This is a genomic window from Ponticaulis koreensis DSM 19734, from assembly GCF_000420665.1.
Classification (GTDB): Bacteria; Pseudomonadota; Alphaproteobacteria; order Caulobacterales; family Hyphomonadaceae; genus Ponticaulis; species Ponticaulis koreensis.
Map to the genome: position 1 here is coordinate 1,417,172 of NZ_ATVJ01000001.1, position 328,406 is coordinate 1,745,577.

Consider the following 328,406-nt stretch of genomic DNA (forward strand, 5'->3'; position numbering starts at 1 on the left):
CTACCGTGGCGCAGGAAAACTCCGGCGTGCCATTCCCTGCAGGCGGCGCAATTGGCTTCCAGATGCACTACACGCCTGTGGGCCGTGAGATCGTGGATCAGACACAGATCGGTTTCTACTTCCAGGAACAGCCGGAGCTTCTCAACCGGACTGTCGTAATTCTGGATGCAAGCCTCGACATTCCAGCGAATGAGCCGCGTCACGTCGAGACGGCTTATCTGGAATTTCCGTATGACGCAGAGCTGATTTCGGCATTCCCGCACGCACACTATCGTGGCTATGCGTCCGATCTGCGTATCCAGTATCCGGATGGAACTGAAGAAACGCTTCTTTCTCTGCCGCGCTATGACTTTAACTGGCAGCGTGGATACGAGTTTGAAGAGCCGGTCTCCATTCCTGCGGGATCGCGCCTGATCTCGGATTATGTCTATGACAACTCCAGCGCCAATGCGGCGAACCCTGATCCGAACATTCAGGTGACATGGGGCGAGCAGAGCTTTGAAGAAATGCTCTATACGTCACTGTCTTTCCGCTGGGTGGGTGAGACGACGGACAACCGTCTCGATCACCAGTCAGCTGAAATGAACGAGACGCGCATGTTCACCGCTATGGATGATAATATGGATGGACAGCTCACTGAAGACGAGCTGACGGGCATGTTGGGTAGCCGTATGCGCGCCGGCTTTGGCCGTATGGATCTTGACGGAAACGGCTCTGTAGACATGGAAGAATATGTCACGGTGAACCGGATGATGCGTGCACGCGGTCAACAATAGGCCTTATTGCACAATTTCTGATCAGTGGAGGGCGGCGCATTATTGCGTCGCCCTTTTCTTATTCCTCAAGGTAATATCAGGTCGAAGATCATATTCTATTTCTGATGGCGTTATTCTTCGAAGCATAGGCGCCTATAGTGCAAGAAAAAAACGATTTTATGCTTTCGATTTTACGCGGGTTAATCTATTTTAAGTAATTCGTTAACGATTTTCGAAGTTCTGTTAACCTTTTAGTCTTCTTGTTTATTAACCTTTTCGACAAATTTCCTCGAGAATAGACCGTTTGCCTGTTAGCTTTTCTTAGTTATCCACATTTTTACGTTAATTTTCTTGCCCTGCATGGTTAACGAAAGGTTTACCTTTTCAATTTTTCGCTGCATTATGGAGGGTAGAGTAAACTGTAAGCCCAGGTTCAGAAGATCCGGACCCCTTGGCGCGTGGGGCTGCGCCGCGGAGCACCGTAATGAAAACTGTATTGTATTCATCCGTCGCACTTGTGTCTCTTGCCGCCGCAGGCAGCCTTTCTGTCGCGCATGCGCAAGACAGCTATGACGTCGCTACTGCTGAAGAGTCTCCGTATGCATCACGCGCAACAGCGCAGTGGGGCAATCTGGATACATTTTGGGGTAATCTCGACACCTTCGAGGGCGACGTATCCGGGCAGTGGGGTAATCTGGACACGTTCTGGGGTAATCTCGATACATTCTGGGGTAACCTCGATACCTTCTGGGGTAATCTCGATACCTTCTGGGGTAATCTCGACACCTTTAATGGCGACGCTGCGGCCCAGTGGGGTAATCTCGATACGTTCTGGGGAAATCTGGATACGTTTTGGGGCAACCTCGATACATTCGGCGGTGATGCGTCCGCGGAATGGGGCAATCTCGACACCTTCTGGGGTAATCTCGACACCTTCGATGGCGTGATCGTCACGCAATGGGGCAATCTGGATACATTCGGCGATTCAACTGCCCAATGGGGCAATCTGGATACGTTTTGGGGCAATCTCGACACGTTCTGGGGTAACCTTGATACATTCTGGGGCAACCTCGATACCTTTGATGGCAATCCTGCAGAAGCGCTTTGGGGTAACCTTGATACATTCTGGGGTAATCTCGATACTTTCTGGGGTAATCTCGATACTTTCTACGTCGCCTTTTCGGTTCCGGACGGATATGATCCGGAGACCTATTACGGCCTGTTAGACCCGCAGTGGGGCAATCTGGATACCTTCTGGGGTAATCTTGATACCTTTAACGGCAATCTCGATACGACATGGGGCAACCTCGACACGTTCTGGGGCAACCTCGATACGTTCTGGGGCAATCTCGACACGTTCTGGGGTAATCTCGATACTTTCTGGGGCAATCTCGACACGTTCTGGGGTAACCTGGATACCTTCTGGGGCAATCTCGATACGTTCGAAGGCAATGAGGAGGCTTATGCGCAGCTTCTGTCAGATCTCGGCTCATTCTATAATCTGAGCCAGGATCAATATGCGCCGCTCGTTGCGTTCCATACCGGTCAGGATTTCTGGTCGGGTTTCGCTCAGGAAATCTTCGAGCGCTATGGTATCGATCCAACTGATCCGGCATCTCTGGCAGAGCTTTCAGCCGTCGAGCGTGCCCAGTTCTTCGTGGACTGGCATGATGGTCTGATGATGTTCAACGGCATCGACATTGTTGATGGCTGGATGCCGACAATCAACTGGTCTCCGGCGCTTACTCAGGACCATGATTACAATACGCAGGCTGTTATTGGCCTTCTCGATTTCGGCGTCACAGACGAAACCCTGCTGACGCACGATGTAATTTATTCCGGCGGATACGACACGGCGGATACGTCTACACACGGTTCAGCGGTTGTGAGCCTTCTGGTCGCGCCTCACGATGGTGTCGGCATTATGGGCATCGCGCCAAATGCAAGCGTCGCCGTTTATAACCCGTTTGATGAAACCCTGACCGCAGGTTGGGAAGACGTTGAGACGGGTGTGCATGCGCTCGTCGACAATGGTGCGCGCATTATCAACATGTCTCTTGGTGTTCCTGAAACACTGATCTCCGAAGAGTGGGCAGACATCATTTCCGGCGTCGATAATGAAGGCGTTGTCTTCATCAAGGCGGCTGGCAATGAAGGTGTTACCGGCACAGACGTTGAGTGGGCGGATGATGGTAGCCTCGAGCAGCTAATCATCGTTGGTGCGCTCGGCTTTGATGGTGAGATCGCAGACTGGTCCAATACGCCAGGCGATGCCTGCTTCATCGTTGATGGCGATTGCAGTGCGGTGATGAATAATTTCATCGTCGCGCCAGGCGAATTCATCCTCGTATCTGATGGCAATGGTGGTGTTATGCGTCAGGCGGGTACGTCATTTGCTGCGCCTCTGGTCTCTGGTACAGCCGCGCTTATCCATGGTGCCTGGCCTTGGTGGAAAGACCATGCCGAGGAAACCGTTGATGTGATCCTTCGGTCTGCAACTGACCTTGGCGAAGAGGGCGTTGATGAAGTCTATGGCTGGGGCCTCCTGAATGTAGAAGGTGCACTGTCGCCGCTCAATTGGAGCCGCCTGCGCTTCTACGCAGACCATGACGGTGATGGCGACTTTATCGGTGGCTGGCGTGGTAAGTCCGCAAACTGGATCCGTCGCGCATATCTCCGCTCAGATGTGTTGCAGCTTGAAAACGATGGTGCGTATGTCGTGGCGCTCGAGAGCGTTGGCGACACATTCCGCGACTTCCGTATCCCGCTATCTACCCAGCTCTACGGAACAGAATCTGTTATTGATGGTGTAGAGCACGATCGCCGCTTCCAGCGTCACCTGCATCAGCGTTTCGTTGATTGGGCAAGCGAAGGGTCAAACTTCGGCGACGTTCAAAGTACTTCGGTCAATCTTGGTCTGAATGGTGACTGGGCTCTGTCTATGCAGGCCGCACCATACACGCCGGGTTCTGATGTGCGTGAAGGTGAGCTTCCGTTCCAGACAGACATCATGTTGTCCGCGCCAGAAAGCCAGACTGCGTTCCGCTTTGGTCATGGCGACGGTGCTGCGCGCCTCAGCTCTAACCCTGTCTTTGGCTTCTACTCAGACTTTGACGTTGAAACTGGTGGTGTGAACCCGCTGCTGGGGCTCGCGTCTGGTGGCTCTTATGCCTCTACGCAATTCGCTGTGAGCGAGCGCCTGTCGATCTCTGCAAGCGTGACCGAAGCGTCTGACGATCATTCGTATATTGATCCGCTGACAGGCCAGCGCGTTTATAACGCGGATGATCTGGTCGACTTCAATGCGAGTGCGGCGAATATTTCTATGAATTATGCGCTGACCGGTCACCTGAACCTTTCTGTCGACTACACTCAGTTGACCGAGCGAGACAGCCTTTTGGGCGGTCAGGGCACCGGCTTCCTTTCGCTTGAGGGCGGGAGCGTTACCGATGCTGTGACACTTGGTTCTGATGTCGACCTTCCATTCGGCATGCAGCTCGGCCTGTCTGCAACGGTTGGCGAAACACGCGGTACCAGCTTTGCTGACGGTGCGCTGTCTCTGAGCGATGAGGGGCTGACATCGACTGCCTTTGCGATTGGTCTTCGCAAGGATGGTCTGATCGGTGATCACGACACATTCCGCCTGAGCGTTGCGCAGCCTCTGCATGTTGAGGCCGGGTCGTTTGAGTTTACGACGCTCGAAGTTGTGAACCGTGAAACCGGGGAACTCGGTCTCGTCTCCCAGACATGGGGCGTGGCTGACACAGGTCGCGATTATAATCTCGAAGCGAGCTACGGCACTGCTCTGATGGCCGGTATGGCTGAAGTCTCTGCATTCTCTCGCGTCGAGTTTAATGAGACGCCGATCGCAAATGAATCTGAAACAGATTACGCGGTCGGAGCGCGGTTTGCTATTCGCTACTAAATCGCGGAACAGAAATAGCTAAACTATAGATAGAATAAGGGCCCGCCGATACTTGAATTCGGCGGGCTCTTTTGTGTCTTTCGTGTTGACCACCCCAACAAACCTGCCCACGCTTTTGGTGTGGGAAAACGATATTTTCATTTGTCGGGGGTAACCTGGCCTTTGATTATCGAAAGGTTTCAGGATGAAGACCCGGATCAGGCAGCTCGCGATTGGGTTCGCGTTGTCGGTGTTGGCTGTCATGCCGGGCACTGCGCAGGGCGTTGTTGAACGCGTTGAAGGTGAGCTTTTCGTAGACTGGACGCGCTACGAAGAAGCGGTCAACGCATCACGCTCTGCTATGATGGGAGCACCTGCGGAAGCCTTGGAAATGGCGCAGGAAGCTGAGATTCATATTCCGATCAATGCGCCTGAAAGCGAACGTTCGACTGCACTTGCCACCGTGCTCTGGCTGCAAGCCGAGGCCCAGACGCGAAGTAATGATCCCCGTGCCGCAGAACCTCTGGTCGCGCGTGCGCTGGAGTTGATTGAGGGCCGCAACCAGACAACGACGATCCGCGGAGATTTGCTACTCGCACAAGGGCGTATTCAGCAGGCTCTTGGCAATACCCAGATGGCTTTTGCCAGCTTTATCGACGCTTATGAAGAATACCGACTGCAGGACTGGGCTAGAGGGCAGGGGGTTTCTCGCCAGAAAATCGGTGATCTCTACAATGATGCGCGCGATTTTGAACGCGCTATTGAGAACTATGATTTGTCGATGGAGGTCTACGACCAGGAACCTCCGATGACGATGGTGACTGAGAATAATCGCGCCAATGCACTGCGCGGCCTGGAGCGATACCGGGAAGCAGAAGAACGTTATCGCCGCGCGCTTGATATTGCACGGACGCTTAATTCACCGCACCTCGTTGCGCGCATTCTCACGAATATCGCGCACACTCAGGTTCTGGGTGGCGATTATGCCTCGGCTGAGGCGACCGCTGATGAAGGTCTTGCGCTTATGCCGGAAGGGGAATCCTCTGGATGGGAGCCATTCTTGTGGGGGGTGAAAGCCGAGGTTGCCTTCGAGCGGCGTGATATCCCCAACGCCCGGCGCTATATCGCCCGCACATTTACAGGGATGGATCTGACGACGACCCCGATGCCATTCCGTGAAATGCACGAAACGGCCTATCGGATTTATCAGGCCGCGCTTCAGCCCGAAACGGCGCTCGCCCACCTTGAAGCCTTCAAGCGACTGGAGGATGAGGCACTTGGTCTGGCCGCGTCGGCCAACTCGGCCCTGATGGCCGCACAGTTCGATTTCGCTAATCAGGAGCTTGAGATCGAGCAGCTGGAAAGCGAACGCCTGCAACAACAGATCCAGATCGCCGAAGCCGAAACCCGTCAGCGGACCATTCTCTTTGCATCCGTCGGTTTCGGTGCCGTGTTGATTTTCGGCTTCCTCCTGGCGGGCTATGTCTCGGTTCGCAAAAGTCGCGATGCGATTGGCCGCGTCAACGAGAAGCTCAACGCGACGAATGTCGAGCTCGAACGTGCAAACAAAGCCAAGTCCGAATTCCTCGCGACGACCAGCCATGAAATCCGAACGCCTTTGAACGGTATTCTGGGCATGTCTCAAGTGCTGCTGCAGGATGGATCGCTGAATGACGAGATGCGCGACCGGCTTCGCGTTGTCCAGTCCGCGGGCAAGTCGATGAAGGCGATTGTTGATGATCTTCTGGATGTCGCCAAGATTGAAACCGGCAATGTCAGTGTTGAGATTGCTCCGTTTGAAACCCCACGCCTTTTTGAAGAGGCAACGCTTCTCTGGCGGGGGGAGGCGGAGTCTAAAAACCTCACCCTTGATGTCGAGCTGAGCGACATACCGGAGCTGGTTGAGTCCGATGAGCAGCGCCTGCGTCAGGTCATGTTCAACCTGCTTTCAAATGCCGTAAAGTTTACAGAAGAAGGCGGTGTCGTGCTGCGCGCCTATTGCGAAGCAGATGCGGACGGCAATGACATTCTACGCATCGCCGTGCACGATACCGGCATTGGTATTCCTGCCGATGAGGTTGAGAATATCTTTAAACCATTCCACCAGGTCGATGGTGCGATGACCCGCAAATATGCGGGCACAGGCCTCGGCCTCTCAATCTGCGAAAACTTCGTCAAAGCTATGGGCGGAACGATCTCTGTAGAGAGCGAGCTCGGCGTTGGCTCCGAATTTACCATTATTGTACCGGTACAAGTGCCGGAACAGCCTGCTGAAACCGCGCCTAAATCAGCGGGCGCTGGTGCAGCGACGTCTGTCGATGAGGTCAATTTGCTCGTCTTCCAGGATGACTTCATGCAGAAAATGATCTTCGAGGCGTTTTTCTCTGATGAAGTTGCATCGGTGCTTGTCTCTGATTCAGAAGAAGAATTTGCGCAAGCCTTAGCGTCGGGTGTCTATCACATGGCGTTTACGAACCGGCCGTCATCCCCAAAGTTGAAACCTGACGAATCAACTCGGCTATTCATATGGGATGAAGTCGGGAATTCTGATGTACACGCTGAAGGTGAATACGAGCCGGAGAATATTTTCAGGTTGGTGAAGGCTGAATTTCCTGAAGATGAAAATTCATCACAATTGAATTCTCCACAGGTTTCAGACCCTATTTCTGCCGGTTGATGTCGTGTTTAGTCTATTGGCAAGAATATGCTACAATAAACAGACTGCTAACAGATCGGACGGCAATCTTTACTAATGAAAATCTTATTCGTCGAAGATGATGCTATGAACCGACGCGTGGTGAAAGAAATGCTCACCGCCGCACGGATCGAAATGCATGAGGCGGAAGATGCTCCTACCGGTCTGAAAATGATTGATGAGGGAGACTTCGACCTCATCCTTATGGACTTACGCATGCCGGGTATGGACGGCATGGAGGCGATCAGTCGCATCCGTGCGCGAGACGATGAAAAAGGCAAGCTGCCGATCATTGTCGTGACTGCGGATACGGCGCTTAATCTGCGCGGACAGTGTCTGGAGCAGGGTGCTGACGAATTTTTGATCAAGCCTGTTGAAGTACGCGCTCTGTTTGAAACGATTGCGTATACTATAGCCAAGCGTAAAAAGGCGTAGGCAGGTTATTGCGGACTTGCAGCCGCTAATCTGGAGGCCCTGAAATGATAATCCGAGTTCTAAGCTGCGTGTCGGCCCTGCTTTTGGCCACGCTGCCTGCTTCTGCAGATGTGGTTCGCGCGGCGGATGATGGCTTTCAGATCCATCTGGAACGTACATCCGAGCTTCCGTCCAATCTTCAATATGCGCGGATGGCGACACTCTCTGACTGGTGGTCGCCGGCGCATACCTATTCTGGAGATGCCGATAACCTGTCTCTGACAGAGGTCGCACCAGGCGGTATGTGGGTTGAGACTTGGGAGGGCGGCTCTGTGCTGCACGGTGAGGTCATTGCGGCAATGCATCGTGACGGCAATCATATGGTGCGCTTTGATGCATCGCTGGGCCCGCTTCAAAGCATTGGTGTCGAGGCGGTCCTCACCATCTCGATCAATCAGGATGGTGAGGGAAGCAAGGTGGTTATGGACTATTTCGTCACCGGTGCGTCATTTCAGGCTCTGAGCGATATTGCGCCGGTTGTTGATGCCGTCCTGACCGAACAGATCAACAGGCTGGTTGATCCTTAAATAGATCCCACACGGCAACACTCACCCGGCTCTGTGAAAGGGGTGAGTGTCAGATTTACTCTGCCGCTTCGACGGCCCCGGCTTCCGGGTCTTTGAAGATGTCTTCAATTGGACGTCCGAACAGCCGGGCCAGTGAAAAGGCAAGGGGCAGAGACGGATCGTATTTGCCGGTTTCTATCGCGTTGATGGATTGGCGGGACACGCCCAATTGCTCGGCGAGGTCAGCCTGGCTCCATTTTCGCTCGGCGCGGAGCACGCGCAGTATATTCTCCATTACACGCAGGCGCCTTTACCGCGAACGAGCTTGGTCACGCCATAGCTGACAAAGAAGAATGGCAGGATCAGGAAGACCGGAAATGTCTCGATCAGCTCGAAAAGCTGCATGAAGCCGATAACGGTCGCTGCGCCGACCGTAATGAGCGCGCCGATGGACATGGCTTCAAGTTGCATCATGCGGGTAAATTCATCTGTCTCCTGTATATAACGCCACATGATGAACAGTACGCCGAAGATCGGCAGAACGGTCGCTGCGGTCAGCAGATAGAGAAACCAGAGCGGGTCTGTTTCGAATTGTTTTGAAATCAGCGTGCCGCCGAGAATCGCAGCGGTGTAAAGCGCCATAAGTGGCCAGAACCAGACCTGATAACGGCGTTTCGCCTGTTTGAATGTTACGTGAGCCATATAAGCCTCCTTGCTAAGTGAGGATGACTTTATGTAAAGCGCCCTTGTCTGTCAAGCGTCATTGTCATTTTGTCGTCAAATGGCGACATCACTGCGTTCTGACCAGTTTGTAACGGAACAAAATGCACGCTGGGCCGTATGCTATCGGTACACGAATTCTGAATGGAGTAGATCGATATGAAACATCTGATCATTGCATCATCCGCGACAGCCCTTCTGCTCGCAGGGTGTGCGACTGATGGTGGCCCAAGCCAGCGCGTACTGACAGGCGCAGGTATCGGCGCGGTAACAGGCGGCGCTCTTGGCACACTTGCAGGCGGCGATGACGGACGCAATGCTGCCATCGGTGCAGCCGTAGGCGCGATCGCTGGTGCTGCAGTCGGCGACTATATGGACCGTCAGGAAGAACGCCTTCGTCAGCAAACAGCAGGCACTGGCATTGAGGTAGATCGTCAGGGCGACCAGATTTATCTGACAGCCCCATCCAATGTGACATTTGAGGTCAACAGCGCGTCTATCCAGCCTCAATTCTATGGCACGCTGAACGACATTGCGCGCACGCTCGTAGACTATCCGTCTACTGCGGTAGATGTTGTGGGCCACGCAAGTGCAGACGGCCCTGCCGATTATAACATGCAGTTGTCCCAGCGCCGTGCGGTGACGGTTGCGGACTACCTGAATGCACAAGGCATTGACGCAGTGCGTCTCTATGCAACCGGCATGGGTGAGACACAGCCGCTCCCCGGCATTTCGCCGGAAGATCCGGCCAACCGCCGTGTCGAAATTGTTCTGACGCCAATTACACAAGGTTGATAAGCCGTAGAGACCAGAGTCTCTGGATACAAAAAAGCCGGTGAGTTAACTCACCGGCTTCTCTTTTTTGTCAGATGGTTGCGTATCTGATTATTCTGGCATGTCGCGCTTCAGGCGCATTGCAGAGAAGAAGAAGAACACGCCTGCCACGGCATACAGCACTGTCAGAAACAGCATCGAAATACGCGTGCTTGATTGGTTGTGCTCTTCACAGAAGACGAACTGTTCTTCGGTGACTGGTCGCTCAAGATCTGCGAGAACAGCATTGCGCGCTTCAACTGAAATCGGGCTCATTCTGTTCGACGTGTCCTCTGAGAGGACTGTCCAGAACGATCTGGCTTCACCAGAGTCAATCCGAGCTTCACGTTCAGCAAAGATAACTGCGCGTTCGGCAGCATCACACATGGAGCGATCCAGAATCTCGGAATAGCCTGCTTCTTCAAGAGCCGGAGAGAATGCGAGGTCTGACACGATACCTGCTGCGGGCGGGCCCAGACCATACCCCAGGAGGTTCACGACGAAAAGCATGATCGCTGTGGACGTCGCACGAACGCGGTTGGATACGACACCTGCAGCAATAGAATACTGAGCAGCAAGATAGCCGTATTTGATCCCGTTGCCGACGGCTAGGCCGATGACGCAGATCGCGCCGATTGCGGATGTAAATGCCAGGCCAAAGAATGGAACACACAAGATGAGGCCACCTGCAGACAGCCACGCAACGGCCGAGGATGATTTCATCTTGCTGGCGATATATCCGAGGAGGAATGTGCCGATCGCGCCGCCTGCATAAGCAGGTACGTTAAACCATACGGATGCTTCACCAGCGGTCAGTCCGAATGCGCGTTGAAGGTACAGGGACTGGAATGCTGAGATGGCGTATCCGCAGAATGCCGCCATAGTTGCGCCGCCGACCATCCACCAGTAAGACGGTTTTGAGAAAAGTTCCTTGAATGCCTCACCGAAGGTCGCCCTGGCGACAGACTGTTTCGCGCCAGCTGGCTCAGTATAACCGCGCGGAGGCTCTTTTACAGTGAAGTATAGGATCAGGCCGATCACGACGCCCGGAATGCCGAGAATGAAGAACGCATAGCGCCAGCCGAATTCATCAGCGATCGGGCCCGCAATCAGGTTTGCGCCCAGCGTGCCGAGCGTGACACCCATCGCGTAATAACCCATTGCAGAAGAACGTTTCTTCGGAGGGTAATAATCCGCGATCAGAGAGTTTGCTGGAGGCGTACAGCCGGCTTCACCAATGCCCACACCAACGCGACATGCCAGCAGGACCCAGAAGCCGCCAATCGTCACACCAAGAAGTGTGATTTCGGTCGCCAGGCCACAAAGTGCCGTCATAACAGACCAGAGCGCCACACAGATCGCGATAATCAGGACACGGTTGCGGCGTTCAGCAATACGTGCAAGCGGAATGCCTACAATGGTGTAGAGGAACGCAAAGCCAAAGCCTGTAAGAAGACCGAAAGCTGTATCCGAAATTCCAAGCTCTGCTTTGAGTGGCCGCGCAACAACTGAAAGAAGCGCACGGTCAATGAAGTTCAGAATGTAGATGATCAAAAGCGCGTTGAGAACATAGGTGCGGTATCCGAATGACCCGAACCCTTCATTCTGCGCCTGTTCCGGCTTATCCGTGGCCGGATCACCTGAATCAGTAATGTTAGTCATGTATTGCCTCCCGAGAAGGCGTAACTAAAACGATTTACTTCGCGAATACCAGACCCATCGGACGAGAATTGTTTCATCTCGCAGCTTTGTTAGTCGGCTGATATCCGGAGTAGTAAGATGCTACGAGAATCAGCCTGTTTCCTGAGGGTGAGGCGCAAACGTTTCGATTTCTTACATACTGCAATTATTTGGGCGTCGGGGCTGTCCGACTTGCTAGAGCGAAAGGGCTTCGGGCGGATATAAAAGCGGCGCTGAGCCGAGAAGTGACGAAAACATTTGTGAGGTTGATAACTGTAAGTCCGTATTTTCTCGAATTTCTCAATTATGACGATACAGAGAGAGAACGTGGAAGCTCGAATGACCTCATGTTTAACTTTCAGTATGTTGGTGATGATGCCTAAGGCGGGTTTGTTTTTTCTTCCGGAAATGACGGTTCATCGAAGGTTTGAGCTTGAGCGCCGAAAAGATTCTATGCGAAGAATGCCCGGCAGATTTTTTTACCCCGTGCGGGAGAAACAGGAGTTTTCAATGCCAGCCTTTTCCGTGCGCGGAAGCATTGTGCGTTTCGTTGGCCTCGTTGCAGGATGTCTATTGGTTTCTCAAGCGGCGTCCGCTCAGCTACCTATAGAAGAGTATTCTAACCCTGCAGACTTTCGTTCTCTTGATTTGTCACCGGACGGTGAGCGTCTTGCAGGTATCCGATGGATCGATGGGAACGAGTACTTGTGTATTTTCGACATCAATCCGATCGGGCAGGAGTGCCTTGTTGAAATTGGAGAACTCCGTGCCGATGGAACCGGTTATATTGATGAGAACCATGTTCTGATCATAGCAACTGAGGAACAGGCCCGCATGGGTGGAAGCCGTCGCTTTACGTTCGATGAGTCACGCGCGTTTGTGATCGATCTGGAAGACGGCGATGTAGAAACGCTCCTTCATCGAACAGACAATCTCTACGCCCGTCAGGGCGGGCTTGGTCGCGTCATCGGCGCAAATCCGGATGAAGGTGTAGTTTATATGCTGGCATATTCAGATAGCCGGCCACCGACCCAGGATGTATTCGAAGTGTCGCTGAGTTCAGGTCGTGGTCGAAGGGTGCATCGGGGCGATGATTATACAACCGGATGGCTGCTGCTACCTGATGGTGAGCCTTTGCTTCGCGAGAACTTCAATCAGGAAGACGATGTCTACTATCTGGAAGTTCGTGACGGGCGTTCATGGGAAGTTATTTATGCTCGCCAGGAGGCAATCCCGTCCTTTACGATTCAGGGGTTGAGCGAAGACCTGCAGAATGCTGTCGTTGTTCGCGATACTGAAGACGGCGCGAGTACGGGACTGTATTTCGTATCGCTCAGCGATGGCGAACTCACCGGACCGTTTCTTGTTGAGGAAGGCAAGGAAATCGAGCGTATCATCATGGATGGTGACCGCATCATTCTCGGCGTTCAGTATTCAGGCCTGACGCCGTCTTATCACATGCTGAACGAGTCGCACGATGCGGTGGTTAACCAGATCGTCGACATGTTTCCGGGTGTGAGCGTCACATTGGTTGACTGGACCAGCGATTGGGATCGCTTGCTATTCCTTCTGTCGGGGGGGGCTTACCCGGGTACCTACGTCGTTTATGACGTGCCTTCCCAATCGTTCGTGTTCCAGACACGTTCGCGCACAGCGTTCACCCCAGAACAAATCGCACCGCAGCAGGCGATAACCTATGAGGCCCGCGACGGTCTTGAGATCAACGCCATTCTGACCTGGCCGCTGGGGGTGGACCCCGCTCAGGCGAGCAATCTGCCGCTGATTGCGATGCCGCACGGTGGGCCGGAGGCGTATGACAAACTGCAGTTTGACTGGCTGTCACAGCCTTTCGCAAGCCGGGGATACATGGTGCTTCAGCCAAATTTCCGTGGATCATCGGGTTTCGGTCAGAATTTCACTCAGGCCGGACATCGCCAGTGGGGGCGAGCGATGCAGGATGACGTGACCGACGGTGTTCAGTTGTTGATTGACGAAGGGCTGGTCGATCCGGATCGGATCTGCATCGTCGGTTGGAGTTATGGCGGGTATTCAGCTCTGGCAGGTGGTGCCTTTACGCCGGATCTTTATAACTGCGTCGCGTCTGTCGCAGGTGTAAGTGACTTGCCGGAGATGATTGCCTTCGAACGACGTACCGCCGGGCGTGAAAGCTGGGTGTATGAATATTGGAACAGACAGTTTGGCGATGATCCGGAAGTTCTGGAGCCGATTTCCCCATATTATCACGCTGATGCGTTCCAGGCGCCAGTACTCCTGCTGCATGGATCTTATGACACTGTCGTTCCGCCAGAACAGAGTGAGCGTATGGAAGCTGCACTCGTTCGTGCTGGCAAGCCAGTGGAGATGCAAATTTTCGAAGATCAGAATCATTCCATTATGGAAGAGTCTGCACGGTTCCAGACATTGGATGCGCTAATGCGTTTTGTCGAAACGCATATTGGTGAGTGATGAAAACCGGAGTGCCGGTGCCCTGTGACTGCAAATGGTTACAGGGCACTCTATCGATATCTCTTAGATAACGTAGCGGGTGTTATTCAGTTATAACACAGTAAGATAGGTCGGCGGTGCGCGTGTCACGCGCCTGAATCACGCAGTAATTCTGAGTGTCAGCGCGGAAGGTCACGCCGTGGGACATGCGGACAATTGGCATATCAGGGCAGCGTCCCCCATCGGCGATAAGAGCCATCAATCTGTCTATTTCGCTATTGCCGTTGCCATCGGCGAGTTCGCTGCCTTCCGGGCAAGTGCGGTCACCATAGACGAGCATACGTCCCTCCGGCAGTTCGATATCGTCGAACGGAGGTGGCAGTGTGTCTTCAGCCATAACCACTGGTGCAGATGCGCAGGCAGTAAAAATCGCTGCGAGTATCGCAGTGTATTTCATTGAATGAGTTCCCCTGATTTTGCGTCCCGGCGTTAGGGTTGCACCATTCTGCCGGGGGCAGCAATGCCGGAGCTGTATTTACTCTGGCGGATCCAAAAAAGCCGGGGCGTGAACCCCGGCTTTGCAGTCGGGCGACAGCAAGGCCGCCCGTGGAGGAATAGTTCGCCTTAAGCAGCCGCTTTTTCCTGCTTTGCTGGTGGGAAGCGGGAGTAGAAGGTTTCACCCTTCTCAGCCATTTCGCGTAGCATTGCATTCGGACGGAAGCGTTCGCCATGTGCGTCCGCGAGGCGGTCTGCTTCTTCAACGAAGGCTTTAATGCCCCATTTGAGGTCCATGTAAGACGCACAGCCGCCTGTGTATGGCGCAAAGCCCCATGCCAGGATCGAGCCGATATCTGCGTCACGTGCGTCTGTGATCACGCCTTCTTCAAAGCAGCGCGACACTTCGATGCACTGACGGAAGAGGAAGCGCGTGGTCAGCTCTTCTTTGAGGTCAGGCGGGCACTCGTCGACCTTTACTTCCAGCTTGTCGGAAAGGTCCGGCCAGAGGCGTGTCGGCTTACCGTTATCGCCATACTCGTAATAGCCCTTGCCGGCTTTACGGCCGACGCGGCCTTTGTCTTCCACGAGCCATGCGAGGAACTGGCTGGATGGTTGCTCGTTGGCATCAGCGCCTGCAGCTTTGGCATACTGGCGACCGATTTTCAGAGCTGTATCGAGGCCAACAGAGTCCGAAACTTCCAATGGGCCCATTGGCATGCCGCACTGACGGCCGACATTCTCGATGATGGCAGGCTTGATGCCTTCCATCAGCATTTCCATGCCTTCCTGCGTGTATGTGCCGAAGCATCGTGATGTGTAGAAGCCACGGAAATCGTTCACGACGATTGGCGTTTTGCGGATCTTCAGAACATAGTCGATCGTCTTGGCAAGCGTTTCTTCGGTAGTTTTGTCACCAAGGATGATCTCGACAAGGCCCATACGCTCAACCGGCGAAAAGAAGTGGACGCCGATATAGTTTTCAGGGCGGACAGATGCTTCTGCGAGACCGGTGATTGGCAGGGTAGACGTGTTGGAGCCCATGACCGCTGTGTCGGCGAGGTGCTCTTCCGCCATTTTCGTGACTTTGGCTTTCAGCTCTGTGTCCTCGAACACGGCCTCAACCACAATGTCTGCGCCCTTGATCTGGGAGTAGTCTGTGCTTGGCGTGATGAGAGAGAGAATGCCGTCCGCTTTCTCCTGGCTCATCTTGCCGCGAGACACCTGCTTGTCGAGGATGCGCTTGGAGTAAGCCTTACCTTTTTCGGCGCTCTCCTGAGAGATGTCGAGAAGGACGGTTTCAATACCAGCCATCGCCTGAACGTGAGCAATACCCGCGCCCATGAGGCCAGCGCCGAGAACAGCTGCTTTCTTGACTTCGTATTTTGCGGGTGCTGCCGGACGGGATGCGCCCTTGGACAGTTCCTGCATGGACACGAAGAGCGAGCGGATCATGCCTTTGGCTTCCGGACGCTGCTGCGTGTCGATGAAGTAGCGTGTCTCAATGCGAAGACCTGCATCGATTGGCACCTGAGAGCCTTCATAGAGGCATTTCAGAATGTTCGTCTGCGCAGGATAATTGCCATAGGTTTTCGATGAAATCATCGCATTGCCCATGGTGGAGATTTGTGTCGCCTTAGGGTGCTGGTTTGGAACGCCGCCCGGGAATTTGAAGCCTTTCTCGTCCCATGGCGCTTTCGCGTTCGGGTTGGCTTTTGCCCATGCTTTGGCTTTCTCGACCAGCTCAGCTGTTGGCGAGAGTTCGTTCACAACGCCAAGGCCGAGGGCTTCGTCAGCCTTCATGGATTTGCCTTCCAGAATGTACTGGCTGGCAGCCATCAGGCCGATTAGACGCGGTAGGCGCTGTGTGCCACCTGCGCCTGGCAGAAGGCCGATTTTCGCTTCTGGCAGACCAAGTTGAAGCTTCGGATTGTCGTTCGCCGCAACGCGGTAGTGACATGCCAGCGCGAGTTCCAGACCGCCGCCGAGAGCGAGGCCGTTAATTGCGGCAGCAACCGGCTTGCCGCAGGTTTCCAACTCGCGGAAGGTTTTGTTCAGCACGAAAGACCGGTCGAACAGCTTTTTGAGTTTTGTCTGCTCGTCTTCGTCTTGTGCAGCGCCGCCGCCTGCGGACTGGTTCATCTCGCCAAGGTCAGCGCCCGCGCAGAAGCCTGATGGCTTGCCGGATGTAATGACGAGGCCTTTGATTTCGTCATTGGATGCAACTTCAGCGGCCAGAGCGACGATATCCTGAACGACCTGACCGGTCAGTGTGTTCATGGAGCGGCCCGGTACGTCGAAGGTTGCCAGCGCAATGCCGTCGCCGTCGATTTCGAATTTGAATGTTTCGAGGTTCATTTATGTGTCTCCTGAAGTGTCAGGTTTGATCATTGTCATCGGAAGAGTCGGCCTGCGTGTCGGCTTTGCGTTGGAAGGAGGCGGTCAACGCCGCGCCAATCGCAACACCGCAACCTATACCGACCGCCAGCATTGACGGTTGGTCGGTTGCCGCCATCAGGCCTGCGCCCATCGCAGTTCCACAGCCAATTCCTATGGCCATGCCTGCGCCCGGGCTAATCTTTCCGGCCATGATTAAACCCGCTCAATCACAGTTGCTGTGCCCATGCCCGCACCGACGCAAAGCGTGATGAGAGCGGTCTCTTTGTCTGAGCGCTCAAGCTCGTCGACCATTGTGCCGAGGATCATGCCGCCGGTCGCACCGAGCGGGTGACCCATAGCGATTGCGCCGCCGTTTACGTTGATCTTGTCGTGAGCGATGTCGTGCGCCTGCATGAAGCGCAGAACTACAGACGCGAACGCCTCGTTCAGCTCGTAAAGGTCGATGTCAGACGCTTCCATGCCGAGCTTTTTGAGAAGCTTGGTGGTCACGAATTCCGGACCGGTGAGCATGATGGATGGTTCAGAACCGATAGATGCAAAGCCTTTCACGCGTGCACGTGGTTTTAGGCCCAGCGCGTCACCCATTTCCTTCGTGCCGAAGAGAACGGCAGACGCACCATCAACGATACCGGAAGAGTTACCAGCGTGGTGGACGTGGTTGATTGCTTCCACTTCAGGGTAGCGACGCTTCACAACTTCATCAAAGCCCATGCCGCCAAGACCGGCAAAGCTAGGGTTGAGGCCAGCCAGAGACTGCATGTCAGCTTCCGGACGCATATGCTCGTCACGGTCAAGAATGGTTGCGCCCATCTGGTCTTTCACAGGCACGATAGACTTGCCGAAACGATCTTCTTCCCAGGCTTGTGCTGCGCGGCGCTGGCTCTCGACAGCGAAGGCGTCAACGTCGTCGCGGGAGAAGCCGTATTTCGTCGCGATGAGGTCCGCGCCAATGCCTTGCGGGGCGAAGTAAGATTTCAGAGCGATGCTCGGGTCTGTTGACCATGCGCCGCCATTTGAGCCCATTGGCACACGAGACATGGCTTCAACGCCGCCGCCGATTGCCATGTCAGCTTCGCCTGTCATGACCTTCGCTGCAGCCATGTTGCAGGCTTCAAGGCCTGAGGCGCAGAAACGGTCAACCTGAACACCGCCGACAGTTTCGGCATAGTCTGCGTTCAGAACGGCGATACGTGCGATGTCTGAGCCTTGCTCGCCAACCGGAGAGACGCAGCCGAGAACGACGTCGTCTACTTTAGAAGTGTCGAGGTCGTTGCGGTCGCGCACAGCCTGAAGGGCCTGTGTTGCGAGGCTAAGCGCGGTGATTTCATGCAGCGCGCCGCTGGCCTTTCCTTTCCCGCGCGGTGTGCGTACCGCGTCATAAATATATGCTTCTGCCATTTGGTGTTCTCCCTTTCGGATCTCTTATTCCGGTGTCGGAAATTTCATGAGCATGGCGCTCGAAGTGGCGCGTACGCACAGGCGTCCGCGTTCATCGAACAGCTTGCTCTCAAGGTAGGCGACTGAACGTCCAAGCTGTGTAACCTCTGCCTCGCAGATAACGGGGCCAAGGCGTACCGGACGCAGATAGTGAGCGTGCAGGTCAATCGAGCTGGACATGTATTTGCCGCCCGATTTGACAAGCACTGCCGGGCCCATAGTGTCGTCCAGCATGGCCATCAGGAAACCGCCCTGAATAACGCCTGCCGGGTTCAGAAACTCGGGCTTTGGATTGAATTTGATTTTGATCCAGCCGCGCGCCGTGTCGGCATCCTGAAACTCGAAGCCGAGATGCTTCGCAGCCGCCGGCGCTGCGGGGCTGTCATTTCTGAAAAACTGTGCCGGATCAAAATCGGACATCAGATTACATTGTCCTCGCAATCAGCATCTTCATGACTTCGTTTGCGCCGCCATAAATGCGCTGGACACGGCTGTCTGCGTACATTTGGGCGATCGGATATTCATCCATATAACCATAGCCGCCGTGCAATTGGAGGCATTCATCCACGATTTTACATTGCAAATCGGACACCCAGTATTTCGACATGCTGGCCGTCGCAGAATCCAGTTTGTTTTCAAGGAGCAGGTCGGTGCAGCGGTCTACGAACACTTTTGCGACAGTTGCCTCGGTTTTGCATTCCGCCAGCTTGAACTGGGTGTTTTGAAAGTCCCAGATGGTTTTGCCGAAGGCTTTGCGCTGCTTCACATACTCAACGGTCACATGGATAGCGCGCTCAATCGTAGCCATGCCCTGAACGCCGATAATGTGACGCTCCTGCGGAAGCTTTTGCATGAGCTGGATGAAGCCCATGCCTTCCTTGCCGCCGAGAACAGCGTCCGGGCCGAGCTGAACATCATTGAAGAACAGCTCTGAAGTATCTGCTGCGTGCTGGCCGATTTTCTCAAGATTGCGGCCGCGCTCAAACCCCGCCGCACCATCGGTTTCCACCAGCATGATGGAGACGCCTTTGGCGCCTTCGGTCGGGTCCGTCTTTGCGCAAACAAGAATGAGGTTCGCGTTCTGGCCATTCGAGATGAAGGTCTTCGAACCATTAAGCACATAACCGTCCGCATTCTTCTTTGCGGTGGTTTTGATGTTCTGAAGGTCGGATCCCGTGCCCGGCTCTGTCATTGCGATGGCGGTGATGATCTCGCCCGTTGCGATCTTGGGCAGGTATTTCTGCTTCTGCTCTTCAGTGCCGAAGCTTTCAATGTAAGGCGCGATAATGCCATTATGGAGGGTGATACCGAAGCCATCGATACCCTTCCAGCCCATCTGTTCTGCGATGATGGCTTCGTGACGGAAGTCGCCGCCCATGCCGCCATACTCTTCGGAAACGGATGCGCAAAGAATGCCCATCTCACCGGCTTTCAGCCACATCTCTTTGGGAACGATGCCGTCTTTTCGCCATTGCGGTACGTGCGGTGCACATTCTTTTTCAAAGAACTGTCCAACCGAGTCCGAGAAGATTGAAACTTCTTCGTCGAGACGCCAGCCTGAGGCCGGAATGTCGAGAGGTGATTGCAGCATATTTCCCTCCGAGATTTTTATATAACGTTTGCGTCAACGATATAGGCATTCTGCAGGGCTTTGTCGCCCCGTGACGTTGCGGCAGGCGCGCCCAAAAATGCAGTATTTCGGCAGAAAAACGTGAACCGGGCCTGCTGGAGGCCCTGTGTCTTAATAGGTTTGAAAATTAGAACGCGTCGGCTTCCAGAGCCATCATGCTTTCTGCGCCTGCTTTCAGCATATCCAGGTGAGAGCTGGCTTTCGGTAGGACGCGCTCCATATAGTAGCGCGCTGTTTTCAGCTTATTCGCGTAATACGGATCAGAGCCGTCATCCTTCTCAAGCGCTGTCTTCGCCATCATCGCCCACATATAGGCCATGGCTGTGTAGCCGAAGAGGTGGACGTAGTCGGTTGATGCTGCCGCCGCATTGTTGAAGTTGGAGAGGCCGTTCTGCATGAGCCATGTCGTGCCAGCTTCCAGCTTCTTCTTCGCGTCGGACAGAGCGTCCGTGAAGAGTTTCATGTCGCCATTGTCAGCGTTCTCGCCAACAAAATCGTCCATCTCTTTGAAGAAGGTGAAGATTGCGCGGCCACCGTTTGCAGCCAGCTTGCGGCCGACAAGGTCGAGCGCCTGAATGCCGTTCGTGCCTTCATAGATCATCGCGATACGCGCATCGCGCATATACTGCTCCACGCCCATTTCCTGCGTGTAGCCAATACCGCCGTGAAGCTGCAGGCATTCAGACGTCGTCTTGAAGCCGATGTCTGTCAGGAAGGCTTTCACGACAGGCGTCATGAGGGCCATATAGTCGCCCGCTTTCTGACGAACGGCGTCGTCCGGAGATTTGTGCAGAAGGTCGCCGTAAAGAGCGGTCCAGAACATGAAAGCGCGTGCGCCCTCGGTGAAGGCGCGGCTGTCCATCAGCATGCGGCGGACATCCGGATGTACGATAATCGGGTCTGCCGGCTTTTCAGGGGCAGCCGGACCGGAGAGCGCGCGGCTCTGCAGGCGGTCGCGAGCAAAATCAGCTGCGTTCTGATAAGCTATTTCGGCTTGGGCGAGGCCCTGCATACCGACGCCAAGGCGCGCTTCGTTCATCATGACGAACATTGTGCGCATGCCTTTATGCTCTTCGCCAACAAGCCAGCCTGTCGCGCCATCATAGTTCATGACGCAGGTCGCATTGCCGTGAATGCCCATCTTCTCTTCAAGGCCGCCGCACTCGAGTGCGTTGCGCTCGCCCGGATTGCCATCAGCGTCCGGAATGAATTTCGGCACAACAAAGAGAGAGATGCCTTTAATGCCTTCAGGGCCGCCTTCAATGCGTGCGAGCACGAGGTGGATGATGTTTTCAGACAAGTCCTGCTCGCCGCCGGAAATCCAGATTTTCTGGCCGGTGATTTTGTAAGAGCCGTCAGCCTGCGGAACGGCTTTTGTTTTGATAAGGCCGAGGTCTGTGCCGCACTGAGGTTCAGTGAGGTTCATCGTGCCGGACCATTTGCCGTTGATCATCTTCGTGACGTAGGTCTGCTTTTGCTCTTCAGAGCCGCCCGCGAGCAGCGCCTGATACGCGCCATGGGTAAGGCCCGGATACATGGAGAAGGCCATGTTGGACGAAGACTGCATTTCGTTGATCGCGATGTTCACAACGCCCGGCAGGCCCTGACCGCCATATTTCGGGTCAGCTGAAAGCGAGAGCCACTCTGCATCGACCAGCTGCTCGTAAGCGGCAGGGAATCCGTCTGGCGTTTTGACCGTCGCGTCTGGATTGCGTTTGCAGCCTTCCTTGTCGCCGGAATAGTTCAGCGGGAACAGGACATCTTCTGCGAATTTCGCGCCGCCTTCGAGAATCTGGTCGATCAGATCGGGAGAAGCGTCAGAGAAGCCTGGCAGGTTGGAGTAATTCTGTAGCGAGAGCACATCGTGAAGGATGAACTGCATGTCGCGAACAGGAGCCTTATAACGTGGCATAGGTCTTTTCTTTCTTTAGGTATGGTGCCGAGTTTTGCGGACGGTGTCAGGGCCGCAGCCGTCTCAGTCTTCTTCGGTTTCAAAGCTTTTGCGCGCAACAGCGTCATAGGCGCGCGCAGCTTCGGATTCATTTTCGGATGGGCCGATCGTCTCGAGTTTGCTTTCCAGCCAGGACACGCCTTTGTGAAGCGCGTCGAGTGCTTCATCGATTTCGAGGCGTTGCTGGTTCAGCACTTCGATCTGCTGTTTGTGCTTTTTATAAGCGGCGCGCAGCTGCGACCGTTGATTGTCGCCCAGATCGTAAAGGTCGAGAATTTCGCGAATATCATTGAGCGAGAACCCGACTTTGCGGCCTGACAGGATAAGCTTCAGGCGGGCGCGGTCGCGGTTTGAGTAGACGCGGTTCATGCCGTCGCGGTCGGGCGAGAGGAGGCCCTTGTCTTCATAAAAGCGGAGGGCGCGCGGCGTGACACCGAATTCGCGGGCGAGTTCGCTGATGGCGTAAGTACGCGTATCGAGCGGTTTTTTGCTTTCAGAGAGTGCGTTCATGACGGGGAGCATACTTCTCTTAACGTGAACGTCAACGTTAATTTTCAGACTCGTCTGACGGTTTCGGAAATTCTCCGGCGTTTTCAGAGGGCGGCAAAAATTACCGGGTTAAGACAGGTTTTTACCATTCTTAACTCCCCCTTAATACGAACGGTGGCTTTTAAGATTTTCATTAGTATTGCGGTAATGCGTCAACTTGAGGGGTGTCCATGTCAGCGCGTGGCCCATGGAGCGTCAAAGGCATAGATTCCAAAGCGCGTGAAGCGGCTCTGCAGGCTGCACGCAATGAAGGAATTACGCTTGGGGATTATCTGAACAGATTGCTCCTCGAATCCGATCAGAACGCCGCAGAAGCGGAAGCGCGTCGCCAGCAGGCAGCGCCGCATACTGCGCATAATGATGTACCGGACATGGAAAGGCCTGCGCCGCGCGCGACGAGCACCAGCACAGCCGCGCTTGATGAACTGACGCGCCGCGTTGAGGCGGCTGAAGCCCGTTCACGCCTCGCGATCACCGATATTGATAAGTCTGTCGTGGGTTTGCTGAACCGTCTCGACGATACCGAGAAGTCCCAGCAGGCTATTGAAGGGCGCATTGATGTCGCTGCTGAAGAGCTGCAACAGGCGCAAGCACTTCTGAAGCGCCGCATCGATCAGATTGAAGCGGATGATGCCTCTCATCAGAGCCTGCGCGCTATGCGCTCGCTCGAAAAGGCGCTGGAAAACCTATCCGAGCGTATCGAGCAGACCCGCAGCGAAACCGAAGCCAAGCACGCCAGCGCTGAAAACCAGCTGAAATCACTGGATGAGCGCCTTGGCGAGGTGGACCAGTCCGTCATCCAGAAAGTTACTGGCCTTCAAAACTCTGTAACCTCGCAGATCGAGAACGCGTCCGCGAAAGTTGATCGCGCACTCTCTGAAACGGTTGCGCGCACCGAAGGCGCAAACAAGCATCTCACAGACCGTATGACTCAGGTCGAGCGCGACGTTACCGAGATCAACCACAATGTATCCGGCACGCTGACAAAGGTTTCTGAAAGCGTTGAGCGCTTCGGGCGTAATATCGCCGAAACCGAAAATCGCAGCGTTCAGGCTTTCGATCTGGTGTCTCGCCTCGAAGAGCAGGCGAAAGCACAACGTGATGACGTTGAAGGTCAGCTTGAAGACATTGCCGAGCGTCTGTCCCGTGCGGAAATGACGACCGACTCGGCGCTTTCCGGTCTTGAATCCAGCTTTTCGAAGCTTGATGAACGTCTTGGCCAGTTCGAGGGCGAAGGCCTTGTTGGGCTCCGTGCTGAATTTGAAGAGCGTATCGAGTCGATCAAGTCAGAGCTGGCGCAGACGATCTCAGAAACCCGTGCTGAGCTGACAGGCCAGATCGAGACTGCTGCGTCTCAATCAACTGAAGTCTTCTCTGAGATGAACTCGGCGGTGAATGAAATCGCCAAGCGTATGCGCCGCACCGAGCAGCGCCAGACGCAGGCCGTTGAGGCCATTGGCGAGGAAGTCACCGGCATTGCTGATAAGCTCGACAAGCGTGTTGCGACTGTCGAACAGCGCAATGATTCAGAGATTGGCAGCGCTCTGCGTGACCAGCTGAATGATTTTGCGAGCGCCTTTCAGAAGCGTCTTTCCGAGATTGAAACCCGCGATACCGGCGAGCCGCTTGAATCCGTCACCGCGAAAATGGACGAGCTTGCAAGCGCGTTAAACTCCCGCGTCGAGGCCTCAGAAGAGCGCAGTGCGTCTGCCATCCGTGATTTCACAGATCACGTGACCACTCTGACGAAGAACCTTCAAGCGCGTCAGGATGAGAGTGTAAACCGTCTTTCCAACGAAATTCAGGCGAGCGAACAGCGCCAGTCTGAAAAGGTTGAGACCGCGCTTGGTAAGGTGACAGACCGTATTGCGCAGGTTGAGCAGGCAACATCGTCCTCAATCAGCCCGATCCAGAAAGCAATGGCGTCTCTGGCTGAGCGCCTCTCTGCGGTGGAAGACTTCTCGAATCCGGATGGCGTGTCCCGCCCTGCGGCGCCGCCAATGTCTTTCGATAGCTTTGAAGCGCGCCTCGATGCAGCTGATGCGAAGCAAAAAAGCGCAGCTGCTCCGGAGATTCCGGAAGAGCTCGAAGCCGATTTCGACCTGCCCGAACCGCCAGCTCCAAAAGCTGAAACGGCCAAACCTGCACCTGTCGAAGATGATCTATGGGCTGACTTTGGCGATGACGAGTTTGAAACACCGTCACCGAAAGCCAGCTTTGATGATGATCTCGATGAGCCGGATGACGGCTTCGCCGCGGACGTTCCAGGCTCCGGCTTTGACCTCGACGCTGCCGAGTTCGACGAAAACACATCCTTTGAGAATGATAGTTTCGACGATGATGCGCCTATGTCTGTTCCAGATGCGGGCAGCGCTTCAGATTATCTGTCACGTGCCCGCGCCGCGGCAAATGCTGCGCAAGAAAGCGGTCGCGGCCGCAAAGCACCGAAGGTTCTCGCTGCTAAGGGCAGTAAAAAGAGCGGTGGTAGCTCCAAGCTGCCTCTGATCGCTGCGGCATCGGTTATCGCAATCGCTGCGGCAGGCGCAGCAGGCTTCATGCTGATGCGCGGTAAGCAGGATTCAAGTCTCGATTATCTTGATGGTCCATCTGCTCGTGGGCAGGTCGATGGTCGTACGCCGCTTGTGCCGTCTGCGGGTGCTGGCGAGCTGTCTGCGCTGGAAAATGGCGCAGATGCTGGTATTGGCCTTGAGATTGTCGGCCCTGAAGTCATTGAAAGCGAAGCGGGCGTTTCAGATACTATCGAAGAAACAACGCCGCGCCGCGAAGAACGCCTCATCGAATCTGAACCAGCACCGGCTCCAGCACCGCGTTCTGCCGAGACCGCAGAGGCGCCAGCGCCTGCACCGGTTGAGACGGCTCGCAATAACAGCCCGACCACCAGTGATCTCAATCGCAGCCAGCTGACCGGTCAGTCGATTCCCATCCAGAACGCTGTACCGATCGCACCGTCTGAAATGGCCTCTGCCCAGCCGGCCTCTGCCGAGCCAGCCGCGGCTCCGCCGCCTGTTGTGACGCCGGTTACCCAGTATCAGGACGGCATGCGCCTGCTTGAAGAAGGCAATATCCGCGAAGCGGTTACGCTGATTCAGAATTCGGCTGATGATGGCCTCGCAATGGCCCAGTATCGCATGTCCAAGCTCTATGAGCGTGGTCATGGTGTGCCGCGTGATCTTGCGCAGTCGCGCCAGTGGACTGAACTTGCAGCGGAAAATGGCAATGTAAAAGCCATGCACGACCTCGCTGTCTTCTTTGCCGAAGGCGAGGGCGGCCCGCAAAGCTATGCTGGCGCCGCCCAGTGGTTCCGCTCTGCGGCTGAATACGGCCTTGTCGACAGCCAGTATAATCTGGGCGTGCTCTATGAGCAGGGCCTTGGTGTTACAGCTGATCCTGCTGAAGCGCTCTACTGGTATGCTGTTGCCGAACAAATGGGTGATAGCGGTGCCGGGTCTAAGGTGTCCGAGCTTGCTGCGCAGATTGACCCGACGGCGGCCCAGTCAGCACTTCGACGCGCTGCGGCTTACACGCCAACACAAAGCGATCCTGCAGCTAACGGTATTTTCCCGCAGCAGCCTCGCGCGGCGACATCTACACCAGCGGCAACATCTGCGCCGACCGAGCTTGCTCTGAACGGACAGGTGCGTCAGGCGCAAGAGCTGCTGAACGAGCTTGGCTATAATGCAGGCTTCCCTGATGGCCGTTTTGGCAACCAGACGCGTAACGCCATTCTCGCTTTCCAGGGCGCGAACGGTTATCCGCAATCAGGTCAGGTGACGCCAACTCTGCTTCGCCAGATGCGCGCAGCGGCTGATACCGGTCTCTAAAAGCTAAGCTGTTTCTAGAATTTCCAGCGCGCGCCGGATGAGCGATCTGGCGCGAGGCGCGTTGTCGGCACGGCATAGACGCGGTCGGTTCCCATCATGAAGACCTGAAGCCCGCGCGGGAAGAGCGGTTGGTACGGCGTTTCAAGCACATTCAGCCCGCCGGTAAAGGCACCCATGCTTGGCAGGATGAGGCTGTTACCATCCGTCACGAAACAACGGCGTCGGACCATTTTGTTTCCGCGCCCGATAAGGCGTGCGCACGGGTGAAGGTGTCCTGAAATCTCGCCCGTTTCACCTGTTGGTTCGTGACGGAATGTCAGGCGACCGAGTTTGAGTTCTTTGCAGGCTGTGCCGCCAAGACCTTCAGGAGGGTCTGGATCGTGGTTTCCTTCCACCCATACCCAGTCGAGCGATTCGGTGAGCGCGCAAATAGCGCTCCAATCGTCTTCGGCAAGGCGTTCATGGGCGCGTGGATCGTGAAAGCTGTCACCCAGCGAGATGACACGTTCCGGGTTCAGCTCTGCAATCAGGCGGGTGATCAGGCCGAGCGTTGTGCGGGTGTCATAAGGCGGTAAGTGCTGGCCTGCGCGGGCATAGCTGGAGCCCTTTTCAAAGTGCAGGTCGGAAACGATCAGCGTTTTCTGTGCGGGCCAGTAAAGCGCACCCTCTTTGAGCGGGCGAAGATCGTGTCCGCAAAGCCTGATCATATGACCAGCTGGCTCGTCTGAGAGTTTAAGTCCGGGGCGCATATCCAAGGGATTGCGCAAGTCGCGGGGAGGGTCAATCTCCCCGCTGCGAATGGCTGCGGCTTAGTGGCCCTTGAAGTTCGGTGCACGCTTTTCAACGAAGGCACGTGCGCCTTCCTTATGGTCTTCAGACTCGCCCGTGTAGATCTGCGTGAAGGCTTCGCGCTCCAGCATGGTCTGATAGTTCTCTGTAGAGGACAGGCGTACATTCTCTTTCATGTAGCGATAAGCGAGCTGCGCGCCAGAGGAGATTCGTGTGGCGAGTTCTGTGACCGCTTCGTCAAAGCCGTCCGCATCAGCAACTTTATTGACGAGACCAAGACGCAGAGCCTCGTCGACTGTCACCATTTCAGAGAGGAAGAGAAGCTCTTTCGCTTTGGCTTCGCCGAGTGTTCGAACCAGCGGCCATGTAATGCCGAAATCGCCTGCAAAGCCGACCTTTGCGAACGCGGTTGTGAAGCGCGCGCGGCTGGAGGCAATGCGTAGGTCACACGATAGCGCGATAGAGAAGCCAGCGCCCGCGGCAACGCCGTTCACAGCCGCAATTGTCACCTTAGGCATGGAGTTCAAAAGGCCGGACATGCGATGAATGCCAAGCTGGCGGTTCACTTTTTGCTCGGTTGTCTGCTCTGCGCCGCGGCCAGCATTCATGGCTTTCACGTCGCCGCCTGCGCAGAATGCACGGTCGCCAGTGCCCGTTACAACAACGCAGCGCACATCATCATCCTGCGCCCATTTCTCGAGAAGCGGGATGCCGACCTCAAAAGTTTCCTGAGACAGCGCATTCATCGCTTCAGGACGATTGAATGTAAGCGTGGCGATACCGTTTTCGACTTTGTGCAGCAGATCTGACATGTGCGTTTCTCCCTTTATTGCGAAGACTGATTGCGCGGATTGGTGTGCAGGTCAATTTACTGTTGGGGGAGCGTATCGATTTATGTGTTGTCCCACAATTTTCAAAATCCCAAAATTGTGGGACAACAGCGTATGTTTCGCGCTTTTAATGATGAGCAGGCCCGCACAATTGTAAATCTCGAGCAACGCTACGAGGTCTGGATGGAGGCATGTCAGCAACTTGCCGCCATGCCCTACGACCTTCGAATTAAGAGCTCAAAGGATCGCAAGTATCTATACGAAATAACTGGTCGAGACGGAAACGGTATCAGCCTCGGGGCGCTCGATGACGAGAAGCTCGAACAATTTGAAGATTACAGAAATCGGAAAGCCGAGCTGAAGAGCCGGATTGAAACGAGCGTTTCAAGTGTGGATGAAAGCTGCGCCATGTATCGCGCACTCAGACTTCCACTTTTGGCCAGCCAGGCTGGAGATATCCTCCGAAGAGCTGATGAGCGAGGCATGCTCGGTTCCGATTTGCTCGTCGTTGGTACCAACGCCATTCCGGCGTACCAGTTAGAATCTAATGGATATCTCGTGGGCATTCCGGACGAGACGGAAGATTTTGACCTGGCATGGGCCGCGAGCGCGCAACCGGAAGAAGGTGCAAAACCGGTCTGGTCTCTATTGAAGGCCGTAGACAGTACCTACACGATGAATACAGAGCGGCCGTTTCAGGCTCGGAACGCCAAAGCCTATGAAGTTGAGCTGCTGGTTGCGCCCTCGAAAGTCGATATGCTGGATCGTCTGGATGTGCCCAAGCCTGTTCCTCTGCCCGAACAGGAGTGGCTCCTGCTTGGCCGTCCTCTCAGTCGTGTGGTCGTCTGTCGGGATGGAAAGCCAGCGAGGCTTTACGTGCCTGATCCTCGATATTTCGCGCTTCATAAACTCTGGATGTCCCGTCAGTCGAAACGAAATCCAAATAAGCGAAACAAAGACAGGATTCAGGGAAATATCTTGCTGAACGCAGTTCGGGACGCCATGTCTCATTACCCTCTCAACGAAGCGTTTGAAGCTAGCTTACCGAGCGAGCTTATGATGGATTTCGAGAACTGGCGTCGGGGCTGAAAGTTCGGTCACTGGGGTATCGGGTGCAGAATTTGCGCTTTGCTCGCAGATGATTTGGTTTCTGACTTTTTACGTTTAAGATCGAACATCTGAATTGCGAACACCGAACGCAGCCGAAATCGATTCGGCGCGCGTCTGTTATGTGAACTGGTCGCCACAGCGAATAATTTTGCTGAATGTTGATGATGAGGCCGCTCGCATAGGTGAATGTTGAATGGAATTGTTTCGACACTGGAGGACGTTGAAGTGGCGCAAGCGGCGGCAACAAGACATATTGAGGAGTGTCGAGAGGCAATGCCCGATGATCAGCAGTAAAATTGCATTCTGATCGGTCACGCTGATCGAGAACCATTGTACGCTATCAGTGCAAGGTTCGTTGGTAGCATTGAGCCATATTCGGCCATTTGTGAGGAACAACGGCCGTTTGAAGCATCGAGCAATGGTCAAACCTATCCTGCCGTCTCATGTAGCTTTAATGGATTACGTTCCGAGTTACCAATGAGCGCTGATTTCGCCGACCAATTCGGCGAAAATTGGGATGATGGTCGTTTTACCGACGTGTGAGATACCGTTTCTTATCAGAACGATGCTTGGGGGCTCGGCTGGCCTCAGTCAGATGCGGGTTCCGTTACATACTCGGTAACGTGGCAGTGGCCCGGTTTAGGTCGTGTGAATACCTTAGATTCTGGGTTGAGAGAGTGTTCTGAGGTTGACAGCGGTCCCTGTATTAGCGACCCGGGATTACCGTTTTCCGAAATGCTCGAAGCGATAGCGATTGCCGAACATGAGTTCGAGCAAAGAAACAGAGAATAACAGCTACCCGCCCGGCACGTCATCGCCGAAGGCTTCCATGAGTAGGTCCTCTTCGGCCTCAGCGAGAATGGCTTCAGAGGCTGAAACGCCTGCCACAGGTTCACGGCCAACTTCCAGCATGACCGGAACGGCGAAGGGCGAAATGCGCTCAAGGTCTGCATGCACGATGTGGCCCTTCACGCGCTCAAGCAGCTGACCAAGACGGCGGATATCCAGCTGACCTTCACCGGCTTCCTCGCGGGCTGCCTGCAGAAGGATATGGTCCGGCTCATGGCTGCGCAGCACGTCATAGATGAGATCGGTTGAGAAGGTGACCTGACGGCCTGTCTTCTCTGTGCCCGGCTGGCGGCGCAGGATCAGGCCTGCAATCTGCGCGCATTGTTTGAAGGTGCGTTTCATCATGAAGCTCTCATCCAGCCATTCTTCAAGATCATCGCCCAGCATGTCCTGATGGAAGAGCTTGCCCATATCTAGCCCGCCCATCGGCTCCAGCCCCCAGATCGCCATGGCGTATTCGGAGCCGACAAAGCCGAGCGGACGATAGCCCCAGCGCTCCAGTCTGCGGGTGAGCAGCATGCCAAGTGTCTGGTGCGCGAGCCGCCCATCAAACGGATAGCAGACAAGGTAATGCCGCCCGGCGCGGGGGAAGGTTTCAACCAGCATTTTATCTGCAGGCGGGATGAACGAGCGTAGCTTCTGAATGCGTATCCATTCGGCGACCTGTTCTGGCAGATGTGCCCAGCCGGCTTCATTGTGCAGGAGCTTCCTGACGCGGTCTGCCAGAAAGGTGGAGAGCGGAAATTTGCCGCCCGCATAATAGGGGATAGCAGGTTCCGGATCATTCGAACGTGTGGTGATGACGTTTGTCTCTGCAATGCCTTCAAAGGCCAGCACTTCTCCGCCGAACAGGAAGGTGTCGCCCGGCGTGAGGCTTTCGATAAAGCCTTCTTCGATTTCGCCCAGAACCTTGCCGCCATAGGCAGGTGAGGTGATGCGGCCCTGACCATCGCGCTTGATACGCGAGAAGACTTTGACCTTCAGCATAGCCGCTTCGATAATCGTGCCGACATTCAGGCGATGGCCCTGCGCATCTCGCGGTGTGCGGGCGTGCCAGAGGCCGTCCTTACGCTTCACGATGCGTTTGAACCGGTCATAGCTTCGCAGCGCATAGCCGCCCGTCGCGACGAGATCGACGACGCGCTCGAATGTGTCCCAGTCGATATGGGCATAGGGCGCAACGGACGTAATTTCTTCAAACAGACGGGCCATATCGAAGCCCTCGCCACAGGCGCGGCCCATCACATGCTGGGCGAGCACATCCAGCCCGCCTTTGACGCGGTCAGAGCCGTCCAGCGCGCGGTCATCCACGGCTTCTTTCGCGGCGCGGCATTCGAGAACCTCAAAACGGTTGGTCGGTACAAGGAGGGCGCGGGAGGGCTCATCCAGACGGTGGTTGGCCCGGCCAATGCGCTGGATGAGGCGGGAGGAGCCTTTTGGCGCCCCCATCTGGATCACAAGGTCTACATCGCCCCAGTCAATGCCGAGGTCGAGCGTAGAGGTGCAGACTACCGCGCGAAGTATGCCCTTCGCCATGGCCGCTTCTACCTTGCGGCGCTGTTCTACATCCAGCGAGCCATGATGAAGCGCGATGGGCAGGCTGTCATCATTGGCCTGCCACAGCTCCTGAAACAACAGCTCTGCCTGAGAACGCGTATTGACGAAAACCAGCGCAAGGCGGGCCTTTTTGATTTCCTTGTACACTTCGCCAATCGCGAACCGCCCCGAATGGCCGGACCAGGGAATGCGCTCTTTCGAAATGAGAAGATCGATATTCGCGTCTGCACCGCCCGCCGCCGTAATTGTTGTTGCGCCGCCCAGCCAGTGAGTGAGTTTATCCGGATCAGCTACAGTTGCAGACAGGCCGGTAAGGCGCAGGTTCGGTGCCCAGCTTTTCAACGTGGCAAGGCCAAGCGCCAGAAGGTCTCCGCGCTTGGTGGGCGCTATGGCGTGGATCTCGTCAATGATTACGCATTTCAGGTCTTCGAAAAATTCGCTCGCCCTGTCAGAGGCAATGAACAGCGCGAGCTGTTCCGGCGTGGTCAGCAGGATGTCAGGCGGATTGGCGCGCTGTCGCTGGCGGCGCGATTGCGGCGTGTCACCGGTGCGCGTCTCAATGCGGATATCGAGCCCCATCTCCTCAACCGGTGTGTTGAGATTTCGGTGAACATCGACGGCGAGCGCCTTCAGCGGCGAAATATAGAGTGTGTGCAGGCGAGGGCGCGTATTGTTCGACTGACGCTTTTGCTTCGCCAGATCAATCAGGCTTGGCAGGAAACCGGCCAGCGTTTTGCCTGCACCTGTTGGTGCAATCAGAAGCGCGCTTTCATCGCGGGTCGCAGCATCGGCGAGCGCCAGCTGATGGGCGCGCGGCTGCCAGCCCCGTGAGGCGAACCAGTCTTCAAACAGGTCAGGAAGTGAAATGCGGGGTGCGCCGTCAGCCATGATTGGAACATAGCGTGAAAACGCCGTGCGTCATCTGCGAACTACAACCTGACAAAATTCTCATTTGATTTCGGGCGGGGTTCGGGCTGATGTGAGTTCTAATACGGAGACCAGTCATGCGTTTTGCCCTTCCAGTTATCGCCCTCGCTTTCAGTGCCGCCGGACCGGCTTTAGCCGATGAAAGCTGGCCAGCGCTATTTCGTGATGCCGTCGGCCCGTATCAGGGTGAGGAAACGCTTCATAGCTTCGATATGTCTGTCACGCGCGGGTCGGGCGATGTGCTGTTTCGCTATAGCTATGATCCGGCCTCGTCGACGCCTGTGACGATTCACGAACAGACCGACCAGATTAGCGAAGCAGACCTTCTTGAAAGCGTTTCAGACGATGCTGGCGACATCTGGTGTGATGGCATGGAAGACCGCGTGAAGGGTGACGTAGAGCTGGCCGCCGAAAGCGACACAACGGCCACCTTCACTTTCACGCCAACAACGCCGGAAGATGCCGAAGACTTCGAGCGCCAGATCGCAGAACGCTCCATCGGGACTGTGGTGGTCGATAAAGAAACGCGTCAGCTCGTCTCCTTCCAGTATCATCTGCCGGAATCCTTCAAGCCGATGATCATCGCCCGTGTGCACACATTCGATATGTTCGGCACATGCGAGGCGGGGCCATCCGGTCGCCCGTATCTTTCCGAACTCACTATGGCGTTTGATGTGTCGGCCATGGGCCAGCGCCAGAGCGAATCCAGCATTCAGCGTGTCGAGAATGTGGAAGTCGCGCGCTAGAGAACACTCAGCGTTTGACATGGGCGCGAGGTGTGCGGCATCTGCTTGCAGCGAATCTCTCACCCTCTGAGGCCCCAATGCGTACACTCATCGTAGTTCCTGCCCGCTATGGTTCCACCCGTTTTCCGGGTAAGCCGCTTATGGAAATTGCAGGTAAATCCATGGTGCTGCGCGTGGCGGAGACGGCGAAGGCTGCTGCGGATATTATCGGCGATGCAGGCTATGTGGTCGCGACAGATGACGAACGCATTGCGGCGCATTGCGAGGCAGAAGGCGTGCCGGTTGTCCTGACGCCTGAAGACGTTGCGACAGGCACAGACCGGGCGCTTGCGGCTGTCTCGGCACTGGGGCTTGAGCCTGAAGTTGTCATCAATCTGCAGGGCGATGCGCCGTTTACCCCGCCGCAAATGGTGGCCGATGTCGGCAAGGCTGTTCTAGAGACCGGCGATGATGCAGCAACGCCGGTTGTGCGCCTGACATGGGAGGCCCTGGACGAGCTGCGTGAGCATAAGAAGATCGCGCCATTCTCCGGCACAACGTGCGTGCGCGGGCCGGATGAACGTGCGTTATGGTTCTCCAAGAACATCATTCCGGGCCTGCGCAAGGAAGAGAAAATGCGCGGCGAGGGGGAGTTCTCACCCGTGCTGCGCCATATCGGGCTTTATGCCTATTCTCTAAGCGCGCTGAAGGCGTTCGCTGAGATGCCGGAGTCTCACTATGAGGCGCTGGAAGGTCTTGAGCAGCTGCGCATGTTGGAAGCCGGCATGAAAATTCGGGTGGTGGAAGTGCCTGCGCCGGAAGTTTCTATTTCGGGTGTAGATACGCCAGAGGACCTCGCGCTGGCCGAACGTATCCTGAAAGAAAAAGGCCTCGTCTGAGCGATCAGGATTTGAGGTTTGCTCGCGTGATCAGCATAACGGGCAGAATACCAATCGCAATGAGGATAAGCGCGGCGACAGAGGCTTCTGCGAGGCGCTCATCCGAGGCAAGGCGATAGACCTGCGTTGCCAGCGTTTCGAAATTGGCAGGACGTAGCAGAAGCGTTGCGGGCAGTTCGCGCATCGTGTCGATGAAGACCAGCAGTCCCGCCGAATAGAGCGCAGGCTTGAGGCCCGGCAGGTGCACTTCAAATACAATACGTGAGAGGCGTGAGCCGAGCGTGCGGGCTGCTTCGTCCATAGCGCGCGGGATTGATGATACAGCAGGCTCGACCGTGTTGTAGGACACAGTCAGGAAGCGGATCACATAAGCGTAAATCAGCGTAACGACCGTGCCTGTGAGGAAGAGGCCGGGTGCCCAGCCAAACTGGTCGAGCATCCAGCGTGAAATCGATTTATCAATTGTCGTCATCGGCAGAAGAAGACCAACCGCGAGCAGCGTGCCGGGCAGAGCGTAGCCGAGCGTCGCAAGGCGTGTTGCCGCGCTCATCGGTCCGGTTTTCTGGTTGCGCGTACGACCGCGCTGGGCATAGGCGAGGAACAGCGAGAGCGCGAGTGTGAGGCCTGCAGCGATAACCGACATGGTGACAGAGTTCGTCGCGAAAGACACAAACTGAGGCATGCCGTTGCGGGCGATATCGCCAGCCGCAAGGTAGACGAGGCGGGCGACAGGGAAGGCAAAGCCGATCAGGATTGGCATGATGCAGGCAAAAGCGGCTAGCCATTGCAGCGGTCTGGACGGTTTCATGCGGCGCAGAACGGTATCGCGGGCGATATCATTATTGGCCTGAGACGGGCGGAAGCGGCGCTCAGCCATCACCAGAATGGCCATGATAACCAGAAGCAGACCTGACAGGCGCAGCGCTGAAACCGGATCGCCCATGCCGTACCAAGCGCGATAAATGCCGGTCGAGAAGGTCGGAACGCCAAAATAGTCCGCTACGCCGAAGTCGGCTGCTGTTTCCATCAGTGTGAGGGCAATGCCGCCCAGAATGGCTGCACGGGCGGCTGGTAGTGCAACGCTCCAGAAGGCGCGCAGCGGTGAGGCGCCAAGCGAGCGGGCAGCAGCAAAGCGGGTCTGAGACTGATTCAGAAAGGCAGATCGCGCGAGCAGATAGACATACGGGTAGAGTACGAAGGAAAGCACCAGCCCCGCGCCCGGAAGTGTGCGGATCGCCGGAAACCAGTAATCATCTGCGCCCCAGCCCATCAGGCCGCGTAGCGCAGACTGAACAGGGCCGGCATAGTCCATCAGGTCTGTATAGACGTATGAGGCGATATAGGCCGGTGAAGCGATTGGCAGAACCAGAAGCCATTCGACGACTTTGCGCCCCGGAAACTCAATCGATGTGACGAGCCATGCGCTCACCGTGCCAATGCTGCCGGTCAGAACGCCAACCATAACCAGAAGCGCCAGCGTGTTAATCACATATTCGGACAGCACCGTTTCGGAGAGGTGTGACCACGTGCCATCACTCTCGCCCATCGAGCCTATGATAACTCCGAACAGAGGCAGGGTGAGGAGGGCCGCGATCAAAAAGACAAGGCTTGCCAGCGCAACTCGACGCAAATGATTTTGCGTTTGCGACTGAGGTCTTATAGCGATGCTTTTTGACGCGTTCATGATCTCGCTCTAGACCGGGCGCATTCAATAGTCAAAGTAATGCTTATGACACTCATTCTCGAAAATCTGACCCATTCATATGGGGATATGCAGACACTGAACGCGCTTTCTCTCTCGGTCCGCAGCGGAGAGGTTGTCTCGCTTCTCGGTCCTTCGGGATGTGGGAAAACGACGCTGCTGCGCCTTGTCGCAGGATTGGAGCATCTTTCCAGCGGTCAGATCATGCTGAACAATGAGCTGCTCGCCGCGCCGGACCACCATCCTGCGCCAGAAAAGCGCCCTGTTGGTCTGGTGTTTCAGGAGCATGCGCTGTTCCCGAATATGTCGGTGGCCGAGAATATCGAGTTCGGTCTGAAATCCATGCCGCCGGCGGAACGTCAGGCCCGTCGTAAGGCGCTGCTCGAAATGGTCGGGCTTGCCGGTTATGACCAACGAAAGCCGGGCACCTTGTCAGGTGGTCAGCAGCAGCGTGTGGCGCTGGCCCGTGCGCTTGCGCCTGCGCCAAAGGTCATGCTGCTCGATGAGCCTTATGCGAGCGTCGACATTATGCTGCGCCGTGAGCTGCGTGAGGCGGCTCGTGTTCTTCTGAAAGAAGCGGGTAGCGCTTCCATTCTGGTGACGCACGATCCTGAAGAAGCGCTGGAAATGTCGGACAAGATCGCTGTCATGTCCAAAGGTCGCATCCTGCAGGTGGACGAGCCAGATAAGGTGATCAACGAGCCAGTTTGTGCGGAAGTCGCCAGCCTTTTTGGCGATGCACAGTTGTTTGACGGTCATATTGAAGGCGAAGAGTTTGTTTGCGCTGCGGGCCGGTTTGGGCTCGGAGAGGTCGCACGCCGTGAAGGTCCAGTCAGCTCCATGGTGATCCGTCCGTCAGGTGTACGCTTTACGGCGGCCGAAGATGGCGAATGGGTGGTGCGCGATGTGCGTTATCGCAGTTCCGGACGTGTGTTGTTCGTTTCCCGCGTGGATGCCGCGGCGATCTCTCTCGTGCGCGTAGATGCTGACGAAAACGCCCTGCCGGAGATCGGCGCGAAAGGGCATTTATCCCTTCGTCAGCGTAATGCCTTCCTTTTCGACAAAGAGTCGCAATGAGCGGCCTTGTAGACTCGCACATAACGGCCTAGATAAGAACGGTTCTCAATAAAGGAGGCCGTTTTGGCTCATCTGAAATCTGCTTCGCTCGCGCTGTGTTTTGGTCTTGCTGCCTGCGGGGGAAGTTCGCCGGATGAAACCACTGAAACGTCTGCGACACCTGCCAATGCAGGCGTCGTGAATGTCTATTCCGCCCGCCACTATGATTCAGATCACGCGCTATATGAGCAGTTTGAAGCCGAGACCGGCATTCGCGTGAACCTACTCGAAGGCGAGAGTGAGCAGCTTATCCAGCGCCTCGTGAATGAGGCAGAGTTCTCACCAGCCGACATTCTGATCACTGTTGATGCAGGCCGCCTGTTCCGCGCGGTTGAGGCAGATGTCTTCCAACCGCTGGATGACGAGTTGCTCCAGTCCCGCGTGCCGGATTATGTGCGCGACCCGAACAATCTCTGGTACGGCTTCACCAAGCGTGCGCGCGTGATTGTGTACAATAAATCCGAGGGCGCACCTGAAGGTCTGGCGACGTATGAAGACCTCGCAGATCCGGCCTATCAGGGCGAAGTCTGCATGCGGTCATCGTCTAACATCTACAACATCTCGCTTCTGGCTTCGATTGTGGAGCGTGATGGTGAAGAGGCGGCTCAGGAATGGGCTGAAGGCGTGGTTGAGAACTTTGCGCGTCCGCCGCAGGGCAATGACACATCCATTCTTCAATCCATCGCAGCGGGTGAGTGCGGCATTGGCCTTGCGAACACCTATTACATTGCTCGTTTTGCAGCGTCGGATAATCCTGAACTTCGCGCGGTTTACGATAATATCGGCATCATCTTCCCGAACCAGGATGGATCCGGTACGCACGTCAACGTATCTGGCGGTGGTCTCACCCAGTATGCGCCGAACCGTGAAAATGCGATCGAGCTGCTTCACTTCCTGACGCGCGAAGACGTTCAGACAGCGTTCTCTGCAGGCAATAACGAGTATCCGGTCAATCTTGAGGCTGAGCTGGCGCCGCAAGTGTCCGGCCTTGGTGATTTCCGCGAGGATGATCTGCAGGTAACTGCGCTTGGCACCAATCAGGCGACGGCTGTTCGCGTGTTTGACCGGGCAGGCTGGCGCTAAGCGTCCCGTCTTAGTTTAAGTCTTTGCAAGAGCTGCCCGCACTGCTGCGTCGGCAGCTCTTGTTGTTTCTGGCAGGCGGTATTTCGGGCTGGTATTAAGGACGAACCCGATAGCCTCTTCCAGCGTAATCCTGTTGCCGACAGATACGAAGATCGGGTTCACACCGTTCTGTGTGCGAAGCGCCGCGCCAATGGTTTCACCGTCCATAACCACAGGCGACCAGCTGCCGCGCGGCTCAGCGGGCATCTCCCATTCTCCGCAGAGATGGTTCTTTGCGCAGCCGATTACCGGCCAGTCCAGCAGAACGCCCAGATGGCAGGCGAGACCGAAACGTCTTGGATGGATGCGCCCATGGCCGTCACAAATGATGACGTCCGGCCAGAACGCGCGATCACACTGTGCAAAGAGCGGTAAGACAGCAGGCAGCTCGCGGAAGGAAAACAGGCCTGGAACATAGGGAAATGCTGTCTTCCCGCGCGAGGTGTGCGAGGCGACATGCTGCACGGACGGGTAGTCGAAGCGCGAAAGTGCTGCAACCAGTTCATCGCTTTCCTCATCATAGGCGACGTCCAGTCCGCCTATGGTGTGCACCGTTCTGTCCAGTGGTGTTTCTATCACCTTGTTCGCCATCTCTTTTTGGAGCGACAAAGCTTCAGCTTCGGTTTTGGGCCAGTCCGGAGAAATTTGCGTGCTCAATGCGTCACTTTCTGATCAATCTGCAGCATTGTTCTTCAACACGGGAATAGAGGCAAGGAATGGCGTGTTGTGCGGTTGACCGGACTCATCTGGTCCGCAAAGTAGAAACACCCTTCGAGTAAATGGAGCCCTGTTTGGCTGATATCTTTACAACGTCTTCGCCCAATGAATGGTGGCGCGGTGCGACCTTCTACCAGATCTATCCGCGTAGTTTTCAGGATACGAATGGCGATGGCGTTGGCGATCTCAAAGGGATTACCGAGCGGCTGGAATATGTTGCATCGCTGAACGTGGATGCGATCTGGCTGTCGCCCTTTTTCAAGTCGCCGATGAAGGACTTCGGATATGACGTGTCCGACTATTGCGACGTTGATCCGATTTTCGGGACGATTGAGGATTTCGAGGCGCTGTTCAAACGGGCCAAGGAGCTCGGTCTGAAAGTCATTATCGATCAGGTTTATTCCCACACATCCGACCAGCATAACTGGTTTCTGGAGAGCCGGAAAAGCCGGACGAATGATAAGGCGGACTGGTATATCTGGGCTGATGCCAAGCCGGACGGATCGCCGCCAAATAACTGGCAGGCTTATTTTGGCGGCTCATCCTGGCAATGGGACTCCAGCCGCAAACAATACTTCATGCATAACTTTCTGAGTTCCCAGCCGGACCTCAACCTGCACCATCCAAAGGTTCAGGACGCTCTGCTTGATGTGACCCGTTTCTGGCTGGATCGCGGTGTGGACGGTTTCCGCCTCGATGTCGTGAACTGCTTCATGCACGACCCTGAACTTCGCGATAATCCGCCGTCAGGTCGCCCGATTGAGGAAGTGGTTCGCAGCTTTGATATGCAGGATCATATCTATAGTGAAACTCACCATGAGACGGTGAATTTCCTGACGCGTATGCGCTGGGTGCTCGACGGCTATGAGGGCAATAAGTTCACGGTCGCAGAAGTCTCCAGCCCTGACCCGTTCAAGTTTCAGCGCGAATATACATCCGGTCATCAACGTCTGAACACGTCTTACAATTTCGACTTCCTCTATCTTGATCATCTGACGGGTTGGTCGATTGCGAATTCACTTTCCAGCTGGGAAGGCGATCCGGCCCATGGCTGGCCAAGCTGGGCGTTTTCCAACCATGACGCGCCGCGCGTTCTCTCGCGTTGGTCGGATGGGATGAACACGGTTGTCCATGCCAAGCTTTATCTGCTTTTGCTGCTGAGTATGCGTGGCACGGTCTTTATGTATCAGGGCGAGGAGCTGGGCCTGCCGACGGGCAATGTGCCGTATGAATTCCTGCAAGACCCCGAAGCCATCGAGAACTGGCCGCATACACTGGGCCGCGATGGGGCGCGCACGCCGTTCCCATGGTCGTCAACGGAAGAGAATGCAGGCTTCACCACTGGTGAGCCATGGCTGCCGGTAGATCCGGCGCATGCCGCGCTAGCCCCTGATGTTCAGGAGGCGGATGAGTACTCCACATTGGTGTTTGCACGAGAAGCGATCCGTCTGCGCCGTGATCTGGCCCCGATCCGGATTGGTGATCTGGCGTTCATCACGGCAGAAGAATACCTGCTCGCGTTTAAACGGAAGCAGGGCGATGAGACGATTCTCTGCGTGTTCAATCTCTCAAACCGGCCGCTGGAGTATGATTTCGAGCTGCCAGAGAAGCGCGAGCTGATCATTTCGAATATCGGCGTGGAGCCGCACAATATCGAAAATGAGATACCGGCGCTCACCGGCTATTGGTGGAAAATATAGATCCAGTCCTGTCAGATGTGTGATCGCTTTGTGCTCAAAGGTCGCGTTGACGTCTGACCGCCAAGGCCTCATCTGACCGGAATGACAAGAGTTTCCCCTATCTCGGCAGGCCTAGCAGAGCGCTGCCCGAATTGTGGCCAGGGCCGTGTGTTCCGGGGCTATCTTAAATTCAAGCCAAACTGCGAGGCGTGCGGTCAAGACTTTTTGAGCTCTGACACAGCTGATGGACCGGCCTTCTTCGTTGGCTTCCTCGTGCTGATCATTTTCGCACCATTCGGATTTATCATTCCGATGGCGAATATCGGTCTGGCTCTGAAACTGTTTCTGATGTTTGTGCTGACCGTCGTTACGATCGTCGCGAGCCTGATCATGCTGCCTAAGGCCAAGTCTTTGATGATGGCTCTACAGGTAGCGAACAAGGCGAAGGAAGCCGAGCTCGATCACGGCGAAGACTAGATTCGTTGCTCCATAAAAAGCTGCCAGCCTTTGGAGGGGCTGGCACAGTTGAGCGAAAACTTCAGGCGGATATCAGTTTGAAATCGCGTTGGACGATCTGCCAGCTTCCGAGGAAGTGGCTGACGGGTTTGCCATCCGAACGTCTGATTGTTGTCTCTATCAGCGCTGTCCGACGGGTCTTTTCCGTCACCTTCGTTTCCACCGTATAGGTCTGCCCGGATGGCATCGGACGTAGGTAGCGCGATGATAAATCAACGGTTGAAAAGCCGCGTGGTTCCTCCAGTAGCGTAGAGAAGGCGTGGCCTTGTGCGACATCCGCCACGACGGTCTGCATGCCGCCCTGAATGATGCCATCATAGCTGTCGAGGGGCGCTTCGGCCCGCCAGGCGAGGGTGAGATATCCCGGCCCAGTGTCGATCAGCTCCAGTGTTTCTGAAAGGCCAGCCGTTCTCATAAAAGGTAAATCACGCGTGCGCCCTTCCGGCTGAAGGGCTGTGCGCACAGCCGTTAGTCCCCAGTTTTCGGGCTGCAGGGCATTGGCATTTTCGCTGAGTGTTGCAGTATCCGCCATCCAAGTCTCCAAAATGCACGTTTAAGTTGCGCTAAGGTTAACCATACTCGTTTCGATATTTCAACTAGGTTTGTGCGTCGGTTGAGATAAGGTGCCAGAAAAACAACGGGAGAGAGACATGCCTACAACGATGGAAAGCCTGAATAGCGCAGCATTACTGCCGGTATTGGCGCTGATTGCATGGACGCTGATTATCTGGGTCTGGATGTATGCCACGCGTATTCCGGCCATGAGCAAAGCCGGAATTGATCCGCAGAGCGGACAGCGCACGGGCAAGCTGGCAAATGCGCTGCCGGATTCAGTGGCGTTCAAAGCAGACAATTACAATCACTTGCTGGAACAGCCTGTGATCTTCTATGCGATGGCTTTCTTCCTGTCTCTTGGCGGTGGCCATGACAGCGTGAATGTTGCGCTATTGTGGGGCTATGTCGTGCTGCGTGTCATCCATTCCCTGATCCAGTGCACGGTTAATCATGTTGTGTCGCGTTTTCTCGTCTTCGCGCTTTCAACAATCTGTCTGATTGTCATTGTGGTGCGAGAGATTCTGCGCATATTCCTCGGCTGATGACACAAGACGGATTTCAGCCTGACCCTTTATTTCTTAAGCCAACAGACCGCGCAGCGACGGCTTCGGAGCTGCGCTATCTGAGGCATCTTCTCAGAGTTTCGCGGTCGGTGCTGAAAATGCACTTTCACCGGCTGATCAGGTTGCCTGTCATTGCGGTGCTGGTCGCTGTGATGTGCTGGATTTCGATCGCCGTCTCGCAGGGAATGGGTATCTGGTTTTATCTGTTCTGGGGCGGGTTTGGTGTTCTGTTGATCGCATGGATCAGCAAGGACATGATAGGCGAGTCCCGTCTCCATCAACGCAAATTCGAAACGGCGATTGAGGCGGCGCGCGTCCGGATCGCGCAAGTCGATGCACGCTCTGTCATGCGCGTTGAACGCAGCGGTGAGCAATCGGATATCTTATTGATGGAGCTGGAGAGCGGCCAGACGCTCGTTCTGTTCGCCAATGATTTCAGTTCAAAGGCGTTTCCGTGCCTGTCTTTCTCTTTGCGTGATTTTCTGAATTCTGAGGGCGGGGCCGTCTGGCACCATATTCGCTATCGCAGCGCCAAAGTGAAAGAGGTGGAACAGGTGGAGCTACGCATAGATGCGGATACACTCTCGCCGATGCAGCTTCTGCCCGAGCCGCCAGCCAGCTATGTAGGTGGCTGAAACTCACGCCGCCCTCTGTTCATTCGGGCAGACTTCGATTATCTCAGGCGTCTTCCAGGAGATCATCAGACAATGGCCACTATTCCAGCGCACCGCCTCGAACAGGTAATCGACCGCTTTGAGGAAGTCGAAGCCCGTATGGGTGCGGTATCCGATCCGGACGAAATTGTCGCGCTGTCGAAAGAGCATGCCGAACTGCGCCCTGTTGCCGAGAAGGCAAAAGAGCTTGCGCAGGCTCGCGCTGACTACGAAGAAGCCGAAACCATGATGGAGGGCGATGACCCTGAAATGGCCGAGCTTGCGCGCGAGGAATACTACGCGTTGAAAGAGTCGATCCCCGATCTGGAAAACGAAGTTCAAATCTTGCTTCTGCCAAAAGATCAGGATGATGATGCGAACGCAGTTCTCGAAGTGCGTGCCGGTACGGGTGGTGATGAAGCCGCGCTGTTCGCGGGCGATCTTTTCCGCATGTACCAACGCTACGCTCAGCTTCGGGGCTGGAAGATGAATGTCATCTCTGCGTCCGAGGGTGATGCGGGCGGCTATAAGGAAATCATCGCCGACATTGAGGGCGATGGTGTGTTCGGTAAGCTGAAGTTTGAATCCGGGGTGCATCGCGTCCAGCGGGTTCCGAAGACTGAAAGCGGTGGCCGTATTCACACGTCTGCGGCGACCGTGGCAGTTCTGCCAGCGCCAGAGAATGTCGAAATTGAAGTCAAACAGGAAGATATCCGGATCGATACGATGCGCGCGTCCGGTGCAGGCGGTCAGCACGTTAACACGACTGACTCTGCTGTCCGGATCACCCACCTTCCAACCGGCATCGTCGTGACCTCATCTGAGAAGTCTCAGCACGCAAACCGCGCCAAGGCGATGGAAGTGCTTAAAGTCCGCCTCTACGAGAAAGAGCGCGAGGAGAAAGACGCTGCTCGCTCTGAGGCCCGTAAATCGCAGGTTGGCTCCGGTGACCGTTCAGAGAAAATCCGCACCTATAACTTTCCGGAAAACCGCGTGTCCGATCACCGCATCAAGTTGACGCTCCATAAAATGGATACCGTTCTGGCGGGTGATGATCTTGGCGACGTGATCAATGCCCTTCTGGCTGAGGATCAAGCTGCCAAGCTCGCAGATATGGAAGCTGAAGGCTGATCGTGTCGGCAGGGCGGCTTGCAGCGATATACCGCCATCCGGTGAAGGGCTTCACACCCGAGGCTGTGAATGCCGTTACCCTGACCGAGGGCGAAGGCTTCCCCGCAGATCGCGTCTACGCGATTGAGAATGGCCCGTCAGGGTTTGATCCGGACGCGCCTGCACATGTCAGCAAGATGAAGTTTACAGTGCTGGCGCGCAGCGCGGTGGTCGCAAAGCTTCAAACCCGCTTTGATGAGGCGAGCGGCCAGTTTCATATCACCGATGAGGTGGGCGAGACCCGCGCGTTCTGTCTAGGTGACGCAGCCGGGCGCGAGGGGCTGGCAGATTATCTGGCGTCTTCATTCGGTGAGGCCTTTCCGGGACCGTTAAAGGTTCTTGAGGCGCCGGGCGCGTTCCGGTTTTCAGATCATCATCTCGGCCATGTCTCGCTGCTGAACCTTGCTAGCGTTGATGCTGTGTCGCAGGCATTTGGTCGCGAGGTCGAAGCCTCCCGTTTTCGTATGAACCTCATCTTCGATGGGCTGTCTGCCTGGGAAGAAGACGAATGGGCTGAGGGCGATATTCTGAAACTTGGCGAAGCAGAGCTGCGCGTCTTCAAGCCGACTGTTCGCTGCAAAGCGACACATGCCAGCCCGGACGGGCAGGGCTATGATCTTGATACCGTGCCGCTGCTGCACAAGCATTTCGGGCGCAACACGCTCGGGCTATATGCGCATGTCGCTAAAACCGGCATTGTGCGAGTTGGTGACCAGCTGGAGCGGGCGTGAGCACTGGACTGACGTATCGGGGGCTTCTTCAGAGGGGCGCATCACAGCTCGATGCGGCTGGTATTGAGGGTGCCCGTGACGACGCAAAGTTTCTGCTGTTTGAGGCGGCGGGAATCTCCTCATCTGATTTCATTATGCGTGAGCAGGACGCTGTCGATGATACGCTGGTTGCCCTGTTCGATAAGATGATTGAGCGCCGTAAGAACCACGAACCGGTCTCGCTCATCATCGGGCATATCGACTTCATGGGGCTGAGCTTTCTCACCGACGAGCGCGCACTGGCGCCGCGGTCGGACAGTGAAAGGCTGGTGGAAGCGGCGCTGTCTCTGACCGAGGGCGTAGAGCAGGGAAGCGTAGTCGATCTTGGCACGGGCACTGGCTGCCTTCTACAGAGTTTTTTGTACTATCGCCCCCACTGGACGGGAACAGCTGTCGATCTGAGCCCTGATGCGCTGAGTCTGGCGCGCGAGAATGCTGTTCGTGTGGGTGTTCGGGAGCGGGTGGCTTTGCTTGAGGGCAGCTGGGAGGTTGGGCGCGAAGCGATCTCGCAGGCCGATATAGTTATGTCTAATCCGCCCTATATCGTCTCTGATGTTATAAAAACGCTCGATCCTGAAGTGCTGAATCATGACCCGCATCTGGCGCTTGATGGTGGCGAAGATGGCCTTGATGCCTATCGTGCGATCACAAGCCTTTGTGATGACAGTTTGAAAGCGGGGGCATGGCTTGCCTTCGAAATTGGTTATGATCAGGGAAAAGCCGTTGAGAAACTGCTGGATGGGCATGGTTTTGCGGAGTTGACCATTCTGAAAGACTTTTCAGGGCATGATCGTGTGGTACTCGGAAGAAAACAGTGAAAAAAGGGCTTGGCGGAATCGAAGATTGACGCTAGGCAGAAGTACGCGAACCAGTTGACTGGTTTAAGTCGGGGCTCCCCTTCAGATTCGTTGAAACTGATGCACTGAACGAAGGGCTGTCATTTCTAGTAGTTAGCTACTGGCTATCAGCAGACGCAGGATGGATATATGAAACGCCGAAGTGGGCGTGGGCGTAAGCCAAGCAATCCGGCCAATCGTTCATATGAGAGCAATGGACCGGACGTAAAAATTCGTGGTAACGCCAACCAGATTTACGACAAATATCTCCAGTATGCCCGGGATGCTCAAACCTCTGGCGATCGAATTAATGCGGAAGCTTACTTCCAGCACGCGGAACACTATTTCCGCATTATGATGGCGAACCAGCCGAAAGAACGTCCTCCGCAGGACGATCAGGATGGAGACGATCAGGACAATGAAGCGAGCGCTGACGACCAGTCTGGCGAAACTTCAGAGCGTCAGGATCGTAGTCAGGGCCGCAACCGCCGCAATAACCGCAACGACCGTAATCGTGACCGCGACAATAACAATGTCGACGAGATGAAGGTTGTTGATGGCGATAGCGATGACGATCAGGCCGAAGAAGTGTCTTCTGACTCAGAGTCTGATGAAGGTGAGCGCAAGGAAACGCGTCGCCGCCGTCCAGCGCGCCGCCGTCGCAATGACGATGAAGCGAGCAACGCTAAAGCATCGGATGACAATAATTCTGATGATGATGCCGGCCTTCGCGCGATGATGGCGCGTACGCCTGCCAGCGATCTCGACACGGACAGTGTCGAAGCTGTCGACAGCTAATAAGCCAATTAAGAAAGGCGGTCCTAAGCGGCCGCCTTTTCTGTATCTTCCTCGCTGATCAGGCCGCGTTCTGACGCTTCCTTGATAAAGAGTTCTGAGAACTCGCTGAGGAATACCGATCCCTTCACCGTGCGCTGGATCAGAACATTGCGTAGGTCGGATGGGTCTTTCTTCCGTTTGACAAGATCCAGAGCTGACAGAGCGTCGATCGCGCGTGTGACGGCTGGCTTTGTGATGTTCAGTGTGCGGGCGAGGCCGCGTACTGTGTGAGGTTGTGGCTTCAGATATACCTGCATCAGGATCGCCTGCTGGCGGAGTGTCAGGTCGGGCCAGTCGCCGCTGACCACCTGAGAGGTGACATCACACCAGATTTCGAGTGCATTTTGCGTGCTTATGCGGGCCATTGGGGTGGTCCTTTATTCGTGAGTGAAGAAAGACTCGACGTATTCGCAGAATCAGGCAAGCCACCGGATTAACGATTCGTTAATGGCCTGTGGAAATCTCTGACGCAGAAGCGCAGAAGGCCCGTGATTGCTGGCGAATTATTTTTCAGCCTTTTCTCTCTTTTTTTCATCAATAACGCGAAAATGATGAATAAAAGCGTACAGGATATTAACCAGTGTATTTGTATGGGTATTTCCAGATTTTGGTGTTGGAGACCTGTAATGACCATTATGAACTGGGATGCGAGCCTGGATGTTGGTGTCGATCAGATGAACCGCGAACATCAGGGGCTGCTGGACCTTATGAATCGTCTGCACGATGCGCGTGACGCCGGAAAAACCGGTAAGGAAGTCCTCGATATTCTCGATGCGCTTGGCGCAGCAACGGTTCAGCATTTCCAGGATGAAGAAGACTTTATGGAGCGCTCCGGCTATCCGAAGTTCAAAACGCATAAACTCATCCATGAAGACCTTCTGAAGAAGTTCACTGGTTACGCCGAAGCGGCACATGCTAGCCATGGCAAGCTGGAAGACGGGTTCTTCTTCTTCCTGAAGCACTGGCTGACCGCACATATCAAAGGCATTGATATGCAGTACGGCCCGAACGCGCAAAAACTGGCAAGTTAGTCGCCTGAACTTACTGGCTGGCCCATAGGATACGGGCCATCCAGCGGATCGAAGAGCGTGCTTCCTTGCGAACCGGATAGGCGGGGTTGGCAGAGATCAGCTCAACCGTGTCTTCTGTCGTGCGGCCAAGCGTTTTAGCCAGAATTTCACCCTGAACGGTTTTGGCGACGACGCGGTCGCCGCGGCGTACCTGCGCGCCCGGTGCTACGATAACGCGGTCGCCTTCGCGGAAGATAGGCTCCATAGAGTCGCCTGTGATCTCGAGCGCGTAGACAGCTTCATCTGTCAGACCCGGAAAGCGGATCGCTTCCCAGCCTTGCCCGACGGGAAACCCTGAATCGTCGAAATAGCCGTCATTGCCCGCCTGCGCGAGGCCGATGAGCGGGACAGAACGCCCCGGGCGGCCTTCAACCAGATCAGCAAATTCTTCAAAGGTGGAGCCGACAGCCTCAAGTGCGCGTGAGACGCTCTCGGTTGAGGGCCAGCGCGCTTTGCCATCGCGTGAAACGCGCTTGGATTTGTTGAATGATGTCGGGTCGAGACCGGCAGCGCGGGCAAGGCCTGAGGCTGAAAGGCCATGACGCTCGGCAAGAAGATCGAGGCCCTTCCACATATCGGAATGTCGCATGCCCACCTCCTATGGGTATGTTTTCCGATATTTATCACATGGTGTAGGAATGTCTACCTATTTTGGCGTGTGCTCTATGCTAGGCCTTCCGAACTTCCGAATGGCTTTTGAGGACCCCTGAATCGTCGGTTTCAATTCGATAGGCAGGGCAGTCTTCGCTGGCGTCGCGGGTGACCTTTTCGCCTTTGATCTTCAGCGTTCGTTTTTGAGTGTAAACCTTTTGCACTTCACCGGAGGCCGTGCCGTTTCCCCAATCCCATTTCACTCTGTCGCCGACTGAATAACTGTTCTTCGTGGTCATATCTCTTCCTTTCGTTGAAAAGGAAACAAGCGGCTCGCGACCATGGTTCCCTAGAGCTTCCGGACGCGCTAACTAGGCGCGTGAAAAAAAAAAGGCGATTCATGCGGAAGGGCGCTCCATGTCGATCTATAAATTGGGTCAGTCGGTTCTGACGAAATTCGAACCGGAAACCGCCCACCGTATGACGATCAAAGCGCTCAAAGCCGGCTTCGGGCCGAAGGGCGCGCCTCAGCTTGATCCATTGCTCAAAACGGTGCTTCCTAAATCCGGTCTGGAACTGAATTCGCCGCTCGGTCTTGCCGCCGGTTTTGACAAGAATGCTGAAGTGCCGAGCGCTATGTCTGGCTTTGGGTTCGGCTTTGTCGAATGCGGAACCGTGACGCCGCAGCCTCAACCCGGCAATCCGCGTCCACGCCTTTTCCGCCTGACCGAAGACCGCGCGGTGATCAACCGTATGGGTTTTAACAATGACGGGCTGGATGTCTTCGTTGCTAATTTGAAAAAGTATCGCGGTCAGGCGAGGCTTGGTGCGAATGTTGGCGCGAACAAGGTCAGCGAAGACAAGATCGCAGATTACGAAACTGGTGTGAGAGCCGTCTGGGCGCATTGCGACTATGTGACGATCAACATTTCCTCGCCAAACACGCCAGGACTGCGCGGCCTTCAGGATAAGGCATCTCTGACAGATCTTCTGACCCGATGCGGTGAGGCCGCGTCTGCTGCGGAAGAAGCAGACAAGGTTTCACGCCCTGTCTTTCTGAAGCTTGCGCCAGACCTTGATGAAACCGCAATCGACGACATTGTCGGCGTAATCGATACGGCGGGCAGCTGGCTGTCCGGCTTGATTATTTCTAACACGACGCTGGAACGACCTGACACGCTTCAAAGTGTTCATAAGGGCGAGATGGGCGGACTGTCGGGTGCGCCACTCTTTGAATTATCGACCAAAATTCTGCGTGCCTTCGCAGACCGTCTTGAAGGGCGCTTTGACCTGATTGGTGCGGGCGGAATTAGCTCTGCTGAACAGGCTTACGAAAAATTAAGTGCCGGAGCGCACGCGGTTCAGGTTTATTCAGCTCTGGTTTATCTTGGTGTCGATATGGTGTCGGACATCAATCGGGGCTTGGTGGGATATCGCAGTTAATCTGCAGCGAAGGGCTAAATTTTGCCTTTTATGTCGTTTACCCCGATGATCACGGAACTCAGATCGAGGGGAACACATGCTCGGATCACTTTCAAAATCACTCGCGGCGCGCCTGACGTGCCAGACGGCTGCTGCAGCGCTTCTGGCTATGGGTATGGCAGGCGCTGCTTACGCTGAAACTGTTACAGGTACGCTGGCAGACGGCGACGCCACGACAGACGCAGGCGGATATTCCGACCGGTACGAATTCGAGGTGTCTAGCGCAGGTATGCTCTATGTCGATCTCGTTTCAGACGATTTCGACACTTACCTCACACTGGTCACACCATCCGGCGAACTGCTTGAGAATGATGACTACGGCATGAGCTTCAACTCACGCGTCATGTTCAACACAGAAGAGACCGGCACCTTTATTGCCATTGTCTCTTCCTACGATACGGACGGCGCGGGCGAGTACACGCTCGAATACAACACGATAGAGTTGAATGAGGGCGGCCCGGCGGCGACGATCGCGGCAGATGGCGAGACCATTTCCGGTGAACTCGCAATGGGTGACGGCTTCAACGAACACGGGTCTTTCTTCGATACATATGAAGTCGAGATTGAAGAAGGCGCTCATATTTTCTTCAGCGTCTCTTCTGACGAGTTCGACACGCTGATCGCGCTGATTTCTCCTTCGGGCGAAGAATACGTCAATGACGACTATGGCATGGGCGTGAATTCCGGCCTGATGATGCAGGCAGAAGAGAGCGGTTCATACGAATTCGTCGTCACCAGTTATGGCGAAGGTGCGACAGGCGCTTACGAACTCGACTATCAGGTCAGCGATGCACCATTCGGCGGCATGCCTGAAGTTCTGACCTATCTCACGGATGTGGTTGAAGGTGAACTGTCCGAGGATGACGGCATGATGCCAAACGGTAGTGTTGTCGATCTTTATGAAATTTCTCTGCAGCAGGGCACATCCATGATGGTGCGCCTCGACTCAGACGATTTCGACACGGTTCTCACCATTACGTCTCCATCCGGCGAAGAGATGTTCAACGATGACTTCGGTGACTCGCTGAATTCCGGCCTGATGATACTGGCGGAAGAGACAGGCATTTACACGATTGAAGTCGGTGCTTTCGGCATGGACGGCTTGGGCGCGTACACGATGGATTATCGCACAAGCGATGAGCCGTTTTCTGGCGCACCTGAAACGCTCGAGCCGGGTTCGGGCGAAATTTATGGTCGTCTTGAACTCGGTGACGGGGTTCACCTGTCCGGCGCGCTTCAGGATGTGTATCAGCTTGAAGTGGCTGAAGGTGAAACGCTGATCCTGCGTCTGAATTCCGAACAGTTCGATCCATTCCTGCGTGTCACCACGCCGCAAGGTTATGATATTGAGAATGACGATTTTGCCGGTGAACTGAATTCGGCGATTATGACGGTCGCTGAAACGGCGGGCACATACACAATCGTTGCCACCAGCTATGGCGCTGGCGAAGCAGGCGATTATGCGTTCAGCTATCAGGTGTCCGACGAGATCGAAGCCGGACCGGCAACATCTCTCTCTCGTGATGGTGGAGACGTTGAAGGCATGTTGACGCTTGGCGATGGCATCAATGAAGACGGGACGCTGTATGATCTCTATGAGATCGAGCTTGTCGAAGGTGAAACCTTCCAGCTGTTCCAGCGCTCCGATGCTTTTGATAGCTATCTGACGGTGGCGACACCTTCAGGCGAAGAGTTCGTCAATGACGATTTCGGTGGTGGCTTTGACTCACGCGTCGCATTTGAAGCGCCTGAAAGTGGTGTCTACACGGTTACCGCCTCAACATTCGGCTCTGGTGAAGCTGGAAGCTACACAATCAGCTACGCTGTAAGTGACGAGCCAATCGGTGGTCCGCCGGTGGAACTCAATGGTGATGAGGGCTCCCTCGAAGCTGAGCTTTCCATCACTGATGCGACCGGTGAAAACGGCTCCTACATGGATGAGTATACGCTGGATGTTCCGGCGGGTGCATTGCTGACTGTCGACATGAACTCCATCGATTTTGATACGTTCCTCATGGTTCGCGGCCCGGATGGTTCCGAGACGTTCAATGACGACTTTGAAGGCAGCCTGTCACATTCTCGCGTGGAACTGACAGCGTTCGCAGGCGGTGAGTACACCATCACAGCATCAGCTTACTCAGCAGGTGAGTATGGTGATTACGAACTGTCCTTCATGATCGATGAAGACAATCCGCGCGACTTCTTCACTGGCGAGCTGGCAGAAGGCGATGATCTGGCTGAAGAAGGCCAGTATCAGGACAGCTATGAGATCGACGCTGAAGTTGGTCAGGATCTGGTTGTTGATCTTCGCTCTGCCGAGTTCGACACCTATCTGACGGTGATCGCGCCGGATGGCGAGACGCTTGAGAATGACGACTATACTGGGCTTGGCCATTCACATGTAGAACAGCGCGTCCGCGTGCCGGGTACATATACCGTTCTGGTTCGTAGCTTCGGTGAGGGTGAAACCGGTTCGTACACGGTTGAATACAGCCAGGAAGAAGGCCCGGTAATGGGCGGGGAACTGGAAGCAGAAGCTGAAATCGGTTCTGGTGACTCCATCAATGGCGTGCTGGAAGAGGGCGATGCGCTGCACGAAGCGGGTGAGTTCCGCGACGTGTACTCATTCGAAGCCGGTGTTGGTGAAGAGGTCGCATTTGATCTGTTCTCGGCTGGATTCGACACGTATCTGATCGTTGTGTCACCGGATGGCGCGTGGACAGAAAATGATGATTATAACGGCTCGCTTGATCATTCTCACATTACGATGACAACAGATCAGGCCGGTGAGTACATGGTTATTGTTACCAGCTATGATCTGGAAGAAACAGGTGATTACCTCCTGTTCCGTCGCAGCTGATCTGACGTGAAATCATAAGCGGACTAAGCTGTTAGTCCTCAGCTTCATAAAGCCCGTCTGTATTTAGCAGGCGGGCTTTTTTTGGGCGATAGGGACATGATTTTTCGGCGGTTTCTATCGATTTTTTTAAAAATTACATTTCGTTCAGGTTAGGTTTATGTGACAATTCCTACTGTCAATACCTAGATCGCAGGTGTTTGGCTGGACGACACAGTGCTTGAAAGGGAAGGTCACTAGTCCGTTTTACAGCTGACCATCAGGGGTAAACGCAATACGAGGGGACGTTATGTTCAAGGGACCAAAACTTTCTACGCTGAAGCGCTCAACCAGCGCTGTTGCCGTCGCATCTGCTATCGCAATCGGGTTCTCCGGTTTGGCGATTGCGCAGGTCGCCAAGGGTGACACATTCACAGGCAATCTGGCTGCAGGGGATGAGCAGCTCCAGTCCGGTGAGTATCAGGACAGCTATACATTCACGGCGAATGCTGGAGATCAGATCACGGTTGATCTGACGTCTACGCAGTTCGACCCATACCTCATTCTGATCCCGCCGGTTGGCGACCAGATGGACAATGATGACTGGGAAGGATCGCTCTCTCATTCACGCATTGAGACAACAGCGTCCAGCAGCGGCACGTATGAAGTGCTCGTCACCAGCTTCGCGCCAGGTGAAACGGGCAGCTATATGCTCGAATATGATGCAGGCGCCGGTTACGGCGGTGGCTATGGTGGCGGTGCTGCGCAAGGCGCGACTGGCACACTCGCACCGGGCGACCAGACGCTTACCACCGGTGAGTACTCCGACCGCTACGAATTTACAGCCGGCCCGGGCGAGGCGGTGTCTATCGACCTGACGTCTAACGACTTCGACCCATATCTGATCGTGCAGACACCGGATGGCGAGCAGCTTGATAATGATGATTATCAGGGCAGCCTGTCGCGGTCCCACATTGATGCGACGGCCGCAAATGGCGGCACTTACATGGTGCAGGTGACAAGCTATTCACCAGGTGAAACAGGCGCATACTCGCTGTCCTTCAACGGCTCTGGTGGCGGTCAGCCCGGCTATGGCGGTGGTAGCAGCTCCGGCTCCACAGGCTCGCTTTCGTCCGCTGACGAACAGCTTCAGTCCGGTGAGTTCCTCGACCGATACACACTGAATGCGTCTGCTGGCGAGAACATCATTGTTGATCTCACATCTGACCAGTTTGACCCGTACATCATTCTCGTGACGCCAAACGGCGAGCAGATCGAGAATGATGACTGGGAAGGTTCTCTGTCTCATTCCCGCGTTGAAACGGTTGCGTCTCAGGGCGGTGCATATGAAGTCATCGTAACCAGCTTTGCGCCGGGAGAAACCGGCTCTTACGCGCTTTCTATGGAAAGCGGCGGTTCTGGAGGCTTCTCCGGTGGCGGATATGCTGGCAGCTTCTCCGGCATGTCTGAAACAGGCACGCTGGCGCGCGGCGACGAGACATTGGAAGGCGGCGAGTTCTTCGATGTCTATCCGTTCTCAGGCTCTGCTGGTCAGCGTTTGTCTATCGAAATGACGTCAACCGAGTTTGATACCTGGGTTGGTCTGGTTGGCCCTGAAGGCATTATCGACGCGAACGATGATGCGCCGAATATGGGCACAAATAGCCGCCTCGATATCTCTCTGCCAACGTCTGGTGAGTACTCTGTGATCGCGACATCTTTCGCAGCAGGTGAAACTGGCCGGTACAATCTGAACGTCAGTGCTGGCGGCGGATCTTCACGTCCTGTCACGAACTCTAACAATGCTTCGGAACTGTATGTCGGTGCGTCTGTGAACGGTCAGCTGACGACCAGCGACCGCCGCGGTCAGTACGGCGAATATGAAGATACATATTCCTTCCAGGCTCAGGCAGGCCAAAACGTCCGTGTCACAATGGAATCCGGACCAATCGATACCTATCTGCGCCTGACGGGTCCGGGCGGTGTATCGCTTGAAAACGATGACTATAACGGCTCGCTCGATCAGTCTGTCATCGAATTCCGTGCACCGTCTTCAGGTCGCTACACCGTAACGGCGACATCTTACGCTGAAGGTGAAACGGGCTCTTACACCCTGTCCGTAACGGATGGCACGGGTAACTCCCAGCTCATCCCGAACAATGGTGGTGGCTATGGCGGTGACAGCACGGAAATCTATGGCATCTTCGTAGGCATCTCAGATTATCCGAGCTTCTATAACGACCTGCCATATACCGCTCAGGACGCTGTACTGGCCCATGATGCGGTACGTGACTTTGGCGGCATGAACGCGAGCAATGCGATCCTGCTGACAGACGAAGAAGCGACCGAGGCGAACCTGCGTCAGGCCTTCCAGACTCTGTCTGCCCGTATGGATGACGATGACACATTCGTGTTCTTCTTCTCCGGCCACGGTAACCGCGTAGAAATTCGGGGCGCGGCCGAAACAGCCGACCTTGATGGTATGGATGAGACAATCGAGCTCTATGACAATCCGCTGACTGATACTCAGTTCGATGCGCTTCTCGACAGCATGCCGGTCGAACGTGCGTTGATCATTCTCGACAGCTGCTATTCAGGTGGTTTCGCAAAAGATGTGATCTCGTCTCCGGGCCGTATGGGCCTCTTCTCTTCGGAAGAAGATGTTGTGTCTCTCGTGGCGTCCAAGTTTGAAGCGGGCGGATATCTGGCTCACTTCTTCCGCGCTGCGCTGGAAACAGGTGAAGCGGATATCAACGGTGACAGTCAGCTCGACGCAATTGAGCTCAGCCAATATCTGCGCACAAGTTATCTGCTTGAGCATCAGAGCAAGCGTCAGCTGGAAAGCTTTGAATCGCTCGATGATATCGACGTGACTTACCAGCACCTCGTCGTCGACCGTTCAGGCGTTTCGCCTTACGAAGTCTTCTTCGAGCTTCGTTAGGCGTGAGCGACATGGATAGAAAAAGCCCGCTGAAGAGCGGGCTTTTTTGTGTTTGAGAACGGCGCTTGTGGACGGACGTGCAAGAGCACAGGCGAATAAAATTCTGAAATATCAGAGGTGATATGAGTTATTTTGGTTGTATTATTTGAAAAATAGTTGGCGGGCTGTGGGTAACTCTGGTTAAATCCTAACAATTCCTTAACGAGGGGTTGTCAGGGATATGGCTGATGGGTGGGGTAGTGACAATCTAATCGCCGGTCTTCGGACCGGCGATGCTGCCCATGAAGCCGACCTCTATGATGCCGCCCATCTGGAATGGCTTCGTTTTGGCGCAGAGAATGATCTCCTCGAAGCTTACCCTGAAGCAAGCTGTAAGAGAGGCGTGACAACAGCTCAGATGACTTTTGTGAAGCAGGTCGCCGCGGTTCTGGGCGTTGGTGTTCTGCTTGTCCCGATGAGCTTGTTTTCAGCAATAAGTGCTTTGGCCTTCTTCGTATTTTTTCTGTTGATCATCTACCGTTGTGTATTGCTTTGCGCTGGCTTTGGCTCTCGCACCACATCTCCGCTTACCGGTGATGGCGCAAAGCGCCGATTTATCTGGCCACGTTATAGCGTTCTGGTGCCCGTCTTCCGTGAACCAGAAGCCATTGGGCCTCTGATCGCGGCGCTGAAAGGGCTCGATTATCCGAAACGCCAACTGGAGATTCTGATCCTTCTGGAAGAGAGCGATACAGAAACGCTGGCAGCAATCGAGCAGTTGAAATTGCGGCCGTATTTCAAAGTGCTCATCGTGCCCGAGGGCGAGGTGCAGACGAAACCTCGCGCACTGAATTTCGGGCTCAAGCTTGCGACCGGTCAGATGATCGCCGTGTATGATGCCGAAGACGCTATGCATTCAACTCAGCTGAAAGATGCTGTGCGCGCCTTCCAATATGCGCGTGAGGAAGCAAGCAGTAAGCCACTTGCCTGCGTTCAGGCGCCGCTTATTCCGCACAATAGCGGGGAGAGCTGGATCGCTGCGCAGTTTACCCAGGAGTACCGCGTCCATTTCGGCCTGATCGTACGGGGCCTAAGTACACTTCGCCTGCCGGTCATGCTGGGCGGAACGAGCAATCATTTTGACCGCGCCGCGCTTGAGAAAGTGGGCGGCTGGGATCCTTATAATGTGACAGAAGATGCAGACCTTGGTTTGCGCTTTGCCGCTGCGGGGTATCGTGTGGGCCATATCTCTCCGCCAACATTTGAAGAGGCACCGATAGGCCTTCGCCAATGGATCGGTCAGCGCTCGCGTTGGGTGAAAGGCTTTATCCAGACAGCAGGTGTTTTCTTCCGTGCCTCACCGGCCTCGCGTATCAGAGTGATGGGGCTGAAGAATTACGTCTCAGCGGTATTGCTGTTATCTGGCTCAGTATTATCAGCAGTGTTTCACGGGCCGTTTGCGCTCTGGCTTGTTGCGCAGGCCGTGCTGCCGGGGCTCACGCCACCATCAGAAGCGATTATCCTCTGTCTGACAGGCTTCAGCGTGCATATCCTCTCTGTCGTCATGTCCGGCGCTCTCGCATCGGCTGGCGCAATCCGGGCGCTGATCACGGCTCCGTTCTACTGGCCACTTCAGACGGTTGCGGCGGGCAAAGCGATCTATGAGCTGATTGTCCGGCCATTCTATTGGGATAAAACTCAGCATGGTGTCAGCGTGAAAAGTCTTTCCCGCAAGCAGCTTCGCACCGTCAAGGTTTGAACCCGCCCCGATTGGCGCTATCTGATAGCTCAATGCTGCCAATTTTCTATCATGACAGATATGACGCTGAGACTGTGCCGGACGGGCACCGGTTTCCCATGCGCAAATACCGCGAGACGGGACGTCGCCTGAAGGAGATTGGCCTCGTCACGTCAACTAATCCGATCCGTCGGCCAAAGCCTGCAGACTTTGAGATGATCGCGCTCGCGCATGACCCGTCCTATGTGGATGCCGTCTTCCATCAGACGGTAGATTATAAAACCGCGCGTACCATCGGCTTTGAGATGACAGGGGCTGTCGCCATGCGCTCGCGTCTTTCCTGTATGGGCACATATCTTGCCGGTGAGGCCGCGCTTTACATAGGTATTGCCTGCAACGCGGCAGGTGGCAGCCACCATGCTAAATACACTCATGGCGCTGGTTTTTGTGTGTTTAATGATGTGGGCGTTGCTATCCGTGCGCTGCAGAAGACCGAACGCATCCGTAAGGCGCTCGTGATTGATTGCGATGTGCATCAGGGCGATGGCACGGCAGACATTTTCCAGAATGACGACAGCGTCTTCACCTTCTCGCTCCATTGCGAGGATAACTGGCCAGTGCGCAAGGTCGCTTCAACGCTGGATGTCGGGCTCGATCAGGGGCTAGGCGATGAAGGCTATCTGAGTGAGTTAGAGGCCGCACTGGAACGTGTGCTGGACGCGTCATCTCCGGACATTGTTTTCTACAATGCGGGTGTAGACCCGCATATCGATGACCGGCTGGGCAAGCTGAAGCTCAGTGATGAGGGCATTCGCGGGCGCGACCGGCTGGTTATCTCCCGCGTCCGCGAGCGTGGCTTGCCGCTCGTCTGTGTGATGGGCGGCGGGTACAGCCATGATGTGAGCCATCTGGCCCGGCTTCATGCTTTCGCATTCGAAGAAGCCGCCCGAGCATTGAAAGCTGAAGCCGATCAGCGGGTCTCGTCAGGATGATCGATTTTGTCCGACATGCCCGTATCGTCGCTTTCGCGCGGCGCCGGTGATGGCGTAAACTCGATCTCTGAATCCTCAATGTGAATTTCACCGCGGCGGCGAGGCAGGGCGTATGCGTGTTCCTGCTGTAGCCATGACACCATCTTCTCTCGGATTTCGCAGCGCAAATCCCAGGCGATAGGCGAGTTCTTCGCGCTCATCAGGCCACGCAGCGTGATGGTTTCCTGCGTCGTGTCGATGACCTGCAGCACTTGTACATCGCCGTCCCAAAGCTCGCTGTCTTCCAGAAACTCTTTCAGCTTGGCGCGGATCTCGCTGACAGGGGCTGTGTAATCCAGATGCCATGTCACGGACCCGATGATGGAGGAGCCTTCGCGGGTCCAGTTCTGGAACGGCTTTTCGACAACCTGCGTCAGCGGCACGACGAGACGTCGCCAGTCCCAGATTTTCACAACCACATAGGTGGAGGTGATTTCGTCAATCCAGCCCCATTCACCCTCCATAATGACGGCGTCGCCAATGCGGAGCGGCTGAGTGAGGGCGATCTGTATGCCCGCGATCAGGTTAGACAGAACAGGCCGCGCTGCAAAGCCGATCACAATGCCGGCGACACCGGCGGAGGCGAACAGTGAAATGCCGATAGAGCGCACAGATGGGAAGGTCATCAACATGGCGGCAACAGTGACCAGCAGGATCAGCATGGTCATCATTCGGCTTAGGAGGCGCATGCGCGTCGAGACCTTACGGGCTTCCAGATTGTCTTCGGCGTCCATGTCGTATTTCGACACGCGGTTTTCGGTGAACGCCGTGATGATGCGATTGAGCAGCCAGCCTGCAATGCCGATCAGAAGGATGGTCACAATCTGATTGACTAGCCCGCGCCAGCTATCGGGCATCTGAACCATCGGCAGGGCGAGCTCTGCTGCCAGCACGCACATTCCGAGAAGCGACACTGTTCGCGCGCGCCTGAGCGCTCGGGCAAACAGTTTGTCGCCGTCCTTGCCGACCGCGCGGGTTAAAAGGGCATAAATGATGGTGTGAATGACGACAGCAGCAGCGACGGCTCCGACGAGAATGGCAACGGCCATCATATTATTAACGGTGACGTCTGCGAAAACTTCCGCGACTGGCTCCATAGCGTCAGAGGTCGGAGAGTTAGCTGTCATTCTGTCATCCTTTGTCTGTCCGGAAACGCGAAAATGCCCGCATCCCAGCGAAGCTGGAAGAAGCAGGCTTGGCGTCTCTTTGATTGTCCCTAAATGTTAAAGCCTCAGCTCCGGAACTGTTCCGAAAACCGCGTTAGGCAGGCATGGCGATTTCAACTGATATGATTTTAAGCGTTATCGGCTTGCTGGTGATGGCTGGTTTCGCGGTTTTCTCTTCGTATCGCGCCAGTGCGCCGCGGGATGATATGCGTCCGAAACTGCTGCCATGGCGGCTTATAATGATTGTGAGCGCGTTTGTTGCGATCCTGTTCTTCGTGCACCTGATCAATATTCTGGGTTATGAGACAGGGCCCGGCAAAGGGCTGCTCGGCCGCTTTTAAGTCAGCATTACAGATGTTTCATCGGATTGTTTTGGAACATCAGCCCGACCGTCTCCGTTGACTTGCCATAGGTAGAAAACGGAGGAAAACTTATGAAATACCTCATTACATCCGCCGCATCGCTCGCTCTTCTGACAGGCACATCGTCTGCTCAGCTTGGCTCGGTCACATCTGACACGACGGGGCAGCTCGGCACGAGCGTGGGTGAAGGCATAGACCTTCAGACAACAGTAGACACGTCCGCTACATCTGTATTCGACGCTGATACGGTGCCGGTGGAAAGCACGCTGGCAACAAGCCTCGAAGGTTCGCTCGAGACATACGAACTTGAAAATGCCGGTGACCGGCTGGAAAACCAGCTTCGTGGCCGCGCCGAAATGATGCGCGAAGAGACGAACCAAGGTGTCGTTGAAGCCAGAAACGAAGGCTGGCAGGCCACGCGCATCAATACGAGGGTTGAGCCGGTCCCAACGCCGGTAACCGTCTACACACGTGACGGCGCAGAGGTTGGCACAGTCGATCGCATGGACAATGGCATGATCTATGTCCGTGGCAATGGTGAGGCTGATGCTGAAACCATGCAGGTTTCAGGTGACAGCGCCGCATTCCACGCTGACGCCAACGCTGTCGTACTCGATGCGAACGAAGCAGAATTCCGTGCAAACGTGGAAGCATCAGCCGGTTCACGATAGGCTTCGTTAGCCGCTGATAGAGAGAGCCCCGGACGCAAGTCCGGGGTTTTCTTTATGTGGCGTCAGGCCGTTTCCATGGCCCGGGGCTGCACAGGCAGAGCCTTTTGTTTTGAGATTGCGCGCGCTTCGCCAAGCTTCAGCTCACGGTTCAGATCCTTACAATAAGCGTTGAAGTCGATCTGTATGGTGTGACGCGGCGAGGCGTAGAAATGACCTCGGTGAAATTCATCGTCTTTCTTAGTGATCGCCTGCATCTCTTCGGGCGGTGGAAGGGCGTATTCGCCCGTCAGATAAGCTGCGATAAGCTTGGATTGTTGTTCGGCGAGATTGACGAGGGTCGGCAGAGGCTGTGCCAGCCCGACAAAGAACAGATTGTCGAACCCGTCTCGCACCATGCGCTTGAACAGGTCGAACTTATGGTTTTCATCGGGCTTCAGGAGATCGTCGGAGAAGAACGGGAAGCTGATTTTATATCCGGTCGCCCAGACGATGGCATCGATCTCTTCGCGTGTACCATCCTTGAAGACAACGCCATCGCCGTCCAGCCGGTCAATTGCTCCTTTCACATTGATATCACCGCAGCCAACGCGGGTCAGGAATTCGCCCGAGACAGACGGATGACCTTCAAGAGGTTCGTGGTCAGGCTTTGGAAGTCCGTAATCCTCCATATTGCCGATGGATTTCTTAATGGCGCCGCGGGCGAGTTTCCTGCCAAGGCCAGAGGGCAGCCATGCAGGCAAAACGGCTTTGTCCGCGGGTTTGCCGTTCATGTATTTTGGTAGCACCCAGATACCCCGGCGCAGCGAAATATAGAGTGTGTCGGCAATCGGGCGTTGGGACAGTTCAGAAGAGATATCCATAGCGGAGTTTCCGCCACCCACGACCATGACTTTCTTGCCGCGGAAATCATATGGTTCAAACGGGTCGCGGTAATGATGGCTATGGACCTGATAGCCATCAAACTCACCAGGATACTCATCCGGAATGCGTGGGTCCCAATGGTGTCCGTTGGCGACGATTAGCGCGTCATACACCCGCGTTTCGCCAGTTGAGAGGCGAACCTCCCAGAGACCGTCATCGCGTCGTGCAGCATGGTCGACACCTGTGTTGAAGGTGATCGTCTCGCGCACACCGAAATGATCGACATATTCATGGAAGTATTGAAGCAGCTGGGAATGGTGCGGAAAGTCCGGCCAGTCCTTCGGAACGGGAAAATCCTCGAACGCCAGACGCCATTTCGATGTGTCGATGTGCAGGCTTTCATAGCAGGACGACATACCGTTCGGATTGTTGAAATACCAGTTGCCGCCAATATTGTCCGAGACCTCAAAACAGTCATACGGGATGTTCGCATCCTTCAGACGTTTGGCGGTGGTGAAGCCGGACGGGCCTGCGCCGATAATGCAGACTTTCGGCAGGTGGGCTGGGCCGTTGAAACCCATCTTGTCTCTCCCTGTATTGTGCGGCGTCTCAAACGGGCCGCGCTTTTAAGTGGAGTGTATGGGGCTTTACGTTTGCGTCAACGCGTGACGCTACGGCATAATAGCTATGTTCAGGCAGGATATGCCGGAAAATATCGGATTTTTCAGTTTAGATCGAAAAACGTGCTTCTTTGCGCTGGGATAGGGGCGCACATTGGCTAGATTTACAGAATAAGACTGAGTAACCTTAAGCGGTTCACGATAGTTTACTATCTAAAGCCTTCAGGGCTGAACCCGATAATATACGTCACGAGGGAGAATAAAATGGCGGACGGAATGGACCCGACCCTTGACCAGTTCAGGGCCGAAACACGGGCCTGGCTGCAAGAGAACTGCCCGGCGAGCATGCGCACCCCGCAAGTAGAAGACGAAACCGTGTGGGGCGGCCGCAAAGAAAAATTCAAGAACCCGGACTCCAAGCTCTGGCTTGAGCGCATGGCCGCTAAAGGCTGGACCGCGCCAACATGGCCGAAAGCTTATGGCGGCGGTGGCCTTACCAAGGAAGAAAACCTTATCCTGCAGCAGGAACTCAAGCGCATCAAAGCGCGTCCTGCGCTGAACTCTTTCGGTCTCTGGATGCTTGGCCCTGTTCTTCTGGAATATGCCAATGAAGAGCAGAAGCAGAAATTCCTGCCGGATATCGTCAACGGCAAAATCCGCTGGTGTCAGGGCTATTCAGAGCCGGGCGCAGGTTCTGACCTCGCAGGCCTTCAGACCAAGTGTGAAGACAAGGGCGATCACTGGCTGGTGAATGGCCAGAAAGTCTGGACGTCTTATGCCGATCAGGCTGACTGGATTTTCTGTCTGGTTCGTACCGACACTTCCAAAAAGCATGAAGGCATTTCCTTCCTTCTGTTCGACATGGAAAGCGAAGGCGTCGAAGCGCGTCCAATCAAGCTAATCTCCGGTTCGTCTCCGTTCTGTGAAACCTTCTTCAACGACGTGAAGGTTCCGAAGGATCACCTCGTAGGTCGTCTGAATGGCGGCTGGGAGATTGCGAAACGCCTTCTCCAGTATGAGCGTTCAAACATCTCAGCGACTGGCTTTGGTGCTGACCGTGCTGGCACACCGCCGCTTCATGAGCGCGCGAAAGAGTATGTGGGCACAGATGCGAGCGGCAAACTGCTCGATCCGGACCTGCGCATGCGTCTTGCGGACCTCGCAATGGATGACAAAGCCTTCAAGCTGACGGTTGCCCGCATGGCAGAGCAATCTAAAGCTGGTGAGGAAGTCGGTCACACGGCGAGCATCGTGAAATATGCTGCGGCGAAGCTGAACCAGAAGAAGACAGAAATGACTGTCGAAACGCTTGGTTATCAGGGCCTTGGCTGGGAAGGCGAGGGCTTCACAGATCTGGAGCTAGCGTCCAACAAAGCGATGCTGCGTGCCAAAGCGAACTCGATTGAAGGCGGCACTTCAGAGGTGAACCTCAATGTGATCGCGAAGCGCGTTCTCGGACTGAAAGAGCATAAGGGGTGAAACCAACGCAACGTTGGCGCGCCCTGAGCGCTGCCGACCTGCGTTTGTTATCAAGGAAACGAAAATGACATTCGTACTTACTGAAGAGCAGAACATGCTCAAGGAAGCCGCTCAGGATTTCATGTCCGAGCAGCTCTCACTCACACACTTCCGCAAGCAACGTAATGCGGGCGCAAACGGTAAAGACCCTGAAAGCTGGGGCGCTATGGCCGAAATGGGTTGGTATGGCGTTCTGGTCCCGGAAGAATTCGGTGGGTCTGAATTTGGCTATGTCGGCATGGGGCAGGTACTGGAAGCTCAGGGCCGCACGCTGGCGTCTTCTCCGCTTTTGCAGACAGCTATGGTCGGCGTATCAGCACTGGTTCTTGGCGGTACAGACGCACAGAAGTCTACGGTTCTGCCGAAGATCGCTGAAGGTAAGATTACAACGGCTCTGGCTGTGGACGAGCATGCTCACCACGCGCCGGCCAATGTTGCGATGACGGCTGAAGCAGCAGGTGGCGGCTACACGCTCACCGGTAAGAAAGTGTTTGTGCCAAACGGTCATTTCGCCGACCTCTTCATCATCGCAGCACGTACATCCGGTTCTGCGGGCGATACAGACGGCATCACGTTGTTCATGGTACCACGTGACACGGACGGCCTGACAATCGGCGAGCTCAGCACGCTTGATTATCATGGTGCAGCGAACCTTGAACTGAACGGTGTTGTGGTTCCGGCTGCAGACGTTCTGGGCGAAGTTGGCGGCGGCTTTGCGCTTCTGGATGCTGTTCTCGACCGTGGCCGTATTGGTGCGGCGGCTGAACTGCTCGGCCTGTCTGTGGCGGCGTTTGAAATGACGCATGAATATTTGCAGACGCGTAAGCAGTTCGGTCAGCTGATTGGGTCTTTCCAGTCTCTGCAGCACCGTGCAGCGATCATGTTCTCTGAAATCGAGCAGACGCGTTCTTGTGTGGCGGGTGCTCTGGCGGCCCTCGATGAAGGCCGTGATGATGTTGCTCAGATGGCATCTCTTGCGAAAGCCAAAGCCTCTCATCTGGCACACCTCGTCACGAATGAGACAATCCAGATGCATGGCGGTATCGGCATGACAGACGAACATGATGCAGGTTTCTTCATCAAGCGTGCGCGCGTTGTTGAGGCGATGTTCGGGGGTGAAGGTTTCCATAAGGAACGCTATGCGAGCCTTCTCGGTTTCTAGACTGTCCTGAAAAGGGACTCTGACTGTCCCAATTCTCGCATTAAGCGAAAGGCCCGATGAAAATCGGGCCTTTTTTTTAACCTTTTGAATCTGTTTGATTCTTTGGATTTTAATTCAGAAATGAAAGAAGTGCCTGCTTTGTTTGCAGGCAAAATGCAGCAAAAACAGTGAATTATAAAAATTCTTCTCTGGAATATCCCCTTTTGCGCGAGCGCTGTTGCGAGTCTTGAAAACGCAATGATACGTTAACTCTACAGCTTGGTATTTTTGTTGCTGGTACTCGTTTAAATCGTGCGCTCGGGGCGCACCAAACGAACCTGGAGACGACATGAAGATCGTAACAATTGGCAGCTTCAAGGGTGGTACGGGGAAAACAACTTTGTGTGCAGTGCTGGCGACAGCCCTGACTCAACGTGGATTGAAGACCCGTGTTATCGAACTTGAAACGTCTACTAAACCTCTGGCTCGCTTTGAGGCTGCGCGCGAATTTGCAGACCTGAACAGCCCTAACGTCGCTGATCTTCACGTATCTGGAGGTCACCCTGACGTTCAGGACTGGCAAATGGGTTTCCGCAATCAGGCTGAAGAAGCTGCGCGTAAAGGCTATGACGTTCTGCTGATCGATACGGTTTCTGTGTGGAAGCCTGAAGTCATTGCAGCTCACCTAGTTGCCGATCTTGTCATCACGACGGTTACTGAGAGCCCTGTTGATCTCTATCAGATCATGCCGACAAACGGCCCGAGCATGCAGGCGACGCGCCCTTACTCACAGCTGATCGATCTTGTTCGCCGTCACGCGCAAAAGCGGAACAAAACCGACTTTGGCTGGTTTATGTGCCTGAACCGCAAATCCCATCTGATTACGCGAGTTGGCGAAAGCGTGCGCGAGCAGCTGCTCGATTTCTGCGAAGAGTCCAATATCGACCTGCTCGAAGGTCTGGTTGACCGCGTTGGCTACCGCATCATGATGGAGACAGGCGTGACGCCGGTAGACGATATTGCCGGTGAACCGATCCAGCGCAGCTTCCTGGCGGCACGCACGGAATCACGTCGCCTTGCAGCGCAGGTTATCCGTCAGTTGAACCTTCAGCCGGGCCAGCGTGCGAACTACGCGATTGCGTAACGCTTAAAAGGTTTATACTCCGTACAAGAAAAGGCCTGAGCATTGCTCAGGCCTTCTTTGATTCTGGTTGGCTGATAGCGAGCCTTAGCTCGCTTTGCCCGGCGCGTTCTCAAGAACATCTTCAACAGAGCGAAGGCCCGGTTTCGGAGATGTAACCAGAACAGCCATATTGCCCGGAAGGTGCTGGTTATCGAGCATCTTCTCGTGTGCTTCCGGAATGTCGCTCCATGGGAAGACTTCGGACATGCACGGATCGATACGGCGGTCGATCACAAGCTGGTTCGCCTGCGACGCCTGTTTCAGGTTCGCGAAGTGGGAGCCCTGAACACGTTTCTGACGCATCCAGAGGAAGCGGGCGTCCATGGTCAGGTTGAAGCCTGTTGTACCGGCGCAAATCACGACCATACCGCCACGTTTTACGACGAAAACAGAAACCGGCATTGTGGACTCGCCAGGGTGTTCGAACACCATGTCGACGTCCTTTTTGCCCGTGATTTCCCAGATCGCCTTACCGAATTTGCGGCTCTCTTTCATATAATCATTGAACTCAGGGCCGTTCACAGTCGGCAGCTGACCCCAGCAATTAAAGTCTTTTCGGTTGAGTACGGCTTTGGCGCCCATACTCATCACGAAGTCGCGCTTCGACTCGTCTGACACGACGCCGATTGCGTGTGCACCGGTAACGGCGCAAAGCTGTGTCGCAAACGAACCGAGACCACCGGACGCGCCCCAGACGAGGACGTGCTCACCCGGACGCAGAACGTGCGGACGGTGGCCAAACAGCATGCGGTATGCGGTTGCGAGCGTCAGCGTGTAACACGCGCTCTCTTCCCATGTGAGGTGCTTCGGACGTGGCATACACTGGCGCGCCTGAACGCGGCAGAATTGAGCGAAGGAACCGTCCGGAGTTTCATAACCCCAGATGCGCTGGCTTGGCGAAAACATAGGGTCGCCGCCATTACATTCCTCGTCGTCGCCGTCATCCTGGTTACAGTGGATAACAACTTCGTCGCCTGGCTTTACACGCGTTACCTTGCGGCCAACAGCCCAGACAATGCCTGATGCGTCGGAACCAGCTACGTGGAAGTCAGCTTTGTGTACGTCGAACGGTGAAATTGGCTCACCAAGACCGGCCCAAACACCGTTATAGTTTACACCAGCGGCCATAACGAGAACCAGAACTTCATCGGAATCGATTTCTGGCACTGGAACCTGCTCAAGCTGCATTGCTTGATTCGGACGACCATGGCGCTCACGGCGAATGGACCATGCGTGCATGAATTTTGGGACGTGGAACTCCGGTGGAATCTCACCAACGTCGTAAATATCTTTTTGCTCGCGAGCCTGATTGGCTAAAGACATGCAGTTCTCCCCAAGAACGGTTAGAATATATCCGCCGTGATTTTGTTGTACGTGCGGACATCGAGGCCGCTAACCTGACCGCTGGAAATGAAGAGTCAAGTATTTTTGCTGCGCCGCAATATAGTTTCTGGGTAAGTGTTGCGCGAAACCGAAGAAACATGCGCCTGAAGGGGGAAATATTTCGTAGTCTGACGAAATGTCTCGCCTCTTCTGCGCGTCGTTTGTGTTGCATTGCACACTAACTCGGGTTTATCTGGCGCCGGGAGAAAACGAAAATGACTGAGACGCCTTACCAGCACGCGGCCGACAGGCCGTGGATTTTCCGCACTTATGCGGGCCATTCAACAGCCGCAGAGTCCAATGCGCTGTACCGGAGAAACCTTGCAAAAGGTCAGACCGGTCTTTCAATTGCCTTCGACCTGCCAACGCAGACTGCTTATGACGCAGACCATGTGCTCTCACGTGGTGAAGTGGGCAAAGTGGGCGTGCCAATTGGCCATCTGGGCGATATGCGCACCCTGTTTGACGAAATTCCAGTCGCCGAGATGAACACCTCGATGACGATCAACGCACCTGCAGCGTGGATGCTTGCCCTTTATGTAGCGCTGGCAGACGAGCAGGGCGCAGATCGCAAAGCGCTGCGTGGTACGACGCAGAACGACATCATCAAAGAATATCTCTCGCGCGGTACTTATGTCTTCCCGCCAAAGCCGAGCATGCGCCTCATCGCAGATATGGTCAGCTGGTGCTACACAGAGACTCCGAAGTGGAACCCGCTGAATGTGTGTTCCTACCACCTTCAGGAAGCGGGTGCGACGCCTGAGCAGGAGCTTGCTTACGCGCTTGCAACAGCGTGCGCCGTCCTCGACGCGACGAAAGAAGGTGGTCAGGTTCCTGACGAAGACTTCGAAATCGTCTTTGGACGTATCTCCTTCTTTGTGAATGCTGGTGTGAAGTTCGTCACCGAGCTTTGCAAAATGCGTGCATTCGTCGACATGTGGGAAGAGATCGGTCGTGAACGCTATGGCGTGACAAATCCGAAATCGCTCCTCTTCCGTTATGGTGTTCAGGTGAACTCGCTCGGCCTTACTGAGCCGCAGCCGGAAAACAACGTCTATCGTATCCTGATCGAGGCGTTGGCTGTCACACTGTCCAAGCGTGCCCGCTGCCGTGCGCTTCAGCTGCCAGCCTGGAACGAAGCGATGGGCCTGCCGCGTCCATGGGACCAGCAATGGTCTCTGCGCCTGCAGCAAATCCTCGCATACGAAACAGATCTGCTCGAATTTGAAGACCTGTTCGACGGATCTCATGTCGTCGAAGCGAAGACGAACGAACTGAAAGAAAAAGCCCGCGCGGAACTCGCCAAAATCGACGCTGCCGGCGGCGCTGTCGATTCGGTTGAGTATATGAAAGCCCAGCTCGTTGAGAGCCAGCGCCAGCGTGTTGCCGGTATCGAAACGGGCGACCACATGGTCGTTGGCGTCAACGCTTACAAGGAAACGGAAGAAAGCCCGCTCTCTGCTGGCGAGAAATCCATCCAGAAAGTCGACCCTATGCTTGAGGCTGAAACCGTTGCCAAGCTGAAAGCGTGGCGCGCGGCGCGTGATGCCAAAGCAGTTGATGCGGCGCTGGAAGGCCTGCGCTCTGCGGCGGTTGAAGGCCGTAACATGATGGAGCCGAGCATTGTCGCGGCGAAAGCTGGCGTCACAACTGGTGAGTGGGGCGGCGTTCTGCGTGAAGTCTTCGACCAGTATCGCGGCCCGACAGGTGTGTCTCTCGTAATCGCTTCCGATCCGGAATCCAGAGAGGCCGAGATCAAGGCCGAGGTCGAGCGCGTCTCTGAAGTGCTGGGCAGCACGCTGACATATGTTCTGGGTAAGCCGGGTCTTGATGGACACTCAAACGGCGCAGAGCAGATCGCTTCAAAAGCGCGTCAGGTGGGCATGAATGTTCGCTATGACGGCATCCGCTTTACACCGGAAGAGATTGTCGCGCAGGCAGTTGAAGAGAAGGCTCACGTGGTTGGTCTCTCAATCCTTTCCGGATCTCACGTCGAGCTGGTGCGCGATGTAGCCGCTAAAATGCGTGAAGCTGGCATTGGCCATGTACCGCTCGTTGTCGGTGGTATCATTCCGCCTGAAGACGAACTGGTTCTGAAGCAGGTCGGCGTCGCGCGCGTCTATACGCCGAAAGACTATAAGTTAAACGAGATCATGGCAGACATCGTCGCCACGGTTGAGAAGAGCGCGTCAGAAACTGTGTAGCTGACAGCAGCAACAAAAAACGATTAAGGCGGATGGTCGTTCGATCGTCCGCCTTTTTTGTGTTCACTCGGCTGCCTCGTCCTGACCATGGCCGAACAGCTTGCCCTTCTCGGTCACGAACACGATGATCAGACTGACGACACCAAGGCCTACATAGCCCATCAGAACAGGGATAAGAGTGCCGTCATACTGGCGGGCAATAAAGCCGCCAATGCTGGCTGCCATTGTTGTCGACGCAAAGCCCAGCAGTGCAGAGGCCGTGCCCGCAATCCGGCCCAATGGCTCCATCGCCATGGAATTGAAATTCGGGCCCATAAAGCCGAAATTCATGAAGACCAGTGCAAAGAAGAACATGAACACATAGAGGTTCGGGCCGAACACGTGTGTCACGATCAGCAGAACGACGCTGAAGAATGTGAAACCGATCATCGCCGCATGAGAGATTACGCGCTGGCCGAACTTTTCGACAATGCGGGAGTTGGTGAAATTCGCGACGCTCATGGCTGCGGCAATACCCGCAAACCAGAAGACGAATGTTTCCGGCGTCTGGAAGATGTCGTTGAAGATTTGCTCTGATGAGGAGATGAAGGCAAATAGCGCACCAAAGATCACGCCGCTTGCCAGCATATAGCCGAGCGCAAGGCGGGTTTTAAATACGGTGGCATAGGCTTCAAAAATGGCTTTCGGCGCGATGCTGGTGCGTTTTTCGGGCGGACGGGTCTCTGGCATTCGGAAGTGCGACCAGACGAGCATAATCGCGCCGCCAATCGCCAGAATACCGAATGTGCTCTGCCAGATATGGAAGACGTTCAGAACGGTCTGTCCGATGAGAGGGGCCAGAATTGGCACCACCATGAAGACGGTCATGACCAGTGACATGATCCGCGCCATGCCGCGGCCTACATAAAGGTCCCGTACAACGCTCACCGCGATCACACGCGTGCCTCCGGCTGCGACGCCGAGGACAAACCGCCATATCAGAAGCGTTTCGAAATTATGCGCCAGCGTGCACCCAAGGCTCGCAAGAACATACCCAATCAACACAAGGTTCAGAACGCCTTTCCGGCCAAACCTGTCCGTGATCGGCCCCCAGAGCAGCTGTGATGTGCCAAAGCCCAGCATATAGATCACAACGATCAGCTGGGCGTCGTTTTCCGTTGGTGCGTTGAGAGCACGGCCGATTTCGGACATGGCTGGCAGCATGACATCAATCGCGAGCGCATTGAGCGCCATGAGATAGGCGGTCATTGCAACGAATTCTGGTGTTGAGATATTCTTGCCGGTCGGGGGGGCGGACGTCGTAGTCATTCTGGGTCCGTTACTCCCTTTTTGCTAGAAAGGAAACGGTCAAATTTTGACTGTTTCGATGAGTTATTCTCACCAACGTCGAAACGGTGCGAGAAATTTCTGGCCGAAGCTCGCCTGACGGAAAAATTCTTCGAGCTGCCCGAGACCAATTGATAGAGAGGGGCATTTTGCTGTATCTGGCCCCATGACCACATATACAGTTGCTGCCCTTTATAAATTTACTGCCTTTCCGGACTTTGAAAGCTGGCAGGAGAAAATCCGTGATTTCGCGAATGCGCGCGAGATTTGCGGCTCTCTTCTGATCGCGAGCGAAGGCATTAACGGCACAATCGCCGGCCCGACCGAAACGGGCATGCGCGAGATGATCGACTATCTGGAAGCCATTTCTGCTATTGGCACGCTGGAGGTGAAATACTCCCACGCGCAGGCCAAACCGTTTAAACGTATGAAAGTCCGCCTGAAGGAAGAGATTGTGCGCATGGGCGTGCCGGGCATCGACCCGAACCGCACTGTTGGCACCTATGTCGATCCGAAAGACTGGAACAAGCTGATTGCGGACCCTGAAACGCTGGTCATTGATACGCGTAACTCTTTTGAGTTCGACATGGGTACGTTTAAAGGCGCAGTGGACCCTGAAACACGCACCTTCCGCGAGTTTCCAGGCTGGGTGGACCAGCATGTCGGCAAGCCGGGTGAGCGCAACGCCAAGAAGATCGCCATGTTCTGTACTGGCGGTATTCGGTGTGAGAAGGCGACAGCCTATCTGAAAGAAATGGGCCATGACGAGGTGTATCACCTCAAGGGTGGCATCCTGAAGTATCTTGAAGATGTGCCTCAGGAGGAAAGCCTCTGGCAGGGCGAATGCTTCGTTTTTGACGAACGGGTCGGCATTAAGCACGGCCTTGAGCTGGGCGAATATGTCAGCTGCCATGCGTGCGGCCGGGGCGTCAGCCCTGAAGGTCAGACGTCCGAGAACTATGTGCCGGGCGTCTCCTGCGACTATTGTATCGACAAGTTCACGGAGAATGATCGCGAGCGGTTCCGCCAGCGCCAGCTCCAGCTGGAGCTGGCCAAAAAGCGCGGTGAAGCGGGTATGGGGCCAGAGGCACGTCCGGACCTTCTGCGCGAACACCGCGAAGCCGAAGACATGCAGGAAAACGGGGAGGGGTAATGCCCGTACCCGTTCTCTACAGCTTCCGCCGATGCCCTTATGCCATGCGTGCGCGCCTTGCGATCCAGTCTTCCGGCACGCAGGTCGAGCTGCGGGAAATCCACTTGAAGCACAAGCCCGAGCATATGCTGGAGGCATCGCCCAAAGGCACGGTGCCTGTTCTTATTTTTCCGGATGGCAGCGTGATCGATGAAAGCCTCGATGTGGCTAGATGGGCACTCGCAGAGGCTGACCCCCAAGGCTGGCTGGCGCCGTTTGAAGCTGATCGCGAAGCGTCCGACTTCCTGATTGCGCGCAATGATGGCCCGTTCAAACATCATCTCGACCGGTATAAATATGCCAGCCGCTATGAAGATGTGGATGCGAGTGAGCATCGCGCTGAAGGGCTCAAAATTCTGGAAGACCTTGATGCCCGTCTGGCCGACACCGGCTATCTGATGGCGCCGGCATTCACTTTTGTGGATGCCGCCATCGCCCCGTTTGTGCGCCAGTTCCGCATTCCGGACAAAGACTGGTTTGATAATCTGCCTCTGCCTGCGCTCATCAAATGGGTGCACGACTTCATGGAAAGCGACCGCTTTGCCAGCGTCATGGAAAAGTATCCCCGGTGGGAAGGCGGCGAGGGCGAGCTGTTTCCGGCTGCCCTCTAGCTGTTCCTAATCCAGCGCGAAGCTAAGGCTGGCAAAGCTTGTCGCATAGTCGGCGCCAAAAGCACGTTCTGATACGGGCATGGCCCACGCTGCGTGAAGATACCAGTCACCTTCCGGCGGGCGGTCGAAGTTGACCATACCGTTTTCATCAGTCGTGATTTTGACCGGCTCGGTTATCGTGTCCCTGCGGTTGATATGCAGCGTGCCCCCTTCAAGTGGTTCACCCAGATAGAGAAGCTGGAAGGACAGTGTCTCGGAGCACCCCTCTGACGGGCTTTCGAGCGGGATGATTTCCAGCACATGGCCGACCGGCTGGCTGATAAAGCCTGTTTCACAAGCTGCCTCACCTTCCGGCAGGACAAGCGCTTTCATGAAGCGGGAATAAACTTCTGTGCCGGGGCGGTTCAGGTCTCCGCTGGACGCCCTGTGGCGCAGTATGGGTGAAATACCTTCCTCTGCGGCGTATTCCAGAAACGTCTCGGCATCCAGCCGACTACTTGCGCGGAATGTTGTGAGCGTAAGCATGTGAGCTTCATCCGGGGACATATCGAGCTGGAGCGTGTCGCCCGGCTGCAAATCTGCTGCTTCCGTCAGAAGTGAGCGGCGCATGCTCGCAGATTCCAGCGTCATGGAAACCAGACGCGCCGGATGCATATTGTAAGAGGCCAGGTCGTCAGCATGCCCGGAGAAGAAGCTCACGGTGACGCCAGTGTCGCTGCGGTCTGCTTCCATCCATGCGTCGTGTGCACATACGGGCAGGGCGGCAAGGGCGAGGCAGGCTGAAGCCAGAGCTGTTTTTCCTAGCATGGTCGTTCCTCTCTTTGTTCAGAATACACAACAGTTACGGCGCGGTTTTTTAGAGTGGTGCAAAAAAGTTCCGAAAAAAGTGCACAATTTTTCGATGCCGCTGCGTAACCCAAGTCTCGTCTATTATAATCAGGGAGTTTCAGATGGGACTAAAAGCATTACTCATAGCGGGTGCAGCTATGGCGACGGGGCTATCTGCTTACGCCTCCAGCCACCGCGAAGCGCCCGGTATTACCGAACAGCCCAAGGTCGACGGCACTGACTTCTACATGTTCCGTAGTTACGAGCCGGGCCGCGAAAACTACGTTACTTTCATTGCGAATTATCAGCCGCTTCAGCTGCCATATGGCGGTCCGAACTATTTCACTATGGACCCTGATGCCCTTTATGAAATTCACATCGATACGGATGCGGATGCCGTTGAGGACCTCACATTCCAGTTCGATTTTGATAACTCACTGAACAGTGGCGGCATCGCGCTCAATATTGGCGGCGAGACCGTTCCTGTGCCGCTGCGCGCAATTGGTGACCCGTCTTCATCCGGAAATCTCAATGAGAGCGAGAGCTATGAGCTCTACATGATCACGGGCGATCGCCGCACTGGAGAGCGTGTTTCGCTTGGTACGTTCGACAAGCCGTTTGACAATTCCGGCACGAAAACCATTCCGGATTATCCGGGCTATGCCGACCAGTTCATCTATCCGCTGTCCATTCCAGGGTGTTCCGCGCAAGGCCAAGTCTTCGTTGGCCAGCGCGCAGAAGCGTTTGCGGTGAATCTCGGTGAAATCTTTGACCTTGTGAATCTCGTGCCAATTGATGGCGATGTGCCGCTTAACGAGAACGGCGACACGTTCCCGGGCGGTATCACGCAGGATCGTGCGAATGATGACCTAGTAGGCCGCGCGAACGTCACATCACTGGCGATCGAACTGCCGATCGACTGCCTCAATGATGACGGCGACGACATTATTGGTGCATGGACGACAGCCAGCCTGCCACAGGCGGAAATCGAAGATCCATCCCCGACCTATGAGCAGACATCTGTTTACGGCGGCGCCTATGTACAGCAGTCGCGCCTCTCAGCGCCTCTGGTGAACGAGGTCGTCATCGGCCTGCCGGATAAGGATTTGTTCAACGCAGCAGAGCCGACGCAGGACTCAGCGCTGGCAACTTATGTCACGAACCCGACGCTGCCAGCTCTGCTAGATATTCTCTTCCGTGATGCGGTGAACTCCTCGCTCGGTACGAATATTGAGAATCTTGCGCCGCAAAACTATCCGCGTAACGACCTTGTCGCGGCCTTCCTGACCGGCATTGACGGGCTTAACCAGCCAGCAGATGTGACCGCGTCAGAAATGATGCGTCTCAACCTAGGCATCGCGCCGACACCGCGTGATCAACAGAGCACGTTTGGCGTGGCTGGTGACGATCTGGCGGGCTTCCCGAATGGACGCCGTCCTGGCGATGACACGGTCGATATCGCACTTCGCGTAGTCATGGGCGCGCTTTGCTATCCGGTGCCAATTCAGGGTGTAGAGACAGACCTCGGTCTTTGTGCCCCTGAAGATGCGCCAGTTGGCAATGTTCCATTCACGGACGGTGCGCCAATCAGCGCGAGCGAGCTACCGGACAGCTTCCCGTATCTGAATGACCCGATTCCGGGGGCCACAGGATAACAGGAGCACATTATGAGACATTCAAAATCACTTCTGGAGGTTTCGCGGACGGCCCTGTTGGTTGGCTTTTTAGGGCTTTCGCTGGCGGCATGTTCCGGTGGCGGTGGGGATAATAACAATGGTGGTCCATTTCCGACGCCGACACCCACGCCGTCGCCGCCACCGCCTCCGCCGCCTCCGCCACCACCTCCACCTCCGCCGCCGCCGGTACCGGCGAGCCAGGCGGCCTCACAGCTTGGAGGCGGGTTCAACATGGCCTTTACCGAACCGCCTTTCGGCACGCCTTATGACCCGCAGCAGAATGATGTTGCTGAGCTGACGGCGACTGTGGATCCGATCGACATCGAAAATCCATAGGCGGATGTACCACTTGAAAATGAAAAGCCCCGACCATGTGGCCGGGGCTTTATTATGCATGTTGCCGCGGAAGTTTACTCAAACGTCTCCGCGACCACACCGCCGCGACCGGACCAGTTCTCATCCGTAATCGCTGCCCGTGACGTGATGCCGAGGTTTACGAGCATAATAAACGCGAATGCGTTTCCGCTGATCACGGTGGATAAACCCATCATGGCAAACAATGTTGGTGTGAAGCTCGTGTCATTCTGCGTCGCCATGCTCGTCATGACCGGCATCATTAGAAGGAGTTGCAGCACGAGGGACAAAACATAATAGGCTACGATTGGAATTAGAAACGCCCCGAATAATGGCCAGAAACGACCTTTTGTGACGGCTTCAGCTTCAAAGAAAGTGATTTTGTTGTCCCGTATCGTCACGGCAGAAGCTGGCGCAAATTGTACTGCTAGCGCCAGGAGGCCAAGATAGGCCGCCAAATTGAAAATTAGGGCCAGAAAGGGTGCTGCCATGGGGAATCCAGCGGCGACGATCATGACAAGTACGCCAAAGATAAAAACGACAATCGCCATGACGATCATAGCCAACAGACCCATGAGTATCCACCGGAGGTAGACGCCGATCACGCGCAGCTCGTCTTTGCCGAAGCGAATTGAGAATGCCTCATTGCGGATATACCGGCGAAGGGCGGATGCTTCGAGCACGGCCATCATGACCACTGTAAGAGGCACGAGGATCGCCATTGTGCCGAACATTCTGCCTATGAACGCAAACGCTTCCTCGTTGGATACTGGAACCGTCTGGCCGGGCGCCGTGATACCGAAGCTTGCCATCATATCGAACATCATGAACATGCTGCCACCGAAAAGAAGTGTCATGGCAATGAACGCCGTAAGAAGCCATTTCCAGACAAAGCTGCCCGGGCCTTTAGTATTCTGAAAATGCATCAGCGCGGAGCTGAAAGTGAATTTTTCCATGAGTTGTTCCCCTTGGAGCGAGTTGAAACAGGCGATGAGATGATTAGTCGAAGGTTTCGGCGACGGTGTCTGTCTGGCCGACCCAGTCTGGATCGGAGAGAGCTGCCTTAGACGTAATGCCAAGCATGATGAGTTGGAGGATGGGCGCGGTCAGGACGAAAACGCCTACAGTGATCACAGCTGTGATCAGATCGGTCTTAAACGCATTGGTCGGATCATATAGAGACCAGTCCTGCGGCGGAGTGTTTGTAAGTTGCAGGATTACGGGGACGACAAAAAGATCGACAATCACATCCAGAGCGTAGAACGGCAATGTAACAACCAATGCTGCAGCGAGGAGGCGCCAGAACTTACCAGACACTATTCTTTTTGACGAAATGAAGAGGACTTTGTTTTCACGGATGGTGAGCGCCGAAGCCGTCATAAAGGATATCGCAACGTAAATCGCAAGGCCAACAAACGGCAGTGCCAACAGCGACGTAATGATAAGGTTTGTGGTGGCGTTCCGGCTCATGCTTGCAACGATTGCGTTGCCGAACATCATTAGGAAAAGTAATGCTGCGAAGGCGCAGAGAAAGATGATGCCTGCCCAGCAGAGAAAAACGCCGAGCAGTCTGAATTCGTCTTTGCTGAAGCGAAGGGAAAAGCCCTCTCGTCGGATGTACCAGCGAAGCGCAGAGGCTTCGAACATCGCCCAAATCGTGACAAAGAACGGTATAGGCAGGACTGAAAGCCAGATATTCGAAAATGGGCGGATGTAGCGAAAGTCGCCCTGCGCGGCGGCTTCATAAGCCTGATAAGACGCGTAAAGCGAGAGCATGGCGGCGATGGCATTCGCCAGGCCCAAAACCAGAACATAAGCCAGCAGCCATTTCCACACAAAGCCGGACGGCCCTTGTGAATTCCGGAAATGCATCAGCGCCGAGCTGAAGCTGAATTTTTCCATCAAACTGCCCTCATCATCCCGTTTTGATTAAATCGACGTTTGAGTGGAGGCACAAGGCTATACTCGCGCTTGAGTAGTGTTTGTTTCGTTGAAACTCTTGGCCTTTCGGGCAGGCTGTCGACAAGTGCGGGCGGATCATCCATGGTCTTTGACAGGATGATTTGAGCGGTTTCTCAGGGGTTTCAGGCAATGCAATTTGTCTTGCATATCGGCACCAACAAGACAGGCACATCGAGTATTCAGCGCGCCTTTTTTGAAAACCGTGAGGCATTGAAAGAACGAGGTGTCATATACCCGCTGACAGGTCTTGAACCAGAAACCCCAGCACACCACCATTTGTCGCGCGTGTTGCGAGGCAGGCGCGCCGATGAACTTGGTATGGAGCCAGCCTGGCGGGATTATTTCGTGCGGGAGATACGAGAGTACGATACCTGCGTCCTCTCCAGTGAGAACTTTCACACTATTCCGAACCCGGATTGTGTCGCTAACCTTTTGCCGAAAAAGCGGACCAAGGTTGTCGTCTATCTGCGCGAACACGCGACCTATATGATTTCCTGGTACCAGCAGGCAGTGCAGTCCCGGAATACCGCGATGGACCTGCCGGAATTTGTGGATGCTTTTTTCATCAGCTTTACAGAGCTGGTCGACCGCTGGGCCAAAGTGTTTGGCAGGAAGAATGTCATTGTCCGCCAGTATGACCGCCGCACACTAAAAAATGGCGATGTGGTAGCTGACCTTGCCAGCATTGTGCAGCCGGGGCTTGAGAGCGTATTCGAGAATGACGATTTCGCTTTTAACCAGAGCGTTGCGGGCAATCTATTGTTTACTAAGCGTCTTTTGAATTGTTTCATCACTAAGTCGGAATCCCTTTCCATCGCGAACGAGATTTCGGCGATGGTGCATCTCGACCCGACCTTTAAAGGCAAAATTGAAGTCGATCAGTCTGTCGTGAAGCGCGCTGCATTTCTGGCGAAGAATGATCGCATCACACTAAAGAAGAGATACGGCCTCGATCTCATCCCGCGTCATGAAGGCATAGAAGGATCGCTCTATCCGGATATGTCCCGCCTGAAACAGGATATCGAGACGATCCGCGCGGAGTGCAAGCGACGCAATTTCAAAGCGGATGAGTATTTCGAGCGCATGTTCAGCGCGCTCTGAGCTAATAAAAAAGCCCGCTCGAAAGCGGGCTTTTCCGTTTGCGTGGGGCGCAGTGCTTACGCGACGCGCTCAACCATCATTTTCTTGATCTCACCAATCGCTTTGGCAGGGTTCAGGCCTTTCGGGCAAACCTGCGCACAGTTCATGATGGTGTGGCAGCGATAGAGTTTGAACGGATCTTCCAGATCGTCCAGACGCTCGCCAGCAGCTTCGTCGCGGCTATCGATCAGCCAGCGGTAAGCGTGAAGCAGGGCTGCAGGGCCGAGATATTTGTCGCCATTCCACCAGTAAGACGGGCAGGATGTAGAGCAGCATGCGCACATGATGCATTCATACAGGCCATCCAGCTTGTCACGATCTTCCGGTGTCTGCTTCCATTCTTTCTCCGGCTCTGGTGTGTCGGTTTTCAGGAATGGCTGCACATAAGCGTGCTGCGCGTAGAAGTTTGTGAGGTCCGGAACGAGGTCCTTCACAACTGGCATGTGTGGCAGCGGCGCGATTGTGATTGAAGAGCCAGCAATCTCTTTCCAGCCCTTTGTGCAGGCGATCGTGTTGCGGCCACCAATCATCATGGCGCACGAACCACAAATACCTTCACGGCAAGAGCGGCGGAATGTGAGCGTAGAGTCGATATGCGTTTTGATGTAGATCAGAACGTCGAGAACCATCGGTCCGCAATCGTCCATATCGACGAAGTAAGTATCCCAGCGCGGATTTCCGTCAGCTTCAGGATCATAACGATAGATTTTGAACTTCTTGACGTTCGCACCCTCAGGCTTCGGCCATGTCTTGCCTGTTTGAACCTGCGAATTTTTTGGAAGCGTCAGCTGAACCATAATATCCCGTCCTTACAAATCTTCAGCGGTTTTATAACCGGCTTTGAAGTAAAAGATAGATCACTGATAAATTTCTGACAGGTTTTCGATGAAAAGCCAGAACGTCATGATTATTTGACCCCTGTTTGCTCAGTCTACGCCCGAATTTCAAGGGGTTTTCCGGCGAATCAGCCCCTAAACGGGCCCAGGGAACAGCTTCAGGCTTTCCTGCGAATTGAAGTTGCTCAGGCCGGGCAATGCCAGAGCGATTTCTTCTTCTGTCAGCCCGAACCAGCGGCCGAGAGGTTCTGCATATTGATCGACCGAAAGCGAGGGTAGGAGCCGCCCTGCGCCAGCGTCATTTGCATGCCCAAGATCGTAAGGCGGAATGTCGCCGAATATGGTCTGGCCCTCAACGGCATCACCGATGACAAAGTGGTGTCCGCCCCAGCCATGGTCGGTGCCATCGCCATTAGAGGCTAGGGACCGCCCGAAGTCGGATGCCGTGAATACGGTGACGTCGTTCATGAGGCCGAAGGCGTCCATCGTCTGAACGAAACGCGAGATGCCATCGCTTAACGTGCGCTGCAGACCGGGTAGATCAGCGGCCTGACTGGAGTGCGTGTCGAAATTACCGAAGGCGACAAAGAAGACCTGCCGGCGTTGCCCCAGCGCGTCGCGGGCTTGAATGGCGCGGGCGACGGCTTCCAGTTGTGGGCCGAGTGCATCATTGGCGAAGCTGATCGGAAGGTCCGGCGCGTTCTGTGTCGCGTCGTTATAGGCCTCATTGGCCAGAAAGGCCGTTTCCTGAATGGAGGCGATATCGCGCCCGATCAGATTGTCACCGTCATAGTCGTTAGCCTGAAGAAAGGCGCGTAGTCGCTGAAAGCTCTCTTCGCCTTCCTCGGAATTTCGGCCCTGTTCGGCGCGGGCCAGCTGGTCAAAGCTGCCAGCGCCATTACGGCCAAGCTCATAGGGCTGTGCGCGATCACCGACGAGAAAGACAGACGATCCGGCAGTTGAGATTGTGGTGAAGGACTCGCCGGAATTGGCTGATGAGGAAATAGCTGCATCGGCAAACCGGCCGCCCCATCCGCGCCGTGCACCTTCCGGTGCATTGGCCATCCATGTTGATTGCTGGTCATTGTGAGAGAAAAGCTGGCGGGGAATGCGGCCGGTGCCCTGTCTGAATTGATCCAGCGTTAAGGGTTCGATCAGCGGCCCGACATTGCCCACAATCGAAGCCCGTCCGCTTTCGAACAGGCTGTGCAACTCGCTGAGTTCTTCGGGGAGGGCAAACTGACGTCCCTCGAACTGGCTCGCATTGACCGGATTGAGCGGCAGAAGCCGATCGCGAACGCGCGTCGATCCGCCTCCAAGCTGGTTGTAGGAGCTGAGCAGTGAGGACCGGACACGCGCATAGCTCTCATAATTTGCCTCATCGAAGGGCAGGACTGTGTCGTGGCAGTCCATACCGCCAAGCAGGAAGATGCAGACGAGTGCGCGATAGCCTGAAATGTCAGCCGCGCTGGCTTTTTGAAATCCGGTCAGGGCCGTGGTCAGGCTGGCGGCTGTGGCGCCGGACAACCCTGCGGCGCCGGCATAACGTAGAAGTGTGCGTCTGGAGATGTTCATGTTCACGCTCCTTAGCGCTGGAGAAGATAGTCGGTGGAGGAAAGGGTCAGGAAAACGGCGAGGCGAACACGCAGACGCTGGCCATCCCTGAACTCGCGGACTTCCGGATCGATCAGCGCCAGCTGGTCTATAATGGACTGACGCGTCCCCTCGCTCATCGTGCCGAAAGTCAGATAGGTATCAAGGTAGTCGACAAGGTCTTCCTCATTGTCAGCAAGTTCGATGAGCTCGTCATAGTCGGGCAGGAACACATTGCGTTCGGGTTCGGCGAACTGGGCAGGAACTTCATTGATGAAGAAGCCCATAAAGTTGGCGACAGTCGGGATGGTTCCTGCATTGAAAATCTGTAGTTCGGGAACGGTCAGCCCTGCTTCGCCAGACTCTGTGCCCGGCGCGACATAGCCCGGACGGAAAAAATTGAAGACGCTTGGCGCGCTATAGGCCGCAACGCCGAGTGTGTTCTGATTGGTTGGTATCCAGAGATTGGTAAGCCCTTGAGGGGAGACAGGTTCTGCATCAAACGCGCGCGCCCAATGGGTAAAGCGCAGTATGGGCTCTCTCACTTTGCCAAACTCGTCATCGAACAGGGACTGGTCGCCTGTAGCATCCTCATCCATGAGTACAGCTGCCACAGTGGCGGCGAGGTCACCCCGCTCGCCCGTGCCAACCAGATCACCGTCCGGAAGCACATAGCTTCCCTGATTGAATGCAGTTGCGACGCGCGCAATATAGTCCGGGTCCGGGTGACTGGTGACCAGTCGCTGGATGAGCTGACGTCCGATAAACGGTCCGACATTGGGATGATCGAACAGGGTGTCGAGCGCTGTATCGATGGACTCTTCGCCGCCCGTCCCGGCGGGTATGGACACTCCCAGAAAGTTTTTCTCACGATTGGAGTGGAACTCTGGGAACAAGCGCATCGGCACGCGCGAGGCAAGTTCAGGAATTGGTCTGTCGAAGAAGCTGTCTGTGTCCTTGCTCAGGCCGGTGAAGACGCGGGCAAGACCGGTCACATCATCATTGGTATAGGTCTCGATCGGCTGACCGTTTCCATCGAGACGCGGCGTGCCGTCATTATTGAGCTCTATAAGCCCGATGGTGAACAGCTGCATCACCTCACGGGCATAGTTTTCGTCCGGCATTCGTCCGGTGTCAGGATCGCCGCGCTGGTTTTGCAGATAGGTCAGAAACTCGCCCATGGCCGGGCTGTAAGTTACCTCGTCCAGCAGGTCTCTGAAATTTCCCAGCGCGTTGCGCGTTAGAATATCCATATACGCGCCGACAACAATCGGGTCAGACCTCAGCCGCACATTCGCCCGCGTCGAGATCACGAAAATTTCGGAGAGCGCAAAAGTCACCCGCTGACGCAATTGGTCTTCCGCCGTGATGGAGTTGTTCCAGAAGGCGAATACCGGAGCGAATGTGCCGGAAAAGCTAATCGCGCCATTCGCGGTGCGCCCGTTCGGGTCATTGTCCAGATAATTGTCGATATAGGGCAGGTTCAGAGTGGGGGGCAGATTGAGCTGGGCCTGGAACCAGTCGGAAGCAGATTTGCCTGTCAGCGTGTCAATTTCAGCCGTACGGGGGCCAAAAGTTGCGTGGGTCAGAAAGCGCGCCGTGCTTTCCCTTGTCTCGAACACAGTATCCTGAACCGGCGGTGGTGCTGGCGGCGGCGGAGGAGGAGGAGGAGGTGATGGCACTGGTGTCGGCGTGGGCGTCGGTGTGCCGTTGGAATTGTCTCCGCCGCCTCCCCCGCTGCAGGCTGCAAGCAGCATAAGAGATGCTGCACCCGTAATCAGAACCTTTTTTAATCTGCCCATTCCAACAGCCCCTCATTCACTGATCATTTCGAAGTGTATGAAACAGGGTAGGGCTGTATTTGTCGGGCGATGAAGTAACAATTCGTCCGATGACATAATAGTGTAGATCAGTAACGCGATGTAACGAAGTATTGTTACTGGGTGTACACCAAATTTACTTTATATACTGCATTTGAATACGAAGCCTTAAGGGTTGCAGGCACCGCTCACACAATTCTCAGAAGCGAAAGCCTTTAATTGGGGCGGGAAGGCCGACAATTCAGGTGTTGCACGAACAAAAAAAAGGCCGGAGCAGAGCCCCGGCCTTTTGAATGAAATTTGCAGCGCGCTTAGTAAACGCGAGCCTTCGGCTTGATGTACTCAATATCGCCTGTCATCGGGTAGCTGTGTACCGGACGGTAGTCGATGGTGACGTTACCCTGTGCATCACACCATGCGAGTGTGTGCTTCATCCAATTCTCATCATCACGATCCGGGCAGTCTTCGCGCGCGTGCGCGCCGCGCGATTCTGTACGGTTGTAAGCGCTGTTAACGGTGACAGCTGCCTGAGCGATCAGGTTGTCGAACTCAAGGGTTTCCATGAGGTCGGTGTTCCAGATCAGGCCGCGGTCGGAAACGCCGATATCAGGCATACGGGAGAAGACGTTTTTGATCTTCTCAACACCTTCGCCGAGGATTTCGCCGGTACGGAATACCGCGCAGTTTGTCTGCATGGCTTTCTGCATCTCGATGCGGAGCTCTGCAGTTGGCGTGCCGCCAGATGCGTTGCGGTAATGGTCGAGGCGGTCGAGCGAGTTCTGGCCAGTAGAGGCATCAAACTCAGGCTGTTTCGCGCCAGCTGTTGTTGTTTCACCGAGGTGGAGGCCGGTCGCACGGCCAAAGACCACGAGGTCGATGAGTGAGTTGGAACCGAGACGGTTTGCGCCGTGTACGGACACACAAGCCGCTTCGCCAACAGCGTAGAGACCTTCAACAACCGCGTCCGGATCACCGTCACGCAGGGTAAGAACCTGACCGTGATAGTTCGTCTGAATGCCGCCCATATTGTAGTGAACGGTTGGCAGAACCGGAATCGGCTCCTTTGTGACGTCAACGCCAGCGAAGATCGCCGCGCTCTCGGAAATGCCCGGCAGACGAGCTGCAAGCACGTCCGGATCAAGGTGATCGAGGTGGAGATAGATGTGGTCCTTCTCAGGGCCAACACCGCGACCTTCACGGATTTCCATCGCCATACAGCGGGAAACAACGTCGCGGGATGCAAGGTCTTTTGCGTTCGGCGCATAACGCTCCATGAAGCGCTCGCCTTCGGAGTTGCGAAGGATGCCGCCTTCACCGCGCGCGCCCTCAGTGATGAGGCATCCCGCGCCGTAAATGCCGGTTGGGTGGAACTGAACGAATTCCATGTCCTGCAGCGGAAGGCCTGCGCGCAGAACCATCGCATTGCCGTCACCTGTGCAGGTGTGAGCAGACGTCGCTGAGAAGTAAGCGCGGCCATAACCGCCAGTCGCCAGAACGACTTTCTGAGCCCGGAAACGGTGGAATGTACCGTCATCCATTTTCAGAGCAGTAATACCGCGGCAGACGCCATCATCATCCATGATCAGGTCGAGCGCAAAATACTCGATGAAGAACTCTGTGTCCTGCTTGACGCACTGACCGTAGAGTGTGTGAAGGATGGCGTGACCGGTACGGTCAGCCGCAGCACATGTACGCTGAACCGGCGGCCCTTCACCGTAGTTCTGCATGTGGCCACCGAACGGACGCTGGTAGATCTTGCCTTCTTCGGTACGGGAGAATGGCACACCATAGTGCTCAAGCTCGTAAACCGCTGCAGGCGCCTCACGGACGAGATATTCAATCGCGTCCTGGTCGCCGAGCCAGTCAGAGCCCTTCACGGTGTCAAACATGTGCCAGCGCCAGTCGTCCGGACCCATATTCTTCAGGGAAGCAGCGATGCCGCCCTGCGCCGCAACAGTGTGCGAACGGGTTGGGAAGACTTTTGTCACACAGGCTGTTTTGAGGCCAGCTTCGGCGCTACCGAGTGCAGCGCGCAGGCCGGAGCCGCCAGCGCCCACTACGACAACGTCATAAGTGTGATCAATCCAGGTATATTCGGTCATCAGTTTAGCCCTTTGGTGTTCGCCCTGTTACGCGCCAAGTCCGATACGGACGATGGAGTAAGCAGCTGCGGCGAACAGAATAATCGATACGAAAGTGTTCAGCATGAGCAGCACAACGCGTGTGGTGTGCTTGCCGATATAGTCTTCAATGACGACCTGCATGCCGAGGCGCATGTGGTAGAATGCTGTACCCGTTGTGAGCAGAAGCAGGATCGCGAACAGCGGGTTGGAGACAGACTCGATAGCACCTTCATAGCCGCCCTGAACCGCGCACAGGATAGACACGAGTGCAATTGGAACGAGGAAGATCAGCGCAATTGCTGTAACACGTTGAGTGATGAAGTGTCCTGCGCCTTCTTTAGCAGAGCCAAGGCCGCGGACATTTGCCATAGGGGTGCGGATAGATTTCTGAGACATGTGATCAGCCTCCCATGCCGAAGAGAATGTAAGCCCAGATCGCGACAGAGCTAACCGCTGCGAAAAGGATTACCAGCCACGCTGTCAGGTTCGCTGTGCCTGGCTTATAGCCTGTGCCTGCGTCCCAGAAGAGGTGACGGATGCCGTTTGCGAGGTGGTACATAACTGCCGCGGTGAATGCGAACAGGAGGATCAGACCGATTGGTGATCCGAGGAAGCCTGCATAGCTGTTGTACGCTGCTTCACCCATTGTGATTGCGACAAGCCAGCCAACGATCAGAAATGATCCGATGTATAGCGCGACGCCCGATGCCCGATGAAAAATCGAAGTGGCCATTGTAATATGCCACTTCCAGTTCATGATGTGCGGTGACAACGGTCGTGTGTCGTTCCAGTCGTTTGCCAAATCGGCCCCCTTGAAATCCGCTAAATGTGTGGATGTGGTTCTAGAATTCAAATCCACTTAGTCAATCACTTGGTGCTCTATGTTTCTCCGTCAAATCGTTTTTTCGTCATTTTTCTTTGCATTGGCTGCCAATTCCGCTTCCACGGCCTACGCAGAAGGCTCCCTCGATGATGTGGTCGAAGCCTATGAGTCGCTGGTTCTGGAACTGAGTCCCGACCTGCGTGCGGCAGAAGAGGGCGTCGCCCCTTCAACGTGGGGTGATGTAACGCCGGAAGGGCTTGCAGAGGCGCAGGCGGCCATGGCAGCGCTGGCAGACGAACTCGCCGCGATTGACCAATCCGGCTATTCCGAAACCGAGCGGATGAACCATGCAATTCTGGCGGCCCAGATTTCAGACTTGCTGCTGTCGGCTGAAATGGATGACGACCGCGCCCGCATTGGCGGTCATACTGGTTTCCAGCTGGATGTGACTTACGGCATCTCACGAGCCACCATTCGCAATGAAGCAGACGTGGTTGCCACTATTGCCCGCCTAAATGCGGTGCCAGCCTATTTTGCAGATATACGCGCCAATCTGGAGCGTGGCCTCGCGGAAGGCTTTGTCGCCTATGAAGACCCGCTCACCACGACGATGGAGCAGATCAGCGCGCAGGTAGATGCCCCGATTGTGGAAACCGATTTCTACGCGCCTTTCCTGAACCTGCCCGAAAACATTGACCAGGCACGCCGCGCCGAATTGATCGAGGAAGGCCGCGCAGCAGCGCTCACTGCGCAGGCGGCGTTCGCAGACATTCTGGCTTTCCTTGAGACAGATTACGCGCCGAACACACGCGCCCTGCCGGGCGTTGGTACGGTGCCGACGGGGCGTGACTATTACCGCCTCGCGGTGGCCATGCACACATCACGTACAGACCTCTCGCCGGAAGACATTCACGAGATCGGACTCTCCGAAGTTGCCCGCATTCGTAGCCAGATGGATGAGATCATCGAAGAGGTCGAATTTGAAGGTACGTTTGAGGAATTCCTCACCTTCCTGCGCACGGACGAGCAGTTCTACGCGCAAACCGCGGACGAGCTGATGATGCATGCCGCGCGCATCGCAAAAGACCTCGACTATTACATGCCAGCCTATTTCGGCCATTTGCCGCGCCAGCCTTATGGCGTTGTGCCTGTACCAGCGGCGATCGCGCCGGGCTTCTCGACCGGCCTCTATTTCGGCGGCGACATGGATGAGGGAAAGCCGGGCGAATACTGGGTGAACACCTATGCGCTCGATCAGCGCCCGCTTTACGAGCTGCCAGCGCTTACCGCGCATGAGGCGGTGCCAGGCCACCACCATCAGATCGCTATTTTGCAGGAACAGGAGAATGTGCCGGAGTTCCGTCGCAACTATTTCTCCAACGCCTTTGTCGAAGGCTGGGGCCTCTATTCAGAGACGCTTGCGGGTGAGATGGGCCTTTACGACACGCCGTATGAGCGGTTCGGCAAGCTGTCATACGAGATGTGGCGCGCCTGCCGTCTGGTCGCTGATACCGGCATGCACTGGATGGGCTGGACACGTGAAGAAGCCGAAGCCTGCTTCCTTGAGAACTCTGCGCTCTCACCGCTGAATATTGAAACCGAAGTCACCCGCTATATCAGCTGGCCGGGGCAGGCGCTTGGCTACAAGATTGGCGAGCTGACCATTCTCGGCCTGCGTGAAGAGGCGCGTGAGGCGCTCGGCAATGACTTTGATATCCGCGAATTCCACGATCTCATTCTGGCCGAAGGCGCCATGCCGCTCAGCCTTCTGGAAGAGCGTGTCCGCACATGGATTGCTGAGAAGACGGGGTAATGCGTGGGTATAGCAATGTTGGCTTGCTAGGAGTTTCTGTGCAATTTTCTGCTAATAGAAATTGTACTGAATGGCTTGGGCAGAAGGTTGAAGATTCACAAATACTCTCCCGACAAACTCCTCTCGGTGTTGGTCCGTAAATTTCGTCCGCCAGCATTTGCTCGGTTTGCGCTTCGTTGGGGTTGGTTTTTGATTGCGTGGACCAGCCTCATCTCCAGCATTCTAAGTATTGTTTCGGCAACAAAGTGGGCGATTGATGCGGGCACGTGGCTTTTAGGGTGGTGCATAGAAAATTACCCAAAAATTATATTTGTTTTTGAGTGGATTTCTGCGGCCATTGAGATTTGGCGCGATATTACGCAGCCTTTATTCCATTTTTTCTTCGGGTGGCTGCCATTCGATATTCCAAGAATCACATTGGATTTCGTCATTGTGGCTTCGATTTTACTCACCGGGCAGCTGCAAGCTTGGTTTGCGACTGCTCAAGAACGTCAGTTTCTAAAGGCGATAGACCCCGAGCTGTCCCGAGTGGGACGCGCGGCGGTCATCAAACGTATTTACATGATTATCGGATACTTCGAGACTCACGAAGAAGGCGACCCGGCATTTGAAAAAGCAGAGCGTGAGTTAGAAATGGCGCTAGATGAGTTGTCTGCAAATACTGTTAATTCAAGAGAAAATGATGAAATCATAGATTTTGTTTTGACTCAGCCTAAAGAGGATTTGGATAATCTTTTGAGTTATGTTTCTGATATCGAGTATCATCGGCACACAATACGACGTAAATTCATCATTAAATCATTTATATTGTCGGCGATTATCCTCGGGGCTCTGCTTCTCGACTTTGTTTACTTGAGATGGTTCATCTGATCATTGAGCTCTGGTTCTGGAAATTCCAGCTCTTCTTCCGCTTTGCGTCGGATTGCAGATTAAGTGCCCGTATTAGCGAACCTAGCTTCGCCAAGAAGTTTTAGTCTAAAGCCCTTTTGCGCGAAGGCTCGGTATAACCGAGCGCCGCCCGCAGAACAGGCGGTCTCGCGATTTTGAGTGAAGAAGCTCAGGACGTGCCCTTTTCGCAGGGCGCGGTGCAGCTTAAGTGAGGGCGCACTGACGGAGTTCCTTTATGCGCCTCACCATTATCGAAACCGGCCTTCCACCTGAATCCATCCGTGATGACTATCCGGAAGGCTATCCGAAAATGTTCGAAGAGCTAATCGGCGCTGTTGATGAGGAGATGACTTTCGAGACCATCTCACCGGTTAAAGGCGATGCGCTGCCGGACCCGGAAACGCTGGAGGCGATCCTGATTACAGGCTCTGCCTATGGCGTTTATGATGATGTGCCGTGGATGCGTACGCTGAAAGAATGGATCGGCTTTGCCGCCGAGCATCAGGTGCCGATGATCGGTATCTGTTTCGGCCATCAGGTGATTGCTGACGCGCTGGGCGGTGATGTGCGCAAATCCGATAAAGGCTGGGGGCTTGGCCGTCATACCTATCAGATCAGGCACAAAGCGGAGTGGATGGGGCCGAACCCGCCAGAGACGTTCTCAGTTGGTGTGAGCCATCAGGATCAGGTGTTAAGCCCGCCGGCAGACGCCATTGCGATTGGTGGAAATGATTTTGCCCCGAACGCGGCGCTCGCCTATTCGCGCGGACCGATCATTTCGTTTCAGGGGCATCCGGAGTTCTCGGACGAGTTTCTGGAAGATCTCTATAATGTGCGTCGCGGGACGAAGTTTACCGACGCGTTTGTGGACGAGGCCGCCGCGAGCTTCAAAGTGCCGGATGATAATAAATTAATGGCGCGCTGGATGGTGAACTTTATCCATGCGCGCCATTAGAGCTGAACAGCGGATTGGTATTAAGACGCCAGACGGGCGGAAAGCTCTTTAGCTTTCTCGGTCGAGCTCTTGATGAGGTTGGTGGATTCGGCAAATCCATCGACGCCCGTGGAGATATTGTTCACCGCGCTGGTTGCTTCGCTCATATTGCGGGAAATATCCTGAGTTACGACGGCTTGTTCTTCCACTGCGCCCGAAATGGACATGGAAATATCATTGATCCTCTCGATGACGCCGGTGATCTCCGAGATATTGGCAACAGCGGTGTCGGTCGCTTTCTGAACTGAAGCAATCTGCTTGATAATCTCTTCAGTTGCTTTGGCAGACTGATTGGCCAGGGCTTTGACTTCACCTGCAACGACGGCAAAGCCTTTGCCTGCTTCACCCGCGCGCGCCGCCTCAATGGTTGCGTTGAGGGCAAGTAGATTGGTCTGATCCGCAATGCTGGAGATCAGTGCTATGATCTGGCTGATCTGCTGTGCCGAATCTGTAAGTTCGTTGATAGACCGCGATGCTTCGGTTGTTTTCTCGACGGCCTGCTGCGACACAGCGCTGGCGTTGTTTACCTGCTCCGAGATTTCATTGACCGATGCGGCGAGCTGGTTGCTACCCGCAGCAACGCTTTCAACGCTTTGTGCCGTTTCACGGGCGGAAGCAGACGCTTCTGTAATTTGGCTGGCTGCGCTTGTAACCGCCTCGAGTATGCGGACCAGATCGGTATCGACTTGCGCGCTAATCTCGCGGCGTTCGCGGCGTCTCTGCATTTCTTTTGTGATATCGGTCGCAAATTTGACAATCTTCACGACATCCCCATTCGCATTTAAAATGGGATTGTACGTCGCCTGGATCCAGATCTCTTTACCACCTTTACCAATGCGCTTGTACTCGGCGTTATGGAATTCGCCCGCACGCAGCTGTTCCCAGAATTTCTGGTACTCCGGACCCTGCTGATCTGCGGGGACGAACATGGAGTGATGCTTGCCACGGATATCCGACAGCTCATAACCAAGCGCCGTGCAAAAATTTGCATTGGCGTCGACGATTGTACCATCAGTTTTGAACTCGATAATAGCTTGTGCGCGGTCAAGCGCTGCAATCTTGCCTTCATGGTCGGCAGAAAGATTTTTACGAGCGGTTACGTCACTCGCTAGTTTCATAACGCTGGTGACGCGGTCTGACCCGTCTTTGAGCGGGTTGTAGCTGGCCTGAATCCAGACTTCCTTGCCCCCCTTGCCGAGGCGGCGGAATTCGTCGCTCTTGAACTCACCGTTTTTCAGGTCGGACCAGAACTGGCGGTACTCAGGGGAAGCTGCCTCTTTGGGATCGATGAAGATGGAATGATGCTTGCCCTTAATCTCAGCAAGCTCGTAGCCCATGGCATCCAGAAAATTCTGGTTCGCATGGATGATCGTGCCATCTAGTGAAAACTCAATAATCGCCTGAGACCGATCAAGCGCGGCCATTCTGGATGTATCTGGATGGCGAGATCCAGCAAGAAGCTTATTCAACATAACACCGTTCACTCATTTTGTGTGGTTCTGACCAGCAGGACCTTTTTGTATCCACAAGATTTAGGTGTTTTTTCGTTTCGATAAGCTTTCAGGAGCCGGGCGGATTTGATGAACCAATGAAGTGCACGCATTCAATACTTAAGTTTTTTGAGACGCGTGTCAATAAATATAACTCAGGATAGTTATTGGCAAAATAACATCTTTAAGATGAGTGTAGTGAGTGAGCCCTGAGTTGGTCTTGGATAGCTCTCGTGGTCGTGTTTGCAATACGCTTTTATCTAGCTGGCGATAGACTGGGAGAGCTCTTTCACCTTGCGGGTGGACGCGCTGATCTCGTTGGTCGCCGAAGCAATTTCGCCCATGCCGGAATTGACGCTTGTCACAGCATTTGTCGCTTCGGTCATGTGAGCGGAAATGCGCTGCGTGACAGCAGCTTGCTGGTCCACAGCGCTGGAGATGGAAACCGAAATCGCGTTCACGTCTTCGATTATCTTGGAAATCGCACCAATCGAGCTGACGGCATATTTCGTTGCGTCCTGAACGGAGAGGATCTGAGAGCCGATTTCCTCGCTCGCGCGCGCAGACTGGGTGGCGAGCTGTTTGACTTCGCTGGCAACAACGGCAAATCCGCGGCCAGCTTCACCAGCGCGTGCGGCCTCAATTGTCGCGTTGAGCGCCAGAAGGTTTGTTTGCTCGGCAATGTCGGAGATGAGGCTGATAATCGCGCCGATCTGGTCAGCTGACTTTGCCAGAACATCAAAATGCTGCTGGGCCGCATCGGCCTCAGCCACTGCGTTGCGGGAAATCTCGCTGGCACGGGTGGCCTGGTTGGAAATCTCGCTGACGGAGTTGGCGAGGTCGGAGCTGCCCTGAGCGACATTTTCCACGCTCTGTGCTGTTTCCGATGATGCGGTTGCAACGGCCTGTGCGCGCTGCGCTGCGCGATCTACAAAGGTCTCGATTTCAGAGAGGTCTTTGCCGATTTCGTCGGAGACCTGAATGCGGTTGATACGGCGCAGAACCTGGTCGGTGATGTCGGTTGCGAACTTCACCACCTTATATGGTTTGCCGAGGAAGTTCAGGATTGGCGTATAGGTCGCCTGAATGAAGACGGGTTTGCCGCTCTTGGAAATCCGGCGGAATTCCGCGGCCTGGAATTTGCCTTCACGAAGCGCGTCCCAGAAGCGGCGATACTCCGCGTCCTGATCTTCAGGCGCGACGAACATTGCGTGCTTTTTGCCTTTGATCTCTTCAAGCGAGTAGCCGAGCGTCTGACAAAAATTGTCATTCGCATCGAGAATGTTGCCGTCGAGGTCGAAATGGATCACGGCCTGAGAGACGTTGATCGCGGTGATCAGGCCCGCATCCATGCTGGATTTCGTCTTCAGTTCGGTGATATCTGCAGCGATCTTCAGGATCGAAACGACATCACCAGTCTTGTTGAAGACAGGGTTGTAGGATGCGTTGATCCAGACGCCTTTGCCGGACTTGGCAATCCGGCGGAACTCTCCAGCGCGGAACTGCCCGGCTTTCAGGCCTCGCCAGAACTCACGATACTCGTCGGTTTCTCTGTCCCATTCCGGCATGAAGATGGAATGGTGTTTGCCGATGATTTCGGCTTCTTCATATCCCATAACGTCGAGAAAGTTCCGGTTGGCACTCAGAATAATGCCTTCCGGTGTGAACTCGATAACGGCCTGAGAACGGCTGATCGCAGAGAGTTTGTCTTTTTCACCTGTGCGGCTTTTTGATAGAATTTTTCGCATAGGTCAGTCCGTTCCGGGCGTTAAATATTGTCGGCTTTTCATTTATTTATACTCGGTTTCCGTTACGAAACCCTTTTGTATCAGCCATGTATTTGATCTGGTCTTCCCTGTTTCTTCTTTATGCTGCGATATGTGAGGACGCTTTCTTGAGCTTTTTGGCTGAAATCTGAATTTCTTCGATTGATTTCGCGATTGTCTCGAAACTTCCTGAAATGTTGGACACTGCCGTGTTCGCAGAGCTCATATTTCCGGAGATTTCCTGCGTCACTGTCGCTTGCTCCTCGACCGTCGCCGAAATCGCGACGGAGACTTCATTCACCTGACCGATGACGCGTTCGATAGCGGCGATGGATTCAGCCGCGCCATGAGTGGAAGTCTGAACCGCCAGAATCTGGCGCGTTATGTCTTCGGTTGCGTTTGCCGATTGCGAGGCCAGGGCTTTGACTTCGCTCGCGACCACGGCAAAGCCTTTGCCAGCTTCGCCGGCGCGTGCTGCTTCAATCGTTGCGTTTAGCGCCAGCAGATTGGTCTGCGCGGCGATGTCTGAAATGATCTTCACAATCGAGCTGATCTGCTCAGCGCTCTGGGTCAGGCTGCCAATCTGGTTGGATGCCTCCTGCGCTTTGTCGACGGCTTCCGCTGAAATATTGCCGGCATCCGCGAGACGTGAGGAGACTTCGGTGAAGGACGAGGCCAGCTGACTGCTGCCCGTCGCGACATTGCGGACGTTCTCAGACGTTGCGGCCGATGCCTGAAACGCTTCAGCGGCCTGTTTGGCAACGTTGCTGATCGCGTCTTCGATAAGGGCAAGCCCTTTATCAATGCTCTGGACAGCTCGCATGCGCTCGACACGGTCTGTCTCGTCTGTCGCAAATTTCACGATGCGTATGACATTGCCATCAGTGTCGAAAATCGGGTTGTAGGTCGCGTTGATAAAGAATTCGCGTCCGCCTTTGGCGATGCGCCGGTATTCGGCTGCCTGATATTCGCCGCGGCGCAGATCGCTCCAGAAGGCTTTATATTCCGGCCCCTGATCTTCATCGGCCACGAACATGGAGTGATGGCGGCCGCGGATTTCATCAAGTGAATAGCCGACAGCAGCGAGGAAATTGTCATTTGCCTGAAGGATGGTGCCGTCCGGAGCGAAGTGGATCACTGCCTGCGACTGGTTCAGCGCTGCAATCTGGCCCGCATTCAGAAGCGAGTTCTTTTTAGCGTCTGTTGTATCTGATGCGAGCTTCATAATGCCGATCACATCACCGGCTTTGTTTCTGATCGGATTGTAGGATGCCTGTATCCAGACTTCGCGGCGGCCTTTGCCGACACGGCGGAATTCGGCGGAGCGGAATTTGCCAGCGCGAAGGTCATCCCAGAAGCGGGTGTATTCAGCGGACCCGGCTTCCTGGGGCGTGACAAACATTCTGTGATGTTTGCCGACAATCTCGTCGAGTGAATATCCGATCGTATCCAGAAAGTTCTGATTTGCGTATTGAACAGTGCCATCCGGGCTGAATTCGATAATAGCCTGGGATTGCGTTAGAGCTTTCATACGCTCTGTGTCAGTCAAAATTCCTGACGCGTTACCCTGCTTGAACATTATGTTTCCCTCAGTAAGAAATATGAATACTTGATAAGGCGGCTAGGGTTAATATTTTTCCAATTCCTGTAAACTTTTCAATGGTTAACGCTGATTAAGCGTGTGGTGTATATGCATTATATGCCATTCAAGATTGTATTTTCGGGGTAAGAATTAAACATGTTAACTCTCCGCACGGTGGCAGAGAGTGTCTTTAAGTATTGAGATTTCGGATGTTTCGGTTCGTGGCGATGACCGCATGGGTGTTAAACCCGTTCACCACTTCAGCTTAAAAAAGAAAATTACTTTTTTTCGGGCAGGCGAACCGAAATAAACCATCCTGCTGTCTGATAAGCTGCGGCGATCATTAGAACGAGGTCGGAAATGGGGTGGCTCGTCAGGAATGTGGCGCATGCGACAACAATGCAGGCAATGTCTGCGCGGTCTTCGCTGATGATAAGGCCGAGAGGCTGTCGCGCCTGTTTAACCCGTTCCAGCGTCGTGTTGTAAAAGCCGTCCATTGTGGGCGGGCCGAACACGTCCTGCAGAACGCGCGGCTCCAGAATGCCCGTCAGCTCACACAGGTCTGCGGCACGTGCACGGCCTTCAAGCACGGCTTGTTTGCGTGCGCCGGTGCCGATGAGGCTCACAATCGCGGAGAGGATCACCGCGATTGCAATAATAGGTTCTGCTGATCCGATCATTATCGGGATTTAGGGATGGCCGCCCAGTAATCAAAGTCGAGCAGGACATTCGGGAGATATTTTCCGTCCTCGCCTTTGTATGGATAGTCTGCGCATGGCAGGTCTTTTGTCGCCACAAGGCGCAGACGAAGCGCGCCGATGGTGTCGGAGAGGTCTGCTTTGTCGAGCACTTCCGACCATGCGTGGATTGTGTCGCCGGAGAAGAGCGGATTGCAGTGCGTGCCGCCATTGATCGCGATCATCTGACCGGCATTGGCCAGGCCGTTGAATGCGAGGCTGCGTGCAGTGGAGATGACAACGCCGCCATAGATGAGGCGCTTGCCGAAACGGCCCTTGCCCTGCTCGAACTGGTTGAAGTGAACCTTCGCCGTGTTCTGGTAAAGGCGGGTCGCCGTCTGGTGTTCGGCTTCTTCGATGGTCATGCCGTCGACATGGTCGATCTTCTCGCCAATTTCGTAATCGTCGAAGAAGTGCGGGCTGCCTGCAAGCTCTGCGTCATAAGACGCATAGTGTGCGTAAGCCGACAGGTCTGCTGCATCGACGGCTTTTGGCAGATCAGGCAGAACAGCGTCCGGAGCCGGCGAAGCGTGTTCTTTCTTGTTGACCATCACCCAGCGTACATAGGTCAGGACTTTGTCGCCATTCTGGTTGGTGCCGGTGGTGCGGACATAGACAACGCCTGTTTTGCCGTTTGAGTTTTCCTTACGGCCAATGACTTCAGACGTCGCATAGAGGGTGTCGCCCGGGTAAACCGGCGCCATGAACTTGCCATCGGCATAGCCGAGGTTCGCGACAGCATTGAGAGAGATGTCCGGAACTGTTTTACCGAAGACAACGTGGAACACGATCATCGGATCGACCGGCTGACGGTCAAAGCCTGCAGCTTCTGCAAACGGCGTAGAAGAGTAGAGCGCGTAGCGGCTACCAGTCAGCGACCGGTAGATGGCCAGATCGGCTTCATTCACAGTCAGCGGTGTGGCGTGTTTCAGAACGCGGCCGATTGTGAAGTCTTCAAAGTAATTCCCGGAAAAGGATTTCATGTCTCAAGTCCCCGATCGCTGTGTCGTCTGTTTTGTTTCTTGACGTTCAACAGTCAAATCAGGGGCGTTGTCAACGCGTCTCAGGTGAGCATGTACATGATGCGGGCATAAACCGCAGTGGCGGTCTCCGACCGGCTGATCAGCTCAAGCGTGGTATCGCGAAGTGAAGGGGCAAAGCGTTCCGCAAGCGGCGCTGTCACCGCCCCCATCACGAGCGCCAGCAAGAGCTTCATGTAGAAGCTGGCAAATAGGGAGCGTCCATATGAGAACAGCTTCGCCAACGGCCAGGCGAAGATGAAATATAAAAGTGCGCTTGCCAGCCCGGCTGCCCAGGCTGTGGCCGTGATTTCCATAGGATCTGGTCTCCTCAATGAGGATGACTATCGCGAAGATGTTTTAATGTATCGCCTAGAGAAACGTATTCAATTTTACGTAGTTGGGCTGAAAGAGCAGTAGATCGAACAAGTTTTTTCGCCGATTGATTTTTTTTCGGTACAAATAACTACTTTTGGTAGTTTCGTTTAGTTGGGTGCTCCAGCTACTGATTTGATCAATGTTTAGTGATGAAATGAATGTGAACGAAAATCGGTTGCAATAATAAATCGGCTATGTTTTGTGATTTCATAACACTGTATCGTGATATCATTACTTATCAATTTTGGGGCACTGAATGCCGTACAAGTATCTAATGGGCCTTCCACTACTGGCCCTCCCTGTTCATGCGCAGGTTTCCGAAGCTGAACTGCGGGCAGACACTGTAATTGTAACATCGCCAGGGCCCGAGCGCGTGGCCGGCGAACTTATCTCCAATGTGACCGCGATCACGCGTGAGGATATCGTTTCAGACCTTCAGGGTACGCTTGGCGACACGCTGGCCAGTCAGCCGGGCGTTTCCACGACCTACTTTGGCGCGGGGGCAAGCCGCCCTGTTCTGCGCGGCCTCGGGTCAGAACGTGTCCTCGTGCTGACAAACGGCCTTGGTGTGATTGACGCATCGTCAGCGTCTCCGGACCACCAGGTTTCCACCGACGGTATTGATGCGGACCGAATTGAAATCCTCCGGGGTCCGGCCGCGCTGGCTTATGGCGGACAGGCAATTGGCGGTGTGGTGAACGTAATCGACGGTCTCGTTGTGCGCGAATTGCCGGACGAGACCGTTACCGGCCAGCTGTTCGGTGCCTATAACAGCGTGAATGAAGGCTCTGAGATTGGTGGTCGCGCGAATTTCCTTTTGGGCGATTTCGTTCTGTCTCTGTCGGCAACCCAACGTGATTTTGACGACTATGAGATTCCGGGCTTTGCCGAATCTTCCCGTGTCCGCGCGTTGGAAGAGGAAGAACATGATCATGAAGATGAAGACCATGATGAGGAGGATCATGACGAAGACGAGCATGAGCACGAAGAGGAAGAAGAAATTCGCGACTTGCTCGAGAACTCTTTCCTTGAATCGAACACCTTCGGTGCTGGCCTTTCATGGGTAGGTGATAGCGGTTACTTCGGTATTGCTGTGCGTCAGCAGGAAGCTGATTACGGACTTCCTGGGCACAGCCATGAGCATGGCGAGGAAGAGCATGATCATGAAGAGGAAGAAGATCACGAAGACGAGGATCATGACGAAGAAGAGCATGAGCACGAAGAAGAGAACGCGTTCATTGGTCTGGAGCAGACCCGCGTTGATATTCAGGCAGGCTGGAGCTTCAACCATGATGTGATCCGCGCAATCGACGCTCGTTTCAGCTCGTCTGATTACACGCACGCTGAATATGAAGGCCCGGGCGAAATCGGCACGCAGTATTTCAACGAAGGTTATGAAGGCCGCATCGAGATCGACCATGCTCTTGGTGACATTGAGGGCACTGCTGGCCTGCAATTCAGCGATACTGATTTCAACGCTGTCGGCGAAGAAGCATTTATCACGGCGACCCAGTCCAACTCCCTTGGATTGTTCATTTTTGAAGCGCGCGAATATACGAATGGCTTCGGTTGGGAGGGCGGTCTGCGCCTCGAAGAGGTTGAGCGCGATAACGTCACCTTCGGTTCACGTGATTTTACGATGCTGAGTGGGTCCTTCGGTATTCACCGTCATTGGGATAACGGTCTCTTCCTCGGCGCTCAGGTTTCGGTCGCGGAGCGTGCGCCAAACGAGAGTGAACTCTTCGCCAACGGTGCGCACCTCGCCACTGACCAGTATGAAGTCGGCAATCCGGATACGGATGTCGAGCGCGGCACCAACTTTGAATTCACCGCCCGCTGGCTGGGAGAGAATCTGAGCCTCGGAGCAAACATTTTTGCGACAAACTTCAACGATTTCATCTATTTGACGCCGGGCGTCGCATTCCACGAGGAAGATGGCGAATTCGAAGACGTTATTGATGGCTTCCCGGTCTTTGTTTTCGATCAGGAAGACGCTGATTTCTTCGGCGGTGAAATTTATGGTGCTTACCACCTCGAAGACGGTCCGCTGGGTGCGCATTGGGACTTTGAAGGAAGCCTCGACCTTGTGAATGCCGAGCTCGATAACGGTCAGAATGTGCCATATCTTCCGCCAGCGACTTTCAATGGCGATGTAACTGCTGAGTGGGGCATGGTCGACGCAAGTCTCGGCTTCAGCCACGCAGCAGATCAGGATGATACCGGCGCAGGCATTCTGGAGACAGATGGTTACACAGTGTTCAATCTGTCAGCTGGTCTGGATGTTGCTGAGTTCGTTCCAGGCGTGAACAGCGCACGCCTGTTCGTACAGGCGCGCAACATCACGGACGAGGAAGTCCGCTATGCGACGTCGGTTCTGAAAGATCAGGTTCCGGCGCCAGGGCGTAATGTTCGCTTCGGTATTTCCTCGCGGTTCTGATCACTCATTCCCGAAATGGACGGTGAGCCATTGCATAAATGGCCGCCAGTCCTCGGGGGTGATGCCGTGCGTGCCTTCACGGAACTGAAAGGCAAGGTCAGCATTGGCGTCGAAATCCCAGAGGTTTTCGGCGCTGAATGCATCTCCTCCCAGAAGCTCATAAATCTCACCTGCTGCGCGTGCAGAGGCAAAACTTCCGCGTGGGTCGGACCATTGGTCACGGGCCGAATTGCCCAGCAGTAGAGGCCGCGGCGCCATCAGTGCGACTAGCGCGTGCTGATCGAACGGAAGATCCTGTGCGCGGTCTGCATAGAGCGCATAGCTGGGCGTGAACCAGTGCGGGAAGCTTTCTGTGATGCTGGAAATGGTTTCGCCGACATCATTCTTTTGAAGCGCAGCCCCTGCCGTGCCTGACTGGTGAGAGATCACGCCAGCAATACGGTCATCCAGAGCGCCAGCCAGAAGCGAGGATTTGCCGCTGCGTGAATGACCGAACAGAACAATGCGGTCGGCGTCGAGTTCATCGCTCGTTTCGATGTAATCGGTAATGCGGTGCGCAACCCATGCCCATGTGCCGATTGCAGCATAAGGGCCATGCTCCATCTCGCCTTCGCGGATCGAGCTGAGTGCCGCCATGCCGGTCTCGATATTGTCCGGGACCACCATGCCCGGATAGTAGGCGCCATATGCGAAGCCGCGGTCAATCAGCTGCTCCAGAGGCGGAACCTCGATATAGCGGCCGAAGACGAACGTTGCGACGGAGTGCATGAACTCCGAGCCGCTTTCGCAATAATCAGGATACGAGACATCAGGCGCTGCAGAAATGCCTTCAAACGGCAGGATTAGCGCATTCGGGCAGGAGCCTGCGCCCAGAATGACCGGGTGCGGACCCGACGTATTTGGCACAATGAAGTGAACATCCTGACGGAAGGTGTGCTCACCAATGGCGAGGCGTAGCTGGACTTCACGTAGATGCGCGCGGCCTTCGAGAATATCTGCCGCGATAATCCGGTCAGATACAATCTCGGGCGCAACGGGCGCTGGGATAGTGCCATAAACCTGACTGAGCAGCATATTCCGCCAGAACGGCGCGCGTTCTTCAGTCCAGTTTTCAGCTGTGGTGACCTGCTCCATACCGCCATAAGGGGCCAGCAGGTTGGGCGTTGCGGAGAAGTCGGTTGGTCCGGTGCTGACGCGCGGAAGGCCAACGGTCGAACAGCCGACAATGGCCAATGCAATGAGGGCAGTAAGCCCGCCCATAATGAATTTCAGAATTCGCATAAAGGTCCGCGCTCCGCGAAGGTGTCCAGATAGAAGCCGGACCCTAGCACGGAGTTCTCAAAGCGGTGTTCACAATGACGCGCGTGGCGCGAGAGGTGTGAACTCAGACGATATCGAGCAGTTTGTCGATCGGGCGACCGAGGGTTGCCTTGTCGCCGTTAATGCCGATAGGACGCTGGATCAGGCGCGGATTGTCGATCATGGCGGCGAACACTTCGTCATCGCTTGCCGTTTCCGGAAGCTCGAACTTTTTTGCGTCCTTGTCGCGCAAGAATGCGCGCGGGCTGTCGACGCCCATCTTCTTCGCAATGTCGCGCAGCTCGTCTTCGCTAAGCGCGTCGCCGGCATTCATGTATTTGCGAACTTCATAGGACACGCCCTTCTCATCGAGGAGGGCGAGGCCATTGCGTGAAGTCGAACAATTCGGGTTGTGCAGAACAATATAAGTCATGCGCGATGTCTTATTCCGGTGCTCGGGCGGCATCAATAGGCATAACGCCTACTGAGGAATATCCTCTGCGACGCCGTATTCGGTAAGGAGCGTATCCAGCGTGCCTTCGGTTTCCAGGGCTTCATCCAGACGCATCCATGCGCGTGTGCTGTCTGCATCGTCACATGTCGCAAGCACCCATTTGTGCTCGTCGACATAGGTCTCGTCCTCTTCCAGATACTCGTAAAGCTCCATCAGGTCGGTCTGATAATTGACGCCATCCATCCGTATCGCGCCGAACCCTTCGCCATAATAGCGGATGACTGTAACCGAATCGCCTGGGGCAATATCCAGCGTCACCGGCTCTTCAGCTTCGCTTTCAAATGGCCAGACGGTCAGCGTTGCGGCCGTGGTGACGTTTTGTGAGATCGTTTCTGTTGCGGCGATGAAATGCAGATCGTCTTCTGTGACGCGCGCTTCGTTCCACTGATGGAGCGTTGCGCCGACTTCGATAGGGCAAGAGACGTCAAATTCTGCGTCTGGATTTGGTGTGGAGCGTGCAGGGATTACAACACCGTCTTCCATGATCGAAATGCCGCTTGGGTATTCGCCCGGCCAGCTATAGTCGACGAACCAGCTTTCATCATAGTTCGCATCGACGGCGTCCAGAGGTTCAAGGTCTGCAGCAACGGGTTCAGCTTCGGCAGGTGTTTCTACAACCGGCGCTTCTGCTTCGACTGCTGGCGGCTCGGCTGGTGTCTCCGTCGGTGGTGTTTCTGTCTGCCCGCAGGCGCAGAGTGCGAGTGCGATAAGTGATGGATAAAGTGCTTTCATGGCCGTTCCCCCCGGTCAAATATGCTCTGATTGCCGGCCCGCAGACCCGCCTTAATTGAAACAATCACTTATTGTTTCTGTAGGGAAGCTGAACAGGAGCGATTTTTCTGAAAATTCGGGCACACAAAGAGGGGCTTTTAGCCGACTGCTCAAACAATAATCGCTGACTTCAGGTTTTTCTTGAAACCAAACGCATAGAAAGGCAGTTGAGACTCCATGTCTCAAGAACGCAGAAAATCTTCCGTTACAGTGCGTAACGCTGAACTCGCTGATATCCCTGGTATCGTGGCGCTGACCGGTCGCATCTATAAAGATGAGCCACCCTATACGCCGGGTATGATCCAGGGACAGATCACCAAATTCCCGCGTGGTCAGTTCGTTGTCGAATATGACGGCGATATTGTTGGATATGCGGCGAGCTTCCGTATCTCTGAACGCCTTTGCATGGGACCGCACACCTGGGACTCCATTACCGGTGGCGGCTATGGTGCGCGACATAATCCGAAAGGCTCATGGCTTTACGGTATGGAAGTCTGCGTTGATCCGGATCGCCGCCGTCTTCGCATCGGTCAGCGCCTTTATGATGCACGTCAGAGCCTGTGCGAATCACGTGACATTAAAGGCATCGTCTTTGGCGGACGTCTGCCGGGCTGGGCGCGACGCAAGAAAGCCTATCCGGACCCGGTCGACTATGTGAAAGCCGTTGAAGAGAAGAAGATCACAGACCCGACGGTCAGCTTCCACCTGAAACAGGGCTTTGAATGTATCGGCGTTCTGCGCGGCTATGCGCCGGATGATGCCCCATCTGGCGGCTTCGCGACCCATATGGTTTGGCGCAACCCTTATTATAGCGGCGAGACGGACCAGAAAAATCCAAGACACCTTCAGGCAGATTCGGTCCGCATCTGCACCGTGCAGTTCCAGCAGCGCATGGTGAAAGACTTTGAAGAGTTCATGGGCAATGTGGAATACTTCGTGGACGTTGCGGCGGACTATCGCTGTGACTTCGTGGTCTTCCCAGAGTTGTTCACGCTCCAGCTTCTCGCTTTCGAAGAGAAACGCCTCTCAGCGGTTGAAGCGATTGAGAGCCTGACGCGCTACACGCCGCGCTTCGTGGATGAAATGCGCCAGCTCGCCATCAGCTATAACATCAACATTATTGGCGGCTCGCACCCGACACGCACCGATGATGGCGACATCCAGAATGTTGGCTATGTCTTCCTTCGTGATGGCTCTGTCCATGCGCAGGAGAAAATCCACCCGACGCCGGACGAGCGCAGCTGGTGGGGCATTAAGGGCGGCGATGAGCTGCAGACCATTCTGACCGATTGCGGCCCGATTGGTGTTCTCATCTGTTACGACTCTGAATTCCCGGAGCTGGCCCGCAAGCTGGCCGATGAGGGCGCGAAAATTCTGTTCGTGCCTTACTGTACTGACAGCCGTCCGGGCCATTTGCGCGTGCGCTATTGCTGTCAGGCACGGGCGATTGAGAACCAGTGTTATGTTGTGACCTCGGGTAATGTCGGTAACCTGCCAAACGTGGAGAATATGGACGTCCAGTATGCCCAGTCGGCTATTCTCACGCCATGCGATCTGCCGTTTGCGCGTGATGGTATTGCCGCCGAAGCGAGTGAAAACGTCGAGACCGTCATCATGACGGATCTTGACCTTCAGGATCTGAACTGGGCCCGCGCCGAAGGTAGCGTTCAGAACCTCGGTGACCGCCGGTTCGATCTCTACAAAACGCAGTGGAAGGGCAGCTAGACGCCTGATGCGCTTTGGTGACGAGCATATCGACGTTCTGGTGGACATTGTCCGCGAGGCAAATGAAACCGAGGTGTTGCCACGGTTTCATGGCCTGTCTGCGGGCGATATCAGCACCAAGAATGGCGCAATCGATGTCGTTACCGAGGCCGATACCCGCGCCGAGGTGTTCATCACAGAGGCGTTGAAAAAGCTCTATCCGAACGCGCTCGTCTTCGGTGAAGAGGCATACTCTGCAGACCCTCGCGTTGCTGACGGGCTGGGTGAGGCAGAACTTGCGTTCGTCATCGATCCAGTCGACGGCACGATGAATTTTACGACCGGCTTGTCCATGTTCGGGACGATTGTGGCTGTCACCGCGAATGGCGAGACGATTGCAGGCCTCCATTATGAGCCGCTGCAAGATAACCGGCTCACCGTTATCCGCGGGGCAGGGGCTTATGAGTCCACAAAGCACGGTCGATCCGCGAAGCTGAAAGTCGCCGATCCGGTTCCGGTGTCTGAAATGAAGGGCGTCATCAACTGGGCTTATTTCCCTGAGCCATACCGCTCGCGCGTGCCTGCGCTCATGCCGAAACTACGCTTCGGGACGAGCACCAATTGTTCGGTGTTTGACTATTGGCTCACCTCAACAGGGCGGTATCACTTTATGGGCAATGCCTCGGGCAATCTCTGGGACCATCTTGCAGGCGTGCTGATGCAGGAAGAAGCGGGCGGCTATGCAGCCCGGTTTGATGGCTCTGCCTACACGCCGAAGGTCAAAGGCGCTGAAGTGATCTGCGCACCGGACAAAGAAAGCTGGGAAGCGGTTCGCCGCGAGATTTTCGGGATTGGATGAGGAGCCCGATCAGGTCATCACGATGCCTTCTACACGCCCAAACAGCTGTCGTATTTGGTCTTCAGTGAGTTTTTTCTCTTTAGCCAGGAGTGAAATGTCGATGGTATCAAAGGACAATTCATTGATAGGCTTTGTATACATTTCAGCAAAATAACCAATTTCGTCAGGCCAATCGAGTGTCAAAAGACTGCTGCATACGCTAGTATTGTGAGGAATGATCATATGATTGGGCGCGAATTTGCTGCTGGCAATGTCGCAGTTGAAAAACCGGCAGAGATGAACGCTCGCTTCGGTAAAGTCACAATCGCGAATCTCACCGAGATTTTCGTAGATTTCGGCTTTTGTGCCAAAATCATTGCCGACGAATTTGCCCTTGAACTTTACGCCGTGGAGTTTCACCCTTAGCCAATTTAACTCGTTTAGTCGAACTTTGGTGCTGAATGATCCGCCTTCGATGACTGACCTGGTCAAGCGTAGATACCAAGCCGTTGCCCTGTTTGTGATCTGGCAATCTTTCAGAACCGACCCACGTCGCAGGATAAAATCCTCTTTCGGTGCGATGTTGATCGTTTCGCCCTGAAGGGACTGATTATTGATGTCCATGTGTCACCCGCCCTCAAGCCTGAATAAAATCAAGGGTAGCTGGCGTGGTGTGTTTCGCAACAAAAAGATGTGAATTTTCAGATGCAGATCAGCTGATCGTTCCGGCTTCGCGGGCAGCGTCCAGTATCAGGCTTTCCAGCTTTTTCGACTGGATATTCAGATTGAACTTCTCCATGGCGCGGGCGCGGCCTTTTTCGCCCATCGCGCGGGTCGCGGCAGGATCAGACATGAGCTTTGTCAGCCGGTCTGCGAGCGCGTCTGCATCGCGTTCTTCCACCAGATAGCCTGTCTCACCATCCACGACGCATTCGGGAATGCCGGCATGTGCGGTGGCCGCCAGCGCACAGCCAGCAAACATCGCTTCCATACAGACCATTGGCAGGCCTTCGGCGTCGCCTGAGGCGGCGCGGTTAGACGGTACACAGGCAATGGCGGCTTCTTCGAAATGGCGCGGCATCTCATCGGCCGGGATCCAGCCTGGCAGTTCGGTTTTGACGCCAGCGGCCTCGAGGAGCGGCAGAAGCTTGGGCTTCAGCTCACCATCGCCCAGCAGGCGGATGCGCCAGTTTTTCAGGATGTCCGGATCGATCTTTGTGAGCGCGCGGATAAGGGTTTCAATGCCCTTTTTCTCCATCCAGCGGCCGGCGAAGAGAAGCACGTTCTCTTTCTCGCCGGGCGTGAATTTCTCAGGGTCTACGCCATTATACTGGACGACCATTTTCTCGTCCGGCGCGCCCTTGGCCAGAAGCTCACGGCGAATGAAGTCGGAGACGGGCAATAGAAGAGCCGCCTCATCCCAGAGCGCCTGACGACGACGGTTATAGACGCGCAGAAGACTGTCTTTTGTGTTGCTCGTCTTGGTCGCATCGCCGCCATGATAGGTCACGATCAGCGGTATATTCAGGGCCCGCGCGAGTGGCAGCGCATAGGCGCCGGATTTGCCGAAATTGGCGTGAATAGCGACCGGGTTGAAATGCGTCAGCGTCTCTCTCAGCTCGCGCCCGACAAGGCCCAGCTGTTTGAAACCCGTCTCACCCAGTCCGCCATGAAATGCCCCAAGCTCCAGCGCCTCAAACCCCGGCGGTGTCGGCCCTTTGCGATCATGCCCGATGAAAAGCGGTTTCAGCGTTTCAAAGGTGTGATAGGCGCGGGGAATAAAGCTCTCCGATGGTGTGAAGAGCTTATCCGAATAGGAGAGGATGGTGTGAGGCATGTTCAGTATGATGCTACTTTAATTGTTCCACATGGGACGCCAAGAGCCCACCGAACGCAAGAAATCTTCGTCTGTAATCCTTAGTTCAACCGGTCCTGCACTGTATGGCGCTACCGAGTAATCACCGAAGTGGATGGATATCCCAGAGTGCGTCGCAGAAATTATTTTGGACCAATCCAAACCGTCTAGTCCCTCTAAAAGCTGCCGTCGCTCATAGCAATTTGGGTTGTTTGAAAGCCGGTCCGCCACGAAATTCTTAAGTCGAGAAATTTGATCTGCGTGAGGTGTAAAATAGAGGCGCCGAAAGGGGGTGAGACCGAAATTCAAAATTAGAAAATCATTGTTTCCGTGGGCTGCGCCTTCAAAATAGGTATGATGTATGAAGGTGAAAGAAATATAGTGTTCTGACTTTTCTATACTTTTTAGCTTTACTACGATTTGGTTTTTTGTGCTGAGTTCTGTTATTTTTTCTGGGCAGAGAGAGCGCATTTCCAAAACTCGCTGCGCAATATTGCCTTTGATGGTCAGATTGACCTCATTACTCAAATGAGCGTTTCCAACAAAATACAGTGCGGGGAGGTCATATTCAAATTCGCAACTCTCATCAGAGTAGATGACGGGTGGTGTCGCTGCGTTTAGGAAGATGCCTGAATTTACTGGTTCGATTGCACGCTCAGAGATCGATGGATGAGAATTGAGGGCGTCAGAAAGCTTCTCAAAGAAATTAGGATCATTGATGGACACGTATTGAACGTCATACATCCATTCTTTTAAGTCGCTATCGTCACATCGAATAGCAAGAAATCTGAAATTCGGATCCAGCATTAAGCGGGCGCGTGCCAGTTCCAGCTCGTGCTGGATTGTTCCCGGTTTTTCGGTTGAGTTTGCGGACGCGAGAAAAACGAATAAGTTGCATGTTTTCACTTCCGCGGTGATGACGTCGTGCCAATTCTGGCTCGGCGCTATTTTATGCGTATCACGAAAGTTTTCGATTCTAAGGTCGTTGAAAAACCTTTGGACGTAGTCGCAATGATTTGCATCCTCTCGCGCATAGGAAAGAAACGCTTTAAAGTCTGTAGCGGCAGGGCAATTCTTGTTCATTACTGTGTTTATTCCTCGCCCTGCCCGCTTTGGTTCTTACTTACTCAGCCATTGCTTCGATGGCTTCGGACACGGCGACGATGCGTTTGGCTTCTTCAAGGTGCAGAAGCTCGGTCATTTTGCCATTCACTTTAAGCACGCCTTTGCCAGCATTTTCAGGGTCGGCGAAGGCCGCGATGACCGCGTGAGCTTGTTCGACTTCTGCCGGTGACGGCGCGAAGACTTCGTTTGCCGTTTCGACCTGAGACGGGTGAATGAGAGTTTTGCCGTCAAAGCCCATTGCAGCGCCTTCTTCGCATTCAGCGCGCAGGCCGTGCTCGTCTTTAATGTCGTTAAACACGCCATCAATCGCGACGATGTCGTAAGCGCGCGCTGCGAGCATGGACATGGAAAGAGCCGTGCCGAACGCAAGCTGACGGTTCGGCTTGGCAGATGCGCGAAGCTCTTTAGCAAGGTCGTTTGTGCCCATGACGAAGGTTGTCAGGCGTGTGCGGCCAACTGCTTCGGCAATATCCTGAATTTGCAGGATAGCTTTTGGCATTTCGATCATGACCCAGAGCTGCATGTCAGCTGGGGCGCCAGCGCGTGTCATCGCGTCGTCGAGGCGGTCAATATCGCCGCCATCAATGACTTTCGGCGCGAGGATCGCATCAGGGCCAGCTTCAACAGCGGCTTTCAGGTCATCCAGGCCCCATTCTGTGTCGAGGCCGTTAATGCGGATACAGATTTCACGCTGGCCATAGCCACCTGCTTTTGCTGCAGCGCATACATTTGCGCGCGCTTCTTCTTTGGCGTCTGGCGCGACGGCATCTTCAAGGTCGAAGATGAGCGCGTCGGCTGGAAGCGTCTTGGCTTTCTCCAGTGCGCGCGTGTTTGCACCCGGCATGTAGAGAACCGAACGGCGTGGGCGGTGAGCTGAACTTGTCATGTGCGTATATTCCCCGATGTCTTGTTTTGCATTGTCTGTGCCGCATTGCAGCAAAGATTTCAATCACCTCACGCGATAGAGACTTGGAAGCGCGTTGTAAGCAGGCCATTCTGCCACGATGAAACGCGTGTTTATGATCTCTTCTTTTGTGGCCGGGTCGAATGTCGGTGGCAGCCTTGCGATGAAGGTGCTGCCTCTGCTTGGCTGCGAGCTGTCCTTGCTGCCGACGACTATGCTCGGGCGGCATCCGGGCTGGGGCGCGCCCGGTGGCGGGACTGTCACCGATGAGATGTTTGTCAGCATGGCAGAAGGGCTGGTCGCCAACGATGTGATCAAGAAAGCTGATTGCATCGTGACGGGCTATTTTGCCAGCGCGGCGCAGGTCAGCGAAGCGGCGCGTCTCATCGCAGCCCATAAAACCGATGGTACGCCGGTGATCGTCGATGCCGTCATGGGGGACTTTGGCAAAGGCCTCTATGTGAAGGAGGAAGTGGCTGCAGCGATTGTAAGCGAGCTTCTGCCTCTGGCCGAAATCATCAAATCCAATGCGTGGGAGTTCTGGGAGATTGAGCGCCGCAAAGCCCGCGTTGATTCAATACCCGAGGCGGCACGCGATGCGGACGCCATTAAATCGCACCTTGGGGGAGACGGCAGCCGTTCGGCCTTACAGTTCGTGAGTTCTGTGGAGCAGGGCGACGAGATCGGACTTCTCGGAGCGTCGCAACAAGGCGCTTTCTGGTCTGGCCATGCACGGGCCAATGGCGAGCATGTGCCGAACGGCTTTGGTGACTTTCTGACGGTCTTGTTGGCCCGGGATGCGGTGGGCGGTCTTAAGCCAGTGCAGAATATGCTCTTTAATGAAATGACGGTCTTCACTCCGGTGTTCGGCGCACATGATTTCTCTGAACCGTCGGAGTTTGATATCGGCATATTGCCGAAGGCGCTCGGCAAATCCAAGCCGGCGCGCGTTATTACGCTTTGACATGAATGCCACAGCTCATTTGTTCTTAACCCGCCGGATGTAACCGTAACTTGAGGTGATGCGGTGAGGCATGGTTAACTCGACGCAGTTGGATAAGGTTTGATCAAATGGCACAGAAAACGGCGCTGCGCGTAACTCTGGCGGCAATGGCTGCGTTCTCTCTTTCCGGATGCATCGCGACGACTGCGGTCGGTCTGGCGGCTGAAACGGTGGAAGCGGGTGTAGAAATTACGGGCGCGGTTATTGGTACAAGCGTTGATCTTGTCACCACCAGCGAAGAAGAGCGTGAGCGCGACCGCGACTAGCTCTCTACCGGCCTGCCTCCCATCAGGTGAAATCTTCGTCATTAGGTAAATGCGCCCGATCATGGCATGATGGGGCGTCCCCGATGACTTTAGGAGGAGGTAGGACCCATGAAACATATTCTTCTGGCTGCTGCAGCGCTCGCACTTGCGCCAATCGCTCAGGCTGGCGAAATTCACATCTCATTCTCCGAAGAGCTCAACGAAAAAATCGCCGACGATTATGGCGAGCGTGAGCGCGAACGTCTGGTCGACGAGCTGACCGAAGATCTGATGCGCGAATTCGCGCCGATCCTGAGTTCGGTTGGCGACGTGAATGTCGTGATCGAGGATGCGCGCCCGAACCGGCCGACCTTCGAGCAAATGACTGAACAGTCTTTGTCTTTCGAAAGCATCAGCATTGGCGGCGCCGAAATGACTGGCGAAGTCTTCAGCCTGTCAGGTGAGCTGATCGCGTCTGAAGAGTACGACTATTTCAGCCATGACATCACTGATTCAGTTGGCCGCGCGACATGGTCTGACGCACGCCGTGCGTTCAGCCGTTTCGCGACACGTTTCGCCGATACGACTGAGGAAGCGATGAGCGCTTCGTCTACTGATGAAGTCGGTCGCTAAGCCAGCTTAGCTTTCCCCGTCGAGCCTCAAAGTGCATGTCTCGGAGAGGCTCGGTCGGGACACACTTACGCGCGTCAGGCGTGGCAGGTCTTCTGCAACACGCTCTGCAATCCAGACACACAGACGCTCAAGCGTTGGAAGTTCCAGACCCGGAATCTCATTCAGGTAAGAGTGATCCAGCTCGCCTGTGACGTTCGCCAGCACGTCGCCCAGCTGGGCAAAGTCGGCGACCCAGTCTTCGCCCTGTTTCACAACACCAGATACACCAATCTCGACACGGAATGAGTGTCCGTGCAGCTTGCCATAAGGATGGTCAGGATCCTTCGGCGCAAGATGGTGAGCCGCTTCAAAATTACCTGCGCGCGTCACTTCGAAGGTGCGCCCGGCAAGGCTTGGCTTTGCGGCGCCGGTGTCAGTTGCCGGCTTGGTGGGGTTCGACGTCACGTCTTTAATCCAGTTTGCAGTCTGTCAGGCGAGGCCTGTCGTATCTTCCGGGCATCCGGCAGCCTGCCAGACATCCCATCCATTGGCGCGCAGTTCACAGGCCGGACAGGTTCCACATCCATAGCCCCAGTCATGCCGTGCCGAGCGGTCGCCCAGATAACAGGTATGAGTATGTTCGACAATAAGCTCGACCAGCTCATTTCCGCCCAGCGCTTTGGCCATGGCAAATGTGTCGGCTTTTGTTTTGTACATGAGGGGCGTGTCGACGCGAAAATCTCGCTCCATGCCCAGGGCTAACGCCTGCTGCTGTGCGTCCAGCGTCGTGCGGCGGCAATCAGGATATCCGGAGTAATCTGTCTCACACATACCGCCGACAAGAATGTCTGCATTCCGGCGCCACGCAACCGCGCTCGCCAGCGTGAGGAAGATAAGGTTCCGCCCCGGCACGAAGGTAGATGGCAGGCCCTGTTCGGACATGGTGATTTCAGCTTCGCTGGTGAGCGATGTCTCTGAAATCTGTCCAAGTACGCTGAGGTCCAGAAGGGCATCATCGCCCAGATGGCCGGTTTCCACCGTATCGCAGTCCCCCAAAGCAGTCAGAACATGCTGGCGACACTCAAGTTCGATTTGATGGCGTTGACCATAATCGAAGCCGACTGTGGACACGTGGTTAAAATTTTTAAGCGCCCAAGCAAGGCAAACGGTGGAGTCCTGTCCACCGGAAAACAAAACGACTGCGGCTGACTGGGTCATGAAATCACCGTGTTGACTGCGGGTTGCGAAAGTGAATGTGGTGCGTCTCTTTAACTGGATTTGTGACAGTTGAAGTTCTCGTGCACGTTAACTTTACCTTCATTGACATTTTTGTGAGTTGGGCGTTGTCTATGTTTATATCGCCTGCGTTCGTATCTTCGCAGGCACTGTAGTCGCCACGACTAAAAATAAATGAGGGCGACACATGATTAGGGAGGAGATCAGGCATGAGTCTCAGATCACAGGTAAAGTGCGCGCTTTTTTTAGGCGCTTCAGTATTCGCGTATACATCAGTTGTGGGGACAGCAACAGCACAGGAGAGTGAACGTCGCTATCAGACGATCACGGTAACCACTCAGAAAACAGCGGAATCCATTCAGGACGTTCCGATCGCGGTTTCGGCGTTCAACGAAGAAGCGCTGGACAGGCTTCAGCTTGCCGGTGGTCCGGACCTTGTTCGAACCATTCCAAACGTAACGTTCACCAAAGGCAATTTCACGGGCGCGAACTTCCGTATTCGGGGGGTTGGTTCCGACCTTGTCGCGACATCTGGCGACAGTGGCGTTGGTGTCCACCAGAACGATGTACCGCTTACCGCAAACCGCCTGTTCGAATCTGAATTCTATGATGTAGAGCGGGTGGAAACGCTTCGTGGTCCGCAAGGCACTCTATATGGCCGTAACGCGACGGGCGGCGTGGTCAACGTAATTACGGCAAAGCCGGTGCTTGAAGAATGGCAGGGCCATCTTCAGGTGACGATGGGTAATTATGCGACGCTGCGCGCTGAGGGTATGGTTAACATTCCAATCGGTGAGACAGCTGCGCTTCGCATCGCTGGCGCGCACCTAGAGCGGGATGGTTTTGCGACAAACACCGTCACCGGAAACGATATTGATGACCGTGACATCAACTCTATTCGTGCCACGCTTGCGTGGGAGCCTACCGACAGCCTGCGCGGCTATTTCATGTATGAGAATTTCGTAGAGGACGATACGCGTCTGCGTTCGGGCAAGCAGCTCTGCGATCAGGACCCGTTCATGACGTCCTATGCGGGCATTCCAATTGGTCAGGCCGATCAGATTTATACATCCATTGGCTGTCAGGAAGCGCCGCTCAGCGAGTCATATGACCGTCTGAATACAGCTGCGTCACTTGGTGGCGGTCTTGCAATTACGGCAGGCCTTCTGAACGGGAATGCAGCAACAGATCCCCTGAACCGTAACCTGCGCGAGATCGAGTCCTTTATTGATCCGGACTATCGCGCTGACCAGACGCTTTATACATGGCAGGCAGAATACGACCTCACCGACAGCCTCACACTGACCTACCTGGGTAGTCATAACGAGTCGAACATCGTTTCCGAGGAAGACTATAACAAGCTCATTCCTTCGATTGACTACAATACCAATGCCGGCTTTGGACTTGTAAATCTGGTTGGTGATGCAGCGACAGCGGAATTCTTTTACCAGACACTCTTCCCTGGCGGCACGGTCACAGACCCACAACTTGGTGTGGCGAACTCCCTTCGCAGTTATGACCTGTCAGGTAGCGAGACATCGCAAACCACACACGAGCTGCGCTTGCAGTCTGATTTTGACGGGCGTTTCAACTTCAACCTCGGCGCCATCATGGTGGATTTCGAGGCAAACGAAGCCGAGACGATCCCGGCCAGCTATTACGTGTTCTCCAACTCTTTGAGTGCTGTTGCCCAGCTGAACAACGCGCTTGGCGGCGCGATCTTCGGTGGTCCGACACCGCTTGATACGTCTGGCAATGGTCAGGGTTCAGTTCTGAGCAATCTGGATGCGACAGGTCGCAACTATTACCGCTCTATCTCGCCTTATGATCTCAGCTCGTTTGCTGTGTTCGGTGAGAGCTATATCGATCTGATGGATAATCTGCAGCTGACTGTTGGCCTTCGCTACACAAGTGATGAGAAGACGCAGGAAAACATCGCGCAGTACTTCTTCACACCTACAAATGTGATTTCCGACCCGTTCGAGCCGACACCAACGGCAGAAGAGCCGGATGGCATTTATGTGCGTGAGTTCGAAGAAGTCACGGGGCGTATCGGTCTCGACTGGTCGCCTGACTTTGACTTCACCGACGATACGCTGATCTATGCCTTCTATTCCCGTGGCTATAAGGGCGGCGGTATCAATCCGCCTCAGCCATCCGGAAACCAGAGCGCATTCCCGCAAGTCTTCGATCCGGAGTTCGTGAACTCTTACGAGATCGGTACGAAGAATACCCTCATGGACGGGGCGCTGCAGCTCAACGCGACAGCCTTCTATTATGATTATGAGGGCTATCAGATGACGCAGATCGTCAACCGGACGTCTGCCAACTTCAACATCGACGCGGAAATTCAGGGTCTCGAACTTGAGACTATGTGGAATGTCACGGATAACTTTATTCTGGCGGCAAACCTCGGTCTTCTCGATACAGAAATCCAGAATTCATCGGCGATCGACGTTCTGAACCGTACCAATAGCGACCCTAACTATGTCGTGATTAAGAACCCGCAGACATATTCTAACTGTGTGGTTTCCGCGGCAGGTTACGCAACCATTCTCGGCGCCATTCAGGCAGGTGCTCTCGCACCGGGATCAACGGGCGGACTCTGCCTTGGTAGTTTTGTCGGTCTGGAAGGCGTGTTCAACCCGCTTCTGCCAGCTGGTGCGTTCACACCGTTTGAAGGCTTCGAAGCCGATCTGTCTGGTAACGAGCTTCCGGGCACTCCTGACATGACTCTGAATATCAGCGGCGAGTACATCGTTGACGATATTTTTGAGGGTTGGGATGCGAGCTTCCGCGGTGACTATTACTATCAGGGCGAGACATTCTCTCGCGTCTGGAATACCGGTCACGACCGTCTGGAAAGCTGGGACAACGTCAACCTGTCAGTTCGCTTCACCAATGACGACATGGGTGTTTACGTTGAGCTGTTCGGCAAGAACGTGATGGACGAAGAAGTCATTACAGGTAGCTACCTAACTGATGACTCCTCCGGTCTGTTCACCAACGTCTTCCTCACGGAGCCACGCACTTACGGTATCACCGTCGCGCGGACCTGGTAGAGGTTTGAGCTAGGGGGGAAAGCGCTGAAGATAACGGCGCTCCTACGGGGAGGGGGGAAGCAGCTGCTTCCCCCTTTTTCGTTTCCGGGAGTTTTACTCTTCTGGCGTCAGAATTGCGTCACGCGCAACGTCTTCTTCGCTCTCATAGAAAATACCGCCATAGCCTGTTTCAGCTTCAAAACGGTCCGGCTTTTGCGCCTCGGACGATGTCATGATGAGGCTTTCCTGTTCCATCAAAGAATAGATTTCAGGGTGTGTCGTTGCCGGCTCGAACACTTCGTAAAACGGTTCGGGCTTCATCTCTGTTCCCGCGTCAGCGCTTTGCGCATTATCCATTGAGGCTTTGTCCGGGCGTGGGGCCGGTTCGGCAGAGATTGTATCTGCAGTCAGGAACATATCCTTGGTGATGGCAGAAACCGGTTCGAGTAGCGCTTCGGTATCGCCAGTCTGAAGGCTGTCTGTTTCTACAGGTGTCATACCTTCACCATTCAGGTGAGCCAGCTGCATCTCGTTGAGCTGCGCTACGGCCTCCGGGCCTGATACATCCGCGTGTGCGGGAAGAGTAGAAAGAGCAAGCGCTGAGACAGCGCAGGTCATGAGCGTTTTCATAATGCTGTCCTTTCTGTTTGTGTTCATCGATGACATGAGAACGGGTTGAGACGCGCAAGGTTTCGAAAATAACGCAGATTTCATCTGGCATGCGGACGCGCAGAGCGGGACCCGGCGCGCCGCGTCTTGCTATTAGCTCTCTGATTTCTCAGCGTCAGTCGGATCGTTTTGCGGTGTGTCTGTCTGTTGAAGCTGCTCGGCCTTTGCCAGAATGGCCGCTTTATCGAGCGCGTTCACAGATGCCTCAATGGTAGTTTCTACAACTGACTTTTCTGTCGTGCGGTCTTCAGGCGCGTCGCTTTGGGCGATAGCCACCGGTGCGCAGGCAAGAGCCATGGCAGAAACGAATGTCGTGATGAGTTTTGTCATAACAGTTTCCTTTCCTTCCAGTCTGACACTCACTGACAAAGAGGCGATGGTCTCGCCGGTCAGGAAACGTCATCCGGACCAGCAAAGGAACGAAACGCCTCGTGCGGAGCAGGGCTCCGGAGTTGCAATTTAGGAGCGCTCCCTTTTTCTGCAAGATGGGCTAGATTGCGCGCAAAGGGAGATTCTTATGTCCAACACATTGCTGACCACCAGCGCACTTGCATTGGCCCTGCTGATGGGTGCCTGCGCCGCAGAAGACACCGGCCCGGCGCAAACTGCAGACGTTACATCTGCAACGAGCTATGAGCTTGAACTCGTCGCTGAAGGTTTTGACATGCCATGGGGCGTCGCTTTCCTGCCGGTAGGTGGCATGCTGGTATCCGAACGTGATGGCCGTGTAAGCTATGTGGCTCCGGGCGCGACGTCTGGTGTTGAGATCGCTAACGCTCCAGAAGCTTACGTTGCCGGTCAGGGTGGCATGTTTGACGTGGTGCTCGACCTCGATTTTGACTCCAATCGCATCGTCTATGTCAGCTATGCCAAAGGCTCTGCTGAAGCGAACGGCACAGCGGTGTATCGCGCGCGCCTGAGCGAGGATGGTCTGACATTTGAAGACGGCGCCGACATTTTCCTGGTCAACAATATGCGCGCAACGCCTGCACACTATGGCGGGCGCATGTTGCCTCTGCCGGATGGTACGCTGATGCTCACACTGGGTGAGGGCTTTCGCTATATGCAGGATGCGCAGGACCCAATGAGCGATCTCGGCACGATTGTTCGTATGAACCCTGATGGCTCGGTCCCGCCGGATAATCCGTTTGCTGATGGCGTTGATGGCCTGCCGCATGTCTGGTCTTATGGCCACCGCAACGTTCAGGGCATTGTCCTCGATGAAGACACTGGCCGTATATATTCTATGGAACATGGCCCGATGGGCGGTGACGAGATCAATATCGAGATTGCCGGTGCGAATTATGGCTGGCCAGCCATTACCTATGGCGTGAACTATGATGGTTCGATTATCACAACGCAGACCGAGGCGGCTGGCATGGAACAGCCTATGCTGGTCTGGGTGCCGTCTATCGCGCCGGGCGGGCTGGAGCTTTACACCGGTGATGTCTATCCGGACTGGAAGGGTGATCTCTTCGCCGCAGCTTTGGCAGGATCAAAAGTCCAGCGCGTCGATCTCAATGACGCAGGTGAGGTCGTAGGTGAAGAAGCGCTGTTTGAAGAGTTTGGTGCACGTTTCCGCCATATTGCGCAGGGCCCTGATGGGTATCTCTATGTCACCACCGATGAGATTGATGGCGGTGTTTACCGGATCGTTCCGAGCGAATAACCGGACATCCATCAACAGCACAAAAAAGATCCCGGGACAGCGTCCCGGGATTTTTAGTTCTGAGCGTTCGGCTATGAATCAACGCCGAAGGTTGAGTGGTCGCCGTCGACCAATTCCTGAATCAGCGAATGCTTGAAGTGCTTTGAAAAATCTACCGGGTTCTTCCGTTGAGTGTCTTTGATTTTAAGAAAAATCCATTCAAAGATATTTCGGCACAATTCGTCGACACAGCATCTTTTAGGAGCTTATGTGAGCAAACTTTGTTTCAGCTCACAGCGCCAATAGCCGTCTGATCGATTAAAATTCACCGCTTGAATGTTCATAATTCTTAACGTGATGCGCTGATAATTCGCGCATCAGAAGAGTTTCGCGGGGACTGCCCGACGAGCCGTTGAGGATGAACGATGAAAACCATTTTACTTGCTGGTGCGGCGCTCATGGCGGCACCTTTCGCCATGGCTCAAAGCCATAACGCTCACTGGGAATATGAAGGCGATCACGGGCCTGACCACTGGGCTCAGATTTCACATGATTATGCGAGCTGCGCTGGTGCCGAACAGTCGCCGATTGATCTCAACGGCTATGCTATCAATGCCGCGATCAACCCGCCTGCGATTTACTGGCGTAATGCGCGGGTGACGGACGCGCAGAATAACGGTCACACATTTCAGGTGAACCTCGATAATGCGGGCAAGATTGTCGTCGACGGCGTCGATTACAATTTCCTGCAATTCCACTTCCATTCCGGTTCCGAGCACACGCTGGACGGCCGCCGCTATCCGCTAGAAGTCCACCTTGTTCACGCATCTGATGATGGCCGTCTTGCGGTTATCGGCATCATGTTCGCACGTGGCGAGCATAACCCGCTTTTGGATGACCTAATTAACGTCATTCCTGGAAGTGTCGGTCACGCGCAGCCTACAATGTCGATCAACTTGAACGACTTCCTGCCAGATGACTGGCATTCCTACCGCTATGAAGGCTCCCTCACCACGCCGCCATGTAGCGAAATTGTGGACTGGACGGTCTTTGAAACGCCGATCACAGCGTCAGCTGATCAGTTTGCAGTGTTTGAAACTCTGTTCCCGCATTCCTACCGTCCGGTTCAGGAGCGTGGTCGCCGTTTCGTGCTGCGTACGAACTAGAAACCGCGCGGGTGGGTCCATCTCGCCTTATGGAGACTTCGCTCATTCGGGAAATGTGCTAACTCTTTCGAATGAGCGATGAGTCTAAAATCATTATCGAACAGATGGCGGCGCTGGGGCAGGAGTCCCGGTTTCGCGTGTTTCGCCATCTGATGACGGCAGGGCCGGACGGCGTATCGGCTGGCGCGCTCGCTGAGGCGATGGATATTCGCCCGAACACCTTATCTACCCACCTTGGAATCCTGTCTCGCTGTGAGCTGATCCGTGCACGTCGGGATGGGCGTACTCTGTACTATTCTGCAAATATTGAAGGCGTGCGGGACATGCTGACAGGGATAGTCGCAGATTGCTGCAATGGTCATCCCGAAGTGTGCGGCGTGATTGATGACGTCCGGGTGTGCTCATAAATTCTATAATTCGAGAAGCGTTGAATTATTATTCTGATGCGTTAAACGGGTCCGGAACTTAGTCTCCGGAGCTTCGATATGAGTATTTTTCGCGCAGCAATGATGACGGGTCTGTTCGCATTGTCCTCGCTTGAGGCTTTTGCGTTCGATGGCCTGCCGGAATGGTTGTCCCTACAGGGGGAAAGCCGCGTGCGATATGAGACGCTGGACAATCAGTTCCGCGCAAATCGTGACGGCAGTGATCAGCTCTTGCTCTTTCGCAGCTTGCTGCAGGTTGAAGCGGATTTGGGCGATGTGAACCTCGGTTTCGAGCTTCAGGACAGCCGGACATATCTCGGAGATGATGGCACGCCGCTCTCCGCCTCAATCGCAAACCCGCTCGACTTTCTGCAGATTTACGCTGAGTTTGAAAACCTGCCGGGCTTGCTTGGTGAAGCGTCCTCAAGCGTTGCCACACTCGGACGACAGACTGTGTCGATTGGCTCAAAGCGACAGATCGAGCGCGTTGATTTTGCTAACGTGATCAAGAGTTATACCGGCCTCTACGCCGTCAGCACGCATGAGCGCGGTGATGAGCTTCATCTCATGTATGTCGTGCCGACCGCGCGCTTTCCGAATACGCGTCCTGATCTGGATGACAACGCGCTCTCGGGCGACGAAGAGCAGTGGGGGCGTCATATCTGGGCGGTACATTATCGCCGCGCCGATATTCTGCCTACGCTCGTCCCCGATCTCTGGGGGGAGGTGTTTGTATATGGCCTTGAAGAAGAGGATACAGACAGTTTCCAGACACCGGACAGGTCTTACGTCTCGCCGGGCTTTCGTCTCTATCGTGCGCCAGAGGTAGGGCAGTGGGACGTAGATTGGGAAAGTGCGCTCCGTCAGGGAACACGCTATGCCTCATCTTCGCCGACTGACACTCAGAGCCTGGATGTTGACGCATCCATGACCTTCTTCGCATTCGGCTATACGTTTGATGCGCCGTTACGGCCCCGACTGGCCTTTGAATACTATTATGCCAGCGGCGATGATGACCCGAATGATCTCCGCTATGATCAGCACGAGCGACTGTTTGGATCGCGCCGTTCGGATCTGAACAACACGTCGATCCATGGCCCTTTGACACCCGCAAATCTGAATGCGCCGGGTTTTCGGGTTGAAGTGGAGTCCGATCATGGCTGGGATGCGCGCTTTTATTATCATGCGGCGCATCTTGCATCCTCGCGTGATCGCTGGGTGATTGCACGCTTGCAGGACCCGACTGGCCAGTCAGGGGATTTTCTGGGGCATGTTCTGGACAGTCGCGCGCGCTACTGGATCGTTGAAGACAGGGTACGTCTGGAGCTTGGGGCCTCGGCCTTTATTCCCGGTGAGTTTCCGGACAATGTGGCCGGTGGAAACAGCGATACGACGCTTTTCAGCTATGCCCAGATGACATTCAGCTTTTAGCCTCTATTCGAGGCCTCGGCGGCTCATCAGGGCTGCCGTGAGCGTGCCTTCATCAAGGTGATCCAGTTCGCCGCCCATTGGGACGCCCTGCGCAAGACGGGTGATCTGGATGCCGAGGCTTTCCAGTCTGTCGGAGAGATAATGCGCTGTCGTCTGGCCGTCGACTGTGGCGGAAAGCGCGATGATCACTTCCTTAACGTCCGGCGAGGAGGCGCGGGCAATCAGGCTATCAATGTTCAGGTTTTCAGGACCGACGCCATCAAGGGCAGACAGCACCCCGCCTAGAATATGGTAGCGGCCTTTAAAGGCCGCTGCGCGTTCCAGCGCCCAGAGGTCCGGTACATCCTGCACCACGCAAATGACGCTGAGGTCTCGGTTTGGCGCAGAGCAAACGGTGCATGGATCAACGGTATCAAACGTGCCGCAAACCGAGCATTTAGTGATCGCTTTTCCCGCTTCAGCCAGTGCATCAGCCAGCGGCGCAAGCAGTGTGTCCGGTCGCTTCAACAGATGAAGCGCTACACGGCGCGCTGAACGCGGGCCGAGGCCGGGAAGTTTGCCGATAAGGTCTATGACCCGCTGAAGTTCCGGGCCGATCAGGTTTTTGGACATGCGATAATTTCTTGATTCGCGTCTAGTTGCTCAGATTCGTGGCGCTTTGCACCGTGCTTTATGAGGCCCAGTCCGTCAGCCATTCGGTGAACGGCTTGCCGGTTGAGGTCATCTGGTCGGTATCTTTGGCCGGATCATAGTTGAAGACAATCGCTTCAGGCGACTGGCAATCAATGCAGACATAGACGCCGCAGCCCTGATGGCAGATGGGCAGAAGATAGTCCGGCAGTTCTGCCTCGCCGAGCTCTTCATCATCACCCGGCGCGCGCAGCCATTCATAGACCTCAACAGCATCGCGGCCATTGTCATCGGCCCAGCCGCCGGAAAGGCCGAGCAGCCCAAAATATGGACCGAACCCGCCATTGCCGACTTCCTGATAGAGGTTCACGAGTACGAACGGCACAGGAAAGGCGAGGCGCTCGTTTGTGGCCTCGATCTGTGTCTCGTTCAACCGTTTCTGAAGATGCAGAGGTGACTGGCTGAGGCGACGTATTTTCGCCTTCACCAGATCAACTACCTCATTGACTGCGGTATCACTCATCCAGTGGCTGCCTAGAACGGCATTTTGAAGCCGGGCAGCATGCCGCCGAGACCGGACGTTGCTTCCTGCATGGCTTTTTCAAGTTCCTCGTCGAGGCGCTTGCGGGCATCTGCGTGCGCCGCCTTGATGAGGTCTTCAATGATTTCAGCTTCGTCGCCCATCAGAGCCGGATCGATAGACAAATCGACCAGTTCGCCTTTGCCTCTGAGCGTGACGCGGACCATGCCGCCGCCTGCGACGCCGTCAGCTGTGACGTTCTCAGCCTTTTCCTGAGCTTCCTGCATCTTGGCTTGCATTTCCTGCGCCTGACGCATGATTTTGCTCATATCACCGAGGCCTTTCATCGGCTTTCCTTTCTGGTCTGTTGCGGCGAGGAAAAGTCGAGATGGACGATTTTCTCTTCGCCTTCTTCCGCTTCCGGAGGTGTGACAACGTCGAGCACTTCCGATCCCGGAATAAGTTTAATGAGTTCGGAGAGGAAGCTGTCATGCATCGCATCGGCAATGCGTTCCTGACGCTCACGCTCCTTGCGTTCTATTACGGTTTCTTCTTGCGAGCGGATTTGCTCAATCTGCCAGTCGGCGCCCGTTTCATCGTTCAGGAAGCGCTGCACATTGGCGATAAGGTTCTGGGATGCACCGCGTTCCATCTGGACAGACAGGAAGCCGAAACGGACTTCGCCCGGTCGCATAAAACGTTCCATCTCATACATGAGATCGGCCCGCTTGCGCGATTCCATGAGGCTCAGAATTCCATCGAAACTAGCGGGCTGCCCCATTGAAGTGACGCCCGCTTCGTCATTTTTTGACGGCGGAGCTCCGCTATCGGGCGGTGCAGCGCCATTCTGTGCGGCGATGATCGCTTTCAGCGCTTCTTCCGGTGGTGGCACATGCGCAGACGCGGCCATCTGAATAAGGGTCATCTCAACCGCTGTTGCCGCATTTGGCGCGATTTGTGCGGTCTCGAACCCTTTCATCAGGATCTGCCAGAGGCGGGTGGACTGGGCTGGTGTCAGCTTTGCCGCGATCTCTTTGGTAAGGCGCGTCCATTCAGCAGGGCCGCTCGCCTGATAGGCCTCTCCGAGCACGTTGGCGCGGCTGACTTCAACGGCGAGTTCAATCAGATCTTTCAGAATGGTGAGCGGATCACCGCCAGCATGGATCTGGCCTTCAAACTCGTCGAGCGCGGCCTTGTGTTCACCCTGCGCGGCGTGTGCAAACAGGGTGAGGAGACGTGAGTGATCGGCAAGGCCCAGCATATCGCGGACATCTTCCGCCGGAACTTCTGCGCCTTCTGTATTTGATACGATCGCCTGATCGAGAATGGAGAGTGCATCACGCACAGAGCCTTCTGCCGCGCGGGCAATAAGGGTCAGCCCCTCATCGGCAATCTTCACATTCTCTCGTGAGCAGATATTCGCCAGATGCTGGCTGAGGGTTTCAACGTCCAGACGGCGCAGGTCAAAACGCTGACAGCGCGAAAGCACGGTGACGGGGACTTTGCGGATTTCTGTGGTCGCGAAGACGAATTTGACGTGTTCAGGCGGTTCTTCAAGCGTCTTCAGGAGGGCGTTAAACGCCGACTTGGAGAGCATGTGAACCTCGTCAATGATGAACACTTTATAGCGTGCCGAGACGGGGGTGTAGCGTGCGCCGTCCAGCAGCTCGCGCATATCATCAACGCCGGTGCGTGAAGCGGCATCAAGCTCCAGAACATCCGGATGACGGCTATTGATAATCGCTTCGCAGTGACGTCCGGGCGGGTCCATATCGAGGCTAGGACCGCTGGCCGTGTCTGTTTCATAGTTCAGCGCTCGCGCCAGCAGGCGAGCCGTCGTGGTTTTACCGATGCCGCGCACACCGGTCAGCATAAAGGCGTGCGCAATCCGGCCAGTCTTGAAAGCATTGGACAGCGTTTTTACCATGCTCTCCTGACCGATCAGGTCAGAGAAGCGCTGCGGACGGTATTTGCGGGCGAGAACCAGATAGCCCGATTTATCCGTGCCTGACGCAGATGCTGCGGGCGCATCGCCAAACATGGACGGCGTCAGGTCATCTCGCTCTTCAGGTGGAAATTCGGACTCACTCATGCAGGCGACAATATAGCCGAGTTGCGCCGAGCGCGAGGGGGAAGAAACGATTTTCTGTGGTGTTCTGCACCATCTGCGTTGCGACGGCAGACATTACAGGGAAAGGTGTAAGAATAAGGCGCGCCAAATCACCACGCCGGGGAAAATAAATGACTGACTTTCTGCTGCTGGCCGTAATTTTTCTCGCTGCGGGTCTCGTCGCGGTTCCGATCGCGACCAAGCTCGGGCTTGGCTCTGTGCTCGGTTATCTGATTGCAGGAATTGTCATTAGTCCGGTGCTCAGTCTGCTTCATGTGGATGTCGTGTCGATCCAGCATTTTGCCGAGTTTGGCGTGGTCATCATGCTCTTCCTCATCGGGTTGGAGCTGGAGCCAAAACGCCTCTGGGGGATGCGCGACCGGATTGTCGGTCTTGGCGGCGGGCAGGTGGTTATTACCGCGGCGGCAGTGTTCGCGATTGCCTGCGCTTTGGGAATGAACTGGAAGTATGCGCTCGCCATCGGCTGTATTGCGGCGCTCTCATCGACCGCGATTGTGCTTCAGACGCTGAATGAAAAAGGCCTGATGCAAAGCGATGGCGGTCAGGCGAGCTTTTCCGTGCTCTTGTTTCAAGACATCGCGGTTATTCCGATGCTGGCCCTTCTGCCGCTTCTGGCGTCACCAGAACTTGCGGCTGCGGCGCACGATGTGGGGCATGGGTCAGATGATGGTCATGGCAGTTCGCTGAGCCTCGTGGCCGGGCTTGAGCCATGGCAGGCAACGCTGGTCTCAGTCGGTGCCATCGCGGCAGTCATTCTGGGCGGAAATTATCTGACGCGGCCTATATTCCGCTTCGTGGCCGCAGCTAATCTGCGCGAGTTGTTCACAGCGTTCGCCCTGTTGCTCGTTATCGGTATCGCGCTCCTGATGACGCTTGTTGGGCTTTCACCTGCGCTTGGGACATTCCTTGCGGGCGTGGTTCTGGCGAACAGCGAATACCGCCATGAGCTGGAAGCCGATATCGACCCGTTCCGGGGGCTGCTGCTCGGCCTGTTCTTCATGACCGTCGGCGCCGGTATCAATTTTGCGCTTCTGGCAGAACAACCGCTTATGGTTGTTGGTCTGGCAGCCGGGTTTATGCTGCTGAAAGCCGTGATCCTGTTCGGGCTGAGCCTTGTCTTCAAGGTTCGTGGTGCGCAGGGTTGGCTGTTTGCATTGGGCCTCGCACAGATCGGTGAGTTCGGTTTTGTGCTGCTGTCTCTGGCGACGAGCAGTTACATCCTGCCTGATGCCATTGCAGAGCTTTTGCTCCTGTCCGTCGCGCTTTCCATGCTGGTGACTCCGCTTTTGTTCATCTTCCGCGAGCAGATTATCGCGCCGGTTTATGACCAGACACAGAAGCAAAGGTCTGCGGACGCGATTGACGAGACTAACGACATCATCATTGCAGGGCGTGGCCGTGTGGGCGGGATTGTCGACCGGCTCCTGCGCACGGCGGGCTTCTCCACAACGGTGATTGATTTCAATTCCCGCCATATCGATTTTGTCCGCAAGTTTGGCTTCAAGACCTATTTCGGGGATGCCACCCGTCCAGACCTGCTGCATGCGGCCGGTATTGAAACGGCAAAGCTGATTGTGGTGGCAATCGATGATCAGGCGCAGATCAATGAAGTTGTGCGCCATGTCATAAAGCACCATCCGAATGTGCATGTGGTGGCCCGCGCAATAGACCGGACACATGTTTATGAGCTTTGGTCGCTAGGCTGCCGCGACATTATTCGCGAAACCTATGACAGCTCGCTTCGCATGGGGCGGTCATCCTTTGAAGCGCTGGGTATCAGCCGCGAAGCCGCTCAGAAAATGACGGACGCGTTCGACGTGATAGACAAGCAGCGCTTGCGCGAACAGGCTGGCGACTATGACGTCACAAAGCCGCCCTGGGAGAATGAAGAATTCATCACGCGTGTGCGGGAATCTCTTGAAGACTGGGAAGCCGAACTTGGCACGGCCATGCAGTCCATCATGGCAGAGGATCACGAGAAAAAATCCTGATCACAAAGCTTGGCGATTGAATGAAGAAGAGACTGGCACGACCCGAGAGAAACTCGTTAGGGCTGCTTCCTTCCGGACCTGACCCGGTTGGCGAGGCACTCGTCCATGCCAGCCTCCGAGGGGCTATATCGCGAACCCGACGCCCGATTGCAAGATGCTTTCATCAGATTTGATAGTCGAGCGGCTTTGAAGAGGTCGAATTATCGTTCTCCTCGGCTTTGCTCGCGCAGGCCTTATTGATCATTTCCCAAAGCATTTTGGGTGTGATCGGCTTCTTCAGATACAATTCCACCCCAAGCCGCTTGAGGCGTATGAGTGTCTCGTCCGGAATATCGGCCGATACGACAATGGTCTGGATGTCTTTGTTTGGCGATGATGAATTGCGTAAGCGGGACAGCAATTCCGTTCCGTTCATTTCAGGCATGTTGAGGTCGAGGAGAAGAAGATCATACGCATCTTCCTTCGCCTTTTTCAGGCAATCCTGGCCGCTGTCTGCGGTCGTGATTTCCATGTTCCAGCTTTTGAACAGGGTTTCGAGATAGATCCGATTTGGCAGCCTGTCATCAACGGCCAGAACCCGCGTGGCGGCCTTGATGCTCTCTGCAGATTTCTGCATCAGTGCGTCATCTTCCGGAGGCTCACTCAGCTCGACAGGCAGCGAGACGAGGAAGGTCGTGCCTTGCGAGCTCGTGCTTTCAACTTCGATCGTGCCGTTCATCTGCGAGAGCAATAGCCGGCAGATATACAGCCCGAGACCCGTGCCGCCATGTTTGGCAAACGTGCTGGAGCTTTCCTGACGATAGGGTTCGAAAATCCGGTCAACCTGACCGCCATGAATGCCGACGCCGGTATCACTGACCCGTATTTCCATAGTGATACGGCCATTATCCAGCGGCTTTGACGACAGGCTGAGCGTGATATGCCCTGAATTGGTAAAGCGAATGGCGTTTGAGATCAGATTGTCCATGATCTGCGTCAGTCGGCCATAATCGATCATGCCCCATTCCGGCATATCGGGGGCGTTTTCTATGCGGATCTCAAGGCCTTTATCTGCGACGCTGAGCTGCCAGCGAGAAGCTGCGCGTAGCGGAACGGCGCTCAACTCTGTCGATTTCAGGCTGATCTCAATGCCGTTGCTCTCAAGCCGTGTCAGTTCCAGCATGTCATTCAGAACGCGCACAAGAGAGTCGCCCGAAGACTGCACCAGCTCCACCTGTTTGCGGATATGATCAGGCAGGTCATCACGCAGAAGCGATGTCGTAATCCCGAAGATGCCGTTCAGAGAGTTGCGCACTTCATGGCTGACCGTGCCAAAAAAGCGGGTGCGTTCCATCTCCGATGCGCGCGCACGGCTAAGGTTTTTTTCAGCTTCGTTCAGGGACTGCACGAGCGCCTGATGCAGCGTAAGCGCCATGAACAAAGCGAGCGTGAGCCCGCCCATAGACATGAGGTAAAGATCGAATATCTGAATGGCAGGCGCAGGTATCGGGGCTTCAGAGGGCTGAGTGACCGAGAAATAATAAAGGAAGCTGACGGTGGGAATGCCGATTAACCAGCCGCCAACTGCGCCCGGTCTTCCGATAAAATAGGTTCCCATAATGGGCATGAAGACGGCCAGCATGACCGCGCCGGTCTGAATGCCAGTGCCCTGATTAACCCCAAGAAATACCAGATTGATGAAGAAAGACGTCGTTAAAATCAGCCATACCCAGAAGAACTGGGACAGGCGCTGAACGGCAATGATCATGACGATCAGCATGCAAATTACGCCTGCTGATTTGATGTCATGAATGCCGATGTGTGGTTCAACCAGTTTCAGTGACAGCTGGGTCATCGTGATCAGAACGATGAAAAACGACAGGATGATTGTGATGGCGCGGCGCCGGAAAATAGCGACACCCTGAAAAGACGAGCCAAGCCCCACAAGATCGGTGATGCGATATCCAATCCGGCTTATATAACTGGAAATGGCCTTCATGTTTCGAATTGCCTGACTGAACTGAGATTACGCTACGTCACTATATGCGGCAAAACCTCCACAAACCGTGAAAATTTAGAAACTGCGCATATAGACGCAGCGCGCAGAGCCGAAACACTGTGAAAGTGTCTCCGATAGCGGTAAGACCTGCGGACGGAGATTCTTATGCTGACATCTAATGATATACCGCTTGCTTCCAATCCGCTCGATCGCGCGGCCCATCGCCGGAAGGATGATGCCTGGCTGGAGGCGGCGTTTCGCGATCCGAACGTCCTGATCTTTATCATGCAGCACGGCATGCCGCTCGTGGAGGGGCAGGTTGGCCCACCACGCCCCGTTGGTGCGCAGATTGACCGTTCGCCTCGCAGGCTCCTCTGGATGGGACATGAAGCGTCGCAATTTGCACAAGGTGCGAAGCGTATTTTCCTTGGCGAAGATAAGCATGGATCGCCCATCTTTGCGCTATTTGTCGATGAGCGCTTCACGCTCGAAGGAACCTTGCTGGAAGGCGCAGGAGGTTTTGAAGATATGCGCGCCGCGGCGGCGGGCTTATCTGCGCTGGAGGCCAATCTTGTCTCCACCGCGAGGTCTATCTCCGAATGGCACCGCACTCACGGGTTCTGTGCCAAGTGCGGCAGCCCGACAGAGATTTCCGAAGCCGGGTGGAAGCGTGAATGTCCGGCGTGTGAGACAGAGCATTTCCCGCGTACCGACCCTGTTGCGATCATGCTGCCCATTCTGGGCGATGAATGCCTGATGGGGCGTTCCACTGGCTGGCCTGACGGGTTCTGGTCCTGCCTGGCGGGTTTTGTTGAGCCGGGCGAGACAATAGAGCAGGCCGCCTGCCGTGAGGTGTTCGAAGAAGCGGGGGTGAAATGTGATCCGACAAAAGCTGAGTATCTGTTCTGTCAGCCATGGCCGTTTCCGTCCTCACTCATGATGGGCATTCACATGCCAGCTGAGTCACGCGACATCACTATCGATCCGAGCGAGATCGAAGATGCGCGCTGGTTCTCGAAAGATGAAGTGAAGGCGATGCTCGCAGGGGAGCATCCTGATGCCTACTGTCCGCCGGAATTTGCCATTGCCCATTTTGTCATCCGGACATGGGCGGAAAGCTGAAATGAAAAACCCCTGCCCGTTGGGGCAGGGGCTCATCAATTGTTATTCGCAGTCTGACTTATGAGCCGGAATTGAAGCGATATACTGCAGCGATGCTGAATGTGTCGAGGCCGCCACCAACTGTAGAATCGTCAGCTTCGAAACGCGTATAGTCCGCGCGAACGCCAATATTGTCGTTGAAGAAATATTGGCCACCAACGCCCAGCGCAAATCCGTCAACGTCAACATCTACCGGGCTGAAGCCTGGGACATTGCCCTGGAATGTGGCTGAGCCGTAGCCGAGACGTCCGAAAACATCGAAATTCTCATTTACCGGGTATCGGCCGACAACGAATGCGCCGTACTGGTTCTTGAGGTCCAGTTCAACGCCCAGAACTGTTTCTTCAGTTACACCAACGCTTGCTTCGACTTCAACGCCGAAATACTCGTTGAAGAAGCCGCCAGCGCGAGCTGTTGCTGCGCCGAGAGTAGCTCCATCGCCGTCGAGCGCAGAATAACCGAGGTTTACATACAGGTTATTGTTCGCTTCCTGAGCCATAGCAGCAGGTGTCAGCATTGCGGTAGCTGCTACCAATGCAATTGCAAGTTTGTTCATAGTTTCCTCCAACAATGTATTTATGCGCGGTGATTTAGGCGGGCATTTGAAGAAACTGCAACATAGAAAAAGCATATGAAAAACAATTTTGTGAACGCGTTTGTAAAAATACAACACCGGAGCATGTGTACAGCTATTGGTTCTGCATTTGGGACTTGCGTATAGTCGAGAGTTATCTCTTTGAACTTTCAAATAAACCTTTAGTGGCAGTATGTGCTGGTAAAGAAAACCGCCTCCTGGTGTCGGGAGGCCTTTAGTTCATCTAACAGTCTGACCATATGTGATTTTATGAACGAGTGTTGAAGCGGCGCAATTTCTAGGTTGGAAAAAGAATCACCCGGGCAACTGGGGGACCGGGGGGCTGGTTATGTTGCCCGGGTGATAAAGAGCGCCCTTAGAGTATAGGGGGGACGCGGACGCTCTGTTCGGGGTCGGAAGGGCTGGCAGGTCGCGTTAGTTCAGCACGTTCGGCCAATTGTCATCGGCTTGTGTGATGAAGTTTTCGCGGTCGGCATTCCAGTCGGACTGAATGTCTTCGTTGAAGTTCAGATAGAGTTTGCCGTCGACAATGGCCCAATAACGGGCATCACCCTTCGCGCGCTGCCCCTGAGCGACCGCCCATGCGCAATATCCGCCATATTGAGGGGCATAGGCTTCAGGTTCGGCAAGAAATGTGTCGAGGTTTTGCTGGCTGACAAAGCGGAATTCAGCGCCCTGATATTCAGTCGTGAATGCGCGGCTGCCTTCAACCGGACGGCCCTCTGTAAAATAGGCGACGACGTCATGACCCTGCACGGCTGTATTGGAAAACAGACCGGTATAGATCGGGGCAGCGTCTGCAAATGCTGCGGGCGTCAGAATGGCCGGTGTGGCGATGCTGGCGGCGAGTAAAGATATAAGTGCAATAGGTTTCATCTGGGGATTCCTGTTCTGGGGAACCCTGAAGATAAAAAATCATCGGCAAAATTGCGAAACACAAGCTGCTCCAGTGTATTCACATCGGAGCGACCAGCGCGTTATTGCCGTGTTTATGGCATGATATAGTCTTTGCGATCGCCTTGCGGATACACGCCCAGAACACGGACCTGGGTCGAGAAAAATCCAAGTTCTTCAAGCGCCAACTGGACAGGTCGTTCATCCGGATGGCCTTCAAATTCGGCAAAGAACTGGGCTGCTGTGAACGAGCCACCGGTGAGATAACTCTCCAGCTTGGTGACGTTGACCATGTTGGTCGCAAAGCCGCCAAGCGCCTTATAAAGCGCTGCGGGCACGTTACGCACCGTGAAGAGGAGCGCGGTTTTACATGGCGCTGAAACCTCGGTGAGGTCGTTTGGCTCGCGGCTCATGATCACAAAGCGCGTTGTATTGTGCTCTTCGTCTTCAATGTCCTTGGCGATGATGTTCAGGCCATACACCTCTGCAGCGAGGGCCGGCGCAATGGCCGCCATCGCGCGGTCACCTTCTTCGGCAACCTGACGCGCCGCGCCCGCAGTGTCGGCCGCCGTCACAGCTTCAATGCCATGTTCGCGCATGAAGATGCGGCACTGACCAAGCCCCATAACGTGGGATTTAGCGCGCTTGATCTCACTCAATTCCACGCCTGGCAGAGCCATGAGTTGGAAGCGGATTGGCAGAAAGTGTTCTGCAATCATATGCAGCTGCGAGTCTGGAATGAGGTGATGGATGTCGGCAACGCGACCGGCAATCGTGTTCTCAACCGGTATCATGGCCAGATCGGCTTCGCCGCTTTCAACCGTTGTAAACACGTCCTCAAAGGTCCGGCATGGGATAGCTTCCATATCCGGATACGCCTGACGACAGGCAATTTCCGAATTCGCACCGCGTTCGCCCTGAAATGCAATTTTTCCGGCCATGATCGAACCTTTCATATTCCGTGAGGAGGCAAACCACGCCCGGCGAAATTCGGCAAGAGGGCAATTTAGCTGTGCAACGGCCCGAAAAAACGTGCGGCTCTTCGCCGCGAAAGTCAGATTCCATGCATGTTTATTTAAAGAGAATATTGAACGTTAAGCGCCACCGTGCCAGAAGCACCCCAAGATTCAGGATCAACCGGGATTCGTGAGAAATGTTTTTGAATAAAGTTGCTGGCGCTCTGCTGGCCGTTCTGCTCGTACTTCTGGCTTTGCCAACGCTGTCTGACATCATCTTTGGAAAAGGTGGTCATCACGGCGGTCACCACGAAGAAGAAGCTCACTCTTTGAATGAGCGCTTTGCGGCAAGCTATGCATACTACCTTCCTGTTGAAGAAGGCGCTGGTGGTGCAGAAGTTGAAGAAGAAGTGTTCGACCTTGGCGCTATGCTCGCAATGGCTAGCGTTGAAGACGGCGCGTCTTCTTTCCGGTCTAAATGTTCTAGCTGCCACAATGCAGAAGACCCAGGCGTGAACGGCGCTGGTCCGGCTCTGCACGACGTTGTTGGTCGCGCATTTGCAGCAGCTGACGGTTTCGGCGGTTATTCTGGCACGCTGTCTTCCATGGAAGGCGAGTGGGACTATGAAGCGCTTGACGCATTCCTCCTTAACCCACGTGGTTACGTAAACGGTACAGCGATGTCTTTCGCTGGTCTGCGCCGTGACCCTGAGCGTATGAACGTTATCGCTTACCTCGCGTCTCAGAGCCCGAACGCTCCACCATTCCCGGCGCCCCTGCCTGCTGAAGAAGAAATGGCTGCTGAGGTTGAAGTCGACGTCGAAGCTCCACAGGGTGAAGCGCTTGAAGAAGCTGCTGAAGACCTGACTGAAGCTGGCAATGACGCTGCAGCCGCTGTGGCAGAAGAAGCTGCTGGTATCGTCGAGCAGGTTGAAGACGCTGCTGACGAAGCTGTTGAAGATGCGACTGAAGCGGCTGACGAAGCTGTGAATGGCCGCCGTGGCCCAACAAACCACTAAGCAGCTCTGCTGATACAGAATTTGAAAAGGCGGCTCGCATGAGCCGCCTTTTTTTAATGCCTCAGAGAAAGCTCTCTATCGTTTGAGGGCAGGCAGGGCGGTCCTGATCAACGGCCCAGTTCAGTATGCGCTCGAACAAGTTGGCGAACCCACAAACTTCATTCGCATCAATCGAGCCCGGAAAGATGCGCACTTCAAATGTGTGCTTGGCTTCAAAGCCCGCAGCGATGTTCAGAAAATTGAAGTCGCAATATTTGGTCGGCTTGCAGGCCAGAAGCATCTGGCGTGCTTCGTCCCAGCCTGCCTTTAAAAAGGCCTCATCGCTCGCCAGCTCGATCAGGTTCGTCGCGATCGGTCCAAGGCGCACACAATTGGGGTTTGTACCAACATGCGCGCGCAAAGCTTTTCCGTGTTTCGCCAGACAATAGATCAGGCGCGAAAGAATTCGTGCATCGCATAGGCGTTCAGCATCGAAGTGGACATGTACGGCGGCTTCCTTGGGGATAACAAAACCCAGCGCTTTCGCGGTGCCGAGAAGCTCTCCAAGTATTTCAGCGCGATTGTCTTCAAGCGGAGCGGTGATTATTTCACACGGGCGTTCCCGTTCACCTGGCAGGCCCGTCGCCAGCGCAATCGGGCGCTTCTTCTCGTCACTCGCTTTGAAGATCCCTCTTTCGCTTTCAAGAGGCGTACCGAAAAGGCTGGAAACAGGCTTCAGCACGTCTCCAATTGAGGCAACCGGATCGCAGACTTTGGAGACCAGTGATAACAGCCTGCCATCATCGCTGACGATACGCATCCAGCCATTCAAAGGTGGCGCGCTTCGGTTAAGATCGGCATTGATCGTCAGGTCATCGACGCATAGCGCGATCCGGTGTCCGTTCTGATCTACGGCGTCGAAGCCAAGGATAAGGTTTTCAAACACTTGCACACCGGGAGCCAGGCTCGGCTCTGACTGAGGGTAGAACATCCGCTGTACAGCGCCGCCATGCTTTGCCGCGAGTGTGTGGGCCAGATCCGCGCGAGTCTTGCCTCGCGGTGCCAGCAGCTCGATTTCAAACCCTGTTTTCCAGATTTTTCCCGTCATATCGGCCCCATCTCTTACTGACAAAATGGGTAGCCTTTTTCAGCCATTCATGAATAGTCTTCATCAAGGGAAAATTGCGGGACCATCAGGGGATTATCGAAATGACGAATTATAACGCTGTATTTGCAGCGACTTTCGCAGCAGGCGCGGGCGCTATGGGCATGGCGCAGACCGCAGACGCACAGCATGCCGGTCACAATAACGGCATGAGCGATTTCGACGTGTATGCGAGCAGTGGATACGGCTTTTGTGATGCCAAAAAGATTGCGTCCGTCTGGGGGCAGAGCATCTGGGAAGGCAAGATGACGCTCGCGAACAAGGTTCGCGCGGGTCTGACGGATCTGGCGGATGCAGACATCGCCTCAGCAGATGGTGTGCGTTGTGACTGGTCAGAAGCAGAGCTCACTTATGCTGACGCGACACAGCTTGCCAGCTATTGGGGCAATAGCGTCGAGGAAGCCAAATCCAAGGTTGCCGATCTCATGTCAGGCATGGGTCATAAGCGTTTTGTCGAGACATTTGCAGACGCGATGGCGGACCAGACTGAAGGCGATGAATATGACGTTGGCGGGAACTTCGAAACCTACGCTGCCAGTGGATATGGCTATTGCGATGCGAAAAAGATCGCGTCTGTCTGGGGCCAGAGCGTCTGGGACGGCAAGCTGACGCTCGCCAATAAAGTGAGCGCTGGTCTTACCGATCTTGCTGATGCCGACATTGCGTCCGCAAGCAATGTGCGTTGCGACTGGAGCGAAGCAGAACTGACCTATGCCGATGCAGAACGACTCGCATCCTATTGGGGCCAGACTGTCGAAGGCGCCAAATCTAAAGTCGGTGATCTGATGTCCGGCATGGGGCATAAGCGTTTCGTAGAAACCTTCGCCTCTGTTCTCGATAGCAATGCGCTTTCGGACAATGAAATCACCGGTGATTTTGAAGTCTACGCAGCCAGCGATTACGGCTTCTGTGATGCGAAGAAGATCGCTTTTGTGTGGGGCGCGAGCATCTGGGAAGGTAAAATGATCCTGTCGAACAAGATCAGCGCTGGCATAACCGATCTTGCAGATGCTGACATTCAGTCAGCCACCAATGTGCGCTGCGACTGGTCAGAAGCGGAACTGACTTATGATGACGCGGTCCAGTTGGCAGCCTTCTGGGGGCAGACGGTAGAGGGCGCGAAGGCAAAGGTCGGTGATCTGATGTCAGATCTGGGCCACAAGCGCTTTGTTGAAGCGCTGGGTTCCGTTCTACAATAGTCTGAGCGGCCAGCGCGTTTTGAAGGGCTCCTGAGAAGGGGCCCTTTTTTACTGCGCGTTTGACGCTTAGGCTGAGGAGATGAGCGACTTTATTCTGGATGCGATCAATGAAGCGGAGCTAACGCTGGACTGCGTAGAGGCAGGCGAAGACGTCTATGCCTGCACGCTTGCCAGTCCCCGGGGCCGTATGAAACGGCGCATGACGATGAAGGCTGGCCATGGCGCGCCTTCAATTGGCGAGTTTCTCTTTTATTTTGCGGTGATTGCCCAGCTTGCCGATGAGGCCGAAGACATTACCGACTGGGCTGAAATCCACGGAAAGGATCTCTCAGCCCCGAATGTCGTGAACGAATTTACGCAATTAGTGACCGACCAGCGCGATCTGGAGATCGTCATGGGCACGCACGCATATGACGGCATGATGGCCGGACTGGGGATCAGTCAGGCCATCGGGAATGCCATGCCGCGCTAGCGACCGGCTTAGACGTTGAAACGGAAGTGCAGAACGTCACCGTCTTTGACGATGTATTCCTTGCCCTCGGCGCGCATTTTACCGGCTTCTTTTGCGCCAGCTTCGCCCTTGTTCGCGACATAGTCTTCATAGGCGATGGTTTCTGCGCGGATGAAGCCTTTTTCAAAGTCGCCATGAATAACGCCAGCGGCCTGAGGGGCTGTCGAGCCCTCTGGAATGGTCCAGGCGCGCGCCTCTTTCGGGCCAACTGTGAAATAGGTTTGCAGGCCGAGCAGGTCATAGCCCGCGCGGATGACGCGGTTGAGGCCAGGCTCTTCAAGGCCGAGCGTTTCGAGGAATTCTGCCTGATCTTCATCGTCCAGCATGGCGATTTCAGATTCGATCTTCGCAGAAATCACGACGACAGGCGAACCTTCAGCGGCCGCGTGCTTCTCAACGACAGCGGAGAACTCGTTGCCGGATTCAGCAGAGTCTTCATCCACGTTACAAATGTAGAAAACAGGCTTGGCGGTCAGAAGCTGCATCATGCGCCATGCCTTGCGGCTGTCCTTTGGAACATCTGCGTGGCGGGCAGGCTTGCCAGCGTTCAGTTGCTCCAGCGCAAGGTCGATAAGTTCCAGCGTTTCCTTGGCGTCTTTATCGCCGCCGCTTTTCGCTTTCTTCTCAAGAGCAGGGCGGCGCTTCTCAAGGCTTTCAAGGTCAGCCAGCATCAGCTCTGTCTCGACGACTTCATAGTCTGCGAGAGGGTCGATTTTGCCGGATACGTGCGTAATATCTTCGTCTTCAAAACAACGCAGAACGTAAGCAACGGCGTCGGTCTCACGAATGTTTGCGAGGAACTGGTTGCCAAGGCCCTCGCCTTGCGATGCACCTTTAACGAGGCCTGCAATGTCCACGAAGTTCATGCGTGTCGGGATGATCTCTTTCGAGCCTGCAATTTCCGCCAGCACTTTAAGGCGTGGCTCTGGCATTGCAACGTCACCGACATTCGGCTCGATCGTGCAGAAAGGATAGTTCTCTGCCTGTGCCGCAGCTGTTTTGGTCAGCGCGTTGAACAGGGTGGATTTGCCAACGTTAGGAAGGCCGACGATCCCGCATTTAAAGCCCATGAGCAGATATCCTTTTAATCAAGGCGCTCACATAGCAAAATCTGGTCGTCTGACCAGCCCTCACAGCACTATGGGCGCTAAAAAGCTGGCGCATAAAAGAAGAGCGCGACCCTGGTCACGCTCTTTGTCTTACCTTGTGGGGGAAGATTACGCTGCGGTCTGGCCGCGAATAGCTGTCGGATAAAGAAGATATTCTTCCTTGGAAAAGCGTGCTTGCAACAGACCAAGTAGCTGGCCAAGGTCGCTTGAACCCGTTTCGCCTGTACCGTCTTCAATATGCGTCTTGAAGAAGTCAGCGAGCGTCGGCGCCAGCATCTGCATGTCGCCATGAAAGCGTTTTGCAATGTCGCGCGTTGCCGGATTGGCGCGAAGTTCTGCGTAAATTTGCTCTTCTTCATGGTGCAGGTGTGCACGGAACAATTCTTTGGCTTCAAGAAGCTTCTGACGTCCGCTTTCTGTGCCCAACCCGATACGACGGGCTTCTTTAAGGGCGTCCAGAATAGCAACATGCTCCTGTTTGAGGAGGTCTATTTTATTTTCCATGCCGTCACTCCGTATGGGGGGTTACATGTATATACTGCGTACAGGTGACGGGGAGATTAACACTGGTAAATGAAATTACCGGAAAACTTAGGACAATACTTGCCTTCTCGCCGCATTGCGCGGTTTCCGAGGCCGCGTCATAAGGCCATTTGTTAATTGCAGGATTTTCCCAGATGACCAAAGCCGTCACCCGCAGCTATTTCGCGACACAGATTCATGAGTGCCCGATTGTCGATCCGGCTAAGGATGCCGAGTTTATCGATGACCTGATTGATGGCGTCGTCATGCTGGCTGAAGGCGATGAGGCCGGCCAGCAATGGTGTGAAGAGCAGGGCTATCTCGGCTACACATCCTATGCGTCGCTGAATGATCTGCCACAGCGGATTTCGGCATTCGGAAAGCTTGAAAAGCGCCTTGTGAAAGCGGCCAACGCCTACGCCAAAGAGCTGGGCTTCGAGCTCGGCTCTCACAAGCTCAGCATGAATAGTTTCTGGGTGAATGTGCTTGATCCGGGCGCGGGCCATTCCGGGCATATCCACCCGAACTCGGTCCTGTCAGGCACGTTTTATCTGGACCTGCCAGAAGGCGCCAGCGCGATCCGGTTTGAAGACCCGCGCCTGCCTTTCATGATGAATTCACCGCCGCAGAAAGCTGATATCGCGGCCGATCTGAAGCGTTTCATCTATTTCCAGCCACAGGTCGGGCAGGCGCTCTTCTGGGAGAGCTGGCTACGTCATGAAGTGCTGGTGAATATGGCCGATGAGCCACGCCTGTCGATAAGCTTTAATCTGAGCTGATAGCTACGAGGTCTCTTCCGATTTCATGTTCCAGATCGGTGAGCCCAGAACCATCCAGATGACGATAATGGCCATGCCGAGGGCGGGTACGAATGCAATCTTGTGCGGGCCGAAGTTATCAACCGCAAAGCCCATGATAAACGCGCCAATTGGCGCACCCGCCATAAAGCCGAGCTGATAGATAGACAGCACACGAGCAAGCTGGTCTTTCGGCGCCGCGGCCTGAACGATTGAGCGGCTCATCGCGATAGAGACGCCGCCCGCCAGACCCCAGATAAAGACAATGGCGAGGAAGATCTCGTGATAGTCTTTAATGCCTTCCCACAACATTACCAGAATGACCATTGAGCCGAGGAATTGTGAGGTGAGGAGCAGGCGTCCCGGGCGTTTCAAATTGCCCACGGTCGACAGAATGGCTGATGACACAAACGCGCCAAACCAAAAGGTCACATACATATCGCGAATGCCATCCGGGCCGAGGCCGAACACTTCGCGGTTGATCATTGGCAGAACAACAAGAAACGAGCCGATTACGAAAATGCCGACGCCAAACATGGAAAGCGTCATCGCCAGAAGCTGCTTATTACTCGTTACTGTGCGGAAGCCGTCCGACATATCGCCAAAGGCCGCGCCCAGACCGCTGCGGCCTGTCGTGACCTGACGTCCGCGTGCGAGCCAGAGCGCCGCGAACGCGCCGCAGGCAACGATGAAGCCCTGAAAATAGAGAAGATGTTCTGAAGAAACGGGGCCAATTGTGAAACCACCAAGGAAAGGCGGCATTTTGGTCGCCTTATCGGCATACCCGCCGAGGACAATACCCATCACCTGAGCTGCAAACTGGGCGAGGGTCGCAAAGGCAACGCCGCGCTGGAGGGTGACGTTAGAGCCGGTGCGCGCGCGCCGGTCGACCACTTCATTCAGAATGGAATCGCGGGCGGGCATCATGAAGGCACCAAGCGTGCCCATCGAAATGCCATAACCGACCATAAGCGAGTATGCGAGCCAGCTTTCATGCACGGCCAGTGCCAGCATAATGGCCGGAAAGGCCGCAAGCCCGTGTAAGAGCATAAGCATGCGCTTGCCATCTGCGCGCTCTGCCACCACGCCGCCAATCAGAAGGAAGACGACGGACGGCGCAGCCAGCGCCATATTGGCAATGCCAAGCTCTGTGCCATCAAGGCCGAGCTTGATGGTGATGAGGTAAGGAAACAGCACCATTTGCAGGCCAAAGGCCATGAACCAGGTGGATTGCACGATGAGATAAGCTGGCAGCTCGCGCGATACGTGACGCTTGATCCGCGGACGTGATCTGAACGCTGCTCCCGCAGCCAATGCAGAATCAACGCCGGCTATCGGAGAGCGGGCGCCCTCCATCACTTCGCGATCCAGCTTGTCGAACTCTTCACTCATCTGAGCGCCTGTCTGTTATTCCGGCGGACATCGTTGCCACGTATCGTCCGGAATGTCAGTAGTCTAGCCATGTGGCAATCTTGACCTTGCGACAGACTGGTCATCACAATGCGTGCAGGGAACAGACAGGACAGGACCTGAAACATGCGTGCAATTCGCAACAGCCTAAGCTGGTTACTTGCCCTTTTCCTGATCGCTGTTTTTCTTCACTGGACAGTGCATCCATGGCCGGAACCGGTCGTCGGGCAGGTGATTTTTTATGACCTGCCGGGCGAGAGTATCGTCTTTTCGTCACTGGCTGAAGGCACGGGCATTGCCCTGTTCGAGCCGACAGGGCGGGTAATTATGGGCGTTCTGGAGCTGCTTGCTGCGTTTCTGCTGTTTATCCCGCCGTTTCGCAAAACAGGGGCGCGGTTTGCAAGCCTTCTGTTTCTGGTGCTGGCGGGCATTCATCTCTCGCCATGGGTCGGGATGGATCTGAACATCCCAGCCACAGGTGAGAGCGATGCAGGGGCGGCTTTCTACCTGACCGTCGCCGCGCTTACCGCTTCACTTCTGCTGTTATACATTCACCCTGAAAAACGATAAATTTGGGGGACGTGGTTTTTCGCTTTTACGGCGAATAAAAACTCGGGATCAGGCCATTATGGCGGTGTATTTATGTAGTCTGGTGAGACCCCGTTAAGTCTTTTGCGGCATAATTCTCGATTAGTACTTTTGGGAACTCACATGGCTACTGATCCAGCACTTCTTCTTTCAGAGGCCGCTGCCGAAACGCCGCGCCGCGCAAGAAATACACTTCTTCGTCGTCTGATTGATGTCGTGGCCATGCCCAGTTCCCGCATTCCGCCGCAAGACAGGTCCATGGCAGGCGATGTTCTGCTCGAAATGCTGTTCGATGCGGAAGAGGAAGAACGTATTTTCTGCGCACGCCGTCTGGTGCCGACACAGGAAGCGCCGCGCCGCGTCCTGCGCTATCTCGGTATGTGTTCGATTGAGGTGGCTCGCGAGCTGCTTGAACAGAATGAATCTCTGGACGATTCAGATCTGAATTTCATTCTGAAACGTTCGACACCGTTGCATGCGGAAGCGATTGCTCGACGCAAGACGTTGCCACCGTCAGTTTGCGATACATTGGTTGATATTGGTCACGTGCCGGCCATTGAGACCATGCTTAAATCGCGCCGCTCTTTCATTTCGGAAACATCCATGGATGATCTGATGGAGTTGTCGCGCGCAAACGAGCATCTGTGCTCAATGCTTATCGACCGCGATGAGATGACGCCGAACCACGCCATGACAATGTTCTGGTGGTCAAATGAGGACGACCGTCGGAAAATCCTGATGAAGTTTTCGGCTGATCGGGCTGAGCTTATTGATGTTTGTGGTGATATTTTCGGACTCGCGGCCTCCGAAGGCTGGTCTGATCCGGTTACGCGTAAAACACTTCAACTGATCGAACGTCGCCAGCGCAACCGTGCTGCCATCGAGCGTAGCCCGTATGACTCGTTGGAAGAGGCGATTGAAGCGGCTGAAAAGCAGGGGCTGACACGCGATTCAGCGCAGGAAATTGGCCACCTGGCTGGTATCAAGCCGGTAACAGCTGCGAAAATTCTGACGGATCCGGGCGGCGAGGCGATCGCCGTTCTGTGTAAGGCAACAGGCCTGAAGCGTCATTACCTGATGCGCCTCTGGGTGGCGATGAAACGACCGGCCGAAATTGGTCCGGGCGTGCTTCATCCGCATTATGAGCGGATCAAGGAAATCTACGAAATGATGAGCGTTGCTAAGGCACAAACGACGCTTCGCTATTGGAACTGGTCGCTCTCCTCATCCTTCAATCTGAAGCCGGTGAATATGGATGATGAAGACGCGAACAGGTCACATCAGTTTTCATCGTCTATGCGAACAGCCCGTCTCGTATTTGGCGGTGTCAGCAAGGATTAGGGCTGAGGGCCCATCATTGCTGTGCATGCGGATTGCAGTTCAGAAAAATTCGCAAGAAATTCTCACTCCACGCTGGTCAAGTCCGATCTGCTAGACTAGGTCTAGCCCCAATTATATGAATTGGGCATGAGGTCTGGACACGTGCTTTACGTGATGGGTTTGGCAACTGCTTTAACGCTGTTGTGGTTGGGAATGTCGGGCATATACGAGCCTGTGGTTCTCTCGCTGGGTGTGATTTCGATAGCAATCACGGTCATTCTGGCAACACGACTTGGGCTGAAAGACCGTGAAACGTCTCCGTATCACCGGATCATTCCGTTTCTTCTGTATACGCCTTATCTGATCAAAGAGATCCTGAAGGCGAACCTGACGGTTATTAAGGCCGTTCTGAAGCCGGATATGGATATCCAGCCGACTATGGTGAAAGTGAAAACGACCTGCCGGTCTGACCTCGCCAAAGTGATTTTTGCAAACTCCATCACATTGACACCGGGCACGGTCACGCTGCGCGTTGATGATGACTCCATGCTGGTGCATGGCCTGTATGAGGCGGATGCCCAGCCTGAAGCGTTTGAGGAAATGGATCGCCGTTCTTCACTTGCCGGTGATGGTCGCCCGTCCAAAGAAAAGGGGACAAGCAAATGACCCTTCTGTCTGTAGCGGCAGTCGGCATTTTTGTGTCGATTGCGTTATTGCTTATCCGGTTGTTCGTAGGGCCATCGCTGTACGACCGCGTACTGGCTGTGAACTCCGTCGGTACGAAAATCGTTGTTCTGCTGGCGCTTGTCGGCTTCATGATGGGGCGTCCGGACTTTCTGGACATCGCGCTTCTCTATGCGCTGATCAACTTCGTTACGACGATCGCTATCCTGAAATTCTTCCGCTATCGCTCCTTCCAGATTTCGCTCATCAAGCCGGAAGTCGAGCCGAAAGGGGAGGCTGAATAATGGAGTTCTTTAACGACGTTATCGGCGTGATCACAGCGCCGGGCTGGCGCCATTTTGTGGGCGCGCTTCTGTGTGCGATTGGCGGTGTATCTACCGTTATCGCTGCGGCCGGCGTTCTACGCTTTCCTGACTTTTATACCCGCCTTCACGCGGCCAGTGTGACCGATACGCTCGGCGCGCTGACGCTTATTCTGGGTATGGCGTTTCTGGCGCCGGGGCTTCTGATTGTTTTCAAACTCATTCTGATCGGTCTCTTCCTCGTGCTGACTGGCCCGACAAGCGCACACGCGATTGCCAACGCGGCCTATACAGCCGGGCTTGAGCCAATCATCGGTAAAATCGGCCTGCAAAAGGCTAAAGAGGAGGACGAGGCATGAGCGATGTAGCTAATACTGCGGCTCAGGTCGCGGGGCCGGACCTCTCGGTTATTCTTATTGATATCAGCGTTCTGACAATGATGGCGATCACCGCGATCGCGATTGCGCGTCTGCGCAGCCTGTTCGCGCTGGTCATGCTGTCTGGTGTGTACTCACTTCTGTCTGCGACATGGTTTGTGATTGCCGATGCCGTCGACGTTGCCTTTACCGAGGCTGCGGTTGGCGCGGGCATTTCATCAGCGCTCATTCTCGGCGCCATGCTGCTGACCGTGCGGGTGGCCAAGGAAGACAAGCCGCTGAAGCGCATCGCGCCTATGCTGGTTGTCGTGATTACTGGTGCAATCCTGTTCTATGCGACGATTGACCTTCCAGGCTTTGGTGATCCGGATTCTCCGGCCAACTCCTATCTCGCGCAGGAATTCCTGCAGCGTAACTATGGAGATATCGGCATTCCGAACGTCGTAACCTCTGTTCTCGCCAGCTATCGTGGCTTCGATACATTCGGCGAGGTTGGCGTTGTCTTCATTGCAGGTGTGGCGGTTGCGCTGCTGCTCGGTTTTGGCGAGCGCTCCCTGTCTGCATCCCTGAAAAAGAAAAAGGGAGGCGAGAAGTGAAAACCGACCACCACGTAATCCTGCGGGTGACGGCTAAGTTCCTCATCCCGATTATCACGCTCTACGCCTTCTATGTTCAGTTCCACGGTGACTATTCGCCGGGCGGCGGCTTCCAGGCGGGTGTGATCTTTGCCGTTGGTATTATTCTTTATGCGCTGATCTTCGGTGTGGTTGAGGCGCTGCGTCTCGTGCCAGCAACATTCGCACGCACACTCGCGCTCTTCGGCTTCCTGCTTTACGGATCCGTCGGCGTCTGGGCGATGCTGAATGGCGGCCTGTTCCTCGATTATGACTTCGTGATTCCGGAAGGCCCGGATGGTCACTGGGGCCAGCATATCGGCATTATCGTGATTGAACTTGGCGTTCTCTTCGCGGTCGCAGGCAGCATGCTTACAATCTTCTATGCGTTCGCTGGTCGTGCGCCTGAAATTGATGATGAGGACTGGTAGAACATGGCCGAATTCATCTTTGAACGATACAATTACTGGGCAATCATCATCCTGATGATGGTTGGTCTGTATGTGACCTTCCAGGCTGGAAACATGATCAAGCGCCTGATTGGCCTGTCCGTGTTCCAGACATCCGTTTTCCTGTTTTACATCACGCTGGGTAAGATCAATGGCGGTTCTGCGCCGATCCTGTTCGGCCGTGATTACCCGAAAGATTATGGCGATGATCACGGCGGTGGTCATGGCGCTGATGCGGCTCATGGTGCAGGCTATGGAGCAGCCTCAGGTGTGGACGAACTTGGACGCCCGTTTATCGACGGCATTATTGATCCGAACCATATCGGCGGCCAGCCTTTGCAGGAAGTGTACTCAAATCCGCTTCCTCACGTTCTGATCCTGACCGCGATTGTTGTGGGTGTTGCGACGCTGGCTGTTGGCCTCGCGATCGTTGTCCGCATCCGCGAATCTTACGGCACGATTGAAATGGACGAAGTTCGTGAAGCGGACATCCAACATGCTGAAACTGAATCTTCTGCGGAGACTGCCTAAGCCATGCTTATAGATGTTCTTTCTCTGCTGCCTGAAAGCTGGGTCCGACATTTGCCGGTGCTGGTCGTGCTGGGGCCTATGCTCCTGTCACCGATCTGCGCAGCGATGCCGAAATGGCGTATTGCCTGGGCGCTCGCTCTGTTTGGCATCATTACGTCTTCAGTCTTCGCGTTCGCGCTTCTGCAGGATGTAATGGCGCATGGCCGTGTCTCGTATGCGCTGGGTGGCTGGGCGCCGCCTCTGGGTATTGAGTTTGCGGCAGACATGCTGAATGCGCCGGTTCTGGTTCTGGTTTCTGTGATCGGTGTTCTGGCGACAATCTTCGCGATGCCGACCATTGTTCAGGATATTAACGAGGAAAAGCGTTCGCTCTTCCTGTCTGCGTATCTTCTCTGCTTTGCGGGCCTTATGGGCGTTGCAATCACAGGCGATGCGTTCAACCTGTTCGTCTTCCTCGAGATTTCTTCCATCTCGACTTATGTTCTGGTGGCAATCGGTGGGTCTCGTGACCGCCGCGCCTTCACAGCGGCGTACAACTATCTGATCATGGGCTCGCTCGGCGCGACCTTCTACGTGATCGGTATTGGGTTCCTCTATGCTGCGACCGGTACGCTGAACATGGCGGACATGGCGTCCCGTATTCCGGAAGTTGCCGACAGCAAGACAATCCATGCAGGCTTTGCCTTCATCGTGGCCGGTCTTGCGCTGAAAGCGGCGATGTTCCCGCTGCACCAATGGCTGCCAAACGCTTACACTTACTCTCCGAGCTTCGTGACGGTGTTCCTGTCAGCGACGGCAACCAAGGTCGCGTTCTACGCACTTGTGCGTCTGCTCTTCTCTGTCTTCTCGCCAGAGCTTGAGTTCCAGCAGGTCGTCTTCACCTGGGTGCTTGCGCCTATGGCGGCTGTCGCGGCGATTGCGTGTTCCTTCCAGGCAGTGTTCCAGACGAATATCAAGCGCATGCTGGCATATTCTTCTGTTGCTCAGGTCGGCTATATGCTGATGGGCTTGTCGCTCGCCAGCGCTGCAGGCCTTTCGGCCAGCATGTTCCACATGATCAACCACGCACTCATGAAGGGCGCGCTCTTCATGGCGGTTGCGGGTGTGGTCATGAGCCTTGGCTCTTCGCAGTTGAAGGACTTTGCAGGCGTTGCCCGTAAAGCACCGTGGACAGCGACTGCGCTCGGCATTTCCGCGCTCAGCCTTGTCGGTGTTCCGCTGACGGCAGGTTTCCTCTCCAAGGTTGCTCTGTTCCAGGCGGCCCTGATGCAGGACTGGTGGTGGGCGGTTGTCGTTCTGGCGATCAGCTCCGTTCTCGCGGTTCTTTATGTCGGTCGCATGCTTGAGACGGTCTTCTTCAAAACACCTGGTCCAGCACAGCTGCAGGTGAAGGAAGCTCCGCTTATGCTGCTTATTCCGCTCTGGGTGCTTGCGCTCGGAAGTATCTATTTCGGCCTTGATGCGTCCTTTATTACGTCACTGACGGATGGCGCGGCCAATGTTGCATTCTCCGGAGGTCAGCCATGAGCAATGAGCTTCTGATTTCCCTTATCCTGCTTATTCCGCTGCTGGTTGCCGGCGCGGTTCTGGCGCTTAACAGCATTCCGGATGTTCGCGAAGCCGCGACTTTGGTTGGTGCGGGCGCGCTCTTCATCCTGTGTACGGTTCTCGCGATCCGGACAGGTTCGGGGCAGGAAATCGCTCTGGAATCGCCGGACATTGCGCTCGGCCTGACCTTTGCGTTCAAGCTGGAACCGCTGGGAGCCATGTTCGCCATGATTGCGAGTGGCCTCTGGATCCTGAACTCGCTCTATTCCATCGGCTATATGCGTGGAAGCCGCGAACGTAACCAGACGCGCTTCTATGTCTGCTTCGGTCTCGCACTCTTTGGCGCGATGGGCGTTGCGATGGCGGGTAACCTCTTCACACTGTTTGTGTTCTATGAGGTCCTGACGCTTTCGACCTATCCGCTCGTTGCCCATAAAGGCGATGAGAATGCCCGCCGCGGCGCGCGTATCTATCTTCTGACACTTCTCGGAACGTCCATCGGCTTCCTGCTCATGGCGGTTGTCTGGACGTTTGCGATTGCCGGTAACCTCGACTTTGTCGAAGGCGGCCTGCTCGCTGGTAAGGTTGGTCCGGCGCTTGGTAGCGTTCTGCTTCTGCTCTTCGCATTCGGTGTTGGTAAAGCCGCGCTCATGCCATTCCACTTCTGGCTTCCAAACGCGATGGTCGCGCCGACGCCTGTGTCTGCGCTGCTCCACGCGGTGGCTGTTGTGAAGGCGGGTGTGTTCACCATCCTCAAAGTCTCGGTCTATATCTTCGGCCTTGATCTTCTCTCCGCTCTTCCGGGCACAGAGATTGTCATGTGGGTTGGCTGTTTCACGATTGTCGTCGCATCGCTCATCGCGCTGACGAAAGACAATCTGAAGGCACGACTGGCTTATTCCACCGTCTCACAGCTCTCCTATGTGACCGTCGGTGCGATGCTGGCGAACACAGCCGGTGCGTCAGGTGCTGCGCTCCAGATTGCAATGCACGCTATGGCAAAGATCACGCTCTTCATGTGTGCGGGTGCGATTTACGTCGCCACCGGCAAAACAGAGATCAGCCAGATGCGCGGTCTTGGCCGTCGTATGCCGATTGTCTTTACCTGCTTCCTGATCGCATCGCTCTCCATCATTGGCGTTCCGCCGCTTGGTGGTAGCTGGGCGAAGTATGAGCTGATGCAGGGCGCAGTCGATGCCGACCATATCTATGTGGTTTACGTGCTGATTGCCTCAACGCTTCTGAATGTTGCCTATCTTCTGCCGATTGCTCTGCTTGGCCTTATGCCGCCAAACGCAGACACGCTGGAAGTTGCCGGCTTCAAACGTCCGGGCGGTGCGCCATTCCTGACGGTTCTGCCGCTGGCGATTACCGCAACCGGCTGTTTCGTTCTCTTCTTCGGAGTTGATGTGATCTCCGACTTCATTTCACCAGTGTTTGGAGCGCGCCCATGAGCGAGATAACGCCTGAAGAACACACGCAGGACACGCGTCCTGCAAAGCATTCGGGGGAGCGCTATTTCGGATGGACGAGCCATCCGAAAGCGGGTCTCTACACATTCATTTTCGTGGGTGTTCTGGCCGCAGGGCTGGCGCTGGCAGACTTCTTTGTCCACCGCCATGAATACATCCACCTGGCCGAGTTCAAAATGTTCTACGCGCTGTTCGGCTTTGCAGCCTTTGGCGGCGTGGTTCTGAGCGGCTGGCCGCTGCGCAAGCTGCTGGGACGTCCGGAAAACTATTACGAGCCGGAAGAGGAGACCGACAATGGGTGATACATTGATGTCTCTGCTGTCTCATACAAATCCGGGGTTCATCGTAATCCTGGCTGGTATGCTGGCTTACGTTATCCGCGGTGAGATCCCGCGTGCTGTTGTTACCATTGGTGGTCCGCTTCTCGGCCTTGCTGCTCTTGTGCTTCACAGCGCGCTGAGCGAGCCGCTGGCGACGCTGAACATGATGGATATGACCTTCGTCCTGTATCAGGTCGAACGGGTCTCTATCGTCTTTGGTCTGGCTTTCCTGATCGCGGCGACGGTGAACTCCATCTTTGCGCTCCATAATAAGGATCCTTTGCAGGATTCTATGGCGCTGATTTACGCCGGTGCTGCGATTGCCGCTACGTTTGCTGGCGACCTGATCACCGTGTTTGTGTTCTGGGAGCTCACGGCCGTTTCGTCCGTCTTCCTGATCCTCAAATCCGGTACGCCTGAAGCCTATAAGGCGAGCATGCGCTATCTGGGTATTCAGATCCTGTCAGGTGTTCTTCTGCTCATGGGCGCGACCTTCATCATGGGTGAGTTCGGCACGCTCGAATTCGATGCATTTATCTCTGAAGGTGAAGGCCTCAGCCTGCAGGATGATCCGGGTGCGATCTTCCTCTTTGTTGCGCTGGGTATCAAAGCGGCATTCCCGCTTCTGCATAACTGGTTGCAGGACAGCTATTCCAAAGCGACCCATACGGGCTCTGTGGTCTTGTCTGCCTTCACGACCAAGCTTGCAGTTTATGCGCTCTGGCGTTTCTTCCCGGGCGAAGACTCACTGATCTGGATCGGTGCGATCATGACCGTCTTCCCGGTCTTCTTTGCCGTGATCGAGAATGATCTGCGTAAGGTTCTGGCTTACTCATTGAACAACCAGGTCGGTTTCATGGTCTGTGCGATCGGTATTGGTACGCCGCTCGCGCTGAACGGCGCAGCTGCGCACGCCTTCGCGCACATCATCTATAAGGGCCTTCTCTTCATGAGCATGGGCGCTGTGATGTATCGCGTGGGCACGACCAAGGCGACCGAGCTTGGCGGGCTTTACCGCACAATGCCGTTTACAGCGATCTTCTGTATCATTGGTGCGGCGTCGATCTCTGCCTTCCCGCTCTTCTCAGGCTTTGTTGCAAAGTCTCTGACCATGAGCGCCGTTGGCTATGAGCATATGACGATCATCTGGATGATGCTGCTGTTCGCGTCTGCGGGCGTTCTGGAGCACTCCGGCATCAAGATCCCGTTCTTTGCCTTCTTCGCGCACGATAGTGGCAAGCGACCGAAAGAGGCGCCGTTCAACATGCTGCTCGCTATGGGCATCGCATCCTTCTTCTGTATCTGGATCGGCTTCCCGTTCCTTGGCGGTACAGAGTTCCTTTACGGCCTGCTGCCGTATCGGGATGAGGCGATGGTGTATCTGGAGCAAAGCCTCTGGACCACGGACCACGTTCTCACACAGATGCAGCTGCTAGTGTTCGCGGCGCTTGCCTTCATCGTACTGAACCGTGTGAAGCTTTACCCGCCAGAGAAGCGCGGCGTCGTACTCGATTTCGATTGGGTTTATCGCCGTCCGCTCTATCACGCGCTCGTCTGGACAGGTGCGGTATGGAGCAAAGCTGGTCCGGCAATGACAGGCGCTGCGCTGCGTCTCTCCCGCCGCGTTTACAACCGTATCGAAGCGACCTTCAGCCCGCAGGGTGAGCTGAGCCGCGGCCCGCTATCTGCTGGCATGGCGATCTGGACAAGTATTGTCCTTGCCATTGTCATGGTTCTGGCGCTCATCGTCGGTCCGCACTGATCGCTGAATAATCGTTGTATTTTGCGAAAGGCCGCCTTTGGGCGGCCTTTTTGCTGCAATGCCAGATAAACCTCCGGCTAAAGCGGGTCTTACGCCCATTGTGCGCGCGCGACCATGTTGTAAATGCTGAGAAATGCAGGAGCCGCCTGCGTTTTGCCGCGTGTTGCATAGCAAAAATAGGTCATGCCAAATGGATAGCGGTTATATCGTTTTGGAATATCAAGTTGTGAAAAACGATATATATTGCATACTATAAGTATTCATTCACCTTCCGCGGTTGTGCGGTGCAATGAAGCGCTAAATGTTCCTTGAATAGAGGCCTTATGTATAATAATTGGGCCTATCGTAATGTTTAATCTTGATTTCAAATCTGTTTCGACAATTATACTCTGCTACAAACAAAGCTAAAAAGCATAAAACAGACCCCATAAGGGGCTCGGGGAGGCTACAATGACGTCAACTCTAAGCCATGACTTAGATTCTGACATGCATGCGCAGATTATTCAGATGACCTCTGATGTCGTCGCTGCATATGTGAGTAACAATCCAGTACAAGCCAATGATCTGCCGAATGTAATCGAGCGGGTTCATGCGACTATTCGCGATCTGTCTTCAGTGACACCTAGCGAGGCGCCGAAAGAAGTCACGCCGGCTGTGTCGGTGCGAAAATCCATCACGCCGGACTATCTGGTTTGTCTGGAAGATGGTAAGCGCTTCAAATCACTGAAACGCCACCTGCGTTCCAAATACAACCTGTCTCCGGAAGAGTATCGTGAGAAGTGGGGCCTGCCTGCAGATTACCCGATGGTTGCGCCAAACTACGCAAAGCAGCGCTCGGAACTCGCAAAGAAAATGGGTCTTGGGCAAACTAAAGGCTAATATAGAGACAATAGTTGCTTATCGTTTCGCTTTCGAAACAAGAAAACACAAGAAAAAGTGAATAAAGGTTGAATTAAGGCTTGGCGGGTGATTCGAATTAACCGATGTTAACTATATCGGTAAAACACACGAGCAAGTTATGGATCAGAGACTTAAGCAGGTTCTATCTTCAGACCAGGCAAAGCTTCTTAAGTACTGGTCGACGTATTGCCGACCAGACCGGCTGCCAACACGTGCAGAACTCGGCCCTGCTGGCATGCGGAACTATCTGAAGCATGTATCTATTCTGGAATATCAGTTAGATGACGACTTCAAGTTCAGACTGACCGGCGAAGGACTTAAAGAAGTACTTGGATACGAAGTGCGTGGTCGCATGGTGTCCGACGAATGTGGAGGCGATCTTCCGTGGGATGGCGCATTGAGACGCTGCCGCGCGACCCGTTCGCCTGTATTCGGTGTGACGCCAGTTGGCCACCGCCGCGCGCACCACTGGATGCGACTTCCTCTGGAGCCTGTCGCAGATGGGCGTCAGCAGATCCTGTGTTTTGACCGAATTCAGTTCGATGAAAAAGGTGAAGGTGTGCTTCGCGAAGTTATGGTGGTGACAGCCGATATGGTGCGTTCCCCCATGGCCGTCCACGAAAGCGTCCTCTGACAACGACCCGACGGATCATGATTTATTCTGACACCCTTTCCTGTTGAGGAGAGGGTGTTTTCATATGGACTCATGATACAGAAAAGGAATATAATCCTACTTTAGAGAATGGGGCTTAGAGTGTGGTCATCACTCTGAACCTATAAAAAATGGTGGGATATGACTTCTGAACTATCGAACACAGCGCGGATGATAACTGGCCTTGTCGCCAGCGTAACGGGGCTGACCCCTGATGAGCTTTTATTGGAAACACGCGGGGTGACGTCTGTTGCGCGCGCAAGGCAGGTGGCCATGTATCTGGCGCATACATGCTGCTCGCTATCGCTCGCTCAGGTGGGAGAGATATTTGGCCGTGATAAATCGACCGTCGCCCACGCCGTCCACCAGATAGAAGACTTACGCGACGAGCTTGAGTTTGATGACTGGCTCAGCGATCTGGAGGGCGCATTGCGCGCTGTAACCGGCCTGTCCCCGCGGACGGGGCGTGTTCTGCGCGGTATGTGGCAGTCGAGCGCTATTCAGTCTGCGCGCGGGCAAGGTTCTGGATACGCCCAAGCATAGACCGTAGACCATTGGCGCGCTGCGCACTTAGCGCTTCATCGAGGCCGATTTCGGAAAAGAAGGCTGGCGCGTCGAACTCAAGAATTTCAGAGCCCGGTTGATTGTTGAACAGCTCAGCCAGAAGCGCGATCAGGCCGGACACCAGAATGGCGTCGGATCCTGCGCGGAAGCTTACAAGGCTGCCTGAACCCTCTTCAGGGACAATCCAGACCTGACTGGCACAGCCTGGAACCTTATAGACATCCTGCATATCGTCTGCGGACATAGCCGGCAGGGATTTGCCAAGATCGATAATATGTTCATAGCGCGCTTCCCAATCGTCGAGGAAGGCGAAGGTGTCACGGATTTCGTCTGCTTGTGTCTGTACGCTCATAGCTCGCCAGATGGGCTATTCCGCCGCAAAAGGAAAGGGGGCGGCGGAGAAAAACCGTCTTATTCGGCGAGGCTGCCGACGCAGGAGCCAACGTCTTTCAGCGCGTGGACGCCGATGCAGAACGGACGTTCGAACACGTTGCGGGATGCTGACACACACTGAAGCAGGTTCAGCTGTGCTTCTTCAAAACAGCCCTGTGTCTGCGGATCGTTCAGCGCTGAGGCCACAAACTCGTTCTGTGTCTCGGTCTCGTCCATATAGCGAAGCGCCGCGAGTGTTGCGATATTGCCGCCTGTACGACGGTGATCGCTGGCCACGCGGTACTGTCCGCGCGTGACGTTCGCCGGCCGCGCGCCAAAGCCTGGAAGGCGGATATCTGTACCGCTGGCCGTCATGGCATCCCAGATGGAGGATGAGCCGCCAAGGAAGCTTGCATTGGCCAGAGCCGCTTCAGCGTTCGGGCCAAGCAGAAGGGATTGTACAGCAACAGATTGCGGACGACCGATCGCAGCGGCCTCGCGCAGCGCGCGGGCATCATCTGCCGGAAGACCCGGAAGACGGGCACGTGCCCAGCCGAGCTGCTGCAGGGAATAAGCCTGCTCGCGCATATTCTCGCCGACTTCGTCGATACGGCGGGCGTCAGAGTCGCTCGCGCCAAGTACATAGGACATGGCATGGTCTGCGCCGCGAATGGAGAGCGCATAGGACGGGTCATTGCGCATACCCATCAGGAACCGTTCACGACCGAACGCGTCACGCGCCTGCAGAACGCCTTCTTCGAAGACCTCTGACTGTGACGCCAGCATAGCCGAATAGGCCAGCCAGCCGGATGCAAGGCTTTGAGGATTATGGGAGCCGAGCGCATCAAGCGCGGTCTGGACTTCATCGCTGGAATTGAAGTCTCGATTGTAAGTAGAGACGTCCGTATGGAAGCTGCCATAGGCAATAGCCGCCTGAGACAGAAGATCCGGCTGTGGAGGTGGCGGCGCTATAGGAGTGGCCTCTGTGACAACAGTTTCGACAGCAGGCGCATCTGCTGATGGTTCGCCTTCTTCTTTGTCGTTTTCGATGTCATTCGTGCGACCGAGGAAAGGCAGGCGAATTCCGGATTCAGAATTACCACTCTCAGGGGAAACCTGCTGCTCAGAAGGCGAATCTGTGTCATCTGCATAAGAAGTCTGACACGCAAGCAGGAGAATGCCTGAAGCGAGACCTGACATAAGGTATCTTAAACTCATGGGCGACTCCCCCGATAATCAACGCGGCCTGGGTGCTTACAACCAGCGAAGCACGATATGGCCTCAATTGTCGTTTAGATACGTGTAACAGAGGTTAACCCGTGTTTACAGATCAGATACTGTCAATAAATGATAAAACCGGGGGACAGGAGTTACGGGTGTCGCCAATGCTGGCCAGCGTCCTATGGCTCGGTCTCAGCCTTGCTGTAGCTATTGCAGGATTGTTCACCGGCGTGCCCGCGACTGTCGTTGGCGCGACACTGGCGCTTGTGTCGCTTCCATCTGTCGTTCATCTGATCATCGGGACACGCGCCGCGCGCGAAGCGCACGACATCTGGATTGTGTTCGCGTGGATCATGGTCGGGCTCATTTGCGTCCTGATGACGGGCGGCGCGAGCTCCCCGCTGGTGGTGATGCTGGCGCTTGGCCCGCTGCACGCTTTGTCTCTGGGCCGTTTCCGTCTGGGTATTGAGGCCAGTATCTTCGCGGGTATCGGCTATCTTTCGATTGCCGCAATTTCATTTTCGGGCGCCGCGCTTCCGTCTCTGGAGAATGCTGGCGCGCTGATCGGACTTGGCGCGCTGGTAAGCGTTCTGCAGGTTGGTGTCTTCGCGGCCTCTGCTGGCGGCGTGATTAACGAACGCCGTGGGAAAAATCAGGAAATCGACCGCTGGGTCGCAACGCTGACTGACACACCTGTGCTTGTGGTCAGCCTCGACCCGCGTCGCAAGGTTCGCTCCTGGGTGGGCGATCTCCGCCTGCTGCCGGGTATGAGCGCCAATGACATCGGTCATGCGAGCATGGCAGACTTCTTCGAGGCGCCGTATGACGCTATTCGCGGCATTGAAGAAAATGATGTGCCTGAGCTGAAAATAGAGACGCAGGAAAACGTTCACGTGGACCTTCGCGCGACGCGAGACGGATACCGTCTGGTCCTGACCCAATACAAGCCGCGTGCCGTCAAGCCTGCTGAACCTGTCGCAGCTATTGAAGCTACGCCCGAGCCGGAGGTTCTGCCTGCAGAGCCTGACGCTCCGCGCCTCAGCGATGAAGCGGTCTGGATTGCCAGCCTCGGCCATGAGCTGCGCAACATGCTGAACCCCGTCAGTGGCTATTCCGATCTTATCCTGTCCGAACGCGCCGGTCCTGTGACCGAGCCGTACAAAGGGTTTGCGCGCAGCATCAAACAGGGCGCTGAACATCTGGGGCTGCTCGTCGATGACCTGATGACCGCCGCCAAAGGGCGTTCTGGTCGTCTACGTCTGGAACCTGAAGACCTTGATGTCGTCATGGAAGCCGAAGATGCGCTGGACCTGATCCGCTGGCAGGCCGAAGAGTCTGGCATGACTTTGAAGCTCGACGCGCCTCAGGAGAGCGTGCCTGTGTATGCAGACCGCAAGGCGATGCGTCAGATCTTCCTGAACCTTCTGTCCAACGCGGTGAAATACTCGCCGCCTCAAGGTCAGGTCTCTCTGACCGTCACGACCGATGATGCCTTTGCGACAGTTGCTGTCAGCGATGAAGGCGACGGTATTTCAGAAGCGGAGCTGGCCCGCCTTGGCGAGCCGTTTTTCCAGGGGGAAAATGCCCGTCATCGTCCAGGAACAGGGCTTGGTCTGTCCATCGTCATGATGCTGTCTGAAGCGCTGGGCGGGGATGTCCACTTTGAAAGCGCTGAAGGCGAGGGCACCACGGCGCGCGTGCGTCTGCCGCTCAAGGTCGAAGACGCCGAAGCCGATGAAGGTGAGGGTGAAGCCGAGGCCGAGGCCTAAAGCGCCGGAAGGCGTGCGAAGAACCAGGCGGCGGCAAAGTCACCCACCTCGACAACCAGCACTTTCGGCTCTGTTTCGCCGCTGCGCGGATTTGGCTGAATGACAATCTCGACCTGTTCGCGCGGATCGAGCTGCATCATGGCTTCCGCCGCAGCCTCATCAAAAACGAAACGGGCACGGCGATCATCTTCGTCGTCTTCATCGGTAATGACTGTGCGTTCGCGCGGCCAGTAGGCGCTCGTAATACCGCGTGGCGGCGGGCCCGGCTCGCCCGAGAACACGGCACCAAGCCATGGCTCTGATGATTTCTCCGGATCGCGGATCAGAATGCGCGCGGTAGATGGCGCAATGTCGTCTTCCTGAAGAAACAGGTCTACCGCCAGATCGAACGGCTCTTCAATGAGCGGGTTATCCAGCGGGCGGGCAAAGCTGGCAGGAAAGTCTTCCGGATTGGTATCGCGCGGCGCCAGCAGACCGAACTGGAACATATAGTCCGGTGTCGACCCGTCCTGCACGATGCGCCATGTATCCCAGCGGCTGCGCGAGGCGTTCCAGTCCGCATCGCGGCCCGGAAAATTCATAACCATCGTACCGATAAAGGCAGAGAAGGCGTCTTTCAGATGAAAGACCGCCTGCATAAATTCGGCATCGCCGCAGTCCTGCGAGTTTGCAAATCGGGCAACTTCCGTCGCGGCCAGCTCGATATCATAGACGGTAAAGCCTGCACGCAACAATGAACCGCGGGCCTGTAACTGACCGGATGTCAGAGCGGCGCGTTCAAGGTCTGTGAAATAGCCGCATTTCTCATCGGCAGCGCGTAGCGAGGTGCGCTCCAGAAAGGCTTGTTCGGCTTCGCGGAAGACGCGTGGTGCAACCTGTGCGAAAGCAGGCGCACCAAGAATCACGCATGCAGAGAGCCCAAAAAGAAATTGCCGGTTAATCATGCCGGCAATTTATGAAAACAGCCTTTCCGCTTCGTAAATCAACTGTGTTGCAGATGCGGCAGCAGCGAGGTTTTACGCAGGTCAGGCAAAGACAAGGCGGCGACGCACGGTCGGGTCTCTGCGCGGACGCTCTTTGGCGAACACACGGATAAGCGCTTCGAGCCTGCGCCAGAACCGCACCCGTTCCAATGGTGCGTTCATCCAGCCGGTGACTGCACAGAAATGAGAATTCTTGCCGTTGCGGTGATGGCGGGCATGCTCAAGCGGCGCGATGATCAGGCCCTTATCCTGAAACCATGTGATGACGGGGCCGTTCTCGGACGGTTTTCTGTGAGACCAGTTGTGAAACTCATTGGCGAATGCGCCAACAATCACGCCGGTCAGCGTCATGACATTGATCCACCCGAGCGCCGCGAACGCCGCCAGAAACAGGGCTGATATGAAGAAGGTCGGGGCGTTTCGCTGCATGAAACTGCGGGTGATCATGCGGCGCGGCTTTTTATGATGCCTGATCGTGGCGCGAACGAGGGGGCCGACAATCGGCCATTTCGGGCCGCCATATCTGTCCTGCATCCAGTGCAGAACGCCTGAGACAAAGTCAGCGATTAACAGCCCCGCTACGACCTGTAGCGATACCCAGAGCGCATACAGCGCAAGGTGATAGTCCGGTGAGATAAGATCAGTCATGTATACCCTCCATTACTGATCGTGTGAACGATCACTAACAATGAGGCGGGATTGTGACTGTTCGCTCACTCATTGCGTGATTGTAAGGAAAACCTTTGGCGCTGGATAAAGACGCTCATCCCTGCGCAGGCAGGGATCTGATGAGGTTTGGCAGGTCTAGTTTCCTGCCTTCGCGTGAATGAGCGCACAATTCAGATTTCCGCAGATGCCCGCGAAGGCGGGTATCCATGCTTAGATGGTCTTTTATAGCGGGTTGCCGGATTTAAGCACGGATTCCCGTCTTCACGGGAACCTGCGGGCCAAATTGCACACTGGTGTATTCGCTGCGCTTAATGCACCCTACGGCGGAACGGGGGTCCGTTTGCTGAACCAAACTGGAGAGAGGCAATTACACGATGATGAAGCGCATACTGATATTGCTCGCCTCGTTTGCGATCCTCTCTGCGTGTAGCCCTCGCTTTATGAGTGAGGATCAACGCGCAGAAAGAGGCATGCGGGTTTTGGCGTCCGCGCTTACGCAGAGCGAAGTGGTTTCGTTGCATTCCGCCAGAGATGCTTCCACCGCGTTTGTGATAGGCAATGTCGACATGCAAGAGGACACCTTCTGTTTTGGTATGCTTGCATCTCGAAGCGCTATGACTGGAAATTGGGTTCATTCGGACCGGACTGACTCGGTAAGGCGGTCCTGCTGGAAATATAGAATAATTTACTACATCACGCCGGGGGATCTGAGGGTATTGGAAGGCTAGGATTCATAGGCTTGTAGAGTTCGCAATGCTTTGTTCGGATTGTGGTCGCTCATCCCTGCGCAGGCAGGGATCTGGCGAGGTTGGCAGGCCCAGTTTCCCGCCGTCGCGAGAATGAGCGCACAATTCTGAATTCCGCAGATGCCCGCGAAGGCGGGTATCCATGCTTAGACATTCGCTTGCTGCAGGGCGTCAGATTTAAGCATGGGTTCCCGTCTTCACGGGAACCTGCGGGCTGCTGACATTGAAGTGTGCTGGTGCATTCCGCGAAGCAATGCACCAGAAAAAAACTAATCCAACCCCACCGCACGCCACCCTAAACTTTGGGCATGACCCCCGCGCCATCATCTGCCTCTGATTACACCTCGCTGACGATCGGTCAGCTGATCGGGCTGAACCTTGCGCGGCTTTACGCCTGGTGCATGCGGCTTCAGGCGTCCGGTGAAATGCGCGCGCCGCCTGACCTCGCTCGGATGGTGATCTCAACCGATGCGATGGTGCATTCCTATGTGCGCATGCTGGCCTCGAACCAGCTGGAGAGGGTCGGTTTCGTCTTTGCGGCAAATGCGATGCGTACGCCCGTCTGGCAACGGGCGGATAGTTTTGTTTGCTCTCGCGCACCTTCGGAACGCATAGAGCGCGCTCAGGGCTGTCGTGTCGCCTCTCGTGCATCAAATGCTCACATAGAGCCAACTCAAAGCGGTGAGCTCATCTCATCGGCTGAGCTGTCTGACCGGCTTCAGACGACAATAGAAAACTTTGAACGCGCAGAAATACTGGCGAGCCATTTGGCCCGTGTGATCATCTGCGCGCTGGCTTATATCGAACCTGAAGTACGCACGCGCTGCACCTACGAGATAGCGGCCAACGAACTGGACGACGCGAATTCCAATCCCGTCGCAATCGATAAAGAGCCTTGGCCGCCGCCGATCAGGGGACCGGAGCGCAAGTGCGCATACGGGAGCCCGTAAAATAGCAACGCCATTTATTTGTAGGAATCACAAGCGACCGCGCAGCCGCGGCACCAATCAATCAAAAGAAGTAAATACGCGGCAGGGCGATGCTCTGCGGCGATACAGGTGCACCGGCTTTCGCCGATTGAAAGATCAGACCTGTTCTTCTTCCTCGATGAGGATTTCGCGGATAACTGCAACAGCGCCGGAGAGGATCAGCACGCCAAGGCCGATCAGCCCCAGCCACGGATTGATAAGTTGCTCTGAAGCATTCGTGGCGGTCGCTGTGAGCACCAAAGCATCCAGAGGCCCCGCATGTGCTTGCGGTGCGGATAAGGAAAGCGATAGAAGTGCAGACTGTGCCATGATTGGACCTGTGATTAATTCTGATCGTTTCTCCGCAAGTCTGATGCCAATCTGAAAGCGAGGCCCGAGCCTTATGAATGAACGTCTGCCGACATGGCTCTGGGTCGATGCTCTGATGCGCCGCGCGTCTCTTGGCGGTGCATTCGGTTATGTGGCGGCTAAAGGGGATAAAGAACGCGGCGATGCGATCGTGAAAGTTGCGCGCCTGGACGGCCGCGCCGCTTTATTTGTGCGGTCTCCACTCTCCATGGATAGCCCGAGTTTCGACTGGCTGCCGAATGCGGGCGAGTGGGCCGAAGAGCGCGAGATAGATGAATTAATTCAACGTCGTCGCTCTTATGATCCGGACCTCTGGGTGGTCGAGATTGAAGACCGTGAGGGGCGTCATTTCCTCACTGAAGCCGTGAATGGTGAATGAGCGGGTAATCAGGGTAGGCGAAGTCTTAATTCATCCAGCCGGATTTGAACGTGCGGTAAAGCGCTGCATTAAAAGCCATGCGCTAATGTCCATTTCAGAAGATGGAGTGGGTAGCACATGCTGTTCTTATTTAACGATCGTGTTCTTGAAATCGGAGACCCGGAAGTCCGGCTTCTCGCCAACTGGCAGGAGCTTGGATGTGGTCGTCCTGATCTTTTGTTCGCGCGTGATGCCGTCGACTTTGCCAAAGCCGTGGTCATTGATAGTGACCAGTTCGGCGTTGATGAAGCCGTCTATGCTGACTGCGCAGCGCTGCTGGCTGTGAAAACACATGCCAATACAGCTTTCTTTATTCGTCAGGCAGGGGAAGAAGATGCGTCCCGCGTTCAGGCACGCCTCAACCTGATTGACGAAGAACATTTAAAGCGCGTGAGAAATCAGCGCCGCCCGGTTGGCGGTCACGCCTCGCTTGAACCGCTTTGGGTTCGCGCAGCCTGATTTGTACGGAAGGGTGCAGAAAGCGCCCACCACAGGCCCGCGGCATTGCCCGGTGGCCTTCTGTCCAGACCTAATTCCATAGCTTTATGACCTTCGCGCGGTTCGGCGCAATAGGTGCGGAATATCCGGTCCCAGATGGACAGGCAAAACCCGAAATTCGAATTTGTTTCCTGCATGTGTACCGAGTGGTGAACACGGTGCATATCCGGCGTGACGATGACTTTCCGAAGCGCGCGGTCTGCTTTCTGCGGAATGCGGATGCTGGCGTGTTCGAAAATGGACGCCGCATTCAGGATGACTTCGAACAGGAAGATGCCGAGCGCAGGTACGCCCAGCAGGGCAATCACGGACAGTTTGAAGCCGAAGGAAAACACCATTTCCAGCGGGTGAAACCGCAGCCCGGATGAAGCGTCCAGATCTTCATCGGCGTGATGAACCTTATGAAACGCCCAGAGCGGCGGTATATAATGCATCATCATGTGCTGAAACCAGATTGCGAAATCCAGCAGTACGATAGCCAGAACTACCTCAAGCCATACGGGCAGGTCGGTCAGATTGAACAGACCAATGCCGCGCTCGCTCATGTCCATGGCGAAGCTGATGGTCGCAACTGGCAGGACGATGCGGAGGAACACTGTAGATACCGTAAGCAGGGCAACATTCGTCGTCCAGCGCGACAGGCGCGTATGTCGACGGTCTTTGCGGGGAATGATGAATTCGAGAGCGCTGAACAGAATCAGCACGCCGGCAAAGACAGACAGGCGGATCATGCCTTCGAATTCGGTCCAGTTTTCCATGGAGATAATGTTGTGACTTTGTCTGAAAGCGGCAAGTGGCAATCGGGTCGCATCACGAGTGTGTTATAAATGTTAGCTGACTACATTTTTGCGCTATTTCACTGCTATTGGCCATTGCATCGGCAAGCGTGCTGTAGACAATGGTCGCTGAGACAATTTGAACCGTTATAGAATAACCTGTTTTCCGATAGGACAGCAGGACCATGTAAACAGGGGTAGAATCCAGATGAAAAGCATTCTCGCTACGCTTCTCGGTGCGTCCGCGCTGTTCGTTTCCGCACCAGCCTTCGCTGACGGCCCGGAAATGCCATCGCAGGCTCGCATGTGCGGCACGTGCCACAACTATGAGCCAGGCGGTCGCCCGAAAATGGGCCCGGAGCTTACAGGTGTTTTCGGCCGTACGGCTGGCACAATGGAGGGCTTCAACTATTCACCAGCTATGGCGAATTCCGGCATTGTCTGGGACGCTGAAACTCTGGACGCGTATCTTGCAAACCCACGTACGAACATTCCGGGCAACCGTATGAGCTTTGCTGGCATTCGTGACGAAGCGCAGCGCGCCGCCGTTATTGAATGGCTGGAATATGTGACGACACCTGCGGCTGAGTAAGCGCTGAACGGCATTTAGTTAAAAAGGCGAGCCAATGGCTCGCCTTTTTTGTCTTCAGAACATGCCCATTGAAAGACCAGCTGCGAGCGCTGCCCCGATATCAGCGCAGGTTTTCAGCTCGTCTTCCGGAATGGTTTTGGGGGCTAGGATCTGTTCTTCAGTCTGGGCATGTGTGCAGATCATGGTCGCAGGCTGAACCTCTTTCAGGCGCCAGCCCTTGGCAATCCGCGCCAGCTGGCGCACGGCGTTTTCCCCGTCAGAGCCTGCGCAAATCAGCTGGGCATAGGGGCGGGCCTCTATGTTTCCGAGCAGGGGATAATAACAGCGGTCAAAGAATTCCTTCATCTCGCCAGATAAAGAGGCGAGATTTTCCGGCGCGACAAACAGATATCCGTCTGCCGAGAGCATATCTTCCGGGCTGGTCTCAGAAGCTGTCTGGAGCTGTGTCTCGCATTCTGCTTTGGCGGCGTTGAAGGCAGCTTCGGCCATTTGCCGACTGCCGCCAGTGCGCGTGTGATAGACGATCAGTAAGCGTGTCATGCACTTAAGCTAGCCAGTCTCACCGCGCGCACCAAGCGCGAAACTTACTCCACGCCCATAAAGACGAGCTTCTGGATACGGCGGCCAGTATTCACCTCTGAGGTGTAGAGATTGCCTTCGGAGTCCGCGACAACAGAATGAAGCCATGTGAACTCACCCGGATACCGGCCCACGCGGCCAATACGGGCGAGAATGTCATAGCTCTCACTGTCCAGAATCCAAATGGACGAGTTCATCATGTCGGCGATGTAGATGAACTCACCGTCCGGGGAGAATGTGATGTCTGAGACGGTACGGGTGCCGCCGGTTTCCTCAGCGATGACGATATCGCGGACGAATTCGAGATCGCCATTTTCAGCGCGCTGGAAAACCTGCGCACGGTTATTGCGGCGGTCACAGATATAGACGAGGCCTTCCTCTGTGCTGACAACACAATGGACGATATCACCGAAACTCGGGGCTTCAGGGTTTGCGCCGCCATCTGAATTGCTTGAGGCCTGGCTCTGATCGAAGCTGCCTTCGCGCGTGCCGCCGGATGGATCAGAAGCATAGGCGCCCCATGCGCCTTCATAATCCAACTCCATGCCGTCGAAGCTGATAATGCGTTTGTTGATATAGCCGTCTGCAATAATCACATGGCCGTCCACGAAGGAGATGTCAGCCGGGTTGCCGAGATATTCAGGGTGGGAATTGCCAGCTGTCTGGCCGTGCACACCGATCTGGCGGATGAATTCGCCATCGGAGGTGAGGTTCAGAACGACATGGTCACCATCGCCATTGCCGCCTACCCAGACTGTGTTGTCGTCATCGATGTAGAGGCCGTGAATGTTGCGCGGCCATTGGTTCACGCCATCAATCTCAGGGGCGTAATCCGGTCCGCCCCAGCCCTGAAGATACTCACCTTCGGCGGAGAATTGCATAATGGTCGGACCCGGTTCGCAGCAAAGCGCTGTTGGCGGATCAGCGGCGAGGCCAATATCAGAGAAGCTCAGCGTATGCGGGCGGTGGGCGAGCCAGACATTATCGTCACCATCGACGGCGAGGCCCGGCGTCTGGCCGATAATCATGGTTGGCGGCATTTGCGGCCAGGCTGCGTCGACCATAAAGCGCGGAAGCGGGGTGCCTTCCGGCGCATAGACTTCCATTTCGAGAGGGACGAGTGCCTGCGCGGGTGATGTTGGCGATACAGGCGTTTCTGCAGGTTGAGCGACCTGCGCCGAACTTGCCGACACAAGCAGTGTCATACTCATCGCAATGCTAGCTCCGCCGAGCGCAATTTTTGAGACTTCAATCATGCTTGTTTTGCCCTCCATCACTGAAATTCTGATTAAACTAGTCTGGTTCAGAACAGGGGCGATACACCTCACGAAAGGTTTATCGGATTCAGCGACGGGTCTCCCAGGCGAGCCATATAGCTATGATCGCTATGAGAATAGCCATGGCGCGTCGGAATGCAATTTTCAGCGGGGAGTTTTCCATCAATGCGCCCGCGCGGGCTGTGCCCAGAACGATCGCAGAGTGGATCAGAACGCTGACCAGTATGTGAATGGTGCCAAGAATGAGCGCCTGAACCCAGAAGGCGCTGCGCTCCATATTCATGAAACCGGGAAGCAGAGAGACGTAAAATACGGCGGCTTTCGGGTTAAGTACATTGGCCATGAAGCCGCGCCAGAACGGGGAGGCAAAACCGTCTTCGGATTTTGAGGGCGAAGTTTCAGCCGCGTCCTGCCAGGCTTCCCACGCCAGATAGAGGAGGAACAGAACACCGGCCCAGCGCAGCGCTGCATAGAGAGGCGGGATACGCGCTACGATCTCAGCTATGCCTATAACGGATGCCAGCATGTAGACTGACAGGCCAAGCGTGACGCCAAGGACTGCACGAAAACCCGCAGCGCGCCCTTCGGATGCGGACAGCGCAGCCAGATATCCCATATTCGGACCGGGGGTCGCTTCGACCAGCAGGATCGCGATCAGAAACGGAAAAAGGGCAGAGAGCTCAACGGGCAGGATCATTCTGGAAAGCCTAATTGGATTACAAATGACCGGAAAGAGAAATTGTGACGCAGATTTAAATACCCCTTTGAGGTTTGTGGGTTTAAAGCTGATCACGCGTGAGTTGAACCTACTTGCAGCACACTTGTTCTGCGAGGACACTCAGCTCCGGTATAGCCCTGTGGCGAAAGATTAACGCGGCAGACCTGCAAGTCTGCTATTTTCAGGTTCAAGTCCTGACGGGGCTTCCAGCTTTTCTGGACGCTAAATCGCCAGAACGCCCTCAGCATAACCAATAGCTTGTGAAGCGGCGCATTCCACTATAATTTTTTGTCCTTATGGGGGAAGTGTCTACACTATTCGTGCGCAAAATGCTGGATAACAATCCGGTAGCGGACGCGCGTGCGCAGCTTCTCGAGCGGGCAGGGGTGTCGGAGGCCGAGCTGGCAGATCCCAAGGTTATGGTGCCTGTCCGGAAATATTTCGCGCTTCTCGAAGACATTGCGGATCTGGAGGGCCCGCGGATCACGTTTCACATCAATGCGGCCCGCACCATGACTTGCGAAGATTATGGGGCGGTCGGTCTGGCTTGGAAAACAGCCCCCCAGCTGTTGAATGCCTTCGAACGCATAGCCCGTCACTCACGGCTGTTTGTTCAGAATGTTTCCGGTTTCAGACTGGAACAGGACGGAGACTATACGCGCTGGATACATCTGCGCGAGTTTCCACCGGTCCGGGGGCTGTTGCTCTCGAATGAAGGGTCTCTGGTGACGTATATGTCGCTTTGCCGCGAAGCCTGCGGGCTGGATTTTAAGCCGGTGGCCGTTCATTTCAGCCACAAAGCCGTGGGGTGTTCGCTGGCATTGGAAGAGTATTTCCAGAGCCCGGTCCATTTTGAGTCCGACTATTACGGGTATGTCTTCAGGACCGAGGATTTGCTGGCCAAGACGCGGCTGGGTGATCGTGATGTCTGGTCCTTTTTTGACGAGCATATCGAAAGAGAGCTGTCAGACCGAGAAAGCGAGGTCGGGCTGGAAAGTCAGGTCCGCAAGGAAATCAGTCTCGCGCTGAGTGACGGGCCGCCGCCGATTTCGGCTGTCTCTGAAAAACTGGGGCTGAGCGCAAGAACGCTCCAACGGCGTCTGTCCGAGGTAGATGTTACCTATCAGACGCTTGTGGATCAGGCCCGTCACATCATGGCGCGCAAGCTTTTGAATGACACCGGCTACTCACTTGCCGAGATCGCGTTTCTGACCGGCTTTTCCGAGCAGAGCGCCTTTAATCGCGCGTTCCGCCGGTGGGAAGGTCGATCACCGGGAAGCTTCCGCACCAGCGCCTGAAGGAGTGATGATTTGTGACGCGTCCGGCCAAAACTCTGTCGCGCGGCGTCAAGATGCAAGATTAGAGTGCCGGTAAACATGGACTTGTTCTGACGAGGAGGAGCAAGTCATGAAGTCAATTTTCCAGCCTGCGAAACTGTTTGAAATCCGCCGCCCTAAAGTTCCGTCTACACTTGTGCTGGGTGGCACAGGCCGCACCGGTCACCGTGTTGTGCGTTCGCTCTGGGATAGCGGGCATAAGGTTCGTATCGGGTCGCGACAGGCCGAGCCTGCTTTCGACTGGGATAAGCCGGAGACGTGGCGGCGCTGCCTTGAGGGCATGACGCAGGTTTATGTGAACTTTGCGCCGGATCTGGCGATGCCGAAAGCGCGTCAGTCGATCACCGAGTTCACTGACCTGGCTTACCGGATGGGCATTCAGAAGCTTGTTCTCCTGTCTGGGCGCGGTGAGGAAGAGGCGCTGGCCTGCGAACAGATTATCCGGTTCTCCGGCATGGACTGGACGATTGTCCGCTCGGCCTGGTTTAACCAGAATTTCTCTGAAGGGGCTTTCCGCAACATGGTTCAGGAAGGCGAAATTGCTCTGCCAACCGGCGGTACGCGCGAACCTTTTGTTTATGTGCATGATGTTGTTGATGTCATCATCGCGGCGCTCACCGAGGAAGGCCATGAGGGCAAAACCTATGAAACGACGGGCCCGCGTCTTCTGGGGCTGGAGGATATCGCCGAAGAGCTTTCATCCGCACTTGGGCGCACGATCAACTTTGCCGACATTCCGCATGACGTGTTTCTGGAAGGCATTGAAGATATGGGCATGCCCGCGGAGCTTGTCTGGCTGATGGATTATCTCTTCGCGACGGTGATGGATGGCCGGAATGAGAAGATCGGTTATGGCGTGCAGGAAGCTCTGGGTCGTCCGCCGCGTGATTTCCGCGACTATGCCAGCATGACGTCGCTGACAGGTGTCTGGACGCCGAAACGCGCGCTTAATCTGGTTACCGCCTGATGCCGGAAATCGGCGTCAGTGTTATTTGACGCCAAGCGAGCAGAGAAAGCGGAGCGCTTCGGTGAGGCGCTCTTCGCGGCTGCCACGGACTTCAATCCATGGCACGCGGCTTTTGATGATCTCTTCGCGGAAGCGGGTCGTCATGGTGTGGCGCTCTTCGCCGCCCTCGCGAATGGCATCGGCCTCGAAGGCAATGTCGTCAGAGGTGAGGACATAGGCAAACGGGCGAACCTGTTTCGCTGCAACGGCATCAACAGCTGGTGAGCGAGACCCGAAATAGCGCTCATGCCAGAGCGCGGTAGTGAGGGCATCTGTGTCAGCAATGATGAAGCCATTGTCAGAGCGGCGCGCGGCGGCATCTTCCAGCGCGTTCTGCTCTTCGGCAATCTCAACAAGCTCTTCGGTGCGCCATGGCTCATCTGTCACTTTGGCGCGGCGTTCGGTGTATTCGCGACCATATTCGGCGACGTAAGGCGAGTTCAAAGCCTCGGCCATCATGAGCGCAAGCGTGGTTGTGCCGGTGCTCTCTGCACCTGTCACCACAATGCGACGACAGAATTTGGCGCGCAGCGAAGCGGGCAGTAAAGGCCAGAAGATATTCGCCATTAAGTGAGACTGTTCGCAGCTTTCGGTTTGTCGGTTCGCGCTTTCTGCCACTCAATCAGACCGGCAATACACATCGCCAGGAAGACCGCATAGAGCCCGGCTGTCAGCCAGAGACCCTTATGGATGTAGAGCGGGATGTAGATCAGATCGACCGCGATCCAGAGCCACCAGTTGGCAATCCATTTGCGCGACAGCATGAACTGGGCAACGAGGCTCATCGCGGTGGTGAGCGCATCCCAGCCTGCAACTGTGGAGTCAGTGTATTCGTGCAGCACCCATTGGATGAGGGCGGCAATGACAATAACGGCAACTCCGCAGGCGATGAGGACCTTCGGGGAGGCTTCGTGAACTTCTACGCCCTTATGGTCATCGCCGCCGCGCAGCCACCAATACCAGCCCAGCGAGGCCAGAATGAAGTAGACGCCCTGAAGGCCGGCATCCGCGTAAAGTCCTGACTGGACGAACAGCACCGCGAAGAAGACATAGTTCACCATGCCGACCGGGAAGGTCCAGATATTACGGATAACGAGCAGCCAGACGCAGGCCGCGCCCGTTACAAAGCCCGCCAACTCAATCCAGTTTGCGATCAACCAGTCGATCATTAGTCCCGTCGCCCATGTCACCTGATTAAAATCTGTATCTGCGTCGCTGCGCTATGGGAAGCGATTAAGCCGCGCCAATGCTGGCTGCGCCCTCTTCCAGTATGCTCTTAGCCGTTTTGGAAAGTTCGTCGGCAAGCATGCGATACCGGTTGGTCAGGGGTGAGGAGGCCCGCCAGCAGAGGGCAATCTCCCGCTCGGCTGAAGGGTAGTTGATGCGCCTGATGATCTGGTCGGGGTCTCGGCGGGCTTCAGAGAGCGCATAGAGGCTCGGTAGAACGGCAACACCAGCGCCCATGATCGCCATTTGTCGGACGGCATCGAGACTGGAGCCTTCGTATTCGGTACTCACCTGCGTGCCGATATCATCTGCCAGCCTGTGCACCAGCTCGCTCAGGCGGTGGCCATATCCGATCGTCAGGAGCGGGTGGCCGCGTAGTTCCTCAGGCTCTACCGGCCCTGTCGTGCTGCTCAGCGGGTCATCGGATGCAGCGCAAATCCAGAGCTGTTCGGTGAAGAGCGTTTCGCTCCGGCATTCAGGATGGCTTTCGGGTGTAGAGATGATCAGGTCGAACCGGCCATCGCTCAGATGCTCGGCCAGATCGATTGTGCGTTCTTCGCGCACAATCAGTCTGAGTTCTGGGAAACGCTGATGGAGCTGGCGTGTTGCAGGCGGCAGAAGATAGGGGCCAACGGAAGGGAGGACGCCCAGATTGATGCGGCCTTTGAAGTCTTCCTCGCTTTGGCGCGAGAGCGTGTGCAGTTCTTCGACCTGGCGGAGAATATAGCGCGCACGGACAACAATATCCCTGCCTGTCGGGGTGAGCACAGCGCCATGGCGCCCGCGTTCCAGAAGACGTGTGCCCAGCTCTTCTTCCATGTCTGCAATCTGCGTTGATAGACTGGACTGGCTGACACTCACCCGTTTTGCGGCCTCGCCGTATTTTCCCGTTTCGGCAATCGCGACGAGATATTCAAGTTGTTTTAGCGTAGGCCTCATCTATCTATTTTTCCGATTGAAATTCATTTTTTATTATATTGGAAGAATGGAAGGGGGCAATCCATTTCATTTCTGTAAGCGAAAACAGGAGTGAAACATGAGACGTACAAGAGACATTATCCGCCGTAAGAAAGTCCGCCAGAAGAGCGCCGCATCAGGTCGCTGGTTCAAGGCTGGAGCCGCTGCTGCCATCATGGCGCCGCTCTCCGTAGCCGCGCCGGCTTATGCGACGACGGCGGCTGAGCAGTCGGCGAGCATTACCGAGCAGGACGTACTGGACGCCCAGGGTGTCTGGGGTGAAGGGATTGTGCGCATCGGCGCGGCTTTTCAGAATGGTGAAGATTATGACGCCGTCGCGTCGAACATGATCCGCTCGCTTTATGCCTATGATCAGCTGGAAGTTCTCTTCAAGCCGACACTGGCTGCCGAAGAGCAGTTCCGCCCTGAGTTTGATGGCGCGCTCTCGTATTTTGTCGGCGGTGACATCGACGAGGATTCAGGCTTTGCCATCCGCCCCTGGTCCAATGTCCGCTTCGGCGAACAGCAGATCATAACGCTGGGCGACAGCGCCCTCGCCATGGGCAATTACTATTTCACCCCGGTTGGTGAAACGGAGGAAACAAAGGTCGAATTCTCATTCGGCTATGTGCGCGACAGCGAAGGTCTGATGCGCATCGTCCTCCACCATTCTTCTCTGCCGTATGCGGGCAGCTGAAGCAGCTGAGGCGGACGCCCATCCGCCCTCATAGCTAACCTCCACCCCAACTCTGCGAGACTGAGTCCCCGGTCTCGCAGTTCTTTTTCCAAGGAAGGACCCTTATGACACGCATATTCAGACGTGCTGTTGAATTCTTCGAGTGGGCGCCCTCAGCCGGCTTGCTCCTCATTCTCGCGACAGTCTTCGCCGTTCTCATCAATAACAGCGCGATTGCCAGCCTGTATTCCGCATTTCTGGATGTACCCGTTGCCATAACTGTGGGGGCTCTTGAAATCGACAAGCCGCTCATCCTCTGGATCAATGACGGCCTGATGGCGGTATTCTTTTTCCTCGTTGGTCTGGAGATCAAGCGCGAGGTTTTACAGGGACAGCTTTCTTCACGAGACAAGATTGTATTGCCGCTGTTCGCAGCGGTGGGCGGCATGCTCGTGCCAGCGCTTGTGTTTCTTGGCATCAATGCAGGCAGCCCTGAAAACCTGAATGGCTGGGCCATTCCGGCGGCAACTGACATTGCCTTCGCGCTTGGCATTCTTGCCCTGATGGGAAGCCGTGTGCCGGTTGCGCTGAAGGTTCTGCTTCTGGCGGTGGCGATCATTGATGACCTTGGCGCCATTATCATCATCGCGCTCTTCTATACGAGCAATCTGTCGGTTGAGGCGCTCATGCTGGCAGGCGTTGGTCTGGCGGGCCTGATTACGCTGAACCGGCTCGGCGTGAAACGCATCGCGCCATATGTGCTGATCGGTGTTTTCATGTGGGTGTGCGTGCTTAAATCAGGTGTCCACGCGACGCTTGCCGGTGTGATCACGGCTCTGGCTGTTCCGATTTACGGCCGCAATGAGAGCGAACCATCGCCGCTGAAACGTCTGGAGCATGGTCTCCACCCATGGGTCGCCTTTGCGATTGTACCTCTGTTTGCCTTCGCAAATGCCGGTGTCTCGCTCTCAGGCCTGACGATGGAAACACTCATGGCACCGCTGACACTTGGTGTGGCCGCAGGCCTCTTCATCGGTAAGCAGGTGGGCGTGTTTGGCCTTAGCTTTATCGCGGTGAAGACAGGCATTGCGCGCCTGCCAGATGGGGTGAACTGGGCGCATCTTTACGGCCTTGCCTGCCTCACCGGTGTTGGCTTCACCATGTCGCTCTTCATCGGCACGCTCGCCTTTTCGGATGCAGCCGCAATGAACGAGATCAGGCTGGGTGTACTGATGGGCTCGACCCTGTCTGCTCTGGCCGGTGTGGCTATCCTGCTGGCAAGTACGCGCTCCCCTGCGCGAGACCGTGAGGCCGTGCCAGCTTAACCGCAAAGGAGGCGTGGGCTCTGGCTCACGCCTCTTTGCCTAATTGCTCACGCAGATAGAGGCTGAAATCCCTGTCTGTTTTGAAGCTGAACGGATGCGGGACATCATTTGGAAGATGGGCCCGCATTTGTTGCTCTTCCAGCGGCAATTCATCACTGATCAGCCCGTGATCGCGCATAAGCGGCAGGGCGTAGCCTGGTATCCAGCGGCGGATATCCCATGACGGAATGCGTGATTTCAGCTCGCGGGACTGGTTCACAAGACCGGTAAAGCAGCTCTCTTCCAGCGTGTCGTAAAAATCCGGGCTTTCGGACAAGTCGGTGGAAAAGCGCAGCAGGTCTTCCAGTACCGAGCGGACTTCGTCCGGTGTCAGCTGCAGCGGATAGAAATACATCTCCTCTGGCGGCACATGCGCGAGACGCTTGCCGATGAGGTCACGCTCCGTGCCGAAAACGGGATAGGTCTCGAAGTTTCGGAAAAAGCCGCCAAGAGGCTGGAAGCGGTCCCAGCTGACGCGCCGTGCTTCAACCGACACGGCCAGTTGCTCGCCGTTTTCAAATCCGAAGGTGATGAAGATGTGGGTGAGGAACGGACCGTCTCCGAAAGGCTGAATGATCAGCTCGGCGGTTTCGACCTCTGACAAGTCAAAGCTCCGGTCGCGCCAGTGAACTTCAACAGGCGCATCGGAATGATGTTCGGCATCACGGAAGTTGTGGATGGTGACGCTATCGCCTTCAAATACGGCAGAGGCGCGGCGCTCATGCAGCGGCACCCAGTCCTGCGGAGCTGGAGGCTTGGTGTAGTAAACAGCAAAGAAGGCGACCATGATCAGGCACAGCCCAATGCGCCGGATGAGTTTAGACTTACCCGGCCAGAACCAGAGCAGGAGCGCGGCGGGGAAGACAGCAATGCCCGCAAATTCGCGTGCAGGCACCGGCCAGCCAATCCAGAAATAAATGCCACCAGCCATGATGAAGGCGGCTATGACGAATACGATGTGCAGAAGCACTTTGGCGATAATGCGCAGGACGGATGCCGGTTGGTGACGTGTACTCATTTCTTCCCCCGGCTATCGCAGCCCTGATCCATGCCATAAGAATTCAAGCTGAATAACGTCGCAACCTTGAACCGGTTTCCAGCGTTAGAATGCCATAATCACTGGATAGAGTCCCAAACATGGAAATTCTTGGCCCCGAAGAGACGCTGACACCCGAGCAGGAACAGGCGCTGCAACAGGCGCGCGCACTGTCGCGGCTGCTGGATGACCAGTTCCAGATTGCCGGTTTTGGCGTAGGGCTGGATGGTATTATCGGCCTTATTCCGGGCGTGGGTGATGCTTTTACCACGGCGATGGGTGCCTATCATGTCAGCCTGGCCAACAAGCTTGGCATGGGCTGGAGCACGCGCATGCAGATGATCGGCAATCTGGGGCTCGACTTTGTGATTGGCCTTGTGCCGCTGCTCGGTGACTTTCTCGACTTCGGCTTTAAAAGCCATCGCCGGAATATGCGCCTCATTGAGAAGAAGCTGGAAAAGCGCGGCATCAGGATTTGAAAAGAAACCCCCTGACCATCCGGCAGGGGGCTTCTTGATTTCTATTTCTGGAAAAGGTCTGCCCAGCGACGCTTCTGGCGGGTTTTCCAGTGGCCACGATGGTAAGCGTCAGAGACGATAACCGGCGCAACTGTGCCAGCTTCTGCGAACACCATCTGCTCCAGCGCGACGTCGACCTTGCCCCATGAGCAGGCTTCTTTCAGCGTAGAGGATGAGCACGCGCCGTCACGCACGTCGGCGACTGTGATCTGCACGGCGTATGCGTGCATTTCAGCGTCTTCGCCAAGGATTTCCGCGCACACAACAGTGTCCTGCGCGAAGTTCTTCGGCACGCCGCCGCCAATCATGAAGAGACCTGTGCGGCCTGCTTTGATCTTCACTTCGGTCAGCTCACGGAAGTCAGCGACAGAGTCGATCGTCATGTAAGGCTTGCCTTCTTTCATGCGATCAACCTGGTGCTTTACGAGGCCAAAGCCTGCAGAGCAGTCCGAGAAAGCCGGCACGAAGATCGGCACGCCTTCTTCGTAGCAGGTCTGGATAAGAGAGCCTTCTTTCTTGGCATTGCCAGCCGCCAGCCATTTGCCGATCTCGTAGATGAACTCACGGGAGGAATACGGGCGCGGCTCGAGGCTGTCTGCGATGTCCTTGATGATGTGGTCGCAGGCCTGAAGCTCTTCTTCGTCGATATAAGTGTCATAAATGCGGTCGATATAGAGATCGCGCAGAATACGGTCGTCCGGAATTTCCGGCGCGCGATAGTGTTTGAAGCCGAGTGCTTCAAAGAAATCCATGTCGATGATGGACGCGCCTGTAGAGACAATTGAGTCGATCATATTGTTGGCGACCATATCGCGCCAGACATGCATGCAGCCGCCCGCAGATGTAGAGCCTGCGAGGGTGAGCATGGTCGAGCAGGATTTGTCTTCCAGCATCATATTGAGAATTTTCGCCGCGCGCGCTGCATCGCGGGAAGAAAAGCTCATCTTGCTCCAGGCTTCAATAAGCTGGCGGCCATCAAATTCAGTGATGTCGATATGCTCGACAGGATTGTCGAGAAGTTCAGCTTTGCGCTGACGGTCAATGGTATCAGACATTGCGGGATTCCTTATTGTCAGGTGGGCCGGAAGGGAGGCATTGTCTGACCATCTGAAATCCGGTGCGCTCACATACTCGAGTTTTGATTTTCATCAAGTGGAAATATCACACGCGCTCGACATTTTGGCTAAACATGCTCTTTGCGATAAAGGTGATGAATGCCGAATTCAAAAAAGCACCGGCCGTCGTGACATGAAGGCCGGTGCTAGGAGTGGTGCTATCTGCGGCCCTTATGTTCATCTTGAGAAAGAACTGACGCCGCTAGTTTCTTGGCCTCTGCGGCCGTTGGTTTTTTTCGTCCCGCAAGAACATCAGATGCCAGCGAAGACATCTTATTTGAGCTTTTCTTCAAAGGCGGTTTCGTTGACCTGCCCATGGCTAGATTCTCCTGATTTACAATTAAACGAAATCGAGGTAGCCAAATGGGCGGGTTTTCCCGCCCATTTGGCGTTAATCACTTAATGCGGTTTGCCACATGGGATGCTCCTAATTCTCCCGAGCCCGGGGTTGGGGGTTGTGATTAGGAGGCAGATTAGAGCTGCTATCTCTTTCTGCCTCCGCGTTGTCTCTAAGTTTGTCTACGATCCACGGCGGCACGCGCTTGGTTAGAGCGACCTTCAGTCCGTCACGTACAATCAATTCCTCGCCTTTCAATTGCGTCAGAGTTGGCGAAATTGTGGACATTGGAACTTCTCGATTCAGAAATTTGAGCAACATCTGCTGTATATCATTCGCAGACAACCATGGGTCCTCAGTGCGAGAGAGCAGCCAAATAATCGCATCCTTGTTTGTAGCGTCTTTGGACGGAGGCTTTGCCGGAACGGGGCGCTGCGATTGTGGCGACTTAGATTGCCGAGCGGCCAGCTGGCTGATGACCCGCCTTGCCGTCGCTATGTCTTTAAGCTCTGCATCGATAGCGGACCTTTGAGCGATTAGCTCTTCTTCCCGCTTGAACAGTTCTCTCAAGGTTTCGTTCGATGATTCCATTTCAACATGGTGAAGGAAGTTAACGATTCGGTCAAGCGGATTGATTGATGGATTTATAAAGGCGGTTTATTGAGGATTGATTTTGCGTGCTCCGCTCGACAATTCGTCCAATCCCAACTAAATCGCGCGCATGAGTTTATCCCTTTCGCAAGAAGCCGAACGCCGGCGCACCTTCGCTATCATTTCCCACCCGGACGCTGGTAAGACCACGCTGACGGAGAACCTGCTGCTGGCAGGCGGTGCTATCCGTCTGGCGGGGCAGGTGGCTGCGCGTGGTGAACGTCGCCGGACAAGCTCTGACTGGATGAAGATCGAGCGCGACCGCGGTATCTCGGTTTCGGCGTCTGTCATGACGTTCGAGCATGATGACAAAGTGTTCAACCTGCTCGATACGCCGGGCCACGAAGACTTCTCTGAGGATACATACCGTACGCTGACGGCGGCGGATTCCGCCATCATGGTGCTCGACGCCGCGAAGGGCATTGAGCCGCAGACGCTGAAGCTGTTCGAAGTCTGCCGTATGCGCGACATTCCGATCATCACTTTCGTGAACAAGATGGACCGTGAGGCGCAGGACCCGTTCGACATTCTGGAAGAGGTTCATGAGAAGCTGGCGCTCGACGTGTCGCCGCTTTACTGGCCTGCCGCGTCCGGTAACCGCTTTGCGGGCATGAAAGATCTGCGCACGGGCGAGTTCTGCCTGTTCAAAAAGCTCGCAGCGGACGCGAAAGAGCATCCCGAACGCGCCGAGCGCATTAAAATGGACGGCTCCAACTCACTGGCGGACCGTGTGGATGAAAGCGTTCTGGAAGAGCTGGAACTGACAGCCGAGCTTGCACAGGACGGCCTGCCTGAGTTCGACTACCAGTCTTACCTTGAAGGCCATATGACGCCTGTCGTGTTTGGTTCGGCGCTCCGCCATTTCGGCGTTCACGAGCTACTCTCCACCATTGGCGAGTTTGCGCCGCCGCCGCGTCCGCAAAAGGCCGAGGTGAAGGGGCAGGAAAAAATCATCGTGCGCGATGATAAACAGGTCACCGGCTTCATCTTCAAAATTCAGGCGAATATGGACCCGAACCACCGCGACCGTGTGGGCTTTTTCCGTATCTCGTCCGGCGAGTTCAAGCGCGGCATGAAGCTGAAAACCTCATCCGGCAAGCTGCTCAATGTGCACAATCCGATGATGTTCCTCGCGCAGGACCGTGAGATCGCTGACGAAGCCTTTCCGGGCGATGTGATCGGTATTCCGAACCATGGCGCGCTGCGCGTGGGCGATGCGCTCTCTGAAAGCGGCGATGTGAAATTCGCAGGCATTCCGAACTTTGCGCCGGAGCTTCTGCGTCGTGCACGGGTGAAAGACCCGATGAAGCAGAAGCACCTGAAAAAGGCGCTTGAGTCTCTGGCCGAGGAAGGCGTGACACAGCTTTTCCGCCCGCAAATCGGCTCGGACATGATTGTCGGCGCCGTTGGTGCGCTCCAGTTCGAAGTCATGAAAGAGCGTGTGCAGGCAGAGTACGGCCTCGAAGTTGAGTTCGAGACCGCGCCCTACAATGTCGCCCGCTGGATTTCCGGCCCGCAGGACAAGCTCGACGCCTTCATGGACAAGAACAAATCCCAGTCGGGCACCGACCTCGATGGCGACCCTGTCTATCTCGGCAAGGATGCCTGGGATGCGAACTATACGATGGACAGAAACCCTGACCTGAAGTTCACGACCACGAAGGAGCGTCTGGCTTAGTCATTTTTATTTGACCACCCGCTTCGCGGCCAGAGCCGCTTTCGCGATGGGTCGCGCTCAGGGCTGTGTTTTTTGTTCTCGCGAACGGTGTTCGCATAGAACGTGCTCAAGGCTGTCATTATTTGACCACCCGCTTCGCGGCCAGAGCCGCTTTCGCGATGGGGCGCGCTCAGGGCTGTGTTTTTGTTCTCGCGAACTGAGGTTAGCTAAAGAACACAGCCAGTGCGTCGGCATACCAGACGGCATTCAGGCCGAGGATTTCGTCATGTTCCGGGTCGCGGGAAAAGGCTTCGAGCCGAGCTGAATGGACGCCCAGCAGCTGCCACGGGAACGGGTCGTCCGGCCTGGCATGCGGCTTTCGCATGACGACAGGTGCGCCGCTAATGCCGCGATGGGTGCGGGCATCCGCGAGGAAGTACCCCATACCCTTGAATCTGAGGCCGAAAGACGACGCAAGTCCCGCCTGCCGGGCAACCGGCAAATGGTGAAGCGTGTCCTCAAAGCCAAGTGGATAGCCAATTACCAGCAGTGTGGACCCCAGCTCGACGCGTGCATTTGCGGGAGCCAGATGGTCGAATGAAAAGGCTTGATACACAACCGTGCGAGGCAATGCGTTTTTCTCGATATCGATGGCGACGAGATCAACCAGCCCGTTCTCGTCTTTTGCTTCTCGCCAGATGTTATGACCGTTCTGATAGAGCGGTATAGAAAATCCGGTGGATTGCCCAAGATCCTTACGAGAGACATGTAGCTCGATCTCCAGCCTGTCGGGCCGGTGATCTGTATCTTCATCCAGCACTACATGGCGGGAAGTTATAAGCTTCAGTGCGCCATCATGCTCGAAGAAAAAGCCGGTCGCGTTGGTCAGGCCCGCTGTGCCATTGAAGGTGCTGATGCGGACAGTCGTCATGAGTATGGGTTCAATCACGTAGCGTTCGCCATTTTAAAATCATTACCTTGGTGCATGTGTTCATGGCATTTCGCAGCGATCATCGGCGTTGGAATAAGGGCGATTGCATTCCCAGCCGTTGCCGGAATAGTTGAGGTGCGCATTCTCCGGAATTACTACCGCAACGCAACTTTGGGCCGTCTGAAGGTATCCGCGCTCGCATGCCCAGCCCTCACCATAGCGATTGCTGGTCAGATACCCGTTTTCAGGAACCTCAATGGCAATGCACGCCAGATCATCTTCGACAAAACCACGTTCGCATTCCCAACCGGTATTGTAACCGGAATCGGTCAGATATGCGTTGTCGGGCAGATCAATCAGCGTACAGGTGTCGCGATTTCGCGTATAGCCGCGATAACATGTCCATCTTGTGCCGGAATAGTCCAGATAGGCGTTGTCGGGTACGGTGATGGCTACGCAGGTATTCTCTTCGCGCGAGTAACCGTAGTGGCATTCCCATCCTCGACCATAGCTGAGGCCTGTCAGATAGGAGTGATCTGGCGCGGAGACCGGCGTACAGTTCCCGTTTACCTGCTGAAATCCGGCATCGCATGTCCAGTTAAGCCGCTCGTCCTGAGGAGATGCATTCGCCGTGAGGGGTAAGCAAAGCGAAATCAAAAGGGTGAGCGCTGAAATCAGGATTAGCAGCCCGCCTCTTGTGAAGCCGTGTGGTGTGGAATGAAGCGTCATTCGTAATGCCTTTTCTATGAAAGGCCGTGCTTTTCAGTGCTATTTTGAATAAAAGCGCTGTGTTTCCAGATAAAATGCCCTGAATGGAAATAATTATAGGAGAACTGAAGACCTGTTGGGTGATATTGTATAATATAAATAGGACTTTTTATTGAAAATGTAAGGTGTTATACAAATATAATTATTTGAAGTCTTAAATATTTCATATTGTTTTTTGGTTCATGCATGATGACCGGAATTTTCCGGCATTGCGGCGCGCATTCTGAAGACTCTGGCTAAAAACCGTGCATACTCCACTTGGGCTGAAATGGGGCGGGGCGCTTATGTGATTTTTCAGGCGAATGGCCGGTATAGCAGCTGGTTGGAAAACCTTCTTTTTCGAAGTGACAATCGTTGTGGTTGGTGTGATCATCGCGCTGCTGGCCAATCATTTCGTCACCCAACTTAATCGCCGGGCTGAGATGCTTGAAATGATGAGGGGTGTGGAGTCAGAGTACGGCCTCGAAGTCGAATTCGAGACAGCGCCGTACAACGTGGCGCGCTGGATTTCGGGCGATCAGGACAAGCTCGACGCCTTCATGGACAAGAACAAATCCCAGTCTGGCACCGACCTTGATGGCGACCCTGTCTATCTCGGCAAGGATGCCTGGGATGCGAACTATACGATGGACAAAAACCCTGACCTGAAGTTCACGACCACGAAAAAGCGATTGGCTTAGTAAGCGTTGGGTCGCGACCTGAAGCTTAATAGCTCGAAATAATCATTCGACGCGCATGGGACTCCAAAGAAACCCTCCGTGGGTGGACCAAAATCGGCTACTCCGAGTGGGGTCACCAATTCGATGTCTCCCGAAATGCCAGGGAACCGACTAAGCGCTGTTGCAATGTATTCGGGTAACAGAGTTTCAATGGTTCTTACGGCGGCGGGGTTTCTGTTGCCGCCACGCATGGCTAAAGACGGCAAGGCATCCAAAATGTTAATTGTGCCGGGAGCGACTCTGAAAACGGGAGAATTGTCCGCTAGGCATCGGAACTCGTGCACTCCGCCCCAGTGGGCTGTGACAGCGTAGTCACCTGCCTCCACGAGCTGGATTCCATACAACCCAATAAAATTTCCGTCTGCGCCATGAAATGCGACCAAATCCTTATCAAGTTCTTGCGGATCAATTCTCAGTAACCTAGAGCCGTGCTGAGGCAAATCGCCAAGTGTGTATGACCGGTTAGTTTGTTGAGCTCGGGAGATGTCTACGGAATCCAGACCGTAGAATGTCGCGTGCTGGGGTGGGAGAACGAAAATAAGCAGAGCTTGATTCTCCTGCAGCTGCGCATCAGTAGGGTAAGTGAAGTCTTGATTCAGTGGTGGAGAAACACATCCACTGATTGCCAGAACGAACAGCGTTACCAGACTAAATTGCCTAATTTTAGCTAATCCATTCATGACGATCTTTGCCCTTTAAACTCATTAATTTCAATTCACGCTTTGCCAGAATTTATACGTTAAATAGCAAATCGATACGGATGTATACTCGCTTCTTGCAATCAGGCAGACGGGAAACATAAACGGGCGCGACATTGAATCCTGTTGGCGTTAGTGAGGTATCGTCATAGTCTGGCCAAAAGGGGAGAAAGCATCATGAGACATGCTCTGAAACTTACGGGTCTTGCGGTGGCGACCGCTGCGATTGTCGGCGCGTGTACGCACGCTGGCGCGCCAGATGAGGCTGCGCCTTCGATGACGGTCAACGAGGCTATGCTCAACGTTTTCCAGCCTGATTTCCAGAACTACGGCGACACGGCTTTCTGGGCGTATGACGACAATGGCGAGCTGGATGGCTCTCTGCTCACCGAAGAACAATGGACGCTGATGGGCGAGGGTGCAGTGGCTCTGCGCGATACTGCGCTTCTTCTGGCGGCATCGGAGCATTTCGTGGTGGCTGCGCCGGGCGTGGACCTTGGCTTTGAAGGCAATGGCTTTGTGCCGCCAGAGCAGGTGCAGGCGAATATCGACGACAATCCGGATGGCTTCCGCGCCATGATGGAGGCCTTCGCTGCAGAGGCTGATCTGGCGGTGACGGCGATTGAAACCCGCGATGCGGCGCTGCTCGTCGCCCAGTCAGACAATCTCTATAATACCTGCAAGGGCTGTCATATGGCGTTCTGGTATCCGGGGCAGAGATAACCTCTATTCAGCAGCCTGATAGAAAGGGTTGCGCTTATAGGCCGGCCCTTCTTTCACGTAGCGAATGAAGGATTTGATATAGCAGGTGAGGCCAAAGGCCTGCAGGATGATTGCGCCAACGCAGAAGACGACAACGCTGCGGAATATTGGGAAGCTCTCGGCTTCTGAAAGGCCAAGCATCGGCCCGCGAATATAAAGTGCCATGGCTGCCATAGCAGGCAACGTCATCAGAGACAGGAAAGCAGCTGCGACGAGCGTGCCTTTGAACGTTTTTTCCATTGTGCTGAGCAGGATGATGATCAACCCAGCCACAACGCCCGACCCGAGCGCGATCAGGTCACCGGCTTCACGAGAAAAATCATAGCCCCGGTAAATCGGCACGAGGCTTAAGCTCGTCAGGCCGATTGCGATAAGCAAAAAGCGAATAAAAGCAGTCATTTGTATCCCCAGAATGTCTCGCAGTCTGGAGAATCGGCGGCGGATTTCAAGCAGATACGCCCAGCGCGCGAACCGGTCTGGACGGGTTCGCGAGATAGGTGGGTCCTGTCTCCGGACGGCGAAGCATGGGGAAGTCGTCTTGCGCTGTAACCAGATGTGGAGACATGCGCGGAAATACATGCATACTTTTGGTTCGGGTGTGGGGAGGCTGATTATGGATGTGAAATCGAAGCTGCTGTTCGGACTTTGCGGACTGTCCGCGCTGGCTCTGGCCGGTTGCGCGACAAGCCGGCCAGATCTTTATCGCCAGCTCATTCGAGACTTCATCACAGAGGTCGAGGCTGAGGAGGGCGCGCAGCGATGATTATGCGCCGGCTGTCTACGTCGATCCGGAAACAGGATTGGTTCACCGTTCTGATCGAGATGCTGATCGTTGTTCTCGGTGTGTATCTGGGTATCCAGCTTGGTAACTGGAATGAGGCGAACCGGAATAATGCGCGGCTGATTGGGGCTCTGGAACGCCTTGAGGGTGAGGTCAGAACCAACATCGATATTGCAAACGACCTTGTTGCGATCATAGAAGAGGAGCAGGACGAGCGCGTGGTTGCGCTGGAAGTCCTGCAATTCTGCACAGCTGACGAAGCGCAGATGGACGCGCTGAACATCGCCATTACCAGCACCATTCGTGATTACGCACCGTCATTCATAGACAACAGCTTCAGTGAGCTATTAGGGCGTGACGAGCTGCTTGATCTTCTGTCCTCTGAATTCCGGCAGGTGATGGGCGGCTATCGTGGCCAGCTGACCGAAGATCAGGACCAGTTCAACACCAATTTCAATCTCATGTGGATGGACCATCTGATCCGTAGTCCGATGGTTGGCGTTGATTTTGAAGGCGAAGAGGGAAGTCCCCGGCTTGTTCTGGCGACAGGTATTGAGGAAGCCTGCGCCGACCCGCGCTTTCAGGTTCAGCTTTTGACGACGGTCAGCTTCATTATGGGGCTGCGCCTGCGTGCTGAGCGTTTCGTGGAAGAGAGTGAGGCCTTTCTCGCGTCAATACAGTCAGAGCGCGGCGCGCTGTAAGCACAGCTTGCCAGTCCGCCCGATTTTGATCAGTCTCTCAGCAGGAGACATCTCGGGGAGCCCATAATGCGTCGTTTTCTTATTCCATCACTGGTCGCGCTGATTGCCGCCACTTCGCCGGTCGCGGTTGCGCAGCAGGATGAAGCCGCCAGCTATCGCGAGGTCTATCCGGAAAACCTGCTCATTATGACGCTGGAAAGCGGCGAGGTTGTGATCGAGCTGAATGAGGATTTTGCGCCCGGCCATGTCGAGCAAATGCGTGAGCTGATTTCGAGCCGTATTTATGACGGCGAGCGCTTCTATCGCGTGATTGATGGCTTCGTAGCGCAGGGCGGGCTCGAAGTCGAAGAGCGGATCGAAGTCTATCCAACGCTTGCGAACGAGAATGAGCGCATGGCGTCCGATGAAGACTTTGTACCGCTTGGCAATGAAGACCTGTTTGCGCCGTTGGTTGGCCATCTCGACGGGTTTGCTGTGGGGCGTAACCCTGAAGCGGGCACTGAATGGCTGCTGCACTGTCCGGGCGCTATGGCGATGGCGCGCGATGTGGACCCTGATAGCGGCAGCACTGAATTCTACATCGTGCTGGATGCGCAACGCTATTTGGACCGGAATTTGACAGTGTTTGGTCGTGTGCTGTTCGGTATGGAGCATATTCAGGCGCTGAAACGCGGTGACCGCGCTATCGAGAGCGGTGTCATCCAGCGCCCTGAACGCGGCGATGAAATCCTGACAGCACGCCTTGCGGTCAACATCCCTGAAGAGGAGCGTCCGCGCTGGGAAGTGCTGGAAACAACGAGCGAAGACTTCGAGGCTTACAAGACGCGTCTGCGCGTTCGTACAGATGAGTTCTTCTACAACACACCGCCGGAAATTCTGGATGTCTGCGCTTTCTCAACGCCGGCGCGGGAAATATCCGACGAGTAAAGCTCAACAAAAAAGCCCGCTGAAACCAGCGGGCTTTTCTTTATCTGAGAGGGTGAGGCTTACTGCCAGCCGCAAGAGCGACCTTCGTTCTCTTCACGCATCCATTCGATCAGCGGATCAAAGTAAGCGGTGATGGCAGAGCCGTCCATTTCTCGTGTGCCTGTGAACGCTTCAAGCGCATCGCGCCATGGTTGGGACGCGCCCATTTCAAGCATTGCATTCAGACGCTCACCGACTTCCTCGTTTCCGTAGATAGAGCAACGGTGCAGCGGGCCTTCCCAGCCAGCCATTTCGCACGCAGCCTGGTGGAACTGGAACTGCAGGATATAGCTGAGGAAGTAGCGCAGGTAAGGCGTGTTGCCCGGAATGTGGTATTTCGCACCCGGATCGAATGCATCTGCCGGACGCGGGCCCGGAGGTGTGATGCCCTGATTGGCTGTACGCAGTGCCCACCACGCTTCGTTATAGTTGGCAGGCTCGGTAGAGCCGTCCAGAACGCCCCAGCGCCACTGGTCAACCGTGATCGCGAACGGCAGAAATGCGATCTTGTCGAGCGCGGTATCAAGCAGAAGCGCGAGGTCTGCATCTGCGCCCGGAACCTGGTCTTCAGAGATCAGGCCGATCTGTTGCAGATAGTATGGCGTGATCGACAGGGCGACGAAGTCACCAATCGCTTCGTGGAAGCCGTCATGCGCGCCTTCTTTGAACAGGTGGTCCTGAATGCGATAGGCACGCTGGTAATAGTTGTGACCCAACTCGTGGTGAACGGTCTGGAAGTCTTCGGCGTTCACTTCGGTACACATCTTGATGCGGATGTCTTCCTCATCATCGAGGTCCCATGCAGACGCGTGGCAGACAACGTCGCGATCCGGCGGGCGAACAATCATAGAGCGCTCCCAGAATGTATCTGGCAGTGGTTCGAAACCAAGAGATGAGAAGAAAGCTTCGCCTGTTTCGACCATCTGGATCGGGGTGTAGTCGTTTTCGCGCAGCTGTGTGGTGAGGTCATAGCTCGGGCCAGCAAGATCGTCAGGCGCGACAACGCTATAGATGTTCTGCCATGACTGAGCCCACATATTGCCGAGCAGGTCAGCGCGGATCGGGCCATCGAGCGGTTGTACGGCGTCTCCGTATTCAGCGTTCAGCTCGCCGCGAACATAGCAGTGAAGTTCGTCATAAAGCGGAGAGACCTGCTGCCAGAGGCGCTGGACTTCAGCTTCCATCTCTGCCGGTGGCATATCGTACTGGGAAAGCCACATGTCAGCGACGTTGTCATAACCGAGTTCGTTTGCGCCTTCGGTCGCGATTTCGACCATGCGAGCGTATTCTGACGCCATTACAGGTGAAACCGTGCGCCAGCCTTCCCAGGCTTCCTGAAGAACTTCAGGGTTGCGAGAGGTTTCGATGACGGTAGACAGCTCGTCCAGCGTCAGGGCGGACATGTCGAAGGTGTAGTCTGTACCTTCATAGGCTTCCGTCAGAATGGCAGCGACTTCGTCGGTGTTGTTCTGGAACGCGTAAGTGCCGGTAGAATAGGTCGCGTCGAGGCCGGCGGTGATGGTGTTGAGCTCTGCCGCCGCGCCTTCGGTTGTTGGTGCAGGAAGAACCATGCCTGACTGCAGCATCTGAAGCTTGCGTCGCAGGTCTTCTGGCAGGTCGAGGTCAACATAGTCGCGTGTCGCGTTTGCAAAATCGACCCGGGCAACTGTTGAACGCGCGCCGGCTTCGGCAGCTGCAGCGTTTGTTTCCGGTGTGATGTTTGTTGCCTGCTCCCAGTAGATTGGGCTCGTTTCACGGCTTAGCTGGGCAAGTGTGCTCTCAGCGTTATCGATGAAGGCGCGGGCGTCTTCAACTGTCGGGCCAGTGGTGTCCGTTGCCGGTGCTGGTGCAGGCGTTGCCTCTTCGGCTTCCGGTGTGCAGGCACCGACGAGCGCGAGGGTCATGATGCTGGCGCTCGCCAGAATCAGATGTTTTTTCATGGTAATCCTCCAATGTGCGGAGAAAGAAGCGTCACTCACGCCATCTGGTCAAGAGATTGACTGAGAAACTTTGCCCCGTCTGCAAAGAAAGATGGCAGTTGATTGCGCTCATCGCCTAACAGGCAGCACAGATTATTTGATCTGGAAAATAAAAACGCTGATCGGTTTTTCCCGGACCGGGGACCAATCAGCGTGTAAAAGTTCAGCGTTGGGGAAACGCGTTCTATCCAATGACTATATCAGGACACAATTAATGGTCAATTGACGCTGTAGTACAAATATTTACCTGAAATACGGATTTGCTTGGATGATTGTCCTTATTTTGTCCGAATGCGTTGTTTTATTGTGCGGTCGGTGCGGTCGGTGCGGTCCCGCGTCCGGACATGAAGTCTCCGTAATATTCGAGGAGGCAGCAATTCTGTCATTCTGTGTCGACACTGTGACGGGTGGAAATTATATAAATATTTCAGCGTGTTATAGGCGTTTTGCGCGCCTGAAAATTTGATGGAACCGTTGCTTATTTACGACGGCAAAACATGGATAAAATGTCATTGGAACGGCCTTTATCCGGCGCTCGTTGTCCCTGTCATCTCGCCGCTATTGGCGACAAGCAACTGACAGGAGTTTATTATGATCAAGGCATTGCTTGCAGCGACTGCGATTTCCGGTCTGGCATTTGGCGCACAGACAGCCGCAGCTCAGGACACCGGCTTCTATGCAGAAGGTGGTTACCAGTATCTCGATATTAAGCCGGACGGTGCTGAACAGGGCGTCGACACAAACGGCATCACCGCCCGCACCGGTTACCAGTTCAATGACTGGTTCTCTGTTGAGGGTGAGCTCTCTTCAGGCGTCGATGATGGCGAGTTCGACTATAATGTCGACGAAGACGAGTTTAACCTCGACGACAACAATGATGGCGACTTTGAAGACACGATTGCCGCCGCTGGCGACGTTCAGATGAACTATCTGATCGGTATTTATGGCCGCGCCGACGTGCCGGTTACAGAGCGCCTGAGCGCATATGCCCGTGCAGGTTACGCCTATATCGACATTGATGCAGAAGTGGAGACACCAGGTGGCACAACACTGGCGAGCATTGAAGATTCTAGTGAAGGCCCGGCCATTGGTGCAGGTCTCCAGTATGACCTGACGGATAGCTGGTATCTGAAGGGTGACTACACCTATTACTCGTTCGAAGAGACAGACACAGATGGTGTTATGCTTGGTGTCGGGTACCAGTTCTAACCGACCCGAAGCATCGGGAAGAGCCCCTGACGTCGCCGCGTCAGGGGTTTTTCTTTTTAGGGCTAACAAAAGCTGCACACATGGCTAGTGTGCCCGAATATGGAATTCGAGGGACGCCAGATGCCAGTAAATTATGTTGAAACAGACGCAGCTATTAAGGCGTCCGGCCTGCGGATGACCGTCGTGTCCGAAGTGCCAAGCCCGTGGGGTGAGGCGGCGAAAGGTCTTCTGTATTTCAAGGGTATAGACTGGCTGGCTGTGCGCCTGACACCGGCTGATGAGGCGCAGACTGGCTGGACGGGCAGCCAGAGCGCACCGGTGGTCATGTATAATGATGAGCCGCCCCGCCATGGCTGGGTTGACCTTCTGATGCTGGTCGAAAAGCTGGCGCCAGAACCATCCGTGCTGCCGCTGGCAACGCGTGACCGCGCGCTGGCGATCGGCCTCTCGCATGAGCTGATGGGGCAGGGCGGCCTTGCTGATATGCGCCGGCTTCAAATGGTGCATATGGGGCTGACGGGACAAGGCGGATTTGTCGGACCCGCTGCCGACTATCTGGCCGCTAAATACGGCTACTCAGAAGCCGAAGGCGAGACTGCGTCTCAGCGTGTGACGGACCTGCTTCTCATGTTTGCCAATCAGCTGCGTGTGCAGGAAGAGGCGGGCTCGGATTATTATCTTGGTAATGCGCCAAGCTGTGTCGATTTCTACAGCGCCGCTGTCATGGCCATGTTCAAGCCGTTGCCGGAAGAGGTTTGCGCGATGCGGGAGCGGACACGTCTCGCTTTCAGTTCATCCGACTCCTCAACGGATGCCGCGCTTGACCCGATCCTCTTAAAGCACCGCGACATGATGTATGCGCGCCATATGGAAACGCCGCTTTCGCTATAGATCGAAACGAAAAAGCCCCGCCGAAGCGGGGCTTTTGTTTTATCCGGCCGGTGTCAGGCGAATGAGGCGTCCGCCTTCTTCATCTTCCAGAACGTAGATTGCGCCATCAGGGCCTTCTTCGACCTCACGAATGCGCTCTTCCCATTCATATCGGCCTGCTTCTTCGCCGGTCGTGCTGGAGCGGCCGCGCTCGTTCGTTTCGTCCGTAATCTCTACGCGGACCAACGCCTGAGATGAGAGGCCGCCGATAAAGATGTCACCGGTCCAGTCAGCGAACAGGTCGCCATCATAGACAATCAGGCCGGCCGGACTGATCGCTGGCACCCAGGATACAATCGGGGCTGAATAGATTGGAATGTCAGCATGATCTGGAATCTCGGTGCCGTTATAGTGGTCACCTTCGGAAACGACCGGATAGCCATAGTTTTCTGCGCGATGCACAAGGTTCAGCTCGTCACCATGGCGCGGGCCCATTTCCTGCACCCACATCCGGCCCTGAGCGTCAAAATCTATGCCCAGCATATTGCGGTGACCGAGTGACCATATGGTATCAGCGACGCCGCCTTCACCATAGAACGGGTTGTCTTCAAGCGGTTCGCCATCGGTGGTGATGCGGATCGTTTTGCCCAGATTCATCGACATGTTCTGCGCAGGCGTGAAGTGCTGTCTGTCGCCGGAGGTTATGATCAGATTGCCGTCCGGTGCAATTGCAAGGCGGTGGGAATAGTGTCCATTGCCGCGCATCATCGGTGATTGCTCCCAGATGATTGTGCGTTCGGTCAGTTCAAAACCGTCACCGGTCTCAACGAGTTCTGCGCGCTCTACGACAGCGCCGCTCAGCTCGTCATTTTGTGGATCGCGCGCGACATAGGACAGAAAGACCTGGCTGTTCTCTGCAAAGTCCGGGTGGATGATGATGTCACCCAGACCGCCCTGATTGCGCATCACGACGTCTGGCACATTGCCGACTTCAGAATGCTTGGTGCCATCGGCGTTGAGGAGCCAGAGCGCGCCGCCCTGTTCCGTCACCAGCGCGTGGCCATCTGGCAGGAATGTCATGGCCCACGGGTTTTCGAAGCTTTCCAGCGGCTCTGCGTTCAGCGTGACGCCGTCACTGCCTGTCACCTCAAAGGCTTCGGTGTGATCATCTGCAAAAGCGGTTGCGGAGAGCGCTGCGCCAAGAGCTGTTGTGAGGGCGAGGGTTCGAAAACTGGAGGTCATTCGGGGCCTTTCCGTGTGAGATCAGTGAAACTCTACAGAAAGATAGTCTGGTGAGCGGCGCGGTTCCAATTTCTAACAAAACTGTGATCCGCGCCGTTGCCAGAGATTTTACTCTTCCAGCGCCTCATAGACGGCTTCAACGGCCATTTCGCGCAGAGGCGGAGTGCCGCGATACGGATTGGAGCCGTTATTGTTCTGGATCATCGCCACGAAGACGAGATCTTCAACCGGGTCGATCCAGAAGCTCGTGCCGAAGAAGCCGCCCCAGTAATATGAGCCGGTGCTTTGGGATCCGTCAGCAATGTCTTCATCCATCACCACAGCGAAATCCATGCCGAAGCCAATGCCCGGCATATCCGGCCCGTAAAGGTCGACTGGCACACCGTCATCCAGCACGTTCTGACGCATCAGCTCGACGGTTTCCGGCTGCAGCAGGCGTGCGCCATTATATTCGCCTTCGCCCTGCAGCATTTGTGTGAAGGCCCAATAGTCGAGCGGAGTAGAGAACAGGCCGCCACTGCCGGACAGGAATTTTGGGCTTTCATTCTGCGCGCGCTCATCCATCATGAAGAGCGAGCCATCGTCTGCGTAATCAAAGATACGTGTCACGCGTTCCTGCTGGTCAGCTGGAACCCAGAAGCCTGTGTCGTCCATGCCAAGCGGTTCGAAAATGCGCGTTTCAAAGAACTGTTCCAGCGTCATGCCGGAAAGTTGCTCGACGATATAACCCTGGACGTTCACGCTCGGGCCGTAATCCCAGGCCGTACCCGGCTGTGAAACAAGCGGCAGCTCTGCCAGCGTATCGATCATGCCCTGCAGATCGGTTGCCTGAAGATTGTTGTCCGCATAAACGGCTGAAACGCCAAAGCCTGCCGAGTGAGACATGAGCTGTGCCATGGTCATCGGGCTCGCCATTGGTTCTGTACCGCCATCTTCAGTAGCGACGACGAGGTCTGCAAATTCCGGGATATAATCGGATACAGGATCGTCCATCTGCCAGAGGCCGTCTTCATACAGCATCATCATGGCAACACCGGTGATCGGCTTGGTCATGGAGGCGATACGGAAAATCGTATCGTGCCGCATCGGCGCCTGCGTGTCGTAATTCGTGACGCCATAGGTGTTGAAATCCGCAATCTGGCCGTGACGCGACACCAGCCAGACATAGCCTGCCAGCTTTCCTTCATCGACGAGGGCCTGATAGTCAGCGTCCAGTGCAGCAAGGCGGTCAGATGCAAAGCCGACGCTTTCCGGCACGACCGTGTCTACGCCATGCACACGACCGGAGGGCGGCGCGGCAGTTTCTGTTTCTGCATGAGTTTCTGGTTCTGGCGCAGTCGGCTCTGATTGGGAACAGGCCGTGATAGCAAGCATAGCGGCGAGCGCGACGCCGCCGAGCAATCTGGTATTCATAATGTCCTCCCTTGGGGTGTTCCCCCTCATTTATGTAGTTGAGTATGAGCGGGAGCATGGATGCGTGCAAGAGTTGAGTGACGCTAGGAGAGTGTTGCGACGGGGCGCTTTCCGTGGCCCCATGGGCGAAAACGGGAGGAACAATATGATCAGGCTTTATCACTGCCGCGATGCACGCTCATTCCGGGCGCTCTGGATGCTGGAAGAATGCGGGCTGGACTATGAGCTGGAGCTGCTTCCGTTTCCGCCCCGTTGGAAGAAGCCTGAGTATCTGGAAGAGAACCCGCTCGGCACAATTCCGCTCCTGATCGATGGCGATACGCGCATGACCGAGTCCGCAGCGATTTGCGAATATCTGGCGGCAAAGTATGGGCCGAAAGAGCTGCATGTGGGGCCCGATGAACCAGAAATCGGCGCTTATCTCAACGCGCTTCATTACGGTGAGGCGACGTTGACATTCCCGCAAACGCTGGTGCTGAGATACACCCGCCTTGAGCCGGAAGAGCGGCGCCAACCCGTCGTCGCAGAAGCCTATGCGAAATGGTTTCTGGGGCGTCTGACAGCGCTCGAGACGCGTCTTGCCAGTCATGACTATGTCGCGGCGGACCGGTTCACGGCGGCGGATGTGTCTGTGACTTATGCGCTGTTGCTGGCGCAGGCGCTGGATATCCTGAAGCCGCTACCTGACACGCTGCAGACCTATTGGGACAGGATGAGCGCACGACCGGCTTTCAAGCGCGCTAAAGACGCGCAAAAGCCGGCTGCAGAAGTACTCTAGCTGGCGAGGTTTACTCTCCCGCCGTGAGGCGTGTCATCCAGCATTGATGGCCTCGCGCAGGGACGAGAGGGTCAGGTTCCAACCATGATCGAGAGCACCATGTGTATCGAACGAAATTTCGTCCCCTCCAAAGTAGGTCATCAAGTCTTCAGCATGGATATTCTGCTGTCTTGATAGATCGATAATATGATCAGTGCGTTTTCTTTTGACAGCCAGCAGGAACACGCCATTGATTTCCTCAAATGCCCTCCATGGCTCGTCAATGCAGTAGTCAAAAGCGACGCCAATCCCACTCGCCAACGCCATTTCAGCAACAGCACAAGCAATGCCGCCATCCCTGATATCAAGAACGGCGTTCACGAAGCCCTGTTCGATAAGCGAGTGAACGAAGTCAGCATTTTTCTTCTCAACCGCCAGATCCACCGGCGGTGGAGGACCTAACTCATCGTCTTTCAGGCCCAGCCATTCACGCGAATAAAGTGATGCGCCCAAATGACCTTTGGTTTCACCGATCTGGATCAGCACATCGCCAGGCTGTGCGTCCGGCAGGCTTTCTACTCCCGGAAAGACCGGGGCGGGGCGACGATGCGGGGAGGCCATCAGGCGGAGGAGAACCTCGCCATAGTCTTCCGGCTCAGGATATTTGGAGATGTCGAAGGTCATACCGGAGTGACACTGGGGCAGGCGGGCGAAATTGTCATCCTCTAAAGGGCAAAGCTGGTGTCCGCTTTCTGATCCCCTCCAGCTCCCCCTTTTCAAGGGGGAGAGCGCACCATTCCCGTTGGACTACGCCCCAGCCATATAGCGTGGCATCCAGCCTTCATGCGCATCGCGAAGCGCTTCGAGCGTGATGGTGTGGTCTACAATGTTCGGGCTGACGCCGGTTTTGAGGGTGATGCTGTCACCTTCAAACTTGCCCAGAACTGTCGGCAGGAAGCCTTTGGAATCCCACTTAACCCACTGGTCGTCATTGACGGCAATCAGATAGCTTGCAGGGCGCTCGCCAAAGAGTTGGGTCAGCTCTGAGCCTTCGCCCGGTTCTGTGCCGCAGAAGGATACACCTACGCCGCCAGCGAGTGCCATTTCAGCCGCAGCACACGCAATGCCGCCATCAGACACGTCATGCACGGCATTGACGACGCCCTGGCTGATCAGCTTGCGGATGAACTCGCCATTGTCGATCTCAGTGTCCAGCATAGCGGAAGGTGGTGGGCCGAGCTCTTCGCCTTTCAGGCCAAGCCATTCGCGCGCATAGAGAGACGCGCCAAGGTGAGGCTGGGTCTCGCTGAGAAGGACCAGCTTGTCACCGGCTTGTGCGCCTTTAAGCGTTGCAACTTTGGTTACGTCTTCAATAAGGCCAACGCCGCCAACAACAGGGGTAGGCGGGATCGCAACGCCGTCAGTCTCGTTGTAGAGAGAGACGTTACCGGACACGACAGGGAAGTTCAGCTCGCCACAGGCAGCCGCCATGCCCTCAATCGCTTTCACGATATAGCCCATTGTGTTCGGCTTTTCAGGGTTGCCGAAATTGAGATTGTCGGTGATCGCAATCGGCTTTGCGCCAACCGCTGAAAGATTGCGATACGCTTCCGCGACAACGCCTTTACCGCCTTCAAACGGGTCTGCCGCGACATAGTGCGGGTTACAGTCTGAACAGATGGCGAGGGCTTTGTTTGTGCCGTGAATACGGACGATAGCCGCGTCGCCGCCAGATGTAGAGCTGTCGACCGTATCGCCCATAACGTGGCGGTCATACTGTTCCCAGACCCAGCGCTTGGACGCCATATCCGGGCAGGACATGAGCTTCAGAAGCACGTCTGCAAAGTCAGCTGGTTCTGCGTATTTTGACAGATCGAACGGCGCACGCTTTGGCGGCTCGTTCCAAGGACGGTCATAGTTTGGTGCGTCGTCAGCCAGTGGCGCAACAGGGATGTCGCAGACGACTTCGCCATGTTGCTTCAGCACGAGACGGCCTGTGTCAGTCGTCATGCCGATGACTTCAGCGTCGAGGTCCCATTTGTCGAAGATCGCTTTGGCGACAGCTTCCTTGCCCGGCTTGAGGACCATGAGCATACGCTCCTGGCTTTCAGACAGCATGATTTCATAGGCTGTCATGCCTTCTTCGCGCTGAGGCACTTTGTCGAGATCCATCTCAACGCCAATGCCTTCGCCATTCTCGCCGCCGCTGTCTGCCATCTCGACAGAAGAGGAGGTGAGGCCAGCCGCGCCCATATCCTGAATGGCCTGAATAGCGTCGGTTTCCATCAGCTCAAGGCAGGCTTCGATGAGAAGCTTCTCTGTGAACGGGTCGCCAACCTGAACGGTTGGGCGTTTCTCTTCGTCACCTTCAGAGAATTCTGCAGACGCCATTGTCGCGCCGTGAATACCGTCGCGGCCGGTTTTAGAGCCAACATAGAAGATCGGGTTGCCCGGTGTTGCGCCGCGTGCGTAGAAAATCTTGTCCTGATCAGCGAGGCCAACAGCCATGGCGTTGACGAGGATGTTGCCGTTATAGCCAGCGTCAAACTGGGTTTCACCCGCAACAGTCGGGACGCCGACGCAGTTACCATAGCCGCCAATACCGTGAACGACGCCGGCCACCAGAGAGCGTGTTTTCGGGTGATCCGGCTCACCAAAACGCAGCGCGTTGACCAGTGCGATCGGCCGCGCACCCATTGTGAATACGTCGCGCAGGATACCGCCAACACCTGTCGCCGCGCCCTGATAAGGCTCGATGTAAGACGGGTGGTTGTGGCTCTCCATTTTGAAGATGGCCGCCTGACCGTCGCCAATATCGATGACACCAGCGTTCTCGCCCGGACCCTGAATGACGAACTCATTCTTTGTCGGGAATTTGGAGAGGTGCCGGCGTGAAGATTTGTAAGAGCAATGCTCCGACCACATCACCGAATAGATGCCCAGTTCCACCAGATTAGGGTGTCTGCCGAGACGTGTGATCAGGCGATCCCATTCTTCGGTATTGATGCCATGTTCGGCAGCATCCGACTGGTTCTGGACGGTCTGCATGGCAGTGACGATTTTGGCGGAGAGGTCGGTGGTATCAGTCATACGCGCTCTTTAACGGGGAACGGCCGGATTCGGAAGTAAGAAATGTGCCCGAATTCCTCCTGTTTAACGCTTAAATTCGGTGATCGTGTCGAAAAAGCGGTATTGCTGGCAAGGCTCGCTTAAGGCGTGCGTGTTAAACCGGCTTATGAACGTCGTTTGTGTGGGTTATCAGGCTGTTGCCGTCTAAGGTCGAAATTTTACCCGTCAGTCCATCGCACCTGCCCGATCTGGTGGAGCTGAACGAGATTTGCGGTTTTCCGGCCCGGTCGCTGGAAGGCTGGCGATGGGTCTTGTTCGATAGCCCCGAACAGGGCAATGAGCCGGCAGGCTATGTCGCAATGAAAGAGGGGCGCGCAGAAGCGTTTCTGTGCACGCAGCGCAGGGCCTATAAGAGTGGCGCGACAGAGCGGAGCATGGTGTCAGCGCACACGTTCATTTCCCGCCAGGCTAAACCCGGTCTTGGTCTGAAATTGCTGCGTCACATGCTGATATTTCATGGCGCGGATGCAGCGAACACACTCAACAACAATGCGCTCTCTGCCCCTATGTACCCGCATGTAAATGCTTTTCCATGGCGGGGTGAGTTGGGCCGTCTTTTCCTTGAAAAGCCCGTCCGCTGGAGCGCGCTTCTGCGCTCGCGAATTTACAATGCGTTCAAAAACAGTCCATTCCAGATGATCGCATCGGGTTGGCAACATCTCGAACGCGGGGTGAAAGCGCTACCGAAAGCCGGTGAGTTCGCCAGCTTTACCATGATTGATCCGGCAGACCCGTCTATGTCCGATCTGCTCGATGCCTTTAATGCGGCGCTTCAGTCCGGAGCAACGCTTCAGCCCAATCGGTCTTCTGAGATCTGGCGCTATCGCCTTGCTGACCCGGATTATCATGACGCTATGCGTCTGCTTGGTGTGATCCGTGAGGGCACTCTGGTTGCGCTGCTCGCGGTGTCGCTTGCCAAGGATGATATGTTCTCGGCCTCCGCGCTGGAGATTGAGGACATGGTCAGCCTCGATGAAAGCGCCGTCAGTGATGCGGATATGCTCGACGCAGCCGTTCAACTTGCCAAAGTGTCAGGCGCGGCGCGCGTGCGCCGCCGAGTGATCACACAGTCGCTGGCAGATAATGTTCCTGCAGGATGGATGCTGCGCGAGCGCGACTATCACAGTGCGCACATGCAATCGCGAGTCGATGATCTGCCGGGCAATTGGTCGGAAGGCCCGTTCGATAGCGACTTTTTCTTCGCGCTGCGACGCCCCGAAGTACTTCGGGTACGCCGCTAGCTTGATTATTCAGCTTCTTCGGTTGCTGGTGTGAAGACCAGCTGGATCGCGCGGTTCTGGGCATTGTCTGTCGGCGGTGTCGCTTCAGCTGGGAAGATGAAGCAGAAGTCTGTCGGGCAGTCTGCTTCCGGCAGAGGTTCGGCGTCAAAGCTGCGAAGAGACGGAGCTATACCAGCCTGGGCGGGCTGCTGAACGAGCATGCCAGCATTCAGCTCGTTTGGCTGAGCTGATGAATCATATTTCTGCAGGAAGACAACGACGCGGTCGTCATCGCTTTTGCCGGTTGCTGACAGAAGCGCGTGTGGTTGGCCGTCCTCTCCGCTTACGGCAATCTCCGTCGGCGCAGTGATGGAGTAGGGCAGGTCTTCCTCGGTTTCGTTACGGGTGAAGACATAGTTGAACTGGCCACCCGCCTGACGCTGCGGATAGACGGAAAAGCCGTCTTCAGCGACAGAAAGCTGCCAGTGCGTTGCGAACAGGATCGGGCGAAGCTGTGACCAGAGTTCTTCGCGGTCGAGGTCTGCGCCTTCCACTTCAGCCTCGAAAATACTGCGTAGCCGGTTGAATTCCTCACCGCCGAAAAAGCCACCGATTTCGTTCACAAGCGCTTGCCATGAGGCTTTGATGGCGTCCGGCTCGCTATCCCAGCTTTCATTACCAGCGGCGCTGACGATCTGCGCGAGCAGGGAGCGGAAATATTCGCGGCGCGCCTGAAACAGATAGTTCATGGCGTCGTCGCAATTGATCTCTTCAGCGCGCTCAACAGCTGTTTCGGTCAGGCCGGTCAGATTAGCGAGCAATGCATCCGGCGTCGCCGCGCCCTGACTTGCCCGCCAGACGCGCGTGTAAGCACCGATCTCACGGGTGAGCGCGACACGGTCTGTCAGGCCGAAAATGCGGCAGTTTCGATCCAGAACATCGATCATCAGCCAGTTTGTCAGCATTTCGCTGGTGTTCGCCTGTTGCTGTTCTTCTGGCGGTGGCGGCGCTTCTTGTGCGCTGGCTGGCAGAATAGCGCTGAAAGCGAGTGCAGACATCAGGCATGAGCGAAAGTTGAAAAGCATATAGGTCTCCGGCTGGTCGCGCGCACGCTAACAACGCCGTCGCTCTGCCTGCAAGGGGAGAATACAGAGAAGCGCCTTCTATGACTGCATTGTCACGATATGAGCCAGTTAAGTGCCTTTCTCCGGAGGCGCAGGGCGCTCGAACACCTCTTCGATGGTGAGCCCGAATGCATCGGCGATGTGGAACGCTAGCGGCAAGGACGGATCAAAGCGGCCGTTCTCGATGGAATTAATGGAGTTTCTGGAGACGCCGACGCGGTCTGCAAGCTCTGCCTGACTCCAGCTGTGTTCTGCGCGGAGCACCCGGATACGGTTTTTCATCGTCCTGACCTCACGCTTCTCTGGACATCCAGTTGCGCCATGCTGCGTTCAGAATAGCTGTCGCGATTCCCTGAAAGAGGACGACTGTTACGAAGCCGAGAAGGAATGTCATGAGCACGGTTTTTGTCGTCAGCTCATCTCCCTCATCGACCCATTGGGCAAACGAGAAGATCACGTCCTGTACCGGTGGGATGAGGAGCATGATCGGTACAAGGCCGCTGCCGATCAGGCCGCCCCAGTGAGAGCTGAAACGATTGGCGCCGAGCTGCCATTCATCTGCTTTGCGTTCCTGGCGCGCAACCAGCAGCCATGAGCCTGAAATCTCGATCGCGGTCGCAATCCCGCCCAATGTGAGCGCAACCCAGTCTGGTTGGTCTTTCAGCCATGGCATGGATGACAGAAAGACGATCGGGACGATGACGAGAATGGCGATCAGGACTTTCTGCGGGATGATCCGCTGAAGCGTATTCAACATTTTTGCCTCCAGAATGAAAAGCTAGTTATTCAATATGAAAAGTATACTTGTCACGAATTTATCCGCTTGACAAGTGTGCTTGGCATTTTGGGGCAAAAGAAAACCGCCGATATGTGAACACACCGGCGGCTTCTGGTTTCAGATTATTGGTCGCTTACTCGCTGTGAGCGGCAACCCATGCATCAGACTGGGCCTGCGCAATGCGCAGAAGGTTACCCATCGGCGCGTGCATATCGAGAAGGTGGAGGCCCCATCCTTCGTTGATTGTGCCGTCTGCATTGAAGATGTCGCCCCAGAACTCGTCTGTGCGGTCATCATTCGGGTCAGCGTTGATGCTGATCGCGAGGTAGTTATGCGAGTCAGTTGATACGCATTCAGCTGTCAGAAGACCCGGCAGTTTCACGAACGGTGTTTCAACTTCAACGCCTTCAGCGAAGACAGGCTCTACGCCCGCGCGGTCAGGACCAGTGCCGAGATATGCATCAAGGACGCCGTTATCGCCGGAGACAGCTGCAGGGTTCACACACATTGCGTCGCCGCGTGGTGTGTTGACGCCGAAGAAGCTGGAAGGCGCAGGTGGCACATCTTCACGGAATGCAGAATATGCGATCACGCAGCCAAGCTGGTCGGCTGTTTCACATGGCGGCATGCCCATGAACGAGCCGTCTTCCTGCGTCGGATAGGTGATGCCAGTTGGCATTGCAGACACGATCAGGTCTTGAGTTGGCGTACCAATGATAGACGCTGCGAGCAGGCCTTGAATAACGCTTGAGCCCTGAGAGTGACCTACGAGGATGACGCCGCGGCCATCATTGTAATTTTCAAGGTAGTAGTTCCACGCGTCTGTTACGTCCTGAAGCGGCAGTTCTCGGTCCTGCTCCATTGGCTGGCCAGCCATGTTGGCACGAAGCGCGCGAAGCGTGACCTGACGGTACATTGGCGCGAACTGGCGGCAGACAGAGCCAAAGCGTGCGAACTGGCCTGCCGTCGTGAACATCTCGGCCGGGTCTGCAACGAGGTCGGAGTTTCCGCCCTGATCGGTGGATGCTGTCGGGTAGACGTAGAAGCAGTCGACCGCTGGATCGGCTGCTGGCGTGTAGCCTTCTGTGGAAACAACGACTTCGCCATCCACAACGTCGACGACTGTTGTGCTCAAGTCAGGTGAGCACGCGTCATTGCCGGCTGTTTCAGGCAGGCAGAGCCAGTTATCTGTGTTTGCATAATTAGCGTGGCCGTCTTCAGTGATGCGGGCTTGTTCGACCGGCGCTTCAGCTTCTGGTGCCGGTGCTTCGGCTGCAGGTGGTTCAGCTGGCGTTTCCGGTGCTGGTGCGTCGCCGCCGCATGCCGCAAGCGATGCCATCAGCAGGGCAAGGCCTGTTGTTCGTAGAATCATTTTTCTCTCTCCTCCCACACAAGTGTGTTCACCTGTGATTGTGACATGCTTATCGGCTGCGTAAAGGAAAATATAGTCTACACGCATGAAGTTGTTTTGTTTGAAACCGATGCGCGGGGGTGAGGGGCTTTCATCCCCATTTTGCGGGATTGAGGTCAATCGCCATATTGACCATAGAACGCCCCTGTTAAAGAACGTGACCTGTTGATTCACGGAGGTTGGGGATGACAACAGCTTCGGCGCCCGAATGGGTTTCCACGTTGCCGCAATGGGCGCAGGACGGATACGCTTACATTGAAGGGCTTTGGTATGAGGGCGTGTTCGGCCTGTCATACGGGGAAGTACTGACGGCAATTGGCGTTATCTTGCTCTCCGTGATGATCCGCGGTTTGTTTGCGCGAACTATTGTGCGGGCGATCACACGCGCCGCTGCCGGAACAAAGACCAATCTTGATGATGCGCTGGTCACAACGATTTCTGCGCCGCTGAAACTCGTTCCGATCATTGTGGGTGTTTATATCGCGACACAGGTCGTTGATCTGCCTTCGACTGCGCAAGCCATTGCGGACAACATCCTCCGTTCCATGGTGGCACTGTCTATCTTCTGGACGCTTAATCGCGCAGTCGGGGCGTTCTCATTTCTGTTTACAGGGCTTCGCGAAACGCTTTCCGGGGCGATTGTCGACTGGCTCGTCAAGACGCTTCAGGTCCTGTTCCTGATCGTCGGCGCGGCGGCCGTTCTGGACATCTGGGGCATTCCGATTGGGCCGATCATTGCAGGCCTTGGCGTATTCGGCATTGCTGTCGGCCTTGGCGCTCAGGATTTGTTCCAGAACCTCATCGCGGGTATTCTGATCCTGACCGAGAAACGCTTCCAGCCAGGCGAATGGATCGCTGTCGATGGTGTGTGTGAGGGGACAGTCGAGAAGATCAACTTCCGCTCCACGCTGATCCGCCGTTTCGACAAAAGCCCGATGTATGTGCCGAACTCGAAGCTATCCGATAATGCGGTGACCAACTTCTCACGCATGACCCACCGCCGTATCAAATGGATCGTTGGCGTCGAATACCGCACTACAGTGGAGCAATTGAAGTTCATCCGCGATGAAATCGAAGCCTTCCTCTGGGATAGTCCGGAGTTTGCCAAACCGCCTGCAACAGCGCTTTTCGTGCGTGTGGATACGTTTAATGCCAGCTCGATCGATTTCCTGATCTACACCTTCACGAACACGACCAACTGGGGTGAGTGGCTGGCGCTGAAAGAAAAGCTGGCGCTTGAGATTATGGACATCATCGAACGTGCGGGAACCGGCTTCGCCTTCCCAAGCCGCACTGTCTATATGCAACAGCAGGACCCGCCGGAAATCATGTCGCCGCCAGAACTGTCAGAACGCGTCGAACGTGCGCGCGTTCAGAAAATCGCGCAGGGCAAAGCGCTGGGCATGGATATGGATGACGATGGTGGTTAATAACGCACGAGCGTCAGGAGGCAGCGATCAGGCTGCCTCTTCTTGCGAAGATGCGCCGCGGACTTTCCAGAAGCGGAGCGCGCGGGCAGCGGCTTGCGGGGAGACGTCGCGGTAAACAGCGGCATACTCTGTCACCATGTTCACGGCGTCTTTTTTGCCGGCCACATAAGCGGCAATCGTAGCAAAGCTTTGCAGCGGTGCATCCAGTGCTTTCATGACAAACGCGAGGCCATCAATGTCGCGCTTCATATAAATGCCGTGCGCGGCGGCATAGCTGATGCCTGAAATCCGGTGCAGGGTTTCGCAGAAATTCGAAATCTCATTGGCCTGAATGAAGCGGTGCAGGTGACCGATGCCGAGGGCTTCACGTTTCTGGATGTTGTCCAGTTCGGCTTCGGCAAGCTTTTGTTCGCGGGACTGTTTGCCGAAATTCTTGCGAACGAGGCGGCGACTGCGAGCCAGTGCCGCGTCGAGTTCCTGTTCGGAAACGCCTTCAAAACGCTTCATAATTTCGCTGCGCAGATCGTTCTCAACCAGCATGACCAGCTCGTTGAGCAGGTCGAGTGGGACGTCATCACGGCCTACAAAGCTTTTTTGCAGAAGCGCAGACTTTTGCGCTTTGTCAGCGACCTTCTCCATCGATTCACGGCCGATCTGGGCCGAGCTGTTTTCGAGGAGGGATGCAATGACCGCTTCAGTACCGTGATCGACGATCGCATCGGAGACTTTCTCGCTTACGCCTGCGCGCTTGGAGATCGCCATAATGTGTTCCTGCGTCCGCGAGGTCACGATTTCGATCAGATCTTCGTCCGAAAGAGCTGCCGAATGTTCGAGAACCGGACGAGCAACATTGATGTCATCGTCCATCGCGAATGTGCGAAGTGTGCTGTGCACGGGCGCTTTTGATTTTGTGAGCTTTTCTGCGAGTTCGGCTTTCACCGATGCCTGCATGTCTTTCACAACCGCGCCGACAACGTCATCGAACAGCATGCATTCTGCGTCACTACGCTCGCACGGATCGCCCAGAAAAAGGTCGGTAATCGAGCGTAGTAGCTCTCGACGTTTCTCGCTGGAGGACTCGCTTGCCAGATCTTTTAGTCTGGCAAATGCAGATACTGTGCTTGATGACATACTTGACGCCCGTTCATCTTGTTATCGGATGAACACTACCCTCAGAGCGTTAACGAAGCGTCTGGCAATCTTTGTAAAATTGATCGGGTTCGCAGGAAAAGCTGGGGAAAATCAACCTTCCAGTGATTCACGTTTTTCCTCGAGTTCCAGCCATTCCATTTCGACTTCTTCCAGCTCTTCACGGCTGGATTCAAGCTCCTCGCTGGCCTTCTGGAAACGGGTCGCATCCTTGCTGAAAAGGTTTGGATCAGCGAGTTCGGCTTCCAGATTTTCGATGCGGGTTTGCAGCTGTGGCATCAGCTTGTCGAGCTGTTCGAGGCGGTGCTTGTCTTTGAAGGACAGCTTGTTCTGTTGCTTGCCCGCAGTGGGCTTGTCGGATTTAGCTGAACTTTTGGAAGTCGCCTTATCCTTTGTTTTTGCGCCTTTAATTTCCTTCAACTGGCGAACGGCATCGCTATAACCGCCAGGTGTTTCGAGCCATTGGCCGTCACCCACCGGTGAGATGCAGGATGTGACGACGCCATCGAGGAAGGCCCGGTCGTGGCTCACCAGAATGAGTGTGCCATCATATTCGGCGAGCATGTCCTCAAGGAGTTCAAGCGTCTCCATGTCGAGATCGTTTGTCGGCTCGTCGAGTACAAGCAGGTTGGATGGCTTGGCCAGCGCAATGGCGAGCAGAAGGCGGTTGCGCTCACCGCCCGACAACGCGGCAACCGGCTGGCGAAGCTGTTCGGACTTGAAGAGGAAGTCCTGCGCATATGAGGCGACATGCCGCGGCGTGCCGCGCACCACAATCTGGTCGCCGCCTTCCGGCGCGAGCGCCTGCCAGAGCGTGTCGCTCGGATCGAGACGGTCGCGCCCCTGATCGAGATAGGCAATCTCCAGATTGGTGCCGAGTTTTACAGAACCGGTATCCGGCTCCAGCTCGCCGAGCAGCAGCTTGATCAGCGTTGATTTGCCGGCACCATTCGGGCCGATAAGGCCAAGCCGGTCGCCGCGCTGGACGCGGATTGAGAGGTTCTGCACCACCGGCAGTTCACCAGCCGGTGTCTGGAAGGTTTTTGAAATGCCGCGTGCTTCAATCACGCGTTTGCCAGAGCCTTCAGCCGTTTCCAGTACCATGTCGGACGTGGCGCGGATTTCGTTCAGGCTGGATTTTCGCGAGACCCGTTCTGCGCGCATGTCCAACACTTTACGAAGGCGGCCCATATTGCGTTTGCGGCGGGCGGTGACGCCGCGCTCCATCCAACGCTGTTCGGCTTTTAATTGGGTGTTCAGACGGTCGAGTGCTTTTTCTTCTTCGGCTTCGACTTCATTCGCCCAGGCGTCGAACTCTTTAAAGCCGCGATTGTAGGAGCGCACTTTGCCCTGACGCAGCCAGTAACAAGAGGTTGAAATCTGTTCGAGGAAGCGTCGGTCGTGGCTTACCATGAGAAGTGCGCCGCGGAAGCTGGCTAGACGGCCTTCAAGCTGTTCAATTGCTGGAATGTCGAGATGGTTGGTCGGCTCGTCCAGAAGCAGAATATCAGGATCTGCCGCAAAGGCGCGCGCCAGAGCGGCGCGACGCTTCTGGCCGCCAGATAGCTTTGCCGGGTCTGATTCCGGATCAAGGCCGAGCGTCATGAGTTCGGCTTCGGCAACGTGTCGGTCATCTGCTGAAATCGCAGGCAAATCGCCTACTGCGTAATCAATCAGCTTATCAAAGCCGGAGAGGTCCGGTTCCTGCGCAAGATAGACGGCGCGCACGCCGGGCTGTCGCCAGACATCACCTTCATCGGGCTCGATCACACCTGCGATGATCTTCATCAGCGTGGATTTACCAGCGCCATTGCGTCCGACTAGGACGGCGCGTTCATTCGGACCGATAGAGAGCGAGACGCCTTCGAAAACGGGTTTGCCCCCCCAGGTGAGGCGAATGTCATTAAGTGAAAGAACGGGAGGTGCTGCCATGGGCGCTATTTCGTTGGTCGTGCCCGTTTTGGCAAGGGAAGAAAGCGTGTACTGAGGAATAAGGGCAGAGAAGGGGCTCAGATATGCCGGTAATCCCATCCCAGCGCGCGCTTTTCGATATTCCCGAGGATGTCGCTTACTTCAATTGCGCCTATCAGGGGCCGCAGCTGAAGGCCTCCAGCGCAGCGATGATTGAAGGTCTGCGTCATAAAGAACGCCCATGGGAGGTCGCGCCAACCGATTTCTTCTCTCAGCCCGAGCAGCTGCGCGAATTGCTCGGTAAGATTACGGATACAAAAGCTGACAATTTCGCACTTATGCCGTCTGCCAGTTATGGGCTGGCGACAGCCGCGCAGGCTTTGTCGCCGCATCTGAAGCCGGGCGATGAAATCCTCATGATCGCCGAGACGTTTCCGTCCACATATCTTACCTGGAAGCGGGTGAGTGAGGAAACCGGCGCAAGCATAAAGACGGTGGAAACGCCTACCGATCATGACTGGACAAGCGCAATACTGGACGCCATGACGCCGGCTACGAAGCTCGTGTCGCTGCCGCATTGCCACTGGGCCACGGGCGCAATGATTGATGTCGTGACAGTCTCTGAGGCGGCGCGCGCTCAGGGTGCATTTCAGGTGTATGATCTGACCCAGTCAATGACGGCTATTCCATTTGATTTTGGCCGCGTGAAGCCGGATTTCGTGGCGACGGCGGGCTATAAATGGATGCTGTTTCCGTATGCTTTGAGTTCTCTCTATGTCGATCCGAAATGGCATAAAGCGCGCCCGCTGGAAGAAACATGGATGAACCGTGAAGGCGCACACATTTTCGAGAAGCTTGCAGAATACTCTTCAACCTATCAGCAGGGTGCGCGGCGGTTCGATATGGGCGAAAAGTCTTTACCCGCGCTCATACCGGGCGGCATCGCCGCGCTCGAACAGATCGCCGATTGGGGAATCGGGAATATTTCTGAAACTCTCAACACGCTAAACACGCAGATTGTATCTTTGCTTGAAGACGTTGGGCTGACACCGGTCGAAACGAGATTTCGCGCGCCGAATATATTGGGTGCGAGTTCACCGGACGGTCTGCCAGATGATCTCTTGCCAGCTTTGGCGGATGAGAAGATTTTCATCAGCAGGCGGGGCAATTCGCTGAGGTTTGCGCCGTATCTCCATATAACCGAGCACGATATGGAGCGGCTGGCGTCCGGCCTGCGCAAAGCGTTCAAAATTTAGAGGTCCTGTTTTCTTAGTGCTGCTTATAGGCACCCGCGGGAACGTACTTGTGGGTGCGGCGTCGTGAAACATATCCTTTATCAGACCAGAAATGCCGGTCCTTCCAGGGGCAGTGAAGGTCAGGCTGAAAGGATGAGAATATGACCAAGAGTTTCGTACAGATCATGCGCGCCCCGCAAAGCCATTGGGTCGGCGACGGGTTCCGCGTACGCTCTCTTTTCAACTATAATGGCGATACAGCTGCGATCAGCCCGTTCCTCATGCTGGACTATGGCGATCCGCATTTCTTTGCGCCAAATGATACCGGGCGTCCCCGTGGCGTGGGGCAGCACCCACACCGCGGGTTCGAGACCGTAACCATCGTTTATGATGGTGAGGTCAGCCACCGCGATTCACATGGCGGTGGCGGCACGATTGGACCGGGTGATGTGCAATGGATGACGGCAGGTGCTGGTGTGATCCATGAGGAGTTTCACTCTCAGGCCTATTCCGAAAAGGGCGGGCCATTCCGTATGTGTCAGCTTTGGGTGAATCTGCCGAAGAAGGACAAGATGGTCCATCCGCGCTATCAGGCGATCCTTGATGCCGAAATTCCGGTAGTGGATTTTGATGGTGGTAAGGCGCGCCTCATTGCGGGTGAACTGGATGGCGTTAAAGGCGCTGCATCGACCTTCACGCCGATGAACATCTGGGATGTGAAGCTCTCCCGCGCTGGCGAGATGACGCTGAATATTCCCGATGGCCACAACACCATGCTGGTCGTCATGTCCGGCCACATTGATGCGGGCGGGTATCGCGTGAATGCCGGTGAGGCCGCGCGTTATTCTGTAGAGGGTGAGGGCGCGACCTTCACCGCTGGTGAGAATACGGTTCTGCTGGTGCTGACTGGTGAGCCGATTGACGAGCCTGTGGTCGGTCATGGCCCGTTCGTCATGAACACCGTTCAGGAAATCCATCAGGCGTTTGCCGATTTCCAGTCCGGCCGATTTGGCGGCATTCCTGACTAAGCACGAAGAAACGTGCACATTGAAGAACGCCCCGACCAAACGGCCGGGGCGTTTTTGTATGTTTAGTAGCTTACATTCACCGAGAGCCAGAGGCGGCGCGGTTCCTGATTGATCGCATACTCGTTGGAATAAGCCTGCGAGCCACGGCTTGTATAAGGCATGTACTGGATGAAATCCTCATCGAGCAGGTTATCTATCGTCGCATTGAACGTGACGTGGTCGTTCGCGCGCCAGCCGCCGCCAAGATTGAACAGGACATAGCTTGAATAGTCTCCGAGCTGATCCTGAGCTTCACCTGCGCCGCGATAACGTTCTGATGCATATTCACCGCGGATCCAGAGATTGATGTCCGAGGTGACATCCCAGTTTACACGCGAGTTCAGCTGGTGCTGTGGCACGTTGACGAGTGGCTCACCAACGCTCGGGCCGCTTTTCTGCTCGCTGTCCTGGTAGGTGTAGTTGAGCGAGATGGTGACGTCTTCAAAGGCCTGACGCAGGGACGCTTCGACGCCGCGCGTTTCAGCCTCATCGACGTTGATGGACTGAGAGAAGGTCGCGGGCCGTGGCCAGAAACCGTAATCAACACAGGAATCGGACGCCGGCAGGGCATTGTATTCTGCTTCTGTCAGCGCATAGGCGCAGTTGATGAGTTCCGGGCCGTCGGCAATCTTATCTTCAAACGTGTTCTGGAACACGGTGAGATTACCTGTAAGGCCACGGCCATCTGTGAAGTAAACGCCTGCCTCATAGGTCGTGCTTGTTTCCGGCTGTAGTGTCGGAGTGCCGAGTACAGGGATGGTGCCCTGACCACGGAAGCCGATAATGCCGGACGCAATCTGCTCAAGACGCGGCGTTTTAAAGCCTCGGCTGACGCCGCCCTTCAGAGTCAGATAGTCGTTTGCAGTCCATACGAGGTAGGCGCGTGGAGAAAAGTGCTCTCCGAATGTGCTGTGATTGTCATACCGGCCGCCAACGGTCAGCGCGATATCGTCAATGATGCGCCATTCGTTTTCCGCGAACAGAGCCCATTGCTCATGGCTGAAGGGTTCGGCTGCGACGCCATCAACCATCTCTGCATCCCAGAACTGCCCGCCTATTGTGAATGTGTGCTGGCCAATCGTCCGGTAGAAGCGGCCATTATAAATGGTGTTAGTCGCTTCCAGATCGCGCGGGTCGCCAGCAAGGCGGTTCGTGCCATCAACATCGGACGGCAGAACGCGGCCGAGTGTTTCTGTCGTGTTGCGTGTAATGTCCGCATCGAGCACGCCGTCCAGGATTTCACCTGTATAGGCCAGCACAAACTGTTCACGGTTGAACTGAAGCTCGTCGGCATAGCCGCGCGTACCGAGTGTGCCGAGCTGGCCTTGCGAGTTGTCGAACGATTGTTCGTTGATATCAGCGTCGAACCAGATGCGGTGATTATCGTTCGGGGTATAGGTGAGGCGCCCGCCTGCGGACCAGATCGTGCCTTCTACAGGGGAAGGGCCACGGCGTGACACTTCAATCGGGTCACCGTTTACGTCCGTGTATATCAATTCGGAAGCTTCTCGTTCGAAATAGCGCCCACGAACGGCAAAGGCGAGCTGACCCGGCACGATAGGGCCATCGGCGTAAAGCGTGGTGTTATAGCTGTTCCCGAAATCATTATCGCCCTGCAGCGTCGCGTCTAAGCCAAGATCAATGCCGAAGTCTTCGTCAGGCGTACGTGTGATGATGTTCACCACGCCGCCCATCGCATCAGACCCGTAAAGCGTAGACATTGGGCCGCGCACGACCTCGATACGCTCGGTTGCTGATACGGGCGGAATGAAGTTTGCGGATGTGTCGCCAAAGCCGTTTGGCGTGACATTGCCAGCAGCGTTCTGACGACGACCGTCGACCAGTACCAGAGTATAATCACTCGGCATGCCGCGAATGGTGATGCTCTGGCCACCGGTTTTGCCAACGCCATTGCCGATATCGACGCCAGGCACATTGCGGAGTGCTTCTGCGAGGCTGTTCACGCGCTGCTGTTCCAGCTCTTCGGCGGGAAGCAGGGTGATGCTGGCGGGTGCGTCTACGATGTTTTGCTGGAAGCCCGCCGCCGTGACCACGATGTCGTCCAGCATACGCTCTTCAGTGTCTCCGTAAGCCGGTTCGATCGGGTCGGCATCGTCAGCCTGTGCTGCAAGTCCCTGCGCGACGGCGAGCCCGATTGCCATTGCGCTGATGCATCGCAGAAATCCGTTTTTCATAACTACCCCTAGTATTGCGAATAATTCTCATTTGCGTAACTGCGGGGTAATGCTCTTGCAAATCATTTGCAAGTGAGTCGGGGTAGATTTCTCAAAATAATTTCATGGGGGAGGTGTGCGCGGCGTCGCTGGTGTTTGAAAGGCAGGAATAATGGTATGCGTTTTAAGCAATGCAGAGACTGGTGCCCGTATCCATATTCAAACTCGCCGACAGGCGACGAACGCCAGCCAAAAACTGGCAACTCGGGCTGCTGCTTGCGCTTATCGCCGGCTATATCAATGCAGGTGGGTTCTTCCTTGTCGGACGCTACACCTCTCATATGACGGGCATTCTCTCCGCCGTGGCAGACGATGCTGCGCTGGGGCTGGCGCTGCCCGCAGCCGCGTTGTTCGGGCTGATCATTTGTTTCATCGCGGGCGCCGCCTTTACGACGCTGCTCGTGCTTCAGGCGCGTCGTTGCAGATTGGCCTCGCAATACAGTCTACCTTTGCTGATCGAAGCCTTTCTGCTGATAGTGATCGTTATACTCAGTGGTACGCTCACAGATGGCGCTGCTCTTGTGCCTTTTATTGCCGCGATGCTCTGCTTCCTGATGGGGCTACAAAACGCGCTGATCACGAAAGCCTCTACAGCCGTCGTGCGGACCACTCATGTGACGGGCCTTTCGACGGATCTGGGGATCGAGATCGGACGCTGGCTTGCGGGCAGGGCGCGGCGTGCAAATCTCGTTCGCATGGTGCTCTATCTCAGTGTTTTCCTGGCGTTTCTCATTGGTGGTGTTTGTGGCGCGCTTATTATTCAGAGCTGGGCTGCTGGCGGACTATTGCCCGTGGCGGGGCTGCTTCTGCTCATTGGGGTTATGCCCGCTATTGTTGACCTAAGGGCTGTATTCGGCGCCCGTTGAACCTGACGAATGTACATCGCTATCGGAATAAAATCCTTTAGAGCGGTGAATTCGTCGATTTTTCCACCAACTCATCGCTTGTTGAAGTGTATACGAGCAAAAAATGACCTCAATCGGCGCGAATTACTTGCGTCTATTCTTGCGAGCTTTGGTTTCGCCTGATAGGGCAGAGAATGTCCGTTGCGTGCCTGAGCCGCCGGATGTTCAGCCGAAAGAGTAAAACTATGCCGAATTATCGTTCACGTACTTCCACACATGGCCGCAATATGGCGGGCGCTCGTGGTCTATGGCGCGCGACAGGTATGAAGGATGGCGATTTCGGTAAGCCGATTATTGCGGTGGTGAACTCTTTCACCCAGTTCGTGCCGGGCCACGTCCATTTGAAAGACCTCGGTCAGATGGTTGCCCGCGAGATCGAAGCGGCTGGCGGCGTTGCTAAAGAATTCAACACGATTGCGGTCGATGACGGTATCGCGATGGGGCATGACGGCATGCTCTATTCGCTGCCATCGCGCGAGCTGATCGCGGACAGCGTTGAGTATATGGTCAATGCGCACTGCGCCGACGCGATGGTCTGTATCTCCAACTGCGATAAGATCACGCCAGGTATGCTGATGGCTGCAATGCGCCTCAATATTCCGGCTGTGTTTGTTTCCGGTGGTCCTATGGAAGCCGGTAAGGTTGTCAAAGACGGCAAAGAGATCGCGCTCGACCTCGTTGATGCGATGGTTGCAGCCGCTGATGAGAATGTCTCTGACGAAGAGGTACAGGCGATTGAACGCTCTGCTTGCCCGACATGCGGTTCTTGTTCCGGCATGTTCACAGCGAACTCCATGAACTGCCTCACTGAGGCGCTGGGCCTGTCGCTGCCGGGCAATGGGTCGACGCTCGCAACGCATGCGGACCGTAAGCGTCTCTTCCTCGAAGCCGGTCGTCTGATCGTCGATAACTGTAAGCGTTACTACGAACAGGATGACGAGAGCGTTCTGCCACGCTCTATCGCGAGCTTCGAGGCGTTCGAAAACGCGATGAGCCTCGATATTGCGATGGGCGGATCCACCAATACTGTGCTCCACCTTCTCGCCTCCGCGATTGAGGGTGAAATCGATTTCACGATGGATGATATCGACCGTCTTTCTCGCAAAGTGCCGTGCCTGTGTAAGGTCGCCCCTGCGAAAGATGACGTACACATGGAAGACGTACACCGCGCAGGCGGCATTATGTCTATCCTCGGTGAGCTGGATCGCGCGGGACTGCTGCACCGCAACCTGCCGACGGTTCACGCGCCGACGATTGGCGATGCCATCGATCAGTGGGATATCACCATCTCGACGTCGAACACAGCGCGCGAGCTTTACTCTGCTGCGCCGGGCGGTGTGCCTACGCAGACAGCGTTCAGTCAGGCAAGCCGTTGGGAAAGCCTCGACATTGACCGTGAGAACGGCGTCATCCGTTCCAAAGAGCATGCCTTCAGTCAGGATGGTGGCCTTGCTGTGCTGTCGGGCAATCTGGCGATTGATGGCTGTATCGTAAAGACGGCAGGCGTTGACGACTCTATCCTGAAATTCTCAGGTCCTGCGAAGGTCTATGAAAGTCAGGATGATGCGGTTTCCGCTATCCTTACCGGTAAAGTGGTCGAAGGCGACGTGGTCGTCATTCGCTATGAAGGCCCGCGTGGCGGCCCGGGTATGCAGGAAATGCTGTATCCGACCAGCTATCTGAAATCCAAAGGCCTCGGCAAAGCATGCGCGCTGATCACGGATGGTCGTTTCTCTGGCGGTACGTCGGGGCTCTCTATCGGTCACGTCTCTCCGGAAGCCGCTGAGGGGGGCACGATTGCGCTCGTCCAGAATGGCGACATGATTGACATTGATATTCCAAGCCGCACGATTTCTCTGCGTCTCTCGGAAACAGACCTTGCTACGCGTCGTGAAATTCAGGCACAGCGTGGTGATGCTGCCTATAGCCCTGAGAAGCCGCGTAAGCGTAATGTCTCCCAGGCGCTGAAAGCCTATGCTGCCTTCACAACATCCGCCGCGCGCGGCGCTGTTCGAGACCTGAACCAGAAGAGATAAATGCTATGTCCCGCGCCCATGATTTTACCTCCCGTATCGTATGGACAGGTAACCGGGGCAGTGGGACCAGCAGCTATCAGGCATACGACCGGACCTGGGACATCGCGGTTCAGGGCAAGCCCGTTGTTTCCTGTTCCAATGATCCGATGCTGGGCGGTGATCCATCTTTGATGAACCCCGAAGATTTGCTGATCTCAGCGCTTTCGGCCTGTCACATGCTCTGGTATCTGCATCTGGCCTCGACTGCCGGGCTGACCGTGCTCCGCTATGAGGATACTCCGGTTGGACATGGTGAGTCAGAGCCGGATGGCACGGGTCGCTTCATTGGCGCGACGCTACGGCCGACGATCACGCTGAAGACGGGCGATGATCAGGGCGCCGCAGATGCGATCCACGGCGAAATCCACAAATACTGCTTCATCGCGCGATCGGTGAATTTCCCCGTAAAGCATGAAGCTGTTTACGACTTCGCCTGAGGACATTCGTTCTTTGGGAGGGGGGTACAGCCAGACGTCACGCTCAAAACTTGAAAACAAGCTCCCCGAAGGAGGGGGGGAAGGGACGGGGGAACTTACGCGACGCCTGACTGATGGGTGCACACCAATGGAGCAGTAACGAGGGGGGACGGGTAACTGCTCCTGATGCGAAGCGTGCTTAAACACAAAAATCCCAAATAATGCAACCGAAAAATGCGTTAAAATGCAAATTACGGCAAAGAGTTTGCAAGTCATTTGAAAATGCAGAAAAATTTTATGCTTAAAAAGGTGTAATATTGATATGTAAACGCATTCAACTGTCGAAGTTACGTGCAGCGTAAGTCTTACAGTTGAGTTGTTTTTTATTTTGAAGGGGGAAATGGTCGGAGTGGAGAGATTCGAACTCCCGACCCTCTGGTCCCAAACCAGATGCGCTACCAGACTGCGCTACACTCCGACTGAGCGGCGCTTTTTACGCCTTTTGCGGTAGGAATCAAGTGGGCTTCTGCGGATTTTGAAGCCTTTTTTTCACTCAATCATTCCAAACTGGTACTGCGGCTATAAATCGTCCGGGGTTTCGCCCGAATTTGCAGGCGTTCGACCTGCTCCGGGGCGCGAAATATGTGGGCCTGCAAACGGGTCTTCAGCGCTTACGCAACCGGCTGTCATTCGGCGAGTATTCCAGTGCTCGAACTGGCCCGGAACGAACGGTAGTTCGCAGGCGTAGAAGTCGGCGCGAAATAATCCGCCGAGTTCTGCAAGATCATTATTGAGGGTTGCCTGATCGAGTCCTTGGCCCTGTGCCAGTTCTGTATTGCGACACATATCCCGTTCGGGGCCCGCATCAGAGAAGAAGCAATATTGCAAATTGATGGGCGTGTCGCAGGTGTTCTTATAGATCGGATCGCCATCACGCGGCCCAATGCAGTGGTTTACGTCCGCGAGGCGTTCAGGCTCTGTCAGTCGGGTCGAAACATATCCGATTACGCCGAGTACGAGGACGGCAGCGACAGGAAAGAGCCAGCCTTGGCCTGCCTTTTTATTTGGCTGGTTTTCGCTGGAAGATTGGGCGGCCACTTACTGATCCTCATCGCCATCAGGCTGGCGGCAGCCTTCACGGAACAGGGCGCTGTTGTGATTTGTCACGACCATGTCGGGCATGTAAGGCGCTTCACAGGCCCACACATCGCGGTCGCGGAAGTCTTCTCCCATCTCACGCCGTGTCGGGTAATAGGTCTCAGAGCCCACGCCAGGTGCCAGACGTTCAGTACGGCAGACATCATTTTCCTCACCGGAAACAGCACGGGCACAATAGCGCAGATTGATGTCCGTTTCGCACGTGTTGATGAAGAACTGACCGTCCGCGGGTTCGCCTATGCACTCATTCACCAGCGCATAACGGTGTGGCCTTGTCTGTTCCCCCAGAAACCCGTTGAAGACAAAGATTGCAGCCGCGATCGCAACGAAAGCCAGAACGCCCAGTAGGGGGGTGAGCTTTGTTTTGCCTGTCTTGGTGTCATTGCTCATGAGGCGTCTTCCGTTTCGGTTTTATAGCATTCCAGCGGAGGTAATGAATTATTCTCTGCCGGAGCTGGGGCATAAGGCACGCGGCAGGCATTGATAGAAAAGCCGGCATAATTGGTCAGACTATCGTGCAGAATACTTGCATCGACGGTTTCATCTTCAGACAGAATGGCCGTCTCGCATCGCCAGTCATATGCCTCACCGTCGCGGTTCTGAAAACAATATTGGAATTCCACGTCGAAGCGGCAGGTGTTTTCATAGTGCCACGCACCATCACTGCTCATGCATAAAGGTACGCGGGCAACCGATTGCGGTGCAATCGCCCAGCCGACCGTATTGGGCATCAGAATGTACCCAACCATTGTGAGAAACCCGATGCCGAACACTACAAAGAATATCAGGTTCACCTGTCCTTCGCGTATCATTGGTCATCCTGATCGAGCCGGCAGGCATCTATATCGACATGGCGGTCGGTGTAAGACTGAATGCGCACTGGCAGATAAGGCGCCTCACAGGCATATTCGTGAATTCCATCGGCGCTGGCGGCACGGTATTCCTCGAACAGGGAGTGGCTGGCTTCGTCTGGTGCCAGAGCAATGGTTTCGCAGTTCTGCAATCCGGTGCCCGGAGTGGTGGTGAAACAATAGCGAAAATTGATCTCTGCGTCGCAGGTGTTGGTATAGGAGAGGCCTTCGTCTGACAGTTCCAGGCAATCTGGAGCGCGTGCGGCCACAGCCGGATCAAAACGACCCTGCAGGAAGCGGCCACCAACGACAACGGCGACAAGGAGTGCGATGACAATCACACCGCGCCCAAAGCGCGATTGTGTGCGTTTCGCAGTTTCCGGAACTTGCCCCAACTTTATCCCCCAAAGCGTTCGCTGATTTGTCCCGTAAGCAGAATGGATTGGGAAAACAGCCACGTATAGAGGTTAGAGAGAAATTTGAAACATTACGCCCCCGGTTCAGGGGAGCCGAATTAGCTTTTCGCTTTGTGACGAATGTGGCGACGCTAAGCATTCATCTGAAAATCATATCGGAAATCACTATTTTTGATATTTTACTTATAAATGGATCATGCCGACATCAGTGTGACCTTTAAGGGAGAGCACTATGAGACATTCGATGACCCGCGATGCGCAGCAAGCCGGATATGTTTATGACGACCGTGACACGATTTTTGAGCGTACGGGAAAACTGGAGCGAAAGCCGAAGCCCTCGGTTTCGCCTGAACAAAAGCCGGTTCGATTGACATTGGTTGGCACGATTGATTTCAAGCGGCTCGCGCATGCCATTTCGGACTATACGAGCTGGTTGCCTTTCGAAATCGCATCTTCTCATAGCGGCGTCACCGAGCCGGATAAGCAAGACATGGTCGCACTGAGCTTTCGCTATACCGGACCTGCGGCAGACCGGGAGCATATGGAGGCAAATCTGCGATCCCTGTTTGACCAACACTTTGACCTGGTGACTGAGCCGAACACGCCTTCAGAAGTTAAAGGAGGCTGATGTGAGCTGGATTTCTGACATTCTCGAGGAAGTCATCGATGTGTTCACTGAACGGAAAGAGCGTTGCCGTGTAGAAGTGGCAGACGTTGACGAGCGCCGCCGCGAAGACCACGACAAGCGTAATCGCAGGCAACGCGAGGATCACGACTTGTTCGATTTCGGAGACTGACGAAGATGCGTGACACAAAAAAAGCCCGCCAGTGAGGCGGGCTTTCTCGTTTGACTTAGGCGTCAGACGCTTACTCAGCAGCCATCGCTTTTTCGAAGTTGTCACCAACGCGGTTGATGAACTCTTCTGTTGTCAGCCAGCCCTGATCCGGACCGATGAGAAGCGCGAGGTCTTTCGTCATGTCGCCAGCTTCAACTGTCTTGATGATAGTTTCTTCAAGCAGCTTCGCGAAGTTTGAAACTTCTGGCGTACCGTCCATACGACCACGGTGTGTGAGGCCTTGTGTCCACGCGAACATAGACGCGATGGAGTTTGTAGACGTTGCTTCACCTTTCTGGTGGTTACGGTAGTGACGTGTCACTGTACCGTGAGCCGCTTCAGCTTCGACAGTCTTGCCATCCGGAGTCATCAGAACGGATGTCATCAGGCCGAGGGAACCATAACCCTGAGCAACCGTGTCGGACTGAACGTCGCCGTCATAGTTCTTACAAGCCCAGACATAGCCACCAGACCATTTCATGGCTGCAGCGACCATGTCGTCGATGAGGCGGTGCTCGTACGTGCCACCGAATTCTTTGAACTGCTCTTCGAACTCGTTCTCGTAAATTTCCTGGAACAGGTCTTTGAAACGACCATCATATTTTTTCATGATGGTGTTCTTTGTAGACAGGTAAACCGGCCATTTGCGCTGAAGGCCATAGTTGAAGCTCGCACGCGCAAAGTCGCGGATTGAGTCATCAAGGTTATACATGCCCATCGCGATACCGGAGGACGGGAAGTCGAAGATCTCGTGAGTTGTTGGCTCTGAACCATCTTCCGGTTGGAAGGTCATGGTGAGCTTGCCTTTGCCCGGGATCAGCATGTCCGTCGCGCGGTACTGGTCGCCAAATGCGTGGCGGCCGATTACGACAGGCTTCGTCCAGCCAGGAACGAGACGTGGAACGTTAGAGATTACGATCGGTTCACGGAAAACAACACCGCCGAGAATGTTACGGATTGTGCCATTCGGAGAGCGATACATGCGCTTGAGGCCAAACTCTTCAACGCGCGCTTCGTCCGGAGTAATCGTCGCACACTTAACAGCAACGCCGTACTTTTTCGTTGCGTTCGCAGCGTCGACAGTGATCTGGTCATCCGTAGCATCACGTGCTTCGATGCCGAGGTCGAAGTATTTCAGGTCAACGTCCAGGTAAGGGTGGATCAGACGGTCTTTGATCATCTTCCAGATGATGCGTGTCATCTCATCGCCGTCCATTTCGACGATCGGGTTTGCGACCTTGATCTTAGCCATATGCAGCCTCTTTCATTTGCCAGAATCTGCGCTGGCTATAGCAGGTCAGAGGCGTAGGTCAAAAGAAAGAAACAAACGAGGCGCGAGACTTTAGCCGTGTTCGCGTATTTTTGAAGTTTTTCGGCCCTTTTAAGCAACCTGTATATCTCTGGCGAGTTGTCTGCTGTGATGATTTCGGAGGCCTTCTTCAGACTATGAAAATCTTCACTTGCGGCACGTGTAAGACACCCGTCTTCTTTTCCAATCTCACATGTACTTGCGGTGCGCCGCTTTTCTATGATCCTGATCGGGACGTAATGCTGAACGAGGCTCAGCCCTGTCAGAACCGCCAGCCAATAGCCTGCAACTGGAAAGGTGATGGCGATGCCGGTTTTTGCAGGTCATGTCAGATGACGCAGACCATTCCCGACACGTTTCATGGTGACAACATCTCGCTTTGGCGGGTTTCGGAACAGTCCAAACGGTGGGTATTGTCCAACCTTATGCGCTGGGCATGGTTCACCGCGAAGGATAACGGGCCGTGGCCGACCTTCAAGATGCTGGCCGAGCAAACCTCCAGAGGCGAAACGCCCGTAACTATGGGCCATGCTAATGGCCTGATTACGATCAATGTGACAGAAGGCGATCCGGTTGTGCGAGAATTCCGCCGCGATGAACTGGATGAGCGTCTGCGCACCATGACGGCGCATTTCCGGCACGAGATTGCACATTTCCTGTTTCTGCGCCTGCAGCCACAGCAAGGCTTCACCGACAGCTTTCGGGCTTTGTTCGGAGATGAAAGCGTGGACTACGGAGCCGCCCTGGACCGGCATTATCAAAACGGCGCACCTGCCGATTTTCAGTCGCGATTCGTCACGCGGTATGCCAGTTCGCATCCACATGAGGATTGGGCTGAAACCTGCGCCCACGTGATGTATCTGACGGATATTGTGGATAGCGCCTCCGCAGAGCTCCGGCATAATAGACGGCCGCGCTCAGGCTATGATGCATATAAAGAAGCGAAGAGCGAGAAACTGCTGGATCAGGCTTTCAAGTTTGGCACGGGGCTCAACCACATTGTGCGATCCATGGGGATGCAGGACATTTATCCGTTCGTGATTTCGCCCAAAGTGAAAGAGAAGCTGGTTTTCGCGCACCGCCATCTGATGACAGGTGCGCGAAAGGCTTAGTTTTCTGCCGGAGCTTCCAGTGGCGGCAAGCCGAGAAGCTCCTCCAACTGATCGTCGAGCGCTTTAGCGACCATGATCGCCGTTTCGACGTTTCGCAGGAATGTGTCCTGATCGATGTTTTCAAAATCGTCTGTCGGTTGGTGATAATCCGGATGATCTTCGACGCCGAGATAAAGGTGGGGGATCTGATTTCGGTAGAAGACCGCGTGGTCTGACTGGGTGGTCCAGTCATCCTGTGCTTCGTCCGAACCGTCATAACCGGAGCGCAGATCAATCGGCGCCTCGGCGGCAACTTCTTCGATAAGCGGCAGAAGGGCAGGCATATGATGCGCGCCAGAAGCCCAGAGCTGGCCATTGTCTGCGCGGGCGAGCATGTCGAAGTTCAGATTGAACGCCAGAGTGTCGACTGGCAGGGGCGGATTAGCAAGAAAGCCGCGCGCGCCGGACAGGCCGTGTTCTTCGCCGTCAGGAAACACGAACAGGAATGTGTGCTTTGGCTGATTGCGTGACCGTGAAAGGTGTTGCGCAAGCGCCAGAGCGGTTGCAACGCCAGATGCATTGTCGTCCGCACCATTGTAAATCTCGCCGTCACGGATGCCCACATGATCATAGTGCGCGGTGACCACGATAATGCGGTCAGAGCCAGCGCTGCCTTGCACGGCGCCGATGAGGTTCACGCCTTCCAGCGGCGGGCGTTCCTCTGCGGCTTCTTCCTGATTGCGAGGAATAATCGGCACGCTGAACGGGTGCTCATAGCCTGCGCCAATGCTCAGCATTTCCATGGCGCTCATACGGGCGGTGATCATCTCACGTGCACGGGCAGCGCCCGGCGTTCCGATTTCACGGCCTTCAAGCTCGTCCTCCGAAAGGCCTTTCAGAATGCCGATCACAGGACCGGGGCTGAAATACTCGGCGTCATAGCTTTCATGCCCGCCGCGGCTGGCGAGCATGGACATGCTGATTAGCGCTGCAACAACAGCCAGAATGATGATGAATGCTCTCAGCATGAAGAAATCCCCGAATGCGCGCTAGGGCGTTATGAACTACTGGGTGCCGCCCTGTGAACTGATAGAAGCGACACGTGTCGGCGCTGCCGCCCGGAAGGCGTCGCCCAGTTCACTATAAAAGTCCACTCGCGCGAGTTGTGCATCGGACAGGTTGTCGCTGCGGCCAACGCCGGGAATCTCCGAGGGCTCATAGTTTTCCAGAATGTCGGTCATCATCGCGCCCCAGGCTTGTGCTGGAAGCGAGCCGCCTGTCACGCGCTCCATAGGCTCGTTCTCGTCATTTCCGAGCCAGACGCCTGCAACGACGTCATTGGTGAAGCCGATAAACCATGCATCGCGCCAGTTCTGGGAGGTGCCGGTTTTGCCAGCGACATTCCAGCCTTCAATACGTGCACGGCCACCTGAGCCTTCAGTGACAACTAGGCCAAGCATTTCGTTCATGTCTTCAACGACGCTTTGCTGCAGAACGCGGGCAGGCGGGTAGGCGGTGCGTTCATAGATGACTTCGCCGCGTGTATTTTCCACCCGCTCGATCAGATACGGGTCGAGGCGCTCGCCGCCGCGCGCAAAGGCGCCATAGGCGCGAACAAGGTCGAACAGCGTTGTTTCATCAGAGCCAAGCGCAATCGACGGATAAGCCTGTAAATCTGTACCAAGGCCCAGGCGATGAGCCATTTCGACCACGCGTTCCGGGCCGATCTCCATCGTAATCTGCGCGGCAATGGTATTCACGGAATTGGCCAACGCGTCACGCAGACGTATCGGGCCATAATACTGGCCGGTATAGTTTCGAGGCGACCAGTTTGGTGCAATCTCCCGGCGCTCGTCCACACGCACAGAATAAGGGCGTAATCCTGCTTCCATGGCCGCCGCATAAACGAATGGTTTGAAGCTGGAACCGGGCTGGCGCATGGCTTGGGTTGCTCGGTTGAACTGGCTCTCGCGGTAATCCATGCCGCCAACCATCGCCAGAATGCGTCCGTCTGTGCCCATGACAATCGCCGAACCGTTACGGGCGCCGCGTGCATTGCCCTCGGTTTCAATCGTGTCCTGAAGCGCATCATAAGCAGCCTGCTGCGTGGCGACATCAAGCGTGATGGTGACGACGGCATCGCGCGGGACTTCCGGGAGCAGCTGTTCCAGCTCGTCGCGTACATAGTCAGCAACATGTTCCAGCAGTGGATTGTCGCCTTGCTCTTCTACAAACGAAATCGGCGTGTCCGCGGCCTGCTGGGCATCTTCCAGCGTGATAAAGCCCTCATTGACCATCTGGCTGAGAATGTATCGCTGGCGTTCGCGCGCATCCTCAAGGCCCGGGTCGGCGATCATACGCGACGGCGCCTTTGGCAACGCGGCAAGGAAGGTTGCCTCGGCAAGCGTGAGGTCCTGCACATCCTTCCCGAAATAGACGTCTGCAGCCGCATCAATGCCATAGGCGCGATTACCGAGATATATCCGGTTCAAATAAAGCGAGAGGATCTCACTTTTGCTCATGCGTGCTTCAAGCTGCATGGCAAGGCGGACTTCCTGAGCTTTACGTCGAAGTGTCTGCTCGGGTGTGAGGACGAGGTTCTTGATCACCTGCTGGGTCAGTGTAGAGCCGCCCTGCACAGTGTAGCCGGCGCGCCAGTTGGCAAACCCTGCTCGGAAAATCGCCATGATGTCTGCGCCGCCATGATCATAGAAACGACGGTCCTCGGCAGCGATAAAGGCCTGAACGACAAACTCCGGCAGGGCGTCCGGATCGACGGCCTGACCGTAAAGCGGTCCACGCTGGAGGAGGCGATTTCCATCCGTGTCGACAAGGTCGATCGACAGCTCGCGATTGACAGCCCAGAGCTCGTTATTCGAAGGCAGAACCGGAAGATCATTGAACAAATAACGCCAGAGCATGAAGCCTGAGATGGCGAGGGCGATCAACGTTGCCAGCACGAACGCAAAGAACGTCGCACGACGACGGCGCAGGCGCGTCTTGCGTGCGCTTTCAATGTCGGCGCGGTACGTCGTCGTCATCTGTGTCCCACCAGCCCCTGCAGCTGTCCTGTTTGGTGCCCAGTTAAACCAGGACCATGCTCTTTTGGGCCAGCTTAAAAGCAGGGCTTTAAGATTTCTTGTCTCGTTCAACGTTAATCTGTCCGCCAGCGGGATAAAACTTCAATACCTTACGCGTGAGGCGCGAAACGGTGCCGAAGCTAACTCACATTTTGTGGCAGGATAACGACATGGCCGGTGAACCGTGCATGAAACATAGTTCACGTAAGGACTGACGCGGTTACTGTTTGCCGTCTTGTTCTTCAATCAGCCAGGGTTCGCTTTGAACGCGCAGAATGGCTGCCATCCGGTTTTGCGCGCCGAGCTTTCCGAGAACCGATGAAACGTGGTGCTCAATGGTGCGCTGGGACCGGCTGAGCTTGTCGGCAATGTCCTTGTTGGCGAGCCCTTCGCAGATCAGCTTCAGAACCGATTGCTCTTTCGCCGTCAGGCCCAGAGGGTGGCTGCGCGCGGCTTTATACGGGCCGCGTTTTTGAGAGGCGGTTTCCAGCTTCACGCCGGCCTGATCAGCCATTTTGTGCAGCTTTTTGAGTGCAGGCTGAGCCTTCATGGCTTCCAGAAGCTCTATCGCCTTCTGGAAACTATCCTGCTGTCGGGCGCGCATCAGATTGAATGCGGTTTCAAACGGCAGGCCGAGCGCTTCCCATCTTTCAGCAGCAGCGAGATAGTCGCCATTAAGCTCCAGAATGAAGGGGTCTGGCAGGTCATTGATCCGGTCCTCGGGTGGCGTCAGGCCCAGACGGTTTGCCCAGACCGATCGCATGCCGATATTCCACGGATGGCGGTCATCACTGGAAAGCTCTAACAGGCGCGACATGTGCTCGGCAGCCTGATCGGGAAATTCGCTCATACATGCCCATTCGATCAGGGCGAGGCGCGCCGGAACAATATGCTGCAATTCATCTGTCGCAATCGCGTCTGCCAGCGCTTTCTTCAACAGCGTTTCGGCATCGGCATCACCGCGCCGCATGCGAGCCGTTGCAAGCACCTGCTGCGCAGGCAGGCAGGAGAGCAGGCTGTGCTCTTTCAGTGACACGATTCCTTCGGCAATGGTGATCGCATCATTGAGACGGCCCTGGTCGAGCCTGAGCTGGGCAAGACGACCAGACAGATAGCGCGTCCATGCATCGAGATCGTGTTCTGTATCGAAGGCAAGACCTTCCTGAAGAATGCGCTCTGCAAGGTCGAAGTTTCGAAACTCGACGGCGTATTCGCCCATATTGTTATAGGCACGTGCCGCGTGTTCATGATGGCCGTGCGTAAGCGCCAGCGCGAGGCTTTCCTTCAGGTGTTGCAGACCGCCCGGATTGTTTCTGAAAACCTTGGCGGTGCCCAGATTATTAAGCGCGTGCATGCGCACTTCCATGTCAGGGTTTTCGGCTTCGATGGAGAGCGCAGTCTCTGCCCATTGTACGGCTTCATCCATCTTGTCATTCAGCATGTGAAGCTGGGAGCGCACCGAATACGCCATGGCGCGTTCGGATGATGCGGGAATGGCCTCAAGCACACGAATGGCCTGATCGGCATAGCGCGTCGCTTCGCCGCTTTCGGCGCGATACCAGTGCAGGCGGGAGAGCTGCTGAAGGTTGTGGCCAACCTTGTCGGGGCGGTTTATGGCGCGCCAGAGCGTGATGGCATGGCGGCGTGCATCCAGAACCTCATCCTCGAAATGGTCGGCGAGGGCGGATTCATATGCCCAGCTTTCATATAGCTCTGCGGCAAGCTCCGGCTCGGCTTCGTTTACGTATTTCAGGGCCGTCGCATAATGTGCTGCCGCCTCATGGTGAGAGCCTGCAGCTGCGGCTGCGCGCGCCGCCTTTGGTGCGAATTCGAGGACCTTTTCGCTATCGAGAGCCCCTGCGGCGTGGTGTACAATCTGATCGAGCGGAATGCGGTCACCGCGCGTCATCAGCGTTTTCAGGCATTCGGCATGATAGGCGCGGCGTTTGGCCGGAGAGATACGGTCAAACGTTGCAAGGCGCGTCAGCTCATGGCGAAAACGTACTGTCAGGCCATCTTCGACAAGGAAGCCTGAATTCACGCAGTTCGAGACGAGGTCTAATTGCGCTTCTCCAAGCAACGCCTCCAGAAAGTGGTGGGACGGCGCGCGTGGCAAAACGCTGATCCGCTCCAGAAGCTCACGATCCTGCGGCGCGAGTTGCGCGAGCCTGAGGGCAACGGCGTCCTTCACTGATGCGGGCACAAAGCCGGATGGCGTGTTGGATGCGAGCATTTCAGTCACGTAAAACGGGTTTCCGTTTGTGATCGTGAAGAGTTGCTTGCCGCTATGGCCGCGGCTTTCAGCCAGCTTGCAAACGGCGTTAGCGGACAATGTTTGAAGTGGAAGGCGGCGTGTGCAATGTCCCGGCAGATCGCCCAGAAGCTGGGTGAGAGGATGTTCCAGACCGACTTCGTCATCACGGAAGGTCAGAATAAGCATCACCGGAAGTGTGCCGATGCGGCGGGACAGAAATTTCAGCAGATCGAGCGTGGCATAGTCGGCCCAGTGCAGATCCTCGAAAATGAGCACGCTGGCTTCGTGAGTTTCCAGTGCGTGGAGAATGGCTGCATACAAGCCTGTCTGGCTTGTATCTGCGTGAAGCGCTTTGATGACATCGTCACCCAGCGCTTCTCCCATATCGTGAACGGGACCTAAAGTTCGAGGGGTGAATAGCGCTTCGCAATTACCCGAGCACCAGCGCAGTTCCGGATAGCTTGAAAGCGTCGATACACGAAACGCGGAAAGCAATGTGGACTTGCCAATGCCCGCCTCGCCGGAAATCAGGGCAATCTGGCCATGTCCCGCGCGCGCGGTCTCAATGGCTTTCAGCAGCGTTTGCAGCTCTTCTTCGCGTTCGACTAGCACTCGTTTGTTGCCCCCATTGCAATCGTCTGAGAGATGGATTGCGGTCCAGTTGTTGATATTTCAACTGAGATTTGCAGCCGAGTCTACGAAAAATAGGTATCCTTACCCCTAAAATTAGGCAAAAACTCCGAGGTAATACGTAATGTTTGCAGCTAACACTGATGCTGCAGGAACGATCATAGTTTTCCGCATTGTCATCGCTGCACGGGGACGCACGCGTAGACATGTACCGTGAAGGCAGGTTTGGGGGTGCTGTTTGCCCAAGCTGCACGCCGACCCCTTCACGGTCAATCGCCCAAACTACCCCCGACCGAGTGGGTGGGACGCGAGTCCCGCCCGCTCGTTTTTTTATTCGGCTGAGCCTGAAAGCTCTTCCAGAACTGATAGGGCACGCTCCGCATCAGGCTCCGGAATGAAGATGTGATCATGGTGGAACGCCGCCACCACATTGCATGCAATATCCTCATCGGCGAGCGCCGTGGCGACAGCTGCCGTAAGACCAACACCAGTCAGAGACGAGTTCACCATCAGAGAGATGCAGCGCATTGGTGCGGACGTATCAAAGCCCATCAGGCCGGCTGCCATGACCGGAAGGATCAGAGATGCGCCTTCTGGTTCAGCAAAAATGGCGATCGCCTTGTCAGCGCAGGCCGAATATTTGTCCTCATCATCTGTGGTGCAGAAAATGTAAGTGCCCTTCTGCAGAACAGGGGTCATTTCGGACAGCATGTCTTCGAGCGCGCTGACAGGTTTCGTCATGTTTATACCAGTGCCTGATTGAGGTCTGCGATAATGTCGTCGGCATCTTCAATGCCGATAGACAGGCGGAGAATATCTGGCGCAGCGCCAGCCTTGATCTGCTCAGCTTCGGAAAGCTGGCGGTGTGTTGTAGACGCCGGGTGAATGACCAGCGAACGTGCGTCGCCAAGGTTTGCCACATGGCTGAATAGCTTCATTTCGGAAACCGTTTTCGTGCAGGCCTCATAGCCACCCTTGAGGCGGATCGTAAAGAGCGCGCCCGGACCTTTCGGAACGACTTTGGCGATCCGGTCATGGTATGGCGAGGATTTGAGGCCTGGATAGGTGACCTCTGCAATGCGCGGATCTACTTCCAGCCATTCAGCGACCTTCTGGGCGTTTGCAACGTGCTTCTGCATACGAAGCGACAGCGTCTCAATACCCATGAGCGTGTAATGCGCGCCTTGCGGGTTCATTGTCATGCCGAGGTCACGAAGACCAATCGCAATACCGTGGAAGGTGAAGGCGGCAGGCCCGAACACTTCGTGGAAGTTCAGGCCGTGATAAGCCGGTTCCGGCTGTGAAAGGCTCGGGAATTTATCCGAAGCGGACCAGTCAAACTTACCGCTATCGACGACGGCGCCGCCTGTGACTGTGCCATTGCCCGTCATGTATTTTGTCAGCGAGTGAACCACCAGCGTTGCGCCATGTTCAATCGGGTTGCAGAGATATGGCGTAGCTGTGGTGTTGTCGACGATGAGCGGGATGCCGGCATTGTCTGCAATCTTCGCGATTTCCGGCAGGTCAGTAATGTAGCCGCCCGGATTGGCAATCGTCTCACAGAAAATGGCGCGTGTGTTGCCGTCAATTGCGTCGCGAACTGCATCGAGATCGTCAAAGTCGACAAGCGTTGCAGACCAGCCAAAGCGTTTGAACGTCTGTGTGAACTGGGTGAGCGTACCGCCATAAAGACGGGTCGACGCGACGATGTTGCAGCCCGGCATCATGAGCGGAAACAGCGACATGATCTGTGCCGCGTGACCTGAAGAACAGCAGACAGCGCCAGCACCGCCTTCAAGTTCTGCGACGCGCGCCTGAAGCGCGCCAACTGTCGGGTTCGTCAGGCGCGAATAGATGTAACCGACTTCCTGCAGGTTAAAGAGCGCGGCTGCGTGGTCGGCGTCTCGGAACTGGTAAGCCGTCGTTTGGTAGATAGGTACCTGACGCGCGCCCGTTGCCGGATCTGGCATGGTGCCTGCGTGGATTTGCCGTGTGTCAAAGCCGTGTGGTTTATCGCTCATCTCGCGCTCCCTCATTATAGTTCCCGTGAGCGATGTACGCGAGACAGCGTGCGTATGCAATGAAATGCGAGCGTCGCAAGGACGTCACATTGCGCCGTTATCCAGCGCGAAGACGTTTTAGTTTTCCGGAGCGAGATCATGCGCGCAACCCGTCGTCAGTTTTTCCGTAATGCCATGTCGCTGGGCGTTGCGAGCTCTGCTTTCCCTTTGCTGGCGGGGTGTACATCCGCGCGTGAGGTCGATGCGCCTGATACCGGACTTGTAGCTGATCCGAACGGCGTACTCGATCTGCCACCGGGATTTAGCTACCGGGTTTTCTCCCCTGCAGGCGAGGTCATGTCTGACGGGCTTCGCGTGCCCGCGTCGCATGATGGCATGGCCTGTTTTGCGGTGGAGGATGATCCTGACCGGTGCTTTCTCGTGCGTAATCACGAGCTCGATCCTGATGAAGCTCATGTCGGCCCCTTTGCCGGTCGAGAGACCGTTGGCGAGGATATCATGGCGGCGAGCTATGACATAGGCCGAGATGGAATGCCCCTGCCGGGCGGTACGACGACACTGCTCTACAATCTTCGCACGGGCGAGGTAGAGCGCTCCCATCTTTCGCTGTCCGGAACCGTGCGCAATTGTTCAGGCGGCATGACGCCATGGGGCAGCTGGCTCACATGTGAAGAAACGCTGGAAACCGCAGGCCGCAATGCCAGCAAGGATCACGGATTTGTTTTCGAAGTTCCGGCCAGAGAAGAGGGGCTGGCGACGCCCGTCGCCCTGACGGCTATGGGGCGGTTCAATCACGAAGCAACCGCGACGGACCCGCGCACGGGTATCGTCTATCAGACCGAGGATGAAGGCGAATCCCTCATCTATCGTTTCATTCCGAATGTGCCGGGTGAACTGGCGCGTGGTGGGCGATTACAAGTGCTCGCCATTAAAGGGCAGCCGCAAGCTGATACGCGAAACTGGCGGGATGCGAATGCTTTTCCGGTAGGAAACAGCTGGGATGTGGAATGGCTGGACATAGATGACGTTCTGAACCCGAACAACGATATCGCTCAGCGTGGACACGCAGCCGGGGCTGCCTATTTCGCACGTGGTGAGGGCATGTGTTTCGCCGTCGAACGCACAGGCGATTCAATCTTCTTTGCCTGCACGTCAGGCGGATACAATCGGTACGGACAGATCTGGAAGTATATTCCAGGCCAGTTCGAAGGTACGGCGCAGGAGGCGGAAGCTCCGGGCCAGTTGGTTCTGCACTATGAAAGCCAGTCGGCAGGCGTGATGGATATGTGTGACAACATTGTCAGCGCACCCTGGGGTGATCTGGTCGTTTGCGAAGACAGCCCTGAAGACAATTTTGTACGGGGCGTAACGCCGGACGGACGCGTCTATTCGATCTGCCGTAATGCGCATGCTGACAAGGGAGAGTTCGCAGGTGCCTGCTTCTCACCCGATGGCGAAACCTTGTTCGTGAACGCGCAGGGCCCGCATGTGACCTTTGCGATTACGGGGCCATGGGCGCGTCTGGTGCGGGCCTGAGGTCTAGTCGTCCGCGGCGTCAGGTGTGACTTCAGTATAATAGATGGGCACGCAAGTGCCTTGCGTGATGAGGCCGCGCTCGAAGGTCACCGTTTCACCGACGGTCATCTCACGTTCGAGGTCATAATAGTCGACCTGAAACGTCTCCACATCGTTTTCGACGATGATGTGCCATTCGGCGACTTCGGTCACAGTGCCAGAGACAATTGATGTGTCGTACTTACAGGCTTGCGGGAACGGTAGCTCGCACCCCGCCAGCAGACCGGTTGAGAGTGTCAGAGCCAGAAGTTTGCGCATGATGAGACCTCCGTTTGTTGCTTTGTCCTCGCCATGTTCGTCGGCAAACTCAAGCATTTTAGAATAATAGAGGAATATAATCCTACTTTTCTGAGTTGAGCGTATAGTCTCTCTCATGACGAACACAGACAAAAACACTTCAGAACAGGATGGCCTCGCGGCCATGACAGTCCGCCTGCGTGAGCAGATTATCGAGGCTCAGAGCTTGCTTGAAGCCGGCGATATCAAAGGCGCCGAAGCGCTCGGTAAGGCGACCTTGCAGCTGATCCGTGCCGTAGAGGCGCAGGTCAAACTTGAGGAGTCCCGTAAAACCGAAACGCGCGAAGGGGTATTCTATGCCAAAGAGGATATCGAGGCTGCGCGAGCTGAACTCCTGCGCCGACTGGATCGCATCGCGGCGACCATCCGTCCGGAAGAAATGGGCGGCATGTCTGCCCGATGAGCTGGTTTCCGATCTGCTCTGTCTATGGGTGTTCTGGGCGCGCAGCGACCAGTTGCCGCCGCATGGGCGTTGGCGAAGCTGGCTCTTTATGGGCGGGCGCGGCGCGGGGAAAACCCGTGCGGGCGCAGAATGGCTTGCGGGCGAAATTCGTGCGGGTCGCGCAAGGCGTATCGCACTTGTGGGGCCGACCATGAATGATGTGCGAGAGGTGATGATTACCGGCGCGAGCGGGCTTGCATCCATCGGTGCTCAAGGTGAACGACCGGAGTATGAGGCCTCCCGTCACAGGCTTGTCTGGCCGAATGGCGCAGTCGGTTATGCGTTCTCTGCTGAGGAGCCGGAACGCCTGCGCGGGCCTCAGTTCGATTCCGCATGGGTCGATGAAGTGGCCGCCTGGAACAATGCAGCTGCGACATGGGACATGCTGCAGTTCGGCTTACGCCTTGGTGACACGCCAAGGCTCGTCGCAACGACAACGCCGAAGCCCGTGCCCATCGTGAAGCGGCTGCTGGCTGATGAAAGCTGCGTCGTGACGCGTGGGGCAAGTGCGCTCAATGCTGCCAATCTGGCGTCCGGCTTCGTTGAGGCGATGCGTACGCAGTATGGCAGTGGCTCACTCGGTCGACAGGAGCTGGATGGAGAGCTGGTGGAAAACCGCGATGGCGCTCTCTTTGCGTTCTCCACGATTGATGCGAGCCGTGTGAATACAGCGCCGGAAATGGATGAGATCATTATCTCGGTTGATCCCGCTGTGACCTCTCACAAGGGCTCGGATGCCTGCGGGATCATCGCAATTGGCCGAGCCGGAAATGACGCCTTCATTCTAGCCGATGCCACTATGCAGGGCGTGCCTTCAACCGTGTGGGCGCCGCGCGTGGCTGATCTGGCTGAAGCCTTTGATGCGGACGCTATTCTGGCTGAGAGCAATCAGGGCGGTGAGCTGGTGCGTGATGTCATCGCGCAGACCGGAACGGGCCGCGTGGTGAAGCTGGTTCATGCGAGGCTTGGCAAGAAGTTGCGGGCTGGCCCTGTGGCGGCGCTCTATACCGCGGGTCGTGTCCATCATGTCGGCGATTACCGAGAGTTGGAAGATGAGATGGTCGGGTTCGGATTTTCAAACGACAGCCCGAACCGGCTCGACGCGCTGGTTCACGGCGTTACCCATTTATGTCTGGCGCGATGCGCGCCACGAATTTCCCGTATCTGAGGGTTAAGCTATGTTCTGGAATAAGCAAAAGAACAAAACAGAAACAAAGAGCCTTGTTGCGCTGTCCGGCGTGCTTGATCCGCAATGGGAGGCGACGTCTCCCGCGCGACTGGTAGAAGCAGGTTTCCGGCAAAATCCGGTAAGCTATCGCTGTATTCGCATGGTGGCCGAAACGGCCGCCAGCGTGCCACTGCGCGAGGATTGTGAGCTTTGCGAGGCTGACGCGGCTTATCTACGTTTGCTGCTGGAGCGTCCGCAGGCTGGCGAAACCGGTCAGACGCTTCTGGAAGCTATCTATGGTGACCTGCAAGTCTCTGGAAACGGCTTTCTGGAAATGGTGCGTGGCGCGGATGGCGGCGTAGCTGGCATTCAGCGCGTGCCGCCCGGTGCAGTGGAGCCACTGAAAGAGGGGGGCGGCTACTCAATTCGTACACGCGGTGGGCGGCGTATCGTGCGCAGCGATGCCTCCGGCTGGTCGCCGCTTTTGCATCTGCGCGCACTGGACCCGTCTGCGCGGGCCATGGCGATGTCTCCGCTTGAAGCTGCCGCCCGTGCCGTAGAAATCCATAATGCGGGCTCTAACTGGGCAAAGGCGCTGATCGACAATGCCGCAAGACCTTCGGGCGCGCTTATCTATGGACGCGACGGGGCGCATCTTACGCCGGACCAGTTCCAGCGCCTTAAAGAGCAGCTGGAAGAAGCGCATAGCGGCGCAAGACACGCCGGTCGCCCGATGCTGCTGGAAGGCGGACTCGACTGGAAGCCGATGGGGCTGACGCCGACGGATATGGACTTCATTCAGGCGCGCCGTGAAGCGGCTCGTGAGATCGCGCTTGCTTTTGGCGTTCCGCCTATGCTGCTCGGAATTCCCGGCGACAATACCTATTCGAATTATCGCGAAGCGAACCTTGCCTTCTGGCGGCAGACAGTCCTGCCGCTGGTGCAGCGAACGGCTCGCGCGCTTGAAGACTGGATGTCCGGCGTGACGCGTGACCGTGTTCGCCTGAAGCCCGATCTGGATGCGGTGCCAGCTCTGGCGCCTGAGCGTGAAGCGCTCTGGAACCGGCTGAATGGCGCAGACTTTCTGAGTGAGGACGAAAAGCGCGAGATTGCAAGGCTGCAGCCCCGGGAGGCGCCTCATGCTGATTGAGGGGCTGGCCTCGGTTTTCCTTGAAGAAGACCAGTCCGGAGACCGCGTGCGGCCAGGCGCATTTGCGCAAAGCCTGAAGCGGCAGCGCGCCGTGCCCATGTTGTGGCGACACCGCTCCGGCGCAGTCGCGGGCGAGTGGACGAGCTTTCGTGAGACAGGTCGCGGTCTTGAAGTGCGCGGGCTGATCAATGGCGAGAAACCTTTCGGGAAACTGGCGCTCGGTCAGCTGAAGTCCGGTCTGAACGGGCTTTCAATCGGCTTTCGGCCAAGGCGGTGGCGCATGCGGCCCGACGGTGGCCGTGACCTTATCGAAGTCGATCTTGTCGAAGTCTCACTCGTCGCAAATCCGATGGCGAAGAACGCCCGATTTCGAGCGGTCTAGGGGCGCGTGGCGTCGCCTTTCGAGCAAAAAACAAACCAAGGAGATCCATATGGAAACCAAACAATCCCCGGACACGTCTGCTCTGGAAGCGCAGCTGCTGGCCGAATTCGAAGCCTTCAAAGTGGCGAATGACCAGCGTCTCTCGGCGATGGAGGCCAAAACGGCCGATGTACTGCTGGATGAAAAAGTGAGCCGCATCGACAAGTCGCTCAGTGAGACGAAATCCGCCCTCGACCGGATCGCGATGAAAGCGTCTGCGCCGGTCGTGGATGAAGAGACCCAATCTGTGCCTCAGGGATGGAGTGACTATTTGCGCTCGGGTGATGAACGCGGCGTATCCCGCCTCGATGTGAAATCCCTCAATTCCGGCACGGAAAGCGAAGGCGGATATCTCGCGCCGCCACAGCTTGATCGTCTGATTGAAGCGCGACTTCTTGCGGCAAGTCCAATGCGGCAGATCGCGACGGTCCGTCAGACCAGCGCTGGCACGTTCCGCAAGCCCGTCAGTCTTGGCGCGAGCGCGGCATGGGCCGCAGAAGAAGGTGCACGTAGTGAAACGGCTGCGCCAACCTTGTCGCTGCTCGATTTTCCAGCTGCTGAACTCTATGCCATGCCCGCAGCCACGCAGGCGCTGCTTGATGATGCCTTTGTCGATGTCGATGAATGGCTGGCCGATGAGGTTCAGGACGCATTCTCTGCGCAGGAAAATGCCGCCTTCATCACAGGCACGGGGACGAACCAGCCTAAAGGCTTCTTGTCCTATACGCAGGTTGCTGATGCAAGCCACGCCTGGAACCAGCTTGGCTATATTGCTTCCGGTGCAGTGGGTGATTTCGCGACGAATATGGAAGTTGAGAAGCTTCTGGACCTCATTTATGCGGTGAAACCGGGCCTTCGAGCGAATGCGCGTTTCGTCATGAACCGGCGTACTCTGTCTGCGCTGCGTAAGGTCAAAGATGGCGATGGTCGCTATATCTTCGCGCCGGGCATGGGCGGTGAAGCGGCGAGCCTGCTCGGCTTCCCGATCACAGAGATTGAAGACATGCCTGACATTGCAGCGGACGCAACGCCGATTGCCTTTGGCGATTTCCGCAAGGGCTATCTCATCGTCGACCGTCAGGGCGCGCGCGTGCTCCGCGATCCGTATTCCGCCAAGCCATATGTCCTCTTCTACACGACCAAGCGCGTTGGCGGCGGCATTCAGAACTTCGATGCCATCAAGCTGATGAAGATGGCTGTTTCTTAGAGGGCTGGTTTGCTCGGCCGTGCCCCTTGCAGGGGCTCGGTCGGCCTGCGCCTGCGCCGTCGCCCGTGTGGAGCTCTAAACGAGCAAGGCGAAGGCGCAGAACGCCCGAACGGAGTGAGGCTCAGCGTTCGAGCACACTGACAAAACCAGACCGAGCTAAGGCAACTACTCAACATGAACTTACAAACACTAACGCCGCCAAGCGGTGAACCCTTGCCTATGGCCGACGCTAAGGCGTTTGCACGGATCGGGGCAGACTTTGATGACGCCCTGATTGGCAGGCTGATCGCGGCAGCTCGGGCGCGCATCGAGACTGAAACCGGCGTGGCGCTTATGCGTCGTACGCTCCGCCTGACGTTGAATGACTGGCCGCTCTACGTGCTGGAACGCGGTGGCTTGCGCCTGCCTATGCGACCGGCTGCGGGGCTTCTCGCTGTTCGGCTCACGGACGGTGAAACCAGCGAGGATGTGACCTCATCTTTCGAACTGGAGGCCGGCTTGTCGCCGCGGCTCATCACCAAACCGTTCGGCGCGTGGGTGTGGCCACGGACCATCCACCAGAAGATCGAGATCGACTGGGAAGCGGGCTTCGATACCGCATCTGACGTGCCCGAAGATCTTGTCCACGCGATGAAACTGATCGTGGCCTTTGTTTATGAGCAGCGTGGTAACCCTGCGGTGTCGGCACACGAAGACCTCAGCGCCCGTCTCGAGGCAGCGCTACGTCCCTGGCGCGAGGTGCAGCTATGAGCCACGCTAAACCGCTCGAAGATGAAGTCATCCGCGCATTGGCTGAGGCCGGTGACATACAGGAATCCTTCGGCACGCCTGCTCGTATTTTGAATGGAGAAGAGGGTAGAGCGGCCTTTCCGTTTCTACGGCTCGCGCGACACGAAATCCGTGATGACGGCCAGCTGAGCGATCACCGGCTGAGCCTGGAAATTTATTCCCGATCAGGTGGCCGCGCGGAAGCTAATCGACTGATCGCGCTCGTTGCGGATGCATTACGCGCAGCAGAACTGTCGCCAGAGGGGCAGTCGCTCGTCGTGTTCTATCCGGTGTTTTCCGATGTGTTTCTGCGTGCAGACGGCACGACATTTCGCGGTCTTCTGCGGCTGCGGGCGATCACTGATGAAGCTTAGAAAAAAAAGTGGCCCGTCGAGCGCAAGTTGGGGGGGGGGGAGGGGAGCGCTCAGACGGGCCAGATGTTGCGGTACGGGCGGCCGCAAACTTTGGGGAAGTCCATGTGGGACAAGGACACAACACGCGAGCTGAACTCCGGTTCCCAGAAAATCGAATAAAATTTTAAATGGAGAAATTTTGATGGTGGCACAGGCCGGTCAGGACGTGCTGATCAAGCTGGAAGATGGTTTGATTTTAGGTAATTATATCGCTGTTGCGGGCATTCGGGCGAAAACAATTCAGCTGAATGCCGGAGTAGTAGATGCAACTCATACGGGCAGCTCGGGAGGCTGGCGCGAATTGCTCTCCGGTGCGGGCGTGAAATCTGTTCGCGTTTCCGGCTCGGGCGTGTTCCGCGATGAGGCATCTGATACCCGGATGCGCAATGTTTTCATGTCGCGAGAGGCCGTGAACTGGAAGCTGATAATTCCCGATTTTGCTGAGCTTACAGGTCCGTTTCTGATCTCGCAGCTTAGCTATGCCGGCGACTTCGATGGCGAGGCGACCTTCGCTCTGACGCTGGAAAGCGCAGGCGAAGTCAGCGTGCTCGAAGTTTAGACCAGCTATTTGTTTTGCTTCCCGCTTCACTCCGTTCTCGCGATGAAACGGGCTCAAGGCTGCACAAGGAAAAATCAATGAACCCCCAACGTGGAGAAACCGCCATCGAGATTGATGGCGAGACGAGAAAGCTTTGCCTGACGCTCGGTGCGTTGGCAGAGATTGAAAGAGGTCTGGGCTGTAAGAGCCTGAAAGACCTGACCATCCGGCTGAAATCAGTCTCGGCACATGATCTGATCATCCTGCTCGCAGCGCTTCTGCGCGGCGGCGGCGAAGCTGACCTCGCTGGTCGGGTGCGCGAACTGGCGATTGAGCCGCAAACCGCTCTGAAGGCCATCCTCTCCTGCTTTGGCAAGGCGACCGAGTGAGCGGGCAGGGCTTTCCCTGGGCGCGGCTCTTACAGGCTGCTCTGAGGCTCGGCCTCGCCCCCGACGCATTCTGGAAGCTCTCGCTCCGCGAATGGCGTCTCATCACAGCAACAAAATCAGAGGGCGGTTTCGGGAAGAAAGATCTCTCCCGTCTGCTCGCTGCTTTTCCCGATAAGGAGTAGCCCATGGCTGACACAGAAAGCAGGCAGGTGTTCGATCTGTCTGGCACGATGGATGATCTGTTCGAGTTTGAAACCACGCTGAAAGCCGTTTCAGATGTGGAAGTCCCTCATGCTGCGGACGCAATGGCGCTGGCGTTTGAAGATGCCGGCGAGCGTATCGAGCAAGCGCTCGCGCGGGCGGCGCGGACGGGTGAGGTGAACTTTGAAAATCTCGTCTCCTCTATTCTGGCAGACCTCGCAAGGCTGGCAGCGAATGCGGTGCTTGATCAGGTGTTTTCGCAAGCCATCGGAGGTGTGGCGCAGGCTGCGCCCGTCGCGATCAATGTCACCATGCCGGAAGGCTCTGATGCGGCAAGCCTGATCTCGGCGCAAGGGCAGATTGCGTCTGCTCTGGGCCAGGCGATTGCCTCGGGGAGCCGCTGGTCATGAGCGGCGTTGTGAATGAGGTGTTTGCGCCGCCGCTGGGCTTTCAGACGAGCGGTGGCCCCGTCTGGCAGACGAGCATTGTTCCTCTGGCGAGCGGCAGTGAGACGCGCAATGCGGGCCGGGCTCGCCCTTTGCGGCGATGGTCGGTGATGGGCGTGCCCGTCAGCCGCAGCGACGCCGATCAGCTGATCCGGTTCTTCAATGCGCGATCAGGTGCCTTTCAGGGCTTCCGGTTTCGCGACCCGTTCACTTCGCAGTCGGCAGAGACAATCACGCCGTCTGATCAGCAGATCGGAACAGGGGACGGTGTCACCACGCAGTTTCAGCTCGTACTGGATGATGGTGCGTCGGCTATGCGCACGATAACGCGCCCCGTAACAGGTAGTGTGCGCGTTGCTGTCGATGGCGTGGAAGCAGAAGCGTTTACAGTCGAAGACACGACGGGCGTGGTGACTTTTGCGGTTCCGCCAGCCAATGGCGCAGTGATCACAGCGGGTTTCAGCTTCGATACGCCTGTGCGCTTTGATCAGGATGCGATGGAGATCAGCCAGACCAATACTGGTGCTTTTCAGCTGGTCCGGTTGACGCTGATCGAGTTGCAGGAGGGCGCGAATGCCTGACCTGACAGTCGAACAGCTGAGCCATTTTCGGGGCGCGACAACGCTCTGCTATTGCGGGCATTTGCAAACCCGTGACGGTTCGCAAGCCATTCGCGTGACTGATCATGACCGCGCTGTCACCTTCCGTGGTGATAGCTGGCAGCCCGGGCTCGTCATCGAAGCGTCCGTGTTTCGCCACACATTGTCTCTGTCACCAGAGCCGCTTGATCTGAAAGGTGGGCTTGAGGCCGATGGCATCACTGCGGAAGACCTGAAAGCGGGTGTTTGGGATGGAGCGAAGGTCAGCGTTTATCGCGTCGACTGGCAGGCGTCCGATCAGGGCGTCTGGCTCTGGTCCGGCTATATCACTGATATTCGCGAAGAGGGCGACCGGTTCACCATTGGCCTTGCGTCGATCAAGTCCGATCTGGAGCGCACCTCCGGCCGTGTCTTCAGCCGAAGGTGCGATACAGTGTTTGGCGGGTCAAACTGTGGAGTGGATGTAGAGTCCGCGCCCCAGTCTGAGTGCGACAAGAGGTTCGCAACCTGCCGCGATGTCTTTTCAAACGCCGTGAACTTTCGCGGGTTCCCTCATATGCCTGGCAATGATGCAGTGATTTCCGGTCCGGGCGAAAAGCGGGACGGGTCTTCACGGGGGATTGAGCGATGATCGCGCGCGATAAGATCGTCGCCGCCGCGCGTGACTGGCGGGGCACGCCATACCGGCATCAGGCGAGCGCAAAACATATCGGCACGGACTGTCTCGGGCTGGTGCGCGGCGTGTGGCGTGAGGTGTGCGGCGATGAGCCTGAAACGCCGCCGCCTTACACGCCTGACTGGGCTGAAGCGCTGGGGGAGGACACACTTCTGGATGCGGCGCGGCGTCATATGATCGAGCTGCCGGCTGGCGAGGCGCAAGCAGGTGATGTGCTGCTCTTTCGCATGGGGCTTGGCTGTCCCGCCAAACACGCAGCGATCATGACCGGCGCGGACACTATCATCCATGCCTATTGGGGGCGGGCGGTGTGTGAAACTTCGCTCGTGCCATGGTGGCGACGCCGGATCGTTGCCGCTTTCGCATTTCCCGGCGCGGACTGACAGCGCCAGTTTCAGACAAGGATTATCACTATGGCGCAACTCGCATTTGCGGAGGCGGGCGCACGTCTTGGCGCAGCGTTTCTGCCGGACGGGCTTTCATTTCTGGGTATCCAGCTGTCCGGCGCGCAGATTGGCAGCGCTGTGGGCGGTCTGGCGGGCGGGGCAATTGATGCCGCGCTCGCCGGACCGGTGGCTGAGACGGGCAGGCTTTCAGGGCTCACCATTATGGAAAGCCGCGAGGGGGCAGGCATTCCGCGCGTGTTCGGTCGAATGCGCGTCGGCGGGCAGGTCATCTGGGCGACGCATCTGAAAGAGCGAAAATCTAAACGCTCCGCCAATGGCAAGGGCGGACCGACCATCGCCGAATATAGCTACTCCATCAGCTTCGCGGTCGCGATTTGTGAGGGAGAAATTATTGGCGTTGATCGCATCTGGGCGAATGGTGAGCCACTGTCTCTCGCACATGTGATCTCTCGTCTGTATCGCGGTAGCGCGGACCAGCTGGCTGACCCGTTGATTATCGCAACTGAAGGTGACGCGCCAGCCTATCGCGGGCTTGCCTATATGGTGTTCGAAGACTTCCCGCTGGATGCGTTCGGCGCGCGTCTGCCCCAGCTTTCGTTCGAGGTGACGCGACCTGTCCGCGGCAGTTCTGACGGGCTTGAAAGCGTTGCTCGCTCGGTGAACTTCATTCCTGCGACTGGCGAGTTTGTGTATTCGCCAGAACTTGTGCGACGGATTGAGTATCCGGGGTGGGAAGCACCGCTGAACCAGCATGCAGCGACGGGCGAAGTGGATGTGATCCGCGCGCTGGACCAGCTTCAGGCGGAGCTGCCGCTTGTCGAGAACATCAATCTGACGCTCGGTTGGTTTGGTGATGATCTTCGCGTCGGTAGCTGCAGCGTCATGCCGGGCGTTGAGACACGTGATCAGATCAATCTACCTGATGACTGGCAGGCTGGCGGGGTAGGCCGCGCTGGCGCGCGGCTGATCAGCCGTGACGAAGCAGGCCGGCCAAATTATGGAGGCACGCCGGATGACGCAGGGATTGTCGCGCTCATTCAGGAATGCGCGTCGCGCGATATCTCCGTAACCATGTCGCCGTTTCTGCTGATGGATATTCCGGTTGGAAACGGGCTGGCAGACCCATATGGCGCATCAGAACAGGCTGCCTTTCCATGGCGTGGCCGGGTCACCGCGACTGAAGACAAGTCAGCGACGACGCGGGTAGAGGTGGAGGCCTTTTTCGGAACGGCCGCCGCAGCTGATTTCAGCATTGCGAATGGCAGCATTTTTTATTCTGGACCCGCTGAATGGAGCTATCGGCGCTTTGTGCTGCATGCGGCTTTTCTTTGCGCTCTGGCTGGTGGGGTGGAGCGGTTCCTACTTGGATCGGAGCTCGTTTCGCTCACACGGTTGCGCGATGGTGCAGGGGCTTATCCGGCTGTTGAAGCGCTGAAATCGCTCGCTGCAGAGGTTCGCTCTCTCGTGGGCGCTGGTGTCGAAATCAGCTATGCGGCTGACTGGACCGAGTATGGTGCTTACGTGCCCGATGATGGGAGCGGCGATGTGTTATTCCCTCTGGATGATCTTTGGGCGGATACGAATATCGACTTCATCGGGCTTGATTGGTACGCGCCGCTTTCAGACTGGCGCGATGGCGATCATCTCGATGCAGACAGCTGGCCGGGCCTTCATGATATGGCCTATCTCAGCGCCAATATTGAGGGCGGCGAGGGCTATGACTGGTATTATGCCAGCGATGCTGATCGTGACGCGCAACTACGGACACCAATCGTAGACACAGCCCATGGCGAAGACTGGATATTCCGCGTCAAAGATATCCGAAACTGGTGGCAATCTGCGCATTACGAGCGCCCGGCAGGTACGAGGTCTCTAACAGCCACGGCCTATCAGCCGGAAGCCAAACCAATCCGGCTCATCGAGATCGGCTGCGGCGCCGTCGACAAAGGTACGAACGCCCCAAACGTTTTCTATGATCCGAAGAGTTCTGAAAGCGGGCTGCCGCATTATTCGGATGGCACGCGCGATGATGAAATCCAGCGGCTCGCTGTGATGGCGCTGTCTGAATACTGGGGGGCGAACAGCGCGCAGAACCCGCACTCATCGGTCTATTCAGGGTCAATGATCGCAGATGGCGGGCTCAGCGTCTGGGCGTATGATGCGCGGCCCTTTCCGGCTTTTCCGCAGCTGACTGATGTCTGGTCTGATGTGGCAAACTGGTCGCGCGGGCACTGGCTGAATGGCCGGATCACCCGATCAGATATTGGTGCCTTCATTGAAGAACTATGCAACGAAGAAGGTGTCGGAACGGACGTATCCGGCGTTGAGGGCAGCTTTCATGGCCTCGTGCTTTCCGGTGCTTCGACCCTGAAAGATGCTTTAGGCATTGTGGCCGGTGCGTTCGCCGTATCATGCAGGCAGACTGAAGACGGGCTGAGCTTCTTCAATACGTCTTCTGAAGCCACTGAACCGGTATCGGATGCGCTGTTTGCAGGCGGGGATAATGCGCCGCTCGTGTTCACGCGTCGTATTGCCGAGCATATGCCAAAGACGGCGCGCATTACCGCGCCCGATCCGGATGCCGATTATCAGCCTGCCAGCTATCAATCTTCGCTGGATGCTGCAGGTGATCGCGATCTGGGTTTCAATTTGCCAATGGCGATGAGTGCGGAGAATGCGAGCGCGCTTGCGCTGCATCTGGCAGATCAGGTGAATGCGCAGAAAGACGCCTGGCAGCTCGCTTTGTCGCCGGAGGCTATGACACTTGATATCGGTGACATACTCTCGGTGCCGGGTATTTCTGGCGAGGTGCAGATTGATACGCTGACCCGAGGCGACAGAATTGATGTCACCTTGCGGCGGCCGGTTCAGGCGTTTGGCAATGTGGAAGCCGTGTCGGGGGTCGGCACGCCTCCGCTACACGTGTCGCGGCCGGATGGTGTGGTGATGGATTTGCCGTCACTCCCTGGCCGAGAGGACGAGATACGGCCACTGGTCGCGGCGTTCTCTTATCCATCATCCGGACCCATCGGTGTCAGCGCGGGGTATGACGGCGCGAGCATGTCTCTGCGTGCCGTGATTGAGCAGAATGCACGTATCGGGCGGCTTATGTCTCCGCTACCGGCGGGCGTATCTGATCGCATGCGGGCTTCGCTAGAGGTGCTGGCAAGCTTTCCGCAGGCCGAACTGCAAAGCGTGTCGCGTCTTTCCATGCTGAATGGCGGTAATCTTTGCGCCGTTGAGACGAGTGAAGGCTGGATGATTGCGAGCTTTGAGAGCGCAGTGCTGATCGCAGAAAACCAGTTTCTGCTTACTGGCTGGCTGACAGGGATTGCGGGCACGGATGATCTTGCGGGGCTCGGCGCAGATACGGGTGCACGAATTGTTCTGCTGGATGATGCGGTTCTACCTGCCAGCTTATCTGATTATGAACTTGGCCAGACCCTCAATTGGCAATTCAGCGCGGCAGGCAGTGATGCGGCCTCTTATGACGCGCAGATCGAGGGCAGGGCGTTAAAACTTTTAAGGCCGGGTCATTTGCGTGCCGTGTTAAGCCCAGAAGGTGATCTGTCACTGACATGGACGCGCCGGGCCCGCCATTCTGCCGACCGGTGGGATCAGGAGAGCGTCCCTTTGTTGGAAGAGCAGCTTCTGTTCCGGATTGAGGTGAGTGCGGGCGGAACCGTTCTGCGTACAACTGATGTGAACGATACAAGTTGGGTCTACAGCGCCGCCATGCAGGCTGAAGATGGTGCATCTTCGTCCGGTTTGTCGGTGTCCGTCAGCCAGATTTCGGCGCGGGTGGGGGAAGGCGTGGCAGCACGCCTCTCCCTTTAGTCTCAACGCTCGGACAGATAGGCGCTGACGCCGGTTTCGATCAGCTCGATCAATTCGGCATCCATGAGCTGATATTCGTCCGGAATATCCAGCACGTGCAGTGGCTTGAAGCTGACGGCCTGCCGGAAATCAGCTTTCAGACGCTGAGCATGCTTATCTTCCATGACGAAGATGACATCCGCCCATTGAATGTCTTTCATCGTGATCTGATGAACCGCGGACCGCGCTGTTCCTGCTGAGCGTGCCTGAAAGCCTGAACGCCCGGCAAACATGCGCTCGCCAGTCGGGCTGCGCCATTGGTTCTTGCTGCAGACGAACAGAAGCCGGACCGGTTGAGCATCAGACATAAGGCTATCCCATTCCTTCATCGGCCATATGCGCCCCGTTTGCTGGGCGCGCTTCAGCTTGTTGCGTCTCCAATACACCTCATACCAGCGCTTTGGCTTTATGCCAGCGTGATCACGGGTACGGATTGCGGTTGATTTCTGCTCGCGCGATTGTGCAGCGCGTGCCCGTCTCCAGGCACGATCTCTTTGTTGAGCCATGGCTCATATCCTTTCGTGGCGTCGACTTCAGCAACCGCGGCAACACGAAAGAGGGCTCTCTGATACTGCGAGGTTTAACCATATACAAGTGAAACGGGGTATATGACCTGCGAACACGATATTCAGGCTGGTCCGGTATAGTTGAAAAAGGCAGTAAACTGCCCTTTTTAATGGCTGAAGGCTTCCTACCTAAAACCATGTGTAAAGTGAGGATTTGGAAGAATTGAGTTGGGACCCGTATGCAGCGCTAGGCCTTAGCAAAGGCGCGGATGCAGCTGCTGTCAAAAAGGCCTATCGCAAACTGGCCAAAGAAAACCATCCGGACGTGCGTCCGAACGATCCTGCTGCGGAGGAGACGTTCAAGCGCGCGACGGCTGCATTTAACCTGCTCTCTGATCCGGATAAGAAAGCGCGCTATGACCGCGGCGAGATTGATGCCGAAGGACAGGAACAGTCGCGTTTTACTGGCGGACACCCGTTTGGCGGCAGCACCGGCGGCGGCTCTCCGTTCGGAAATGCAGAGTTCAGAAGTCATTCTTACGGCAGTGGCGGTGGTCAGCCGGGGTTTGACGGCTTTGAAGACCTGTTCTCCGGCCTGTTTGGTGGCGGAGGCGGCGGGCAGCGTCGTCGCACGGCCACACGTGGGCAGGATGCGCGTTACATCGTCGATGTAGACTTTATGGACGCCGTTACAGGTGCAAAGCGTCGTCTTTCCATGAGTGACGGTAAAGCGCTTGATGTGAACATTCCGGCGGGCGTGAAGTCCGGCCAGACGCTGCGTCTTCGCTCTCAGGGACATCCGGGCACAGGCGGTGCGCCTCCGGGCGATGCACTTATTGAAGTGCGCGTGAAAGATCATCCGCAGTTCAAACGTGATGGCGACAATCTGCGCATGACCGTGCCGATCTCGCTGACTGAAGCGGTTGAAGGCGGCAAGGTTGAGGTGAATACACCGCTGGGCCGTAAATCGCTGAACGTTCCTGCTGGCGCTAAAGGCGGCTCTACGCTGCGCATGAAGAAGCACGGTGTTCAGAAAAAGAACGAGCCCGGCGATCTTTATGTCACCCTGCAGATCACACTGCCTGAAACGCTTAACTCCCAGCTGAAAGACTTCGTCAAAAACTGGGACCAGCGCGATGAAACTCCGCAGCGCACCTAGGCAATAGCGCAAGAAACAGGCGGTGACTGTAGAATCCCGATGACGCGGTCTTAAAATGCTGCGAAAGGGTGTGTCACAGCTGCATCCTGACTAATCTGTTCAGACAAGGTTCAGCGATCCGACCGTACAAGCATGATCATGAAACGTATTCTTACATCTCTTCTCGTCGCCGCTGCAGCTGCCTTGCCAGCTGCCGCTCAGGTTGAGCTCTCTGCGTCCACTCCAGCGGCTGTTTTCGGCCAGTCTGAGGTGGCTCGCCGCGCGCTGAGCCTTGGCGAGATCTATTCGCGTGTCAGCCAGCAGATGAATGGCGGACAGGCAATTAATACGAGTGCGATCAATGGGAATCGGTATCTGATCCGTTGGCAAACGCCACAAGGGCAGGTAGTCGATCTGGTGGTCGATGCGAATACCGGACGTATTCTGCGCCGGACCTAAGGGAGGGGCATCTCATGCGTATACTTGTTGTTGAAGACGATCCTGATCTGCGTCGTCAGCTATCCGACACGCTGACCCATGCTGGTTATGCGGTTGATCTGGCTGCAGACGGTGAAGACGGTCACTTCCTTGGTGATACCGAGCCATATGACGCTGTTGTCCTCGATCTCGGCTTGCCGAAAATGGACGGCGTGACAGTGCTCGAGCGCTGGCGTGAAGATGGCCGCGACTTCCCTGTCATTATTCTGACGGCGCGTGACCGCTGGTCTGAAAAGGTTGCAGGCTTTGACGCTGGCGCTGATGATTATCTCACCAAGCCGTTCGTAACTGAAGAGCTTCTGGCTCGTGTGCGTGCGCTTCTGCGCCGTGCGTCCGGCCATGCAACATCTGCTCTCGAATGCGGTGATCTGCGCGTGGATACCAAGTCTGCCCGCGCGACCGTTGGCGGAAAAGCGATCAAGCTGACAGCACATGAATACCGCGTTCTGGCGTATATGATGCACCATCAGGGCCGTGTCGTACCGCGTACTGAACTGGTCGAGCATATTTACGATCAGGATTTTGATCGCGACTCCAACACGATCGAGGTCTTCATTGGTCGCCTGCGTAAAAAGATCGGTTCTGACCGTATCTCTACCGAACGTGGCCTTGGCTATCGCCTGATCAATCCGGAAGCTGAAGCCTGAGCATGGCGAAGTCGCACTCTCTGTCGCGACGTTTATTGATTGGCGCAGCGGTCTACAGCTTGATTATGCTGTTGGTCATTGCGCTGATCCTTGCTGTGCTGAACCGACGCCAGCAAATCGCCGCGCTCGATTTCGAGCTGCAGCAGGACCTCACCTCTCTTTCCCGTTCCCTGTTCGACTGTTCGCTCGATCCGTCTCTCTGCAACAAGCTTGAAGAAGACTTTGACGAAGAAGAGGTCGAGGAAGCCAAGGCGCGCACAGTCGCGCCGACCGACATTGGCTATAATCCCGAAGATGATGACGGCGTATTCTCGCTGGGTATTAATCCAGCCGATCTGATCATTTCCGATACTGAAGCGTGGGCGCTCCAGCGCCGTAAACTGCCAGCTGACCCGGACTTTTTTGACCTTGGATCGGGCCGGTTCTGGGGCGTTGCCCAGATCAACACTGAGGGCGAAGTCGTGACATTCATCGATTCCTTCGATGAAGAGTTCGCCGAGCTACAACCTAACCTGCAATGGACAGACCTGTTCGAGGTGTCCAACGTTCTGGATACATCCGACATTGTCACGCTCGACACGACGGGCTTTCGCGATGAAGCACAAATCATCCGGATTGCAGCGCAGCGGGTGAAGTACGGTGACTTTACGTTTATGCTTGTGGTTTCGGATGATCTGAGTGCCAAAGACACTCTGGTGAATGTTTATGTCGTTCCTCTGTTTATTGCATTCTCGGTCTTCGCGGTCGGTCTGATCATCTTCCTGATTGTTATTATGCGCCTTGGTCTGCGCCCTATGGTGCGCGCACGTCAGGACGTGATATCCATTCGGGAAGGTGAGCGCGAGCGTCTGGATGCGGACTATCCGATTGAGCTTCAGCCGCTTGCAGATGAAGTGAACAAGCTGCTCGATCACAATAAAGAAGTCGTCGAGCGCGCGCGCACGCAGGTTGGTAATCTGGCCCATGCGCTCAAAACGCCAATCGCCGTTCTCATGAACGAAGTCGCGACGAGCGATGACAATCTCTCCCAGCTTGTGAAGCGTCAGGCGCGGCGCATGCAGGAAAATGTGCAGCACTATCTGGCGCGTGCGCAGGCGGCAGCCCGTGCTCAGGTTCTGGGCGCGCGGTGTGAAGTCGTGCCTGCGGTCAGCGATCTGACCCGCCTTCTGAATCGTCTTTACTCACGTGACGGCATCGAAGTTTCTGCGCCGCGCCTTGATCCTGCGTTCTTCCGCGGGGAGCGTCAGGACCTTGATGATATGATCGGAAATCTGATGGAAAATGCCTGTAAATGGGCGAGCTCTGAGGTGCAGGCAAGCGTTGAGGCGACAAGCCCGCGTGAGCTGACCATTCATATCGATGATGACGGTCCTGGACTTACGCCGGATGAGCGCGTTGAAGCGATGAAACGCGGCGTGCGCCTTGACGAAACGGCGCCAGGGACGGGATTGGGACTCTCAATCGTAAAAGAACTGGCAGAGCTGTATTCCGGTGAGTTTCTGCTGGATGATAGCCCGCTGGGTGGACTTCGTGCCACATTGATTCTTCCGAGGGTTTCACCAAATAAAAGCCGGAACTAGGGAGTTTTCTATGCGCGCACGTGCACGTCGTTTCTGGCTGATCGTTATTGCTGGTGTAATTCTGGTTGGCGCTGTTGGCCTCACGCTAACGGCTCTGTCCAGTCAGGTCCAGCTTTTCTACACGCCGAAGGACCTCGTCGCGCAGGGCGGTGCTGTGCCGGGTGAGCGCGCACGTATTGGCGGTCTGGTTCAGATGGGCTCTGTCCGTACGCTAGAAGACGGCGCGCTACGCTTTGTCGTGGAAGACGCAGAAGGCGAGATCGCTGTTGCCTATGACGGCTTCATTCCTGATCTCTTCCGTGAAGGGCAAGGCGTTGTCGCGAACGGCGTCTTCACTGAGGCCTATACCTTTGAGGCTGACGAGTTGCTCGCTAAGCATGATGAAAACTATATCCCGCGTGAAATTCAGGAAACGCTGCAAGAGCAGGGCGTTTATCGCGGCGATGAAGAGCCGACCAGCTAGGCTGACCGGCTCATCCCTGTCCCCAGACAACCAGCTTATTGTCGATGTCGTGGCCTATATCGGCGCGGCCAAGATATTCGATGTCGGAGCGGTGGCACCATTCGCGCACGCTCTCTTCATAGGTCATGCCGAACGGGATTTCGTTCTCTGGAATGTCTGAACAGCGCCCCAGCGCGATGCCGCGCACCTGACGGATGTTCTCGTTCGAGCAGAGGGTGAACATCTTCCTGTCGATGGCGTATTCATACTCGCCGACATCTTCGATCATCAGAACATGACCTGACAGGTCCGGCTGCCAGTGCGTGCCGATGAGGTGCTCAATGATGGAGAGATTGATCGCCACACGTGGATGTGGCGCGCGGGCCATTGGCTCAATGCCCTCCAGCGAACGCCCGGTCAGATAATCGAATACCCGCGCGATGCAAGCTTCGCCGCCCGTGCGTTCAATTTCGACAGCGACCGGCCCATGGATCGGGCGACCAATCTGCATTTTGTAGAGACGTGCGAGCACGGCGCCAAAATCGGAATAGCCGATATAGGCTTTGGCGTTGGCATTCCCGTTCAGGCGTTCAAACATGGAATCGTGCAACCGCATGCAGCCATAGCCGCCGCGTGCCGCCCAGATCACATCGATATCCGGCGAGTTTGCGTATTCGAGAAAAGCAAGGCTGCGGGCTTCATCATTGCCTGCAAAATGGCCGTGCGTGAGGAAGCATTGCGGGTGAAAACGCAGCTCGATCTCACTACCGTAATGCTCACGGGCGAAGCGCGTCACTTTTTCGGCGGTTTCCTGTGAGATCGCCTTAGCCGGGGCGACCACGCCTATCGTCAAACCGGAACTGCCCATATAGACCTCTACAAGGATTAGAGATGAGTGATTCGCTATGACCCTAGCCGGTGAGGGCCAGAAGGCCAAAAGCTATTTCTTCTGCGGTATCGGTGGAAGCGGCATGCTGCCGCTCGCTATGATCCTCAAAGGACAGGGTGCCGAAGTTTCAGGTTCTGATCGGGCCTATGATCAGGGGCGGTCGGCTGAGAAGTTCGACTATCTGAAGGCTCAGGGCTTCAAACTGTTTCCGCAGGATGGTTCAGGTCTCCAAAGCAAGGATCAGATCCTCGTCGCGTCTGCTGCGGTTGAAGACACCGTGCCGGATGTAGCAGCTGCGCTAACGCTTGGTTGTACACGCCTTGGCCGCGCCGAGCTTCTTTCCAGCTTGTTCAACGAAGCGCCGAAAAGCATTGGCGTGGCGGGTACGTCCGGCAAATCCACGACGACAGGTATGATTGGTTGGATCCTCCATGATCTGGGGCTCAAGCCGACTGTCATGAATGGCGCCGTGATGAAAAATTTCGTCACGCCGGATGCGCTGTTCGCAAGCGCGCTGGTCGGTTCCGGTGAGATTTTCGTGTCTGAAGTCGATGAAAGCGACGGCTCGATTGCGCGCTATAATCCAACCGTGGCGCTCATCAATAATATCGCGCTCGACCATAAGACGATGGATGAGCTGCGCGTTCTGTTCGAAGGCTTCGCCCGTAGATCTGATGTTGCGGTTCTCAATGATGAGAACGAAGAAACCAGTCGCCTGAACCAGACTCTCCTTGGTCATGGGGACGAGCCGGAGCATGCCTCGGTCTCTTTCAGCCTTGATGACCCGATGTCTGAATTCACCGCTAGCGACATCGAGCCTGGCCCTACAAGCATTTCTTTTCGCGCGCATATGAGCGACGAGTTGCGAAAGTCTGCCTTCGTGACGCTTCAAATGCCGGGCGTGCACAATGTCTATAACGCGTTGGCGGCTATCGCTGCGGTGACGCGAGTGGGCGTGTCTTTCGATGATGCCTGTAAGTCGGTGGAGAAATTCACCGGCGTTAAGCGGCGTTTCGACATTGTTGGTACGTCCGAGGCTGGAATCACCGTCATTGATGATTTCGGGCACAATCCGGATAAAATCGGGGCCACGCTTCGCACGCTGCATGACTTTGACGGCCGCCTGTTGGTGATGTTCCAACCGCACGGCTTTGGTCCGCTAAAGAAGATGCGCGCTGAGTTCGTCGAGACGTTCGTGAACGGTCTGAATGATGAAGACGTTCTGATCATGCCGCAGCCTGTCTATTTTGGTGGCACGGTGGATCGCTCCGTGACCAGCGAGCATCTGGTCGGTGACATCAAGGACGCTTGCAAACGGGCTGAAGTTTTTGAAACGCGCGACGAGTGCGGCGATCGTCTGGTGGAGCTGGCAAAGCCCGGCGATCGGATCATTGTGATGGGCGCGCGCGATGACACGCTTTCAGAATTTGCTGCGGCTGTTCTCAGCCGCGTCTGATCAATTGCGTTAAAACCTCTTGCATGACGTTGGGGCGTCTGTGACAGAGAGCGGTAAGTCTATCTGTCCGAGGAAACGCTATGTCTGAATTTATCACCGTTGAGCGCCATGATCGCGTCCGTGTCGTCAAGATTAACCGTCCTGCGGCCAAGAATGCTCTGACGCAGGATATGTATGGTGCGATGGCTGATGCGCTGTTCGAAGCGGATGAAAACAAGGATATCCGTGCGGTACTGCTTACGTCTGACGGTGAACTGTTCACCGCAGGCAACGACCTTCGCGACTTCCAGAGCGAGCGCGGGGAAGGTGAGGCGCCTGTGGGACGTTTCCTGCGTGCAATCCGCGATGTGAACGTGCCTTTCATCATCGCTGTGAACGGGCCGTCCATCGGTGTGGGTCTCACAATGCTGCTTCACGCCGATCTGATCATCGCGAGCGAGCGCGCGACCTTCAAAGCTCCGTTCGCGCAGATTGGTGTGGTGCCTGAGGCGGGCTCTTCCATTCTTCTGCCGCAGGCTGTCGGTATGGCGTGGGCGAATGATATTCTGCTGACAGGCCGCGCACTGACCGCGCAGGAGGCTCTTTCAATTGGCCTGATCTCGCGCGTGTATCCGGACGGTGACCTTGCTGCTGAAGCTATGAAGCTCGCGATGCAAGTGTCCCAAATGCCGCCAAACGCCATGCTGGAATCCAAAAAGCTCATCCGTGCAGGGCGTGACGCCATTATCGCTCAGATGGAAAAAGAAATGGTGGCCTTCGGTAACCAGCTGCGCTCGGCTGAATTCAAGGAAGCGGCAACGGCCTTCTTTGAGAAGCGTGCCCCTGTTTTCGACTAACCGGCTGCAGACAACAGAACAAAAAAAGAGGGCGGCCTTTAAAGGGCCGCCCTTTCAGTTCGGGAGGAATGCACTTACGTGCCGAAAGAACTAGTATTCGTAAGTCAGCTCGATACCGAGAACGCGACCCTTTTTCAGAGGAGAGAGCGTGCCCGCAGCCGGGAACTGACCGAACGGTTCGTTGATACCATTGCTCAGGTTCTGTGAACCCGGGATGAACCCTGACAGAGCACCGCCAAATGGCAGCTGTGTATCGTTACCAACGCTGACTTCGTCGAGCAGGTTGTCACCGTAGACAGACAGCTGAACGCCGTCCCAAGGTGTTGACCAAGTGACGTTTGCAGTCAGGGAGTTGTATTCCTGAACCCAACCGAAGTTGTTGTCTGTGTATGCGAACTGGTCCTTGAACTGGAAGTTCACGCGTGTTGCCACAGAACCCATGTCGCCGAGATCGTGGTCGTACAGAACGCCAACGCCCCATGTGAGCTCAGGCACACGTGGGATTGCGAGGTCGAGATCAGCGGAATCAACGACGCCGTCGCCGGAAATGTCGAACGTTACGTCTGTATATTCTGCGTCGATCAGACCGATATTACCCATGACGAGCAGGCTGTCAGTCACTGCGTAGCGACCTTCAACCTCGAGGCCGAGGATTTCAGCGTCAGCTGTGTTGACGATGTTCTGAACAACGCCAGCGGTCGGATCAGAGAGGTTCACTTCGCGTTGCATGTCGGCAATATCAGTGAAGAAGAGCGCAGAGTTCACCTGGCCGCGGCCGTCTTCTGTTTCCCACTTCACGCCGATCTCATAGCTGTCGACAGCTTCTTCGTCGAATGCACGTGACTGGCCAGCCGGGAAGAGGCTTTCAAACGCAGTTGGTTCCGTAATGCGGAAGTTGTAACCACCAGAGCGGAAGCCGCGTGTGTAGTTACCGTAAACGAGCGTTGTGTCGTTCGCGAAGTACTGGAAGCCCACACGTGGTGTGAAGTTTTCCCATGTGTCGCCGTCTGTGAAGCCGTTAGACTCGCCCGGAATGAACGGGTTCGTGCCGGAAGTCGGGCAAGAACCGTCGACAACAGAACACTCTGGACGTGGGCGGATGTATGTAATGCCGACGTCTTTTTCTTCACGTGACCAACGCAGGCCGAAAATACCGGTGAAGTTTTCTGTGAAGTCGTAATCGACCTGACCGAAGATACCGAGAACTGTATGGTCCTGATCGCCGCCACCATAGAACAGTGCAGCAGAAGATGGCGGGATTGCGCGAACTTCTGTGTAGGCAACGTCCTGCTCGAAGTAGAACAGACCTGTTGTGACATCAGCATTGCCGAACTGGCCGTTATAGCGAAGCTCGTTAGACCATTGCTCTGCTTCCAGTTCAGTGTCGGAGTGGAAGAGTGTCAGAGGCGTAGAGTCGATGTCGCCGCCGGTTGTGTTGTTAAGCGTCCGGTAGCCGATAATATTTGTGATTGTGCCATCACCGAACGGAACGTCGATTTCTGTCTGGTTAGAGATGAACGTGTTCTCAGACGTCGCAAAACCCGGATAGTTGATCGCGAAGTCAAATGAATCGCGGTCAAACAGCCCACGGTTTTGTCCTGCAGGGCCGTCGCTGCGTCCGTCTCCATATTGGAATTTGAACAGGTTGGAAATGTCGGATGTCGGGAACCATTCCAGTGCACCGCGAACGATGTACGTCAGTGCTTCACCATGGTTTTCGCCGGTTGCGAGGTTCTCGAAATAGCCTTCGTCGCTGTTGTAGAAGACAGAGATTTTACCGTTGAGTGTATCTTCGATGAGCGGGCCAGAAACGACCGCCTGCGTATAAAGGTTTCCACCACCACGGCCCTCGTTGACGGGTGTTTCGTAAGCGATGCGCGCGCGTGCTGTGAAATCGTCAGTCGGGTTGCCTGTGTTGATGAGAACTGCGCCACCAGTTGTGTTGCGGCCGAAGAGCAGGCCTTGCGGGCCACGAAGCACCTCAACAGATTCCAGATCGAACAGGTCGAGTACAAGACCGGCGTTCAGGCCCATGTACACGCCGTCAACGAATACGCCGACTGCAGGGTCGATGGATGGAATAGAGGAGTTTACGCCAAGGCCGCGGATCGCGAAGTTCGCTGTGCCGCGCGCTGTACCCGCGTCATCCAGAGACACGTTTGGCGAAGAGTAAGACAGAGATTCAAGGTCGCGCACGTTAAGCGCGTCGAGCGTGTCTTCGTTATAGGCAGTTACGGAAACCGGAACTGTTTGTACGTCTTCAACATCTGATTTTTTTGTCGCGCTTACAGTTACGGTCTGAAGGACACGGCTGACTGTGTTTTCGCGAGCTGCCGGTGCGTCTGTCCCAGCGTCCTGCGCGAAAGCGCCGCCGGCGAGAGTAAGCGCAAGCATGGAAGCGCTGCCGACGAGTACTTTACTTATTTTCATAGAGTTATTCTCCCTGATGTTGTCAGCGGCCTCATTACGTTGGGGCAGGGCGCTGTTCAGTGCGCCTAGATAGGGAGAAATGCTTTAAAGTGAAGTATACTGAAGTTGTAATAATGCGGTTTCGTGTACAAATATACGTGAATACACTATGAATTCTCGATATACTGGTTATTCTTGTGCTTTAGGTAGTAATAGCGCTGCACGTAAACCTGTGGCAGGAGGCTCGCCCGGCCCGTCACATAACTCGAACTTTCCGTGGTGAAGGCGCGCAATTGCATCCACCATAGCGAGGCCGAGGCCATTGCCGGGCTGTGTGCGGCTCGCTTCCAGGCGCACAAAACGCTTCACAGCCCGTTCGCGGTCTGCCTCGGGAATACCGGGCCCGGTATCCGTGACAGATATCTCGGCCTGCGCATGGCTGTTGGTCCGCACACGCAACGTCATAGCACCGCCCTTCGGCGTGTACTTCATCGCATTGTCGAGAAGGTTTGCCATAGCCTGACCGAGCAGAGACGGGTCGCCGTCGACGGTAAGGCCGACTTCAATCTCGCTATCAAAAGACAGCCCTTCATCTTCGGCGGCAGGATCATAGAGTTCGGCTAATTCCTCGCCCAGCGTACTGATGTCGACCTGTTTGAACTTGGCGGCATCGCCAGCCTGAATGCGCGACAGGCTGAGGATAGCGTTGAAGGTCGCAAGGACCGCGTCGACTTCGGCGATTGTGCGCTCAAGGCTTTCCTCACGATCGACTTTCTCGCCATCGCGCAGATCGTTTTCCAAACGGTTGCGAAGACGTGTGAGCGGCGAGCGAAGGTCGTGCGCAATAGCGTCACCGGCATGACGGGTTGTCATCATGAGGTGTTCGAGCTTGTCGAGCATGGCGTTGAGGCGTTCGGACAGGCGGTCAAACTCGTCGCCTGAGCCAATGACCGGGGCGCGGCGAGACAGGTCGCCGGAGATGATGCCATCTGTTGTACGGGTGAGCTGTTCGGCGCGTCGTGCGGCCCAGCGTGAGATAATCAGGCCGCCAATGAGTGACAGGGCCAGACCGATTGGCAGAGCCGTCCACATTGTCTGGATAATCCGGTCCACAATCTGGCGACGCTGGCCAAGATCGTAGGCAACCATGAGCGCGGCGCCATTAGGCAGGCGGATGATGATGCCATTAGCAGACCGGACCTCAATCTCGCCGTTCCGGTTCAGTGTCTGATAACTGAAATTGGTCTCGACAGATTCTTCGTTGGGTACTTCGTCGGGGATAGATGGAAAGTCACCAGAGATGGTTTGCCCGTCTGCGTCCTGCAGAACGTAGAAATAAGGGCCCGGAACGGACGAGCGCTCGACAACGGACTGGTTCAGCCGCGCCATGCCGCCTGTGTTGAAGGCAGCTGCGAGTGCCTGCACCTCACCATCCAGTTCCTTCACGGACTGGGAGCGCATGTACCCGGCGGTCGAGTAAAAAAGGTAGATCAGAAGGCCGAACGTAAAGATGAGGAACGTTACGGCGTGGACCACCGCCAATCTGAAAGTGGTGGTCCTGACAAATGATGGAAGCGGTAGCCTCATGCTTGCAGGCGATAGCCCGCGCCGCGCACTGTGTGAAGCAGTGGACGGTCAAAATCCTTGTCGATTTTGCCACGAAGGCGGGAGATGTGGACGTCGATGACGTTTGTCTGAGGATCAAAGTGATAGTCCCAGACTTTCTCCAGAAGCATTGTGCGGGTCACAACCTGACCAGCATTGCGCATCAGGAATTCCAGAAGACGGAATTCACGTGGCTGGAGATCAATGCTCTCTTCGCCGCGTTTTACTGTGCGTGCGAGGAGGTTCATCTCCAGATCACCAACTTTTAGAATAGTGATCGGAGCTTCTGTGCCGCCGCGACGGCCCAGCGCATCTACGCGAGCGAGCAGTTCGCTCGGTGCAAATGGCTTGGTGAGATAATCATCCCCGCCAGCTTTCAGGCCTTCGACACGGTGGTCGACATCACTCAGTGCGGACAGGAAGAGCGTTGGCGCATTGCCGCCGCTCTCACGGAATTCGCGAACGAGTTCCAGGCCATCCTTGCGGGGCAGCATCCGGTCAACGATCAGGAGATCGAACTCTTTGGAGCGAGCCAGCGCAAGTCCGGAATCGCCATCATGCACAGTTTCGACTGAGTGGCCCTCATCGCTCAGAATTCTCTGAACGAAGCTGGCCATTTCCAGATCATCTTCAATGGCGAGGATGTTCATCTTGTCTATCAGTCCTCTTCGATAGAGAGCGCGACAACGCTCGTCTGACGGTTCAGGCGAACCGAAACAAGAACGCTCTCGCGGCCGTTTTCGCGTGCGGCTTCAACAGCGTCTTCAAAGTCCTTAACGGAGGCAATGCTCTCGAAATTGACTTCAAGGATGGCCTGTCCGGAATTTAGACCAAGGCGAGCCGCAGGGCTGCCTGGCTCGACGCGGTTGATCACCAGACCATCTGTGCCGTCATCCAGCGTCAGGCGACGACGGTCGTCATCGCTCAGCGGGCTGAGGCTCATGCCGAGGGCTTCACCAGAAAATCCAGGGCCTGAGCCTTCCGGTGTCGCGCTGTCACCAGATGAAGTCGGCAGTTCAGCGACATTGTCTGGCAGCTCGTCGACTGTGACGTCGAGTGTCATGACTTCACCGTTACGCAGAATAGTGAACTCGTGACTGGAGCCAGCGATCAGGCCACCAACGGTTCGCGTGACCTGAGTGGAGTTATCCATGTCTACGCCGTCAATCTCGAGAATGACGTCGTTGCGACGGAAGCCTGCGCGGGACGCCGGGCTGTTCGTAACAACTTCAGCGACCAGAGCGCCTGTCTCGCCTTCAAAGCCGAGCGCAGAGGCCATGTCTTCAGAGAAGTTCTGAATAGAGACGCCGAGCCAGCCACGCACAACGCGGCCATTTTCCACGATCTGGTCTGTAATCTGTTCAGCGAGTTCAGCAGGGATCGCAAAGCCGATGCCGACAGACCCACCTGTTGGAGATACAATAGCCGTATTCACGCCAATGACGCGGCCATGAAGGTCGAAGGTTGGGCCACCGGAGTTGCCGCGGTTAATCGCAGCATCGATTTGCAGATAGTCTGTGTACGGGCCAGCGCCGCGCAGCTCGCGACCATTTGCGGAAACGATGCCGGCTGTAGCTGTGCCGCCAAATCCGAACGGGTTGCCGAGCGCGACGACCCAGTCACCGCGGCGGACATCAACATCTGTCTCGAACTCGACGAAGCGATATTCGCCCGGCTCTGTGACACGCAGAACAGCAAGGTCTGTTCGCGGGTCTGTGCCTACGAGTTCAGCTTCAAGTTCACGTCCGTCTTCCAGAACGACCTGAATCTCGGTCGCGTTTTCGACAACGTGGTTGTTTGTGACGATCAGGCCATCAGCGGAAATGAAGAAACCGGAGCCGAGCGAGCGGCTCTCACGGGTTTCAGGCTGGCCATTGCGTGGTTGGTTGAAGAACTCTTCAAAACCCGGACGGTTACGGAAGAATTCAAACATCTCTTCGTTGTTCTGCGCGAAATTGACTTCCTGCTCGGAGATCACGTTAACGCTGACAACAGCCGGGCTGACCTGCTCAATGAGCTCTGCGAAAGAAATTGGAGCGCCAAGCGGCTGCTGAACAACAATTGGCTCTGCGCTGTTGGACTGCGAAAGCGCCGGACCAATCATGGTCGCGCCCATTGCTGTGCCAGCGAAGAGCGCGGCCGTCAGTCCAATGTATTTCGTGCGCGTCGGTATTTGCATTATTGTCTCATCTCCTGATTAGACGTGTTGCGCCATTTGTATATCTAACTATGTGGCGCAGCCTTGTTTATCTTGCCAATTAAAGTTCAGTCATGAATTCGAGGACATCTTTGTTAAAAAGAGGTTCGGTGGCTGGCGTGATCAGGTCAAGTGCCAGAGCCGAGTTCTGTCTCGATTACAGCACTTCTGTGCAGAGATTTATGAACAGGGCACTTATTGGCAATATCGACGAGGCGCCCGCGCTGGTCTTCGGTCAGGTTTCCGCGCACATTCAGCTCGCGCGTAAAGATGTCAGGCTTCCAGCCATTGGCGTCCGGCTCCTCAGATTTGCGATGCTTCACGTTGACAGAGATATGCTCGACCGGCCAGCCTTTGCGTTCCAGATACATGCGGAGCGTGATTGAGGTGCAGGCACCAAGCGCGGCGCTGAGATATTCATAAGGGGCAGGGCCGGTATTGATGCCACCAAGGCGGTCTGGTTCGTCGGCGTGAAGCACATGGTACTCGGTCGCTACGAAATTGGCATAAGCGCCTTCGCCGGTTTCGCTCACATTGACGAGGTGGTTCTCACCGGTCGGTTCCGGCGCGAGTGGGGCGGGCGTTGCGACATAGCGTTCAGCCCAGGCAGCGATCACATCAGCCGCAAATTCGGTGTCTTCCGCGCCGGTGAGCAGATGATCGGCTTTATCGAGGCTGACAAAGCTTTTCGGATGACGGGCTGCCATGAACAGCTCTGTGGCATTGTTGACGCCAACGGTTTCATCGGTCGGGGCATGCAGAATGAGGAGCGGGCGCTTCAGCTTTTCAGCTGCCTGCAGAACTTTGGCTTCCCGAACATCTGACACGAACTGGTCTTTGATCGTGAAGGCGCGTCCTGCGATCTGAACCTCAGCCTGTCCTTTAGTTTCGATGTCTTCCAGATGGTGCGCCATGTGCTGCAATACGTGACCCGCATCGGCCGGTGCGCCAATTGTAGCTACAGCTTTGACGTTAGGAAGCTGGTTGGCGGCCACAAGAGCTGCTGCGCCACCAAGGCTATGCCCTATCAGAAGGTCTGCGGCGCCATATGTTTCTTCCATGTATTTGGCGGCGGCGATCAGGTCCTGAACATTTGAGGTGAAGTTGGTGTTCGCAAAATCGCCCTCTGATGCGCCAAGGCCGGTAAAGTCAAAGCGCAGGACGGCAATCCGGTGATCGGTGAGGTGGCGAGCTATGCGTGTTGCCGCGAGTGAGTTCTTCGAACAGGAAAAACAGTGGGCGAACAGCGCATAGGCGCGGGGCTTGCCTGCCGGCTTTTCCAGCCTTGCATCCAGAAGGTGTCCACCATGGCCGGTGAACGTGACTTTTTCCGAACTACTCATGGGCTGCTCCTTCAAATGCTCAGATGGGGAATATCGCTGGAAAGTCCATCATTTCGGGAGCGCCTTGCGAACATACCAGCCTCCTCGCGTCACTGTGACGGATTAGTGACTTCCCGTTGAGCAGAAATCGGCTAAGTCTGTTTTTATGACTGTTTTGATTTCCAATCCTCCGACAGAAAAATTCTCACATCCCGAAGTGACGGCCAAGGGCGAAACCCGTGCGCAGGTTGCCTATACCGGCACCAAAACGCTGTGGTTCAATACGGGCACGCTCTGCAATATTGAGTGCGTGAACTGCTATATTGAAAGCTCACCTACGAATGACCGTCTGGTTTATCTGAAGCTTTCGGATGTGACGCCATACCTCGACGAGCTGGATGCTGCAGGCGAACGCGGTATCGAGATCGGTATTACGGGCGGTGAGCCGTTCATGGCGCCGGAAATCATCGATATTATGGAAGCGGTTCTGCAGCGCGGTCACGCACTTCTCGTGCTGACAAATGCCATGCAGCCAATGATGCGCCCGCGTGTTCAGGAAGGGCTGAAGCGCCTTCAGGCAGAGTTCGGGCCGCAAATCACTATGCGTGTTAGCCTCGACCATTACACCGCCGAGAAGCACGACGAGGAACGCGGTGCAGGTTCATTTGAGCTAAGCCGAAAGGGCATTCAATGGCTTGGCGAGCAAGGCTTCAATATCGCCATTGCTGGCCGTACCATGTGGCATGAGGCGGAAGCTGATGCGCGCGCAGGCTATGATGTCATGCTGAAGGCGCTTGGTGTCGAGCTGGATGTAAATGACCCGACGGCGCTGGTCCTTTTCCCCGAAATGGAAGAACAGGCCGACCCGCCAGAGATTACAATTTCCTGCTGGGGCATTCTGAACAAAGATCCCGCCGATATTATGTGCGCGTCCCAGCGTATGGTCGTCCGCCGCAAAGGCGCATCTTCTGCGACTGTGCTTGCGTGTACGCTCATCCCATACGACGACGCCTTTGAAATGGGTGTCACCCTTGAAGAGGCACGCCGCGACGTGCCGCTAAATCATCCATTCTGTGCGAGCTTCTGCGTTCTTGGCGGCGGCTCCTGTTCGGCCTGAAGAAAGTAACGGAAAATGAAGCACGAAATCGTTCAGAACTATTATGGCTCCGAACTCGCTGGCAGCTGTGACCTGAAGACAGACGCGTGTTCGACGCTGGAAGCTCCGCGCGCAGATGTTCGCGCGGCAATCGCTGCGGTCCATGATGATGTCGCTGCGAAGTATTATGGCTGCGGCCTTGCTATCCCGCCTGTTTTGAATGGCCTGAAAGTGCTCGATCTCGGTTCAGGCGCAGGCCGCGATGTGTTCGCGATCGCGAAACTTGTTGGCGAAACAGGCGAAGTCGTTGGTGTTGATATGACCGACGAACAGCTCGCTGTCGCGCGCGAATATGAGGGCTGGCACGCTGATGCATTCGGGTACGCAAAGCCGAATACGCGCTTCGTGAAAGGCTATCTGGAAAAGCTCGACGAGCTTGACCTTGAACCGGAAAGCTTTGACCTGATCATCTCGAACTGTGTGATCAATCTCTGTACCGATAAACCGGCAGTCTTTAATGCGGCTTACAAGCTTCTGAAGCCGGGCGGTGAACTGTATTTCGCTGACGTATATGCAGACCGCCGCATGCCAGACGAGCTGGTCAATGACCCAATCCTTTATGGAGAGTGCCTGTCCGGCGCACTCTATTGGGGTGACTATATCGCAATGGCGAAAGAGGCTGGTTTTCTCGATCCGCGCGTTGTTGAGCATCGCCCGCTCGGCATTATTGATCCGGCGCTCAAAGAGAAGCTCTCACCAATCCGCTTTGCGTCCGTTACTGCGCGCCTGCAGAAACTGCCAGGCCTCGATATTGGCTGTGAGGATTACGGTCAGGCCGTAATTTACAAGGGGGGCGTTGAGGGCATGGAACGTGCGTTCAAGCTCGACGTCGACCATATTTTTGAAATTGGAAAGGTCGAGCCGGTCTGCGGAAATACGCTGTCTATGCTGATGGACACACGCTTCGCTGATTATTTCCGCGTGATGGGCGATGGCCAGATTCACTACGGCCAGTTCCCGGGCTGTGCGGCGCCGGATGTCTTCGCAGAAACCGGCGTGAAGCCCGTCTCTAACCCGACATCCTGCTGCTAAAGCTTAGTCGCGTGGTGGTGGCCGCGGTCCGTTACTGTCAGGTGAATGCCCTGGTGGGGGAGGTCGGCGGAAGTCGCCATCACGTCTGGCGCGACGGTAGTCTTCTCGCTCCCGGCGTAACATTGCGCGCTCGACCAGATCTGCCCGCCGCTCTGTAGGAACAGCGATCAGAGTATCGGTCAGGCTTGCATAGAACTGGGTTCTTAAGCGGAATTCGGCCTCGCGAACTTCGGCAAACGCTGCGGTTAGTGCCTCGTCATCAAGTGACTCTGCTGCGAGCAGTTCAGCGATGCGCCCGCGGGCTGCAGCCATTTGGTCTCGGAGGTCACGTGCATTGCGCCAGCGTTCCGAGAACATTTCCTGCATCTCTTCGCGTTGTTCGTCCGGCAGGTCGCGCAGAGCTGCCCTTGCAAGGCGTTCCTCAAACGAGCCACGATTGTCCTCGCCATGTTGATGATCGGCATGCTGATGTGAATTGTGCTGCTTATCCGAAATAAGCGTTCCGCCAAGAAAGCCCAGTACAATGGCATTCACGCAAAGCGAAACTACAAGGAGCGTCGGGAAAGGCCGTTTAGTATCGCTCATACCTATTCTGTCTCCTGCCAGAATTCTGGGCTAAAGCTGGCGCTGGCGGTCAGAAGAAAAGCATCTGCATCTTCATCAAGCGCTGTGGGCGTTGTTGCCGACATCCCGATGTAAAGACCGAAAGCCATGCTTGCGAGCGCCATGCCGGCAGATGTCATGATCTTAGGGTCGAACAGGCTTGCCAGAAAATGTGGACGTGCAGGTGCAGGTCGCTCGGAAAGCGGTATAGGTGCAAGATCCAAGATCGCGGCTTCCAGCCTCGCGCTCGGTTCTGCGACCGTGTAGCTGCTGAGCATGGTCTCCAGCGTTTCGGCCTGGTCCAGAAGAGTTCTGGCCTCAGCTGATGTGCTAAGAAGTGATCTGGCAGCAATGCTGTCTGCTTCCGGCCATCCGGATACATCCGGGCCGTGAAGATCGAGAAGCATTTCGAAATGTTCCAGTTTCATCGCACTATTCCATTCGTCCCATAAGTGTCGCGCGTTCCCCGGTGAGAGCCTTTTTCAGAGACCTCCTCGCACGCGACAATAAACTTTCTACGGCTTCAACAGAGATGTCCAAAATCTCGGCGGTTTCCGGGTTTGAGAGCCCTTCATAATGGCTCAGGATCAGGGCAGCTCGCTGGCGTTCCGGAAGCTCGTCTATCGCTTTCCTTACGCGCGTCTCTATTTGCCGGGACTGCAGCTGAGCGGCTGGTCCTTCTGTGTCGTCCGCCATGTCCGGCACGTCATCCATGCCCGTCTCACGCTTCTTACGCAGGCGGTCATAGCATTGGTTCACAGTAACTCTGTGGAGCCAGGTGGTGAATTTGGCCTTGCCGGCTTCCCATTTGCCAGCATGACGAAACACTTTGATGAAGACGTCCTGCACAGTGTCTTCGGCATCTTCCCGGTTGCCAAGCATACGCTGGGCAATGGCGAAGACACGCGGGCTGTGCTGATTGATGAGCATAGCTGATGCCTGGCGGTCACCGTCCGCACAGCGCCTCAACAGGGCCTCATCGTCTGGAATCATCAACACATTTCCCACCACTGGTCCGGGCAAATTGCCGGAACCCGAGAGCTCCGGCAAGTCGCACTTTCAGATTAGTCTGCGTCTTGCGCTGGCGCGTCTGCGGCTGGTGCTTCACCGCGTTCGAAACGGTGATGGCGGCCACGGTGTCCGTCACGGTCGCCGCGGCGATGGTCACGTTCTGCAAACCGCTCACGGCGCGCTTCGCGCATGGCTTCACGTTCCTCGACGCTGATCTGTCCGTCGCCATCGGTGTCGAGGCGGGCAAACATCTGGCGCGGACGCGAGGTGAACTCTTCAACAGAAAGGCTACCATCGCCGTCCGCATCGAGATGCTCGATCATGCGTGCTGCGCGGCGGGATTCACGTTCGCGCATTTGTTCAGCGCGGCGTGCTTCCTGAAATGCGACCATTTCAGCTGCATCGACCTGGCCATCATTGTTGGCGTCAACATTGGCAAATTGTTCGGTTTCACGCGACTGGATTTCATCCAGCGAGATCACGCCGTCACCGTTTACATCCATTTCCGCCATACGGGCGTGTGGGGGATGTCCGCGATGACCTTCGCGTGGGCCTCGTTCCTCTTGCGCATGAGCTGCGCTGAGGCCGAGAATTGAAACACCGAGCAATGCACTGGCAATCAGGGGAGATTTTGTCATTACGTTTTCCTCGTTGGTTTCTGCGACCGTCTCCGGCCGAGATATGCATACAACGAGGAAGCGCGCTTTATTCCGTCGTCTTGCGCTGTAGTTTTCTGCAGAACACCTGCCAGACGCTTGTTTCTGCTGATGTAATCGCTGCCTTCACGGAGGCTATATCGCTCAGTTCGAGTGCTTTCGCAGTGATCCGTTTCAGCGCTTCTGGCCACTCATCGACATGGATGCTCTGATCGAGCGCGGCTCTCTGGAAGGAGAGATAGGTCCGATAGAGGCGATAAGCTGATAGCAGTGTGTCCGCTTCGTCGCTGGAAAGCAGGCCGTAGCCGGAGGCTTTCTCCAGAACTTCATCCACGGTCCGCGAGCCCCAATCGCGATCTGGATTGGTCAGCTGCAGGACTTGCGTGATGAATTCGATATCGATCATGCCACCTTTGGTGAGCTTCACATCGAATTCGTGCTTAGCCGGTTTATCGCGCAGCAGCCGGTCGCGCATGTCGAGCGCATCCTTGCGGATCATCTCGGCATCCCGGGGCAGGGTGAGCAGCGTTTCTTTCTCTGCCATTACTGCAGCTGCAAGTGCGTCATCGCCTGCAATCACGCGAAGGCGGGTGAGCGCCATATGCTCCCACGTCCAGGCTTCATTGCGATAGTAATCCTTGAAAGCGGAGAGGCGCACCGCCACTGGGCCAGCGCGACCTGAAGGGCGCAGCTGCATGTCTGCTTCATAGAGATGACCTTCTTCGGTCTGGGCAGATATCGCTGTGATCAGGCGCTGGGTGGCGCGTGTGAAGAAGGTGACCGCGTCCTGCGCACCCTCATCTGGATCGTAAATCACCATCAGGTCGACATCAGAATTGGCGGTGAGATCGCGGCTGCCCAGCTTGCCAAGACCGCAAATCGCCCAACGGCCTTGCGGTGAGCCGAGCTTGCGTTCCACTTCGCGGCGGGCGACTGGCGTCAGAGCCTCAATGCAGCAATCAGCAAGCTCTGTGAAACGAAGCCCTGCCGTATCGGCGACGCGCACATCGTTCAGCAGTTTGAAGCGAATACGGAAATGCGCGTCTCTGAAATTGCGTCGCACTTCGTTCATGGCCTGCTCGAAATCGAGCGAGGTATTGTCCGCAATGGAGGATATCGACCCGAAATGTCCGCATGTGTCTTCAGCGAGGTCATCTGTAAAGCCGCCATCAAGCAGGCTTTCCAGAAGGTTTGGCCGGCTCGCAAGTTCGCGGGCAATGCGCGGAGCCATGGAGAAGAGGTCGATCAGGTCGCCAAGAATGACGGGGTTCGTCGCCAGAAGTGAGAGCGTCTGAATACCTGCGGACAAGCCATTCAGAAACGTCTTAAGGCCGGTATAGGCTGCATCCGGATTACCCGTCTCGGACATATGTTGAAACAGGCGTGGTTCGAGCGCCGTCAACAGCTGTCTGCCGCGTGCGGAGCGTGTCGCCCGAATATTGCCGCGGTGCCAGCCCTGCACGTCAGAAATGATCTTCTCTGGATCAGAGAATCCGAGGCTCGCCAGTGTTTTGACCGTCTCCGGGTCAATATCGACACCGGTGAAGACGAGGTTGCCTTCAACGCCTGAAAGCGGCGTGGTCTCATGGAACAAGTCTGAATAATAGTCATGGACCTTGATCCGCAATGCGCTGACATCTGCGTCGAAGCGGGCAAGCTCGCCATAACCCGACAAGGCGGCGACTTTGGTGCGCTGATCTTCGCGGGCGGTCAGGCTGTGCGTGTGCTCGTCATTCAGCATCTGGATGCGGTGCTCGATACCGCGCAGCAGACCGTAAATATGGGTAAGGTCACGCGCCGTCTCTTCGCTGATATGACCTTCCTGCGCCAGCATGGCGAGGGCATCGACGGTACGCATCTGGCGGAGCACCGGGTTACGTCCGCCATGAATGAGCTGCTGCGTCTGCGCGAAGAATTCGATCTCGCGAATGCCGCCGCGACCGAGTTTTACATCGAATTCGGGGTTATCGAGGCCCTGATGGCCGCCGGTTGAATGGATTTGTTGTTTGATCGCGCGAATGTCTTCCAGCGCCCAGAAATCGAGGTGACGACGCCAGACAAACGGCACCATTGTCTCAAGGAAGGCTTCAGCCGCCTCTGTATCGCCAGCGGCCGGACGTGCCTTGATATAGGCCATGCGCTCCCAGTTTTGCCCGACGCTCTCATAATAGAGTTCAGCAGACGTCGTGGACACACAGATGGGGGTGGAACGCGGATCTGGTCTCAAACGGTGATCCACGCGAAGGACATAGCCATGCTCGGTCGGCGCTTCGAGAATTTGAGACATGAGCTGGATGATCCGAGGCGCAACCTCGCCCGGGCTCATTTTGCCTTCGGGGAGCCGGTCTGCATCGAACATCGCGACGACATCAATATCGCTCGAATAGTTGAGCTCTTTTGCGCCGAGCTTGCCGAGTGCCAACAGGAAAATGCCGGGCATGGGCTGTGTCGGATCGGCATAGTCGATCCAGCCTTTTTGCGAGATGTGCCAGCACGCCACGCGAAGCGCAGCCTCGGTGGCCGCATCGGCAAAGTCTGAAAAACCCTCGGTTACCTTGTCCCAATCCCACGTGCAGGAAAGGTCGAGGCTGGCCAGTGCGAGGTGAACATCGGCTTTAGCCTGACGCAGAATACGCCGTGCATCGGCATCGGATGTCTGGGCGTCGAGGGTTCGGGCCGCATCAATTGCGCTCTGGACCACGCTTTCGCCGCCATTGCTGAGGATCGCTTTCACCGAATCAGGCCGCATCCGGCACAAGCGCTGTAGGTAAGGTGCAATGCGCGTGGCAGAAGCCATGCAGGGCAGGTCTGACACGGCCGGCTCCAGACCGGGCGCGAGGGAGCCTTCCTGAGGCAGAGGTGGGTTCAGCTCAAACATTGCCTATGTGTGGCAGCCGTCGCATGCCGCTTCAACCAAATTGTGAGGAGATACGGTCAGCCCGGTACCTGAAACATTTGCAGGATCTCATCATCGATGCGCTTGGGCTTGCGCGTCTCAATATCGAGCATGCACCATTCCATACGTGACGATGATGAGAAGCGTTTTGCGCCGGGCTTTCGAATATCTACAAAGCGTTCAAAACGAGGGCCTTTTGCCCAGCCAAGCCAGGTACGGGCTTCTGCTGTTTCGCCCGGAAGTATCTGGTCGCGATAATCAATTTCGTGGCGTAGCAGCACAAAGACGTACCGGTCTTTCACAGACTGCGATGCGACATGCTCCCAATGGGCAACGGCGGTTTCTTCCACCCAGCGTACGTAAGACACGTTGTTCACATGACCCAGAATATCAATGTCACTCGGCTGAGGCAGGATCACGCGCCGGAACGCTGTGTCATAGTCGACAGCACCGAGGCCTGTCTGCTGGATTGTCTCGCTCATCTCTCACCTTGCGAATTACTGGGCTTGCCAAGCAGGTAGGAAAGACGCAAAGCCTCGTCCATGACTGACATCACAGAAAATGACGTATCCGAAGAAAAAGGTTCAAATCCTGTGCGCGAGGCGATCCTTACGCTTGCGAATGAGCGCGGCGTTGGAACCACGATAGACCCGTCAGAGGTGGCGCGCCTCGTTTCTGAATCGAACTGGCGCAAAGTGATGAACGACGTGCGCGCCGAAGCCGTACGTCTGGCTAAGGCGGGTGAGATTTCGATCTACCGTAAGGGTGTGCCGGTCCCAGACCTCGATAAATTCAAGGGCGTATGGCGTATTGGTCTTCCCGGCTATGTGAAGAAGCCAAAAGAAGAAAAATGAGGTCACACTGACGTTATAACTCACGTGAGGCCGGTTTACTCTGTCCTGAAGAAGTGCTTCGTGTGCGGAAGTATTCAGGCAGTATTCCGATAAAACGCTGCCCTTCTGTGAGAAAAGACGATGACCGAAGCGATTGTGGATTTCGTGGAAGACGATGCTCTGGACCATTTTGGTGCGCGTGAGCACTCTCCCTACCGCTTCTTTACCGCTGAAACCTGGGCGAAGTTTCGCGCAGATACGCCGCTGACACTCTCTGAGGATGAAGTTCAGCGCCTTCGCTCCATGAACGATCCAGTTGATCTGGATGAAGTCCGTCAGATTTATCTGTCGCTGTCGCGTTTACTGTCTGCGCACGTGGAATCGTCGCAAATGCTGTTCTCGCAGCGCAAGCAGTTCCTGAGCCTCAGTGAAGAGCAGAAAACGCCGTTCATTATTGGTGTCGCCGGTTCGGTTGCGGTTGGTAAATCGACGACAGCGCGGATCATCAAGGAGCTTATGGCGCGCTGGCCGTCTAGCCCGAAGGTTGATCTCGTCACAACAGACGGTTTCCTGCTGCCGAACGCCGTGCTGGCCGAGCGCGGGATCATGAACCGGAAGGGCTTTCCGGAGAGCTATCATATCGGCGCAATCCTGCGCTTCATGTCGGACATCAAGGCGGGGCGCCCGAATGTCCATGCGCCGAAATATTCTCACCTGACCTATGATGTTCTGCCGGATGAATACCAGCTCGTGGACCGTCCCGACATTCTGATCTTTGAAGGTGTGAACGTGCTTCAGGCCCGTCCGCTTCCGGTGGATGGCAAAGCCGTTCCGATGGTCTCTGACTTCTTTGATTTCTCGATTTATATCGATGCGGACGAAGACCTTTTGCACAGCTGGTATATCGAGCGCTTCATGAAGCTGCGCCAGACGGCATTCAAGAAGCCTGAGTCCTACTTCCATCGCCATGCCAAAGTGAGTGAATCAGACGCGCTTGCGACAGCCGAGGCTCTGTGGCGCGACATCAATCTTGTGAATCTGCACAACAATATTCTGCCGACGCGTCCGCGCGCGGATGTGATCCTGCGCAAAGGCGCGAACCATCTGATTGAAGAGGTCGCGCTGCGGCGGCTTTAGGCGTCCCAGCGTGCAAAGATCGCCGTTGGTAGCAGTACGTCGCGGCCGGCTTCAGGAATAGCCATCTCTCCTGTTGTGATTGTGCCGCCCAGGCCTTCAAGGTGATCGCGAAGGCTTTGAGCGAGCGCGAGGTAGGACAGGCGAACGGCATAGACCGTAGACGTCACGAAGAGTGGTTGTTCTGAAAGCACTGCGCGGCACAGCTCCAACAGTTCCGGCAGGTTTTCTTCCAGACGCCATGTCTCGTTCTTAGGGCCACGACCGAATTTAGGCGGGTCCAGAACAATAGCGTCATATGTGTTTCCACGGCGCACTTCACGGCGCATGAATTTCAGCACGTCATCGGCAATCCAGCGGATCGGCTTCTCGCCAATACCGGAAAGCTCCTGATTGGCTTTGCCATAACCATTCGACTTCGGGCTGGCATCAATATGGGTCACCTGCGCGCCGGCATCTGCGGCTGCGAGGCTCATCATTCCTGTATAGCCAAACAGGTTGAGAAGCTTGACCGGGCGGCCTGCAGCACGGATTTTCTCCTGCGCGTGACGCCAGTGGACGGAGTGCTCCTGAAATACGCCCAGGTGACGGAAAGGCGAACGACGGACTTCAAAGGAAAGGCCGTTCCAGCCCATCTTCCAGTCATCCGGCAGGTTCGGGCGGGATTTCTGCCAGTTTCCGCGCTCGTCATCGCCAGAGGCCGAGAAGACTGCATCTGCCTTCCATATCTCGATCGGATTGGCTGGCATCCAGAAGGCTTGCGGGTCGGGGCGGTCGGTGATCTGGCTGCCAAATCGTTCCAGCTTGCGGCCATGACCGGAATCCAAGAGCTGATAGTCCTGCCAGTCATCGGCTTTCAGGATGATCGGATCGGTGATGATTGCTGTCTTGCTCATTGCGCATACCCACGGCTACCCCAGGCGGCGTAGACCATAAGCGCGGTCGCCGTGGCAAGGTTCAGGCTGTCTGCACCTTCACGCATTGGAATGCGGACAAGTGTATCGCAGGCGTCTTCGAAATGCGCAGGCAGGCCGGATTGTTCATTGCCCATAATGATGATGGAGGCATCTCCATAAGGTGCGTCATGGTGCGGGTGCTTTCCGTTCATGCTGGCCGCCAGCATTGGCAGGCCTGAGCCCTGCTTCCAGCTGAGGAAGTCTTCTTCGCTCGCATAGTAAAACGGCATTGCGAAGAGCGAGCCCATGCTCGCGCGGACGCCTTCAAAGCTGTAGGCGTCACAGCAATCACCGATCAGAATGACGCCATTGACGTTGGCAAAATCCGAGGTGCGCAGAATGGTGCCGAGATTGCCCGGATCGCGTACCTGATAGAGGCCGAGAAGTGTGCCGGACTTGGCATACTTCGCTGGAATATCCGCAAGCGTGCGCATTTTCGGGCGGAAGGTTGCGAGCACTGTTTGCGGGTTTTCCTTCCGTGCGACCTGCGCCAGCAGGCGAGGGTGAATCAAAAGTGATTGCGCACCGGCGGCTTCTGCGCGCGAGACGAGATCCTGAACATAGCTGCGCTCCAGCCCTTCAGGTGATGTAATGACCTGAACAGGTTCCCAGCCATAATTCAGCGCTTCTTCAATCAGACGCGCGCCTTCGGCCAGAAAGGCGTTCTGCTCGCGGCGGCCTTTCTTGCGTTCGAGCGCTTTCAGAGCCTTCACCTGCGGGTTTCCGCCGCTGGTGATGACGACCGGCTCTGAGCTTTCACCTGAATAATGGCTGTTGGTCATATCTTTGCCCGGTTTAACTGCGAACCAGTCAGGAAAGGGACTGGCTTGCACGTCTTTTCTTGTGCGTGCCGCTTGGGATGGGAGCTGCTGACATCACAATGTTCGAAAGGCGAAACATTCTTGATGTCCTGCTGATCCCGATCAGTTGTGCTGGTATAGCAGCATTGTGCTGGCACGCGGTATATGCCGGTCCGGTGTCTGCTGACAAGTTTGAAGCGCGACTGGAAGAAGCCGCACGTGCATCGCTGGACGATCCGCGCTTTCGATGGGCGCATGTTGAGATGGATGGGCAGACGGCCATCTTAACCGGTTTAGCCCCAACTGAGCAGCTTTTAACGCGTGCCCGAAATCGTGTTCTGGCCTCCAGCGGGCGGGGCGGTTTCTTCCGAGGCGGTGTTACCCGGGTGCTGGATGAGGCCCAACTTTTGCCGCCGGTTTCGCCTTATGCGTTCAGCGCGACTCGCCATGGAGACCGGTTTCGTCTGGCAGGAATTCTGCCGGACCCTGATGCGGTGACGCGTCTCGAAGAGGTCCTGATCGGGGAAGGCATTTCACCCGAATTTATCGAATTTGACGTTTTGTTTCGCGATGGCGTTCCGGAAGGCGACTGGATTGGCGCCGTAAGCCTCGGTCTGCGTCAGCTCGTGAAGCTTTATGACGGAGAGGTCGATGTGACGGACAGACGGATTTTTGTGTCCGGCATTGCGCCCAATATTGATGTTCGCAACGAGATTATCGCGCAAATGGCGCGGCCTCCTTCAGGCTATAGCGTGGATGCCGACATTGCCGGCACAGCACTCTGGACCGCGCGCCTGAACGGCGATCATCTCATTATGGAAGGCAGCGTGCCCGACGCGGCTGACCGGACCGCCCTGTTCGAATACGCCGAGCAATTGTTCGATGGTGTGGTGGAGAACGAAATGGGCGTTGTCCCTATGCGCAGCGATGACTGGATACGAGGAGTTCGCGCTGCCTTGCCTGGCTTTCTGCAGCATGAAAGCGGCGTTATGGCCTTCATGGGCGATGAGCTTGTCATTGAAGGTCTGGCCACACCTTCTGTCATCGATTTTCTGCGTGAAGACTTCGTCCGCGTGGGTGTATCGACTGACTTTACGCTGAATTCGCAACCTGCGTCGACGCGTTTGATGGCATTTGAAGGGCTGGACACGGAAACGACCCATCCATCGCGGGATGTGTGTGAAGACGCGCTTGAAGAAGCGCTGTCGCTTTCCTCGCTAAATTTTCGTTATGCGCGGGATGAACTGGCACGTGAGTCTGCGCCATTGCTGGATGGTGTTCTCACTGTGCTGCAGACATGCCCTGACTATCAGTTCGAGATTGACGCCGCGACACATGCCGACGGACGGCGTATTGCTTTGAAAAACCTCACAGAGGATCGTCAAACTGCCGTTCTCGCCTATTTCATTGCCCGCGGAGTTCCGCTAGATCAGATTGTGTTGACGGAGGTCCGGCAGGATAGTGCAGGGCTGCCCGATCCAGTGAGTATTGATACGGACAGGCAGATATCTGTTCGTCTGAGGGAGTTGGAAGATGATTGAGCTGCTGACCAGCATGTGGGGCTATCTGGCAGGTGCAGGTGTCATCGGGTTAATTCTCGGTTGGGCATTCCGCGGTGTGTTTTTGCCGCGTGCGCGAACCATAAACGTGACAGCGCCGGCACCGGCTGCGCTCGAGCGCCCTCTGACAGAAGCACAGCAACAAGCGCTTGAAAAAGCCGAAGTCGATGCGCGTGCGCTTCAGGCTGCCGAAGCCAAACTTGCAGACATGGAACGAACTGTTGCTGACCTGCGCAATCATGTTCAGCGCGCAAATCAGATGCAGCTTGCTCCGCCTCCTCCGCCGCCGCCAGCGCCGCAACCCACGCCCGAAGACGAAGAAGCACGTGCGCGTGCTGTCTGGCACGAGCGCTATCTGACGTCCCGTGTGCGCTATCTGGAAAGCCAGGTCTTTGATGCTGATACATCATCTTCCGATGATGCTGATGCACTCAAAGCCGAAAATGAAGCTCTGAAAGCGCGTCTTGAGAGCGCTGAGACAGGCACGTCTGAGGCGCCTTTAACGTCTGCTGCCGATCTTGCGAAAACCAAATGGCAGAACCGTTATCTGCAGGCACGTATTCTATTCCTCGAAAGCGGCACTGCATCGGCTGATACTGAAACGTCAGTAGCGTCTTCCGTTCCGGAAGATGTCGAGATGGAGCTGAACAGTCTGAAGTCAGAAATCACGGTACTGAAAGCCGAGATTGACCGCGAAGCCAAAGGCACCGGCGAGTCCGAACAGGAAATGGCGCGTCTGCGCTGGCGGAACCGCTATCTGGAAGGTCGTCTGAAGTATCTTGAAGCGGCGAGCCTTGATGCCGAAGCTGTTGCAGAAACGCCAGTGGATATTGCCGCGCTTGCGGCGCCTGTTTCTCCTGCAGCCCTTGCCAAGGAGCCTGTAGAGGAAACCCGCCCTGAAAGCCTTGATGCGCCAAGGGGCGAGGCTGACGATCTGAAACGCATTGGCGGTATCGGTCCGAAAATCGAGCTTATCCTGAACGAGCTTGGCATTTTCCACTTCTCGCAGATCACAGCGTGGACACCGGGTGAGCAGGCATGGATCGACAGCTATCTGCGCTTTGAAGGCCGCGTGATGAGCGAGAAATGGGCCGAACAGGCAGCAGAGCTTCAGGGCTAGTCGTCTGACTGGCCCGAAAGGCTCGCATGTCGCAATTTTCCGGAAATACACCGAAAGACGAGCTGGCAAGGCTTTTGCCAGTTGCGATTTTCTGGAGTGTTTTTGCGTATTTCCTACTGCGCTATTTATTGGTCCAGCTGGTCGGCCTTCACATTCAGATTTCCGGTGACAGTGCGCGGGCATTCTGGGCGTTTTTTATCGACCCTGAACATCCCGCACGCATGGTCACTGTAGGGTATGCTGAGCTTTTGATCGGTCTTTTATGCTTCGAGCATCTGAGGCGTCGCGGCGTGGAAGATTGCGTGCTCCAGGCCGGTCGTTTCGGCATGCTGTCCATTTATCTGGCGGCGTTTGCGACGCTCGTTGTACCGGAAATTGTATTCCGCACAGTGATCATGTTTCTCGACCTGATTGGTCGGGAGGTGCCGCGTCTCACGACAGATGAAAATGCGGGCTATTTTCCGCCGAACCAGCTTATGGGGCTGTTTATCTCAGCCGTGATCATCGCGCCTGTGGTTGAGGAATTCCTGTTCCGCGGCTTTCTGATGACAAGCATGCAGGCGCGCGGCTGGCCAAGCTGGCTGATCGTCATTCTGTCTGCGGCGGCGTTCACCGTTTTACATGTCGGCTATACCGGTTTCGGCCTGATGTTCATCTTTATGCTGGGGTGCATGTTCGGTGCGCTACGGCTCTGGTCGGGCGGGCTGATCCTGCCCATGGCAGCGCATGCGGCCTTTAATATGAAGACCTTCCTGTTTTCTTATTTCAACGCGTATGGCTGAGCGCAGCTAGTCTTTGGATTTATGCGCAAGCGTTCCGGCATTTAATTCCCAGTGCACGCCATCAAACGGATGGATGCCGACATGATCGAAGGCCATCGGATCATCGAGGCACCGCCATGTGACGGCAAATCCGTCCGGATTGGAACGCGGTACGTAAAAGCTTTTAATGCCGCACACCGAGCAGAACTGATGTTTCGCAGTGTGCGTATTGAAGGTGTAGGTCGAAAGAGCTTCTTCGCCGGAAAGAAGTCTGAACCGGCTGGACGGCACGATGATATGCGCGTTCTGGCTCATCAGGCATACCGAACAATTGCAGTCCTCGATTTCGATGCGTTGCGGCAGGAGGACTTCAAACCGGACGGTGCCGCAATGGCAGCCGCCCTTATGCCAGGTCATATCATCAGTCATAGAATACAGGCGGCCTTTTATCGAACCATGGTTTCGCCTCTTCCAGCTGGGCTGCGAGGCGGTAGAGAAGAGCTTCATGGCCATAACGCGCACCGAACATCATGCCAATTGGCAGATTGTTGGATGACCAATGCAGAGGCACAGACATGGCCGGAGCGCCTGTCATGTTGAAAACAGAGGCATGCGGCGCAAAGCTCGTGACGGCTTTGCCATAGGCGTCCTTGTCTTCGCGGGACAGGCTCAGATCGCCCAGCCTGTCCGGCTCTCTGGACAGCATAGGCGAAAGGCAGAGATCAAAATTGCCAGCATCCATCCAGTTGTCGAAGGTGACGGCCGTTTCCTGAAATACGCCATTAGCCCATGCGAGCATGGACATCGGGACGGTATGGCCGAGGTTCACCATATCGCGTGTCAGAGGCTCGAGGTCATCATCTTGTAGCGGACGGCCGAGTGCCTGTGCGCGTGATTGGGTGAGATCCGCAGTGTAAGCGGAAATGTTCATCAGTAGGGCTTTTCCGATAGCTTCACCACTCAGCTCGGGCGTTGACGCTTCGACTACATGCCCAAGGTCTTCGAGGAGCTTAGCGGTGTCATCCAGCCCTTTTTGAGCCTCTGCGTCAGGCTTTGTGCCGTTCGGTGCGGTCGTCCAAAGTGCAATACGCAGCTGGCGCGGCGTATTCTTCAGTTGATCCAGAAAAGAGACCGGCTCGTCCGGCGCCACATAACGTGAACCCGGTTCGCGGCCATGCGTAAGGTCCATAAGCAAAGCGTTATCGCGTACACTGCGGGACACGGCATGGACTGTAGAAAGGCCGCTCCAGCCTTCTGTGCGGACAGGCCCCATCGGGATACGGCCACGTGACGGTTTCATGCCGAACAGGCCGGTGCACGCCGCGGGGATACGAATGGAGCCGCCACCGTCACTTGCCTGCGCGAGTGGAAGCACACCTGAAGCAACTGCCGAGGACGCGCCGCCGGACGAGCCGCCGGACGTGCGCTCTAGGTTCCACGGGTTTTTCGTCTGCCCGAACAGGGCGCTTTCGGTTGAGGTTGTCAGGCCGTATTCGGGACTGGTCGTCTGGCCGAAGGTTACAATGCCGGCTTTGCGATACCGCTCGACAAGCTCGGAGTTCTTATCTGCTACAAAATCCTTGAATAGCCGAGAGCCTGAGGTCAGCGGTGCGCCTTTCACAGCAACGCCAAGATCTTTCGTCATGAACGGAATGCCCGATAGCGGGCCTTTCGGAAGGCCTTCGCTGATCTGGGCTTCTGCAATATCCGGAAACAGTGCGGAGACGCAGTTCAACTCTTCTTTAGCCTTTTTGGCGCGGCTCAGGGCCTCATCCATCAGCTCTTTCGGGCTGACTTCCTTCTTCGCGACGAGCTCTGCGAGGCCGATGGCGTCGTATTGCGTGTATTCCTTCATGTCTCTCCCCTGTGTGTTTTCTTTAAGGGGAGAATTTCAGGTTTTTCGTAACTTGTCAGGTCTGCAATTGATGTGTTCTTCTCAATACACTTTCGGGACCTGCGCGATCAGTGGTCGGTCTCGATCGGTTCCCATAATTCGATTTTGCGACCGTCCGGATCCATCAGCCAGGCGAACTTGCCATATCCATAAGTTTCGCGCGGCTGAACCTGCTCAATGCCTTCCGCTTCAAGTCGGGCGAGCACGCCATCCAGATCGTCCACCATCAGGTTGATCATGAACGGTAGGTCTGACGGCTTGAAGTAATCCGACTTTTCAAAAGGTGCGAAGATGGATTGCGCGCCTTTCGGGAATTGCTCACCGGCTTCTTTGTGGGAGAAATTCCACCCGCCAAAATCGTTCGTGTCGTCGCCGATCACTTTGGCGTACCATGCTTTTGTCGCGTCCACGTCCGCGCAGTGAAAGAAGATGCCGCCGACACCTATGACTTTTGACATGTGAATTCCCCCTCAGGATTTCTGCGGGACGCCTGACTGCTTCATGCGCCATTCCAGAATATCGAGGCGATCCTGCCCGAAAAACGGCTCGTCTTCAAACACCATTAGAGGAACGCCCCAATGTCCGGCGTTTTTCTGGGCAGCTTCATTAGATTCAATTTCGGCTTCTAACTCGGCCTCACGCTCAATTGCTTCCGCGTCGAGTGCGGCAAGGTCGAGGCCGGCGCGTGCCACGGCATCTGACAGGGCGCTCCCTTCCGTCCAGTTGTTTTGGCCCGACCAGATGAGGGTCGAGACTTCATAGAAGTAATCAAGCGCTTGTGGCGTGTGGCTAGCGAGCACGCCGAGGCGTGTCAGGCGGCGAATGTAGGGTTGGTCGGCTGGCACGTCACCGGTCGCCATATCCATGACCACCGGGTCTGGGTTTGGGCGGCCGAAGGGCAGGCTGTTGAACTGGGCAATCCGGAAACAGTCGCGCATCAGATAGGGAGGCCAGAGCGGATTGACCTGTTTGAAAAAGCCCGGAATGCGCACCGCAATCGGATAGACCGGCTTGATGGTGAAAGGCACGTCCCAACGCTTGCTCATTTCTCGAAGGCGTGGGGTCGCCAGATAGGAATATGGGCTGCGGAACGACCAGTAGATATCGACGCCTGACATGTTTTTCTCCCGTGTTTTCGGGAAGTTTGTCAGCTTAAGCGCCGCGTGTCAGCGTTTAACTGGAGGGCCTGAGAACACTTTGTGGTGACCCTAGCCGTCCTCTCCCTGCGGCAGGTGCACTGTTATCAGATCGACCTGAGGCGGCATCAGTAAACGCATGGGAAGACCAACCATGCCCGTGCCGGACGTGATGTATATCTGATGTGGCTCGGCGATGGCATCGGCAGACGCGGGCGTGACTTCTTCATAGAGCCCCCGATCAAATCCGTACTGAGAGGGTAGGGCGCGCTGATACAGGCCCGGAATTCTGATCTGGCCGCCATGCGTGTGCCCTGCAAATAACACGTCATACCGTACGTTTGGCGGGATACGCATCGCCACGTCCGGATTGTGAGTGAGGATGATGCGCGGCGTGCCTGTTGGCGGGTTCTCTGTGGGGTATTCAATCTGTCCCTGCCAGAGGTCTGATGTGCCTGTCAGCCATATCTCGCGACCGTTCAGAGTAACGATCTCCGTTCGGTTATTCAGGAGGTGGACGTTCTCAAGCGTCGCGAAATAGTCTGCCAGCTGCATGCCGAGATCAGGGCCCGGAAAGCCGACATCATGATTGCCGAGAACTATAAAGACGGGCTTTCCAAAATTGTTCAGCTCTTTAAAGGTCGCTTCAATCTGATCTTCCGGCAAATGGTAGGTCAGGTCGCCAGCTACGAGCACGGCGTCAAAGTCCAGAGTGTCCGCCCGCTCGCGTATCCGTTCGAGCGGCATGGCATTGCCGAACATGCCGATATGCGTGTCGGAGAATAATAACAGACGGATGTCATCGCCGTCCTTTGCGGGTGAGCCGGCGAGTGCGATCTCCGCCTCAATTGTCCGTAAAATGCGCGGCTCGACAAAGCGGGCATAGGCCGGCACCGAAGCCAGAAGAACTAAAGATAAAGCGCCCCAGCGATAAAAGCCGGAGCGCCTGATCATGAGCCACCCCATTGCGAAGACGAATGGGAAATAGAGAAAGCTGGCGTAGAAAATGAACTGTTTCATGAGCATCATTGGTGATGCCCGATTGCACCTATTTTAAGGCGGTTATTCGGCAGCTACAGCGTCAAATTCGGCTTTCCATTCTGTCATTAGCGCACGATTGTCATGATCCCATGGGTGGAAGCCCGGTTTGAACCAGGAGAGCCAGACCTTCCAGCCGCGGCCAAACAGGTTCGGTGTTTTCCAGAGATATTTGTTGATCGCCTTCTTTGCGTCTTTCTTGTCCCAGCCTTCCGCTTCAAGAAGCATGGATGCGTATGTCGCAATATTGTTGGTGAAGGTTTTTGAGATGATCAGCATGGAGATACAGCGGCGCATATAGCGTTTGAAACCGGACCAGTCTTTGGAGACTTCGAGGAACACGTCATAGGCAACGGCCTTATGTTCGGTTTCTTCCATAGCGTGCCAGCGCCACATCGCTTCGATTTCAGGATCAGTGTTCTGGAACACATCCTGATGCTCGACCATCATGTCCGCCATCATGGCTGTGAAATGCTCAAGACAGATTGTGCCGATCAGCATACGCATCGGGCCGCCGGAGCGGGCAAAGGCGACACGCTCGCGGACAAAGCCTTCAATCTCTTCCACCGGATATTTCTCGCGATCGATCAGCTGGTTCATGAGGTGATGTTCGCGTGAGTGGATCGCTTCCTGATGGATGAAGTCCTTCACATCCTGAAGCAGCTTGCCGGAAAGCTCTCCGCGATAATTGCGCACTGAGTCCATAAACATGCGCTCGCCATCAGGGAAGGTGAGCGACAGCGTGTTCATAATAGCTGTGCCGACAGGATCGTTATCGAGCCAGTGCGGGTTCTTCGCGCCTTCATGGCTGAATTTGATGTCACGAGGAGAGATAGAAACGTCCTCTGGTGTGCGCTTTTCCGTCATCCGACAATTCCTGTTTCGCTAAGTGGCCGCTAAGGTGGGGCCAAGTTTGTTCACGAGTAATATAAGCGCTACTGACAAAAATGTCGATAAGAAAAAATAAGCAGCCCAGAATCCGTCGAACGCCCGAGGAATCGCGCGCGAATATCCTGTCTTCCGCGGAGCGACTTCTGACTGAGCAAGGGCCTCAAACGCTTCGCTTGGCTGATGTCGCAAAAGAAGCAGGCGTCGCTAATGCAACAGTGCTGCATCATTTTGGAACCATAGACGGCGTCCACACGGCGCTGATGGAGCGGATGATTGCCGAGCTTGTCGAGAAGGTGATGGCGATCGAGCTGACAGAAGACACCGAAGTGTCGCGCGCTCAGGCGTTGACGACCTTGTTCGAAGCGTTCGAGCAGAAGCAGGCGTCAAAGCTGGCCGCCTGGCTGGAACTGACGCATCAGGCAGGAAGACTAACCAATGTGAGGCAGGTCGTGCGCGATGTGACCCGCAAGAAGTTTCACCATCAGAATGTGCCTGAAGACGTCGTGGAAGATGTGATGCTTGTCTGTATCACGCTGGCGCTGGGTGTCGGTCTCTTCGGGCAGACCTTGAGTGAAATGCTTGGCAAGCCGCCAAGTCGTGCGAAAGAAATGGCGCTTTCAGTGCTTATGCTGGGCCTGCGTCAGCTGGAGGCGGAGCGTAAAGGCTAAAAGCCCTCGACGCCGAAGGCGTCCAAAAGCTGTTCGGCAGCAGCAGATGCGGGGATCGCGCCGGTCTCAACGCCGTGTTTCATCGCCGCGAGCTTGGCTACCACATCGGGATGAGAGCGGAAAGCCGCCATCAGCCCGTCCTGAATAAGCTCATTCATCCATGTGAGTTGCTGGTCCGCGCGGCGTTTATCCCGCGAGCCAGACTCTTCAGTCTTTTTCTTATGAAGTTCGATCGTGTCCCACAGCTCTTTGAGGCCATCGCCCGTTGCGCCTGCACAGGTCAGAACTGGCGGCGCCCATGACGGGTCCACCGGCTCCAGAATATGTAGAGCATTCTGGTAATGGCGCTGAGCGCGCTTGGCTGCTTTTTCGTCGATATCAGCTTTGTTGACGGCAATCAGGTCAGCGACTTCCAGCACACCTTTCTTGATGCCCTGCAGGTCATCGCCCGCATTTGGCAGCATCAGGACGAGGAAGAAGTCCACCATATTAGCGACAACAGTTTCAGACTGGCCGACGCCGACCGTCTCCACCAGGATGACGTCATATCCTGCCGCTTCACACAGGAGCAGACTTTCCCGGGTTTTGCGCGCGACCCCGCCAAGCGTCTCACCCGCAGGTGACGGGCGCACAAAGGCTTTCTCATCAACTGATAGTCGCGCCATACGGGTCTTATCGCCCAGAATAGAGCCGCCCGAGCGCTGCGAGGTCGGGTCGACTGCAAGCACAGCAACCTTGTGCCCCATCTCGGTGAGCATGGTTCCAAATGCATCAATAAAAGTGGACTTACCGACGCCTGGCACACCGGTAATGCCGATCCGCTGGCTCTTGCCCGTTTCGGACATGACAGAAGACAGAAGCTTGCGCGCTTCGGTTTGATGGTCCGTGCGGCGGCTTTCAACGCGGGTGATGGCGCGGGCAAGGCCCCGGCGTGTGCTCAGATCGACTTCCATGCTGTGTCAGTACGCGTCTTCACCGCGCTCATCAAGCAGGGCGCGGCTGTGTCGCACGCTAGCGCGAACCATTTGTGCAGGTGCATCCGATGAGAGATCCAGAACCCAGTTGAACAAGGTCGGAGGCAGTCCGTCGGTTTCGTCTTCCAGATCGTTCTCCAGCGTTATTGCCAGAGCCAGTGCACCGGTGGTCTTTGCCTGTGCCGCCTGCCAGACGAGATATTTGAAGAAGCGTCTGAGGTCACTCTGATCATCCGGATCAAGGTCCAGCAATTGACAGAGTTCGCGATAGCTTTCTGCCTGAGAGTGAGGCTCCGCAGGAAATGGCGACGGCGCGGACAAAATCGAAAGTACTCGCGCAATTTCGCTGGCGTTCAACTCGCTCATCAAATCCGAGGCAGTTTCGCAGAAACGGGTCGCATCACCGGCTTTCAGGTCTTGCTGGTGTGCCCACAGATCTCGCAAGCGGGAGAGGGTTTTGATGTCGTCCTGAATGCTTGCAATCTTCAAATGGTTCAGCACACGCAGCCAGTCGCGCGCATCCATTTCGAAGCCTTTTTTGAGCACCGGGCTCGAGGGCGGCAGGATTTCGCTCATTTTCAGATGATGGGCTTCGGGCATGGCATTCACCCGAAACGGTAGCTCACATTTCATGATGCGCAGGGCGACATCAATGCGCGCGTGATCGGATAGGGGAAAGTGCTGGCTGTTATGCATTGTCGATAACTTAGGTGTGTCGCGACAAAATGCCTATGAATTCCTGCACGCTCGCGCGGGAAATTCTGATATTAGAACATCATGAAATGTTGATTTTGGATCAGGGGATTGATGATGAGCTACACCGATAAAATCCGCGACATGCGCAGCGAGCTGCGAGAACTCAATAAGACCATTTCGGATGCAACCAAAGGCTTCGGCACGCTCTCTATGGCTGTAAAAGACAATGGTGTTCTGAGCCTCAAGGAAAAAGAGTTCATTGCCCTGGGCATGGCCATCTCACAGCGCTGCGAGCCTTGCATCAACTTCCACGTCGAAGCCCTCATGAAGGCGGGCGGCACACGCGAAGAGCTGGGAGATGTGTTAGCCATGGGTATTCAGATGGGCGGCGGTCCTGGCCTCATGTATGCCGGACATGCACTGGCATGTTGGGATGAACTTGCAGCGAATAACTGATCCATCCGACATTCATATATTGACTGCATAAATGTCCCCCGGATCGCGACGGATGAGTTCAGCCGGTTCGTGACACTTGAGAGCGTGGGTATGATACCCAGCGGGAAGTAACGAGGTTTTGTATGCGGTTTTCATGCCTGCTGGGCGCTGTGAGTATTGGCGCTCTCTTATCTGCTTTTCCTGCTGCGGCGCAGGAAGCTCCGCAGTATGATCAGGACCGCGTGCTCTCAGAGGTTCAGGTGACGTCCACCCGTTTGCGCGGGACGGCAGTCAGCGACATCGAGCCTGAGCAGACACTGACGACTGCGGATATCGAAGCCTATGGCGTGTCATCTATTGAAGAACTGATCGCCGAACTCGGTCCGGAATTGGCAAGCAGCCGCGGTCGTGGCGGCGGGGATCACGTTTTTCTGGTCGATGGCGTTCGTATCGCCAGCTTTCGTGAAATCCGTTCCTATCCGCCGGAAGCCATTGAACGTATGGACGTGCTGCCAGAAGAAGCGGCACTGCAATACGGCTATGGTGCGAACCAGCGGGTCATCAATATTGTTCTGAAGCCCGACTTTTCGGCCTGGACGTTCAGTCTTGAATTTGGCGGGCCGGTCGAAGGAGCAGGTCAGCGCGGCGAGTTTGATGTAGATTATCTCGGCATAGCTGACGGCCAGCGTTCCAGCGTCGATGGCGAGATTGAAATCGACAACGCTATTCTGGAATCTGATCGTGGCCTTGGCGATCCGCTTGCGGGCGCAAATAGCCTGCGCGATGAGAGCCAGTCTCTGGAAATTGGTGGCAGTACGCATAGAAGCATTTTCGGTAATGTCGGGATGACACTCTCGGGCGATATCGAAATCTCTGAGGGTGAAGAGCTGCTCGGATTTTCTGAGCAGGATTTTTTGCTCCCTGCAGCAAGCCCCTTCTCTACTACGGGCACTGACGAGAGTTTTACGCGCTATATCGGCGTGCCGGACGTGCTGACCCAGACAAGCGATTCAACAGACGCCAATATCAACCTCACTTTGACGCGTGATGTCGGCGACTGGTTTGTTACGTCTACGACAAGTCTCGGACACAACACATCGACGACTGAAACGGACCGCACGCCGGACGTGACGGGCTTCCAAGCCGCGCTCAATGCGCTCGACCCGACGGTTGCGCCGACAGCTGACCTGTTACCCTTTGTTTTTTTAAGTGAAGAGCGCACAGAGCGAACAACGGATACGTTCTCGACCAACCTGCTGGCCAATGGTGATCTCTGGGAGATTACAGGCGGCTGGGTTGGTGCAGGCCTGAGTGTTGATCTCAGCCATGCCAGCCGTAGTTCCGAGACCGATTTCAATGGTACTCGCACGACCAGTTCGCTCGACCGCCAGATTGCTAAAGTTCAGGGTAGTTTCGACTTCCCGCTGATTGTTTCGGACATGGATATTCCAGGCTTTGAGAGCCTCTTAGCGAACGCGACTGTGAATGCCAGCAACTACTCCGATTTTGGCACGCTGTTCGGGTTTGACGGCACGCTGAGCTGGTCTCCGGTTGAAGATATCCGCGTTCTGACCTCCTATACATTGGAAGAGGGCGCACCGACCATGTCCCAGCTTGGTGATACATTGAGCGTGACGCCAAACGTCGAGATTTTCGACTTTGTGCAGGGCGAGTCCGTGCTTGCGACGCGTATCTCCGGCGGTAATGACCAGCTGATTGCTGATACGCGTCAGGTTTGGAAAGCGAGCGTCGAGTGGGAGCCGCTCGATGAGACCGACCTTGACCTGCGTCTCACCTATACAGACAGCCGCATTGATGACCCGATTGGGGCTTTCCCGAGCGTTGATGCGGCAGTAGAGGCCGCTTTCCCAAATCGGTTTGTTCGCGATGCCAATGGTGATTTGCTCAGCGTCGATCTGCGTCCTGTAAATTATGTCGAAGAAACCCGCCGCGATATACGCTGGCAGTTGACCTTCCGTGACAGTTTCGCTGAGCCTGAGACGCCGCAGCGAGGCGGTCGAGGCGAAGGGCGCTCGCCAGCCTCTGGCGGGAATGCTCACGGTGCGCCACAAACGGCGCCGCCTTCTTCGTCGAACGGAGCGGAGCGCCCGGCCGGCGGTTCTCCGCCTTCAGCTTCCGGTGATGCCCGTCCTCAGGGCGGTGGCGGTACGCCTCCGTCCTCCGGTTCTGGCAATGCGCGCCCAGGCGGGGGTCCACCACCGTCTGCGCGTGGCGGAGGTCGTCCACGTGGCGGCATGATGGGTCGTCGTGGTCCGCCTGCTGGCGGGCGTTTGTTCGTATCTCTCAGCCATACAATTAATCTTGAAGACCAGCGTGTTCTGGCTGCCGGCTTTCCCGTTCAGGATTTCCTGAATGGCGCGGCATCTGGCCTCGGCGGTCAACCTGAACATGAAGTGCAGCTGACAAGCGGTGTGTTTTACAAAGGCTATGGCGCCCGATTGAGCGCTAGCTGGCAGAGCGCGACGGAAGTCGACACATCAAGCAGTGTTCTGAAGTTTTCAGATCAGACCAGCGTCAATCTTCGCTTCTTCCACAGTGTGACCGATCAGACATTCATTGGCCGCAATGTCGAATTGCTGCGCGGTACACGCTTCTCGCTGGAGATTGATAACCTGCTCGATGATGTCGTCACGGTGACGGATAATACCGGTGTGATCCCGCTTCGTTACGAAGGAAATCGCCTCGATCCGGTTGGCACGCAGGTAATGTTCTCCGTGCGCAGGCAGTTCTGATTACGTGCTGAAAGGTAATTCAGGCCGCCGTTTTAGGCAGCCAGAATTCAAATGCAGCGCCTGGCTTGAGATCATTCCGCAAGCTTATATTGCCGCCATGTGCGCGCAAAATCGAGCGAACCAGCGCAAGTCCGATGCCTTGTCCCTCTTTAGCGGAATGGCCGCGTCTCAGTGGTTCGAATACATGGTCTTCAAGGCCATCTGGAACGCCGGGGCCGTTGTCACGCAGCATGATGACGTGACGATCTGCTTCCTCGCGGTGCACGATCTCAATTGTGAGATCTGTACTTTCGGGCACGTACTTCTTTGAATTATCGATGAGGTTGGCGAAGACGCGTTCGAGCAGGGCCGGGTCAGCCTGAACAGATGCATAGGTTGGGCGAATATCGAAACTAAGGTTCCGCCCTGATTGTTGGGCGATACTTTCGGTCAGTTCGTTCAGGTATTGTGACAGCTCAATGGTCGTTGGCTCGGGTGCGCTGAAGCCTCTCTGGGAAAATTCCAGAAGAGACGAGACGACATCCTGCATGTTGGACGCCGACTCATGAATGGCGTCCAGATATTCCTTCCGCTCAAGATCAGTCGTGTCCTCAGACATTGCCATCTCGGAGAAAGCCTTGATCTGGCGTGACGGTGATTTGAGATCATGTGCAGCGATCGCGCTAAAACGGTTCAGAGACTCATTCACGCGTCGCAGTTCGTCGGACGCCTTCCTTTCCCGCGCCAGAATTTCCTGCTGCTTGAGAAGTTTGCGTGCATTTCGCTTTTTTCGTTCGGTGTATAGCAGATAACCAATGCCGAGAATGACGGTTGTGCCAACCAGCTCCACGACGAGTAACCAGACCAGCATGGAGCGAATATTCATTGCCATTTCGGTCTGTAGGCGGCCTATGAATTCGTTCTGAAACTCTTGCAGGTTGTTCAGTGCCGCAGTGTCATCATATCGAACGATGTCATCGACCTCCGCTGCTGAAAGCTCGCTCGCATTCAAGGCTCGCAAGCCCTCGAGCCGCATGGCGTACGCAATGATCATATCGCGGGTTGGCTGCAACCGTCTGGCGGTGATTGTGTCTGAGGTTAGAGTTTCCAGCTGGTCGAGTAGTTCCAGCGCCCTGATGGCGTTATTCTGAGCTTCCCTCAGATACGAAGTTTCATCGGGGCGTAGCACTGCATTTTTGAAGTTATGAATTAGTCCGCCATAACCGGTTTCCGAGTTAAACTCTAAGGCCAGCTCTACAGCTTCCCCCACCAAATCCTTGGTAGCGTTCAGCGTTCGCGTGTAGGCCAGACCAATTGCGGGTAGCGCAAGTATCATGATGACCGGCGCTAGTAGAAGCGTAATTTTTAAGGTTTTTTGTATTCTGCGGATCATGATGAAATCGATAGCGTGGATATGTATGAAATAAAAAGCATGCCTTGTTAGAGTAACCTAGCGAGTTCGCGGCTTTTATTGACACAACATCAATTCGGTAAAAGAATACACTATATTCTAAATATTGAAAAAAATTGATTGATTTTGGGAAAAGTAAATGACCAGTGCCGCAGCGTTGTTAGTGGTTGAGGATGATCCATTGGATCAAATCCTACTCAAAAAGGCTTTTAGCCGTGTCGACGTGCCATTTGATTATGAGTTTTGTGACAGCGCTGAAGCTGCACTGGACCGACTTGAAAATGGTGAAAATCCTCACGTCATTATGACTGATTTGAGGATGCCGGGAATGGGAGGGCTGGAGTTTCTATCGCGACTTAAGAAGCAGGGTTGTCTCGGACACATTCCTACGCTCGTGTTCTCGACATCCAATCATGATGATGACGTTCGAGCCGCATATCAGCGGCGTGCAAGCGCATATGTTGTGAAGCCGGATAGTATCTCTGGATATGAGCGTTTCGCCGACCGTCTGGTCAAGTTCTGGTTTGAAGAAACGCGGTATCCTCAGAGTTAGAGGATACGACCGTCATATAACCGAATTTACAGGCCTAATTCACTCAGCCCCGGGTGGTCATCCGGGCGGCGGCCGAGAGGCCAATGGAAAAGGCGGTCTTCCTCGCGAATAATAAGGTCGTTGATGCTCGCATAACGATATTTCATCAGACCGTCTTCATCGAAGACCCAGTTTTCATTCCCGTAAGAACGCATCCACTGGCCGTCGTCCATCTGCCACTCATAGGCATAACGCACTGCAATACGGTTTTGCTGCCAGGCGAATAGCTCTTTGATCAGCCGGTAGTTCAGCTCTGACTGCCATTTAATGGTGAGGAAGCGGACGACTTCGTTCCGGCCTCTGACGAACTGATTACGGTTTCGCCAGACGGTGTCGACTGTATACGCCAGCGATACGCCTTCGGGTTTTCTGCTGTTCCATCCATCTTCAGCCTTACGGACTTTTTCGATGGCGGTTTCCTGCGTGAAAGGTGGGAGTGGTGGTCTCATTTGATACCTCCTTCATTGTTCGTGCGGATTACTTCAGGGGTGGTAAGGGCGGTTCCGCCCGATCAAATCGGGAGGCATCAAACAGGGGGAACTAGACTGCGAGTTCTTCAGCGACCGGGAAGTCTACTTCTGTGTCGAGAACCGAGTTTGCGTAGTTGGTGAAAACATTCACTGCGACGAGTGCGATGATTTCAACGATGGCCGCATCGCTGTAACCCGCGGCACGGAATGTATTGAGTTCGTCAGCAGCAACGTGGCCGCGCTTTTCTGTGATTGAGAGCGCGAAGCGGACAGCAGCATCTGCTTTTGCATCTGTTGAGCTGCCTTTGCGGTTTGCCTGAATCTCAGCGTCTGTCAGTTTGGCGAGGTTGCGACCAAGATATGTGTGTGCCGCGAGGCAGTAGTCACAGCCGTTCGCTTGGGCAACGGCGAGAGAAATACGCTCACGTGTTGCAGCAGACAGCTCGCTACGGCCGAGCGCGCCGTTAAGGCCAAGAAACCCTTCCAGAGCCACTGGGCTGGTTGCGACGATGCGGAAAAGGTTCGGAACGCTACCGAGTTGTTTTTGAACGGCTGTGAGAAGCTCCTGAGAGGCTGCAGGTGCGTCAGCGATGCTTGCTGGTGTTGGAATTCGGGACATTGTATTTTCCTGTCTGTGGTTTTGCCGATTGCGTTTTTTCATCGGCGATGACAGGAAGATAAGAATTCCAGTTTGAAGAATAATCTTGAAATTTGGAAAGATATAATTTCATAAAATGGAATTAATATGGACCATCTGAAACACCTGGGCGTCTTTATCGCGATAGCGGATACAGGCAGCCTTGTCGGCGCGGCGCGTGCGCTTAATCTCAGCCCACCTACTGTAACGCGTATTCTGAGCGATCTTGAAGCAGGACTGGGCGTTCCGCTATTCCACCGAACGACGCGCGCTGTCGTGCTTACAGATACTGGGCAAAGCTTTTTGGAAGATGCGCGTCGGATTGTTGCTGATTATGACAACGCTATCGACAACGCTCGTGGCGCCCGAATTGCACCAACCGGAACGTTGCGCGTTACCGCTTCCATGCTGTTCGGTCAGCACTACGTGCTGCCAATCATCCAGAAATATCTGGGTATTTATCCCGATGTTAAGGTCGAGGCGACGTTCGTCGACCGCGTCGTGAATATTGTAGATGAAGGCTTCGACATTGCTGTTCGCATTGGCCAGCTAAATGATTCCAGCCTTCTGGCGTCTCGCGTTGGTTCGGTTCGTCATGTCGTGTGTGGCTGTCCAGAATACTTTGCGTGGAACGGGCTCCCCTCCAAACCGGAAGACCTGAAAAAGCACGACATCATCTCGGCCGGGGTTTTGTCGCCTACCAATGACTGGACATTTGCCGGAGGTGAATCCGTACGCGTTACGCCGCGCCTGCGCGTGAACAGTATTGCGAGTGCCATCGCGGCTGCGAGAACCAGCTGGGGAATTACGCGTGTGCTGTCTTACCAGATTGGGGAAGAGCTGGATGATGGCGGCCTGAAGACAGTTCTGGAAGACTATGAGCCTGAAGCTCTACCCATTCATATCATCCATCCGGAGGGGCGTGCCGCGTCGGCCAAAATCCGAACTTTCATGTCGATGGCCACAGAAACCTTGCGAGCGAACCCGTATCTCAATCGGTAGAAGCGTGATGAAAAGCAAAAGGGCGATCGTAATGACCGCCCTTTTTCGTATCTTTATTCTGCGGCCGCCGAGTGGCCAAGTGTCGGGCCAAGCTTCTTCAGAAGATCAATGGCCGCTTCGGCGATGACCGTGCCCGGTGCGAAGATCGCCGCAGCGCCTGCCTCATAAAGCGCGTCATAGTCTTGCGGCGGGACTACGCCGCCAACGACGATCATGATTTCAAGCGCACCCTGATTGGCCAGAGCCTTTTTCAACTCCGGAACCAGTGTCAGGTGACCTGCCGCCAGTGAAGAGGCCGCCACAATGTGAACGTCGTTTTCGACGGCCTGTTTCGCAGCTTCGTCCGGTGTCTGGAAAAGTGGTCCGATGTCCACGTCCCAGCCAAGGTCAGCCATGCCGGACGCAACAACCTTCTGGCCGCGGTCGTGACCATCCTGACCCATTTTCGCAATGAGGATACGCGGGCGACGGCCTTCAGCAGCTTCGAAATCGTCAGCCAGCTTGCGGGCTTCTTCAACCTTGTCAGATTTTGCAGTCATACCGGAAGCATAAACCCCCTGAATGGATTTGATAACGGCCTGATGACGGCCAGTGACTTTCTCGACGGCCTCTGAGATCTCGCCAACCGTCGCTTTAACGCGTGCAGCCTTGATCGCGAGGTCGAGAAGATTGCCTTCGCCGCTCTCTGTTGCGCGGGTAATCGCGTGAAGCGCCGCATCAACGTCTGTCTGGTTACGTTCCGAGCGCAGGCGTGCCAGCTTGTCGAGCTGCATGCGGCGGACGTTAGCGTTGTCGACTTTAAGAACGGGCACGTCTTCTGGCTCGTCCATGCGGAACTTGTTCACACCAACAACGGTCTGAACGCCGCTATCGATACGTGCCTGAGTTTTTGCAGCCGCTTCTTCAATGCGCAGCTTAGGCAGGCCTTCTTCAATGGCTTTCGCCATGCCGCCCATCTCTTCAACCTCGTTAATGTGCTCCATCGCTTTGTTCGCAAGGTCATGGGTGAGGCGCTCGACATAGTAAGAGCCGCCCCATGGGTCGATCAGGTTCGCTGCGCCAGCTTCCTGTTGCAGGAAGAGCTGGGTGTTCCGCGAAATACGTGCGGAGAAGTCTGTCGGAAGCGCTAGGGCTTCATCGAAGGAGTTGGTATGCAGAGACTGCGTCTGGCCACCAGCCGCCGCCATGGCCTCAAGACATGTGCGCACAACGTTGTTGTAAACGTCCTGCGCGGTGAGAGACCAGCCGGACGTTTGCGAGTGCGTCCGTAAAGAAATGGATTTGGAGTTCTTCGGGCTGAACTCTTTCTGGACGAGGTTCGCCCAGAGAAGGCGCGCAGCGCGCATTTTGGCAACTTCCATGAAGGTGTTCATGCCAATCGCCCAGAAGAAGCTGAGGCGCGGCGCAAAGGCGTCCACGTCGAGGCCTGCCGCAACACCTGCGCGGATATACTCGATACCATCCGCGATCGTGTAGGCGAGTTCAAGGTCTGCCGTCGCACCGGCTTCCTGCATGTGATAGCCGGAAATCGAGATCGAGTTGTATTTCGGCATGTTCTGCGAGGTGTAGCCGAAAATGTCCGAAATGATCCGCATGCTCGGGCGCGGCGGGTAGATGTAAGTGTTCCGCACCATGAACTCTTTCAGAATGTCATTCTGAATGGTGCCGGAGAGCTTCGCCTGATCGACGCCTTGTTCTTCAGCCGCAACGATGTAGAGCGCCAGAACCGGAAGCACGGCGCCGTTCATCGTCATGGAGACGGACATCTCATCGAGTGGAATACCCGCAAACAGGGTGCGCATGTCGTAAATGCTGTCGATGGCCACGCCCGCCATGCCGACATCGCCCAGAACGCGCGGGTGGTCTGAGTCATAGCCGCGGTGTGTCGCGAGGTCGAAGGCAACAGAGAGGCCCTTCTGACCCGCCGCGAGGTTGCGGCGGTAGAAAGCGTTGGAATCTTCAGCCGTGGAGAAGCCCGCATACTGACGGATCGTCCATGGGCGCTGCGGGTACATTGTCGGGTATGGACCGCGTGCGAACGGGGCAAGACCTGGAAAATCATCAAGGAAGTCGAGGCCAGCCGTGTCCGCCGCCGTGTAGACCGGCTTCACGCCAATTTCTTCCGGTGTCTGCCAGATATCGGCATCAGAGAAAGACGGACGCGCTGCCTGATGGCCAGACGCAGAGCCAAGATCGATTTTTGTGAAATCTGGATGTGTCATGAGATGTCCTGCTCGCGTGGTATGCAAAAATATGGGTTGGCTAGATACTCGAAATTCCAACGGTCGTCGGTCAAGTCTGACACGCGGGCCACTTCGATAGGCGTTTCGTGAACAACACTGGTGCCCATGATCTCAGCGTACTGGGCTCTGAGGGCGTTTAACTCTTCAGATGGTAGGGGAAGTCCACTTCGGTCAGCAGAGACTATGGTGCGGTTTGTGGATGTTGCGAACATTGACCGATCGCGAACGATGAATTCGCGAGTGGTTTCCACACTGCAAGAAACATCCGAATTCATTTCGGTGCAGTTGCTGTGAACAGTGGTGGTCGTCCATGAAGTACCGCCAGAAATCTGGATCAGAATATCCTTCGGTCTTGGAATTTGGTTCCACGGTGAAAGACCGGGGCGTTCTTCACAGGCCCACTCACCATTGAGGTTAGACCAGTCGATATTGTCCCCAGATTGGGCATTTGCCGGTAGCAAGAGTGCGGTCAGTCCGAGGCCAACAATGAGGCAACCCAAAGACTTCATTGCCCAACCGCCTCGCACCTTAATTGGCGCGAAGGGATCTACTGTGCGCCGTTCGAGCAAACGACGCGAAGAGGATGTCGGGAAGAAGCCGAGACCTGGCATGAACTATGCGTCCGTTCCGAGGCCAAGTTCGGCATGGGCGATTTCGAGTTTATCGAGCACGTTCACGCCAACAAAGATGAAGTCATCAATGCCTGCTTCGCGATAGCCAGCCTCTGCGTCGCCCGGCTTGCCTGCCAGATAGATACGTGCATCGTCGCGTGCGCCACGTAGGGCTTTCGCCGCAGCGCCGGCTTGCTCGGCATAAAGGCCGTCCGTGCCGCAAATACATGCGAGGAGTGCGCCGCTGGCTTTGAAATCTTCGGCCATCGCCTCGAGACTCTCATACGGCGCATTGGACGGGACCGTAGTGATGCCGCCTGCTGCAAAGAAGTTCGCGGTGAAGCTGGCGCGGGCGTTGTGCTCTGCGATGGAGCCAAGGCAGGCAAGGAAGATTGCCGGGCGTGTGCCTGTTTTCTTTGTCTGTGCATCAGCAAAGTCGCGCAGATGCTCGAATGGTTCCGAAACGCGGATCGGGAAAAGCGGGTCGCAATGGGCGTGGTCTGATGCTTCGTGCGGCAGGAGCGCTGCCAGCGTGGCCCCGTCTTTTGCCGCTGAAACAAGCGCGTCGAATTCACGGCTTGTCGGGATCGGGCCGGTGACGTGCGTTGTGACCTTTGGAAGTGTCGATGTGTCGACGACTTTCGGATCTTCTTCGTCGATCAGCGCGTATTCGCTGACACCTGTAATCGCCTGTTTGCGACGCGCGATAGAGGTCATCAGTTCGTTGCGGGCTTCAGCGAGCAGAGCGCGGAAATCGCCGCTCTCGAGCGCTGCAATCACGCCGCCTTTGCCTTCAATATCCTGGAAGACACCCCATGCAGCCTGAGCAATATCATTTGAGATTTTCTCGATCGCCCAGGTGCCGCCAGCTGGGTCGTTCACCTTGCCGAGCGAGCTTTCTTCTTGCGCCATGATTTGCGTATTGCGGCCAATTCGGCGCGCCATGCTGTCTGCAAGGCCGATAGCATCTGTGAACGGACGCAGGGTGACGATATCAGCGCCGCCCACGCCGCCCGCAAAGCAGGCAGCAGTGTTGCGCAGCATATTCACCCAAGGATCACGGTTGGTCAGCATGCGGCGGGACGACACTGCCTGAATTTTCATGGAGAGCGGCTTGTCACCGAAGGCTTCTGTCACGCGTGCCCAGAGGCGACGCAGTGCGCGGAGCTTCGAAATTTCGAGCGCGTAATCAGGCCCTACCGCGATGCAGAAGAGTAACTTCGCATTCGCTTCTTCAATCGATAGGCCTGCATCGATAAGTGTACGCAGATAGGTGACGCCGCTCGCGATGGTGAAGGCGAGTTCCTGCGCTTCCGTGCCGCCGGTTTCGTGGGCAGGACGGCCATCCACCCGAATAAACGTAGATACCGAGAAGCGATCTGCCGCTTTTAAGAACGTTGTTGTATCTGCGAGCGCCTTATCAGCGCTGACGGAGAGCTCACCAGACCGCGCCAGCTCACCAATCGGATCAACGTTAAACGAGAAGAGCTGTTTGGACGCGTCTTTGCCCGTTTTGTCAGACCAAGCTGCGAGCAGGGCAGCGCCTTCAAGGCCATAGCCTTCCTGCGCCGAATTGGAGAGCGCAACTGGCGCGAGGTCTGTCATCACGCCATCGAGTACAACAGAGAGATCATCAACCGACTGGATTGCGACGCCGTGGCGACCGCTCGCGTCAACGCGAAGCTCGATAGAGCTGACGCCGCGCTCAAGGTCCTTCATCAGGTCGGCGTGCGCCGCCTTCAGGTCTGGGTGGTCAACAACGTGACGGATATCCCAGGGCAGATAAGAATCTTTTACGGTATCCGAACCGCGAACATATGGCGCCTGCCCTGGCAGGCCATTCGGGTCGGATGCCGACGGCCAGTCGCTTTCGCGGTAGAGAGGTTTGATGGTGATTCCATCGCGCGTTTTGCGCTGCAGCGTTTCAGGGCCTTTGCCTTTCAGGGCCTTCTCGACCAGAGCGCGCCACTGCGCCTCTTCTGCTGTTGGAAAAGCAGCGCTGAAACCCGTCAGATCACTATCGGCCATGGAAGTCCCTCTAACACTTGTCTTGTCTTTTGGATGGACAAAGAAAGCGTATTGGGCCGCACGTCAAGGGGCGAAGCATCGCACTTTCGCCGCACCGCAACACACAAGAAGACTGCAATTCGTTGCGGTGCCGTAGGGTAAAAGTCGCCTAGCCAGACGATGAACTTGCAACGACTGCCGGAACTGTTGCTGCAACAATCACAGCCGCGCGAATGGCACGTACCGCTCGAATTGTGCTGTCAGTGAGGGCGACCTCTCCCGATGCAATGTCTTTGATGCGTTGCTTGTGCTCTTTCAGCTGAAGTTTGTCGAAATTCTTTTTCAGAAGATCGACCTCTTTTGCTAAGGCTATGACGACGCAATCGCGTGCATCAGGTGTTTGGTCTCCGAACATAATGTCTGCCAGATGCGATTTAAGCGCAGTCTCAGGGCGCGGGTCTGCTTCCGGATAATTGGTCCAACTAAATACAAGAAACGATTGCTTCTGGGCTTGAAGTATACCGCGCTTCACGAGCCCTTCGGCGACGAGACGTAAAATTTTTGTCTTGCCGCCCAGGCTGCTAACCAGCGACTGAGCCGATTTCCCACTGCCTTTGCGTTCGAAGAATGCAAGAGCTTCGTCCAGATATTCATTATTCGTCGGAGATGTATCAATTACGTTGATTTTTTTTGGGTTGTCCGCGTCTGTCTCCAGTCGGTCCTGCAGGATGAGTTCTACAAGAGTTGCGCCTGCAACAGCATAATCTGTGAAGCTACCTTGTTTGGCGCCTGACTCATCGTGACGAGACAAGAGCGCAATTCGCTCCGGGAGGTTGAGAAGGAGGTCCGGGTTCTGGCTGTTAAAAGTATCTGTCATGTTGGGGAGTATATCACAAGATATATTGAAAAACAATATATATGTATTGAAATACGAACATTTTCTGATGGCGTACACGGACCCGAAGTCTGCCATGAACTTTCGCCTTGACTGCAGTTGAGAATTGTTCGCAACTAAGTTCAACGCTGATACACACAGAAAGGACATTCCATGGAACAGGACTGGCAGGCGCGGGGCGACACGGCGCAATCGGAACGACTACGTGACTGGCTGGAGAGCCAGTCTTCAGTGCTCGGCTTCTGGATTGATCGGCTGATAGAGAACGGTGACGCTGAAATGCTTGGCAGGCTCGAAAGCCATCGCCGGGAGCTTCAGGGTTTACTTGTCCGCCTCGGCTGAGCGCATTTCGCGATGCTTGGAAATAAACGTCTGTATCTGGTCGACGAAATAGTCTTTCGGCAGATCGTCTTTGGAGATTGATCCCACGAAAAGGGAATAGTCCGCTGAGGTGGAAAAGTTCAGTGGTGACATGCCTGAGAACAGGATGATCGGCCCCTGATACGTCTCTGCCAGAATTTTTGCATTCTCGCCCGGCGAGCGGTCATCGCTCAGCCTGCCGTCCAGAAGGATCGCATCGAAAGCGTTCAGTGTCAGTGCGGTGACAGCTTCTTCTATGGAGGCGACAGCAGTCACTTTGTATGCGCCTTTGCCCCATTTGTTTGCAAACAGCTCAACCAGACGTGAAAACGCCGGATGGTCATCGACCAGCAGAACCTGCGTAATCTGCGCAGCGTCAAATGCAGTGACGGGTTGAGTCATATGCGAAACGGGACCGATTTCAGCTTGGAAGTCGAACGTGTTCTAACCAAAAAGACTTAATGAATGCCCCTATCTCGTCATATCCGGACAGGTTATCGGGTTTTGAAAGATACGCATTCGCATGGAACTCATAGGATAAATCTACGTCTTTTTGATCTGTAGAAGTTGAAAGTACAATCGTCGGGATTTTCTTCCAGTCTTTGTGGTCCCTCAGTCGACGGATCAGTTCGTGACCATTCATGCGCGGCATATTGAGATCGGTCAGGATGATTTTCGGTCTTGGACCGTCTTCGAGACGTTTGATAGCGTCCGCGCCATCGCGAGCAAATTCCAGCTGAATACTGTCATCGGCTTTGCGGATCGCGTTTGAAAGAAAGCGCGTGTCGAAAGAGTCATCATCGACGATCAAAAGGCATGCATTAATTGTCATGAAACTATCTCAAAAGTTCTCATATACGGAATGATACAATGAATCGTGCACCGGAGTTGAAGTCCGGGTCAACACTTAGGTCTGCATTATGTAGGGCGCAGATTTTCCGGCTAAGGGACAGGCCAATGCCTGCACCCGGTATGCCATCACTGTGTTGAAGGCGTTTGAATGGCTCGAAAATCATTGTTCGCGCGTCCTCAGGTATGCCTACGCCGTTATCTTCGACGAAGACATTGATAGTGCGATCTGTGATGCTTGATTTCGCCCAGACGCGGATCGTCAGCTCGTCTGCTTCGGCGTATTTGCACGCGTTTCCGATGAGGTTCTGGAAAAGCTGGGTGAGCAGGCTGGAATTGCCCGTCACCTGCGGAAGGTCATCTATGATCAGATGGGCATTCGCATCAGACAAGTGGTGTTCCAGCTGTGATGATGCGATAGCAACGACACGCGAAAGCTCGCACGGTTCCATTTCGATCTTTTCGCTGTCGAGACGGAACAGATCGAATAAATTGCGCACCATTTCGCGCATCCTTTTCAAGCCTGCTTCGATCTCGGTCAGATACTCATCAGCGTCTTCGGGCAGGGTAACATTATTCGCCTGAAGATCGACGCGGACCAGCTCACTGAACATAGAGGCCTGACGCAGTGGGGCTTGTAAGTCGTGAGCAGCGACAAACGCAAAATCTGAGAGGCTATCATTCAGCCTCGAGAGTTTAGCTTCATTCTCTTTGAGTTCTGTTATGTCTGTTGCGACGGCCAGAATAAAGCGCTCGCCATCGCGCGACGTCATCGGTATTTTGTCGGTCGATATCCAACCTTGTTTGCCGTCCTTCGGTGCATAAGATTCGATGATATTCCGACGGGCTTTGCCGCTTTCGATGACCTTCAGATCATCCGCCAGATACTTGGCGGCCATTTCAGGGAATAGCTCTTCGGTTGCCTTGCCTTCTACCTCTGCCGGATCAGACAGGTTGACCGACTCGAGTGCCGCCTTGTTCGCGCGCAGGACTGTATTCTTGTCGTCTTTATACCAGATGCGCGCTGGTACGTTATCCAGAACGGCGCGAAGCTCTCTGGCCAGGGCGCGATTTTCAAAAAAAGCATTCTGCAGCTCGATTGCCTGCCCCATATGGCTGGCAATGATGTGCATGAGATGGATTTGCCAGTCTTCAAATGGTTCTGCTCGCGCTGCCGCATCGCTGAAGCTGACTGCTCCGAAGAATTTCTCCTGAACAAAAATCGGCGCGCCGATATAACTTCTGAACGGCGCTTTATCGAAGGCTGGATGTGGCACGCAGTCTTCATCCTGAAAATCGGCGAGCGCAACCAGCTGATGATCCTCCGCGACGAGGTCGCACAAAGTGTCTTCAAGACTGACAACGTCACCTTGGGAAAGGCCGATATCCGTCCCATGGAGTTCGAGAACTTCATACGTCTTGTTCGCGATGCGTGACGCAAAACCATGGGAGAGCCCTAGCGCCTGAGCGCCGATTTTCAACATTTGCTGGCGGAACCGTTGCGGATCGCTTGCGGCAATCGGCACGGTCTCGACAATTTGCTCCAGAGCATTCTGGAAAAGGCGCTTTCCTGTGACGGTATGGAAGGTGACGGTTAGCCTGTCTTTCGAAGCGGGCCGGAAAGAGACGTCAAACCAGTGCGGTTTTACGCCATCCGCACCGTAGAACACCTCCCGGCGGATATTGATCTGCTCTTTCAGCGCACGGCTATAGTCTTGATAATAATCCTGCTCCTCCAGGGCGGGGAACCGTTGAAGCAAGGTTTTGCCGATAAGATCGTCCGGCGTCGACCCATTGAAGTTCACATTCGCTTCATTGGCCGCAAGGATCATAAAGTCGATTGGTTCACCGTTCTCGTCGCGGATGGCTTCCAATAGTAAAACGCCTGCGTCAGACGAATCCAGAATCATCTGATTTATGAGTGCGCTTTCGGCAATCGTCTGAGACAGAGATTGAGAACTACGGGCAATTTTGTGGTTCTCGATCAGGCCTGTTACGATATTGGCGAGGCTCGCCAGGCGTTGACGGTCATTAGAATTGAATTCGCGTGGTTCGTAGTCGATCAGGCACAATGTCCCGAACGCGTAGCCTTCTGCCGTGATGATTGGGGAGCCGGCATAAAATCGGATTTCCGGTTCACCTGTAACCAGCGGATTGGATGCAAAGCGTTCGTCCTGAAGCGCATCTTCAACGACGAATACGCTGGTGCCTCGGATCGCGTAATCACAGAATGCGACGCTGCGGTCTGTCTCTGTAACGCCTTCAAGTCCCTGATTTGATTTAAACCATTGCCGGTGTTCATCAATCAGTGAAATCAGTGAAACGGGCACGTCAAAAATGTCGCGGGCAAGCGCTGTGATATTGTCAAAACGCGGGTCCGGCGCCGTGTCTAGCAGTTTTGCTTCATGCAGCGCTCGGAGCCTTTCGGCTTCGGATGGTGGATGTGCCAAAGGTGTCTCCGGGACGTTCTTCAGGGGTTTTGGGATACATGTTCGTTTGTTTTATCGGCTGTTCAGACCGTTTGTTAGTTTAATAGACTACTCTTACGAACTTTAACCACCGGTTATCGCAGTCACGGAGCTGAAGCTTACGTTAGGACAGTCTTGTCCAAAGCTGGGGAGAAGCTAGTTTGCGAGTGAAAAAGTCTTCTGAGGAAACCAAATATGTCCGTACCAGCTATCTTCGACAAAATGCGTCTGCCGATTATCGGATCGCCGCTCTTTATCATTTCTCAGCCGGAGCTGGTGATTGCGCAGTGTAAGGCCGGTATTGTCGGTTCGTTCCCGTCGTTGAATGCGCGTCCTGCCAGCCAGCTCGATGAATGGCTGGACCAGATTACTTCTGAACTGGACAGCTATAATAAAGCGAATCCGGATCGTCCGGCAGCGCCGTTTGCGGTCAATCAGATCGTTCATAAATCCAATGACCGCCTCGATCATGATGTTGAGATGTGCGTGAAGTATAAAGTGCCGTTTGTGATCACATCGCTGGGCGCACGCGAAGAGGTCAATCAGGCGATCCACTCATATGGCGGCATCGTTATGCACGACATCATCAACGTAGTGTTCGCGCACAAAGCGCTTGAAAAAGGCGCAGACGGACTGATCGCTGTTGCAGCCGGTGCGGGCGGGCACGCTGGCAAGCTTTCGCCTTTCGCTCTCATCCAGGAAATTCGCGAATTCTTCGATGGCCCACTGGCTCTGTCCGGTTCCATCGCAAATGGCGGTGCTGTCGCGGCGGCGCAGGCTATGGGCGCTGACTTTGCCTATATGGGGTCTGCGTTTATTGCGTGTGACGAAGCTGTAGCAGTCGATGGCTACAAAGACATGATCGTGGATAGTGCGGCGAAGGACATCGTGTACTCCAACCTCTTTACCGGCGTTCATGGCAACTATCTGGCGCCATCCATAGCCAAAGCGGGCCTTGATCCGAACGACCTGCCAGAAAGCGATCCGTCCAAAATGAACTTCGGGTCTGGCGGCAACCAGAAATCCAAAGCGTGGAAAGACATTTGGGGCTGCGGTCAGGGCATTGGCGCGGTCAAGAAGCGCACGCCTGTTGCGGAATATGTCGACAAACTTGAAGCCGAGTACAAAGCTGCGATTGCGGCTCTGTCCCGCGGTGAGGCGGCTAATCTGAAAGCGCTGACCCAAGGCGCATAAAACGATCCAACGCTGACAATCTGACACCAAGACTGCCGCTCTTCATAGCTGAGGAGCGGTTGTTTTGTCTGACTTCACCCCCATTCTGGGGCTACCCTACCTTTTGTCCAATCAGGCGCAGAAGCATGTCACCCTGAATGAAAGCCTGCGTGCACTGGACGGGCTGTTGCAGCTGGCCGTTCTGAACAGAGATCAGGCGACACCGCCGTCTGGACCGGCTGAAGGAGATCGCCATCTCATCGCTTCGGGCGCGACGGGTGATTGGACCGGCCATGACGGTGAGCTTGCATTGTTCTCTGATGGTGAGTGGCACTTTTTTGCGCCCCAAACCGGCTGGCGTGCCTGGGTCGAGAACGAGGCCAGCTTCAAAGTTTTCGATGGTGCGAGCTGGCGCGAAACCACGTCTGACGAGCTGCAGAACCTTGCATTACTCGGTGTGGGTGCCACTGCCGATGCGAACAATCCACTTCTGGCAAAGCTGAATGATGCGCTGTTTACCGCAGTTGAAAGTGCGAGCGCTGGCTCTGGTGATCTGCGGGTTAAACTCAACAAGGAAGCCGGTTCGAACGTTCTCTCGCTTCTCTTTCAGAACAGCTATTCCAGTCGGGCGGAGATCGGCCTCGTCGGTGATGATGATCTGGTTGTGAAGGTGTCGCCAGACGGGGCGGTGTTTCATGAAGGGTTACGTGTCGATCAGACCAGCGGTCAGGTGAGTTTTCCGAACGGGTCACCTCAAATTCGTGAGCTCTTGAGCGCGAACCGGACATATTACATCCGCACCGATGGCAGCGACTCCAATGACGGTCTTACAGATAGTGCATCAGGTGCATTCCTGACATTCGCGCGCGGTGTGGAAGCTGCATTGTCGCTGCATCACGGGACGCACGAAGTCACTCTGGAATTCGGTGCGGGAAGCTTTTCCATTGGAGGCGGATTGATCGCGGCGTCCGCAGACTATCATATCAACATTCGCGGTGTTGGGTATGACCAGACAACGCTTGATGGGAAGCTGGAGCTTTCAGGCGGCGTGATCGCCACGGTGAGGGATGTGCATGTTACGGGTGCTGGCCAGAATGCAAGCTTGCGTACGGGCTCAGGCGCGTCGCTCTCTATTCTTGGCAATGTACGCGTGTCTGAAGGAACCCATTCTCACGTTATAGCGACCGGAAACTCAACCATTTTGCTGACGCATGGCAAGGTGCGGGTTGGGGCAGGGGGTGTTTCGCTTTTTGCGTCGACGACCGGCTCTCTGATCCAGCTCTGGCCAGGCCTGCGCGTTGTTACCGAGACAGCAGCGAGCTTTTCCAATGCGGTTGCGCGGACGACAGAATGCGGTGTGATCACATGGCAGTCCGCGACGGCAGATGAAGCGCTCGGGGCGATCTCGGGAACGCGATACAGCTGTAATACAAACGGCGTCATCCAGAGTTATTCAGGCGGGGCAACCGCTATTCCGGGCACAGTCGCAGGCACCGAAACGAACGGCGGCGTTTACGCCTGACAATCACAAATCTTCAGAAAAGAATGGAGGCGCGACATGGATGGTGACTGGTTTGGAATGGCCGCAAGCGCGGCTGGTGGTGGCGTGTTCGGCGTGATCGGCACGCTGCTCGGACGCGTCGCAGGCTACTTTGAAACGAAGCAACAGCAGGCGTTTGAACGCGACCGCTGGCAGCATGATGTGGCAATGACCCGATTGCGGATGGAGGTCAGCCGTGCAGAGGCAGAGGCGGAATTACACGCTGTTCAGGCTGAAGGCTCATGGCAGGGGCTGACGGCGAGTGTTGCAGCCGATGCAGCGCTCGCGTCCGGGTATCAGTTTGTCGACGCAATAAGGGCGCTGACCCGCCCCGCGCTGACATTGCTTCTCTGGCTGATCACGGCAACTGTTTTCTTCAATGTCGATGATGCGCTGAAAGCGCGGGTGGTTGAGACGGCGGTATTTGCCGCAACGGCTGCGACGCTCTGGTGGTTTGGAGACCGGGCGAGCCCATCGGGACGACGCTATCCGGCGTAAATAGCCCCCGCCAGCAGCGTTGCTGCAGCCAGAAGCGATGCAAGTATGCGGAGCCGGACGTAAAGGATTGGATAGCCCGCATGCACATCGAACGCGAGTAGCACAAGGAAGCCTGCTGCGAGCATGTAGAGACCGGCAGGTAAAAGTGGGCCGATGCCGCCATTCATTGGGTCACCAAAAACAAGTCCCGCTGCGCCAATCATGGCTGCGAAAAAGCCCCAGAGGCTCGCAGTCACGGCTATGATCATCACGGATGTTTTCGGCTTGTCGCCTTCAATACCGAAAGCGGTGCCCCATCGGGCGCCGCCCATGAAGGACAGGATGATAGCGCCATAAATCAGCAGAGACAAAAGCGCGATCTGCCAGAAGCCGATTATACTATCCGGTTCTTCCAGACCGAGCAGGGCAGACGCCTGCCACGGCGCGAGGCTGGCCCAGCAGGATATGAAGAAGGGAAGAAGCCCAGCGAGCGTCATGCCCATGACAGCTTTGCCTGTGCGTTCAACCATGTCTGCTTACTCCGGTATGGCTAGTGACTCATGGCACCAGATAGGGCGGTTTTCCATCCATCCAAATTGCGCTGGCGCTTGTCGGCATCCATTTTTGGCTCGAAGCGCGCAGCGATGCGGCGATGTTCATGCCACTCATCCAGAGTCATCCAGCCCAGCTCGCCTGCCGCGAGCACAGCTGCGCCGAGAGCGGTCATTTCCGGATACTCCGGCTTTTCGACAGGACGGTCGGTGATGTCCGCGAGGAATTGTAGGAACCAGTCATTTTCTGCCATGCCGCCATCTACGCGTAGCTCGTCAACGCGGCAGCCATCGCTCTCAAAGGCATTGAGAAGATCGAGTGTCTGATAGGCGCTTGCTTCGAGGCCGGCCCGTACGATGTGAGCGGCGCGTGTGCCGCGAGACAGGCCGGTGATCTGGCCGCGTGCATCCGGCGCCCAATGCGGCGCGCCAAGGCCAGTGAATGCAGGCACGAAATAAACGCCGCCATTGTCATCAAGGCTGCTCGCCATCTCTTCGGTCTCTGCGGCCTGAGAAATCAGGCCGAGTTCATCACGAAGCCATTTGATCACGGTGCCCGCATTGAAGATTGAGCCTTCTAGTGCCCAGTTAAGGCGTCCCTGCGCCTGAAAACCGGTCGTGGCCAACAGGCGGTTCTTCGAAACGGGAAGTTCTGTGCCTGTATTGGCAACCAGAAACGCGCCTGTGCCATAGGTTATCTTCGCTTCACCTGTTTTTACACAGCCCTGACCGACAAGCGCCGCCTGCTGGTCTCCGACCATGGACAGGATCGGGATGGCTTTGCCGAACAGGTCTTTATCCGTCTCACCAAAGCTGCCGCCAGTGGAGGCAATGCTTGGAAGAACGCTCCATGGGATGCCAAAGATTTCGCAGAGACGTGTCGACCATGAAGACGCCGCCAGATCCATGAGAGATGTGCGGCTGGCATTGGTGACATCGGTGGAATGTTCGCGGCCTGAGGTCAGACGTGCGAGCAGGAAGCTGTCGACCGTGCCAAATGCAGCTTTACCCGCTTCAGCGGCATCTCTCGCTCCTGGAATATTGTCCAGAATCCAGCGGATTTTCGTCGCTGAAAAATATGGATCAAGAAGAAGACCGGACAGAGCCTGAACTTCTTCTGCAACGCCTGATTTGGCGAGCTCCGCACAGAAAGGGGCCGTGCGCCGATCCTGCCAGATAATCGCCGGACCGTAAGCTTCGCCAGTATCTTTGTTCCACAGAAGCGTCGTTTCGCGCTGGTTGGCGATACCGATTGCGGCGATCTTGTCTACGCCGCCACAGTCTTCAATGACGCGTCGGCAGACTTTGAGCGTGTGAGACCAGATGTCTTCGGGGTTCTGTTCTACCCAACCGTCATTGGGAAATGTGAGGCCGATCTCTGACTGGGCGACAGGTCCGGCATGCAAATCCTTATCAAAGGCAATGGCACGCGTTGATGTAGTCCCCTCATCAATGACGAGAATAAAATCGCTCACACTTTGTCTCCCTCTTATCGGTTAATATCATCAATGGGATAGAAGGATTTCGCAACATTCGAGAGGAAGAGAATTCCAAAAAAGAAAACGCCCGCAATGTGCGGGCGTTTCCATGTGTTTGTTTGTGCGGGGCGTTTTAGAACGCAGCCTGTGCACCGAAGAGCAGAACGTCGGTTGTCGCGTCGCGATCAGACCATGTGCTGCCATCCGGGAAGTTGCCGCCTGAAACGAAGTTCAGAGGGGCAAAGCCTTCTACGTGAACCAGCTCTGCGAACAGGTTGATGTTCTCGCCAACAAAACGAGAGTAGCCGAGAACCAGCTGGTTCTGACGTTCCCACGGCGCGCCATCATCACCGGCACGGAAGTTGGAGAACTCCAGAGACACAGCATTCAGGTAACGACCATTCGGGTGCTGGTCGCCAAAGCCGTAGCGGCCGCCGAGCGTGAAGGCGTGCGTGCGCTGTGCTTCATACTGGCTGAGCGGGTTTGTCGGATCTGGAACCGCAGAGCCCGGCCAGTCTTTCGTTGTCGATGCGAATTCACCGAGCAGCTCAAGAGGACCGAAGTTTGCGCGTCCATAGACAGACCATGCCGGATTGTTTTCATCGCACGGGTTGAAGTGGAAGACCGGGTAAGCCTGACAATAGGCTGAACCGTGCGTGTAGCTTGCGCCGACCATCGCAGAGTTCTCATCGCTAAGTGCGAATGTGTAATTACCGTCGAAAGCGAAGTTGTTCACGCGGGATGGTACGCTCGTGCCGCTGACAGGTACGTTGTGCGCACGGAACTGAGCACCGCCCTGAATAGCCATTGCGCGGAGCATCAGGCCGTCCTGTACGTAACCGACCTGCGCACCGTATGCGAGGCCAGCAAAGGCGTGCCAGTTTGTGGAGTTCGTGAACGGGCTGACGGAATCGTTCAGACCGAATGGCGTGTAAAGCTTACCGATCGCAGCATAGAGCGGGCTCGCGTCAAGATTACCGAAGATCATGTAAGCCTGACGTGCTTCGATCTGGTTGCGGCCGAGCGAAGTGATCGTGCCAGAGCCGAAGCTTTGTTCAGGGCTGTACTGAAGCTCGACATAACCGGTGATCCAGTCGTTCAGCTGCGCTGTAACAGCGAGGTTTGCTGAGTGGATAACGGCCTCAGAAACGTTCTCGCCGATCTGGTTCGCAGATGTCGGGTGACGCATGAGGTAACCAAACTTGCTGTCACGGTTGCTCTGCTGAATGTTTGCGAGAGCTGTGATCTGTCCGCTCAGCGTGAGTGAGCTTGTCAGGTCGCCGTTTTGGCGCGCGCGCAGTTGGACAACCGGCTTGGTGCTGATGTCTTCGGCGTGGTCGAGAATTCGGTATGAGTAATCTACGTTCGTAGAGACAAAGCCATTGCGGTTGTTCGTGGCTGCTTCTGCAGACGTGTCCGGAACACGGACAATGCCTTCTTCAGCACGAAGCGAGCGGACTTCTTCGCGAAGTTCTGCGTTCTGCTGTTCCAGACGCTCCAGGCGCTCAAGAAGTTCTTCATTTGTGATTGTTTGTGCGAAAGCTGATGGCGCTGCGACCAGCATCGCAATAGCACTTACGGCTGTTACTAGAGATTTCATTTGGTCCCCATATATTACGCGTTCCGACCGCGTTGCGTCCCAGAGTTCTCGCGGATGGTCGGCACTGATATGCAGGTTCAAAAGTTCACCAAAACGTGAAGCGTTCCCTGCCAAATTGCGTAGGAATCTTCAGACCGCGGTAAAACCCGGTCTTTTGGTGAGCTGCGAACCCTCCCGTAAGAGCGCAGCTTCTTTGGCTGTCACTCCCTTAAATCGCTTCAAATTTTCCTGAAGAGATGACCCCACATAAATCGTGGCTTTTCGGGGGGCAAGAGTATTTGCTGAAAATTGGGCGCCTAAAATTTGAGCGAATACTTGTGCAACAAATGTTACCGATAACAGAATTTTTGGTTTAATATTGTTGCCGTATTGCCTGCAATGGGAATTGGGCAAAGAAAAAGGGAAGCGGTTTGGCTCCCCTTAGACTATTATATTTATTATATTTTTTATGAATGGCACCGAGGCTGCGGCCAGGTGTGGGGGACAGGATGACGGGGCGCAACCCGCGGTGCCATTTGACTTATTTGTAACACAATGCCCAAAAATCAACAATACTTGCCCAAAAAGAATGCGCATCTTAAGCACGAAAAAAAACTAAACGGGGTCACGGTTCTGAATCTCCTCATAAAAATTCTGATGCTCCAGGTAGATTTTTTTCGAATTAACCATGAGCACTACTGTTTTTACGGGCAATTCGGCTTCTTTTGACAGTTTCGATTCGTTCCGGATTGGCTATGCTTCGGTTTGAATTCTACGAATGCCGGACAGGAAACAATGCAGCTCTACTATTCAAAGACATCGCCGTTTGCGCGTAAGGTGCGAGTGCTTCTCTCTGAGCATGGATTAACTGACCGTGTTCAGCTGGAAATTGTCTCAGTACTTGAGGACGCTAAAAGCACGCCGAACCCGCTGGGTAAGATCCCTTGTTTGGTTACGCCTGACGGAGGCACCGTCTACGACAGCCCGGTTATCTGTGAATGGGTGGAGGCTTATGCCACGGACGCAGAGATCACCCGTGATGACGCGTATTGGCGCGCTCAGAAGCTTCAGGCGCTCGGCGATGGCATTATGGATGCAGCGTTCAACACGGTGATGGAGAAGAACCGTCCAGCCGATCAGCAATCGTCTTTCTGGGCTACCAGATGGCGTGAAGCGATTGAGCGCGGGGTAGCGGAAGCTGCAGATCTTGTGACGCCCGTTGAAGATCGTCTGGATCGCGGGCAGGTCGCCATTGCGTGTATGCTTGGCTATCTGGATTTCCGTATAACGGACTTTGACTGGCGAGCAGCGCACCCGTCGCTGGCGAATTGGTATGAGCCCGTGTCGCAACGCGAGAGCATAGTCTCTACAGCGCCTCCAGTGGCGTAATAAAAAAGGGCGATCACTGATCGCCCTTCTTCATAATTATGTTCCACTAAGACTAGCTCGCCTGAACGCTGGCGATCCAGTTGTCGACGCGCTGTTCAAGCAGGTTGAGCGGAAGTCCGCCACCGCCGAGAACCGCATCGTGGAAGCCGCGAATGTCAAAGTCGTCACCCAGAACTTCCTCTGCGTTTGCGCGAAGGTCCTGAATGAAGATCATACCGATTTTATAGCCTGTTGCCTGACCAGGATCGGCGATATAGCGCTCGACTTCTGACAGTGCCTGCGCATCCGTGATTGCAGAGTTCTCCTGGAAGTAGGCAACAGCCTCTTCGCGCGTCCAGCCCTTCACATGAAGGCCAGTGTCTACCACGAGGCGGATCGCGCGCCAGATTTCAGAACCGAGGCGACCGAACTGGGAGAGCGGATCCTGATACGTACCCGGGATTTCCTGCGCAAAATGCTCAGTGTAGAGTGCCCAACCTTCAACATAAGCGCCGTAGAATTGCTGTGTGCGGAATTGCGGGATGCCCGTCAGCTCCTGCGCGATAGCAATCTGCATATGGTGGCCCGGAAGCGCTTCGTGATAGGCGATCACTTCCAGTTCACGCTTTGGCATCGCCGTCATGTCAGACAGGTGAGCGTAATAAACGCCCGGGCGCGAGCCGTCTGGCGTGCTCGGGTAGTAGTGCTGGGCGGCGCCATCGCGCTCACGGAAGGCTTCTACGCGGCGAACTTCCAGCTCGGCTTGCGGCAGAAGACCGAAATACTCTGGCAGTTGGGATTCGATGTTTTCGACATAGTAAGTCGCAGCATCGATATAGCCCTGACGACCTTCATCCGTGTTCGGGAAGTAGAGGCGCTCGTCGTCCTTGTTTTCACGCAGGAAGACGAAGAATTCCTGCAGCGTGCCCTCGAAGCCGAAGTCGCGCATGACGGAAACCATTTCACCGCGGAGGCGTGCAACTTCCTCAAGGCCCAACTCATGGATTTGGTCGGCCGTCATATCAGTGGTGGTGTAGTAACCGAGGCGCTGCTGGTAATACGCCTCGCCATCAGGCAGTTCGGACACGCCAAATGCTTCTTCAGTATTGGCGACGTCAGTTTCCAGCCAGTTGATCATGTTGTTGTATGCGCTGAGGAAGCTGCCGGTGAGAGCGGCTTCAACGTCTGCAACCAGCTCTTCACCACGTTCTTCTGTGATCGTGCCGGCCTCGACCAGCGCTGCAATCTTGCCTTTAGCGTCTGCGAAAATCGCAGAGTCGTCGCCTTCGGTGAACGGTGCGCCGGTTACAATATTCTGTGATTGTTCAGCCGCGGCGCGATAGGCAAAAGCTGGTGGGCGAATACCCATCTGCGCTGCCTCTTCGGCCTGTGAAACGAGGCTGTTCAGCATCGTTGCAAAGCCGTCGAGACGCGAAATATAGGCCAGCATGTCTTCTTCGGTGGAAACACCGTGGAAGTTGATCATGAACTGGGCTGGATACGTCTGCCAGCCGCTTTGTGTGAAAATGTAGCTGTGATGGCGCCACTGCCAGTTTTCCTCGGCCTGCGCGAGGATAAATTCATAGAGATCCCATGACATCTTCGCTTCCGCGTCGAGCAGGTCATAGTCGAAGTTTTCCTGCATTTCAGCGGTTGTGGCGCGTCGCCATTCAAGCTGTTCCAGCTGCGCTTCCGGAGAGACGTCGTCGATCTCGTCATAGCGTTCTTTGCGGCCGAGCGTGGTCAGCGTCATAGGGCTGAGCATCAGCTCTTCTTCGTACTTTTCGTCGAACCATGCATTCAGGCGTGCCGTTTCCGCAGCAACCTGTTCGGCAGTTGGTGTGGCGGCTGCCGGTGTGGACGTTTCTGTTTGTGTGCCAGTGGTTTCGGTTTGGCCACACGCGCCGAGCGCCAGCACTGCGGCTGTCGCCAGAAGAAGGTTTTTCATCGTCGGTTTCACTTTCGTGCGTTGAAGAATTGGGCGCATCTTAACCAGAATGCAGACATGCGAAAGCCCAAATTTATCAAATAACGATAAATTTGGGCTTTGAGCTGTTTTCGGTCAGATGTGTCGGGTGTTTCAGCGTCTAGCTGTTTTGAACATCCTCAATCCAGTTGTTGACGCGGACCTCCAGCAGATCGAGCGGAAGCGAGCCGCCGCCAAGAATGGTGTCGTGGAATCCGCGAATGTCGAAGTCTTCACCGAGAACCTCTTCTGCGTGAGCGCGAAGCTCCAGAATACGGATCATGCCGATTTTATAGCTCGTCGCCTGTCCCGGGCCTACAATGTAGCGCTCTGTTTCCGACGCAGCCTGTGCTTCGGTGATCGCAGAGTTTTCGAGGAAATAGGCGATCGAGTCTTCGCGGGTCCAGCCTTTGGTGTGGAGGCCTGTGTCTACGACGAGGCGGATTGCGCGCCAGATTTCAGTGCCCAGACGACCAAACTGCGAAAGCGGATCCTGATACGTGCCAGGCATTTCGTTCGCCAGAAGCTCTGAATAGAGCGCCCATCCCTCGGTATAGGCGCTGTTGGATTGGCGCGTCCTGAACTGCGGAATGCCTGTCAGTTCCTGCGCGATAGAGCGCTGCATATGGTGACCGGGAATCGCTTCGTGGTACGCGACGACTTCCAGTTCACGAAGGGGCAGGGCGGACATATCCAGAAGGTGTGCATAATAAACGCCCGGACGTGACCCGTCCGGTGTGCCTGTCACATAGTGCTGTGCAGCGCCTGCGCGTTCGCGGAAGGATTCAACGCGGCGGACCACGACGTCAGCTTGCGGCAGAATACCGAAATAGTCCGGCAGTTGTTCGCGGATATTGTTGATCTGGCGTGTCGCTTCATCAATGTAAGCCTGACGGCCTTCATCAGTGTTCGGCAGGAAGAGTTCCGGATCATCCGTGTTCACGCGTAGATAGTCGAAGAATTCCTGCAGGCTGCCGTCAAAGCCGACTTCTTCCTTGATGAGTTCCATCTCGCCGCGCAGGCGCTCTACTTCGGCAAGACCGATTTCGTGGATTTCATTCGCTGTCAGGTCTGTCGTCGTGTAGCTGGCGAGCCTGTAATTATAATATGCTTCGCCATTCGGCAGTTCTGACACACCGAAGGATTCTTCGGTGTTTTCCATGTCTGTTTCAAGCCAGCTGATCAGCTCGTTATAGCTGTCCAGGAACGGGCCGGTCAGAGCGGCAACGGCTTCGGCTTCCAGTTCTTCGGCGCGGGCTTCATCAATCTCTCCGGACTCGACGAGAGCTGCGATCTTGGTTTTTACGTCCGCATAGATTGGTGAATCCTCGCCTTCCGTGAAGGGCGCGCCGCGAACAATGTTCTGCGCTGTTTCTAACGCGCCGCGATAGGCGAAGCCCGGTGCGCGAATGCCCATCTCCGCAGATGTCTGTGCGCGCGCAAGGCGCACATCGAGCGCATTCGCAAAGCCCTCAATTCGGGAGATATAGGCTTCCATGTCCGCATCGGAATTGACGTTGTGGAAGTTGATCAGGAAGCGGGCCGGGTAGGTGTGCCAGCCACCTTGGGTAAAGGCGTATCCATAGTGGCGCCATTCCCAGCCGAGTTCTGCGCGCTCAAGACGTGCTTCCCACAGGCGATAGGAGAATTGTGCTTCTTCATCAAGCTGGTCGAAGTCGAACGTTTCACGCATTTCTGCGGTGGTTTCGCGCAGCCATTCCAGCCCTTCGAGCTGGAAGGCTTCGGTATTGTCGTCGACTTCATCATAGCGTTCGTGACGGCCAAGTTGTGTAAGCGTTTGCGGGCTGCGCAGAAGCTGCTCTTCGTATTTCTCGTCAAACCACGCGTAAAGCTGTTCGGTTTGGGAAACGGTCTGCTCTGTCGCTGCTGTTTCTGTGTTTGCTACCGGTGTTTCTTTTGGGCCGCACGCCTGAAGCGCCAGCAGTGCTGCTGACGCAAGAAGAATATTTCGCATAAAACTCGCCCAATTTTTTCGATATATCTGATGTAGCGCAACATGCCCGTTTGTCTCTGGGGCGGAAGTCGAAAAGCTGAAAAGTGTGAGAACTAATTGAATTTGCATGTTTTCCGGAAGGCGGCATGATGGGGCATGATTAATTGCCTTATCCATGACCATGTGTATCGCCGCCGGACAGCAGAACTCTCCGCTTTCGCTGACAAAATTCGGTTTGTTCTTCTCGCTGATGACGGTGTTTTTCGCGACTCGCAATCCGGCGAAGTTGTGACTGATCCGGAGATTGATATCGCCTTTGGCAATGGTGATGTCTGGTTCGGCCCGCAAGCACGGCTGTTCTTTAAGACACTATTGAGCGCGCCGAAGCTGGACTGGTTCCAGTCTTCAGCGGCGGGCGTGGATAATCCGGGTCTGCAAAAACTGCGCGCTGCCGCGAACCGGTACACGACAAATCACACCCAATCTGAATCCATGTCTGAATGGGTGCTATGGCAGGCGCTCGACTGGCTGAAGTGTGGCCCTGAGCATCGTGCTAATGCGGCTGAAGGTGTCTGGAAACCGCTCGACCAGAAAGACATTGATGGTTCGCGCTGGTTGATCGTCGGGTATGGCTCGATCGGTACGTCGGTTGGAACGCGTATTCGGGCACTGGGTGGCCATGTCACCGGGCTTCGCCGCGCAGTCTCTCCAAGCGAAGGCGCAGATGTCATCCTGCCGCTCTCATCGCTGGAAGAGGAGGTCGCGAAAGCTGACATTGTTCTGCTAAGCCTGCCGCATACACCGTCGACTGAAGATATCGCGGGCGAGGATTTCTTCGCCGCGATGAAGCCGGATGCGCTGTTCATGAATATCGGAAGGGGAAAGTTGGTGGATGAAGCTGCGCTTATTACAGCGCTCGACGCAGGGCGGCCGAGCCATGCGGTACTTGATGTGACACGCGAGGAGCCGCTACCGGAGGACCATCCGCTCTGGAGGCATCCGAAGGTTACGATCACCCCGCACGACAGCCCGCAAACGCACGCGACGCTGTTACGCGCCGATGAAACCTTCCTTGCAAATCTGGCGCGATATGTTGCTGGCAAGCCTTTGGAGCACGAGCTGGATTGAGCCGCGCGACTAACGACTGTGAATTCCACAAAGATTAACTGCTAACCCGGCAATAATTGCAGGTTTCCCGCAAATCTTAAGCGCTTTATTAACCTTTTGTTCGGATTGGTTAACCGTACACGAATACGGAGTAACCTTTCATGACAGGCCTTGAAGTGCTCGACATCGGACGCGATGCTCTCTGGACGACAGTTATGATGGCTGCGCCTGCCATGATCATTGGCCTGCTTGTCGGTGTCAGCATCGCGCTCGTGCAGGCGTTGACGCAGGTTCAGGAAATGACACTCGTTTTCGTTCCGAAAATCGTTGCCATCTTTATCGCGCTCCTGATCTTCCTGCCGCTTATGGGAGGCATGATTGCCGCCTTCGCGCAGGATACGTTTGCGCGAATAGCCAGTATGTAGGCGGTATTTGGAGCCGCTTCTCCCATATGTCTGGTCTGGCGGGCTGTTGTTTGCCCGCATAGGATCTGTGCTGATGCTCGCTCCCGGCTGGGGCGAGCAATCGATTCCTGTACGCTTTCGTCTTTCCGCGGCTCTGCTTGCGGTTTTTGCGCTTGCGCCGGGTCTGATGTCTGATCTGCCGCTACAGCCTGCTGATTTCGGGCAGGGGATTTTCCTTGTGATCGGTGAGGTATTGATCGGGCTGATGCTGGGAGCGGCTGCGCGCATGTTCATGGCGGCAGCGTCTGTTGCTGGGCAGGTGACTGCTATGCATACCGGCCTTGGCTTTGCCATGCAGCTCGACCCGATGCAGCAGGCGCAAGGCAACGTATTGTCTGCGTTCTTCTCACTGATCGCTGTTGTGCTTGTGCTGTCTGCCGGCGTTCACCGTTGGATGCTGCAGGGCGCAGTCGATAGCTATATCCTGTTCCCGGTGGGCCAGTATCCGAACATGGCCGATGTGGCCGAGTATGGCACGCGTGCTTTTGTCGAAGCGTTTCGTCTCGGCTTGCAGATCGCCGCGCCCGCTATTGCGTTTGGTCTTATCTTCAATCTGGCGCTTGGCCTCGCCGCGCGCCTTATCCCCCAAATCCAGATTTTCTTCATAGCTCTGCCGAGCTCGATCATGATTGGCCTTGTCGTCGTGATGATCGGTATGGGCGCTGGTTTCATGACCTGGCTGAATGGTTTTGACCGGTTCCTCATGACAGGAGGAGGTGGCTGATGGCTGAAGAACAAGACCAGTCGCAGAAGACCGAAGAACCTACCCAGAAACGATTAGACGACGCCCGCAAGAAAGGCGATGCCGTCCGAAGTCAGGACGTGCCGATCTGGTTCATGATGATGGGTATCGCGCTGCTGATCGCTGCATCGGGACCAATCCTGCGCATGATAGCGCGCCCGCTGGTTAGCCTGATGGATCACCCGCACGCGTTCCGCCTGGAACAAGGCGGCGCGATGCAGCTGACTGGGGCACTGATCTGGGCGCTCGCGCCTGCGGCGGCAATTGTGTTTGGCATTCTGACATTGACGGCGCTCGGCGGTCACCTCATCCAGAATCGTCCCGCCTGGACCGCTGAAAAGATGAAGCCGAAACTGTCCAAGCTGAACCCGGTGGAAGGCCTGAAGCGTATGTTCGGCCCGCAGGGTTGGATGAACCTTGCCAAAGCGCTGATGAAGCTGGTCGCGATTGCAGCTGCGCTCATGTATGCGGTCTGGCCAGAGCGGTCTTTCGTGGAGCGTGCTGGCGCGATGGAAATTGCTGTCCTCGCTGGCGTGCTTCAGGACATCGCGTCTCGTCTTCTTATGGCGGCTCTGGTCGTCGTCGGGCTGATTGCGGCCATCGACTACATCTTCCAGAAACAGCAGTTCGACAAGAAGATGAAAATGTCCCGTCAGGAAATCAAAGACGAGCATAAACAGTCTGAAGGTGACCCGCAGGTTAAAGCCAAGATCCGCCAGCTGCGTATGGAAAAATCACGTGGCCGTATGATGGCAGCGGTGCCGGACGCCAATGTAATCATCACCAACCCGACACACTATTCGATTGCGCTGCGCTATGACGATGAGACGCCTGCGCCGATCTGTGTCGCCAAGGGTGTGGACGATCTGGCGCTGCGCATTCGTGAAGTAGCCGCTGAGAACAATATTCCGCTCGTGGAAAACCCGCCACTCGCCCGTGCGCTCTACGCACGCATGGAAGTGGATGAGACGATCCCGCGCGAACATTATGAGGCTGTGGCTAAGATCATCAGCTTCGTCATGAAGACCAAGAAAACCTGAGGATGGTGAGCCCGATGACGCTCTACTTGAAGGGAGCCGAATCGTGACACTTTTGACTGGATATGAAGTGAGTATCCCGAAATGACTGATACCGTCGACGTGAATACAGATACAAAAACCGCGAGCGACCAGAACGATGAGGCGACGCCGAAGTCAGGTGGCCTTGATCTGTTTCAGGGTGTATTCTGGTTATCCTTACTGGTGGCTGTCGTTGCGGCCTGCGTGGCGATCATTATTCCTGATGCGGTCGGCCAGACAGGGCCGGTGCTTCTGATTGCGCTGGCCTCCGGTGGCATGGTTTTCCTGGTGTGGGTGCTTCGCGGTGCCGGCAAAAAGCTGGGGCTATTTCCGTCGCGCGGCGCGACCGAGGCTGCAGCGTCGGTGAAGAAACAGCCTTACTCATGGATCAGCGCGCTCGATGAGGCGATTGTCATCACGGAGAAAGGCGGCGGCGCTGTAATTGCGAACGACCACTATCGTCAGGTGATGAAAGACGTCGGCGTCGCGACAGAAGTTGAGCGGGTTCTCACCGTGGACCGTCTTCTTGGCGCTAACCCGGGGCTTAGTGCCCCGATATACCGTTTGTCCCGTGCAGCTAAAGCTGGCGAAACACGTCATGAAGTGCTGCCCGCGATTGCAATCGGCTCAGAAAGTATTCCTGTTCAGTTTGAGGCGACGGTGTCTCCTCTGGATGGCGAGCGGACGCTCTGGCGGCTGCGTCGGTTGAACAGCATGAACGAAGCGCTTGGCGCTGCCGATGCGCGTGGTCTCTTCATTGAGGACGCGCCACTCGGTTTCTATGTTGCGCGTGCAAACGGCCAGATCACCTACATGAATAGCTGGCTTCGTAACTTCCTCGGTCTGCCAGATGATCTGGGCGATCTGAAAGTCGAAGACGTGCTTCGTCCTGAATCCACCAAAATGTTCCGTCGTGACAAGAAGACGAACCATCCGATCTGGCTCGACCTTCATTTCCGCGCGCGTGACGGTGTTGAAACGCTGATGAATACGGCGACGACCTGGAGCGGTAAGGGCGTAGATGCGGTGTCCCGAACGCTTGTTATGGTTCCTGCCTCCGCTAAGACCAGCGCTCAGGAACGGCTGACGGCCGCATCATCCTCCCGTCCACCGCGTGAGGGGCAGGACCCGATGTTCGATGATGCGCCATTCGGTGTCGCCCGCCTAGAAGGTGATAGCGTCTCACAAGCCTGCGTGATTGATGCCAACTCTGCTTTGGTCGAGCTCACAGAGGGCGCAGCTGTGCCGGGTGGACGTTTTGCTGACCTGTTTGCCGTCGAAGAGGGCGGTGATGACATCTCCAAACAATTACTCGCAGCTGTAGATGGTGCTGTTCCGCTAATGCTGAAAGGCGCGGGCGGTAACTCTGTGAATGTGTACATCTTACTCGATTCAGTCGGGCGCCCGTCCATCGCGTACCTTGTCGATACGACCGAACAATCCCAGCTGAAGAACCGGTTGGTGCATTCTGAGAAGATGCAGGCTGTTGGTACACTTGCGGGCGGCGTGGCTCACGACTTCAACAACATGCTCACCGCGGTCATGGGCTACACAGATAACCTGCTGGCGCGCCACCCTGTCGGTGACCCGAGCTTTGACGACCTTCAACAGATTTCAGAACTGTCGCAGCGCTCGGCTGAGCTTGTGAAGATGCTACTCGCTTTCTCTCGTCAGCAGACGCTGAAACGTGAAATGCTCAATGTCTCTAACGTTCTCAACGAACTGAACTACCTTATTCGTCCTCTGCTGGACGAGCGTGTAAATCTCAGCCTTCGTCATGGCCGCGATCTTCCGATGATCCGCGCAGATAAAGGCCAGCTTGAAAACGCGATCATCAACCTCGCTGTGAATGCGCGCGATGCCATGCTTGAGAATGGCGGCGGTGTTCTCACGATCTCGACCAGCCGTGTGACTGAAGAACATGGCCACGAAAAGGGCTTTGATTTCGTCGCCGAAGGGGATTACCTCTGCATTGAGATCGCCGATAATGGCACGGGTATTCCGCCTGAAGTGATGGAGAATATTTTCGAGCCGTTCTACACCACGAAGAAAGAGGGCAAAGGCACCGGCCTTGGCCTCTCTACCGTTTACGGCATCGTCAAACAGTCTGACGGCTATATCTGCCCGACGAGTAAAGTGGGCGAGGGAACCAGCTTCTTCATCTACCTGCCTGCGCTCTCTGCGGAAGAAGTGGAAAAAGAAATCGGTGCGCAGGAGCAGCCTGAGCAGACGCAAGCTGAAAAAGCGCCACGCGATCTTGCAGGGCGTGGCCTGATTATGCTCGTGGAAGACGAAGATGGCGTGCGCAATATTGCTGTCTCAACGCTTCAAGCCCGCGGGTATGAAGTGATCTCTGCGGCAGACGGTGAAGAGGCGCTAGAGATGATTATCGAGCATCAGGGCCAGATCGACCTGTTGATCTCAGATGTAATTCTACCGGGTATCGATGGGCCGAGCCTTCTCAAACAGGCTAAGGAATATCTTGGCAACGCGCGGGTTATGTTTATCTCCGGCTATTCGGAAGGTGACCTCACGCGTACACTGGACGAAGAGCGTGCCGTGTCTTTCCTGCCGAAGCCGTTCCGCATGGCGAAGCTCGCGGAACGCGTGAAGGAAGAGCTCGAAGCCGCTTAATATAGTTGGTTTCGTTAGTGAGAGCCCCCAGATATGGTGTGCTCTCATTTTTATTTGTTTCTCATTTGTTCTCGTGGAACAAATATGGTACAAAAATCTCCATAATAACTCTGAGCGGTCTTTCTGCGGAAAAGAGACTCGGTTACTAAGGAGACAAATTAATGGCACAAGCGGCACTTCGGCTCGTGGAAGGTAACGGCGTGGATAAGCAGAAAGCACTCCAGACAGCGCTCACTCAGATTGAGCGTAACTTTGGTAAAGGCTCGGTCATGCGACTGGGCGACAATCAGTCAATGGATATTGAGGCTGTATCCACCGGATCTCTCGGTCTGGATATCGCCCTCGGCATTGGTGGACTGCCTAAGGGCCGTATCATCGAGGTCTATGGTCCGGAGAGTTCTGGTAAGACAACACTTGCTTTGCATGTGGTCGCGGAAGCTCAGAAAAATGGTGGTGTCTGCGCGTTTGTGGACGCTGAGCACGCGCTTGATCCGCAATATGCAGGCAAGCTGGGTGTCGATCTGGACGATCTTCTGGTCTCCCAGCCTGACACTGGTGAGCAGGCACTTGAGATCGCTGATACGCTGGTACGTTCCGGTGCGATTGACGTTCTCGTCATCGACTCCGTTGCTGCGCTGACACCTCGTGCCGAGCTCGAAGGCGAGATGGGCGATTCTCTTCCGGGTCTTCAGGCGCGCCTGATGAGCCAGGCACTGCGTAAACTGACAGGCTCGATTTCCAAGTCTCATTGTATGGTGATCTTCATCAACCAGATCCGTATGAAGATCGGTGTGATGTTTGGTAGCCCTGAAACGACGTCGGGCGGTAACGCGCTTAAATTCTACGCGTCTGTTCGTCTGGATATCCGTCGCATTGGCTCGATTAAAGACCGCGACGAAGTTGTTGGTAACCAGACCCGCGTGAAAGTCGTTAAGAACAAGGTTGCGCCTCCGTTCAGGCAGGTCGACTTCGACATCATCTATGGCGAGGGTATCTCGAAAATGGGCGAGCTTCTCGATCTTGGCGTAAAAGCCGATATCGTTGAGAAGTCCGGATCATGGTTCTCCTATGGCGGTGATCGTCTGGGTCAGGGGCGTGAGAATTCCAAGCGCTTCCTGCGGGAAAACCCTGCTGTTGCGCATGAGATTGAAGACAAGATTCGCGCTCAAGCGGGCCTCATCGATGATATGATGCTGTCAGGCGAAGACGACGATAGCGCTGTTAACGAGTAAGCTTCTCTGATCTCGCGGTTGGCGAAACCCGCGCATATCTATATATCCGAACCAAATGCTGCACCCGCTTGTCGGGTGCAGTGTGCATTTGACCACTCAGGACGGTATTTATGACGAGCGTTTCGGATATTCGATCAGGTTTTCTTTCCTTCTTCGAGAAGAATGGACACGCGGTTCGTCCGTCCGCACCTCTGGTGCCGGACAACGACCCGACACTCCTGTTTGTGAATGCGGGCATGGTACCGTTCAAGAACATCTTCACAGGTGTTCAGAAGCCGTTCGCGCCGCGTGCTGCAACCTCTCAAAAGTGTGTCCGTGCCGGTGGTAAGCACAACGACCTCGACAATGTCGGTTACACAGCGCGTCACCACACTTTCTTCGAAATGCTGGGTAACTTCTCTTTCGGCGATTACTTCAAAGAGCAGGCGATAAAATATGCCTGGGATGTAGTGACCGGAGAGTTCGGCCTTCCGAAAGAAAAGCTGCTCGTCACGATCTACGCAGAGGATGACGAAGCGCACTCACTCTGGAAGAAAATTGCAGGTCTGCCGGACGATAAAATCATTCGCATCGCGACTTCCGATAACTTCTGGTCCATGGGCGATAGCGGTCCTTGCGGTCCGTGTTCTGAGATCTTCTATGACCATGGCGATCACATCTGGGGCGGCCCGCCGGGCTCACCCGAAGAAGACGGCGATCGCTTTATTGAGATCTGGAACCTCGTCTTCATGCAGTTTAACCAGCATGGTGATGGCACGCGCGAAAATCTGCCGACGCCAAGCATTGATACGGGCATGGGTCTCGAGCGTATTTCCACGATCCTTCAGGGCGTCCACAACAACTATGACATCGACCTGTTCAAGTCGCTGATTGCGGCTGAGGAAGAAGTCTACAAGCGCAAGGCGACCGGTGATGAGCTTGCCTCATTCCGTGTGATAGCCGACCATTTGCGTTCATCTGCATTCCTGCTGGCGGACGGCGTTCTCCCGTCTAACGAAGGCCGTGGCTATGTTCTGCGCCGGATCATGCGCCGCGCTATGCGCCATTCCCATATTCTCGGTGCGCAAGAACCAAAAATGCACGAGCTGACCAGTGCGCTGTTGAACGAGATGGGCGAAGCCTATCCGGAACTCGTGCGAGCTGAAGCGCTGATCCGTAACCAGCTAGAACAGGAAGAAGGTCGTTTCCAGCGTACGCTCGGCCGTGGTCTTGCTCTCCTCGACGATGCAACAACGGGCATGAATGAAGGCGACTCGCTTCCGGGTGAAACGGCGTTCAAACTCTATGACACTTACGGTTTCCCGCTCGACCTGACGCAGGACGTTTTGCGTGGTCGCGGCCTTAAGGTTGACTCGGACGGCTTTGAAGATGCGATGGCGAACCAGCGCGCGTCTGGTAAAGCCAACTGGAAAGGCTCCGGCGATGCTGGCAGCCTTGAAGTCTGGGCAGAGCTCGCTGACCGCCTCGGTCCAACGCGCTTTACCGGTTATGAAGCTGCTGAAGGCGAAGGTGAATTGCTCGCTATCGTCAAGGATGGGGAAACTGTCGATAGCGCGTCTGAAGGCGCTCTCGAGCTCGTATTTGATGAAACACCATTCTATGCTGAATCCGGTGGCCAGGCTGGCGACCATGGTGTCGTCAATTTCAAATCCGGTCCCGAATTCAAAGTGACTGACGTTCAAAAGCGCGGCGGTGGACTGCACGTTCTCGTCGGAGAACTGAAATCAGGTGAGGTTTCTGTCGGTGACCGTGCAATTCAGGCGATCGACAAAGAACGTCGCGCGGCGATCCGCGCTAATCACTCCGCTACGCACCTGCTTCATGCGGCGCTCCGCAATGTGCTGGGTACGCATGTGACGCAAAAAGGCTCTCTTGTAGAAGCCGACCGACTCCGTTTCGACTTCTCTCAAGGTCAGCCCTTGTCCCGCGAGGAGCTGAAGGCTGTCGAGGATGAAGTGAATGCCGTTATTCGGCAGAATACGTCTGTTTCTACGGCAGAAAAGTCTCCGGAACAGGCGATTAAAGATGGCGCGCTTGCGCTCTTCGGTGAAAAATATGGCGATGTCGTTCGTGTTCTCACCATGGGTGAGGCGCTTAGCGAACCAAAGCATTACTCGATGGAGTTCTGCGGCGGTACGCACGTTTCGCGAACTGGCGACATCGCTCTGTTCACGGTTCTGTCTGAGAGCGGCGTGTCTGCTGGCGTTCGTCGTATTGAGGCAACGACTGCGAAAGCGGCTTTCGAGCATCTTCGTGGTCAGGTCGAACTAGGGCAGGCTGCTGCGGACAAACTCAAAGCACCTCTGACGGAACTCGTGACGCGTGTCACAGCGCTTCAGGATCAACGAAAAGAGCTTGAGCGCGATCTTTCCGAAGCCAAGCGCCAGCTCGCAATGGCCGGTCCGTCCAGCGGTCCTGCGCAAGGTCCTGAAGAGATCAATGGCATCAAGCTAATGGCTCGCGTACTGGAAGGCGTTCCGGCAAAGGACCTTCGTGCGCTGATCGATGAAGCCAAGCAAAGCCTTGGTTCAGGCGTTGCGGTCTTTATCGCAGTGAATGATGGCAAAGCCGCTGTTGCAACAGGCGTAACACCGGATGTCGTTGAGAAGATTTCAGCGGTTGATCTGGTTCGTGTTGCCGCGGGCGCCGTCGGCGGTAAAGGCGGTGGTGGTCGTCCAGATATGGCGCAGGCTGGTGGTCCTGACGGCGACAAAGCTGATGCTGCTCTGGAAGCCGTTCGTGAGACACTCAAAGCCCTATGATTATCCGGCCTTTGAAGGCGGAAGATTTCGACGCGGTCTATAAAATTAATGCCGCGTCGACGCCGGGCGTAAGTGAAGAAACACCAGACGATCTCAGAACGATTGTAGGGCTGGGAACGTGTCTTATTGCTGAAGGCGATGAAGGCCAGGTTTTAGGGTTCCTCAACCTCATCCCGCCGGGAACGATGGAATATAAGAGCCTCAATCTACGCTGGTTTGAAGCGTGGCTGGAGGCCAATCCGGTAAAGCTAAACTATGTTGATCGTATCGCCCTTGCTCCCGAAGCGCGGGGGAGGGGCGTCGGGCCTCAACTCTACAAAGCGGCTTTCGCGCATTCCGAAGGCTGTGATTCGATTGGCTGTGAAGTGAATACCGCGCCGGACAATCCGGGCTCACACCGTTTTCATCAGCGGCTCGGGTTTGCCGAAATCGGCAGGCAGGCTTTCTCACAGGAAAAGGCCGTTGCGTATTATGTTCTAAATATGCCGGACGCCTAAAGCGGTGCTTTCCCCGGCTCTAACGGGCCAAACTGGGTTTCAAAGGCGGCGCGCATCGCGATATCTGCATCATCCATGCTGACGGGATAGCCGAGATCCACAAGACTGGTCACACCAAAGCGCGGGTCACTCACACCGCATGGCGTAATGCCGCCGAAATGGGTGAGGTCCGGTTCTACATTGAAACTCAGACCGTGCATGCTCACCCACTTTTTCAGGCGAATGCCGAGGGCTGCGATCTTATCCTCGCGAAGATCGCCGCCCGGTTGGGTGCGGTCTACCCAGACTCCAATACGATCACCGTCACGCGCCTCGCCGCGAATGTTGAAGCCTGCCAGTGTGTCGATCACTACTCGCTCAAGCGCGCAGACAAACGCGCGTACATCACGCTCGCGTTCGCGTAGGTCCAGCATCACGTAAGCAATGCGCTGTCCCGGTCCGTGATAGGTGAATTGGCCGCCGCGACCTGATTCGAAGACAGGGAAGCGATTCGGATCCAGAAGGTCGTCCATCTGCGCGCTCGTGCCGGCCGTGTAGACTGGAGGGTGCTGCAGAAACCAGATGAGTTCGCGCGCTTCACCGGCGACAATCTTCGCGACGCGCTGTTCCATCGCCGTTACGGCGTCTGCGTACGGCACGAGCTCATCAGAAACAGCCCATTCGATAGGTAAATTTTTCCGCATAGGCACGGCGGTATTAACTCCTTAATTACCCTGTCGCGGGACAATCGGGTTTCACGATAAATGGTGGTCTCTTATGGCGCGTCAACTGGATGCAGTGAAAGTGGAAATATCGGTCATTCTGGGCCGGACCCGTCTGCCGATGCACCAATTACTCAAAATGGGTCGTGGTGCAGTGATTCCGCTCGACGTGCGCGAAACAGACGATGTCTGGATTCTGGCGAACGACCATCCGATCGCCAAAGGTGATATCGAAATCGAGGGCGAACGCATGTCCGTTCGGGTCACAGGACCGGCCAGTGCACAGGACTGGAAAGCCGGAACAGGCGGCTGATCTGCCGTTTCACCGAACTAATGTGAATTTTGTCAAAAAAAGTCCTTCACAAAGCGGTTCTTTTCGGGTTATTAGCGCCGCTCTGCTAAGGCGTGCGGTCGTGGCGGAATTGGTAGACGCGCAGCGTTGAGGTCGCTGTGGGGCAACCCGTGGAAGTTCGAGTCTTCTCGACCGCACCATTTTTGAGTTTCCGTTGCTGTTAGGGGTGTGCGCCACCTCTAAAGCCTTGAATGGTAATGATAAAATATCAGAATCCATAGTTCTATAACCTCCTTTTCGGTCGTATGTCAGGGGGGAGACAAATGCGAGCTTCAAAACAGCTCTTTTGTCCTGTATCCGTTCAGAACTCCAAAGAATCCAAGGGTTCGATAAAAACTGCATTGCAGTTCTATACGTTTGGTCAAAATTCTCAGAACCATCTCGTCTTTCAGCGTTAAACTGGCTGAGCTTTTCTGCAGCGATAGTTTTTCGTGTATGAAGTTCTGCAATTTTCTTCTCGTATGCTTCGATTAATGATGCCTGGCTGGTTTGCATCACCCGTTCAATCATTGCATCCAGATCGCGTTCTGCCTCCTTGAGGGATGTCTGAAGAGCTTTTTTCCTTTCAGTCACATTGGCCACCTCATGATCCCAGATGCGTCTGAACATCGTTCTGGCGATCGCTATGAGCGGCTTTGCCGGACGAAGGGTTTTCAACAGGTCTTCAAACTCGGTTTCAAGTTGTGCTTTAGGGATGGATTTGCCGTAATTTTCGCAGCCCTTGGTCTGGCAACAATAGTAAGCATAAGTCTTAGTCATGCCCTTGCTCCAGCTGCCTCGATACGGGGTGCCGCAAGTGCACAGTACAAAGCCGCGCAGAGGGAAGTCCTCATTGATGTTTTTCCGAGTGGGTGCTCGCGATTTGGCAACTAGCCTGTCTTGTATCTTCTGAAAGGTTTCCAGGGAGATGAGAGGTTCGTGAAGCGCCTTTGTCATCGGTACCCCGAGACTGGGAACTTCATAGTAACCGGCATACAGCGAGTTTCTCAGCTGCTTACTGATATGTTGTTTGTAAATCTTACCAGACTTGCCCTTAGGGTATCGCGGATTGTTATTCAGCGCCCGTCGAAATTCTTCCTGCGTTTCCAGTAGCCCATTTGCAAAATCTTCCAATGCCTGAGCCAGGATAGTCGCGGCAGGCTCGTTTCGAATGATCATGGGGTCGTTGCCTGCCTTGCCCCAGATATAGCCTTGAGGCGCTCCATAGAGCCAAAATCCCTGCATTAGGCGTGCACGTTGCCGATTGCGGGTTTGCTCCTTGTTTGTCTCGCGTTGCAATTCGCTGAATGAGGCTTTGAAATAATCCATTACCTTTCCCGTTGCGTCCTGTCCAAACTGATGAGACGGGCTCATCAACACGCCGCCGGTCGCCTCCACCTCGTCAGTCAGATGTAAGTGGGCGCGTAAGTCCCGAGCTATCCGGCTGATATCATCCACAACGACTGCACATGTGCCTTTGCTGGTCGCTTTCAAAAAGGCCAGCATTTCACTCATGCCAGGTCTGTTGATCGAGGCTCCGGTGATGTCATCAGTGAAGGTTGCAACGACACTCAGGTTCTGGTGTTGGCAAAATTCTTTGCAGCGCAGAATTTGCGACGAGATTCCATTACCCTCTTTAGTTTGCTTGTAACTGGAAACACGCGCATAGATCACGGCCATATGCGGAGGCACGATCTTCTGGTCTGTCGGGTTATTCTGCATGGGTATATTCTACCATAGCTGAGGGGTTTGGTTCATCAATTTCCTGAAGCTTATCCAGAACTCGTTCATCAAGTATCTGGCTGACAGGATCGAGGCCCAGACCGACCCGGACGATGGACAACATTATGACGCTCAAGATTTCCAGAAACTGTTTTGCTTCATCTTCGGTCAGATCGATGTTGCTCAGATCATAGCTGTCCAGATCGGTGGACAGGTCATATCCTGCGGGTGTTGTCTCGGTCATACGACCTTCCTTCCTACGCAAATTATTGCGCTTTGCTTCTCCGTAATTGTTACTAAGTCCGGCAATCGTCCTTCAAATTTCCGAATTCGTAAAGGAATTAATTCCTATTAATACAGGTGTATTCAGAGACCAGACGGACCTGATCGGGTCTGATCCGAAACAGGCTGACGGCTGATCCCGTGCTCGTTAAACGCCCGCCCGACGTCCTTATGATGTTGTGTGCGAAGCTCAGCCTCACGCGTGCGGAAGTGATCAAGTTTCTCTCCAGCGCCAAAAATGGCTTGGGCCTCTTTCAGGAGGCGTTCGCGCGAGGCATCAATCTCAGCATGTGTGGCTTTGGAAAGCGGATGGGCTTGTGTCGGAGCTTTCCTTTCATCAACCGAACGCTCGGGATTGTTCAGAACGCGCTGATGCTCTGCTTTCCTGTGCTGTTCGATTTGAAGGTAGACACCCTCAATCCGACGATCCACACGTTCGCGTGCCTCCTGAGACAGTGATTTGTCTGGCAATGGCGGCTTTAGCTCAGGTGCCATGTTTTCCCGCTCCAGCCAGACCTTATCGACTTCGCGCGCAACCCATTCTGTCCGGTTTGCTTTCGTAGTGTCACTGAACCGTGCGCGTTCATCGCTTGCCCATTCATCGATTTCGCGGATCGACTGAAACGTCTCAGCTGGGTTCTGAACGGTTTTATAAAGCTCTGGGTCTACGGCTTCAAAGCTGGATTTCAGATTGCTCCAGCTCAGATCGGAACCGATGGCGTCAGACATTGGGTTGCCTCCATGTTGGTGGGGTAAATTTGCAATTCGGAAGACCGTTCTGGTACACTGGACCTATGACGGAAGAGCCCGACAAATCTGATCTGCGCGCCAGAAATGACAATGTCCGATACGGACGTACCTGGCCCAAATTGTCTCGCGAGGTCATGGAAACTGACTTACGCACGATGATAGAGCGCTGGCTCCAGCTCGGCGTGCCTGCTGAACGTATCAATGAGATTGTTTTCGGGCTTTCCAAGGATCTTACCTACTATGCGCTAGAGCACGATCCGGTTGACCCAGATCGTGCTATGGAAAGATATGAGCAGGTTTGTAATCAGGCGGGCGTTTTACAGATTCTCGAAAAACATACCCTCGAATACTTCGTAAAATGCCAGGGTGATGAGATCGAACGCGAGGACGCGAACACGACTCACAGTTAGAGCCGCGCTTTGACTTTGCCCTTATAGCGCTTGCGGCCATAGAGTGGATTGGCATCAGCCCGACTGCGCCAGGGTTCAATCTCATGATATCCCGCGATGTGCAGCCGGAACGCCGGTTTTCCCCTCAGAAACAAGAGACCGTCTTCTGCGCACAACAGCTCATCTGGCGTCATCAGCGCTCTTGCCTGCTCTGACAACGTGCGGGTGACCTGATCTTTGGCATGGCGACCGATAGAGTGCGTTTTGACGCGGATTGAGGTTTGTCCCATCCGCTTTGAAAACAGTTCTGCTGTCTTCACAGAACTGATGCCATGAACGACCTGAGCTTCTGACTGGGACAAAAGCGTATCGAGCGCTTCCTTGCCATAGATCAGGCTCCATTGCTCCAACTCCTGAACGATACACCAGATTCTGATACCAAACTCACGTCCGATGGTCAGAAGGCCCGGCAGACCTTCAATTTTGAAGTTTGTCACTTCATCAAGCAGGAAGGTGACCGGCTTTTTGCCGGGCGCGCGAATAAGCTCGGTCGTCGCGCACCACGAGATCATGCCCATCCACTCAGAAAGCGCGTCTCTCTGCGTCGGGTCGCTGACAACATAAACAGTGATGTTGCGTTCTTTCATTTCGGAGAACCGAAAATCGGTATGCGACGTTGCTTCAGCAAGGAGGCTACCTGGGCCGTAGGGCTCCAGAACCTGTAAAGCGCCTTCGCGGAAGCTTTCAAACTGTTTGCGGTCGCTGTCAGTGAGTTTTCCGAGCAAATCATCTGCAAGGCGTTTGAGTTCGCCATTAAGCGCATCACTGTTCTGGGCGATATAGAGCGCGCTTTCCAGTGCCCCCATGTCGCTCAGAAGGAGAAGGGCTTTTGTCAGGCTGGCATCCTCTCCTCGCATGATCAGATAAAGCAGAGCGAACTGGAGTAGCTTGCGTGAACCGCTTCTGAAGAATTTGTTTTCGCCCTCCTGTTTGGGTTCAGGCAGCATCTGTTTCACAAAGCCGCGCAGGTCCGACATCAGATATTTACGCTTGGTGTCATCTTTCCAGTCATCGATCAGAAGGCTTAGCGGGTTATAGCGGGACGCGATCTGATCAATGCCGGTCATGACGGCAACGGGGTCAAGAATAACGATTTCATTTTTGAGGCGCTTCTTGCGCGTTCGGCTCGTGATATGAACAAGGCTACCCTGTTTCATATCAGAAACAAAGATAGAGCCTGTATGATGCATTAGAGCGGGGATGACAAAGCCGGTCGTCTTTCCTCCACCTGCGGGTGACAGGACAAGGCCATTGGATTCGATATCGACGAAGACCGGTTCACCAAATGCAAGCCCGACATAGTAACCGGTTTTTCGGCGGGACCGTTTGAACAGTCCTGCCTTTGTTGCATCACCTGCATTGGCCCATCGCGCGGTGCCTTTCTCGCCCTTTGGTTTACGAACTCTCCAGTGCTTGAAAAGACGGGGTATGACCCGCAGTACGGCGCCTGACCAGTCCAGCCAGCCCGCTGCCAGAGTGAAGGCGGCAATACAAGCCGGGATCTGGAAATCAGGGATGTAAATCAGATGACGGTAGTACCACCCTATCCCTGTGATCACTGTCAGGGTCGTACCCTGCAGGATCAGATTTCTGTTTTCGGGTGCTTTGCTCATAAATACGCTCCGTTTCGTTTGAGTTGAACGAAGCGAAGCGTGACAGCGGTAGCCTGATCGCGAGGGCGGTTTAGCGAGATACAGAATGCAAAAAAGCAGCGCTGGGTGCACCGCGCTGCTTTTTTCTGAGACTGTCGGGTTTAACCGTTGGTTCTTAAGCGTGTGAGTTGAACTGTACGGGCTCCATTGGCTCTAAAATAGTCCGGCCACCAGGTCCGCAATTCAGCTTCCGAGCAATATGGCAGGGAATTTGGTGTGATCAGCCCTTCTATCAGCAAGATATCAACGGCGGAGCCATCCAAAGAGTCTGGACGAACAAATGTGTATCGCTGTTGTTGCTCAAAGGTTTCAAATGACGGCATGTCGCCTGCGACAGCACAAAACCGGGCGGTTTCTGTATTCTGAATACCATCAGTGAATACCAGAAGCCTCCGGTCTGGACCTTGAAATCCGGAATATCGGGAAATCGCCTGTAGCTGTTCGAGGATAGGACTATCCACGGCTTGCATATCCGGATCGTGCGAACTGGAAATCAGCTCATGCACAGTGCCTTCGAAGTGCGCAGTCGCATCGTCATAGATACGCGATAGCATCGGTGCGGGTTTGTCTGGACCACCGAATGCGTCCTGCTCAGCTGGTGTACTTGCCGGTTTACAGAATTCAAATGCTGGTCTCGCAATTGATCCCGCTACACTGCGTCCAGTCGAAAAAACTGAAAACCGCGTATTTGGCGGAGCGGCCTCCCAGGCATTCATAAATGCCGTCTGAAAATCCCGAAACTGAGGGCTGCTAAGACCCGGCGTAACTGAATTATCAATAAAAATTGCCGTCTCGGCTTGTTCGCTTTGCGCGTAGCAGAAGGCATCATCCATTTGAGGGATGCTCATCATATGAGAGACGCCAGTCGCCAGGCCAGATACTGTTACCAATGGCAAAGCGGCCAATATAGTGAGCTTCATGATCCGATTGGTTTTTCCGGTGCGGCGACGTGTTGAACGCTTCCTTGGCATTTTGAAGTTCCTTCACTTATCTGACACAACATCGAGATCAGGCGCAGACGCCAGAAACTCGGTGCGCGCCAACTCTATCTTTGCGAGTGCTTCGCCGAGGGCGTTTAAAAGTTCTGCCATGACCGATTGGAGTTTGTTCGCCTCAGCTAGCGACGCTTCCCCTTCATCGGACGATAGAATGTCTGGTGAAATGTTTAGGGTATTGAAGGGCGTCTCATCGAGAAACACGTCTTCGGGAACTGCTGAGCGTTTAACGCGATGGATCATCGAAGAATGCTGATGTGCAAATACTCGAAGCCTTCCGAGAGCATCTTCAATGGACATATTGTGGCGTTTCACGATGTCAGTAAGGTGAATCAACGCCTTTGTGCGTGTGCTGATAGCCTTTCTGGCCAGCTTCAAATCTTCTTCTGCGGATTCAAGCGCATCTTCCACTGTTTCGCTCATGCTGTCAGCGAGCGCATCCAGAGCCATCATTCCGTCTTCATTTATCAGCGTCTCTGCATGACGCCTGGCATTGGACAGCCCAGGCACGGGATCAGAGAGCCCTGAATATCCTTTCCAGATAGCAAGAATGGATGAAACTGTTCCGATGACGATGATAATGACAGCAATGCCGTCATTGAACGTGCTTATGAAGCCAATCTCATCGAAACTGAAAATATGCTCGTGCGATCCGAGTGACCGAACCCGAGCGGCGGCGAATACCAGAATCGCAAGAACGCTCAGAACGATGATATAACCGACACGGGCAATCAACCGCGTACGCTTATCCTTTGGTTCAGGATTCGGGGCACCAAGCTTGTAGTTCACGTATCGCAGGCAGAAAAATCCGCCGACAATTCCAACAATGACATTGACTGCAGCGAAGATCAGTCCGTAGCCAATTCCCGCCATGACATCCATTTTCCCTTCGGAAATCATCATCATCGAGGTCATGCCGCCCTCAAGCAGCACGAACACCATAGCAACGAAAATAGTGTCGAGAGGGTCTGGAAGTTTGGCAGGCCGAGCAGCGTTATGCGACCATTGTAAAAAGCGCAAATACTCTGCTCGTTTGCTGCGCCATTGGACAAATCGATCAACAGTGGTGTCGAGTTTTTCAAGACCGTTTTCAAGATAATTGAAGTACGGTTCCAGCTGAGCAACGCGCAGCCCTAGATCAGCGGCATTGTCAGCAAGAGAGTATTCATGGATTTGCGCGTCAATTTCGCATTTCTGAGAGCGAAGCTCAGTAATCAGGCTGGCCTGATAAGCTTCTACAGAAGATGTATTTGCAGGGGGTGTAGTTGCGAAAGGATTGTTCATGATGGTCCTCTTTTTCGATCTGAGGACATTCTGTATTGTATCTAAGGAAATGCGGGCGTTTTGATGATTGATGTGTTTATCATTACGAGTAACAAGTAAAAATGGCTACCGATATAAATCAGCATACGGATCAATATTAACTGCATATTAACCACGATAAGCCTATAATTGCGGTATTGTGGGTGATTATAATTATTCAAAATACTGGATTTTTGGGACAGGCGGGACAAAGGGGCGGCTTAGCGTCAATCATGCCCTAAGCATTATTGACGGCTGGGCTGTAGACCAGCGCGAAGTTCTCGGTGGGGGTGGTCATGGACATCTTCACTGATGAAAACACCGGAGCCAATAAAGACCGCGCAGAGCTTGCTCGTAAATCCATTGCTGAAGCGGGTGGCCCCATCATGGGCGCGGCAGCTCAAGATCAGGAAAAGCGAAAATCGGATTTCAAAAAAGAAATCGAAAGACGCTTCATGGACAACATGACGGCGCTTCAGACCATGATGCAAGACCCGGAATACCGCGCCCTGTATGAGCGCGTATCAGGCAAGCTTGATGAGGTTCAATCAAACCTTGATCAGGCCATTCTTGAAAACGCCGAAGAGCTGGAACAACTTGAAGACGGCGCAGCGCACTCAAAAGACGGCTCCACCATATACGCGGCATCAGATGGCAGCTTCGTTTATGCGGACGGAACGAAAGTTCCCGCAGCCGAAATGCCAGACCCAAGCGATATTCCAAATGGTGCAACAAGCTGGGAAGAGTATCGTAGAGCCAGAGACCGCGCGATTGAACTGGCTCGAATTCAGGGCGAGGTTATTGATCCGGCCAGAACACGCATTCAGGACCCAGACAACCCGCCAAGCAAAACCGATCTGGAAGAGATCGAGACAGAACTTGAACAAGCCGATCAGGAAATCTCGAACGTGGGCGCAGCTCCGAAAGTAACTCACAATTACGAACGAACCGATCCGAGTTCGGAACTTGCTTCTCTTAACAATTCAAACAGCAGACCGAGCTTCTAATCTGTTCGACAAGCATTTCTGGTAGCCGCTGCGACTACAGCCGTTGCGTAATGATCTGGATATCGCTCAAAAGCTGCATTCAAAACAGTTGGGCCGGAGCCGCCCCTAAAATACCAGTCAGTAATGCACCGTGCTTCGCTAACATCGTTCTCAGATGTTGCTTGCGCCATAGCACCAACCGCTCCAGCGATCCAAGATAGCCGATCTCGCTCTGGCAAATCGCGAATGTCGGAAGCCCTAAGCTCACTTGGCGGAATAACACCAATTGCCGGATGAACAGCATCCTCTGCCTCAGCAGCATAAGCGCCAGCAGAAATCATCATTGCCGAGCTGCACACCAGAGCATGCAGGAGTCCTGAAAACGTTCAGTATAGGGATTAAATGTTGTAGAATGATTGATGACGGGAAACCGCCAAGTCTGGCGGAATAATTGAGGGTTTTAGCGATGTCTCGCAATCGAACCCTTTCGGGACAGCAAATAGCAGTTCCACAGCCATTTTCCGCTCAGAAAGGCTTCAACAATGGCACTTTATGGATATGCGAGGTGCAGCCTCAGTTCACAGTCCGTTGCTTCTCAAGTCGTGCAACTAAAACAGGCCGGATGCCAGCGCATCTTCACCGATGAGGGCGTGAGCGGCGCGAAGTCAGACCGGCCAGGATATCGGGAGCTGCTTTCTGTTCTAAAATCCGGCGACACGGTCATCGTTTACAAGCTCGATAGATTGGCGAGGTCCACCAGAGACTTACTGGAGAAGATCGACCACCTCACGCAAATCGGCGTTCGCTTCCAGTCCATTACCGAGCACATTGATCTTGATACCGCCGCAGGCGAGCTTCTTCTGCACTTGCTGGGAAGCTTTGCGGCTTTTGAACGAAGCCTTCTGATCGAACGCACAAAGGCTGGTCTGCATTCAGCCCGCCTTGCCGGAAAGCAAATTGGCAGACCGCCCGCGCTTAGCCAGCAAGAGATAGCGCAGGTCAAACGGCGCATTGGAACAGGAGAGCCCGTCTCCCGGATCGCGCAAAGCATGGGCGTGGGCAGATCAACGCTCTACCGTTATGTTCAAACCGCTGAGTGCGATTGAAGGACTTCTATGGCCGGAGCAAAACTTCATCGCTTCATAAGAATGGAACAGGATCGGCTTGCTGAGCTAAGATATCATGCCTCCATGGCCCGCATTTACAAAAAGCCCCTTCTCGCCGCATGGCTGGGTTTTCGGTGTTATCTGGCGGAGCGCTGGATCAAAAAGCATCGGCACATCCTGGACGAAGAGCCTGACACCCCTGTTATCCCCAAGTGGGATGAATGACAGAGCATCGTTCTACTTAAGGGCGTGGCGCACAGAATTATCACCCTTGATCCTGAAACTGCGGACAATTCCGTCCGCTGATCAATTCAGGACTAAAACCAATGAACGAACCCGAAAAGCTACTGGGCAAGGTGAACGCCCTCAATCACATCGTCATGCACCTCATGGCTCTTGAAGTTTCACGCGATGACAACCCGTATGAAGCCGCAGGGTTATTGCAGATGAGGATGCTCATGGCCGCGCAGGTCAAGCTCAAACAGACCAAGGATAAGCGCAAACGCGAAATCATGGGACACATGGTTGCCGAGCTAAACGCAATCTATTGCGAACTATTCCGGTATTTTGAGCAAGAACGTCAATGGAGCGATATGAACTCAGACAAGTAGCTTTTGCATCGGTCGGTGGCGCAGACTTTGTTGCGTCATTGGCTGATCTTAGCGCCCACTATACGGATAGGCTTGGCGTTGATGCCACTCCACCTTTCGCACTGGTGAACACGCCTGAACATTGCAGCCCATATTTGTGAAGTCTGCCAGAACGGATATGGCAACGACGCTGCGCGTCTGGATCAATTTCCGGCCCGCACAAACGTGTAGTTCATTGATCCTGCCAGATGCCGTTCTGGCTATCTCGCCTTTCACAAGGACCGCAATCCAGCGGTTCAAAACGAAAGGACAAAACAATGTCAAAGCAACTCCCACCAATCCAAACCCTTCGAGACGGCCTGATTTCAGCTTCTATCTGGAAGGATACCGTCAGCGACGGAAGCAATCGTTACAGCGTGACGTTCTCGCGCTCATATCTCAAAGATGAAGCCTGGCACACCACTCATAGCTTTTCCCGCGAGGAAATCCTGAAGGTCTCCAGACTTGCTGATCTGGCATACACTTGGATCAAGTCCCAGCTTCGCGAAGACAAAGCTCAGATCCAGACAGGAGAGGCAGCATGATCCGCCTGTCACCAACAACGAGCGCCGCGAATAGCGGCGCTCCGAATTTTCAGAATGGGTACGACCCGGGCCATCCTTGGTACTACCTTCTCGGGGGTAAAGTGCTCGGACCGAAGTCGATCCTGAAATCTGTGATTGCGCGAGATTATCGAGGGCACATTGATGAAATCAAAGATGCTGAAGCGCTTTGCGAACCTAGGAGGTCGGAGCAGTTACGCCGCTTAAGGAACCGTATCACCAACCAATACAAAGCCGACCTTGAACGTTACCGAGAGCTCGTACGAGAGCTGCAACAGCACAGGCTTAGCGATAGGCTGAAGGACTCGGTCAGACTGTGTGAGCCCGTTCACTCAAGCCTCGCACTTAAGCATAACCACATCTACAATGAGCTCGCGCATTTGCGCCGCATTAACGCCGCGCTTTGCGTCCAGCGCGATATGTTTGATGGGTTTTGAGATGCTGCCTACAAAAGCAGAGCCGGAAATAATCCGGCCCTGTCCATTTGGTTATGTTTAACCCTGGGGGGTGAATGGATTTTCCCAGCCGTCGATCTGGGGCTCATAGAGGCCCGAGATGATGAATGCAGCTGTGATCAGTTGCATGCGATACTGGATCAGATGCAGGCGATTACGCTTTGGCGGGGTCACAGCATAGTTGCTGAACGCTGAAACCCAGCGAAAGGAAGCGTCATCATTAAACGCGTAATCTACACAGGAATAGTGGTTTTCGACACCACTAAAGTTGTCCTGTTCGCTGAGATTATCCCAGATCAGACAGCCATCAAAATCGAAGACGTTATAGTCGATACTGACGAGCTGATCGTTCAGCCAGTCGGCGAAACTACGCCGACCGAATTTATCTCCTTCTGCTTTTTTAGTTGCCTTGAGCCCGTTATACAGCAGCGCAAGGCGGGTGAGGTTTAATAGGCTCAGGATGTAAGCCTGAGGGGGTAGTTGGAACGTGGGCTGTCCCATGTTGCTTTTCTCCAGGGAGAAAAGCGAGCTCGCTAATTAGGGTGCGGCCCCCAGTAGTCGGGATGCATCAGGGCCTGGGCATCGGTCTCCACTCCGTGCTTGCAACATTGATGACAACTCTAAGCCTAGGATACTTCCGACTTTTTCCGAGGTGGAAACTGCGTCATGATAAATTAATAAAAACAGTCGGTTGCAAGTTTGAATATCATTATGATATATTAATTACGATGTATGAGCGTTTGGTACGGCAGAATGGGAACCTTTTAAGACTGGAAGTCGGATTGCTCTCCGAGATGTCGTGTGAATGCTGCGAGATTCAGCGTTTCCTTGAAAGCGCAGATGAGGAGCATGACTGTTTCGAGAATATACCACTTGCTGATTGTTGGGTCCGAAAATACTCCAACGCTTATAACCGCCATCTTCTTCACAGAAATGACGGTCCGGCTCTGCAAATTGAAAATTTGGTGACAGGCCACGTTTACTTTCGAGTGTATGCAGAGCACGGGAGACGTCAAGATCAGGATGGTCCCGCATTATTAGCCGATGATACAATCCGTCAGCTAGTTGAGCATTATCAAAATGGGGCACCGTTTGACTCCAACGGCGCATTTCGAAAAATTATTGAGAACGGCTTGGTTGTCGATGAAGTGTGGGCGGACACGCCTAGCCAGTTAGACCTACAGAGTACTGTGCCGCCAATCCCGTAGCTAATCGCGAATTGAATTTTGTGTCCTGCTCGTTATTATCCGTTTGGTAGCGCGATGTGAGATAAAATGTTGTCTTTTGAGCATGCAATTCAGCATTACAAAATCGTGGCGCGCGAGTGGATCGTTTTGCGTTATGAGACGCAAAAGTTAATGCTTAAAGCGATCCGGTCACTGCCGGGTAGTTACTCCGAACATGCCGACAGTTACGTCGCAGTCTGCAAAGAGTTCGGAATTAGTAACGCTGACAAGAATGTTGCAGAAAACCGGGGCGACAAAGTAATAGGCGAACGCGTTCGAGACCTCCCAATAAGAGACGACCGCCTCGAAAAGAAGGATCGTTCAGAGATTGAGAAGGTTTTTCTGGCCCCAACTCTCTTTTGGCTATCATACTACTTTCCTGATGAAGCACGCGTATATTTTGAGTCGATCAAGTTAGATTTTCAACTAATTACTGAACATCCTCGTTTTCCGAAAATGAAGTCCATAACCTATGAAGAACTCGGGCTTATACTGCCCGAGCAACATCATAGCCAACATTTCGAACTCCAGATGCACTTTTCCAACGAAGGTGCCAAGTTTGTTGGCCGTGAAGAAGAGATCAACCAATTAAATCAGTTTTTGCTCCATGATGAGAACAAGTCGTTTAAGTGGTGGCAAATTTCGGGCGAAGCCGGCCAAGGTAAAAGTCGGCTCGCGCACCATTTTATCAAACACAGGATGGAGCGTTCTGACGAGTGGGAAGCAGGCTTCATAGAACGCTTTGATCACGAGTTTTTGGAAAAAGTGAAGCGCTGGCGGCCTGCTCGCAATACGCTGATTGTAATTGATTACGCAGCGTCACCGGAAAAGTCCGATCGGCTGTTAGACCTTATGCATCTACTATTTGGTGACCCGCGCCGACCAGCGGATTGGGATGGATTTAGAGTTCGATTGCTAATTTTAGATCGACAACCTTACAGCGCTAGTTCTCGAAGTAGCGTGGACTTCGGCCCAAACCATATGCCGTCTCTCTGGCAGTATCGGTTGATGATTAAACAGTCTGCCGAGCCGAGAATTTTGGCAGGATTGCAGGCTTGCCACGACACTCATAATGGGCCGATTGTGCTCATGCATCCCGGCAAAGATGTCTTATTACAAATCGCTGATGAATGGGCTCACTTCAGGAGTGGAAGTTCTTTTACACCAATGCAAAGAGAGTTAGTTGCTCAGTTTTTGGGGGTAAGCGAAAAAGATGAACAGCTCGATCTGAAGGATGCAAATCGCAAGAGGCCTCTCATTGCTCAGATCGCGACTGAGGCGGTTCTGGCGGGTGAACTGCCAAATATCGATTCAGTCGATATTCTCGAAGATCTATTAGACTTCGTGCTTGATGCTGATTTGTCCAAAATGTTTGAACCAGACGCCCCTAGGGATCGAACACCAGCAATGATCTATAGAGAGCACTCGGTGTCATTATTGCATAGAGCGATTGCGATCATAGCAAACATTGTATCCCACCTGTATCCATCCAGGATACGCAAATTAAGTGAAATTCTGCCGGATACGGTTGATATGACCGCAGACGATCTAGACAAGATCAACAAGCTCACGGGCCATCTGTTCCATGACGAACAAGAGAGTGGCATTGTATTTGGTAGGACACCAGACTTGTTGTCTGAACGACAGTTCTTGCGCGAAATCAGTAAGATGCCCCCCTATCTTCGGGAGAAACTTCTCAATTTCTCTTGGACTCATGACGGAGAGGCGACCTTTGCATTTTTAAGCCATTTAGGGGAAGACTTTCCGAGAAACCAAATTACACCAGCGGTGATTATCGGGTCGCTATCAAACCGCGATCAACCTCTCGGCGCAATTATGCTCGTGAGCAATATGCTGCCACACATTGCTTCAGCAGGGCATAAAAACATCATTCTCCGATTTGTCGATTGGTGGTTGGACGGGCAAGAAGAATGTCTAATTCTCAGCGATTTATTCTCTTGCTTAAGTCTACATATGAATCTCATGTATTCGTGTTTGAAACTCGGATATTATAATATATCAGGCGCTCTGTTTGGGTATTATTACGACATAAATGAGAGGAATCCTGATCATGATGAAGTCATTCTGGGTTTTTGGGCTCGAAGCTTATGTGAAGCAACGTCATATAAGTCTTATATTGAAAGTCAGAAAAATATATCGTCACAAATAAATCTGCTCATGGTGTTCTTAACGAATAAGGACTATCAGGAAGCTAATACATTCCTTGTGAAAATAATGTATAATCTTATTTTATATGCCCTTGATGATGGAAAAACGGAGCATGCAGACAATTATTTTTCTGTTTCATTCTTGTTGTATTTCAAAAGCCCCAATGAACATTTGGCCCATGTTTTAGCTCGAAGTTATGTTCTGTTAATTGCGAAAAGGCCTGTTTTAACCTATCGAACGCAAGAGTACTTAAGATCTTTGGTCAATCGGTGTGGCGAACCGGAGTTTTCAGAATTGTTTTCTATGGCGCTGGTATCCTGCATGGCAGAGTTAGGCGCAAACGCTGCTTACATTGATGAGCAATTATTCTCAAAAATTCAGGATATAGTCTACGAATTGCATGATCGATAGGTCGCACACTTGTAGTGTCATTGTGCAAACTTTATCATAATTAGTTTTACGCTCATCTTTCTGGTTAAAGTAAGAGTAGCTAGGCTCATGCTCATGCTCATGCTCATGCTCATGCTCATGCTCATGCTCATGCTCATGCTCATGCTCATGCTCATGCTCATGCTCATGCTCATGCTCATGCTCAGCGAAGGCCAGATGAGCGACTTCAAAGGTACGGCGCGGATGATCGGGGCCTTTCCTGACGCCCGCGCCTTACTGGGCGATAAGGGCTATGACGCCGACTGGTTCCGTGAGGCTCTGGCAGCACGCGGCATCGAAGCCTGCATTCCGTCAAAGGCCAACCAGAAAACCCATAGGCAAAGATGTCCACTAAAGCGGTTAGGCTATGCGTCAGATGATTTCGGCCGGACACCGAAGACTTATCTGGTAGAACCGCCGTTGGCGGAGGACGCGAGATGTGCGTGCCTGACGATCCGCAGAATTGCCCTTGCGGGCTTAGGCGAGATGTGCGCTAAAGCGCCTATGCGAGATGTGCGTACCTTCGGTCCGCCGCTATGCGAGATGTGCGTACCTTCGGTCCGCCGCTATGC

309 protein-coding genes, 3 tRNA genes, 1 other RNA gene and 1 pseudogene (1 of these 314 cut by a window edge) are annotated in these 328,406 nt (G+C 55.2%); 163 read left to right on the forward strand and 151 right to left on the reverse strand.

Annotated features, from left to right (window positions below; genetic code table 11):
* The 5 genes from G523_RS18445 to G523_RS18460 all read left to right on the forward strand — a co-directional run.
* Positions 1 to 776: the 3' portion of a redoxin domain-containing protein gene (locus G523_RS18445; RefSeq protein ID WP_022694404.1), read on the forward strand. 1,294 nt of this gene lie to the left of the window's left edge; 776 of the gene's 2,070 nt are visible here — the last part of the coding sequence; its start codon lies beyond the left edge, outside the window; it ends in the stop codon at positions 774 to 776.
* A gap of 463 nt (positions 777 to 1,239) precedes the next feature.
* Complete coding sequence (locus G523_RS0107400; protein WP_022694405.1) at positions 1,240 to 4,680, forward strand: S8 family peptidase; 3,441 nt, start codon at positions 1,240 to 1,242, stop codon at positions 4,678 to 4,680.
* Between the two features lie 184 nt (positions 4,681 to 4,864).
* Complete coding sequence (locus G523_RS20210; RefSeq protein WP_081648733.1) at positions 4,865 to 7,336, forward strand: ATP-binding protein; 2,472 nt, start codon at positions 4,865 to 4,867, stop codon at positions 7,334 to 7,336.
* 75 nt (positions 7,337 to 7,411) lie between these two features.
* Complete coding sequence (locus G523_RS0107410) at positions 7,412 to 7,789, forward strand: response regulator (RefSeq protein ID WP_022694408.1); 378 nt, start codon at positions 7,412 to 7,414, stop codon at positions 7,787 to 7,789.
* A gap of 44 nt (positions 7,790 to 7,833) precedes the next feature.
* Positions 7,834 to 8,355 (forward strand): hypothetical protein, encoded by a 522-nt coding sequence (locus G523_RS18460; RefSeq protein WP_155802610.1) that lies wholly within the window; start codon positions 7,834 to 7,836, stop codon positions 8,353 to 8,355.
* A gap of 55 nt (positions 8,356 to 8,410) precedes the next feature.
* Here G523_RS18460 and G523_RS0107420 read toward each other — a convergent pair whose 3' ends face one another.
* Entirely contained in the window at positions 8,411 to 8,629 is a 219-nt protein-coding gene (locus G523_RS0107420; protein ID WP_022694410.1) for a helix-turn-helix transcriptional regulator, read from the reverse strand.
* The gene (locus G523_RS0107425) at positions 8,629 to 9,036 is read right to left on the reverse strand and encodes a hypothetical protein (RefSeq protein WP_022694411.1); all 408 of its coding nucleotides are present in this window, start codon (positions 9,034 to 9,036) and stop codon (positions 8,629 to 8,631) included. The genes G523_RS0107420 and G523_RS0107425 overlap by 1 nt, the downstream gene beginning before the upstream one ends.
* Positions 9,037 to 9,213: 177 nt before the next feature.
* On the opposite strand from G523_RS0107425, the gene G523_RS0107430 reads away from it, so the two are divergent.
* Positions 9,214 to 9,849 (forward strand): OmpA family protein, encoded by a 636-nt coding sequence (locus G523_RS0107430; RefSeq protein ID WP_022694412.1) that lies wholly within the window; start codon positions 9,214 to 9,216, stop codon positions 9,847 to 9,849.
* A gap of 90 nt (positions 9,850 to 9,939) precedes the next feature.
* Here the strand turns inward: G523_RS0107430 and G523_RS18465 are convergent, their stop codons facing one another.
* Positions 9,940 to 11,529, reverse strand: a complete 1,590-nt coding sequence (locus tag G523_RS18465) for a spinster family MFS transporter (RefSeq protein ID WP_022694413.1) — start codon at positions 11,527 to 11,529, stop codon at positions 9,940 to 9,942.
* A 528-nt stretch (positions 11,530 to 12,057) separates the two neighbouring features.
* Between G523_RS18465 and G523_RS18475 the strand changes: the two genes are divergently transcribed.
* Positions 12,058 to 14,013, forward strand: coding sequence for an alpha/beta hydrolase family protein (locus G523_RS18475; protein WP_022694414.1), 1,956 nt, complete (start codon positions 12,058 to 12,060; stop codon positions 14,011 to 14,013).
* An 82-nt stretch (positions 14,014 to 14,095) separates the two neighbouring features.
* Here the strand turns inward: G523_RS18475 and G523_RS0107445 are convergent, their stop codons facing one another.
* The 8 genes from G523_RS0107445 to G523_RS18480 all read right to left on the reverse strand — a co-directional run bounded on the left by G523_RS0107445 (position 14,096) and on the right by G523_RS18480 (position 22,415).
* Positions 14,096 to 14,449 (reverse strand): hypothetical protein, encoded by a 354-nt coding sequence (locus tag G523_RS0107445; protein WP_022694415.1) that lies wholly within the window; start codon positions 14,447 to 14,449, stop codon positions 14,096 to 14,098.
* Between the two features lie 167 nt (positions 14,450 to 14,616).
* Complete coding sequence (locus tag G523_RS0107450; protein WP_022694416.1) at positions 14,617 to 16,845, reverse strand: 3-hydroxyacyl-CoA dehydrogenase NAD-binding domain-containing protein; 2,229 nt, start codon at positions 16,843 to 16,845, stop codon at positions 14,617 to 14,619.
* A gap of 19 nt (positions 16,846 to 16,864) precedes the next feature.
* Positions 16,865 to 17,077 (reverse strand): hypothetical protein, encoded by a 213-nt coding sequence (locus G523_RS20885; protein ID WP_155802612.1) that lies wholly within the window; start codon positions 17,075 to 17,077, stop codon positions 16,865 to 16,867.
* Positions 17,078 to 17,079: 2 nt separating this feature from the next.
* On the reverse strand, positions 17,080 to 18,285 hold the full coding sequence (locus G523_RS0107460; RefSeq protein WP_022694418.1) for an acetyl-CoA C-acetyltransferase: 1,206 nt from the start codon (positions 18,283 to 18,285) through the stop codon (positions 17,080 to 17,082).
* A 24-nt stretch (positions 18,286 to 18,309) separates the two neighbouring features.
* Positions 18,310 to 18,744 (reverse strand): PaaI family thioesterase, encoded by a 435-nt coding sequence (locus tag G523_RS0107465; protein ID WP_022694419.1) that lies wholly within the window; start codon positions 18,742 to 18,744, stop codon positions 18,310 to 18,312.
* Positions 18,745 to 18,748: 4 nt separating this feature from the next.
* Positions 18,749 to 19,915 (reverse strand): acyl-CoA dehydrogenase family protein, encoded by a 1,167-nt coding sequence (locus G523_RS0107470; RefSeq protein ID WP_022694420.1) that lies wholly within the window; start codon positions 19,913 to 19,915, stop codon positions 18,749 to 18,751.
* Positions 19,916 to 20,081: 166 nt separating this feature from the next.
* The gene (locus tag G523_RS0107475) at positions 20,082 to 21,866 is read right to left on the reverse strand and encodes an acyl-CoA dehydrogenase C-terminal domain-containing protein (RefSeq protein ID WP_022694421.1); all 1,785 of its coding nucleotides are present in this window, start codon (positions 21,864 to 21,866) and stop codon (positions 20,082 to 20,084) included.
* A 63-nt stretch (positions 21,867 to 21,929) separates the two neighbouring features.
* Complete coding sequence (locus G523_RS18480; RefSeq protein WP_027441540.1) at positions 21,930 to 22,415, reverse strand: MerR family transcriptional regulator; 486 nt, start codon at positions 22,413 to 22,415, stop codon at positions 21,930 to 21,932.
* Between the two features lie 209 nt (positions 22,416 to 22,624).
* Here G523_RS18480 and G523_RS0107485 point away from each other — a divergent pair, with 209 nt between their 5' ends.
* Positions 22,625 to 26,296, forward strand: a complete 3,672-nt coding sequence (locus G523_RS0107485; RefSeq protein WP_022694423.1) for a peptidoglycan-binding protein — start codon at positions 22,625 to 22,627, stop codon at positions 26,294 to 26,296.
* 14 nt (positions 26,297 to 26,310) lie between these two features.
* Here G523_RS0107485 and pdeM read toward each other — a convergent pair whose 3' ends face one another.
* Positions 26,311 to 27,045: a ligase-associated DNA damage response endonuclease PdeM gene (pdeM, locus tag G523_RS18485; protein ID WP_081648735.1), complete on the reverse strand. Its 735-nt coding sequence runs from the start codon at positions 27,043 to 27,045 to the stop codon at positions 26,311 to 26,313.
* Between the two features lie 60 nt (positions 27,046 to 27,105).
* Positions 27,106 to 27,897: an enoyl-CoA hydratase-related protein gene (locus G523_RS0107495; protein WP_022694425.1), complete on the reverse strand. Its 792-nt coding sequence runs from the start codon at positions 27,895 to 27,897 to the stop codon at positions 27,106 to 27,108.
* Positions 27,898 to 28,029: 132 nt separating this feature from the next.
* Between G523_RS0107495 and G523_RS0107500 the strand changes: the two genes are divergently transcribed.
* Complete coding sequence (locus tag G523_RS0107500) at positions 28,030 to 29,004, forward strand: GSU2403 family nucleotidyltransferase fold protein (protein WP_022694426.1); 975 nt, start codon at positions 28,030 to 28,032, stop codon at positions 29,002 to 29,004.
* A gap of 816 nt (positions 29,005 to 29,820) precedes the next feature.
* Here the strand turns inward: G523_RS0107500 and G523_RS0107505 are convergent.
* Entirely contained in the window at positions 29,821 to 32,319 is a 2,499-nt protein-coding gene (locus G523_RS0107505) for a ligase-associated DNA damage response DEXH box helicase (RefSeq protein WP_022694427.1), read from the reverse strand.
* A 116-nt stretch (positions 32,320 to 32,435) separates the two neighbouring features.
* Between G523_RS0107505 and G523_RS0107510 the strand changes: the two genes are divergently transcribed.
* Both G523_RS0107510 and G523_RS0107515 read left to right on the forward strand, forming a co-directional pair.
* On the forward strand, positions 32,436 to 33,104 hold the full coding sequence (locus tag G523_RS0107510) for a hypothetical protein (RefSeq protein ID WP_022694428.1): 669 nt from the start codon (positions 32,436 to 32,438) through the stop codon (positions 33,102 to 33,104).
* A 77-nt stretch (positions 33,105 to 33,181) separates the two neighbouring features.
* Positions 33,182 to 33,982 carry a 3-deoxy-manno-octulosonate cytidylyltransferase gene (locus G523_RS0107515; RefSeq protein ID WP_022694429.1) on the forward strand — a complete coding sequence of 267 codons (801 nt, stop codon included), beginning with the start codon at positions 33,182 to 33,184 and terminating at the stop codon, positions 33,980 to 33,982.
* Positions 33,983 to 33,986: 4 nt separating this feature from the next.
* On the opposite strand, the gene G523_RS0107520 is transcribed toward G523_RS0107515, so the two are convergent.
* Complete coding sequence (locus G523_RS0107520; RefSeq protein WP_155802613.1) at positions 33,987 to 35,666, reverse strand: ABC transporter permease; 1,680 nt, start codon at positions 35,664 to 35,666, stop codon at positions 33,987 to 33,989.
* 87 nt (positions 35,667 to 35,753) lie between these two features.
* On the opposite strand from G523_RS0107520, the gene G523_RS18490 reads away from it, so the two are divergent.
* Both G523_RS18490 and G523_RS0107530 read left to right on the forward strand, forming a co-directional pair.
* Entirely contained in the window at positions 35,754 to 36,761 is a 1,008-nt protein-coding gene (locus G523_RS18490; protein ID WP_162141036.1) for an ABC transporter ATP-binding protein, read from the forward strand.
* 63 nt (positions 36,762 to 36,824) lie between these two features.
* Positions 36,825 to 37,883: a Fe(3+) ABC transporter substrate-binding protein gene (locus tag G523_RS0107530; RefSeq protein WP_022694432.1), complete on the forward strand. Its 1,059-nt coding sequence runs from the start codon at positions 36,825 to 36,827 to the stop codon at positions 37,881 to 37,883.
* 15 nt (positions 37,884 to 37,898) lie between these two features.
* Here G523_RS0107530 and G523_RS0107535 read toward each other — a convergent pair whose 3' ends face one another.
* Entirely contained in the window at positions 37,899 to 38,579 is a 681-nt protein-coding gene (locus G523_RS0107535; protein WP_022694433.1) for an endonuclease V, read from the reverse strand.
* Between the two features lie 122 nt (positions 38,580 to 38,701).
* Here G523_RS0107535 and G523_RS18495 point away from each other — a divergent pair, with 122 nt between their 5' ends.
* Both G523_RS18495 and G523_RS0107545 read left to right on the forward strand, forming a co-directional pair.
* The gene (locus tag G523_RS18495) at positions 38,702 to 40,339 is read left to right on the forward strand and encodes an alpha-glucosidase (protein ID WP_033232355.1); all 1,638 of its coding nucleotides are present in this window, start codon (positions 38,702 to 38,704) and stop codon (positions 40,337 to 40,339) included.
* An 81-nt stretch (positions 40,340 to 40,420) separates the two neighbouring features.
* The gene (locus G523_RS0107545; protein ID WP_022694435.1) at positions 40,421 to 40,795 is read left to right on the forward strand and encodes a DUF983 domain-containing protein; all 375 of its coding nucleotides are present in this window, start codon (positions 40,421 to 40,423) and stop codon (positions 40,793 to 40,795) included.
* Positions 40,796 to 40,856: 61 nt separating this feature from the next.
* Here the strand turns inward: G523_RS0107545 and G523_RS0107550 are convergent, their stop codons facing one another.
* Positions 40,857 to 41,366, reverse strand: a complete 510-nt coding sequence (locus tag G523_RS0107550) for a PaaI family thioesterase (RefSeq protein ID WP_022694436.1) — start codon at positions 41,364 to 41,366, stop codon at positions 40,857 to 40,859.
* Between the two features lie 118 nt (positions 41,367 to 41,484).
* Between G523_RS0107550 and G523_RS0107555 the strand changes: the two genes are divergently transcribed.
* The 6 genes from G523_RS0107555 to G523_RS18500 all read left to right on the forward strand — a co-directional run bounded on the left by G523_RS0107555 (position 41,485) and on the right by G523_RS18500 (position 46,179).
* A complete protein-coding gene (locus tag G523_RS0107555) occupies positions 41,485 to 41,931 on the forward strand; it encodes an MAPEG family protein (protein WP_022694437.1) in 447 nt (148 codons plus the stop codon).
* A gap of 119 nt (positions 41,932 to 42,050) precedes the next feature.
* Entirely contained in the window at positions 42,051 to 42,587 is a 537-nt protein-coding gene (locus G523_RS0107560) for a hypothetical protein (RefSeq protein ID WP_155802614.1), read from the forward strand.
* A gap of 72 nt (positions 42,588 to 42,659) precedes the next feature.
* On the forward strand, positions 42,660 to 43,736 hold the full coding sequence (gene prfA, locus G523_RS0107565; protein WP_022694439.1) for a peptide chain release factor 1: 1,077 nt from the start codon (positions 42,660 to 42,662) through the stop codon (positions 43,734 to 43,736).
* A 2-nt stretch (positions 43,737 to 43,738) separates the two neighbouring features.
* Positions 43,739 to 44,506: an MOSC domain-containing protein gene (locus G523_RS0107570; RefSeq protein ID WP_022694440.1), complete on the forward strand. Its 768-nt coding sequence runs from the start codon at positions 43,739 to 43,741 to the stop codon at positions 44,504 to 44,506.
* A complete protein-coding gene (prmC, locus tag G523_RS0107575) occupies positions 44,503 to 45,363 on the forward strand; it encodes a peptide chain release factor N(5)-glutamine methyltransferase (protein ID WP_022694441.1) in 861 nt (286 codons plus the stop codon). Before G523_RS0107570 ends, prmC begins: the two co-directional genes overlap by 4 nt.
* Before the next feature lie 168 nt (positions 45,364 to 45,531).
* Entirely contained in the window at positions 45,532 to 46,179 is a 648-nt protein-coding gene (locus G523_RS18500; protein WP_022694442.1) for a DUF4167 domain-containing protein, read from the forward strand.
* A gap of 23 nt (positions 46,180 to 46,202) precedes the next feature.
* Here the strand turns inward: G523_RS18500 and G523_RS0107585 are convergent, their stop codons facing one another.
* Positions 46,203 to 46,583, reverse strand: coding sequence for a MarR family winged helix-turn-helix transcriptional regulator (locus G523_RS0107585; RefSeq protein WP_022694443.1), 381 nt, complete (start codon positions 46,581 to 46,583; stop codon positions 46,203 to 46,205).
* 261 nt (positions 46,584 to 46,844) lie between these two features.
* Between G523_RS0107585 and G523_RS0107590 the strand changes: the two genes are divergently transcribed.
* Positions 46,845 to 47,249 carry a bacteriohemerythrin gene (locus G523_RS0107590; RefSeq protein WP_027441544.1) on the forward strand — a complete coding sequence of 135 codons (405 nt, stop codon included), beginning with the start codon at positions 46,845 to 46,847 and terminating at the stop codon, positions 47,247 to 47,249.
* 10 nt (positions 47,250 to 47,259) lie between these two features.
* Here G523_RS0107590 and G523_RS0107595 read toward each other — a convergent pair whose 3' ends face one another.
* Positions 47,260 to 47,877 (reverse strand): S24 family peptidase, encoded by a 618-nt coding sequence (locus tag G523_RS0107595; protein WP_022694445.1) that lies wholly within the window; start codon positions 47,875 to 47,877, stop codon positions 47,260 to 47,262.
* Between the two features lie 79 nt (positions 47,878 to 47,956).
* A complete protein-coding gene (locus tag G523_RS0107600; RefSeq protein WP_022694446.1) occupies positions 47,957 to 48,178 on the reverse strand; it encodes a hypervirulence associated TUDOR domain-containing protein in 222 nt (73 codons plus the stop codon).
* A 118-nt stretch (positions 48,179 to 48,296) separates the two neighbouring features.
* On the opposite strand from G523_RS0107600, the gene G523_RS18505 reads away from it, so the two are divergent.
* From G523_RS18505 to G523_RS18520, 5 genes are all read left to right on the forward strand, one after another.
* Complete coding sequence (locus G523_RS18505; RefSeq protein ID WP_022694447.1) at positions 48,297 to 49,322, forward strand: quinone-dependent dihydroorotate dehydrogenase; 1,026 nt, start codon at positions 48,297 to 48,299, stop codon at positions 49,320 to 49,322.
* Between the two features lie 76 nt (positions 49,323 to 49,398).
* Positions 49,399 to 52,221 carry a PPC domain-containing protein gene (locus G523_RS0107610; protein ID WP_022694448.1) on the forward strand — a complete coding sequence of 941 codons (2,823 nt, stop codon included), beginning with the start codon at positions 49,399 to 49,401 and terminating at the stop codon, positions 52,219 to 52,221.
* Positions 52,222 to 52,507: 286 nt separating this feature from the next.
* Positions 52,508 to 55,138: a pre-peptidase C-terminal domain-containing protein gene (locus G523_RS20215; protein WP_022694449.1), complete on the forward strand. Its 2,631-nt coding sequence runs from the start codon at positions 52,508 to 52,510 to the stop codon at positions 55,136 to 55,138.
* Positions 55,139 to 55,358: 220 nt separating this feature from the next.
* The gene (locus G523_RS18515) at positions 55,359 to 56,876 is read left to right on the forward strand and encodes a glycosyltransferase family 2 protein (RefSeq protein WP_022694450.1); all 1,518 of its coding nucleotides are present in this window, start codon (positions 55,359 to 55,361) and stop codon (positions 56,874 to 56,876) included.
* Between the two features lie 32 nt (positions 56,877 to 56,908).
* On the forward strand, positions 56,909 to 57,847 hold the full coding sequence (locus G523_RS18520) for a histone deacetylase family protein (protein WP_022694451.1): 939 nt from the start codon (positions 56,909 to 56,911) through the stop codon (positions 57,845 to 57,847).
* On the opposite strand, the gene G523_RS18525 is transcribed toward G523_RS18520, so the two are convergent.
* A complete protein-coding gene (locus G523_RS18525; RefSeq protein ID WP_022694452.1) occupies positions 57,826 to 59,013 on the reverse strand; it encodes a mechanosensitive ion channel family protein in 1,188 nt (395 codons plus the stop codon). The two genes, G523_RS18520 and G523_RS18525, sit on opposite strands and share 22 nt — an antisense overlap.
* A 143-nt stretch (positions 59,014 to 59,156) precedes the next feature.
* Here G523_RS18525 and G523_RS0107635 point away from each other — a divergent pair, with 143 nt between their 5' ends.
* Both G523_RS0107635 and G523_RS0107640 read left to right on the forward strand, forming a co-directional pair.
* A complete protein-coding gene (locus G523_RS0107635) occupies positions 59,157 to 59,393 on the forward strand; it encodes a hypothetical protein (RefSeq protein ID WP_022694453.1) in 237 nt (78 codons plus the stop codon).
* 92 nt (positions 59,394 to 59,485) lie between these two features.
* Entirely contained in the window at positions 59,486 to 60,085 is a 600-nt protein-coding gene (locus tag G523_RS0107640) for a hypothetical protein (RefSeq protein WP_022694454.1), read from the forward strand.
* 62 nt (positions 60,086 to 60,147) lie between these two features.
* Here G523_RS0107640 and G523_RS0107645 read toward each other — a convergent pair whose 3' ends face one another.
* Complete coding sequence (locus tag G523_RS0107645; RefSeq protein ID WP_022694455.1) at positions 60,148 to 61,527, reverse strand: flavin-containing monooxygenase; 1,380 nt, start codon at positions 61,525 to 61,527, stop codon at positions 60,148 to 60,150.
* 303 nt (positions 61,528 to 61,830) lie between these two features.
* Here G523_RS0107645 and G523_RS0107650 point away from each other — a divergent pair, with 303 nt between their 5' ends.
* From G523_RS0107650 to G523_RS0107660, 3 genes are all read left to right on the forward strand, one after another.
* A complete protein-coding gene (locus G523_RS0107650; protein WP_022694456.1) occupies positions 61,831 to 63,045 on the forward strand; it encodes an acyl-CoA dehydrogenase family protein in 1,215 nt (404 codons plus the stop codon).
* Between the two features lie 64 nt (positions 63,046 to 63,109).
* Positions 63,110 to 64,246 carry an acyl-CoA dehydrogenase family protein gene (locus G523_RS0107655; RefSeq protein ID WP_027441545.1) on the forward strand — a complete coding sequence of 379 codons (1,137 nt, stop codon included), beginning with the start codon at positions 63,110 to 63,112 and terminating at the stop codon, positions 64,244 to 64,246.
* Between the two features lie 328 nt (positions 64,247 to 64,574).
* Positions 64,575 to 65,369, forward strand: a complete 795-nt coding sequence (locus tag G523_RS0107660) for a division plane positioning ATPase MipZ (protein ID WP_022694458.1) — start codon at positions 64,575 to 64,577, stop codon at positions 65,367 to 65,369.
* 84 nt (positions 65,370 to 65,453) lie between these two features.
* Here G523_RS0107660 and ccrA read toward each other — a convergent pair whose 3' ends face one another.
* Positions 65,454 to 66,731 (reverse strand): crotonyl-CoA carboxylase/reductase, encoded by a 1,278-nt coding sequence (gene ccrA, locus G523_RS0107665; protein WP_022694459.1) that lies wholly within the window; start codon positions 66,729 to 66,731, stop codon positions 65,454 to 65,456.
* 275 nt (positions 66,732 to 67,006) lie between these two features.
* Here ccrA and G523_RS0107670 point away from each other — a divergent pair, with 275 nt between their 5' ends.
* Positions 67,007 to 68,995, forward strand: coding sequence for a protein meaA (locus tag G523_RS0107670; RefSeq protein ID WP_022694460.1), 1,989 nt, complete (start codon positions 67,007 to 67,009; stop codon positions 68,993 to 68,995).
* Positions 68,996 to 69,058: 63 nt separating this feature from the next.
* On the opposite strand, the gene G523_RS0107675 is transcribed toward G523_RS0107670, so the two are convergent.
* Positions 69,059 to 70,303: a multidrug effflux MFS transporter gene (locus G523_RS0107675; RefSeq protein ID WP_022694461.1), complete on the reverse strand. Its 1,245-nt coding sequence runs from the start codon at positions 70,301 to 70,303 to the stop codon at positions 69,059 to 69,061.
* Between the two features lie 184 nt (positions 70,304 to 70,487).
* Between G523_RS0107675 and trhO the strand changes: the two genes are divergently transcribed.
* Both trhO and G523_RS0107685 read left to right on the forward strand, forming a co-directional pair.
* Positions 70,488 to 71,474: an oxygen-dependent tRNA uridine(34) hydroxylase TrhO gene (gene trhO / locus G523_RS18530; RefSeq protein ID WP_022694462.1), complete on the forward strand. Its 987-nt coding sequence runs from the start codon at positions 70,488 to 70,490 to the stop codon at positions 71,472 to 71,474.
* Positions 71,474 to 72,124: a glutathione S-transferase gene (locus G523_RS0107685; protein ID WP_022694463.1), complete on the forward strand. Its 651-nt coding sequence runs from the start codon at positions 71,474 to 71,476 to the stop codon at positions 72,122 to 72,124. The genes trhO and G523_RS0107685 overlap by 1 nt, the downstream gene beginning before the upstream one ends.
* A gap of 6 nt (positions 72,125 to 72,130) precedes the next feature.
* Here G523_RS0107685 and G523_RS0107690 read toward each other — a convergent pair whose 3' ends face one another.
* The gene (locus G523_RS0107690; RefSeq protein ID WP_081648736.1) at positions 72,131 to 72,931 is read right to left on the reverse strand and encodes a DUF4198 domain-containing protein; all 801 of its coding nucleotides are present in this window, start codon (positions 72,929 to 72,931) and stop codon (positions 72,131 to 72,133) included.
* Positions 72,932 to 73,074: 143 nt separating this feature from the next.
* On the opposite strand from G523_RS0107690, the gene G523_RS0107695 reads away from it, so the two are divergent.
* Together G523_RS0107695 and G523_RS21160 are read left to right on the forward strand one after the other, a co-directional pair.
* A complete protein-coding gene (locus G523_RS0107695; RefSeq protein WP_022694465.1) occupies positions 73,075 to 74,607 on the forward strand; it encodes a DUF4331 domain-containing protein in 1,533 nt (510 codons plus the stop codon).
* Positions 74,608 to 74,619: 12 nt separating this feature from the next.
* Complete coding sequence (locus G523_RS21160; RefSeq protein WP_022694466.1) at positions 74,620 to 74,964, forward strand: hypothetical protein; 345 nt, start codon at positions 74,620 to 74,622, stop codon at positions 74,962 to 74,964.
* Between the two features lie 74 nt (positions 74,965 to 75,038).
* Here G523_RS21160 and G523_RS0107705 read toward each other — a convergent pair whose 3' ends face one another.
* Together G523_RS0107705 and G523_RS0107710 are read right to left on the reverse strand one after the other, a co-directional pair.
* Positions 75,039 to 75,938 carry a hypothetical protein gene (locus tag G523_RS0107705; RefSeq protein WP_022694467.1) on the reverse strand — a complete coding sequence of 300 codons (900 nt, stop codon included), beginning with the start codon at positions 75,936 to 75,938 and terminating at the stop codon, positions 75,039 to 75,041.
* Between the two features lie 43 nt (positions 75,939 to 75,981).
* The gene (locus G523_RS0107710; protein WP_022694468.1) at positions 75,982 to 76,884 is read right to left on the reverse strand and encodes a hypothetical protein; all 903 of its coding nucleotides are present in this window, start codon (positions 76,882 to 76,884) and stop codon (positions 75,982 to 75,984) included.
* Between the two features lie 189 nt (positions 76,885 to 77,073).
* Here G523_RS0107710 and G523_RS0107715 point away from each other — a divergent pair, with 189 nt between their 5' ends.
* Positions 77,074 to 78,045 carry a hypothetical protein gene (locus G523_RS0107715; protein ID WP_022694469.1) on the forward strand — a complete coding sequence of 324 codons (972 nt, stop codon included), beginning with the start codon at positions 77,074 to 77,076 and terminating at the stop codon, positions 78,043 to 78,045.
* A gap of 56 nt (positions 78,046 to 78,101) precedes the next feature.
* Here the strand turns inward: G523_RS0107715 and G523_RS0107720 are convergent, their stop codons facing one another.
* From G523_RS0107720 to sdhC, 6 genes are all read right to left on the reverse strand, one after another.
* Positions 78,102 to 78,881, reverse strand: coding sequence for a succinate dehydrogenase iron-sulfur subunit (locus G523_RS0107720; protein ID WP_022694470.1), 780 nt, complete (start codon positions 78,879 to 78,881; stop codon positions 78,102 to 78,104).
* A gap of 174 nt (positions 78,882 to 79,055) precedes the next feature.
* A complete protein-coding gene (locus tag G523_RS0107725) occupies positions 79,056 to 80,495 on the reverse strand; it encodes a DUF1501 domain-containing protein (RefSeq protein ID WP_022694471.1) in 1,440 nt (479 codons plus the stop codon).
* Positions 80,496 to 80,506: 11 nt separating this feature from the next.
* Positions 80,507 to 82,315, reverse strand: coding sequence for a DUF1800 domain-containing protein (locus G523_RS0107730; RefSeq protein ID WP_022694472.1), 1,809 nt, complete (start codon positions 82,313 to 82,315; stop codon positions 80,507 to 80,509).
* A 329-nt stretch (positions 82,316 to 82,644) separates the two neighbouring features.
* A complete protein-coding gene (sdhA, locus tag G523_RS0107735) occupies positions 82,645 to 84,435 on the reverse strand; it encodes a succinate dehydrogenase flavoprotein subunit (RefSeq protein ID WP_022694473.1) in 1,791 nt (596 codons plus the stop codon).
* A gap of 27 nt (positions 84,436 to 84,462) precedes the next feature.
* Positions 84,463 to 84,852, reverse strand: coding sequence for a succinate dehydrogenase, hydrophobic membrane anchor protein (sdhD, locus tag G523_RS0107740; RefSeq protein WP_022694474.1), 390 nt, complete (start codon positions 84,850 to 84,852; stop codon positions 84,463 to 84,465).
* Positions 84,853 to 84,856: 4 nt separating this feature from the next.
* On the reverse strand, positions 84,857 to 85,258 hold the full coding sequence (gene sdhC / locus G523_RS0107745) for a succinate dehydrogenase, cytochrome b556 subunit (protein ID WP_022694475.1): 402 nt from the start codon (positions 85,256 to 85,258) through the stop codon (positions 84,857 to 84,859).
* 79 nt (positions 85,259 to 85,337) lie between these two features.
* Here sdhC and G523_RS0107750 point away from each other — a divergent pair, with 79 nt between their 5' ends.
* The 3 genes from G523_RS0107750 to G523_RS0107760 all read left to right on the forward strand — a co-directional run bounded on the left by G523_RS0107750 (position 85,338) and on the right by G523_RS0107760 (position 88,935).
* Positions 85,338 to 87,092 (forward strand): DUF885 domain-containing protein, encoded by a 1,755-nt coding sequence (locus G523_RS0107750; RefSeq protein ID WP_022694476.1) that lies wholly within the window; start codon positions 85,338 to 85,340, stop codon positions 87,090 to 87,092.
* An 87-nt stretch (positions 87,093 to 87,179) separates the two neighbouring features.
* Positions 87,180 to 87,962, forward strand: coding sequence for a hypothetical protein (locus tag G523_RS0107755; RefSeq protein ID WP_022694477.1), 783 nt, complete (start codon positions 87,180 to 87,182; stop codon positions 87,960 to 87,962).
* A 253-nt stretch (positions 87,963 to 88,215) separates the two neighbouring features.
* Positions 88,216 to 88,935 carry a glutamine amidotransferase-related protein gene (locus G523_RS0107760; protein ID WP_022694478.1) on the forward strand — a complete coding sequence of 240 codons (720 nt, stop codon included), beginning with the start codon at positions 88,216 to 88,218 and terminating at the stop codon, positions 88,933 to 88,935.
* A 20-nt stretch (positions 88,936 to 88,955) separates the two neighbouring features.
* Here the strand turns inward: G523_RS0107760 and G523_RS0107765 are convergent, their stop codons facing one another.
* From G523_RS0107765 to G523_RS0107790, 6 genes are all read right to left on the reverse strand, one after another.
* The gene (locus G523_RS0107765; protein ID WP_022694479.1) at positions 88,956 to 90,446 is read right to left on the reverse strand and encodes a methyl-accepting chemotaxis protein; all 1,491 of its coding nucleotides are present in this window, start codon (positions 90,444 to 90,446) and stop codon (positions 88,956 to 88,958) included.
* Between the two features lie 278 nt (positions 90,447 to 90,724).
* Entirely contained in the window at positions 90,725 to 92,212 is a 1,488-nt protein-coding gene (locus tag G523_RS0107770; protein WP_022694480.1) for a methyl-accepting chemotaxis protein, read from the reverse strand.
* A gap of 118 nt (positions 92,213 to 92,330) precedes the next feature.
* Positions 92,331 to 93,809, reverse strand: coding sequence for a methyl-accepting chemotaxis protein (locus tag G523_RS0107775; RefSeq protein ID WP_022694481.1), 1,479 nt, complete (start codon positions 93,807 to 93,809; stop codon positions 92,331 to 92,333).
* A gap of 281 nt (positions 93,810 to 94,090) precedes the next feature.
* Positions 94,091 to 94,492, reverse strand: coding sequence for a hypothetical protein (locus tag G523_RS0107780; protein WP_022694482.1), 402 nt, complete (start codon positions 94,490 to 94,492; stop codon positions 94,091 to 94,093).
* Complete coding sequence (locus G523_RS0107785) at positions 94,492 to 95,532, reverse strand: MaoC family dehydratase (protein WP_022694483.1); 1,041 nt, start codon at positions 95,530 to 95,532, stop codon at positions 94,492 to 94,494. Before G523_RS0107785 ends, G523_RS0107780 begins: the two co-directional genes overlap by 1 nt.
* Positions 95,533 to 95,612: 80 nt before the next feature.
* Positions 95,613 to 95,885, reverse strand: coding sequence for a hypothetical protein (locus G523_RS0107790; protein WP_022694484.1), 273 nt, complete (start codon positions 95,883 to 95,885; stop codon positions 95,613 to 95,615).
* 317 nt (positions 95,886 to 96,202) lie between these two features.
* Here G523_RS0107790 and G523_RS0107795 point away from each other — a divergent pair, with 317 nt between their 5' ends.
* Positions 96,203 to 98,383, forward strand: coding sequence for a TonB-dependent receptor (locus tag G523_RS0107795; RefSeq protein ID WP_027441552.1), 2,181 nt, complete (start codon positions 96,203 to 96,205; stop codon positions 98,381 to 98,383).
* On the opposite strand, the gene G523_RS20225 is transcribed toward G523_RS0107795, so the two are convergent.
* From G523_RS20225 to G523_RS18540, 3 genes are all read right to left on the reverse strand, one after another.
* The gene (locus tag G523_RS20225; protein ID WP_022694486.1) at positions 98,384 to 99,664 is read right to left on the reverse strand and encodes an alpha/beta hydrolase family protein; all 1,281 of its coding nucleotides are present in this window, start codon (positions 99,662 to 99,664) and stop codon (positions 98,384 to 98,386) included.
* Between the two features lie 103 nt (positions 99,665 to 99,767).
* Complete coding sequence (locus tag G523_RS0107805; RefSeq protein WP_027441553.1) at positions 99,768 to 100,115, reverse strand: ArsC/Spx/MgsR family protein; 348 nt, start codon at positions 100,113 to 100,115, stop codon at positions 99,768 to 99,770.
* 48 nt (positions 100,116 to 100,163) lie between these two features.
* The gene (locus tag G523_RS18540) at positions 100,164 to 100,928 is read right to left on the reverse strand and encodes a hypothetical protein (RefSeq protein ID WP_022694488.1); all 765 of its coding nucleotides are present in this window, start codon (positions 100,926 to 100,928) and stop codon (positions 100,164 to 100,166) included.
* A 216-nt stretch (positions 100,929 to 101,144) separates the two neighbouring features.
* On the opposite strand from G523_RS18540, the gene G523_RS0107815 reads away from it, so the two are divergent.
* Both G523_RS0107815 and G523_RS0107820 read left to right on the forward strand, forming a co-directional pair.
* Positions 101,145 to 102,692: a bifunctional GNAT family N-acetyltransferase/carbon-nitrogen hydrolase family protein gene (locus tag G523_RS0107815; protein ID WP_022694489.1), complete on the forward strand. Its 1,548-nt coding sequence runs from the start codon at positions 101,145 to 101,147 to the stop codon at positions 102,690 to 102,692.
* A 7-nt stretch (positions 102,693 to 102,699) separates the two neighbouring features.
* On the forward strand, positions 102,700 to 103,530 hold the full coding sequence (locus tag G523_RS0107820) for an inositol monophosphatase family protein (protein WP_022694490.1): 831 nt from the start codon (positions 102,700 to 102,702) through the stop codon (positions 103,528 to 103,530).
* A gap of 9 nt (positions 103,531 to 103,539) precedes the next feature.
* Here the strand turns inward: G523_RS0107820 and G523_RS0107825 are convergent, their stop codons facing one another.
* The 4 genes from G523_RS0107825 to G523_RS0107840 form a co-directional block, all read right to left on the reverse strand.
* Entirely contained in the window at positions 103,540 to 104,133 is a 594-nt protein-coding gene (locus G523_RS0107825) for a hypothetical protein (RefSeq protein ID WP_022694491.1), read from the reverse strand.
* Positions 104,134 to 104,221: 88 nt separating this feature from the next.
* On the reverse strand, positions 104,222 to 105,346 hold the full coding sequence (locus tag G523_RS0107830; RefSeq protein WP_022694492.1) for a glycosyltransferase: 1,125 nt from the start codon (positions 105,344 to 105,346) through the stop codon (positions 104,222 to 104,224).
* A gap of 18 nt (positions 105,347 to 105,364) precedes the next feature.
* Positions 105,365 to 106,447, reverse strand: a complete 1,083-nt coding sequence (locus G523_RS0107835) for a TIR domain-containing protein (protein ID WP_022694493.1) — start codon at positions 106,445 to 106,447, stop codon at positions 105,365 to 105,367.
* Positions 106,448 to 106,487: 40 nt separating this feature from the next.
* Positions 106,488 to 107,375: an HpcH/HpaI aldolase/citrate lyase family protein gene (locus G523_RS0107840; protein WP_022694494.1), complete on the reverse strand. Its 888-nt coding sequence runs from the start codon at positions 107,373 to 107,375 to the stop codon at positions 106,488 to 106,490.
* A gap of 118 nt (positions 107,376 to 107,493) precedes the next feature.
* Here G523_RS0107840 and G523_RS18545 point away from each other — a divergent pair, with 118 nt between their 5' ends.
* The 3 genes from G523_RS18545 (at position 107,494) to G523_RS18555 (ending at position 109,274) form a co-directional block, all read left to right on the forward strand.
* The gene (locus tag G523_RS18545; protein WP_022694495.1) at positions 107,494 to 108,357 is read left to right on the forward strand and encodes a bifunctional hydroxymethylpyrimidine kinase/phosphomethylpyrimidine kinase; all 864 of its coding nucleotides are present in this window, start codon (positions 107,494 to 107,496) and stop codon (positions 108,355 to 108,357) included.
* Between the two features lie 107 nt (positions 108,358 to 108,464).
* Entirely contained in the window at positions 108,465 to 108,662 is a 198-nt protein-coding gene (locus tag G523_RS18550) for a hypothetical protein (protein WP_022694496.1), read from the forward strand.
* A gap of 108 nt (positions 108,663 to 108,770) precedes the next feature.
* The gene (locus tag G523_RS18555) at positions 108,771 to 109,274 is read left to right on the forward strand and encodes a hypothetical protein (RefSeq protein WP_022694497.1); all 504 of its coding nucleotides are present in this window, start codon (positions 108,771 to 108,773) and stop codon (positions 109,272 to 109,274) included.
* A 6-nt stretch (positions 109,275 to 109,280) separates the two neighbouring features.
* Here G523_RS18555 and G523_RS0107860 read toward each other — a convergent pair whose 3' ends face one another.
* Positions 109,281 to 109,718: a 6-pyruvoyl trahydropterin synthase family protein gene (locus G523_RS0107860; protein WP_022694498.1), complete on the reverse strand. Its 438-nt coding sequence runs from the start codon at positions 109,716 to 109,718 to the stop codon at positions 109,281 to 109,283.
* 24 nt (positions 109,719 to 109,742) lie between these two features.
* Complete coding sequence (gene queC / locus G523_RS0107865; protein WP_022694499.1) at positions 109,743 to 110,471, reverse strand: 7-cyano-7-deazaguanine synthase QueC; 729 nt, start codon at positions 110,469 to 110,471, stop codon at positions 109,743 to 109,745.
* 227 nt (positions 110,472 to 110,698) lie between these two features.
* Here queC and G523_RS0107870 point away from each other — a divergent pair, with 227 nt between their 5' ends.
* Positions 110,699 to 113,551, forward strand: coding sequence for a TonB-dependent receptor (locus G523_RS0107870; RefSeq protein WP_022694500.1), 2,853 nt, complete (start codon positions 110,699 to 110,701; stop codon positions 113,549 to 113,551).
* A 93-nt stretch (positions 113,552 to 113,644) separates the two neighbouring features.
* On the opposite strand, the gene G523_RS0107875 is transcribed toward G523_RS0107870, so the two are convergent.
* Both G523_RS0107875 and G523_RS0107880 read right to left on the reverse strand, forming a co-directional pair.
* Positions 113,645 to 114,160, reverse strand: coding sequence for a hypothetical protein (locus tag G523_RS0107875; RefSeq protein WP_022694501.1), 516 nt, complete (start codon positions 114,158 to 114,160; stop codon positions 113,645 to 113,647).
* Between the two features lie 132 nt (positions 114,161 to 114,292).
* Entirely contained in the window at positions 114,293 to 114,529 is a 237-nt protein-coding gene (locus G523_RS0107880) for a hypothetical protein (RefSeq protein ID WP_022694502.1), read from the reverse strand.
* Between the two features lie 187 nt (positions 114,530 to 114,716).
* Between G523_RS0107880 and G523_RS0107885 the strand changes: the two genes are divergently transcribed.
* The 4 genes from G523_RS0107885 (at position 114,717) to G523_RS0107900 (ending at position 118,869) form a co-directional block, all read left to right on the forward strand.
* Entirely contained in the window at positions 114,717 to 115,868 is a 1,152-nt protein-coding gene (locus G523_RS0107885; protein ID WP_022694503.1) for a PQQ-dependent sugar dehydrogenase, read from the forward strand.
* Between the two features lie 404 nt (positions 115,869 to 116,272).
* Positions 116,273 to 117,013 carry a carbonic anhydrase gene (locus G523_RS19900; protein ID WP_022694504.1) on the forward strand — a complete coding sequence of 247 codons (741 nt, stop codon included), beginning with the start codon at positions 116,273 to 116,275 and terminating at the stop codon, positions 117,011 to 117,013.
* A 71-nt stretch (positions 117,014 to 117,084) separates the two neighbouring features.
* Positions 117,085 to 117,420, forward strand: coding sequence for an ArsR/SmtB family transcription factor (locus tag G523_RS0107895; protein ID WP_022694505.1), 336 nt, complete (start codon positions 117,085 to 117,087; stop codon positions 117,418 to 117,420).
* Positions 117,421 to 117,498: 78 nt separating this feature from the next.
* Positions 117,499 to 118,869, forward strand: coding sequence for an alginate export family protein (locus G523_RS0107900; RefSeq protein ID WP_022694506.1), 1,371 nt, complete (start codon positions 117,499 to 117,501; stop codon positions 118,867 to 118,869).
* 3 nt (positions 118,870 to 118,872) lie between these two features.
* Here G523_RS0107900 and recR read toward each other — a convergent pair whose 3' ends face one another.
* The 4 genes from recR to G523_RS0107920 are packed head-to-tail and all read right to left on the reverse strand — an operon-like array spanning position 118,873 to position 122,111.
* Positions 118,873 to 119,481, reverse strand: a complete 609-nt coding sequence (gene recR, locus G523_RS0107905) for a recombination mediator RecR (RefSeq protein WP_022694507.1) — start codon at positions 119,479 to 119,481, stop codon at positions 118,873 to 118,875.
* Positions 119,482 to 119,539: 58 nt separating this feature from the next.
* Entirely contained in the window at positions 119,540 to 120,022 is a 483-nt protein-coding gene (locus G523_RS18560; protein ID WP_022694508.1) for an SMI1/KNR4 family protein, read from the reverse strand.
* A gap of 11 nt (positions 120,023 to 120,033) precedes the next feature.
* On the reverse strand, positions 120,034 to 120,366 hold the full coding sequence (locus G523_RS0107915; RefSeq protein WP_022694509.1) for a YbaB/EbfC family nucleoid-associated protein: 333 nt from the start codon (positions 120,364 to 120,366) through the stop codon (positions 120,034 to 120,036).
* Positions 120,363 to 122,111, reverse strand: a complete 1,749-nt coding sequence (locus G523_RS0107920; RefSeq protein WP_022694510.1) for a DNA polymerase III subunit gamma/tau — start codon at positions 122,109 to 122,111, stop codon at positions 120,363 to 120,365. The genes G523_RS0107915 and G523_RS0107920 overlap by 4 nt, the downstream gene beginning before the upstream one ends.
* A 149-nt stretch (positions 122,112 to 122,260) precedes the next feature.
* Here G523_RS0107920 and G523_RS0107925 point away from each other — a divergent pair, with 149 nt between their 5' ends.
* Positions 122,261 to 124,141 carry a monovalent cation:proton antiporter-2 (CPA2) family protein gene (locus G523_RS0107925; protein ID WP_022694511.1) on the forward strand — a complete coding sequence of 627 codons (1,881 nt, stop codon included), beginning with the start codon at positions 122,261 to 122,263 and terminating at the stop codon, positions 124,139 to 124,141.
* Between the two features lie 23 nt (positions 124,142 to 124,164).
* Here the strand turns inward: G523_RS0107925 and ffs are convergent.
* Positions 124,165 to 124,259: signal recognition particle sRNA small type (gene ffs, locus G523_RS20660), an RNA gene on the reverse strand.
* A gap of 45 nt (positions 124,260 to 124,304) precedes the next feature.
* Entirely contained in the window at positions 124,305 to 126,119 is a 1,815-nt protein-coding gene (locus tag G523_RS0107930; RefSeq protein ID WP_022694512.1) for a hybrid sensor histidine kinase/response regulator, read from the reverse strand.
* A 165-nt stretch (positions 126,120 to 126,284) separates the two neighbouring features.
* Here G523_RS0107930 and nudC point away from each other — a divergent pair, with 165 nt between their 5' ends.
* Positions 126,285 to 127,241 carry an NAD(+) diphosphatase gene (gene nudC / locus G523_RS0107935; protein ID WP_022694513.1) on the forward strand — a complete coding sequence of 319 codons (957 nt, stop codon included), beginning with the start codon at positions 126,285 to 126,287 and terminating at the stop codon, positions 127,239 to 127,241.
* Positions 127,242 to 127,299: 58 nt separating this feature from the next.
* Here nudC and G523_RS0107940 read toward each other — a convergent pair whose 3' ends face one another.
* From G523_RS0107940 to G523_RS0107950, 3 genes are all read right to left on the reverse strand, one after another.
* Positions 127,300 to 127,836 (reverse strand): porin family protein, encoded by a 537-nt coding sequence (locus tag G523_RS0107940; RefSeq protein WP_022694514.1) that lies wholly within the window; start codon positions 127,834 to 127,836, stop codon positions 127,300 to 127,302.
* Positions 127,837 to 128,289: 453 nt separating this feature from the next.
* Entirely contained in the window at positions 128,290 to 128,751 is a 462-nt protein-coding gene (locus tag G523_RS0107945; protein WP_022694515.1) for a YHS domain-containing (seleno)protein, read from the reverse strand.
* A 113-nt stretch (positions 128,752 to 128,864) separates the two neighbouring features.
* Entirely contained in the window at positions 128,865 to 129,710 is an 846-nt protein-coding gene (locus tag G523_RS0107950) for a prephenate dehydratase (protein WP_027441557.1), read from the reverse strand.
* Positions 129,711 to 129,922: 212 nt separating this feature from the next.
* On the opposite strand from G523_RS0107950, the gene G523_RS18565 reads away from it, so the two are divergent.
* On the forward strand, positions 129,923 to 130,744 hold the full coding sequence (locus G523_RS18565; protein WP_022694517.1) for a c-type cytochrome: 822 nt from the start codon (positions 129,923 to 129,925) through the stop codon (positions 130,742 to 130,744).
* A gap of 61 nt (positions 130,745 to 130,805) precedes the next feature.
* Here G523_RS18565 and G523_RS0107960 read toward each other — a convergent pair whose 3' ends face one another.
* Positions 130,806 to 131,831: an amidoligase family protein gene (locus tag G523_RS0107960; protein WP_022694518.1), complete on the reverse strand. Its 1,026-nt coding sequence runs from the start codon at positions 131,829 to 131,831 to the stop codon at positions 130,806 to 130,808.
* Positions 131,832 to 131,932: 101 nt separating this feature from the next.
* On the opposite strand from G523_RS0107960, the gene G523_RS0107965 reads away from it, so the two are divergent.
* Complete coding sequence (locus tag G523_RS0107965; RefSeq protein ID WP_022694519.1) at positions 131,933 to 133,087, forward strand: hypothetical protein; 1,155 nt, start codon at positions 131,933 to 131,935, stop codon at positions 133,085 to 133,087.
* 79 nt (positions 133,088 to 133,166) lie between these two features.
* Positions 133,167 to 133,559: a hypothetical protein gene (locus G523_RS0107970; protein WP_022694520.1), complete on the forward strand. Its 393-nt coding sequence runs from the start codon at positions 133,167 to 133,169 to the stop codon at positions 133,557 to 133,559.
* Between the two features lie 8 nt (positions 133,560 to 133,567).
* On the opposite strand, the gene ychF is transcribed toward G523_RS0107970, so the two are convergent.
* Both ychF and G523_RS0107980 read right to left on the reverse strand, forming a co-directional pair.
* Entirely contained in the window at positions 133,568 to 134,668 is a 1,101-nt protein-coding gene (gene ychF / locus G523_RS0107975; protein WP_022694521.1) for a redox-regulated ATPase YchF, read from the reverse strand.
* A 147-nt stretch (positions 134,669 to 134,815) separates the two neighbouring features.
* A complete protein-coding gene (locus G523_RS0107980; RefSeq protein ID WP_022694522.1) occupies positions 134,816 to 135,211 on the reverse strand; it encodes a hemerythrin domain-containing protein in 396 nt (131 codons plus the stop codon).
* A gap of 173 nt (positions 135,212 to 135,384) precedes the next feature.
* Here G523_RS0107980 and G523_RS0107985 point away from each other — a divergent pair, with 173 nt between their 5' ends.
* Positions 135,385 to 136,008, forward strand: a complete 624-nt coding sequence (locus G523_RS0107985) for a TIGR02466 family protein (protein ID WP_022694523.1) — start codon at positions 135,385 to 135,387, stop codon at positions 136,006 to 136,008.
* A gap of 3 nt (positions 136,009 to 136,011) precedes the next feature.
* Here G523_RS0107985 and G523_RS0107990 read toward each other — a convergent pair whose 3' ends face one another.
* A complete protein-coding gene (locus G523_RS0107990) occupies positions 136,012 to 137,418 on the reverse strand; it encodes an MFS transporter (RefSeq protein WP_022694524.1) in 1,407 nt (468 codons plus the stop codon).
* Between the two features lie 144 nt (positions 137,419 to 137,562).
* Here G523_RS0107990 and G523_RS0107995 point away from each other — a divergent pair, with 144 nt between their 5' ends.
* From G523_RS0107995 to G523_RS0108065, 15 genes are all read left to right on the forward strand, one after another.
* A complete protein-coding gene (locus G523_RS0107995) occupies positions 137,563 to 138,006 on the forward strand; it encodes a hypothetical protein (RefSeq protein ID WP_022694525.1) in 444 nt (147 codons plus the stop codon).
* Between the two features lie 141 nt (positions 138,007 to 138,147).
* The gene (locus G523_RS0108000) at positions 138,148 to 139,365 is read left to right on the forward strand and encodes a DUF2336 domain-containing protein (protein WP_022694526.1); all 1,218 of its coding nucleotides are present in this window, start codon (positions 138,148 to 138,150) and stop codon (positions 139,363 to 139,365) included.
* A 153-nt stretch (positions 139,366 to 139,518) separates the two neighbouring features.
* Positions 139,519 to 140,010 (forward strand): Na+/H+ antiporter subunit E, encoded by a 492-nt coding sequence (locus tag G523_RS0108005; RefSeq protein ID WP_267879329.1) that lies wholly within the window; start codon positions 139,519 to 139,521, stop codon positions 140,008 to 140,010.
* Positions 140,007 to 140,312 carry a monovalent cation/H+ antiporter complex subunit F gene (locus tag G523_RS0108010; protein ID WP_022694528.1) on the forward strand — a complete coding sequence of 102 codons (306 nt, stop codon included), beginning with the start codon at positions 140,007 to 140,009 and terminating at the stop codon, positions 140,310 to 140,312. Before G523_RS0108005 ends, G523_RS0108010 begins: the two co-directional genes overlap by 4 nt.
* Positions 140,312 to 140,689, forward strand: coding sequence for a monovalent cation/H(+) antiporter subunit G (gene mnhG, locus G523_RS18570; protein ID WP_022694529.1), 378 nt, complete (start codon positions 140,312 to 140,314; stop codon positions 140,687 to 140,689). The genes G523_RS0108010 and mnhG overlap by 1 nt, the downstream gene beginning before the upstream one ends.
* The gene (locus G523_RS0108020; RefSeq protein ID WP_033232364.1) at positions 140,686 to 141,303 is read left to right on the forward strand and encodes a DUF4040 domain-containing protein; all 618 of its coding nucleotides are present in this window, start codon (positions 140,686 to 140,688) and stop codon (positions 141,301 to 141,303) included. The genes mnhG and G523_RS0108020 overlap by 4 nt, the downstream gene beginning before the upstream one ends.
* Positions 141,300 to 141,752, forward strand: a complete 453-nt coding sequence (locus G523_RS0108025) for a Na(+)/H(+) antiporter subunit B (protein WP_027441561.1) — start codon at positions 141,300 to 141,302, stop codon at positions 141,750 to 141,752. Before G523_RS0108020 ends, G523_RS0108025 begins: the two co-directional genes overlap by 4 nt.
* A gap of 3 nt (positions 141,753 to 141,755) precedes the next feature.
* Positions 141,756 to 142,301 (forward strand): sodium:proton antiporter, encoded by a 546-nt coding sequence (locus G523_RS0108030; protein ID WP_022694530.1) that lies wholly within the window; start codon positions 141,756 to 141,758, stop codon positions 142,299 to 142,301.
* Positions 142,302 to 142,304: 3 nt separating this feature from the next.
* Positions 142,305 to 143,828: a monovalent cation/H+ antiporter subunit D family protein gene (locus G523_RS18575; RefSeq protein ID WP_022694531.1), complete on the forward strand. Its 1,524-nt coding sequence runs from the start codon at positions 142,305 to 142,307 to the stop codon at positions 143,826 to 143,828.
* The gene (locus tag G523_RS0108040; RefSeq protein WP_022694532.1) at positions 143,825 to 145,303 is read left to right on the forward strand and encodes a proton-conducting transporter transmembrane domain-containing protein; all 1,479 of its coding nucleotides are present in this window, start codon (positions 143,825 to 143,827) and stop codon (positions 145,301 to 145,303) included. Before G523_RS18575 ends, G523_RS0108040 begins: the two co-directional genes overlap by 4 nt.
* Positions 145,300 to 145,623, forward strand: a complete 324-nt coding sequence (locus G523_RS20230; RefSeq protein ID WP_022694533.1) for a hypothetical protein — start codon at positions 145,300 to 145,302, stop codon at positions 145,621 to 145,623. Before G523_RS0108040 ends, G523_RS20230 begins: the two co-directional genes overlap by 4 nt.
* A complete protein-coding gene (locus G523_RS0108050) occupies positions 145,616 to 147,403 on the forward strand; it encodes a Na(+)/H(+) antiporter subunit D (protein ID WP_022694534.1) in 1,788 nt (595 codons plus the stop codon). Before G523_RS20230 ends, G523_RS0108050 begins: the two co-directional genes overlap by 8 nt.
* Positions 147,404 to 147,853: 450 nt before the next feature.
* Positions 147,854 to 148,282 carry a MucR family transcriptional regulator gene (locus tag G523_RS0108055; protein WP_022694535.1) on the forward strand — a complete coding sequence of 143 codons (429 nt, stop codon included), beginning with the start codon at positions 147,854 to 147,856 and terminating at the stop codon, positions 148,280 to 148,282.
* A gap of 139 nt (positions 148,283 to 148,421) precedes the next feature.
* Positions 148,422 to 148,937 carry a PAS domain-containing protein gene (locus G523_RS0108060; protein ID WP_022694536.1) on the forward strand — a complete coding sequence of 172 codons (516 nt, stop codon included), beginning with the start codon at positions 148,422 to 148,424 and terminating at the stop codon, positions 148,935 to 148,937.
* A gap of 159 nt (positions 148,938 to 149,096) precedes the next feature.
* Positions 149,097 to 149,498 (forward strand): helix-turn-helix domain-containing protein, encoded by a 402-nt coding sequence (locus G523_RS0108065; RefSeq protein ID WP_081648738.1) that lies wholly within the window; start codon positions 149,097 to 149,099, stop codon positions 149,496 to 149,498.
* Here G523_RS0108065 and G523_RS0108070 read toward each other — a convergent pair.
* Both G523_RS0108070 and G523_RS0108075 read right to left on the reverse strand, forming a co-directional pair.
* The gene (locus G523_RS0108070; protein WP_022694538.1) at positions 149,452 to 149,871 is read right to left on the reverse strand and encodes a SufE family protein; all 420 of its coding nucleotides are present in this window, start codon (positions 149,869 to 149,871) and stop codon (positions 149,452 to 149,454) included. The two genes, G523_RS0108065 and G523_RS0108070, sit on opposite strands and share 47 nt — an antisense overlap.
* 59 nt (positions 149,872 to 149,930) lie before the next feature.
* Complete coding sequence (locus G523_RS0108075) at positions 149,931 to 151,109, reverse strand: hypothetical protein (protein ID WP_155802617.1); 1,179 nt, start codon at positions 151,107 to 151,109, stop codon at positions 149,931 to 149,933.
* A gap of 167 nt (positions 151,110 to 151,276) precedes the next feature.
* Here G523_RS0108075 and G523_RS0108080 point away from each other — a divergent pair, with 167 nt between their 5' ends.
* Complete coding sequence (locus tag G523_RS0108080) at positions 151,277 to 152,881, forward strand: sensor histidine kinase (RefSeq protein ID WP_022694540.1); 1,605 nt, start codon at positions 151,277 to 151,279, stop codon at positions 152,879 to 152,881.
* Here the strand turns inward: G523_RS0108080 and G523_RS0108085 are convergent.
* Both G523_RS0108085 and G523_RS0108090 read right to left on the reverse strand, forming a co-directional pair.
* The gene (locus G523_RS0108085; protein ID WP_022694541.1) at positions 152,878 to 153,825 is read right to left on the reverse strand and encodes a hypothetical protein; all 948 of its coding nucleotides are present in this window, start codon (positions 153,823 to 153,825) and stop codon (positions 152,878 to 152,880) included. The genes G523_RS0108080 and G523_RS0108085 overlap by 4 nt on opposite strands.
* 81 nt (positions 153,826 to 153,906) lie before the next feature.
* Entirely contained in the window at positions 153,907 to 154,512 is a 606-nt protein-coding gene (locus G523_RS0108090; RefSeq protein ID WP_022694542.1) for a fatty acid desaturase CarF family protein, read from the reverse strand.
* A gap of 1,075 nt (positions 154,513 to 155,587) precedes the next feature.
* Between G523_RS0108090 and G523_RS0108100 the strand changes: the two genes are divergently transcribed.
* Positions 155,588 to 156,229: a hypothetical protein gene (locus tag G523_RS0108100; protein ID WP_022694544.1), complete on the forward strand. Its 642-nt coding sequence runs from the start codon at positions 155,588 to 155,590 to the stop codon at positions 156,227 to 156,229.
* Between the two features lie 135 nt (positions 156,230 to 156,364).
* Here G523_RS0108100 and G523_RS0108105 read toward each other — a convergent pair whose 3' ends face one another.
* Positions 156,365 to 156,577: a hypothetical protein gene (locus G523_RS0108105; protein ID WP_022694545.1), complete on the reverse strand. Its 213-nt coding sequence runs from the start codon at positions 156,575 to 156,577 to the stop codon at positions 156,365 to 156,367.
* 73 nt (positions 156,578 to 156,650) lie between these two features.
* Between G523_RS0108105 and G523_RS0108110 the strand changes: the two genes are divergently transcribed.
* The gene (locus tag G523_RS0108110; protein ID WP_022694546.1) at positions 156,651 to 156,995 is read left to right on the forward strand and encodes a DUF1491 family protein; all 345 of its coding nucleotides are present in this window, start codon (positions 156,651 to 156,653) and stop codon (positions 156,993 to 156,995) included.
* Between the two features lie 117 nt (positions 156,996 to 157,112).
* Positions 157,113 to 157,493: a hypothetical protein gene (locus G523_RS0108115; RefSeq protein WP_022694547.1), complete on the forward strand. Its 381-nt coding sequence runs from the start codon at positions 157,113 to 157,115 to the stop codon at positions 157,491 to 157,493.
* On the opposite strand, the gene G523_RS0108120 is transcribed toward G523_RS0108115, so the two are convergent.
* A complete protein-coding gene (locus tag G523_RS0108120; RefSeq protein ID WP_022694548.1) occupies positions 157,454 to 158,290 on the reverse strand; it encodes a sterol desaturase family protein in 837 nt (278 codons plus the stop codon). The two genes, G523_RS0108115 and G523_RS0108120, sit on opposite strands and share 40 nt — an antisense overlap.
* A 226-nt stretch (positions 158,291 to 158,516) precedes the next feature.
* Between G523_RS0108120 and G523_RS0108125 the strand changes: the two genes are divergently transcribed.
* The gene (locus tag G523_RS0108125; RefSeq protein WP_022694549.1) at positions 158,517 to 158,900 is read left to right on the forward strand and encodes a c-type cytochrome; all 384 of its coding nucleotides are present in this window, start codon (positions 158,517 to 158,519) and stop codon (positions 158,898 to 158,900) included.
* 54 nt (positions 158,901 to 158,954) lie between these two features.
* Here G523_RS0108125 and G523_RS0108130 read toward each other — a convergent pair whose 3' ends face one another.
* From G523_RS0108130 to G523_RS0108140, 3 genes are all read right to left on the reverse strand, one after another.
* Entirely contained in the window at positions 158,955 to 159,440 is a 486-nt protein-coding gene (locus G523_RS0108130) for a flavodoxin family protein (protein WP_022694550.1), read from the reverse strand.
* A gap of 44 nt (positions 159,441 to 159,484) precedes the next feature.
* Entirely contained in the window at positions 159,485 to 160,690 is a 1,206-nt protein-coding gene (locus G523_RS0108135) for a beta-propeller fold lactonase family protein (protein ID WP_233347276.1), read from the reverse strand.
* 133 nt (positions 160,691 to 160,823) lie between these two features.
* Positions 160,824 to 161,453 (reverse strand): LysE family translocator, encoded by a 630-nt coding sequence (locus tag G523_RS0108140; RefSeq protein WP_022694552.1) that lies wholly within the window; start codon positions 161,451 to 161,453, stop codon positions 160,824 to 160,826.
* A gap of 154 nt (positions 161,454 to 161,607) precedes the next feature.
* Here G523_RS0108140 and G523_RS0108145 point away from each other — a divergent pair.
* The 3 genes from G523_RS0108145 (at position 161,608) to G523_RS0108155 (ending at position 163,778) form a co-directional block, all read left to right on the forward strand.
* A tRNA-Ala gene (locus G523_RS0108145) sits at positions 161,608 to 161,683 on the forward strand.
* Positions 161,684 to 161,779: 96 nt separating this feature from the next.
* A complete protein-coding gene (locus tag G523_RS18585) occupies positions 161,780 to 162,772 on the forward strand; it encodes an AraC family transcriptional regulator (RefSeq protein ID WP_162141037.1) in 993 nt (330 codons plus the stop codon).
* A 109-nt stretch (positions 162,773 to 162,881) separates the two neighbouring features.
* Positions 162,882 to 163,778 (forward strand): NAD(P)H-binding protein, encoded by an 897-nt coding sequence (locus tag G523_RS0108155; protein ID WP_022694554.1) that lies wholly within the window; start codon positions 162,882 to 162,884, stop codon positions 163,776 to 163,778.
* A gap of 21 nt (positions 163,779 to 163,799) precedes the next feature.
* On the opposite strand, the gene G523_RS18590 is transcribed toward G523_RS0108155, so the two are convergent.
* The 3 genes from G523_RS18590 to G523_RS0108170 form a co-directional block, all read right to left on the reverse strand.
* On the reverse strand, positions 163,800 to 164,384 hold the full coding sequence (locus tag G523_RS18590; RefSeq protein ID WP_022694555.1) for an AAA family ATPase: 585 nt from the start codon (positions 164,382 to 164,384) through the stop codon (positions 163,800 to 163,802).
* On the reverse strand, positions 164,384 to 164,986 hold the full coding sequence (gene pnuC, locus G523_RS0108165; protein WP_022694556.1) for a nicotinamide riboside transporter PnuC: 603 nt from the start codon (positions 164,984 to 164,986) through the stop codon (positions 164,384 to 164,386). The genes G523_RS18590 and pnuC overlap by 1 nt, the downstream gene beginning before the upstream one ends.
* A gap of 64 nt (positions 164,987 to 165,050) precedes the next feature.
* Entirely contained in the window at positions 165,051 to 165,983 is a 933-nt protein-coding gene (locus G523_RS0108170) for a hydrogen peroxide-inducible genes activator (RefSeq protein ID WP_022694557.1), read from the reverse strand.
* Between the two features lie 97 nt (positions 165,984 to 166,080).
* On the opposite strand from G523_RS0108170, the gene G523_RS18595 reads away from it, so the two are divergent.
* Entirely contained in the window at positions 166,081 to 166,698 is a 618-nt protein-coding gene (locus G523_RS18595) for a hypothetical protein (RefSeq protein ID WP_022694558.1), read from the forward strand.
* A 104-nt stretch (positions 166,699 to 166,802) separates the two neighbouring features.
* Positions 166,803 to 168,002 (forward strand): Na+/H+ antiporter NhaA, encoded by a 1,200-nt coding sequence (gene nhaA, locus G523_RS0108180; RefSeq protein ID WP_022694559.1) that lies wholly within the window; start codon positions 166,803 to 166,805, stop codon positions 168,000 to 168,002.
* A 25-nt stretch (positions 168,003 to 168,027) separates the two neighbouring features.
* Here the strand turns inward: nhaA and G523_RS0108185 are convergent, their stop codons facing one another.
* Positions 168,028 to 169,059 (reverse strand): lipoprotein N-acyltransferase Lnb domain-containing protein, encoded by a 1,032-nt coding sequence (locus G523_RS0108185; RefSeq protein WP_022694560.1) that lies wholly within the window; start codon positions 169,057 to 169,059, stop codon positions 168,028 to 168,030.
* 119 nt (positions 169,060 to 169,178) lie between these two features.
* Here G523_RS0108185 and G523_RS0108190 point away from each other — a divergent pair, with 119 nt between their 5' ends.
* Positions 169,179 to 169,556, forward strand: coding sequence for a DUF4112 domain-containing protein (locus tag G523_RS0108190; protein ID WP_022694561.1), 378 nt, complete (start codon positions 169,179 to 169,181; stop codon positions 169,554 to 169,556).
* A gap of 41 nt (positions 169,557 to 169,597) precedes the next feature.
* Here G523_RS0108190 and G523_RS0108195 read toward each other — a convergent pair whose 3' ends face one another.
* The gene (locus G523_RS0108195; protein ID WP_022694562.1) at positions 169,598 to 170,650 is read right to left on the reverse strand and encodes a 1,9-bis(guanidino)-5-aza-nonane synthase; all 1,053 of its coding nucleotides are present in this window, start codon (positions 170,648 to 170,650) and stop codon (positions 169,598 to 169,600) included.
* Between the two features lie 40 nt (positions 170,651 to 170,690).
* On the opposite strand from G523_RS0108195, the gene G523_RS20895 reads away from it, so the two are divergent.
* Positions 170,691 to 171,113, forward strand: a complete 423-nt coding sequence (locus G523_RS20895; RefSeq protein ID WP_155802619.1) for a hypothetical protein — start codon at positions 170,691 to 170,693, stop codon at positions 171,111 to 171,113.
* A gap of 655 nt (positions 171,114 to 171,768) precedes the next feature.
* Positions 171,769 to 173,376 (forward strand): peptide chain release factor 3, encoded by a 1,608-nt coding sequence (locus G523_RS0108215; RefSeq protein WP_022694566.1) that lies wholly within the window; start codon positions 171,769 to 171,771, stop codon positions 173,374 to 173,376.
* A 202-nt stretch (positions 173,377 to 173,578) separates the two neighbouring features.
* Here the strand turns inward: G523_RS0108215 and G523_RS0108220 are convergent, their stop codons facing one another.
* Both G523_RS0108220 and G523_RS0108225 read right to left on the reverse strand, forming a co-directional pair.
* On the reverse strand, positions 173,579 to 174,304 hold the full coding sequence (locus G523_RS0108220) for a trypsin-like peptidase domain-containing protein (RefSeq protein ID WP_022694567.1): 726 nt from the start codon (positions 174,302 to 174,304) through the stop codon (positions 173,579 to 173,581).
* 42 nt (positions 174,305 to 174,346) lie between these two features.
* Complete coding sequence (locus G523_RS0108225; RefSeq protein WP_022694568.1) at positions 174,347 to 175,015, reverse strand: hypothetical protein; 669 nt, start codon at positions 175,013 to 175,015, stop codon at positions 174,347 to 174,349.
* 341 nt (positions 175,016 to 175,356) lie between these two features.
* On the opposite strand from G523_RS0108225, the gene G523_RS0108230 reads away from it, so the two are divergent.
* Together G523_RS0108230 and G523_RS0108240 are read left to right on the forward strand one after the other, a co-directional pair.
* Positions 175,357 to 175,734 carry a peptide chain release factor 3 gene (locus G523_RS0108230; protein WP_022694569.1) on the forward strand — a complete coding sequence of 126 codons (378 nt, stop codon included), beginning with the start codon at positions 175,357 to 175,359 and terminating at the stop codon, positions 175,732 to 175,734.
* 914 nt (positions 175,735 to 176,648) lie between these two features.
* Positions 176,649 to 177,194 (forward strand): cytochrome c, encoded by a 546-nt coding sequence (locus tag G523_RS0108240; protein ID WP_022694571.1) that lies wholly within the window; start codon positions 176,649 to 176,651, stop codon positions 177,192 to 177,194.
* A 3-nt stretch (positions 177,195 to 177,197) separates the two neighbouring features.
* On the opposite strand, the gene G523_RS0108245 is transcribed toward G523_RS0108240, so the two are convergent.
* Both G523_RS0108245 and G523_RS20900 read right to left on the reverse strand, forming a co-directional pair.
* Positions 177,198 to 177,632 (reverse strand): hypothetical protein, encoded by a 435-nt coding sequence (locus G523_RS0108245; protein ID WP_022694572.1) that lies wholly within the window; start codon positions 177,630 to 177,632, stop codon positions 177,198 to 177,200.
* 46 nt (positions 177,633 to 177,678) lie between these two features.
* On the reverse strand, positions 177,679 to 177,816 hold the full coding sequence (locus G523_RS20900) for a hypothetical protein (protein ID WP_155802620.1): 138 nt from the start codon (positions 177,814 to 177,816) through the stop codon (positions 177,679 to 177,681).
* A gap of 30 nt (positions 177,817 to 177,846) precedes the next feature.
* Here G523_RS20900 and G523_RS20905 point away from each other — a divergent pair, with 30 nt between their 5' ends.
* The 3 genes from G523_RS20905 (at position 177,847) to G523_RS18600 (ending at position 179,642) form a co-directional block, all read left to right on the forward strand.
* On the forward strand, positions 177,847 to 177,996 hold the full coding sequence (locus tag G523_RS20905; RefSeq protein WP_022694573.1) for a hypothetical protein: 150 nt from the start codon (positions 177,847 to 177,849) through the stop codon (positions 177,994 to 177,996).
* A complete protein-coding gene (locus tag G523_RS0108255; RefSeq protein WP_022694574.1) occupies positions 177,993 to 178,715 on the forward strand; it encodes a hypothetical protein in 723 nt (240 codons plus the stop codon). The genes G523_RS20905 and G523_RS0108255 overlap by 4 nt, the downstream gene beginning before the upstream one ends.
* Positions 178,716 to 178,781: 66 nt before the next feature.
* A complete protein-coding gene (locus G523_RS18600; protein ID WP_022694575.1) occupies positions 178,782 to 179,642 on the forward strand; it encodes a peptidylprolyl isomerase in 861 nt (286 codons plus the stop codon).
* Between the two features lie 59 nt (positions 179,643 to 179,701).
* Here the strand turns inward: G523_RS18600 and G523_RS0108265 are convergent, their stop codons facing one another.
* The gene (locus G523_RS0108265; RefSeq protein ID WP_022694576.1) at positions 179,702 to 181,621 is read right to left on the reverse strand and encodes a M2 family metallopeptidase; all 1,920 of its coding nucleotides are present in this window, start codon (positions 181,619 to 181,621) and stop codon (positions 179,702 to 179,704) included.
* Between the two features lie 630 nt (positions 181,622 to 182,251).
* Here G523_RS0108265 and G523_RS0108270 point away from each other — a divergent pair.
* Positions 182,252 to 182,869: a porin family protein gene (locus G523_RS0108270; RefSeq protein WP_022694577.1), complete on the forward strand. Its 618-nt coding sequence runs from the start codon at positions 182,252 to 182,254 to the stop codon at positions 182,867 to 182,869.
* Positions 182,870 to 182,989: 120 nt separating this feature from the next.
* Positions 182,990 to 183,760 (forward strand): hypothetical protein, encoded by a 771-nt coding sequence (locus tag G523_RS0108275; RefSeq protein ID WP_233347277.1) that lies wholly within the window; start codon positions 182,990 to 182,992, stop codon positions 183,758 to 183,760.
* A 39-nt stretch (positions 183,761 to 183,799) separates the two neighbouring features.
* Here the strand turns inward: G523_RS0108275 and G523_RS0108280 are convergent, their stop codons facing one another.
* Complete coding sequence (locus G523_RS0108280) at positions 183,800 to 184,981, reverse strand: PQQ-dependent sugar dehydrogenase (RefSeq protein WP_022694579.1); 1,182 nt, start codon at positions 184,979 to 184,981, stop codon at positions 183,800 to 183,802.
* A 108-nt stretch (positions 184,982 to 185,089) separates the two neighbouring features.
* Entirely contained in the window at positions 185,090 to 186,394 is a 1,305-nt protein-coding gene (locus G523_RS18605) for a serine hydrolase domain-containing protein (RefSeq protein WP_022694580.1), read from the reverse strand.
* A gap of 145 nt (positions 186,395 to 186,539) precedes the next feature.
* On the opposite strand from G523_RS18605, the gene G523_RS0108290 reads away from it, so the two are divergent.
* Positions 186,540 to 187,172 carry a glutathione S-transferase family protein gene (locus G523_RS0108290; protein ID WP_022694581.1) on the forward strand — a complete coding sequence of 211 codons (633 nt, stop codon included), beginning with the start codon at positions 186,540 to 186,542 and terminating at the stop codon, positions 187,170 to 187,172.
* Positions 187,173 to 187,205: 33 nt separating this feature from the next.
* Here G523_RS0108290 and G523_RS0108295 read toward each other — a convergent pair whose 3' ends face one another.
* Positions 187,206 to 187,835, reverse strand: a complete 630-nt coding sequence (locus G523_RS0108295; RefSeq protein ID WP_022694582.1) for an AIR synthase-related protein — start codon at positions 187,833 to 187,835, stop codon at positions 187,206 to 187,208.
* Positions 187,836 to 187,958: 123 nt separating this feature from the next.
* The gene (gene purL, locus G523_RS0108300; protein ID WP_033232947.1) at positions 187,959 to 190,199 is read right to left on the reverse strand and encodes a phosphoribosylformylglycinamidine synthase subunit PurL; all 2,241 of its coding nucleotides are present in this window, start codon (positions 190,197 to 190,199) and stop codon (positions 187,959 to 187,961) included.
* A gap of 218 nt (positions 190,200 to 190,417) precedes the next feature.
* On the opposite strand from purL, the gene G523_RS0108305 reads away from it, so the two are divergent.
* A complete protein-coding gene (locus G523_RS0108305) occupies positions 190,418 to 191,521 on the forward strand; it encodes a hypothetical protein (RefSeq protein WP_027441571.1) in 1,104 nt (367 codons plus the stop codon).
* 5 nt (positions 191,522 to 191,526) lie between these two features.
* Here G523_RS0108305 and G523_RS0108310 read toward each other — a convergent pair whose 3' ends face one another.
* The 4 genes from G523_RS0108310 to G523_RS18610 form a co-directional block, all read right to left on the reverse strand.
* Positions 191,527 to 192,585: a hypothetical protein gene (locus tag G523_RS0108310; RefSeq protein WP_022694585.1), complete on the reverse strand. Its 1,059-nt coding sequence runs from the start codon at positions 192,583 to 192,585 to the stop codon at positions 191,527 to 191,529.
* 108 nt (positions 192,586 to 192,693) lie between these two features.
* On the reverse strand, positions 192,694 to 192,906 hold the full coding sequence (locus G523_RS0108315) for a helix-turn-helix transcriptional regulator (protein WP_022694586.1): 213 nt from the start codon (positions 192,904 to 192,906) through the stop codon (positions 192,694 to 192,696).
* Between the two features lie 10 nt (positions 192,907 to 192,916).
* Positions 192,917 to 193,381 (reverse strand): hypothetical protein, encoded by a 465-nt coding sequence (locus G523_RS0108320; protein WP_022694587.1) that lies wholly within the window; start codon positions 193,379 to 193,381, stop codon positions 192,917 to 192,919.
* A 154-nt stretch (positions 193,382 to 193,535) separates the two neighbouring features.
* Positions 193,536 to 194,774 (reverse strand): DUF3089 domain-containing protein, encoded by a 1,239-nt coding sequence (locus G523_RS18610; RefSeq protein WP_022694588.1) that lies wholly within the window; start codon positions 194,772 to 194,774, stop codon positions 193,536 to 193,538.
* A gap of 224 nt (positions 194,775 to 194,998) precedes the next feature.
* Here G523_RS18610 and G523_RS18615 point away from each other — a divergent pair, with 224 nt between their 5' ends.
* The gene (locus tag G523_RS18615; protein ID WP_022694589.1) at positions 194,999 to 196,243 is read left to right on the forward strand and encodes a mechanosensitive ion channel family protein; all 1,245 of its coding nucleotides are present in this window, start codon (positions 194,999 to 195,001) and stop codon (positions 196,241 to 196,243) included.
* A gap of 27 nt (positions 196,244 to 196,270) precedes the next feature.
* Here G523_RS18615 and G523_RS0108335 read toward each other — a convergent pair whose 3' ends face one another.
* Positions 196,271 to 197,374 (reverse strand): DUF2336 domain-containing protein, encoded by a 1,104-nt coding sequence (locus tag G523_RS0108335; protein ID WP_022694590.1) that lies wholly within the window; start codon positions 197,372 to 197,374, stop codon positions 196,271 to 196,273.
* Positions 197,375 to 197,485: 111 nt separating this feature from the next.
* Positions 197,486 to 199,333 carry an ABC-F family ATP-binding cassette domain-containing protein gene (locus G523_RS0108340; protein WP_033232950.1) on the reverse strand — a complete coding sequence of 616 codons (1,848 nt, stop codon included), beginning with the start codon at positions 199,331 to 199,333 and terminating at the stop codon, positions 197,486 to 197,488.
* Positions 199,334 to 199,407: 74 nt separating this feature from the next.
* On the opposite strand from G523_RS0108340, the gene G523_RS0108345 reads away from it, so the two are divergent.
* Complete coding sequence (locus tag G523_RS0108345) at positions 199,408 to 200,559, forward strand: aminotransferase class V-fold PLP-dependent enzyme (RefSeq protein WP_022694592.1); 1,152 nt, start codon at positions 199,408 to 199,410, stop codon at positions 200,557 to 200,559.
* 140 nt (positions 200,560 to 200,699) lie between these two features.
* Positions 200,700 to 201,566 carry a pirin family protein gene (locus G523_RS0108350; protein WP_022694593.1) on the forward strand — a complete coding sequence of 289 codons (867 nt, stop codon included), beginning with the start codon at positions 200,700 to 200,702 and terminating at the stop codon, positions 201,564 to 201,566.
* Positions 201,567 to 201,628: 62 nt separating this feature from the next.
* Here the strand turns inward: G523_RS0108350 and G523_RS0108355 are convergent, their stop codons facing one another.
* Positions 201,629 to 203,800, reverse strand: a complete 2,172-nt coding sequence (locus G523_RS0108355) for a TonB-dependent receptor domain-containing protein (protein WP_022694594.1) — start codon at positions 203,798 to 203,800, stop codon at positions 201,629 to 201,631.
* Between the two features lie 182 nt (positions 203,801 to 203,982).
* Between G523_RS0108355 and G523_RS0108360 the strand changes: the two genes are divergently transcribed.
* From G523_RS0108360 to G523_RS0108370, 3 genes are all read left to right on the forward strand, one after another.
* A complete protein-coding gene (locus G523_RS0108360; RefSeq protein WP_027441574.1) occupies positions 203,983 to 204,705 on the forward strand; it encodes a YoaK family protein in 723 nt (240 codons plus the stop codon).
* Between the two features lie 224 nt (positions 204,706 to 204,929).
* The gene (gene ilvD / locus G523_RS0108365; RefSeq protein WP_022694596.1) at positions 204,930 to 206,780 is read left to right on the forward strand and encodes a dihydroxy-acid dehydratase; all 1,851 of its coding nucleotides are present in this window, start codon (positions 204,930 to 204,932) and stop codon (positions 206,778 to 206,780) included.
* A gap of 5 nt (positions 206,781 to 206,785) precedes the next feature.
* Positions 206,786 to 207,256, forward strand: coding sequence for an OsmC family protein (locus G523_RS0108370; RefSeq protein WP_022694597.1), 471 nt, complete (start codon positions 206,786 to 206,788; stop codon positions 207,254 to 207,256).
* A gap of 380 nt (positions 207,257 to 207,636) precedes the next feature.
* Here the strand turns inward: G523_RS0108370 and G523_RS0108375 are convergent.
* The 5 genes from G523_RS0108375 to G523_RS0108395 form a co-directional block, all read right to left on the reverse strand.
* Positions 207,637 to 207,713: transfer RNA gene (locus tag G523_RS0108375), tRNA-Pro, on the reverse strand.
* 101 nt (positions 207,714 to 207,814) lie between these two features.
* The gene (locus G523_RS0108380; protein WP_022694598.1) at positions 207,815 to 208,333 is read right to left on the reverse strand and encodes a hypothetical protein; all 519 of its coding nucleotides are present in this window, start codon (positions 208,331 to 208,333) and stop codon (positions 207,815 to 207,817) included.
* The gene (locus G523_RS0108385) at positions 208,334 to 208,783 is read right to left on the reverse strand and encodes a hypothetical protein (protein WP_022694599.1); all 450 of its coding nucleotides are present in this window, start codon (positions 208,781 to 208,783) and stop codon (positions 208,334 to 208,336) included.
* Entirely contained in the window at positions 208,780 to 209,205 is a 426-nt protein-coding gene (locus G523_RS0108390) for a hypothetical protein (RefSeq protein ID WP_022694600.1), read from the reverse strand. The genes G523_RS0108385 and G523_RS0108390 overlap by 4 nt, the downstream gene beginning before the upstream one ends.
* Positions 209,202 to 209,639, reverse strand: a complete 438-nt coding sequence (locus G523_RS0108395) for a hypothetical protein (RefSeq protein WP_022694601.1) — start codon at positions 209,637 to 209,639, stop codon at positions 209,202 to 209,204. Before G523_RS0108395 ends, G523_RS0108390 begins: the two co-directional genes overlap by 4 nt.
* Before the next feature lie 253 nt (positions 209,640 to 209,892).
* On the opposite strand from G523_RS0108395, the gene G523_RS0108400 reads away from it, so the two are divergent.
* Both G523_RS0108400 and G523_RS20910 read left to right on the forward strand, forming a co-directional pair.
* Positions 209,893 to 210,288: a hypothetical protein gene (locus G523_RS0108400; protein ID WP_155802622.1), complete on the forward strand. Its 396-nt coding sequence runs from the start codon at positions 209,893 to 209,895 to the stop codon at positions 210,286 to 210,288.
* Between the two features lies 1 nt (position 210,289).
* Positions 210,290 to 210,457, forward strand: a complete 168-nt coding sequence (locus G523_RS20910) for a hypothetical protein (RefSeq protein ID WP_022694603.1) — start codon at positions 210,290 to 210,292, stop codon at positions 210,455 to 210,457.
* A 70-nt stretch (positions 210,458 to 210,527) separates the two neighbouring features.
* On the opposite strand, the gene G523_RS0108410 is transcribed toward G523_RS20910, so the two are convergent.
* Positions 210,528 to 211,748 (reverse strand): NADP-dependent isocitrate dehydrogenase, encoded by a 1,221-nt coding sequence (locus tag G523_RS0108410; protein WP_022694604.1) that lies wholly within the window; start codon positions 211,746 to 211,748, stop codon positions 210,528 to 210,530.
* Positions 211,749 to 211,942: 194 nt separating this feature from the next.
* On the opposite strand from G523_RS0108410, the gene G523_RS0108415 reads away from it, so the two are divergent.
* Positions 211,943 to 212,917: a zinc-binding metallopeptidase family protein gene (locus G523_RS0108415; RefSeq protein ID WP_022694605.1), complete on the forward strand. Its 975-nt coding sequence runs from the start codon at positions 211,943 to 211,945 to the stop codon at positions 212,915 to 212,917.
* Here the strand turns inward: G523_RS0108415 and G523_RS0108420 are convergent.
* The 5 genes from G523_RS0108420 to G523_RS0108440 form a co-directional block, all read right to left on the reverse strand.
* Positions 212,914 to 213,924, reverse strand: a complete 1,011-nt coding sequence (locus G523_RS0108420; protein WP_022694606.1) for a M28 family peptidase — start codon at positions 213,922 to 213,924, stop codon at positions 212,914 to 212,916. The two genes, G523_RS0108415 and G523_RS0108420, sit on opposite strands and share 4 nt — an antisense overlap.
* Before the next feature lie 36 nt (positions 213,925 to 213,960).
* Positions 213,961 to 215,937 carry a transglycosylase domain-containing protein gene (locus G523_RS18620; protein WP_022694607.1) on the reverse strand — a complete coding sequence of 659 codons (1,977 nt, stop codon included), beginning with the start codon at positions 215,935 to 215,937 and terminating at the stop codon, positions 213,961 to 213,963.
* Positions 215,938 to 216,196: 259 nt separating this feature from the next.
* Positions 216,197 to 218,842, reverse strand: coding sequence for a helix-turn-helix transcriptional regulator (locus G523_RS0108430; RefSeq protein ID WP_022694608.1), 2,646 nt, complete (start codon positions 218,840 to 218,842; stop codon positions 216,197 to 216,199).
* A 348-nt stretch (positions 218,843 to 219,190) separates the two neighbouring features.
* The gene (locus tag G523_RS0108435) at positions 219,191 to 219,601 is read right to left on the reverse strand and encodes an ACT domain-containing protein (RefSeq protein ID WP_022694609.1); all 411 of its coding nucleotides are present in this window, start codon (positions 219,599 to 219,601) and stop codon (positions 219,191 to 219,193) included.
* A gap of 2 nt (positions 219,602 to 219,603) precedes the next feature.
* Positions 219,604 to 220,881, reverse strand: a complete 1,278-nt coding sequence (locus G523_RS0108440) for an O-acetylhomoserine aminocarboxypropyltransferase/cysteine synthase family protein (protein ID WP_022694610.1) — start codon at positions 220,879 to 220,881, stop codon at positions 219,604 to 219,606.
* A 138-nt stretch (positions 220,882 to 221,019) separates the two neighbouring features.
* On the opposite strand from G523_RS0108440, the gene G523_RS0108445 reads away from it, so the two are divergent.
* The gene (locus tag G523_RS0108445) at positions 221,020 to 222,417 is read left to right on the forward strand and encodes an alkaline phosphatase PhoX (protein ID WP_022694611.1); all 1,398 of its coding nucleotides are present in this window, start codon (positions 221,020 to 221,022) and stop codon (positions 222,415 to 222,417) included.
* Positions 222,418 to 222,420: 3 nt separating this feature from the next.
* Here the strand turns inward: G523_RS0108445 and G523_RS0108450 are convergent, their stop codons facing one another.
* Positions 222,421 to 222,714 carry a hypothetical protein gene (locus G523_RS0108450; RefSeq protein WP_155802623.1) on the reverse strand — a complete coding sequence of 98 codons (294 nt, stop codon included), beginning with the start codon at positions 222,712 to 222,714 and terminating at the stop codon, positions 222,421 to 222,423.
* Between the two features lie 115 nt (positions 222,715 to 222,829).
* Here G523_RS0108450 and G523_RS0108455 point away from each other — a divergent pair, with 115 nt between their 5' ends.
* The 15 genes from G523_RS0108455 (at position 222,830) to G523_RS0108525 (ending at position 235,415) form a co-directional block, all read left to right on the forward strand.
* Entirely contained in the window at positions 222,830 to 223,156 is a 327-nt protein-coding gene (locus tag G523_RS0108455; RefSeq protein WP_022694613.1) for a hypothetical protein, read from the forward strand.
* Positions 223,050 to 224,363, forward strand: coding sequence for a DNA-packaging protein (locus tag G523_RS0108460; protein WP_027441576.1), 1,314 nt, complete (start codon positions 223,050 to 223,052; stop codon positions 224,361 to 224,363). The genes G523_RS0108455 and G523_RS0108460 overlap by 107 nt, the downstream gene beginning before the upstream one ends.
* Positions 224,364 to 224,373: 10 nt before the next feature.
* Positions 224,374 to 225,513, forward strand: coding sequence for a phage portal protein (locus G523_RS0108465; RefSeq protein ID WP_022694615.1), 1,140 nt, complete (start codon positions 224,374 to 224,376; stop codon positions 225,511 to 225,513).
* The gene (locus G523_RS0108470) at positions 225,503 to 225,895 is read left to right on the forward strand and encodes an HK97 family phage prohead protease (protein ID WP_022694616.1); all 393 of its coding nucleotides are present in this window, start codon (positions 225,503 to 225,505) and stop codon (positions 225,893 to 225,895) included. The genes G523_RS0108465 and G523_RS0108470 overlap by 11 nt, the downstream gene beginning before the upstream one ends.
* Positions 225,896 to 225,944: 49 nt before the next feature.
* Entirely contained in the window at positions 225,945 to 227,141 is a 1,197-nt protein-coding gene (locus G523_RS0108475; protein WP_022694617.1) for a phage major capsid protein, read from the forward strand.
* A 219-nt stretch (positions 227,142 to 227,360) separates the two neighbouring features.
* Complete coding sequence (locus G523_RS0108480; protein WP_051134759.1) at positions 227,361 to 227,891, forward strand: head-tail connector protein; 531 nt, start codon at positions 227,361 to 227,363, stop codon at positions 227,889 to 227,891.
* Entirely contained in the window at positions 227,888 to 228,283 is a 396-nt protein-coding gene (locus tag G523_RS20235) for a DUF3168 domain-containing protein (RefSeq protein ID WP_022694619.1), read from the forward strand. The genes G523_RS0108480 and G523_RS20235 overlap by 4 nt, the downstream gene beginning before the upstream one ends.
* Positions 228,284 to 228,464: 181 nt before the next feature.
* Positions 228,465 to 228,881, forward strand: a complete 417-nt coding sequence (locus tag G523_RS0108490) for a phage major tail protein, TP901-1 family (protein ID WP_022694620.1) — start codon at positions 228,465 to 228,467, stop codon at positions 228,879 to 228,881.
* A gap of 77 nt (positions 228,882 to 228,958) precedes the next feature.
* Positions 228,959 to 229,249, forward strand: a complete 291-nt coding sequence (locus tag G523_RS0108495) for a GTA-gp10 family protein (protein WP_022694621.1) — start codon at positions 228,959 to 228,961, stop codon at positions 229,247 to 229,249.
* Entirely contained in the window at positions 229,246 to 229,431 is a 186-nt protein-coding gene (locus G523_RS21340) for a phage tail assembly chaperone (protein ID WP_022694622.1), read from the forward strand. The genes G523_RS0108495 and G523_RS21340 overlap by 4 nt, the downstream gene beginning before the upstream one ends.
* A 3-nt stretch (positions 229,432 to 229,434) precedes the next feature.
* Positions 229,435 to 229,860 carry a phage tail tape measure C-terminal domain-containing protein gene (locus tag G523_RS0108505; protein WP_022694623.1) on the forward strand — a complete coding sequence of 142 codons (426 nt, stop codon included), beginning with the start codon at positions 229,435 to 229,437 and terminating at the stop codon, positions 229,858 to 229,860.
* Positions 229,857 to 230,477 carry a DUF2460 domain-containing protein gene (locus G523_RS0108510; RefSeq protein WP_022694624.1) on the forward strand — a complete coding sequence of 207 codons (621 nt, stop codon included), beginning with the start codon at positions 229,857 to 229,859 and terminating at the stop codon, positions 230,475 to 230,477. Before G523_RS0108505 ends, G523_RS0108510 begins: the two co-directional genes overlap by 4 nt.
* Entirely contained in the window at positions 230,470 to 231,126 is a 657-nt protein-coding gene (locus G523_RS18630) for a DUF2163 domain-containing protein (RefSeq protein WP_022694625.1), read from the forward strand. Before G523_RS0108510 ends, G523_RS18630 begins: the two co-directional genes overlap by 8 nt.
* Positions 231,123 to 231,554, forward strand: a complete 432-nt coding sequence (locus tag G523_RS0108520; RefSeq protein ID WP_022694626.1) for an NlpC/P60 family protein — start codon at positions 231,123 to 231,125, stop codon at positions 231,552 to 231,554. Before G523_RS18630 ends, G523_RS0108520 begins: the two co-directional genes overlap by 4 nt.
* A 30-nt stretch (positions 231,555 to 231,584) precedes the next feature.
* Positions 231,585 to 235,415, forward strand: a complete 3,831-nt coding sequence (locus tag G523_RS0108525; RefSeq protein WP_022694627.1) for a baseplate multidomain protein megatron — start codon at positions 231,585 to 231,587, stop codon at positions 235,413 to 235,415.
* A gap of 2 nt (positions 235,416 to 235,417) precedes the next feature.
* Here the strand turns inward: G523_RS0108525 and G523_RS21215 are convergent, their stop codons facing one another.
* Complete coding sequence (locus G523_RS21215) at positions 235,418 to 235,960, reverse strand: low molecular weight protein tyrosine phosphatase family protein (RefSeq protein WP_022694628.1); 543 nt, start codon at positions 235,958 to 235,960, stop codon at positions 235,418 to 235,420.
* 223 nt (positions 235,961 to 236,183) lie between these two features.
* Between G523_RS21215 and G523_RS0108535 the strand changes: the two genes are divergently transcribed.
* The 5 genes from G523_RS0108535 (at position 236,184) to ccmE (ending at position 240,286) form a co-directional block, all read left to right on the forward strand.
* Positions 236,184 to 237,119 carry a DnaJ C-terminal domain-containing protein gene (locus G523_RS0108535; protein WP_027441580.1) on the forward strand — a complete coding sequence of 312 codons (936 nt, stop codon included), beginning with the start codon at positions 236,184 to 236,186 and terminating at the stop codon, positions 237,117 to 237,119.
* A 138-nt stretch (positions 237,120 to 237,257) separates the two neighbouring features.
* On the forward strand, positions 237,258 to 237,557 hold the full coding sequence (locus tag G523_RS0108540; RefSeq protein ID WP_155802624.1) for a PepSY domain-containing protein: 300 nt from the start codon (positions 237,258 to 237,260) through the stop codon (positions 237,555 to 237,557).
* A 14-nt stretch (positions 237,558 to 237,571) separates the two neighbouring features.
* Complete coding sequence (locus G523_RS0108545) at positions 237,572 to 238,243, forward strand: response regulator transcription factor (protein ID WP_022694631.1); 672 nt, start codon at positions 237,572 to 237,574, stop codon at positions 238,241 to 238,243.
* A 2-nt stretch (positions 238,244 to 238,245) separates the two neighbouring features.
* Positions 238,246 to 239,823: an ATP-binding protein gene (locus G523_RS20240; RefSeq protein ID WP_051134760.1), complete on the forward strand. Its 1,578-nt coding sequence runs from the start codon at positions 238,246 to 238,248 to the stop codon at positions 239,821 to 239,823.
* Positions 239,824 to 239,833: 10 nt separating this feature from the next.
* Positions 239,834 to 240,286 (forward strand): cytochrome c maturation protein CcmE, encoded by a 453-nt coding sequence (ccmE, locus tag G523_RS0108555; protein WP_022694633.1) that lies wholly within the window; start codon positions 239,834 to 239,836, stop codon positions 240,284 to 240,286.
* Between the two features lie 10 nt (positions 240,287 to 240,296).
* On the opposite strand, the gene G523_RS0108560 is transcribed toward ccmE, so the two are convergent.
* Positions 240,297 to 241,133, reverse strand: coding sequence for an LD-carboxypeptidase (locus G523_RS0108560; protein ID WP_022694634.1), 837 nt, complete (start codon positions 241,131 to 241,133; stop codon positions 240,297 to 240,299).
* A 37-nt stretch (positions 241,134 to 241,170) separates the two neighbouring features.
* On the opposite strand from G523_RS0108560, the gene G523_RS0108565 reads away from it, so the two are divergent.
* Positions 241,171 to 242,610, forward strand: a complete 1,440-nt coding sequence (locus tag G523_RS0108565) for a UDP-N-acetylmuramate--L-alanine ligase (protein WP_022694635.1) — start codon at positions 241,171 to 241,173, stop codon at positions 242,608 to 242,610.
* Positions 242,611 to 242,690: 80 nt separating this feature from the next.
* On the forward strand, positions 242,691 to 243,446 hold the full coding sequence (locus G523_RS0108570) for an enoyl-CoA hydratase (protein ID WP_022694636.1): 756 nt from the start codon (positions 242,691 to 242,693) through the stop codon (positions 243,444 to 243,446).
* A gap of 90 nt (positions 243,447 to 243,536) precedes the next feature.
* Here G523_RS0108570 and G523_RS0108575 read toward each other — a convergent pair whose 3' ends face one another.
* The 5 genes from G523_RS0108575 to G523_RS0108595 form a co-directional block, all read right to left on the reverse strand.
* The gene (locus tag G523_RS0108575; RefSeq protein WP_022694637.1) at positions 243,537 to 245,876 is read right to left on the reverse strand and encodes a TonB-dependent receptor; all 2,340 of its coding nucleotides are present in this window, start codon (positions 245,874 to 245,876) and stop codon (positions 243,537 to 243,539) included.
* Between the two features lie 168 nt (positions 245,877 to 246,044).
* Positions 246,045 to 247,316: a sensor histidine kinase gene (locus G523_RS0108580; RefSeq protein WP_233347278.1), complete on the reverse strand. Its 1,272-nt coding sequence runs from the start codon at positions 247,314 to 247,316 to the stop codon at positions 246,045 to 246,047.
* A gap of 122 nt (positions 247,317 to 247,438) precedes the next feature.
* A complete protein-coding gene (locus tag G523_RS0108585; protein ID WP_022694639.1) occupies positions 247,439 to 248,110 on the reverse strand; it encodes a response regulator transcription factor in 672 nt (223 codons plus the stop codon).
* An 8-nt stretch (positions 248,111 to 248,118) separates the two neighbouring features.
* On the reverse strand, positions 248,119 to 249,639 hold the full coding sequence (locus tag G523_RS0108590; RefSeq protein WP_022694640.1) for a Do family serine endopeptidase: 1,521 nt from the start codon (positions 249,637 to 249,639) through the stop codon (positions 248,119 to 248,121).
* Between the two features lie 146 nt (positions 249,640 to 249,785).
* Entirely contained in the window at positions 249,786 to 251,000 is a 1,215-nt protein-coding gene (locus tag G523_RS0108595) for a bifunctional alpha/beta hydrolase/OsmC family protein (RefSeq protein ID WP_022694641.1), read from the reverse strand.
* A 145-nt stretch (positions 251,001 to 251,145) separates the two neighbouring features.
* On the opposite strand from G523_RS0108595, the gene G523_RS0108600 reads away from it, so the two are divergent.
* Both G523_RS0108600 and G523_RS0108605 read left to right on the forward strand, forming a co-directional pair.
* Positions 251,146 to 252,096: a radical SAM protein gene (locus tag G523_RS0108600; RefSeq protein WP_022694642.1), complete on the forward strand. Its 951-nt coding sequence runs from the start codon at positions 251,146 to 251,148 to the stop codon at positions 252,094 to 252,096.
* A 15-nt stretch (positions 252,097 to 252,111) separates the two neighbouring features.
* Complete coding sequence (locus G523_RS0108605) at positions 252,112 to 253,167, forward strand: methyltransferase domain-containing protein (RefSeq protein ID WP_022694643.1); 1,056 nt, start codon at positions 252,112 to 252,114, stop codon at positions 253,165 to 253,167.
* A gap of 3 nt (positions 253,168 to 253,170) precedes the next feature.
* On the opposite strand, the gene G523_RS0108610 is transcribed toward G523_RS0108605, so the two are convergent.
* The 6 genes from G523_RS0108610 to G523_RS18655 form a co-directional block, all read right to left on the reverse strand.
* Positions 253,171 to 253,752 (reverse strand): periplasmic heavy metal sensor, encoded by a 582-nt coding sequence (locus tag G523_RS0108610; RefSeq protein WP_022694644.1) that lies wholly within the window; start codon positions 253,750 to 253,752, stop codon positions 253,171 to 253,173.
* A gap of 2 nt (positions 253,753 to 253,754) precedes the next feature.
* A complete protein-coding gene (locus G523_RS20245; RefSeq protein ID WP_022694645.1) occupies positions 253,755 to 254,198 on the reverse strand; it encodes a hypothetical protein in 444 nt (147 codons plus the stop codon).
* Positions 254,199 to 254,202: 4 nt separating this feature from the next.
* A complete protein-coding gene (locus G523_RS0108620; protein ID WP_022694646.1) occupies positions 254,203 to 254,763 on the reverse strand; it encodes an RNA polymerase sigma factor in 561 nt (186 codons plus the stop codon).
* Between the two features lie 71 nt (positions 254,764 to 254,834).
* Positions 254,835 to 255,419 (reverse strand): EF-hand domain-containing protein, encoded by a 585-nt coding sequence (locus tag G523_RS20250; RefSeq protein WP_022694647.1) that lies wholly within the window; start codon positions 255,417 to 255,419, stop codon positions 254,835 to 254,837.
* 67 nt (positions 255,420 to 255,486) lie between these two features.
* Entirely contained in the window at positions 255,487 to 258,315 is a 2,829-nt protein-coding gene (locus G523_RS18650; protein WP_051134761.1) for a bifunctional [glutamine synthetase] adenylyltransferase/[glutamine synthetase]-adenylyl-L-tyrosine phosphorylase, read from the reverse strand.
* 56 nt (positions 258,316 to 258,371) lie between these two features.
* Complete coding sequence (locus G523_RS18655; RefSeq protein ID WP_022694653.1) at positions 258,372 to 258,815, reverse strand: acyl-CoA thioesterase; 444 nt, start codon at positions 258,813 to 258,815, stop codon at positions 258,372 to 258,374.
* A 60-nt stretch (positions 258,816 to 258,875) separates the two neighbouring features.
* On the opposite strand from G523_RS18655, the gene G523_RS0108640 reads away from it, so the two are divergent.
* The gene (locus G523_RS0108640; RefSeq protein WP_022694654.1) at positions 258,876 to 259,187 is read left to right on the forward strand and encodes a DUF3253 domain-containing protein; all 312 of its coding nucleotides are present in this window, start codon (positions 258,876 to 258,878) and stop codon (positions 259,185 to 259,187) included.
* Between the two features lie 120 nt (positions 259,188 to 259,307).
* On the forward strand, positions 259,308 to 260,303 hold the full coding sequence (gene coaA, locus G523_RS0108645; RefSeq protein ID WP_022694655.1) for a type I pantothenate kinase: 996 nt from the start codon (positions 259,308 to 259,310) through the stop codon (positions 260,301 to 260,303).
* Here coaA and G523_RS0108650 read toward each other — a convergent pair.
* Positions 260,300 to 261,196 carry a class I SAM-dependent methyltransferase gene (locus G523_RS0108650; RefSeq protein ID WP_022694656.1) on the reverse strand — a complete coding sequence of 299 codons (897 nt, stop codon included), beginning with the start codon at positions 261,194 to 261,196 and terminating at the stop codon, positions 260,300 to 260,302. The two genes, coaA and G523_RS0108650, sit on opposite strands and share 4 nt — an antisense overlap.
* The gene (locus G523_RS0108655; protein ID WP_022694657.1) at positions 261,193 to 262,038 is read right to left on the reverse strand and encodes a TrmH family RNA methyltransferase; all 846 of its coding nucleotides are present in this window, start codon (positions 262,036 to 262,038) and stop codon (positions 261,193 to 261,195) included. The genes G523_RS0108650 and G523_RS0108655 overlap by 4 nt, the downstream gene beginning before the upstream one ends.
* 98 nt (positions 262,039 to 262,136) lie before the next feature.
* Here G523_RS0108655 and G523_RS0108660 point away from each other — a divergent pair, with 98 nt between their 5' ends.
* Genes G523_RS0108660 through G523_RS0108670 form a run of 3 tightly spaced genes read left to right on the forward strand, consistent with a single transcriptional unit; the run spans position 262,137 to position 265,517 of the window.
* Positions 262,137 to 263,597: a hypothetical protein gene (locus G523_RS0108660; protein WP_162141038.1), complete on the forward strand. Its 1,461-nt coding sequence runs from the start codon at positions 262,137 to 262,139 to the stop codon at positions 263,595 to 263,597.
* Entirely contained in the window at positions 263,590 to 264,735 is a 1,146-nt protein-coding gene (locus G523_RS18660) for a hypothetical protein (protein ID WP_022694659.1), read from the forward strand. Before G523_RS0108660 ends, G523_RS18660 begins: the two co-directional genes overlap by 8 nt.
* Positions 264,736 to 264,761: 26 nt before the next feature.
* The gene (locus G523_RS0108670; RefSeq protein ID WP_022694660.1) at positions 264,762 to 265,517 is read left to right on the forward strand and encodes a CPBP family intramembrane glutamic endopeptidase; all 756 of its coding nucleotides are present in this window, start codon (positions 264,762 to 264,764) and stop codon (positions 265,515 to 265,517) included.
* A gap of 6 nt (positions 265,518 to 265,523) precedes the next feature.
* Here the strand turns inward: G523_RS0108670 and G523_RS0108675 are convergent, their stop codons facing one another.
* The 6 genes from G523_RS0108675 to G523_RS0108700 all read right to left on the reverse strand — a co-directional run bounded on the left by G523_RS0108675 (position 265,524) and on the right by G523_RS0108700 (position 270,431).
* Entirely contained in the window at positions 265,524 to 265,925 is a 402-nt protein-coding gene (locus G523_RS0108675) for a GFA family protein (protein WP_022694661.1), read from the reverse strand.
* Positions 265,918 to 267,351, reverse strand: a complete 1,434-nt coding sequence (locus G523_RS0108680; RefSeq protein ID WP_022694662.1) for an amidase — start codon at positions 267,349 to 267,351, stop codon at positions 265,918 to 265,920. Before G523_RS0108680 ends, G523_RS0108675 begins: the two co-directional genes overlap by 8 nt.
* Before the next feature lie 107 nt (positions 267,352 to 267,458).
* Positions 267,459 to 267,848 carry a VOC family protein gene (locus G523_RS0108685; RefSeq protein WP_022694663.1) on the reverse strand — a complete coding sequence of 130 codons (390 nt, stop codon included), beginning with the start codon at positions 267,846 to 267,848 and terminating at the stop codon, positions 267,459 to 267,461.
* A 12-nt stretch (positions 267,849 to 267,860) separates the two neighbouring features.
* Complete coding sequence (locus tag G523_RS0108690) at positions 267,861 to 268,508, reverse strand: 2-hydroxychromene-2-carboxylate isomerase (protein WP_022694664.1); 648 nt, start codon at positions 268,506 to 268,508, stop codon at positions 267,861 to 267,863.
* A gap of 90 nt (positions 268,509 to 268,598) precedes the next feature.
* Complete coding sequence (locus G523_RS0108695; protein ID WP_022694665.1) at positions 268,599 to 269,555, reverse strand: metallophosphoesterase; 957 nt, start codon at positions 269,553 to 269,555, stop codon at positions 268,599 to 268,601.
* 33 nt (positions 269,556 to 269,588) lie between these two features.
* The gene (locus tag G523_RS0108700; RefSeq protein WP_022694666.1) at positions 269,589 to 270,431 is read right to left on the reverse strand and encodes a metal-dependent hydrolase; all 843 of its coding nucleotides are present in this window, start codon (positions 270,429 to 270,431) and stop codon (positions 269,589 to 269,591) included.
* A 197-nt stretch (positions 270,432 to 270,628) separates the two neighbouring features.
* On the opposite strand from G523_RS0108700, the gene G523_RS0108705 reads away from it, so the two are divergent.
* On the forward strand, positions 270,629 to 271,123 hold the full coding sequence (locus tag G523_RS0108705) for a TetR/AcrR family transcriptional regulator (RefSeq protein ID WP_233347279.1): 495 nt from the start codon (positions 270,629 to 270,631) through the stop codon (positions 271,121 to 271,123).
* Here G523_RS0108705 and meaB read toward each other — a convergent pair.
* Positions 271,120 to 272,076: a methylmalonyl Co-A mutase-associated GTPase MeaB gene (gene meaB / locus G523_RS0108710; protein ID WP_022694668.1), complete on the reverse strand. Its 957-nt coding sequence runs from the start codon at positions 272,074 to 272,076 to the stop codon at positions 271,120 to 271,122. The genes G523_RS0108705 and meaB overlap by 4 nt on opposite strands.
* A gap of 6 nt (positions 272,077 to 272,082) precedes the next feature.
* A complete protein-coding gene (locus G523_RS0108715) occupies positions 272,083 to 272,793 on the reverse strand; it encodes a hypothetical protein (protein ID WP_022694669.1) in 711 nt (236 codons plus the stop codon).
* Positions 272,794 to 272,907: 114 nt separating this feature from the next.
* Here G523_RS0108715 and G523_RS0108720 point away from each other — a divergent pair, with 114 nt between their 5' ends.
* Both G523_RS0108720 and G523_RS0108725 read left to right on the forward strand, forming a co-directional pair.
* Entirely contained in the window at positions 272,908 to 273,249 is a 342-nt protein-coding gene (locus G523_RS0108720) for a carboxymuconolactone decarboxylase family protein (protein ID WP_027441585.1), read from the forward strand.
* A gap of 122 nt (positions 273,250 to 273,371) precedes the next feature.
* Positions 273,372 to 275,981 carry a TonB-dependent receptor plug domain-containing protein gene (locus G523_RS0108725; RefSeq protein ID WP_022694671.1) on the forward strand — a complete coding sequence of 870 codons (2,610 nt, stop codon included), beginning with the start codon at positions 273,372 to 273,374 and terminating at the stop codon, positions 275,979 to 275,981.
* Between the two features lie 19 nt (positions 275,982 to 276,000).
* Here the strand turns inward: G523_RS0108725 and G523_RS0108730 are convergent, their stop codons facing one another.
* Complete coding sequence (locus G523_RS0108730) at positions 276,001 to 277,296, reverse strand: sensor histidine kinase (RefSeq protein ID WP_027441586.1); 1,296 nt, start codon at positions 277,294 to 277,296, stop codon at positions 276,001 to 276,003.
* A 214-nt stretch (positions 277,297 to 277,510) separates the two neighbouring features.
* Between G523_RS0108730 and G523_RS0108735 the strand changes: the two genes are divergently transcribed.
* Positions 277,511 to 277,924, forward strand: coding sequence for a response regulator (locus G523_RS0108735; RefSeq protein ID WP_022694673.1), 414 nt, complete (start codon positions 277,511 to 277,513; stop codon positions 277,922 to 277,924).
* 26 nt (positions 277,925 to 277,950) lie between these two features.
* Here G523_RS0108735 and G523_RS0108740 read toward each other — a convergent pair whose 3' ends face one another.
* The gene (locus G523_RS0108740; protein ID WP_022694674.1) at positions 277,951 to 278,412 is read right to left on the reverse strand and encodes a nuclear transport factor 2 family protein; all 462 of its coding nucleotides are present in this window, start codon (positions 278,410 to 278,412) and stop codon (positions 277,951 to 277,953) included.
* Positions 278,413 to 278,503: 91 nt separating this feature from the next.
* Positions 278,504 to 279,052, reverse strand: a complete 549-nt coding sequence (locus tag G523_RS0108745) for a carboxymuconolactone decarboxylase family protein (RefSeq protein ID WP_022694675.1) — start codon at positions 279,050 to 279,052, stop codon at positions 278,504 to 278,506.
* A gap of 126 nt (positions 279,053 to 279,178) precedes the next feature.
* Here G523_RS0108745 and G523_RS0108750 point away from each other — a divergent pair, with 126 nt between their 5' ends.
* Entirely contained in the window at positions 279,179 to 280,072 is an 894-nt protein-coding gene (locus G523_RS0108750; RefSeq protein WP_022694676.1) for a LysR family transcriptional regulator, read from the forward strand.
* Between the two features lie 53 nt (positions 280,073 to 280,125).
* Here the strand turns inward: G523_RS0108750 and scpA are convergent, their stop codons facing one another.
* The 4 genes from scpA to G523_RS0108770 all read right to left on the reverse strand — a co-directional run bounded on the left by scpA (position 280,126) and on the right by G523_RS0108770 (position 285,906).
* On the reverse strand, positions 280,126 to 282,294 hold the full coding sequence (scpA, locus tag G523_RS0108755) for a methylmalonyl-CoA mutase (RefSeq protein WP_022694677.1): 2,169 nt from the start codon (positions 282,292 to 282,294) through the stop codon (positions 280,126 to 280,128).
* Positions 282,291 to 282,926: a hypothetical protein gene (locus G523_RS0108760; RefSeq protein ID WP_022694678.1), complete on the reverse strand. Its 636-nt coding sequence runs from the start codon at positions 282,924 to 282,926 to the stop codon at positions 282,291 to 282,293. The genes scpA and G523_RS0108760 overlap by 4 nt, the downstream gene beginning before the upstream one ends.
* A 3-nt stretch (positions 282,927 to 282,929) precedes the next feature.
* Complete coding sequence (locus tag G523_RS0108765; protein WP_022694679.1) at positions 282,930 to 284,954, reverse strand: methylmalonyl-CoA mutase family protein; 2,025 nt, start codon at positions 284,952 to 284,954, stop codon at positions 282,930 to 282,932.
* A 148-nt stretch (positions 284,955 to 285,102) separates the two neighbouring features.
* The gene (locus tag G523_RS0108770; RefSeq protein WP_162141039.1) at positions 285,103 to 285,906 is read right to left on the reverse strand and encodes a GOLPH3/VPS74 family protein; all 804 of its coding nucleotides are present in this window, start codon (positions 285,904 to 285,906) and stop codon (positions 285,103 to 285,105) included.
* A 75-nt stretch (positions 285,907 to 285,981) separates the two neighbouring features.
* Between G523_RS0108770 and G523_RS0108775 the strand changes: the two genes are divergently transcribed.
* Positions 285,982 to 286,170, forward strand: a complete 189-nt coding sequence (locus G523_RS0108775; RefSeq protein ID WP_022694681.1) for a hypothetical protein — start codon at positions 285,982 to 285,984, stop codon at positions 286,168 to 286,170.
* On the opposite strand, the gene G523_RS0108780 is transcribed toward G523_RS0108775, so the two are convergent.
* The 3 genes from G523_RS0108780 to G523_RS20255 are packed head-to-tail and all read right to left on the reverse strand — an operon-like array spanning position 286,150 to position 289,487.
* Positions 286,150 to 286,590 (reverse strand): response regulator, encoded by a 441-nt coding sequence (locus G523_RS0108780; RefSeq protein ID WP_022694682.1) that lies wholly within the window; start codon positions 286,588 to 286,590, stop codon positions 286,150 to 286,152. The two genes, G523_RS0108775 and G523_RS0108780, sit on opposite strands and share 21 nt — an antisense overlap.
* Positions 286,591 to 286,609: 19 nt before the next feature.
* Positions 286,610 to 287,020 carry a response regulator gene (locus tag G523_RS0108785; RefSeq protein WP_022694683.1) on the reverse strand — a complete coding sequence of 137 codons (411 nt, stop codon included), beginning with the start codon at positions 287,018 to 287,020 and terminating at the stop codon, positions 286,610 to 286,612.
* Positions 287,021 to 287,039: 19 nt separating this feature from the next.
* Entirely contained in the window at positions 287,040 to 289,487 is a 2,448-nt protein-coding gene (locus G523_RS20255; RefSeq protein ID WP_022694684.1) for a GAF domain-containing sensor histidine kinase, read from the reverse strand.
* Between the two features lie 213 nt (positions 289,488 to 289,700).
* On the opposite strand from G523_RS20255, the gene G523_RS0108795 reads away from it, so the two are divergent.
* From G523_RS0108795 to G523_RS0108805, 3 genes are all read left to right on the forward strand, one after another.
* Entirely contained in the window at positions 289,701 to 290,699 is a 999-nt protein-coding gene (locus tag G523_RS0108795; RefSeq protein WP_022694685.1) for an NAD(P)H-dependent flavin oxidoreductase, read from the forward strand.
* 64 nt (positions 290,700 to 290,763) lie between these two features.
* On the forward strand, positions 290,764 to 292,200 hold the full coding sequence (locus G523_RS20260) for a DUF2793 domain-containing protein (protein WP_022694686.1): 1,437 nt from the start codon (positions 290,764 to 290,766) through the stop codon (positions 292,198 to 292,200).
* Positions 292,201 to 292,236: 36 nt separating this feature from the next.
* The gene (locus G523_RS0108805) at positions 292,237 to 292,716 is read left to right on the forward strand and encodes a hypothetical protein (RefSeq protein ID WP_022694687.1); all 480 of its coding nucleotides are present in this window, start codon (positions 292,237 to 292,239) and stop codon (positions 292,714 to 292,716) included.
* Here the strand turns inward: G523_RS0108805 and G523_RS0108810 are convergent.
* The 3 genes from G523_RS0108810 to G523_RS0108820 all read right to left on the reverse strand — a co-directional run bounded on the left by G523_RS0108810 (position 292,704) and on the right by G523_RS0108820 (position 296,324).
* Entirely contained in the window at positions 292,704 to 293,225 is a 522-nt protein-coding gene (locus tag G523_RS0108810; protein WP_022694688.1) for a DUF3429 domain-containing protein, read from the reverse strand. The genes G523_RS0108805 and G523_RS0108810 overlap by 13 nt on opposite strands.
* Positions 293,226 to 293,245: 20 nt before the next feature.
* Positions 293,246 to 294,721 (reverse strand): glycerol kinase GlpK, encoded by a 1,476-nt coding sequence (glpK, locus tag G523_RS0108815; protein ID WP_022694689.1) that lies wholly within the window; start codon positions 294,719 to 294,721, stop codon positions 293,246 to 293,248.
* A 136-nt stretch (positions 294,722 to 294,857) separates the two neighbouring features.
* Entirely contained in the window at positions 294,858 to 296,324 is a 1,467-nt protein-coding gene (locus G523_RS0108820; protein WP_022694690.1) for an LbtU family siderophore porin, read from the reverse strand.
* A gap of 774 nt (positions 296,325 to 297,098) precedes the next feature.
* Here G523_RS0108820 and G523_RS0108830 point away from each other — a divergent pair.
* On the forward strand, positions 297,099 to 297,692 hold the full coding sequence (locus tag G523_RS0108830; RefSeq protein WP_022694692.1) for a glutathione S-transferase N-terminal domain-containing protein: 594 nt from the start codon (positions 297,099 to 297,101) through the stop codon (positions 297,690 to 297,692).
* A gap of 52 nt (positions 297,693 to 297,744) precedes the next feature.
* Here the strand turns inward: G523_RS0108830 and G523_RS0108835 are convergent, their stop codons facing one another.
* Positions 297,745 to 299,619 (reverse strand): DUF885 domain-containing protein, encoded by a 1,875-nt coding sequence (locus G523_RS0108835; RefSeq protein WP_155802626.1) that lies wholly within the window; start codon positions 299,617 to 299,619, stop codon positions 297,745 to 297,747.
* A gap of 139 nt (positions 299,620 to 299,758) precedes the next feature.
* Complete coding sequence (locus G523_RS0108840) at positions 299,759 to 301,612, reverse strand: DUF885 domain-containing protein (protein ID WP_022694694.1); 1,854 nt, start codon at positions 301,610 to 301,612, stop codon at positions 299,759 to 299,761.
* Positions 301,613 to 301,747: 135 nt separating this feature from the next.
* Between G523_RS0108840 and G523_RS20265 the strand changes: the two genes are divergently transcribed.
* From G523_RS20265 to G523_RS18680, 8 genes are all read left to right on the forward strand, one after another.
* Complete coding sequence (locus tag G523_RS20265; RefSeq protein ID WP_022694695.1) at positions 301,748 to 302,719, forward strand: D-2-hydroxyacid dehydrogenase; 972 nt, start codon at positions 301,748 to 301,750, stop codon at positions 302,717 to 302,719.
* Positions 302,720 to 302,859: 140 nt separating this feature from the next.
* The gene (fliQ, locus tag G523_RS0108850) at positions 302,860 to 303,123 is read left to right on the forward strand and encodes a flagellar biosynthesis protein FliQ (RefSeq protein WP_022694696.1); all 264 of its coding nucleotides are present in this window, start codon (positions 302,860 to 302,862) and stop codon (positions 303,121 to 303,123) included.
* Between the two features lie 46 nt (positions 303,124 to 303,169).
* A complete protein-coding gene (fliR, locus tag G523_RS0108855) occupies positions 303,170 to 303,886 on the forward strand; it encodes a flagellar biosynthetic protein FliR (RefSeq protein WP_456107078.1) in 717 nt (238 codons plus the stop codon).
* Positions 303,886 to 304,944: a flagellar biosynthesis protein FlhB gene (gene flhB, locus G523_RS0108860; protein WP_022694698.1), complete on the forward strand. Its 1,059-nt coding sequence runs from the start codon at positions 303,886 to 303,888 to the stop codon at positions 304,942 to 304,944. Before fliR ends, flhB begins: the two co-directional genes overlap by 1 nt.
* Positions 304,945 to 305,025: 81 nt before the next feature.
* On the forward strand, positions 305,026 to 307,596 hold the full coding sequence (locus G523_RS0108865; RefSeq protein WP_022694699.1) for a hybrid sensor histidine kinase/response regulator: 2,571 nt from the start codon (positions 305,026 to 305,028) through the stop codon (positions 307,594 to 307,596).
* Between the two features lie 161 nt (positions 307,597 to 307,757).
* On the forward strand, positions 307,758 to 308,828 hold the full coding sequence (gene recA, locus G523_RS0108870) for a recombinase RecA (RefSeq protein WP_022694700.1): 1,071 nt from the start codon (positions 307,758 to 307,760) through the stop codon (positions 308,826 to 308,828).
* Positions 308,829 to 308,938: 110 nt separating this feature from the next.
* Positions 308,939 to 311,590, forward strand: a complete 2,652-nt coding sequence (alaS, locus tag G523_RS0108875; protein ID WP_022694701.1) for an alanine--tRNA ligase — start codon at positions 308,939 to 308,941, stop codon at positions 311,588 to 311,590.
* Positions 311,587 to 312,087 carry a GNAT family N-acetyltransferase gene (locus tag G523_RS18680; RefSeq protein WP_022694702.1) on the forward strand — a complete coding sequence of 167 codons (501 nt, stop codon included), beginning with the start codon at positions 311,587 to 311,589 and terminating at the stop codon, positions 312,085 to 312,087. Before alaS ends, G523_RS18680 begins: the two co-directional genes overlap by 4 nt.
* On the opposite strand, the gene lipB is transcribed toward G523_RS18680, so the two are convergent.
* Positions 312,084 to 312,770, reverse strand: coding sequence for a lipoyl(octanoyl) transferase LipB (lipB, locus tag G523_RS0108885; protein WP_022694703.1), 687 nt, complete (start codon positions 312,768 to 312,770; stop codon positions 312,084 to 312,086). The genes G523_RS18680 and lipB overlap by 4 nt on opposite strands.
* Positions 312,771 to 312,843: 73 nt before the next feature.
* Here lipB and G523_RS0108890 point away from each other — a divergent pair, with 73 nt between their 5' ends.
* Entirely contained in the window at positions 312,844 to 313,101 is a 258-nt protein-coding gene (locus G523_RS0108890) for a FliM/FliN family flagellar motor switch protein (protein WP_022694704.1), read from the forward strand.
* A 94-nt stretch (positions 313,102 to 313,195) separates the two neighbouring features.
* Positions 313,196 to 313,280: transfer RNA gene (locus tag G523_RS0108895), tRNA-Leu, on the forward strand.
* Positions 313,281 to 313,806: 526 nt separating this feature from the next.
* On the opposite strand, the pseudogene G523_RS21345 reads toward G523_RS0108895, so the two are convergent.
* The 3 genes and pseudogenes from G523_RS21345 to G523_RS0108915 all read right to left on the reverse strand — a co-directional run.
* Positions 313,807 to 314,841: pseudogene (locus G523_RS21345) on the reverse strand (recombinase family protein); the annotation flags it as partial.
* Entirely contained in the window at positions 314,831 to 315,085 is a 255-nt protein-coding gene (locus tag G523_RS0108910; protein ID WP_022694705.1) for a hypothetical protein, read from the reverse strand. The pseudogene G523_RS21345 and the gene G523_RS0108910, both read right to left, overlap by 11 nt.
* A gap of 122 nt (positions 315,086 to 315,207) precedes the next feature.
* A complete protein-coding gene (locus G523_RS0108915) occupies positions 315,208 to 315,852 on the reverse strand; it encodes a hypothetical protein (protein ID WP_022694706.1) in 645 nt (214 codons plus the stop codon).
* 65 nt (positions 315,853 to 315,917) lie between these two features.
* Between G523_RS0108915 and G523_RS0108920 the strand changes: the two genes are divergently transcribed.
* The gene (locus G523_RS0108920; RefSeq protein WP_022694707.1) at positions 315,918 to 316,283 is read left to right on the forward strand and encodes a hypothetical protein; all 366 of its coding nucleotides are present in this window, start codon (positions 315,918 to 315,920) and stop codon (positions 316,281 to 316,283) included.
* Here the strand turns inward: G523_RS0108920 and G523_RS18685 are convergent.
* The 3 genes from G523_RS18685 to G523_RS0108940 form a co-directional block, all read right to left on the reverse strand.
* Positions 316,280 to 317,935: a type IV secretory system conjugative DNA transfer family protein gene (locus tag G523_RS18685; protein WP_022694708.1), complete on the reverse strand. Its 1,656-nt coding sequence runs from the start codon at positions 317,933 to 317,935 to the stop codon at positions 316,280 to 316,282. The genes G523_RS0108920 and G523_RS18685 overlap by 4 nt on opposite strands.
* Before the next feature lie 140 nt (positions 317,936 to 318,075).
* Entirely contained in the window at positions 318,076 to 318,945 is an 870-nt protein-coding gene (locus G523_RS0108930; RefSeq protein WP_155802627.1) for a hypothetical protein, read from the reverse strand.
* A gap of 12 nt (positions 318,946 to 318,957) precedes the next feature.
* Positions 318,958 to 320,253, reverse strand: coding sequence for a hypothetical protein (locus tag G523_RS0108940; protein ID WP_022694711.1), 1,296 nt, complete (start codon positions 320,251 to 320,253; stop codon positions 318,958 to 318,960).
* Between the two features lie 314 nt (positions 320,254 to 320,567).
* On the opposite strand from G523_RS0108940, the gene G523_RS0108945 reads away from it, so the two are divergent.
* From G523_RS0108945 to G523_RS0108975, 6 genes are all read left to right on the forward strand, one after another.
* Positions 320,568 to 321,278 carry a hypothetical protein gene (locus tag G523_RS0108945; protein ID WP_022694712.1) on the forward strand — a complete coding sequence of 237 codons (711 nt, stop codon included), beginning with the start codon at positions 320,568 to 320,570 and terminating at the stop codon, positions 321,276 to 321,278.
* A 521-nt stretch (positions 321,279 to 321,799) separates the two neighbouring features.
* Positions 321,800 to 322,363, forward strand: a complete 564-nt coding sequence (locus G523_RS0108955; RefSeq protein ID WP_022694714.1) for a recombinase family protein — start codon at positions 321,800 to 321,802, stop codon at positions 322,361 to 322,363.
* A 9-nt stretch (positions 322,364 to 322,372) separates the two neighbouring features.
* Complete coding sequence (locus G523_RS0108960; protein ID WP_022694715.1) at positions 322,373 to 322,588, forward strand: hypothetical protein; 216 nt, start codon at positions 322,373 to 322,375, stop codon at positions 322,586 to 322,588.
* A 101-nt stretch (positions 322,589 to 322,689) separates the two neighbouring features.
* Complete coding sequence (locus tag G523_RS0108965; RefSeq protein WP_022694716.1) at positions 322,690 to 322,974, forward strand: hypothetical protein; 285 nt, start codon at positions 322,690 to 322,692, stop codon at positions 322,972 to 322,974.
* A 296-nt stretch (positions 322,975 to 323,270) separates the two neighbouring features.
* Positions 323,271 to 323,537 carry a hypothetical protein gene (locus G523_RS18695; protein WP_022694717.1) on the forward strand — a complete coding sequence of 89 codons (267 nt, stop codon included), beginning with the start codon at positions 323,271 to 323,273 and terminating at the stop codon, positions 323,535 to 323,537.
* Positions 323,534 to 323,992 (forward strand): hypothetical protein, encoded by a 459-nt coding sequence (locus G523_RS0108975; protein ID WP_022694718.1) that lies wholly within the window; start codon positions 323,534 to 323,536, stop codon positions 323,990 to 323,992. The genes G523_RS18695 and G523_RS0108975 overlap by 4 nt, the downstream gene beginning before the upstream one ends.
* Positions 323,993 to 324,049: 57 nt before the next feature.
* Here the strand turns inward: G523_RS0108975 and G523_RS0108980 are convergent, their stop codons facing one another.
* Positions 324,050 to 324,511: a hypothetical protein gene (locus G523_RS0108980; RefSeq protein WP_022694719.1), complete on the reverse strand. Its 462-nt coding sequence runs from the start codon at positions 324,509 to 324,511 to the stop codon at positions 324,050 to 324,052.
* Positions 324,512 to 325,284: 773 nt separating this feature from the next.
* Here G523_RS0108980 and G523_RS0108990 point away from each other — a divergent pair.
* Positions 325,285 to 327,816, forward strand: a complete 2,532-nt coding sequence (locus G523_RS0108990) for an ATP-binding protein (RefSeq protein ID WP_022694721.1) — start codon at positions 325,285 to 325,287, stop codon at positions 327,814 to 327,816.
* Between the two features lie 87 nt (positions 327,817 to 327,903).
* A partial coding sequence (locus tag G523_RS21315; protein WP_324603002.1) for a transposase occupies positions 327,904 to 328,406 on the forward strand: 503 nt, incomplete at its 3' end.

What these genes read in the sequence shown, in the direction of transcription:
- G523_RS0107400 (WP_022694405.1), top strand. Translation starts at nt 1,240, where the DNA reads ATGAAAACTGTATTGTATTCATCCGTCGCACTTGTGTCTCTTGCCGCC.
- G523_RS20210 (WP_081648733.1), top strand. Translation starts at nt 4,865, where the DNA reads ATGAAGACCCGGATCAGGCAGCTCGCGATTGGGTTCGCGTTGTCGGTG.
- G523_RS0107410 (WP_022694408.1), top strand. Translation starts at nt 7,412, where the DNA reads ATGAAAATCTTATTCGTCGAAGATGATGCTATGAACCGACGCGTGGTG.
- G523_RS18460 (WP_155802610.1), top strand. Translation starts at nt 7,834, where the DNA reads ATGATAATCCGAGTTCTAAGCTGCGTGTCGGCCCTGCTTTTGGCCACG.
- G523_RS0107420 (WP_022694410.1), bottom strand. Translation starts at nt 8,629, where the DNA reads ATGGAGAATATACTGCGCGTGCTCCGCGCCGAGCGAAAATGGAGCCAG.
- G523_RS0107425 (WP_022694411.1), bottom strand. Translation starts at nt 9,036, where the DNA reads ATGGCTCACGTAACATTCAAACAGGCGAAACGCCGTTATCAGGTCTGG.
- G523_RS0107430 (WP_022694412.1), top strand. Translation starts at nt 9,214, where the DNA reads ATGAAACATCTGATCATTGCATCATCCGCGACAGCCCTTCTGCTCGCA.
- G523_RS18465 (WP_022694413.1), bottom strand. Translation starts at nt 11,529, where the DNA reads ATGACTAACATTACTGATTCAGGTGATCCGGCCACGGATAAGCCGGAA.
- G523_RS18475 (WP_022694414.1), top strand. Translation starts at nt 12,058, where the DNA reads ATGCCAGCCTTTTCCGTGCGCGGAAGCATTGTGCGTTTCGTTGGCCTC.
- G523_RS0107445 (WP_022694415.1), bottom strand. Translation starts at nt 14,449, where the DNA reads ATGAAATACACTGCGATACTCGCAGCGATTTTTACTGCCTGCGCATCT.
- G523_RS0107450 (WP_022694416.1), bottom strand. Translation starts at nt 16,845, where the DNA reads ATGAACCTCGAAACATTCAAATTCGAAATCGACGGCGACGGCATTGCG.
- G523_RS20885 (WP_155802612.1), bottom strand. Translation starts at nt 17,077, where the DNA reads ATGGCCGGAAAGATTAGCCCGGGCGCAGGCATGGCCATAGGAATTGGC.
- G523_RS0107460 (WP_022694418.1), bottom strand. Translation starts at nt 18,285, where the DNA reads ATGGCAGAAGCATATATTTATGACGCGGTACGCACACCGCGCGGGAAA.
- G523_RS0107465 (WP_022694419.1), bottom strand. Translation starts at nt 18,744, where the DNA reads ATGTCCGATTTTGATCCGGCACAGTTTTTCAGAAATGACAGCCCCGCA.
- G523_RS0107470 (WP_022694420.1), bottom strand. Translation starts at nt 19,915, where the DNA reads ATGCTGCAATCACCTCTCGACATTCCGGCCTCAGGCTGGCGTCTCGAC.
- G523_RS0107475 (WP_022694421.1), bottom strand. Translation starts at nt 21,866, where the DNA reads ATGCCACGTTATAAGGCTCCTGTTCGCGACATGCAGTTCATCCTTCAC.
- G523_RS18480 (WP_027441540.1), bottom strand. Translation starts at nt 22,415, where the DNA reads ATGAACGCACTCTCTGAAAGCAAAAAACCGCTCGATACGCGTACTTAC.
- G523_RS0107485 (WP_022694423.1), top strand. Translation starts at nt 22,625, where the DNA reads ATGTCAGCGCGTGGCCCATGGAGCGTCAAAGGCATAGATTCCAAAGCG.
- pdeM (WP_081648735.1), bottom strand. Translation starts at nt 27,045, where the DNA reads ATGCGCCCCGGACTTAAACTCTCAGACGAGCCAGCTGGTCATATGATC.
- G523_RS0107495 (WP_022694425.1), bottom strand. Translation starts at nt 27,897, where the DNA reads ATGTCAGATCTGCTGCACAAAGTCGAAAACGGTATCGCCACGCTTACA.
- G523_RS0107500 (WP_022694426.1), top strand. Translation starts at nt 28,030, where the DNA reads ATGTTTCGCGCTTTTAATGATGAGCAGGCCCGCACAATTGTAAATCTC.
- G523_RS0107505 (WP_022694427.1), bottom strand. Translation starts at nt 32,319, where the DNA reads ATGGCTGACGGCGCACCCCGCATTTCACTTCCTGACCTGTTTGAAGAC.
- G523_RS0107510 (WP_022694428.1), top strand. Translation starts at nt 32,436, where the DNA reads ATGCGTTTTGCCCTTCCAGTTATCGCCCTCGCTTTCAGTGCCGCCGGA.
- G523_RS0107515 (WP_022694429.1), top strand. Translation starts at nt 33,182, where the DNA reads ATGCGTACACTCATCGTAGTTCCTGCCCGCTATGGTTCCACCCGTTTT.
- G523_RS0107520 (WP_155802613.1), bottom strand. Translation starts at nt 35,666, where the DNA reads ATGAACGCGTCAAAAAGCATCGCTATAAGACCTCAGTCGCAAACGCAA.
- G523_RS18490 (WP_162141036.1), top strand. Translation starts at nt 35,754, where the DNA reads ATGCAGACACTGAACGCGCTTTCTCTCTCGGTCCGCAGCGGAGAGGTT.
- G523_RS18495 (WP_033232355.1), top strand. Translation starts at nt 38,702, where the DNA reads ATGGAGCCCTGTTTGGCTGATATCTTTACAACGTCTTCGCCCAATGAA.
- G523_RS0107545 (WP_022694435.1), top strand. Translation starts at nt 40,421, where the DNA reads ATGACAAGAGTTTCCCCTATCTCGGCAGGCCTAGCAGAGCGCTGCCCG.
- G523_RS0107550 (WP_022694436.1), bottom strand. Translation starts at nt 41,366, where the DNA reads ATGGCGGATACTGCAACACTCAGCGAAAATGCCAATGCCCTGCAGCCC.
- G523_RS0107555 (WP_022694437.1), top strand. Translation starts at nt 41,485, where the DNA reads ATGCCTACAACGATGGAAAGCCTGAATAGCGCAGCATTACTGCCGGTA.
- G523_RS0107560 (WP_155802614.1), top strand. Translation starts at nt 42,051, where the DNA reads ATGCACTTTCACCGGCTGATCAGGTTGCCTGTCATTGCGGTGCTGGTC.
- prfA (WP_022694439.1), top strand. Translation starts at nt 42,660, where the DNA reads ATGGCCACTATTCCAGCGCACCGCCTCGAACAGGTAATCGACCGCTTT.
- G523_RS18500 (WP_022694442.1), top strand. Translation starts at nt 45,532, where the DNA reads ATGAAACGCCGAAGTGGGCGTGGGCGTAAGCCAAGCAATCCGGCCAAT.
- G523_RS0107585 (WP_022694443.1), bottom strand. Translation starts at nt 46,583, where the DNA reads ATGGCCCGCATAAGCACGCAAAATGCACTCGAAATCTGGTGTGATGTC.
- G523_RS0107590 (WP_027441544.1), top strand. Translation starts at nt 46,845, where the DNA reads ATGACCATTATGAACTGGGATGCGAGCCTGGATGTTGGTGTCGATCAG.
- G523_RS0107595 (WP_022694445.1), bottom strand. Translation starts at nt 47,877, where the DNA reads ATGCGACATTCCGATATGTGGAAGGGCCTCGATCTTCTTGCCGAGCGT.
- G523_RS0107600 (WP_022694446.1), bottom strand. Translation starts at nt 48,178, where the DNA reads ATGACCACGAAGAACAGTTATTCAGTCGGCGACAGAGTGAAATGGGAT.
- G523_RS18505 (WP_022694447.1), top strand. Translation starts at nt 48,297, where the DNA reads ATGTCGATCTATAAATTGGGTCAGTCGGTTCTGACGAAATTCGAACCG.
- G523_RS0107610 (WP_022694448.1), top strand. Translation starts at nt 49,399, where the DNA reads ATGCTCGGATCACTTTCAAAATCACTCGCGGCGCGCCTGACGTGCCAG.
- G523_RS20215 (WP_022694449.1), top strand. Translation starts at nt 52,508, where the DNA reads ATGTTCAAGGGACCAAAACTTTCTACGCTGAAGCGCTCAACCAGCGCT.
- G523_RS18515 (WP_022694450.1), top strand. Translation starts at nt 55,359, where the DNA reads ATGGCTGATGGGTGGGGTAGTGACAATCTAATCGCCGGTCTTCGGACC.
- G523_RS18520 (WP_022694451.1), top strand. Translation starts at nt 56,909, where the DNA reads ATGCTGCCAATTTTCTATCATGACAGATATGACGCTGAGACTGTGCCG.
- G523_RS18525 (WP_022694452.1), bottom strand. Translation starts at nt 59,013, where the DNA reads ATGACAGCTAACTCTCCGACCTCTGACGCTATGGAGCCAGTCGCGGAA.
- G523_RS0107635 (WP_022694453.1), top strand. Translation starts at nt 59,157, where the DNA reads ATGGCGATTTCAACTGATATGATTTTAAGCGTTATCGGCTTGCTGGTG.
- G523_RS0107640 (WP_022694454.1), top strand. Translation starts at nt 59,486, where the DNA reads ATGAAATACCTCATTACATCCGCCGCATCGCTCGCTCTTCTGACAGGC.
- G523_RS0107645 (WP_022694455.1), bottom strand. Translation starts at nt 61,527, where the DNA reads ATGGGTTTCAACGGCCCAGCCCACCTGCCGAAAGTCTGCATTATCGGC.
- G523_RS0107650 (WP_022694456.1), top strand. Translation starts at nt 61,831, where the DNA reads ATGGCGGACGGAATGGACCCGACCCTTGACCAGTTCAGGGCCGAAACA.
- G523_RS0107655 (WP_027441545.1), top strand. Translation starts at nt 63,110, where the DNA reads ATGACATTCGTACTTACTGAAGAGCAGAACATGCTCAAGGAAGCCGCT.
- G523_RS0107660 (WP_022694458.1), top strand. Translation starts at nt 64,575, where the DNA reads ATGAAGATCGTAACAATTGGCAGCTTCAAGGGTGGTACGGGGAAAACA.
- ccrA (WP_022694459.1), bottom strand. Translation starts at nt 66,731, where the DNA reads ATGTCTTTAGCCAATCAGGCTCGCGAGCAAAAAGATATTTACGACGTT.
- G523_RS0107670 (WP_022694460.1), top strand. Translation starts at nt 67,007, where the DNA reads ATGACTGAGACGCCTTACCAGCACGCGGCCGACAGGCCGTGGATTTTC.
- G523_RS0107675 (WP_022694461.1), bottom strand. Translation starts at nt 70,303, where the DNA reads ATGACTACGACGTCCGCCCCCCCGACCGGCAAGAATATCTCAACACCA.
- trhO (WP_022694462.1), top strand. Translation starts at nt 70,488, where the DNA reads ATGACCACATATACAGTTGCTGCCCTTTATAAATTTACTGCCTTTCCG.
- G523_RS0107685 (WP_022694463.1), top strand. Translation starts at nt 71,474, where the DNA reads ATGCCCGTACCCGTTCTCTACAGCTTCCGCCGATGCCCTTATGCCATG.
- G523_RS0107690 (WP_081648736.1), bottom strand. Translation starts at nt 72,931, where the DNA reads ATGCTAGGAAAAACAGCTCTGGCTTCAGCCTGCCTCGCCCTTGCCGCC.
- G523_RS0107695 (WP_022694465.1), top strand. Translation starts at nt 73,075, where the DNA reads ATGGGACTAAAAGCATTACTCATAGCGGGTGCAGCTATGGCGACGGGG.
- G523_RS21160 (WP_022694466.1), top strand. Translation starts at nt 74,620, where the DNA reads ATGAGACATTCAAAATCACTTCTGGAGGTTTCGCGGACGGCCCTGTTG.
- G523_RS0107705 (WP_022694467.1), bottom strand. Translation starts at nt 75,938, where the DNA reads ATGGAAAAATTCACTTTCAGCTCCGCGCTGATGCATTTTCAGAATACT.
- G523_RS0107710 (WP_022694468.1), bottom strand. Translation starts at nt 76,884, where the DNA reads ATGGAAAAATTCAGCTTCAGCTCGGCGCTGATGCATTTCCGGAATTCA.
- G523_RS0107715 (WP_022694469.1), top strand. Translation starts at nt 77,074, where the DNA reads ATGCAATTTGTCTTGCATATCGGCACCAACAAGACAGGCACATCGAGT.
- G523_RS0107720 (WP_022694470.1), bottom strand. Translation starts at nt 78,881, where the DNA reads ATGGTTCAGCTGACGCTTCCAAAAAATTCGCAGGTTCAAACAGGCAAG.
- G523_RS0107725 (WP_022694471.1), bottom strand. Translation starts at nt 80,495, where the DNA reads ATGAACATCTCCAGACGCACACTTCTACGTTATGCCGGCGCCGCAGGG.
- G523_RS0107730 (WP_022694472.1), bottom strand. Translation starts at nt 82,315, where the DNA reads ATGGGCAGATTAAAAAAGGTTCTGATTACGGGTGCAGCATCTCTTATG.
- sdhA (WP_022694473.1), bottom strand. Translation starts at nt 84,435, where the DNA reads ATGACCGAATATACCTGGATTGATCACACTTATGACGTTGTCGTAGTG.
- sdhD (WP_022694474.1), bottom strand. Translation starts at nt 84,852, where the DNA reads ATGTCTCAGAAATCTATCCGCACCCCTATGGCAAATGTCCGCGGCCTT.
- G523_RS0107750 (WP_022694476.1), top strand. Translation starts at nt 85,338, where the DNA reads ATGTTTCTCCGTCAAATCGTTTTTTCGTCATTTTTCTTTGCATTGGCT.
- G523_RS0107760 (WP_022694478.1), top strand. Translation starts at nt 88,216, where the DNA reads ATGCGCCTCACCATTATCGAAACCGGCCTTCCACCTGAATCCATCCGT.
- G523_RS0107765 (WP_022694479.1), bottom strand. Translation starts at nt 90,446, where the DNA reads ATGTTGAATAAGCTTCTTGCTGGATCTCGCCATCCAGATACATCCAGA.
- G523_RS0107770 (WP_022694480.1), bottom strand. Translation starts at nt 92,212, where the DNA reads ATGCGAAAAATTCTATCAAAAAGCCGCACAGGTGAAAAAGACAAACTC.
- G523_RS0107775 (WP_022694481.1), bottom strand. Translation starts at nt 93,809, where the DNA reads ATGTTCAAGCAGGGTAACGCGTCAGGAATTTTGACTGACACAGAGCGT.
- G523_RS0107780 (WP_022694482.1), bottom strand. Translation starts at nt 94,492, where the DNA reads ATGATCGGATCAGCAGAACCTATTATTGCAATCGCGGTGATCCTCTCC.
- G523_RS0107785 (WP_022694483.1), bottom strand. Translation starts at nt 95,532, where the DNA reads ATGAAATCCTTTTCCGGGAATTACTTTGAAGACTTCACAATCGGCCGC.
- G523_RS0107790 (WP_022694484.1), bottom strand. Translation starts at nt 95,885, where the DNA reads ATGGAAATCACGGCCACAGCCTGGGCAGCCGGGCTGGCAAGCGCACTT.
- G523_RS0107795 (WP_027441552.1), top strand. Translation starts at nt 96,203, where the DNA reads ATGCCGTACAAGTATCTAATGGGCCTTCCACTACTGGCCCTCCCTGTT.
- G523_RS20225 (WP_022694486.1), bottom strand. Translation starts at nt 99,664, where the DNA reads ATGCGAATTCTGAAATTCATTATGGGCGGGCTTACTGCCCTCATTGCA.
- G523_RS0107805 (WP_027441553.1), bottom strand. Translation starts at nt 100,115, where the DNA reads ATGACTTATATTGTTCTGCACAACCCGAATTGTTCGACTTCACGCAAT.
- G523_RS18540 (WP_022694488.1), bottom strand. Translation starts at nt 100,928, where the DNA reads ATGAAAGCACTTTATCCATCACTTATCGCACTCGCACTCTGCGCCTGC.
- G523_RS0107815 (WP_022694489.1), top strand. Translation starts at nt 101,145, where the DNA reads ATGTCTCAAGAACGCAGAAAATCTTCCGTTACAGTGCGTAACGCTGAA.
- G523_RS0107820 (WP_022694490.1), top strand. Translation starts at nt 102,700, where the DNA reads ATGCGCTTTGGTGACGAGCATATCGACGTTCTGGTGGACATTGTCCGC.
- G523_RS0107825 (WP_022694491.1), bottom strand. Translation starts at nt 104,133, where the DNA reads ATGGACATCAATAATCAGTCCCTTCAGGGCGAAACGATCAACATCGCA.
- G523_RS0107830 (WP_022694492.1), bottom strand. Translation starts at nt 105,346, where the DNA reads ATGCCTCACACCATCCTCTCCTATTCGGATAAGCTCTTCACACCATCG.
- G523_RS0107835 (WP_022694493.1), bottom strand. Translation starts at nt 106,447, where the DNA reads ATGAACAAGAATTGCCCTGCCGCTACAGACTTTAAAGCGTTTCTTTCC.
- G523_RS0107840 (WP_022694494.1), bottom strand. Translation starts at nt 107,375, where the DNA reads ATGACAAGTTCAGCTCACCGCCCACGCCGTTCGGTTCTCTACATGCCG.
- G523_RS18545 (WP_022694495.1), top strand. Translation starts at nt 107,494, where the DNA reads ATGAAACGCGTGTTTATGATCTCTTCTTTTGTGGCCGGGTCGAATGTC.
- G523_RS18550 (WP_022694496.1), top strand. Translation starts at nt 108,465, where the DNA reads ATGGCACAGAAAACGGCGCTGCGCGTAACTCTGGCGGCAATGGCTGCG.
- G523_RS18555 (WP_022694497.1), top strand. Translation starts at nt 108,771, where the DNA reads ATGAAACATATTCTTCTGGCTGCTGCAGCGCTCGCACTTGCGCCAATC.
- queC (WP_022694499.1), bottom strand. Translation starts at nt 110,471, where the DNA reads ATGACCCAGTCAGCCGCAGTCGTTTTGTTTTCCGGTGGACAGGACTCC.
- G523_RS0107870 (WP_022694500.1), top strand. Translation starts at nt 110,699, where the DNA reads ATGAGTCTCAGATCACAGGTAAAGTGCGCGCTTTTTTTAGGCGCTTCA.
- G523_RS0107875 (WP_022694501.1), bottom strand. Translation starts at nt 114,160, where the DNA reads ATGAAAACGCTCATGACCTGCGCTGTCTCAGCGCTTGCTCTTTCTACT.
- G523_RS0107880 (WP_022694502.1), bottom strand. Translation starts at nt 114,529, where the DNA reads ATGACAAAACTCATCACGACATTCGTTTCTGCCATGGCTCTTGCCTGC.
- G523_RS0107885 (WP_022694503.1), top strand. Translation starts at nt 114,717, where the DNA reads ATGTCCAACACATTGCTGACCACCAGCGCACTTGCATTGGCCCTGCTG.
- G523_RS19900 (WP_022694504.1), top strand. Translation starts at nt 116,273, where the DNA reads ATGAAAACCATTTTACTTGCTGGTGCGGCGCTCATGGCGGCACCTTTC.
- G523_RS0107895 (WP_022694505.1), top strand. Translation starts at nt 117,085, where the DNA reads ATGAGCGATGAGTCTAAAATCATTATCGAACAGATGGCGGCGCTGGGG.
- G523_RS0107900 (WP_022694506.1), top strand. Translation starts at nt 117,499, where the DNA reads ATGAGTATTTTTCGCGCAGCAATGATGACGGGTCTGTTCGCATTGTCC.
- recR (WP_022694507.1), bottom strand. Translation starts at nt 119,481, where the DNA reads ATGTCCAAAAACCTGATCGGCCCGGAACTTCAGCGGGTCATAGACCTT.
- G523_RS18560 (WP_022694508.1), bottom strand. Translation starts at nt 120,022, where the DNA reads ATGAGTGATACCGCAGTCAATGAGGTAGTTGATCTGGTGAAGGCGAAA.
- G523_RS0107915 (WP_022694509.1), bottom strand. Translation starts at nt 120,366, where the DNA reads ATGAAAGGCCTCGGTGATATGAGCAAAATCATGCGTCAGGCGCAGGAA.
- G523_RS0107920 (WP_022694510.1), bottom strand. Translation starts at nt 122,111, where the DNA reads ATGAGTGAGTCCGAATTTCCACCTGAAGAGCGAGATGACCTGACGCCG.
- G523_RS0107925 (WP_022694511.1), top strand. Translation starts at nt 122,261, where the DNA reads ATGACTGACTTTCTGCTGCTGGCCGTAATTTTTCTCGCTGCGGGTCTC.
- G523_RS0107930 (WP_022694512.1), bottom strand. Translation starts at nt 126,119, where the DNA reads ATGAAGGCCATTTCCAGTTATATAAGCCGGATTGGATATCGCATCACC.
- nudC (WP_022694513.1), top strand. Translation starts at nt 126,285, where the DNA reads ATGCTGACATCTAATGATATACCGCTTGCTTCCAATCCGCTCGATCGC.
- G523_RS0107940 (WP_022694514.1), bottom strand. Translation starts at nt 127,836, where the DNA reads ATGAACAAACTTGCAATTGCATTGGTAGCAGCTACCGCAATGCTGACA.
- G523_RS0107945 (WP_022694515.1), bottom strand. Translation starts at nt 128,751, where the DNA reads ATGAAACCTATTGCACTTATATCTTTACTCGCCGCCAGCATCGCCACA.
- G523_RS0107950 (WP_027441557.1), bottom strand. Translation starts at nt 129,710, where the DNA reads ATGGCCGGAAAAATTGCATTTCAGGGCGAACGCGGTGCGAATTCGGAA.
- G523_RS18565 (WP_022694517.1), top strand. Translation starts at nt 129,923, where the DNA reads ATGTTTTTGAATAAAGTTGCTGGCGCTCTGCTGGCCGTTCTGCTCGTA.
- G523_RS0107960 (WP_022694518.1), bottom strand. Translation starts at nt 131,831, where the DNA reads ATGACGGGAAAAATCTGGAAAACAGGGTTTGAAATCGAGCTGCTGGCA.
- G523_RS0107965 (WP_022694519.1), top strand. Translation starts at nt 131,933, where the DNA reads ATGACGAATTATAACGCTGTATTTGCAGCGACTTTCGCAGCAGGCGCG.
- G523_RS0107970 (WP_022694520.1), top strand. Translation starts at nt 133,167, where the DNA reads ATGAGCGACTTTATTCTGGATGCGATCAATGAAGCGGAGCTAACGCTG.
- ychF (WP_022694521.1), bottom strand. Translation starts at nt 134,668, where the DNA reads ATGGGCTTTAAATGCGGGATCGTCGGCCTTCCTAACGTTGGCAAATCC.
- G523_RS0107980 (WP_022694522.1), bottom strand. Translation starts at nt 135,211, where the DNA reads ATGGAAAATAAAATAGACCTCCTCAAACAGGAGCATGTTGCTATTCTG.
- G523_RS0107985 (WP_022694523.1), top strand. Translation starts at nt 135,385, where the DNA reads ATGACCAAAGCCGTCACCCGCAGCTATTTCGCGACACAGATTCATGAG.
- G523_RS0107990 (WP_022694524.1), bottom strand. Translation starts at nt 137,418, where the DNA reads ATGAGTGAAGAGTTCGACAAGCTGGATCGCGAAGTGATGGAGGGCGCC.
- G523_RS0107995 (WP_022694525.1), top strand. Translation starts at nt 137,563, where the DNA reads ATGCGTGCAATTCGCAACAGCCTAAGCTGGTTACTTGCCCTTTTCCTG.
- G523_RS0108000 (WP_022694526.1), top strand. Translation starts at nt 138,148, where the DNA reads ATGGCTACTGATCCAGCACTTCTTCTTTCAGAGGCCGCTGCCGAAACG.
- G523_RS0108005 (WP_267879329.1), top strand. Translation starts at nt 139,519, where the DNA reads ATGGGTTTGGCAACTGCTTTAACGCTGTTGTGGTTGGGAATGTCGGGC.
- G523_RS0108010 (WP_022694528.1), top strand. Translation starts at nt 140,007, where the DNA reads ATGACCCTTCTGTCTGTAGCGGCAGTCGGCATTTTTGTGTCGATTGCG.
- mnhG (WP_022694529.1), top strand. Translation starts at nt 140,312, where the DNA reads ATGGAGTTCTTTAACGACGTTATCGGCGTGATCACAGCGCCGGGCTGG.
- G523_RS0108020 (WP_033232364.1), top strand. Translation starts at nt 140,686, where the DNA reads ATGAGCGATGTAGCTAATACTGCGGCTCAGGTCGCGGGGCCGGACCTC.
- G523_RS0108030 (WP_022694530.1), top strand. Translation starts at nt 141,756, where the DNA reads ATGGCCGAATTCATCTTTGAACGATACAATTACTGGGCAATCATCATC.
- G523_RS18575 (WP_022694531.1), top strand. Translation starts at nt 142,305, where the DNA reads ATGCTTATAGATGTTCTTTCTCTGCTGCCTGAAAGCTGGGTCCGACAT.
- G523_RS0108040 (WP_022694532.1), top strand. Translation starts at nt 143,825, where the DNA reads ATGAGCAATGAGCTTCTGATTTCCCTTATCCTGCTTATTCCGCTGCTG.
- G523_RS20230 (WP_022694533.1), top strand. Translation starts at nt 145,300, where the DNA reads ATGAGCGAGATAACGCCTGAAGAACACACGCAGGACACGCGTCCTGCA.
- G523_RS0108050 (WP_022694534.1), top strand. Translation starts at nt 145,616, where the DNA reads ATGGGTGATACATTGATGTCTCTGCTGTCTCATACAAATCCGGGGTTC.
- G523_RS0108055 (WP_022694535.1), top strand. Translation starts at nt 147,854, where the DNA reads ATGACGTCAACTCTAAGCCATGACTTAGATTCTGACATGCATGCGCAG.
- G523_RS0108060 (WP_022694536.1), top strand. Translation starts at nt 148,422, where the DNA reads ATGGATCAGAGACTTAAGCAGGTTCTATCTTCAGACCAGGCAAAGCTT.
- G523_RS0108065 (WP_081648738.1), top strand. Translation starts at nt 149,097, where the DNA reads ATGACTTCTGAACTATCGAACACAGCGCGGATGATAACTGGCCTTGTC.
- G523_RS0108070 (WP_022694538.1), bottom strand. Translation starts at nt 149,871, where the DNA reads ATGAGCGTACAGACACAAGCAGACGAAATCCGTGACACCTTCGCCTTC.
- G523_RS0108075 (WP_155802617.1), bottom strand. Translation starts at nt 151,109, where the DNA reads ATGAGTTTAAGATACCTTATGTCAGGTCTCGCTTCAGGCATTCTCCTG.
- G523_RS0108080 (WP_022694540.1), top strand. Translation starts at nt 151,277, where the DNA reads ATGCTGGCCAGCGTCCTATGGCTCGGTCTCAGCCTTGCTGTAGCTATT.
- G523_RS0108085 (WP_022694541.1), bottom strand. Translation starts at nt 153,825, where the DNA reads ATGATTAACCGGCAATTTCTTTTTGGGCTCTCTGCATGCGTGATTCTT.
- G523_RS0108090 (WP_022694542.1), bottom strand. Translation starts at nt 154,512, where the DNA reads ATGACTGATCTTATCTCACCGGACTATCACCTTGCGCTGTATGCGCTC.
- G523_RS0108100 (WP_022694544.1), top strand. Translation starts at nt 155,588, where the DNA reads ATGACCCCCGCGCCATCATCTGCCTCTGATTACACCTCGCTGACGATC.
- G523_RS0108105 (WP_022694545.1), bottom strand. Translation starts at nt 156,577, where the DNA reads ATGGCACAGTCTGCACTTCTATCGCTTTCCTTATCCGCACCGCAAGCA.
- G523_RS0108110 (WP_022694546.1), top strand. Translation starts at nt 156,651, where the DNA reads ATGAATGAACGTCTGCCGACATGGCTCTGGGTCGATGCTCTGATGCGC.
- G523_RS0108115 (WP_022694547.1), top strand. Translation starts at nt 157,113, where the DNA reads ATGCTGTTCTTATTTAACGATCGTGTTCTTGAAATCGGAGACCCGGAA.
- G523_RS0108120 (WP_022694548.1), bottom strand. Translation starts at nt 158,290, where the DNA reads ATGGAAAACTGGACCGAATTCGAAGGCATGATCCGCCTGTCTGTCTTT.
- G523_RS0108125 (WP_022694549.1), top strand. Translation starts at nt 158,517, where the DNA reads ATGAAAAGCATTCTCGCTACGCTTCTCGGTGCGTCCGCGCTGTTCGTT.
- G523_RS0108130 (WP_022694550.1), bottom strand. Translation starts at nt 159,440, where the DNA reads ATGACACGCTTACTGATCGTCTATCACACGCGCACTGGCGGCAGTCGG.
- G523_RS0108135 (WP_233347276.1), bottom strand. Translation starts at nt 160,690, where the DNA reads ATGAGTATGACACTGCTTGTGTCGGCAAGTTCGGCGCAGGTCGCTCAA.
- G523_RS0108140 (WP_022694552.1), bottom strand. Translation starts at nt 161,453, where the DNA reads ATGATCCTGCCCGTTGAGCTCTCTGCCCTTTTTCCGTTTCTGATCGCG.
- G523_RS0108155 (WP_022694554.1), top strand. Translation starts at nt 162,882, where the DNA reads ATGAAGTCAATTTTCCAGCCTGCGAAACTGTTTGAAATCCGCCGCCCT.
- G523_RS18590 (WP_022694555.1), bottom strand. Translation starts at nt 164,384, where the DNA reads ATGGCGAATATCTTCTGGCCTTTACTGCCCGCTTCGCTGCGCGCCAAA.
- pnuC (WP_022694556.1), bottom strand. Translation starts at nt 164,986, where the DNA reads ATGATCGACTGGTTGATCGCAAACTGGATTGAGTTGGCGGGCTTTGTA.
- G523_RS0108170 (WP_022694557.1), bottom strand. Translation starts at nt 165,983, where the DNA reads ATGAGGCCTACGCTAAAACAACTTGAATATCTCGTCGCGATTGCCGAA.
- G523_RS18595 (WP_022694558.1), top strand. Translation starts at nt 166,081, where the DNA reads ATGAGACGTACAAGAGACATTATCCGCCGTAAGAAAGTCCGCCAGAAG.
- nhaA (WP_022694559.1), top strand. Translation starts at nt 166,803, where the DNA reads ATGACACGCATATTCAGACGTGCTGTTGAATTCTTCGAGTGGGCGCCC.
- G523_RS0108185 (WP_022694560.1), bottom strand. Translation starts at nt 169,059, where the DNA reads ATGAGTACACGTCACCAACCGGCATCCGTCCTGCGCATTATCGCCAAA.
- G523_RS0108190 (WP_022694561.1), top strand. Translation starts at nt 169,179, where the DNA reads ATGGAAATTCTTGGCCCCGAAGAGACGCTGACACCCGAGCAGGAACAG.
- G523_RS0108195 (WP_022694562.1), bottom strand. Translation starts at nt 170,650, where the DNA reads ATGTCTGATACCATTGACCGTCAGCGCAAAGCTGAACTTCTCGACAAT.
- G523_RS0108215 (WP_022694566.1), top strand. Translation starts at nt 171,769, where the DNA reads ATGAGTTTATCCCTTTCGCAAGAAGCCGAACGCCGGCGCACCTTCGCT.
- G523_RS0108225 (WP_022694568.1), bottom strand. Translation starts at nt 175,015, where the DNA reads ATGACGCTTCATTCCACACCACACGGCTTCACAAGAGGCGGGCTGCTA.
- G523_RS0108230 (WP_022694569.1), top strand. Translation starts at nt 175,357, where the DNA reads ATGGCCGGTATAGCAGCTGGTTGGAAAACCTTCTTTTTCGAAGTGACA.
- G523_RS0108240 (WP_022694571.1), top strand. Translation starts at nt 176,649, where the DNA reads ATGAGACATGCTCTGAAACTTACGGGTCTTGCGGTGGCGACCGCTGCG.
- G523_RS0108245 (WP_022694572.1), bottom strand. Translation starts at nt 177,632, where the DNA reads ATGACTGCTTTTATTCGCTTTTTGCTTATCGCAATCGGCCTGACGAGC.
- G523_RS20900 (WP_155802620.1), bottom strand. Translation starts at nt 177,816, where the DNA reads ATGCATGTATTTCCGCGCATGTCTCCACATCTGGTTACAGCGCAAGAC.
- G523_RS20905 (WP_022694573.1), top strand. Translation starts at nt 177,847, where the DNA reads ATGGATGTGAAATCGAAGCTGCTGTTCGGACTTTGCGGACTGTCCGCG.
- G523_RS0108255 (WP_022694574.1), top strand. Translation starts at nt 177,993, where the DNA reads ATGATTATGCGCCGGCTGTCTACGTCGATCCGGAAACAGGATTGGTTC.
- G523_RS18600 (WP_022694575.1), top strand. Translation starts at nt 178,782, where the DNA reads ATGCGTCGTTTTCTTATTCCATCACTGGTCGCGCTGATTGCCGCCACT.
- G523_RS0108265 (WP_022694576.1), bottom strand. Translation starts at nt 181,621, where the DNA reads ATGAAAAAACATCTGATTCTGGCGAGCGCCAGCATCATGACCCTCGCG.
- G523_RS0108270 (WP_022694577.1), top strand. Translation starts at nt 182,252, where the DNA reads ATGATCAAGGCATTGCTTGCAGCGACTGCGATTTCCGGTCTGGCATTT.
- G523_RS0108275 (WP_233347277.1), top strand. Translation starts at nt 182,990, where the DNA reads ATGCCAGTAAATTATGTTGAAACAGACGCAGCTATTAAGGCGTCCGGC.
- G523_RS0108280 (WP_022694579.1), bottom strand. Translation starts at nt 184,981, where the DNA reads ATGACCTCCAGTTTTCGAACCCTCGCCCTCACAACAGCTCTTGGCGCA.
- G523_RS18605 (WP_022694580.1), bottom strand. Translation starts at nt 186,394, where the DNA reads ATGAATACCAGATTGCTCGGCGGCGTCGCGCTCGCCGCTATGCTTGCT.
- G523_RS0108290 (WP_022694581.1), top strand. Translation starts at nt 186,540, where the DNA reads ATGATCAGGCTTTATCACTGCCGCGATGCACGCTCATTCCGGGCGCTC.
- G523_RS0108295 (WP_022694582.1), bottom strand. Translation starts at nt 187,835, where the DNA reads ATGACCTTCGACATCTCCAAATATCCTGAGCCGGAAGACTATGGCGAG.
- purL (WP_033232947.1), bottom strand. Translation starts at nt 190,199, where the DNA reads ATGCAGACCGTCCAGAACCAGTCGGATGCTGCCGAACATGGCATCAAT.
- G523_RS0108310 (WP_022694585.1), bottom strand. Translation starts at nt 192,585, where the DNA reads ATGCTTTTCAACTTTCGCTCATGCCTGATGTCTGCACTCGCTTTCAGC.
- G523_RS0108315 (WP_022694586.1), bottom strand. Translation starts at nt 192,906, where the DNA reads ATGAAAAACCGTATCCGGGTGCTCCGCGCAGAACACAGCTGGAGTCAG.
- G523_RS0108320 (WP_022694587.1), bottom strand. Translation starts at nt 193,381, where the DNA reads ATGTTGAATACGCTTCAGCGGATCATCCCGCAGAAAGTCCTGATCGCC.
- G523_RS18610 (WP_022694588.1), bottom strand. Translation starts at nt 194,774, where the DNA reads ATGATTCTACGAACAACAGGCCTTGCCCTGCTGATGGCATCGCTTGCG.
- G523_RS18615 (WP_022694589.1), top strand. Translation starts at nt 194,999, where the DNA reads ATGACAACAGCTTCGGCGCCCGAATGGGTTTCCACGTTGCCGCAATGG.
- G523_RS0108335 (WP_022694590.1), bottom strand. Translation starts at nt 197,374, where the DNA reads ATGTCATCAAGCACAGTATCTGCATTTGCCAGACTAAAAGATCTGGCA.
- G523_RS0108345 (WP_022694592.1), top strand. Translation starts at nt 199,408, where the DNA reads ATGCCGGTAATCCCATCCCAGCGCGCGCTTTTCGATATTCCCGAGGAT.
- G523_RS0108350 (WP_022694593.1), top strand. Translation starts at nt 200,700, where the DNA reads ATGACCAAGAGTTTCGTACAGATCATGCGCGCCCCGCAAAGCCATTGG.
- G523_RS0108355 (WP_022694594.1), bottom strand. Translation starts at nt 203,800, where the DNA reads ATGAAAAACGGATTTCTGCGATGCATCAGCGCAATGGCAATCGGGCTC.
- ilvD (WP_022694596.1), top strand. Translation starts at nt 204,930, where the DNA reads ATGCCGAATTATCGTTCACGTACTTCCACACATGGCCGCAATATGGCG.
- G523_RS0108370 (WP_022694597.1), top strand. Translation starts at nt 206,786, where the DNA reads ATGTCCCGCGCCCATGATTTTACCTCCCGTATCGTATGGACAGGTAAC.
- G523_RS0108385 (WP_022694599.1), bottom strand. Translation starts at nt 208,783, where the DNA reads ATGAGCAATGACACCAAGACAGGCAAAACAAAGCTCACCCCCCTACTG.
- G523_RS0108390 (WP_022694600.1), bottom strand. Translation starts at nt 209,205, where the DNA reads ATGATACGCGAAGGACAGGTGAACCTGATATTCTTTGTAGTGTTCGGC.
- G523_RS0108400 (WP_155802622.1), top strand. Translation starts at nt 209,893, where the DNA reads ATGAGACATTCGATGACCCGCGATGCGCAGCAAGCCGGATATGTTTAT.
- G523_RS0108410 (WP_022694604.1), bottom strand. Translation starts at nt 211,748, where the DNA reads ATGGCTAAGATCAAGGTCGCAAACCCGATCGTCGAAATGGACGGCGAT.
- G523_RS0108415 (WP_022694605.1), top strand. Translation starts at nt 211,943, where the DNA reads ATGAAAATCTTCACTTGCGGCACGTGTAAGACACCCGTCTTCTTTTCC.
- G523_RS0108420 (WP_022694606.1), bottom strand. Translation starts at nt 213,924, where the DNA reads ATGCTGAGAGCATTCATCATCATTCTGGCTGTTGTTGCAGCGCTAATC.
- G523_RS18620 (WP_022694607.1), bottom strand. Translation starts at nt 215,937, where the DNA reads ATGACGACGACGTACCGCGCCGACATTGAAAGCGCACGCAAGACGCGC.
- G523_RS0108435 (WP_022694609.1), bottom strand. Translation starts at nt 219,601, where the DNA reads ATGACGAAACCTGTCAGCGCGCTCGAAGACATGCTGTCCGAAATGACC.
- G523_RS0108440 (WP_022694610.1), bottom strand. Translation starts at nt 220,881, where the DNA reads ATGAGCGATAAACCACACGGCTTTGACACACGGCAAATCCACGCAGGC.
- G523_RS0108445 (WP_022694611.1), top strand. Translation starts at nt 221,020, where the DNA reads ATGCGCGCAACCCGTCGTCAGTTTTTCCGTAATGCCATGTCGCTGGGC.
- G523_RS0108450 (WP_155802623.1), bottom strand. Translation starts at nt 222,714, where the DNA reads ATGCGCAAACTTCTGGCTCTGACACTCTCAACCGGTCTGCTGGCGGGG.
- G523_RS0108455 (WP_022694613.1), top strand. Translation starts at nt 222,830, where the DNA reads ATGACGAACACAGACAAAAACACTTCAGAACAGGATGGCCTCGCGGCC.
- G523_RS0108460 (WP_027441576.1), top strand. Translation starts at nt 223,050, where the DNA reads ATGCCAAAGAGGATATCGAGGCTGCGCGAGCTGAACTCCTGCGCCGAC.
- G523_RS0108465 (WP_022694615.1), top strand. Translation starts at nt 224,374, where the DNA reads ATGTTCTGGAATAAGCAAAAGAACAAAACAGAAACAAAGAGCCTTGTT.
- G523_RS0108470 (WP_022694616.1), top strand. Translation starts at nt 225,503, where the DNA reads ATGCTGATTGAGGGGCTGGCCTCGGTTTTCCTTGAAGAAGACCAGTCC.
- G523_RS0108475 (WP_022694617.1), top strand. Translation starts at nt 225,945, where the DNA reads ATGGAAACCAAACAATCCCCGGACACGTCTGCTCTGGAAGCGCAGCTG.
- G523_RS0108480 (WP_051134759.1), top strand. Translation starts at nt 227,361, where the DNA reads ATGGCCGACGCTAAGGCGTTTGCACGGATCGGGGCAGACTTTGATGAC.
- G523_RS20235 (WP_022694619.1), top strand. Translation starts at nt 227,888, where the DNA reads ATGAGCCACGCTAAACCGCTCGAAGATGAAGTCATCCGCGCATTGGCT.
- G523_RS0108490 (WP_022694620.1), top strand. Translation starts at nt 228,465, where the DNA reads ATGGTGGCACAGGCCGGTCAGGACGTGCTGATCAAGCTGGAAGATGGT.
- G523_RS0108495 (WP_022694621.1), top strand. Translation starts at nt 228,959, where the DNA reads ATGAACCCCCAACGTGGAGAAACCGCCATCGAGATTGATGGCGAGACG.
- G523_RS0108505 (WP_022694623.1), top strand. Translation starts at nt 229,435, where the DNA reads ATGGCTGACACAGAAAGCAGGCAGGTGTTCGATCTGTCTGGCACGATG.
- G523_RS0108510 (WP_022694624.1), top strand. Translation starts at nt 229,857, where the DNA reads ATGAGCGGCGTTGTGAATGAGGTGTTTGCGCCGCCGCTGGGCTTTCAG.
- G523_RS18630 (WP_022694625.1), top strand. Translation starts at nt 230,470, where the DNA reads ATGCCTGACCTGACAGTCGAACAGCTGAGCCATTTTCGGGGCGCGACA.
- G523_RS0108520 (WP_022694626.1), top strand. Translation starts at nt 231,123, where the DNA reads ATGATCGCGCGCGATAAGATCGTCGCCGCCGCGCGTGACTGGCGGGGC.
- G523_RS0108525 (WP_022694627.1), top strand. Translation starts at nt 231,585, where the DNA reads ATGGCGCAACTCGCATTTGCGGAGGCGGGCGCACGTCTTGGCGCAGCG.
- G523_RS21215 (WP_022694628.1), bottom strand. Translation starts at nt 235,960, where the DNA reads ATGGCTCAACAAAGAGATCGTGCCTGGAGACGGGCACGCGCTGCACAA.
- G523_RS0108540 (WP_155802624.1), top strand. Translation starts at nt 237,258, where the DNA reads ATGAAACGTATTCTTACATCTCTTCTCGTCGCCGCTGCAGCTGCCTTG.
- G523_RS0108545 (WP_022694631.1), top strand. Translation starts at nt 237,572, where the DNA reads ATGCGTATACTTGTTGTTGAAGACGATCCTGATCTGCGTCGTCAGCTA.
- G523_RS20240 (WP_051134760.1), top strand. Translation starts at nt 238,246, where the DNA reads ATGGCGAAGTCGCACTCTCTGTCGCGACGTTTATTGATTGGCGCAGCG.
- ccmE (WP_022694633.1), top strand. Translation starts at nt 239,834, where the DNA reads ATGCGCGCACGTGCACGTCGTTTCTGGCTGATCGTTATTGCTGGTGTA.
- G523_RS0108560 (WP_022694634.1), bottom strand. Translation starts at nt 241,133, where the DNA reads ATGGGCAGTTCCGGTTTGACGATAGGCGTGGTCGCCCCGGCTAAGGCG.
- G523_RS0108565 (WP_022694635.1), top strand. Translation starts at nt 241,171, where the DNA reads ATGACCCTAGCCGGTGAGGGCCAGAAGGCCAAAAGCTATTTCTTCTGC.
- G523_RS0108570 (WP_022694636.1), top strand. Translation starts at nt 242,691, where the DNA reads ATGTCTGAATTTATCACCGTTGAGCGCCATGATCGCGTCCGTGTCGTC.
- G523_RS0108575 (WP_022694637.1), bottom strand. Translation starts at nt 245,876, where the DNA reads ATGAAAATAAGTAAAGTACTCGTCGGCAGCGCTTCCATGCTTGCGCTT.
- G523_RS0108580 (WP_233347278.1), bottom strand. Translation starts at nt 247,316, where the DNA reads ATGCGCTCCCAGTCCGTGAAGGAACTGGATGGTGAGGTGCAGGCACTC.
- G523_RS0108585 (WP_022694639.1), bottom strand. Translation starts at nt 248,110, where the DNA reads ATGAACATCCTCGCCATTGAAGATGATCTGGAAATGGCCAGCTTCGTT.
- G523_RS0108590 (WP_022694640.1), bottom strand. Translation starts at nt 249,639, where the DNA reads ATGCAAATACCGACGCGCACGAAATACATTGGACTGACGGCCGCGCTC.
- G523_RS0108595 (WP_022694641.1), bottom strand. Translation starts at nt 251,000, where the DNA reads ATGAGTAGTTCGGAAAAAGTCACGTTCACCGGCCATGGTGGACACCTT.
- G523_RS0108600 (WP_022694642.1), top strand. Translation starts at nt 251,146, where the DNA reads ATGACTGTTTTGATTTCCAATCCTCCGACAGAAAAATTCTCACATCCC.
- G523_RS0108605 (WP_022694643.1), top strand. Translation starts at nt 252,112, where the DNA reads ATGAAGCACGAAATCGTTCAGAACTATTATGGCTCCGAACTCGCTGGC.
- G523_RS0108610 (WP_022694644.1), bottom strand. Translation starts at nt 253,752, where the DNA reads ATGAGCGATACTAAACGGCCTTTCCCGACGCTCCTTGTAGTTTCGCTT.
- G523_RS20245 (WP_022694645.1), bottom strand. Translation starts at nt 254,198, where the DNA reads ATGAAACTGGAACATTTCGAAATGCTTCTCGATCTTCACGGCCCGGAT.
- G523_RS0108620 (WP_022694646.1), bottom strand. Translation starts at nt 254,763, where the DNA reads ATGATTCCAGACGATGAGGCCCTGTTGAGGCGCTGTGCGGACGGTGAC.
- G523_RS20250 (WP_022694647.1), bottom strand. Translation starts at nt 255,419, where the DNA reads ATGACAAAATCTCCCCTGATTGCCAGTGCATTGCTCGGTGTTTCAATT.
- G523_RS18650 (WP_051134761.1), bottom strand. Translation starts at nt 258,315, where the DNA reads ATGTTTGAGCTGAACCCACCTCTGCCTCAGGAAGGCTCCCTCGCGCCC.
- G523_RS18655 (WP_022694653.1), bottom strand. Translation starts at nt 258,815, where the DNA reads ATGAGCGAGACAATCCAGCAGACAGGCCTCGGTGCTGTCGACTATGAC.
- G523_RS0108640 (WP_022694654.1), top strand. Translation starts at nt 258,876, where the DNA reads ATGACTGACATCACAGAAAATGACGTATCCGAAGAAAAAGGTTCAAAT.
- coaA (WP_022694655.1), top strand. Translation starts at nt 259,308, where the DNA reads ATGACCGAAGCGATTGTGGATTTCGTGGAAGACGATGCTCTGGACCAT.
- G523_RS0108650 (WP_022694656.1), bottom strand. Translation starts at nt 261,196, where the DNA reads ATGAGCAAGACAGCAATCATCACCGATCCGATCATCCTGAAAGCCGAT.
- G523_RS0108655 (WP_022694657.1), bottom strand. Translation starts at nt 262,038, where the DNA reads ATGACCAACAGCCATTATTCAGGTGAAAGCTCAGAGCCGGTCGTCATC.
- G523_RS0108660 (WP_162141038.1), top strand. Translation starts at nt 262,137, where the DNA reads ATGTTCGAAAGGCGAAACATTCTTGATGTCCTGCTGATCCCGATCAGT.
- G523_RS18660 (WP_022694659.1), top strand. Translation starts at nt 263,590, where the DNA reads ATGATTGAGCTGCTGACCAGCATGTGGGGCTATCTGGCAGGTGCAGGT.
- G523_RS0108670 (WP_022694660.1), top strand. Translation starts at nt 264,762, where the DNA reads ATGTCGCAATTTTCCGGAAATACACCGAAAGACGAGCTGGCAAGGCTT.
- G523_RS0108675 (WP_022694661.1), bottom strand. Translation starts at nt 265,925, where the DNA reads ATGACTGATGATATGACCTGGCATAAGGGCGGCTGCCATTGCGGCACC.
- G523_RS0108680 (WP_022694662.1), bottom strand. Translation starts at nt 267,351, where the DNA reads ATGAAGGAATACACGCAATACGACGCCATCGGCCTCGCAGAGCTCGTC.
- G523_RS0108685 (WP_022694663.1), bottom strand. Translation starts at nt 267,848, where the DNA reads ATGTCAAAAGTCATAGGTGTCGGCGGCATCTTCTTTCACTGCGCGGAC.
- G523_RS0108690 (WP_022694664.1), bottom strand. Translation starts at nt 268,508, where the DNA reads ATGTCAGGCGTCGATATCTACTGGTCGTTCCGCAGCCCATATTCCTAT.
- G523_RS0108695 (WP_022694665.1), bottom strand. Translation starts at nt 269,555, where the DNA reads ATGATGCTCATGAAACAGTTCATTTTCTACGCCAGCTTTCTCTATTTC.
- G523_RS0108700 (WP_022694666.1), bottom strand. Translation starts at nt 270,431, where the DNA reads ATGACGGAAAAGCGCACACCAGAGGACGTTTCTATCTCTCCTCGTGAC.
- meaB (WP_022694668.1), bottom strand. Translation starts at nt 272,076, where the DNA reads ATGGAAGTCGATCTGAGCACACGCCGGGGCCTTGCCCGCGCCATCACC.
- G523_RS0108715 (WP_022694669.1), bottom strand. Translation starts at nt 272,793, where the DNA reads ATGCATAACAGCCAGCACTTTCCCCTATCCGATCACGCGCGCATTGAT.
- G523_RS0108720 (WP_027441585.1), top strand. Translation starts at nt 272,908, where the DNA reads ATGAGCTACACCGATAAAATCCGCGACATGCGCAGCGAGCTGCGAGAA.
- G523_RS0108725 (WP_022694671.1), top strand. Translation starts at nt 273,372, where the DNA reads ATGCGGTTTTCATGCCTGCTGGGCGCTGTGAGTATTGGCGCTCTCTTA.
- G523_RS0108730 (WP_027441586.1), bottom strand. Translation starts at nt 277,296, where the DNA reads ATGATACTTGCGCTACCCGCAATTGGTCTGGCCTACACGCGAACGCTG.
- G523_RS0108735 (WP_022694673.1), top strand. Translation starts at nt 277,511, where the DNA reads ATGACCAGTGCCGCAGCGTTGTTAGTGGTTGAGGATGATCCATTGGAT.
- G523_RS0108740 (WP_022694674.1), bottom strand. Translation starts at nt 278,412, where the DNA reads ATGAGACCACCACTCCCACCTTTCACGCAGGAAACCGCCATCGAAAAA.
- G523_RS0108745 (WP_022694675.1), bottom strand. Translation starts at nt 279,052, where the DNA reads ATGTCCCGAATTCCAACACCAGCAAGCATCGCTGACGCACCTGCAGCC.
- G523_RS0108750 (WP_022694676.1), top strand. Translation starts at nt 279,179, where the DNA reads ATGGACCATCTGAAACACCTGGGCGTCTTTATCGCGATAGCGGATACA.
- scpA (WP_022694677.1), bottom strand. Translation starts at nt 282,294, where the DNA reads ATGACACATCCAGATTTCACAAAAATCGATCTTGGCTCTGCGTCTGGC.
- G523_RS0108760 (WP_022694678.1), bottom strand. Translation starts at nt 282,926, where the DNA reads ATGCCAGGTCTCGGCTTCTTCCCGACATCCTCTTCGCGTCGTTTGCTC.
- G523_RS0108765 (WP_022694679.1), bottom strand. Translation starts at nt 284,954, where the DNA reads ATGGCCGATAGTGATCTGACGGGTTTCAGCGCTGCTTTTCCAACAGCA.
- G523_RS0108770 (WP_162141039.1), bottom strand. Translation starts at nt 285,906, where the DNA reads ATGGCAGACTTCGGGTCCGTGTACGCCATCAGAAAATGTTCGTATTTC.
- G523_RS0108775 (WP_022694681.1), top strand. Translation starts at nt 285,982, where the DNA reads ATGGAACAGGACTGGCAGGCGCGGGGCGACACGGCGCAATCGGAACGA.
- G523_RS0108780 (WP_022694682.1), bottom strand. Translation starts at nt 286,590, where the DNA reads ATGACTCAACCCGTCACTGCATTTGACGCTGCGCAGATTACGCAGGTT.
- G523_RS0108785 (WP_022694683.1), bottom strand. Translation starts at nt 287,020, where the DNA reads ATGACAATTAATGCATGCCTTTTGATCGTCGATGATGACTCTTTCGAC.
- G523_RS0108795 (WP_022694685.1), top strand. Translation starts at nt 289,701, where the DNA reads ATGTCCGTACCAGCTATCTTCGACAAAATGCGTCTGCCGATTATCGGA.
- G523_RS0108805 (WP_022694687.1), top strand. Translation starts at nt 292,237, where the DNA reads ATGGATGGTGACTGGTTTGGAATGGCCGCAAGCGCGGCTGGTGGTGGC.
- G523_RS0108810 (WP_022694688.1), bottom strand. Translation starts at nt 293,225, where the DNA reads ATGGTTGAACGCACAGGCAAAGCTGTCATGGGCATGACGCTCGCTGGG.
- G523_RS0108820 (WP_022694690.1), bottom strand. Translation starts at nt 296,324, where the DNA reads ATGAAATCTCTAGTAACAGCCGTAAGTGCTATTGCGATGCTGGTCGCA.
- G523_RS0108830 (WP_022694692.1), top strand. Translation starts at nt 297,099, where the DNA reads ATGCAGCTCTACTATTCAAAGACATCGCCGTTTGCGCGTAAGGTGCGA.
- G523_RS0108835 (WP_155802626.1), bottom strand. Translation starts at nt 299,619, where the DNA reads ATGAAAAACCTTCTTCTGGCGACAGCCGCAGTGCTGGCGCTCGGCGCG.
- G523_RS0108840 (WP_022694694.1), bottom strand. Translation starts at nt 301,612, where the DNA reads ATGCGAAATATTCTTCTTGCGTCAGCAGCACTGCTGGCGCTTCAGGCG.
- G523_RS20265 (WP_022694695.1), top strand. Translation starts at nt 301,748, where the DNA reads ATGATTAATTGCCTTATCCATGACCATGTGTATCGCCGCCGGACAGCA.
- fliQ (WP_022694696.1), top strand. Translation starts at nt 302,860, where the DNA reads ATGACAGGCCTTGAAGTGCTCGACATCGGACGCGATGCTCTCTGGACG.
- flhB (WP_022694698.1), top strand. Translation starts at nt 303,886, where the DNA reads ATGGCTGAAGAACAAGACCAGTCGCAGAAGACCGAAGAACCTACCCAG.
- G523_RS0108865 (WP_022694699.1), top strand. Translation starts at nt 305,026, where the DNA reads ATGACTGATACCGTCGACGTGAATACAGATACAAAAACCGCGAGCGAC.
- recA (WP_022694700.1), top strand. Translation starts at nt 307,758, where the DNA reads ATGGCACAAGCGGCACTTCGGCTCGTGGAAGGTAACGGCGTGGATAAG.
- alaS (WP_022694701.1), top strand. Translation starts at nt 308,939, where the DNA reads ATGACGAGCGTTTCGGATATTCGATCAGGTTTTCTTTCCTTCTTCGAG.
- G523_RS18680 (WP_022694702.1), top strand. Translation starts at nt 311,587, where the DNA reads ATGATTATCCGGCCTTTGAAGGCGGAAGATTTCGACGCGGTCTATAAA.
- lipB (WP_022694703.1), bottom strand. Translation starts at nt 312,770, where the DNA reads ATGCGGAAAAATTTACCTATCGAATGGGCTGTTTCTGATGAGCTCGTG.
- G523_RS0108890 (WP_022694704.1), top strand. Translation starts at nt 312,844, where the DNA reads ATGGCGCGTCAACTGGATGCAGTGAAAGTGGAAATATCGGTCATTCTG.
- G523_RS0108910 (WP_022694705.1), bottom strand. Translation starts at nt 315,085, where the DNA reads ATGACCGAGACAACACCCGCAGGATATGACCTGTCCACCGATCTGGAC.
- G523_RS0108915 (WP_022694706.1), bottom strand. Translation starts at nt 315,852, where the DNA reads ATGTCTGACGCCATCGGTTCCGATCTGAGCTGGAGCAATCTGAAATCC.
- G523_RS0108920 (WP_022694707.1), top strand. Translation starts at nt 315,918, where the DNA reads ATGACGGAAGAGCCCGACAAATCTGATCTGCGCGCCAGAAATGACAAT.
- G523_RS18685 (WP_022694708.1), bottom strand. Translation starts at nt 317,935, where the DNA reads ATGAGCAAAGCACCCGAAAACAGAAATCTGATCCTGCAGGGTACGACC.
- G523_RS0108930 (WP_155802627.1), bottom strand. Translation starts at nt 318,945, where the DNA reads ATGCCAAGGAAGCGTTCAACACGTCGCCGCACCGGAAAAACCAATCGG.
- G523_RS0108940 (WP_022694711.1), bottom strand. Translation starts at nt 320,253, where the DNA reads ATGAACAATCCTTTCGCAACTACACCCCCTGCAAATACATCTTCTGTA.
- G523_RS0108945 (WP_022694712.1), top strand. Translation starts at nt 320,568, where the DNA reads ATGGACATCTTCACTGATGAAAACACCGGAGCCAATAAAGACCGCGCA.
- G523_RS0108955 (WP_022694714.1), top strand. Translation starts at nt 321,800, where the DNA reads ATGGCACTTTATGGATATGCGAGGTGCAGCCTCAGTTCACAGTCCGTT.
- G523_RS0108960 (WP_022694715.1), top strand. Translation starts at nt 322,373, where the DNA reads ATGGCCGGAGCAAAACTTCATCGCTTCATAAGAATGGAACAGGATCGG.
- G523_RS0108965 (WP_022694716.1), top strand. Translation starts at nt 322,690, where the DNA reads ATGAACGAACCCGAAAAGCTACTGGGCAAGGTGAACGCCCTCAATCAC.
- G523_RS18695 (WP_022694717.1), top strand. Translation starts at nt 323,271, where the DNA reads ATGTCAAAGCAACTCCCACCAATCCAAACCCTTCGAGACGGCCTGATT.
- G523_RS0108975 (WP_022694718.1), top strand. Translation starts at nt 323,534, where the DNA reads ATGATCCGCCTGTCACCAACAACGAGCGCCGCGAATAGCGGCGCTCCG.
- G523_RS0108980 (WP_022694719.1), bottom strand. Translation starts at nt 324,511, where the DNA reads ATGGGACAGCCCACGTTCCAACTACCCCCTCAGGCTTACATCCTGAGC.
- G523_RS0108990 (WP_022694721.1), top strand. Translation starts at nt 325,285, where the DNA reads ATGTTGTCTTTTGAGCATGCAATTCAGCATTACAAAATCGTGGCGCGC.